This window comes from Ensifer sp. ENS07 (genome assembly GCF_014852185.1).
Lineage (GTDB): Bacteria > Pseudomonadota > Alphaproteobacteria > Rhizobiales > Rhizobiaceae > Ensifer > Ensifer adhaerens.
In genome coordinates, this window is sequence record NZ_JACVBE010000003.1 from 1 (window position 1) to 461,373 (window position 461,373).

387 protein-coding genes, 1 tRNA gene, 9 pseudogenes and 1 riboswitch (1 of these 398 only partly in view) are annotated in these 461,373 nt (G+C 59.7%); of the genes and pseudogenes, 206 read left to right on the forward strand and 191 right to left on the reverse strand.

The annotated features are described in order from the left end of the window. The 3 genes from IB277_RS12720 to IB277_RS12730 form a co-directional block, all read right to left on the reverse strand. Positions 1–728 (reverse strand): sulfate ABC transporter permease (locus tag IB277_RS12720; protein ID WP_192339878.1); only part of this gene is annotated, 728 nt, incomplete at its 3' end. Then, positions 718–1,578 carry a sulfate ABC transporter permease subunit CysT gene (gene cysT, locus IB277_RS12725; RefSeq protein WP_210339605.1) on the reverse strand — a complete coding sequence of 287 codons (861 nt, stop codon included), beginning with the start codon at positions 1,576–1,578 and terminating at the stop codon, positions 718–720. The genes cysT and IB277_RS12720, both read right to left, overlap by 11 nt. A gap of 122 nt (positions 1,579–1,700) precedes the next feature. Continuing rightward, entirely contained in the window at positions 1,701–2,702 is a 1,002-nt protein-coding gene (locus IB277_RS12730; RefSeq protein ID WP_370689622.1) for a sulfate ABC transporter substrate-binding protein, read from the reverse strand. 246 nt (positions 2,703–2,948) lie between these two features. Here IB277_RS12730 and IB277_RS12735 point away from each other — a divergent pair, with 246 nt between their 5' ends. Then, positions 2,949–3,413: a dihydrofolate reductase family protein gene (locus IB277_RS12735; RefSeq protein WP_060586054.1), complete on the forward strand. Its 465-nt coding sequence runs from the start codon at positions 2,949–2,951 to the stop codon at positions 3,411–3,413. Between the two features lie 57 nt (positions 3,414–3,470). Here IB277_RS12735 and IB277_RS12740 read toward each other — a convergent pair whose 3' ends face one another. Beyond that, complete coding sequence (locus IB277_RS12740) at positions 3,471–4,529, reverse strand: D-TA family PLP-dependent enzyme (protein WP_060586056.1); 1,059 nt, start codon at positions 4,527–4,529, stop codon at positions 3,471–3,473. Positions 4,530–4,691: 162 nt separating this feature from the next. Here IB277_RS12740 and IB277_RS12745 point away from each other — a divergent pair, with 162 nt between their 5' ends. The 4 genes from IB277_RS12745 to IB277_RS12760 all read left to right on the forward strand — a co-directional run bounded on the left by IB277_RS12745 (position 4,692) and on the right by IB277_RS12760 (position 7,712). After that, positions 4,692–5,531 (forward strand): transporter substrate-binding domain-containing protein, encoded by an 840-nt coding sequence (locus IB277_RS12745; RefSeq protein ID WP_060521812.1) that lies wholly within the window; start codon positions 4,692–4,694, stop codon positions 5,529–5,531. Between the two features lie 66 nt (positions 5,532–5,597). Further along, positions 5,598–6,260: an amino acid ABC transporter permease gene (locus IB277_RS12750; RefSeq protein ID WP_192371015.1), complete on the forward strand. Its 663-nt coding sequence runs from the start codon at positions 5,598–5,600 to the stop codon at positions 6,258–6,260. 5 nt (positions 6,261–6,265) lie between these two features. Further along, positions 6,266–6,928, forward strand: coding sequence for an amino acid ABC transporter permease (locus tag IB277_RS12755; RefSeq protein WP_034799100.1), 663 nt, complete (start codon positions 6,266–6,268; stop codon positions 6,926–6,928). 13 nt (positions 6,929–6,941) lie between these two features. Then, positions 6,942–7,712, forward strand: coding sequence for an amino acid ABC transporter ATP-binding protein (locus IB277_RS12760; protein ID WP_060586059.1), 771 nt, complete (start codon positions 6,942–6,944; stop codon positions 7,710–7,712). 66 nt (positions 7,713–7,778) lie between these two features. Here IB277_RS12760 and IB277_RS12765 read toward each other — a convergent pair whose 3' ends face one another. The 6 genes from IB277_RS12765 to IB277_RS12790 all read right to left on the reverse strand — a co-directional run bounded on the left by IB277_RS12765 (position 7,779) and on the right by IB277_RS12790 (position 13,959). Next, positions 7,779–8,864, reverse strand: a complete 1,086-nt coding sequence (locus IB277_RS12765; RefSeq protein WP_060586061.1) for an ABC transporter ATP-binding protein — start codon at positions 8,862–8,864, stop codon at positions 7,779–7,781. Further along, entirely contained in the window at positions 8,861–9,796 is a 936-nt protein-coding gene (locus IB277_RS12770) for a carbohydrate kinase family protein (RefSeq protein WP_112974712.1), read from the reverse strand. The genes IB277_RS12765 and IB277_RS12770 overlap by 4 nt, the downstream gene beginning before the upstream one ends. Before the next feature lie 2 nt (positions 9,797–9,798). After that, positions 9,799–10,815: an SIS domain-containing protein gene (locus IB277_RS12775; protein WP_371813591.1), complete on the reverse strand. Its 1,017-nt coding sequence runs from the start codon at positions 10,813–10,815 to the stop codon at positions 9,799–9,801. A gap of 5 nt (positions 10,816–10,820) precedes the next feature. Continuing rightward, the gene (locus IB277_RS12780; RefSeq protein ID WP_043613640.1) at positions 10,821–11,666 is read right to left on the reverse strand and encodes a carbohydrate ABC transporter permease; all 846 of its coding nucleotides are present in this window, start codon (positions 11,664–11,666) and stop codon (positions 10,821–10,823) included. Continuing rightward, positions 11,666–12,547: a carbohydrate ABC transporter permease gene (locus IB277_RS12785; RefSeq protein WP_112974713.1), complete on the reverse strand. Its 882-nt coding sequence runs from the start codon at positions 12,545–12,547 to the stop codon at positions 11,666–11,668. The genes IB277_RS12780 and IB277_RS12785 overlap by 1 nt, the downstream gene beginning before the upstream one ends. Before the next feature lie 173 nt (positions 12,548–12,720). Then, positions 12,721–13,959 carry an extracellular solute-binding protein gene (locus IB277_RS12790; protein ID WP_112974772.1) on the reverse strand — a complete coding sequence of 413 codons (1,239 nt, stop codon included), beginning with the start codon at positions 13,957–13,959 and terminating at the stop codon, positions 12,721–12,723. Between the two features lie 231 nt (positions 13,960–14,190). On the opposite strand from IB277_RS12790, the gene IB277_RS12795 reads away from it, so the two are divergent. After that, complete coding sequence (locus IB277_RS12795) at positions 14,191–15,420, forward strand: ROK family transcriptional regulator (RefSeq protein WP_112974714.1); 1,230 nt, start codon at positions 14,191–14,193, stop codon at positions 15,418–15,420. A 113-nt stretch (positions 15,421–15,533) separates the two neighbouring features. Here the strand turns inward: IB277_RS12795 and IB277_RS12800 are convergent. The 9 genes and pseudogenes from IB277_RS12800 to IB277_RS12845 form a co-directional block, all read right to left on the reverse strand. Continuing rightward, positions 15,534–16,058: pseudogene (locus IB277_RS12800) on the reverse strand (LysR substrate-binding domain-containing protein); the annotation flags it as partial. A gap of 201 nt (positions 16,059–16,259) precedes the next feature. After that, a complete protein-coding gene (locus IB277_RS12810; protein WP_246812599.1) occupies positions 16,260–17,513 on the reverse strand; it encodes a Zn-dependent hydrolase in 1,254 nt (417 codons plus the stop codon). Next, on the reverse strand, positions 17,510–18,040 hold the full coding sequence (locus IB277_RS12815) for an L-2-amino-thiazoline-4-carboxylic acid hydrolase (protein ID WP_060586073.1): 531 nt from the start codon (positions 18,038–18,040) through the stop codon (positions 17,510–17,512). Before IB277_RS12815 ends, IB277_RS12810 begins: the two co-directional genes overlap by 4 nt. Before the next feature lie 489 nt (positions 18,041–18,529). Next, complete coding sequence (locus tag IB277_RS12820; RefSeq protein ID WP_371813592.1) at positions 18,530–19,918, reverse strand: BatD family protein; 1,389 nt, start codon at positions 19,916–19,918, stop codon at positions 18,530–18,532. Then, a complete protein-coding gene (locus tag IB277_RS12825) occupies positions 19,915–21,486 on the reverse strand; it encodes a VWA domain-containing protein (RefSeq protein WP_112974717.1) in 1,572 nt (523 codons plus the stop codon). Before IB277_RS12825 ends, IB277_RS12820 begins: the two co-directional genes overlap by 4 nt. Beyond that, complete coding sequence (locus IB277_RS12830; protein WP_192371016.1) at positions 21,483–22,487, reverse strand: VWA domain-containing protein; 1,005 nt, start codon at positions 22,485–22,487, stop codon at positions 21,483–21,485. The genes IB277_RS12825 and IB277_RS12830 overlap by 4 nt, the downstream gene beginning before the upstream one ends. Continuing rightward, positions 22,474–23,001, reverse strand: a complete 528-nt coding sequence (locus IB277_RS12835) for a DUF4381 domain-containing protein (RefSeq protein WP_112772060.1) — start codon at positions 22,999–23,001, stop codon at positions 22,474–22,476. Before IB277_RS12835 ends, IB277_RS12830 begins: the two co-directional genes overlap by 14 nt. Further along, positions 23,001–23,996, reverse strand: a complete 996-nt coding sequence (locus tag IB277_RS12840; RefSeq protein ID WP_082573022.1) for a DUF58 domain-containing protein — start codon at positions 23,994–23,996, stop codon at positions 23,001–23,003. Before IB277_RS12840 ends, IB277_RS12835 begins: the two co-directional genes overlap by 1 nt. A gap of 16 nt (positions 23,997–24,012) precedes the next feature. After that, complete coding sequence (locus tag IB277_RS12845) at positions 24,013–24,984, reverse strand: MoxR family ATPase (RefSeq protein WP_060521798.1); 972 nt, start codon at positions 24,982–24,984, stop codon at positions 24,013–24,015. Positions 24,985–25,261: 277 nt separating this feature from the next. Between IB277_RS12845 and IB277_RS12850 the strand changes: the two genes are divergently transcribed. The 4 genes from IB277_RS12850 to IB277_RS12865 all read left to right on the forward strand — a co-directional run bounded on the left by IB277_RS12850 (position 25,262) and on the right by IB277_RS12865 (position 30,044). Continuing rightward, positions 25,262–26,227, forward strand: a complete 966-nt coding sequence (locus tag IB277_RS12850; RefSeq protein ID WP_113080899.1) for a formylglycine-generating enzyme family protein — start codon at positions 25,262–25,264, stop codon at positions 26,225–26,227. 77 nt (positions 26,228–26,304) lie between these two features. Continuing rightward, positions 26,305–27,336 (forward strand): HAD family phosphatase, encoded by a 1,032-nt coding sequence (locus IB277_RS12855; protein WP_113080902.1) that lies wholly within the window; start codon positions 26,305–26,307, stop codon positions 27,334–27,336. 447 nt (positions 27,337–27,783) lie between these two features. Next, the gene (locus IB277_RS12860) at positions 27,784–28,044 is read left to right on the forward strand and encodes a hypothetical protein (protein ID WP_034799152.1); all 261 of its coding nucleotides are present in this window, start codon (positions 27,784–27,786) and stop codon (positions 28,042–28,044) included. Positions 28,045–28,277: 233 nt separating this feature from the next. Continuing rightward, a complete protein-coding gene (locus IB277_RS12865; protein WP_034799155.1) occupies positions 28,278–30,044 on the forward strand; it encodes a tetratricopeptide repeat protein in 1,767 nt (588 codons plus the stop codon). A 19-nt stretch (positions 30,045–30,063) separates the two neighbouring features. Here IB277_RS12865 and IB277_RS12870 read toward each other — a convergent pair whose 3' ends face one another. The 9 genes from IB277_RS12870 to IB277_RS12910 form a co-directional block, all read right to left on the reverse strand. Beyond that, a complete protein-coding gene (locus tag IB277_RS12870; RefSeq protein ID WP_192371017.1) occupies positions 30,064–31,089 on the reverse strand; it encodes an NADP-dependent oxidoreductase in 1,026 nt (341 codons plus the stop codon). A gap of 170 nt (positions 31,090–31,259) precedes the next feature. After that, a complete protein-coding gene (locus tag IB277_RS12875) occupies positions 31,260–32,621 on the reverse strand; it encodes an O-acetylhomoserine aminocarboxypropyltransferase/cysteine synthase family protein (RefSeq protein ID WP_112974721.1) in 1,362 nt (453 codons plus the stop codon). Between the two features lie 45 nt (positions 32,622–32,666). After that, positions 32,667–33,704, reverse strand: coding sequence for an isopenicillin N synthase family oxygenase (locus IB277_RS12880; RefSeq protein WP_034799159.1), 1,038 nt, complete (start codon positions 33,702–33,704; stop codon positions 32,667–32,669). Positions 33,705–34,139: 435 nt separating this feature from the next. After that, a complete protein-coding gene (locus IB277_RS12885) occupies positions 34,140–34,376 on the reverse strand; it encodes a hypothetical protein (protein WP_034799160.1) in 237 nt (78 codons plus the stop codon). A gap of 119 nt (positions 34,377–34,495) precedes the next feature. Further along, positions 34,496–35,221, reverse strand: coding sequence for a TfuA-like protein (locus IB277_RS12890; RefSeq protein WP_192371018.1), 726 nt, complete (start codon positions 35,219–35,221; stop codon positions 34,496–34,498). Continuing rightward, positions 35,218–36,465, reverse strand: a complete 1,248-nt coding sequence (locus IB277_RS12895) for a YcaO-like family protein (RefSeq protein ID WP_192371019.1) — start codon at positions 36,463–36,465, stop codon at positions 35,218–35,220. The genes IB277_RS12890 and IB277_RS12895 overlap by 4 nt, the downstream gene beginning before the upstream one ends. Before the next feature lie 7 nt (positions 36,466–36,472). Then, positions 36,473–36,694 carry a hypothetical protein gene (locus IB277_RS12900; protein WP_034799164.1) on the reverse strand — a complete coding sequence of 74 codons (222 nt, stop codon included), beginning with the start codon at positions 36,692–36,694 and terminating at the stop codon, positions 36,473–36,475. Between the two features lie 32 nt (positions 36,695–36,726). After that, a complete protein-coding gene (locus IB277_RS12905; RefSeq protein WP_192371020.1) occupies positions 36,727–38,598 on the reverse strand; it encodes an SARP family transcriptional regulator in 1,872 nt (623 codons plus the stop codon). 27 nt (positions 38,599–38,625) lie between these two features. After that, positions 38,626–39,075: a helix-turn-helix domain-containing protein gene (locus tag IB277_RS12910; protein WP_034799168.1), complete on the reverse strand. Its 450-nt coding sequence runs from the start codon at positions 39,073–39,075 to the stop codon at positions 38,626–38,628. Positions 39,076–39,502: 427 nt separating this feature from the next. On the opposite strand from IB277_RS12910, the gene IB277_RS12915 reads away from it, so the two are divergent. The 6 genes from IB277_RS12915 (at position 39,503) to IB277_RS12940 (ending at position 48,220) form a co-directional block, all read left to right on the forward strand. Then, a complete protein-coding gene (locus IB277_RS12915; protein WP_192371021.1) occupies positions 39,503–42,094 on the forward strand; it encodes an SH3 domain-containing protein in 2,592 nt (863 codons plus the stop codon). Between the two features lie 141 nt (positions 42,095–42,235). Continuing rightward, positions 42,236–44,338: a mechanosensitive ion channel family protein gene (locus IB277_RS12920; RefSeq protein WP_034799170.1), complete on the forward strand. Its 2,103-nt coding sequence runs from the start codon at positions 42,236–42,238 to the stop codon at positions 44,336–44,338. Between the two features lie 36 nt (positions 44,339–44,374). Beyond that, positions 44,375–45,829 (forward strand): lytic transglycosylase F, encoded by a 1,455-nt coding sequence (locus IB277_RS12925; RefSeq protein WP_192371022.1) that lies wholly within the window; start codon positions 44,375–44,377, stop codon positions 45,827–45,829. 103 nt (positions 45,830–45,932) lie between these two features. Beyond that, a complete protein-coding gene (locus tag IB277_RS12930) occupies positions 45,933–46,214 on the forward strand; it encodes a hypothetical protein (protein ID WP_034799172.1) in 282 nt (93 codons plus the stop codon). A 147-nt stretch (positions 46,215–46,361) separates the two neighbouring features. Further along, the gene (locus IB277_RS12935) at positions 46,362–47,459 is read left to right on the forward strand and encodes a glycosyltransferase family 4 protein (RefSeq protein WP_113080923.1); all 1,098 of its coding nucleotides are present in this window, start codon (positions 46,362–46,364) and stop codon (positions 47,457–47,459) included. Further along, on the forward strand, positions 47,456–48,220 hold the full coding sequence (locus tag IB277_RS12940) for a polysaccharide deacetylase family protein (RefSeq protein ID WP_192371023.1): 765 nt from the start codon (positions 47,456–47,458) through the stop codon (positions 48,218–48,220). The genes IB277_RS12935 and IB277_RS12940 overlap by 4 nt, the downstream gene beginning before the upstream one ends. 125 nt (positions 48,221–48,345) lie before the next feature. On the opposite strand, the gene IB277_RS12945 is transcribed toward IB277_RS12940, so the two are convergent. After that, positions 48,346–48,528: a hypothetical protein gene (locus IB277_RS12945; RefSeq protein WP_034799175.1), complete on the reverse strand. Its 183-nt coding sequence runs from the start codon at positions 48,526–48,528 to the stop codon at positions 48,346–48,348. Between the two features lie 96 nt (positions 48,529–48,624). Continuing rightward, positions 48,625–49,458, reverse strand: coding sequence for an MBL fold metallo-hydrolase (locus IB277_RS12950; protein WP_112974724.1), 834 nt, complete (start codon positions 49,456–49,458; stop codon positions 48,625–48,627). Between the two features lie 279 nt (positions 49,459–49,737). On the opposite strand from IB277_RS12950, the gene IB277_RS12955 reads away from it, so the two are divergent. After that, positions 49,738–50,931 (forward strand): DUF3095 domain-containing protein, encoded by a 1,194-nt coding sequence (locus tag IB277_RS12955; RefSeq protein ID WP_060586103.1) that lies wholly within the window; start codon positions 49,738–49,740, stop codon positions 50,929–50,931. A 35-nt stretch (positions 50,932–50,966) separates the two neighbouring features. On the opposite strand, the gene IB277_RS12960 is transcribed toward IB277_RS12955, so the two are convergent. Next, a complete protein-coding gene (locus IB277_RS12960) occupies positions 50,967–52,304 on the reverse strand; it encodes a nucleotide sugar dehydrogenase (protein ID WP_180316489.1) in 1,338 nt (445 codons plus the stop codon). 382 nt (positions 52,305–52,686) lie between these two features. Here IB277_RS12960 and IB277_RS12965 point away from each other — a divergent pair, with 382 nt between their 5' ends. The 10 genes from IB277_RS12965 (at position 52,687) to IB277_RS13010 (ending at position 66,417) form a co-directional block, all read left to right on the forward strand. Continuing rightward, a complete protein-coding gene (locus IB277_RS12965) occupies positions 52,687–54,036 on the forward strand; it encodes an adenylate/guanylate cyclase domain-containing protein (protein WP_060521782.1) in 1,350 nt (449 codons plus the stop codon). Between the two features lie 8 nt (positions 54,037–54,044). Continuing rightward, positions 54,045–54,995, forward strand: coding sequence for a polysaccharide lyase (locus tag IB277_RS12970; protein ID WP_060521781.1), 951 nt, complete (start codon positions 54,045–54,047; stop codon positions 54,993–54,995). A gap of 122 nt (positions 54,996–55,117) precedes the next feature. Further along, positions 55,118–57,010: an ABC transporter ATP-binding protein gene (locus IB277_RS12975; RefSeq protein WP_060521780.1), complete on the forward strand. Its 1,893-nt coding sequence runs from the start codon at positions 55,118–55,120 to the stop codon at positions 57,008–57,010. Then, complete coding sequence (locus IB277_RS12980; protein WP_192371024.1) at positions 57,007–58,908, forward strand: ABC transporter substrate-binding protein; 1,902 nt, start codon at positions 57,007–57,009, stop codon at positions 58,906–58,908. Before IB277_RS12975 ends, IB277_RS12980 begins: the two co-directional genes overlap by 4 nt. 1 nt (position 58,909) lies before the next feature. After that, positions 58,910–59,908 carry an ABC transporter permease gene (locus tag IB277_RS12985; RefSeq protein WP_034799190.1) on the forward strand — a complete coding sequence of 333 codons (999 nt, stop codon included), beginning with the start codon at positions 58,910–58,912 and terminating at the stop codon, positions 59,906–59,908. Further along, on the forward strand, positions 59,905–61,080 hold the full coding sequence (locus IB277_RS12990) for an ABC transporter permease (protein WP_090426408.1): 1,176 nt from the start codon (positions 59,905–59,907) through the stop codon (positions 61,078–61,080). The genes IB277_RS12985 and IB277_RS12990 overlap by 4 nt, the downstream gene beginning before the upstream one ends. Positions 61,081–61,150: 70 nt before the next feature. Then, entirely contained in the window at positions 61,151–62,368 is a 1,218-nt protein-coding gene (locus tag IB277_RS12995; protein WP_090426411.1) for a glycosyltransferase family protein, read from the forward strand. Between the two features lie 4 nt (positions 62,369–62,372). After that, entirely contained in the window at positions 62,373–63,617 is a 1,245-nt protein-coding gene (locus IB277_RS13000; protein ID WP_034799194.1) for a glycosyltransferase family 4 protein, read from the forward strand. Beyond that, complete coding sequence (locus IB277_RS13005) at positions 63,617–64,753, forward strand: glycosyltransferase family protein (RefSeq protein ID WP_177235716.1); 1,137 nt, start codon at positions 63,617–63,619, stop codon at positions 64,751–64,753. The genes IB277_RS13000 and IB277_RS13005 overlap by 1 nt, the downstream gene beginning before the upstream one ends. Before the next feature lie 497 nt (positions 64,754–65,250). After that, on the forward strand, positions 65,251–66,417 hold the full coding sequence (locus IB277_RS13010) for a hypothetical protein (RefSeq protein WP_192371025.1): 1,167 nt from the start codon (positions 65,251–65,253) through the stop codon (positions 66,415–66,417). Between the two features lie 97 nt (positions 66,418–66,514). Here IB277_RS13010 and IB277_RS13015 read toward each other — a convergent pair whose 3' ends face one another. Further along, positions 66,515–67,189 (reverse strand): class I SAM-dependent methyltransferase, encoded by a 675-nt coding sequence (locus IB277_RS13015; RefSeq protein ID WP_192371026.1) that lies wholly within the window; start codon positions 67,187–67,189, stop codon positions 66,515–66,517. Between the two features lie 302 nt (positions 67,190–67,491). Between IB277_RS13015 and IB277_RS13020 the strand changes: the two genes are divergently transcribed. The 8 genes from IB277_RS13020 (at position 67,492) to nadE (ending at position 77,001) form a co-directional block, all read left to right on the forward strand. Beyond that, complete coding sequence (locus IB277_RS13020) at positions 67,492–70,182, forward strand: ABC transporter transmembrane domain-containing protein (RefSeq protein WP_034799202.1); 2,691 nt, start codon at positions 67,492–67,494, stop codon at positions 70,180–70,182. 91 nt (positions 70,183–70,273) lie between these two features. Next, the gene (locus IB277_RS13025) at positions 70,274–70,738 is read left to right on the forward strand and encodes a cyclic nucleotide-binding domain-containing protein (protein ID WP_034799203.1); all 465 of its coding nucleotides are present in this window, start codon (positions 70,274–70,276) and stop codon (positions 70,736–70,738) included. Positions 70,739–70,875: 137 nt separating this feature from the next. Continuing rightward, a complete protein-coding gene (locus IB277_RS13030) occupies positions 70,876–71,637 on the forward strand; it encodes an FkbM family methyltransferase (RefSeq protein WP_034799205.1) in 762 nt (253 codons plus the stop codon). 208 nt (positions 71,638–71,845) lie between these two features. Beyond that, positions 71,846–72,049, forward strand: a complete 204-nt coding sequence (locus IB277_RS13035; RefSeq protein WP_034799207.1) for a hypothetical protein — start codon at positions 71,846–71,848, stop codon at positions 72,047–72,049. 146 nt (positions 72,050–72,195) lie between these two features. Next, the gene (gene asnB / locus IB277_RS13040) at positions 72,196–74,133 is read left to right on the forward strand and encodes an asparagine synthase (glutamine-hydrolyzing) (RefSeq protein ID WP_192371027.1); all 1,938 of its coding nucleotides are present in this window, start codon (positions 72,196–72,198) and stop codon (positions 74,131–74,133) included. A 23-nt stretch (positions 74,134–74,156) separates the two neighbouring features. Beyond that, positions 74,157–74,423: an acyl carrier protein gene (locus IB277_RS13045; protein ID WP_034799210.1), complete on the forward strand. Its 267-nt coding sequence runs from the start codon at positions 74,157–74,159 to the stop codon at positions 74,421–74,423. A gap of 20 nt (positions 74,424–74,443) precedes the next feature. Further along, positions 74,444–75,994, forward strand: coding sequence for a class I adenylate-forming enzyme family protein (locus IB277_RS13050; protein WP_192371028.1), 1,551 nt, complete (start codon positions 74,444–74,446; stop codon positions 75,992–75,994). Continuing rightward, positions 75,991–77,001, forward strand: coding sequence for an NAD(+) synthase (nadE, locus tag IB277_RS13055; protein ID WP_192371029.1), 1,011 nt, complete (start codon positions 75,991–75,993; stop codon positions 76,999–77,001). The genes IB277_RS13050 and nadE overlap by 4 nt, the downstream gene beginning before the upstream one ends. A 25-nt stretch (positions 77,002–77,026) precedes the next feature. Here nadE and IB277_RS13060 read toward each other — a convergent pair whose 3' ends face one another. Both IB277_RS13060 and IB277_RS13065 read right to left on the reverse strand, forming a co-directional pair. Next, a complete protein-coding gene (locus IB277_RS13060; RefSeq protein ID WP_192371030.1) occupies positions 77,027–78,139 on the reverse strand; it encodes a hypothetical protein in 1,113 nt (370 codons plus the stop codon). Continuing rightward, positions 78,136–78,801 (reverse strand): HemK/PrmC family methyltransferase, encoded by a 666-nt coding sequence (locus IB277_RS13065; RefSeq protein WP_192371287.1) that lies wholly within the window; start codon positions 78,799–78,801, stop codon positions 78,136–78,138. The genes IB277_RS13060 and IB277_RS13065 overlap by 4 nt, the downstream gene beginning before the upstream one ends. 283 nt (positions 78,802–79,084) lie before the next feature. On the opposite strand from IB277_RS13065, the gene IB277_RS13070 reads away from it, so the two are divergent. The 11 genes from IB277_RS13070 to IB277_RS13120 all read left to right on the forward strand — a co-directional run bounded on the left by IB277_RS13070 (position 79,085) and on the right by IB277_RS13120 (position 92,396). Beyond that, positions 79,085–80,404, forward strand: coding sequence for a lipopolysaccharide biosynthesis protein (locus IB277_RS13070; protein WP_192371031.1), 1,320 nt, complete (start codon positions 79,085–79,087; stop codon positions 80,402–80,404). A 40-nt stretch (positions 80,405–80,444) separates the two neighbouring features. Next, positions 80,445–81,542 (forward strand): GNAT family N-acetyltransferase, encoded by a 1,098-nt coding sequence (locus tag IB277_RS13075; RefSeq protein ID WP_246812741.1) that lies wholly within the window; start codon positions 80,445–80,447, stop codon positions 81,540–81,542. Between the two features lie 127 nt (positions 81,543–81,669). Beyond that, positions 81,670–83,310: a GumC family protein gene (locus IB277_RS13080; protein ID WP_112983446.1), complete on the forward strand. Its 1,641-nt coding sequence runs from the start codon at positions 81,670–81,672 to the stop codon at positions 83,308–83,310. 13 nt (positions 83,311–83,323) lie between these two features. Further along, on the forward strand, positions 83,324–84,655 hold the full coding sequence (locus IB277_RS13085; RefSeq protein ID WP_112974776.1) for an O-antigen ligase: 1,332 nt from the start codon (positions 83,324–83,326) through the stop codon (positions 84,653–84,655). Beyond that, positions 84,648–85,418 carry a polysaccharide deacetylase family protein gene (locus tag IB277_RS13090; protein ID WP_090426433.1) on the forward strand — a complete coding sequence of 257 codons (771 nt, stop codon included), beginning with the start codon at positions 84,648–84,650 and terminating at the stop codon, positions 85,416–85,418. Before IB277_RS13085 ends, IB277_RS13090 begins: the two co-directional genes overlap by 8 nt. Before the next feature lie 8 nt (positions 85,419–85,426). Further along, the gene (locus IB277_RS13095; RefSeq protein ID WP_159416079.1) at positions 85,427–86,671 is read left to right on the forward strand and encodes a glycosyltransferase family 4 protein; all 1,245 of its coding nucleotides are present in this window, start codon (positions 85,427–85,429) and stop codon (positions 86,669–86,671) included. A 344-nt stretch (positions 86,672–87,015) separates the two neighbouring features. Beyond that, positions 87,016–88,116, forward strand: coding sequence for a glycosyltransferase family 4 protein (locus IB277_RS13100; protein WP_244497290.1), 1,101 nt, complete (start codon positions 87,016–87,018; stop codon positions 88,114–88,116). 173 nt (positions 88,117–88,289) lie between these two features. Next, positions 88,290–88,652 carry a VanZ family protein gene (locus IB277_RS13105; protein WP_034799228.1) on the forward strand — a complete coding sequence of 121 codons (363 nt, stop codon included), beginning with the start codon at positions 88,290–88,292 and terminating at the stop codon, positions 88,650–88,652. 77 nt (positions 88,653–88,729) lie between these two features. Beyond that, positions 88,730–89,728, forward strand: a complete 999-nt coding sequence (locus IB277_RS13110) for a glycosyltransferase (protein ID WP_060530259.1) — start codon at positions 88,730–88,732, stop codon at positions 89,726–89,728. Beyond that, positions 89,728–91,893: a glycoside hydrolase gene (locus IB277_RS13115; RefSeq protein ID WP_192371288.1), complete on the forward strand. Its 2,166-nt coding sequence runs from the start codon at positions 89,728–89,730 to the stop codon at positions 91,891–91,893. The genes IB277_RS13110 and IB277_RS13115 overlap by 1 nt, the downstream gene beginning before the upstream one ends. A gap of 83 nt (positions 91,894–91,976) precedes the next feature. Then, the gene (locus IB277_RS13120) at positions 91,977–92,396 is read left to right on the forward strand and encodes a CBS domain-containing protein (RefSeq protein ID WP_034799235.1); all 420 of its coding nucleotides are present in this window, start codon (positions 91,977–91,979) and stop codon (positions 92,394–92,396) included. A gap of 63 nt (positions 92,397–92,459) precedes the next feature. On the opposite strand, the gene IB277_RS13125 is transcribed toward IB277_RS13120, so the two are convergent. The 6 genes from IB277_RS13125 to IB277_RS13150 all read right to left on the reverse strand — a co-directional run bounded on the left by IB277_RS13125 (position 92,460) and on the right by IB277_RS13150 (position 98,486). Then, positions 92,460–93,167 carry an OmpW family protein gene (locus IB277_RS13125; RefSeq protein ID WP_060530260.1) on the reverse strand — a complete coding sequence of 236 codons (708 nt, stop codon included), beginning with the start codon at positions 93,165–93,167 and terminating at the stop codon, positions 92,460–92,462. A gap of 192 nt (positions 93,168–93,359) precedes the next feature. Next, positions 93,360–94,106: an ABC transporter ATP-binding protein gene (locus IB277_RS13130; protein ID WP_112974731.1), complete on the reverse strand. Its 747-nt coding sequence runs from the start codon at positions 94,104–94,106 to the stop codon at positions 93,360–93,362. Continuing rightward, the gene (locus IB277_RS13135) at positions 94,100–94,912 is read right to left on the reverse strand and encodes an ABC transporter ATP-binding protein (protein WP_112974732.1); all 813 of its coding nucleotides are present in this window, start codon (positions 94,910–94,912) and stop codon (positions 94,100–94,102) included. The genes IB277_RS13130 and IB277_RS13135 overlap by 7 nt, the downstream gene beginning before the upstream one ends. Further along, the gene (locus tag IB277_RS13140; protein ID WP_060521747.1) at positions 94,909–95,760 is read right to left on the reverse strand and encodes an ABC transporter permease; all 852 of its coding nucleotides are present in this window, start codon (positions 95,758–95,760) and stop codon (positions 94,909–94,911) included. The genes IB277_RS13135 and IB277_RS13140 overlap by 4 nt, the downstream gene beginning before the upstream one ends. Further along, a complete protein-coding gene (locus IB277_RS13145; RefSeq protein WP_192371289.1) occupies positions 95,757–96,722 on the reverse strand; it encodes an ABC transporter permease in 966 nt (321 codons plus the stop codon). Before IB277_RS13145 ends, IB277_RS13140 begins: the two co-directional genes overlap by 4 nt. Before the next feature lie 219 nt (positions 96,723–96,941). Then, positions 96,942–98,486 carry an ABC transporter substrate-binding protein gene (locus IB277_RS13150; protein WP_060530264.1) on the reverse strand — a complete coding sequence of 515 codons (1,545 nt, stop codon included), beginning with the start codon at positions 98,484–98,486 and terminating at the stop codon, positions 96,942–96,944. Positions 98,487–98,920: 434 nt separating this feature from the next. Between IB277_RS13150 and IB277_RS13155 the strand changes: the two genes are divergently transcribed. The 7 genes from IB277_RS13155 to IB277_RS13185 all read left to right on the forward strand — a co-directional run bounded on the left by IB277_RS13155 (position 98,921) and on the right by IB277_RS13185 (position 106,459). Next, entirely contained in the window at positions 98,921–100,000 is a 1,080-nt protein-coding gene (locus IB277_RS13155; RefSeq protein WP_192371032.1) for a LacI family DNA-binding transcriptional regulator, read from the forward strand. Then, on the forward strand, positions 99,997–101,019 hold the full coding sequence (locus IB277_RS13160; RefSeq protein ID WP_060586131.1) for a PotD/PotF family extracellular solute-binding protein: 1,023 nt from the start codon (positions 99,997–99,999) through the stop codon (positions 101,017–101,019). Before IB277_RS13155 ends, IB277_RS13160 begins: the two co-directional genes overlap by 4 nt. A gap of 104 nt (positions 101,020–101,123) precedes the next feature. Continuing rightward, the gene (locus tag IB277_RS13165; RefSeq protein WP_060586133.1) at positions 101,124–101,951 is read left to right on the forward strand and encodes an ABC transporter permease; all 828 of its coding nucleotides are present in this window, start codon (positions 101,124–101,126) and stop codon (positions 101,949–101,951) included. Continuing rightward, complete coding sequence (locus tag IB277_RS13170) at positions 101,948–102,727, forward strand: ABC transporter permease (protein ID WP_060586135.1); 780 nt, start codon at positions 101,948–101,950, stop codon at positions 102,725–102,727. Before IB277_RS13165 ends, IB277_RS13170 begins: the two co-directional genes overlap by 4 nt. Continuing rightward, entirely contained in the window at positions 102,720–103,748 is a 1,029-nt protein-coding gene (locus tag IB277_RS13175; RefSeq protein ID WP_060521736.1) for an ABC transporter ATP-binding protein, read from the forward strand. The genes IB277_RS13170 and IB277_RS13175 overlap by 8 nt, the downstream gene beginning before the upstream one ends. A gap of 6 nt (positions 103,749–103,754) precedes the next feature. After that, on the forward strand, positions 103,755–104,675 hold the full coding sequence (locus tag IB277_RS13180) for a nucleoside hydrolase (RefSeq protein WP_060586137.1): 921 nt from the start codon (positions 103,755–103,757) through the stop codon (positions 104,673–104,675). A 26-nt stretch (positions 104,676–104,701) separates the two neighbouring features. After that, positions 104,702–106,459: an adenine deaminase gene (locus IB277_RS13185; RefSeq protein ID WP_060644309.1), complete on the forward strand. Its 1,758-nt coding sequence runs from the start codon at positions 104,702–104,704 to the stop codon at positions 106,457–106,459. A 136-nt stretch (positions 106,460–106,595) separates the two neighbouring features. Here IB277_RS13185 and IB277_RS13190 read toward each other — a convergent pair whose 3' ends face one another. Beyond that, complete coding sequence (locus IB277_RS13190; protein ID WP_113080918.1) at positions 106,596–107,771, reverse strand: M20 aminoacylase family protein; 1,176 nt, start codon at positions 107,769–107,771, stop codon at positions 106,596–106,598. Between the two features lie 156 nt (positions 107,772–107,927). Between IB277_RS13190 and IB277_RS13195 the strand changes: the two genes are divergently transcribed. Together IB277_RS13195 and IB277_RS13200 are read left to right on the forward strand one after the other, a co-directional pair. After that, complete coding sequence (locus tag IB277_RS13195) at positions 107,928–108,644, forward strand: phosphoribosyltransferase (RefSeq protein WP_280138786.1); 717 nt, start codon at positions 107,928–107,930, stop codon at positions 108,642–108,644. Positions 108,645–108,714: 70 nt separating this feature from the next. Next, positions 108,715–109,116: a VOC family protein gene (locus IB277_RS13200; RefSeq protein ID WP_060644310.1), complete on the forward strand. Its 402-nt coding sequence runs from the start codon at positions 108,715–108,717 to the stop codon at positions 109,114–109,116. A gap of 96 nt (positions 109,117–109,212) precedes the next feature. Here the strand turns inward: IB277_RS13200 and IB277_RS13205 are convergent, their stop codons facing one another. The 9 genes from IB277_RS13205 to IB277_RS13245 all read right to left on the reverse strand — a co-directional run bounded on the left by IB277_RS13205 (position 109,213) and on the right by IB277_RS13245 (position 117,427). Beyond that, complete coding sequence (locus tag IB277_RS13205; RefSeq protein ID WP_034799270.1) at positions 109,213–109,677, reverse strand: DUF411 domain-containing protein; 465 nt, start codon at positions 109,675–109,677, stop codon at positions 109,213–109,215. An 82-nt stretch (positions 109,678–109,759) separates the two neighbouring features. Next, the gene (locus tag IB277_RS13210; RefSeq protein WP_060644311.1) at positions 109,760–110,050 is read right to left on the reverse strand and encodes a copper-binding protein; all 291 of its coding nucleotides are present in this window, start codon (positions 110,048–110,050) and stop codon (positions 109,760–109,762) included. Positions 110,051–110,077: 27 nt separating this feature from the next. Beyond that, on the reverse strand, positions 110,078–110,563 hold the full coding sequence (locus IB277_RS13215; protein WP_034799273.1) for a plastocyanin/azurin family copper-binding protein: 486 nt from the start codon (positions 110,561–110,563) through the stop codon (positions 110,078–110,080). Positions 110,564–110,613: 50 nt separating this feature from the next. After that, positions 110,614–111,951 (reverse strand): multicopper oxidase family protein, encoded by a 1,338-nt coding sequence (locus IB277_RS13220; RefSeq protein ID WP_192371033.1) that lies wholly within the window; start codon positions 111,949–111,951, stop codon positions 110,614–110,616. A gap of 68 nt (positions 111,952–112,019) precedes the next feature. Next, entirely contained in the window at positions 112,020–113,474 is a 1,455-nt protein-coding gene (locus IB277_RS13225) for a TolC family protein (protein WP_060530271.1), read from the reverse strand. Continuing rightward, positions 113,471–113,701, reverse strand: a complete 231-nt coding sequence (locus tag IB277_RS13230; protein ID WP_060530272.1) for a hypothetical protein — start codon at positions 113,699–113,701, stop codon at positions 113,471–113,473. Before IB277_RS13230 ends, IB277_RS13225 begins: the two co-directional genes overlap by 4 nt. A 198-nt stretch (positions 113,702–113,899) precedes the next feature. After that, positions 113,900–114,289: a hypothetical protein gene (locus IB277_RS13235; protein ID WP_112974736.1), complete on the reverse strand. Its 390-nt coding sequence runs from the start codon at positions 114,287–114,289 to the stop codon at positions 113,900–113,902. Between the two features lie 93 nt (positions 114,290–114,382). Next, a complete protein-coding gene (gene cueR, locus IB277_RS13240) occupies positions 114,383–114,853 on the reverse strand; it encodes a Cu(I)-responsive transcriptional regulator (protein WP_034799282.1) in 471 nt (156 codons plus the stop codon). Positions 114,854–114,952: 99 nt separating this feature from the next. Further along, positions 114,953–117,427 carry a heavy metal translocating P-type ATPase gene (locus IB277_RS13245; RefSeq protein ID WP_060644316.1) on the reverse strand — a complete coding sequence of 825 codons (2,475 nt, stop codon included), beginning with the start codon at positions 117,425–117,427 and terminating at the stop codon, positions 114,953–114,955. Between the two features lie 362 nt (positions 117,428–117,789). Between IB277_RS13245 and IB277_RS13250 the strand changes: the two genes are divergently transcribed. Beyond that, entirely contained in the window at positions 117,790–118,089 is a 300-nt protein-coding gene (locus IB277_RS13250) for an antibiotic biosynthesis monooxygenase family protein (RefSeq protein WP_060644317.1), read from the forward strand. A 276-nt stretch (positions 118,090–118,365) separates the two neighbouring features. Further along, entirely contained in the window at positions 118,366–119,304 is a 939-nt protein-coding gene (locus tag IB277_RS13255; protein ID WP_060644318.1) for an MYG1 family protein, read from the forward strand. A gap of 66 nt (positions 119,305–119,370) precedes the next feature. On the opposite strand, the gene IB277_RS13260 is transcribed toward IB277_RS13255, so the two are convergent. Next, positions 119,371–120,366, reverse strand: coding sequence for a GlxA family transcriptional regulator (locus tag IB277_RS13260; protein ID WP_089043737.1), 996 nt, complete (start codon positions 120,364–120,366; stop codon positions 119,371–119,373). A gap of 627 nt (positions 120,367–120,993) precedes the next feature. On the opposite strand from IB277_RS13260, the gene IB277_RS13265 reads away from it, so the two are divergent. After that, positions 120,994–121,191 (forward strand): hypothetical protein, encoded by a 198-nt coding sequence (locus tag IB277_RS13265; RefSeq protein WP_034799295.1) that lies wholly within the window; start codon positions 120,994–120,996, stop codon positions 121,189–121,191. Between the two features lie 183 nt (positions 121,192–121,374). On the opposite strand, the gene IB277_RS13270 is transcribed toward IB277_RS13265, so the two are convergent. Next, positions 121,375–122,397, reverse strand: coding sequence for a LacI family DNA-binding transcriptional regulator (locus IB277_RS13270; protein WP_060644319.1), 1,023 nt, complete (start codon positions 122,395–122,397; stop codon positions 121,375–121,377). A gap of 255 nt (positions 122,398–122,652) precedes the next feature. Here IB277_RS13270 and IB277_RS13275 point away from each other — a divergent pair, with 255 nt between their 5' ends. The 7 genes from IB277_RS13275 (at position 122,653) to IB277_RS13305 (ending at position 129,932) form a co-directional block, all read left to right on the forward strand. Beyond that, positions 122,653–123,987, forward strand: a complete 1,335-nt coding sequence (locus IB277_RS13275; protein ID WP_034799738.1) for an ABC transporter substrate-binding protein — start codon at positions 122,653–122,655, stop codon at positions 123,985–123,987. A gap of 105 nt (positions 123,988–124,092) precedes the next feature. Beyond that, the gene (locus tag IB277_RS13280) at positions 124,093–125,040 is read left to right on the forward strand and encodes a carbohydrate ABC transporter permease (RefSeq protein WP_043613808.1); all 948 of its coding nucleotides are present in this window, start codon (positions 124,093–124,095) and stop codon (positions 125,038–125,040) included. Then, positions 125,037–125,978, forward strand: coding sequence for a carbohydrate ABC transporter permease (locus tag IB277_RS13285; RefSeq protein ID WP_043613810.1), 942 nt, complete (start codon positions 125,037–125,039; stop codon positions 125,976–125,978). The genes IB277_RS13280 and IB277_RS13285 overlap by 4 nt, the downstream gene beginning before the upstream one ends. Then, positions 125,975–126,163, forward strand: coding sequence for a hypothetical protein (locus tag IB277_RS13290; RefSeq protein ID WP_034799314.1), 189 nt, complete (start codon positions 125,975–125,977; stop codon positions 126,161–126,163). The genes IB277_RS13285 and IB277_RS13290 overlap by 4 nt, the downstream gene beginning before the upstream one ends. A 3-nt stretch (positions 126,164–126,166) precedes the next feature. Continuing rightward, a complete protein-coding gene (locus IB277_RS13295; protein ID WP_060601486.1) occupies positions 126,167–127,264 on the forward strand; it encodes an ABC transporter ATP-binding protein in 1,098 nt (365 codons plus the stop codon). Beyond that, on the forward strand, positions 127,257–128,252 hold the full coding sequence (locus IB277_RS13300) for an ABC transporter ATP-binding protein (RefSeq protein ID WP_060644320.1): 996 nt from the start codon (positions 127,257–127,259) through the stop codon (positions 128,250–128,252). The genes IB277_RS13295 and IB277_RS13300 overlap by 8 nt, the downstream gene beginning before the upstream one ends. Positions 128,253–128,261: 9 nt before the next feature. Next, a complete protein-coding gene (locus tag IB277_RS13305; protein ID WP_034799333.1) occupies positions 128,262–129,932 on the forward strand; it encodes a dihydroxyacetone kinase subunit DhaK in 1,671 nt (556 codons plus the stop codon). Between the two features lie 86 nt (positions 129,933–130,018). Here the strand turns inward: IB277_RS13305 and IB277_RS13310 are convergent, their stop codons facing one another. Then, on the reverse strand, positions 130,019–130,216 hold the full coding sequence (locus IB277_RS13310; protein WP_034799336.1) for a heavy-metal-associated domain-containing protein: 198 nt from the start codon (positions 130,214–130,216) through the stop codon (positions 130,019–130,021). A 422-nt stretch (positions 130,217–130,638) separates the two neighbouring features. Between IB277_RS13310 and IB277_RS13315 the strand changes: the two genes are divergently transcribed. After that, the gene (locus tag IB277_RS13315; RefSeq protein ID WP_034799339.1) at positions 130,639–131,931 is read left to right on the forward strand and encodes an NCS2 family permease; all 1,293 of its coding nucleotides are present in this window, start codon (positions 130,639–130,641) and stop codon (positions 131,929–131,931) included. A gap of 155 nt (positions 131,932–132,086) precedes the next feature. Here IB277_RS13315 and IB277_RS13320 read toward each other — a convergent pair whose 3' ends face one another. Beyond that, positions 132,087–132,407, reverse strand: coding sequence for a 2Fe-2S iron-sulfur cluster-binding protein (locus tag IB277_RS13320; RefSeq protein ID WP_043613820.1), 321 nt, complete (start codon positions 132,405–132,407; stop codon positions 132,087–132,089). A 42-nt stretch (positions 132,408–132,449) separates the two neighbouring features. After that, on the reverse strand, positions 132,450–133,703 hold the full coding sequence (locus tag IB277_RS13325) for a cytochrome P450 (protein WP_192371034.1): 1,254 nt from the start codon (positions 133,701–133,703) through the stop codon (positions 132,450–132,452). Between the two features lie 111 nt (positions 133,704–133,814). On the opposite strand from IB277_RS13325, the gene IB277_RS13330 reads away from it, so the two are divergent. After that, positions 133,815–134,663, forward strand: coding sequence for an AraC family transcriptional regulator (locus IB277_RS13330; RefSeq protein WP_180316488.1), 849 nt, complete (start codon positions 133,815–133,817; stop codon positions 134,661–134,663). Between the two features lie 84 nt (positions 134,664–134,747). Here the strand turns inward: IB277_RS13330 and IB277_RS13335 are convergent, their stop codons facing one another. The 3 genes from IB277_RS13335 to puuE form a co-directional block, all read right to left on the reverse strand. After that, positions 134,748–135,233: an ureidoglycolate lyase gene (locus IB277_RS13335; RefSeq protein ID WP_113080921.1), complete on the reverse strand. Its 486-nt coding sequence runs from the start codon at positions 135,231–135,233 to the stop codon at positions 134,748–134,750. A 71-nt stretch (positions 135,234–135,304) separates the two neighbouring features. Continuing rightward, on the reverse strand, positions 135,305–136,324 hold the full coding sequence (gene alc / locus IB277_RS13340; RefSeq protein WP_034799351.1) for an allantoicase: 1,020 nt from the start codon (positions 136,322–136,324) through the stop codon (positions 135,305–135,307). A 10-nt stretch (positions 136,325–136,334) separates the two neighbouring features. After that, the gene (gene puuE, locus IB277_RS13345) at positions 136,335–137,750 is read right to left on the reverse strand and encodes an allantoinase PuuE (RefSeq protein WP_112974742.1); all 1,416 of its coding nucleotides are present in this window, start codon (positions 137,748–137,750) and stop codon (positions 136,335–136,337) included. 172 nt (positions 137,751–137,922) lie between these two features. Here puuE and uraH point away from each other — a divergent pair, with 172 nt between their 5' ends. The 4 genes from uraH to xdhC are packed head-to-tail and all read left to right on the forward strand — an operon-like array spanning position 137,923 to position 143,015. Further along, complete coding sequence (uraH, locus tag IB277_RS13350; protein ID WP_034799357.1) at positions 137,923–138,294, forward strand: hydroxyisourate hydrolase; 372 nt, start codon at positions 137,923–137,925, stop codon at positions 138,292–138,294. Positions 138,295–138,297: 3 nt separating this feature from the next. After that, complete coding sequence (gene xdhA, locus IB277_RS13355; RefSeq protein WP_090295951.1) at positions 138,298–139,779, forward strand: xanthine dehydrogenase small subunit; 1,482 nt, start codon at positions 138,298–138,300, stop codon at positions 139,777–139,779. Positions 139,780–139,790: 11 nt separating this feature from the next. After that, positions 139,791–142,130 carry a xanthine dehydrogenase molybdopterin binding subunit gene (gene xdhB, locus IB277_RS13360; RefSeq protein WP_060586159.1) on the forward strand — a complete coding sequence of 780 codons (2,340 nt, stop codon included), beginning with the start codon at positions 139,791–139,793 and terminating at the stop codon, positions 142,128–142,130. 18 nt (positions 142,131–142,148) lie between these two features. Next, positions 142,149–143,015 (forward strand): xanthine dehydrogenase accessory protein XdhC, encoded by an 867-nt coding sequence (gene xdhC, locus IB277_RS13365; protein ID WP_060521827.1) that lies wholly within the window; start codon positions 142,149–142,151, stop codon positions 143,013–143,015. Between the two features lie 12 nt (positions 143,016–143,027). Here xdhC and IB277_RS13370 read toward each other — a convergent pair whose 3' ends face one another. Beyond that, a complete protein-coding gene (locus tag IB277_RS13370; RefSeq protein ID WP_060586160.1) occupies positions 143,028–143,837 on the reverse strand; it encodes an NAD(P)H-dependent oxidoreductase in 810 nt (269 codons plus the stop codon). A gap of 94 nt (positions 143,838–143,931) precedes the next feature. Here IB277_RS13370 and IB277_RS13375 point away from each other — a divergent pair, with 94 nt between their 5' ends. Further along, entirely contained in the window at positions 143,932–144,858 is a 927-nt protein-coding gene (locus IB277_RS13375) for a LysR family transcriptional regulator (RefSeq protein WP_192371035.1), read from the forward strand. A 269-nt stretch (positions 144,859–145,127) separates the two neighbouring features. Then, positions 145,128–145,796, forward strand: coding sequence for a hypothetical protein (locus IB277_RS13380; RefSeq protein WP_162770703.1), 669 nt, complete (start codon positions 145,128–145,130; stop codon positions 145,794–145,796). Between the two features lie 181 nt (positions 145,797–145,977). Here the strand turns inward: IB277_RS13380 and IB277_RS13385 are convergent, their stop codons facing one another. After that, complete coding sequence (locus IB277_RS13385; RefSeq protein WP_034799367.1) at positions 145,978–146,892, reverse strand: LysR family transcriptional regulator; 915 nt, start codon at positions 146,890–146,892, stop codon at positions 145,978–145,980. Positions 146,893–147,039: 147 nt separating this feature from the next. Between IB277_RS13385 and IB277_RS13390 the strand changes: the two genes are divergently transcribed. Both IB277_RS13390 and guaD read left to right on the forward strand, forming a co-directional pair. Beyond that, positions 147,040–148,278: a urate hydroxylase PuuD gene (locus IB277_RS13390; RefSeq protein WP_034799370.1), complete on the forward strand. Its 1,239-nt coding sequence runs from the start codon at positions 147,040–147,042 to the stop codon at positions 148,276–148,278. Beyond that, positions 148,275–149,627 (forward strand): guanine deaminase, encoded by a 1,353-nt coding sequence (gene guaD / locus IB277_RS13395; protein ID WP_034799372.1) that lies wholly within the window; start codon positions 148,275–148,277, stop codon positions 149,625–149,627. The genes IB277_RS13390 and guaD overlap by 4 nt, the downstream gene beginning before the upstream one ends. An 89-nt stretch (positions 149,628–149,716) precedes the next feature. On the opposite strand, the gene IB277_RS13400 is transcribed toward guaD, so the two are convergent. Next, positions 149,717–150,538: an IclR family transcriptional regulator gene (locus tag IB277_RS13400; protein ID WP_034799375.1), complete on the reverse strand. Its 822-nt coding sequence runs from the start codon at positions 150,536–150,538 to the stop codon at positions 149,717–149,719. Between the two features lie 171 nt (positions 150,539–150,709). Between IB277_RS13400 and gcl the strand changes: the two genes are divergently transcribed. From gcl to IB277_RS13420, 4 genes are all read left to right on the forward strand, one after another. Beyond that, positions 150,710–152,494: a glyoxylate carboligase gene (gene gcl / locus IB277_RS13405; protein ID WP_034799378.1), complete on the forward strand. Its 1,785-nt coding sequence runs from the start codon at positions 150,710–150,712 to the stop codon at positions 152,492–152,494. A gap of 77 nt (positions 152,495–152,571) precedes the next feature. Beyond that, entirely contained in the window at positions 152,572–153,387 is an 816-nt protein-coding gene (gene hyi, locus IB277_RS13410) for a hydroxypyruvate isomerase (RefSeq protein ID WP_060530281.1), read from the forward strand. A gap of 5 nt (positions 153,388–153,392) precedes the next feature. Continuing rightward, positions 153,393–154,277: a 2-hydroxy-3-oxopropionate reductase gene (locus IB277_RS13415; protein WP_034799385.1), complete on the forward strand. Its 885-nt coding sequence runs from the start codon at positions 153,393–153,395 to the stop codon at positions 154,275–154,277. Positions 154,278–154,515: 238 nt separating this feature from the next. After that, positions 154,516–155,784, forward strand: coding sequence for a glycerate kinase (locus IB277_RS13420; protein WP_034799388.1), 1,269 nt, complete (start codon positions 154,516–154,518; stop codon positions 155,782–155,784). Positions 155,785–155,826: 42 nt separating this feature from the next. Here IB277_RS13420 and hpaH read toward each other — a convergent pair whose 3' ends face one another. The 3 genes from hpaH to IB277_RS13435 all read right to left on the reverse strand — a co-directional run bounded on the left by hpaH (position 155,827) and on the right by IB277_RS13435 (position 158,185). After that, on the reverse strand, positions 155,827–156,630 hold the full coding sequence (hpaH, locus tag IB277_RS13425) for a 2-oxo-hept-4-ene-1,7-dioate hydratase (RefSeq protein WP_034799390.1): 804 nt from the start codon (positions 156,628–156,630) through the stop codon (positions 155,827–155,829). A 72-nt stretch (positions 156,631–156,702) separates the two neighbouring features. Then, positions 156,703–157,317, reverse strand: coding sequence for a LysE family translocator (locus tag IB277_RS13430; RefSeq protein WP_060586168.1), 615 nt, complete (start codon positions 157,315–157,317; stop codon positions 156,703–156,705). A 208-nt stretch (positions 157,318–157,525) separates the two neighbouring features. Next, positions 157,526–158,185, reverse strand: a complete 660-nt coding sequence (locus IB277_RS13435) for a response regulator transcription factor (protein WP_034799397.1) — start codon at positions 158,183–158,185, stop codon at positions 157,526–157,528. A gap of 68 nt (positions 158,186–158,253) precedes the next feature. On the opposite strand from IB277_RS13435, the gene IB277_RS13440 reads away from it, so the two are divergent. Next, positions 158,254–160,050 carry an ATP-binding protein gene (locus IB277_RS13440; protein ID WP_060586170.1) on the forward strand — a complete coding sequence of 599 codons (1,797 nt, stop codon included), beginning with the start codon at positions 158,254–158,256 and terminating at the stop codon, positions 160,048–160,050. Here IB277_RS13440 and pbpC read toward each other — a convergent pair. From pbpC to IB277_RS13455, 3 genes are all read right to left on the reverse strand, one after another. Continuing rightward, complete coding sequence (pbpC, locus tag IB277_RS13445; RefSeq protein WP_060586173.1) at positions 160,040–162,121, reverse strand: penicillin-binding protein 1C; 2,082 nt, start codon at positions 162,119–162,121, stop codon at positions 160,040–160,042. The two genes, IB277_RS13440 and pbpC, sit on opposite strands and share 11 nt — an antisense overlap. 8 nt (positions 162,122–162,129) lie before the next feature. Next, the gene (locus tag IB277_RS13450) at positions 162,130–167,580 is read right to left on the reverse strand and encodes an alpha-2-macroglobulin family protein (RefSeq protein WP_060601568.1); all 5,451 of its coding nucleotides are present in this window, start codon (positions 167,578–167,580) and stop codon (positions 162,130–162,132) included. A 218-nt stretch (positions 167,581–167,798) separates the two neighbouring features. Continuing rightward, complete coding sequence (locus IB277_RS13455) at positions 167,799–168,464, reverse strand: GntR family transcriptional regulator (protein WP_051659493.1); 666 nt, start codon at positions 168,462–168,464, stop codon at positions 167,799–167,801. Positions 168,465–168,752: 288 nt separating this feature from the next. Here IB277_RS13455 and IB277_RS13460 point away from each other — a divergent pair, with 288 nt between their 5' ends. Next, the gene (locus IB277_RS13460; RefSeq protein WP_371813596.1) at positions 168,753–169,616 is read left to right on the forward strand and encodes a GNAT family N-acetyltransferase; all 864 of its coding nucleotides are present in this window, start codon (positions 168,753–168,755) and stop codon (positions 169,614–169,616) included. 268 nt (positions 169,617–169,884) lie between these two features. Here the strand turns inward: IB277_RS13460 and IB277_RS13465 are convergent, their stop codons facing one another. The 6 genes from IB277_RS13465 to IB277_RS13490 all read right to left on the reverse strand — a co-directional run bounded on the left by IB277_RS13465 (position 169,885) and on the right by IB277_RS13490 (position 176,575). Continuing rightward, positions 169,885–171,441, reverse strand: a complete 1,557-nt coding sequence (locus IB277_RS13465; protein WP_192371037.1) for a TniQ family protein — start codon at positions 171,439–171,441, stop codon at positions 169,885–169,887. Further along, on the reverse strand, positions 171,438–172,532 hold the full coding sequence (locus tag IB277_RS13470; RefSeq protein WP_192494876.1) for an ATP-binding protein: 1,095 nt from the start codon (positions 172,530–172,532) through the stop codon (positions 171,438–171,440). The genes IB277_RS13465 and IB277_RS13470 overlap by 4 nt, the downstream gene beginning before the upstream one ends. Positions 172,533–172,534: 2 nt before the next feature. Continuing rightward, on the reverse strand, positions 172,535–174,742 hold the full coding sequence (locus IB277_RS13475; RefSeq protein WP_192371039.1) for a Mu transposase C-terminal domain-containing protein: 2,208 nt from the start codon (positions 174,740–174,742) through the stop codon (positions 172,535–172,537). 65 nt (positions 174,743–174,807) lie between these two features. Continuing rightward, complete coding sequence (locus IB277_RS13480) at positions 174,808–175,071, reverse strand: hypothetical protein (RefSeq protein ID WP_192371040.1); 264 nt, start codon at positions 175,069–175,071, stop codon at positions 174,808–174,810. Between the two features lie 41 nt (positions 175,072–175,112). Then, positions 175,113–175,694: a hypothetical protein gene (locus IB277_RS13485; protein ID WP_192371041.1), complete on the reverse strand. Its 582-nt coding sequence runs from the start codon at positions 175,692–175,694 to the stop codon at positions 175,113–175,115. Between the two features lie 56 nt (positions 175,695–175,750). Continuing rightward, complete coding sequence (locus IB277_RS13490; RefSeq protein WP_192371042.1) at positions 175,751–176,575, reverse strand: hypothetical protein; 825 nt, start codon at positions 176,573–176,575, stop codon at positions 175,751–175,753. Between the two features lie 1,216 nt (positions 176,576–177,791). On the opposite strand from IB277_RS13490, the gene IB277_RS13495 reads away from it, so the two are divergent. After that, on the forward strand, positions 177,792–178,466 hold the full coding sequence (locus IB277_RS13495) for a hypothetical protein (RefSeq protein WP_192371043.1): 675 nt from the start codon (positions 177,792–177,794) through the stop codon (positions 178,464–178,466). Positions 178,467–178,478: 12 nt separating this feature from the next. Here IB277_RS13495 and IB277_RS13500 read toward each other — a convergent pair whose 3' ends face one another. Continuing rightward, entirely contained in the window at positions 178,479–178,952 is a 474-nt protein-coding gene (locus tag IB277_RS13500) for a hypothetical protein (protein ID WP_192371044.1), read from the reverse strand. Positions 178,953–178,976: 24 nt separating this feature from the next. Between IB277_RS13500 and IB277_RS13505 the strand changes: the two genes are divergently transcribed. From IB277_RS13505 to IB277_RS13515, 3 genes are all read left to right on the forward strand, one after another. Then, complete coding sequence (locus tag IB277_RS13505; RefSeq protein WP_192371045.1) at positions 178,977–179,243, forward strand: hypothetical protein; 267 nt, start codon at positions 178,977–178,979, stop codon at positions 179,241–179,243. Between the two features lie 644 nt (positions 179,244–179,887). Beyond that, positions 179,888–180,622 carry a hypothetical protein gene (locus tag IB277_RS13510; RefSeq protein WP_192371046.1) on the forward strand — a complete coding sequence of 245 codons (735 nt, stop codon included), beginning with the start codon at positions 179,888–179,890 and terminating at the stop codon, positions 180,620–180,622. 199 nt (positions 180,623–180,821) lie between these two features. Beyond that, a complete protein-coding gene (locus tag IB277_RS13515) occupies positions 180,822–181,229 on the forward strand; it encodes a hypothetical protein (RefSeq protein WP_192371047.1) in 408 nt (135 codons plus the stop codon). Positions 181,230–181,938: 709 nt separating this feature from the next. On the opposite strand, the gene IB277_RS13520 is transcribed toward IB277_RS13515, so the two are convergent. From IB277_RS13520 to IB277_RS13560, 9 genes are all read right to left on the reverse strand, one after another. Beyond that, complete coding sequence (locus IB277_RS13520) at positions 181,939–182,190, reverse strand: hypothetical protein (RefSeq protein WP_192371048.1); 252 nt, start codon at positions 182,188–182,190, stop codon at positions 181,939–181,941. Between the two features lie 78 nt (positions 182,191–182,268). Then, complete coding sequence (locus IB277_RS13525) at positions 182,269–182,796, reverse strand: hypothetical protein (protein ID WP_192371049.1); 528 nt, start codon at positions 182,794–182,796, stop codon at positions 182,269–182,271. Between the two features lie 694 nt (positions 182,797–183,490). Beyond that, complete coding sequence (locus IB277_RS13530; RefSeq protein WP_192371050.1) at positions 183,491–184,036, reverse strand: papain-like cysteine protease family protein; 546 nt, start codon at positions 184,034–184,036, stop codon at positions 183,491–183,493. A gap of 92 nt (positions 184,037–184,128) precedes the next feature. After that, on the reverse strand, positions 184,129–185,079 hold the full coding sequence (locus tag IB277_RS13535; protein ID WP_192371051.1) for a hypothetical protein: 951 nt from the start codon (positions 185,077–185,079) through the stop codon (positions 184,129–184,131). 26 nt (positions 185,080–185,105) lie between these two features. Then, the gene (locus IB277_RS13540) at positions 185,106–186,896 is read right to left on the reverse strand and encodes a hypothetical protein (RefSeq protein ID WP_192371052.1); all 1,791 of its coding nucleotides are present in this window, start codon (positions 186,894–186,896) and stop codon (positions 185,106–185,108) included. A gap of 103 nt (positions 186,897–186,999) precedes the next feature. Beyond that, positions 187,000–187,572: a hypothetical protein gene (locus tag IB277_RS13545; protein ID WP_192371053.1), complete on the reverse strand. Its 573-nt coding sequence runs from the start codon at positions 187,570–187,572 to the stop codon at positions 187,000–187,002. A 957-nt stretch (positions 187,573–188,529) separates the two neighbouring features. Beyond that, positions 188,530–188,931 (reverse strand): hypothetical protein, encoded by a 402-nt coding sequence (locus tag IB277_RS13550; RefSeq protein ID WP_192371054.1) that lies wholly within the window; start codon positions 188,929–188,931, stop codon positions 188,530–188,532. A 398-nt stretch (positions 188,932–189,329) separates the two neighbouring features. Next, on the reverse strand, positions 189,330–190,133 hold the full coding sequence (locus tag IB277_RS13555; RefSeq protein ID WP_192371055.1) for a hypothetical protein: 804 nt from the start codon (positions 190,131–190,133) through the stop codon (positions 189,330–189,332). 112 nt (positions 190,134–190,245) lie between these two features. Next, positions 190,246–190,686 (reverse strand): hypothetical protein, encoded by a 441-nt coding sequence (locus tag IB277_RS13560; RefSeq protein WP_192371056.1) that lies wholly within the window; start codon positions 190,684–190,686, stop codon positions 190,246–190,248. A 271-nt stretch (positions 190,687–190,957) separates the two neighbouring features. Here IB277_RS13560 and IB277_RS13565 point away from each other — a divergent pair, with 271 nt between their 5' ends. From IB277_RS13565 to IB277_RS13590, 6 genes are all read left to right on the forward strand, one after another. After that, positions 190,958–191,788 carry a hypothetical protein gene (locus IB277_RS13565; RefSeq protein ID WP_192371057.1) on the forward strand — a complete coding sequence of 277 codons (831 nt, stop codon included), beginning with the start codon at positions 190,958–190,960 and terminating at the stop codon, positions 191,786–191,788. Positions 191,789–191,998: 210 nt separating this feature from the next. Then, positions 191,999–192,403 (forward strand): hypothetical protein, encoded by a 405-nt coding sequence (locus IB277_RS13570; protein ID WP_192371058.1) that lies wholly within the window; start codon positions 191,999–192,001, stop codon positions 192,401–192,403. 433 nt (positions 192,404–192,836) lie between these two features. Next, on the forward strand, positions 192,837–194,273 hold the full coding sequence (locus IB277_RS13575) for a methyl-accepting chemotaxis protein (protein WP_246805968.1): 1,437 nt from the start codon (positions 192,837–192,839) through the stop codon (positions 194,271–194,273). Between the two features lie 65 nt (positions 194,274–194,338). After that, positions 194,339–195,199 (forward strand): OmpA family protein, encoded by an 861-nt coding sequence (locus IB277_RS13580; protein WP_246812734.1) that lies wholly within the window; start codon positions 194,339–194,341, stop codon positions 195,197–195,199. Between the two features lies 1 nt (position 195,200). Beyond that, a complete protein-coding gene (locus tag IB277_RS13585; RefSeq protein ID WP_192371061.1) occupies positions 195,201–196,514 on the forward strand; it encodes an EH signature domain-containing protein in 1,314 nt (437 codons plus the stop codon). Beyond that, on the forward strand, positions 196,511–199,729 hold the full coding sequence (locus IB277_RS13590; protein ID WP_192371062.1) for a DEAD/DEAH box helicase: 3,219 nt from the start codon (positions 196,511–196,513) through the stop codon (positions 199,727–199,729). Before IB277_RS13585 ends, IB277_RS13590 begins: the two co-directional genes overlap by 4 nt. Before the next feature lie 487 nt (positions 199,730–200,216). Here the strand turns inward: IB277_RS13590 and IB277_RS13595 are convergent, their stop codons facing one another. The 3 genes from IB277_RS13595 to IB277_RS13605 all read right to left on the reverse strand — a co-directional run bounded on the left by IB277_RS13595 (position 200,217) and on the right by IB277_RS13605 (position 202,537). Then, a complete protein-coding gene (locus IB277_RS13595; RefSeq protein WP_192371063.1) occupies positions 200,217–200,657 on the reverse strand; it encodes a DsrE family protein in 441 nt (146 codons plus the stop codon). Positions 200,658–200,774: 117 nt separating this feature from the next. Then, positions 200,775–201,617, reverse strand: a complete 843-nt coding sequence (locus tag IB277_RS13600) for an NAD(P)-dependent oxidoreductase (protein ID WP_192371064.1) — start codon at positions 201,615–201,617, stop codon at positions 200,775–200,777. After that, complete coding sequence (locus tag IB277_RS13605) at positions 201,614–202,537, reverse strand: SDR family NAD(P)-dependent oxidoreductase (protein WP_192371065.1); 924 nt, start codon at positions 202,535–202,537, stop codon at positions 201,614–201,616. Before IB277_RS13605 ends, IB277_RS13600 begins: the two co-directional genes overlap by 4 nt. A 101-nt stretch (positions 202,538–202,638) precedes the next feature. Here IB277_RS13605 and IB277_RS13610 point away from each other — a divergent pair, with 101 nt between their 5' ends. Beyond that, on the forward strand, positions 202,639–203,547 hold the full coding sequence (locus tag IB277_RS13610; protein ID WP_309140351.1) for a LysR family transcriptional regulator: 909 nt from the start codon (positions 202,639–202,641) through the stop codon (positions 203,545–203,547). A 38-nt stretch (positions 203,548–203,585) separates the two neighbouring features. Here the strand turns inward: IB277_RS13610 and IB277_RS13615 are convergent, their stop codons facing one another. Genes IB277_RS13615 through IB277_RS13630 form a run of 4 tightly spaced genes read right to left on the reverse strand, consistent with a single transcriptional unit; the run spans position 203,586 to position 207,150 of the window. Continuing rightward, positions 203,586–204,578, reverse strand: a complete 993-nt coding sequence (locus tag IB277_RS13615; RefSeq protein WP_246805949.1) for an NAD(P)-dependent alcohol dehydrogenase — start codon at positions 204,576–204,578, stop codon at positions 203,586–203,588. A gap of 4 nt (positions 204,579–204,582) precedes the next feature. After that, positions 204,583–205,617 carry a zinc-binding dehydrogenase gene (locus tag IB277_RS13620; RefSeq protein WP_192371068.1) on the reverse strand — a complete coding sequence of 345 codons (1,035 nt, stop codon included), beginning with the start codon at positions 205,615–205,617 and terminating at the stop codon, positions 204,583–204,585. Further along, positions 205,610–206,701: a Gfo/Idh/MocA family protein gene (locus IB277_RS13625; protein ID WP_192371069.1), complete on the reverse strand. Its 1,092-nt coding sequence runs from the start codon at positions 206,699–206,701 to the stop codon at positions 205,610–205,612. The genes IB277_RS13620 and IB277_RS13625 overlap by 8 nt, the downstream gene beginning before the upstream one ends. Further along, positions 206,698–207,150: a nuclear transport factor 2 family protein gene (locus IB277_RS13630; RefSeq protein WP_192371070.1), complete on the reverse strand. Its 453-nt coding sequence runs from the start codon at positions 207,148–207,150 to the stop codon at positions 206,698–206,700. The genes IB277_RS13625 and IB277_RS13630 overlap by 4 nt, the downstream gene beginning before the upstream one ends. Before the next feature lie 103 nt (positions 207,151–207,253). Here IB277_RS13630 and IB277_RS13635 point away from each other — a divergent pair, with 103 nt between their 5' ends. After that, complete coding sequence (locus IB277_RS13635; RefSeq protein ID WP_192371071.1) at positions 207,254–208,219, forward strand: AraC family transcriptional regulator; 966 nt, start codon at positions 207,254–207,256, stop codon at positions 208,217–208,219. Here IB277_RS13635 and IB277_RS13640 read toward each other — a convergent pair. The 3 genes and pseudogenes from IB277_RS13640 to IB277_RS38875 all read right to left on the reverse strand — a co-directional run. Beyond that, a complete protein-coding gene (locus tag IB277_RS13640) occupies positions 208,191–208,571 on the reverse strand; it encodes a response regulator transcription factor (RefSeq protein WP_192371072.1) in 381 nt (126 codons plus the stop codon). The two genes, IB277_RS13635 and IB277_RS13640, sit on opposite strands and share 29 nt — an antisense overlap. Before the next feature lie 3 nt (positions 208,572–208,574). Continuing rightward, positions 208,575–209,210 carry a response regulator transcription factor gene (locus tag IB277_RS13645; RefSeq protein ID WP_192371073.1) on the reverse strand — a complete coding sequence of 212 codons (636 nt, stop codon included), beginning with the start codon at positions 209,208–209,210 and terminating at the stop codon, positions 208,575–208,577. 4 nt (positions 209,211–209,214) lie between these two features. After that, a pseudogene (locus IB277_RS38875) lies at positions 209,215–210,645 on the reverse strand (PAS domain-containing protein); the annotation flags it as partial. On the opposite strand from IB277_RS38875, the pseudogene IB277_RS13655 reads away from it, so the two are divergent. The 3 genes and pseudogenes from IB277_RS13655 to IB277_RS13665 form a co-directional block, all read left to right on the forward strand. Next, positions 210,645–211,514: pseudogene (locus tag IB277_RS13655) on the forward strand (zinc-dependent alcohol dehydrogenase family protein); the annotation flags it as partial. The pseudogenes IB277_RS38875 and IB277_RS13655 overlap by 1 nt on opposite strands. A 49-nt stretch (positions 211,515–211,563) precedes the next feature. Beyond that, positions 211,564–211,872, forward strand: a complete 309-nt coding sequence (locus tag IB277_RS13660) for a 4-oxalocrotonate tautomerase family protein (protein WP_192371075.1) — start codon at positions 211,564–211,566, stop codon at positions 211,870–211,872. 46 nt (positions 211,873–211,918) lie between these two features. Further along, entirely contained in the window at positions 211,919–212,305 is a 387-nt protein-coding gene (locus tag IB277_RS13665; RefSeq protein WP_192371076.1) for a DUF983 domain-containing protein, read from the forward strand. Between the two features lie 203 nt (positions 212,306–212,508). Here IB277_RS13665 and IB277_RS13670 read toward each other — a convergent pair whose 3' ends face one another. After that, positions 212,509–213,498 (reverse strand): zinc-dependent alcohol dehydrogenase family protein, encoded by a 990-nt coding sequence (locus IB277_RS13670; protein ID WP_192371077.1) that lies wholly within the window; start codon positions 213,496–213,498, stop codon positions 212,509–212,511. A gap of 107 nt (positions 213,499–213,605) precedes the next feature. Between IB277_RS13670 and IB277_RS13675 the strand changes: the two genes are divergently transcribed. Then, the gene (locus IB277_RS13675) at positions 213,606–214,475 is read left to right on the forward strand and encodes a LysR family transcriptional regulator (protein WP_192371290.1); all 870 of its coding nucleotides are present in this window, start codon (positions 213,606–213,608) and stop codon (positions 214,473–214,475) included. A 675-nt stretch (positions 214,476–215,150) separates the two neighbouring features. On the opposite strand, the gene IB277_RS13680 is transcribed toward IB277_RS13675, so the two are convergent. The 4 genes from IB277_RS13680 to IB277_RS13695 all read right to left on the reverse strand — a co-directional run bounded on the left by IB277_RS13680 (position 215,151) and on the right by IB277_RS13695 (position 218,666). Beyond that, on the reverse strand, positions 215,151–216,218 hold the full coding sequence (locus IB277_RS13680; RefSeq protein WP_192371291.1) for an ABC transporter ATP-binding protein: 1,068 nt from the start codon (positions 216,216–216,218) through the stop codon (positions 215,151–215,153). Positions 216,219–216,825: 607 nt separating this feature from the next. Further along, on the reverse strand, positions 216,826–217,539 hold the full coding sequence (locus IB277_RS13685; RefSeq protein ID WP_192371078.1) for an NYN domain-containing protein: 714 nt from the start codon (positions 217,537–217,539) through the stop codon (positions 216,826–216,828). A 407-nt stretch (positions 217,540–217,946) separates the two neighbouring features. Continuing rightward, positions 217,947–218,022: transfer RNA gene (locus IB277_RS13690), tRNA-Ile, on the reverse strand. A 149-nt stretch (positions 218,023–218,171) separates the two neighbouring features. Beyond that, on the reverse strand, positions 218,172–218,666 hold the full coding sequence (locus tag IB277_RS13695) for a thermonuclease family protein (RefSeq protein ID WP_371813606.1): 495 nt from the start codon (positions 218,664–218,666) through the stop codon (positions 218,172–218,174). Between the two features lie 137 nt (positions 218,667–218,803). Between IB277_RS13695 and IB277_RS13700 the strand changes: the two genes are divergently transcribed. Then, complete coding sequence (locus tag IB277_RS13700) at positions 218,804–219,070, forward strand: BBE domain-containing protein (RefSeq protein WP_192371080.1); 267 nt, start codon at positions 218,804–218,806, stop codon at positions 219,068–219,070. Between the two features lie 4 nt (positions 219,071–219,074). Here the strand turns inward: IB277_RS13700 and IB277_RS13705 are convergent, their stop codons facing one another. From IB277_RS13705 to IB277_RS13715, 3 genes are all read right to left on the reverse strand, one after another. Next, the gene (locus IB277_RS13705) at positions 219,075–219,353 is read right to left on the reverse strand and encodes an HU family DNA-binding protein (protein WP_192371081.1); all 279 of its coding nucleotides are present in this window, start codon (positions 219,351–219,353) and stop codon (positions 219,075–219,077) included. Positions 219,354–219,715: 362 nt separating this feature from the next. After that, on the reverse strand, positions 219,716–220,645 hold the full coding sequence (locus IB277_RS13710) for an MBL fold metallo-hydrolase (protein ID WP_192371082.1): 930 nt from the start codon (positions 220,643–220,645) through the stop codon (positions 219,716–219,718). 159 nt (positions 220,646–220,804) lie between these two features. Further along, the gene (locus tag IB277_RS13715) at positions 220,805–221,749 is read right to left on the reverse strand and encodes a LysR family transcriptional regulator (RefSeq protein WP_192371083.1); all 945 of its coding nucleotides are present in this window, start codon (positions 221,747–221,749) and stop codon (positions 220,805–220,807) included. A 217-nt stretch (positions 221,750–221,966) separates the two neighbouring features. On the opposite strand from IB277_RS13715, the gene IB277_RS13720 reads away from it, so the two are divergent. The 6 genes from IB277_RS13720 (at position 221,967) to IB277_RS13745 (ending at position 227,947) form a co-directional block, all read left to right on the forward strand. Further along, positions 221,967–222,557: a flavin reductase family protein gene (locus IB277_RS13720; protein WP_192371084.1), complete on the forward strand. Its 591-nt coding sequence runs from the start codon at positions 221,967–221,969 to the stop codon at positions 222,555–222,557. Further along, entirely contained in the window at positions 222,557–222,988 is a 432-nt protein-coding gene (locus IB277_RS13725) for a nuclear transport factor 2 family protein (RefSeq protein ID WP_246805965.1), read from the forward strand. The genes IB277_RS13720 and IB277_RS13725 overlap by 1 nt, the downstream gene beginning before the upstream one ends. Beyond that, the gene (locus tag IB277_RS13730) at positions 222,985–224,586 is read left to right on the forward strand and encodes a 4-hydroxyphenylacetate 3-hydroxylase N-terminal domain-containing protein (protein WP_192371086.1); all 1,602 of its coding nucleotides are present in this window, start codon (positions 222,985–222,987) and stop codon (positions 224,584–224,586) included. Before IB277_RS13725 ends, IB277_RS13730 begins: the two co-directional genes overlap by 4 nt. 70 nt (positions 224,587–224,656) lie before the next feature. Continuing rightward, positions 224,657–225,721 (forward strand): maleylacetate reductase, encoded by a 1,065-nt coding sequence (locus IB277_RS13735; protein WP_192371087.1) that lies wholly within the window; start codon positions 224,657–224,659, stop codon positions 225,719–225,721. Positions 225,722–225,745: 24 nt separating this feature from the next. Next, positions 225,746–226,657: an intradiol ring-cleavage dioxygenase gene (locus tag IB277_RS13740; RefSeq protein ID WP_192371292.1), complete on the forward strand. Its 912-nt coding sequence runs from the start codon at positions 225,746–225,748 to the stop codon at positions 226,655–226,657. A gap of 384 nt (positions 226,658–227,041) precedes the next feature. Then, a complete protein-coding gene (locus IB277_RS13745; protein WP_192371088.1) occupies positions 227,042–227,947 on the forward strand; it encodes an MBL fold metallo-hydrolase in 906 nt (301 codons plus the stop codon). Between the two features lie 87 nt (positions 227,948–228,034). On the opposite strand, the gene wrbA is transcribed toward IB277_RS13745, so the two are convergent. Continuing rightward, positions 228,035–228,655: an NAD(P)H:quinone oxidoreductase gene (gene wrbA / locus IB277_RS13750; protein ID WP_192371089.1), complete on the reverse strand. Its 621-nt coding sequence runs from the start codon at positions 228,653–228,655 to the stop codon at positions 228,035–228,037. 360 nt (positions 228,656–229,015) lie between these two features. Here wrbA and IB277_RS13755 point away from each other — a divergent pair, with 360 nt between their 5' ends. The 9 genes from IB277_RS13755 to IB277_RS13795 all read left to right on the forward strand — a co-directional run bounded on the left by IB277_RS13755 (position 229,016) and on the right by IB277_RS13795 (position 238,449). Beyond that, positions 229,016–230,125, forward strand: a complete 1,110-nt coding sequence (locus IB277_RS13755; protein ID WP_192371090.1) for a VOC family protein — start codon at positions 229,016–229,018, stop codon at positions 230,123–230,125. A gap of 41 nt (positions 230,126–230,166) precedes the next feature. Further along, on the forward strand, positions 230,167–231,285 hold the full coding sequence (locus IB277_RS13760) for an iron-containing alcohol dehydrogenase (RefSeq protein ID WP_192371091.1): 1,119 nt from the start codon (positions 230,167–230,169) through the stop codon (positions 231,283–231,285). Continuing rightward, on the forward strand, positions 231,286–232,686 hold the full coding sequence (locus IB277_RS13765; protein ID WP_192371092.1) for an amidase: 1,401 nt from the start codon (positions 231,286–231,288) through the stop codon (positions 232,684–232,686). A gap of 12 nt (positions 232,687–232,698) precedes the next feature. Further along, positions 232,699–233,127 carry a CBS domain-containing protein gene (locus tag IB277_RS13770; RefSeq protein WP_192371093.1) on the forward strand — a complete coding sequence of 143 codons (429 nt, stop codon included), beginning with the start codon at positions 232,699–232,701 and terminating at the stop codon, positions 233,125–233,127. Positions 233,128–233,224: 97 nt separating this feature from the next. Then, a complete protein-coding gene (locus tag IB277_RS13775) occupies positions 233,225–233,845 on the forward strand; it encodes a glutathione S-transferase family protein (protein WP_192371094.1) in 621 nt (206 codons plus the stop codon). A 483-nt stretch (positions 233,846–234,328) separates the two neighbouring features. Continuing rightward, the gene (locus IB277_RS13780) at positions 234,329–235,042 is read left to right on the forward strand and encodes a nitroreductase (protein ID WP_192371095.1); all 714 of its coding nucleotides are present in this window, start codon (positions 234,329–234,331) and stop codon (positions 235,040–235,042) included. A gap of 104 nt (positions 235,043–235,146) precedes the next feature. Further along, positions 235,147–236,070 (forward strand): LysR substrate-binding domain-containing protein, encoded by a 924-nt coding sequence (locus IB277_RS13785; protein ID WP_309140348.1) that lies wholly within the window; start codon positions 235,147–235,149, stop codon positions 236,068–236,070. 414 nt (positions 236,071–236,484) lie between these two features. After that, the gene (locus IB277_RS13790) at positions 236,485–237,324 is read left to right on the forward strand and encodes a tryptophan 2,3-dioxygenase family protein (protein WP_192371096.1); all 840 of its coding nucleotides are present in this window, start codon (positions 236,485–236,487) and stop codon (positions 237,322–237,324) included. A gap of 96 nt (positions 237,325–237,420) precedes the next feature. Beyond that, positions 237,421–238,449 (forward strand): glutathione S-transferase family protein, encoded by a 1,029-nt coding sequence (locus IB277_RS13795; RefSeq protein WP_192371097.1) that lies wholly within the window; start codon positions 237,421–237,423, stop codon positions 238,447–238,449. A 509-nt stretch (positions 238,450–238,958) separates the two neighbouring features. On the opposite strand, the gene IB277_RS13800 is transcribed toward IB277_RS13795, so the two are convergent. The 6 genes and pseudogenes from IB277_RS13800 to IB277_RS13825 form a co-directional block, all read right to left on the reverse strand. Beyond that, positions 238,959–239,867, reverse strand: a complete 909-nt coding sequence (locus IB277_RS13800) for an MBL fold metallo-hydrolase (protein ID WP_192371098.1) — start codon at positions 239,865–239,867, stop codon at positions 238,959–238,961. Between the two features lie 845 nt (positions 239,868–240,712). Then, positions 240,713–242,156, reverse strand: a pseudogene (locus IB277_RS13805) (catalase). Between the two features lie 188 nt (positions 242,157–242,344). Further along, positions 242,345–242,995, reverse strand: coding sequence for a hypothetical protein (locus IB277_RS13810; protein WP_192371099.1), 651 nt, complete (start codon positions 242,993–242,995; stop codon positions 242,345–242,347). A 240-nt stretch (positions 242,996–243,235) separates the two neighbouring features. Beyond that, positions 243,236–243,766, reverse strand: coding sequence for a helix-turn-helix domain-containing protein (locus tag IB277_RS13815; protein ID WP_192371100.1), 531 nt, complete (start codon positions 243,764–243,766; stop codon positions 243,236–243,238). A gap of 413 nt (positions 243,767–244,179) precedes the next feature. Next, positions 244,180–244,734: a DoxX family protein gene (locus tag IB277_RS13820; protein ID WP_192371101.1), complete on the reverse strand. Its 555-nt coding sequence runs from the start codon at positions 244,732–244,734 to the stop codon at positions 244,180–244,182. A gap of 127 nt (positions 244,735–244,861) precedes the next feature. After that, entirely contained in the window at positions 244,862–245,518 is a 657-nt protein-coding gene (locus IB277_RS13825; RefSeq protein ID WP_192371102.1) for an isochorismatase family protein, read from the reverse strand. A gap of 413 nt (positions 245,519–245,931) precedes the next feature. Between IB277_RS13825 and IB277_RS13830 the strand changes: the two genes are divergently transcribed. The 4 genes and pseudogenes from IB277_RS13830 (at position 245,932) to IB277_RS13840 (ending at position 250,638) form a co-directional block, all read left to right on the forward strand. Continuing rightward, positions 245,932–248,955, forward strand: coding sequence for a PAS domain-containing protein (locus IB277_RS13830; protein WP_192371103.1), 3,024 nt, complete (start codon positions 245,932–245,934; stop codon positions 248,953–248,955). After that, positions 248,952–249,584: pseudogene (locus tag IB277_RS38015) on the forward strand (response regulator transcription factor); the annotation flags it as partial. The gene IB277_RS13830 and the pseudogene IB277_RS38015, both read left to right, overlap by 4 nt. Positions 249,585–249,629: 45 nt before the next feature. Next, positions 249,630–249,974 (forward strand): annotated as a pseudogene (locus tag IB277_RS38020) (response regulator); the annotation flags it as partial. Then, positions 249,964–250,638: a response regulator transcription factor gene (locus tag IB277_RS13840; RefSeq protein WP_192371105.1), complete on the forward strand. Its 675-nt coding sequence runs from the start codon at positions 249,964–249,966 to the stop codon at positions 250,636–250,638. The pseudogene IB277_RS38020 and the gene IB277_RS13840, both read left to right, overlap by 11 nt. Positions 250,639–250,969: 331 nt before the next feature. On the opposite strand, the gene IB277_RS13845 is transcribed toward IB277_RS13840, so the two are convergent. From IB277_RS13845 to IB277_RS13890, 10 genes are all read right to left on the reverse strand, one after another. Then, complete coding sequence (locus IB277_RS13845) at positions 250,970–252,202, reverse strand: AGE family epimerase/isomerase (protein WP_192371106.1); 1,233 nt, start codon at positions 252,200–252,202, stop codon at positions 250,970–250,972. A 188-nt stretch (positions 252,203–252,390) separates the two neighbouring features. After that, on the reverse strand, positions 252,391–253,662 hold the full coding sequence (locus IB277_RS13850; protein ID WP_192371107.1) for a glycerate kinase: 1,272 nt from the start codon (positions 253,660–253,662) through the stop codon (positions 252,391–252,393). Further along, positions 253,662–254,936 (reverse strand): neutral trehalase, encoded by a 1,275-nt coding sequence (locus IB277_RS13855; RefSeq protein WP_192371108.1) that lies wholly within the window; start codon positions 254,934–254,936, stop codon positions 253,662–253,664. Before IB277_RS13855 ends, IB277_RS13850 begins: the two co-directional genes overlap by 1 nt. Before the next feature lie 26 nt (positions 254,937–254,962). After that, on the reverse strand, positions 254,963–256,021 hold the full coding sequence (locus tag IB277_RS13860) for an ABC transporter ATP-binding protein (protein WP_192371109.1): 1,059 nt from the start codon (positions 256,019–256,021) through the stop codon (positions 254,963–254,965). Positions 256,022–256,032: 11 nt separating this feature from the next. Continuing rightward, positions 256,033–256,863, reverse strand: coding sequence for a carbohydrate ABC transporter permease (locus IB277_RS13865; RefSeq protein ID WP_192371110.1), 831 nt, complete (start codon positions 256,861–256,863; stop codon positions 256,033–256,035). Then, complete coding sequence (locus IB277_RS13870; protein WP_192371111.1) at positions 256,860–257,711, reverse strand: carbohydrate ABC transporter permease; 852 nt, start codon at positions 257,709–257,711, stop codon at positions 256,860–256,862. Before IB277_RS13870 ends, IB277_RS13865 begins: the two co-directional genes overlap by 4 nt. A gap of 69 nt (positions 257,712–257,780) precedes the next feature. Continuing rightward, positions 257,781–259,058 (reverse strand): ABC transporter substrate-binding protein, encoded by a 1,278-nt coding sequence (locus tag IB277_RS13875; protein ID WP_192371112.1) that lies wholly within the window; start codon positions 259,056–259,058, stop codon positions 257,781–257,783. A 58-nt stretch (positions 259,059–259,116) separates the two neighbouring features. Beyond that, positions 259,117–260,115, reverse strand: a complete 999-nt coding sequence (locus tag IB277_RS13880; protein WP_192371113.1) for a LacI family DNA-binding transcriptional regulator — start codon at positions 260,113–260,115, stop codon at positions 259,117–259,119. 491 nt (positions 260,116–260,606) lie between these two features. Further along, positions 260,607–261,821 (reverse strand): NO-inducible flavohemoprotein, encoded by a 1,215-nt coding sequence (gene hmpA, locus IB277_RS13885; RefSeq protein WP_192371114.1) that lies wholly within the window; start codon positions 261,819–261,821, stop codon positions 260,607–260,609. Further along, a complete protein-coding gene (locus IB277_RS13890; protein ID WP_192371115.1) occupies positions 261,814–262,512 on the reverse strand; it encodes a DUF1971 domain-containing protein in 699 nt (232 codons plus the stop codon). Before IB277_RS13890 ends, hmpA begins: the two co-directional genes overlap by 8 nt. 108 nt (positions 262,513–262,620) lie before the next feature. Between IB277_RS13890 and IB277_RS13895 the strand changes: the two genes are divergently transcribed. From IB277_RS13895 to IB277_RS13915, 5 genes are all read left to right on the forward strand, one after another. After that, complete coding sequence (locus IB277_RS13895) at positions 262,621–263,070, forward strand: Rrf2 family transcriptional regulator (protein WP_192371116.1); 450 nt, start codon at positions 262,621–262,623, stop codon at positions 263,068–263,070. A 277-nt stretch (positions 263,071–263,347) separates the two neighbouring features. After that, positions 263,348–263,779: a hypothetical protein gene (locus IB277_RS13900; protein ID WP_192371117.1), complete on the forward strand. Its 432-nt coding sequence runs from the start codon at positions 263,348–263,350 to the stop codon at positions 263,777–263,779. 681 nt (positions 263,780–264,460) lie between these two features. After that, positions 264,461–265,060: a response regulator gene (locus IB277_RS13905; protein ID WP_309140346.1), complete on the forward strand. Its 600-nt coding sequence runs from the start codon at positions 264,461–264,463 to the stop codon at positions 265,058–265,060. A gap of 518 nt (positions 265,061–265,578) precedes the next feature. After that, positions 265,579–266,550, forward strand: coding sequence for an alpha/beta fold hydrolase (locus tag IB277_RS13910; RefSeq protein WP_192371119.1), 972 nt, complete (start codon positions 265,579–265,581; stop codon positions 266,548–266,550). Between the two features lie 328 nt (positions 266,551–266,878). Further along, positions 266,879–267,358, forward strand: a complete 480-nt coding sequence (locus IB277_RS13915; protein WP_192371120.1) for a carboxymuconolactone decarboxylase family protein — start codon at positions 266,879–266,881, stop codon at positions 267,356–267,358. A 484-nt stretch (positions 267,359–267,842) separates the two neighbouring features. On the opposite strand, the gene IB277_RS13920 is transcribed toward IB277_RS13915, so the two are convergent. Next, positions 267,843–268,163 carry a hypothetical protein gene (locus tag IB277_RS13920; RefSeq protein WP_192371121.1) on the reverse strand — a complete coding sequence of 107 codons (321 nt, stop codon included), beginning with the start codon at positions 268,161–268,163 and terminating at the stop codon, positions 267,843–267,845. A gap of 266 nt (positions 268,164–268,429) precedes the next feature. Between IB277_RS13920 and IB277_RS13925 the strand changes: the two genes are divergently transcribed. The 4 genes from IB277_RS13925 to IB277_RS13940 all read left to right on the forward strand — a co-directional run bounded on the left by IB277_RS13925 (position 268,430) and on the right by IB277_RS13940 (position 273,903). Further along, positions 268,430–268,759: a nuclear transport factor 2 family protein gene (locus IB277_RS13925; protein ID WP_210339609.1), complete on the forward strand. Its 330-nt coding sequence runs from the start codon at positions 268,430–268,432 to the stop codon at positions 268,757–268,759. Positions 268,760–268,923: 164 nt separating this feature from the next. Beyond that, the gene (locus IB277_RS13930) at positions 268,924–269,583 is read left to right on the forward strand and encodes a response regulator transcription factor (RefSeq protein WP_192371123.1); all 660 of its coding nucleotides are present in this window, start codon (positions 268,924–268,926) and stop codon (positions 269,581–269,583) included. 202 nt (positions 269,584–269,785) lie between these two features. Further along, positions 269,786–272,605 (forward strand): winged helix-turn-helix domain-containing protein, encoded by a 2,820-nt coding sequence (locus IB277_RS13935; RefSeq protein ID WP_192371124.1) that lies wholly within the window; start codon positions 269,786–269,788, stop codon positions 272,603–272,605. A gap of 26 nt (positions 272,606–272,631) precedes the next feature. Beyond that, positions 272,632–273,903: an MFS transporter gene (locus tag IB277_RS13940; protein WP_192371125.1), complete on the forward strand. Its 1,272-nt coding sequence runs from the start codon at positions 272,632–272,634 to the stop codon at positions 273,901–273,903. 230 nt (positions 273,904–274,133) lie between these two features. Here IB277_RS13940 and IB277_RS13945 read toward each other — a convergent pair whose 3' ends face one another. Genes IB277_RS13945 through IB277_RS13965 form a run of 5 tightly spaced genes read right to left on the reverse strand, consistent with a single transcriptional unit; the run spans position 274,134 to position 278,721 of the window. Beyond that, complete coding sequence (locus tag IB277_RS13945) at positions 274,134–275,060, reverse strand: Pnap_2097 family protein (protein ID WP_246812735.1); 927 nt, start codon at positions 275,058–275,060, stop codon at positions 274,134–274,136. Positions 275,061–275,107: 47 nt separating this feature from the next. Continuing rightward, positions 275,108–276,076: a sll0787 family AIR synthase-like protein gene (locus tag IB277_RS13950; protein WP_192371126.1), complete on the reverse strand. Its 969-nt coding sequence runs from the start codon at positions 276,074–276,076 to the stop codon at positions 275,108–275,110. Positions 276,077–276,078: 2 nt separating this feature from the next. Beyond that, a complete protein-coding gene (locus IB277_RS13955; protein WP_192371127.1) occupies positions 276,079–276,621 on the reverse strand; it encodes an MSMEG_0567/Sll0786 family nitrogen starvation N-acetyltransferase in 543 nt (180 codons plus the stop codon). Further along, positions 276,618–277,718 carry an MSMEG_0568 family radical SAM protein gene (locus IB277_RS13960; protein ID WP_192371128.1) on the reverse strand — a complete coding sequence of 367 codons (1,101 nt, stop codon included), beginning with the start codon at positions 277,716–277,718 and terminating at the stop codon, positions 276,618–276,620. The genes IB277_RS13955 and IB277_RS13960 overlap by 4 nt, the downstream gene beginning before the upstream one ends. Further along, positions 277,708–278,721 carry a Nit6803 family nitrilase gene (locus tag IB277_RS13965; protein ID WP_192371129.1) on the reverse strand — a complete coding sequence of 338 codons (1,014 nt, stop codon included), beginning with the start codon at positions 278,719–278,721 and terminating at the stop codon, positions 277,708–277,710. Before IB277_RS13965 ends, IB277_RS13960 begins: the two co-directional genes overlap by 11 nt. Positions 278,722–279,401: 680 nt before the next feature. Between IB277_RS13965 and IB277_RS13970 the strand changes: the two genes are divergently transcribed. The 6 genes from IB277_RS13970 to IB277_RS13995 all read left to right on the forward strand — a co-directional run bounded on the left by IB277_RS13970 (position 279,402) and on the right by IB277_RS13995 (position 287,260). Next, positions 279,402–280,793 (forward strand): PLP-dependent aminotransferase family protein, encoded by a 1,392-nt coding sequence (locus tag IB277_RS13970; protein WP_192371130.1) that lies wholly within the window; start codon positions 279,402–279,404, stop codon positions 280,791–280,793. Positions 280,794–281,674: 881 nt separating this feature from the next. Further along, entirely contained in the window at positions 281,675–282,490 is an 816-nt protein-coding gene (locus tag IB277_RS13975; protein ID WP_192371131.1) for a phosphosulfolactate synthase, read from the forward strand. Next, on the forward strand, positions 282,417–283,391 hold the full coding sequence (locus tag IB277_RS13980) for a hypothetical protein (RefSeq protein ID WP_192371132.1): 975 nt from the start codon (positions 282,417–282,419) through the stop codon (positions 283,389–283,391). The genes IB277_RS13975 and IB277_RS13980 overlap by 74 nt, the downstream gene beginning before the upstream one ends. Then, the gene (locus IB277_RS13985) at positions 283,388–284,719 is read left to right on the forward strand and encodes an adenylosuccinate lyase family protein (RefSeq protein WP_210334501.1); all 1,332 of its coding nucleotides are present in this window, start codon (positions 283,388–283,390) and stop codon (positions 284,717–284,719) included. The genes IB277_RS13980 and IB277_RS13985 overlap by 4 nt, the downstream gene beginning before the upstream one ends. After that, the gene (locus tag IB277_RS38880) at positions 284,716–285,726 is read left to right on the forward strand and encodes a pyridoxal-phosphate dependent enzyme (protein WP_192371134.1); all 1,011 of its coding nucleotides are present in this window, start codon (positions 284,716–284,718) and stop codon (positions 285,724–285,726) included. Before IB277_RS13985 ends, IB277_RS38880 begins: the two co-directional genes overlap by 4 nt. A gap of 13 nt (positions 285,727–285,739) precedes the next feature. Beyond that, positions 285,740–287,260, forward strand: coding sequence for an argininosuccinate lyase (locus tag IB277_RS13995; protein WP_210339610.1), 1,521 nt, complete (start codon positions 285,740–285,742; stop codon positions 287,258–287,260). Positions 287,261–287,317: 57 nt separating this feature from the next. Here IB277_RS13995 and IB277_RS14000 read toward each other — a convergent pair whose 3' ends face one another. After that, positions 287,318–287,962: a cupin domain-containing protein gene (locus tag IB277_RS14000; RefSeq protein WP_192371135.1), complete on the reverse strand. Its 645-nt coding sequence runs from the start codon at positions 287,960–287,962 to the stop codon at positions 287,318–287,320. Positions 287,963–288,136: 174 nt separating this feature from the next. Next, positions 288,137–288,820: a hypothetical protein gene (locus IB277_RS14005; RefSeq protein ID WP_192371136.1), complete on the reverse strand. Its 684-nt coding sequence runs from the start codon at positions 288,818–288,820 to the stop codon at positions 288,137–288,139. 365 nt (positions 288,821–289,185) lie between these two features. On the opposite strand from IB277_RS14005, the gene IB277_RS14010 reads away from it, so the two are divergent. The 7 genes from IB277_RS14010 to IB277_RS14040 all read left to right on the forward strand — a co-directional run bounded on the left by IB277_RS14010 (position 289,186) and on the right by IB277_RS14040 (position 296,978). Next, on the forward strand, positions 289,186–290,775 hold the full coding sequence (locus IB277_RS14010; protein ID WP_192371137.1) for a protein FdrA: 1,590 nt from the start codon (positions 289,186–289,188) through the stop codon (positions 290,773–290,775). A 17-nt stretch (positions 290,776–290,792) separates the two neighbouring features. After that, positions 290,793–291,968, forward strand: coding sequence for an MSMEG_0565 family glycosyltransferase (locus IB277_RS14015; RefSeq protein ID WP_192494868.1), 1,176 nt, complete (start codon positions 290,793–290,795; stop codon positions 291,966–291,968). Positions 291,969–292,311: 343 nt separating this feature from the next. Next, the gene (locus tag IB277_RS38885) at positions 292,312–293,643 is read left to right on the forward strand and encodes an FAD-dependent oxidoreductase (RefSeq protein WP_192371139.1); all 1,332 of its coding nucleotides are present in this window, start codon (positions 292,312–292,314) and stop codon (positions 293,641–293,643) included. A gap of 1 nt (position 293,644) precedes the next feature. Further along, a complete protein-coding gene (locus tag IB277_RS14025; protein WP_192371140.1) occupies positions 293,645–293,923 on the forward strand; it encodes a hypothetical protein in 279 nt (92 codons plus the stop codon). 65 nt (positions 293,924–293,988) lie between these two features. Next, on the forward strand, positions 293,989–294,477 hold the full coding sequence (locus IB277_RS14030) for an MSMEG_0572/Sll0783 family nitrogen starvation response protein (RefSeq protein WP_192371141.1): 489 nt from the start codon (positions 293,989–293,991) through the stop codon (positions 294,475–294,477). A 540-nt stretch (positions 294,478–295,017) separates the two neighbouring features. Beyond that, positions 295,018–296,103 (forward strand): DUF1116 domain-containing protein, encoded by a 1,086-nt coding sequence (locus tag IB277_RS14035; RefSeq protein WP_210339611.1) that lies wholly within the window; start codon positions 295,018–295,020, stop codon positions 296,101–296,103. A 332-nt stretch (positions 296,104–296,435) separates the two neighbouring features. Next, positions 296,436–296,978 (forward strand): DUF2877 domain-containing protein, encoded by a 543-nt coding sequence (locus IB277_RS14040; protein ID WP_192371143.1) that lies wholly within the window; start codon positions 296,436–296,438, stop codon positions 296,976–296,978. A gap of 754 nt (positions 296,979–297,732) precedes the next feature. On the opposite strand, the gene IB277_RS14045 is transcribed toward IB277_RS14040, so the two are convergent. The 13 genes from IB277_RS14045 to IB277_RS14105 all read right to left on the reverse strand — a co-directional run bounded on the left by IB277_RS14045 (position 297,733) and on the right by IB277_RS14105 (position 311,402). After that, a complete protein-coding gene (locus IB277_RS14045; protein ID WP_192371144.1) occupies positions 297,733–298,068 on the reverse strand; it encodes a hypothetical protein in 336 nt (111 codons plus the stop codon). Between the two features lie 794 nt (positions 298,069–298,862). Further along, positions 298,863–299,750, reverse strand: coding sequence for a serine O-acetyltransferase (gene cysE, locus IB277_RS14050; RefSeq protein WP_192371145.1), 888 nt, complete (start codon positions 299,748–299,750; stop codon positions 298,863–298,865). Between the two features lie 403 nt (positions 299,751–300,153). Next, positions 300,154–300,879 carry an HAD-IA family hydrolase gene (locus IB277_RS14055; protein ID WP_210334499.1) on the reverse strand — a complete coding sequence of 242 codons (726 nt, stop codon included), beginning with the start codon at positions 300,877–300,879 and terminating at the stop codon, positions 300,154–300,156. Next, complete coding sequence (locus tag IB277_RS14060) at positions 300,854–301,588, reverse strand: HAD-IA family hydrolase (protein WP_192371146.1); 735 nt, start codon at positions 301,586–301,588, stop codon at positions 300,854–300,856. The genes IB277_RS14055 and IB277_RS14060 overlap by 26 nt, the downstream gene beginning before the upstream one ends. 4 nt (positions 301,589–301,592) lie before the next feature. Then, entirely contained in the window at positions 301,593–302,288 is a 696-nt protein-coding gene (rpe, locus tag IB277_RS14065; protein WP_192371147.1) for a ribulose-phosphate 3-epimerase, read from the reverse strand. Next, positions 302,285–303,220, reverse strand: a complete 936-nt coding sequence (gene cbbX / locus IB277_RS14070) for a CbbX protein (protein ID WP_192371148.1) — start codon at positions 303,218–303,220, stop codon at positions 302,285–302,287. Before cbbX ends, rpe begins: the two co-directional genes overlap by 4 nt. Before the next feature lie 29 nt (positions 303,221–303,249). After that, entirely contained in the window at positions 303,250–303,639 is a 390-nt protein-coding gene (locus IB277_RS14075; RefSeq protein WP_192371149.1) for a ribulose bisphosphate carboxylase small subunit, read from the reverse strand. 15 nt (positions 303,640–303,654) lie between these two features. Next, positions 303,655–305,118, reverse strand: a complete 1,464-nt coding sequence (locus tag IB277_RS14080; RefSeq protein ID WP_192371150.1) for a form I ribulose bisphosphate carboxylase large subunit — start codon at positions 305,116–305,118, stop codon at positions 303,655–303,657. A gap of 22 nt (positions 305,119–305,140) precedes the next feature. After that, complete coding sequence (fba, locus tag IB277_RS14085) at positions 305,141–306,220, reverse strand: class II fructose-bisphosphate aldolase (RefSeq protein WP_192371151.1); 1,080 nt, start codon at positions 306,218–306,220, stop codon at positions 305,141–305,143. Continuing rightward, a complete protein-coding gene (gene pgk, locus IB277_RS14090; RefSeq protein ID WP_192371152.1) occupies positions 306,208–307,455 on the reverse strand; it encodes a phosphoglycerate kinase in 1,248 nt (415 codons plus the stop codon). The genes fba and pgk overlap by 13 nt, the downstream gene beginning before the upstream one ends. Continuing rightward, on the reverse strand, positions 307,439–309,466 hold the full coding sequence (tkt, locus tag IB277_RS14095) for a transketolase (protein ID WP_192371153.1): 2,028 nt from the start codon (positions 309,464–309,466) through the stop codon (positions 307,439–307,441). The genes pgk and tkt overlap by 17 nt, the downstream gene beginning before the upstream one ends. A 13-nt stretch (positions 309,467–309,479) precedes the next feature. Next, positions 309,480–310,352, reverse strand: a complete 873-nt coding sequence (locus IB277_RS14100) for a phosphoribulokinase (RefSeq protein ID WP_192371154.1) — start codon at positions 310,350–310,352, stop codon at positions 309,480–309,482. A 9-nt stretch (positions 310,353–310,361) separates the two neighbouring features. After that, complete coding sequence (locus IB277_RS14105; RefSeq protein ID WP_192371155.1) at positions 310,362–311,402, reverse strand: class 1 fructose-bisphosphatase; 1,041 nt, start codon at positions 311,400–311,402, stop codon at positions 310,362–310,364. Between the two features lie 109 nt (positions 311,403–311,511). Between IB277_RS14105 and IB277_RS14110 the strand changes: the two genes are divergently transcribed. After that, complete coding sequence (locus IB277_RS14110) at positions 311,512–312,459, forward strand: LysR family transcriptional regulator (RefSeq protein WP_192371156.1); 948 nt, start codon at positions 311,512–311,514, stop codon at positions 312,457–312,459. A 499-nt stretch (positions 312,460–312,958) separates the two neighbouring features. Here the strand turns inward: IB277_RS14110 and IB277_RS14115 are convergent, their stop codons facing one another. Next, positions 312,959–313,759: an isochorismatase family cysteine hydrolase gene (locus IB277_RS14115; protein WP_309140342.1), complete on the reverse strand. Its 801-nt coding sequence runs from the start codon at positions 313,757–313,759 to the stop codon at positions 312,959–312,961. Between the two features lie 314 nt (positions 313,760–314,073). Between IB277_RS14115 and IB277_RS14120 the strand changes: the two genes are divergently transcribed. Beyond that, complete coding sequence (locus tag IB277_RS14120) at positions 314,074–320,298, forward strand: PAS domain S-box protein (protein WP_371813599.1); 6,225 nt, start codon at positions 314,074–314,076, stop codon at positions 320,296–320,298. Between the two features lie 173 nt (positions 320,299–320,471). Continuing rightward, positions 320,472–321,101 (forward strand): TetR/AcrR family transcriptional regulator, encoded by a 630-nt coding sequence (locus tag IB277_RS14125; RefSeq protein ID WP_246805948.1) that lies wholly within the window; start codon positions 320,472–320,474, stop codon positions 321,099–321,101. 32 nt (positions 321,102–321,133) lie between these two features. Here the strand turns inward: IB277_RS14125 and IB277_RS38890 are convergent, their stop codons facing one another. The 5 genes from IB277_RS38890 to IB277_RS14150 form a co-directional block, all read right to left on the reverse strand. Next, entirely contained in the window at positions 321,134–321,580 is a 447-nt protein-coding gene (locus tag IB277_RS38890; protein WP_192371157.1) for an AraC family transcriptional regulator, read from the reverse strand. Positions 321,581–321,723: 143 nt separating this feature from the next. Next, positions 321,724–322,722: an ABC transporter permease gene (locus IB277_RS14135; protein ID WP_246812736.1), complete on the reverse strand. Its 999-nt coding sequence runs from the start codon at positions 322,720–322,722 to the stop codon at positions 321,724–321,726. A 3-nt stretch (positions 322,723–322,725) separates the two neighbouring features. Further along, positions 322,726–323,583 (reverse strand): ABC transporter permease, encoded by an 858-nt coding sequence (locus IB277_RS14140; protein WP_309140340.1) that lies wholly within the window; start codon positions 323,581–323,583, stop codon positions 322,726–322,728. Continuing rightward, a complete protein-coding gene (locus IB277_RS14145) occupies positions 323,580–325,325 on the reverse strand; it encodes an ABC transporter ATP-binding protein (protein WP_192371158.1) in 1,746 nt (581 codons plus the stop codon). The genes IB277_RS14140 and IB277_RS14145 overlap by 4 nt, the downstream gene beginning before the upstream one ends. 28 nt (positions 325,326–325,353) lie before the next feature. Then, the gene (locus tag IB277_RS14150; protein ID WP_192371159.1) at positions 325,354–326,892 is read right to left on the reverse strand and encodes an ABC transporter substrate-binding protein; all 1,539 of its coding nucleotides are present in this window, start codon (positions 326,890–326,892) and stop codon (positions 325,354–325,356) included. 387 nt (positions 326,893–327,279) lie between these two features. Between IB277_RS14150 and IB277_RS14155 the strand changes: the two genes are divergently transcribed. Together IB277_RS14155 and IB277_RS14160 are read left to right on the forward strand one after the other, a co-directional pair. Beyond that, positions 327,280–327,930 (forward strand): response regulator transcription factor, encoded by a 651-nt coding sequence (locus IB277_RS14155; RefSeq protein ID WP_192371160.1) that lies wholly within the window; start codon positions 327,280–327,282, stop codon positions 327,928–327,930. 62 nt (positions 327,931–327,992) lie between these two features. Next, on the forward strand, positions 327,993–330,611 hold the full coding sequence (locus IB277_RS14160) for a PAS domain-containing protein (protein ID WP_192371161.1): 2,619 nt from the start codon (positions 327,993–327,995) through the stop codon (positions 330,609–330,611). An 857-nt stretch (positions 330,612–331,468) separates the two neighbouring features. Here IB277_RS14160 and IB277_RS14165 read toward each other — a convergent pair. The 6 genes from IB277_RS14165 to IB277_RS14190 form a co-directional block, all read right to left on the reverse strand. Beyond that, a complete protein-coding gene (locus IB277_RS14165; protein WP_192371162.1) occupies positions 331,469–332,104 on the reverse strand; it encodes a response regulator transcription factor in 636 nt (211 codons plus the stop codon). Positions 332,105–332,416: 312 nt separating this feature from the next. Further along, positions 332,417–332,830 (reverse strand): cupin domain-containing protein, encoded by a 414-nt coding sequence (locus IB277_RS14170; protein WP_192371163.1) that lies wholly within the window; start codon positions 332,828–332,830, stop codon positions 332,417–332,419. Between the two features lie 386 nt (positions 332,831–333,216). Continuing rightward, positions 333,217–334,425, reverse strand: coding sequence for an NAD(P)/FAD-dependent oxidoreductase (locus IB277_RS14175; RefSeq protein ID WP_192371164.1), 1,209 nt, complete (start codon positions 334,423–334,425; stop codon positions 333,217–333,219). 108 nt (positions 334,426–334,533) lie between these two features. Next, positions 334,534–335,757, reverse strand: coding sequence for a 5-aminolevulinate synthase (gene hemA / locus IB277_RS14180; protein WP_192371165.1), 1,224 nt, complete (start codon positions 335,755–335,757; stop codon positions 334,534–334,536). 258 nt (positions 335,758–336,015) lie between these two features. After that, positions 336,016–336,978: a 4-hydroxy-tetrahydrodipicolinate synthase gene (gene dapA / locus IB277_RS14185; RefSeq protein ID WP_192371166.1), complete on the reverse strand. Its 963-nt coding sequence runs from the start codon at positions 336,976–336,978 to the stop codon at positions 336,016–336,018. Between the two features lie 155 nt (positions 336,979–337,133). After that, positions 337,134–337,799: a 2-dehydro-3-deoxy-6-phosphogalactonate aldolase gene (locus IB277_RS14190; protein WP_192371167.1), complete on the reverse strand. Its 666-nt coding sequence runs from the start codon at positions 337,797–337,799 to the stop codon at positions 337,134–337,136. 211 nt (positions 337,800–338,010) lie between these two features. Here IB277_RS14190 and ccoN point away from each other — a divergent pair, with 211 nt between their 5' ends. The 12 genes from ccoN (at position 338,011) to IB277_RS14250 (ending at position 349,171) form a co-directional block, all read left to right on the forward strand. Further along, positions 338,011–339,453, forward strand: coding sequence for a cytochrome-c oxidase, cbb3-type subunit I (gene ccoN, locus IB277_RS14195; RefSeq protein WP_192371168.1), 1,443 nt, complete (start codon positions 338,011–338,013; stop codon positions 339,451–339,453). A gap of 97 nt (positions 339,454–339,550) precedes the next feature. Continuing rightward, positions 339,551–340,291 carry a cytochrome-c oxidase, cbb3-type subunit II gene (gene ccoO, locus IB277_RS14200; RefSeq protein WP_192371169.1) on the forward strand — a complete coding sequence of 247 codons (741 nt, stop codon included), beginning with the start codon at positions 339,551–339,553 and terminating at the stop codon, positions 340,289–340,291. Between the two features lie 3 nt (positions 340,292–340,294). Then, on the forward strand, positions 340,295–340,453 hold the full coding sequence (locus tag IB277_RS14205; RefSeq protein ID WP_192371170.1) for a cbb3-type cytochrome c oxidase subunit 3: 159 nt from the start codon (positions 340,295–340,297) through the stop codon (positions 340,451–340,453). Beyond that, positions 340,450–341,319 (forward strand): cytochrome-c oxidase, cbb3-type subunit III, encoded by an 870-nt coding sequence (ccoP, locus tag IB277_RS14210; protein ID WP_192371171.1) that lies wholly within the window; start codon positions 340,450–340,452, stop codon positions 341,317–341,319. Before IB277_RS14205 ends, ccoP begins: the two co-directional genes overlap by 4 nt. Next, positions 341,319–342,764, forward strand: coding sequence for a cytochrome c oxidase accessory protein CcoG (gene ccoG / locus IB277_RS14215; protein WP_192371172.1), 1,446 nt, complete (start codon positions 341,319–341,321; stop codon positions 342,762–342,764). The genes ccoP and ccoG overlap by 1 nt, the downstream gene beginning before the upstream one ends. After that, positions 342,761–343,258, forward strand: a complete 498-nt coding sequence (locus tag IB277_RS14220; RefSeq protein WP_192371173.1) for a FixH family protein — start codon at positions 342,761–342,763, stop codon at positions 343,256–343,258. Before ccoG ends, IB277_RS14220 begins: the two co-directional genes overlap by 4 nt. Then, positions 343,255–345,459, forward strand: a complete 2,205-nt coding sequence (locus IB277_RS14225; protein ID WP_192371174.1) for a cation-translocating P-type ATPase — start codon at positions 343,255–343,257, stop codon at positions 345,457–345,459. Before IB277_RS14220 ends, IB277_RS14225 begins: the two co-directional genes overlap by 4 nt. A 1-nt stretch (position 345,460) precedes the next feature. Continuing rightward, positions 345,461–345,625 (forward strand): cbb3-type cytochrome oxidase assembly protein CcoS, encoded by a 165-nt coding sequence (gene ccoS / locus IB277_RS14230; protein ID WP_192371175.1) that lies wholly within the window; start codon positions 345,461–345,463, stop codon positions 345,623–345,625. Beyond that, positions 345,615–346,022 (forward strand): hypothetical protein, encoded by a 408-nt coding sequence (locus IB277_RS14235; RefSeq protein ID WP_192371176.1) that lies wholly within the window; start codon positions 345,615–345,617, stop codon positions 346,020–346,022. Before ccoS ends, IB277_RS14235 begins: the two co-directional genes overlap by 11 nt. 101 nt (positions 346,023–346,123) lie before the next feature. After that, complete coding sequence (deoC, locus tag IB277_RS14240) at positions 346,124–346,783, forward strand: deoxyribose-phosphate aldolase (protein ID WP_192371177.1); 660 nt, start codon at positions 346,124–346,126, stop codon at positions 346,781–346,783. 13 nt (positions 346,784–346,796) lie between these two features. Continuing rightward, complete coding sequence (locus tag IB277_RS14245; protein WP_192371178.1) at positions 346,797–347,966, forward strand: phosphoserine transaminase; 1,170 nt, start codon at positions 346,797–346,799, stop codon at positions 347,964–347,966. After that, positions 347,963–349,171 carry an aspartate aminotransferase family protein gene (locus IB277_RS14250; protein ID WP_246805946.1) on the forward strand — a complete coding sequence of 403 codons (1,209 nt, stop codon included), beginning with the start codon at positions 347,963–347,965 and terminating at the stop codon, positions 349,169–349,171. The genes IB277_RS14245 and IB277_RS14250 overlap by 4 nt, the downstream gene beginning before the upstream one ends. A 116-nt stretch (positions 349,172–349,287) precedes the next feature. On the opposite strand, the gene IB277_RS14255 is transcribed toward IB277_RS14250, so the two are convergent. Continuing rightward, complete coding sequence (locus IB277_RS14255; RefSeq protein ID WP_192371179.1) at positions 349,288–350,166, reverse strand: methylenetetrahydrofolate reductase; 879 nt, start codon at positions 350,164–350,166, stop codon at positions 349,288–349,290. A gap of 382 nt (positions 350,167–350,548) precedes the next feature. Between IB277_RS14255 and IB277_RS14260 the strand changes: the two genes are divergently transcribed. Further along, complete coding sequence (locus IB277_RS14260) at positions 350,549–351,892, forward strand: PLP-dependent aminotransferase family protein (RefSeq protein WP_210334497.1); 1,344 nt, start codon at positions 350,549–350,551, stop codon at positions 351,890–351,892. Positions 351,893–352,134: 242 nt separating this feature from the next. On the opposite strand, the gene IB277_RS14265 is transcribed toward IB277_RS14260, so the two are convergent. Beyond that, the gene (locus tag IB277_RS14265; RefSeq protein ID WP_192371181.1) at positions 352,135–352,623 is read right to left on the reverse strand and encodes a DUF934 domain-containing protein; all 489 of its coding nucleotides are present in this window, start codon (positions 352,621–352,623) and stop codon (positions 352,135–352,137) included. Next, on the reverse strand, positions 352,610–354,619 hold the full coding sequence (locus IB277_RS14270; protein WP_192371182.1) for a DUF2849 domain-containing protein: 2,010 nt from the start codon (positions 354,617–354,619) through the stop codon (positions 352,610–352,612). Before IB277_RS14270 ends, IB277_RS14265 begins: the two co-directional genes overlap by 14 nt. A 506-nt stretch (positions 354,620–355,125) precedes the next feature. On the opposite strand from IB277_RS14270, the gene IB277_RS14275 reads away from it, so the two are divergent. The 5 genes from IB277_RS14275 (at position 355,126) to IB277_RS14295 (ending at position 361,517) form a co-directional block, all read left to right on the forward strand. Further along, positions 355,126–356,541 (forward strand): cytochrome ubiquinol oxidase subunit I, encoded by a 1,416-nt coding sequence (locus tag IB277_RS14275; RefSeq protein ID WP_192371183.1) that lies wholly within the window; start codon positions 355,126–355,128, stop codon positions 356,539–356,541. A gap of 11 nt (positions 356,542–356,552) precedes the next feature. After that, entirely contained in the window at positions 356,553–357,560 is a 1,008-nt protein-coding gene (gene cydB / locus IB277_RS14280; protein WP_192371184.1) for a cytochrome d ubiquinol oxidase subunit II, read from the forward strand. After that, positions 357,560–357,700 (forward strand): DUF2474 family protein, encoded by a 141-nt coding sequence (locus tag IB277_RS14285; RefSeq protein ID WP_192371185.1) that lies wholly within the window; start codon positions 357,560–357,562, stop codon positions 357,698–357,700. Before cydB ends, IB277_RS14285 begins: the two co-directional genes overlap by 1 nt. Positions 357,701–357,793: 93 nt before the next feature. Next, positions 357,794–360,097 (forward strand): NADP-dependent malic enzyme, encoded by a 2,304-nt coding sequence (locus IB277_RS14290; RefSeq protein ID WP_192371186.1) that lies wholly within the window; start codon positions 357,794–357,796, stop codon positions 360,095–360,097. Positions 360,098–360,266: 169 nt separating this feature from the next. Beyond that, a complete protein-coding gene (locus IB277_RS14295) occupies positions 360,267–361,517 on the forward strand; it encodes a TCR/Tet family MFS transporter (protein WP_192371187.1) in 1,251 nt (416 codons plus the stop codon). 217 nt (positions 361,518–361,734) lie between these two features. On the opposite strand, the gene IB277_RS14300 is transcribed toward IB277_RS14295, so the two are convergent. From IB277_RS14300 to IB277_RS14315, 4 genes are all read right to left on the reverse strand, one after another. Next, positions 361,735–362,463: a sensor histidine kinase KdpD gene (locus IB277_RS14300; RefSeq protein ID WP_192371188.1), complete on the reverse strand. Its 729-nt coding sequence runs from the start codon at positions 362,461–362,463 to the stop codon at positions 361,735–361,737. Between the two features lie 408 nt (positions 362,464–362,871). Then, complete coding sequence (locus IB277_RS14305; protein ID WP_192371189.1) at positions 362,872–363,225, reverse strand: hypothetical protein; 354 nt, start codon at positions 363,223–363,225, stop codon at positions 362,872–362,874. Positions 363,226–363,474: 249 nt separating this feature from the next. Next, positions 363,475–365,097 carry an MFS transporter gene (locus IB277_RS14310; RefSeq protein ID WP_192371190.1) on the reverse strand — a complete coding sequence of 541 codons (1,623 nt, stop codon included), beginning with the start codon at positions 365,095–365,097 and terminating at the stop codon, positions 363,475–363,477. Beyond that, positions 365,094–366,128 carry an HlyD family secretion protein gene (locus IB277_RS14315; RefSeq protein ID WP_192371191.1) on the reverse strand — a complete coding sequence of 345 codons (1,035 nt, stop codon included), beginning with the start codon at positions 366,126–366,128 and terminating at the stop codon, positions 365,094–365,096. Before IB277_RS14315 ends, IB277_RS14310 begins: the two co-directional genes overlap by 4 nt. A 287-nt stretch (positions 366,129–366,415) precedes the next feature. Here IB277_RS14315 and IB277_RS14320 point away from each other — a divergent pair, with 287 nt between their 5' ends. Beyond that, positions 366,416–367,702 carry a dicarboxylate/amino acid:cation symporter gene (locus tag IB277_RS14320; protein WP_192371192.1) on the forward strand — a complete coding sequence of 429 codons (1,287 nt, stop codon included), beginning with the start codon at positions 366,416–366,418 and terminating at the stop codon, positions 367,700–367,702. Positions 367,703–368,090: 388 nt separating this feature from the next. Here IB277_RS14320 and IB277_RS14325 read toward each other — a convergent pair whose 3' ends face one another. Continuing rightward, complete coding sequence (locus IB277_RS14325) at positions 368,091–368,951, reverse strand: LysR family transcriptional regulator (protein WP_192371193.1); 861 nt, start codon at positions 368,949–368,951, stop codon at positions 368,091–368,093. Positions 368,952–369,269: 318 nt separating this feature from the next. Continuing rightward, a riboswitch (cobalamin riboswitch) is annotated at positions 369,270–369,464 on the forward strand. 185 nt (positions 369,465–369,649) lie between these two features. Here IB277_RS14325 and IB277_RS14330 point away from each other — a divergent pair. Continuing rightward, entirely contained in the window at positions 369,650–371,545 is a 1,896-nt protein-coding gene (locus IB277_RS14330) for a TonB-dependent siderophore receptor (RefSeq protein WP_192494864.1), read from the forward strand. A 70-nt stretch (positions 371,546–371,615) separates the two neighbouring features. Here the strand turns inward: IB277_RS14330 and IB277_RS38035 are convergent, their stop codons facing one another. From IB277_RS38035 to IB277_RS14345, 4 genes and pseudogenes are all read right to left on the reverse strand, one after another. Further along, positions 371,616–373,703, reverse strand: a complete 2,088-nt coding sequence (locus IB277_RS38035; RefSeq protein WP_246812748.1) for a hypothetical protein — start codon at positions 373,701–373,703, stop codon at positions 371,616–371,618. Between the two features lie 299 nt (positions 373,704–374,002). Next, positions 374,003–374,260 (reverse strand): annotated as a pseudogene (locus tag IB277_RS38040) (type I restriction enzyme HsdR N-terminal domain-containing protein); the annotation flags it as partial. 208 nt (positions 374,261–374,468) lie between these two features. Next, positions 374,469–375,500 carry a DEAD/DEAH box helicase gene (locus IB277_RS38045; RefSeq protein ID WP_246805944.1) on the reverse strand — a complete coding sequence of 344 codons (1,032 nt, stop codon included), beginning with the start codon at positions 375,498–375,500 and terminating at the stop codon, positions 374,469–374,471. Positions 375,501–375,556: 56 nt separating this feature from the next. Continuing rightward, positions 375,557–377,833 carry a TM0106 family RecB-like putative nuclease gene (locus IB277_RS14345; RefSeq protein ID WP_246805943.1) on the reverse strand — a complete coding sequence of 759 codons (2,277 nt, stop codon included), beginning with the start codon at positions 377,831–377,833 and terminating at the stop codon, positions 375,557–375,559. Between the two features lie 637 nt (positions 377,834–378,470). Between IB277_RS14345 and IB277_RS14350 the strand changes: the two genes are divergently transcribed. From IB277_RS14350 to IB277_RS14375, 6 genes are all read left to right on the forward strand, one after another. Continuing rightward, a complete protein-coding gene (locus IB277_RS14350) occupies positions 378,471–379,913 on the forward strand; it encodes an N-6 DNA methylase (protein ID WP_246805942.1) in 1,443 nt (480 codons plus the stop codon). Beyond that, on the forward strand, positions 379,910–382,669 hold the full coding sequence (locus IB277_RS14355; RefSeq protein ID WP_192371196.1) for a hypothetical protein: 2,760 nt from the start codon (positions 379,910–379,912) through the stop codon (positions 382,667–382,669). Before IB277_RS14350 ends, IB277_RS14355 begins: the two co-directional genes overlap by 4 nt. Continuing rightward, the gene (locus tag IB277_RS14360; RefSeq protein ID WP_192371197.1) at positions 382,666–386,985 is read left to right on the forward strand and encodes a DEAD/DEAH box helicase family protein; all 4,320 of its coding nucleotides are present in this window, start codon (positions 382,666–382,668) and stop codon (positions 386,983–386,985) included. The genes IB277_RS14355 and IB277_RS14360 overlap by 4 nt, the downstream gene beginning before the upstream one ends. Before the next feature lies 1 nt (position 386,986). Further along, positions 386,987–389,203, forward strand: a complete 2,217-nt coding sequence (locus tag IB277_RS14365) for a hypothetical protein (protein ID WP_210334496.1) — start codon at positions 386,987–386,989, stop codon at positions 389,201–389,203. Then, positions 389,200–389,757 carry a phospholipase D-like domain-containing protein gene (locus IB277_RS14370; protein WP_309140336.1) on the forward strand — a complete coding sequence of 186 codons (558 nt, stop codon included), beginning with the start codon at positions 389,200–389,202 and terminating at the stop codon, positions 389,755–389,757. The genes IB277_RS14365 and IB277_RS14370 overlap by 4 nt, the downstream gene beginning before the upstream one ends. Positions 389,758–390,041: 284 nt before the next feature. Then, the gene (locus tag IB277_RS14375; RefSeq protein ID WP_256436308.1) at positions 390,042–391,097 is read left to right on the forward strand and encodes an MFS transporter; all 1,056 of its coding nucleotides are present in this window, start codon (positions 390,042–390,044) and stop codon (positions 391,095–391,097) included. 378 nt (positions 391,098–391,475) lie between these two features. Here the strand turns inward: IB277_RS14375 and IB277_RS14380 are convergent, their stop codons facing one another. The 3 genes from IB277_RS14380 to IB277_RS14390 form a co-directional block, all read right to left on the reverse strand. Next, positions 391,476–392,906 (reverse strand): aldehyde dehydrogenase family protein, encoded by a 1,431-nt coding sequence (locus tag IB277_RS14380; RefSeq protein ID WP_192371199.1) that lies wholly within the window; start codon positions 392,904–392,906, stop codon positions 391,476–391,478. A gap of 58 nt (positions 392,907–392,964) precedes the next feature. After that, the gene (locus IB277_RS14385; protein ID WP_192371200.1) at positions 392,965–393,423 is read right to left on the reverse strand and encodes an NUDIX hydrolase; all 459 of its coding nucleotides are present in this window, start codon (positions 393,421–393,423) and stop codon (positions 392,965–392,967) included. Positions 393,424–393,655: 232 nt separating this feature from the next. Beyond that, complete coding sequence (locus tag IB277_RS14390; protein ID WP_192371201.1) at positions 393,656–394,840, reverse strand: adenylate/guanylate cyclase domain-containing protein; 1,185 nt, start codon at positions 394,838–394,840, stop codon at positions 393,656–393,658. An 883-nt stretch (positions 394,841–395,723) separates the two neighbouring features. Here IB277_RS14390 and IB277_RS14395 point away from each other — a divergent pair. The 3 genes from IB277_RS14395 (at position 395,724) to IB277_RS14405 (ending at position 398,365) form a co-directional block, all read left to right on the forward strand. Next, the gene (locus IB277_RS14395) at positions 395,724–396,932 is read left to right on the forward strand and encodes a trypsin-like peptidase domain-containing protein (RefSeq protein ID WP_192371202.1); all 1,209 of its coding nucleotides are present in this window, start codon (positions 395,724–395,726) and stop codon (positions 396,930–396,932) included. A gap of 33 nt (positions 396,933–396,965) precedes the next feature. After that, the gene (locus IB277_RS14400) at positions 396,966–397,694 is read left to right on the forward strand and encodes a hypothetical protein (RefSeq protein WP_192371203.1); all 729 of its coding nucleotides are present in this window, start codon (positions 396,966–396,968) and stop codon (positions 397,692–397,694) included. A gap of 311 nt (positions 397,695–398,005) precedes the next feature. After that, complete coding sequence (locus IB277_RS14405) at positions 398,006–398,365, forward strand: hypothetical protein (RefSeq protein WP_192371204.1); 360 nt, start codon at positions 398,006–398,008, stop codon at positions 398,363–398,365. Between the two features lie 89 nt (positions 398,366–398,454). Here IB277_RS14405 and IB277_RS14410 read toward each other — a convergent pair whose 3' ends face one another. After that, positions 398,455–399,078, reverse strand: a complete 624-nt coding sequence (locus IB277_RS14410) for a hypothetical protein (RefSeq protein WP_192371205.1) — start codon at positions 399,076–399,078, stop codon at positions 398,455–398,457. A gap of 200 nt (positions 399,079–399,278) precedes the next feature. Between IB277_RS14410 and IB277_RS14415 the strand changes: the two genes are divergently transcribed. Beyond that, positions 399,279–399,677 carry a SyrB-like regulator gene (locus IB277_RS14415; protein WP_192371206.1) on the forward strand — a complete coding sequence of 133 codons (399 nt, stop codon included), beginning with the start codon at positions 399,279–399,281 and terminating at the stop codon, positions 399,675–399,677. 171 nt (positions 399,678–399,848) lie between these two features. Here the strand turns inward: IB277_RS14415 and IB277_RS14420 are convergent, their stop codons facing one another. Beyond that, positions 399,849–400,382, reverse strand: a complete 534-nt coding sequence (locus tag IB277_RS14420; RefSeq protein ID WP_192371207.1) for a PIN domain-containing protein — start codon at positions 400,380–400,382, stop codon at positions 399,849–399,851. Between the two features lie 501 nt (positions 400,383–400,883). Between IB277_RS14420 and IB277_RS14425 the strand changes: the two genes are divergently transcribed. The 4 genes from IB277_RS14425 to cynR all read left to right on the forward strand — a co-directional run bounded on the left by IB277_RS14425 (position 400,884) and on the right by cynR (position 405,853). After that, complete coding sequence (locus IB277_RS14425) at positions 400,884–401,270, forward strand: hypothetical protein (RefSeq protein WP_192371208.1); 387 nt, start codon at positions 400,884–400,886, stop codon at positions 401,268–401,270. A gap of 42 nt (positions 401,271–401,312) precedes the next feature. Then, entirely contained in the window at positions 401,313–403,217 is a 1,905-nt protein-coding gene (locus tag IB277_RS14430; protein ID WP_192371209.1) for an AAA family ATPase, read from the forward strand. Next, positions 403,214–403,978: a metallophosphoesterase gene (locus IB277_RS14435; RefSeq protein ID WP_192371210.1), complete on the forward strand. Its 765-nt coding sequence runs from the start codon at positions 403,214–403,216 to the stop codon at positions 403,976–403,978. The genes IB277_RS14430 and IB277_RS14435 overlap by 4 nt, the downstream gene beginning before the upstream one ends. 987 nt (positions 403,979–404,965) lie before the next feature. After that, the gene (gene cynR, locus IB277_RS14440; protein ID WP_192371211.1) at positions 404,966–405,853 is read left to right on the forward strand and encodes a transcriptional regulator CynR; all 888 of its coding nucleotides are present in this window, start codon (positions 404,966–404,968) and stop codon (positions 405,851–405,853) included. A 461-nt stretch (positions 405,854–406,314) separates the two neighbouring features. Here cynR and cynS read toward each other — a convergent pair whose 3' ends face one another. Together cynS and IB277_RS14450 are read right to left on the reverse strand one after the other, a co-directional pair. Continuing rightward, positions 406,315–406,785, reverse strand: coding sequence for a cyanase (gene cynS, locus IB277_RS14445; protein WP_192371212.1), 471 nt, complete (start codon positions 406,783–406,785; stop codon positions 406,315–406,317). A gap of 21 nt (positions 406,786–406,806) precedes the next feature. Beyond that, a complete protein-coding gene (locus IB277_RS14450; RefSeq protein WP_192371213.1) occupies positions 406,807–407,466 on the reverse strand; it encodes a carbonic anhydrase in 660 nt (219 codons plus the stop codon). Between the two features lie 469 nt (positions 407,467–407,935). On the opposite strand from IB277_RS14450, the gene IB277_RS38895 reads away from it, so the two are divergent. Further along, entirely contained in the window at positions 407,936–408,052 is a 117-nt protein-coding gene (locus tag IB277_RS38895) for a hypothetical protein (RefSeq protein WP_192371214.1), read from the forward strand. Between the two features lie 101 nt (positions 408,053–408,153). Here the strand turns inward: IB277_RS38895 and IB277_RS14460 are convergent, their stop codons facing one another. Next, positions 408,154–408,555, reverse strand: coding sequence for a cupin domain-containing protein (locus IB277_RS14460; protein ID WP_192371215.1), 402 nt, complete (start codon positions 408,553–408,555; stop codon positions 408,154–408,156). Positions 408,556–408,638: 83 nt separating this feature from the next. Continuing rightward, entirely contained in the window at positions 408,639–408,989 is a 351-nt protein-coding gene (locus tag IB277_RS14465; RefSeq protein ID WP_192371216.1) for a hypothetical protein, read from the reverse strand. 414 nt (positions 408,990–409,403) lie between these two features. Between IB277_RS14465 and IB277_RS37875 the strand changes: the two genes are divergently transcribed. The 10 genes from IB277_RS37875 to IB277_RS14515 all read left to right on the forward strand — a co-directional run bounded on the left by IB277_RS37875 (position 409,404) and on the right by IB277_RS14515 (position 425,095). Then, entirely contained in the window at positions 409,404–411,278 is a 1,875-nt protein-coding gene (locus IB277_RS37875; protein WP_210334495.1) for an amidohydrolase family protein, read from the forward strand. A gap of 58 nt (positions 411,279–411,336) precedes the next feature. Then, a complete protein-coding gene (locus IB277_RS14475) occupies positions 411,337–414,348 on the forward strand; it encodes an FAD-binding and (Fe-S)-binding domain-containing protein (protein ID WP_192371306.1) in 3,012 nt (1,003 codons plus the stop codon). A 178-nt stretch (positions 414,349–414,526) separates the two neighbouring features. Next, positions 414,527–415,438 carry a GlxA family transcriptional regulator gene (locus IB277_RS14480; protein ID WP_210334494.1) on the forward strand — a complete coding sequence of 304 codons (912 nt, stop codon included), beginning with the start codon at positions 414,527–414,529 and terminating at the stop codon, positions 415,436–415,438. A 153-nt stretch (positions 415,439–415,591) separates the two neighbouring features. After that, a complete protein-coding gene (locus IB277_RS14485; protein ID WP_192371217.1) occupies positions 415,592–416,245 on the forward strand; it encodes an ABC transporter permease in 654 nt (217 codons plus the stop codon). Then, positions 416,245–417,348 (forward strand): ABC transporter ATP-binding protein, encoded by a 1,104-nt coding sequence (locus tag IB277_RS14490; RefSeq protein WP_192371218.1) that lies wholly within the window; start codon positions 416,245–416,247, stop codon positions 417,346–417,348. Before IB277_RS14485 ends, IB277_RS14490 begins: the two co-directional genes overlap by 1 nt. Continuing rightward, the gene (locus IB277_RS14495; protein ID WP_192371219.1) at positions 417,345–418,082 is read left to right on the forward strand and encodes an ABC transporter permease; all 738 of its coding nucleotides are present in this window, start codon (positions 417,345–417,347) and stop codon (positions 418,080–418,082) included. Before IB277_RS14490 ends, IB277_RS14495 begins: the two co-directional genes overlap by 4 nt. 31 nt (positions 418,083–418,113) lie before the next feature. After that, positions 418,114–419,004: a glycine betaine ABC transporter substrate-binding protein gene (locus IB277_RS14500; RefSeq protein ID WP_192371220.1), complete on the forward strand. Its 891-nt coding sequence runs from the start codon at positions 418,114–418,116 to the stop codon at positions 419,002–419,004. A gap of 64 nt (positions 419,005–419,068) precedes the next feature. Beyond that, entirely contained in the window at positions 419,069–419,926 is an 858-nt protein-coding gene (locus IB277_RS14505; RefSeq protein ID WP_192371221.1) for a nitrilase-related carbon-nitrogen hydrolase, read from the forward strand. A gap of 406 nt (positions 419,927–420,332) precedes the next feature. Beyond that, positions 420,333–421,595, forward strand: a complete 1,263-nt coding sequence (locus IB277_RS14510) for a DNA repair exonuclease (RefSeq protein WP_192371222.1) — start codon at positions 420,333–420,335, stop codon at positions 421,593–421,595. Beyond that, a complete protein-coding gene (locus IB277_RS14515) occupies positions 421,595–425,095 on the forward strand; it encodes an AAA family ATPase (protein WP_192371223.1) in 3,501 nt (1,166 codons plus the stop codon). The genes IB277_RS14510 and IB277_RS14515 overlap by 1 nt, the downstream gene beginning before the upstream one ends. A gap of 207 nt (positions 425,096–425,302) precedes the next feature. On the opposite strand, the gene IB277_RS14520 is transcribed toward IB277_RS14515, so the two are convergent. From IB277_RS14520 to IB277_RS38060, 8 genes and pseudogenes are all read right to left on the reverse strand, one after another. Beyond that, a complete protein-coding gene (locus IB277_RS14520; protein WP_371813607.1) occupies positions 425,303–427,234 on the reverse strand; it encodes a UvrD-helicase domain-containing protein in 1,932 nt (643 codons plus the stop codon). Positions 427,235–427,464: 230 nt separating this feature from the next. Continuing rightward, a complete protein-coding gene (locus IB277_RS14525) occupies positions 427,465–427,734 on the reverse strand; it encodes a hypothetical protein (RefSeq protein WP_192371225.1) in 270 nt (89 codons plus the stop codon). Positions 427,735–427,754: 20 nt separating this feature from the next. Then, positions 427,755–428,057, reverse strand: a complete 303-nt coding sequence (locus tag IB277_RS14530) for a DUF982 domain-containing protein (protein WP_192371226.1) — start codon at positions 428,055–428,057, stop codon at positions 427,755–427,757. A 110-nt stretch (positions 428,058–428,167) separates the two neighbouring features. Next, positions 428,168–429,094, reverse strand: a complete 927-nt coding sequence (locus IB277_RS14535; RefSeq protein WP_192371227.1) for a DUF3616 domain-containing protein — start codon at positions 429,092–429,094, stop codon at positions 428,168–428,170. A 67-nt stretch (positions 429,095–429,161) separates the two neighbouring features. Further along, a pseudogene (locus tag IB277_RS14545) lies at positions 429,162–429,913 on the reverse strand (murein L,D-transpeptidase catalytic domain family protein). 37 nt (positions 429,914–429,950) lie between these two features. Then, positions 429,951–430,898 carry a chitosanase gene (locus tag IB277_RS14550; RefSeq protein ID WP_192371230.1) on the reverse strand — a complete coding sequence of 316 codons (948 nt, stop codon included), beginning with the start codon at positions 430,896–430,898 and terminating at the stop codon, positions 429,951–429,953. 46 nt (positions 430,899–430,944) lie between these two features. Continuing rightward, entirely contained in the window at positions 430,945–432,519 is a 1,575-nt protein-coding gene (locus IB277_RS38900) for a caspase family protein (protein WP_371813602.1), read from the reverse strand. Further along, the gene (locus IB277_RS38060; protein ID WP_246812738.1) at positions 432,516–432,851 is read right to left on the reverse strand and encodes a hypothetical protein; all 336 of its coding nucleotides are present in this window, start codon (positions 432,849–432,851) and stop codon (positions 432,516–432,518) included. The genes IB277_RS38900 and IB277_RS38060 overlap by 4 nt, the downstream gene beginning before the upstream one ends. A gap of 241 nt (positions 432,852–433,092) precedes the next feature. Here IB277_RS38060 and IB277_RS38905 point away from each other — a divergent pair, with 241 nt between their 5' ends. Both IB277_RS38905 and IB277_RS14565 read left to right on the forward strand, forming a co-directional pair. After that, on the forward strand, positions 433,093–433,572 hold the full coding sequence (locus IB277_RS38905; RefSeq protein WP_371813608.1) for a hypothetical protein: 480 nt from the start codon (positions 433,093–433,095) through the stop codon (positions 433,570–433,572). Beyond that, positions 433,472–433,879 carry a hypothetical protein gene (locus IB277_RS14565; protein ID WP_192371232.1) on the forward strand — a complete coding sequence of 136 codons (408 nt, stop codon included), beginning with the start codon at positions 433,472–433,474 and terminating at the stop codon, positions 433,877–433,879. Before IB277_RS38905 ends, IB277_RS14565 begins: the two co-directional genes overlap by 101 nt. Positions 433,880–434,166: 287 nt before the next feature. Here IB277_RS14565 and IB277_RS14570 read toward each other — a convergent pair whose 3' ends face one another. Next, a complete protein-coding gene (locus tag IB277_RS14570) occupies positions 434,167–434,559 on the reverse strand; it encodes a helix-turn-helix domain-containing protein (protein WP_192371233.1) in 393 nt (130 codons plus the stop codon). A 1,737-nt stretch (positions 434,560–436,296) separates the two neighbouring features. On the opposite strand from IB277_RS14570, the gene IB277_RS14575 reads away from it, so the two are divergent. From IB277_RS14575 to IB277_RS14620, 10 genes are all read left to right on the forward strand, one after another. Further along, positions 436,297–436,560, forward strand: a complete 264-nt coding sequence (locus IB277_RS14575; RefSeq protein WP_192371234.1) for a hypothetical protein — start codon at positions 436,297–436,299, stop codon at positions 436,558–436,560. 14 nt (positions 436,561–436,574) lie between these two features. Then, positions 436,575–436,949 (forward strand): helix-turn-helix domain-containing protein, encoded by a 375-nt coding sequence (locus IB277_RS14580; RefSeq protein ID WP_192371235.1) that lies wholly within the window; start codon positions 436,575–436,577, stop codon positions 436,947–436,949. Between the two features lie 1,273 nt (positions 436,950–438,222). Then, positions 438,223–438,738: a hypothetical protein gene (locus tag IB277_RS14585; RefSeq protein WP_192371236.1), complete on the forward strand. Its 516-nt coding sequence runs from the start codon at positions 438,223–438,225 to the stop codon at positions 438,736–438,738. Positions 438,739–438,770: 32 nt separating this feature from the next. Continuing rightward, the gene (locus IB277_RS14590) at positions 438,771–440,498 is read left to right on the forward strand and encodes a hypothetical protein (protein WP_192371237.1); all 1,728 of its coding nucleotides are present in this window, start codon (positions 438,771–438,773) and stop codon (positions 440,496–440,498) included. A gap of 551 nt (positions 440,499–441,049) precedes the next feature. Beyond that, positions 441,050–441,238 (forward strand): hypothetical protein, encoded by a 189-nt coding sequence (locus IB277_RS14595; protein WP_192371238.1) that lies wholly within the window; start codon positions 441,050–441,052, stop codon positions 441,236–441,238. A 179-nt stretch (positions 441,239–441,417) separates the two neighbouring features. Beyond that, positions 441,418–441,990 carry a flavin reductase family protein gene (locus IB277_RS14600; protein ID WP_192371239.1) on the forward strand — a complete coding sequence of 191 codons (573 nt, stop codon included), beginning with the start codon at positions 441,418–441,420 and terminating at the stop codon, positions 441,988–441,990. A 32-nt stretch (positions 441,991–442,022) separates the two neighbouring features. Continuing rightward, entirely contained in the window at positions 442,023–443,597 is a 1,575-nt protein-coding gene (locus tag IB277_RS14605) for a 4-hydroxyphenylacetate 3-hydroxylase N-terminal domain-containing protein (RefSeq protein WP_192371240.1), read from the forward strand. A 60-nt stretch (positions 443,598–443,657) separates the two neighbouring features. After that, on the forward strand, positions 443,658–444,533 hold the full coding sequence (locus tag IB277_RS14610) for a dioxygenase (protein ID WP_192371241.1): 876 nt from the start codon (positions 443,658–443,660) through the stop codon (positions 444,531–444,533). A 79-nt stretch (positions 444,534–444,612) separates the two neighbouring features. Further along, entirely contained in the window at positions 444,613–445,188 is a 576-nt protein-coding gene (locus tag IB277_RS14615) for an NADPH-dependent FMN reductase (RefSeq protein ID WP_210334493.1), read from the forward strand. Between the two features lie 202 nt (positions 445,189–445,390). Next, positions 445,391–446,290, forward strand: coding sequence for a hypothetical protein (locus tag IB277_RS14620; RefSeq protein WP_246812739.1), 900 nt, complete (start codon positions 445,391–445,393; stop codon positions 446,288–446,290). A gap of 291 nt (positions 446,291–446,581) precedes the next feature. On the opposite strand, the gene IB277_RS14625 is transcribed toward IB277_RS14620, so the two are convergent. Further along, positions 446,582–447,637 carry a LysR family transcriptional regulator gene (locus IB277_RS14625; protein WP_192371244.1) on the reverse strand — a complete coding sequence of 352 codons (1,056 nt, stop codon included), beginning with the start codon at positions 447,635–447,637 and terminating at the stop codon, positions 446,582–446,584. On the opposite strand from IB277_RS14625, the gene IB277_RS14630 reads away from it, so the two are divergent. Next, entirely contained in the window at positions 447,630–448,688 is a 1,059-nt protein-coding gene (locus tag IB277_RS14630) for a maleylacetate reductase (protein WP_192371245.1), read from the forward strand. The two genes, IB277_RS14625 and IB277_RS14630, sit on opposite strands and share 8 nt — an antisense overlap. Before the next feature lie 146 nt (positions 448,689–448,834). Next, a pseudogene (locus IB277_RS14635) lies at positions 448,835–449,280 on the forward strand (ABC transporter permease subunit); the annotation flags it as partial. A gap of 211 nt (positions 449,281–449,491) precedes the next feature. On the opposite strand, the gene IB277_RS14640 reads toward IB277_RS14635, so the two are convergent. From IB277_RS14640 to IB277_RS14665, 6 genes are all read right to left on the reverse strand, one after another. Beyond that, positions 449,492–449,725, reverse strand: coding sequence for a hypothetical protein (locus IB277_RS14640; RefSeq protein ID WP_192371246.1), 234 nt, complete (start codon positions 449,723–449,725; stop codon positions 449,492–449,494). A gap of 444 nt (positions 449,726–450,169) precedes the next feature. Further along, positions 450,170–450,931 carry an amino acid ABC transporter ATP-binding protein gene (locus tag IB277_RS14645; protein WP_192371247.1) on the reverse strand — a complete coding sequence of 254 codons (762 nt, stop codon included), beginning with the start codon at positions 450,929–450,931 and terminating at the stop codon, positions 450,170–450,172. Next, positions 450,931–451,959 (reverse strand): amino acid ABC transporter permease, encoded by a 1,029-nt coding sequence (locus IB277_RS14650; protein ID WP_246805938.1) that lies wholly within the window; start codon positions 451,957–451,959, stop codon positions 450,931–450,933. Before IB277_RS14650 ends, IB277_RS14645 begins: the two co-directional genes overlap by 1 nt. A 77-nt stretch (positions 451,960–452,036) precedes the next feature. After that, positions 452,037–453,158: an amino acid ABC transporter permease gene (locus IB277_RS14655; protein ID WP_192371249.1), complete on the reverse strand. Its 1,122-nt coding sequence runs from the start codon at positions 453,156–453,158 to the stop codon at positions 452,037–452,039. A gap of 14 nt (positions 453,159–453,172) precedes the next feature. Beyond that, positions 453,173–454,198 carry an amino acid ABC transporter substrate-binding protein gene (locus IB277_RS14660; RefSeq protein ID WP_192371250.1) on the reverse strand — a complete coding sequence of 342 codons (1,026 nt, stop codon included), beginning with the start codon at positions 454,196–454,198 and terminating at the stop codon, positions 453,173–453,175. Positions 454,199–454,242: 44 nt separating this feature from the next. Continuing rightward, entirely contained in the window at positions 454,243–455,439 is a 1,197-nt protein-coding gene (locus IB277_RS14665; RefSeq protein WP_192371308.1) for a PLP-dependent aspartate aminotransferase family protein, read from the reverse strand. Positions 455,440–455,548: 109 nt separating this feature from the next. Between IB277_RS14665 and IB277_RS14670 the strand changes: the two genes are divergently transcribed. Continuing rightward, complete coding sequence (locus tag IB277_RS14670) at positions 455,549–456,436, forward strand: LysR substrate-binding domain-containing protein (protein WP_192371251.1); 888 nt, start codon at positions 455,549–455,551, stop codon at positions 456,434–456,436. 111 nt (positions 456,437–456,547) lie between these two features. Here IB277_RS14670 and IB277_RS14675 read toward each other — a convergent pair whose 3' ends face one another. Beyond that, complete coding sequence (locus tag IB277_RS14675) at positions 456,548–457,816, reverse strand: RDD family protein (protein ID WP_192371252.1); 1,269 nt, start codon at positions 457,814–457,816, stop codon at positions 456,548–456,550. A 412-nt stretch (positions 457,817–458,228) separates the two neighbouring features. On the opposite strand from IB277_RS14675, the gene IB277_RS14680 reads away from it, so the two are divergent. Beyond that, positions 458,229–459,260, forward strand: coding sequence for a hypothetical protein (locus IB277_RS14680; protein ID WP_192371253.1), 1,032 nt, complete (start codon positions 458,229–458,231; stop codon positions 459,258–459,260). Here IB277_RS14680 and IB277_RS14685 read toward each other — a convergent pair. After that, positions 459,257–459,613 (reverse strand): helix-turn-helix domain-containing protein, encoded by a 357-nt coding sequence (locus IB277_RS14685; protein WP_256436304.1) that lies wholly within the window; start codon positions 459,611–459,613, stop codon positions 459,257–459,259. The genes IB277_RS14680 and IB277_RS14685 overlap by 4 nt on opposite strands. Before the next feature lie 437 nt (positions 459,614–460,050). Here IB277_RS14685 and IB277_RS14690 point away from each other — a divergent pair, with 437 nt between their 5' ends. Next, positions 460,051–460,350 carry a hypothetical protein gene (locus IB277_RS14690; RefSeq protein WP_192371255.1) on the forward strand — a complete coding sequence of 100 codons (300 nt, stop codon included), beginning with the start codon at positions 460,051–460,053 and terminating at the stop codon, positions 460,348–460,350. A 168-nt stretch (positions 460,351–460,518) separates the two neighbouring features. Here the strand turns inward: IB277_RS14690 and IB277_RS14695 are convergent, their stop codons facing one another. Beyond that, a protein-coding gene (locus tag IB277_RS14695) for a retron Ec67 family RNA-directed DNA polymerase/endonuclease (protein ID WP_192371256.1) crosses the window boundary here: on the reverse strand, positions 460,519–461,373 show its final stretch. 924 nt of this gene lie beyond the right edge of the window; the window shows 855 of its 1,779 coding nt (coding positions 925–1,779); its start codon lies beyond the right edge, outside the window — the gene reads right to left on this strand; it ends in the stop codon at positions 460,519–460,521.

A 461,373-nucleotide genomic window follows, 5' to 3' on the forward strand; every position in this document is an offset into this window, starting at 1 on the left:
ACCGAGACGGCGCCGAACTCGCCCATGGCGCGGGCGTTGCACAAAAGCACGCCGTAAAGCAGCCCCCATTTGATGTTGGGCAGCGTCACATGCCAGAAGGTCTGCCAGCCCGATGCCCCGAGAGACAGTGCTGCCTCCTCGTCGCTACTGCCCTGTTCCTGCATCAACGGGATCAGCTCGCGGGCGACGAAGGGGAAGGTGACGAAGACGGTGGCGAGCACCAGGCCCGGCACGGCAAAGAGGATCTGGATGCCGTGGCTCTGCAACCAGGGACCAAGGACACTGTGCGAGCCGAACAGAAGCACGAAGACGAGGCCGGAGATCACCGGCGAGACCGAGAACGGCAGGTCGATCAGCGTCGTCAGGAAGGCCTTGCCCTTGAACTCGAACTTGGCGATCGCCCAGGCGGCGGCCACCCCGAAGACGAGGTTGAGCGGCACGGCGATGGCGGCGACGATCAGCGTCAGGCGGATGGCGGAAAAGGTTTCGGCATCGCCAAGCGCCAGCACGAATTCCGTCACGCCCTTGCGCAGCGCCTCGGTGAAGACGGCGGCGAGCGGCAAAAGCAAAAACAGCGCGACGAAGGCAAGCGCCGTGATCGTCAGCGTCAGTCGGGCAAAGCGGCTTTCGGAGGTGGCAGCGGCCAGTTCCGGCAGGGCGGCGCGAGGGCCGGAGGCCGGACTGAGGCCGGGACTGGGTGCTGAGGCGGCGGTCAGGTCATGCGACATAGACATATCTCCGCCGGCTCCAGGCCTGGATCGAGTTGATGAGGAGCAGCATGGCAAACGAGATCGCCAGCATGACCGCGGCAATTGCTGTCGCAGCCGCATAGTTGAACTCTTCGAGCCGGATGACGATCAGCAGCGGCGCGATCTCGGAGACATAAGGAAGGTTGCCGGCGATGAAGATCACCGAGCCGTATTCGCCGACACCGCGGGCAAAGGCGAGCGCAAAGCCGGTGAGGCCGGCTGGCAAGAGCCCCGGCAGCAATACCCGGCTGATCGTCTGGAAGCGGCTGGCGCCAAGGGTGGCGGCGGCCTCCTCCACTTCCTTGTCGATCTCCTCCATGATCGGCTGCACGGTCCTGACCACGAAGGGAAGGCCGACGAAGATCAAGGCGATGACGATGCCGGCCGGGGTGAAGGCGATCTTGAGGCCAAGTGGTTCCAGGAACTGGCCGATCCAGCCGTTCGGGGCATAGAGCGTCGTCAGCGCAATGCCGGCAACCGCGGTCGGCAGCGCAAACGGCAGGTCGACCATGGCGTCGATCACCCGCTTGCCGGGGAAACGGTAGCGCACCAATACCCAGGCGAGGATGACACCGAAGACGAGATTGATAACGGCAGCGATAAAGGCCGTGCCGAAGGAGATCTTCAAGGCATTGAGCGTGCGCGGATCAAGCGCCAGCGCCACGAACTGCGCCCAGCCGAGCCCGCTGGCCCGAAACACCAGTCCCGACAACGGGATCAACACGATCAGAACCAGCCAGCTCAGCGTGATCCCGAGCGACAATCCAAATCCAGGCAAAACACTCGGCTGGCGAAATTGCCAGGGTGCAGTCTTCGTCGCATCCGTCAATGGCACTACCTTTGCAGTCTTTACGCGGCACGATGAAACGCGCTTCGCTCGAGGGCTCGGCCCGGCGCGACGCGAAGCAGCGCGCGCAGGCAGGCTCGCCGGCTGCGCGCGCTGTTCAGGTTTTATTGGCCCGGCTTGTAGAGCGTGTCGAAGACACCGCCGTCGCCGAAGAATTTTGGCTGGGCTTCTTTCCAGCCGCCGAAGTCTTCGATGGTGACGAGCTTCAGTTCGCCGAACCGCTTGATATCGGCCGGGTCTGCCGCTGCCGGCTTGAACGGCCGGTAGTAGTGCTTGGCCGCGATCTTCTGGCCGGCATCGCTGTAGAGGTAGCCGAGATAGGCTTCCGCCACCTTGCGTGTACCCTTGGTGTCGACGTTGCCGTCGACGAGCGCTACGGGCGGCTCCGCCTTGATCGAGATCGACGGCGTGACGATCTCGAACTTGTCGGGGCCGAGTTCCTCGAGCGACAGGTAGGCTTCGTTTTCCCAGGCGAGCAGCACGTCGCCGAGGCCGCGCTGCACGAAGGTCGTCGTAGCGCCACGCGCGCCGGTATCGAGCACCGGCACGTGCTTGAAGAGCTCGGTCACATATTCCTGCGCCTTGGCGTCGTCACCGCCATTGGCGGAGCGGCCATAGGCCCAGGCAGCGAGGAAGTTCCAGCGCGCGCCGCCCGAGGTCTTCGGGTTTGGCGTGATCACCTGGATATCGGGCTTGACCAGATCGCCCCAGTCCTTGATGCCCTTGGGGTTGCCTTTGCGCACCAGGAACACGATCGTCGACGTGTAGGGCGCGCTGTTGTTTTCGAACTTCGTCTTCCAGTCTGCCGGGATCTTGCCGGTTTCCTTGGCGATCGCGTCGATGTCCGCTTCGAGCGCCAGCGTCACGACGTCGGCCTGCAGGCCGTCGATGACCGAGCGGGCCTGCTTGCCCGAACCGCCGTGCGACGTCTGGATCGTCACGGTCTCACCGGTGTCCGCCTTCCACTTCTCGGCAAAGGCAGCATTGAAGTCCTTGTAGAGTTCTCGTGTCGGATCATAAGACACGTTCAGGATCGTCGTGTCGGCAAACGCAACACTTGCAGCTCCCAGCTGCAGGCCTCCGAGCACGATTGCCAGTCCCACCATTCCGGTAATTCGTCCAAAGACCATTTCGACCTCCATTGGTTACCAGATAAAACTATCAATTTTGTCGACTGCTACAACGTAAACCGATGACGCCAGAAGCAGCTATGGGGAAATGTCCTATCGTTTTGTCGGGCTTTTCGGGAACGGTTTGCCTGCAACCGCCTCCGCGACCGCGCCAAACCAACGACAGAATACATGGAGAGCGCGAAGCCGCTGTCCAGAAAAAATGCGCGGCGGCGGAAATATTTGGCGGGCATCTGGGAGGAGGCGACGACGGCCGTGCTCGGCCGGCTGAACGCCGAAGGCTTCCTCGGTTACTGGTCGGCGGCTGCCGGGGACGAAGCGGCCTATTCTCGCGACCGCGGCTATGCGGACAGGCTGGTCGGGGCGGAAAAGGTGGTGTTTTCGAGGATGCTGACCGAAGCTCCCTGGGAGCGCACGCGGATCGCGAATGGATCGGTGATGGACGTCGTTTCAGACCTCAAGGCGTCCGGCGAAGGTGACATTCTCGTCAACAGCAGCGCCAGCCTCATCAAGTCGCTCCTTTCGGCCGACATGATCGACAGGCCCTATCTGCTGATCTGCCTGGAGATTGCAGGAGGTGGCGCGCGGCTCTTCGAGGACGGCCTGCCGGGCACGACGTGGCGCGTTGCGCACCAGGAGACGGGTGAGCGGGGCAAGATCGCGCTCGTTTATGACCGGGTCCGCTGAGCGCGGAGCGTCAAGAGTGGCGGCGCGGCAAACGCGCCGCTCAACTATGGCGACCGGCTAAAGCACGTGGCCGCGCGCCACTACCGGCCAGATATCCTTCAGCCTGTCGCCTTCGACGATATGGACGGCGTCGAACATGTTGGTCACGACGCAGGCGTGGTTCGGCACGATCCTCAGCTGCTCGCCGACCTTGAGCCCGATTGGCCCGTCGGTGACGAGGCGGCCGTGTTCCTCAGAGAGCTGGTCGATGCGGATGTCGTCGCGGCCGAGCACGTGGCCGTAGCCGGTGAGGCCGAGTAGATCCGAGGTCAGCACCTTGCTGCCGGCATCGATGATGGCGCGGTTCTCGGAGGGGACCGAGACGACGGTCGCAAGCACCGTCAGCGCGCACTCGTTCCAGCCGGCGACGCCGCGCGAAACCAGCGAGCGGTCGTTGTAGATATAGGTTCCGGGGCGGTATTCGCTGGCAACAGGCGCGCCGTCGGCATGCATCATGCTCGGCGTGCCGCCTGAGGTGATAGCGGGGACAGTGATGCCGTCGGCCTCGATCAACTGCTTCGCCTCGCTCATGAAGGCCTGGACCTTCGCCTGGCCGTTGACGGGCGGATAGGTCATCAGGCCGCCGAACACGAGCCCCTTTGCCTCTTCGATCCGGCGGGCGAGCTTGGCGGCCTCTGCCGGGGAGCCGACACCGCAGCGATCGGCGCCGGTGTTGCATTCGACAAGCACGTGCAGCGGCTTGTCCTTGTCGGCGAAATAGCCGGCGAGCCCGTCGATGACCGTTTCGCTGTCGGCGACGACCGAGAGCGAAACGCGGTCATTGAGCCGCTCCAGCCGCGCCATCTTGGCGTCGCCGAGAATGTTGTAGGTGATCAGCACGTCCTTGATCCGGTCGCTGCCCGCAACCATCGCCTCCGCCTCGGTGACCTTCTGGCAGGTGATGCCGATGGCGCCGGCTTGAAGTTGAAGCTCGGCCATCTGCGGCAGCTTGTGCGTCTTGATGTGGGGGCGCACGCGAATGCCGTGCTCATCCGCATAGGCCTGAAAGCGCTCGATGTTGCGCTTGGCAATTTCAAGATCGACGAGAACGGCCGGGGTTTCGATCGGCAGGGGCATCGCGACTCAACTCCTCTTGGGCGGCGCAGGATCGGGGCGAAACTACCTCAACTGCCCTTGACAAGATATGACCGCGGGCCTTTGATACGTCAATCCATTATTCAAGATTATGATGCATAGTAATAGAATAATGGTGGGGAGGCTAAAAAAGGGAGGAATGAAATGAGCAAGACCGTTTTTGCAGCGGCTGCCGTCGCAGTCATGGCTATGGCCGGCTCGGCCTTGGCCCAGGAGCCGGCGAGCAAGCTGGACGAAGTTATCGCCCGCGGCCATCTGGTCATGGGCACCGGCAGCACCAATGCGCCGTGGCATTTCAAAAGCGCCGACGACAAGCTGCAGGGCTTCGATGTCGACATGGGGCGCATCATCGCCAAGGCCCTCTTCGGCGATCCGGAGAAGATCGAGTTCGTCAACCAGTCGTCCGACGCCCGCATTCCGAACATCACCACCAACAAGGTGGACATCACCTGCCAGTTCATGACGGTGACCGGTGAGCGCGCGCAGCAGATCGCCTTCACCATTCCCTACTATCGCGAGGGCGTGGGCCTGATGCTGAAGGCCGACGGCAAATATGCCGATTACGCTGCGCTCAAGGCCGGCGGCTCGTCCGTCACCGTATCCGTCCTGCAGAACGTCTATGCCGAGGCCATGGTGCATGCCGCCTTGCCGGAAGCGACGGTGGACCAGTACGAGTCCGTCGACCTTATCTATCAGGCGCTGGAATCCGGTCGTGCCGACACGGTCGCCACCGACCAGTCGTCGCTCGCCTGGTACATGACGCAGAACCCCAACCGCTACAAGGATGCCGGCTACGGCTGGAACCCGCAGACCTATGCCTGCGGCGTCAAGCGCGGCGACCAGGACTGGTTGAACTTCGTCAACACCGCACTGCACGAGGCGATGACCGGCGTCGAGTTCGATTTCTATGCGAAGTCGTTCAAGACCTGGTTCGGCAAGGACCTTGCTCCGCCGCAGATCGGATTCCCGGTCGAGTACAAGTAAGCCTCTCCGGGGCGATCCCGCCGCCTGCGGGGTCGTCCTGCGTCCTTCGGCATGGGTGGCTGAAACATGGGCTATACTCTGAATTTTGCCGCCGTCTGGCGCTCTTTCGATCTTCTGCTCGAAGGGCTGGCGCTCAGTCTCGGCCTCGCATTCGCGGCAATCCTTGCGGGTTGCCTGATCGGTCTCGTCACCGCTATCGGGCTGGTGTCGAAAAACCTGTTCCTGCGCAAGCCGGCCGGCCTCTATGTGACCGTCATCCGCAACACGCCGATCCTGGTGCTGGTGCTGTTCAGTTACTTCGCCTTGCCGCAGCTCGGCGTCAGGCTCGGCAAGATCGAGAGCTTCGTGCTGACGCTGGCGATCTATTCCGGCGCCTATCTCGCCGAAGTCTTCCGCGGTGGGCTGCTTTCAGTTCCGCCGGGGCAGCGCGAGGCGGGGCTGGCGATCGGGCTCACGGAAATGCAGATACGCACCTCGATCATCCTTCCCTTGATGCTGCGCAACGTCCTGCCATCCTTGAGCAGCACGATGATCTCGCTGTTCAAGGACACTTCGCTTGCAGCCGCGATCGCAGTACCCGAACTGACCTTCGAGGCGCGCAAGATCAATGTCGAGACCTTTCGGGTGATCGAAACCTGGATCGTTGCGAGCTGCCTCTATGTCGCCACCTGCTCGGTATTGGCCGCCTTGATGCGCGCGGTCGAGCGCCGTCTCTCCGTGCCGAGGTGATCGCCATGGATTTTCCAGCATTTCTCGACCAGCTCTGGCTCGCCCGCATTCCCTTGCTGAAGGGGCTTGGTGTCTCGATCTCGATCTCCTTCCTGTCGATCGTCGTCGGAACGGTGCTCGGCGTCTTCGTCGGCCTGGCGCTCACCTATGGCTATCGCCCGGTGCAATGGGTCGTGCGCGGCTATACGGATTTCATCCGTGGCACGCCGGTGCTGGTGCTCGTTCTGGCGAGCTACTATGTGCTTAGCACCGTCGGTATCGATCTCGGGCCCTTCCAGGCCGGCATCCTGGCGCTCTCGGTCTTCTGCAGTTCGCATGTCGGCGAACTCGTCCGCGGCGCCCTGCAGGCGATCCCGAAGGGGCAGACGGAGGCGGCGAAAGCCATCGGCCTGACATTCTCGCAGACCTTCGTCTACGTGCTCGGGCCGCAGGCGTTGCGGCAGGCGCTGCCGGCCTGGGTCAATACGGCGGCCGAGATGGTCAAGGCCTCGACGCTTCTGTCGATCATCGGCGTCGCCGAGCTTTTGCTTCGCACCCAGGAGCAGATCTCCCGCAGCTTCATGAGCCTGGAGTTCTATTTCTTCGCCGGCTTCCTCTATTTCGTCATCAACTACAGCATCGAGCGCTTCGGCCGTTACGTCGAACGCAAGACCGCTGTCCCATCCTGAGGCTTCGGCTCCGATGACCCAGACACTGCTTGAAATCCGTGACCTCCACAAACGCTACGGCGCCGTCGAAGTGCTGAAGGGCGTCGACTGCACCATGGCGCAAGGGGAGGTCATCTCCATCATCGGCTCCAGCGGCTCGGGCAAGACGACGATGCTGCGCTGTATCAACATGCTGGAGGAGTTTCAGGGCGGCTCGATCCGCATAGACGGCCAGGAGATCGGCTACGAGACCGTGGGCGGCCAACGCCGCCGCAAGAAGGAAAAGGAAATCGCCCGCCAGCGGGCGATGACCGGCATGGCCTTCCAGCAGTTCAACCTCTTCCCGCATATGACCGCGGCCAGAAACATCATGCTCGGCCTGATGAAGGTCCGCGGTATGGGACGCGATGAGGCGCGGGCGGTTGCCGAGAAATGGCTGGACCGTGTCGGGCTGCTCTCACGCATGGATCATTATCCCGGCCAGCTCTCCGGCGGCCAGCAGCAGCGCGTGGCGATCGCCCGGGCGATCGCAATGAACCCGAAGCTGATGCTGTTCGATGAAGTGACCTCGGCGCTCGATCCCGAACTCGTCAACGAGGTGCTGCAGGTGATCAAGGGGCTTGCCGAAGACGGCATGAGCATGCTGCTCGTCACCCACGAAATGCGCTTTGCCTATGAGGTCTCGACGCGCGTGATCTTCATGAACCAGGGCCGCATCGGCGAAGAGGGCAACCCGAAGGAAATGTTCGTGAAGCCGCAGACCGAGCGCCTGGCGGAGTTCCTGAAAAGCTCGTCCTTCAATTGATTTAGGGCCTATGATCGGGCCGGCCGCCGCGAGAGCGACGGCCGGCTGTTGTTTGTCGCGAAAGGCTCAGCCTTTCGCCAGCGACCGGCCGCTTTGCGGATCGAAGAGATGCAGCGCATCGGCCTCGATGCTGAATGCGCGCTCGTCGCCGGCCAGAAGCGAACTGCGCGGCGGCAGGCAGGCGGTAATGCGCTGTTCGCCGATCCGCGCCGTGGTGACGAGCTCGGGGCCCGTGAGCTCAACCACTTCGACGCGCGCCTTGAATTGCGGCGCGGCCTCGTTGCCGGCGGCCAGCCGCAGTGCTTCAGGACGAATGCCGACCTTGACGCGCTGACCATCGGAGACCAGGCCGCGAAAATGGGGCGGCAGGGCGATTGCCTGATCACCGCCGGCGATCGTCACCGTGCCTTGCGCAACGGTCGCGTCCAAAATGTTCATCGGCGGCGAGCCGACGAAGCCGGCGACATAGAGCGTGGCGGGCCGGTCGTAGATCTCTTCCGGTGTGCCCAGTTGCTCGATCCGGCCGTCGCGCATCACGGCGATGCGGGTTGCGAGCGTCATAGCCTCGATCTGGTCGTGTGTGACGTAGACGACGGTCGTCTTCAACATCTGGTGCAGGCGCTTGAGCTCGGTGCGCATTTCCATGCGCAGCTTGGCGTCGAGGTTGGACAGCGGCTCGTCGAAGAGGAAGACCTGCGGATTGCGCACCAGTGCGCGGCCGATCGCGACGCGCTGCCGCTGGCCGCCGGAGAGCTGGCTTGGCTTGCGCTCGAGCAGGTTTTCGATCTGCAGCAGTTTTGCCGTCTCCGCCACCGCCTTTTCGCGCTCGGCCGAGGGGACCTTGCGCATTTCAAGGCCGAAGCCGATGTTCCGCGCGACGCTCATGTTCGGATAGAGCGCATAGGACTGGAACACCATGGCGATGTCGCGGTCCTTCGGATGCGCGCCGAGAATTGAGCGCTCGCCGATGCGGATGTCGCCGCCGCTTGGCTCCGCCAGTCCGGCGATGATGTTGAGAAGTGTGGACTTGCCGCAGCCGGATGAGCCGAGAAGGACCAGGAACTCGCCACTTTCGAGCGCGATGTCGATGCCCTTCAGCGTCTCGACCTCGCCATAGCGCTTGTGAATGTTCTCAATCGCAAGTGCGCTCATGCGCGGGTCTCCTGAAGGTAGGACGAAAGCGGTTGGCCGTAGCTGCGCGGCAGGGTGGAGATCGCTTCGGAAGCGATGGCGACGCCGGTTCGAAGGCATGCTTCCACGGGCATTTCGGCGGCAAGTGCCGCGAGGAAACCGGCATTGAAGACGTCGCCGGCGCCGATCGTGTCGACCACGGCGACGACGGGTGCTGCCGCCGACGAAAGGCGGCCTGCCGCGTCAATGGCTATCGCGCCATGCGATCCGCGCTTGACGACGACGATCGCGCCTTCGGGCATATGTTTTCGGAGTTCGCGTGCCGCTTCGGCCGGGTCGGCGACACCCGTCAGCGTCGTCGTTTCGACCTCGTTGAACAGAGCCAGCCGGCAGCGCTTGAGCCAGCCGATGGCCGCCGCACAGTTCGCCTCCGTCCAGCCGTCAAGCGGCCAGCCGGTGTCGAGGGCCACCGCAATGTCGTGCGCATCGGCCCAGTCGAAGAACCGGTCGTAGTCTGCCGTCAGCGCGTCGGTCAGGAATGAACCGGTCAGGAGCGCGTAACCGCCGCGCAACTGCTCGCCGTCGAGCATGGCGCGGACTTCCTCGAAGCTTAAGAGTGGCAGGTGCCCGCGCGTGGTGAAGAACGTGCGCTCGCCGTCCGGATGGGTGATGCCGACCGAGAGGGTGGTTCCGACAGTCTCGACCGGCCACGCCTTCGACCGCTCGGGAAAGGCCTGCCTCAGCCAGGTGCCGAACTGGTCGTTGCCGACATTGGCGGCGATCGCATAGTCGACGCCGAGCGAATCCCAGGCAAGCGCGCTGTTGCCGGCGCAACCGCCGACGCGCAACTCGTCATGGTCGACGATGATTTCGGTTCCGGCCTTGGGCCAGGGGGCCGCCGGCCCAAGAATGAGGTCGACATTGGCGTTGCCGACGACGGCAAGAGGACGCATCGTTATTCGCTCCGGGTAATCTTGGTCGAGCGCACGGGAGTGCCGGCATTTTCGACGCGGGCCGCCGCAAAGGCGATCATGAAGGACTGGGCAACCGGCAACATGGCGAAGATCGCCGCCAGGCCGGAAGCCGGCGCAAAGGGAATGGTGTTGACGCCATCGATTGCCGCCTCACCGGAAGCGTCGAAGACGATGACCGGCGAACCGGCTTCGGCGGCGGAGATCGCCATGGCGCGAACGAGCTCGGCGGTTGCATCCGTTCCACGAAAGAGAACGACACCAACCGAAGGGCCGAGCATTTCCATAGGCCCATGCCGGAGCTGGCCGCCTTCGAGCGAGAAACAGGGCAGGCGCGAGAGTTCGGTCAAGCCGAGACCGATCGCCTCGGCCAGTCCCTGCAGGCGACGGCCCGAGGTGACGACGGAGCGAACGTTGCTCAGGGCCGCAAGCGCTGCGGACGTATCCGGCGATTGCGGGTTTTCCAACGCGGAAAGCGCTTCGCCGGGGTCATCGCCGAGGGCTGCGAGGACGGAGAGGTGCAGGGCGAAGCTGATCGTCAGGCTGCGGGTCGCGGCAAAGGCCTTTTCGGTCCCGCCGACGCCGACCAGCGAAGGCGCGCTCTTTGCCAGGAAGGAGCTCCCCTCCAGCGTCAGCCCGAACGTATGGGGCGTTCCGCCATTGGTCTCGGCGAACCAGCGCAGCACCTCGGCGCTTTCACCGGACTGCGAAGTGATGAGGATCGTCTTCTCCTCGATCGACAGCGGCTGGCCGAGCTGCTCTGAAAGCGGCAGGGCGACGGCGTCGATGCCATGAGCGCGGTAGAGCGGTTCGACGGCGCGGCCGACCGCATGCGAGCCGCCCATGCCGAGCAGCAGGAGTTTGCCGGTCGCTTTCAGCGAGCGGGCAATCTCTGCGGCGCGCGGTGCTGCGCCGCGGACGGAGGCGACCGCATCGGCGGCCTGGCGCGCCATTTCACGATCGATTGCGGCGAGCCCTGCGGGGCGTTCCGAAGTGGTCATGGCCGTCATCCCTTCACACCGCCGCTGGTAAGCCCGGAGATCAGGGCACGTTGCATGACGAGGCCGATCAAGACCGGGGGCAGGGCGGCCAGCACCCCGGCTGTGGCGATCAGCCCGTAATCGGAGACACGGCCGCCGGCGAGATCGGAAATGGCAACCGTAAGCGTCTTCGCGCGCAGGTCCGACGTGAAGAGCAGCGCGTAGAAGAATTCGTCCCAGGCAAGCAGGAAGGCAAAGAGTGCCGATGTCGCCATGACGGGTGCTGCGAGCGGCAGGGTGATGAGCCGCAGGATCTGGTCGAGGCGGGCGCCGTCGATCATCGCCGCACTCTCGATTTCCTTCGGAATGGAGTCAAAGCCGGATTTCAAGAGCCAGGTGGTGAAGGGCGCGAGGATGGTGAGGTAGACGAGCGCCAGGCCGAACACCGAGTTCAGAAGCCCGAGATAGGCAAGCCCCATGTAGAGCGGCACGGCGAGCGCCACCGGCGGCAGCATGTAGGTGGCGATCACCGCATAGAGCGACCAGGAGACATTTGACGTGCGCGATACCGCCCAGGCTGCCGGAATGGCGACCGCGATTGCTGCCAGCGTCGCCATGCCGGCGACCTTCAGGCTGTTGAACAGCGAAGCGGTGAAGGCCGCACCCGCGCTGTTCTCGATCGTCGACAGTAGCAGCCGGTAGCGCGAGAGGTCGATTTCCTCCGGCCACCAGTTGAGCGGTTTCGCCGAGAGGTCGGCGGCCGACGAAATGCTCATGACGAAGAGCCAGAGGATCGGGGCGAGAATGATCGCCGCCAAGAGCAGTGCCGCCGCATAGACGAAAACGGTAAAGATTGGGCTTTGGCGTTCCATCACGAGGCTCCCGCGGCTTTGCGCACCATGGCCGCGTAGGCAACGGCGAGCACGGTGACGAGCAGGGTGACGATCAGCGCCAGCGAGGCGCCGGATCCCGCCCGCTGGAAGGAGAAGGCTTCCTGGTAGACGAGGATCGACAGGGTGCGGGTGCTGTTGGCCGGACCACCGCGCGTCATCACCCAGATGAGGTCGAAGACCTTGAAGGCCTCGATGGTACGCAGCACCAGCGCTACCAGCAGCGGGCCCGCGAGATAGGGCATGATGACGTAGCGGAAACGGTTGAAGGGGCCCGCGCCGTCGACGAGCGAGGCAGCGGTGATATCTCGCGGCACGGCCTGAAGGGCTGCAAGCGCGATCAGCGCGACCAGCGGGAAATTCTTCCAGCAATCGGCGACGATCAATGCCGTCAGCGCCGAGCCGGGCTCGCCGAGCCAGGAGCGGTATCCGTTGATCAGGCCGATCTGCGTCAGGGCGGCGTTCAACGCGCCGTATTCCGGGTTGTAGATCAGCCGCCAAAGTGTGGCGTTGACCACGGTCGGTAGCGCCCAGGGCAGGATCATCAGGGCTCTGAGCGCCGTGCGGCCGCGGAACTGCTGGTTGAGCAGCAGCGCTGCGAGCACGCCGAGCACCATTTCGGCGGTAACCGAGACGACCGCGAACCAGGTCGTCGTGATGAATGCACGCAGGAAGTTCGAGCCGCCAAGCATCTTCGCATAGTTGTCGAAGCCGACGAACGCGCCTTCCGTGCCGACGAGCTTGGCGTCGGTGAAGGAAAGCCTGACCGTGTCGATCAACGGCCAGCCGATGACGGCGATCATCACCGCCAGCAGCGGCAGCATGAGCAGCCATGCGCGCGTTGTTATCCAGGTGCCGGACATAGGATGGAAACCTTCTCGGGCCTAGGGAGCCCCGTCATGCTATCGCATATTGCCCCGGACCGTAATCGACCCAAGCGAATGATGCGCCAAATCAAAGTGTTAAAGCGTGGCAGCGCTGCCGCCGATTCCCGCGGTCCCCGGGCGGTCTCCCGCCCGGGGCTTGGGAGGGCGGCTCAAAGGCCGCTGTTTACGGCCGCCGTCTTCAGGGCGTCTTCGGCCGAGGCCTGGCCGAGAAGCGCTTCCTGGATCGCCTGTTGAAGGGCGGTCGAAAGTTCCTGGTACTTGGGGGTCGTCGGACGCGGATACATGGCAGCGAGGCCAAGCTTGGCGGCGCCGATCAGCTCTTCCTGGCCCTTGGTGACGCTGGCGTCCTCATAGGAGGAGGCCCAGATCGGCAGGCTGAGCTTGGCGTAGGCGTTCTGCGTCTGCTGCGAGGTCATGTAGACGATGTACTTCCAGGCCTCGTCCGGGCTCTTGCTGGTCGAGGTGACGCCGAGGCCCATCGAGCCGTTGACGGCCGAGACTTCGCTCTTGCCGGCCACGCCCGGGGCCGGCACGACGCCGACCTTGCCCGCGACCTTGCTTTCCTTCGGATCGTTGGCGAGGTTGTACATATAGGTCCAGTTGAGCGCGAAGGCGGCTTCGCCGTTCTGGAACACCTTACGCACGTCCTCCTCCAGGAATTCCTTGGAGTTCGGATTGGTGAGGCCCGAGGTGTAGCTTGTCACCATGTAGTTGAGCGCATCGAGACCGCCGCCGGTGGTAAAGGCCGGCTTGCCGCCGTCGATGAACTTGCCGCCATAGGCGCTGACGAGCGTGGTGTAGTCGCAGATCGCGGCTTCGGCCTGCGACCAGCTCCATGCGATCGGGGTTGTGAGCAGGCCCTTGTCCTTGATGACCTTGGCCTGTTCGGCAAGCTCGTCCCAAGTCTTCGGCGGTGCCTTGATGCCGGCCTTCTCCAGGATTTCCTTGTTGTAGAACAGGTACTTGGTGTCGAGGATCCAGGGCATGCCGTAGCGCTTGCCGTCGTATTCGACCGTGGTCCAGGCGCCGGGCAGCACGCCGGACTTCATCTCGTCGGTGATGCGGTCGCTGACATCGACGAGCACCTTGTTGGCGGCATATTCGGCCGGCCAGATCACGTCGAAGAGCACGACGTCGTAACCGCTGCCGGAGCCCTGTGCCAGCACGGTCTTGTCGTGCAGGCCTTCATAGGGAACGAATTCGAGATTGACCTTCACATCCGGGTTGGCCTTGGTGAAGGCCTCGGTCATCGCGCGCACATCCGCCTCGCTATAGGCGGCCTGTGCCATGAACAGTGCGTTGAGTGTCGTTTCCGCATGCGCGTGGCCAGCGAAGGAGACGCCGGCAAGGGTCGCGCAAAGCAGCGTCGTTCTTATGGATTTCAACATTTCCATCTCCCAATGACAAAAGCGTTTCAGATTTCCCGGCATGCCTTATGTGGCACGCCGCATGCGAGAAGTCCGCCCTTCACGAAGCGGCTTTCGACATATCAATTGGAGCGCTCGCGGTGGTCCTGCCGCCGCTGTCGTTCCCCCGAAGCTCTTTTCGGCCTCTAATAAGTCAATTGTCTTGACTTATTTTTTGTTCAATATTCTAAGAGTGTCAAGAGGGGTTTTTGGATGAACGATATGCGCCTGATCCGGGCGAAGAGCGGCACCAATCAGGAGGGGACGAGCGCGCATAACCGCCGCGTCATGATAGACGCGTTGCGGCTGAACGGGCAATTGTCCCGCGCTGACCTCGCCCGCGCAACGGCACTGACGAAGCAGACCGTTTCCAACATCATCGAGGATCTGGAGCGCGACGGGCTGGTCGAGTCGCTGGAAGCCGTACGCAACGGCCGTGGGCAGCCTTCGACGCCCTACCGGCTGGTGCCGGAGGGTGCGTTCGCGATTGGGCTGCAGATCGACCGGCACGTGACGCGTACGATCGCGGTCGATCTCGTCGGCCGGGTGCTCGCCCGCGGCGAGGCCAACCTACCGGCCGGCGGACCGGCGACCGGGGTCAGGACCATCCTTGAGCTGATCGAAAAGACCCGCCGCGACCTGACGGCGCTTGCGCCGCATTCGGAAGATCGCCTCGTTGGGCTTGGCGCGGCCATGCCCGGTCCCTTCGGCGTGGAGGCCGATGCCGACGACCCCTGGATGATGGCGGCCTGGCAGAACTTTCCGCTGCTCGAAACCCTTGCTGCCGGCACCGGGCTCGATGTCGGTCTGCAGAACGACGCCGCCGCAGCCGCCACCGCCGAGCGTATGGTCGGCGCGGCGCATGGCGTCGATCATGCGATCTGCATTTACTTCGGCTATGGCCTCGGCGCGGGCCTGATCCTCAACGGCGAACTTTATCGCGGTGCGAACGGCAATGCCGGCGAGATCGGCATGATCCTCAGCCTGCCGCGCGGCGCCAGCTCGGACGAGCGCATGCCGCTCGAACACCGCGCCTCGATCGCTTCGCTGTGCAAGCTTCTGGACCTCGACCCCGCCGATCCGGACCTCTATGCACGCATCGATGCTGTGGCAGAGAGCCCGGACCAAAGGCTGCTGCGGTGGATCGATGCCGCCGCCTTTGAAATGTGCGCGGCCGTCCAGACGCTGGAAACGATCTTCGACCCGCAAACGGTGATCCTCTGCGGTGGCCTGCCGCCGGGCCTTGCGCGCCTGCTGGCGGACGCGATGATGCCGCTGCTTCCGTCGATAGCCGAACGGCGAGACCGTACACTTCCTCGGCTGCAGGTCGGCTTCACCGATCCTTGGGCGGTGGCGATCGGCGCTGCCGCCGAGCCGATCAGCCGGACCTTCGATCCGCGCTTTTCCGCGATCCTCAAGACCCGGGCTGGCGCCGCCATCTGACCGCCGGCTTTCGACGACCAGGTCCGGGGTTCGTCCAGACGGGCGAGTTCCGCAAACTCGGTGCCGAGAAAATCGAGCAGGGCGCGGACGGAGGGAAGCAGGCCGCGCCGCGACGGGAAGGCAGCATGAATGATGCCGGCCTTCGGCGCCCAATCGGGCAGAACGTCCACAAGCGTGCCGTCTTTCAGGTCCTGCCGCACGACCATGGTCGGCAGCTGGCAGATGCCGACGCCGTTGAGCGCGGCGAGCCGCAGGGCCACCATGTCTTCGGTTACGAGGCGTGGCCGATGTCGGACGATCGCGGTCGCGCCGTTGGGACCGTCGAGCCGCCAGTCGTGGCTTTGGCGGTCGGGGTTCCAGGCAAGGCTCGGCAGGCCGCCGAGATCCGCCGGTGCCGGCGGGTTGCTCAAACCGGCAAGCAGCCTGGGGCTGGCGACCAGCCTTTGTTTGCTCTCGGCGAACCGCTTTACGACGAGATCGCTTTCCTCGAGCGGCGGGAAGCGCACGCGGATGGCGACATCGATGCCTTCACGCAGAACGTCGACGCGGCGATTGGTGCTTTCGAGCACGACCTGCACCTTCGGCCGCGACGGTGGCGGCATTACGCCGTCGCCTCCGAACTGCAGCGCACCTGGCATCGCGACGACGCCCAGCAGTGGGCCGAGATCTACACCAAGGTCTTCCCGGAATATCAGCTGCTGATCGAAAGCTACCTCAAGGCCCAGCAGGTCGAGAAGGATCAGGAACAGCTGGACTCGCAGCGCGGCTAAGGCCCGCGTCGGGCAAGCGAATGAAGCACCCACGGCAGATATTCTGCCGTGGGTGTTTTGTCTTGGCAGTCAGCGGCGGTCGATTTCCAGAATGGTCTGGAACAGGACCTCGGCGCCGCGGGCACACTCCTCGGGCGCGGTGTATTCCGCCTCGTTGTGCGAGAGCCCGTCCTTGGATGGCACGAAGATCATGGCGGTCGGGGTGATCGTCGCCATATGGGCGGCATCATGCCCGGCACCGGAGACCATGTCGGTCGCCGAATAGCCGAGCGCTTCCGTGCTGGCGCGCACGGCGTTCACGATCGCCGGATCGAAAACGACCGGTGCCTTCGACCAGATGTGATTCAAGGCGACGCCTGGCCCAGCCTTGCGGACAGCGTCTTCAAGGGCCGCTTGCATCTGATTGAGCCCGGTCTCGGACGGATGGCGCATGTCGATCTGGAGTCGAACGGAACCGGGCACGACATTGCGCGAATTCGGACCCACCTCGACGAAGCCGACGGTGCCGACACCCGGCGGGTTTTGACGGGCGATGTCGCGGACGGCAAGGACGACCTCGGCCGCCGCTACAAGTGCATCGTCGCGCTGCGCCATCGGCGTGCTGCCCGCATGCGCCTCAGTGCCGGTGATGACGACATCGAACCAGCGCAGCCCTTGGATGCCGGTGACGACACCGACCTCCGTCGCCGACGCTTCGAGCAGCGGTCCCTGCTCGATATGGAGCTCGACATAGGCGGCAAAGGAAGCCGGATCGACCTTGGCCTCGCCGCGATAGCCGATCGCATCGAGCGCCGAGCCGACCGTGACACCTTCGCGGTCGCTGCGCGCCCGGGCGTCATCGATCGACAGCGCGCCGGCAAAGACGCCGGAGCCCAACATTGCCGGCGAGAAGCGCGAGCCTTCCTCGTTCGTCCAGTTGACGACCACGAGCGGATGGCGGAGCCGGGTGGCGCTTTCCCTGAGGGTGCGCAGGATTTCGACCCCGGCAAGCACGCCGAGAATGCCGTCGAAGCGGCCGCCTTGCGGCTGGGTATCGAGATGGCTGCCGACGGCGATGGCCGGCAGCGACATGTCCTCGCCGGCATAGGTCGCAAAGATGTTGCCAATTGCGTCGACCTCGACCGTGCAGCCGAGCGTGCGGCATTCGGAAACGAACCAGTCGCGGACCTGCCGGTCCTCCTCGGTCAAAGTCAGGCGCGTGACGCCGCCCTTGTCCGCAGCGCCGAAACGCGCGGTCGAGATGATGTCGGCCCACAGCCGGTCACCGTTCGTCGCCGGCGTGTTGATGCGGGTCGTTTCGCTGCGCATGGCTTCGGTGCTCATTTCTGCTGCTCCGGCGCGTCCTTGTTGAGCCGGTAGCGGAAATCGCAATGGGAGGCGCCCTGCATTACCGTCTGGGTGCGCTCCAGCGTAATGCGCGGGTCGTAGCCGGTGCAGAAGACGCCGTCGCGGTTGCAGGACAGCAGGTGTCCGATGTGGCCAAGCCCCATCTCGCGATAGGTCTCGGCGTAGCGACAGCGCTTGACGTTGTAGTGGAATTCCTCGTCCGTCGCCTTCGTCACCTCGATGACGAGCGCGTCGTCCTGGGTCCAGAGATCCTGAAGTTCCTGGAAGGTGCGCAGGTTGGTTCCGCCGGGTGTCTTTGCGGCAAAGGTCCGGCCCGCCTCGATCGCGGCCTTGGTGATTGCCTTATCGAGGATCGCCTGGGCGCGCTCCTCGCCGATCTCCTCGCGCATCGCCTCATAGATCGGCGCGATGATGCCGGCCTCGATGCGGCGGCGCGCGAGAATTCCGATCTCGCCATCCATCGCGACGCGCGAATCGGTGTTTTGGTTGTCCGTCTTGTCCATGCAATGCCTCCCTGTCTGCCTCGGGGCAGATCAACAGAGAACAGGATACTACGCCGGGCATGCTGCTGTGTTGCAAATCCGTGCCGGAAAGATTCCTTCAGGCGCAAATACTTTGCGCCATTCCGTCGTTGTGCAGGAAGCAATCGCGAGCCTGCCGACGGATCATGAGCGGCAGGGGTGCCAGCCGGGAACCATTAGCGCTACGCGTTTCCCCAGGCAGCGCCCCTTGAACAGGTTCCCGGGCGATAGGCACGTTCAGGGAAAGCGCGATCGCTGCGGCGACAAGGCCGAGCCCTCCAGCCGCCTGAACGCCAAGGGCGGGAATGAGAACGAAAGAAACAGCCAGGCACCCGGCGATCGCGCCGAGCGTATTGGCAGCATAGAGCCTGCCGCCCTTCGCGGCGACGCTACGTTAGCGATTCAACTTCTACCGGCGGGTGTCCGCGGGTAAGTACGTAACAGTTACGAAGGTCGGCGACGGCGGGTAAATCAGGTCCGGCCCACGGCTCCGAAGCGCCTTGGCGGCGCGGCCTCCAGGCCGGGATTGAGGTCGGGCAAGTCCGATGTCGGGCCGCCGCCATCGGCGGAGGTTTCCGAAAGCCAGCGCTGTCTTGCCACCTTCAATCCGCCGCGCAACCGGAGGAGATCAGGCCCGTCCTGATGGGAGCCGCCGCTGCCGTAGCGGCTGCGGCGATAATCGGCAAAAGCGTTTGCCGTCGCCGGGTCGGCGAACCTGTCGAGCCAGCGCGAGAGCGGCGTGTTGCCGGTCCGGCGTGACCAATGGTCGAGCGCCGTCTCCAGCCGCATGGGGTCGTGATCCCGACACGCGTCGAGCACGTGGCAAAATGCCGTCGCCTCGGATTGCGCCCTCTGCTCGAGCGCGGTTTCCAGCCGGGTTTCGAGGCGACCGAACAGATTGGCGGCCAGCTGGATAAGCGTCGCGAGTGCGGCGATCGATGCCGCGATGCCGAGCCACCACAGCCAGTCGAAAGGTTCCTCAGCGGGCGGCGGCGCAGGTGGGGCGAGTGCGGGCGCAGCCGCTGGGGCAGCGTTGACGTTGACGGTCACGCCGGCCGCCTCGGCCGTCTGCATCGATCCGCTCGCCGGGTCGAACCAGGGCAGGCTGATCGCAGGAAGCGCGTAGGTGCCGGGCTTTGCAAAGACGTAGGTTGCCACGTCCTTGCGCAGTCCCGCCGTGATATCCCCGCGTGACGTGCGTTCCTCCGAAAGCACCGGATCGTGCCGGTACAATTGCACGTCCGCCGGGGCGTCGAAGGTCGGTTCGGGTATCATCATCGGTGCGAGGCCGGCCGCGCGAATGGTGATGGTCCGCACCAGGGCATCGCCTGCCTTTAGCCCCGCGGGATCCCGGTCGAAAGACTGGGTGAGGGTGATTTCTCCGGCGGTGACGCCGGCCTCTCCGCCTGCGCCTTGCGGAACGGCTTCGACCGTGAACTTGAGCGAAGGCAACGTCACCTGACCCTTGCTCATCTGGCCGGGTACGGCGGCATAGCCGAACGGAATGACGGCGGGCGGCAGTACGTAGTCGCCTGCCGCCTGCGGGGTGATCGCGTAGGTTTTGCGGATGCCTGAGAAGGCCTCGCCGTTGACGGTCTCGTTGAGGTTCATGCCGCGTTCGTCGGGCATGGTGACGACAGTGCCGGGAAGATCGAACAGAGGAAACTGCGGCGGCGAAAGGAAGTAGTTCGGCACGAAGACGTCGACGTCGACCTCGATCTGCTGGCCGGCATAAATCGGCGCCTTGGTCGTGAGCGTCGCGCGGGCAAAGGGATTGGCGGCGAAGGCCGTGCCTGCAAGCCAAAGCGACAGGCCGAGGAGCCAGATGATCTGCCGCGGCAGGGCGGCGAGGGCTGTCACGGGGCCGCCTCCTTTGCTTCGATCGCAAATTTTCGTGCCAGCAGTTCGGCCGGCGACACCTGGATGTTGCGCATCCACATGTCGGCCGTCTGCGGTCCCCCTTGCGTGGTGGCTTCCGTTCCCTTCTTGCCCTTGTCGTCGAACTGGACCTGGTCCGGGTCAATGCCCGCCTGTTCCTGCTGTGCGTCCTGTTCCTGCTTGTCCTTGTCGGCCTTGCGCTTTTTGGCGATCTCGAGGTTCTTTTGGGCGTCGGTCCAGTCGGGGCGGCGCTTTAGCGCCTGCTCGTAGACGGCGATCGCTTCGTCGGCCTTGTCGAGGTGCAGGAGGGTATTGCCCTGATTGTAGTAGCTTTCCGCCGTATCGCTCTCGGCAAAGGCGTCGATCGCATCCTGGAAACGGCCGGCGCGGTAGAGCGCTGCGCCGCGCCAGGCGGGATCCGCGAACGTTTCAGAGGCCCCCTGGAAATCGCCCTGTTCGAAGGCGCGACGGCCCTGCTGGTCCGGAGTGAGCCAGAGGTCGATAAAGCGATTGTCCGCCGCCTCCACCCGTTCGCTGCCCATGAGCGAAGTGGCCGCGAGCAGATAGACCGCCCAGCGTATGGTCCAGCCGCGTCGGAACCAGAAGAGGCCGAAGACGGCGATCGGAATCGTCAGCCACCAGCCGAGATCGTGCCAGCGCGTCAGCCCTTCGGCCGTCTTCGCTGCAAAATTCGTCTGGATGCGTCTGATGATCCAGCTGACGTCGGCGTCGTCGGATGTCACCGACGCGACCTCGACCTTGGAGGCCGACTGCAGCGCCTTGAGGCCGTCGACATCGAGCTTCGCCCTGACATACGCGCCGGTCGCATCGGTCAGGAACCCGCCGTCCGCCGTCTTGACCGGACCGCCTTCTGCCGTGCCGATGCCGAGCACCATCAGCGAGTTGCGCCCCTGATACCCACCGAAGGCCGGGAAGGCGGAACGCTCGACGCCGTCGGTCATGAACAGGATGGTGCCGGGCACCGTTTCGTTGGCGAGCGCTTTTTCGACCTCCTGCAGGGCCTTGGCTGTGTCCTTTCCCTCGACGGGCATGATCTGCGGCGACAGCGCGGCGAGGTAGGATTTGACCAGCGCGGCATCGTCGCTGAGCGGCAGGACCATGTGGGCGGAGCCGGCATAGGCGAACAAGGCGGTGCGCGAGCCTTTCCTCCTGTCGAGAATGTCTTGAATCTTCAATTTGGCGCGTTCGAGCCGCGTCGGCGAAACATCGGTCGCGTTCATCGTCGGGTTGAGGTCAATGGCGATTGCCAGAGGTGCGGTGTCCTCGACGAAGGGCGGCCGTTCACGCTGCCAGGTCGGGCCAGCGGCTGCGATCGCCGCAACGGCGATCAGTGCGGCGGTGACGTGCACCGGCTGGAAACGCCGTTTCCCGCCCTTGTCGATCAGCAGGTGATCGAGCAGGTGCGGTGCGATCATGTCCTGCCACTGCGAGCGGACATCGCCGCGCCGGGTAACGAGGTAGATCAGCAGCGGGACGGCGGCGAGCGCCAGCAGCCACAGCGGCCGCAGAAAGTGAAAATCCGCGATCATGGCGCTGCCTCCCGGCGCTGACGCCGGTCGCCGAGCGAGGATAGGAGCCACATGACGGCGTGATAGGCGAGCACCAGCAGGAGTGCCGCAGCCAGCGGATAGTAGAACAGCTCGATGCGCGGCCGCCAGGAGAGCGTCTTCTGGTTTGCCGGCGTCAACTGGTCGAGCAATTGGTAGATGTTCTGCAGACCGGCCTGATCCTGGCCGAAGAAGTAGCGCCCCTTCGTCGCTTCGGCGATCTGCTGGAGTGCCGCCGTGTCGAGCTTCTGTTCTCCTTGAGCATTGGGATCGCCGATGCCGACCGTGTGGATCACCACCTTTCGCTCGGCGGCGATGCCGGCGGCCTTGTCGGGCGGCATCTTACTGGCGGTGTCGTTGCCGTCGGTCAAGAGGATCATCACCTTGTCCGGCGCGGTGCTGGCGTCGAACATCTTGATCGCCAGCCCGATCGCATCGCCGACGGCGGTGCGGGGACCGGCCATGCCCGGCAGGCTGTCGGCCAGCATCAGCTTGACGGTCTTGTGGTCGAGCGTGAACGGTACCAGCGGATAGGGCGCATCGCCAAAGGCGATCAGGCCCAACCGGTCATTGGGCCGCCGGTCGATGAAGTCGGCGACCACCGCGTGCACCGCTTCGGCGCGGGTCTGCAGGTTGCCGGCGGGATCGCGAAAGTCGCGCGTGTCCATCGACTGTGACAGATCGATCGCCAACATCAGGTCGCGCTGCGGTTCGACCTTTTCGATCGGCGGCTCGACATATTGCGGCCGCGCCAGCGCCAGCACGATCAGCGTCCAGCAGATGGGTGCGATCACCTTCTGGCCGAGATTGGTTCTCGGAACGACGGAGCCTTCGGTCGGACCGAGATTGGCCGCCGCGGTGATGTCCTTGAAGAACGGCACCCTGACGGCGGCCGACTGCTCGCGGTATGGCGGAAGCAGCCACCAGACAAGGAAGGGCAACGGCAGAAGGATCAGTGCCCAGGCGTGGTCAAGCACGTACATGATGCGCCTCGATCCAGTGCCGCGCTGCCGCGATGTAGGCCTTTGCCTCAGCCTCCGGAACCGCGGCGAGCGCCTGGCTGCCACGATACTCGGCTTCCTCGAAAAAACGCGCAGAGGCGATAGGAAAGACAGGGCCGCCGGAATGAGCGTCGAGATACTTTGTCCAGCCGGTGCCGTGCAGGCCGGCAATGGCTTCGCGTGGCCAGATCGAGAGCGCGGTCCGCTTCAAAAGGACAGGCAGGGCCGCGAGCGCCTCGCCACGCGATCCGGTGGCGGCCAATCCGGCTTCTATCTTCCTGAGGTCGGCGAGCGCCTCGCGGCGGTAGCTGTTGGCCTCCCAGCGCCGGTACCAGCGCCAGCAGGCAAAGGCCGCCATGAGAAGGATAATGCAGCCGAGCACCGCCCACGCCTTGGTCTGGGGCATCATCGAGACAGGCTGCGGCAAGGCGATATCCGCGAGCTGCCGAAGGGCGGCGTCGAGCATCGGATCTTTCGCAGGTGCCGCCGTCGCCATCATCGCCTCCGCTGCCGGCTGGCGAGTTGGCCGAGCATGGTGCGCAGCTGCGGCGCCACCTCTTCCGCCGCAGAGATCGGCAGCATGGGCAGGCCGAGCTCCTCCTGCCAGGCGCGCAGCGCTCGCCCGCGCTTGCGGGCAAAGCTGTCGATCGCCTCGCGCACATTGCCATGGCCGAACTGCACTTCGGCCTGAAGCAGCCCGCCGCTAAAGACGATATCGCCCTTGCGCGGCAGTTCGAGGAGGAAGGGATCGTAGATCAGAACGCAGATCACATCGTTGTGGGCCGAAAGCTTCAAAAGCATGTCGCGGGTTTCGAGGCTGTAGCCGTCGAAGTCGCTGACGACGATGATCAGGTGATCGTGCCGGGCGATGTTGGCGACGGTCGTCAGCACGACGTCGAGCTGCTCGGCTCCATGCGGCGCCTGCGAACCGGCCTGCAGTGCGGTATTGTGGCGAACGATGCTGTCGGCGAGCCGGATCACCGCTTCGCGGCTGCGGTATGGGCGCGTTTCGGTCACCTCCTCGTCGCCGAAGACGAAGCCGCCGACACGGTCGCCAAGGGCTAGCACGCGCCAGGCGGAGAGCGCTGCCACTTCCGCCGCGGCGACCGACTTCATCGCGCGGCGGCTGCCGAAGAACATGTTGATGCGCTGGTCGACGAGGATGAGGGCCGGCCGGTCCTTCTCTTCGTCATAAACGCGGACGACCGGCTTGCCGGTGCGCGCCGTCACGCGCCAGTCGATGGCGCGGATGTCGTCGCCGGGCAGGTAGTTGCGTAGTTCCTCGAAGGAAAGTCCGCGGCCGCGCATGCGTGATTCGTGACGGCCGGCAAGCAGGCGGCGCACCGGCGCCTTGCGCAGGAACGTCAGGTCGCGGGCCATGGCTTCGAGGCCGACAAGTGCGTCCACTGAGGTGTAGACGCCGGTGGCGTCGGCGGTGCGGGGCTTTATGATGCCGCGTGAGCGGGCGAGGGCCGGCAGGGATATGGCCATCGGCGAACCTCCATCCTCAGGCGACCGCGACGAGCTCGACGATGCGGTCGATCACCTGGTTGGCGGTGGTGCCGCCGGCATGCGCTTCGTAAGAGAGGACCAGGCGATGGCGAAAGACATCGTGCACGGTCGCCTGCACATCGTCGGGCGTGACGAAATCGCGGCCGTTCAACCAGGCGTGCGCCCGCGAAACCTTATCGAGGCCGATGACGCCGCGCGGGCTCACGCCGACCTGAAGCCACTTGGCCAGATCCTTGTCGACCTTGTCGGGATAACGTGTCGCCATCACCAGCGCTACGATGTAGTTCTCGATCGCTTCGGAAACGGTGATCGCCGATATTTCCTTGCGTGCGGCAAAGACCGCGTCCTGGGCAAGCTTCTCCGTCGCATGATTGTTGGACTTGGCGTTGGTTTCCTCCGAGCGCACGAGCCGCATGATGTCTGCCTCTGAGGCTGCGTCCGGATAATCCACCTGGATGTGCATGAGGAAGCGATCCAGTTGCGCTTCGGGCAGCGGATAGGTGCCTTCCTGCTCGATCGGGTTCTGGGTCGCCATGACCAGGAACAGATCAGGCAGCACATGGCTCTTGCCGCCGATCGTGACCTGGCGTTCCTCCATCGCCTCGAGCAGCGCCGATTGCACCTTGGCCGGCGCCCGGTTCACCTCGTCGGCGAGGATGAGATTGGCGAAGATCGGCCCTTCCTGGAACTGGAACGCGCCCTTGCCGCCCTCGGAAAAATAGATCTCGGACCCCGTGATGTCGGCGGGCAAGAGGTCGGGTGTGAACTGGATGCGCGAAAGCTCCGCATCGAGGTTTTTGGCCATGCTCTTGATCGCTCGGGTTTTCGCAAGTCCGGGCAGGCCCTCGACCAGCAGATGGCCGTTGCTGAGCAGCCCTAGCAGCAAGCGCTCGATCATGCCCTCCTGGCCGATGATCGCTTCGCCGATGCGCTTGCCGAGTTGTTGGATATCGTCGCGTGCACCCATGAAGTCCTGCTCCCTTGCCCCGCCGGCAACATCAGTCGTCATGAACTTTCGCGAGAGCTTATTGTTAAATCAGGCCAATTGGAAAGAACGTAACAGTAACGAAGGCCTGAGCGGCGATGGCGGATACCTCTTGTGGCACGCGGCCTGCGCCCCGAGGGCTTTGGGCGATTGCGTAACGGTTACGTACTTTGGGCAGCGGGCATTTGGCGCTAACGTGTGCAGACCGTCCGCGCGCGTGCTAGCCGACGGTGCCAAGGGAGATCAGAGCCACATGCAAATGTCCCCGAAAATGCCCCTTGTCGACGAAACGCCGGCGGCGGTCAGCGCCCGCGAGCAAATCTGGATCGAGGGCGGGACCTTTCTCATGGGTTCGGACAAGCACTATCCGGAGGAAGCGCCGGCCCATCCGGTGAAAGTTGACGGCTTCTGGATCGACGTCACGCCCGTTACCAACCGGCAGTTCGCCGCCTTCGTCGAGGCGACCGGCTACGTGACCGAGGCGGAGAAGACGCCCGATCCGAAGGACTATCCGGGCGCGCTTCCGGAAATGATGCGGGCGGGTTCAGTGATCTTCGACCCGCCGAAGCGGGTGACCAGCAACAGTCCTTCGCAATGGTGGAACTTCAAGTTCGGCGCCGACTGGCGGCGGCCCTATGGGCGGCAGAGCAACATCCGCGGCAAACTCGACCATCCGGTAGTGCAGGTCTCCTACCTCGACGCCAAGGCCTATGCCGCCTGGGCGGGAAAGGACCTGCCGACGGAGGCCGAATGGGAGTTCGCCGCGAAAGGCGGGCTCGAAGGCGCGGAATTTGCCTGGGGGGACGAACTGGTGCCCGAGGGACGTTTCATGGCAAACACCTGGCACGGCATGTTTCCGACGGAAAACCTGAAGCCCGACGGCTTCGAGCGGACCTCGCCGGTCGCGAGCTTTCCCGCCAATGGCTACGGCCTCTACGACATGATCGGCAATACCTGGGAATGGACCAGCGACTACTGGTCCACCCGCCACCCTGCGCCGGCGCAAAAGAGCTGCTGCATACCCGCCAATCCGCGGGGCGGGGACCGGGAAGCGAGTTTCGATCCGCGGCAGCCGACGATCCATATCGCCCGTCGCGTCGTGAAGGGCGGATCCCATCTCTGCGCGCCTAACTATTGCCGTCGGTATCGTCCGGCGGCGCGTCACGCGCACGAGGAAAACGCGGCGACGACCCATATTGGGTTCCGTTGCATTCGGCGGCCCTGATCCGGCCGGAGGACTTGAAAACCGTTCCGCCAGGAGGATGGATGATGACGGCAACAGCGATGCGTTTGGGGTTCGTGATGGACGAAAGGGCTTGCAAACCGCGGCTTCGCGCAAGGCTCGCTGGCCTGTTGCTCGCGTTCGTTGCGGCCTTCGCCTCACCTGTTGCCCTTGTGGCGGCCGATGCGCCGGCCGACATTCTGCCCTCGTGGAACGATGGCGAGGCGAAAAACGAGATCGTCGATTTCGTCACACGGGTCACCAGCGAGGGCAGCGCCGATTTCGTGGCGCCGGCAGAGCGGATCGCCGTCTTCGACAATGACGGCACGCTGTGGACCGAGCAGCCGAACTATTTCCAGGGCATGTTCGCCATCGACCGCGTCAAGGCGATGGCGCCCGAGCACCCCGAATGGAAGGACAAGGAGCCTTTCGCATCGCTGCTGAAGGGGGACATGGCAGGCATTGCCGCCGCCGGCGAAAAAGGCATCGTCGAGTTGGTCATGGCGACCCATGCCGGCATGACGACGGACGCGTTCACGAAAACGGTCACGGATTGGTTCGCGACCGCCCGGCATCCGCGCTTCGATCGCCGATATAACGAGATCACCTTTCTGCCGATGCGCGAGTTGCTCGATTATCTCAGGGCAAGCGGCTTCAAGACCTATATCGTCTCGGGCGGCGGCATCGAATTCATGCGGCCGATGACCGAACAGATGTATGGGATCCCACCCGAGCAGGTGGTCGGCAGCAGCATCACGACGAAGTACGAACTCGACGGCGACGCGCCGGTGCTGATGCGGGAGCCCAAGATCGACTTCATCGACGACGGTGCCGGCAAGCCGGTCGGGATCAACACCTTTATCGGCCGCCGCCCGATCTTCGCTGCCGGTAATTCCGATGGCGACTATGAGATGCTGCGTTGGGTAACGGCGGGGTCCGGCCCGCGTTTCGGCATGATCGTTCACCATACGGACGGGGAGCGCGAATGGGCCTATGATCGGCAATCGCCTGTCGGCAAGCTGGACAAGGCGATGACCGAGGCCGAGCAGCGGAACTGGCTTCTGGTCGATATGAAGAACGACTGGCGCAAGATCTACGCCTTCGACAAATAGGTGGCTGCACGGCTGGCGCCGTGCGCCTCAGCGATCGATGTCGGGGCGAGGGCCGAGTGCTAAGCGCGACTTTAGCGCGGGGCCGTGGTCGACTATCGTCGCGCGGACGATGGTGCTCTTGCTCGTCTTTCCCGCCGCGGAACATCTCTCAACACCGATCGCGATATCGCGTGTGCCGCCTGTGCGGCTGCTGACGGCCCGAATCATGGGATTCGAGGCGAAGATTGCCAAGGCGCCGGCAATCCGGGCCAATGTTACTGTTACGTACTTCCGAAAATCGGCGTTCGTGCCACTTTTCGCTCAGGGGAGAGGTAAGCGAGGGTCGGATTGGCCACAAGCACTGACCGGCGAGCCGGCCCCCCGCCCGCAACGGTGTCTGGTCGTCGCTGACACCTTGGGGAATGCAAAGGCATGAGCATCGATTGTCGTTCAAACGGATGGTAAACCATGCCCAGCGCAGCCTCTCAACGGGGACTACTGAAGCTTATGCTCAGGCTGCCGGCTCTGCGCGGCCAGTTGCAATTGCTCTGTGCCAAGAACCAGTCCCTGGCAAGCCTCTGCGAAGCCTATGAGGAAGCGAGCTCTATGCTTGACCGGCAAAGGCGTCTCGCCCCTCTGGATCATTCGATGATCTCGGAGTATGAATTGATCTGTCGCGAGATCGAAGAAGAGGTCATTTCCGTCTGTATCGCCGATACGGGGACGTGAGCGTAGTCCGTTGTGATTAACAAATAGCTCGCTTGAGCTTGTCAGAGCGACGAAAACCCCACAAGAATTCTATGGGAATGATCGGGCGTTCCTGTTCCAACTTAAAATGATTCAATTCTTCGATGAAAATATTTTGTGACGGTGCGATATTCTTCTTTCCGCCACAGAAGCTCTCGTCTAGAGTTCGCCTCGCGTTGCACTCTCTTTGGGGTTGTGGCAGTTGGGAGCGCATCATGGAAGCCAGCAGAAATGCGGGTCAAACGAACTGCATTGCCGTTGCAGAATGCGAGGCGCGAGCCGCCCTTGAGCGCATTCTTGCCGACAGCCAGTTTCACGCGACCGAGCGTCATCGCAAGCTGTTGCGGTACGTGGTTGACGAGTTTTTCGCTGGCCGTTCGGGCCAGGTGAAAGCCTACACGATCGCCATTGACGTCTTCGGACGGCCCGCCTCCTTCGATCCTGCGACCGATCCGATCGTGCGTGTGGAAGCGTCGCGCCTGCGCGCGGCCCTGGCGCAATATTACGAGGCGCTCGGCGAAAGAGCGGAGCTTCGCATCGAGCTGCCGAAAGGCAATTACGTTCCGCAATTCGTGATCAGCGGCGAGCCTTTGAGAGGGGTGCTCGAGAGCACGACGCCGGTTGCTGAGGCGGCAGCCGAGCAGCCCATCGAGCTCGCGATTGCGCCTGCCGTTCTTGCCCGCAAATGGCGCCCGCTTGCGGGCTTCGCGGCACTTGGAACCGGCGTGGCGGTCATGGCCGGGGCCTTCTACGTGTCCATTGCCGACCACCTTCCCTGGCAGCCGGTTTTCTCGGCCAAGCCGACGATCGTCGTTGACGTGCCGACGCGGCAGGGTGCCGACGACGACGTGCAGAAGAAGGCGGGTGACTATCTGGTCCACGCACTCTCGCAGTTTTCCGCCGTCCGCACCCTTGCGCCGGTCTCGCCCGCGGGTGTCGACGTGGCGTCGATAACCGGGTGGGTTTCGTCCGCGCCGCCGGTCAAGCTGCAGGGCAGCAAGGAATACAGGCTTTCCATCGCCTACAGCACCGACGAGCGCCGGCATGAGGTCTCCTGGCAGGTGATCGATGTGCAAAGCAACGAGGCGTTGAGGTCCGGCAGCTCGAAGGTGGCGCTCGACAGCGGCGACGCGCAGGAAATACAGGAAAAGCTGCTTTCTCGTCTGGCCCTTTCGCTTGCCGGCGAAGAGGGCGTCATTGTCAGTCTGGAGGCTGCGCGGCAACTGGTGACGCCGTCGATCGGCTTCGGCTGCGTGCTTCAGGCGGATGTGGCACTGGCGCGGATCGACCCTGAGGGACTGGTTTCGGCCCACGGCTGCCTTGAAAAATCCGTCGCCTACCAGGCCGCCGACGCCGATGTTTTGGCGAGCTTGGCGATGGTGTTGGTGGCAACCGGTGAAGCGAGCGCCGCGCCGACGGTGGCTGAGCGTGCGCTGAAGCTCGCCGACAAGGCCGTTGCGCTGGCACCGCAATCGAGCCAGAGCTACGTCGCCCAGATGCAAGCGCGCTTTGCAGCCGGCGACAGGGAAGCGGCGTTCATTTCCGGTCGGCGCGCGGCGGCACTCAATCCGCTCGACGACGCCATTCCGGCGCGGCTGGGTCTACTGCTTTTCGTCAGCGGCGCCTATTCGCAAGGGGTGAATCTGGCCCGTGTGGCGGATGCCGGCAGCGAGTATCTTCACCACGATGCCGCGCTGACCCTGGCGCTCGAAGACTACCGCAGCGGCCGCTACCGCGAAGCGCTGAGGCGCGCACGCGAGCTTGCCAATCCGGCGGACATGGCGGTCAATCTCCTACGCGTGGCAGCGGCAGGCCAACTCGGCCTGACGCGGGAAGCGACCAGCGCTTTGGACGGATTGCGCCTGAACGAAACGCGCGCGTCGCAGTCGTACGATACGGAACTGGTCGCTCGAGGCTACGCGCCGGACCTGATCGCGTTGCTTGATGACGGTCTCGCCAAGGCCGGCTTCGCCCAGCAGTAAGGCCGGGCCCGAGCCCCTTTTAGTTTTCGGCGGCGACCCGGATCACCAGCTTGCCGAAATTGCGTCCGTCCAGCAGACCGATGAAGGCTTCCGGCGCATTCTCGAGCCCGTCGACGATGTCTTCGCGGTAGCGGACTTCGCCGCTTTTGATCCAGCCGGCCATCTCCTGATAGAAGAGCGGCCTCTGATCGGCAAACTCGCGCTGGATGAAACCCCGGATGAGCAGGCTCCGGCTGAGCACTTCGCGCATGACGCCGGGCAACCGGTCGCTCCCGGCTTGCGCGCCTGCGGGCTGGTTGTAGTGCGCAATCAGGCCGCAGACGGCCACGCGAGCGAAGTCGTTCAACAGCGGGAACACCGCATCCCAGACATGACCGCCGACATTCTCGAAATAGACGTCGATGCCTTTGGGGCAGGCGGCGGCGAGCTGTTCGGCGAAATCAGGCGCGCGATGATCGATCACCGCGTCGAAGCCGAGCGTGTCGCGAACGAAGGCGCATTTGTCCGCACCGCCGGCGATCCCGACTGCGCGCGCACCCTTGATGCGGGCAATCTGCCCGACCGCCGAGCCGACGGCGCCGCTTGCAGCCGCCACGACGACCGTTTCGCCCGGCAGCGGTTTGCCGATCGTCAGCAGCCCCGCATAGGCGGTGAAACCGGGCATGCCGAGAATGCCGAGTGCCGTCGAAAGAGGTGCGGCCGCCGGATCGAGCTTGCGCAAGTCAGTACCACGCGACAGCGCATAGCTTTGCCAGCCGGAGTGGGAAAGAACGAAATCGCCGTCGCTGAAATCCGGGTGACGCGAGCGGAGGACGCGGGCGACCGTGCCGCCCTCCATGACAGCACCGATCTCCACCGGCTTGGCATAGGAGCGGCCGGCATTCATGCGGCCGCGCATATAGGGGTCGAGCGAAAGGTAGAGGATCTTCAGGAGAACCTCGCCTTCCGCCGGCTCCGGGATAGCCGTTTCGACGACGCGGAAATCGCTCGGCACCGGTTTTTCGGATGGCCGCGCGGCAAGCAGGACCTGGGTATTCTTGCTCATAGTCTTTTCCTCCTGTGCGTGTCCCGATGCCCCGCGGCGGCTGACGCGCGACGAGAAACTCTTTTCGCATGAAACGAAACAAAGGCCTACAGACGTGTTTTGAGCCGCAAACGGCTCCGCGGGCTCGCCCCTGTGGACGAGCCCGCGGAAAATGCGAAAGCGTCTTACGCTCAGGCGGCGTCGATCGCTTGTCTGAGATCGGCGATGATGTCGTCCGGATGTTCGATGCCGATCGAAAGTCTGACATAGCCGGGCGTCACCCCGGTCTTTAGCTGGTCGATCTCCGACAGCTGTGAGTGCGTCGTCGTGGCTGGATGAATGGCCAGTGAGCGCGCGTCGCCGATATTGGCGACATGGTAGAGCAGTTTCAGCCCGTCGATGAAACGCCGTCCCGCCTCGCGACCGTCCTTCAGCTCGAAGCCGACGAGCGCGCCATAGTGGCCGTTCAGCAGATATTTCCCGCCGCGCGCTTTTGCCTCGCCATCCTGGAACTTCGGGAAGATCACCCGCGCCACCTTCGGGTGGGTGCGGAGGAACTCGGCCACCTTGATGGCATTCTCGTTGTGCTGCCGGATCCGGAGCGGCAGCGTTTCCAGGCCCTGGATGAACTGGAATGCGTTTAGCGGGCTGATCGCGGCGCCGAGGTCGCGCAACAGCACCGCGCGGGCGCGCAGGATATAGGGATGAAACGCGATCGCGGCCGCTTTTTCGAGCCAAGTCTTGCCCTGGTAGCTCGGGTCAGGCTCGTGCAGGTTCGGATGGCGCGCCTCGTGCTCGTGCCAGGGAAACTGGCCGCTGTCGATGATCGCGCCGCCGATCGAGGTACCGTGCCCGCCGATGTATTTTGTCGTCGAATAGACGACTACCGCAGCGCCGTGGTCGAAGGGCCGGATCGTCAGCGGGGCCGCCGTGTTGTCGACGATCAGCGGAATGCCGAAGCGCTTGCCGATCTCGGCGACCTCGGCGATCGGAAAGACTTCGAGCTTCGGATTCGGCAGGGACTCGGCATAGTAGGCACGTGTCCGGTCGTCCGTCGCCCGGGCAAACGCCTCGGGATCAGCCGCATCGACGAAACGAACCTCGATGCCGAAACTTTTCAGGGTGGCGGCAAACAGCGCCCAGGTGCCGCCATAAAGGCCGGCGGCGCTGACGACGTTGTCGCCGGAGCGCGCAAGGTTCAGGAGCGCGAAGGCTGATGCCGCCTGGCCGGAGCCAAGTGCCAGCGCGGCTGCTCCCCCTTCGATCTCCGCCAGCCGCTGCTCAAACGCGTCTTGCGTCGGGTTGGAAACGCGGGTGTAGAGATGCCCCGGCGCCTCCAGCGCAAAGAGCTTGTCGGCGCCGTCGGTGCCGGGCAGTTGATAGGAGGTCGTCTGGTAGATCGGCACGGCGACGGCGCCGCTTGCCGGATCGAAGCGATAGCTGCCGCCGTGGAGCGCCAGCGTTTCGGGATGCAACCGCCCGCCGGCTTCGCGCAGGCCGTTCGGCGTCTTGATCTCGACTGCCGGTTCTTCCGGCTTCTGATGGATCGTCATGCCATTTCTCCTTGGCTCTCAGGTTGATCGGCGCTGTCCGGTTGATCAGGCGGGCACGGCCGCCTTTGGCTGTTCCAGCAGGTCTGCGTGGTGCGCGGCGGCGACATCGGGGTGCGAGCGCAGCCGGGATTTCAGCACGTTGCGGCCAACCTCGTGGAAGAGCGGGTTCTGCGGATCCTGGGTGACGCCGCGGACCTCGGCTGCAAGCTGTGGCGGGAGATCGAGCACCGGGATGGTCGAAGCGAGATTGGCGCCGAGGAAGAAGGCGACCGAGAGCCGATCGCCGCCAGCTGGCGGCGTTACCACCCGGTGGATGTTGGCGAGCAGATAGCCGTTCGATGCCAGTTCCAGGAGTTCGCCGACATTGATGACGAAGGTGCCGCGCTTCGGCGGTGCGTCGATCCAGCCGCCCTTGCCGTCGTCGACCTGCAGTCCGCCGACCACGTCCTGCAACAGGATGGTGACGAAGCCGCCGTCCTTGTGGGCGCCGACGCCCTGATCGCTTTCGGTCTTGTCGCGGCCGGGATAGCGGATGATCTTCAGCAACTGGTTGGGGCCGTCGCGATAGATCGGCCCGAAGACATCGGGCTTCTGCCCGAGCGCTTCGGAGAAAATCTCGATCAGCCGGATGCCGAGCCCGGTGACGGCTTCGATATAGCCAAGGATCGCAGGCTTCAGTTCCGGCAAGGCGTCCGGAAACTGGTTCGGGCCGACCAGCCGCTTCCACGGCGCATCGCCGGACGCGATATTGAGGCTCTGGCGCTCGGGACCAAAGTCGACCTGTTCGCGCCAGTCCTGCGTGCCGCGCGTGTATTCGAGGCCGGCGCGATTGTAGCCGCGGAAGTGCGGCGACTTGCGCATCTCGATCGCCAGCTTGTCGTCCTCCGGCAGCGCGAAGAAGCGGCGCGAAAGCGAGAGAATGCCGTCGATTTCGTCCTGCGGGATCCCGTGGCCCTCGAGATAAAAGAAGCCCACCGAGCGGGCAACGCTGCGCAACTCGTCGAGCGCTGCGGCCCGCTCGGGGTGGCCCGCCGCAAAGCGCGAAAGGTCAAGGACGGGCAGGGTTGGATTTGTCTGGCTCAAGCTGGTCTCCCTTTGTCGTTCAGGCGGTGGGCCAGTCGATAAGGGCCCTGCGCCGGTTCGCACATGATGGGAGAAGCCTAACCGGAGGTGGCTCGCTCACTCAATATTGTCTATGGAAATTATGGACTAAATTTCAACGAAAGCGCGAAGCGGGCTTTCGAACGGAACTGGTTTGCGGGGAATATCCGTCCCGGCCGTCTGTTTTACGGATTCCCTGAGCTGTCTCATGCGTGCGAGAGCAACGATCGTTCGGCGACGAAATCCGCTTGCGGCGAAACGCGGGGAGCGGCAGACGCTAGTCTAACAACAACCAAAACCCCGCTTCGCCTTCGGCCAAACGGGGCTATTTTCGTGTCATCGCTCAATCGCAAAGCCACCGGTCCGCGCAGGCGGACCAATCGCGGGATGACGGCAATCCCAAAAGCGGCGTGGAACTCAGCAGCGGCCGAGACTCGGGCGCGTCAGCAACTCGTTGGTCAGATGCGCTCTCTGGCTGCCGCAGTCCTCGGCCTCCTTGAGCAGCGATGCGAGCGCGAGTTCGAGACAGTATTGCACGCCTTCGACGTTGAGGGTCTTGGCGGAGTCGCGCGCATAGGTGACAAGACGAGCCAGTGCCAAGAGCTCCTTTTCCTTGTCTTCCGGTTCTACCGGCACAGCAAATGAAGATAGCATGATTTTCCCCAGCTTCCTTTGGATCCGCAGATCCAGCCCACCGTGGCCAATCATAGCGTGACTTCGCGGCATTGCGCGTGACATGAGCGTGACACACGTTGTATGTGAAAACCACATCCTTAAGATGAAGCGTCAGGTTGACCGAACAACCTCTTCCACATGCTGGTAGAATTGAATTTCCAGCCTTGCGATGCAACCGTCCGTTGGGTTGGCGCGTGTCGCAGTGCGTCCAGTAAATGTCGCGCGTCGATGCCCTTCTGGTCGACATATTCGCTCGCGAGCAGCGCGGTGAGACGGGCGGGGTCCGTCCCCGCCGGCAGTGCAACGCGCGCGACAATGCCCGCCCAGTTGCGCTCCTTGTAGAACATGGCGGACGCCGTCGCGCCCATCGATCCGATGAGCGCTGGGGCAAGGGCTTGGGTGTGCGAGAGGCGCTTGAGCGTCGCATCGACGTTGACCAGCGGGAGTGTCAGCGGCAGATAGCCGAGTTCGGCCGGGCCGTGGATCAGCGCAACATCGGCGTCGTCCACGCGGGCTCCTTCGGCGTATTGCCGGTAGATCTCGCCAATGCCGACCATGCCGAAGGGCGCGCATTCCGCCGCGCGCAGCGCGCCCATGCTGGCCGCGCCGAAGACCTGCACGCCCAGCGACAGCGCATAAAGGATTTCCTTGTGCCAGACGGGCGCAGCATTTTCGAAGTTGCCGTCGATAAGCCCGATCGCGGTTGCCCCGCCCTCAACTGCGCGCAGGACGTCGCCCTGAACGGCAGGTGGGAGGATTAGGACGCTCTTTTCCGCCACGTTTCGTGCGTCCGGCAGCGTCGGGCCAACAAAGACAACGTTCATCCGGCCTCCAGCGCACGGGCGAGCGCGCGTTCTCCGAAGCGACGCTTGCGCAGGCCGTCGGGATTTTCGAGGGCCGGAACGATGACCTTGACCACCGAGAAAGGTGCAACGCCTTCCATCAGCGGAACGACGACAACCGTTCGGATGCCAGCCGCTTCAAGCCGCAGCAGTACGTAATCGAGCAGCGCCTGAGGCCCGGCCGGGGCATCGGGTGCCGCCACGCTTGTCCGGAGCGGCACGGCGGCAAACAGGCCTCGCGTTTCCTCGGGAAGGTCGCGGGTGAAGGTTTCAGGGAACACATCGTCGCGGGCGCCGCTGATATAGGTAAGCCGCGACTGGGCGGCCTCGGTCACGGCACGGATGGCGGCGCGCCGTGCCACCGGGTGGGCGCCGTGGCCGATCGTGACGTCGTGATAACGCGGCTGCCTGGCCGAGAGAATGCCCGCTTCGGCGAGGGTTGCGGCATAGCAGGGAATGCCGATGTCGCTGGTCATGTCGAACAGGCGCAGCTCCAGGTCTGAAGAGGCGATCCGTTTCGTAAGGGCATCGAGGACAGGATCCTCGAAACTTCCCGGATCGATGCAGCCGCGGTGCTTGCCGTTCAGCGGCAGCATTCGCCACAGCGTTTCGGCGTCGCGCTCGATGCGCTCGAGCAAGCCGTGCAGGGTCGCCTCGGTCTCGGTGTTCCCCGAGGCCAGGCCATCGGAGGACTGCCAGTAACGACAACCGACAATGGTCCGGTCGAGGATTGTCGCTTCGCGCGGAACCCAGGTGGTTGCGCCGTCAAAGAGGTCGAAGCCACGGAGCCAGTCGACCGTTTCGTTGTCCTGAAGGTCCGCTTGCCCCGCCGCGATGAGCCCCGGCAGATGCAGCGTTCGATCGCCCGTTTCGGAAAGAGCCCGGCTGGTGGCCGTTCTTGTCGGGGCCGACGGCGCGCAGGCCACTGCCCGCTCGATCGCCTCCATGGCCGCCGAAACCTTGGCGTCAACGTCGGTGATGCCTTTTCCCTGGTTGATGACGATCGATCGGGCGTTGGGCGACACGGCGCTCCAGACGGGAATGCCGAGCCGGTCGAGGCCGGTCAGCCGCGCAAGCCGGGTGACGCCGAGCGCCGGCAGGAATGCCTCGATCCGCCGGAACGTTTCTTCTGGCGGGCAGGCGCGATCGCTGTAGGAAAGCGGCTCGGCCGCCGGACGGCTGGAATGCTCGTCCGACGGCCGGCCAGTTTCAGCGGCTTGTGCCACGCGTGGACTAGCCGTCCATGAACCCGCCGGAAACGGAGCCGGACGAGGCCGCAACCACGGCGAGATTGACGCCCTTGTGCACCATTGCCCCGCTGTTGTTACGCAGGTCGTTGGCCGCAGCCAGCGGCCCCTGCGTCGGCGTTGCGATCTGCGAGACCGTGCCCGCATCCAGATCCGCAACCCAAAGCCGGTTGTCACCCGCCAAACCGATCACCACTACTTTTGCCATTTTCCCCTCCTGGCCGTTGCTGATGTGAGAAATCAGAAGCCCGCCTTGCGCAGGCCCTCGCAATAATGAACGCGCTGCCATTCTTCCCTAAAGGGAACGATGGTCATCCACTTGTCGAGATCAAAGTCCGGATGCACGTCGAAAGTCTTGCGGACGAACTGGCGCGCTTTTTTCCGGTTGCCGAGCATGCCCCAACTTGCCGCCGACAGCCGGTCGGCAGGGGTCGGATCGCGCATGCGCTCGATATAGGCGATCGCCTGCTCATACTGGCCAAGCGAGTAGCTGGCGCCGGCCGCGGTCCAGAAATATTCGTCCGGCGCAATCGGGTTGAGATCGATTGCTGCCTGGATCTTGCGCAGGCCACCCTCGGGGCGCGAAGCTTGCACCAGCGTGTCGGCGTAGCTCGCAATCACGTTGGCGTGCTGAGGGCTCAGCGCCTCCGCCTTGTCATGGTATTCCATGCTCTCGTCGAACTGTCTCAAGTAGAGCTTGACGACGCCAAGCTCGCGATAGCCCGTTGCCAGCGTGTCGTCGGCCACCACCGCATCGCGCGCATGCCGTTCCGCAAGGGCCAGCAGCTCTGCGTCGCCGCGGGCTGTCAGCAGCCACTCGAAAAAATAGCTGCGGGCGAGCCCGCTCATCGCCGGCGCAAAGCCGGAGTTCTCATAGAGCGACTGGCGGAAACTCTTGCGCGCGCGCCGCAGCTCCGGAAGGTTGAGCTGCTTGAGATAGCGCTGTCCGAGCAGGAAGCTGCGGTAGGAGCCGACATTGGTCTCGTAGGTCTGGCGATGGGTCTCGTTACGCTCCACCTGGTTGGCGATCGCCAGTGCGATCTGGCGGGCAATTTCCCGCCGTGAGGCCATCAGCCCGTCGCCATCGAGATTGAAACGGTCGGCCCAGATCACTTCGTCATTGGCAAAGAAGATCAGTTGCGTGAAGAGCGTCAGCCGGCTGCCTTCGTCGGTCAGGCGCGTGTCGAGAATGTAGCTGATGGCGTGCTTCTGGTAGGTGCTGGCCTTGTCTGCCTGCAGGCTGATCTGTGCGGCCGTGTAGGGCGCGATCACCGAAACCGAGCGAAGCGCGCAAAGCCCGATCGTCACGTCCTCGATCAGGGCGCTTGCAAATTGTGTTGCCGGACTGTCGACCGCGCCGTTGTTCGGCGGCAGAAGGACGACGCGCGGCGGGCGCGAGTCGGCAGCCGACTCCGACGTCGGCGCGATTATCGTCGAGATCGACCGCAATTCCGGCCTGCTGATCGCGATCGCGCCGCCGCCATTCGAGACAGCCCGCGCTTCCAGATGGTAGCCCTCAAGCTGAAACGCCTGGGTCAGGATCTTGCGCACGTCCTCGTCGAGCGGGTTGCGCTCGAGCAGCCGGGTCGCTGCCGCCTTGACCAGCTTGCGATGGTTGTTCGTCGCCTCCGCTGCCGCGAGAAGCAGGCTTTCGCGCAGCAGCGCCATATGCTCGCCACGCTGCCGCTCGATCCAGCCATGCAGCGCCTGCCCCTGGGACTTCAAGTCCTTGAGGAAGTCTTCCTGGAAGGTTTCGACGGCCCACTGGAGACGGGAAAGTGGATCGCCCGCCTCACGCCCGATGGTATCGAGGTCGCTCTTGAGCCGGCCGGCGTCGAGGCGCACGGCCGACGGCGAGAAACTCAGGAAGTGACAGCCGAGTTCTTCCTGGCGCGCGCTGATGCGGGAGATCGTCTTGCGCAGATTGACGAAGGCCTGGCTCGGGACGATCTCGTCCCAAAGGAGCTTGGCGACATCGTTTCTGGACTTCTCGCTGTGGCCGCCGACGATCAGATGACACAGGATCAGCAGACCCTTTTCGGGAAACGCTACCTCACGCCCGCCGTTATCGACGAGCCGCAAGCGCCCGAGGGTCTGCAGTCTGAATGTCATCCGGTCATTCCTGTCGGGCGCGGGTGCTTAGCCGTGCAGGTCCTGAGCGTGGCTCGTGCTTGAGCGGACGGTCTCGGTCTCCGGCGTCTGGGCAACGGCGGCGACCAGCGAGATGATCTTCTTGCGCAGCACCGGGTCCGTGATCTTCAGGAAAGCGCGGTTGAGCGCGATCCCTTCCTTCGACGAAACGAAGGACGAGATTTCGCTCGGCTCGCGTGTTGTGTCGCCGTTGCGTGCGCCGGCAGGGTCTTCACCCTCCTGGAAGAAGAAGCTCGGGTGCACGCCGAGGATATCGGCGATCGCCTGCAGACGGCTCGCGCCGATGCGGTTGGTGCCTTTTTCGTACTTCTGTACCTGCTGGAATGTGATCCCGAGACCGTCGGCCAGCTTCTCCTGGCTCAGTCCGGCCATCAACCGACGCATCCTGACGCGGGAACCGACAAAGACATCGATCTGGCTGGGGGCTTTCGTGTTCACTTGTATTTCCTCCGCACGTAGGAGTGGTCAAATCATACATATGAGTTTGCTTGAATAAATGACTCTATGCAATCACTACGGGCTAAAACACAAAGATTTGCGACGCTTTAATGATTTTGCCCGGGGAGACGGGATAGCGACCGTCGCGATCGGGACAGAAGCGGGCAACCTGAAGGACCGGGGAGGGGCGGTGAAACGGCATGCGCCCCTGCGGCGCTCCGAATCGTTCCGGTATCCGGCATTTGCTGCGGCACGTTCCGCTCCGTTGTGTCTAACTTCTCGGTGACCCGTTACGGTCGCCGTTACTGTTACGTACTTGCGCTGTGGCGATGGGCAACGATGTCTATGGCTCAACCAGTTCCGGTGCCAGCTTCGGCTTCAGTCGTTGCGGGCGCGGGTCGGCCGCCCGGGATCTTGGAGAACCGTAATGCGCAGACTGACACTCGCCTTCATCCTCGTCGCGATTGCCGCGGTTCCGGCGCAGGCCGGGCCGGCAACGACGAGCGCCTCACTCAATTTCCGGGAAGGACCGGGAACCGGCTTCAACAGTCTGGGGACGATCGCCGAGGGAACCGAGGTCGATGTCAAGGAATGCGACGATGCGGGCACCTGGTGCGCGGTAAGCTTCAATGGCCAGAACGGCTTCGTGAGCGGCAAGTACCTGAACGATGCCGATCCTAAGGGGCTCGGTTGGCCGCGCGCCTACAAGACCGATAGTGGCGCGACCATCACGCTCTATCAGCCGCAGATCAACGCCTGGAAGGATTTCACCGAACTCGATGCGCTGATCGCCGCTGAATACAAGCAGTCCGACGACGCCAAGCCGATCTTCGGCGTGGTTGGCGTTACCGGCAAGACCGATGCTGACAGCGCCTCCGGCCAGGTCGTCGTTTCTGATATCAAGATGACCGAGATCAACTTCTCCGTCCTCGACCGGAAGGAACTGGCGGATCTGACGCTCGAGGTCGGCATGCTGATGCCGGTCGGGACGATCACCGTTTCGGAGGACAAGCTGACGGCGAGCCTCGCCGACTACCAGCGGCTCGGCAATGTCGACGGGCTGAAGGCAGACGCGCCGCCGATCTTTATCAGCAAGAAGCCGGCGATCCTGGTGCAGACCGACGGCAAGGCCGTGTTTGCCCCGGTCAAGGGCGTCGAGGGCCTCTCCTTCACGGTCAACACCAATTGGGATCTGTTCAAGGTCGAGGCTGACGCCACCTATTACCTGCGCAACGACAAGTCATGGCTGCAATCGAAGGATCTCGCCTCGGGATGGCAGTCCGCCTCGTCGCTTCCCGACATTCTCAGCAAACTGCCGGACGATGACAACTGGAAGGATGCCAAGGCGGCGATCCCGCCGCAGGCGGACAAGGTGATCGTGCCCGACGTCATCTATTCGGACAAACCGTCGGAACTGCTCGCCTTCGACGGTGAGCCGAAACTCGAACAGGTGCCGGGCACCGGTCTCAAGGTTGCGACCAACACCGAGAGCGACGCCTTTTACCGTGACGCTGACTCAAGCTGGTACATCCTCGTATCCGGTCGCTGGTTCGCGAGCACCGCGCTCGACGGCCCCTGGACCTTCGCGACGCCCAAGCTGCCGCAGGACTTCCAGAACATTCCGCAGGATGCCGCCTATTACATGGTGCGCGCGTCCGTTCCCGGTACCTCCGAAAACGCAGAGGCGCGGCTGAAGGCGAGCATCCCCGAAAAGGCGCGTGTCTCGCTCGATGGCTCCGTCACGGTGGACGTCGCCTATAGCGGCGACCCGAAGTTCGAAACGATCGACGGGACGTCCCTGACCTACGCGGTCAACACCAACGAGACCGTCATCAAGGTCGGCGACAAGTATTTCGTGCTGAAGGACGGGGTCTGGTTCGTCGGCGATGCACCGACCGGGCCGTTCGCTGTGGCAAAGGCGGTGCCGGACGAGATCTATACCATCCCGCCGTCGTCGCCGATCTACAATGCCACCTATGTGCGCATCTACGATACCGAGCCCGACGCGGTCTGGTTCGGCTATACGATGGGTTACCTGGGTGCCTATCTCGCCTGGGACACCTTCGTCTACGGCACCGGCTGGTACTATGACGACTATTGGGATTACGGCTGGGCCGGTGGCGGTTACTGGCCCTATTATCCACGCCCGGTAACCTATGGCGTCGGCGCCTTCTATAATCCGGCCATCGGTACGTTCGGCCGCTATGGATATGCCTACGGGCCCTATCGCGGCATTGCTGCCGGTGCGGCCTACAATCCGCGCACGGGCACCTATGTTCGCGGCGTGGCCGGCTACGGACCGAACGGAGACCGCGGCTTCGTCGCCGCCTACAATCCACGCACAGGCAACGCGGCGATCGCTCGCGGCGGACATAACGTCTACGGAAGCTGGGGCACCGCGTCCGTCAAGCACGGATCCGATTTTGCCCGCATCAGCGGAGGCTCGACCGCCAATGGCGCCGACGTCAATTGGCGCACGTCGGACGGGAACCACGGCTTTGTCGCCGGCGGCAAGGGCGGCGACGTCTATGCCGGCCGTGACGGAAACGTGTATCGTCGTGACGACGGACAATGGCAAAAGCATACGCCCGACGGTTGGCAGCCAGTCCAGAAGCCTTTGATCCAGGATAGGACCAAGGCGGGCGAGCAATTCTCCGCCAATCATCCGGATGCAGCGGAGAACCTCAACCAGAGGATCGAGACGCGGCAGCAGGCCGGCCAAGGTGTGGCGCAGGCTGCCCGCGAGCGTGCCCCCGACCATCTGGCGATCGACAATATCGGCCGGCAGCTCGGCAACCAGCGCAGCTTCGAGCGGCAGTCGTTCGATCAGCGGCCGCTGAATTTCCCGACCGGTGGCGGTGGCGGCTTTGACCGCCCGGGCGGCTTCGGGGGCGGCGGCTTTGACGGCGGCGGTTTCCAGGGTGGTGGGGGATTTGGCGGTGGGGGTGGCTTCCATGGTGGAGGCGGTTTCCACGGAGGCGGTGGGTTCCACGGTGGCGGTGGCTTCCGTCGCCGCTGACCGCGTCGCATTTGGCGTTGACGCAACAGCCCGGTGGTATGTTAGCCTTTGTAAAGATTGGGAGTCGTGCCGGTCGGGGGACGGGCATGTTCGTCGGGGGTGATGAGAATGGGCTGTGTCGGGTCGTCGGGTCGCTTGCTTATGGGGCCGCTCTTTGGTCTCCTTGCTTTTCTTTCCGCTGTTTTCGGGCTGGTTTCGCCAGGGCTGGCGCAGGAAGCCGCGCCGGCGGCTCCGCCCGCAAAGGTCCAGCAGCTGATCCAGCTTCTCGATGATCCGGAAGTGAAACAGTGGCTGTCGACGAAACAGGCCCCGCCCGCCACTGCGGCCGAAGCTCCGGCCGGAACGCCCGCAACCGGTGTCGTGGCGCGTTGGACCGCCGAAATCAGGCGTCATCTCACCGGCATCGGCAACGCCGTGCCGCGTGTCCTTCCGGAAATGCAGGCGGCGCGCCAGCGCCTTTCCGGCGACATGGAGAGCCATGGCGCCGCTCCCATCCTCAAAGGGTTTTTCCTGATCCTGGCGATCGGCTACGGCGCCGAATATCTCCTGCGCTGGCTGCTCGGACGCAGCCTGAAGGGGGCGGTGCTGACGGGGCCGGCCCGCACCATGCTCACACGGCTTCTGCCGCTTATCGTTTTTGCGGCCGCCAGCATGTCGGTGCTGGCGATCGCCGACTGGCCGACGCGGCTGGAAACGACGATCGCGCCGCTGCTCGGCGCCTGGATCGGAGCACGCCTTTTGATGATCATCGCCTCGGCGGTCCTGACGGGGGGACCGGTCAACGAGGGGAATGCGGACGGGCGAGGCGGTTACCTCTCGCTCACGCCCGATGAGGCCAGCTTCTGGCACCGGCATGCCCTATGGTTGATCGGTGGCGGGGCGCTCGTCTGGGGTGTCGGCGACGCGATGAGCGCGTTGTCGATTTCCGCGGACGTGCGCAATCTCATCACCGCGCTTCTTGGGCTCGTGGTCCTCGCGCTCGGGATCCTCACAGTCGTGCGGCGTCCGGTGGGGGCCGTTGTCGGTTCGCGCCGTATCGTCGGCAACGTGTTCCTGGTTGCGTTCCTGATCGTGCTTTGGCTGCTTTGGGTCGCCGGCATGGACGTGCTGTTCTGGATCGGCCTTTACGTGATCGGCTTGCCGCCGCTGCTGCGTTTCACGAGCGCCTTTACCAAGACGATGCTGGATAGCTCGGCAGAGGACGATGCGCGCGTGGTGCGCAACATCTTCATCGAGCGCGGCGCACGGCTGCTGGTCATCGCGCTTGCCGCCGGCTGGCTGGCGCTCGTCTTCAAGGTCAGCGCCACGTCGATGATGCAGGACGACGCCTTCAATCGGGTGTTCCGCGGCGTCCTGGCGGGTATCGTCATCCTGCTGGCTGCAGATCTGGTCTGGCAGCTCGTCAAGGGTTTCATCAACCTGCGCGTCAAGCAGGCCAATCACGCGACCGAGGATCCGGCCGAGCGCGCCCGCAACACCCGCCTGATGACGTTGCTGCCGATCCTGCGTAACTTTCTGGCAGCCTTCATCGCGATCGTGGCCGTGCTGATGGTGCTCTCCGGCCTTGGGGTGGAAATCGGCCCGCTGATTGCCGGCGCCGGTGTCTTCGGCGTGGCGATCGGCTTCGGCTCGCAGACGCTGGTCAAGGACGTCATCAGCGGCATCTTCTATATGATGGACGATGCCTTCCGCATCGGCGAATACATCCAGAGCGGCAGCTACAAGGGCACGGTCGAATCCTTCAGCATTCGCTCGGTCAAGCTCCGGCATCATCGCGGTCCCGTGTTCACGGTGCCTTTCGGCTCGCTCGGCGCGGTGCAGAACATGAGCCGCGACTGGGTGATCGACAAGTTCCTGATCAACGTTTCCTTCGATGCCGACGTCGCCAAGGTGAAGAAACTGGTGAAGGGCATCGGCGCCAAGCTGCTCGAAGATCCGGATATCGGGCCGCTGATCCTGGAAACGGTCAAGATGAAGGGTGTCGAGAACTTTGGCGACTACGGCATGACCTTGAGTTTCGCCATGAAGACGAAGCCCGGGGCACAGACCCAGGTCCGGCGCCGGGCGCAGGTGATGATCAAGGAATCCTTCAAGGAAAACGGCATCAACTTCGCCTCGCCGACCGTGCAGGTGGCGGGCGACGAGCAGCAGCAATCCGTCGCCGCGGCCGCCGCGACCCGCGACGCCATCGCCAAGAAGAATGCGGCCGCCGCGCTTGGCGAAGGCGGTCCGCCGCAGGAATAGCATTTCGGCAACAGGGTTCTCGGGCTGGGGGCTGACATGAAACGCGTTCTCTTGGGGCTGCTGCTTCTCGTGTTCTTCACGGGAAGCGGCGCCTTGGCACAGTCGAATGAGCAATTCCTTCGCTCGATGTTCGTCCCACACAAGGACGACTTCGACGGAATGGAAAAGCGGCGCGTGATCCGCATTATCGTGCCTTTCAGCAAGACCATCTATTTCCTCGATCGCGGCCAGCAATTGGGCACGGCCGTCGACTTCGGAACGGCGCTCGAACACGAACTCAACAAGGGGAAGAAGAAGCAGATCGACAAGATCCGCGTCGGGTTCCTGCCGATGCCGCGGGCGCGTCTGCTCTCGGCGCTCGAAGAAGGGCTTGGCGATATCGTCATGGCCAATCTGACGATAACCGAGACGCGGCTTGCAAAGGTCGATTTCACCGCGCCGCTGTTCGACGAAGCCAAGGAGGTGCTGGTCACCGGCCCTTCGGCGCCGGCGATCACAAGCGTCGACGATTTGAGCGGGCAGGAACTGCATGTGCGCCGATCGAGCAGTTATTACGAGCACCTGGCGGCGCTCAGCGCCGGCTTCGAAAAGGCCGGTCGCGCGCCGATCACGCTGAAGGACATGGATGAGAACCTCGAGGACGAAGACGTCCTGGAGATGATCAATGCCGGCCTGCTGCCCTGGACGGTCGTCGACAAATACAAGGCGGACATCTGGGTGAAGGTGTTCACCGACCTCAAGGTGCGCGACGACATCGTCGTTTCCGACCACGGGGAGATCGCCTGGGCGATCCGCAAGGACAGCCCCAAGCTTAAAGGTGTGCTCGACGACTTCGTCAAGACCCACAAGGTCGGGACGACCTTCGGCAACATCCTGAGGAGCACCTATTACAAGGGCGACAAGATGCTGAAGCGCGCCTATGCGCCAGCCGATGTCGAACGTTTCAAGCAACTCGTGGAAATCTTCCGCACGCACGGGAAGACCTATTCCTTCGACCACCTGATGCTGATGGCGCAGGGCTACCAGGAATCGCAGCTCGATCAGTCCCGCCGCAGCCACAGGGGCGCGGTCGGCATCATGCAGTTGCTGCCATCGACCGCTGCGGACAAGGCCGTCAACATTCGCGGCATCGATAAGGACGAGAACCTCAACGTCGAAGCGGGCTCGAAATATCTGCGCTACCTTGTCGATACCTACATCGACGACCCGGCCGTCACGCCGAAAAACCAGATGCTGTTTGCCTTCGCGGCCTACAATGCCGGACCGGGGAACCTGCGCAAGTTCAGGGCCAAGGCCAAGGATATGGGGCTCGACCCGAACCTCTGGTTCGGCAATGTCGAGAATGCGGCGGCGGCGATCGTCGGGCGCGAGACGGTGCAATACGTCAGCAATATCTACAAATACTATGTCGCCTATAGCCTCCTCTCGGAGCATGATGCGGAAACCACGGTCGAGAAGGCCGGCAGCACAGGGGTGGCTGCAACGCCTTAGCGAACGCGGCGGCGCGATCTGGCCGCGCTGGAAGAAGAGAAACGAAACAAGGAGTGGCAGGCACGGAGCGGTCCACGGACGGCGATGGGGCTGCCAGGTGATCATGGTGAAAAACATCCGCAGCCTTGGCGGGCTGTTTGGCCTGCTTGCTCTGTCCGCGGTGACGCTTGCAGGCTGCACGACGCCGGACCTGGAGCCGATCCCCGGCAGCATCACCTATGGCGGGCAGCCGCGCACGAAGTTGACGAAGGCGCCCGTCGGCAGCATCGTCCCGCACCGCTTCACGAGCGGCAACAGCTTCGTTCAGGAAACCTATGTCATCGAGCCGGACCGTTCGCTGAAACTGATCCGCCGGGACTACTACGATTTGCCGATCGACCGATGAACCGCTGGCGGTCGGGCCTGGTATCCCCTTGGCTGCAGATGGCGGCGCGGACGCATGCTTTCCTCTCCCGCGATCCCACCGGAAAGCGGCAAGCTCCCGGCGCGGTCGGTTGACAGGCCGCCGCGGAGAAACGATAGCTCGCTGCGGATGAAGATCGCCTTTTACGCACCGCTGAAATCCCCTGACCATCCCGTGCCTTCGGGTGATCGCTTGATGGCGCGCATGCTGGTTGCAGCACTCCGTGCGGGAGGGCACGAGGTCGCGGTCGTCTCGGACTTGCGCAGCTTCATGGCGGCCGCGTCGGACGTAGATTTTCGTGAACTGGGGCAAGCGGCGGCAGGCGAGATCACCCGCCTCCGGCAGGGCTGGATGCGCGACGGCGCCCCCGATCTATGGTTCTGCTACCATCCCTACTACAAGGCGCCGGACCTGCTCGGCCCTTCGCTTTCCGCCGAATTCACCATCCCCTACGTAACGGCAGAAGCCTCCTACTCGGCGCGGCGAAACGAGGGCGTGCGCGCGATCGCCCAACGCCACGTGCTCCAGGCCATCGAGCAGGCGGCAGTCAACATCTGCATGACGCGCCGGGACCGGGATGGCCTGCTGGAGGCCGCGCCCGACTGCCGCCACGCGATGCTTGCACCCTTCATCGATGCGGCCCCTTTCGTGCCGGGCGGCGGAAGCACGGATGACCTCTGCCGCATGGTCGTAGTCGCCATGATGCGCAGCGGCGACAAGCTGGACAGCTACCGCATGCTGGCGCAATCGCTGACACACATCGCCGATAGCCGCTGGACCCTGACGATCGTCGGCGACGGTCCGTGCCGCGACGAGGTGCAACAGGCCTTCTCGGCCTTGCCGTCCGACCGGCTGGACTGGCGCGGCGAAAGGAGCGCTGCCGATCTGCCGGCTATTCTTGCCGGCAGCGACCTCTACGTTTGGCCGGGCTGCGGCGAGGCCTATGGGCTTGCCTATCTCGAAGCTCAGGCGGCGGGCCTGCCAGTCGTTGCGCAGAATACCGCCGGCGTGCCGGAAGTGGTCAGGGACGGCGAGACCGGGATCCTTACGCCCGACGGCGATGCCACCGCCTTTGCGGCGGCGATGCGCGCGCTGATAGAGGATCCGGTCCTTCGGCGGAGATTGGGTACGGCCGCCGGACGGTTCGTCCATGACGAACGTTCCTTCCCTGCCGCGGCGCGGCGGCTGCGCACGATATTTGACGAGCATCTGGAGGCGACGGCATGAGACAACCCCATTGGCAGCAGCTTGCCGTCGCGCTCGACCGCGTGGCCGCGTCCGGGCGACAGGTTGATTTCTGGCTGCGGGACGACGACGCCGCCGAGCCGACGGCAGCACTCGACCGCCTGTTGTCGCTGGTTGACAAGCACCTGATTCCGGTGGTCATCGCCGTGCCGCCCGCGCTGACGGGCGAGGCGCTTGCGCGCCGCCTCGATGGACATGCCGGCGTCAGCGTCGCGGTGCACGGCTGGGCGCACCGCAACCATGCTCCGCCCGAGGAAAAGAAACAGGAACTCGGCGCGCACCGGCCACGCTCAACGGTTCTCGATGAACTCACGGAGGGTTACGCGCGTCTCCAGGCGCTGTTTCCGCGCAGCTTCGTGCCGATGCTGGTGCCGCCGTGGAACCGGATCGACGGCGCGCTTCTGGATGACCTGCCCGGGGTCGGTTTTGCGGCGCTGTCGGTCTTCGGTCCGGAAAAACCCTCGCTCTTCAAGCTCGTCAACACCCATGCCGATGTGATGGATTGGCAGGGAACACGCGGCTGCCGCGAGCACGCGGCGATTGTAGCAGACATCATCGCCAGGCTAAGGCAGATCTGCGGTGACGATGAAAAGAGGCGGGATCAGGCCGGGCGAACCATCGGAGTGCTCACCCATCATCTGGTTCACGACGCCGGCGTTTGGTCCTTCATGGAGGAGCTCTTCACGCTTACGGCCGCGCATCCGGCCTGTCGCTGGCGGACCGGAGCCGATCTCATAGCTTAATGATCCTTTCGCTGGCGGAAGCGTAGTTTGGCCAGCTGCCGCGACAAACAGTAGGGACGCTTGCTGCCATGTCAGGGAGGCGCGGCCGTCGGATGCGACGGCCCATGTTTTGCTGGAACACCACCTCAGCCGCTACCGGGTACGACAGTGTCGTCATCGTTGTCCGGCAGCAACCCTGAGCCGGGGGTCTTGGTCTTGTCGGTCAGTCGATCCTTTGCATGAGGACCTGCGGTTGGAAGATGCTGCCCACCCGACGGATCCTTGCCGGTTTCCTCGATCGCCTGCTGGGCCTTCTTGTCCTTGCTCATGCGGCGCTCCTTCTTTGGAAAGAAGGAATCCACGAGGCGTGAAATAGTTCCGGCCCGAATTTCGGGTAAAGGACATCGCGACGCGATTTCAGATGCTCAATCGAGCTCGACGATCTGTCCGTCGCGGGCGGCAAAGGCGCCGGGGAATGTCGCCTTGACATCGCGTTCCATGGCGGCCAACGCCTCATCGGTGCGCGACGGATCGTGGTGGAACATGGCGAGCTGCTTGACGCCGGCGGCCATCGCCAGTCGTGCGCCATGCATGCCGGTCGAGTGTCCGTAACCCTGAAAATGCTCCATCTCGCTTTCGAGATAGGTGCAGTCGTAGACGAACAGTTCAGCGCCGGCGATCAGTTCAAGGACGCCGGGATCGAGAACGCCCGGCTCGTGCTCGGTATCATAGACGAGCGCGACGGCGCGGCCATTCCATTCGATCCGGTAGCCGACGCAGCCACCGGGATGATTGAGGCTCATCGTGCGGATGGTGACGCCGGCACGCGGGGTCAGCACGTCACCGGGTTTGAAGTCCATGCCGTCGAGGCTCGCCTGACAGATGTCGGGATCGACCGGGAACCACGGCGGGCGCATGAAATCGCGGATCATCTCCCGCGTGGTCATGGTGCCGTGCAGATGGCCTGACCAGAAGCGCACCGAATTGCGACATTTGTAGATGGGTTTGAAATAGGGAAGACCGATAATGTGGTCGTAGTGGCTGTGAGTGAAGAACAGATCGAACTCTTCGACACCTTCGGCGATCAACGCATATCCCGCCTCGCGCAGGCCAGAACCGGCATCGAACAGCAATACGTCCTTACCGCATCGAATCTCGATGCAGGATGTATTTCCTCCATAGGCGACGTACTGTTGGCCGGAGACCGGCAAACTTCCTCTTACGCCCCAGAACCGCACTCGAAAGTTGTCGTCACGCATTCAGTTTCGGCTTCACTACGCACACTTGGATCATTTTGATCCTTGTATGACTGTTAAACAAGCACAGATGGCCACACCCCTGCAATGCCGTGGGTCATTATTTGGAAACTAACCTTCGCGTCGCCAAGTTCCGCTCCGGCCCGATCCGCTTCTCGCACAACCACTAGGCCGCCGAAACGGACAGAGGTGTCCCCCTGGTAACAGCCAACGAAACTTTTTGTTGCGCTCCTGCGTGGATTATCTGACGAACGTTAAGGGCGAGCGAAGATCGAGGCGCTGATGGTTGAGGCAATGGAAGGCCGATTTTACGATAGCGTGCCGTTGTTCGACGCCTTCGAAGGCGTCGCGGACGAAGCGAATTACCGGCCGTTGCCGGACGGCTGGCTGCTGGCCGTGGCCGATATCGTCAACTCGACCGGTGCGATTGCCGACGGCCGCTACAAGACAGTCAACATGGCTGGCGCCAGCGTCATATCCGCCCTGATGAACGTGCTCGAAGAAAAGACGATGCCCTTCGTATTCGGGGGGGATGGCGCCTTGGCGGCGCTGCCGGCATCAATGGCCGACAGGGCCCGCGACGCGCTGGCCGCGGTGAAGACCTGGGTGGCGGAGGAACTTGACCTTGAGTTGCGGACCGCGCTCGTTCCGGTCAGTGACATCCGCCAGCACGGGCTCGACATGCGCGTCGCCCGCTTCAAGGCCAGCGACGAGGTTTCCTACGCGATGTTTGCAGGCGGCGGCGCAAGCTGGGCCGAGGCGGCAATGAAGGCCGGGCGCTATCACGTCGCGGCAGCGCCTGCCGGCAGCCGGCCGGACCTGACCGGCCTTTCCTGTCGCTGGAACCCGATCGAGTCCCGCCACGGCACGATTGCCTCGATCATCGCGGTGCCGGGCGCGAAGGGCAACGGACCGGAATTCCAGGCGCTGATCGCCGACATCGTCGCGCTTGCCGACGAGGAAGGTCGCGGCGGTCACCCCGTTCCCGAGCTTGGTCCGACCGCGCGGTTCTCCTTCCAGGGGATCGACACCGAGACGCGCGCGGCCGCTCCGCGAGGGCGACGTTTCCTGAAGCGTTGCGTTATCACCGTGCAGACGCTGGCACTTTTCGTCTGCCTTCGCATGGGCTGGAACCTTGGGCCCTTCGATACGAACCGATACCGCCGCGACCTTGCCGACAACACCGACTTCCGTAAATTCGACGACGGCCTGAAAATGACGATCGATATCAGTGCCCCGTGCCTCGAACGGATCGAGGCGCGGCTGCAGCGGGCAGAGGCAGAGGGCGTCGGACACTATGGCCTGCACCGGCAGGATTCGGCGCTGATGACCTGCATCGTGCCGACGCCGATGACCCGCGACCACATACACTTCGTCGACGGCGCCTCTGGAGGCTATGCGGTGGCGGCGAGCAATCTCAAGGCCGCGCTGGCGCGCAACAAGGCTACTCAACCCTTTGCGGGTGGCGCCGGCTAGCTGTTGTGGCCACAGGGATGCGCACGACCGTTGCGCTATGCCTTGATAATGTGGCTGCCCGTCAGGCCGTTTCGATGGAAGACGTTGCGGGTATCGACGACGAGCGGCGCCCACTTGGCGAGGGCTGCGTAGTCCACCTGGTCGTGGTCGGTGGCGATCAGCACGGCGTCGAACGCCGCCACCGTGGGCTCGTCGAGCGTCACTGAACGCCGGCCCTTCAGAGCGGCATATTCGCGCGTCGGCGGGATCTCGGTAACGTAGGGGTCGTGATAGGCGGTGTGGCCGCCGCGCTCCTCGATCAGTTCGATCAGGCGCAACGATGGGCTCTCGCGAATATCGGGAACGTTCTTCTTGTAGGCGAGGCCGATGACGAGAACGGTGGAGCGGCTGAGCGCCTTGCCGGCGTGCCGGTCCAGCGCCTCGGCCAGTCGGCTGACGACGTGGCGCGGCATGGCCGAGTTGATCTCGCCGGCAAGCTCGATGAAACGCGTCGGCAGTTCGTATTCGCGCGACTTCCAGGTGAGGTAAAAAGGGTCGATCGGAATACAGTGGCCGCCGAGGCCGGGGCCGGGATAGAACGGCATATAGCCGAACGGCTTGGTTTTGGCGGCCTCGATCACTTCCCAGACGTCGATGCCCATCGCCTCGTAGACAATCTTCAATTCGTTGACGAGCGCGATGTTGACCGAGCGGAAGATGTTTTCGGTGAGTTTCACGGCTTCCGCCGTGGCGTTGGACGAGACCGGAACGACCGTCTTGACCACGGAAGCGTAGAACGCCTCCATCAGCTTTGCCGCCTCGGGGCCGTCGCCGGCGACGACCTTCGGAATGCTCACGGTCTCATAGACCGGGTTGCCCGGGTCTTCGCGCTCGGGTGAAAAGCCGACGAAAAATTCGGCGCCGGACTTGAACCCGGTTTCCTCGAGGATGCTGCGCACGATGCCATCGGTCGTACCGGGGTAGGTGGTCGATTCCAGGACGATGAGCTGCGCGGGACGCAGGGTTGCGGCGATCGCGCGCGACGTCTTTTCGACAAAGGAAAGGTCCGGGTCGCGATATTTGGTCAGGGGCGTCGGCACGCAGATGATGATGACGTCGCAGCCGGACAGTTCGAGGAAATCCGTCGTGGAACGGAAACGGCCAGCACCGCTCTCCCGGGCAAGGACAGCGTCCGAGACCGCCCCGATGTAGGACTTGCCCGCATCGAGCGCGACGATCTTGCCGGGATCGATGTCGAAACCGATGACGGAATAGCCCGCGCGCGCTGCCGCAATCGCCAATGGCAGGCCGACATAGCCGAGCCCGATGACGCCGACCTTGGCGCTCCGGTCGGAGATGGACGACAGCAGGCTTTCGAAATGAGGTGAGGTCAAGTTTCGGTTCCGGATCTCGTGGACAGACAGGCGCGGCGCGCGAACATGTCGTGGTTTGTTGGAGAGAAACAAGCCCCAAGTCAAGCGAGGCCCGGCACCAGGGCCGCTGGCAGGCCGTTGAGCCGGCTATCAAATCTTCATGCTGCAACAGGTCGGAAAAATCTTCGTTCGCCTCTGGAAATTGGCGGCGCGCGTGAATATCTGCAACATATAAGTGCCGCATTCCGGGTGCCTGCACGTCATCGACGCCGGAATCGGTTGGAGCATTTTCTTAACGGGCACGGCTCATCATCATCCACCGCGAACATGAACCGGCAAATTGCCGGGGCGTTCGCCGTCTCCGGATGCTGACGCGGGACGGTCTGTCATGCGAGGACGCGAAATGGGCCCGACGAACGACAACGTATCCGAAATCCTCATCGACAAGGTCGCCGACTGGCTGATGCGCACATCGCTGAGCGACGCGCCGCTGGAGACGATCGTCAAAGGCTTCTGCGAGCGGCTGGCGGCCGCCGGCTTGCCGCTGATGCGCGTCCATCTTTCCTTCTCGATGCTGCACCCGCTTTACGATGCTCTGGGCTTCACCTGGGTGCGCGGCAAGGGCGTGGAGGTCAGCGGCCTTCGGCACGAGGAACTGGCGCTTAATCCCGAGCGGTTCCTGCAGAGCCCTTACTATTACCTGCTCAACAACAATCTCGAGCATGTCCGCCGGCGCATCTACCAGGATACCCCGTCCGAATTTCCGATCTTCGACGATCTGAAGGAGCAGGGTGCGACGGACTATCTCGCCTTCATGCAGTCTCTCGGCGCCGATTCCGGCCACGGCATGGTGGGATCCTGGACGACCGATCGGCACGGCGGCTTCACGGACGATGTCATTGGCGCGCTTTTGAAGCTGCAATACCATCTGGCAGTCGCGGCGAAGATGGCGGTGCTCGGCAAGCTCGCCGACAACATGCTGACCACCTATCTCGGCTCCAGCGCTGGCCGGCGTGTGATGAGCGGCCAGGTTCGCCGCGGCGACGGCGAGACCGTGCGCGCCGTCCTCGTCATGGGCGACATGCGCCGCTCGACGATGCTGGCGGAAAAGGAAGGGCGTCAGTCCTATATCGAGACCCTGAACACCTATTTCGATGCAATCGCAGCCCCCTTCAATCGCAACGGTGGCCATATTCTGAGCTTCGTCGGTGACGGCTTCATCGCCGTCTATCCCTGTGGGCGCCACAAGGAGCCCTCGGAATTTGCCGCCCGCGAGGCCTTTGCCGCCGTGCGCGCGGCAACCGCACGCATGGACATGCTGAACGGCGAGCGGCGCAAGCAGGCACGCGATCCGATCGGCTACGGCATCGGTCTGCATGTGGGCAACGTGATGTTCGGCAATGTGGGCCTGCGCGACCGGCTGACGTTCTCGGCCTTCGGCTCGGCCGTCAACGAAGTCCAGAGGTTGCAGAACCTGACCAAGAAATACGCCCACAGCGTCGTCGCGAGCGAAGCCTTCGTCAATTATTGCGGCGGCGACTGGACGGCCCTCGGCCAGGAAAAGCTCCGCGGCGTGCGGCAGAAATTCACGATCCTCTACCCCAACGACGCTGCCTTGCTCGCAAGGGCCGATGAACGATTCGACGACGTGTTGCAGGATGGACTTTCCGAGGCGGAGCATGTCATGCTGCTTCATCGCAATACGCGTCCGCTCCAGCCGCCGCGCGGCCTTATCGACAAGATGCTTCAATAGGGGGAAGAATGTTTCGCACCGTCCTTTTCGTCGCTTCCATCGTCATGGCCGGGAGCGCGATGGCGCAGCCATGGGAAACCAAGCTTTCCGACGACTTCGAGGGGCGGGATTTTGCGCCTGAGGGCGGGCTCTACTATCGCGAGAACTTCGAGCAGACCGCCGGCACGGTGGAGTTTCAGAACGAGGTCAAGCATAACGGTAATGGCGCGCTCAAGCTGAGCGTCGTTCCGACCTGTCCCGATTCGCTCGACGGTTGCAGCGAGCGGGCCGAGATCTGGGAAAAGACGGCGCTGCGCGTGCCATACGACCAGGGCGTCTGGTATGGTTTCGCGGTCAAGTTTGCCGACCCGATCCCGAATGAGGACCATCGTTATCTGATCGCCCAGTGGAAGCGCGAGATCGATCCGGGTGCCGAGGGCGATTTCAGCCCGTTCCTTGCCTTGAGGCTCGAGGCCGGCAAACTTTTCGCCACTGTGGAAACGAACTATATCGCGCCGCTCTGGGCCGGTCCTGAGGGGAAGCCGGCGAGCTGCAAACCGGGCGAGATCCCCGTATGGGGGCGGCCGGGCGTCAACCAGATGCGCATGCTGGTCGCCGCAGACAGCAACTGGGAGCTGATCGACGGCAGTCTCTTCAATGCATGCACCGATGCGATCAAGGTGACGAACCACGGCAATCCGTTGCCCGACCCGAAGTCCGGCTGGATCGATTTCGCGATCTACACGCTGCCGGGAGCCAATGGCACGGGTCGCATCGAACTCTTCGCCAACGACAAGCCGATCATCACGGTGACGGGCCATATCGGTCACGACGACAAGGGGCTCGGCAAGAACCAGTACTTCAAGTTCGGCCCCTACCGGGCGGCCGATAAAACCGACTGGACACTGTTTTACGACGACTTCCGACGCTCGGCCAATTGCGCCGACGTGTTGAAGGGCGGTGCCTGCCCTTCGTTCTAACCATCTGAAGATGCAGGTGGGTAGAGCCTCGTCTGCAACCGGTGTGCTGGACAGCCCTTGGAAGCTGCGCTAGTCTTTTTTTAGAGGCGGCGGATAAAAAGCAATGAGGGAAGCGTGCTGCTATGACATCTGGGGCGGACCTGCTTCGAGTTGAAGGTCTGCGGATCACATTCTCGGTGCTCGGCGGCGAAGTTCAAGCCGTCAATAACGCGAATTTCAGAATTTTGCCCGGCAAGGTGACGGCGCTCGTCGGCGAGTCCGGATCGGGGAAATCCGCAATCAGCCAGGCGGTGATGGGCATCTTGCCCAACGTCGCCAAGGTTGGTGGCAAAATTTTGTTCAACGACCCGACGACGGCTGCAAAGCCGATCGACCTGCTCTCGCTGGAGCGGGAAGGGGAGGAGATCCGCAGCCTGCGCGGCACGCGCATCAGCAAGATCTTCCAGGAGCCGATGACATCGCTGTCGCCGCTCCACACGATCGGAAACCAGATTTCCGAAGTGCTGAAGATCCACACCGACGCGGAAAAGGCGGAACGTCGGGCGCGAACGGAAGAGCTGCTCGGCTATGTGGGCTTTGCCAATCCGAAGCGCGCCTACGACATGTATCCGTTCGAGCTTTCCGGCGGCATGCGGCAACGCGCGATGATTGCCATGGCATTGATCTGCCGGCCGGCGCTGTTGATCGCCGACGAGCCGACGACGGCGCTCGACGTGACCGTTCAGGCCCAGATCCTGAAACTCCTGCGCGAGCTTCAGGTCAAACTCAACATGGCCATGCTGCTGATCACCCATGACCTTGGCGTCGTCGCCAACATGGCCGACGAGGTTGTGGTGATCTATCACGGCCAGATCGTCGAAGCGGGTCCGGTCGAGGCGATCTTCCGCAACCCGCAGCATCCCTATCTCAAGGGCCTGATGGCCGCGGTTCCGCATTTCGACATGAAGCCCGGCGAGCGGCTGAAGGCACTGCGCGAAGTGCCGGTCAAGGCCGGAACGCTGCTCGGGACCTCGGCCGCCGACCGGCGCACCGGTCCCGACGTGCTTTTGTCCGTCCGCAATGTCTCGAAGACCTATGGAACGCGCAAATCGTCCTGGTTCGGTGGTGGCGAAGATACGCTGCATCGCGCCGTCGACGATGTCAGTTTCGATATCCGCCGTGGCGAGTGCCTCGGCCTCGTCGGGGAAAGCGGCTGCGGCAAGACCACCGTCAGCAAGATCCTGATGCGGGCCGTCACGCCCGACCAGGGCTCGGTGATCTTCGACAATGGCGAGGGGCCGGTCGATGTGCTGAAAGTGCAGGGCGACGACCTTAAGGCCATGCGGTCCAAGATCCAGATGGTCTTCCAGGATCCGGTCTCCTCGCTCTCGCCGCGCATGACGGTCAAGAACATCCTCAGCGAGCCGCTCGAGATCCACGGGCGCGGAACGGGCAAATCGCGCGAAGAAACGGTGCGTTCGCTGCTGCAGGCCGTCGGTCTCGACCAGCGCTTCATCAACCGCTACCCGCATTCCTTCTCGGGCGGTCAACGCCAGCGCATCGGGATCGCGCGCGCACTGGCGCTGGTGCCGGAGCTGCTAATCTGCGACGAGCCGGTGTCCGCGCTCGACGTCTCCGTCCAGGCGCAGATCCTCAATCTGCTGAAGGACCTGCAGAAGGAGCTGGGGCTGACCTGCCTGTTCATCTCGCACAATCTGGCTGTCGTCGACTATATGGCCGACCGCATCGCCGTGATGTGTGCAGGGCGTATCGTCGAGCTGGCGCCGCGCGAGGTGCTGATGCGCAATCCTGTTCATCCCTATACCAAGTCGCTGCTCGCGGCGGTTCCTTATCCGGATCTCGACCGGCCGCTGGATTTCGAACTGCTGAAGGACAGCGAAGGTTCGGACATGCGGCGTTGGGGAGCGCAGTTCCGGGACGATGATGCCGGCGACGCGCTGATCCCCGCGGATCTCGGTGGTGACCACATCGTGCTGGCGCGCCGATCCGTGGATGCAAGGGAGTTGCGGCCATGATCACCCGCCGAACTGTATTGGCATTGCTTGCGACTGTGGCTCTGCCGACGCGGCTCTTTGCAGCTGCAGGCGAGCCCGCATTCTGGGAAAAGCAGATTGCCGACGGCAAGCTGCCGCCGCTGGCCGAGCGCCTGCCGAAGACGCCGCGTGTCATCAACGTCGCGGCCATGGGGCGCCAGCCCGGCAAGTACGGCGGCGAGGTGCGGATGCTGATCGGCAGCGCCAAGGACATCCGCCTGATGACGATCTACGGCTATGCCCGTCTGGTCGGCTTCGACGAAGCGCTGAAGATCGAAGCGGACGTTCTCGAAAGCTTCGAAACGGTCGAGGACCGCATCTTCACCTTCCACATCCGTGAAGGCCACAAGTGGTCCGACGGCACGCCGCTGACGTCGGAGGATTTCCGCTATTGCTGGGACGACGTTCTCAATAACGAGAAGCTGAGCCCGGCCGGGCTGCCGACGGCGCTGGTCATGGATGGCGAGGCCGCCAAGTTCGAGATCATCGACGAACGCACGGTGCGCTATTCCTGGTCGACACCCAATCCTGACTTCCTGCAGAAGCTCGCCGGCGCCCAGCCGATGGTGGTGGTGATGCCGTCGACCTACCTGAAACAGTTCCATGAGAAATATCAGGAAGAAGACAAGCTCAAGGCCCTGATGAAGGAGGAGCGGGTCAAGAAATGGAGCCAGCTGCACATGCGCATGGCCCGTTCCTACCGCCCGGAAAACCCGGACCTGCCGACGCTGGACCCCTGGCGCAACACGACGCCGCTTCCGGCCGAACAATTCGTCTTCGAGCGCAATCCCTACTATCATCGCGTCGACGAGAACGGCCTGCAGTTACCCTATATCGACAAGTTCGTGCTCAGCGTCAGCTCGTCTGCGCTAATCCCGGCCAAGACCGGCACCGGCGAAAGCGACCTGCAGGCGACCGGTATCGACTTCGTCGACTACACCTTCCTCAAGGATTCCGAGAAGCGCTATCCGGCGAAAGTGCTGCTGTGGAAGAAGACGCAGGGCTCGCGCCTGGCGCTGCTTCCCAACCTCAACTGCTCGGATGCGGTCTGGCGGGCGCTGCTGCAGGATGTGCGCGTTCGCCGCGCGCTGTCGCTTGCCATCGACCGTACCGAAATCAACAAGGCGGTGTTCTACGGCCTGACGAAGGAAAGCGCCGACACGGTGCTGCCCGAGAGCCCGCTCTTCCGGCCCGAGTTTGCCAGTGCCTGGGTCGCCCACGATCCGGAACAGGCCAATGCGCTGCTCGACGAGGCAGGCCTTACGAACAAGGGCAGCGACGGCATCCGTATTCTCTCCGACGGCCGCGCGGCGCAGATCGTCGTGGAAACGGCCGGGGAAAGCACACTCGAGACGGACGTGCTGCAGCTCATCACCGACTACTGGCAGAAGGTTGGGATATCGCTCTTCATCCGGACCTCGCAACGCGACACGTTCCGCAGCCGCGCCGTCGGTGGCGAGATCATCATGTCGATGTGGTTCGGCATAGACAACGGCGTGCCGACGGCCAGCATGAACCCCGGCCAGCTTGCGCCGACCGCGGACGACCAGCTGCAATGGCCGGTCTGGGGGCTGAATTATCTTTCCCACGGCGAAATGGGCCAGGCCCCGGACCTTCCGGCAGCCGTGGAACTGACGGAACTGCTGAAGCGCTGGCGGCATTCGGCCGAAGACGCCGAGCGGACGGAGATTTGGAGCCGGATGCTCTCGATCTACACCGACCAGGTGTTCTCGATCGGCATCGTCAACGCCTCGCTCCAGCCGATCCTCGTGGCAAAGAAGCTGAGGAACGTGCCCGACACTGCGCTCTACGGCTTCGACCCCACGTGCTATTTCGGTGTCTACAAACCCGACACCTTCTGGATCGAACAGGAAGCCTGACATGCTGCGATATATTCTCTGGCGTATCGCGGCGATGGCTCCGACCCTCCTCATCATTTCCGCTCTTGTCTTCACCATCATCGAACTGCCGCCAGGAGATTACTTCGAGAGCTATGTCGCCGAGATCAAGGCGCAGGGCGAAGGCGTGGACATGGAGCAGATCGAGGCGCTCAGGAAGGAGTACGGCTTCGATCAGCCGCCGGTCCTGCGCTACGTCTATTGGCTCGGCGGCATGCTGCAGGGCGATTTCGGCTATTCGTTCGAGTACGAGCTTCCGGTGAGCGCCGTCGTCGGCGACCGCCTGTGGCTGACGATCCTCGTTTCCTTCGTCACCATCATCTTCACCTGGTTGATCGCTTTCCCGATCGGCATCTACTCGGCGACCCATCAGTACAGCTGGGGCGACTATGGCCTGTCGCTGATGGGCCTGATCGGCATCGCCATCCCCAACTTCATGCTGGCGCTGATCCTGATGTATTTCGCCAATATCTGGTTCGGGATTTCGATCGGCCATTTGATGGACCAGAAGTATCTCGCTGAACCTATGAGTTGGGAAAAGGCGAAATCGATCCTCGAACACATCTGGATACCGGTCATCATCGTTGGCGCGGCGGGAACCGCCGGCATGATCCGGCGCCTGAGGGCCAACCTGCTTGACGAGTTGCAGAAGCAGTATGTGGTGACGGCACGCGCCAAGGGCCTTTCGCCGATGCGCACGCTGGTGAAATATCCGCTGCGCATGGCGCTGAACTTCTTCATCTCGGATATAGGTTCGATCCTGCCGGCGATCATCTCCGGCGCGGAAATCACCGCGATCGTGCTTTCGCTCGAGACCACCGGCCCGATGTTGATCAAGGCGTTGCAGAGCCAGGACATGTATCTTGCCGGGTCTTTCTTGATGTTCCTGGCCTTCCTGACGGTGATCGGCGTGTTGATCTCCGACATCGCGCTCGCCATTCTTGATCCTCGAATTCGGCTGCAAGGCAGGAGCACCAAGTGACGTCATTTCTTCCGGCGCCCGGCGAGCCCATGCCGCACTACGTATCGACGGCTCCGTTCGACCCCTATTCCGTCGAGGCGATGACGGACGAGCAGGTGCGCGTCAACCAGGCTTCGCAGCTGCGGCTGATGTGGTGGAAATTCCGCCGTCACAAGCTGGCGCTTGCGTCCGGCGTTTTTCTCGTCGTGCTCTACCTGATGATCGTCGTCTGCGAGTTTCTGGCGCCCTATAACCTGCATACCCGGAATATGGACTATATCTATGCGCCGCCGCAGGCGGTGCATCTCTTCCATGAGGGCAAGTTCGTCGGTCCCTTCGTCTACGGCCGCACGATGACGCTGGACATGGATACGCTGAAGCGCAACTACGCCGACGATACCAACGATGTGCAGCCGCTTCGCTTCTTCTGCCGCGGCGACGGCTATCGCTTCTGGGGGCTGTTTGAAAGCAACGTGCATTTCGTCTGCCCGGCAACGGGCGGCGAGGCCTTCTTCCTCGGAACGGACCGCCTCGGGCGCGACGTGCTGTCGCGCATCATCTATGGCGCGCGGATTTCGCTGACGATCGGCCTTCTCGGCATTACCGTCAGCTTCGTGCTCGGCATCGTCATCGGCGGTCTTGCCGGCTACCACGGCGGCGTCTTCGATCTCATCGTCCAGCGTGTCATCGAGGTGTTGCAATCGATCCCGAGCATACCGCTCTGGCTGTCGCTGGCGGCGATCATGCCGGCGACCTGGAGTCCAATCTTCATCTATCTGGCGATCACGATCATCCTCGGCCTGCTCGATTGGACCGGGCTTGCGCGCGCTGTCCGCTCGAAGCTGCTGGCCTTGCGCGAGGAAGACTATGTGCTTGCGGCCCAGCTTATGGGCGCAAGGAGCAGCCGCATCATCGGCCGGCACCTCGTGCCCGGTTTCATGTCGCATCTGATCGCCACCGCGACCATCTCTATTCCCGGCATGATCCTCGGGGAAACGGCGCTCAGCTTCCTTGGCCTCGGTCTCAGGCCGCCGATCACCAGCTGGGGCATTCTGCTGACGGAGGCGAAAAGCGTCAGCGTCATTGCCTTCTATCCCTGGCTCCTATTTCCCACAATTCCGGTCATTCTTGTGATTTTGGCGTTCAACTTCTTGGGAGATGGGTTGCGTGACGCGGCGGATCCCTACAAATGAAGCCCGGTTTGACGCAGCCACACGGCCCGCGTGAAACGGTTCATCGTACCCTGAGTGAAAGGTTTCTTGCATGATGCGGCGTTTTGAAGATGCCCGGATCCTCATGTATAGCCATGACACGTTCGGGCTCGGACACCTCAGGCGCTGCCGCACGATCGCGCATTCGCTGGTGGAAGACTATCGCGGCTTGAACATCCTGATCATTTCCGGGGCGACGATTGCCGGCGCGTTCGACTATCGCGCGCGCGTGGATTTCGTGAAGATCCCGAGCGTGATCAAGCTGCATAATGGCGACTACACCTCGCTCGACCGCCATATCGAACTCGATGAAACGCTGAAGATGCGCCAGGCGATCATTCGCCATACGGCAGAGACCTTCAAGCCGGACATCTTCATCGTCGACAAGGAGCCGATGGGCCTGCGCGGCGAGGTCGAGGAAACGCTGACCTATCTGAAGGCGCACGGCACGACGCTCGTCCTCGGCCTGCGTGAGGTCATGGATGCGCCGCACCTGCTCGAGGCAGAGTGGAAGCGGCGCGATACCATGCGCAAGATCGAGCAGTACTACGACACGATCTGGGTCTACGGCCCGCCTGATTTCTACGACCCCCTGACCGAACTTGACGTGCCGCCCGCGGTGCGCGAGCGCATGAACTTCGTCGGTTTTCTGCAGCGCAGCGTCCCGCGCGAGGAATTGCCGGGTCATAAGCCTCAGGGCGACTACATCCTCGTCACCACCGGCGGCGGCGGAGATGGGGCGGACCTGATCCACGACGTCATCCACGCCTATCAGCAGGATCCGGAGCTCACGCACAAGGCGCTGATCGTGCTAGGGCCCTATATGCCGGTCAAGAAGCGCGAGAAGCTGATCCGCAAGGGCAGCAAGATCCCCTATATCAAGATCATCGAGTTCGACAATCGCATGGAAGAGCTCATTGCCGGCGCCAAGGGCGTCGTCGCCATGGGCGGCTACAACACCTATTGCGAAATCCTCTCCTTCGACAAGCCGGCGCTGATCGTGCCGCGCATCCAGCCGCGCGAGGAGCAATTGATCCGCGCGCGCCGGGCTGCCGAGCTGGGGCTGGTCGAGATGCTCCTGCCGGACGAGGCGGAGGATCCGTTGCGGCTGGCGGCGGCGCTGAGGGCGCTGCCTTATCGTGAGCCACCGTCGAAAAGCAGCGCCAACGGCCTGCGGCTGGAAGGCCTCGTGCACATCTCCGAGATCGTCGGCAGATGGCTCGATCGGCCGTCGAGCGACCACCTGAACATCGTGAAGAAATCGAGCTGAAGCATTGCCGACAGACCGCAAGATTGCAGTCGTGCTGAAGGGCTACCCGCGTCTTTCGGAAACATTCATCGCCCAGGAACTGCTTGGCCTCGAGCGCGCCGGGATCGAACTCGTCCTGATCTCGCTTCGGCGTCCGACGGACGGCAAGCGCCACCCGGTGCATGACGAAATCCGCGCCGACGTCCACTATCTGCCCGAATATCTGCATGAGGAGCCGCTAAGGGTTCTGCGCGGGCTCGTGCGCTGTCTGCCGAAACCCGGATTCTGGCGCGTCCTGGGTCTATTCCTCAAGGACCTGCCGCGCGATTTCAGCCGCAACCGCTTTCGCCGGCTCGGCCAGGCGCTGGTGCTCGCCTCCGAATGGCCTGGACAGCCGCGCTGGCTGCACGCGCACTTCATCCATACCCCTGCTTCGGTGACGGCCTATGCCAGCGTGATTGCCGGCACGCCCTGGACCTGTTCGGCGCATGCAAAGGACATCTGGACCTCGCCCGACTGGGAACTGTCCGAAAAGCTCGGCCTTGCGCGCTGGACCGTGACCTGCACACGCATGGGGTACGAGCATCTCCGCAGCCTTGCCAGCGACAAATCGAGAGTACATCTGAGCTATCATGGCCTCGACCTCGACCGCTTCCCGCATTTCGACGGCACGCATTCCAATCGCACCGGTTCCGATCCGGCCGATCCCGTCCGCATCGTCAGCGTCGGCCGTGCCGTTGGAAAAAAGGGCTACGACGTGTTGCTGAAGGCGCTGGCCAAGCTGCCGGCAGAGCTTCATTGGCGGTTCGAGCATATCGGCGCCGGCGAACTGACCGGCCAATTGAAGACGCTCGCCACGGAGCTCGGCGTCTCCGACCGTATTGTCTGGAAGGGCGCGCTCGACCAGACCGATGTGCTTGCGCACTATCGGGCAAGCGACATCTTTGCGCTTGCCTGCCGGATCACCGCGGACGGCGATCGGGACGGGTTGCCGAACGTGCTTGTCGAAGCATCGAGCCAGCGGCTGGCCTGCGTCTCGACGGCGATATCCGGCGTTCCGGAACTCCTCGAGGACGGCGAAAACGGCCGTGTCGTTCCGTCGGAGGATCCGCAGGCACTTGCGGCCGCGCTTGAGGAACTGATCCGCAATCCGGCACTTCGCCACAGGTTCGGCGATGCGGCCGAGCGGAAGGTTCGCGGCCAGTTCGACCACCACACCAGCATCGAACAACTCGCCGGCCTGTTCGCCAGCGAATGGAGAGCCGCCTGATGTCCGCACGTCGCGTCTTCTTCTACGTACAGCACCTGCTCGGCATCGGTCACCTGGCGCGGGCAAGCCGGATCGCGAGCGCCTTGGCGGCCAAAGGCTATGACGTGACCGTCGTGACGGGCGGCAGCCCGGTGCCGGGGTTCCCCGCAAACGATGTGAAACACGTGGCCCTGCCGCCGGTGCTGGCTGGCGACAAGGGGTTTAGCGGACTTGCCGATGGCGAGGGAAACCCGGTCAGCGAGGCTTTCAAGCAAGAGCGCCGCGACCTGCTGATCGAGGCATTTCTTGCCTGCAAGCCTGACATCGTCATCTTCGAAGCCTTCCCCTTTGGCCGCCGCCAGATGCGTTTCGAGTTGATGCCGCTGCTGGAGGTGATCGAGAAGCAGGAGCCGCGGCCCCTCGTTGCCGCATCGCTGCGCGATATCCTGCAGGAGCGGACGAAGCCCGGGCGCGCCGAAGAAACCCTCGACGTTGTCAGGGCGCATTTCGACCTCGTGCTCGTGCATGGCGATCCTGCCTTTGCGCGGCTAGAGGAGACCTATCCGTATACGGCGGAGATCGAAGACAAGATCGTCTATACCGGTCTTGTCGCCGGCCATGCCCCTGAACCTCCGGCTGAAAGGTTCGACGTGCTTGTTTCGGCTGGCGGCGGCGCGGTCGGCAAGGAGCTGATCGGCGCGGCACTACAGGCGGCCGGGCTGCTTGCGGGCGACCTGAAATGGTGCCTGATCACCGGGCCGAACCTGCCGCAGGACGACTATGATGGCTTTGCCGCCGCAGCGCCCGCAAACGTGCATCTGTTCCGCTTCCGCAAGGATTTTGCGAGCCTTCTGTCGGGTGCGCGGCTCTCGGTTTCCCAGGCCGGCTACAACACCGTCTGCGATATCTTCCGTGCCGGCTGTGCGTCGCTGCTCATTCCCTTCGTCGCCGGCGGCGAGACCGAGCAGTCGACGCGCGCCGAAAGGCTCGAAAAGCTCGGCCTTGCCGGCGTTCTGCCAGAAGCGGACGTGACACCGGAGAGGCTGGCCCGCGACGTCGAGACGATGCTGGCGCGGCCAAGGCCGGAGATCCCACCACTCGACCTGAACGGCGCCGCTAGAACGGCGGAGATACTGGGGCTTCAGACGGTCCGCTAGCCGTAGTCGGTGGTGCCCATCGGTCTCCGCTGAAGGCCGCCCTTGAGCGGAACCACCGAAATAGAAAAGTCGCTCGGCAAACCAATGGTCGGGCGACCATTCGACTATCTGCCAGTATGTACGGAGCCTGGATATTTTCCTCGCGTTCTGCGTGTCCCGGCTGGCTGTCTCCGGAATGGTATGTTAGTGAAATCAATAATACTGATTCTGAATATACGAAGTGCATTTCCACCGAACGATAACCTGGGTTCCTGTGTGCACTAAACTCAAGGTCTTGCCAGGACTGGGTCATACTCTTGGCGAAGAGTTTCCCGTACGGCTTTCCTGCCTTGTCTACCTCTCCAACATCCGCCGGCCTCTCGCGCACGGCATCGCCTGTGCGCTGCAGCGGCGCCGGCTGGCGAGCGTAGAGGCAGCGGGGCACCCGCGATGAACGGCGGCCGCAGAGCAATGCAAGGGGATTTCGGCGCGTCGAGCGCGTAAGGCAGGAGGGGCAGTTGAGAAATCTGATCGCGCTGTTGATCTCAGTGACCTTGGCATTGGGGGCCGGGGAGGTAATGCTGCGCATGTTCACGCCGTTTCCGATCGGAACGCAGTCGCACCGAAGCATCGACGAAAAGTATGGCTATCGTCTCGATCCTACCCTTGCCGGCGTTGACGAGGACGGCTTCCGCGACCCGACAGGCGCACGGCAGGGCTTTCAAGTCGCCGCAATCGGCGACTCGATGACCTATGGCAACAACGTCGAAAGCGGTCAGACCTGGCCGGCCGTCTTCCAGGCCATCACCGGCGAACACACCTACAATTTTGGTGTCGGAAGTTACGGCATCTACACCTACCACGCGATCGTCCACGACGCGCTGGCAAATGGAGCCAAAGGCGCGATCGTCGCCATTTTCCCAGGCAACGACTTCGCGATCGTTTTTTCGGCATGCGATATCATGAACGCGCGTTCCGACTTCTGGCTTGCAGAGCAGGCACGGCTTCACCTGCAGGCTCTCTTCAGTCCGACCGGAAGCCATACGCAATGCACCAAGGCGCGATCGGCGAGCATCAAGACGAAGCTGTTCGAGAACGTCGCGCTTCTGAGCGCTTATCAATATGCGATAAAGGACCGTGTGACGAGCTTGTATGCGCGCTTCCTTGGCACGGGCAGCGATGAAGCGTCCGAATATTACCGGTTCCTGGACGGGATCCCACCGGTGTCGAGGCGCTATGTGGATGATGCCGGTCGCATGAGCGATTTGGCCTCGTCCGAGACAGCGGCGATGTTTGCGGACTTTGAACGTTTTGCGGCCGACTGGGCCGCGCAGGGACGGGGACGGGTAGGACTGTTGCTGATTCCGTCCAAGGAGCGTGTGGTTTTCGAACACCTTCGGCGCGGTGGCCAGCTGGCGGTTGCCGATCCCGCCTTCATCCGCAGTGTCGAGCGTCAGATCGCACTCGAGGACAAAATTCGGGAGGTCGCCGGCCGGCTTGATCTGCCGTATCGTAGTGCGGTGGATGCAACGACTGACGCCTTGCGGGATGCGATCCTGGCCGGGCAGCGCTTTTATCCTGATAACGACGGACATCCGTTTGAGGCAGGCTACAAGGCGTTCGCAGGAACCGCGTCGTCGCTCTGGAACGAGATGAAATCAAGGGTCGCCGAGACGCATGACTGAACGTCGGGGGGCGGCGGTACCCGTGGAGGCCGACGACAGACAGCGGTGCCGGAGCGCACGGGTGCTGTCCCGGCAAACAAGTGCGATCTCGATCGGTTCAGACCGTGCCGATCAGCATGAAGCGGGTGTATTTTTTGGTCGGCAGCGCGCCGGCGAACTCCACGGTCGTCAGTGCCGCCTGCTTGGCGAATTCCTCGACCGAGGCCACGCAGTTGATATGCGTCGGCTCGCTGAAATAGTCGTTGGACTGGAGCAGCACCCGCGTACCGGCCGGAATGCGATCGAGCCATGCCTTGAGGTCTGCGATATGCTCGCAGCTCGTATTGATCACCACGTCTGCCGCGAGCGCCGCGTAGTCGATCGCATACATGTCCGCCGTCACGGCATGAAACTTGTCCGGAAAGGCCGCGTTCAGCGTCCGCGCCACCGCTTCGACGTCCGGATCGATGTCGAAGCTGTCGACTGCCGCCACATCGAAGCGCTGGTCTTCCAGCAGCATGGCGCCGAGAATGCCGTACCAGCCGCCGAGGATGGCGATCTTGCCGTAGGAGGGGCCGGCCACCTCAAAGAGCGTATCGCGCGCCCAGACCTTGCAGGCAACCTGCTTGTGGTTGAAGGCATTGGCGATGTGGGCGTCTGGATGTTTGGAGATCACCCGGCCGATCCCTTCGATCAGCGGACTGCGCGTATAGGCGGCGATGCCACGCGCGAGATCGAAGGCATGCTCGTACCAATCGTTGGTTTGGCAGGGGGGATGGCTGGTTTGTTTCATGCGGTCGTTGTAAGCTGCGCATCGAGCGAGTGCAATAACGGCGTGTGCTTTCGGGAGCGTCGACCTCTGCCGGTTGACTTCAAGGCCGCCTGTTGGAAACCGCGTCCATTGCAGATTTCCCTCGCACCTGCATAATCGATCAACCGGATTCGGCGCCGGGCGGAATATGCAGGCGTCGCTTCAGGAGCGTGCCTTAGGGTACCCGTCCGGAGGTGTCGCCGAAGAGTGATGCGTGCTGGGGACATATGGCAACCCGGCCCGCCAGCAGCAGTCGTGTTCAATAAGGTCCTATCGCCAGTAACATGGAACCACGCCTTTCCCGCTATATCTGGACCCACACGCGCAAGGACCAGCTTTGGATCCTGGTTGTCGTCGCGCTGTCGATGATCCCTTACTTCCTGTCGTTCGATCTGCCGAAGCAGATCGTCAACGGGCCGATCCAGGGCGATGGCTTCGACAGTCCGGAGGCCACTCAGGCCTTCCTGCCGATATCCTTCGACCTGCCGTATTTGGGCACGTTCAACGTCTTTGACGGCTTCCAGCTCGGCCGCGAAGGCATGCTGCTCGCCCTCAGCCTGGTGTTCCTGGCGCTGGTGGTGGTCAACGGCCTCTTCAAATTCTACATCAACACGTTCAAGGGCCGGCTCGGCGAGCGGCTCTTGCGCCGCATCCGTTTCGAACTCGTCGACCGGGTCCTGCGTTTTCCGCCCAGCCATTTCAAGCGGGTGAAGCCCGCCGAAATCGCGACGATGATCAAGGACGAGGTCGAGCCGCTCGGCGGTTTCACCGGCGATGCCTTCGTCTCGCCCGCCTTGCTCGGCGGCCAGGCCTTGACGGCGCTCGTGTTCATCCTGCTGCAGAGCTTCTGGCTCGGGCTGATCGCAACGCTGATCGTCGCGGTTCAGGCGGTCATCATTCCGCGCATGCGCAAGCGGCTGCTCGTGCTTGGGCGCGAGCGGCAGTTGACGGCGCGCGAGCTTTCCGGCCGCGTCAGCGAAATCGTCGACGGTATCGGCGCGATCCGTGGCCACGATACGTCGAACTACGAGCGCGCCGACATCGCGGCGCGGCTCGGCCGGATCTTCAAGATCCGCTACGACCTCTACCAGTGGAAATTCCTCGTCAAGTTCATCAACAACTTCCTCGCACAGGTCACGCCCTTCCTGTTTTACGCGATCGGCGGCTATTTCGCCCTGCAGGGTCGCCTCGACATCGGCCAGCTCGTCGCTGTCATCGGCGCCTACAAGGACCTGCCGGGTCCGCTGAAGGAACTGATCGACTGGGACCAGGCCCGTCAGGACGTCCAGGTGAAATATGCGCAGGTGGTCGAGCAGTTCAGCGTCGACACGCTGCTCGATCCCAAGGTCCAGGCGGTGGCAACCACCGCTGCCGTGCCGCTCGCAGGCCCGCTTGCCGCCGTCAATCTGACGGTGATCGACGATGGCGGCTCGACGCTGCTTGACCACGTCTCGCTGCAGGTCCAGCCCGGCGAGAAGGTGGCGCTGATGGGCGGTGGCGAAGTGCTCGCCGAGGCCTTCGGCCGGCTCGTCTGGCCGGCAAGCGGCAAGGTGCTCGTCGGGGGCCAGGACATCCTGGAGCTGCCGGAATCGGTGACCGGCCGACGGATCGCCTACGCCTCGTCCGACGTCTACGTCTTCCAGGGCAGCCTCGGTGACAACATCCTTTACGGGCTGAAGCATGCGCCGCTCACGGACGAGATCTATGAGGGCGAGCGTGCGACGCACCGCAAATGGGAGGTGACCGAAGCCCGGCTGGCCGGAAACCCGTATCTCGACGTCAACAGCGACTGGATCGACTATGGATCCGCCGGGGCAAACGGGCCGGACGATCTGCTCGTGCAGATCCGGCCGGTTCTCGACGCGGTGCTTTTGACCAACGACGTCATGGCGCTGGCCGTGCGCTCGACCATCGATCCCCACGAGCATGCGGAGTTCGCCGCAGGCATCGTCGAGATGCGCAGCGCGCTCCGGCAGCGTCTCGAAAAGGAAAAGCTCAGCGACCTCGTCGTGTTCTTCGAGCCCGGGACCTACAATGTCGAGGCGACGATCGGCGAAAACATGCTCTTCGGCACCATCACCGATCAGGTGATGTGGGCAGATGCGCTGGAGAACCATCCGTTCTTCAAGACGATCCTGCAGCGGGTCGGCCTGCGCGACACCTTTTATGAGATGGGCATCGAGATCGCCGAGAACGTCGTCGAACTGTTCCGCGACCTGCCGCCGGATCACCCGTTCTTCCAGCAGTTGACCTTCATGACCGCCGAGGAAATCCCGGTCTATGAGGCCATCCTCCAGAAGGTACGCACGAAGGGCAAGGGCGAGGTCTCCGAGGACGACCAGATCAAGGTGATCAGGCTGTGCTTCGATTACATCGAGCCGCGGCACCGTTTCGGTCTTTTGACCGACGAGGTCATGGCGAAGATCGTCGCCGCCCGGCGCGAGTTCGACGAAGGCCTGCCGGCCGATCTCGCCGGGATGATCGAGCACTACCGCCCGAACCGATTCATCGCGTCCGGCAGCATTATCGACAACGTGCTCTTTGGACGTATCGGTCACAAACACGCCGACGGCTCGGAGAAAATCCGCGCGATCGTCCGGGATCTCTTCGAGGCAGGCGGTCTCTACAACGAAGTGCTTGCTTTCGGCTTCGACTTCAATGTCGGCGCCGGCGGCAAGCGGCTGACGGCCGCGCAGCGGCAGAAGCTCGACCTTGCGCGCGCGCTGATCCGCAATTGCGATTACTACATCTTCAATCAACCGCTCCTGGCGCTCGACCAGCGCGTCCAGGAACAGGTCGTCCGCAACGTCTTTGCGATGCTCGATCAGGGCGGGCGCGATCCGGCGGTCATCTGGGTTCTCGCCAATCCGGCGCTGGCGGACCTCTTCGATCGCGTCGCCCGGTTCGAAAACGGGCGCCTGCTGCACGACGCCAATGTGGATGAACGACCTGACTACAAGGAAATGGCATCTTGATGTAATATTAATGTCAGGGCACGAGCATATGGTCCCGCCGCGATGCGGGAGGCAAGTCGCCCCCGACGGGAACTCGGAGACACGGATTGTGATGTTGCTCAAAGATGAAGTCGAAATGCTGCGCCGAATAACCCTGTTCTCGGGATTGCCGCCGGCAAAGCTGAAACTTCTGGCCTTCACGTCCGACAGGGTCATGTACAGCGCCGGCGAAGCGCTGTTCTATCAGGGTGACATCGGCGACGCGGCCTATGTCATTCTTTCCGGCAAGGCGGAGGTGCTCATCAATACGGCGGGTGGGCCTTTCAAGATCGCCGAAGTCGAGCAGAATTCGATCGTCGGCGAAATCGCCATTCTCTGCAACACGCCACGCACCGCGACGGTGCGCACCAGCACGCCGCTCGAGGCCCTGCGCATCCGCAAGGACGATTTCCTCAAGCTTCTGGCCGACTTCCCCGAGATGGCGGTGGAAATCATGCGCGTTCTCGCCGACCGCCTCGCGCAAACGACGGCGGAGCTCAGCGAGGCCCGCGGTTCGATGGAGCCGGTGGACGCCTGACGGCGGCACCTCCTTTGTACGGGCGAACCTTCCCGAAAATGCAGGCGGCGATGTGCCGGGGCAGCCATTCGCCTCGGTCATATGAGCCCTTCGCAAAATCCATTCCGCTTCGTCCGGATATGGGTTAGAGAAACGCCATGCGTTCGATCACCTATTTCCACAAGACCGTTCAGTTTCCCGACAAGCCGGAAAAGAAGCGCTTTTTCGCGCGGCTGCAGAACGGCGACTGGGAGCCTTGCACGTTCCAGAACATCGCGCGCCTGGTCGACGCCAAGACGACTTTCATCGACATCGGCGGCTGGATCGGCGTGACGCCCTATTGGGCGGCGCAGATTGCCGACAACGTCATCACGGTCGAGCCCGATCCTGTCTGTTTCGGCATCCTCAAGGAAATGCAGCCGGAGAATTGCGGCGAAGTGCGGGTCATCAATGCAGCGCTATCGGAGGATGACGTTCTCGTGCTGCATTCCGTCGGTGGCGGTTTCGGCAGCTCCGAAACATCGGCCCTGATCGCCGACGATGACGGCGAGGCGATCCGTGCGCGCACCGTGACGATCGCAGCCCTTCAGGACATGGCGCGGACCGAAAGGCTCTGTTTCAAGATCGACATCGAAGGTTACGAGTATCGCGCGCTGGACCAGTTCCGCACGATCGATCGGATGCGGACGGCCGGCGTGCTGCTGGCGGTTCATCCGCAGATCCTGTTTGCGTCGCTGACGGGCTCCAGGCTGTCGCGCGTCCTTCGCACCATGACCGCCACTATCGGATTGATCCGTAGTCTGAAGGGCTTCCGCCTCGACAATCCCTCGGCAATCTGGACGGCGCTACGCAAATCGATCGCGCGCCGGGAGTTTCGCGGTTTCGACCTGCTGTTCGTGGCGCGCGAGGGTAGCCGCTAAGGAGCCTTTGGCGGCTCAAGTCCTTTCATGCATGAGGACAAGGACGGTAATGTCCGGGCATCCGCCGAGAACCGAAACGATCCTCGGTTCGGTTAACCATGCCCCCGCTTAAAGTTAACTCTTCGTTTCAAAATGTTACTTCCGGTGGTATAGGTTCGCTGCTGCTATTTCCTGGTTTTGGTTGTGGCGCGTCGCGGAGGGCGGTTGCATGTCCTGGTTATACGTTGCCGGTGTCGCCTATGGCCTGACGGCGTTTTTTCTCGTGGGGATGACCTACCTTGAAGGATTGCAGGCGCATGCACCTTGGAACATGTACCGCGTGGCCGGGCTTCTGGTCTGCGTTTTCTGGCCGATTCTGTTTCTGTATCTGATGCTCAGGATGGCATCGAAAAGACGAATTCCGGAGCGCTGACGGCAAGGGCCAGCGGCGCTTATCCTCAACGCGGCGCCTGAACGGCGGTATTTACCATACAACTAGAAAATGCCGGAGATTAACCCATGATTCCGTCATGCGGTTTATGGTCCGGCAGTGATCGAACGGTGTGAAAGTATCTCGGCATGTGCGGTTACGGTGGCTATTTCGGGTCGGTCCCGGATGCGGAAATCCTTCTCAAAAGGATGGCCTCTGCGATCGCGCATCGTGGCCCGGACGAAAACGGCGTTCTTGCCGCACCGGAGGCCGGGCTCGCCCATGTAAGGCTGTCGATCGTCGGTCTCGGCGACGGCCAGCAGCCGATGTCCGACGAAACCGGCGACCTTTCGATCGCCTTCAACGGCGAGATCTTCAACTACGTCGAATTGCGCGAGGAACTGCGCGCCAAGGGGCGGCGGTTCCGCACCGCGAGCGACACCGAGGTCATCCTGCATCTCTACGCCGTGATGGGTGAGGACTGCCTGTCCGTCCTCAACGGCGATTTCTCCTTCGCGATCTGGGATAGACGCCGTCAGCGCATGGTGTTGGCGCGCGACCGCATGGGCGTGCGCCCGTTGTTTTACACGACCCATGCCGGGACGTTCTATTTCGCCTCCGAAATCAAGGCGCTGCTCCAGGTTCCCGGCATTTCCGCCGAACTCGATCCCGTTGCGCTCGACCAGATTTTTACCCTTTGGGCGCCGATCGCGCCGCGGACCGGCTTTCGTGGCATTCACGAGCTCGAGCCGGCTCACCTGATGATCGTCGAGAAGGGCAAGACGTCGATCCGCCCCTATTGGCAACTCGACTATCCGGACCACGACGCGCCGCCGCTGTTTGCCGATGAGCGCAGCGCGGCCGAGGAACTACGCGCGCTTCTTACCGATGCGACCCGGATCCGCATGCGGGCCGACGTGACCGTCGGATCCTATCTCTCGGGCGGGCTCGACAGCTCCATCGTCTCGGCGCTTGCAGCCGGAATGGCGCCGCAGGGTCTGCGCACGTTTTCCGTGACGTTTGATAGCGTCGAACACGACGAGAGCGCCTTCCAGATGGAAATGGCGAAGGCGCTCGGCACGCATCATAGCGCGGTCGCCTGTCGTGCCGGCGACATCGCGAAGGTCTTTCCGCAGGTCGTCCGTTTCGCCGAACGTCCGATTATCCGCACGGCACCCGCCCCGCTTTACCAGCTCTCGGGTCTCGTGCGCGAGCAGGGATTGAAGGTCGTGCTGACGGGCGAGGGCGCCGACGAGGTCTTCGCCGGATACGATATCTTCAAGGAGGCGCGGGTGCGCCGCTTCTGCGGCCGCCAGCCCGGCTCGCGAATCCGGCCGCACCTGTTCCGCAAGCTCTACCCCTATCTGCCGGGCCTGCAGCAGCAATCGGCGGAATATCTCGCCGCCTTCTTCGGCGCCGGCGACGTGCCGCTCGACGACCCGCTGTTCTCGCACCGCCCGCGGTTCAAAAGCACGGCCGCGACCAAGATCTTCTTTTCTCCTGACCTGCGCGCCACGCTGAAGGACTACGACGCGGCCGAAGATCTGGCGAGCCGGCTTCCTGCTGCCTTCGGTCGCTGGCATCCGCTGCACCAGGCGCAGTATCTCGAAAGCCGTTTCCTTCTGCCCGGCTACATTCTCTCCAGCCAGGGCGACCGCATGGCCATGGCGCACGGGATCGAAGGACGCTTCCCGTTCCTGGACCACCGCCTCGTCGAGTTCGCGACGCGCCTGCCGCCGGAAATGAAACTGAAGGGGCTGGTGGAAAAACACATCCTGCGCGAAGCGACGAAGGACCTGCTTCCGCCGACCATCGGTCAGCGCACCAAGCAGCCCTACCGCGCGCCCGACAGCCATTCCTTCACCGGCGCCGGCGAACTGGAATACGTTCGCGATGCCATGAGCGAGACACGCATCGGCGACAGCGGTCTGTTCAATGCCAAGGCCGTGAGCAAGCTCTACGAGAAATGCCAGTCGCAACCGACTACCGGCTTTAGGGACAATGCCGCCTTCGTCGGCATCCTGTCGACGCAGCTCTGGCTCCAGACCTTTACCGGCACCAGCATCCGCGCCGCTCAAGCGGCCTGAAACCCATTGGGAAAGGAAATGAAATGACGGAAACCATCAAGGACAAGGTCAGGGCCTTTGTCATCGAGAACTTCCTGTTTGGCGATACCTCGTACGATCTCGCCGACGGCGCCTCTCTGATCGAGAACGATATCATCGACTCGACCGGCGTTCTCGAACTCGTCGCCTTCATCGAAGACCAGTTCGGCATCGCCATGGCCGACGCAGACATCGTGCCGGCCAACCTCGATTCGCTCGCGCGCATCTCGGCCTTCATCGAGGCAAAGGCCGGAGTGCCGGCCACGGCCTAACCAAGACCCGAGGGCGTTCCATGCGGTTCGAGCAGTTTCTCATCGGCAATGCGGCAAGGCATGCGGCCAAGACGGCGCTGGTCACCGATCGCAAGCGCCTCAGCTATGGCGAGTTCGACGATCTGTCGAGCCGGCTGGCGGCCGCGCTGGCAAAGGCAGGCGTCAAGCGCAACGACCGCGTCCTCGTGTTCATGGACAATTGCTGGGAGGCGGCCGTTTCGATCTTTGCGATCCTGAAGGCGGGCGCGACCTTCAGTCCGATCAACGCCTCGACCAAGGCCGACAAGCTCGCCTACATCATCGACGACTGCGAGGCGGCTGCGATCCTGACGCAGGCCAAGTTGATGCCGGTGGTGGCTGACGCCCGGGCGCAGAGCGGCGGCAAGGCGGATATCTTCGTCGCATCGACCGCGGCGCCCAATGGCCAGTCGCCTGCCGGTGCGGTGCCCTTCGAGGGCTGCCTGTCGGCGGAGGCGACGCCGGTGCCGCATGGCGGCATTGACGTCGACCTGGCGATGCTCATCTATACGTCGGGCTCGACCGGCCGCCCGAAGGGCGTGATGATGGCCCACCGCAACATCGATGCGGCGTCGGAATCGATCACCACCTATCTGCGCAACGAGGACGACGACATCATCCTCAACGTGCTGCCGCTCGCCTTCGACTATGGGCTCTACCAGTTGCTGATGGCGATCAGGCTCGGGGCGACGCTGGTGCTCGAAAAGTCCTTCGCGTTCCCGCATGCGATCTTCGAGCGTATTCGCGAGGAGGGCGTCACCGGCTTCCCGCTGGTGCCGACGATGGCGGCGATGATCCTGCAGATGCGCGACCTTGAGCCGGGTTTCCTGCCGAGCCTGCGCTACCTCTCCAACACCGCCGCGGCCCTGCCGCCGCCGCATATCGCCCGCCTGCGCGAGCTTTTCCCGGGCGCACGGCTCTATTCGATGTACGGGCTTACGGAGTGCAAGCGCTGTACCTACCTGCCGCCGGAGGAGCTGGATCGCCGTCCGGGCTCCGTCGGCATTGCCATCCCCAACACGGAAGCCTTCGTCGTTGACGACGAGGGCAGCCGCGTGCCACCGGGCGTTCCCGGCGAACTCGTCATCCGCGGGCCGCATGTGATGCAGGGCTACTGGCGCAACGACGCGGCGACCGAGCGCATGCTAAGGCCCGGGCCGAACCCGTGGGAGAAGGTGCTCTATACGGGCGACCTTTTCCAGACGGACGAAGAGGGCTTTCTCTATTTCGTCGGCCGCAAGGACGATATCATCAAGACCCGCGGCGAGAAGGTCGCGCCCAAGGAAGTCGAGACCGTGCTCCATGCCCATCCCGGCATTGCCGAGGCCGTTGTCATCGGCATGCCGGATCCGGTTCTCGGCCACGCGATCGCTGCCCTTGTGGTGCGCACGGATCCTGACTTGACCGACAAGGACATCATCCGCCACTGCGCCCGCCACCTCGAAGATTTCATGGTGCCGAAGATCATCGAATTCCGCACCGAACTGCCGAAGACGGATACCGGCAAGGTCAGCCGCCGACTTGCCGCCGAGACGATGGAGCCTGCACAATGAACATCAGAACAACCGGGGGCAATGGCCCGTTTTCGGCCGAAGCCCTGACGATCGACCACGCGGCCGAGACCGATCGCATCGTTTCCGCCTTGCGCGGACAGTTGCGCTCCATGAAGAAGCGCGGTCTGGTGCTCGGGCTTTCGGGCGGCATCGACTCCAGCGTTTCCGTGGCGCTTGCGGTGCGCGCGGTCGGCGCCAAGAACGTCTTCTGCCTGTTCATGCCGGAAAACGACTCCGATCCGGAAAGCCTGCGCTTCGGCCGGCTGGTCGCTGAAACCTTCGGCGTCGAGGCGATCGTCGAAGACATCGGGCCGACCCTCAAGGCCATGGGCTGCTACGAGCGCCGCGACGCCTTCATCCGGGAACTGGTTCCGGACTATGGCGACGGGTGGGCCTCGAAGGTCGTCATCGCCAACGCGCTTGAGGGAGAAGGCTACAACATCTCCTCGCTGGTCGTTCAGAGCCCGGAAGGCGTGCAATCGAAACATCGCATGCCGCCCTCGGTCTATCTCGGCGTCGTTGCGGCCACCAACATGAAGCAACGCACTCGCAAGCAGGTCGAGTACTATCATGCCGACCGGTTGAACTTTGCCGTACTCGGCACGCCCAACCGGCTGGAATACGACCAGGGATTCTTCGTCAAGAACGGCGACGGCGCCGCCGACGTAAAGCCGATCGCCCATCTCTATAAGTCGCAGGTCTATGCGCTTGCCGCCCATCTCGGCGTTCCCGCGGAAGTTTGCCGTCGCCCGCCGACGACCGACACCTATTCGCTGGAACAGACGCAGGAGGAGTTCTATTTCTCCCTGCCTTACGACCGCATGGACCTCTGCCTTTATGGCCTCAATCACGGGATCGAGATCGAGGCCGTCGCCAAGGCGGCCGGCTTGACCGTGGTCCAGGTCGAAAGGGTCTGGGCGGATATCGCCGCCAAGCGCAAGGCGACGCGCTACCTGCATCTCGGGCCGCAACTGGTGCAGCCCGTGGAGGAAATTGCCGGCTATTGAGGCCTGGCCGCACCGCCGCCCATCGTCAATCGAAGCTGCCGCCGATCAGCCGGCTCCAGTATTCGCCGGAAATGCCGTTGAAGAAGCCCTGTCCGTCGCGGCAGGCTTCGACAATGGTCTGGTCGCGCGAATGCACAACGGTCGAGGCGACGTGCACGAAGGCGATGCGTCGGCCGAGCATGGCTTCCATCAGCGCCGGTTGCGTGCGCCCGCGCAAACCCGCAAGGCCACGTCTCGACGCCTCGTCGACCAGGCAGTCAATGACCGGCCCGGCCTGCCCTGGCCGCGCCAGGATCTGCAATACCCGACCGATTTCACCGGCTTTGACGTAGTAGGCGAATGCACCGACTACGGCGCCCGTGCGCGCCGTCACCAGCACGTAGACGAGCTCGCCCTGCTCGGGCTTCTTTTCGGCATCGGCAAGGACGTGATCGAGCTGGCCGTCACTCCATTCGGGGCGAAGCGGAAACGGCGCGGTGAACTGGTCGACGACGGCGGCAAAGCCGCTGCGGTCCGTCTCGGTGGCGGTGAAGCCGGCCGGTGCCGCCCCCGCCTCGGGCAGGGCGGACCAGCGCTGCTCGCCCTGGCCCATGCGCTTGCGATAGAACCTGTCGAGTGCGCGCGCGAAGGGGGCGGCGAGCCGGGCGGGCTTGATGCGGTTCGAGGCGACGCTCAGGCTGAAGGTCGCCGGACGGATGACGCGCACCCAGTCGAGGCTGTATTGCGGCAGGACCACGCCGCGAAGCCGCGTCCACATCTGCACAGAGACTTCGCTTGCTGTCTCACTGAAGGATAGATCCTGCGGACCGGCGAGGAAGGCCTTCATGAGGCGCGCTCCGGCCAAGGGGTCGCTTTCCCGGTCTTCCGCCATCAGCGATCCGCAGATCGCGGCGCGCAAATGCCGGCCGTTCAGTGTCATCGGCAGCGCATTGACGCCGACGAAGCCGGTAATCCGACCCTCGTCGTTCACATGCACGAGAGGTCTGATTTCCGGATCGCAGCCTGGCCCGTCGAGATAGAGTTGCCGCATATAGTCGGCAAGTGCTGGCGAAGCGGTCCGCTCGTCACGGAACACCCGCTGGAACATTCCGGCGACCGCTGGAACGTCCGCGTGGTCTAGCGAACGGATTTCGCTCATCGGGCCTGCTCTCCGGCGCCGGCCTCTACCGGGCCGGCGATTTTCTGGACGATGGCGACGCGCGGCTTGCCGTCACGGTCGGATGCGAAGGTGACCGGTGCATAGGCTTTCGCCCGTGAGAGAAGTGCAGCCGCCTGCCGCTCCTGGCCCTCGCCGAACTCGAACAACAGCCAGCCTCCCGGTTTCAGGAAGGCAAGGGCGTCCCGGATCAGGCGCTGGTGTATGGAAATGCCGTAGGGGCCTCCGTCGAATGCCTCGCGCGGCTCGTTGTCGAGCAGATGCGCGCGGTCCCCCTCCAGCCGGCCGGTCGAGATATAGGGTGGATTGCAGACCACCATGTCGATCTTGCCCTGGAGATCGTCGCTGTCGAGCGCCGCAAAAAGATCGCCCTGCCGGACAAAGACGCGCGAGCCGAGGCCGAGCCGATCGACGTTACGGCGGGCAAGCGCCACGGTGCTGTCCGTCAGGTCAGCGCCCCAGACACGTGCCGACGGGATCTCGCTGGCGATACCAACGGCGAGGTTGCCGGAACCGCAGCACATGTCGATGATGGTGACGTCGAGGGAGGCGCCTTCAAGGATTGAGACGGCTCTTTTTCCAAGAAGCTCTGTTTCTTCCCGTGGAACCAGGACGTCGGGCGCAAGTTCCAGTTCGACACCCATGAAGCGGTGCAGTGTTGCGGCCCGGTCTTCGGTCGGTCGGTCGGTCTGATTGCTGTCGTTTTGCGCCACAGCCACTCCTCATGTCGCTGGAAAACTCTCGAGACGTGCGGACCGCAGCCTAGTGCAATTGAGTAAACGGAAGCTGAAATACAATTGCCGCGAGCACGTTAACCGCGCAATCATTTCTGCCTGTTACCGTGCGCGTGATCAGAGGCGGGTGCTCGCTGTCATTGAACGCATCTTGCGCGTAACAATGACGGGTTGAGATCAAGGGCAGATCGGAATGGCTTCGGAAGGTGTGAAGGAACGCGCGCACAAACCGTTCCTCTCGATGATCATATCCTATGCTGCATCCGGCGGCAGCCTTGTCATTGGCTCGGCTGCGCAGCTTCTGACATTTGCGATCCTCGCGCGCTTTCTCGGCGTGCATGAATTCAGTGTCTTCGTCGCAATCACGGCCGTTGCCAACATCGCGGTTCACCTTTGTGGTTTCGGCGCGATGGAGTGCCTGGTGCGCCGCGTCGCGCGCGACCGGGGCATGTACCCGCAGATGCTCGGCCACAACATCATTCTGACCTCGACCAGCGGCGTGCTGCTGGTGTTGCTCGGCGCAGCGGTGTTGCCGTTCTTCTTCACGCTTTCGCCCGATCCCGCGGCCAATGTCGCGGTGATCACCTTGATGCTCGTGACCAACACCATCTTCGTGCGGGTCATCGTGCTGGCGGAGCAGATCTTTCTTGCGCATTCGAATTTTGCCTCGGCCAACAAGGTGGTCGTCGGTTTCGCCCTGGCGCGCACCATAGCTGCAGCGCTCGCCTGCATCGCCTTCGGGGTCGCGACGGTGGCCTCCTGGGCTGTGTGGCAGTTCGTATGCCATGTAATCGTGGCCTTCGGCTGCTGGCGAGCGGTCAAGGGGTTGGGACGCCCGACCTATGGCATCGTGCGGGAAGAGCTGCCGCTCGGTCTCTATTTCAGCATCCCGTTCATCCTGCGCGCGGTCCGGCAGAACGCCGACCTTCTGGTCCTGAGCCTCGTGGCGAGCGCCGAGGTCATGTCCAGCTACAGCGTCGCGCGGCGCATGCTGGAGAGCAGCTATCTGTCGGTTGAGGCCTTGAACCGCCTGATCTATCCGGGTTCGGCAAAGGCAACGGCAGCCGGCCTTCACCACGCCTTCGAGCGCGTGCGCAAAGTGCTGTTCGCGGCCACCTCGATCAGCATTGCCGCAGCCGTCGCCGTTTTTGTGCTGGCGCCGGTGCTGCCCTATCTCTTCGGCAAGGACTACGTCTCCCTCGTTTCCTTCGTTCGCATCCTGTGCTGGGTCGTGGTGCCGCTCGCCATGTGGTCGGTGGCGATGGAGGCCCTTGGTGCGTCCGGCCACCATCCGGCGCGCGCTTCGGTCATGGGCCTTGGCAGCGTGCTTGGTGCGGCACTCACCGCCTGGGCGACCTGGTACGCACCGCCGACAGGCACGTTCATTTCCTTCTACGTGATCGAGACCGCGATGGTGATCGTCTCATGGGCGGTCTTCCTGCGCTTCGTGCGGCGCGATCGGGAACAGGCCGGCGCGGCCTCCCTGTCGACGGGGGTGGTGCATGGAGGTTGAGCTCGGGAAGATCCAGGCCGCACGGGCGTCCGGACGGGAAATGCCCCGGATGGGCAACGTGCGCGCCATGGAACCCCGGGATATCCCAGCCGTCAGCAGCATGTTCACCCGGATCTTTCGCAAGCGGGAGCAAGAGGCGAGCGCGGAGCTTCAGAACTATGTCGAGACCATCTTCTTCGGCAGCCCGCTTTATGCGCCGGAACACGGCAGCATCGTCTACGACGACGGGACCGGCGGCATCGGCAGCGCCATTCTAGCGATTCCCATGGAGTTCACGGTCAACGGCCGCCGAACGGTGGCGAAACTTCTCTGCGCCTTCATGTCCGAGGGCAAGGCCGGTGCGGTCGGCGCCGCCTGCCTGGCGCGCGCCATGCGGGCGACACGGCAAGACATGTGTTTTTCCGACAACTCGTCTCCGGTCAGCGCCGATCACTGGGTCGCTGGCGGTGGCGTCGTGCTGCCGATCCAGAGCCTCGACTGGCGCCGCTCCTTCCGTCCGTTCAGAGCCTGGGGGCTAACGGTTGGCAGGCAAGTGCGCCTGCTCAGATCCCCGATACTTTCCAAGCCGCTTGCGCTTGCGGACCGGCTTTTGCGCCGCCGCCGCCCGCGCACGAAACCCGATCCGGTGGCCGGCTGCACGACGCACGCCATTGATCCCGCTGCCTTCGTCGATCTCGCAGAACCCATGCTGCAGCGATTTTCCGTCAGGCCGGTCTGGTCGCGCAGCGAATTCGACTGGCTGGTGACGGTCGCGCGACTGAACACGCCGCTCGGCGAGCTTCTCTGCCGCGAGGTCCGGGATGAAAGCGGGCGCGTCATCGGCGCTTATCTCTACTTCGGCAAGGCCGGCGAGCGGGCAACGGTGCTCAACGTCGTCTGCGAGGCCGGCCGTGAGTTCGCCGTCACCGCACAGATGTTCCATGCGCTTGACGCCGAGGGTTACGCGCTCGCCGTCGGCAGCTCGCAGCCGTTCCTCATGAATGCGATCTCGCGCCAGAGATGGCTGTCCTTCCACCATCGCGGCTATTTCTGCATGGTGACGCGGCATGCGGATCTGAAAGACGCGGCCCAGCGCAACGATATCTATGTGGGCGGTCTGGCATCGGAGAGCTGGAGCCGGTTGTTGACCGACTTCTGAAGCGACGGGTTAAGCGGCAATCCTGCCGTTTAACGGAATATTCACCGTACAACCTTAATTCTGCGCTAGAAGGCGGCTCGCGGGGTCACGATCTTCGCGTCTTGATGGGCGTGCGTGAGGGATGCTTATGTATAGGCCGGACGAGGCCGGAAAACAGGGGGCCAGCCAACCGGCACGCGAGCAGCGTGCACCGGTCGAAAGAGGCTCGCTGCTCGATCTGCTCTCGTCAGACCTTCACGAAGCGAAGTCTGGCGCTGACGGTTCGGCAACAGACCGGCCTGCCGAAGTCCAGCATCAATCCAGAGATGTTCCGAAAGCCTCGTCCCATCCGGCTGGCTTGGTACCGCCCGTGTCCAGTGCGGCCGGCGCGCGTCGCGACAGCTATTTTCCCGGGTTGAGCGGCCTCAGCCGGATCGGCGTCGACGATATCATCGGCTGGTTGCGCGACGGGCTCATCTGGATAGTGCTGGCGCTCGTCCTGTGCGTGGGGGCCGCGCTCGCCTATGCGATGACGGCGACGCCCCGCTATACGGTCTACACCGATATCGTCGTCGATCCGTCCAACCTCAATGTCGTCAGCGATGACGTCTTCACCACCAATCCGCAGCGCGATGCGCAGTTGCTGGAAGTGGAAAGCAAGCTGCGTATCCTGACGTCGCGCAATGTGCTGTCGCGGGTGATCACCCAGATGCGCCTCACCGAGGACCCGGAATTCGTGAAGCCCTCGGCCTTCAGTTCGCTGAAGAACCTCTTCTCGACGAAGGCGGAGCAGCAGGCCGGAAACGAGCTTGCTGCCATGCGGGCCTTGTCGGAGCGGGTGGAAGCCCGGCGCGAAGAGCGGTCCTTCGTGGTGGTGATGAAGGTCTGGAGCGAAGAGCCTGCGAAAGCGGTGACGCTGTCGGATGCGATCGTCGCGGCTTTCGAGCAGGAGCTGTTTCAGTCCGCCGCCGAGAGCGCCGGTCGCGTCGCGCAGAGCCTCAACGCCCGGCTCGACGAGTTGCGCCACAACGTCACCGAATCCGAACGCGCGGTCGAGGATTTCCGCCGCAAGAACGGGCTGCAGTCGACCAATGACGGCCAGCTCGTGAGCAATCAGCTTTCGAACGAACTCAACACCCAGGTTCTCGACGCCCAACAGCGCTTCATCCAGGCCGATACCCGCTACCGGCAGATGAACGACGCGATAACACAGGGGCGGACCGCAAGTGCATCCGAGTTTGAATCCGTCAACATGACGAACCTGCGAGAGCAGTATAACGTGCTGCAGCAGCAGATCGCCTCCATGCAGCGCACCTATGGGGAGCGCCATCCCCGCCTCGTCAATGCGCGCTCGGAGCGTGCGAACCTGGAATCGGCCATGGCCGACGAGGCGCGCCGCATCCTCGATCGCGCCAAGGCGGACATGGACCGGGAGCAGCAGGCCTTTTCGGCCTTGCGCGCCAAGGCGAGCGACGAGAAGTCGAACGTGTTCTCCGACAACGAAGCCCAGGTGCAGCTGCGAGACCTCGAAAGGGACGCGCGCGCCAAGGCTGCCATCTATGAGACCCACCTGGCGCGCGCCCAGCAGATCACCGAACGCCAGCAGATCGACACGACCAATGTTCGCGTGATCTCGCGCGCCTTGCCGCCGAATGCGCGCAGCTGGCCGCCGCGCACCGTGGTTCTGGTCGCCGGCGGCGGTTTCCTGGGGATTATTCTCGGCATATCCCTCGCGCTTACCCTCGGTCTGTGGAGATACATCCGTCGTCCGCAGCCCCTGGCGCCGTGAGAGGACGGCCATCGTGCCCGATCTCAGCGGCAGCCCGGCCAATTCTGCAGAAACCTTGAGGGTCCGCGTCGGGACCTTCCTGTTCCTGGCCATTTCCATCTACTACTGGATCCCCTTTCATTCCTTCGTCGACCTGACCAAGGAAAGTCTGCTGGAACCGGGCGGCGACAATTCCAGCCGGCTGAACCAGATCGTGGCACTGCTGCTGTTTGCAGGCGCCTCCTGCTACGGTGTGCTGCATCCGATGCGGCGTGGGCTTATGCAGCCGCGGGTGCTGCTTGCGATCCTGCTTTTGTGGGTGCTCTTTGCCTGCCTGGTCTCCGCTCATCCGGCCAACGGCATCAAGGCGATCATCCTGACGACGATGGTTGCGGTCAACGCCAACGTCTATCTGCTGCTGCCGGCCAACGAGCGGCACTTCGCCAAGATGCTGGCGGTCTCGACGCTCGTCATGCTCGCGGTTGCCTATTACGGCGTCCTGTTCAAGCCGCTTCTGTCCATTCACCAGGCCAACGAAGTGCTGGAGCCGATGCATGCAGGGCTGTGGCGCGGCCATTTCCGTCACAAGAACGAAGCGGCGGTCGCCATGGTGCTTGCCTCGTTTCTCGGCCTGTACGTCCTGCGCCGGTGGTCGAAGCTTGTCGGCCTGACCATCGTTAGTCTGGCCTTCTTCTTCCTCATCCATACGGGAGGAAAGACCTCGACGGCGATGTTGCCGGGCATTCTGCTTCTGGCGTGGCTCTTCGAACATGTGCGCTTGCTGCGCATCCCGATCGCGATCGGCGGCATGGCCCTGTTCAACCTTTTCGCCGTCGGGTCGGCCGTCTTCCGGCCGCTCGGCGAATTCGTCTCGTCGCTCGGCATCGACGCGACCTTCACGAACCGGGCCGATGTCTGGCGCTTCGCCTTTTCGGTGATCGCCGAACAGCCGTTTATCGGGCGAGGCTTCAAGGCCTTCTGGCAGACCGAGGAAGTGGTGTTCAGCGGCGGTGGCATCGAGACCTGGGCGGTTCGTGCGGCCCATGCGCACAATTCGTATCTCGAGACGCTTCTCGTCATCGGCATTCCGGGGTTGATCCTCACGCTGCTTTGGCTGGTGGTGCTCCCGCTCTATCATATCTCGCGCATTCCGCCGGCCCGGCAGCACAGCGACCTCACGCGGCTGTTCCTGCGGATTTGGCTCTATTCGATCTACAGCGCCAGCCTTGAGGCCTTCTTCTTCGATGGTCCGAACGTGCTGTGGTTTACCTTGCTTTTCGCGATTTGCGGTTTGCGCCTGCAGTCCTCGGCAGCACTTGCAACCGAACCACGCCCGCTTGCACAAAGGATGGTGGCGCATGCCTAGTTTTTCACAGGCTCTGTCGAGGGTCGACGGCCTTGTCGACCGCGTCGCCAACCGGCTTATCTGGCGTCTCGCGTCGAAACCCCGTGATGTCATAACCGACGCGCCGCTCGTGTCCTTCACCTTCGACGACGTGCCGGACACAGCACTTCACAATGGCGCCGCTATTCTCGAACGTCACGGCGTGCGCGGCACGTTCTACATCGCCGGGGGGCTTGCGGGGCGCGTCGAAACGGATCGTACCCTGATCTCGCCCGAGGGCTGCGCGGATCTCGCCCACCGGGGTCACGAGGTCGGCTGCCACACCTTTTCCCATAGCAAGATCAGGCGTTTGGGCGGAAGTGGGCTTGCCCGGGATCTCGACCGCAATGCCGCCTATCTCAGGCAAAGCGGCGTCGGCCCGGCCGCGACCAACTTTGCCTTTCCCTACAACGCCGCCTGGCCGCTGGCGCGCCGGGAGTTGGCGCGCCGCTACCGCACCTGCCGCGCGGCCGGCGAGGGCATCAACCGCACGGCCGTCGATCCGCTGATGCTGAAGGCCGTCGAGATCCGGCAGCCGGAGACGGACGCGCAGGCGCTCACGGGCTGGATCGAAGATGTCGTCGATCGGCCTGGCTGGCTCGTTTTTTTCACCCACGACATCGCCGCGCGCCCGACGCCCTATGGCTGCACGCCCGAGACCTTCGAGAACCTGGTTCGCTACGCGGTTGAGAAGGGCTGTGTCGTGTTGCCGGTCGAGCAGGCGCTCGACAGGCTCGGCTGGTAGGAGGACGCATGTCGCGGCAGGGAAACGGCGGCAACAGGCTGCTCGCCATCAACAATTACTTCTATCGCCGTGGCGGCGCGGAGGCGGTCTTTTTCGACCACATGAAGATGTTCTCGGACATCGGCTGGGACGTGGTGCCCTTCGCCATGCAGCACGAGGATAACGAAGCCTCGCCATGGTCCGAGTATTTCGTCTCCGAGATCGAGTATGGTCGGCGTACCAACCTCCTGCGCAAGGTGGTGCAGGCGGCGAGCGTCATCTACTCGCGCGAAGCGCAGAAGAACGTCAGCCGGCTGATCGAGCGCGCGCGGCCCTCCGTCGCCCATGCGCACAACGTCTACCATCATCTTTCGCCCGCGATCTTCTCGACGCTGAAGGCGGCCGGCATTCCGGTCGTCATGACCGCCCACGATCTGAAGCTCGCATGTCCCTCCTACAAGATGCTGCGTGACGGTGCCGTCTGCGAGGACTGTCGCGGCGGGCATATCTACAACGTCTTGCGTCATCGCTGCATCAAGGGGGAGACGACGCTGAGCGCGGTCGTGCTCGCTGAAACCATGGTCCACCGTGCGCTCGGTCTCTACCGCAACAAGGTGGACCGCATCGTCGTGCCGAGCAAATTCTATGTCGAGAAGCTGGTCGAGTGGGGCTGGCCGCGCGAACGGATGGTCCATATCCCGAACTTCGTCGATGTCGACGGCTATTCGGCCGACTGGGTCGAGGGCGACTATTTCGTCTTTGCCGGACGCCTGGCCCCAGAGAAGGGGCTGGCGACGCTGATCCGCGCGGCGGCCACATCGGGCCAACGGCTGGTGATCGCCGGAACCGGCCCCGAGGAAGCGATGCTGCGCCAGTTGGTTGCGCAAACCGGCGCCGACGTGACCTTTGCCGGCTATCTCTCAGGCCAGTCCCTGCATCGTCTGATCGGAGAATCCCGGGCGCTGGTTCTGCCTTCCGAATGGTACGAGAACGCGCCGATCAGCGTGCTTGAAGCCTATGCTTTGGGGCGACCGGTAATCGGCGCCTCGATCGGCGGCATTCCTGAAATGATCCGCGAGGGTGAGACGGGCATGACCGCGATTTCGGGCGACGCCGATGATCTCGCCCGCGTGCTCTCGACGATGGCCGGTCTGCCAGTTGCCGAACGCGCTGCGATGGGTGCTTCGGGCCGACACTGGATCGCCAGTGAGTTCTCCGCCGCCGCCTATCGTGAAAGAACGGTCGACCTCTACTCCAGGCTGGGAGCGGTCTGATCTCGTCCGGCATTAACGTTACGATACAATTTGTAGTAAACTGGGCTCGCCCTATGGTTTTCAGTCATTTATATAAGGGGTGAATGAAATATCTTGGCGATGATTAAGTATATCGCCCTAGTAAACGGAACGGGCAACCTTCGAGGCGACACATGAGCAGAAAGCCTGATGTTTCGCGAAGTCATCGCCAGCAACAGCCGGTGATTGCGCAGGAGATGGTGCAGACCGGACTGTCGGACGGAGCCGGCCGGTTGCCTCGGCATAGCGCCGCGCTCGCAGGCCGGCAGCATGGCCACCCCGTTCAGAGCGGCGCGCTGGCCGCGCGCGGCGAGCGCAAGCGCGTGATGATGCTGGGCTTGCGCGGCATCCCCAACGTTCAGGGCGGCGTCGAGAAACACGTCGAAATGCTGGCGAGCAAGCTGCTCGGATACGGCTGGGACGTCGAGGTGGTCGGACGTCGTCGCTATCTGGAGGATCGCAACGCCTACGCCTGGAACGGCGTCGACGTCGTCCCTCTCTGGGCACCGCGCCGGATGGCGTTGGAAGCCATTGTACATACCTTCCTCGGTGTCTGGCTCGCCGCCTGGCGGCGCCCGGATGTCCTGCACATTCATGCCATCGGCCCCGCGCTGATGACGCCGCTTGCGCGCATGCTTGGGCTCAAGGTCGTGGTGACCCACCATGGCTACGACTATGACCGGCAGAAATGGGGCGGTTTCGCTAGGCGCACGCTGAAGCTCGGAGAGCGCCTCGGCATGCGGTTCTCGAACGGACGCGTGGCGATCTCGAAGGACATCGCCGAGACGATGCATGCCCGGCACCATGTCTCCATGACGCTGGTCCCGAACGGCGTCCAGGTCACTCCGCCGACCGGCGAGGCCGGCATTCTCGCGGAGTTCGGCCTGGAACGGCGGCGCTATATCCTGCTCGCTGCCCGGCTGGTTCCGGAAAAGCGACAGCTTGATCTCATCCGCGCTTTTGCCAAGTGCGACTTGGCCGATATGAAGCTCGTTCTTGCCGGCGGCGCTGAATTCGAAACGCCCTACGTCAAGGAGGTGAGGGCGCTTGCGCGCGACGTGCCGGGCGTCGTGCTCACCGGCTTTCAGACAGGCGACAGGCTGGCGGAACTCTTCGACAATGCCGCCCTTTTCGTTCTGCCGTCCAGCCACGAAGGCATGCCCATTGCGCTGCTTGAGGCGATGGCCTACGGGCTGCCGGTCCTTGCAAGCGATATCGTCGCCAATCAGGAGATGGAACTGGCGCCCGACGAATATTTCCCGTTGGGCGACATCGACGCGTTGGCGTCCGGTATCGTGGAAAAACTCGCAGCCCCGCTCAGCGACGAGGAGGTGCGCGAGCGTGCGGCGCACGCGGAAGCCGCCTATAGCTGGACAAATGTGGCACAAAGGACCGCGGCGGTGTATAGCGCGTTGCTGGCGAAATAGCCGGACGTTCGCGTCCGCCGTGTCGCCGGCCGGAGCTTGCCCCGTGCGTTCACCACGCACGGCTCACCTCAAAAATGCGGCCGCGCCCCCGCAACGCGATGAACGCGCAGGCGCCGTCGCCGATCGTTCGATGATTGCCGTGCCTCGCACGCCTCCTGGAAGACAAGCCGACAATGACTATCAAACGCGCCGCCAGCCTCTTCGCATGGATCCTCTTTGCCGTGATCGCCTATTCGACGATGTCGCCGCTCGACCTGCGGCCCCGCATCGGGCACCTGGTCCATCTCGAACGGTTCGGTGCCTTCGGCCTGCTGGGCCTGCTGTTCGCGATCGCCTATCCGAGGCGGCTGGGGCTCGTGCTGGTTCTGGTCTTTGCGACGGCCATCGGCTTCGAGCTGCTGCAGATGGTCTCGGCCGATCGCCACGCACGCGTGACGGATGTGATGGTCAAGCTTCTTGGCGGCGCCTGCGGCGTCTTTGGCGGCTGGTTCCTTCATCGCTTTCGCTTGCCGCTGCTGCGACTGCTGGGGCGGTAAACCAAAACGCAAAATATCGCCGATAAGATCGGCGGCAACCGGAGCAGGCCTGCGCTCCGTCGAGACTGGGGGATCGCGTGGCAGTATCCGTCATCATCAAGACGCTGAACGAAGAAAAGCGCATCGCCGCGACCATTGAAAGCGCGCTGAAGGCGCTCGAAACCGTTGGCGGCGAGGTCATCGTCGCCGACAGCGGCTCCAGGGACAGGACGGTGGAGATCGCCTCGCGCTATCCGGTCGTGATCGCACAGATCAGCCCGCCGGCACTTCCGAGCTGCGGCATCGGCCCGCAACTCGGCTTCCAATACTCGCGCCACGCGCATATCTGCCTGCTCGACGGCGACATGTTGCTGGACGACGATTTCCTCGAAGTGGCGGAAGCGTTCCTCGCCGAAGACCCCGAAGTGGCTGGTGTCACCGGCCATGTCCAGGAGATGCTGACCTCAAACCTCGAATTCTCCCGCCGGGTCACACGCAATTCACCAGAAAACCGGATCGGCGCGATCGACCGCATGAATGGGGGCGGCCTCTATCGCCGGGCGGCGATCGAGGCGGTCGGTTACCTGTCGGACCGTAATCTGCACGGCTATGAGGAGTTCGACCTCGGCATCCGGCTCAGAAGTGCCGGCTTTAAGCTGCATCGCCTCGACCGACGCTTCGTCCAGCATTTCGGCCACACTGACAATTCCTATCGCCTGCTCGTGCGCCGCTGGAAGAGCAAGTATCTGTTCGGCATCGGAGAACTGCTGCGCGCCTCGCTCGGCCAGCCCTATTTCCTCCAGCTCGTCAGAGAGCTGCCGGAGCTCAAGCTTTGGGCGCTGGTCTATCTCTGGTGGGCGGCGTCGCTTGCGATCCTGCTGTTCGTGCCCGATAAACTCCTTGCGCTCGGCATCGTTCTTGCGATCCTTGCCGGCGTGGTCGGGCTGATGAGCCTGCGCAAAGGCGGTTTCAGCATGGGGCTTTATACCGTCGTCGCCTGGTTCTTCCATGCAGCGGCGCTGCCGGTAGGCTTCTTCCGGGCGCGCCGAAAGCCTGACGCGCCGATCGAAAGCAAGCTGCTCGGGGCCCCGGCATGATGCGGCGGCCATTGCTGGTAGCCGCGGCAGCGCTTGCTGCTGTCTGCTCGCCGGCGCAGGCATCGGACCAGTGGCTTGCCCTGCGGGAAATTTCCCTCGAGTTCGAGGCTGGCAGCCCTCTCGATTTTTCGTCTTTCCTGCCGAACGGCACGATCGATGCGGATCACCGCCTGGTCGCCGGTGCCGGCGGGCGGCTTGCCTTCGCGAAGTCGCCGGACAAGCCGGAGCGCATGCTCTGCGCATCGCTTGCCTGGAGCCCAGCCTCCGGCGGGTTTCCAGATCACGAAACGGCTGACCGCTACGCCCGGCAGCTGGCGATGCGCGGCTACAATCTCGCCCGGCTGCATTTCGTTGATGGCAGCCTGATGTTCGGCCGGGACCGCGACTTCGATTTCGACCCCGAGACGCTCGACCGTGTCCACTACCTGCTGGCGGCGCTGAAGAAGAACGGCATCTACTGGATGATGGATGGCCTGTCGTCGCTGCGCGGCGTTTATGGCGGTTTTGACGATCGCTGGGACGATGGCGGTAACCTCAAGCTCGAGCTGTTTGTCGACGAGCGGGCGTTCGACCACTGGAAGCGCATGCAGGAGACGATCCTCGGGCGCGTGAACCCCTACACGGGCGTGGCGCCAATCCGCGACGATGCGCTCGCGGTCGTCATTCTCGCCAACGAGAACGGCATGGAGTTCGACACCGTCGTGCACGATCGGCCGGGCAAGCCGCCCTATGATCCGCAGCTTGCCAAGCCGTTCAACGTGTGGCTCGCCAAACGCTACGGATCGACCGAGGCGCTTGCCAAGGCGTGGCCTGACCTCCGCCCGGACGAGACGATCGAGGCGAGATCCGTGGCGCTGCCGGCGGACCGCTACATCCCTGCTCCGCGGCTGCGCGACCTGCAGGCCTTCTTCACCGAGACGGAAGAGGCCACGACCGCGCGCATGAGCGAGGTGCTCCGCAGGCTCGGCTACCGCGGCTTGATCAGCAACTACAACAACTGGCCGACGGTGCAGGCGTCGCTCAGCCGCCGCGGCCTCGAAGCCGTAACCATGAATACATATCACGACTGGGTCAGCGGCTACGCCCCGGGAAGCAAGACGACGCAGGTCAGCTCGATCGCCGACGGTGTTAATTATATCCGCATGATCGCGGCAACGCGCTGGCTCGACCGGCCGTTCCTCGTCAGCGAATATGATCATCTGTTCTGGAACCGCTACCGCTACGAGGCCGGGCTGGCGATGCCGGCCTATGCGGCGCTGCAAGGCTGGGACGCGCTTTGCCGACATGGCCATGGCCCGATCGTTCTTTCCTATGGCGAGCCGTTCCCGCACAAGAAGGCGATGCTGCCTTATGCCATCGCGCTCGATCCCGTCGCGCGCGCCGGCGAGACGCTGTCGGCGCTTCTCTACCGGCGCGGCGACGTGGCGACCTCAGCCGTCACCGTCCCGTTTGCGGTACGTGGTGAGGAGGATCTTTCCGACGACATGCAGGCCCGCGAACCGGAACGCCTGACGGACCTGGCGTTGGTCGGGCGGATCGGTCTTGAAGACGTGAACCGGCTCGGCGATCTGCCTGCGGTGAAGCAACCGCGCCAGCAAGACAGCGAAGGGATACTCGGCAGCCTGCGCCAAAGCGGCGCGCTTTCTGATGAAAACGGTACCAGCATCGATACCGGCATTTACCAGAGCAGCACCGGCGAGATCCTGTTGAATCGCTTTGCCGGACAATTGCGCGTCGTCACCGACAAAACGGAGGCATCCGCCTTCTCGACGCTGCGAGAGCCGATCGATCTCGGCCTGCTCAGGGTTGAGCGGGCCGATGGCAATGGGCTCGTTGCGCTCTCGGCGCTCGATGCGGATGGAGGGCTCGCAAGGGGCCGGCGCCTACTGCTGATCTTTGCGACGGATGCACAAAACACCGGCATGGCGTTTCGCGACACCGAGGAGAAGGTGATCGAGGACTTTGGGCGGCTGCCGGTTCGGCTGCGTGAAGGCTATGTCGATCTGACGTTGGCGCGAACCGCAAAGAACTGGAGCGTTTCGCCCGTGGGCCTCGACGGCAAGGTGCATGCGCCGGTAGCGCAAGGCACGGGCGACGTCGCCTTCCGGCTCTCCAACAATGGGCCCTTCGGCCCAACCACCTATTTCCTCCTCGAATTGCGGTAAGGAGTGGCGCGGCACATCGCTGGATCAATGAATGGCCATGATGTCAGTCTATGCTCCGCCCCTTTCACGTACAGGAGGTTGAGATGAGAATATCGGAAGCCATGCATCCCGGCGCTCGCTGGATCTCTCCCGAAACCGATCTGAAGACAATCGCGCGTATCATGCGCGACGAGGACATCGGTGCGCTGCCGGTCGGCGAAAACGACCGCCTGATCGGCATGGTCACGGACCGCGACATTGCCTTGCGCGCCTTTGCCAACGGGCGGGACCCGGCGTCGATGACGGCGCGGGACGTGATGACGAGGGATATCGTCTATTGCCGCACGGACGAGACGATCGAACATGCCGTTCATCTGATGGAGGCGAAGCAGGTGCGGCGTCTGCCGGTGATCGACCAGGACAAGCGCATGGTCGGTATGCTGTCGCTGGGGGACGTCTCCCATGCGGGCAGCCAGCAATTGTCGGGCGAACTCGCCAGAGCCGTCACGGCCCACCACGTCTAAGGTCGGGCTCTACAGGGTGCGGCGCCTTTAAGAGGGCGCCGCAAGCCGTTTCGTTTGGGGTCATCAGAACCGGTAGCTGATACCGGTGCCGATGAGCCACGGATCGAGCTTGACCTTGCCGCTGACAGCACCGGCGCCGGGCAGGGTGGCGTTGACCTCCGGTTCCAGGAACAGCTTCTTCACGTCGAAGTTCAGGCCCCAGTGGTCGTCGAGCTTGATGTCGACGCCCGCCTGCAGCGCCACGCCAAAGGTGTTCTTCAGGTTGAAGCTGGAGAAATCGCCGCGGGGCTTCTCGTTGTAGAACATCGTGTAGTTCACGCCTGCGCCGACATAGGGCTTGATCTCGTCGGTGACGTTGAAGTGGTACTGTAGCGTGAGCGTCGGTGGCAGCAGCCAGGCCTTGCCGATCTCGCCGAGGCCGGCGATCGAGCCGCTGCCGCGTGCCGTGTGTGGCGTCGTGCCGAGGATCAGTTCGGCGGCGATGTTGTCGGTGAAGAAATAGGTGATGTCGAGTTCCGGCACCACGGAATTGCTGACGCCGACCTTTTCGCCGTCGAGCGCGCTGCCGTTGAGATAGAGCGTGCCCTTGTCGTCAGGCAGGACAGCCAGTGCGCGGCCGCGGATCATCCACGGGCCTGGCTCGCTTGCGAGAGGCATTTCTGGTGCCGCGACCGCGCCCGGCTCGGAGAGATCTGCCGCCGTCGCGAGCGCGAGCGGCGCCGCAAGCGCGGCGAAAAGGACGGCAGATGGCAGAATGGCGCGAGTAGGCATGATTTTCCGGACCCCCAGAAGAAGTTGAACATCGCCGGTCAGGGCGTTAGCGGCAGGGATTCTGCGGCCGACGGCACTATGCTCAACAGGGCGTCTCAGCGGTTGTCTTGGATCAATGCGCGCGCGAATCACCAAGCCCTTGGGGATAAAGGTGGATTCGGCTGAAGATGCGATATCCGCGCCAATCCCCTGTCAGGCGGGCATGCGCGGAATGCTGGCAAGAAGACGCTGTGTGTATGGGTGCTTCGGGGCGGCCAAAATGTCGCGGGTCTTGCCGCTTTCGACCACCTTGCCGCGCTCCAGAATGACCATCTCCTCGCAGAGGGCCGCGACGACGCCGAGATCGTGCGAGACGAAAACCAGCGTCAGCTTCTCGGCGAGTGTCTTGAACAGCTCGACGATGCGGATGCGGGTGGAAAGGTCGAGCGCGCTGACCGCCTCGTCGGCGAGTACGATCTGCGGTCGCGCGACGATGGCGCGGGCAATGGCAATGCGCTGGCGCTGGCCGCCGGAAAACTCGTGCGGGTAGCGGTGGAGTGCATCGGCAGGAAGCTCGACCGCTTCGAGCGCCGCGGTGACCGCCTGCGTCCGGTCACCCGGGATCCGCAGCGACCGCAGCGGCTCGCCGATAATGTCGATCACTCGCTGGCGCGGGTCGAGAGAGGAATAGGGGTCCTGGAAAACCGGCTGCACGGCACGACGATAGCGCCGCATGAAGGCGCTGCTGCCGGTGTCGAGGATCTCCTCGCCGAAGCGAATGCTACCGCTCGTCGGGCGAATGAGCCCGAGCATCAGTCGCAGCAGCGTCGTCTTGCCCGATCCGGATTCGCCGACGAGACCGACGCTCACTCCCGGTCGCACCGATATCGAGACGTTGTCGAGGGTGGTCTGCTGGCGGGAATAGCCGAAGCTGACGTTTTGAAGATCGAGCATCATGATCCGGTTGCTCCCAGCGCTTCGTCGAAGAGACGGGCGGCCTCGACCAGCGTCCTGGTATGGTCGTGCTGCGGCTTGCCGAAGACCGAGCCGACCAGTCCCTCCTCGACAGCGATACCGTTCTTCAGCACGAGGACGCGCTCCACCACCTGGGCAACCACGGGCAGGTCGTGGCTGATGAACAGAAGCGCCATGCCGGTCTCGCGCACCAGCTGGTCCAGCAGCTTCAGGATCTCCGCCTGCGTCGTGACGTCGAGCGCGGTCGTCGGCTCGTCGGCAATCAGGAGCTTCGGGCGGCAGGCGAGCGCCATGGCGATGGCGACGCGCTGGCGCTGGCCGCCGGACACTTCGTGCGGGTAGGAATTGATGATGCGGTCGGGTTGCGGCAACGCCACCTTGTCGATGAGGTCGCGGACTTCGCGTTGGACCGCCTCCTTCGTTGCCTTGCCGCCGTCCCGTTCCAGACGCCGGCGAACGGGCTCGGCGATCTGTCGGCCAATCTTCATCAGCGGATCGAGCGCGGTCAGTGGCTCCTGGAAGACGACCGCTGCGGCCACGCCGCGCAGCCGGTTCATCACCCGATCTGTGGCGCCGACCACCTGTTGCCCGTCGAGCGTGATCGAGCCGGCGACAGTGATCGACGGCGGCAGCAGGCCGGTCGCTGCCATTGCCGTCATCGATTTGCCGGAACCGGACTCACCGATCAGGCCGATGCGTTCGCCGGGCCGGATTGAGAGGGAAAGGTCAGAGACCAGCGGCTTGTCGCCGGCGCGGATGTCGAGACCCTTGATGTCGAGAAGCGGCGTCATCGCGATCTCCCCCGTGTCGGATCGGCGATATCGCGCAGGCCGTCGGCTAGGAGGTTCATGCCGATGACGAGTGCAACGAGGGCGATGCCCGGCGCGATCGCGCCGATCGGCGCCGTATAGACGGTCCCTTGCGCTTCCTGCAGCAGCCGTCCCCAGGAGGCGTTCGGCGGCGGCGCACCGAGCCCGAGATAGGAGAGCGACGCCTCGGCGATAACGGCCAGGCCGAACTGCAGGGCGAAGTTGACCGAGAGCGTCGGCCAGATGTTGGGAAGCACATGGCGGAAGACGACTCCGGCCCAGGAGGTTCCCGATGTGCGCGAGGCGACGATGTAATCCTGCCGCAGCACCCGCTTGGCAAGGATGCGGGTCAGCCGCGCGACGATCGCCGAGATGGCAAGCCCGAGCGCCAGGATCGCCGACCAGAGACTGGCGCTGTCGCTTGCCGCCACCACCAGCATGGCAAGCAGCAGGGTCGGAAAGGCGATCAGGATATCGAGCGTCGCGGCCATCACGTCGTCGGCAAGGCGCGTGGCGAAGGCTGCGAGAACGCCGAGGCTGACGCCGATCGCAGCCCCGATCACAACCGCACCCGTGCCGACCAGCAGCGCTGTGCGGGCGCCGATCATCAACTGGGTAAGCAGGTCGCGGCCCAAGCGGTCAGTGCCGAGCCAGTGCAAAAGCGACGGCGCTTCCAGCCGTCCGCCCGAGGCGTTCAATGGATCATAGGGCGTCCAGAAGAGCGTCAGTACCGCAACGGCGACGTTGAGGCCGACGAGCGCAAGGCCGACGGTAAGCGCCAGCGAGCGCCGGCGCTTCGGCGCAGAAACGGATGTACCGATCGAGGTCATGCGTTGCCTCCGACGGCCCGTTCGCGCAGGCGTGGATCGATCAGCCGTTGGGTGAGGTCGGCGGCAAAGCCGATCAGCAGCACCAGCAGGGTGGAGATGAACAGCACGCCCTGAACGTTCGGATAGTCGCGCTGCTCGATAGCAAGCAGCAGCATCGAGCCAAGGCCCGGCAGCGCGAAGACGCGCTCGACGACGACCGCGCCGAGCAAGGTCGTCGCAAGCTCGATGCCGAGGATGGAAACGATCGGCACGGCGCCATTGCGGATGCCGTGGCGAATGAGCGCTTCGGGGAAGCTGGCGCCGAGGGCGCGCGCCGTTCGCAAGTAATCGCTACCGAGAACGTCCTGCGTCGCCGCGCGCACATAGCGCAGCAGTGACGCGCCCATGACGAGGCCGATCGTCATGACGGGCAGGGCGAGCGCATAGAGCACCTGCCCCTCATTCTGCCAGCCGCGGCGGGGAAAGCCGCCCGAAGGGAACAGCCGGAAGGTGACGGCGAACAGCGTGACCAGCAGAATGCCGACCCAGAAGACGGGGATGGCGATGCCGAGCTGCGAAACTGTCGAGATCAGTCCGCCATACCAGCGATCGGCCTTGACGGCTGAGAGGATGCCGAGCGGAACGGCGATCAGGATAGCGAGCACAAAACCCATCAGCGCCAACGGCACGGTGACCGTCAACCGCGCGGCGATCTCCTCGATCACCGGCTTGCCGCTGACGAAGGACGTGCCGAGATCGAAGCGGCCGAGGCTGCCGGCAAAGCGCAGAAACTGCTGCCAAAGCGGCAGGTTCGAGCCGACCTGTTCGCGCGCCTTCTCGATCTGCACGGCATCGGCGCCGACCGAGAGAAGCGCATTGGCGGGGTCGCCCGGCAAAAGGCGCAACAGCACGAACAGCACCACCGCTGCGATCAGCAGCGACAGAAGCAGAATGGCAAAGCGGCGGACGAGATAGGTGAGAATGGTTGCATTCCTTTCTTCTCACGGGATCCGTGATCAGAGAGCTGGCTTTTGCACCAAAAAGAAGAGGGAGGCTAGAGCGTCTCTCGTCTTTGGGAGTGCCTGTGGAAGGCCTGAGAGGCGCTCGGACGAATTGGCGCGAAACGCAATCAGCCCCCGGAACGGATCCAGGGGCTGTCGTTTACGCATCCGGCGCGGATGCGCGCCGGATGGCGATGCCGCTTACTGCTCGCTCTTCTTGATGCCGAAGGCGAAGAACTGCGAGTTCAGGCCGTTCACGGGATAACCGGTGACGGCCGAGCTCGAGACGACGATCTGCGGGTAGAGGTAGAGCCAGTTGCTGGCGGCATCCTCGGCGATGATCGTGTTGGCTTCCTTGAGCTTGGCGGTCTGCTCGTCGGTGTTGGCCGCTGCCTCCGACGCTTTGATCAGGTCGACGACTTTGGGATTGTTGTAGCCCCAGTAGAAGTCCGGATTGCCGTAGAAGACGATGTCGCGGTGATTGACGTGCTCCTGCAAAGTCGCCTGGAAGTCATGCGCTTTGTAGACCTTCGTGTACCACTCGTTGGCGGTGATCACGTTGATCTCGACCTTGATGTTGACCTTGGCGAGTTCGCTCTGGATGAACTGGGCGACGATCGGATGAGGGTCGTAGTTCGGCGTGTCGAGCTTGAAGGTGAAGCCGTCAGCAAAGCCCGCTTCCTTCAGCAGCGCCTTGGCGCTCTCGACGTCATAGGCATCGACGGCGGTGAGGTCCACGTACCAGGGGTCCGTCGGCGGAACGAAGGAGCCGATCAGCGTGCCGTATTCGCCCCAGATCGACGTCAGCAGCTTCTTGTCGTCGATGGCGCGGGCGACCGCCTTGCGGACCTTGACGTTGTCGAAGGGGGCGACGCGGTCGTTGAAGGCGAGCAGTTCCTTGGTCGTCGACTGGCCGGCGGTGACGGTGAAGTCAGGATTGTCCTTGAACTGGGCGATCGAGTCCGGGCTCTGGACGCTGGTGATGATGTCGACGGCGCCGGTCAGGAGCGCATTGTTGAGCGCGGTCGCGTCGGTGAAGTACTGGAAGACGACTTCGCCATTGGTCGGCGCGGTGCCCCAGTATTTGTCGTTGCGGATCAGGGCCAGCGACGAGCCGCGGCGCCATTCGTCGAGGCGGTAGGGGCCGGTGCCATCTTCGCTGGCGTTCAGGTCCTTGGCCGCATCGTTGACGATCCAGACATAGCTCAGATTGTAGGGCAGCGAGATCGAGCGGGCAGACAGCTTGACGACCACCGTCTGGTCATCGGGCGCCTCGATGGCGCTGATGGTTGCAAGGCTTTTCTTGCGCGAGCTCTTGGATTGCTCTGCCGTCACGCGTTCGATGCTGTACTTGACGTCTGTCGCTGTCAGCGGATCGCCGGAGTGGAAGGTGACGCCGGGGCGAAGCTTGAAAGTGTAGGTGAGGCCATCGTCGCTGACGCTCTGCTCGGCCACGAGACCCGGCTGAACGTCGCCGGCATCGGTCAGCGTGAACAGCGCTTCATAGACATTGCCGTTGAAGGCTTCGTTGATGCCCTGGCCGGCGCCGGCGGTGTTGTCGAGGTTCTGCGGCTCATAGAGCGAGCCGATGGTGATCGAGGCGTTGGGATCGAACTTCGCGTCCTCGGCAAAAACGGCCGTGCTCGACGAAAGAGCCAGCGCCAGCGTGGTGGCTGCCAAGGTTGCACCGCGCGCCCGGCGGGTTTGTCCCGCGGTCTTGCCAAAGCCGATGATAGTGCCAGTCATGTCCCAAACTCCTGCTTATGCCTGTTGTGCGGATCGCACCGCCGCCCGAATTCTAGCCATCGGACGATTGCCGTGCATCATACTTATTCCCTAGTAATTTAGTGGAAAAATTGATTTCTTTTGTCTGGCGAAGTTGAAATTTGTACCCGCGATTGCGGCGGTTGGGCAGATGCCTGTTTCGCTTTTCATCGCTCGGTGTCGGCGGAGATATATCAGGCAGACTTTGGACGGCCCGTTGGCGCTTGAGGAATTGACGTGAACTCCTTCCGCTGATTGTGAACGCCAGGCGCCAAGCGGAAATCGATTGTTGTTCGCAAATCTTTTCCCTCGAAAATTGCAAAATGCAACGAGTCGACAAAAGGATTCGACAGTCGGAAGATTCTGATATATCGGCTGATTAATCGTTTAATCACGCGATAGCGGAAACCACTGATTTGGCGCGTTCCGGACCAAAACTGACGAGGATTGCCAGAACGCTGGGCGTCTCCGCGGCGACGGTTTCAAACGCGCTCTCGGGCAAGGGGCGCGTCTCCGCCGAGATGGTGGAAAAGATCCGCGCGACCGCTGCCGAGCTCGGCTATGTGCCGAGCCAGGCGGGCAGGGCGCTGCGCACCGGCCGCACCGGTGTTCTCGGCCTCGTGCTTCCCGATATCGCCAATCCGCTCTTCCCGCAGATCGCCCAGGCAATCGAGCTTGCGGCTTCGTCCTCGGGCTATGGCGTGCTGATCGCCGACTCGCGCGGCGACGTCTCGACCCAGACCAAGGCGATCGAGCGCCTGATCGATCGCGACGTTGATGGCCTGGTGATCGTGCCCAGGCGCGGCACGCGCATTGCCGATGTCGGCTGTCCGGTCGCTGTCATCGATACGCCCTCGACGCCGGGCAACACGGTCGCCGCCGACCATTGGGGTGGCGGCCGGCAGATTGGCGAACACCTTAAGGCTCTCGGCCACCGCCGCGTGATGATCATCGGCAACAATCCCGCCTCGAACGTGCAGAACGACCGCGCCGGCGGTATTCGCTCGGTCTTCGGCGAGGGCACCCAAACCGATACGCTCTGGATCGAGCCGTTGGAAAAGGCGGCCGGCAAGGGCTGTCCGCTCGGCCTCGCCGATAAGGTGGCGGAAGGCTACACGGCCTTTGCTTGCATCTCCGATCTCCATGCGCTGCGCGCGCTCACCGAATTGCAGCGCGCCGGCATCAACGTGCCGGAAAAGGCGAGCGTCACCGGTTTCGACGACCTGATCTGGTCGCCGGTCATCACGCCGGCGCTGACGACCGCGCGCATGGACATGACCGAGATCGCGGCGATCGCCGTCGCAGCGCTCGTGAAGGCGATCAGCGAGCGCGACCCGTCCGATCCCGCGATCGGCGCACCGGTTACGGCGGCGACCTCCAAGGTGCCGATGCATCTGGTCGTCCGGCAATCGGCCGCGGCACCGTCCGCGTCTCAACCCGTTCTTACCACTGCCACCGCAGCTACATCCGTCACCGAAGGAGGACACCAGCCATGAAGAAGTTCTTGCTTGCCTCGAGCGCGCTCTTGCTCGTTACCGCCCCTGTCGCATCCGCTCAGGAAAAGACGCTCACCATTTCCGTCTACGGCTTTGCCCAGGACGCATTCAAGGAACTGGTCTACACTCCGTTCGAACAGAAGTGCGGCTGCAAGCTCGTCGTCGAAACCGGCAACAGCGTCGAGCGCCTCGCCAAGATGGAAGCCAACAAGGCGAGCCCGGTCGTCGACATGGCCGTCGTCTCGATGGCCGACGCGCTTTCGGCCACCCGCGCCGATCTCATCGAAAAGATCGACACCTCGAAGCTCCAGAACTTCAACAAGCTCTACGACCTTGCCAAGGACCCGAACGGCGACGGCATGAGCGTCGGCTACACCTTCTATGCCACTTCGATCGTCTATCGCTCGGACAAGATGGAAGTGAACTCCTGGGCCGATCTTCTGAGCGACAAGAACGCCAGCCACGTCGCCTTCCCGAACGTCACCACCAACCAGGGCCCGCCGGCGCTCTACATGGTCGGCGAAGCCATCGGCAAGAACACGCCTGACCTCAAGGAAGCGATTGCCGCCGTCGGCGCCAAGAAGGACGATATCGTCACCTTCTACGTCAAGTCCTCCCAGCTCGTTCAGCTGATGCAGCAGGAAGAAATCTGGGCCGCTCCGATCGGTCGCTTCTCCTGGGAAGGTTTCACCAAGCTCGGCCTGCCGATCAAGTGGGCAACGCCCAAGGAAGGCCAGACCGGCGGCATGAACGTCATGGTGCTGACCAAGGGCAGCAAGAACCAGGATCTGGCGCTTCAGTTCATGGACTTCTGGCTCTCGACCGAAATTCAGACCGCGCTTGCCGAAAAGCTGGTCGACAGCCCGGCCAACAAGGACGTGAAGGTTTCGCCTGAGATCGCCGAAAACCTCACCTACGGCGAAGAGACCGTGAAGAATCTGAAGCTGATCCCGTCGGCCGTTGCCCTCGACAACCGCGAAGCGTGGCTGTCGGAGTGGAACGCCCAGGTCGGCCAGTAAGACCAAGCCATTGCGACCTCCACCGGCGGATCGTGATCGCCGGTGGAGACCTGATGCGACGGGCGCGATTAGACGCGCCCCGGAATGCCTTGAAAGGAAGAAGGATGTTCCAGAACCGCGCCGAAGCCCTGGCGCTCGCTCTGCCCGCAGCGGTCTTTGCGGCGATCGTCTTTCTGGCGCCGGTGGTGATCCTGCTGGCGGAAGGCTTTCGCAGCGCCGACAGCTGGTCGCTGTCGGCCTATACGACCTTCTTTTCCGATCCGCTGAACCGCACCGTCTTCCTGCGCACCTTCCGGCTCGGCCTGATGGTTACCGTCGTTTCGGCGGTCATCGGCTATGCCGCCGCCTTTGCGATCGTCAATCTGACGCCGCGCAACAAGGGACAGATGATCGGCCTTGTCGTGCTGCCGCTGATGATCTCGTCGGTTGCCCGCACCTATGCCTGGATCGTCATTCTCGGCCGCACCGGCATCGTCAACCAGGCGCTCCAGCTTGTCGGCCTCTCGGATGAGCCGATCCGCTTCCTCTTTACCGAGACCGCCGTGTTCATCGGTCTCTTGCAGCTTTTCCTGCCGCTGATGATCCTGTCGCTGATCAGCGCGCTTGAAAACATGCCGAAGGATGCGATCCCGGCTGCCCGCGTACTCGGCGCCAACTGGTTCCAGGTGTTTTTCAAGGTGATCCTGCCGCTGACCAAGGAAGGCCTGGTGATCGGCGGCACGCTGGTCTTCACCGGCTCGCTCACGGCCTACATCACACCGGCGATCCTCGGTGGCTCCAAGGTGCTGATGCTCGAAACGCTGCTCTATCAGCGCGTCACCGTCGCCAACGATTTCGTCGCGGCCAGCGTCATCGCCTTCATCCTGATCGTCATGAGCTTTGCCGCCAATCTTCTTTTGAAACGGCTTGCCACCGCGAGGAACAAGCGATGACACCTCGTATCTTTACTCCGCTCGTCCTCTTCCTGGTGATCGGCTTCCTGATCGGGCCGTTCTTCATCATCGTCGCCGCGTCGCTCTCCGGCGGCGAGACGCTGGCCTTCCCGCCACAGGGCTTCTCGCTCAAGTGGGTCGCCAAGGTGTTCACGGTCGAGAGCTTCCAGGAAAGTTTCGCGATCTCGATGCTGCTGGCGATCGGCGGAACGGCGGCCGCTCTCGTGCTCGGCGTTCCCGCCTCCTACGCCCTCTCGCGCTACAAGCTGCCTTTTGGCGAAACTATCCGCACGATCGTGTCGCTGCCAATCATCGTGCCCGGTATCATCGTCGGCCTGGCGCTCTTGCGTTACATCGTCGTGCCCTTTGGCCTCAACATCACGCTGACGCTGTTCCTCGCCCACACCGCGCTGGTTCTGCCCTATGCGGTCCGGGTCGTCTCGGCGAGCCTCAACAACCTGCGCTCCGATATCGAGGAGGCAGCTGTGCTGCTCGGCTCCTCGCGCGCCGGCGCCTTCTTCCGCGTGGTGATGCCGAACATCCGCAGCGGCATCCTCGCCGCCTTCATCCTCGGCTTCGTCACGAGCTTCAACCAGGTGCCGGTATCGCTCTTCCTCTCCGGTCCGGGTGTGCGCACCCTGCCGATCGACATGCTCTCCTACATGGAGATCACCTACGATCCGTCGGTCGCCGCCCTCTCCGCGCTGCTCGCCTTCATGTCCATCGGCATCGTCTTCCTTGCCGAACGCTTCCTGGGATTCTCTCGCTATGTCTGACGCCCCCTTCCTCAGCCTTGAAAAACTGACGCTCGCCTATGGCGATACCGTTGCGGTGAAGGACCTCGACCTTTCGATCCGCAAGGGCGAACTGGTGGCCTTCCTTGGGCCCTCCGGTTGCGGCAAGACGACGACGATGCGCTCGATCGCCGGCCTGCTGTCGCCCGCGTCCGGCGCGATCAAGCTCGATGGTGCCGACATCACCCGCGTGTCCGCCAACAAGCGCTCGGTCGGCCTGGTCTTTCAGTCCTATGCGCTGTTTCCGCACCTGACTGTGTTCGAAAACGTCGCCTTCGGCCTGCGGCTGAAGAAGCTGCCGGCCAACGAGATCGAGAGCAAGGTGACCGCCGGTCTCAAGTCGGTCGGGCTTTCGAAGTTTTCCGCCCGCAAGCCGGGCGAACTCTCCGGTGGCCAGCAGCAGCGTGTCGCGCTGGCGCGTTCCATGGTCATGGAGCCGAAGGTGCTGCTGCTCGACGAGCCGCTGTCGAACCTCGACGCTCGTCTGCGCCTCGAAATGCGCACGGAACTGCAGCGGGTGCAGAAGGAAACCGGCGTCACGATGATCTTCGTCACCCACGACCAGGGCGAGGCCCTGTCGCTGGCGGACCGCATCGTCGTCATGCTGAACGGCGCGATCGAGCAGATCGGCACGCCCGAGGATATCTACAACCGCCCGATCTCGCGCTTCGTCGCCGACTTCGTCGGTTTCGAAAACATCTTTGCCGTCGAGGGCGGCAAGCTGAAGGCCGAGAACGGCCCGATCGATCTCTCCGGATCCCTGCCGCCTGACACGGCAGGGCTTGCGTGGCGTCCGCGCATGGTGACCCTTGGTTCAGGTCCTTTCCAAGGCACCGTGCGCGGAGCCTCTTTCTCCGGCAGCACGCGCGAGTACCTGCTCGATACGCCGCTCGGCGCCATCAAGGCGGAAGAGGATGCAGCACTTGCAGCCCGTGAAACCGGTTCTGCCATTGCCTTCGACCTGCCGGTCGAGAAGGCCGCACGCCTCAAGAAGTTCGGGTAAGGTCCGATGGGTGTCTGGATCGATACGGACATGGGGTTCGACGACATTGCCGCAGTGCTTGTCGTCCTTCATGCCGGTGAAGAGATCGACGGCGTTTCGCTGGTTTTCGGTAACACGCCGCTTGACCAGGTGAAGCGCAACGCTGCCGGCGCCGCGCGCGCTTTCGGCTGGGCTTTCCCCATCCATGAGGGGCGCGCCCTGCCGGTGCTCGGCAAGCTCGAAACTGCCGAACGCATCCTTGGCGAAGCCGGCATGCCGACAGCGGGATTGACGCTGCCGGAGGCCGACGCCTTGCCGGTAAGCGAAGCCTTTGCGGCACTTTGCGCCTGGCTGGAGCAGGAGGGGCCGAAGCGGATTCTGGCGCTCGGGCCGCTCACCAATCTCGCTGCCCTTTGCCTTGCCCGTCCGGACTTGGCGAGCCGGATCACCGACCTCACCTGGATGGGGGGCGGCGTCACCAGCGGCAACCATACGGCATCTGCCGAATTCAACGCCTTCGCCGATCCGGAAGCGCTGGCGATCGTGATCGCTCATGGCCTGCCGCTGCGCATGGTCGATCTCGATCTCTGCCGCAAGGTCTTTGCCTACCCCGATGACGTCGCGCCGATCCGCTCGGCGGGTGGCGTCCATGCCGCCCTCATCGCCGATCTGCTTGCCGGCTTCATTTCGATCGGCACCAGTCGCGGCCGGCCGGGCATGGCGATCTACGACCCTTGCGCTGCCGTTGCCTTCGTCAATCCGGGCGCAATCTCGTTTCGCAAGGCGCGCATCGATGTCGAACTCGGAGGGACGCTGGCCCGGGGGCGCACCGTCGTCGAAACGCGCGAAAGCCATGCGATCTTCAATGCCGAATATGCCGTCGATGCCCATGTCGAGACGACCAGGGCTCAGATCCTGGGCGCTTTGATGAAGGAAGCGCAGAAGTGAGTTCCATAGAGCAGCCTCAGGACTTGATGGATGCGGCGCTCCGTAGCCGGGCAGTGGCGGCAGCGCGTGGTGCTGAACCGTTCGACGTTCTGATTTCGGCCGGTACGCTCGTCGACGTGGTGACGGGCGAGCTTCGCCCGGCCGATATCGGCCTTGTTGGATCGTTGATCGCAAGTGTCCACGAACCGGGCACGCGCTCCGATGCGGCAACCATGATCGATGCGACGGGCGCTTACGTTTCGCCCGGTCTGATCGACACCCATATGCACGTCGAAAGCTCGATGGTGACGCCGGCGACCTATGCCAATGCGGTGCTGCCGCGTGGCGTGACGACCGTCGTCTGGGATCCGCATGAGTTTGGTAATGTCAACGGTGTGGCCGGCGTGCGCTGGGCCGCAAACGCCAGTCGCGATCTGCCGCTGCGCACGGTGCTGCTGGCACCGTCGAGCGTGCCGTCAGCACCCGGCCTGGAGCTGGCCGGTGCCGATTTCGACGCTGATGTGATCGCCGACATTTTGAGCTGGCCGGAAATCGGCGGCATCGCCGAAATGATGAACATGCGCGGCGTCATCGACGGTGAGGCGCGCATCACCGGGATCGTTCAGGCGGGGCTTGCCGCCGGCAAGCCAGTCAATGGCCATGCGCGCAGCCTTGCGGGGCCTGATCTCCAGGCCTTCGTGACCGCCGGCGTCAGCTCCGACCATGAACTCGTTTCCGGCGACGATCTGCTGGCAAAACTCAGGGCAGGGCTTTCGATCGAACTGCGCGGTTCGCACGATCACCTGCTGCCGGAATTCGTCAAAACGATCAAGGCTCTGGGCCATCTTCCTCAGACGGTAACGCTCTGCACCGACGACGTTTTCCCGGACGATCTTGCCCATGCCGGCGGTCTCGACGATGTCGTTCGCCGGCTGGTGCGCTATGGCCTGCCCGCCGAATGGGCGCTTCGGGCGGCAACGCTGAATGGCGCGGTCCGCCTGGGCCGGCATGATCTTGGACTTGTGGCGCCAGGGCGTCGGGCGGACATCGTGGTCTTCGAAGATCTCGCTGATTTCCGTGCGCGCACGGTCATCGTCGACGGCAAGACGATTGCAGACGCCGGACGGATGATCGAGCCGCTCAGCGGCATTGCCGCCGAGACCCTGCACGGAACGATGAAGATCGCGCCGCTGTCGGAGAACGACTTCCGCATTCCAGCAGATGGCACGAAGGTCCGCGTCGCGACCATCGACCGGCCGCGTTTTACCCAATGGGGCGATGCCGTTGCCGCGGTTGAGGGCGGCTTCGTCGTTCCGCCCGAGGGGACGACTCTGATCGCCGTGGCGCATCGTCACGGGCGCGCCGATAGCCGACCGGCTGTGGGTCTGCTGTCGAGTTGGGGCGCCTGGCGCGGCGCCTTTGCAACCACGGTATCGCATGACAGCCACAACCTCACGGTTTTCGGCGGCAATGCGCAGGATATGGCGGTCGCTGCAAATGCGGTGATTGCTGCCGGTGGCGGCATGGCCGCTGTGTCCGGCGGCAAGGTCAATGCACTCCTGCCTCTGCCACTCGCGGGGCTGGTTTCCGAGGAGCCGCTGGAAGAGGTGGCGGATAGCTTTGCCGCACTCCGCGAAGCAGTCGGCCGCATCGTCGATTGGCAGCCGCCTTACCTGGTCTTCAAGGCCTGCTTCGGCGCGACGCTCGCCTGCAATGCCGGACCGCACCAGACCGATCGCGGCATCGCCGACGTGGCGACGGGCAAGGTCATGGAAAGCCCGATCCTGGAGATCCTTGAAGCCTGACATTCAAAGGCCGCTAAGGCAGAGCGGCCGTTGAAGTCCGACGTCATTTCCGTATGACAGCTTGCCTCGCCCTTCAAGCGCAGGTTCTAAATCCTTGAGATCGCACGCTCCCGCCTGCTTCTTCGCGATCAAAGCGTTACTCGGCGCGTGCCAGTTCCTGCTCCACGAGGGTCGACCAGAAGGTGGCGCCCGGACCGATCGCGTCGTCGTTGAAATCATAGGCAGTGTTGTGGTGCAGCGCGCCGTCGACGGCGGGGCCGTTGCCGAGCCAGACGTAACAGCCGGGCGCTTCCAGCCCGAAGAAGGCGAAATCGTCGCCGGCGGTCGACGGCGGAAATGACGTCCGGGTCTTCTTGCCGAACACCGCCTGAGCGGCGCTCAACGCCCGGGCAGTGGCATCGGCGTCGTTGACGACGGGCGGAATGCGGCGTTCGAATTCGTAGTCGACGGAAATCCCATACATCTCGGCGGTACCACGCGCGAGCCGGCCGATCTCGGTTTCGAGCTGATCGCGCACTTCGGGCGTATAGGCGCGGGCGGTGCCGCCGATTTCCACCGTATCGGGGATGACGTTGAGCGCCTTCGGGTCGCCGGCGCGCACGGAGCAGGCGCTGACGACGGCTGGCTGTAAGGGATCGACGACGCGGCCGACGATCGACTGCAGCGAGGCAAGGAAGGTGCCGGCGGCCGTCACCGGATCGCGGCCAAGATGCGGCTTGGCGCCATGGGTGCCGACGCCGCGAAAGGTGAGCCGCCAGCTATCCGAAGAGGCAAGCTGCGGACCGGCGACGACGGCCATCTCGTCCGGTTCAAGGCCCGGCATGTTGTGCAGGCCGTAAACCGCGTCGCAAGGGAACAGCTCAAAGAGGCCGTCTTCGACCATACGTTTCGCACCGCCACGCCCTTCCTCGGCCGGCTGGAAGATGAAGTGCACCGTGCCGGAGAAATTACGGGTCTTCGACAGATGGCGGGCGGCGCCGAGCAACATGGTGGTGTGACCATCATGGCCGCAGGCATGCATCTTGCCGGCCTCGCGGGATTTGTAGGGACGGTCGGCGATCTCCGGCATGGCGAGCGCGTCCATATCGGCGCGAAGGCCGATCGAGCGTGTGCCGTTGCCGACCTGCAGCGTGCCGACGACGCCGGTTTTTCCCAAGCCTCGGTGGACCTTTAGACCCGCTTCCTCAAGCCACTTGGCAACGAGATCGCTGGTGCGTACCTCCTCGAAGCCGAGTTCCGGATGGGCATGCAGGTCGCGACGGAAGTCGGTGAGGAAGGTGAGGTCGTCGGCTATTCCGTCTGGCAGGCGCATCGTCAGGCATTCCCATGTTTCATTGCGCGAAGGGCTTGTGAATTCCGCGTGCTTTGCTTGAGCCGCAGCGCCCTTTCGGTTTGATCGAAGTCGCAAACGGTATAGACGAAAACGGCCGGAACCAGAACAGCAAGCCGGCCTTTTTGATCGCCTTTCATTTCGGGCGAAAGCGCGCAGACGAGGACCGGACCGATGCAGCCCCACGACTTCTGGCAGGAAATCTACCCGCCGAAAAGCTTCGATATTCAGGCGGGTTATCGCGATTTCTTCCCGGCGTCCCTCGGCGATGGCAGGCAGATTCTCCTGCCGATCCGTCAACTCGCCGACGGCAAACATGCGCTGGCCTCGCTGATCGTCAATCAGGCGAGCTTTGCTGTTGAGGACGCACTGGCAACGGAACTTGCGGCGAAGCTCGCACCCTATGAGCCCGAAGTCGTCGCCGGTCTGCCGACGCTCGGCCTCACGCTTGCGTCTGCCGTTGCCCGCAAGCTCGGCCATAGCCGCTACGTGCCACTCGGAACGTCCAAGAAGTTCTGGTATGTCGACGATCTCTCCGTGCCGCTCTCCTCGATCACCACGCCCGACCAGAAGAAGCGTCTCTACGTCGATCCGCGCATGTTGCCGTTGCTTGAGGGTAAGCGCGTGGCTCTGATCGATGACGTCATTTCCAGCGGTACGTCGATTCTTGCCGGGCTGACGCTGATGGAAGCCTGCGGCATCGAGCCGGTCGCGATCGGCGCGGCCATGCTGCAGACCGAGCGCTGGCACCAGCCGCTTGCGGACCGTGCACCGCATTGGCCGGAGCGTGTCGTCGGAGTGTTTCAAACGCCCTTGCTTCAGCGGGGTGAAGACGACAGCTGGCGCGCCGCCTGAATTTCTTGGCTTCCGCGCGGCAGCGAAGATAGATTTGTCTATCTGCTCGGGACGTTACGAAAGGACTTGCATGCGGTTCATCAATCCGATCCCTTTCGTCCGCGACATCGATCACTCCCGGGAATTCTACGAGAAGATTGTTGGCCTGACGGTTCGCGAGGATTTCGGAAACTTCGTCCTCTTCGAAGGCGGCTTCGCGATCCATGAAGGACGTTCGCTGGAGCGGACCGTCTGGCGAACAGAGTTTGGTTCGGATGAGCCTTACGGGCGGCGAAATCTGCTGCATTATTTCGAGCACGAGGATGTCGATGCGGCCTTCGCGCGCATTGCGCCGCATGTGGACCTGATCCATCCGGTCGAGCGTCAGGCATGGGGCCAGCGTGTGTTCCGCTTCAGTGACCTGGACGGGCATGCGGTTGAGATCGGAGAGCCGCAGGTGCTGGAATCGCCAATCGACCCGGAGAACCCCTAACTTATTCAGGCGCTGGCTTCATTGAAAGCCAAGGCGCCCTCGCCGTCGCGAAGGCGTCTTGGATTGTGTGCTCTCCTTTAGAGGGCGAAGCGCGGCTTAGTTCGCCGGCCTGACCTGATAATAAACCGTCGACTTCGCGCCGCCCGCCTTGGCGATGGTGTAGACATCGTACGAGGCCTGCGGATCGTTGCCCATGCCGAGCGAGCCTGAAGGCATGCCGGGAACCGCGATGCCGGCGACATCCGGCTTTTCGGCCAGCAGCTTCTTTACCGCTTCGAGCGGTACATGGCCCTCGATGACATAGCCGTCGATGACGGCGGTATGGCAGCCCTCCATGTCGGCCGGAACCGCAAAGCGCGTCTTGATCACCGACATGTCGGCCTCATCGCGCACCTCGACCTTGTAGCCGGCCGCTTCCATTGCGTCGGCCCATTGTTCGCAGCAGCCGCATTGCGGATCCTTGTAGACGGCCATGGTGCCGGTTGCCGCGACGGCGCCCGTCGCAAAGAGGGTGATGCCCGCGATCGTGCCCGCCACGAAATGCCTGCGTAATACGTTCATCGAACATTCCTTTCCATTCTTGCCTGATCTCAGGATTGTGGCGCCCGGGCCGCGCAAAGTCGACCCGGGCAGTTTGTCGCTGCTACTTGATCTCGGTCACGGTCAGCTTGCCGTTGACACGGTCGGCGACGAATTCGATCGACGCGCCTTCCTTGAGCTTGGCAAGCACCGCGTCATCGACGCGGAACACCATGGTCATGGCCGGCATGTCGAGGTTCTTCAGATCCTCATGGTCGATCGTCACCTTCTTGGCCTTGGTGTCGATCTTCTTGACCACGCCCTTGGTGAACTCCGCGGCCTGGGCGGGTAGGGAGAACGTGGCGGTGGAAACAGCCAATGCGAGCGCTGCGAGGAGTTTGCCTACGGTTTTCATGGTTTCATCCTTTCCTGTTTTCTCGGGTTACTTCTTCACTACGTCGAGTGGGCCGTGCATGCCGGCGTCGTAATGGCCCGGCACCAGGCAGGCGAATTCGAAGGTGCCGTCGTTGGTGAACGTCCAGTAGATGTCGCCGGACTTGCCCGGCTCGAGCCGGATGGCGTTCGGGTCGTCGTGCTCCATGTCGGGGAACTTCTCCATGGTGATCTTGTGTTCCTGGATCGTCGCCTTGTCGTCGAGCACGAATTCGTGGGCGAGTTCGCCGGCGTTCCTGATGGCGAAATGGACCGTCTGGCCCTGGCGAACCTTGATGGTTGCCGGGGTAAAGATCATCTTGCCGTCGTCGGTTTCCTTCATGGTGACGCGGATCGTCTGCGTCGACTTCTTGCTGTCGCCGGGCTCGCCGATCGACACCTTGTCGTGGCCGCCGGCGTGGCTGCCGCTGGCGAGCGCCTGGGAGGAAAGGGCGGAGGCGATAACGAGCGCCAGAGCGAGTGCTGATTTCTTCATCGTAATGTTCCTGATGGATTTGAAAGAGGTCATTGCAGTCGGCCGCCCTCTCACGGTTTGGGCGTGAGCACGGTCTTGGCATCCTTGGCCCGCGTCGGTTCCGGCAATGCGCCGGTCCATTCCCAGGCCTGTGTTCCCGGCGGGTTTTCGTACCAACCGGGATCGCTGTAATCGCCGGCGGAGATACCTTCGCGCACCTTCACCACCGAGAACATGCCGCCCATCTCCAACGCGCCGTGCGGACCCCAGCCGGTCATCATCGGGATCGTGTTGTCGGGGAGCGGCATTTCCATTTCGCCCATGTCGGCCATACCGGCCGTACCCATGGGCATGTAGTCGGGCTTCACCTTGCGGATCTTTTCCGCGACCGATTTCTTGTCGGCGCCGATGAAGGTCGGGATATCGTGGCCCATCGCGTTCATCGTGTGGTGCGACTTGTGGCAATGGATCGCCCAGTCGCCCTCGTACTTGGCGTCGAATTCGTAGGCGCGCATGGCGCCGACGGGAATGTCGATCGACACTTCCGGCCAGCGTGCCTCCGGCCGCACCCAGCCGCCATCGGTGCAGGTCACCTCGAAGTCGTAGCCGTGCATGTGGATCGGATGGTTGGTCATGGTGAGGTTGCCGACCCTGACCCGCACGCGGTCGTTCTTGGACACGACCAGCGGGTCGATGTCCGGGAAGATCCGGCTGTTCCAGCACCACATGTTGAAGTCGGTCATTTCCATGATGCGCGGCACATAGGTGCCGGGATCGATGTCATAGGCATTGAGCAGGAACACGAAATCCCGATCGACACGCATGAAGTTTGGATCCTTCGGGTGCACCACGAAGAAGCCCATCATGCCCATGGCCATCTGTACCATTTCGTCGGCATGGGGGTGGTACATGAAGGTGCCGGATTTCACGAGGTCGAACTCGTAGACGTAGGTCTTGCCGGCCGCAATATGCGGCTGCGAAAGGCCGCCGACGCCATCCATGCCCGAAGGCAGGATCATGCCGTGCCAGTGAATGGTGGTGTGTTCCGGCAGCTTGTTGGTGACGAAGATCCGCACGCGGTCGCCTTCGACCGCCTCGATTGTCGGGCCTGGCGACTGGCCGTTATAGCCCCAGAGATAGGCGGTCATGCCGTCGGCCATCTCGCGTTCGACCGGCTCGGCGACAAGGTGGAATTCCTTGATGCCGTTGTTCACACGGTGCGGCAATGTCCAGCCGTTGAGGGTGACGACCGGGTTGTAGTCCGGTCCGCTCGTCGGCACGAGCGGCTTCTGGGTCGCGGCATTGTCCATGCTTGCCGCTTCGGGCAGGCCGGAGTTTGAGGTTTGGGCCCAGGCGGCGGTCGAAACGAGAGCAGCACCGGCGCCGAGGAAGTTTCTTCTGTTGAACATATCTGATCCTTTTTTGATTTAGGGCGGGATGCGTACGGAAAACCGCACACACTTTTCCTGCTCCCGCCCTAGTGTCCGGCGCCGGCTTCCGCTGCCGCGGGCGCTGCCGCGCCTCCAGCCGAGCCGCCCGATCCGCCGCCGTGGATTGCGGTCATCAGATCGGCATCGGCCAGCCAGAAATCGCGCTTCGCGTTGACGGAGAGCACGGTCGAATTGACCTTGGCCCTGACGTCGGCAAGCAGCTCGAAGGTGCTGGTGATCATGCCGTTGTAGCTGAGCGTCGCTTCTTCCTCGATCTTGGTGCGCAGCGGCACGACGTTGTTGCGGTAGTGCCGGGCGATGTCGTAGCGCGAGCGATAGGCCTCGTAGGCTGAGCGTGCTTCCGAGCGGATGTTGACCGCCTTTTCCGCCAGCAGGTTCGCCGAGCGCATATGGGCAAGCTCGGCCTTGCGCATGCGCGCATTGCCGCTGTCGAAGATCGGGATCACGAATTCGAGCTCGAACTGGCCGGTCGTCTCGACCTTGGTGCCATGATCCTCCTTCTCCCGTTCCGCCTCCGCACCGGCGACGAGTTCCAGGTCGGTCACGTAGCGGGTCGCCTCGGTGAGGCTGTAGGACTTGGCCACGGCTTCGAGATCGAGGCGGGCGATCTGCAGGTCGACGCGGCGCTTCAGCGCTTCGGCCTCGATGCTGTCCTTGCGGGCCAGGTTCTTCGGCAGGTTCGGCAGGCGGTTCGGCACCTGGTAGTCGACATCGCTACCCCAGAGACCCATCAGTCGCGTCAGATTTTCCTTGGCAAGACGGGCTGCAAGCCGGGCTTCGGCTGCCTGGCCGGCGAGTTCAGCGTTGAAGACGTGCTCTCGCGCCTGGTTGCCCTTGCCCATGGCGCCGGTCTCACCGAGTTTTGCGGCGAGTTCCGAGGAGGCGTCCGCAGCCGCCTGGGCCTGGTTCAGTTGTGCGACGGTTTCCCATGCGGCAACCGCTTCGATCCAGGCGCGGCGGGTTTCGGCGGCCAGCTGCAGCGTGCTGAGCGCGGCGTTGAGCTGCGCCTGGCGGAAACGCGCGTCGGCGACCGCGATGGTCTTGTCGCGGGTCAGGAGCGCCAGGATGTTGGTGGTGACCAGCCCCTCGATCGCCTTGTAGGCCTGCAGTTCCGGTGTGCCGATCCCGGTCGTGCCGATCGAGACAGTCGGGTTGAGGAACAACGTCGCCTGCCAGGCATCCGCCGACGCGTCGCCGAGATCGGCATAGGCGGCCTGCAGGCCCTTGTTGTTGAGGAGTGCGACCTGAACGGCGGTGTCGGCGTCGATTGTCTTTCGCTTCAGGAGCGCCTTGACCTCGGCATTGACCTTGTCTGCCTGTTCGCGGTTCTGGATCCAGACGCTTTTCTTGGTCGCGGCCGTCGAGACCTTGGCATCCACGGTGGTGAAGCCCGCGTCCTTGGCCGAGTATTCGGTCACGCAGCCGGCGAGCACGAGGGGCAGACCGATGGCGGCCGCGAGGTTGAGCTTGCGAAGCCTCATGACGCGTCTCCCTTGGCGGTCGACTGTGCGTCGTTGAGCGGTCCCCAGGCCTTGGGGCCGGTCGGTTCGCGGTGAGTGTAGCCCGAAATGGGGCTGCGATACTGCGTGCTTCGAATGCCGTTCGTGCTATTGGCGGGATCGCCAAGGCTCGAGACCTCGGCAGGCAATGTGGCAGCGCATCCGCCCAGGATCATGGGCAGGAGCGCCATGGAAAACAAACGTTTCATGGTCAAACCTGAAATGTGAATGGCAGAGGCCGGCGATCGACCGGACGAAACCGGGCGAGCCTTGTCGCGGACGGCGCTAGAGGTGGTCGAGCGTCACATCGGACACGCGGAAACCACGGCAACGCTTCGCACCACTGCAGATCCTTCCGTCGGCCAAGACCAACGGAGACCCGCAGCAGCGGTCACGGATTCACGAAATCAGGCTCTTGGGGGACGATGAAGGCCGTCGAGCTCACCGGGGGTGAGCTGCGGGTGCGGGCCGAAATTGCGGATGGAGCGCGGGAAAGCCGGATGGCTTCCGTCGACATCGCCGAGCACCGCCACGGCGGCGCAGAAGGTCTTGCAACAATCCTTCTTGTCCGACTTGCCGCTTTCTTTTGCCGGCTTCACCTTGCCCTTGTCGAGGCTCGGGCAATGCTCGGTCGCAGCTTGCATCGGATTGGCGGCTGCCTCGATCTGCATCGAGCCGTGCGCGGCCGCATGCATCATGCCGGAGGCGGTGGAAAAAGGCAGCACGGCCAGCGACAAAGCGATCGCCAGCTTCAGCACTATCAGCAAACGCAGATATGTGGTTCGCACGTTCTCCATGATCGATCCGTAGAAACGCCTTTGATTCCTGTCAATGATGCTTGCGCCTGGCGCCGTCACGAATGCGTGAGGCTCAAGGATGCGCACTCGTCGTCACCCGTGCCGCCGGTTGCGGACCGGATCGATGCCGGCCGTACCGAAGCGGGCGGGCTCGGTTGCCTTCGTCGGCGCGTTCGTGGCGTCGGCGAGATCCTCGAGAATGGGACAGTCCGGGCGGCCGTCGCCATGGCAATGGGCGGCGAGATGTTTCAGCGTCCGGCTCATCGCCTTCAGCTCCTCGGCCTTGCGCTCCAGGATCTCGACATGTTCGAGCGCGATCTTCTTGACCTCGCCGCTGGCGCGCTCGCGGTCGCGCCAGAGCGCCAAGAGGTCCGCCATCTGCTCGACAGTGAAACCGAGATCGCGCGAGCGGCGGATGAAGCGCAGCGTATGGACGTCGTTGTCGCCATAGTTGCGATAGCCGGCTTCGCTGCGGTCGGCCTGCGGGATGAGGCCGATCGTCTCGTAATAGCGGATCATTTTCGTCGAGACGCCGGAGGCGCGGGAAGCTTCGCCGATATTCATGATGTCATCCTTTTTACCGCCGTGCGGCCATTCCCTTGAGAATATAAGGGCTCTCCCCGGCTTCCGCCATGCTGGCAATAGCCGGGGAGACGATCGAACCTAGGCCGCCTGTGCTGCGGCAACCGGGCGAAAGGCCCGAAGCCGCAGGGCATTGCCCAGCACGAAGACGCTCGACAGCGCCATGGCACCGGCCGCAAAGATCGGCGACAGCAAGAGGCCGTAGACCGGGTAGAGCGCGCCGGCGGCAACCGGGATCAGTACCGCGTTATAGGCAAAGGCCCAGAACAGGTTCTCCTTGATGTTGCGGATCGTCGCCTTGGACAGCGCGATCGCATTCGGCACACCCAGGAGATCGCCGGACATCAGCACCACGTCGGCGCTCTCGATGGCGACGTCCGTACCGGTGCCGATCGCCAGGCCGACATCGGCTTCGGCGAGCGCCGGCGCATCGTTGATCCCGTCGCCGACGAAGGCGACCGCGCGTCCGCCTTGCTTCAGCTTCTTCAGAGCCGCGACCTTGCCATCTGGAAGCACTTCGGCGATTACCTCGTCGATGCCGAGCTTGGCCGCGATCGCCTCTGCGGTGCGGCGGTTGTCGCCGGTGATCATCGCGACCTTCAGGCCGAGATCGTGCAGCATGCGGATCGCCTGATGCGTCGTCTCCTTGATCGGGTCGGCAACGGCGATGATCGCCGCCAGCTTGCCGTCGATCGCGGCATAGAGCGGGCTCTTGCCTTCCGAGCCAAGGCGGGCCGCCTGGTCGGCGAAGGCCGACACGTCGAGCTTCAGCTGCGTCATCAGGCGGTCGGCACCGACATGGACGGTCCGGCCCGAGACTTCGGCGCTGGCGCCGAACCCGGGGATTGCTTCGAACCTGGCCGGTTCGGCGATCGCCAGTCCCTTTGCTTTGGCTGCGTCGACGATTGCTTCGGCGATCGGGTGCTCGGAGCGGGTCTCCACGGCGGCGACCAGCGTCAGCACGGTATCACGATCGAAGCCTTCGGCGGTTTCGAGGTCGGTCAGTTCCGGGCGGCCCTTGGTCAGCGTACCAGTCTTGTCGACGGCGATGACGGCGGCGTTGCGCAGCGTCTGCAGTGCCTCGCCCTTGCGGAAGAGCACACCCATTTCGGCGGCGCGGCCGGTGCCGACCATGATCGAGGTCGGGGTGGCAAGGCCCATGGCGCAAGGGCAGGCGATGATCAGCACGGCGACGCCGTTGACGAGCGCGAAGGTGAGCGCCGGATCCGGACCGAAGACCAGCCAGACGCCGAAGGTCAAAAGCGCAATCGCGATGACGGCTGGCACGAACCAGGCGGTGACGCGGTCGACCAGCGACTGGATCGGCAGCTTGGCGCCCTGGGCCTGCTCGACCATCTTGATGATCTGCGCCAGCACCGTATCGGCGCCGACCTTGGTGGCCCGGAAGGTGAAGGAGCCGGTTTTGTTGATCGTGCCGCCGACGACTTCGCTGCCGGCCACCTTTTCGACCGGAACCGGCTCGCCGGTGATCATCGATTCGTCGACATAGGAGTTTCCGTCGAGGACGCTGCCGTCGACAGGAACCCGGTCGCCCGGGCGCACGACGACGGTGTCGCCAGTCTGCACGTCGGACAGCGGCACCTCGACCGTCTCGCCGTTGCGGATGACGCGGGCGGTCTTTGCCTGCAGGCCCATCAGATGCTTGATCGCCTCGGAGGTCCGGCCCTTGGCGCGCGCCTCCAGGAACCGGCCGAGCAGGATCAAGGTGACGATGACTGCAGCTGCCTCGTAATAGACGTTGGCCGTACCGTCTGGCAGAAGCTCGGGCGCGAATGTGGCGACGACCGAATAGATCCAGGCGGCGGAGGTGCCGATCGCGACCAATGAGTTCATGTCCGGCGCCAGGCGGAAGAGGGCGGGGACACCCTTCTGGTAGAAACGCAGGCCCGGGCCGAAGAGCACCAGCGTCGTCAGCGCGAACTGCAGATACCAGCTTTCCTGCATGCCGATATTGTTCATGACGAATTCGTGCACGCCCGGGATGAAGTGCGAGCCCATTTCAAGCACGAAGATCGGCAGCGTCAGGACGCCGGCAATCAGCAACGCGCGCCCAAGCTTTCGCGTCTCCTGTTCGCGCTTCTCGCCTTCGCGGTCGACGCTTTCGTCGCCGGTGATGCGCTTGGCGGCATAGCCGGCAACGCGAACCGCCTCTTCGAGTGCGGCGGCGGTGGCGATGCCCCTGGTTATGCGCACCGACGCGCGCTCGGTCGCCAGATTGACGTTGGCTTCGGTGACGCCCGGCACGGTCTTCAGCGCCTTTTCAATGCGGGCGACGCAGGACGCGCAGGTCATGCCTTCGATGGTGAGCTCGACCGTGTCTTCGGCCGCACCATATCCGGCATTCTCGATCGCCTTGACGATGTCGGCCGACTTGGTGCTGGCATCGAAGCGGACGTCAGCGCGTTCCGTTGCAAGGTTGACCGAGGCTTCGGTCACACCAGGCACAGCGCGAATAGCCTTTTCGACGCGCGCCACGCAGGATGCGCAGGTCATGCCCTCGACGGGAATGCTGGCGCTCAATGCGGCGGCGGACATCGCTTCGAGGTCGTTTGTTCTAATGGGGGTCACAGATCCCATGATCGTGCTCCTTTCTCTGTCTTTTGTCACAACATGGGGCTTCCAACGATGGGAAGGTCAAGGGCGCAAAAGAGATTTCTGCACGCCATCTTCAGAGCGGCTGGGAGAGGTCTGCCACCGCAGCGATAATGGCCCGCGATGCACGATGAAGCCGCCTCGACCAAGTTCAGCCGCGAGGCCCGGCAGGTTTGTCAAAGCGCAGTTCGAATGGCTCCCGGTTTGCCGGCGATCGCAAGGCTGCGACCGTGCTTCGCCTGCCTCTTGCGAGTGAACTGCATCGGATCCATCCTGTAGAAGTTGCGTCCCATAGGGAGGTTAGGATGACGGCTTATAATTGTGTCCGTTTCCGCGTGAGACCCGGTCAAGAGGAACGGTTTGAGCAGCTGTTTCGCAGCGCTGGTCGCGACTTTGAAGGCTTGAGGAAGATGGCGCTCAGCAAGTCAGCGGATGGATCGTATTTCTCAATTGCCGAATGGGAAAGCCTTGAGGCGATCGCCGCGGCACGGCCCATGATGAAGGCGAACCTCGACACGTTCCGCGATACGCTCCTGGAACTCAGCCAGGATCTCGGGGTCACGGACCCGATTTCCGGCGAGGCGATCTTCGAAATGACGCGTTAGAGCAATATGCTGCGCAAGGCGTGACGGCAACAGCTCCGTCGGTTGGTTGACGGGGAGGTCGGCCTTGGCTGCTAAGGTCGCGGACCTGATGACAGTGATGTCGTCGGCTTGCGAACGCGTGGGGCAGCATCAGGACGGGCACGACATCTAGCGCCGGATTTTGGATAGCTTGAGGGCAGAACACTGCGACGAAGGCGCGATGACGGGTTGAGGTCACCGCGGGCAATGGCTATGTCGTGCCGCACACACGCGTCACGAACCATAAGGCCATTCGGAATGATCCCAGACTTTCTCGTTACCCATTCCGGTGGTTTCCACGCCGACGAGCTGCTTTCCAGCGTCATCCTTACGCGGCTTTTCCCTGAGGCTCGCCTCGTTCGCAGCCGGGCGTCGGAATGGCTGAAGCCCGGGGCGGACCGCATCATTTATGATGTTGGTGGCCAGTATGATGCCGGGGCCGGGCTGTTCGATCATCATCAGCGCGGGGCGCCGGTTAGAGAGGATGGCCAGCCCTACAGTTCGTTCGGCTTGATCTGGAAGCATTACGGTCGCGCCTATCTGGCAGCGTTCGGCGTTCCTGAGGCCCATGTGGAGGCGGTCCATGCGGCCTTCGATGCGCGCTTCGTGCTGCCGGTGGATCTGGTCGATAACGGCGCGCTCGACCCCTCCGTGGCCGGCCCCTTGGCGGGGCTGACGCTGTCGGCGCTGCTGGAAACCTTGAAGCCTGTCTTCGACGAATCCGGCCAGGAGGCCGAGGACCGCAGCTTCCATCAGGCCCTTTCGATCGCGCGCGCCTTCGTCGAGGCTGGCGTGTCGCAACGCGCCGCCAAGCTTCGGGCCGAGGCGCTCGTGCTGCAGCAGATCGCCCTTGCCGGTGAGAGCCGAGTGCTCGAACTGCCGCGGGGCATGCCGTTCCGCCCGGCGATCGTGAAAGCTGGCGCCGACCACCTGTTGTTCGTCGTTCATCCGCGCGAGAATGACTGGTGCCTGACGGGCATTCGCAAGGCCGATGAAGGGTTTGAGCTGCGCGCCGATCTGCCGGCTGCCTGGGCCGGCCTGACGAACGGCGAGCTGGAGGCGGCTTGCGGCGTGGCTGGCGCGCGGTTCTGCCACAACGGCCGCTTCATCGCGGCGGCAGCGACGCGGGAGGCAGCACTGGCCATGGCCGAGCTCGCCGTCAAGGAAGCAGTATCGGCGGGCAGCGGTCAGGCCTGAGGAAACTGATGAGCCGACGGCGGCGGCTATGGCCAGTGCGCTGTCGGCAGGATCGCCTGTGACGGGTCACGCCGAAAGCGTGGCCCTGAACTTGCTCGGCGATTGACCGTAGGTTTTTGCAAAAATCCGCGAGAAGTGGCCGGCGTTCTCGAACCCGACTTCGAGCGCGATGTCGATCAACGGCGCCTTCGTCTGCGTCAGCAGATGCTTGGCGCGTTCCAGCCGAAACTTCCGATAGACGAGCGCCGGCGACATTTTCGCCTTGTCCATGAACAGGCGTTCGAGCTGCCGTCGGGACAAGCCGACGGATGCGGCCAGCTCCGGGATCGACAGCGTGTTGTCCGTGTGCTGCTCCATGATGATGAGAGCGGCATTCAGGCGTGGGTCGTTGCTCTCGATCGCCAGCGGTTTTCTCGGCTGGACATGAAGATGCGAGCGGGCCTTGTCGATCTGCAGCACTTCGAGCGCATTTCGCTCGGCTTCCTTGCTGATATGCAGGCGCACGATATGGGCCGCCATGTCGGCGGCACTGCTGCCGCCAGCGCAGGATCCACGGGTGCGATCGAGATTGAAGAGACGGTCCGAACGAACCTTGAGATCGGGGAACCGCTCGCGGAACGCCTGATAATGAAGCCAGCTCACGCAGACGGTGTGCCCCGTCATCAGGCCCGCTTCGGCAAGGACGAATGTCCCAGTACAGAGACCGATCAGAGGCACCTTGCGCGCCGCCGCCTTCTGGAGGAAGCGGACGGTGTCGTCGTCGATCGGCTGTTTGCTGTTGAGCAGGCCGCCGACCACGACGATGTAGTTGAACCCCGCTGGATCAACGAGGTCGGATGTCGGCGCCACCTGCACGCCGCAACTGGAGGCGATGAGATGCCGCGTGTTGCCCAGCACCTGCCAGTCGGCACGGATGCGGCCGGACTTGTCGAGCTCGTCGCTCGCAAGTCGCAGCGTGTCGATGAAGAGCGCGAATGCCGAAAGGGTGAAGGACCGCGCCAGAACGAAGCCGATCTTGAGACGTTCGGGCTGTGTCTCGTTGGATTTGATGGTCGTCGTCATGTGCCCTTCATGCTCGTGCCGCCAAGACCTCCCGTTCCCTATCGAGCATGCTCGGACATATCAGGAGAGGTAGCCGCTGGCGGCCGAGACTTGCCTTTCGCTGTCCATGGGGAGCCTGGGTTCCGTTCTTCCGGCACGCCATGGTGTGGCGCGGGAGGTCGACGCCCGGATGAAGGCGTCTTCGTCCGCATCATAACGAAGAGGACGGGCTCAAATTGCTCTCGTCACGACCTGCGCCGCTACGGTTACGAACATTGCGGCCAGTGTCAGCGCCGCACTGAACCGTGCGACCTTCATCCGCCGTTCGCGCGAGCCGCTCCAATCATACCCCATCACTTCCCTCCCTCCCGACCGGGCCAGAACGCGTTTGCTCGGTCTTCCGCCGAACTGCAGGTCTCGCCAAGTCACGGCTTTGAGTTACCCCTCATGCTGCCGCGATGCCGCCGATCGTGTCAAGTTTGCCTCGGCGCGAGCAATGTTCAGGTGCCCGTCATAGCTCTGCGCAAAGGCGGCTGCGCAAAGGAATTTGCTGTTCGAGGGCGCAAACCCCCTAGTTGTGCGGGGAGCCTCTTTCCGCCGTTGTGATAGTTTTCTCTTTGGTGTGATTTTTTAAAGGGAGGGCGAAGAATGCCCGGCACATTCTCTACCGCCGACATGGACGTGATCAAACAGCAGCACGAGGATTGGTGTCGCGCGAACGACACCGACCCGAACAGTCCCGCGGGAATAGAGAAAGCCATGCAGATGCTGGTGAATTATGGCGGCAGCGCCAGCCAGCAACCGTCCGCGCAGCCGCAGAAGGTGCGCGCCAAAGCGCGCGCCTGATCTCCGCATCCACCCACGTCATTTAGCGGTCCGCGCCTGTCCTCGATCGCCTTGAACGAAGGCGCCTGGTCATAGTCGGGTGCGTGGGGCGGGCCTCCTCACGCGCCTGTCGGCGGCGCCGTCGCGATCAGGCGTTGCCCCATCTGCTTGGGGTGCGCACGTCAAAGATGCACTCTCCGAGGGTCAGAGGTTCTCCTTGAGGAGGACCTCTATTCTGATCTTGTCCTGTGCGGCGTGCGGTTCGCGAAAATCCGTTCGCGCGCGCATGATGCGGATGGCACTGCGCACCGCGTGTCCCGGGTCCTGGGCGATGACGGCGTCAACGCTGGCGTCGCGCAGGCCACGTTCGCTGAAGGGGGTGCGTTCGTGGACGACCACCGTGATCTTTTGCAGATCGGTGAAAGATGCGGCGCCCTCGAGCGGGATCCGGGCCTCGGAACTCAACACGTAGATCGCCGCAACCTCTTGATTGTTTTCAAGGACTCGCTGGAGGATCTGGGTGGCCCTGCGCTCGTCGCCGTGGGTTTCGACCGAGGGCAGACATTGCAGGTGAGGGAACTGTGAGTTGACGATATCGTCGAAGCCGAAGCGTCGCTGGATGCTGTCGAGCGACTGCATCGTCTCGGCCACGATCAGGACCTTTCCCGCCCTCTTGCCGACAAACCGGCCGATGATCTTGGCCGCCGTCGCGCCGGCGGCGTAGTTGTCGACGCCGACGAAATCGGCGGTCGGGAGCTTTTCCTGGCCGGACAGAAACTGCACGAACTTGACGCCGCGTTCGATCAGACGGCCGATCGCGTCGCGCACTTGCGGCGATTCCGGCGCCATCATCGCGATCCCGTCGAATTCGTTCTCGTCTATATCTGCGAGGTATTTGGCAACCTTGTGCGGGTCGTCGATCGGGATCTGGACGACGTCAAGGTCGATGAGATCCCCCTTCATCGACACCCGCGCCTCTTCCACCCGGTGGATGAGTTCCGCCAGATAGAGATCGCCGCTCGTCGGCAGCACGAACCGGAACCGGTAGCTCTTGTTGCGGGCAAGGCTGACGGCTGCCGGGTTTCGAATAAATCCAATGCGCTCAATGGCTTCGTTAACACTGCGAACGGCCTTCGGGCTGACATTCGGCCTGTCGTTCAGCACGCGGTCGACGGTTGCGAGGCTCAAGCCCGCTGCCTCAGCAAGATCTTTGGCTGTTGGCCGCATGCGGAACTCCCAGTGTGTATCGTTCCCAATCTACTCCACCAAAATCGCCGCGAAATCAAGAATTGATGTGCGCACCTCAAAAATCGCTTGCGTTGAGGTGCGCACCTCAGTTATGAATCCTTCAGCGAAGAACGCAGGCCCTGAATGCGGCCGCGCCCACCGCTAGTGCCAAGAGGATTTAGGTACGCCAACCGCCCGGTCAGGGCGCTTTCCTTCTGATGGAGGTCAGAAGGTACAAGGGGGAGGAACCCAATGATGAAACGGATTCTGTTGAGCTCGACAGTCATGGTCGGAGCGTATTTTGCCATTGCGGGTGCGTCCGGTACGCACGCTTCCGCAGCCGAACTGACCCTTTGCTGGGCCGCCTGGGATCCGGCCAATGCGCTCGTCGAGCTCAGCAAGGATTTCGAAGCAAAGAGCGGCAACACGATGAAGTTCGAATTCGTGCCGTGGCCGAACTTCGCCGACCGGATGCTGAACGAGCTGAATTCCGGCGGCAAGCTCTGCGATCTGATGATCGGCGACAGCCAGTGGATTGGCGGCGCCGCCGAGAATGGCCAGTACATCAAGCTCAATGATTTCTTCGACAAGGAAGGGATCAAGATGGACGACTTCATTCCCGCAACCGTCATCGGTTACGCGGAATGGCCGAAGAATTCGCCGAACTACTGGGCTCTGCCGGCGTTCGGTGACGTGGTCGGTTGGACCTATCGCAAGGACTGGTTCTCGCGTCCCGAACTCCAGGCGGAGTTCAAGCAGAAATACGGCCGGGATCTCGCCGTGCCGAAGACCTTCGCCGAACTCAAGGACATCGCCGAATTCTTCCAGAAGCGCCAGGTCGACGGCAAGACCGTCTATGGCGCTGCCATCTATACGGAGCGCGGCTCAGAAGGCATTACCATGGGCGTGATGGACGTGCTCTACAGCTACGGCTTCGAGTACGGAAATCCGAAGAAAGCCTATGAGCTCGACGGCTTCGTCAACTCGGCGGACGCGGTCAAGGGTCTGGAATTCTACAAGGCGCTCTACGATTGCTGCACACCGCCCGGCCATTCCGACGCCTACATGTCGGAGGATATCGACGCCTACAAGTCCGGCCAGGTCGCCCTGCAGATGAACTTTGCCTTCACCTGGCCCGGCATCCATGCCGACGCCAATGTCGGCGGCGACAAGTCCGGCTACTTCCCCAATCCTGCTGGTCCGACCGGTGTGCAGTTCGCCCAGCTGGGCGGCCAGGGCATCTCGGTCGTCGCAGCGTCCGACAAGCAGAAGGAAGCGCTGGATTACATCAAGTGGTTCGCGCAGCCTGAAATCCAGAAAAAGTGGTGGGCGCTCGGCGGATACTCCGCGCTGCGCTCGGTGGTCGAGGACCCGAGCTTCGCCACGAGCCAGCCCTATGCGCAGACCTTCCTGGATTCGATGGCAATCGTGAAGGACTTCTGGGCCGAGCCGTCCTACGCCTCGCTGCTGCAGGCCTCGCAGAAGCGCTTCCACGATTACGTCGTTGCCAACCAGGGCACGGCGAAGGATGCGCTCGATGGTCTCTCTGAGGACTGGAAGGACATCTTCGAAGACGAAGGCAAGTATTGACGCAAACACCCGCCGCCTCCCGGCGGAAGCGTCCATGCGGGGCCGGCCGGCCGATCTCTCGCGCCGGCCCCGCATGCCCATTCGTCAATGCCTTAGGGGAATACCATGCTCCATTCTTCGATCGATCGCGCTGCGCACGCGACGCCGCCCGTGCTTGCACGGCGCATCAGAGGGTTGTCGGACCGCGCGATCGCCTGGATCTTCGTCGCACCGTCCATTGTGCTTTTGCTTGCGATCAACATCTTTCCGCTGATCTGGACCGTCCGGCTGAGCTTCACCAATTTTCGCGTGAACCGCCCGAATGAACCTGTTCAGTTCGTCGGTCTGCGCAACTACCTGAACATACTGACCGACAAGGATATCTGGCTGACGATGCAGGCGACGGCCCATTTCCTGATCTGGACGATCGTCCTGCAGGTGCTGATCGGCTTTGCTCTCGCCTATCTCATCAACAAGAAGTTCCGCGGCAATGACCTGTGGACGACCATCATCGTGCTCCCGATGATGCTGAGCCCGGCCGTCGTCGGAAACTTCTGGACCTTTCTCTACCAGCCGCAGATCGGCCTGTTCAATTACGCGATCGGGTTCCTGACCGGAGCAGACCCGTCCAGCTTCTCGATGATCGGCGACACGTCGCTGGCGCCCTGGGCGATCATCATCGTCGACACCTGGATGTGGACGCCGTTCGTCATGCTCATCTGCCTTGCCGGGCTGCGCTCCATTCCGAGCAGCATCTATGAGGCGGCGGAGTGCGACCGGGCCAGCAGCTGGCGCCAGTTCTGGACCATCACCATCCCGATGGTGCTGCCGTTCCTGATGCTGGCCATCCTTTTCCGCGGCATCGAGAACTTCAAGATGTTCGACCTGGTCGTGCAGCTGACGGGCGGTGGCCCGGGCTCGATCACGGAGCTGACGTCGATCAACCTGAAGCGTGAAGCCTTCGAGAAATGGCGCACCGGATACGCGTCCGCCTATGCCGTCATCCTCTTCGTGACCGTCTTCGGCCTTGCGTCGATCTATGTCAAAGCACTCAACAAGGTGAAGCAAAGATGAGCAGCTTTTCTGTAACGGAGCCATCCGCACGGCAGAAGTGGTTCGCAGGCGCCCTGGTCGTGCTTTATGCGGTGATCACCATTCTCCCGTTGCTCTGGATCATCGGAACGGGTTTCAAATCGCCCTCTGACGCGATCGCCTATCCGCCGAAGACCTTCTTCGAGCCGACGCTCGAAGGCTATGTGAACCTCTTCACGACGCGCACTCGCGTTTCGGAAGAACAACTGAAGGAAATGGGCGAACCGAAGACCTGGTACGAGCGTCTCGTTCGCAAGGATGGGCTGATCATCGCCGGCCCGTCGCGGTTCCCGGAGCGCTTCTACAATTCCGTCATCATCGGGTTCGGCTCGACGGTGCTGTGCATCGTGCTCGGAACGGCCGCGGCCTATGCCTTCTCGCGCTTCAAGGTGCCGCTCAAGGACGACCTGCTGTTCTTCATCCTTTCCACGCGCATGATGCCGCCGATCGCGGTCGCCATTCCGATCTTCCTGATGTTCCGCTCGCTCGGGCTGAACGACACCCATGCCGGCATGATCCTGCTCTATACGGCAGTCAACCTGTCGCTCTCGGTCTGGCTGCTCAAGGGCTTCATCGACGAGATCCCGATCGAGTATGAAGAGGCAGCGCTGATCGACGGCTACACTCGCTTCCAGGCTTTCTACAAGGTCGTGCTGCCCCAGGCGGCGACCGGCATCGCGTCGACGGCTATCTTCTGCCTGATCTTCGCCTGGAACGAATACGCCTTCGCCGTGCTGCTCACGTCGGGCACCGCGCAGACCGCACCGCCCTTCATCCCGACGATCATCGGCGTCGGTGGGCAGGACTGGCCGGCGGTAGCGGCCGGTGCGACCCTCTTCCTCGTCCCCGTGATGGTGTTCACGATCCTGCTTCGCAAACACCTCCTGCGCGGCATCACCTTCGGAGCGGTAAGAAAATGACAGCTTTCCTCAACCAGTTGCTCCGCCTTCGCCGTGGCGCATGGGAAATGGTGGCATCGGTGCTCATCGCGCTGGGCGTGGTCATGCTCATGCAGCCAGTGTCGCTCACGCTCTACTCCTTCTCCTTCCTCGTGACGCTGCTTGGAACAGTCATGTTCATCATCGTCAGCCATTTTCCGGAGTGACCCATGGCACAGATCAGAATTGAAAATGTGCGCAAGGAGTTCGGAGCGTTCACGGCTGTCCAGTCTTCGAGCTTCACGGTGGAAGACGGCGAGTTCTTCATGCTGCTCGGCCCATCGGGATGCGGCAAGACGACGACGCTTCGGATGATGGCGGGACTGGAGCTGCCGACGAGCGGCCAGATCTATATCGGCGGCGAAGAGGTCGGCATGAAGCGGGCGAGGGAGCGCGATATCGCCTTCGTCTTCCAGATGTTCGCCCTCTATCCCCACATGAACGTACGCAAGAACATCTCCTATCCGCTCGTCAGCCAGGGGATGAAAAAGGCGGATGTCGCGGCGCGTGTCGCCGAGGTGGCAAAGATCCTCAGAATTGAAGGCATTCTCGACAAGCCGGTCGGCGGGCTCTCGGGCGGTGACCGCCAGCGTGTTGCGCTCGGCCGGGCGATTGTCCGCAACCCGAAGGCCTTCTTCATGGACGAGCCGCTCGGCGCGCTCGACGCGGAGTTCCGCGAACATATGGCGGGGGAACTGCGGGCGCTGCACGATCGCATGGGCGCCACCACCGTCTATGTGACCCACGACCAGCTGGAAGCGATGCAGATGGGTGACAAGATCGTCGTCATGAACCACGGCGTCATCGAGCAATTCGGCCGGCCGCAGCAGATCTACGACTGGCCGGCGACGAAGTTCGTCGCCAAGTTCATCGGCTCCCCGTCCATGAACTTTCTGGAGTTCGAGGGCATGATCGGTATCGGCGGCGACAGCATCGATCTCGGTGGGAAAAAGGTGGCGGTGCCGGCGTCGCGTGAGGGCAGGGCCGGCACGCTGTCGCTCGGTGTGCGTCCCGAGCATGTCCGTTTCGTCGACGACTCCAGCTACAGAGGCCGCGTGATCGCCGTCGAGTATCTCGGCACGACACAGATCGTCACGATCGAAACGCCCAACGGCGAGATCAAGGCGCGCACGCCCTCCAGTCAGGCAGCCCGTACCGACGAGCTTCTCGGTCTCGATTTCAACGCGCGGACCTTGACGCTCTTCAATGCGGAGACGGGTCGTGCTCTTGTCTCCGAAGCCAACGAGGGAGTGCTGCGCCGTGGCTGAAGTCATCCTAAGAAACGTGACGAAGACATTCGGCACCCACACAGCGCTGGACGGTGTCTCGATGACGATCCCGGACGGGTCGTTCGTGGTTCTCCTGGGCCCGACAGGCGCCGGAAAGACGACGACGTTGCGCATGGTCTCGGGGCTCGACACGCCTAATAGCGGCGAGATCTTTATCGGCGGGATGTCCGTGCAAGGACTGACGCCGGCGCAGCGCAACGTGGCGATGGTATTCCAGCAATATTCGCTCTACCCGCATCTGTCCGTCCGGCAGAACCTGGAATTTCCGCTGAAATCCCCGCTCTTGAAAACGCCGCAGAAGACGATCGACGAAAAGGTGAACGCCATCGCCGAGGTCTTGCAGATTTCGCACAAGCTCGACAACAAGGCGACCGCCTTGTCCGGTGGCGAAATGCAGCGCGTGTCGATCGGGCGTGCGCTTGTCAGAAACCCGCAGATATACCTGATGGACGAGCCCTTGAGTTCGCTCGACGCGAAGCTTCGAGCCGATCTGCGCGTCGAACTGAAGAACATTCAGGCAAAGTCCGGGGCGACGCTTCTTTACGTCACCCACGACCAGATCGAAGCGATGACCATGGCAACGCATATCGGTGTGCTCGAAGAGGGCAGGCTTGTTCAGTTCGGATCACCAAGAGAGGTCTACGAAGCGCCGGTCAGCGTTTACGCCGCGACCCGCCTCGGCCAGCCGCGCATCAACGTCCTGCCTGCCAAGCTTTTTGCGGGCGCGCCGGACAAGGCTCAGTCGATCGGCCTTCGCCCCGAAAATATCGTCCAGGGCGCCGGAGAAGATGCACTCGTGACCCGTGTCGAACATCTGGGCGACCAGACGCGCCTGCATCTCACGTTCAAGCAGCACAACCTCGTGACGGTCACGGACCCCCATACTGGGTTCCGCGGCGGCGAGACTATCAAGATCCAGCCAGACAAGCCGCTCTTCTTCGACGCGGCCGGAATGCGCATCGCTTAGGAGGCGAACATGAATCAGTTTATCAACCGCAAGGAAAATGCGGTTACGGAAGCGATCGACGGGGTTCTTGCCGCATCCGGCGGCGCGCTCAGCCGCCTCGACGGATATCCGCACATTCGCGTCGTCCTGCGCTCCGACTGGGACAAGGGCAAGGTCGCGCTCGTCTCCGGTGGCGGCTCGGGACACGAGCCCGCGCATATCGGCTTCGTCGGCAAGGGCATGCTGACGGCCGCCGTCTGCGGCGACGTCTTCGCATCGCCGAGCGTGGACGCGATCCTCGCCGGTATCCTGGCGGTGACGGGACCTGCCGGCTGCCTGCTGATCGTCAAGAACTACACCGGTGACCGGCTGAACTTCGGCCTCGCGGCCGAACGCGCCCGCGCCTACGGCCTCAATGTGAGCATGGTCATCGTCGATGACGACATCGCGCTGCCGGACCTTCCGCAGGCGCGCGGTGTCGCCGGTACCCTTTTCGTCCACAAGATCGCCGGAGCGCTCGCAGAAAGCGGGGCGGACCTCGATACGATCGCCAATGCGGCGCGCAAGGTCATATCGGGCACGAGCACCATCGGCATGTCGCTCGATACCTGCACCGTTCCGGGTTCGCCGAAGGAACATCGCATCCCCGAGGGCCATGCGGAACTCGGCCTCGGCATCCATGGCGAAGCTGGCGTCGAACAGATTGTGCATTCCGATGCGAGAAGCGCTGTTGCCGCCATGGTCGAGCGCCTGCAGGCGGCGATGGAGGACAAGCCGCACGTGGTGCTCGTCAATAATCTCGGCGGAACGTCTATCCTGGAAATGTCTATTCTCATGCACGAACTCGCCCAGTCGGCGATCGCCGATCGGATCGTGCATCTCGTCGGACCTGCGCCGATGATGACGTCGCTGGACATGCGCGGCTTTTCCGTCTCCGTCTACCCGGCCGACAAGGCCGAGCTGGAGCTGTTGTCCCGGCCCGTGGCGCTTCCGGCCTGGCCAGGCGTGACCGCCGTCAGGCCGGTGAATGTTCTCGCCCTGCCTGATGGCCTGACGCCGATTTCACCTCTGCCTTCGCGGCACGATGCGACGCGGCAGTTCCTGCTTGCCTGCTGCAACCTGCTGATCGATGCGGAAAAGGACCTGAATGCACTCGATGCCAAGTCCGGAGACGGAGACACCGGCTCGACACTCGCCGGCGCCGCACGGGCACTCATTCAGGCCCTCGATCGCCTGCCGCTATCCGACCACACGCAGCTCTTCCGCGCCATCGGGCAGGAGTTGAGCCAGACGATGGGCGGCTCTTCGGGCGTGCTTCTGGCGATCTTCTTTGCCGCCGCCGGGGATGGCGCCTCGAGCGGGCTTTCGATCCGCGAAGCGCTGAAAGCCGGGTTGGCGCGCATGCAGGAAATCGGCGGGGCGCAGATCGGCGACCGCACCATGGTCGACGCGCTTTCTCCGGCACTGGACGCGCTCGACGCGAGCATCGGCGCGGCCTCCAAGGCGGCGCGCGACGGCGCCAATCTGACCGCGACGCTGGTGCGGGCAAGGGCAGGGCGTGCCGCTTACATCAATGCCAAGCAACTCGAAGGGCACATCGATCCCGGCGCCGAAGCGGTCGCTCGCCTGTTCGAGCACCTGGCACGGCATCCGGATATGCTCGGGCGCCAGCCGGAGGGGGCTGCAGCCGTCGCCGGCTGACGGTGACCGAAACATTGCCCTGACAACAAAACGCCCCGGAAAGCCGGGGCGTTTCGTGACCGGAGGTGTCGGAGGGGAGCGTGCGCTCAGAGCGCGCGGCTCTCGTATCCGGCCGCCTTCAGGGCGTCTGCGATCGGCCCTGCCGCTGCGGCGGTCTCGACGCTGACTTCCCGATTGCCGAGATCGACCTTGATCGTTGCCTGCGGGTCGACGCTCAGGATCGCCTTCTGGACGACGCCGGCGCAGTGGCCACAGGTCATGTTGTCGATCTTGTAGTTCTGCATGCTTGTCTCCTTGGTTCGGTTGTGAGACAAACATGGCGTCTCCCACCGTTGGAAGGTCAATAGGCCTTCAAGATATTTGTTCACGGCATTTCCAGTCGCGCGAACGGTGGAAAATACCCCCGCAAGTGTAGTCCAGCGGCCCCTCAAATTCTCCGAAAAATTTGAAAGTCTTTCATCATCGATCCCGGGAATGGACGGCTAGCGGTCTGCGTCCGGAAGTCGCACAATCCAAAGGCTGTGCAAGAGGCATTCGCGTCGTCCGAAAGAGGGCGGACGATCGCCAGCCGGCACGAAGCCTAAAGCGAAGCGATCGTTCCGGGAACATCCGGGCGTTCGAAATGCACTGGTCGGGAACTGGAGGAGACGGTTTCCCGCTCACTGTCGTTCGGCTGCGTCGTGGTGACGCCGCCAAGGGAGGAAAGATGTTTGAACGACTATTCAAGCTGAAAGAGCATCAGACGACGGCGCGCACCGAGGTGATCGCCGGTATCACGACATTCCTGACGATGTCCTACATCATCTTCGTCAACCCCGACATCCTGTCGAGCACGGGCATGGATAGGGATGCCGTCTTCGTCGCAACCTGTATTGCCGCGGCACTCGGCTCTGCGGTCATGGCGCTCGTCGCCAACTGGCCAATCGGCATGGCGCCGGGCATGGGCCTCAACGCCTTCTTCGCCTTCACCGTCGTTGCGGCGCTTGGCTTCACCTGGCAGCAGGCGCTGGGTGCTGTCTTCATCTCGGGCGTGATCTTCCTGATCCTGACCGTGACGGGGGTCCGAAGCTGGCTGATCGCCGGCATTCCGCATTCGCTTCGAAGCGCGATCGCCACCGGTATCGGCCTCTTCCTTGGCATCATCGCCCTGAAGAACGCCGGCATCGTCGTCGACAACCCGGCAACGCTCGTCGGTCTCGGCGACCTCAAGCAGACTGGCCCGCTGCTCGCGATCCTCGGCTTCTTCGTGATTGCCGTTCTGGACTCGCTAAAAGTTCGCGGCTCGATCCTGATCGGCATCCTGGTCGTCACCGTCCTGTCGATGATCCTCGGCGTCAGCGAGTTCAAGGGCATCGTCTCGGCACCGCCGAGCATCGCGCCGACCTTCCTGCAACTCGACATCATGGGCGCCCTGCACGGCGGCCTGCTGCATGTCATCCTCGTCTTCGTGCTCGTCGAAGTCTTCGACGCCACCGGCACGCTGATCGGTGTCGCCAAGCGCGCCAAACTGGTGGAAGAAGGCAAGCCGAACCGTCTGGGCCGCGCGCTTCTCGCCGACAGCACCGCGATCGTCGCCGGCTCGCTGATCGGTACCAGCAGCACGACCGCCTATGTCGAAAGCGCCTCGGGCGTCCAGGCCGGCGGCCGCACGGGCCTGACCGCGCTCACCGTCTGCGTGCTCTTCCTGGCCGCGCTGTTCTTCTCGCCGCTGGCAGCTGCCGTTCCGTCCTATGCGACGGCCCCGGCTCTGCTCTACGTTGCCGGCCTGATGATGCGCGAACTGACGGAAGTCGAGTGGGACGACCTGACGGAAGCGGCTCCGGCAGCGCTTACAGCACTCGCCATGCCCTTCACCTACTCGATCGCCAACGGCCTCGCCTTCGGCTTCGTCAGCTATGTCGTCTTGAAGGTCTTCACCGGTAAGTGGAGCGTCATCCACCCGGCAACCCAGCTCGTGGCAGCGCTCTTCATCGTGCGCTTCGCGTTCTTCGCCGAATAACGAAAATCGGCCGGGGCATGCCGCCTCGGCCGATCAGAACTTCCCCGTAAGTGCTGGCCGGAGCAACGAAATGTTGCTTCGGCCTTTTTGCCTCGATCTGGCTTAAAGAGCGCAAATCCGAACGGAAAGCCGCTTCACACTTTTCCTGGATTTGCTCAGTATTGCCCGGCGGGCAGATGCACCACAAGGCCGTCGAGTTCAGCCGACACCGTGATTTGACAACTCAGGCGGCTGCGCTCGTTCGGATTGACGACGCACTCGATCATGTCCTGTTCCTGGAACTCGGGCGCCGGCAGGCGGTCGCTCCATTCGCCGTCGATGTAACAGTGACAGGTGCCGCAGGCGCAGGAGCCGCCGCATTCGGCAGCAATGGCGTCGATGCCGTTCTGCACGGCGGCTGACATCAGCGATTGGCCGATCTCCGCCTGAATTTCTTTCGTCGTGCCGTCCGCGTCGATGAAGACGATCTTGGGCATGGGTATTCTCCGATTGCGTATGTTGGTGTCGAGGATATGGGATCAGGCCGGCCGGATGGCGATCTTCAGCCGCTTGGGTCCACGGACAGAAAGACCGCGCTTGTATTCCGGCTCCCGGTCGACGAGTTCGATGGTTGGGAAACGGCGAAGCAGGGTGCTGAAGATGATATCCATGTCGAGGCGCGCGAGGTGGTTGCCGAGACAGAAATGCACGCCGCCGCCAAAGGCGAGATGACGGTTGGGCGTCCGGCCGATGTCGAACGTGTCGGCATTCTCGAACTGCTTGGGGTCGCGGTTGGCGGCGCCATAGAGCAGGCCGAACTTGGTGCCGCGCTCGAAGCGACGGCCGAAGATCTCGATGTCCTCGACGCAATGGCGGTGGAAGAACGGAAGCGGCGACTCGGAGCGGAACATCTCCTGCACGCCGGTCTGGATCAGGCCGGGTTCGCTCCGCAGCCGCGCCATCTGCTCGGGGAAGCGCAAGAGTGAATGCATGCCGCTGCCAAGCACATCGATCGTGGAACCGTGGCCGGCCATCAGGATCAGCATGCAGGTGGAGATGAATTCGTCGAAGTTCATGGCGCCGGAGCGCTCCGCCTCGATCAGCACCGAGATGAGGTCATCCTTCGGCGCCCGCTCACGTTCGGCCTTCAACGCTGTCAGGTATTCGTAGAACTCGGTCGTATTGCGCTCGGCGAGCTCCTTGCGCGCGTCGGATCGGTCGACGTCGAAGAACTGCACGATGTTTTCCGACCAGATCCGCAGCTGCGGACAGTCCTCGTCCGGCACGCCGAGCAGGCGGCCGATGATATGGCCGGGAACATGGGCGGCCAGATCATCGACAAAGTCGATCTCGCCGCGATCGGCGAGGCTATCGATCAGCCGGTCGACATAGGCCTGGATCTGGTCGCGGAGCTTCGCAATCATAGCCGGTGTGAATAGTTTGAAGACCTGCTTGCGCAAGCGGTCATGCACGGCACCATCGCTGTCGAGCAGGCTGAACTGCACGAAACGCTCGTGGTGTGGCATGTCGTGCCAATTGGCGGCGCGCTGCAGTTTTGAGAGCTCTTCCTTGGTCGCGAGGTCTTCGAGCGAGCGCACCATGCGCTTGTCCATGACGATCGCCGAGACGTCCTCGAAGCGCGAGGCAAGCCAGATGTCGAAATCCGCAAAGTAGTGCAGCCCCTCTTTTTCGCGCAGCGCGCGATAGGTCGGATAGGGATCGCGAGCAAAATCCGGGGACAGCGGCGCGAAGGTGAAATTCGCGGCATCGCCATTCGGCGCGGCTTCGGTCATGGGCAATTCTCCGTGCATAAAGCTGCATGATAACGTCACTGCCGTAGCTCTGTGAATGGCACCCTGTCGCAAGATGATGGACAAAACTCGCATCGGATGCCAGAAAATGGCATGCTGACCGAAAGCGAAGAGATCCATTTCCACACCCCGGCAAAATTCGCAGGTGCGTTTCCCTATCTGGCGCTGGTGGCCGGAAGCCGGACGGCGCGCCCTGACGAGGCGCCGATCCGCAAACGGTTCCACCAGCACGTCTTCGTCTACACAACAGGCGGACGCGGGTTGATCGAGGTGCACGGTCAACGTTTCCCTGCCGAAACCGGCAGTGTTGCCTGGCTCGATACCTCTCAGGCCTATGCGCATAGCTGCGCTGCCGACAGCGAAAGCTGGCGTTATCTCTGGATGGGGATCGAGGGACACGGGCTTGATGCGCTCTACCAGTTTCTCGGCGTGCAGCAGTCGCCATTGTTCGTGCCGAGAGACCCGCGGAGGGCACAGGCGGCGTTCGAAAGTGTGAGCGGATTTCTTGCCGAACGCTCGCCGGCGACGGACGCCCTGTCGAGCGCCGCGATCGCGGGGCTGATGGCGGACATGATCGCGCCACGGCTGATCGGAGCCGAACCGGCCGAGGACAGGTCCGGTGAAGACCTTTTGCTTCAGGTGCTGTCGGTGATGCGCGGCGATCTCGCCAGGCCCTGGACGATCGACGATCTTGCGGCGCTTGCGCGGCTGAGCCCGTCGCAACTCTTTCGTCGCTTTCGCGATATGGTGGGAACGACGCCGATGGACTGGCTGCGCCACGAGCGGATCAACCAAGCGAAACGCCTGCTGGTTGGACCCGATGCCAAGGTCTCGGCGGTGGCCGCCGTCTGCGGCTATCCGGATCCCTATCATTTCTCGCGCGATTTCCGCCGCGTGACCGGATACACGCCGACGAAATTCCGGCGGGATGGCGGCTATTGAGGTCGCAGTCTTCGTCCGATTTCGGCGGCCAGCGAGGCCCTGGCGCACCGATAACCCGACCGGACGACCGGGTCATGCATTGATTCACACGATCAGGAACGGCTCCTTGAAGAAATGTTCCTCCAGATTGACGCCTTCGCCGCCGCGATCGACCACCGCGAAATCCGAGACGTCATCGAGCGGCGTCAGGATGCCGTGCCAGACATTGCGGGCGATGTTGACGCCCTGGCCCGGGGTGGTCTTGAAGGCGATCGGTTCACTCGGGCCTTCGTCGGTTTCCCGGGAGACGACGATCAGAAACGGATTGTCGCTCAAGGGGATGAAGGCCTGGCTGCCGAGCGGATGACGCTCGACCATGGTGAGTTTCAGCGGCAGCGGATAGGGTACGCCGCGCACCAGGCTGATCATGGGCCGGGCCTTTTCGCCTGTTGCATCGATCTTGGCGAGGTCGTGGTAGCGGGTTGCATTGCCCCCGTTGATGGGGAAGTTGTTGGCATTCTCCGTTTCGATCACGTCGCCGAAAGGCGCAAAGGCCTCCCGGGTCAACGGCTGTATGACGATCTCCTTCATGTGACGCTCCTCCGTCCAATGTTGATGGGTTGCCTGGAAGTTTGATCGCTTCGCCTCCTCGGCGAAACGATCTAGATGCCGGCTTTCGCAATACGCCCGAAGACACGCAGCCGGCTGACGCCGCCGTCGGGGAAGATGTTGAAGCGCACGTGGGTTACCGGACCCGCGATCGCGAGTGCGCTTGCTTCATAGGTGTGGATGCTGTCGGCGGCGAGTTTCTGCGGCGGCAGGACCTCGCGCCAGAACATCGACGATGCCGTAACGGATGCGGCCACTTCGCAAGCGTTCGCTCCAAGGTCTGCCGCCTGCAGCGAACAGGCGTCCGGGTAGTTGCCCTTGAAGTGGGCGGTATCGACCACGATCCGGTCGATCTCGCCGCGCGCGGCGAGTTTCACCACGATCCAGTCGTTGCCGGGCTCGCGCCGCCGGCGGGTCTCCCAACCGTCGCCCATGTTGATGCCGCGTCCGGGCGCAAGCAGCCGCTGGTGGCCGTAGTGTCCGTTGGAATAGGCGATGATGCGCCCGCCGAGCAATGATGAGGCCAGATCGACCACCGCGTCGCCGATCGCTGCCCGGTCTAGCGCAGGCGCGCCGTAAACCCGAAGGCGGGCGACGCCGCCGTCGGGATAGATGCGCAAGCGCACATGGCTCCAGACAGAATCCGACCGCGCTTCGAAGTGATGCAGCGCGCTCGGGCCAAGCGGCCGAGGGCAGACCAGCTCCGTCCAGACCGTCCGATCGTCGGGGCCATCCGGTGCCAGGCAGGCGTCGATGGCGCAAGCGCTCGGGTAGTTGCCGGTGAAATGAGCGGTATCAACCTCGAAGCCCCGGATGAGGCCGTTCGTCGCGAGTGCCACGATGGCGTGGTCGTTGCCGGGGCCGCGGCGTCGCCGCGTCTCCCAGCCGTCCATCCACTTGCCGTTCTCGTCATAGACACCGGGATGATAGACCGGCGGCGCGTCCTGCAGCATGCGTTCGAGCGGCGCGAAGAACTCGTCGGTTGCAAAGACCGGCCGCGCGCCGAGACCGGCGGAGGCAAGGTTGATCGCGTTCAGCGCGAATTCGGGCGGGTTCACGCCGTCGATCGTCATCGCGAGACCCTCAGCTCGGCAGCATGCCCTTGAGGCGCAGATAGGCGATCCGCTCCACCTGCCGGCACGCGGTCTCGAACTCCGTATCGCGATCGTTGCCGATCCGGCTTTCGAAGGCGGCGAGGATCTCGTCCTTGCTGCGCCCCTTGACCGCCATGATGAACGGGAACTTGAACTTCTCGACATAGGCGGCGTTGAGCGTGGTGAAGCGTTCACGCTCGGCATCGGTCAGCGCATCGAGGCCGGCACCGGCCTGCTCGTTGGTCGAGCTTTCGGTCAGGCGCTTGGCCTGTGCCAGCTTGCCGGCGAGATCGGGGTGGGCGATCAGCACGGCAAGCCGCTCCTCGGCCGAAGCTTCGCGGAAGACTGCGGAAAGGGCGGCGGCAAGGCCGATCGCGGTGTCGTTGGCCGGCGAAAGTTCGCCCTGGAAGGCGCGCTTCGCGATCCACTTCGAATGTTCGAAGACGCCGCCGAACCTGGCGACGAACGCCTCTTCGCCAAGCCGCGACGGACGATCGTCCCAGGCCTTGTACGGATAGTTTTCGGCCCAATGGCGGGCGATATCGACGCGTTTTGCGAGCCACACCTTCTCGTGGCCCTGCAGATAATCGAGGAAGCGGGCGAGTGCCGCGGCGCGGCCGGGCCGGCCGACGAGGCGGCAGTGCAGCCCGATGCTCAGCATCTTCGGCGCACCGGCCGTACCTTCGGCGTAGAGCACGTCGAAGCTGTCCTTGAGGTAGGTGAAGAACTGGTCGCCGCTGTTGAAACCCTGCGGCGTGGCAAAACGCATGTCGTTGCTGTCGAGCGTGTAGGGGATGACCAGCTGATGGCGCCCCGCATGCTCATGCCAATAGGGCAGGTCGTCGGCATAGGCGTCCGATACGTAGTCGAAGCCGCCGGCTTCGGTCACCAGGTCGAGCGTGTTGTCGGAACAGCGCCCCGTGTACCAGCCGCGCGGGCGCTCTCCGGTGACGATGGTGTGCAGCCGGACCGCTTCGGCGATCTCCTGGCGCTCGCGCTCCGGCGAAAAGTCCTTGTGTTCGATCCATTTCAGGCCGTGCGAGGCGATTTCCCAGCCGGCGTCCTGCATGGCGGCGACCTGTTCCGGCGAGCGCTTCAGCGCGGTTGCGACGCCATAAACGGTGGCCGGCACGCCGCGCTCGGTGAACATGCGATGCAGCCGCCAGAAGCCGGCGCGTGCGCCATATTCGTAGATCGATTCCATGTTCCAGTGGCGCTGGCCCTGCCAGGCCTGCGCACCGACGATTTCCGACAGGAATGCCTCGGACGCTGCGTCGCCATGCAGCACGCAGTTCTCGCCGCCTTCCTCGTAATTGATGACGAATTGCACGGCGATCCGCGCGCCGTCGGGCCATGTGATCTTGAAGTTCGGGCCGTGGCCGTGAAGATCGCGGGGGTATCTCATCTAAGCAGCTCCTCCAGACATTTTCGTCTCTGCATCCAATTTCTAGCGGCATTTGTTTCGAGCCATTCCCCCCAAAAAATTTGAAAGTCTCGAATGATCCGGTCGCTACCAAGCGGGTGGGAATGCCGGAATACTGCGAGGTGGAAAGCTGACTTCGGGAGGAGCGAAAACTATGCAATCTCAGGGTGGAAACGCCGGCCGTTTGACGACGCACGTGCTGGATACGGCCAGCGGCAAACCGGCCGAAGGGCTGCGCATCGAGCTCTACCGGGTCGATGGCGATCGCCAGACGCATATCAAGTCCGTCAAGACCAATGACGACGGCCGCTGTGACGAGCCGCTTTTGAGCGGCGAGCGCATGCAGACCGGCACCTACGAGCTGCAGTTCCATGCGGGCGATTATCTCGGCGGCGCAGCCAAGCGCGGTGACAACCCGTTCCTCGACGTGATCCCAATCCGCTTCGGCATCGATAACCAGGGCGCGCACTATCACGTGCCGCTGCTGCTTTCGCCCTATGGCTACTCCACCTATCGCGGGAGCTGAGCAATGACGATCCAGATCCGCAACACCATCCGCTTCATCCTGAACCACCGCCTCGTCGAACTTGCCGATGTTTCGCCGGTTCAGACTCTGCTCGATTTTCTGCGCATCGACCGCAATCTGAAGGGCACGAAAGAAGGCTGCGCCGAGGGCGACTGCGGTGCCTGCACCGTGCTTGTCGGCCGCCTGCTCGACGGCAAGCTCAAGTATGAATCCGTCAATGCCTGCATCCGTTTCGTCGGCTCGCTCGACGGCTGTCATATCGTGACGGTGGATAGTTTGGCGCAGCCGGCTGGCCCGTTGCATCCGGTGCAGCAGGCAATGGTCGACACGCATGCCTCGCAGTGCGGTTTCTGCACGCCGGGCTTCGTGATGTCGCTCTATGGCCTCTGGATGGAGAACTCGAAGCCGTCGATCGCCGAAATCGAAAAGGCGCTGCAGGGCAATCTTTGTCGCTGCACCGGCTATGCCGCGATCATTCGCGCCGCCGAGGCGATCTCGACGATCGGCGATATCGGCAAGGATCCGCTGGTGGCCGAACGCGACCGGATCGCAGGCGAACTGGCAGCACTTCAGGACGGCCGTCGCGTGGAAATCGGCTCCGAGACCGAGCGCTTCATCCTGCCGGGCTCGGTCGATGATTTCGCCGCCGTGCTCGAAGCCAACCCGAAGGCGACGATCGTTGCCGGTTCGACCGATGTCGGCCTCTGGGTCACCAAATTCATGCGCGACATCTCACCGGTCATTCACCTGACCCATCTTGAAGAACTGCGCCGCATCACGGTCGATGCCGACGGCGTGACGCTCGGCGCCGGCGTCAGCTACGCCGAAGCCTACCCCGTTATCGTCGCGCACTTCCCTGAACTGACCGAGCTTTGGGATCGCATCGGCGGCCAGCAGGTCCGCAACATGGGCACCGTGGGCGGCAACATTGCCAACGGCTCGCCGATCGGCGACACGCCGCCGGCGCTGATTGCGCTTGGCGCCGCGATCACGCTGCGCAAGGGCGATCGCCGCCGCACGGTGGTGCTCGAGGACTTCTTCATCGCCTACGGCAAGCAGGACCGCGAGCCGGGCGAGTTCGTGGAAAGCGTGCGCATTCCTTTCGTTTCCGATAACGCGCGTGTGGCCGTCTACAAGGTGACGAAGCGTCTGGATGAGGACATTACCGCCGTCTGCGGCGGCTTCAACATCGCCTTCGAGGCAGGTCGGGTCAGCGACGCCATCATCGCCTTCGGCGGCATGGCCGCTACGCCGAAGCGAGCCGCTCATGTGGAGGCGGTGCTAAAAGGCGCCGAGTGGAACGAGGAGACGATCGAGCGCGCTGTCGCTGCCTTCGATCAGGACTTCACGCCGCTGACGGACTGGCGCGCCTCGGCGGAGTACCGCCAACTGGTGGCGAAGAACCTGCTTCGCCGCTTCTATCTCGAAACGCAGTCGAGTGGCGGCCAGCTCCGTCTCGATCGCACCATTGCTGTCGCGGTTTAAGGGAGGAAGCCATGAACGTGATGCAGCCCATCGACCGCATCCGCGGCGGCGTACACGAAAACGAACGGCACGAGTCCGGCCACAAGCATGTGTCCGGAACGGCCGAATATATCGACGATATTCCTGAGCCCCAGGGCACCCTGCACGGCTATCTCGGCCTCTCGCAGCGGGCACACGCCGACATTCTGTCGATCGACTTTGAGGCCGTGAACGCCAGCGAAGGCGTGATCGGCGTTCTGACGGCCGCCGACATTCCCGGCGAGAACGATATCAGTCCGGCGCACAAGCACGACGAACCGATCTTCGTCACCGACAAGGTGGAGTTCCACGGCCAGCCGATCTTCGCAGTCATTGCCACTTCACGCGAGGCCGCCCGCCGTGCCACAGCCAAGGTCAAGATCGAATATCGCGACCTGCCACATGTGACCGACGTGCTCGAAGCGGCTGCCGCCAACTATCCGCTGGTCATCGATCCCTTGAAGCTCGAGCGTGGCGACATCGACGCCGGCTTTGCCAAGGCGAAGAACATTCTCGAAGGCGAGATGCGCATCGGCGGCCAGGACCACTTCTATCTGGAAGGCCAGATCTCGTTTGCCATTCCCGGTGAGGACGACGAGGTGCTCGTCTATTCCTCGACCCAGCACCCGGCCGAGACGCAGCACATGGTCGCGACCGTGCTTGGCGTTCCGTCGAACGCGGTCACCGTGAATGTGCGCCGCATGGGCGGCGGTTTCGGCGGCAAGGAAACCCAGGCCAACATTTTCGCCGCCGTTGCGGCCGTCGCGGCCAAGAAATACCGCTGCCCGGTCAAGGTTCGGCCGGACCGCGACGACGACATGAGCGCCACCGGCAAGCGTCACGACTTCCACGTGGACTACAAGCTCGGCTTCGACGACGAGGGGCGCATCGAGGCGGTGGACGCCGTTTTCTCGGCACGCTGCGGTTACTCGGCTGATCTCTCGGGTCCGGTCACCGACCGCGCGCTCTTCCATGCCGACAACTGCTATTTCTATCCGAACGTGCGCCTGCGCTCGCGTCCGCTGAAGACCAACACCGTTTCCAACACTGCGTTCCGCGGTTTTGGCGGCCCTCAAGGGATGGTCGGTGGCGAACGAATGATCGAGGACATCGCCTATGCCGTCGGCAAGGACCCGCTGGAAATCCGCAAGCTGAACTTCTATGGCGGCGAGGGCCGAAACCTCACGCCCTATCACCAGACCGTGGAAGACAACATCATCGGCCGCATTATCGAGGAACTGGAAACCTCGGCGGATTATGCCAAGCGTCGCGAAGCGGTGATCGCGTTTAACCGCGAGAGCAATGTGGTGAAGCGCGGCATCGCGCTGACGCCGGTAAAGTTCGGCATCTCCTTCACCAAGACCGAGTACAATCAGGCCGGCGCGCTTGTGCATGTCTATACGGATGGTTCGATCCATCTGAACCATGGCGGCACCGAGATGGGGCAGGGGCTCTATACCAAGGTCGCCCAAGTGGTGGCCGACGAGTTCCAGGTCGATCTCGACCGGATCAAGGTGACGGCGACGACGACCGGCAAGGTGCCGAACACGTCTGCAACCGCGGCGTCCTCCGGCTCCGATCTCAACGGCATGGCCGCTGCCAATGCCGCCCAACAGATCAAGGAACGGCTGGTGAAGTTTGCTGCCGAGCGCTGGAACGTCGCCGAGGCCGATGTCGCCTTCGAACCGAACGTGGTGCGGATCGGAGCGGAACGCTTGAGCTTCAACGAGTTCATCAAGATCGCCTATGGCGCCCGCATCCAGCTTTCGGCCGCCGGTTTCTACAAGACGCCGAAGATCCACTGGAACCGCGCCGAGGGCCGAGGCCGGCCGTTCTTCTACTACGCCTATGGCGCCTCGTGCTCCGAGGTCAGCGTCGATACGCTGACCGGTGAATATCAGGTCGACCGCACGGACATCCTGCACGATGTCGGCCGCTCGCTGAACCCGGCGCTCGATCTTGGTCAGGTCGAAGGCGCCTTCGTTCAGGGCATGGGCTGGCTGACGACGGAAGAGCTCTGGTGGGATGCCAAGGGCCGGCTGCGCACGCACGCGCCCTCGACCTACAAGATCCCGCTGGCTTCGGATCGGCCACGCGTCTTCAACACCCGGCTTGCCGAGTGGTCGGTCAACCGCGAAGAAACGATTCGCCGCTCGAAGGCTGTCGGCGAACCGCCGTTCATGCTCGGCATCTCCGTGCTGGAAGCCTTGTCGATGGCGGCCGCGAGCGTTGCGGAGTATCGTATAGCACCGCGCCTTGATGCGCCGGCAACGCCGGAACGGGTGTTGATGGCGATCGAGCGGCTGCGGGCGGCCGCACGGCAGAAAGGGTAACAGGGGCTGATTGTCATGGTGGCGAGCCGCGAGGATATCAGGGACTTTCTCCGACGCGAGCGCGACTGCGTGCTTGTGGAGGTGACCGGTGCCGCCGGTTCGACGCCACGCGATACCGACGCCTGGATGCTCGTCGCCGCCGATAGCCTGTTCGGCACGATCGGCGGCGGGCAACTCGAATACATGGCGATCGACCATGGCCGGCGGGCGCTGAAGCGTGGCGACGCGCCGGAGGCGATGACGATCCCGCTCGGACCGGAGATCGGCCAGTGTTGCGGCGGGCGCGTGGCGCTTGCCTTCACACGAATCGATCGGGAGAAAGCCGCCATGCTGATTGAACGCAGCGACCTGGAAATCGCCAGCCGGCCGCATGTCTATGTCTTTGGCGCGGGCCATGTCGGCGATGCACTGGCGATGGCGCTCTCCCTGGTGCCGGTGCGCACCGTTCTCGTAGATACCCGCGAGAACGAGCTTTCGGCCGTTGCCGACATTCCCGGCATCGAGACCTGCCTGACGGCGATGCCGGAGGCAGTGGTGCGCGACGCGCCCCCCGGCAGCGCCTTCGTCATCCTCACCCACGACCACGCGCTCGACTTCCTGATCGCGGCAGAAGCGCTTCGCCGCGACGATGCCTCCTATGTCGGTATGATCGGGTCGAAGACGAAGCGCTCCACTTTCAAGAACTGGCTGTCGCGCGAGATCGGTCGACCGGACCTCTTCGACCGGCTGGTCTGCCCGATCGGCGGCACGACGGTGAAGGACAAGCGGCCAGCGGTGATCGCTGCGCTTGCCGCCGCCGAAGTCATGGCGGCTGCGCTCAATTTTCGCCAGCCGGTGCAAGTGGACATCTCGCGTCGGCCGGCTGCCGCCAAGCTTGCTCGTTAGCAAATCCGCCCGTCAGCGGAGCGCCGTTTCGCCCCGGTGCGCACCGTTGAGGTGGAGCGCAAAGCCGTTGATGCGCGGGTCGCCGACCTCCGGTCGGAGTTCAAGCGTCGGGATTGCATAGTCCCCGCCGTTCTGCCGGCGATAGGGAATGGGCGCAGTTGTCGCGAGCGTGTGCATTCTTTCTTTCAGTTGTTCCGCCGTGGCTTGAAAACCAGCGTCGTCAAGGCTGTCTACGCGGTAGGCGACGAACGGCGGGAGCACGTCGTAACCGGGATAGAAGAGGATCCCGTGGTTGATCGGGAAGAGCAGGTCGTCGATCGGCCCGTTCACGCCCCGCGGCGAATAGTGCTCCTCCCAGCCGCCCGTCGTCACGACAAGCATGGCGCGTTTGCCGGCCAGCGTTCCCTCGCCGAAGCGCCTGCCCCAATATTTGTCGCTGTGCTCGCCGACGCCATAGGCAAAACCATAGGCATAGACGCGATCGACCCAGCCTTTCAGGATCGCCGGCATTGAATACCACCACAGCGGAAACTGCAGAATCAGCGCGTCGGCCCAGAGCAGCTTTTCCTGCTCGGTCTTGACGTCGGCGGTCAGCGTATCGGTGGCAAAGGCCTCCTTCGACGCGCGGCTCGGCTTGAACCGGGCATCGGGGGCAAGGGCCGGAAAATCGGCGCGACCGATCTCGGACTTCCATCCCTCGGCATAGAGATCGGTGACACGAACCTCATGGCCTTCCGCCTCAAGCGTCTTGACGGCGATATCGCGCAGCGCGCCGTTCAGTGAACGCGGTTCGGGGTGGGCATAAACAAGCAGAACTTTCATGGTCGATATCCTCGGTGCCATCAACTGAGACTCTAGGTAGACCGCCCCATCCCTATGCGGTAGATATTCGAAATGCATAGGATCATGCCGAAAAATGGATAAGTCTGATGTTACGCTTGAACGCATGCGCACCTTCGTGCGCGTCGCCGAGCGGGGCAGTCTTTCGGCTGTTGCGCGTGAGTTCGGCATCGGCCAGTCGACGGTGACGCGGCAGCTGCGAGAGCTCGAGGAAGCGATCGGCGTGCCGCTGCTTAGCCGCACCACCCGTCGCGTCACGGTGACCGACGAAGGCAGCCGTTACTACGCCGATAGCGTCCAGATCCTGCGACTGGTAGAACAGGCCGGCGACGAAGCGCGCGGTGCGCGTGGGGCTGCTGCCGGTACCATTCGTGTGTCCTGCACGTCCGCATTGGGAGTGCTGCACGTTACCCGGCTGATCTTTGCTTTCCAGGACAGGTATCCCGACATCGGCGTCGATCTGAGCCTGACCGACGAGCGCATCGACCTCGTGCGGGAAGGCATCGACGTCGCGTTGCGGCTCGGGCCGCTTAGCGACAGCTCCATGAAGCTTAGGCCGCTTGGGCAGAGCCGGCGTCTTCTGGTGGCTGCTCCGGCCTACCTGGCCGCGCGCGGATTTCCGCGCGCCCCAAGCGACCTCTCGGCGCATGAGGGGATCCGCATGTCGAACATTGCCGGCAGTGAAAGGCTCAACTTCGAAGCCACAGACGGGCGGCATCTGTCCGTGCCCTTCGGTGGACGCCTTCGCATCGATCATGGGCTTGCTGCACGTGAGGCCCTCGTCGCCGGCCGGGGCATCGCGCCTGCCCACCGATGGCTCGTCGACGATCTGATCGAGGCCGGCCTGTTGGTGCCGCTGCTTCCGGACTATTCATTGCCTGCGGTGCCGCTCAGCCTGCTGATCGTGCCGGAACGCTCTGGCATCGCCCGTGTTCGTCTGTTGGTTGATTTCCTGGTCGAGGCGATCGGCAACCTTCCGGGGATCGAGAGGTCCAGAGCCTAGCGGCCTCGGCCGTCCGCCAGCTGCGACAGCGTGATCCCTAACCCGAATGGATCGGTTGCATGACCCGTGCGCCGTAAGCCATACCACAAATGTGTCGCTTACCCTTTGCTTCCGGATCTGTCTATCATCAGTAGTTTCTAAAATAAGGTTGACGCTGAGGTCGACCTTAGCGGAAGTAACGCGTCCAGGATTTTCTTTAGTGCTTTTCAGACAAATCGCGTTTTACGCAATTGCACAGAGACGGGGACGCATCAGATCGGGAGACGACTATGAAGAAACTGACGCGTGCTCTGCTCTTGTCCACGGCATTCGCGGTGCTGACGCACTATAGCGCGCCGTTCATGATCGGCGTTGCCCACGCCGATGGGGGTACTACCAGTGGTGAAGGCAGCACGGGCGGCACCGGTGGTGATGGTGGTACGGGCGGTGATGGCGGTACGGGTGGTACCGGCGGTGACGGTGGAACGGGGGGCGATGGCGGCACGGGCGGCACCGGTGGTGATGGCGGCACGGGCGGCGATGGCGGTGGCACCGGTGGTGACGGTGGTGGCACGGGCGGTGATGGCGGCGGCACCGGTGGTGACGGTGGTGGCACGGGCGGTGACGGTGGTGGCACTGGTGGCGATGGCGGCGGCACCGGTGGCGACGGTGGTGGCACGGGCGGTGATGGCGGCGGCACCGGTGGCGATGGCGGCGGCACGGGCGGTGACGGTGGTGGCACGGGCGGTGATGGCGGCGGCACTGGTGGCGATGGCGGCGGCACCGGTGGCGACGGTGGTGGTACCGGCGGCGATGGCGGCGGCACGGGTGGTGACGGTGGCGGCACCGGCGGTGACGGCGGCGGTGGCGGCAAGCCCAAGCACGCCAACAACGGCTTCGGCAACGGCGGCGGTGACGGAGTTCCCGGCAAGTCGAAGCACAGCGACGTGAAACGCTGATCTCTGAAAAATATTGAGGGCGCGCCGCATCGGCGCGCCTTCTTTCTTTTGCAAACCACGTTGAGATCGCCCGGCACCGGGCGAAAGAATCGGCTCTCCGTCGATAGGAGCCGCCGGCAGGATGCCTAGGGTGTGCAGTCTTGCTCCTTGGTCCAGGCCGAAGCGGCCGGAAGACGAACGGTCAGGCCAGCATTCCGTTGATCAGGCGCTGACAGCGCTCGGCCATGTAATCGATCATCAGTCGCACCTTCGGGTCCTGGAACCGCTTGTGCGGATAGATCGCCGCAAGCTGCACGCTGAGCGGCGGCGTGTCGACGAGGATCGGCACGAGTGCGCCGGAATTGATGTGCGCCTTCACCTCGAACAGCGGCTTGTTGATAATGCCGCGGCCGTCGAGCGCCCACTGCGTCAGGACGTCGCCGTCGTCGGAATCATAGGGTCCGGTGACTTCGAGCTTGCGCACGCCTTCCATGGTCTGGAGCGTCCAGAAATACTCTTTCGAACCGGGATACCTGAGCAGCAGACAGTCGTGCTTGTCGGCGATGAGTGCGTCGGGCGTCTGAGGGATGCCCCGCTTCTCGAAATAGGCAGGCGCACCGCAGACAACGCGCTCGCAATTCATGATGCCGCGCATGCGCAGGTTCGAATCTTCGAGGATGCCGAGCTTGAAGGCGACGTCGACGCCTTCCGACAGGATATCGACATTGTGGTCCGACAGGCGAAGCCGCACTTCGATGTCGGGATACTTGTCGTGAAACTCCGGAATGCCCGATGCAATCAGCCGCCGACCTATCCCCAAAGGAGCGGTAATCTTCAGCGCGCCCTTCGGATTGCGCGAGAGATCGGCGATCGCATTTTCTGCTTCGTTGACAGCCTCGAGGATCTTCACCGCGCCGTCGTAAAAGACGCGACCGTGCTCCGTCGGGGTCAGCTTGCGCGTCGTCCGATTGAACAGGCGAACGCCCATATGGCGTTCCAACTCTTTGATTCTATTGCTTGCAACCGCCGGCGTCACGCGCTGGTCGCGACCCGCTGCCGACAGGGTTCCAAGCTCTACGACGCGTACGAAGACGCGCACATTGTCCAGATAAGACATGCCTCCGTCCCACTCCTTCAGGCTCTCTCTAGCCTATCCATTCCGTCGCTATTTTATAGATTTTTTTGAAAGTGTTGGTGAAGCAGCGACGTTCCCGCGACCTCCAGCAATGACACATAATGGTCCGAGGAGAAATGGGAGAATTTCATGTACGACTATGCCATCGCCTGGGATTGGCTGACCTTTGCCGTGAGATGGCTGCACGTCATCACCGCCATTGCATGGATCGGTTCGTCCTTTTACTTCGTCGCCCTCGACCTCGGTCTGAAGAAACATCCCGGCCTGCCGGTCGGCGCCTATGGCGAAGAATGGCAGGTGCACGGTGGCGGCTTCTACCACATCCAGAAATACCTGGTTGCGCCGGCCAACATGCCGGAGCACCTGATCTGGTTCAAATGGGAGTCCTACGTCACCTGGCTCTCCGGCTTCGGCATGCTCTGCCTGGTCTACTATGCCGGCGCCGACCTCTACCTGATCGACCCGAACGTGCTCGACGTCTCGAAGCCGGTGGCAATCGCCATCTCGCTCGGCTCGATTGCCTTCGGCTGGCTCGCCTATGATACGATCTGCAAGTCGCCCTTCGGTCGCGACAACACCCGACTGATGGTGCTGCTCTACTTCATTCTGGTCGGCATGGCCTGGGGCTACACGCAGCTCTTCACCGGCCGCGCAGCCTTCCTGCATCTCGGTGCGTTTACCGCAACGATCATGTCGGCCAACGTCTTCTTCATCATCATTCCGAACCAGAAGGTGGTCGTCGGCGACCTGATCGCTGGCCGCACGCCCGACGCCAAGTACGGCGTGATCGCCAAGCAGCGCTCGACCCACAACAACTACCTGACGCTGCCGGTTCTGTTCCTGATGCTGTCGAACCACTATCCGCTGGCGTTCGGTACCCAGTACAACTGGATCATCGCCTCGCTGGTCTTCCTGATGGGCGTGACCATCCGCCACTATTTCAACACCCGTCACGCGAACAAGGGCAACCCGACCTGGACCTGGCTCGTAACCGCGCTGCTCTTCGTCGTCATCATGTGGCTGTCGACCGTGCCGAAGATTCTTGCCGGCGGCGAGGAGGCGAAGATTTCCGCCGCGCAACAGCCGTTCGTCACCGCGGAAGCCTTTCCGAAGGTCCGCGACACGGTGCTTGGCCGCTGTTCCATGTGCCATGCCAAGGAGCCGGGCTGGGAGGGCATCGTCGTCCCGCCGAAGGGCGTGATGCTCGAGACCGACACTGAGATCGCCAATCACGCGCGTGAAATCTACCTGCAGGCCGGCCGCAGCCACGCGATGCCGCCCGCCAATGTCACCGGCGTATCGGACGAGGAGCGGCAGCTGCTCGTCGCCTGGTACGAATCCGTCGTGAATGGAGGAAAGACCCAATGACCGATCTGCTGATCCGCGGCCGTGTGCTGACCTTCGTCGAGGAACCAAAGGGCATCGACGACACCACCTCCTATCGCTACTTCGAAGACGGCGCCGTGCTCGTGCGCGGCGGCAAGGTCGCCGATATCGGCGATCATGCCGATGTCGCCCGTCGTGCCGGTGCCGGCGTCAAGGTCGCCGACCATCGCCCTCATCTGGTGTTGCCAGGCCTGATCGATACGCATCTGCATTTCCCGCAGACGCAGGCGATCGCCTCCTACGGCGCCCAGCTTCTCGAATGGCTGAACACCTACATTTTCGTCGAGGAGCAGAAGTTCCGCAAACCGGAGCATGCCGACTTCATCGCCGGCCGTTTCCTGGATGAGCTTCTGGCGAACGGCACGACGACGGCGGCCGCCTATTGCTCGGTGCATCCGGAGAGCGTCGACGCCTATTTCGGGGCCGCTGAAGCGCGCGGCATGCTGATGATCGGCGGCAAGGTGATGATGGACCGCAATGCGCCCGATGCGCTGCGCGACACGGCGCAGCAGGGCTATGACGAGACGAAGGCGCTGATTGCCAAGTGGCACGGCCGTGGCCGCGCGCACTACGCTATCAGCCCGCGCTTTGCCATCACCTCGACGCCGGAGCAGATGGAGGCGAGCCGCACGCTCGTCGCCGAGCATCCGGAGTGCTACGTCCAGACGCATCTCTCTGAAAACAGGGACGAAATCGCCTTCGCCACGTCGCTCTATCCGGAAGCGAAGGACTATACCGACATTTACGCGCGCTACGATCTGCTGACGCGCAAGACCTTGCTCGGCCACTGCATCTATCTGAGCGACCGCGAGATTTCGGTACTCGCCGAAACCGGTGCCGTCGGCAATTTCTGCCCGACCTCGAACCTGTTCCTCGGCTCGGGTCTCTTCGATCGCGATCGCTTCGACAAGCTCGGCGCCCGCTGGTCGGTCGCGACCGATGTCGGCGCCGGCACCAGCTTCTCGATGCTGGAGACGATGGACGAGGCCTACAAGGTTCTGCACCTGCAGGGCCAGCGGCTGACGCCATTCAACTCCTTCTACCGCATGACACTCGGCAACGCCCGGGCGCTCGATCTCGACGACCGTATCGGCTCGCTGCATGTCGGCGCCGATGCCGATATCGTGGTGCTTGATAGCCGCGCCAAGCCGTCGATGGACTTGCGCATGCGGGTTGCCGGTTCGCTTGTCGAGGAACTCTTCATCCTGCAGACGATGGGTGACGACCGATGCGTGGCCGAGACCTATGTCGCCGGCAAGCCGATGAAGGGAGCTGCACGCGCTGCGAAGGACGCAGCCACCTCGGCAGTAAAGAGCCTCGAAACGGCCTAAGGCGCGTCCGCCCCTGCTGGCTCGCCAGCATTGCTTATTATAACGCCGCGTGTCCGGATCGGACGCGCGGCGTTTCTGTTGGTCGGGGTTTAAAGCTCTTCCGGTCGCTTGCCGCCCATCGCCTTGGTCAGCGCATCCGCGCGTTCGCGCACGATGGGGCCGAAGGTTGAGAGCTTCTGATCGCTGACGCGGACCGACGGGCCCGAGATGGATATGCCGGCGATCGTTTCGCCATATTCGTTGAAGATCGGAGCGGCGACGCAGCGCATGCCGAGGGTGTGCTCCTCGTCGTCGACCGACCAGCCGCGGTGGCGGATCTCCTGGATATCCTTCAGCAGCGCCGGCAGCGTATCGCGCGTCTTGTCGGTGAAATGCGCGAGTTCGCGACCGTGGAGCAGTTGGGCGATCTCCTTGTCGGACCAGGTGGACAGGATGGCCTTGCCGATGCCGGAGGCATGAACCGGACCGCGGCGGCCGGGACGGAAGAAAGCGCGCATCGGCGCGTGGCTTTCGACCTGCGAAATGAAGACGACGTCGCCGCCTTCCTCGATGCCGATATTCGCCGTCTCGCCGCTTTCCTCCATCAGTCCTTTTAGAAACGGCCGACTGATGGTGCCGAGCTTGCGGAAGCGCAGATAGGCGTTGCCGATCTCGAACGCCTTCAAACCGACTGTCCAGGCGCCCGTGTCCGGGTCGTGCATCACCATGCCGTGGCCGGCAAGCGTTGCCAGCAGCCGGTGCACGGTCGACGGCGCCATGCCGGTCTCGTCGGCGAGCTGGGTGAGGGTTGAGCCGTCGCCTTCGGCCACGACCGTCAAAAGGGCGAGACTGCGATCAAGCACCTGGACGGATGAAGGGGCGGCGTTCTCGCCCGCCTTGCGTCCGCGTTTTCCCCTGCCGTTGCCGTCCATAAAAGCCTCTCTGCAAATCACGTGTCTCGCCCATCATCCTCTATCAGGCCATGCCGCGATTTTCTCCGAATTATTGAAAATCTTTATTTCCATATGATGGAAATGAATTCCATTTGCGTGTTGCGTATCGACGATAATGGATTATTGTTTCAGGAAATTGGAGGAGTTCCCATGGCTAAGATGCGTGCCGTTGACGCGGCTGTTATTGTTCTGGAAAAGGAAGGCATCGACTGTGCCTTCGGCGTACCGGGTGCCGCCATTAATCCGTTCTACTCGGCGCTGAAGGCGCGCGGCTCGGTTCGTCATATCCTGGCGCGCCACGTCGAAGGCGCTTCCCACATGGCCGAAGGCTATACGCGCGCCAAGCACGGCAATATCGGAGTCTGCATCGGCACGTCGGGCCCGGCCGGCACCGACATGATCACCGGCCTCTATTCGGCCTCGGCGGATTCGATCCCGATCCTCTGCATCACCGGCCAGGCGCCGCGCGCCCGTCTCGACAAGGAAGATTTCCAGGCTGTCGATATCGCCAAGATCGCAGCACCGGTCACCAAGTGGGCGGTTACCGTCATGGAGCCGGCGCTCGTTCCCTTCGTCTTCCAGAAGGCGTTTCACATCATGCGCTCCGGCCGTCCCGGCCCGGTGCTGATCGACCTGCCGGTCGACGTCCAGCTTGCCGAGATCGAATTCGATCCGGACACCTACCAGCCGCTTGAAGCCTACAAGCCGAAGGCGACGCGGGCCCAGGCCGAGAAGGCGATCGCGATGCTGAACGAAGCGGAACGCCCGCTGATCGTTGCCGGCGGCGGCATCATCAACGCCGATGCATCGGACCTTCTGACAGAATTTGCCGAAATCACCGGAATTCCGGTTATTCCGACGCTGATGGGCTGGGGCACGATCCCGGATGACCATCCGCTGATGGCCGGCATGTGCGGCCTGCAGACCTCGCATCGCTACGGCAATGCCAACATGCTCGCCTCCGACTTCGTGCTCGGCGTCGGCAACCGCTGGGCAAACCGCCACACCGGCAACGTTCCGACCTACACGGAAGGCCGCAAGTTCGTTCACGTCGACATTGAGCCGACGCAGATCGGCCGCGTTTTCGCGCCCGATTTCGGTATCGTCTCGGATGCCGGCGCTGCGCTGAAGCTCTTCCTCGATGTCGCGACGGAATGGAAGACGGCGGGCAAGCTGCGTGACTGGTCCGCCTGGGCGGAAGAGTGCCGCGAGCGCAAGCGCACCATGCTGCGCAAGACCCACTTCGACCAGACGCCGCTGAAACCGCAGCGCGTCTATGAAGAGATGAACAAGGCCTTCGGCCGCGACACCTGCTACGTTTCGACCATCGGCCTCAGCCAGATCGCCGGCGCCCAGTTCCTGCACGTCTACAAGCCGCGCAACTGGATCAATTGCGGCCAGGCCGGACCGCTCGGCTGGACCTTGCCTGCGGCCCTCGGTGTTCGCGCTGCCGATCCGGACCGGACGATCGTGGCACTCTCAGGCGACTACGACTTCCAATTCCTGATCGAGGAACTGGCTGTCGGCGCCCAGCACAAGCTGCCTTACCTGCATGTGGTCGTGAACAATTCCTATCTCGGCCTCATCCGCCAGGCGCAGCGCGGTCTCAACATGGACTTCGAAGTCAGCCTCGCCTTCGACAACATCAACGCGTCGGGCGATGCGGAGAAGGGTTACGGCGTCGACCACGTCGCGGTTGCCGAAGGTCTCGGCTGCAAGGCGATCCGGGTGCGCAGTCCGAACGAGTTCCAGGAAGCCTTCGACCGGGCGCGCGCGCTGATGGACGAGCACCAGGTTCCCGTCGTCATCGAGTTCATCCTCGAGCGCGTCACCAACATCTCCATGGGCGCCGACATCAATGCAGTCGTCGAGTTCGAGGAACTGGCGCTGCGCGGCGAGGACGTGCCGACCGCGATCACGGCCCTGCTCGACTGAGCCTTGAATGACTGAGGAGATGCGGGCGCTCCGCCGCCCGCATCGCTCACAAGACAAACACAAGGAGGAAACATCGCATGGCGAAGTTCGCTGCGAACCTGACAATGCTGTTCAACGAGGTGCCGTTCCTCGATCGTTTCGCCCTTGCTGCCAAGGCCGGCTTCGAGGGCGTGGAATATCTGTTTCCCTACGAATTCGAAAAGGTGAGCCTGCGCGCAGAGCTTCAGCGCCATGGCCTGACCCAAGTTCTGCACAACCTGCCGGCCGGCAACTGGGCGAGCGGCGAACGCGGCATCGCCATCCTGCCTAACCGGGTCGACGAGTTCCGCAAAGGCGTGGCGAGCGCCATCGACTACGCGACGGCGCTCGACTGCAAGCAGGTCAACTGCCTGGTTGGCATCGCGCCTCACGGTGTCTCTGAACAGGTGCTGCGCGACACGCTGGTCGCCAATCTCAAGCTTGCTGCAAGCGAACTCGGCAAGCAGGGCATTCGCCTGCTCATCGAACCGATCAACGACTTCGATATTCCGGGCTTCTATCTCAACACGGTCGAGCAGGCGGCTTCGATCATTGAGGAGGTCGGCAGCGACAACCTGTTCATCCAGTACGACCTCTACCACCAGCAGCGCACGCAGGGCGAGTTGATCGGCACCTACAAACGCTTTGCCGATCGCATCGTTCATGTCCAACTTGCCGACAATCCGGGCCGCAACGAGCCGGGCACCGGCGAGATCAACTATCCCTTCGTCTTCGACGCGCTGGAAGCGGCCGGCTACGACGGCTGGATCGGTTGCGAATATAAGCCGCGCACCACGACTGCCGAGGGCCTTGGCTGGCTCGGCGCCGAGCGCCAGCGCACCCAATCCGCAGACATCATCAAGATCAGGAGCTAAACACCATGGCAACAATCGGTTTCATTGGACTGGGTATCATGGGCACGCCGATGGCGCGCCACCTGCAGGATGCCGGCCACACCATCGTCACCTCGAAGTTCGTCATCCCGCCGCGCCAGGAGCTGCTCGACAACGGCCTCAAGTTCGTCGACTCGCCGAAGGCGTTGGCCGAAACCGTCGACACCATCATCCTGATGCTGCCGGATACCCCTGAGGTCAAGGATGTTCTCTTCGGCGAAAACGGCGTCGCCTACGGTCTTTCCAAGGGCAAGCTCGTCATCGACATGAGCTCGATCTCGCCGATCGAGACGAAGGAATTCGCCAAGAAAGTTCGCGAGACCGGTGCCGAATACATCGACGCCCCGGTTTCCGGCGGCGAAGTCGGCGCCAAGAATGCTTCGCTCTCGATCATGGCGGGCGGCGCCCAGGAGAGCTTCGACCGCGCCCTGCCGCTCTTGAAGTTGATGGGCAAGAACATCACGCTCGTCGGTGATTGCGGCGACGGCCAGGTCACCAAGGTCGCCAACCAGATCATCGTTGCGCTGACGATCGAAGCGGTCTCGGAAGCGCTTGTCTTCGCCTCCAAGGCGGGTGCTGATCCGGCGCGCGTCCGCGAAGCGCTGATGGGCGGCTTTGCCTCCTCGCGCATTCTCGAAGTTCACGGCGAGCGCATGATCAAGCGCACCTTCGATCCGGGCTTCCGCATCTCGCTGCACCAGAAGGACCTCAACCTGGCTCTCCAGGGTGCCAAGTCGCTCGGCATCTCGCTGCCGAACACGGCGGCAACGCAGGAACTCTTCAACAACTGCGCAGCCAACGGCGACAGCGGCCTAGACCACTCCGGCCTCGTCCGGGCGCTGGAGCGCATGGCGAACCACCAGGTTGCCTAAGCAATTCCAGGGAACGTGCGAAGCGGTTTTCCGTTAGGAATTGCGCCGCTTTGAAAAGATCAGGCGACGACCTTAAATGCGCATGACTCGTCCGGCGTCCCATTGTGCCGGACCGGTCATGCGTCCGGGCGGCGGTTGGAGGAACCGCCGCCCGAGACTTTCATGCAGTTCCAACCGCGATTTGCGCTGGGATGACATATAAGGATGGGGCGACGCGACATCCTCCAGGGGGAGACCAATGCCAACCATCACCGATCCACGCCGTTTCCTCGAAGCGCTGTTCACCTCGGCCGTTGCCGCGGCTGATCCGGAGAAAGTGATCGCGGCCAACCTGCCGGCGCGACCGAAGGGGCGGACGGTGGTGGTTGGGGCCGGCAAGGGTGCGGCCCAGATGGCAGCCGCCTTCGAACGCCATTGGGATGGTCCGCTCTCGGGCGTGATCGTCACCCGCTATGGCTATGCTGCCCCATGCGAGACGATCGAGGTGCTGGAAGCGTCGCACCCCCTGCCTGATGAAAACGGTTTACTGGCCTCGAAGCGCTTGCTCGCCGAAGTCGGCGGCCTGACGGCGGACGATCTTGTCGTCGCGCTCGTCTGCGGCGGTGGCTCGGCGCTTTTGCCCTCGCCACCACCCGGCTTGACGCTGGAAGACGAGATCGCCGTCAACCGGGCGTTGCTTGCCTCCGGCGCGCCGATCAGCGCCATGAATGCCGTGCGCAAGCACGTCTCGATGATCAAGGGCGGTCGGCTGGCTGCCGCGGCCTATCCGGCCAAGGTCGTTTCGCTGATCGTTTCCGATATTCCGGGCGACGATCCGGCGCTGGTCGCCTCCGGCCCGACACTGGCGGACGCCAGCACGCGCGAGGATGCGCTGACGCTGATCGAGCGCTACAGTCTGAACCTGCCGGCAAAGGTTATGGCGTGGATCAATAGCCCGGAAAGCGCCGCGCCATCTCCTGATGACCCGCGTTTTGCCCGTAACGAAGTCCGGCTGATCGCATCCGCATCCGTCTCGCTCGAGGCCGCGGCTGCAGAGGCGCGTGCCGCCGGCATCGACGCGATCATTCTTTCCGATGCGATCGAGGGCGAGGCGCGCGACGTTGGCGGTGTGCATGCGGCGATCGCCCGGGAAGTCGTCGGCCGCGGTCGACCGTTCACCAAACCGGTCGTCGTTCTCTCGGGCGGCGAGACGACCGTCACCATCCGCGGCAAGGGCAAGGGCGGACGCAACAGCGAATTCCTGCTGGCGCTGGCGCTCGGCATCGACGGTGCCAAAGGGGTCTCGGCGCTGGCCGCAGACACCGACGGCATCGACGGCTCCGAGGACAACGCCGGCGCTTTCGCCGACGACACCACCATCGCCCGCCTCGCGGCGCAACGGCTGGATGCCGCGACATTCCTGCAGAAGAACGACAGCTGGTCGGCGTTCGATGCGCTCGGCGATCTCTTCAAGCCGGGGCCAACGGGCACCAACGTCAACGACTTCCGCGCCATCCTGGTGCAGTGATATCCGCGCGGCGGGTGTGTAGCCTGCCTGTCGTTATACACTTCACGCGAAGTGGCAACTGACCGAGCCATAAGCGCCGAAATCGGCGACGATCGTGTCGCCGTTCCTGGCTTCGAGCGTGCGGATGAAAGAGCCTGAGAGAACGATCTGGCCGGGCTCGATCGCGTCGCCGCATTGCGCGAGACGATTGGCGAGCCAGGCGATGCCGCGCGCCGGATGGTTGAGCACACCGGCCGCAAGTCCCGTTTCCTCGATCACCGCATTGCGCGAGACGATCGCCCCCATCCAGCGCATGTCGACCGTATCGGGGCGCACGGCGCGGCCGCCGAGGATGAGGCCGCCATTGGCGGCATTGTCGGCGATCGCATCGACGAGGATGCGCGCCTTCTTTGTTTTCGGATCCGTGCGGACGATCCGGCTGTCGAGAATTTCCAGCGCCGGCATGACATAATCCGTGGCGTTCAGGACCTGGACGATGTTGACCCGCGGGCCTTTGAGCCCGGTTTTCATGATGAACGCGATCTCCGCTTCGACCCGTGGCTGGATGAAGCGATCGGCGGGTATGCTTGCGCCGTCGTCGAACAGCATGTTGTCGAAGAGCACGCCGGAATCGGGCGTGTCGATGCCGAGCGCCTGCTGCATGGCATTGGACGTCAGCCCGATCTTCCAGCCGATGATGCGGTGGCCGTCGTCGCGTTTGCGCCGGACCAGAGCCGCCTGGATCGCATAGGCGTCGTCGACCGTCATTTCGGGATGCTTGAGCGACAGGAGCCCGATCTGTTTTCGATCGCGTTCGGCCTGATGCAGGCTTTCGGCGGCCTTGGCGATCTCGGTTGCATTCAGCATGGCGCCCCCCGACTTCAGCGCCCTTAAGGATACACCAAGGTCGGACCCGGCGCGCGCACCGTCTTTGGGCGATCAGATCGGCTGACTTGCCAGCATCAGGCCGAGGCCGATGAGGATCGAACCGCAGGTGCGCGGAACAAGATTGCCGGCGCCACCAACCAGCCGACCGAGCGTGAAGGAGGCGAGGAAGACGGCCGCGATATCGGCGACCGACAGGGCAAGGTTCACCAGCAGGCCGAACATCAGGAACTGCAGCGACATCGGCATCGCCACGGCCGGATCCACGAACTGCGGCAGGAAGGTCACGAAGAACAAGGCGGTCTTGGGATTGAGGACCTCCACCACGATGCTGTCGCGCAGGACGCCGGGTTTCGCAGCCTCGGCGTGGGCGGCATGTTTGCCGACCCCGAGCAGCATGGTCGCGCCGAGCCAGACCAGATAGACGGCGCCGGCAAGCTTGATCGCCCCATAGAGAAGCGGTGCATGGTGAAGCAGGGCGGCAAGCCCGAGCGCCGCGGCGGCGATGTGGATGTAGCAGCCGATATGAATGCCGAGCGCCGCCAGGAGGCCGGCCTTGCGGCCATGCGCCAACGTCTGCGCCGTCATATAGAGAATGGCAGGACCCGGCATGAAGGCGAAAATCGCCGTTGCCAGTGCGAACGAAATCCAATGCTCCAGCGACGGCATGGGGGCTCCTCCCGAAATAGCCGGAACGCCCCCGGGCCGACGTCTTGGCGTCGAACCATCTCGGTGGCGCGATAGAGCGGGAGAACTACGCTTGGTTGTATCCGATTGACATACGGCAGGTGCCGTATTTCGGCGTTGTGGCAGGATCGCCTGTTTTGCCGTGGTTAAGGGAAGGTGACTTCCGGAAAGACCGGCGAGGACTGCGATATCAACCGATCGGCAGGCCGATGCGCAGCGCATAGGCCGCGATCTCTGCCGTGTTGTGCAGACTGAGCTTGCGCATCAGGTTCTCGCGATGCTTGCGGGCCGTGAGCGGGCTGATACCGAGGCGATCGGCGGTCTCGCGCGCGGTCAGCCCCTGGGCGGCGAGAGAGAGGATCTGCATTTCGCGGCGGGTGAGGGGGATGGGGGAGAGCGCCGTATCGGTTGTCGGCGGCGGCTGGTGGCTGCGGGGATCGTCGATGGCGAAACGAACCGATTGGCTGAGATAAATTTCGTTTCGCAGCATTGCGTCGAGTGCTGCATTCAGTTCGGCCGGGTCGCCGGTCTTCGTCAGGTAACCGCTGGCCCCGGCGGCGATCACGGCCCGCACGGTTCGCGGCTCGATGTTTGCGGTCAGCGCCAGGATCTTCATGCGCGGCGCGACCGCCCGGAGTTCGTTGATGAACTGCACGCCGGCAACCCCCGGCATGCCGAGGTCGAGGATCACCAGATCAGGACTGCTGGCGCGAACGATGGTCGTCAGCGTCTCGCCGTCGGCCGCTTCCGCAACCACCGATACGTGGTCCATGGTGGAGAGCAGCAGCTTCAGGCCCTCGCGAACGATGGCGTGATCGTCTGCCACCACGATCGTCAGCAGTTTGCGCATGTAAGCAATCCTTCATCGAAATCGGCAATTCTCCGCGGACATGGCGTTGCATCGAGACAGGAGCGGCAATGGAGACTCGCGAACACCTGCAACCTCTCCTGATAGGCTTATTATTTCGTCAATCTTACGCGGTGCTTTTTGCCAATTTCGCAATTCCACTGCTGGTTGCTTATGTCCTGCGCGATCTTGTGTCGCGGGATCTGCTGTTTTCATGGGGTGCCGCACTCTATCTGCTGACGTTCGCGCGCATTCTTCTCGACTGGCGATATCGGCGTCAGACCGATGAAGGGCGGACGCGGGACTGGCGGCGATGGGCCTGGCGCTTCACGCTGCTTTCGTGGGTTTCCAGCGGTCTCTGGGGCGCGCTTGGCTGGTTTGCCTTCCATCCGGACGAGCCGCAGACGCTTGCCTTCGTCTGCATCGTGATCACAGGCATTGCCAGCGGTGCGGTGCCGTCGCTGTCTGCCTTTCCGCTCGCCTATGCCGGCTCGCTGGTTGCGATCCTCCTGCCCTTCGCGATCCGCTGCTTCCTCGGCGAAGGGCCGATCTACGACACCTATCTGATTTTCACCATCTGCCTCTTCGGCGTCGACCTCTACTACAGCCGCGTCACCCACAGGACGCTTGCCGAAACGGTGCGGCTGCGTTTCGAGAATCTGTCGCTGATCACCAGCCTTGAGGCAGAGCGCGACAAGGCGCAGAGCGCCGATCGCTCCAAGTCGCGGTTCCTCGCTGCCGCAAGCCACGACCTGCGTCAGCCGATCCACGCCCTCAGCCTTTTCACCTCGACGCTCGCAGCACTCGGTCGCAACGGTGACGTTCCGGCCAAGAACGCCCGCGACCTCGCCGATCGCGCGCGCTCGGTTATCGGCAATCTCGGCGGTCTGCTCGACGCGTTGCTCGACATTTCCAAGCTTGACGCGGGAATCGTGACCGTCGCGCGAGAACCGGTGTCCCTACGGCGACTGTTCCACGACCTCAAGGCGGAGTTCTCCGGCATTGCGAAGGACCAGGGCCTCGGATGGCGCGTGGTGATGACGGATGTCTGGGTCGATACCGACCCGATGATGCTGAAGCGTGTCCTCGACAACCTCATTTCCAATGCGTTCCGTTACACACGGACCGGCAAGGTGCTGATCGGTTGCCGACGCCGCGGTGCGGCGGTGGAGGTGCAGGTCTGGGACACCGGTGTCGGCATCCCCGATTCAGAGCAGGAAGCGATCTTCGAGGAGTTCGTGCAACTGCAAAATCCTGCACGCAACCGGGCGCAGGGGCTCGGGCTCGGCCTTGCCATCGTGCAGCGTACCGCCGCTCTGCTCGGCCACCCGATCAAGGTAGTCTCGACGGAGGGTCGCGGTTCGATGTTTTCCATCACTTTGCCGGTGGTCGCGCCGCCTTCGCTGGCAAAGCCCGGACGCGCCCATCCGACCGCTGCGACGCAGCAAGGGGGTATCGTCGTCATCGACGACGAGCGCGACGCGCTGGATGCGACGGCGCTGTTGCTCCGCACGCTCGGCTATGCGGTCTATGCCGGGCGTTCGGCTGCCACGGCCCGAAAGGAGCTGGCGAAGGCTGCGCGCCTGGGAGAGGCGCCGGTCGATCTTGTCATCACCGATTACCGTCTCGAGGCCGGCAAGACCGGGATCGATGCGATCCGGGAGATCAGGGCCCATCTCGGGCGGGAGGTGCCGGCGCTGATCCTTTCCGGCGATACGTCGCCGACACGGCTGAAGGAAGTGACCGCAAGCGGCCACCGTCTTCTCCACAAGCCGCTCGATGCGGTGCGGTTGGAGGAGGAGATCGAAGCGCTCCTCGCCGAGCGGGCTGAAGACGCGGCACGCGAGATCCGCACTGTTACTCGATGAAGACGCGCACGCTGGCGGCGCGGCCGACGGAATCGATCACCGTCAGCGTCGAATAGCCGGCACCATCCGGTTGCCACTGCGTGACCCGCCGGCGGGTGAGCTCCGGCAGAGGCTTGCCATTGGCAAGCCAGCGGAACGGCGCGCGTCCGCCCTGGAGCTTGAGTGTCAGCGGCGAAAGCGCCTGATGGTTCGCACTGAGCTCGACGCGTGCGCCCTCGGGCGGAAACACGATCTGCGGTGCCGGCTCGCGGGCCGAAGCGTTGACGAGGCCGCTTGCCGTCAGCGAGAAGCGGCGCTGGCTGATCGGCAGTTCGGCTTGAGAAATGCGGATCGCGCCGGCCGGCGCATCGGGCAGCGGCGTGATGCCGAAGCCGGATTTGGCGAAGCCTTCGAAGAGAATGGGGGCGGCGCTGCCATAGCCGGTGAGGCCGGGAACCGCCCCATTGTCGGGCCGTCCGACCCAGACCCCGAGCACATGGCGGCCGTCATAGCCGACCGACCAGGCATCACGGTAGCCATAGCTGGTGCCGGTCTTATAGGCGATGCCGCGCTGGCGACTGCCAGCGGGCGGCAACACGCCGGAGAGCGCGTCGGAGACATTCCAGACGGCGACCGGCGAAAGCACCGGTTCCGCTTCGATCAGGCCCGCCTTGCCCTCAACGCCGTCGCCGAGCCGGAGGGGGAAGCCGCGATTGGCAAGCGCCGCATAGAGCTGCACGAGATCGCGCAGGGAAAGTCCGACGCCGCCAAGACCGATCGCAAGGCCGGGTGCTTCGCCGGCAGGAAGTGCCGGCTTCACCTCGCCGCGGCGAAAGCGCATCATCAGCTCGGCCGGGCCGACCGCGTCGAGCAGGCGGATCGCCGGAACGTTCAGAGACAATTGCAGCGCCTCGCGCACGCTGACATCGCCCTGGTAGCTCATGTCGAAGTTGCGTGGGCGGTAGCCGAAGAAGTCCGCCGGCCGGTCCTCGATGATCGTCTCCTGGCTGACGAGCCCTTCTTCGAAGGCAAGGCCATAGATGAAGGGCTTGAGGGTAGAGCCCGGTGAACGCGTGATGCGCGTCATGTCGATCCAGCCGGAGCGGCTCGCATCGAAATAGTCGGCCGATCCGACCGAAGCGACGATCTCTCCGGTCTTCGCATCGGCCATCACCATGGCGACCGAAACCTTCGGTCCGAGCTTGGCTGCCCCTTCCTTTGCCACGGCTTCGAGGTTGCGCTGGACGGCAAGGCGCAAGCTCGTCTCATGCCGAACCGCCTTCGGATCTTTGCGCAACGCCCGTTCGGCGAGGTGCGCGGCATAGGCCGGGAGTTGCAGCCGGCGCGACGGAACGGACGTGGCGATCGCGCGTTCCGCTTCGCCGTCGCCAATCACGTCAGCAACGGCGAGACGCGTCAGCACCCGTTCGCGGGCGGCGACAGCGGCGGCATGGTTGCGGTCCGGGCGGCGCTTCTCCGGCAATTGCGGTAGTGCCACGAGCAGGGCCGCTTCGCCGGCCGTCAGCCGTTTCGGCTCCTTGCCGAGCCAGGAGAGGCTCGCGGCGCGCACGCCCTCGATATTGCCGCCATAAGGCGCATGGGTGAGATAGAGATTGAGGATCTGGTCCTTCGATAGCCGTCGCTCGATCTGGATCGCGCGTGCGATTTGCAACAGCTTGGCGGTTATCGAGCGCTGCTGCCGCGGCTCGATCAGCCGGGCGACCTGCATGGAAAGCGTCGAGGCGCCCGAGACGATCCGGCCATTGCTGACGAATTGAAGCGCGGCGCGGCCAAGCGCCAGGATATCGACGCCGGAATGCTCCTCAAAACGCTGGTCTTCGTAGGCGATCAGCATCTTCAGGAACTGCGGATCGACATCGTCGACCGTGGTCTTCAGTCGCCAGAGGCCATCCGGCGTTGCGAAGGCGCGCAAGAGCTGTCCGTTGGCGTCGTCCACCTCGCGCGAGACGACGTCCGCCTCCGCAAGCGGCGGCGGGAAGGCCTCGTCAGCCTTTTCGATCGCAAAGCCCGTCAGCCCCGTCACCAGCAGGCAGACGGGCAAGGCGATCAGCAGTTTGCGCCCAATCGACATGATCTTGCCTATTGCGCGGCCAGCACCTCCATGCGCCCGGTCGCGGTGCGGGCCGAAAGCTGCGGCCGGTACATGTCCTCGACAGTTGCGGCCGGATGGTCATAGGTGCCCGGCGTTACCGCGCGCACGACATAGGCCAGCGTGACCTCGCGGCCGGCGCCGATGCTGCGGTCGAGTGCTGCGACGAAGCGGTCGTTACGGAACTCCGTATGGGTCGCGGTGATTTCGCCGAGCCACTCGAAATTGCTGAGCTGGGCACTGTCGACGAGGCTCGGATTGTCGATCTGGAAACCGGCCGGCAGCAGGTCGGTGACCAGCACGCGCGACGGCCAGTCGTTGGCCTCCGTGACTTTCAGCACGACGACGTAGCGTTCGTTCTGCCGCGCTTCCATGACGTTCGCCTCGGCTCCGTCGAGCGTGTAGTAGGTGCGCTCGATGGTGAAGCCGTCGCCGCCGGCCGAAAGCGGCTGGGCGGGGGCGGCGACCGTGGTGACCACGGCCGAAACCGGATCGGCACCCTGGTTGCGGATCACCACCGGGTGGGTGATGAGCGCGTCGCCGGTCATCTGGGCGGCATAGCTGCCGGACTTCGATGCGCCGTTGACGTCGAGCGCCATGTCCTCGTCGCCATTCTGGATGGCGCGGGCGGCAAGCAGCATCCAGGCCTGTTCCTGGGTGCTGGTATAGGTCTTCTGTTCCCATTCGCGGGCGACCATTTTTGATAGCTCTGGAACGATCGGCGGGACCGGTCGGCTTTCGGCCGCAAGCGCCAGCACCGCCGCGCCGTCACGCAGCGACGAGCCGTAGTCGGAGCGCGACAGGCTGACATTGACGAGGCCCGTCGACATGTTCGCCGCGTTGGCAAACGTGTCCTGCGCCCCTTGAGCATCGCCATACAGCGAAAGCGCTGCGGCGATATGAGCCTTGGCGAGCGGCGTCGGGAAGTCGTTGATCAGCGTGTTTGCGTAATAACGCAGGTCGTTGATCGCCGCCTTGCGATTGCGGGCAAGCACGTAGAGCGCATAGGCGATCTCGTTGCCGCGATCCTTGGCGTTGGTGTCGTAGCTGACGCCGTTCTGCAGGTTTTCCAGCGCCTGAACCATTGCGGCCTCGGGCACGTCATATTTCTGCTCGCGGGCGCGGGTCAGGAAGTCGGTGACATAGGCGTCGAGCCAGAGGTCGCCGTAGCCCGGCCCCCAAAGCCCGAAGCTGCCCGACGAGGACTGGTTGGAGAGCACGCGGTAGATCGCCTCCTGCACCCGTTTCGTCACGCCCTCGTCATCGGCAAGGCCGGACTGCTTGGCGAGTTCGCTCAGGTAGAGCAGCGGCAGCGCGCGGCTGGTCGTTTGCTCCGTGCAGCCATAGGGATAGCGATCGAGGGTCATCAGCAGTGCCGGCATATCGAAGGCGGCAGAGCGGGTGACGCTGAGGTTGACGGAAGCGCCCTGCAGGATGCTGTCGGCGAGCAACTGCCCGTCGACCGTCAGGCTGCTTCCTGGCGCGATCGAAACCACTTGTCGCTGTGTCACCGGCAGGGTTGCCGGACGCACGAGCAGGTCGAGCGACTGCTCGAGCGAAAGGCCGTTGGCGCCGGTCAGCGCCACGGTGACGACGCCGTTGCCGGGATATTGCCCGACGACCGGCAAGGTGATGGAGGAGCGACCGCCCTGGTCCAGGGTGACCGTGCTGCCCGTCCCCGGTTGCTCGACCGTGGCTTGGCCACTGGTCGTCACATGGATCTGGTAATCGCCGGCCGGTGCGTCGGTATTGGCGATATCGAGCCTCAGGTCTGACCGGTCTCCGGGCGCCAGGAACCGCGGCAGGCTGGCGGTAACGACGACGGGGTCGCGGATCACCACGTCGCGCGTGGCGTGGCCGACACCGGATTTCGTCCAGGCAACGGCCATCAGTCGCGCCGTTCCGTTGAACTGCGGGATGTCGAAGCTGACGGTTGCCTTGCCGTCGCCGTCGAGCTGTACCGGTCCTTCGAAGAAGGCGACCAGCTTTTCCGTGGGCGGGCTGCCCTGAAGCGCGACCTGGCCGCCATCGCCGCCGGTGCGCAGTTTTCCGGTCGCGCCGAGCGAGCCGTCGATCAGGCGACCGTAAAGGTCGCGGATTTCAAGGCCGAGCTGTCTCTGGCCGAAATACCAGGCTTCCGGGTTCGGCGGCTCGTAGCGGGTGAGATTGAGAATGCCGACATCGACGGCGGCGATCGTCACATAGGCTTCCTCATTGGCACCGGCACCGGCGACCTGGAGGCTGATGTCGAGCGGCTGGCGCGGCTCCATCTTTTCGGGCGCGTTAAGCGTGACGGCGAGCTTGCGCTCGGCCGGATCGACGGTGAGCCATTTGATGCCGATGGCGCGCATCGGCATGCGGCTTTCCTGGGCATCGCCCGGCCGGTAGAGCGTGGCGGTGACATAGGCGCCGGCGCCCCAGGCGTCGGTGACCGGCAATTCGACTTCGCCGCCTTCAGCCGCAATCGATACCGTCTCGGTCGTGATCAGGTTCTCTGTGCCGACGGTGACCAGCAGTTCGCCGGCAAAACGCGGCGAGACCTTCAGCTTGGCCGTGTCGCCGACCGCATATTTTTTCTTGTCGAGCGCGATTTCCAGGCCGTCAGGCGTTTCCGTCGAGGTGGCGGCGACATACCAGCCGGCGTCGAATTCCACGCTCGAAGTCGGGCCATCGACCGCGGCCGTCTCGACTTCCAGGCGATAGCGCCCCCAGCCGACGGGCACGGAGATATCGCCGCCGTCTTCCGTCAGGTCGACGCTGCCGTTGGCCACCTGTTTGGTGGTAACGACGGGCTCGTATTTCCAGGCGCTGCCGTCGCGATACCAGTGATAGTTCCGTTCGACGCTGATCAGCTTCCAGAGGAGCCCCTGCATGGCGACCTTGCTGCCGGCCGGATCGACGGCGATGACGCGGAACTTGCCGACGGAGTTTTCGGCGAGCTCACCCTCGAATTCCGGCTTGATGCCGAGCATCGGGCCCTCGGCGCGCACCGGCAGTTTCAGCGAGCGCTCGACGGCGCGGCCGCCGGCTTCACGCATGCGAACGGTCACGGTGGCATTTAGCAGCTGCGTGGTCGAGGGCACTTCGTCGATGAGGACGTCGAAGCTGGATTTGCCTTCCTCGTCGAGCGACGAAAGCTCTTCGAGCGGCAGGCGCGTGTCTTCGCTCGCCTCTTCGTCGGCAAGACCGAAGGAATAGCCCTTGAAGGCGGCGTTTTCGCGCGTCGGCTTGATCGTCACTTCGCCTTCAAGTTCGAGGCCGGCAGCCGGTGCGCCATAGAGATAGCGCCCGTCGACTGCCACGCTTGCCGTCTCACCGACGGCGATTTCCTTGGCGTCGCTGGTGAGATCGAATTCGGTGCGATCCGGCACGAAGTCATCGATCAGGAACTGCTTCTCGCCGATCGCAGGCGACTTCGGGTCAGTGAAGATCTGCATCGTCCAGGTGCCGCGCATGGCGTTTGCCTGGGTGTCGAGGTCGAGCGTATGGCCGCCGAGCTTGCCGCCGGCACTGGTCATGCGGCGATATTCGACACCATCCGGGCGGAGGAAGACGAAGGTCAGCGGCAGGTTCTCGATCGCCATGCCGTCAACGTCACGGGCAAGCGCTGCCGCATGCACGGTTTCGCCGGCACGATAGATGCCGCGCTCGGTCCAGGCGAGAATGTCGATGGCGCCAGGAGCCGCGCGCCCGGTGACGCCACGATCCGAAAGGTCGAAGCCGGCGCGGCTCATGTCGAGGAAGACATAGTCGTCCTCGCCCTTCTTGGCGGTGATGACGGCGGGCGTGAGCCCGGCCGTGCCGCGGATCAGGCCAGCTGTGAAGGTCACGCGGCCGTCATCATCGCTCACCGCCGTGCCGAGGATCTCGTTGTTTTTGGCGACGAGCTGCAGTTCGACGCCTTCGATCGGCTCGGCAGTCGCAAGCGAGCGCACGAAGACGTTCAGCCCGTCTGTGCCGGCATAGGTGGAGATGCCGATATCGGAAACGACGAACCATTGCGTCGCGCGCGCATCCCATTCCTGGCTGATACCGGTGGTCGGTGCGGCGGTGAGGACGTAGACGCCGGGCTTGCGTTGAGGCAGTGCCTCGTCGACCGGGAAGCTTGTGACGACCTCTTTGTTGACGTCGCGCTCGATGTCGATCGAGCCCTGCCAGACGAGTTCGCCGATCTCATCCTCGATGCGCTGGGCGCTGTAGCCGTCGAGCTGGGTCAGGAACTGCGAGCTCTGCAGCACCTGGGCGATGCTGCGATCGCCGACGCGGTAGAGTTTCAGCTTGGCGCTGTCGGTGTTGACGGAAACGAGCGGGATGCCGCGGCGCGCGGTCGACGGCAGCACGAAGCTGTCGCCGGTGAAGCGCACCATTTGGGCGCGGTCCGCGACATAGATATCGAGGGTGACGGGCGCTTCGAGCATTTCGTCGACGGTGGACGGCAGGCCGGCGCGAAGGGTCAGCTTGTAGCGCTCGCCATGCGATAGGCCTTCGATGCAGATCTGGTCGCCCTTCGCCTCAAGCGCCTTTGGCGCAGCACCATTGACGGTGACGAAGGAGGCATAGTCGGCGCCGCTCTTCAAAAGCTGCTCGGAGAACTGCACGCAGGCGCGCGGCGTCGCAGCGTCGGAATCGATCGTATGTTCGACGACGCGGAACCCCTTGCGCTGCTTAAGGTCGAGATAGGCTGCCTCGACCGATTTTGCCTTCACCAGTTCCAGGCTCGCCTTGTAGGCGTTCAGTGCGGCGCGGAAATTCTCGGCGCCTTCCAGCGATTTGGCCATGACGGCAAGCGCATGCGCCCGGCTCTCGGTGGTGCGGGTCAGCTCGTAGCCGTTGATCGCGGCGATCGCCGCCTGGATCGATACGCTTGAATTGTTGGTGATGCGGTTCGCGGTTCGCGCCGCCTCCAGCCAGAGTTCGGCGTCATCAGGATTGATCGCCAACGCGCCCTGGAAGGCCTTCAGCGCATTTTCGATATTGCCCATGCCGGCCTGGCCGCGTGCCATGTCGATGAGCGTATTGACGCCCATGCCCTGCTGATCGTCGGCAAGGGTAAGATTGGCCTTGGTGTTGCGGGCGTCCTGCAGCAACTGATCCGACAGGAATTTCAGGCGCGGCGGCGCCCCGATGTCGGCTTGTGTGACCTGCGGCTGCACGACCTTGCCGGCGATGGCGCCGGGGAAGGTGTTGAGCTGGTTATAGTCGGACTTGAGGAAGCACCACTTCACCTTGGGATTGTAGGTGAAGGCGCGGCAGGCCTGGTCCGCGATGCATGTCTGCTGGCATTCGTCGAGCGAGACGTTCTGTTCGGTCCTGAGGTCGAAACCGAAATAATCGCCGTCCTGAGTGATCTCGATCTGCCGTCCACTCTCCTGGGCAACGGCGGGGATGCCGGCGGTCAAAAGCGACAGGAAGAGGGTGGAAAGGCCGAAAAACGCGCGCACAGACATCAAGTCCTCCCAACGCTGCCGGTCTCGATAGAGGCTTCACTTTTCAGGCTTCCGCCCCGCTTGTCAACCGGAGAGCAGTCGACGTGCGGCGCAATTTCAGCGGGAGCACTGCTGTGAAGGATCGAACATCGATCCGGAATGAAACACGATAAAACGATATGTAAATCAAACTATTATGACGGTCGGCCAAAGCCGCGGGAGAAACCGCGCCGCTAGCCTCGTTGTTCTCTCAGGAAGACGGTCAGCGAGCGACCGGCATCGAGGATATGATCGCGCGTCAAGGCGCTGGCCCGCTCGGCGTCGCGCGCCACACAGGCATCCAGGATCGCCTTGTGTTCGCGGCGCGCGCGCGCAACGCCCGAGGTTAGCGTCAGCTGCGCCCGCAGGTAACGGTCGATGCGATCGAGAGAGGCGCGAACGATCTGTAGGTAATAGGGGCGACGTGCTGCCTCGTAGAGGCTGTAGTGGAAGTTGCGGTTGATTTCGCCCCAGCGGTCGGAATTTTCCTCCTGCTCGAATTCCTCGCAATGCTGGCGTGCAAGGTCCAGCGTACGGCGGTCGAGACTGGGTACGGCAAGCCGAATGACCTCCGCCTCGATCAGTGCGCGGAACTCGAAAATCTCCTCGATTTCCTCAATCGAGAGGCCGGCGACAACGGCGCCCTTATAGCGCTCGGTGGTAATCAGCCCATGCTGCTCCAGCCGTGAAAGCGCCTCGCGCACCGGAATGCGGCTGGTGTTGAACATCTGGGCGATGTGGTCCTGGCGCAGGTTCTCGCCTTCGGCGAGGTCGCCTTCGATGATCGCCTTGCGCAAGGCCTCATAGACGATATCGGCCGCTGAGGCGGCTTGCCTGACATCGACGGCGTCGAGTTTCATCCTGTTCAAACCCCGCTGGCCAAGCCCCTCGGCACGGCGAATTCGGAAGCGTTTTCGCGCTGTTGGTCAACGGTCATAGGTCCAATCCGGGCGCCGGGCAACAGAGCTTTGGAAAGTAGGCGCGACGATCTCGTCGCCGGAACCGGAAATCGTCTGACGGAGGAAAGGTCTCTGATGAAGCGGAGCGGCAGAGCGTGATATGGTCGAGCTGCGAAGCCAGCCTTGTCTTGGAAACCTCTCGTGGTGTTACCAATGCCGCTCGTTTACAGGCCCGCTCGAGCCGACGAATTGGCTGCGACCGATGCACTGGTCGTCTCAAGCATCAACGATCTTACCATTCGGCACGGCTTCGGCCCGATGGCGGCGACAAGCCCTCCCAATTTTCAGCTTTTTTGCCTTAGGGACGATCCGGACGGCCTCTGGGTGGCCGAAGAGGGCGGGGGCATCGTCGGATGCGCCTGGAGTTGGACTTGCGGGGATCTCTGGTTTCTCGCCCAGTTGTTCGTCGATCCCGCTCAACAGGGCCGGGGCATCGGAAATTCGCTGCTGGAACGAACTCTGGAACATTCGCGCAAGTCAGGCGCAGCCCACAAGGCGCTGATCACCTTCACCTTCAATCGGGTGTGGCAGGGGCTCTACATGCGGCACGGCTTCTTTCCGCGCACGCCGATCTATTTTTTCGATGCCAGGCGAGAGGCAATGCGGATGTTGCCGGAGACGGTCCTGCGCGCCGTGCCGATCGAACCCGATGCAGCGACCATGGAGACGCTGGCGACGGTCGATCGCTGCGCCATCGGCGTATCGCGGGACAAGCATCATCGCTACCTGCTTGGCGATCTGGCAACCCGAGGGTTTCTGTTTTACGCCGGCAGCGATCCTGCCGGATACGGCTATATCGGCGCCAACGGGCACATCGGCCCACTCGCCGTCCTGTGGCCCGACCATGTTCAAGATGCCTTCGCGGCCGCGTTGCGATTGGCCGCCGCGGGCACGTCTGAGAGGATTTGGGCCTTCTTGCCCGGGGCATGCGACGGCGCTTTGAGCCTTGCGGTCAATCAGGGGATGCGGATCACGTTTCCAATGCTGCTGATGGCGTCTCCCGGTTATGGCGACTGGACGCGCTATCTGCCCCGCAATCCGGGGTTCATGTGAGCTCTTGAGGTGTGCTCGAGGCGCTTCCATGTCGCTGATCGAACTCAAAGCGCAGCTATTTCGACGTCGCTGCCGACGAGCCGGTCGGCGGACTGTCACGGCGTACGTTTGTGTCAAAAGTAAGCTCAAGTTGCCCAGGCCCTTTGCAACCCATTGATATCGTTGGCCCGGAAAATTCCAAGAGTAAACCCCTGATTCCCAAAAGGAACCCTCAAGTTTCCCACGGAAAATGAACAAAAAAGAAGCCGGGGAATCCCCGGCTCGCTTTTCAGGACCTCGCCGACCTGGCGCGCGATGCTTTCGCGTAAGAGTCCATGGAGTAAATGTTCATTCCCATTCGGTATTCAGGTAGCGCTGGAGCTATCCCTAGAGAGTTGAGCCAGGCACTTGGTTCGAGGCTGGTCTTCCGGGAAACCCATTTATGGAATGACGGCTCCAGTACGTATTTTCGGCAGAACTCCTCTATGTCGGCTTTTCGTATTCGCGGCGGTGCGTCCTGAGTGGGAGCCTCGATTTCCGTCAGATAGCCATCGTCAACCAAGGCAGCCATCAGCTCTCTATTCAAGGTGCCGAGCTTCCTGGTTGCCTGCTCCAAGGTCAGCCAATCGGCCGGCTCGAAGTTGGTTTTGTCAGTCGCTGCGGCCAAACGTGCCGAGAGTGAAAACCGCTTATGGGCTTCCGATCCGGCAAAGCCGCTTTCAAGCAGGGCGCGCGCGACGTCGGCAACCGACTCGGCTTCGAAGGTCATCCGGGCAACGGTCCAAGGGCTGAGACCCGTGGGCACCAACTTCTTCTCTTCGAGCGCTGCCCAGAGGATTGTGAAGGGAATCTCGAACTCCTTGGAAGCGCTGTGGATCGAGTGAAGATGCCGCTGGCCGACGGCCTCCAGGAAGCCTTCATTCGAGCCCAAAGGAAGCATGTCCCGAGCGACGCTTTGCATGATAGCCAAGATGTCACGGTAGCCAGGCTCGTCCCGATGGAAAGACATCTCCGTGGCCAGTTCTCGGTAGATGATCAAGGCGGAGAGCTTTCTCCTTGGTGTGTAGTTGCGGGCGATAACGGAGGAGAGAAACTCCCGAAAGGCGTTCTCCCCGGATGCAAGGATGGCAAAGCCGTCAGGCGCGCAGTCGCGGATTACCTTTTCGTCTTCGCGTGGCGAGACAGCGGTCTCTCCCCTCGTGGTCATGCCTACGACGGTTGCCAGATGGCCCAAGGCTTGCAACGGGATGCTGTCCAGCCACTGGCCCGAGGCAGCACCAGCGAGACGACCGAGCACGAATTGCTGAAAGGCGGTGTTCGCCGCGGGACGCGCCCGTCTTTGATACTCAGCCAGCGACGTTCGGGACGACCGGAGATACAGCGTGAAGTCGGGTCCAAAATGCCAGGCCAGCGGATCGAACTCGACGAGTGTCGTTTCATGCACAGGGCATCCCTGGACGAAGCGAGGAAGCCAGGAGAGTCTGCCGTAGGCACGAAGGCCGGGGCGGCCCATTCCTTGCTCTTCGTCTTCAATCAGGCACGATGGGCAGAAGCGCCTCTGGCGCGCGCACGCGAAATCGCGGGTGAAGAGATGGCCCCGAATACCAAGACGCCTCTTTTGGTACCGGGTGAGGGACGCATCGACGCTGTCGGGCGTGTCGCCCAGCGCGGCCGCCGCCTTGTAGACATCCGGGCTCACTCCGGCTGCCAGTTTTCGGAAGCTGATACCGAACACGCCGGCAAACGCGGATGCGGTAGGCTGACCGTGCAGGGCCGCGACCCGCGAGAAGTGGCTCGCCAGGGATTCGTCCTGACTGCGGGGCAACGTGAGGGTTAGCTGTCTCATGGGCGGTCTCCGAAGGCGACGGTCTTCTTTTTGGATCTCGGCTTTGCAGCTCCGCTGAAGGAACTGCGCCAGTCATGGTCTTCCGGTCGGGCATATGCGCGGAGTGGTTTAAGATTGACCCAATCGTCTCCCTTGAAACTGAAGACATTGTTGTCCGGCGTGCAGCCAGTGAAGGACTCGTAAGTCGCAGCGAAGTCTGCTCGCTCCACGGCCGGGCGATCCGTTGTGATCACGATTTCCGCTGCGTCTCGCATCATTTGGATGACGGAGCCAAAGTCTCCATCGCTTGCATGACTGAGACGCGCAGCGAAATCGCCGGCAAGATCTTCGCTCAACTGAAGCCCCGCGTGCTCCTTGATTACCTTTCCGAGGACTTCGCGAATGCTATCGAGCCCACGTTTGCCATGGAGCTTCTCGAACCTGATGAGAGTCCTCCGATTGAACAGCTGCTTTTCGGTCGACAAGAATTCGTCGAGGGGCGGCACTCCCGCAAGGATGAGCCGCACAGGCCAGTCGGGCATCTGGACGAGGTTCTTTAGCGCATCCGCGATTTTTTGGGCTTCGATACGGTTTGCCGTATTGACCGCATGCTGCGCCTCGTCGATGAGCACGAAGAGCACCCGGTGGGCTTTGAGCTCGTTGCGAAAGAGGTCCCATGCCGCGTTCTCCTTGATCGTCGATTTCACGTCGACGCCCAACGCCCTCAACCCTTCTTGAGCAAGGAGGTTCGGCGTACATGGGGAGGGTGCCTCGTACGCAAGAAAGGGCGAGTACGTGGCTCCTTGGAACTCGTACGGCTGCAGGGCAGGAATTCTGCTCGTATGCTCCAGCAGCGCTCGGGTCTTTCCCGAGCCTGAATCCCCGCAGACCGCAAGAATTCGTCTTTTGTTGGGGTGCTTACGACCACCGGGGCGCTGTCCGGCGATGTTCAGCACCATCCGTTTCAAGGCGAGCGCGACCCCCGGATCGCGTCCAAGGCCGATGTAGGGAATGTGGAACTTATGGACGCGGTCCGCCATCTCGAGTTCCACGGGAGACAACGTGGAACGCAGTTGCGCGATGGCTTCGGCGAAATTTTCCGACCAGTCCATCATTACTCTCCCATGCTGTCATAGTTGTTGTCGAGCGTGAGCCCGCTGCCGCTCGCGGCAGGAGTCGGATCGTCATTGGTGGGCAGCTCGCGCGGGTCGAGCCAGCCATCGGCTTCGTCTTTTTCCGCCGTCTTCTTCACCTTGCCCAGGTCTTTGACCGCAGGCAGCCCGGTGATGCCGACCGCCTCGTAGAATTCCTCGGACAGCACCATCTCCTGCACGAAGTCCTCGGGCAGGGAGCTTGCCTTGTTGGTGATCTTGATGGGGAAGTCGATCTTCTTCTCCCAGGCCAAGTAGACGTCCTCGGTAAGGCCCTCGTGGGAGAGGCCGGCTTCGATCTTCATCATTTCCCCGTGGGCGGCCAGGTCCGCCTTGGCCTTGCGCAGCGTGGGACGGGAAAGTTCCGCCTTCTCAAGGTTCTTCTTGCGCAACTCGCTGCACGCGGCCGACCAGGCCCAGTAGCTCATGCCTTGGAATTCCTCGTGGACCGCCGGGACCGACACCCAGCCGTCTCCGTCCCAGACGGATACTGCTCCGAGGTTTTGCCGATCGATGCGGACCAACACTTCCGGGTTACGGCGGCGACGACGGATGTGCTGCAGCTCCCGCGACTGGTAGTGGATGCCGAGGTAGCGAATGCCGTTAGGCGCGATCATGCGCATCACGTTGATGCCGAAGATGTGGCGGCGGCGCTCACCCGTCGGTGGCGCAGTGATGCCGAGCTTCCGAAGGCGCTTCCAGGCATTGCGAGGCGTCTCGCCATTCAGGCCTGCGTGGGGCGTGTTGTGATAGACGTCCACGAAGAACCGGGTGAGGTGAGGCGCAACCTCGTCAAAGGTCACGCTGACCTCTTCGTCGGGATTGCGGTCACCCTTGGCTTCGATCGAACCCCAGGTACGGCCGGTGAGTTCCTCGAGCGCCTGGGTCGAGCAGGTGCGGAAGAAGCGCTCGATCGTACCGCGCGCGGAAGCCTTTCCAGCCGGCGGCAGGAACAAGGTCGCACCAAGGTCCGCGACCGTTACGCGGAACGCCGTCGCCGTGTACCAAGTCGCCGAGTCCACCGCGATGGACGAAGGCGTGAGAGCGAATTCCCAGGGATCGATGCAGCCGTAGGCTTTGGCGATGGCGGTCTTGTCGATCGTCGCCATTTCGAGAGTACCGATCGCAGTCGTGCGGGAGGGCGCTTTCCGATGCACCCGGAACCCCAGCAAACAACGCGAAGCCACGTCGATGATGGCGGTCATCCAGAGCGTGATCTTAGGCACCCGCTCCTTCTGTTCTGGGGTCAGCGTTTTCCAGAAAGGGGAAAGCGACAGCAAAGTGCGAAGGTCGATGCGCCATTCGTCCATTTCCGTGCGCTGCCCGAGGCGAACGACTTCCTGCCCACGGTGGATGGCGTTGAACTTCCGGTTTGCCGCTTCCTCACCGTTGCGCCCAAGTTCGATGAACGCGGGAGGGAGGTCGTTGACCCGGTTCTGGAACGTCTTGAGCGACGGAACCTTGAGCTGCTTGTCCGCCGGTCGCTTGGCGTTGAGAAGGTCGATGGCGTCCTTCATTTTGCTGTGAAGGCGATACATCGGAAGGCGTTCGTCGGTCGCATACTGCAACGTGTAATCACGAAGCAGCGCTTCGATTTCGGCGTCGAAGTACGTGTTCTTCTGGCAGCGGCCGCGTCGGGACATGAGCGAGTACGGGTTCGGATCGCGTTCGTAGGTCCGGATCCAGTTGCGCAGAGTGCGCCAGCTGGGGGTAGCGTGCTTGTTCTTCCACGTCTTGCCGCTCTGGATCTCCTTAAAGATCTTGGGCACGTAGATGCTCATGCTGTCATCCGAGCGCGTGACTTTGGGGTTTTCCGCTTCCCAGCGAACGAAAGTTTCCGCGAACTGAGTCTTGAACAGTACTTCTTCCTGGTCGTTGACGTCGTTGAGGTCGCCAACGAAGGTCTGCGGGTGCATTGCAGCCCGTGCGCCTTCGGGAAGGTGACGGCCCGGATAGTAGACCAAGGGATTGATCGGATCATCGAACATCTCCTTCATCTGCTCGTCCGTGAAACCAACGTGGATGTCGTTGGTCAGGTTCAACAGCAGGTGGCCGCCGCGTTCAGCGGAGACGTACTTGAACTCATGTCCGAAGCGGGTGAAACCATCTCCGTCATTGAAAACGAAGATCGGAACGATGGGCTTGTTCGGTTCGAAGAAGGGAAGGGTCATTTCAGGCTCCTTAGGAGTTTGGAATTGGATATGGCAAGGAATGGGCAGGCGAACCGTGGAAGAGATCAGCAGTCGTCTGCTGCATGGGTGGCGGAATGGCCGGCACCCAGCCTTCCAGTCGTGCGCGCCGCTGCGGGGCGGCTACGGCCCGCGAACATCTTCGCCATTTGATCGGGCGCGAGCGCGACTTGGATACCGTTGGCGAGGTTCTGAAGAACGAACCCGCCGGGTCCCTGGGAGACGAACGTGAAGTCCTGTCCGAAGCGGGTGAAGCGGTCTTCATCATTGAAGACGATCAAGGGGATGCTGGCATTGCTCGGTTGCGTCATTTCGGTCTCCTTGGGAGTTTGAGATTGGGACTGGGCAGGCGTCAGGAGCGGCCCGGGCGGGCCACGCGGAAGCCTTCAGCCTCGGCGATGTCCAGGATGCGGCCGATGAAGTCCGATGCTTGCGGCATGCGAGCACGCTCCCTTTCAAGAGCTCGCATGCGTTTGGCTTGGCGGTTCCGAAGGCGCTGCATGATGCTGAGCAGCCGGCGCTCCATGCGCACTCGGCGCTGGAACGTGCGCAGGGAAGGCGCGGGGGCTCGGGATGAACGTTCGCAGTCGTCCTTGAAGCTGCTGAAAGCCAGCTCGGCGGTGGGAAGAGGGGGCTCGAAGACGGCGCCGATCGAGCGCTGCTGCCGGGCCTCGATGCTGTGCTCGTCGCGATAGGCGGCAAGCCACTCACGAACGACGACAGCGGGCGTGGCACGTCCAAGCTCGAAAGCGCCCTCCCACGCGTCCTCCAACGAGCACCCCTGCCAGAGCAGGGCAAGCCGGAAGGCGTCTTCGAGGATGTCGCGGTTCGTGCCGTTGGGCGCGGCGGTGTCATGGCCGAGGTTGTGCAACTGATAGCAGACGTCGAACTTGAGGCGAAGAAGTGCTTGGTAGGTTTTCATGGTCATGCGCATGGGAGGTCCCTTGTGGTTCCGGAGAGATTGCTGGCAGAACTGGAACGATGACTGGGTCAGTTCCGGAGATGCACGACGTACGCGTAAGGCGCGTCGCGAAGGGTCCGGTCCGGATACGTGAGCTTGAGAAAGCCGTCGTAGATCAGGCACCACATCGCGTTCATGGCTGCGGCGAAGTCGGGGAAGCGGTTCACGACTTCGTAGATGCGGAAGACGCCCGGAACGTTCTCCAGGAACGCCTGGAGTTCTTCGCAGTCGGCCTCGTTGCGATAGCGGCGGGCATGCACGATGTGCTCGGCATTGTCGCCGCGAGCGATCGTGAGGTTTCGTTCGGTGAGGATGAGGGCCTGATCGGCAAATCCATCCAGGTACGGCTTCACCCGCGCCACGACCTCGCGGATTTCGCTCGACTCGACGAGATGGCTCGGCTTGACGGCGATGGCCACGCGACGACCGTCTGCAAAGGTCGCCCGATAGTCGAAGGTGTGCTTACGGCAGACGCCTTCGGCATCCGGGTAGTGGACAGCGGGAGGCTGGTCTTCCAGATGCACGACGCTCTTGTTTGCCAGGAGCATCATCGCGCAGCGCATTTCGTGCGTGCTTTCGAAGCCGATCGCGCGCTTGCTCGCCGGATCGGTGACGTAGCCGCGGGAGTGTCCTTTGGTACGCTCGGCGGGCTTTCGGCTTCCGGTGGATTTCTTGGTCGGAACCCACTTCTTGTAGAGGAGCGGCTGCCCGTCTTCGTCGACACCCTCGACGACTACTTCGCGTCCGGACGAAACCTCGTCAGCTTCGAGATGCTCACGGACAGTCTTGATGTTGTCACGGTCGATGCCGGCTTCGCGGTCTTTCATGAAGCGGAGGACTTGTTTCGCGTTCATGGATTTTTCCCTTTCCCATACGCCTGTTGATCACGAGGAGCTGGCGCTCCTCGACGGCCCGGTTGGACCGCCGTATGGGTTGGGGTGAGGGGGGGAGACTGGCATTAAAGCCAGAAGCCACAGGCGTTCCGGCGTGGAAGCGCGCGGATGATCCGAAGCTCGTATTAGGCATTCCATTCATTTCTGCGTTCCTTGAGCATAGCCAAGTCAAAGGGATGGCTGTCCGGGGAAGAGACCCGGGCAGCAAGGGCGTCCGAGACGACGCCGATCCGTCAGGCGAGATGGGGCTATGCGGTTGGAGGAGCTTCTGAGTGTACGGTCATGGCGCGCAGCCAGCGACGAACCGAATGGGGCGACGGCAGTTTATTCCCGTGCCACTGCATTTCCCTGCTAATGAACGCCAGGACCGGATACATGTGCGTGTCTGACCGCGGAATTTTGCCGAGGCGCTCTTCATGCTTCAGGAATCTGGAGCAGATTTCGGCTCGAAAGTCGGCGAGGGATCCCGTCCAGCCGTTAGAAATGCGATTGAGCATGCTTCATTCCTCCAACAATCCAATCTCGGGACCGAAATCCCGAGGTGAAGCCAACCGCAGCCGTTCCGGTGTCGGAATGGCTCGAGTTACGCCGGATGGCGTATAGGATTGTCGAAGGAAGTGCGGATGTCAGCCGCGCAGCGGTGCGCGCGTGCCGCGGAAATCGAGGTACGTGGAGCTTCGGGGTTCGCCCGGCGGCAGAAATCAGACAATGTGGTAGTGATAGTCTTCAACCGATTTCCCTCAGCGTTAGCATGCGCATTCGAGGGATGGCCGCGATCTCAAGTCGCGGCAGAGCATACCGGACTAGAGAGTCGTATTGCGGCCAGCCCGCTTCTCTATCGTTATGCTCGTAGGTCTCATAAGAGTGCCTCTCGGTTTCGGTCTCGTCTCTTTATATTTTGGAACTCGGAGCCGCAAGAATAACCGGAGATGATTCATCCGGATTTGGCACACATTCGTCGTGCGTGGTTAATGCTTCGTATCAGGATCAAGCGGTCTTCTGACGGCCGTTAACCACAGAATGCTCGCCATTTGGAGCAGCCCGGGACGGTAACGAACGATTGTTGTCTTGTCGCTAGTTATTCGCCTGATCGTTCGATGGCCAGGGGCTCGCCCAACGGCTGTCGAGAAATCGATGGTTTGTTCAAACTCGATGCTAAAGAAGCCTCCCGGATTCAATGTCTGACCTCCTAAAAGAAGTGCGTAGTTTCGCCGATCATAGCGGCCTTCCCGCGACGCGTATTTTCGACGACCTCTTTGTCCTGCTGTACAACTACATCTGCACAGGGAGCCAAGAATACAAGCAACTCTATCCCTCTGTGACCCATGCGCCCGAAACTGTGCAATCGGTTGAAGGCTATAATGATGCCGACCTAGACCAGTTGATGAGGCTTCTCTTGATGCTGCGGGAGGAGCTTGAGCAGGCAGCACCGTTTGAAGACGTTGTCACAGACAAGTATGGGGCCTTGCTTCATGGCGATATCGGGCAGTTCATGACGCCAACTGTTCTTGCCTCCTCAGTCAGCGACTTCCTGAGTGCAACCGGAGCGAAGGACAACAAAAGAGCCGAGCCGACATGCGGGACCGGCGCTCTGGTGATGGGTGACTTGCGCCAATGCTATGCGGCGGGGGGAAAGGATGGCCTTTCGCGCGTCGAGTATTCGATCAACGATTTGGACCTAAGGCTCGTGCGCATCGCGACGGTCCAAGTCATGTACCACTCTATTCGGCATGAGGCTCCGCTGAAGCGTTTGGTGGCTTACAATGCAGATTTGATCAGGGACTACGACTCCTCAGCTCCATTTTTCGCGGCCACCTCTTGGAGAGGGGTGCTTCCGGGGAAGATAATGTAGTTAACGCTGTCGTCAGGCAGCCTGATGCCGCCACTGGCTTGTCATCCTCAGGCTCCGTTCGATCCTTGTTTTGGTCGTGAACAAGTCCTCTTCGATGCTCATGATGTCCCGGTCCTCCTGGGCGATCTTGAATTCTATCATCCCGAGCAGGCAGTCCCTGAGTTCGACGAAGACCTTGTCGCAACGGCTCCAGTGGTTGTGGCTTTCATGCTTGGCCCATTCGATCGCGCATGACAGCAGATGAATCTCTTCAATCAATCCCAGAGCGCCATAGTCGAACTGAGTCGACGCCGCACGAAGTTGCCGCAGTTTCCATTCCGCTGTCCGCTCGAAATACATAGGTGTGCACTCGAAGGTCGTGTCTTCCTCCTCCAGCGTTTCCAATGCTTCCCGCGCTTCTTCGCTATCATCGATCCATGGATTGAATCGGGGAGTGTGGAATGCCTCGAGCACGTCGCCTTCGTCGTAAGTAGGGGCCTCCAGCACGGGGCCGTTGTCGTGGAGCCAAACATGGCGGTATCCGCCCTCGACGGCCCGCGTCCAAAGTTTCAACTGTTCCCGATTGATCTCGTCAACAAGGTGCTCCCCAAGATCACGAAACACTTTGGTCCGTTCGTGCGTCTCGAGGAGCCGATCTATGTCGAATGTGTCGTCTATAATGTTCCCACTCGGTCCCGATCCGATGCGGCAATGGTAGAAACAAGCTCTGCAAGAGGGAAATACGCGCGTCTGACCGCGCCGCCGTCGATGTCGATCGAAACTGGGGGCTACAATTGAGCAAAAATCGGAAATGCCGAATGAAACGGCTCACTTAGGTTAACCTAACCAGTAGAAGGTTAACCTAAGTCGACGAGGACGATATCGCCGCCATCGCTACTGAATCGACGCGTGCCGGGTCACCGTGCGTACGAGGCGATAAGGCACTAAAAATCGAAAATGCCCAAATCAAATCCCGCGAAGCGCCCAAATCAGTCAGCGCAGGGACAAACGTTTTCGGCAAAATCACCGATCGAGAATGTTGCGAGGGGCGAACGCGAGATCACGGGCGGTATTCGCCTGAAACAGGAACCCCGTGCCGAACGACGTCACTCCAATCCCTTGTCGGTGCCCATCGTATCGATGAAGGTCGCTGACACCGTCTGCAGATAGATGAAAAAGACTAGCTTCTAATATTCTCGTCGACATTTTGCTGCCTTCGGCCCCTTATGAGGTAAATATTGAGATAAAGTGTTCGGTCATTACGTCGTGACGTCAATAGAAAACCCAATGGCGGTGAGAAATTTAAGATGGTTCTGAAATTAACGCGGTGTGATTGATTGAGGTTTCTAAAAAAGGAATTGCGGGAGTGATTTTTCTATTGCATGCCCGAAATTTCCGGAGAACCATAAATGTAGACAACCTCACTTAGGCTCTCGGAATTCATGACACAGACAGACATTGCTACCTGCCAAAAAATGCTCGTGACCACCACCCGGCACATTTCCGAACGCACCATTTCGCTGCTCCGGGCAACGGACCCCTACAAGTGGCCATATGGGGGAGGGCCGATCGGCAAATGCGGCTTTTTCTACCGGACAATGGAACGCAACGGTTGTTCCGGCACTTTTTTGCCAACGGATCTTTTCGAGGTACTCTCTTGGGCAGCGGACAATGAATACGACTGTGTGACCTTCTCAGACATCGGCCCTGTCATTGAACAGTTTGCGGTGTATCGAGAGCCCGGGCCGTATGGAGACGCCCTGATGTGGGCCCAGCCCCCACAGCATCTCGAGTACGAGCATAGCCAGCGCGACGCCGCGCTCAATGCGCTGAGCGTGGGAGAGCGTCCGTTTGAAGTCTCACCGCCGAACATGGCGTCCGCACTGACTGCAGCTCTGGAAACGGTCGATCGGTATCTCAAGCCGCGCGAGAAGGAAGGTCTGTGGAACTTCCCACTGGCGGGCATGCAATGGATAGCCGATGTCGCCACCGTCTATCGCGATGAGCGTGACTATAAAACGGGGAGGTGGGACGAAAGCATCGCAGCTGCCGCTAGGCTCCATCGGTTGCTGAACTTCGAGCTCGAACGTTCAAAAAACGTGTCGCTCGACCTGCAGCAGCGGCTGGTTCATGGGCTCGCCGGGCAAATCCGATATTTGCTGCAAGAGCCTCTGTAGCCGGAATACCGAGACCGACACTTTGACCGGGTTCGATTGAGCGCTTGCGGTCTGCCGGCGCCCTTCTCGATCTCAACTTGGAAACTGTTATTTCGTTAAGGAGGTTTTCGCGATTATCACCGGATAACGAGATTTCCGCTTGCGGCCGATAAAAGCCCAGCTGACGATAAAGGTAATAAGCCAGCTTTAGGAATGCCTCGTGAAGAAGTCTCGTACAGTTCGTCTTGGTAAATTTACACTTCAGTTCGCGCCGCCTCCTCCGCCGCTCCCGCAGCCTGTTTCAAGCCCCGAAGCGCGGGCCGCCGTAGAGGCGTTTTGCACGCACGTAAACGAGCTGTCTGAGCGAAGCGTGGAGATGATCGAAGTGTCAGAAGCTGGGATCAGGTTCCGTAGTCGCAGAGGTAAGTTCAAGCCAGGCGTAGTGTGTGCCGACCTGGGCCTTCTCGACACAAAGGCGACTTCAAACAACGTCGCGGCTGTTTTTGCGAAAGGCCGTTCGCGGGCGGATCTCGAGCACATGTTCGACGCGGTAAGAGCCGGTGATCTGTTCGAGGCAAAGTTTAGGGCGAATATGATCTCCGGTGCCGTCTACGAAGAGGTTAGGTAGATCGCGAACCCGGCGCGTTTCCAGACTAAGGGGTTGAGTAAAATCGGATCGCCGCGGCAAGGCAGGAGTACGGCGGCAACGGGACTGTAACTGCTCGCTCCTTCGTTTCGCTACCGTCGACGGCCCAGGTTTGATCGTGCAGCGTGAGATGCGCACTTTCGGATTGAAGCCAGAGCATGATCGCCGCCGGTGGGGAAGGGCCGTCGATGCCTCGTCTGGATGTTGGGACCGCGGCGTGACGAGGTTACGCTCCACGCAAGCGAGCGAACAAGGTTGGATGATCTGCGCGAGCCCAAGATCGGTGCCGGATCGTTGATTTTGGCGGCACCCTCGTGTTCAGCCCGAACCCCCGCGAATGTCTGTGCGCCGGCATCGTGGACACGCTACCGCGGAAACGGGCCTCGTCAGAACTTCGACTTCGAACCGATGCGTTGGTGCATTAGAAACGCTTGAGTTCAGTCTCATTAGATTCCCGCATGACCAATGAATTCTGACCAGAGGGCCTCCGCGGCCTGCTGCGCGTCATACTTGGAATCGCCGCGCGCCATTAGGCCGCCAAAACCCAGCGTGAGATACATGTTGTAATCATCGGCGGATATCTACGTCGCTTGCGGCTTGATCTTCTCCGCTCGCAACACTCCCGACCACCCAGGACGCGACTACCGCTTCACCGAAAGAGTCGGCGCATCGCCTTGGTGCGCTCACGCGATCACGGCTTGGGAGTTATAGCGACCTGTAGTCGTTCCGCATCGTTGTACGCGTCCCACAGAGGAGTCCCACGCCGTACTTCATCAAAGACGTACTTGGCTTGAAAGGCCGTAAGCCTCTCAAGATGATTTTGAAGGGCCGGAATTTCCGTGTGATAATCTTCGACCAAGGTCGAAATCCAGACGTCACGTCTGCCCGCATCATAAATTTGTCGACCAAGAGTGGTGTGCTTAATATTCAGTTCCAGGGCCAAACTTTCAATCTCCTCCACGACGTTAACGAGGAATTCTTGTCCGCGTAAGCCGGCGAGAGATTCCAGTTTCAGCAGGTATCATGATCTCAGTGTTTCATCTGGCAAGAAACAAGCTTGGGATATCAGGCTCTGCCAGTTTCTCAATCTCGGAGTAGCTTCCCCCAACAGCGTCATTAAGTTTACGTTGAAAGCATGGTTATGGATGTCAAACTGCGGATGGGGCAATTCTCGAATGTCATACACTTCGTAGCCGAACGAAAGTCTATGTTCTGAAATTTTTCGGCTCATTCGCAAGGGATCATTGCCAAAATAGATCGCGACTTGCCGAAGATCGAACGGTTTCCTCCAGCCGACTTTTTTGAATGCCATCGCCGCGCGATAGTTGGCCATTCGCCAACCCATTGTGTAATCATTTGTCGATTGAAATTCCAGATGGAGGAAGCGATTGTCTCCTTCCAGTTGGTACCAATCATCTGCAAATCTCGGAACACCGAGCAGCAGGTCCGTGTTTTCCTGCTTAGTTACCTCTTCTCCGAACAGGTTGCGGATGATCTCCTCGCCGTCGTCGTCAAAAAGATTTTTCAGGTAAAGGTCGTAGGTGCCCATAACACACTCCTTGCGCGGGTTGGTTAGTGGGGAAGAGTTAAAAAATATGTCTGTTTGTCTGCGGCACCACTGAGCGAATTTGAGTGAATTACGTCAGGAAACGCTTGGATGCGGCCCGCCATTCTCTTCTTTTCTTGAAGCCTACCAGGGGGCGGGAAGGGTGGCTGAGATCATCGGTTCGTGACCGATTAGCAAGTCGGAAGGGCATTCGTGGTCTGGGGACCCTATGGGGTGCAGCCTTCGGTTTCCCCCTCTTTGGCTGCAGCTTCGAAAGCGGCATGGGATGACTGGAGCGCGAACAATCCTCCGCCGCGTTTCTCACGTTCAAGACGCCCGTCTCGATGAGTTGGGGTTCAAAGGGTGGTCTAGTTTGAGCAAGCTTCCACTGCCGTGGCGCGCTTCGTACGCAAGTGAAACTTCGGCCCGTTCTTTGAGTGCCCGGTAGATTGCAAGCTGAGCACGACTCGCCGTCGCCGTCAAATGGTCTCGTTAGCCTCAAACTGTTGCGCGAGTACGCCGTAGGAGCCACATTCTTCAGCAACATTGTGGCGAGTATCGTAGTGGCCGGGTTTATCGAGGCCGTGGGGATATCGTCTTTTTCTTCCATTTCACTGAGTCCTTGCTAACGCTTATAGATTCGCCCCCAGCCTTAGCCGCCGCAACCCGTGTATCATCGCATGAGGCTTCACTTTCATCAGCCGCCAAACACAATGCACGCATGGCCATCGGTGGCTTTTAGTACCGCGAAGGAAAGAGCCGATTTCTCACCTCCCTTGCCCGCCGGCCAGGGGTCCAGCACATAAAGCCACTTCCCGCCGCTCTCCTCGGTGTAGCCAAAGACTACGTAGTAGTGAATATCGCTTCCAACCACGAACACCCGATCATTGTCGATTTCTTCTTGAACGTTAGCCCAACTGACGTTGGCGATGAAGCGTCCGCCAATGGCTTCGTGGTTGAAGGAGTGCCATTGCCCACGCACCAAATTCGCGATGTGGCTGTTGGGATTTTCACCACCGTCTTCGGTTGCTCCCAAGGACCTGTCGAGCGCCATTGCCAACTCCCAACGTTCCCCAAGGCCGAACTGGACCTTCGACAGTGCTTCGGTGCTAGCCCGCGCGATCTCGTACTGTGTCAACTTGGGCAAACCGTAGTACGCTCGAACCATTACCTCGGCTGCCGCGAAGCACCAACTGGAGGTCTTCTGGGCGACCAGGGTCGGAGGATCGCTAACTGTCCGCATCTCGAGGTTCCTTCATTTGAGGGCCGGGCCGACGTTTGTGGCTCTCAGCCGGGAGAGGGAGGTGGAAGGGGCGGAGGCCGCCCCTTCACGCGTCAAAAAAGAGCGAGAACTGGTTCATCGCCGAGCATGGCGTCGAACTTGAACAACGCGGCTTTCAGCGGGATCAGCTCTGAACCCGAGGCGTCAATGTCGACAATTCTCGGGCTGGCATCGTTCAACTCGTCCAAGACATCGGCGACTGAGGCTAGGTTGTTTCCGATGCCATCGCAGACAGCCTGCAGCTTTCCGTAGAAGAGCGAGATGTCGGTGAAGAACGCAAGCTTGCGGCGCGCTGCTTTCTCGTTCTGGTGAAGCGTGTCTTCCGTTGATTCCAGCTGTTTGATCGTTCGGGTGTACTCATCCCGCTGGTTCTGCAAACTTGAGAGCAGATCGCGGGTGGCGCTGAGGCGTCCCTCATCCATGTCACGCTCTTGGCGATATCTCTCCCGCTCGTCCGTGAGAGATCGGATCTTAGCCTGGTCCTGATCGACAAGGGTGATGATGCCCATGATCGCCCGATCGAGCCCAAGGCAAAAGATCGATCTGACGATGCTGGCTGCCGATTTGTCGTTTAGCTCGTCGAGTTTCCGGCGGTGGTGCGCGAGCTCGTTTTCAGCTGCGCTCATCTGATTGATGAGCTGACCGATCCGCTGGTTGAGCAATTCGACATCCTGCTCATCCTTGTGGATCTCGATACTGACGGAAGCGATTTCCTGCTGGATTCCGGTGATCTTCTGGTTGAGAAGGCCGAGGTCAGCGATGATCGATTTCACCAGTTCCGATGTGACCTGCTGCTCTTTGGCGTACATGCGCTCGCCGAGTTCTGCCTGAGAGTGCAGGTAGTCCACGGCATCCGACATTGCCGAGATAGTCGCGGCAGCCTCTTCGTGTTTCTGGCTCTTCAAAAGCTCAGTGGCTTCAGTAAGCTTCGCAAGGATTGTCTTGAACTCGACAACCTGCGAGCCCGCTGATTGATCCGTATCTGCGATGGCGACATTGTTCATCGTAAGTCTCCTTGTGCCTCGGGTTGTCAGGCGGCCCGCGCCTGCTCGATCAAGGCGCGCTGCTGTTCAAGTTCGATGGTGGCGCGGCGGGATTCGGACAGATCGTGCTCAACGATGACGCTGAGGTTTTTGGCGAGTTCCGGAGCTCGGCGGATTGCCTCTTCGATGGTTGGGGAGTCCTGCAGATATTTGACTGCTTTCGCCTGGGCGACGCCGGCAGACTTCAGGTAGTCGCCGGACAAGCCGTTCAGAGCGACCCACTGGCACATATACCGCAGGAAGGTTTCCATGAAATACGGGGCCTGATATTCGGCGAGGCGTTCATCTGGGTCGAGGCCCTTGAGATCCTGGATGTCCCTTTGAAAACCCTGGTCGGTGATGCGGCTGCAGTAGTTCGACATCTGGTCCCAGAAGAGAGAGGCGTTCGTCAACGTTCCGATGATTTTGCCGAGGGCGTCGATTGCGCTGTGAAGAGAGTCCACTGACAAGGTCGCGTTGCCCTCTTCGATTTTGATGTTCTTCAGGGACTCGGCGTACCCCGCCAAGGCGACGAGGGAGGCTCGCTTCTGGTTTTCGAGCTCGATCTTCTGGTTGAGGAACTTCATCTTCTCTTCGTGGATCGAGTCCTCGGCGCTGGCAGCGTTGCTGGCCATTTGATTAGTGGCGGCCGCGAGGTCCTTCAGAGCCGTGCCTGCAGCGGCATAGGCCTTGTTCGCGGCATCCGCGGTCTTTTCCAGTGAAACCACCTTCGTGGACATCTTCTCAAGTTCCGCGGCGAGGTTCGCTAGCTCCTCCTTCTTCGCATCACGCTTCTTCTTCAGTGCGGCGATGTCGATCTCTTTGGCTTTGCCGTCCTGCTCCATCTTGGCCAAAGCCTCGTTCAGGGCGTCTAGCTCGGTCTTGATCTTGTCATGTGCGAGCTTTTTGCCGGCCTGCTGATCTTGCGCCTCGATGAACTTCTTCTGCGCGTCATCGGACTGCTTCTTGGCCTCGTCCGTGCCCGCCTTCGCCGAGGCGATGCGGTCGTTCTTCTCGATGGCGCTACCTGCCTTGTTCAAAACCGTGCCAACTGGGTTCTGCGCCGCGGTGAACGCGCCAAGTCCAGCGCCGATGGCGCCGGTGATCGCTCCGACGACGCCCATCACCAACGCTTTCGTGGCTTCCTTTTCCTCTCGACTCTTGGCTTCCTCGTAGAGGGTCTGCGCGTTTGAGATTTGGCCGACCAGTTCCTCCTGGTTCACCTTCTCAGCATTCTGCTTGGCGATTGTTTCCCGCTCGGCTTTTTGAGCGGCCAGGAGGCGATCCCGCTCGCTCGCCTCCTCGAGAATGGTATTCGACTTCGCCTTACTGGATTCCACCTGCAGGGCTTTGAACTTGTCTGCAAGGTCGCCCGCCTTTTTGGACATGCTGCTTGAGGAGTCCTTGCAATGCGCCAGCTTCGTGATGGCAAGGGACTCCCGGCCTTTGATGAGCCAACGATAGGTTTGCTCCAGGAGTTCGATAATGTTCTTCGTTTCGGTCTCGAACGTCGTCATGGTCACAACGCAGTCATTGCAAAGCATCGCGAGGCGGCTCTGTAAGCCAGCGATATCGGCCTGCAAGGTACCGCCTCTGGCACCTGCCACGCCATTGTACGCCACATGGAAGAGCTCGACAGAAAGATCCAGATTCTGCGTAATGTCCTTGAGGCTAAGCTGCCCAAGGACAGCCTTTGCCTCTTGTTGGACGAGGGGATCGTCGAACACCGGTGCTTTCTGAAGGCTATACTGGCGATGATCGACGGTGACGATGGAATTTGATTCCTCGATGTCAGGCATGGAAGTTCTCCGGTTCTAAGAGTAGAGCAAGGCAAGCGGGGTTGTGCCGTGTGGAGGGGAAACTCGACACGTAGATTGGTGGTGAGGCCTTGGGGGCCGCGACCTACATCTTCAGCTTTGCGAACGTTCTGTGCAGTTCCTGCAGTGCTTCGAGCTGATCTGAGATCGCCTGGTAAAGCGCATTGAACGCCTCGATCTCCGTCGCGCTTTCGGGCATCGGCGCATCCTCCGAAAGATCGGCGTCGTCATCCCAGGGTACGAGAGCACGGGACAACAAATTGTCGGCCGTGTTTTGGGCGAAATCGAAGGTTTCCAGGAAAACGGTCTCCATCGCCCGGGCCATGGGAGTAGGGAGTTCCAGCGCCAGGATGCCTACCCCATTTGCGGTGGACGCGCCGTCCGGCATGCCGGTGTAAAGCTCGCGGATCTTTCCAAACCGCGCATGCTCGAGGAGCCTTGTGTTGATCCCTCGAGACGTGCACCCAACGTAGGTCGGAACGTAGTGATCCTCGTGGGCGCGCGTCTTTATCCAGAGCGTGTAAATGCCTGGTCCGGTCAACCTCAACCGTGAAACCTGTTGCGATGCCTCTTCCAGGTTCCCATGCACCTGAAATGGACGTACGCCCAGGTATTCCAGCGCGAATTGTATAGCTCGTGCGTAATGTTCGGCGTTCATTTGGCACTCCCACAATTTGAACTTTCGTCATCCTTGATCGCTGCGAGGCGGTTAAACCGACTCGGTGCTCATTTGGCGCCTCAAGGGTTGCGGAAGCAATAACTAATGCAAGCTATAGTTGATGATGCGTATTTATCGCTTCAAAATAGTACGATTCTAGTTAAACTACCCTAGATTGATATGGGTATTTTTTTTGGGGGACTTGGACATCCCCGCCGGATGCTTCGCCGTTATGCGCGGGTGTGGATTGAGTTCGATGCGGGGGAAGGCGCCCTTGCACGGCGGCGGGTTAGCCGGATCGTGACGCTGACGTAGGCGTCGCTTGCTCACGATCATGCGGTCCTGGGAGACCGTTTTCGCGAAGATGCCGGGCAGTGAAAACGCAGATGGCCCGACATCCTGTAACAGGGGCTATCATGTCCAACGTATATGAACGCCCCATGGCGAAAGAAGCAGACGACGTTCTCAGGGGCCGGATTGCGACACGCTCGTAGAGGCGCGTGGAAAGGGCCGCAAGGCTTGGGATGACCGCGATATCTGTCGCATCAAGTTTCCGGCATAATCGCCGTAGCCATCGAGAACCGGCGTAGAGTTGGCCGATGAACTACGCGGTTTCAGTCCACGAATGCAAAAGGCCCGTGAAGATTTCACCGGACGAGCTGGTCAGTGACCGTCCGGATCAAGTTCTTTTCGTAGGCGTACCTGGGAGTTAGCGCTCCCCGATAGCCGCGGCGGGTATACGGGCAGGCATGATCAAGCGCGTTAGACGCACGACTGGCGAGATTCACGCCTCGCCAGTCATTCGCTTTGGGGATCATTGGCATGAATATCGCGCCATGTTCATGTGTCCACCGTCAAAACTCGCGCGTCTTTTTGCCGGCGGGATTCACTGTTGATGAGCTCGACTAGTCGGATGCCGCATCCAAGTCGCCTTGAGCGCGGTTTTGTGTGCAGCCTCTAAAGGTTCTTCAAGTTTTCGAGTTCAGGGAACGGATGATACTTAATCCCCTCCAGATAACAGCCCGGCGCGTCTTGCCGGACGCCTACAGGCTTGTCATTGACCACTCGGACAGACCATGCGGAGCGCCCAACGTAACCACCCATTCGGTTCTTGGAGTTAAACTTAACACATACTGCCTGAACTTTTTTGTCCGGCGAGGCATCGACAACGCTAGAAATTTCAGCATCGCGGATTGAGTAAGGATCAACGAGTTGATCGCGGGCAGCACTTACGATAGCCGACCTAAGCGCCGTCGAAGGTGCCCGTTGGGAGGCTTCTACGCGTGCAATTTCTTGGCTGGAAACGCAACCAGGCAAAAACAGTCCAGCGATGGCGAGCATGAGCAGTTTGTTTTTCATGAGATTCTTCGTGTGCGGGTTACTGACCTACAAACCGTAGTTGCGAGTGAGGCTCACTGCAAGCATACTGCGGGCATCACCCACAACCACGATGACCGGTTTCAGGCTGCGACAAGACCTCGCCTGAGAATCGGTATCAGATTTTTCGGCCAACGAAAGCGCTAGGTCGTTCAACGTTGCGTGCGAATTGGACTCTTGGGGAACAATCAGGGGTTCGAAAAGGCCGATGCTTTCGCCGTCGTCGCGTGATGTCATTTAGGTGCCATTTTGGCCGTTTTCTTGATCATATCGGGGAGCCCAATTTCTCCCTATATATCAGCAGCTAAGAGCAGAATTATGGGGTAACTTGTCCCGAATTTTGGCAAGACCGTCGGCGTCGTCTAGTCGGCGCGTCAGCTTCACGGAGCACCGAACAGCCCGTTCGACCTCGACGCGTTCTGTGCGGAATCCCCGCCTCTGTTGATGGGCGCTCCCCGTGTGGCGGCCATTTCCTCAGCAATACGAGCATATCGCGTTTCCGAGAAAGCTCGTTTCCCAATTGCGTAGTATGCCAAGCAAGCTTCGCCATCGCCCGAAAACCAGAAAAGCCCAATTGGCCATCCCCTTGAACCCAGGTGGGCCATTTTGTCGAACAGGAGTTTGTCCTCGGTCATCGACATCAGTACGGACATGATCTGCTCGCCGTCCTCGTCGGTAAACGATGTCTCACATCCGGTCATGAGATTGTCGTCGTGCTGGAAAATCCGGAGATCGTAGCTCCGGACCTTAGTTTTTCCCGATGCGTCGATTAGTTCGACGGCATAAGGCTCGATGAAACCTCGTCCATTGTGAACTATCCATCGGCCCAAAATAGTCGCGCTCGTGAAACCGTCCAGGAGCGGCGTAACCGCAGCCCTAATCTTTTCCTGATGGTCCGCAACGAATGTCCATTGCTCGCCCTCCGTCACCGGGGCGGTGTCCAAGAATACTTCCATTCCATCGCGTGTGACCGAGATTGCAATATCAGGGTCAGTCGTCAGGATTTGGGCCTGGTAAACCGTTGCACGAGCGCCGGCAGCGGCGAGAAATGTTGAAGTCGCGGCGGCACTTCTAATCGCATGATGCATTGAAAATTCCCTGTCTGTAATTCGATGGTCACCCGGATTCGACAGGCTCGCAACACCAAATGCGAGGGATAGCCCGAAAATGTTCAGGGCACGCATCTTCCTTAAAGTTCGTTGAGGAACGCTGGGGGCTTGTCGCGCGAGTATGCGATCTCACAAATCGACTTGCTTCAACGGCCCCGACGTCTGCAGACGCCGGGGCCGAATTTGTTCAGTGGGAAGCTTCGGGCAAAGGGCCCTCGTAGGTCCGTGCAGACTTCACGAAGTCACGCACAGCCTGCTCGACTTGGCGGTGATGGCGCGAGGGCATGCGAGTGTCGCCGTAGGTCTTGATCACGAAGTAGGCGAACTCAAGCGCGTCGCAGTCGAAGGGGAGGCCGATCACCCCGATTGCGTTCGCCGCGGGCAGGCCAGGGGCCAACGGCACCACGACAGCGTTGCGAGAGTAGTTGCGAGCCGGCAGGGGAGCGAGATGGAGGCCATCGCGGTCGACCACGAAGGCCTTTCCGTCGAGCTTTCCGCCGGGCGCGCTGAGATGCTCGTGGTACAGGGCAAGAGTGAACGCCTGGTACGAAGGCGCGAGTTCGCAGTTGATTACCGCGTGAGAACCCGCCCACAGAGCGTTGAGTTCAGAGGTGGAGTGGCTGGCCATGTTGGTCCCTTCATCCTAGACGCTGTTGAACGGCAGCGTGATACCGAGGCGCGAGTGCAGTGCTCGCGACGTATCAGCTGCCGTTGGTGAGTCTGGTGACGGGGCATTCGCAGACATTCTCCTTTGCTCGAGTGCTGTACCGATCAAAAGTTCGATTGCATAGCCAACAGCAGGTCGCGCCACGGCGAATTCAGACCTCCGAAATAGCGAGTCCTCAACCACCCAAGCCAAGTATTGCGGAGGGCGTTAAAATTTTAATCATCTAGGAGTGATGACATTTCTGCCTTGCTTCAAGCAAAAAAACAAAGACGCAGTAATACATCTGCATATTGACGCGCAGATATTCGCCGGTGATCATGTAACTAGACGAAAAAATTTGTGGCTCTTGGGTAAAGGTAAGAATATGGGCGGCTCTGCGATCAATACATCGGCGATCGAATCGGAATATGACGACGAACGCATACGCTTTCATCAAGCGGAAGTGTTTCGGTTCTCGAGGGAAGGAGCGGCGGAGGAACTGCTGCTCGGTGCCCGTAGCGCACTCAGCCACGAGAACCTGCCTTCATCCGAAGTCAGGTTTAGACCGTGCGTCGCATCTCGCAAACGTTGGTGGCCGAAAGCTTGCTCAGCTGACCTCTACCAGATGTATGTGGATGGTCTTAATTCGTTTGATGGAATGGTCCGGAAGGCTCGACAACCAGAGGATTTGGCAGAGCTGACGCGCGGCCTACTAGTACTTATCGAAGCTGCAAATGCGGTTGGCTTTCGAGGCTGGGAGGTGAACTGGAGGCAAAACGTCCAATGGGCGCTCCGCGGTTCACGATACGGGCTTTCCGGTTATTCGCTCGTCGAGCGTTACGAAAACCTGGCGGACCGTATCACGCTGTCGGAACGTCTTGAGATCATTGGCGGTCCCATATTTTACACGCAGAAACGGAGAGCTGGAAAGGCTGGCGAAATCACACCGGACCTATTCGCCGGTGAGACGGAGCAGGCCTACGGTGCGATATTCTTGTCGCTCAATAGGAGCGTAGGTCGTCGCTATAGGAGCGATTGGATTGTTGACGGCCGCGGCGGGTACCGCAGGCTGCTTTCGGACTGATCGTGCCGCGACCGGCGCAAGCGCGCATTGAACGCGGCGTTAGCGTGAAAGGGACGGTCTAGGGTCTCTCAAGTTGCTTATGCCTGCGCCTGAGCGCCGACGCCGGCCACCTCGTAACTGCCATTCTCTCTCAGCGTTGTGTGGGCTCAGCGCCTTGCGCCGATCCGCCGGTCGCCAAACACTTCAATTATAAACCACGGAGCATGCGGCATGCAGTGCATAGATGGAATTCAGCAGGAATTGGATCGAGAAGAGGACCTTTTGTGGGAAAGCCGCCTGGGCAAAAGGCTTGATCTGGCCATTGAAGCCGTTGAGGTCGCCTGGGAGATCCTTGCTGTGGAAATCCAGCGTTTTGGGTACGAGGCAGAGCGGCCAGTTCCGGACAACGAAACTCGCTACTGCTACTTCCACGCAATGAAGTGGGACGCTCTTGAGATGTCCGACTCGATATACTGGTCCCTTCAGGCCGACGAAAGAGCGAGGGACGACCGGGACCTAGAGGAATTTGAGAATACCTCCGTCCCCCGCAAACATTATTCCACCCGGATCAAAGCGCTCGCGCTTTTGACGGCCGGCAGGGCTTTTGTTGAATCGGATGGCAATCCGCTGGCCTGAGTGATTTCGAATGTTGATCCCCCGCGACTGGTTATCGGCGGCCGTCGTACCGTCCTGAGGCAGCGGCAAAGGCGCGGCGGCATCCCTTTATCCGGTCAACGCCTCATAACAGTGTGCCTTCGCTCAGGGCACTGCCGGGTCAATTCCTTGCTCAAGTGAAAAATACCACACTGTCGCCGAGCGTTCATATTGCCCCTCGTTGCGCGACATTTCGGTAATACGATCGCGAATGCCGGAGTCGAGGACTGGGCACAACTGCGAGCGACGTGCGGCGCGAGCTTGCTCCTGGACCTTGGCCTGCGCAGGGTCACATAGTGGGGAAATCCCGACCTGCAGTGCAAAGATTGCTCGGAATGGATGTGCAATCTTTACACGAATTTCAGGTTCCGCTAACTCAAGATGGGCGGAAACCGGGGCGGTAAAATTGGATATCATGTTTAAGGCGGGCATCTTTGCGCGCGATCTTGTTTTGGCGCTAGCCTCGTTGCTGAAGCAACCGCCGGCGCCGGGGCTGTTCAGTCTCTTTCTAGTGGTATTGTTGGGGATAGCGACCCTCTGGTTCTGGGCTGTAGTCCGGAGAAGAGTGAGTTTGCTTCGACGGGCGACGAAGCTCGTAAAAAAGAGCCGTGGGCCAGAGGAATTCCGGGAGCGCTTTCAGGAAACCTACGACGAATTGAAGTCGTGGTCGGGAATGGATGCCGGCCGGTTGGCCGACACCTGGGACGAATTTAGAGAGACCACCATCGAGTCCCAGGGGCAGACGGGCATTCGAAATGCCATCCGTCCGTCCGTCTTCTTCAATCTCGAGGAGATGGGGTTCAGCGTTTCGGGCTGGCGGGTCGTGCCGAGCCTCTTTGTATCGATCGGACTCGCGGCGACGTTCCTCGGTCTTATCGCCGCCCTCCAGGAAACGGGCAACAGCCTCAGTGCAGGCGGCGACCAAGCTGCGGTGATGAAGGCGCTTACGCAGCTTCTGACCGTTGCATCCGCCAAATTCATCATGTCGCTCACCGGGCTACTCTGTTCGATCGTCTTCACCGTCGTCATGCGCGTGCAAAGTAGCGGGCTCGAACAGGCAATGCGGACCCTCACGCACGAGATAGAGACCCGGATGAACTTCGTCAGTCTCGAGGACCTCGCGGAGAAGCAATTGAAGGCGATCGTCGAGCAGCGCGACCATATGCAGAAGCTCAATCACGAGCTAATCGCTGCTATCTCAGAACCGCTGCAAAAAGCCGCGGCCTCAGGCGTCAATCATGTTGACGAGATGGTGCAATCGCTGGCGGGGTCTTTGACGCAGGGCTTGGTCGGTGCGATGTCTGCCACGAGTGAGCGGCTAGAAGCGGCATCCGGTCGCCTGGAGGGGCTTGCGGCCACGCTCAGCGGGGCAGCGCAAGAATTCTCCCAAGCCGCCGAACGCACAGCCGTTGGTCTGGATGGCGCGGCCAGGCGGCTTGAGCTGGTTTCAGACAACCTGGCGCGAGCCGGCAATGGACTTGCACAGGCCGCGGTGCCCGTCGCGGAGTCCGCGAACAAAACTGCCGAAGCTACCCAGCAGATCGCCTCCTCGAGCATCGACATGGTGGAAAGCGCACGCCAGACTATGTCGTCTGAGCGCGAGATGGTGGTAGCCGCAGCCAATTCCATTCGAGATCACATCAAGAGCTTCGAAACGCGGGCCGCGGCCTACGACGGGCAGTTGGCCACTGCCTTTAGGACGTTCACGGAGCAGATTTCGCGCTCGATCGGCGAAGTCGAAAATCACGCGAACAATGTCCATGGTCAGTATACGGAAGCTCTTACGACCCTTCAGGGAGTGATCGAGAATGCGAAGGCGTTCACACCTGAAAGCGCGAGGCCCTCGGCATGAGGGGCAGGGGAGGTACGCGTCGTCAGGAAGAAGAGGAAGAGTCGGTCTTCATCTCGATGGCCGACATGACGATCAGCTTTCTGTTTATTCTGATGATCCTACTGGCTTTCTTCGCGAGCCAGTTCAACGTCTCCGATACGGTCCCCCGTCCTCTGTACGACAGCCTGAAAGAAGAGAAAGACAGCCTCCAACGTGACATTGATGCTATCGCTGAGATTGTCGAGGCCGACGGTCGTCCGGTGGTGACGGCGACCCAGGAGATGAAGGACGAGCTCGAACGTCTGCGCGAGCTTCTCAATACTCCCGAGAAGGCAAACAAAATGGAAGTCTACAACTCGGCAGTCGCAGACGCCAGGAAGAAGCTGCTGACGAGCCTGAAAAGCGAGATCAACAGTCGCATACCAGGGGTTAATGTGGAGGTCAGTGCGAACTACGATGCGCTTCAGTTCGCAGGAGATGGGTTGTTCGATTCCGGAAAAGAGGTGCCGACTGCTGTGGGGACGGTTCGTATGCGGCAGATTGCGGAAGTCTTGGACCAAAACCTTGGCTGCTATTCGCTCGGCTCGAGGAGAGCCTTCACCGAAGACTGCAATCCGGCTTTTGCCCTGATTGACTCGTTACAAGTAGAAGGACACACGGACAGCGTCGGTACCGAGGTACTGAACATGGACCTCAGTGCCAAACGAGCTGCGTCTATCTACGCGCTCATGATTCAGCAAAAGCCAGATCTCGTGCTTTATGAGAACCGGGACGAGCAGCCGGTCTTGTCGGTCGCCGGCTTTGGCAAGGGACGGCCGATACAGCAGAACGAGACGGAGAGCGGCAGAGACGCTAACCGACGAATCGACCTTCGCTTCATCATGGTCGTCCCGTCCAAGGAGGCAGATATCGCCGAGATACGACGGGCGCTGTCGGGGGAGCCTTGACGTGTCACTCCTGGAAACGCTTCGTGCGATGCCTCATCGCAAAAAGTTCGAAGGCAAGAGCATCGACGGCTTGAGCCAAGCGGTCCAAGCCGTTTTCAAGGCCTTTCCGGAAGTCAGTCGCACCTCGCCCGCTACGCTCGATCAAGTGAAAGCGAAAATTGCAGCAGCCCTTCGCGACTGGGAATGGGAGAGCGTCACGGTCGGGGAAGTGGGGATGCTGGCGAGCGCCGCCTTTGGGCGTGCCGAGGAACTCGACACGCCGACACTCGGTTTCGTGCGACGGGAAGTGCAGGCCACCACCAATCCCGTGCTTCTCGACGCGGCTGCTGAAGGGTATTTCGCCGGGTGGTCACGCGGCGGTCAACTGACGCGATGGCTGGCCGGCATCATGCAGGAGCGATCGTCACATCTATCCAAACGGTGGCAGAACGTTTTTGTATCCATCCCGCAGGCGCTTGATGCAAGTCATGCTCCGGAACATCTTGCCGAGCGGATGGTCATGGAGCCTGACCCGTATCGATGGCTGGCGGGGGCAGGCGTCTCCTCTCCCCACTCGGGCAACCTGATGCAGGAACTACATGAGGCCTGGTTGCGGGCACTGCCCGAGATCAAGACGGATGCGCAAGTCGCGCAGGTATTCCGATGGATACTGCCCGACGGTCGATCGAGGGCAAGCGACAAAATGGCCGCCGGCGCCGTCGAGAAGTTGCTGAGCCCGTGGCTCCACAAGATGCCCGACCAAGAATACCGTAAGGGACTCCTGGATCGTATAACGGACGCATACGGAGATCCTCGAAATAAGCGGCCGGAGTTTTGGTCGCTTGTCAGCCCGCCGTGTCGAGGCGTGTTGGTACGATGGCTTGCCGGGGCGAGCATGGACGCCCTCTTGTCGGTCATCACGAGGTCGACGGCCAATCACATGTGGCCGCCTCGGCACGATTTCTGGAAGGGGCTCTTCAACCGCGGCCTTGTAGACGAGGCATGGGTGGCGTTGTCGCCCTTTGCGGCGGCCATTGCTGAAAGCATGTTTGCCAAATCGGCCAACGCCGCAAGCGTGGTGGCAGGTAGGCAGACATCGAAAGCTCGCAAAGACACCTGTCTGCTCGTAATGCGCATAGGTCGATACATCGTGGTCGAAGGCTCGCATGACTATCGTGTCCACGTGTTCTCGGACACCGACAGTCGTGCGCCGAAATTGTATCAGGCGAGCTACGACGCCGAGGCCCTTATCCTTGGGGCCGGCCATCCCGACACAAGAATCCATGACCAACCCGGACATTGGAAGAGATGGGTGGAGGAGCGGGTGGTCCGATGATCCAGTTTGATTTTCGAGTGGATAACGAGGCTGCATACGTCACCGTTGCGCCGGAGAAAAGAGGATGGTTTTCGGCGTTCCGGCGACGGGAGGCGGTCGACCTGCGGGCTCTGACCAAGTCGGAGCGCGCAACGGCATTGGCGGTGGCGCGACTGAGACATCTGGATCCGTTGGGTGAACTGCATCAGATAGCCGAAAATGGTCTCGTGATCCGCCATCCACTTGCAGCGCAGCTGGACTCCAACACCGCTTCCGCACTGGGACTTCCGCGCTTGATGACAGGCTATGTCTTCAAGGCGAAACTTGCCGGGACCGTTGGAAGCCCTGACTTCGGCATTGACTGGTGGTGGGAAAAGAACGGTAGGACGGTTACCTTGCCGCTTCAGGGAGCCTTTCTCGGCTCCGCGGCGCAAATGATGCGGTTGCCAAGTCAGATCTATTCCGCCATCCAGCAGGCTAATGCCCTCAAGGAGGGGACATCGGTTACGGACCATTGGCTGGAATTGGGGAAGTTCCGCCGCCTGTTCGAGGCGTCGGACGAACCGGCATCGCAGGAGAACCTGGAAGGGTTCCTGCGCAATCTTTCGGTGGTAACCTGTGACTCGGTCGGCATCGCGTTCGATTCCGGCGATGATACGAAGTTCTTCCCGCTCCCTTTCGTCGGTGCTCCTGAACCAGATCCAGAGAGAGACACCGCCGATGTTGCCGCCCTCAAAGGGCGTGAGCTGGATGAATTTCGCAACGGAGCCATGCGTCGCGGTGCTCAACCCGCATACCGGGTTGCCGACGGGAAGTTTTTGATCGTTGATCGCTCGGCCGCTCCTGTTCTTGATGCTATCGCAAGGTATGCAACGGCCGATGAAGCGGGGCGACGCGCGTTTATCGCAGACGCTGGCCGGATAATTCAATCGGCGATCGAACGTCAAATGGAGGATGACGGACGCATAACCGCTCTTATGAGCCCGGCCGCCAGGGCAGAAAGAGTCGAGCAAGAAACCTCTCGAGCGTGGGTCGAGACCACCGAATGGGTGTCTCGGGTACTCGGTGTCGCCAAATGGCAGACGAAAGAAATCGAAGGGATCGAGAGTTCGGGGACGAAATGGCTGAACTCCTCCATAGATGCTGAACTGGCCGATCGCCTTTCTCAGATCGAGGATGAACAGCTAGCGGAAGTCGTCGAGGCTCTACGCACTGCAATCGCCGAATACGTGCCTTCTATTACCCACGCGGTTGGCGAAATACCTGCGATCGCCGAAGTACTTGAAGCGGTCTCGAGGCGGTTGGCTGAGTACCTGAGGCAGAAGCCGATCGATGCACCCTCTGTTTCGCTGGATGCCTACCTGCCGGTGACCCACGACAACTTCTGGGAGGTCGACTTCAAGGCCGTGGTGCGCCCGCGGGGAAACGAGGCAGAATTCAGGGTTCCCGATGCCGTCAGAACCGCGCTGCAGCCCCATCAGTCGACATCGCTCAAATGGCAGGTGGCGGCTTGGCAGGCGGGCATTCCCGGCGTTCTGAACGCTGACGAGCAAGGGTTGGGCAAAACGCTCCAGACGCTGTCATTCATGGCATGGCTTAGGGCCGAGATGGACGCCGGCGCCGTTCCGCACCGACCTTTCCTCGTCGTGGCTCCAACGTCGCTGCTTCTGAACTGGGAAGCGGAGATAGATCGACATCTCGCCGCAGGCGCTCTTGGAACTCCGGTACGCTTGTATGGCTCCCATTTGGCCGAATTCAAAAAGGAAGGTCTCTCGGGCCAAGACATCCGCGAGGGCGAAGCCTTGCTCGATCTGGATAAAATCCGATCTCTCGAGAATGGCGCGCCCGTTGTGATAACCACCTACCAGACGCTCGCGAACTTCGCGATCAGCCTAATGGAGCTTCAATGCGCGGTGGCCATTTTCGACGAAATCCAGTTCGTTAAAAACCCAGTGACAATGCGCGCTAAGGCGGCGAAATCGCTGAATGCGGACTTCCGGATCGGACTGACCGGGACACCCATCGAGAACGCGACCAAAGACCTTTGGGCGCTGATGGACCAACTCTTCCCCGGGGCGCTCGGTGCGTTGACGCAATTCAAACGGGTCTTCGGTATTCCCACGGAAGAGAACATGTCGGCCCTGCACCATGCATTGTTCTCAGGGCAGCATGAGCGTCCGCCCTTAGCGATGAGACGGCTGAAGACCGATGCCGCACCTGGGCTGCCCACCAAGGTGCGGATCCTCCACCCCAGGGAGATGTCCGAGCCTCAGATGCTGAGATATGACGAGGCGCGCCGTAAGGGCGGCATGATGCTCGCGCTCCTTCATCACATCCGGCGGATATCGCTGCATCCCGGCCTACTGGAAGGCGAAACCACCGAGGAGTTCAGCGCGTCGGCGGCACGGGTCGAGGCGGCGATGGACATCCTGCGTCACATCAAATCAAAGGGCGAACGCGCTCTGGTGTTCGTAGAGAACCGGGACGTTCAAGCTTGGTTTGCGGAAGTTGTCCGATTGGAGTTCAATCTCGAGACTGTGATGATTATCAACGGCGACACGACGATTGATGCCCGGAAGGAAATTACGGACCGGTTCCAACGACACCTAACGAACGACGGTGGGTTCGACGTCCTGGTGCTTGGGCCGAGAGCCGCAGGCACGGGCCTGACACTCACCGCAGCCAATCATGTGATTCATCTGAGCCGTTGGTGGAACCCCGCCGTCGAAGAGCAATGCAATGACCGCACCCATCGTATCGGTCAAACGATGCCCGTCACGGTCCATATCCCGCTTGCGGTTCACACTCGGCTGGGCGCGGGCTCTTTCGACTGTCTTCTACAGCGCCTTATGAAGCGGAAACGTTCGATCGCCGAACGGGTTCTCTGGCCGGCCGAGGCCACCGAAGGCGAGACAAGGATGCTCTATGACGCGGTTGTCGAAGCTTCAGATGTCGAGATCGAGAACCAAGCACTGGAATTGGATGGCATACTCGAGGGCAGAGCTGATCTAACCGCCGAAATGCTGGACGAGAATGCAATACGCATACGCCCTCGACGCGGCGGCGCGTCAATCGTCGTCTCGAGTGGCCGGACTATCCCATCGAACTCCATCCGTTCTGACTTGGATGCCGCCGTTGTTTCGATGCAGACGGATCACGTTGGAAAAGAGATGCCAGTTCCGCATTCCAGACTTACGACCAGTGCGCTTTGGCCAGAGTTCGTCCTACCCGAGTGAACGGACAATAGGATGCCACCACCCCGCTCAGCTAAGCAAACAAGTGGGCAGCCTGGAACAGTCTTCCTGTCTAACGAGACAGCGCTCGCGCCAGGATTCCCTCATGTACGAGCTCTGGTCCGCGGCCTGCTGCTCGCAGGTCAGCGCATGGAGACAATCGTTTCGACCATTTCGTAGATTTCGTTTGGCTCGTTCTGCCATATGCGGAGGTCTTCAATGGGCTCTAGCGCATCGGGATCTTGAAGGAGATGGAGCGAAGTTCTGAGCTTCGACTGCGAGTGGGGCATACTCGGCGGTCTCGACCTTATTGCTTGCAAGAATTCCCTTCAGGAAGCTTAGCCAGTACTCGAAACGTCGAGCGTATTTTCGAAGCTGCTAACGAGCCGTGCTCGCGTCTCGGATTTTCCCGGGCTCGGTTTTTGGATTGCTGGGGAATCTAGGCGACATATCGGTTTTACTTCGAGAAGGACGCGTAGAGCCGACGCGACTACGCCTCCGTAATCTTTACGAATCCTTCTTGCACAAGCTGGATGGTTCGCGCCATCGCGTCCGTGTTGATTTTCACGTTTGGAAGAAGGTCCGCATTGCCCCAGCCGTTTGCCTCTGCGGTGGCCCCGCAGAGCTCTATCTTGACACCTCGCTTCACCAAATCGGCTATCAGGTTCTTGTTGGGGTTTCCGGCTGCGATCTTCCGTGTCTGGTTGTACGCCTCGTCATGCAGCGTGAGGTGTCCCGCGTTCGTGTGGAATACCACGATGACTTCGGAGTCAGCGCCCCAGTTCGCTATGTCGTCGGTAATGAGTTGAAGGTGGAAAATCGCGGCAGGCAGATCGCCTTCGAACTGGAGCGAGCCGATGCTGTGCACGGATTTTACAGACTTCAGCTCAACCGGGACATCGATAGTGATTGCATGACTGGCGTCTGACATGGCGTCATTCCCTTGTTAGCGGGTTTGGCGCGAGCGTCTTACGTTTCACATTGTGGAAAGATGCCCGCTTCAACAAAGCTACACATCGGGTCAGCCCCTACCAATCATGGGTTCATATTAGCTGCCCGACTGCTGCAATCGACGAACCAGATCTTCTAAGCCGTCTGGGCCTCTGATTCCCCATTGCAGCAGAGCCGTGGGATCGATGTGCTTTCGACGCATGGCGTCCGCGAACTCAAGCAGGTCCGTTCGGTTGAGCTCGGCGATGTGAGGCGCGTTCGTCATCGTTACCTTGGTTCCGAGAGCCTGGAGGATAAAGCTACCTCCACTGCTGTGCGCGAACGCCTCGCGTAGGCCGACCAGCGACAGCCCCAGCTTGTCCGCCATCGCGAACACTTCGACCAAATTGCGGAGGTTGGAAATCGTGAGAGCATTGTTGCAGAGCTTCGCCGTCTGTCCGGAACCTGCCGGACCCATGGCTATGATGCTGGAGCTATGGCACTCGATGATGGCGCGGCTTTCGTCGAGTGCGTCAGGTCTTCCGCCGACGAAACAGGTGAGCGAGCGAGCTTCCGCACCTGGGCGTCCGCCGCTAACCGGCGCATCGAGAAACCGGACGCCCCACTCGGCCGCAAGTCGTTCAAATCCTTCCGATTCGATCGGATCGCCTGTGGCATGGTTGATGATGACCCTATCCCTGCCAAGTTCGCGAAACAGGCTGCGATCCGCGAACAGCTCATGCAGATCTGCGTCGTTTCGAAGACAAAGGCACAAGACGTCCACGCTAGCCGCTAGGTGGACCGCGCTGCAGGCCCGTTTATGCGGGGAGTGTCCAAGGGCCTCGTAGGAGGATTCACGCCTTGCCCACACATGAAGGTCATGTTTCTCGGCAATCCCTGTTGCCATTGGCGCACCTTGATCACCCAGTCCGATAAATCCCACACGTCGCACCTCGTTCATTTCAGTTCTCCGGCAAGATTTAAAGACATCTCCCAAAGGCGATCGGCATTTGCACTATCGAGTGCGTAAGACGCTACGCCTTCAAGCTTGCCCTCAGGTCTTTCTGGAGCGAACGGGGCCTCTTGGCAGTTGTCAAAATACCGTCCGTTTATTCCTTCCACGACTGGAGACGCGGCCAACAACACGGATGTGGAAGCCCCTTGTTCAGGTGTTTTACGGAGGTGTTCGGGCGTTCTCAATCCTCCGGTGTGACGTTGAAGATTGGTGGCGATTGCACCGGGATTAAGTGCGTTCGAGACAATTCCATCGGAAGCCCAGCGATCTCTGATGCCGATCGAGAGCAGAATGCAGGCAGTCTTGGATTGAGCGTATGCGAGCAGGGGATTGTAGGGCATGAACCGGAAATGTGGATCGTCCCAGAACACCGGACCAAAGAGACTGCCTGTCGAGCTGACCGAGACGACACGTGCGCCTTGGGCCTTCGCCAAGTGTCGACGCAGGCCAAGCGTCAGAGCGAAGTGACCGAGGAAGTTCGTCGCGAACTGCATCTCACAACCTTCGGCAGAGCGCTCCAACTCGGGCAACATCATTATCCCGGCATTGTTGACGAGAGCGTGGACAGGCTGGTCCCAGTCGCTGACGAAAGCACGGACAGACTTCAGGTCGGACAGGTCGAGCGCACGCACTTCGATTTTCAGGTTGCCCGTTTCGGCTCTGAGCGATTGGGCAACCTCTTCGGCAGCATCTGGGCGGCGCGCAGCGATGGTGACCGACGCTCCTGCCGCAGCGAGGCTCTTCACCGTCTCGATACCGATGCCGCTGGCTCCACCTGTGACGATCATCGTTTTGCCAGTTAAATCTATCCCAGAGAGCACTTCTGATGCAGTAGTCGAGAATCCAAAAGGAGGCTGGTCAGTCATTGCTTCGACCTTTCAATGTTGTGGTTGCAACTCAGATAACCCTGATGCATTGTTCTGTTTAGATGGACACAACTGAACAGTATGATGAGATATTTCGGACAGTGAGTGCGCTTTCGCCTGCCGAGCTGGCGGCCTTCGTTGCCGTTGCTCAGTCTGGCGGATTTCGCGCTGCCGCTCGCAGATGTGACCTCAGTCCATCTGCCCTCAGCCACAGCGTTGCCAACCTTGAGAACCGTCTGAACGTCCAGCTCTTTCACCGCTCCACGCGCAATGTCTCTCTGACGGATGCCGGGCAGCGGTTTTTTGCCCGGCTGGGACCCGCGCTGGATGAGATCGCCAAGGCAGCCGACGAATTGAGTGACTTTAGTTCCCGGCCGTCGGGGACCCTACGGATCAACGCCGATGCTACGGCTGCCGAACAGGTTCTCGGTCCGCTCGTGCTCAAATTCATGGCGTCGTTTCCCGACGTGCAGGTTGAGGTGGTGAGCGAGAGACGGCTGGTCGACATCGCGGAGAACGGTTTCGACTGCGGCATCCGCTCCAGTGAAATTGTGTCCGACGACATGATCGCCGTTCCCATTGGGCTGATGCAACAGCATGTCGTGGTAGCCGCTCCCTCCTATCTAGCAAACGCGCCTGCATTGCGTTCGCCGGCCAATCTGGTCGATCACCGATGCATTCAACTTCGGATGCCCAGCGGGCGTCTTTACCGTTGGGAATTCGAACGGCGGGGGGAGGCTATGGCTATCGAGACAAGGGGTGGGCTGGTCCTTGATAATTCCCGCCTCATTCTGGCAGCCGCCATCGACGGCTACGGGCTTGCTTACGTGACCAAGTGGATGGCTGGTTCTGCCCTGGATGCCGGAATCCTTGAACAGGTCCTGGAAGAATGGACGCCACCGTATCCCGGGCTATCACTGTATTATCCTCGACATCGCCATTTGAGCGCCTCTATGCGCGCCTTCGTTTCGTTCCTTCGTGAACAGGGTCTTCAACAGCCGCCAGCTTAACCGAGACCCGCAGCCCTTGGCACCGGGTCCCGAATTCTTCACATGGACACGACAACCTTCCCAAACGGACCGCGCCGGAGATGAGCAATCGCCTCCGGAGTTTGTGCAAATGTATAGGTCCTGTCGATCACCGGTCGCAGGGATAGCCGGTCGATCGCCGCGACCATGTCCTCCTGCGCCCGGCGATGTCCCACACCGATGCCGACGATTTGTGCCCGCTTGAAGAGGATTGGTCCGATCGGCGCACGGATTTCCGAGCTCCCTAGCAACCCGACCAGAGATATCCGCCCACCTAGAGCCAGCGCAACAACGGAGAGTCCAAGGTTCTCGCCGCCCGACATCTCCAGTACGTGATGTGCGCCAAAGCCATCGGTGAGTTCCAACACACGCTCGTGCCAGGCAGGATGGATTTGGCGATTTATGCCATCGGAAGCACCGACCGCGCGCGCACGTTCAACCTTCTCGTCACTACTCGTCACCACGATAACGCGCGCGCCGTGCGCCGCGGCAAACTGTACGGCGAATAACGCGACACCTCCCGTACCCTGAACCACAACAGTCTGTCCGGCTCTTACGTGGCCAAGTTCAACCAGCGCAAACCATGCCGTCAGTCCCGCGACGGGGAGGGTGCTTGCTTCGACATTCGTGAGACTCTTCGGCGGAGCGACGAGGCGGTCTTCTGGCACGCACACATATTCGGCGAGCCTTCCAAGAAGCGGGACGCTATTGGTCTCGTATGGCGGAGCCGGACCATCGATCCAGTTCATGGTATCCGCCGAGATGACACGGTCTCCGATCGAGAAGCGTTTTGCATCCGGTCCCAGTCGCACAACCTCTCCCGACATATCTGACCCCGGCACCAGGACTCCGTCTGGGCCAGAATCCATCGCTCCGTCGATCAGGGCGGCATCCCGATAGTTGAGAGACACCGCTTTCACCTTGACGAGAGCTTCCCTCGGTCCGGGCTCCGGGATCGGAACGTCACATAGTGTGAGACCGCGTTCCTGCGGCCGATATTCCCAACGTTGCATCGCTTCATTCACCTGAGATCAAAAGGACCGGGCGGCCCAGAGTTTCGCCTGCTTCAAGCGCCCTTTGCGCTTCGCCGACGCCGGTGAAAGACACCACCCTGTCAATGCGTGCCCGCAAACTGCCCCGATCAACGAGTTCGGCAATCTGTGAGAGTGCAGCGGTTTGGCGTAGGCGATGTGCATGATGGCGGCTGATCTGCGGCAGGCCTATGTTGACGAAGCTGATGTCCAGGTTCTTCCACTCGGCCGGGCCGTTTCCCTCGGCGGGCCAATCCGATACAACAGTGTTTATCAGGCGTCCGTAGGGCGCCGTATGGGCGAAGCTTGCCGCGAAGTTTCGGTGGCCCACGAAGTCGAATACGACTTTCGCGCCGGGCTCGCCTCGCCAAGCCTGAAGGGCTTCCTCGACGCTCTCTTCCCGGTAGTTAATTGCTATGTCGGCACCCAGCTCCCTCACAAATGCGGCCTTAGCCTCGTTTGAAACGGTGGTGGCGATCCTGGCTCCAAGAGAAGTCAGATACTGGATTGCGATATGCCCGAGGCCGCCAGCGCCACCGTGGACCAGTACATGATCACCTCGGCTAACCATCGCCTTTTCGAACACGGCCTCCCATGCGGTAAGGGCCACAACTGGCAGGGCGGCGGCTTCCACGAAGGTCAGTTTCTTCGGCTTTGCAGTGACGTAATCGGCACGGACGACCTTGTATTCTGCATAGCTCCCGGGGTTTCCGGCGTAGCCGCCGTCCACGTACCAGACCTCGTCGCCAACCCTGACGTTCACCGCGTCTCGTCCGGCTTCGACCACAACGCCGACACCGTCGATGCCGAGGATTGTAGGATCTTTCTGTGAACTTCCTTCGCTGTCGTAGACGGCCCCATTCTTCCTGTTCTGCCAATCCGCAGGATTAATGCCGGCCGCCTTCACCTCAACCAGAACATCAAGCTCGTCCCGTAGTCGAGGGCGGTCAACTTCGCGCACCTGAAGGACTTCAGGCCCGCCGGGTCTGGTGACAACAAGTGCCTGCATTTTCTCAGACATCGCGTCGTTCCCCGTTGCCTGAGACGATTGCATCCAAAACGCGGTGCAGGTTCACCGCGTCTTCGAATGAAGGAGACAGCCTGGTTTGATTTCTCATGTCGGACGCGATGCGGGAATAGGCAAGCCCGACGCTTTGACTGAAACCTTCCTCGATGCCGAGGGTCTCGTAGCGACGCGGTACTGGCAATTCCTGCATCTGCTCGGGCCCCTGTGCGCCCTTTACAGTGAAACCGCCCAGCCCGATATAACCGACGGGGCTCGTCAGGATGAGATCGCCTTTGGTGCCGTTGATCTCGATGTGAAAGTTCGTGCCACGCGAGAGACCGCCGCGGAAGTGGGCGCTGAGGGCTGCGCCGTTCGCGAGCAAGCCAGCGACAATGATTTGATCTGGCGCTGTCAATGGAACCTCTTTCCCTGTCTCCGCTATACGGGTCATCGCGCGACTGTTCGACAGCGCGCCACCGACGGACTTCAGTCTCGAGCCGATGGCGTAGAGGGTTGCGTCAAGCGTGTGGGCGAACGGCACATGGAACATTGAAGCTCCATTTGCCATATCCAGTGTGTACAGGTAGCTCTCGTTGATCTCCTCGCCCCAGATGATACCAGACCCGATGACGGAAACAGACAGTACGTCGCCGACATAGCCGTCCTTGATTAGATCCTTGATAAAGTTGATGGCCGGAGCGGAACGGCTTTGAAGGCCTATCGCTGTAAATGCATTCCGGCTCTTGGCCAGCGCTAGCATTTTTTCGGCGTCGCGCAGGTTCATCCCCAAGGGCCACTCCGAGAAAACGGCTTTACCTGCTTCCAGGGCCATCGTGACGAGCTCAAGGTGATGTGGAACCTTGACCGTCACGACGACCAGGTCAACGTTCGGATCCGTCACAAGTTCATGCGTCGTTCCGTAGCTGCGATCCGCGCCAAACTTCTCGGCGGACGCTCGAGCTATTTCCGGTCTGTTGTGGCTCACAGCCGCGATCTGGAACTCAGGCAATGCTTTCAGTGCGGGGATATGTGCGGTGGTAGCCCAGCCCTTTTCCGGATGAACGCCGATGATGCCGACTTTGATGGGATTGAGGGTCATGCCGCATTCTCCTTCGGCTTGATTTCTAGGATCGTGCGGCGAAGCTCCAGGTGCGCCAGGCGCCACTGTCCGTCTTCGAGCAGCCATGTTTCGTGATAATGGCCGTAACCGTGCATCGACGCCGGACGGTTGTCATTGACATCGGGAAAAATCAGATAGTCTTCCATGGACCAGATGGCGTGGACTTCGGTCTCCGAAATGACATCAATCTCGTCATTGTGTACCTGATGTATTGTCCGTGCCCCAGCAAGATAGCCCTTGGTGACGGCCAGGAATTCGTCGAGGGAGCCAAACTCGGCCAGCACGACGCCGTCTTCGCCGATAAAGCGGAGCGACGGGTGCCGTGCGAACATCGCAGCAAATTCCGACCAGTTCTGGGTATCCACGTATCGGCAGTAGCGAGCTTTCAACGTGCGTATGGTTTCGACCACGGCGTGATGGTTTTGCAATTGGAATCTCCTTTTCGAGCCTCCATATAGCGATGACACGCAAGAGCCTTCAGTCTCGATCGTCCCAAGTTTTGGCGTGATCGTCCATAATAGGAACATTTAGTTGGATCCTTTGAGCGACATCTTTTCTTCGATGCGAATTAGGAAAGCGAAGTTCACGACGCTGGACGCGACTGCCCCATGGGGCGTCGCCTCCGATGGTGACCCGGCGATTAAATTTGTTCTCGTGGTCCGCGGATCGGGAGTTCTGACCACAAGGGAAAATCCCAAGCCAGTGCCGTTGCTCGCAGGCGATGTCTTCATCATGTTCGGAAACGAGCCTTACCAAGTTTACGATCACGCGGACTCGCGCACCGCGGACTGTCTTGATGTCGAGACCCTTCGTGTAGGCAATAGGATTCAGTTCGGTGGAGGCGGGGCGACGACCACGTTCATAAGCGGCTTCTTCGAGCTTGACGGACTTGACGCTCGGCCCTTGCTCAATGTTCTGCCTAAATTGCTTCACCTCAAATCGGAGCAGCGCCGGAGCCGGCAATTCCAGTCCGTGCTTGAGTTGCTCGCGGCAGAAGCAGATGCTCCGGGCCTCGGTTCGGATGCCGTGGTGCGTCGCCTGTTCGAATTGCTTTTCGTTCATGCGATCCGTGCTTTCGCTCAGCAAGGATCGGCGCAAAAGACGGGATGGCTCGCGGCAGTCTCCGACAGGAATCTGGTCTTGGCGGTCTATGCCATGCACTCAGAGCTCCAAATGCCGTGGACGGTGGATCAACTCGCAAAGAAGGCTGGTATGTCGCGCTCAGCGTTCGCCGCCCGCTTCAAGGATGTCGTGGGACAACCCCCGCTGGAATATCTGACAGAATGGCGGATCTACCAGGCTGCCAGAATGATTGAAAACAACGCAGACAAGCTCTCCATGATCTCGCGAAGCGTGGGGTATCGGTCGGAGGCAGCTTTCACCAAGGCCTTCAGGAGGGTGATGGGAAGCGCGCCCAGCCAATATAGAAAAAACCTCGCGAGGGCAAAGGAAGGCCGGGTGACCCCGATCATTGCGGAAATGCAAGAAGCCGCGTAATCGCCTGGAGAAGCACCTGGCTGTTCAGTGGTTTTCGCATGAAGACCCTTCGCCTATCCGCTCCTGCGAAACCACGATCCTCGATGTCGCTGCGGCCTGTCATCAGTATCATTGGCATTTCCGGTAGACGGCCTCTGACCGCCTGTTCCAACTCGAATCCGTCCATCGAGCCCATGCTGATGTCAGTGATAATACAGTCATACGCGGAGAGGTCTCCATTGGAGAGAAATGCCTTCGGCGACCTATAGGTACGGGCAAGGTAACCTGCGGACTCGAGAAGCTCACGCAGCCCGTCAAGAACACGCTTGTCATCATCTACAATTGCAAGGGTATGACCCGCCTGCGCGACCATTCGTCAGTTTCCATGTCGGGAGCGGGTAATCGGTATGCTTAGTTTGGAGGCAATTCGCACTAGATCGGGAAGGGAGTCAGCATGCATCTTGCGCATCATGTTGCCTCGATGGATCTGGAAGGTGATCTCGCTTATTCCAAGCTCCGCTGCACCTTGTTTGTTCATTAGCCCACTTACAACGAGTGGAAGGACATCGCGTTCCCTGGCGGAAAGGCATTTTAGCCTGGATTGTAGCTCACTAAGGGAGGCCCGATCGCGTCGAGCCTCGCAATCGCGAGCGAGTGCCAATTCGATCGCAGCGCGCAGCTCGTGTTCCCTGAACGGCTTCGGAAGGAAATCAACTGCGCCCAGCTTCATCGCGCGGACAGTCATTGGTATGTCGCCGTGGCCCGTTATGAAAATGATAGGCGGATGCGGTTCATCCGCCAACCGAGCCTGGAGTTCGAAACCGTCGATATCTGGCAGCTGTATGTCGAGTACGAGACACGAAGGATTCTGGGGCCTTGGTGAATCCAGATATTCCTGCGCGGTTGCGAACGTCGCAACCTTGATCTGCCACGATTCCAGGAGCTCTGAAAGCCCGTCTCGGACGCGCTTGTCGTCGTCTACCACGAAGACCGCGTTCTCCTGACTGTGCATCGGGTTATCCTCCGGACAAGGGAAGTGCAAAGCTGAATACCGTGCCGCTGGGCTCAGCGGGCGAAGCCCACAACTTTCCCGCGTGTGCGCCGACGATGCTTCGGCAGATCGACAACCCGATCCCCATGCCGTTATGCTTCGTGGTGTAGAATGGCTCGAATATCTTCTCGTTGTCATGTAGTCCGACACCGCTGTCGCGCACATCCACGAGGATTTTGCCGTCGTCGAACCGCGATCTGATTTCCAGCAGTCTTATTGCTCCATTCAAGGTCGCCATTGCGTCCATGGCGTTTTGAATAAGGTTTACAAGTACTTGGAGGATGAGGCCCCTGTCGAAGTTTGCGGCAGGCAGGTCCGGCTCCAGGTGAGTTCGCAGATCGCATTTCGAACCCGAAATCCTTTCGCGCAGCAGCGTGCAGGCCTCCTCAATGACATCGTTGATGTTTCCCGGGCTTTTCGCCCCGCCTGATTGCCTGAAGAGAGCCTTTATCCTGCTGATCACTTCGGCCGCGTCGTTCGCGGCATCTGCAGCCTTCCTGGCACTGGTCTTCGCCCGTTCGATGTTTGGAGGAGTCGCACGAAGCCAGCTTTCGGTAGCGCTGCTGTTGGTCACGACAGCGACCAAAGGTTGGTTCAGCTCGTGGGCAATCGAGGCTGACAATTCAGACAGACTGGCAGCACGTGTCGCGAGTTCGAGCTGATGCTGGGCCTTCTGAAGCTGCGACTGCGCCTGCCTCTCCTCCTCGACGTCGACAATGACACCGTACCACTGAAAGAGCCTGCTTTGGCAGTCCCGCAGGACACGTGCCCTGCAATCGACGAGGTGATAGCGGCCGTCGGCCAGACGATGGCGGTATTTCAGTGCAATGGGTTCGCCGGACTTGAAGCTTTGCTCAAAGCGATGCCGCAGACAAGCCGCGTCCGCAGGGTGGACGAGGCTGCTTATCATCGGCGCGAAACCCGAGCCCTTTATCCCACGAAGTTCCTCGAGCGTGACGCCGGAATATTCCATCAAGGGCTTGTTGAAATAGGTGGGCTGCCCCTCCGGGCTCGCGCACCACACAAAGGCAGGAAGCGTGTCGAGCATCAATCTCAGCTGGTCGGCGTTCGCCCGGAGTTCCTCCTGGGTCCGATGAAGCTCCTCGATGTCGACGTTGGTCCCATACCACTCGATGATTTCACCCTCCTCGCTGAGCAGCGGGGCGGCATCGATCCTGTTCCAACGGTAGGTGCCGTCCTTGTATCGCAACCGGCAGACCAATGAGAGTGATGCCTTTCGTTCGACACAGACCGCCCACGCCGACTGGAAACCTTCAACATCATCCTGATGAACAACACCGAAATTGTTCCCCCTGATCTCTTCGAATGTCGCTCCGAGGTAGTCGAGGGTCTTGGGGTTCTGGTAGATCGGCACGCCCGCCGGGGAGGCGCACCAACCCCCTGGACACCAAAATCCGTGCCGGAGCCGCGGCGCACGCTCGACATGGATTACCTGCGATACTTGGAATCGATCTTGCCGGGGTCGTGGAGGAGGTAGGTGACAGCGTGACCAGGTTTTCTCGAGGCGACGAGGTCTACGGGATGACCGGAGGCGTGGGCGGTAACCAAGGATCGCTTGCGGAGTATGCGGCGGTTGACCAGCGACTTCTGGCAATCAAGCCGTCGAACTTCTCGATGCGCGAAGCGGCGGCACTGCCACTGATCTTCATCACCGCGTGGGAGGGGCTCGTCGATCGAGTGAACGTTCAGGCGGGACAATCAGTTTTGGTGATTGGTGCCGGCGGTGGCGTTGGGCATATCGCCGTCCAAATCGCTGTGGCGCTGGGAGCTGACGTCAGTGCCGTCGATTCCGGGAGCAAGGCAGACTATCTGCGCGGTTTGGGCGCGAAACCGATCGACTATTCATCCGAGGACGTAGAGGCTTACGTTGCAAAGTACTCCGGCGGCAAAGGATTCGACGTCGTCTACGACACCGTCGGCGGCGGGGGATTGGACACTGCATTCAAGGCCGTCGCCCGGTTCGGACACGTAGTGAGTTGCCTTGGCTGGGGAACTCATGCCTTGGCGCCCCTTTCGTTCAAGTCTGCTACGTATTCTGGTGTCTTCACTCTGATCCCTCTTTTGACCGGTGAGGGGCGTGAGCACCATGGCGACATCATGCGGGAGGCTACGAAACTTGTGGAGGCAGGGAAGGTGTCACCACGTCTCGATCCGAGGAAATTCACTCTCGAGACCGCTGCAAACGCCCACGAGCTAATCGAGACCCGAAAGGCCAACGGCAAGCTAGTTGTCGAGCTCGATTGATTGCGGTCGGCCCGTCAAATCCCCAACTAAAGAAACAAAGGAGAATACGATGCCCTTTGTGAATATCAAACTCGTGGATGGTGTATTTACAAGCACCCAAAAACACGCGCTGGCGAAGGCGATCACGGATGTAATGGTCAAGTTCGAAGGCTCGGAGGCGTTCCGCTCCGTTACCTGGGTGCTGATAGAAGAGCTTCACACCGATGGCTGGCACATTGGCGGGCAACCCTTCGCCGGACCATCCTCCCTAATGGAAACCCTTGGCCGTTCTAAGGCCGTCTACGAGATGATTGACGGCCACCCCACGTCTCGTGACGAGTTCGCAGCGGCGCTGCCGCCCACGACCCAGGTCAGCTAGCCTTCAACGGCATTCATCTCGATTTCGATGGTGAGGGAACAGATACATGACCATCGACTATAACGAGACTACCAATCCTGCACTCACCGGATTCAAGGGGCGATGTCCGCGTTGCCAACGGGGACATCTGTTTAACGGGCTCCTGTCCTTGGCTACCTCTTGTGAGGTTTGTGGTCTCGACTATTCGTTCGCTGATCCTGCGGACGGGCCCGCATTCTTCGCCATGACTGTTGTCGCCGTTCCGGCGCTTGCTTTCGCTCTGTGGTTCCAATTGACAGTCGAGCCGCCGCTCTGGGTACATCTGGTTTCCACTCTACCTTTAACCACGGCAGCCTGTGTTATGCTGCTGAGGCCCTTGAAAGGCTGGCTCGTATGCTCTCAATACTTTCACAAGGCCGAAGAGGGCAGAATTGATCGGGACTGGCGAGGTTGAATGAAGACTTAGCGGCCGCGCAGAGGCTTGTTCACCAACGGGATTAGCCCCGCCTGGGAAGGGCAACGCCGCAAGAAAGGTGGACTCTACCGCGAGATCACTTGCGGTAACACAGCGCGGGGCCTTCTTGCGTCGGAGCACGTAAAATATGAAGGAGTTGCAGAGAAAGGGGCCCCGCGCATGAACACGCGGGACCCTGGCCGTTACGCGATGTCGACGACGAGCTTTCCGTCAACCTTGCCACCTTCAATCAGCTCGTGAGCCGTCATCACACTTTCGAGGGTGAAGGACCGACCATCGAGACGCGGCATCAACTGGCCTTTTTCCGCAAGTCGCGTCGCTTCCCTCATGATGTCCCCGTGATGTTCACGGCCTTCGCCAGTGAGCAGCGGTAGCAGTGTGAATACTCCGGAATATGTCGCGGCCTTGAATGAGAGCGGGGCGAGTGCGTGCGTGCCCCAGCCGAGGCAGCTAACCACATGCCCGAAGCGGGCGACCGCCTTGAACGCAGTGTCCAGGCCAGCGCCGCCAATGGTGTCGTAGACGACGTCGAAACCTTGTCCTTGTGTGTACTTGGCGACGTATTCCTCGACGGTCTCTGTGGCGTAGTCGATCGGCGTCGCATTGAGGCCCTTGATGTAGTTAGCCTTGCGGGCTCCATCGACTGCATAGACTTCCGCGCCAAACGATTTGGCAATCTGAACTGCTACGTGTCCCACGCCACCAGCGCCACCAAGGACCAGCACCTTCTGGCCAGCCCGGATGCCGACGCGATCCACCAGGCCTTCCCACGCCGTGATGAAAATGAGGGGTAGAGCGGCCGCTTCACGCATGGAAAGGTGAGATGGCTTGATGGCCAGCAAACGTGCATCGACGGCCGCAAATTCTGCCAGCGAACCTTGAACTCCGGCGACACCGCCTGTCATGCCGTAGACTTCGTCTCCGCGGCGAAATTTGGTCACGCCTGCGCCGACTTCTTCGACGATCCCAGCAAGGTCGATACCCAGGATTGCGGGAAGCGGATGTCTGGCATGAGCGGCTGCTCCTGCGCGGATTTTCGTGTCCAACGGATTGACGCCGCTGGCCTTTATTCGGACGAGCACCTGGCCTTCGGCCGCTGCCGGTCGCGCGATCTGCGTCACCCGGAATTCGGTACCATGATTTTCAAGAACTAATGCTTTCATCGTGCCCATAGGAATGCTCCCTTTCAGTTGATGTCAGCACTTTGAATTGGAATTTTCCGAATGAATATCATATAGATTGTATGTTCATCATGCATTTTTGAATGAGCCACAAGATGATGGAATGGAGCGATATCCGACTTTTCCTTGCGATCGCGAGGGAGGGAACGCTGGGTGCGGCCGCGAGGAAGTTGGGCCTGACGCAGCCGACAATGGGAAGACGATTAAAGACTCTTGAGGCCGCAGTCGGCCACTCACTGTTCCAGCGCACACCGGACGGGTTTGTCCTGACAGATGAGGGCACCGTCGTGATGGGGCACGCGGAACGAATGGAGGAGGAGGCGCTGGCACTCCAGCGCCAGCTTGCGGGCACCGAGAACACGTTGTCCGGAACCCTGCGGATCTCGTGCTCTGACTGGTTCGGCATTCATATTCTTGCCCCCATCCTTGCAGATTTCAGACGTGTGCATCCCAACGTAATCATCGAGGTTCTCACCGACTCCAGACTTTTGAACCTTACGCGTCGCGAAGCGGATCTGGTCTTCCGCATCAAGCCGTTCACAGAGCCGGAAGTCATCTCGCGAAAGCTGCTGCATATTCCCTATGGCCTGTATGTCGCCAAAGGATCGGACGACCCTTCGCCCGGCACAGGAACGGGATTCAGTATGGTCATTATGGACGAGGCATTTGGAAGCATGCCAGACGTAGGTTGGCTTAAGGGCCGGTTCCCCAATGCGAACGTTTCGATGCGAAGCAATAACCGCGATGTTCAGGCAAGGTTATGCGCGGGTGGTGCAGGCATGGCGGTTCTTCCCAGGCCGTTGGGGGATTCGATGGACGTCTTGAAACGTATCGATGTCTCGCAGTCTCCTCCTGGAAGGGATACTTGGCTCGGATATCATCAAGATCTCCGCCGGCTTCCAAGGCTACGAGCTCTTATTCAGTTTGTTGGTGAGCAAGCACAAATAAAACAGCGAGAATTTCGCTAAGCCGTGATTGGAGGTGGGCATCAAGCCCAGCCGTCAACTTAACCTCATCCGGGCTACGCGGAAGGGTCGCTTTCGAAGGTCTCGTTTGACCGGTGACTGACCGCCGCAGCGCTGGCACACATGGACGCTGAGCATGTTGGCGGATTCCTCGTCGAAGGCGTCAAAAAACGGATGCGTCTCGACCGCGCTCGCGTTTGCGCGCAATCGAGATAACCCGATCGTAGACGGCGCCAAGGTCTCACGCACAAGCTGCGCGGCGATAGTCACGGTGAGATTGTCTCATCCTGTTCGTCGCCGGGGCCAGTACGCGCTTGTAGAACCTTTAGATGTCGAGAGTTCGTCCTACCGGAGTGAACGAACAATAGGATGCCACCACCCCGCTCAACTAAGCAAACAAGTGGGCAGCCTGGAACAGTCCTCCTGTCTAACGAGACAGCGCTCGCGCAAGGATTCCTTCATGTACGAGTTCTGGTCCCCGACCTTCTGCTCGCAAATCCATAGCCGGCATTATCTTCAAGCCCTCATGGCTATGACGCCAATCTTGGGATGCTTCTGCCGCCACGCACACATAGTGCGTGTTCTTACAGACAATACTTTTGGAATCTCCGCCCCGATCGGCAATCATCCCATGTATGGCCTTCCTGGGTCCAAGTGTGAAAATCGTGAACGAATCCTTCAGTTCAGTCTCCTGCCGTCCGCATCAAACAAATGAACATCGCTGAGTTTAATGCCGAGCGGCACGACTGCACCGTGCTCAATCTTGGTGTGTGGTGGTAGGGATGCAGATATTTTGCCTCTATCTCCAAACCTGCCGGTTACAATCAGCTCAGGCCCGGTCAACTCCGTAACCTCCGCCACTGCTTTCAAGGTGACTTCCGCGGCGCTGGCACGGAAAGCCTCCGCGCGAATGCCCACCGTTACTTCTTCATCGGCGGCGGCACCGAGTGCCGCGCGGTTGAACGGCAGTACGAAATCGCTTCCGTTGAGCTTGATGCCGTTGGGCACCCAGCGCGCCGTCAGCAAGTTAATTGGTGGAGCACCGACGAAACTCGCCACGTACACGGTCGCAGGCCGATAGTAGATTTCCTCTGGGGTTCCCAGCTGCTCGACTTTGCCATTCCGCATGACCGCTATTCGGGTGGCCAAGGTCATAGCCTCGATTTGATCATGGGTCACATAGACCACGGTCGTCTTTAGTATCTGGTGCAATCGTTTGAGTTCGGTGCGTAGCTCCATCCGCAGCTTCGCATCGAGGTTTGACAGCGGTTCGTCAAAAAGGAAGATTTTTGGGTTCCTAACAAGCGCGCGGCCGATCGCGACGCGCTGCCGCTGGCCTCCGGACAACTCGCTCGGCTTGCGATCGAGGAGGGCTTCGATCTGCAGCATTTGCGCAGTCTCTTCGATCGCCCGATCGCGCTCCACTTTAGGAACTTTCCGCATCTCTAAGGCAAATCCGATGTTACGCCGCACCGAGAGGTTCGGGTAAAGCGCGTACGATTGGAAGACCATTGCAATGTCACGGTCCTTAGGGTGCACCCTTGTCACGGCTTGGTCGGCTATTCGGATTTCGCCACTCGTGGGTTCGGAAAGGCCGGCGATAATGTTCAGAAGTGTGGATTTGCCACAACCCGACGAACCAAGAAGGACGAGGAACTCGCCACTCTCCAGCTCGATATTGATCCCGCTGAGAGTTGCGATTTCGCCGTAGCTCTTATGTATATTTTCAATCGTCAGCCTGCTCATAGCTATGGCATCGTGAAATTTGGCGATCATTCGGTTGATCGGGCGTGGCCAGGAAAGTCGAAGTCACGGAATAAAAGCCTGAGTTTATTTCGTCTAGCAAAATTTGAAGTTTCGACTCATGGAGTTAGCCGACGGGCGCTAGGCGTCTCACGGCTCACAACAGAGGTAACGGGGCACATTTGGTGGAGCGCGACAACCAAGATCAGACGGGATCTCAGCCAGATTGTCCCTCTACAGCCCGCGTCACCGAATCTGCCCCGGTTACCAACAGAACGCGTGGACCAATTCGCTAACCGGCGAGGCTTCGTACAGCGCACCCTGGCATGCCGGTTGAAGTGTTCCTTCCGGCAGGTGAGCGGGCGGCGTTTTCGCTCGATCGCAAGGCGTTCATCATCGCTTTGTCCAGCTTCGCACCCGGGACGATTTGGTGATCGCTCCAGGTTTCGATTGAGCCTTCACGCTGAAGAAGCGACACATGCTTATGCAGCCTGTCGAGATACTTCACATCGGCATGAGAATAGGGGATGAAGCTTAATGCCAAGATACGCCTCAGTCATATTCGTTGCGCTTCAGATCGTGGATCGCAACCTGCACGAGATATCGTGAGCTATTTCGCATCGATGTGTGAGTGCTCCGACGCCTCCTCGTTATCCCTTTCGCTTGCCTTCTTCTTTTGCGGTCTGTTATCAGGATGAACCCATTCAACCGGCGGCTCGTATTCGTTCGGTCTACGCGCCGCTCTGTCGCCCATGACAATGGCTTGGAGTACAGAGCTATCCAGATGGTCTTTGTTCAGAGCTATTTTTCCGCTCGCAATACTCGCGATATGGCTGGAAAAATTTCGGCCAGGCGGCGCGACAGAGATGAGTTCCTTCTTAGGGAACGCTCTCTTAAAGAACTTTGCCGTCGCTGCCTGATCCGAGTCTGCGGTAACAAGGTATGCCTTGTCGTAGACATCGTTCGCACCATCCTCATATAGGCTGAGCGCCAAGTTGATGTCGGTTTCCTTTTCCGTTGGCTTTTTCCATGTTGCATCGCAGGTTCTGCACGACCAGTCTTCCTTGACGTAATGTCCCATCACAACCGTCACGCCTGAATTTTGGAGAGCCAGAAGGTACTGCTCGTGCCTCCATTTCTTTTTTTCATCCCCAGGGTAATATGCGGTGCAAAATGTAACCTTTGCGAGAGTTTCCGACCTTGAAGGGATTACTATCTGGGCAAGCTTCCAGAGGTTACACCATTTGAGATACGGCTGATTCAGGTCCGCAATTGCGTGATACAAATTGAAACCGTCGATATAAAATGCGGACCTTTTGGCCATCTGATTTCCTTGACAAACTCGCCTGCATGATTCATATACAACTTATCAACGCGATGCGGTACGCCGCTAGCACACCCTCGGCTCCGGCCGGGGGTTTATTTTTTGTAGCATAGCCTGCATTAAACATTCTCTATCTATCTGAAATGCCGATAGATACTGACGCCACCAAATTGATGTCATCCGACGTGCTGGACACGAAGGACAATCTCGTCGATGCCGTCCTCTGATTGCCCCCAGTCCATAAACACCAGAGCATTTTCCTGACGTCGGACTCGTTCTCTACCAAAAGCTTCCTGTCGTCGTATGCGTTCCAACACATGAAGCCCAGAGCGTCCTTGATGGCCGAACTTATGTGGAATCCAGACTTGTGTGACGACGGTCCGGGTTTATCTGGCGATGAACAGGTATGGTGGGCCCGGCAGGACTCGAACCTGCAACCAATCGGTTATGAGCCGACGGCTCTAACCATTGAGCTACAGGCCCCACGGAAACGGTTGTAGGAGATTCCACGGTAATTGATCAAGCCCGACGCGATGAATTTCGGCTTTCCGAATTCAGCGTGAACCTGTCGGCCATAGACAACGCCGAAGCTCATTCGCGATTGGAGGTCCTTTCAGCATGTCGAGTTTTGCTCAACACGCAAGTGTATGCCCAAAGCGTTCCGCTCGCGCCTCACAGGGGCGTTGGAAGTGGCCGCGCCATATACCAATGTTAGATGATCGCGCTGTCTTCTCGGCGGCCCCATAGGCTCCACGGCTGTACCGAACCCAATCCAGCGCATTACCACTTTCGACCAACCAGCGATTAACTTCTTTGCCGTCGGCGCGAAAGCAGACGCCGACCAACCTGTGATATCGATCGCGGTCGATCACGTCGCAGTGGATTGGTCGAGAGGCCGCAAGGAATTGATCCAGAGCGCTTGCTGCGGCCTTGCCGCACCGATAAGTGCCGCCATCGCCGTCAAAGCATTTCTGCCAGCTTTCCGGCGCATCTACGCCGTGAAGCCGTACACGTTTCCCTCCGATCTCGATGGTGTCCCCGTCGACTACGGAGGCACGCCCCGTTATCGTGTCCGCACTTGAGGCCGAGGCAGGCAACAACAGCAGGGCTGCGAAAATGGGTGCAATTCGCTTAAACAACGTAAGTGGCTCCTATGCGTGGCAAGCGGAACGGTTTGTAAGCCTATGTGCACTGCGATCGGTTTAGAAAACGTGCAGCTGGTGACGATACCAATATTGGCTGGGTCCGCGACGCCTGGCGCGATATGCAACTCTATTCCACCGGCCGGCTGTATTTGAACTCTCCCGGCTTCGGAGAGGGTGAAAACTTGTTCGTGACGCTTTCCAATGCTGAAACCTACGCGAGGCTTCAAACGGTCAAACGCGCTTATGATCCAAACAATTTTTTCCGCATGAACCAGAACGTTATCCCGCTGTTGATGCCAAGCGCAGCAGGCTCGTGGTTTGGTGGGTTCTACCTTGTTGCTGAGAACTCCAGGCGTGAGGCTCCGGCGTCGCCGGAGCCTCTTTAGTCCACTACTTGTTGAGAGCATCCTTGAGCGCTTTGGCGGGCGCAAAGTTGAGTTTCTTCGCTGCCGCCACTTTGATGGTCTGTCCGGTTGCCGGATTGCGAGCTTCCCGCTCCGGAGTGTCTTTCACTTTAAACTTACCGAAGCCGGGGATCGAAGTTTCTGCTCCCTCGGTCGCTGCCGCGGTAATCGCCGCGAAAACTCCTTCAACGATGGCTTTACCTTGAGATTTCGTCAGCCCGTGGGCGGTAGCAATCTTCTCCGCAATTTCGTTTGTCGTTGTCATGAGATCCCCCTCGTTTGTTAACGCGCCGAATTTGGCAGGCTGGAGATTCCCAGTCATCCGGATAGTGGAGTGCCGTGACCTGATTTCCACAATTGATTGTCGGTTTATCTCAGTGTTGGATCCAAGCTGCTCCGCAGGTGTCAAGTGCATGAACCTCTCTCAGGTCATCCGGAAGGCTTTGCTCTTGCGGCCGGGCCTTCATCGACTGGCTCATTCGGGCGCTTAGCAGCATTCTTCCGATAAGCGTCTCCGCCGCGATGGCATTTCGGAGCACCCCAGTGCAAGCGCGTTGCACAACCGCTGAACACGGAAACAGGTCGATCGCAGCGTACCTCGCTACGACCGACTGACAGGGCCCCGGTTCAGTAGTCCCACCAAGCCGGAACCCAACGATAGTGTTCACCGGAGGCTGCCACTCGCCCCACTGAGGGGAACGGCATGTGTGTGGATACCAGCCACGAGCCGGTGTCCGCCAGTTCCCGCATCAGACGCAGCCGAACGCGGGTCGCTTCCTCCGGGTCGTGTTCGAAGCCGTTGTGCCACTCGGGGTGATCGAACGAAACAGGAAACAGCGCGTCGCCGCCAAACATCAAGCCTTCGCCTCCTGAAGCGATCCGAACCACGCTGTGTCCTGGAGTGTGACCGCCCGTGCGGCAGACAACCACTCCCGGCGCTACCTCGGCCTGCTCGTCGAAGGTCCGCAGGTGCTCACGATACTTGTCCATGAACTCAACGGACGCCCGGCGGGCCAATTCAGCCAGCGCAGGCGGCATGGCCGTCCGGGAGAAGTCGGGCGATTCCCAGAACTTCGCTTCCGCAGCGGAAACGTGGACGCGAAGGTCCGGACGCATCCGTTCCTTGACGCCTTCGACGAGGAGACCGCCAACATGATCAAAGTGCATGTGCGTCAGCACTACGTCGGCCACGGACGATAGGTCGACGCCGGCGGCTTCAAGTCGATGAACAAACTGCCCAGCCCGTGGAAAGTCCGGATACTCCTCTCCGATTCCGCTGTCGATGAGAATTGTCTGGCTACCGCTGCGCACCACTACGGCGTTCAGTGCCCAATCAAAAGCGACCTTCGAAAGGAATCGTTCGTCCAGCCAAGCCCCCATGGCTGCAGGATCGGCGTTGGTGGCCATCGATTCGGCTGGCGGCGTCAGAACGCCATCGCTGATTATGATGACTTCAATCTCGCCCACCCGCACCGCGTAGCGGGACGGAACCAACTCGTCGGGCTGCCGCCTGTCCTGCTGGATCATCGTAAGAGGGGTTGTTTCTACCTTCGACATTATGTCGCTCCAATTCTCGTGAGAGGTGCCGATCAGGGCTACATCACGATGTCTAGGTTGGAGTGTTTGGGCGGTCGAGCTACACCTGAGTATGTGGCGTACGCACCACACAGCGACGATTCCCCTTGCAACCGCTGTTCACGCACGCCCGTTACGAACTCAAACCTGCGGCCTTTTGAGCGCGGAGACGGTTTGGATTTCGGCCGCAGTTCTTCGCAAGCAGTCGCGTAGCCAGCAGTGCGCGAGATTACTCGTGTGCCGGGGATGCCAGAACATGCGTTCATGGATATCCGGCAAGGACATTGGTGGTTCCGCGCCGATAATGCCTGGCGCGCCAAGTTCACGGATCGCCCTCTCCAAGACCAAGCTTATAAGATTCGATCCGCGCAAGAGGAATGGAACCATAACAAAACTTTCGAGCGTTACGGCAATCCGACGGCGGACACCTTCGCGCGCCAGATGCTGATCGGCAAGGTTCAGCTGCCGATCAGGGCCGATGCCATAAACAAGGTGGGGTGCATGGAGAAATGCATCAAGTGATATCTGGTCCGACCCCCGAACTGCCCGGTTTTGAGAATCGGCAGCGCATAGCCATCGGTCGCTCAACAAAGGTTCCGACGGAAAGTCGCTATCCGGAAGCAATTCGCTCGGCTCGATCACGACGTCGACAAGATCGTCGTGGAGCATCTTTTCGGTGTCTCGCGAACGTGGGACGAGATGGAGCGTGACGTGGGGCGCTTCTGCCTCCAGGCGTTTGACGAGGGGGGCGAGCAAGATCAAAACAGCGTAGTCCGATGCGCTTATCGTGAAGCTTCGAGCGTCTTGCAGTGGATTGAAGCTGCCTTGCTGCGTAAGGGTTTTTTGGACCTTGTTCAGGGCGTCTCTTAGCGGTTCCACTAGGTCTTCGGCGTTTTGCGTCAGCTCTAACTTTCGACCCACGCGAACGAGCAACGGATCATGAAACATGTCTCTCAAACGACCGAGGGCCGCGCTTGTCGCCGATTGGCTTAGTCCGACGATCTCCCCCGCACGGCTGACGCTCTTCTCTCGCAACAAAGCGTCGAGAACGACCAGCAGGTTAAGATCCACTCCCCGAAGGTTCATAAGTACTCCTCCCATGTATCGACTGGCTGGATAATTAACTTCCGAATAATCGATTGGACACATTACGGTAGCCACGTAAGATCTGTGTCAACAAAAAAATATAAGTATCTGGGGTTCAAAAGTAGAGATTAAGTAAGCCGTCTGTTGGTCTGAGCATCGGCATGCAAATCTCGTTGTTTCTGTGGAAGCTGAAAATAGCTTGCGCAATGGAGGAGCTATGCGCAGTTTGGATGAGATCACTTCGCCCGCCTCGTCTTTCAAAGATATTCAGGAAACGGTGAATCAGTGGGAGCTTAATGCTGGTCCGGAGGCATTGGCATTTCGAACGGCTATGCGGAAATTCGTTGGCGGCGTCACCGTTATCACGACGCGTCACGATGACCGCCCGTGGGGCATGACCGTCAGCGCCTTTAGCCCGGTGTGCATGGATCCGCCCATGCTGATCGCTTGTGTAAATCGCGAGACGGTGACCGCCAGCAATATCACTCGTCACCCGCATTTTGCCGTGAACATCCTCAGCGATGAGCAGGTGGCAATCTCGCAATTTTGCTCAAGACCTCGTGAGGACAAATTCATCGAGGACTTCGTGATCCCGCCGGAGGATGTTCCTGACAGGATCCAGATGCCCGTCCTCAAGAATTCGCTGATCACTTTCGATTGCAGGGCAAACACGACGTTCGTTGTGAACAGCCACCTCGTGCTTCTGGCACAGGTCCGGGCGGTTCTCGCTCCTGCTGCCAAAAAGCCGCTCCTCTATGGAGAAGGGCAGTACATGCAGGGTGTTTCGATGCAGAGGGTATTGTCGTGATGGACGCCGCGGCCACCACAGCCGTCGTCGAGGCCCTCTACACGGCTTACAACAGTCATCGCACAAGCGACGTCGCTGCGCTTTATACCGACGAAGGCATCCACGAGGACATCGCGCACGGTCGTCCGAAAGTAGGCGCGCAGACAATAGCGGCTGGTCTTGAAAAATTTCTCGGTTGGTTCCCCGACGCCGAATGGAAGCCCGGCTCGATCATCGCAGACAATGAGGGAAGAGCCGCTGTCCAGTACACATTGACTGCGACCTTGTGCGCCGCGTTGGGACCAGTTCCCCCTCGCGGCCAAAAAATCTTCCTGCGCGGCCTGATGGTTCTCACTCTCGAGAACGGCAAAATCGTGCGCAGCGAAGACTACTGGGATGCAACGACGTTCCAGAAACAGCTTGATTCAAACGCTCCAGAGGAAAGACCATGAGAACAGGCAAAGAATACCTTGAATCGCTGCGCGACAACCGGCGTGTCTATGTCGGCGGCGAGCTTATCGACGATGTTACCACCCATCCCAAGACGCGTGGCTACGCCCAGGCTATCGCTGAATACTACGATCTGCATCTCGATCCCGCCAATCAAGACATCGCGACATTTATCGACGAGAAAGGCAATCGCCAGTCGATGCATTGGTTTCTGCCCCGAACCAAGGAAGACGCAGTTCGCCGGCGCAAATACGCGGATTTCGTGTTCCGTCACTTCAAGGGCGGCATCTTCACCCGTCCCCCGATGGGGATGAACTGCGTGATGTTCACGCAGGTGGATGATCAGCAGCCGTGGGCCGATAACTCCCGCTTCAAAAACGGCCAACGCGATCTGTCGGGCAATATTCAACGTCAATGGGACGAGGTGACAAGCAAGGATTTGGCCATCTCTCCGATGTTCGTCGATGTTCAGTTTGACCGGGGTCGGGTCGACGCACTGAGCGAGACGCCGATGTTGAGCATCGTTGAAGAGCGCGACGACGGCATTCTCGTGCGAGGTTGGAAGGCTATCGGAACGTCCGTTCCCTTCGTCAATCACATCCTCATCGGAAATCTATGGCGGCCCGGCCAGACACCTGAGCAGACGATCTACGCCCTGGTTCCAATCGCCACCAAAGGCATCTCGGTCGTCGCACGCGAATCCCGCGTTCAAACGGACGCAGACCCCTACGATCGTCCTCTTGCTACGATCGGCGACGAACTCGACGCCATGGTTTACTTCGACGACGTTCTGATCCCGTGGTCGCAGGTGCAGCATATCGGCAATCCCGAGCATGCCAAATGGTATCCTCAGCGCCAGTTCGACTGGGTCCATCTGGAAACACAGATCCGCCATTGCGTCCATGCCGAGTTGATGGTGGGCCTCGCGCTTCTGCTTACACAATCCCTGGGGACGAGCAACAATCCGGTTGTTCAGTCTCAGCTTGCCGAAATGATCAGATTCCGTGAGACTTGCACGGCCTTCATGCTGGCTGCCGAAGAGACGGGATTTGCCACTCCGGGCGGTCTTTTCAAGCCGAACAACATCTACATCGACTTCGGTCGTGCCCACTATCTCGAGCATCAGCCGAGAATGGTGAACATGCTCATCGAGTTCTGCGGCCGCGGGATCGTGATTCAGCCGACGAAGCGAGAGCTCGACGATCCTTACATCGGTCCGAAGCTTGCCGATGCGCTCCGTGGCGCGGAAATCAGTGCGCATGACCGGATCAAGATTTTCCGCCAGATCAGCGAACGCTTCCTGACGGAATGGGGCACGCGCCACGAGATGTTCGAGAAGTTCAACGGAACGCCGCTCTATCTTATCAACCTTCTTACGCTTCAGCGTACCGAGTATCACGTGGACGGTCCGCTGACCGCCCTCGCACGCGAGGTGCTCGGCTTCGGCGATACCGCCGAACTTGGTAAGCGCGCGCAGGAAGCCGAGAAGAACTCGCACTACGCCAACGTACGCTTCCAGCCTGAATACGCCCGCGCTCAGGACGTTCACGAGGGCTATATCGGTTCTTCTGCGGAGCGTGGCAACGTCAACGCTGCTTAATGAAAATCGCGCCGGCGCCCGTTGTGTGCCGGCGCGTTCTCCTTGTGGAACGGCCAGCCCGGAGCATCCAATGTATTCGTTCACCTACAGCGGTGTATCCGCCCGAGTCATTTTCGGATCTGGAACGGTGAGAACACTCCGTGGCGAATTGGAGCGGCTTGGTTTAGAGCGCGCGCTCTTTCTCTCAACGCCTGGACACGAAGATTTCGTGAGAGAGTGCGCCCAATCGGTCGGCCCCGTCGCCGCCGATGTGTTCTCGAAAGCTTCGATGCACACGCCCGTGTCGATCACGGAAATGGCGATGCGGATGGTGCGTGACCTGCGTGTTGATGGCATCGTTGCTATTGGTGGCGGTTCTACCATTGGGTTAGGCAAGGCGATTGCCTGGCGAACGGACCTTCCGCAAGTAGTCGTTCCCACGACCTACTCCGGATCCGAAATGACGCCGATCCTCGGCGAGACGGAAAACGGCCAGAAAGTAACCCGCTCTCATCCAAGGATTCAGCCGGAGACCGTTATTTACGACGCCGACCTGACCGAGACTCTCCCGAGAGACGTCGCCGTAGCCAGCGGGATGAACGCGATGGCGCATGCGGTCGAGGCGCTCTACGCCGAAAACAGAAATCCGGTCGTGAGCCTGGTTGCCGTTGAGGCGATCGGCTCCCTGTATGACGCCTTATCACTATTGTCGGACACTCGAAACGACGAGGTGGCAAGGAAGAGAGCTCTTTACGGAGCGTGGCTGAGCGGAATGTGTCTCGGGTCAGTTGAAATGTCTCTTCACCACAAGCTCTGCCACACCCTCGGCGGCTTGTTTAATTTGCCGCACGCCGAGACGCACGCGGCGCTGCTACCTCACGTGTTGGCGTACAACGCTCCGGCAATTCCCGAAGTCATCGATAAGCTAAGCGAAATTTTCAGGCGACCCGATCCAGCGCAGTGTCTGTACGAGCTCAACCACACGCTTCGGGTCAAACCAGCGCTAAGGGAGCTGGGGATGCCCCCGGCTGGCATCGAGCAAGCGGTCACTGCGGCTCTCGACAAACCCTACAAAAATCCGCGGTCATTGGACCGTCAAGGTCTGACGGAGCTGCTAAGGCGTGCACATTGCGGATTGCGCCCTGCAAGCACTTGAAGAGTTGGAGGACAAAGAATGGACATGAAACCCGCTTCGACCAGTGAGGAAACTCGCTTCCTTACCGAGGAAAACTCCGTTGAAACAGTCAACGCACGGATGGGATCCGGAGCAAGTCCGCGGATGAGGCTGGTCATGTCAGCAGTCGTGAAGCATCTGCACGCGCTGACAAAAGAGATAGAACCGACACATCAAGAGTGGCAGCAGGCGATCGATTTCCTTACAGCGGTTGGCCATAAATGCACCGACTGGCGGCAGGAGTTCATACTCCTTTCCGATGTTCTCGGAGTTTCGATGCTGGTCGAAACCATTAATAATCGCCGACCCTCGGGGGCAACGGAAAACACGGTGCTCGGCCCATTTTATGTTCCCGAAGCACCTCGCTACCGAAACGGAGCCAACATATGCCTGGACGGCAAAGGCGAACCGCTCGTCGTTAGAGGCAGGGTGACGGATTTGGATGGTAATCCTATTCCAGGTGCTCTGGTTGATGTCTGGCAGACGAATAATGACGGATTCTACGACGTCCAACAAAAGGATATCCAACCCGATTGGAACCTGCGCGGCGTATTCACGGCCGACGATGACGGTACCTATTGGTACCGCTCAGCGAAACCCCGATACTATCCGATTCCAGACGATGGGCCGGTCGGCAGGCTATTGGGTCAGCTTGACCGCCACCCGAACCGAGCGGCCCACATCCACTTCATCGTTAGCGCGCCAGGCTACGATCCCGTGGTCACGCATATCTTTCCAGATGACTGCAGCTATTTGAGCGAAGACGCTGTTTTCGGAGTCAGGGAGTCCCTGATTGCTCATTTCAAAGAAGTTCACACTGCGGACGAGGCCGAACGGCTAGGATTGAAAGACGTTGACCAATCGTGTCCTTATTTCTTCGTCAACTGGGACTTCGTTCTGACGCCCGCGGCGAAATAAAGGAGGGCGCCGGTCGCATTGACGCCTGCTATGCCGGCCTGTGCCGGCTGAGAGTGGATCGAAGGTGGCTTCCGAGGAGTGGTCGACTTGTCGTGGATTGCTGAGCACATATTCGCGCAGCAAAGCTTTCTGCAAATTTGTGGAAAGGCTTCGGGGGAACTTCACGTACGTCTGTCTTCACACGAAAATCGAAAGCGCGGTCGGCTAGAAGGACAGGCTTGCCTATGCTTATGTGTAGGCTCCCCTGTGCGCCGGATCAATCGACCGCTGCCAAGCCTCGCCGTAGACTCTGGATCGTGGCTGAGAACGATATTCTTGGGCACCAACTAGCGTTAATCACAGGCAGAAACACGTCCGCGGACGATCGGTCAGCAGGAGGCAGATATGGGCTTGGACAAAACTTCATCCACCGGACGATCAGACGAACTGGTTCCCTCGCGCTACGCGCTGCAGGTCGGCGATATCGACGTGCTCGTTTTAAGTGATGGCGTCATATCGATACCGGCGGAAGTCATGGCGACCAACGCCGATCCCGCAGTCCGGACGGCCTGGCTGCATGACCGGCTTCAGCCCGAGGTGATGGATTGGGCCTTGAATGAAGTTGTCGTTCGCAGCGGCGATAGGACTATTCTCATCGACTCCGGCCTCGGGATGGAATTTCCTGGTTTTCCCAGAACAGGCCGGTGGGGCTATCGACTTGAGTCCGCCGGAATCGATCTGGCATCGGTTACGGACGTCGTTCTCACGCACATGCATTTCGACCACATCGGTGGGTTGTTGGTAGACGGCGTTAAGGACCAACTCCGTCCGGACCTGCGCATCCACGTCGCGGCTGCGGAGGCCGAGTTCTGGGAGTCGCCCGACTTCTCGCGGACTACCATGCCGGGTCCACTGCCCGACTTGATCAGGTCAGCCGCCAAGCGCTTCCTGGCGCAGTACGGCAGCAAGCTTCAGACCTTCGAAAACGATTGCGAGGTCGTCCCGGGAATGGTCGTTACTCGAACAGGTGGGCACACCCCTGGGCACAGTATAGTCCGCCTGGCTTCCGGCGACGACAGACTCACCTTTGCGGGAGATGCGGTATTCCCGCACGGTTTTGATCACCTTGAATGGCACAACGGCTTCGAGCACGATCCCGAGGAGGCGGTCCGCGTCCGTACCCGCCTCCTTCGTGAGCTAGCGGCAACCGGGGAGCCGCTGTTGGCTACTCATCTATCTTTCCCATCAGTGTGCCGGGTTGCGATCGCAGGCGAAGGCTACCGGTGGGTACCCGCGTTTTGGGAACATTGAAAGTTTGCACAAGGCGAAACGTCAGTTCTCCTCGTCATACAGTCACCTGTGACGGCACGCTGGGCAGTACCAGCGTGCCGTCACTTCTCAGTTCGCAGCGCCGGCGTTGAGGAGGCCGCGGGCTACGGAGGTGACACGACGTCCCTGGAACCGGCCAACAGCCAGGTGATCCTCGTCGGGCTTGAGGCTGTCGAGAGCCGAGACGTGCGTTGCTCCGTACGGAGTTCCCGCCTTGAACATAGCAGGATCGGCGTAGCCGAGGGGCACGATGATCAAGCCGAGGTGGGCCATCGGCGTGTAAATGGACAGCAGGGTCGATTCGTTTCCGCCGTGCTTTGACGATGTCGAACCGAATACGGATCCGACCTTTCCATTAAGCTTGCCCTGGAACCAAATCCCACCCAGACTATCAATGTATGCCTTGAGCTCGGATGAGATTGAACCGAACCTGGTCGGCGTGCCGAATATGATAGCATCCGCCCATTCGGCGTCCGCCTCGGTCGGAGCCTCGTATTTCTCATTCATGGCACGCGCGTTTTCGCGCCAGCCTGGGACCTGGGACATCACGTCCTCGCTGATGAGCTCCCTGGCACGCCGCAGACGCACTTCGGCTCCTTCCTGGACCGCACCCTCGGCGATCGCGTTCGCGAGTATGTCGGTCGAGCCATTGCGTGAATAAAACGCGATCAGCACTTTCGGTTTCGTCATTTCCTGTCTCCAGCAAGTGTTAGCGCTGAAGCAATCGCCGCAGCGTTTGCGCAGAAATGGCCGAAGCGCGGCCAGCTCAAAAGCGGGTGAATGATGGAACGTGTGTCCAAGATTTTGGACGCTGACCTTCAATAGCCTGCAGGTGCGACGGAACCGCAGGGCTCGACCGTGTGACGACAAACCGTCCATGGATTTGGACGCTCCGTCTCTCGAGCAGCAGCTTCTCATCAGTCTGTGCCACGAACTAGCCTTCTGTCGATCGAGCTCACGCGGCCGATGCAGAATGATAAATCGCAAAGGTGGAACATGAACCAGATGGTAATAAGAGGCGTCAGCAGCCAAACCTTCGTCGCTTCGAACATGAAGCGCATCGAGGAATTCTACGGAAGGGTCTTGGGACTTCCCGTGGTGAAGAGAACCGTTCATCACCACGATGCCAGACTGCCGGTCGTTACCTTTGGTTTCCATCAGTACGGAGACGAGCACCGGAGGACCGAGACCATCACCTATATCGAATGGAATCCCATCTTCTACATGATGCCGGAGACGGGTTTCATCGAGCAGGACGCGACCCAGGACGGCGTCGCTAACCCGCGCGTTGGCGACCCGAAAGGGCGCTGGGGCGCAGGAACCAATCATCATCTAGCACTTCATGTCCCGAACCGCGACGGGTTGTTGAAATGGAAGCGCCGTCTTGCCGACCACGGCGTGATGGTGACCGGCCCTTACAATCGGCACTACTTCCACGCCATCTATCTGCGCGATCCCGACGGGGCGATCATCGAGATTGCGACCACCGAGCCCGGATTTGGGCATGACGAAGCAGTGCTCGGCTCCGGATACCGTCCGCAGCCGAAGGAGAACCTCATCGGCGGACGCGACGAACTTCAAGTCGCAGCGGAAACCTGGCCTCAACCGGTCCCTGACGTGACCGCGGACTTCGCGCTTCGGGGATTTCACCACATTACGTCGATTTCCAGCAACGCCGAGCGAACAGAGAATTTTTTCGTCGAAAAGGTGGGGTTGCGGCTGATCAAGAAGACCGATTATCTCGACGAGCGCGGCGGAACGCACTTCTACTACGCATGCGACGAGGATCTCTCGCCCGGTTCGGTTCTGACGTTCTTCGGCCTGCCAGAATACAAGCCGGGGCGGCTTGGCACGGGTCTCTCCCATCACTTCTCGCTCGAAGTAGAGAATGATGCCGCATTAGGCGAGGAGCATGCGAGATTCCGCCGGCTGGGCATTGAGGTGTCCACGATCCAGGATACCGTTTACGCGAAGCAGTTCCATTTCCGCGACCCGGACGGTCACATCTGCGCACTCTCAACGCCGAATCGCTTCACGGTCGATGAGGACCCCGCCAGCCTCGGCCAGAAGCTCTGCCTCCCGGAAACCTTGGAAAAGGACCGCCGAACCATCGAGCGCAATTTGGCGTATCGGCCGGCCCCTGTGCCCGTGCTTCGTTGAGATTGGCCTCACGGCCCCACCAAGCTGGAGCAATTTCAGAGATGGAAAAGATTGAATTTCTTCCGCAAGACAATGTCATCTGGGGCCGTGGGATTCTCGCTGATGCTTTAGCTCGGCTCGGCCAATCCGGCATCGAGAAGCCCATCGTCTTCACAGTCGATCCGCTTGACGCGCTTAGAAGGTCCTTCGTGGTCCCCAACCTGCCAGATAACGTGGGGACCTTTTTGGATCTTCCTCCCCATGTTCCCGATTTCGCGGTGAGCCAGGGACTAGGCGCCTGCGAAGCCAGCGGTGCGAAGTCGATTGTCGCAGTAGGTGGTGGCTCGGTTCTCGACGCTGCCAAGGCTGTTTCACATTTCCACCATACCAAGCATGGGACGTATCTCCCCATTGCGGCGTTGCCTACTACGTTGTCGGGCTCCGAGTTTTCGCACTATTTCGGGATCACCGAGACAGCCAGCGAGACAAAGTTCAAGCGTAGCTATGCTGTCAAGGCCACGGTGCCTAGAGTCGTGATAGTGGACCCCGAACTGATCAGAGGGACGCCGAGGGCGCTTCTGCTTTCATCCGCAATAAAGGGCATTGACCATGCCGTGGAAGGGATGCGGCTGATTGGGTCAGATCATCCGCACGCAATATTGGCGGCCAGCGGCGTCCGCCGGTTTCTTGGCGTTCTGAGTCGATGGCCAGCGAACGTCGAAACGGAAGAGGCGCTCCAGCGACACCAAGTCGATCTGAACGACCTCCTCCAGCTCCAGCTCGCGGCCTGGCAGTGCTACTTCTTCCCCGCTTCGGTGATATATGGCCTGAGCCACCGCATAGGTCACATATTGGGTGGCACCTACGGAGTTCCCCACAGCGTGACGTCGTGCGTCACCCTTGCGCCGGTGATACGTGCGTGCTCGGCATTTTACGGCGAGAAGCTCTGCATATTCAATGATGCGGTCTCCGGGATAGACGCTGCTTCGAAGCTTTCGGCAGACATCGAAGACGTTGTCACGCGCCTCGGCCTTCCCGCCCGTCTACGAGATCTAAATTTCGATCGTAACAAGCTGTTGTCGGTGGCCTCGCTCCTGGCCGAGAACTATCCGCGGGAGGTCGCGGATCTCGGGGAGGGGGCCGCGCAGAGGCTTACGGACTTGCTGGAAAGGCTCTGGTAAATGCTCACGCGCACACAAGCAGACCGAGGCAGATCGTCGATCGGGAGACTGCTGACTGAACTCGCCGGCGGCGGCATATCTCCCTTGGACGTCATCGACGACGCGATATGCTATGCCCGCAATTGCCAAGCGGAAGTCAATGCGTTTGCGGAGATAGACGAGGGCGGCGCGCGCCTTGCGGCGTCCGACGCCGAACGCCGCTACCGTGAGCGCCGAGCTCGTCCGCTTGAGGGGATCGCCATCGCCGTCAAGGATATGATCGATACCGGTGGCCTTTCGACAAGATATGGCTCCATCGTCCATGTGGACCATGTGCCCAGAAACGACGCCGAGGTAGTTCGAGTACTAAAAGAAAATGGTGCTATCGTCGTCGGAAAAACGACGACTCATGAGTTCGCCTGGGGTGTTACGACGTCGAGCAGGGCTTTCGGCGACACGCTCAACCCCCATGACCATAATCGAATACCAGGCGGATCGAGTGGCGGTATGGCGGCCGCTGTGGCCTACGGCGCGGTCCGCGCGGGGTTGGGAACCGATACCGGAGGATCGGTAAGAATTCCGGCCGCTCTATGTGGCGTGGTCGGGTTCAAGCCAACCTACGGACGTTTGCCGCTGGCGGGGGTGTTCCCCCTGGCGATCTCGCTCGACCACGTCGGGGTCTTGGGCCAGGCCGTTGACGATGTAGCCCGCGTTTGCAGGCCGCTTGGGATCGACAGCGAGGCCGGCGCTTCACCGCGAAGGAAGCGCATCGGAGTGTTTCGGCAGATCGGCAAGGTTCCGCTCGCCTCTCGAGTGGCTGAATCCTTTGACGCGGCATGCGCGAACTTGCGATCGAAGCATGACGCGGTTGAATTGGACGGAGCAGGCCTCTTCGACGAATGCTTCGCATCATTCGCGGGAATAGTGCTTTCCGAGGGCGGCGCCGAGCATTTTCGCCGACATGATCTCGCATTCATCACAAAGAATTACGAACAGGAAACCGCGTCCCGCCTCAAGCTCGCCGCCTCGGTGGAGCTGTCCCAATACGCGAACTGCCAGGAGAGCCGGCGTCGGTTCACAGGGGATATCGAACGGGTCATCGCGGACTTTGATGTCTTGATCACGCCCACATGCCCCTGCGTCGCTCCCCGCATTGGAGCGGAAGAAGTCATCATCGGTCAATGGAAGGGGTCAATCCGAGAGGCTCTCATGACTTACACAGCGCCCTTCAACCTCGCGGGGCTTCCGGCCATTTCGCTTCCCATACAGGTTTGCGGGAATGACGGTCTGCCGGTCGGCCTGCAGATCGTAGCGAAGCGTGGCTGCGACGAGGACCTTCTGGTAGCCGCGACCGAGATTGAAGGCCTTGTAACGTCGGCCCTGCGACTGTCGCCGGGGAGCGGCTCAAAGGTAGGTTCGTAGAGGAAAAAGGATATGTCAGTACAAGGAATTCTGAAAGAGAAGGGATGCGTGGTCGTCACCGCGCCGCCTAAGGCTACGGTGGCGGACGCCTGCCGTGTCCTTCACGATAATCACATTGGGGCAATCGTCGTGGTCGACGAACGGAATACCATCAAAGGCATTTTCACGGAACGGGACGTCGTGTCTGTCATCGCAAGGAACGGCTCGCAGGCGTTGACCGCGGATCTCCAGCAGGTGATGTGGAAAAACGTCTACTGCTGCACCATGGAGACGAGCATCAACGGCTTGATGGAGACGATGAATCGCCACAAGGCGCGTCACCTGCCGGTGCAGGACAACGGTCGCCTTGCTGGCATCGTCTCGATCGGAGACGTTTTGCGTCATCACATCAGAGCGATCGAATACGAAGCGGAGTACATTCGCTCGTACATCGCAGGTTGATGAACGTAGCTGGGATAAAGCGTTGTTCTGATTGCCAAACCGCAAAGCGCGAGTCTAAGGTGGGAGTCGTTCATCAAAATCGGTGAGGGGCCAGCCTATGCTTAAACTCTATGATAGCCGCTTTTCAGGCAATTCATGGAAGATAAGGATTTTGCTGAACCAATTGCGGAAGCCGTTCGAACGACACACTCTCGATCTGGAATCGGGAGAAACCAAAACCGACGAGTTCTACAAGCTCAATCGCTTCAGTCGGATCCCCGTTCTTCAGCTAGATGATGGACGTACGATCGTCGAGTCCGCTGCAATTCTGTTGTACCTGGCGGAAGGAACGGCACTCTTGCCCCCAGATCCATATACACGATCCCAGATCGTCGGATGGATGTTCTTTGAGCAGGGAGACCTGCAGCGTTCGATACCATTGGCGCGCGTGTATCATATCCGCGGCATCGCCGACAAAATGTCCCAGCAGATCGAACGGCTTCATGCCGACGGGTATATCGGGCTCGAGAAGCTGGATCGCTGGCTCGCCAGGAATGATTGGCTGGTTGGTGACGAATACACAGTCGCCGATCTTGCCCTCTTCCCGTACGTCTCACTAGCGCACGAGGGGAAATTCGACATGGGTCGTTTTCCCCACATCCATTTGTGGCTCGATCAAGTGAGATCCCAACCCGGCTTCTTGGGGATTTTCGAAAAAAGTCAGTACCAAGTCGCTTAGCACCACGCGAGGTCTCGACGCGAGTACACGGCAGACCCACCTGTTTCGCACCCGAGCAGGACCAGGGCGAGCACGGCGAATACCTGCCTGTCGGTCACTTCACTCCCTTCTGGCCGGGTCGGTGGCTGAAGAAATTCGCCCCACGAGGTCGTTTCTTAGCGAGGCGGCTGCATTCGACCGGAAGATCGCGACTACGAATCGGCTCGGCCCCAACGAAAATTCGGGAGCGCATCGAGCCGGCGTTTGTCGACGTCAGCACCATGATTGCTGGGAGCCATGACGCGTGTCCCGTCTACAGAGCCTGTACGAAATGTCGATTTTTTCCATGGAGAGGTCGGGCAGAAACAAAGCCTCCAGCACTGCTATGAAGAACGATCGAGATCGTTCGATTCTTTCGGACCATGCGTACAAGCGGACAAACTTCTAAAAACGAGGAGACGGAATAGTCTTCTTTCAGCTCAGAAAAACGAAAGGGGAGCTGTCATGCATGCTAACGCGAAATGGGAAGAAAGTGCTGTCGTCAGGTCGGCGGTCGTCGACCAGGTCATGACTGAAAGAAGGGCCAAGAGAGGCTTTCTGAAGGACCCCGTTTCTCTCGACACCGTCTGCGACATCCTCAATGCGGCGCGTTACGCGCCCAGTTCAAGTAACACCCAGCCTTGGAAGTGCCATGTTCTCACTGGGGATGCCCGCGACCGCATCACCACCAAGGCGGTGGATATCTTCCGCGCTGGTCCCGACAAGCTCGCCCCTGAATACCCCTTCTTTCCGCAGCCGCTTCCTGACCCGTTCATCTCTCGCTTCAATCTTTTTCGCGGGCAGCTCGGCGATGCAGTCGGCGTCCTGAGAAGCGACAAGTACGGAAGGCTGAAGGATGTGGAACGGCAATTCCGCTTCTTCGAGGCGCCGGTCGGCATGATCTTTACGATGGATCGCAAGCTCGAGTGGGCTAGTTTCATTTGCTATGGCTGCTTTTTGCAGAATCTGATGCTTGCCGCGAGGGCTCGCGGGCTGGATACCTGCGCGCAGCAGATCTGGTCCCTACAGCACAACATGTTGCGCGAGGAACTGGGTTTCGCAGATAGCGATATGGTGGTCGCAGGCCTCTCCCTGGGCTACGCGGACAACAGCTTGGCCGAGAACAACATGACCAATCACAAGCTCGGCATCGAAGAGTTCGTTACCTTCGTGAGTTGAGCCCTGGGATCTTGACCGCTCTCGTATAGGACGTGGATAGTGAAAGCCATCACGCTCCCGTGATGGCTTTCATGCGCTTCCGCTCTCTCGGCTCTGGATGGTAGGTGTCGGTGCTCGAACTCAAAGACGTTTATTTCTTCGTTCAGGTCGTCGACCGGGGTGGTTTCACGTCGGCAGGCGAGAGCTTGAGAGTTCCGAAATCGACGCTGAGCCACAGAGTGCGCGAATTGGAACGCTCGCTGGGCGTACGTCTCATAAATCGGACGTCAAGACAGTTTGGCATGACTGACGTAGGTGCCGAATTTTATCAGTATGCACTGCAGATGTTGCATAGTGCAGACTTGGCGGAGGAGTTCGTCCGGCAACGGCTTAACGAACCCAGTGGGACGATCAGGATCACGACAGCCGTAGAGATTGCGCAGTTTGCGCTACGGGACCTTATTCCTATATTCCTGAACAAATATCCGAAGGTAAAAATTGTCGAGATCGCCACCGACCGACTTGTCGACATGGTGGCGGAGGGTTTTGACTTGGCGTTGCGCGGGCATGTTGCGTCACTCCAGAACTCAACGCTGGTTCAGCGCGGCATTGCGAGCGTGCCGTGGTACCTCTTCGCCAGTCCGCGGTACCTTAGGACCGCAGGCGAAATCACTGATCCGTCTTGCTTGAGCGAGCACTCGACACTGGCGATGGATCGCCACGGTGCAGAGACGTGGAAACTGAAGGGGCCGAGCGGTCAGGAGGCCGAGGTACCGATCGATCCGAGATTTCTCAGCAACAACATGATCGCGCTGAAAGAGGCGGCTTGTGCGAATCTGGGCGTGGCAGCGCTTCCGGGATACATGTGTCGTGAAGAGATTGCGGCGGGCAGGCTGCGCCAGATATTGCCCGGCTGGATGGCTGCCGACGCGCGCATGAGCGCCTTGATCCCTTACCGAAACGGGCTGCTCCCCGCAGTACGGTCGCTCGTAGACTTTCTGGCCGCAGAGATCCCCAAGGTGACCGCCTTCACTCCGAGAACCGAATAGGCCGGCTGCCGGTCACTCACCCGGGACATGTGTTCGGTTTCCGTCCCCGAGCACGTTTCCAAGCAAGCGTTTCGAGCGCAACGGCGCCGGCCCAAAGCTCTTTCAATGAAGCTCGCCCAGAGAGCCCGGTGCTCCAGCTTTGCCCGGTCACATGCCATGGCAGGCGTCACCGACCGGGACTGCTGTTCCGGATGTCCCCTGCTGGCCGCACGCAGGAGTTCGGACTTTTGTTCAATGTAGACGTGTCACTCGGAGACGCGATTCCACACGAAAGTCCGAATAGCCGAAGTGCATACATCGTCCAACCTTTTGGACGCAGAGTCGAAGAACACCCGCCTGTCCGAGTACCAGGATTGCTCTTACGCTCCCTGCCGACCGGATCAAAAGACCGGCGCCAATAACGAGGATGGAACGATGAATGAGAACGTTATGAACCACCAGGCGGTCGGCGATGGCCACACTCCTTACAGCAGATACGTTCAGACGGAGGTACTCCACACGCTCCAAGATCTCGTAAGCGATAGTCCGGCTGAGCCGGCGTTTCTGGCGAACGTCCAGATCAGCGAGATCTATTGGGCGTTGATCACCCGTGAGCTTCTCACGGCCCAGGCCGAACTGCGCAGAGACAACGTTCCGGCGACCAATCGCGTACTTCGCCGCATCGTTAGCCACATGGAGGCCTTCAATGCCAACTGGCGCTCGCTTTCCTGGTTGACCCCCGCCGAGTTGATGCCGATTCTCAAGGGCCTCAGCGCGAAACATGGGAAGGATACGGCTCTCCAGGGTTGGACGTTCCGCGAAATGGTCTTCCTGTTGGGGGTGAAGGACAGGCCCTCGCTCGAACACTTCGAGCCCCAGCCGCATCGCCACAAGCAACTCACCGAGCGTCTTAATTCGCCTAGCCTCTACGACGACATTCTCGCAGCATTGGCCCGTGACGGCAAACCGGTCCCTTCCCAATATCTGACACCGAACTACGCAGCGGCTTACGTTCCCAGCAAAGACATTGAGGAAATATGGGCTGACATCTATCGCAAGGACGATCCGGCGGACGCTTGGCGGACACTTGCCGAGTTGCTGGCGGACATCGCGGTCGAGTTCACCAACTGGAAATATCTGCATCTGATGGCTACTCGGCGCAGCTTCGGTTCGCGTCCGGCCTACCATGGCGTCGACGCGATCCAGTGGCTGCTTCCGACCATGGAAGAGATCCCGTTCCCGGAAGTTTGGACGGCGCGCGGGATGGTTGTCTGACTGGGCTGAGGCCGCCGACGGAGACTGGTCGATATCGCTATGACCGGCAGGACTCAGCCTCTTAGCCTGTCCGGTTGGAACTCGGAGAGCGTGAGAATGGACAGACGCAAATTGGAAGTAATGATCGAACTGGCTCAGAGAGGCATCGTGGAGAAATCACGGGTCGGAATCATTCGGAATCCGGACTGTGACCACAAAGGCAGGTTCGTCCTGTTTCATGCTGCGATGTCGTTCTGCTCACAGAAGGTGCGGGCGACTCTGACCCAACGAGGGACAGCTTACAAGTCGAACGAAATGCTCATCCTCGGTCACAGGTTGCCCGATGGCGTTTTAGTTCCCGCGGAGAACTACTCCCCTGATTATGTACGCCTGAGGCTGCAGGGGAGGGAAGCCATGAAGGTCCCGTTGGTCAAAGCCTATTCCGGCATTTCCTCGGTCACCGCCGCAGGATTGGACCCGTGCGCGGTCCCCACGCTTGTCGACCTGGATACGGGAGAAGTTATCGTCGACTCTTTGCGCATATGCTTCCACATAGACTCCGTTCTACCAGGATCGGATCGGCTTACTCCGGTCGATCCCGCCCAGCTACAAAATATGCAGAAGCAGCTCAACGCAGTCGACCTAACCCCGCATCCTGGTCTCCTCTACGGCTTCCATCCCGAAGATGACAGACGGCCCGAACCTATCAAACAGGCAATGTCATCTGTCTACGAAGAAAAGATCGAGGCATTGAACTCGTTGATCATCGCAAATGAAGAAGACTGGGAGCTCGCGGCTGCTTATCGGGCGAAGATCGCGAAGGAAGCCGGCGGGAGTCATCTCCGCCGCGATCGTCGCTTTCAGTTGATGCTTCGGGACACCACCCGCAACATCCTGCTCCGCTTAGACGCTGATCTACGTCAAAACCACTACGATTGGCTTTGCGCACCTGAATTGACGCTCGCGGACCTGTTCTGGGCGGTTAGCCTGGTCCGTTTGAAGTATTTGGGACTTGCGAAACTTTGGAGCGATCTGCCGACGGTTGATGCATATCTCGAGCGCCTCCTCGATCTGCCGTCGATTCAGTCCGAAGTGCTCGCTTCGACCATATCGTCTATGCCACGGTCAGAATATCTGGCCGCCTGAAGTCTCGATCTCTTGATCGTCGCGATCGCTGACCAAGGCGACCTGACCCGCAATCGCGATACGCTCTTCGTGCCCAGCATGGAAGCAGTGCGGCTCGATACCTCGACGATAGCGCGCAGCCGACCCGGTTGCACGCAACCGGCTGCGGCCTGCGCGGCGGCCAACGAACACCCCTCGAAGCGGCACCCGCCGCGGACGGTTAGCAGAATTTCTGAGCGAACATCCCTGCAACTTCGTCCGCTCGGAAATGTGAGCAGGCTGCTTTAAGCCGCCTGCTCTACTATTTCGTGCTCACCAAATGCTTCGTGGAGAGTGTGAAAGCGACTTGTTCTAAGATCGTTCACCTAATCAGCGATTCCCCGCCGCATTGCGGTTGTTCCGCCGCCTTGGGTCCGAAGACATTGGAGATTTCGTCCTTGCCGTGGTGTTCGAGGCAGGAAATTCAGTGGGCGGAAAGCCGTGGGCCGACTTTCCGCAGAATTGCCGTAGGGCGCCCTAAGCCATCAAGCCTAGTAATCCCAGAAGACCGGCACCCAACGGAAAGCGTCGCCGTCAACCGCCACCCGGCCTACAGACGGAAATGGTAGATGGGTGGCCACAAGTTGTTCGCCCGTTGCCGCCAACTCGGTCAAAAGGCGAACGCGAACGCGGGCAGCCTCCTCCGGGTCATGTTCAAAGCCGTTATACCAGTCGGGGTGGTCGAAGCCGACCGCAAATACGGCGTCACCCGCAAACGTCAGACGGTCGCCGTTCGATGCTACGCGAACGACGCTGTGGCCGGGCGTATGGCCGCCGGTGCGCTGTACCACGACCCCCGGGGCGACTTCATGTTCATCATCGAATAGATGAAGGTAATCGCGGTACTCTTTTGCGAACCTCTTGGCGGTCGCCCGAAGCGCGTCAGGGAACCCCGCTGGCATGGCGACCTGGGAGAAATCGGGTGATTCCCAGAATTTAACTTCGGAGGCCGCCACGTGGATTCGAAGATCGGGGCGCAGCCGTTCCTTCACCCCTTCGACGAGCAGCCCACCGATGTGATCCATGTGCATATGGGTAAGCACAACATCCGTCACGGAGGAAAGATCGATGCCGGCCGCCTCGAGCCGCCTGACCAACTGCCCGGCTCTCGGCAAGTTCAGGTCCGGGTCCAATCCCAGCCCGGCGTCGATGAGGATGGTCTGCTCGCCGCTGCGAACCAAGACCACATTCAGTGACCAGTCGAAGGCTTCTTGCGGCAGAAACATATCGTTCAGCCAGGCGGTCCGATCGGAGGGGGCTGCATTGTGCCCCAACATTTTGGTGGGAAGCGGTAATACCCCATCGCTGATGACGATCACGTCGATCTCGCCGATCCGGACAGCATAGCGCGACGGAACCATCTCTTCGGGTTTATCCTGTTTTGTGTTTTCCAAGCTCATCTTTGTGTCCTGTTTACCAGCTATAGGGGGGATTGATGCTATCTACGAGCCCGTGCACCTTGATTGCGTGCGCGATAGGCGTCGCATACGAGAATGCCCGGACGATAGATTGAGGTGCGCAGGTAGTCGACCCAAACAAAAGGATGTCTAGCCAAGGTTCTTGGGGCATGTGGAGCCGATTGGGCGTGGTCCGACTGATGGCAAGAGTGTCGCAGAAACTGGTCAGCGGGCACTTCCAAGATCGAAAGCGACGCGGGCCTTTGCGTACAGCGTGAACGTCGCGCTACCGCGGACCTCGTTTACATCTGAATTTAGTCTTCACGGAGATCGATTCAAAATTTCGAGTGCTTCAGCCAGACCGGCGGATCAAACTCTGGGAAGCCGAGCCTTTCCACTCTTCTCGGTGCAAAGCCCCTTCGATCGCTTGTTTTCCGAGCACGTCCTGTGCCTCGAGCGGCACCGGCGTCAAACCAGTGTACCGTCCTTCGTGTCTGCATTTACTCCGCAGGGGCGCTGCGCGTCATCCCTCAAGTCCTGGACGCCCCGCAATGCGCTGCATGCGACGATGTCGGTCGCAATGTGTATACTCGTTCTCAGATACGGCACTTTCGGTTGGATGGTAAATCCGGGCAGCACATAAATGATCCGCTACGGCGCATTCTCGTTCAGCTCAAGTGTAAACCCTCACAACAAGCTTGCCTCTTCGATTAGAAGACGGGCGCCGACGGCGCCCGTGCCCTTTTTCGAGCGGTATGGAGCTAACTAACTGGAGCGGTCAAGCAGCGGTGGCCGCCAACAGATTGACGCACTGATCTCCGCCTCGCGCTCCCGATACTCGAGGTCGATCAGCACTGCAGACCCAGAGCGGACGCGACGCCCGCCCCATATGCCGGATCCGCCTTCGTGCAGTGTGCGACGTGACGCTCTTTGATGTGAAGGGAAACGCCCGCCATTGCACGTGCCGTATTGTCGAACAGGGTCTGTTGCTGTTCAGTAGACATCATGCGGAACAGGTTGCCGGGCTGCTCATAGTGATCGTCGTCGACACGATGATCCCAATGCGCGCCGGCACCATCGAGCCGCAAGGGTGGCTCATGGAAATCAGGCTGTTCGTCCCATTCGCCTTTACCGTTTGGAACGTACGAAAGAGTGCCTCCGTGGTTGCCGTCGATCCGCATCGCACCGTCGCGATGGAAGCTATGGACTGGGCAGCGCGGAGTGTTGACCGGGATCTGATGATGGTTGACCCCCAATCGATAACGCGCGGCGTCGCCATAAGAGAATAGGCGAGCTTGAAGCATGCGATCCGGTGAGAAACCGATGCCTGGGACGATTGTCGAGGGCGCGAAGGATGATTGCTCAACTTCCGCAAACACGTTGTCCGGATTGCGGTTAAGCTCCATCACGCCGACCTCGATCAGGGGAAACTCGCCATGGGGCCAGACCTTGGTCAAATCGAAAGGATTGACCCTGTGGGAGAGTGCCTGCTCCTCTGTCATCACTTGGATCAACATTGTCCATCGCGGGTAGTCTTCGCGCTCGATACTTTCGTACAGATCGCGGTGGTGGCTCTCACGATCGCGGCCAATCAGGGACGAGGCATCCGAGTCCGTAAGGTTTCTGATCCCCTGCTGCGTCTTGAACGTGAACTTGACCCAATGGCGTTCATTGTCGGCGTTGATCATGCTGTAGGTGTGACTGCCGAAGCCATGCATATGGCGGAAAGTAGCTGGGATACCGCGTTCACTCATCACAATCGTGACCTGGTGCAGCGCCTCCGGTAGCAAAGTCCAAAAGTCCCAATTGCTCTCCGCACTTCGCAGGCCCGTCCGAGGGTCTCGCTTGACAGCATGGTTGAGATCGGGGAACCGCAGCGGATCGCGAAAGAAGAAGACCGGGGTATTGTTGCCGACGAGGTCCCAGTTTCCCTGCTCGGTATAGAACTTCAGTGCAAATCCACGGATGGTCGCGCTCTGCGTCTGCGGCTCCGCGCTCGCCAGCGACGCTGGAGAAGCGGACGAACATTGGGGTCTTCTTTCCGACTTCAGAAAAAAGACTTGCCTTGGTGAAGCGGGTAATATCGTGGGTGGTCGTAAAGGTGCCATAGGCCCCCGCCCCCTTAGCATGCATCCGCCGCTCCGGGATAACTTCGCGATCGAAATGCGCCAGCTTTTCAATCAACCAGATATCCTGCAACAGTGCAGGTCCGCGAGGCCCCGCCGTCTCGATGTTGAAATTGTCCGGCACCGGAGCTCCGGTAGCCGTGGTAAGCTTTCTCTTCTCATCCATGAGCATTCAATCCATGACAATCGATTTTAGGATCAGTGTTTCGCGCCCGGTCGCCGGCGCATGAAGCTAAGAACAAAACGAGGCGGGCACCCGGATGATTGTGCGCTTTCGCAACGAGTGGATACCTATTCGTTGGTTTGCCCCCATCATCGGGTGAGGGGGGCGAAAGCGGCTCCTGTGCCACCATCCTATAGGCTGCCCCGCTGCTGTCTGGCCCCGAAACCAGCTCTCCACCATTTGCTCCACAATGGGGACCAGCGGCGTTCGGACTTTGCAGTCGCCGTATTCAGATTCGCATCTGCAGCTGCCACGGTCGATGATTGACCATTGTTGTCCGTCCATTCGAAGAACTGGGAACCAGTTCGGTGGTCATGGACAAGCAAGGCCTGATCGACTTGGAGTGCGAATTCAGCGTGGACTGGATCGGTAAAGCCGATGAAAAGCATTCTCTGTCGCACGGGAGCGCCGCCGATCGATATTATGTCCGCATCCACAAGGCCGATGGTCGCGTCCCAATGCGCGTTCATGAGTGGACTGCGGTCGAATGTGAGGACGAGGTCGGAGTATGCGTAGATCTCCGGCAACCGGAAGAAGTTCTCTATCTCCTCCCGGCCGACAGTGCCGTCATCGGGGTTGAGCGCCTCGCTGTGAACCGGGCCAATGCGGTATTCACTTACCAAGGAACGCTGCTGAAGTCGATCCGTGCTCCGGTACGCATATCCGTTACGGCAGATCGCAACCTTTATGGTTGCGCGCTCGAACAGTGCAGGTTTGTCTCGAACCTGGTCAATGGTCGTCTTGAGATTTCTGACATAGTGGGTGTAGGGAGTTATCGTCATGGGACTTGCCCGATCAAGGTTGTGTGGCGAGCGAGCACCGTTGGCCGTATGTTTCGCAGGATGCTCGTCGGGATATGATAGCTTTTCCAGCTGCGTATATTAGCTATACGCACGTTTGGCTCGGAGATTCCCGCTCACGGCCACGGGCCGATTAGGGCGCTTATCTTCCTACGGTAGGATGCAACCAGTTCGGTTTGGCTCTATGTGGCCACAGTCGCTCAACATGGCTACCAGCCGAAGTTAACAGCCGAAGCGAGAGCATTTGCGGCGCCAAGCGCGCGGTGTTTCACCAGTTTGGTGGCGGAAGCTGCGCGAAAAATGGGACTGGTCGGATAGACCGCAAGCGAGGGCAATCAGTGCGAGAGGCTCGTCCGTTTCCATCAGCAGGCGTTTGGCGTGCTCGATCCGCATCTCCAGTACGTAAGCATGGGGGGAGGTGTCGAAAGTTTGGCGGAAGACCTTCGAAAAGTGACTGACGCTTAGACGACACAGGTTGGCGAGATCTTCGCAGCGAATAGTCGTGTCAATATTCTCTCTTACATGGTCAACCACCCGTTTGACTTGCCAACGGGCCATCCGGCTATCCGCCAATTTTCGGTGGCTTACGTCAGGGGCGCGAAGCATTGCGCGCGCACGATCAAGGCAGCTGCGGACTGCGTCGGGGTCGCCGATATGCTTATCCGCCTCGTCGAGCAGCTGTACGATGCCCAGCGCCAAGATATCGGGGAACTGATGGACTTGGGCTGGAGTGTTTGCTTCGTAGGAAGACAACAGTTGGCTCCCCTTTCTTTCAGTGTGAGGAGGCCCAAGGCTTCCATCGGGGAATAGCGGGGGGGGGAGGTGTAGGACTGGACAGAGATGCCGCGGGAGGGTCGCCAGTCGCTGGGGAGCGGCCATCCCAACGCTCCAAAGAGCTTTGGATCCCCCTTGTTGAGGCCGCCCTGGCGGGCGGCCTCAATCGACCTTGATCCAGACCTCGGCGAGGGGAACCGCCGAAGCGAGCTTGGGCCCGGTTGTTTGGAACAGTGTTGCGAGCCCAGATCTTACCGATAGCGACCGCGACGCCTGAGGACGAGATATACATAGGTGTAGGAGCCTAAATGGCGTTTCGGTTGCGTGTCAGCCGGTCTGTCCTCGTTGCGTGAGGCAGAACGTCATTCCTCGGCAGCGAACCCAAAAGGGATTTAGTTGTCGTTGGATGTTAGGCGACGAAGCTGGCTAGTGTGCCCAACACGCCTCTGTTCAAATCGGGCCGCATACGTCAGGGCGTCCAACGCATCAATTGCGGGACAGCGCCTTGCTTTGGAAAGGGCGGAAGCTTCGGTCAGGCCGAACATTGCGTCTAAGGAATATTTGCCTGGCCCCGTAGCGCAGAGAAGCAACAGACCTCCGATGAGACCAACGTCTTTGTAAAAATGGATGAAGTTAGTTGCAGCCTCTGTCCCCTCAAACCGCCAATATGGGTGGCCGATGAGCGCGGCCATCAAGCTGAAGAGGGCTAGTGTAAGGGCCACCGGTCGCGTAGCGACACCGAGGATCAACCCTACTGACAAGTATTCGATGCAAATCGCCACGATCGCTGCGACAGTGGGCACCGGCACGCCGACTTGCGTCATGTAAGCCACTGTTGCGGAGAAACTGAAGGCCTTGCTGCCGCCTGAAATCAAAAACAGAAATACGAACACAATGCGGGCAACTAAGATCAATTCGTTGGAGAATTTCGTGCTGACCTTGTCCATAACTGTCTCCGTCGTCGTATCGTTGTACGATTGAGGACCCGCGGCATGAATTGGTCTGCCACAGGTCTTTGAGTTTGGTTTCGGGTTATTCCCCGAAGCTCTAGGGGACGCAGGTTTTCACGCGCCCCTAATCCTGCCGAGCGGCGTCCTGAGCTCGTTGAAAGCTCTCCATAACTGCTTTGTAGTTTGGTGCTACGAGACCGTATATCTCAGCGATTTTCACAGCGTCGGGTCGCTTCCACGTGCGGTGAAGCTCTGAAACCACCGCATTCGTGCTTGTCGGCACCACACCTGCTTGGGCAAACCGCGCGAGGGTTGTTCGCGAGACCATTTCGCTGGGATCGCCAGAGGCGTCCATGACGGCGTAGACTTTGAAGCCGGCAGCATGCGCATCGAGTGCGGGAAACATCACGCATACGCTTGTCCAGACGCCAGCCATGATGAGCGTCTTCTTACCGGTTTGCCTGACGGTCTCCACGAACTGCTCATTGTCCCAGGCATTCACCTCGCCCTGACGAGGCACGTAGATCGCGCTCGGCGCGGCTTCTGCTAGTTCCGACATCAGGGGGCCATTGGGGCCATCGGGAACAGATGCGGTTGTAATAATCGGTATATCCAAGAGGGTAGCGATCCTTGCCAGGGCAACTACCTTAGCGCGAAGTTCATCGACGGAAATGTCCTTCACGGTCTGAAAGAGACCGGTTTGATGATCAAGCAGCAGCAACGCCGCGTCGGATTTATTCAAAAGAGCCGTACCGCCGCCGGTGGAAAGAATGTGTTCCATATTTTAAGTCCGTCTTTTTCCTAGTTTCACGCATAGGCGAGCAACTTGATCGCCGTTAGATTGCGTCGGGCCGTCCTCAAGGGGAATCTCGTTCGCGAACCGACGCTCACGTGGACATTATGTCCTCTCGGCGAAGGGCCGGCATCTAAACAGAAGTTCACGTATACTTTAGGTGGGGCAGTCTGAGCGCATGCAAGGTGCTATCAACAACCGTCTTCTTGGCAGCGGGTTAATACCAGGCATCCGCTTCCTGGATGCGAACACTATCCCGAGGTATAGGTTAGAGTTCGCCTCTCGTTGGCATAGATAGCCGTCGGATGTGGCGGGCAAGCAGTTGGAAACGCTTAGGCGTCCAAAACCGATGACAGGGCTAGAGCGCTGACAAGGCTTTCCTCATCCCGCAGGAGAAGGCAATGACGAAGGCGTTCAAATTACCGGGAAAAATAGAGCCCGAACTGTTGCATGCGGTGCGTATCATTGAGCGCATTGTCGGGAACGCTTGGGCCACCAATGCCAACGGCGACTTCCTATGCGTAAAAGGTGCATTGCTGTCGCGACTCGCAAGTGCTCTTGAGGGATTTGATCCGGAGGCCAAGAGCGGACCGCTAGGATGGAAGCAGATCATCCATCCGGACGATTATGATCGGTTCATCGCCGAGTGGTGCCAGTGCGTCGAGCACGGGCGGCATTTCGAAGGTGAATACCGCATGTTGAGGGCAAGCGGAGCCTATGGATGGAGTCGGAGTTCGGCGGAACCTATCCAGGACAACAGGGGGCGTACCCTGGGTTGGTATGGTGCGGTGATCGACTGCGACACGACGGCCGCAACGCTTTATTCGGGAGACTCCGTTGTCAGCACCGAGGAGGTTGGCAGGAACGAGCCGTCGAATGCGCTACGCAGCATACATCCAGACGATCTTTCGGCCGCCACCCACGCTGCCGCCCGCGCATTCTGGACCGGAGTTCCCCAAGTCACACGACATCGGCAGTTGCAGGGCGATGGTAGCTACAGATGGGCAGAGACCCGCTCGGAACCTGGCTATAGCGTTAGCGTCCCGATTGACGATCTGGTGATTGACAATAAGCCGCACGCAAGGTCAGCCGACGATCTCCTTCGCAGCTACGGAGCCGAACTGGTTCTTGGGTTGAAAGCGGTTGAGAGCATATTTGGCAACGGTTGGGCGTTCGACGCGAGCGGGAGATGGATATATTTGCATTCCTTCGCCCAAAGTTCCCTTGGCGTAACGCCCGAGATGCTCAACACTTCCGTGGACGAAGGATACTGCGCCTGGAAACGGTTACTCCATCCTGACGACTACGAACGTGTCGCCGCGACCTGGCAACTTTGCTTGAATAGCGGGGACGATTTCAACGTCGAGTTCCGGTTCCGTCGCGCGAGCGGAGCTTATGTCTGGGCCAGAACTGCTGCGCGGGCGGCGCGCGACAGCAATCACCAAATTACCGGATGGTTTGGTATCGCGCTCGATATCGACGTGTACAAAAAGACCGTGGAGGCATTGCGCGGGCGAGAGCGCGAGCTCTCACAGCTTATCGATATGGTGCCAGTCCAGATCAGGCGCCTGACGCCCGACGGACAGCCGACCTTCTTTAATAAGCGTCTCCTCGACTTCTTTGGGATGAGCGATATCCGCCAGCTCGATGAGGCCGGAGTCAGCCGATTGGAGGCGGCAATGCAGAAACTCATCCATCCCGCGGATGCCGGACATCTCCTCGACACTGTTCGTCATGCGATGGTGACGGGGTCACCATACTTCATGAAGTACCGTATCCGTCGCGCGGACGGTGATTTCCGCTGGGTTGATGGCCGTGGAGAACCGCTGATCGGAGAAGACGGGGACATCGCGCATTGGTACGTGATCTCCATCGACATTGACGACGAGATGCGGACCCAGGAAGCTCTTCGTGAAAGGGAGCGCGAGCTGTCGCAACTCGTTGACATGGTACCTAGTTTGCTTTGGCGCCTCGACCAACACGGCGTACCGACGTTCTTCAACAAACGTCTGGTCAGCTTCCTCGGTTTGGATGAACCTGGTGCGGGCGAACTGGATACGGCTCGGCTGACTGAGAGTCTAAATGCGGCGGTTCACCCCGAAGACGCTTCCAGTCTCGCGGCGGCGCTCCGCTACTCAGTCGCAAGCGGTGAGCGTTTCTCCAAGAGGTTCCGACTGCGCCGTGCCGATGGCGCTTATCGCTGGGTCGAAGGCACCGCAGAGCCGCTGCGCGATGATGACGGTCAGATACTGCAGTGGTATGGCCTGACCCACGACATCGACGACCAGCTACGAGTAGAGGAAGCGCTACGCGAACGTGAACGTTCTCTCCGGCAACTCGTCGAGACGCTGCCGGCGATGATCGACTGCGCCGCCCCGGACGGTGAACCAGTATACCGAAGCGAACAGCTTCGCGAGTTTTTGGGTTACAACCCGGAAGAGTTGGGTGGGGCTGGCAAGTCTCGTCTCGATGCGACGCTCGAAGCCGGGGTTCATCCCGATGATCTCGTGGATGTTAGAGAGAGATATGCTAACTCTCTGAAAACGGGCGAGCCCTTCGCGCGCAAGCACCGTCTCCGTCGCGCTGACGGTGAATACCGATGGGTCGAAACCCGTGCCACCGCAATGCGAAATTCGGACGGTCAGATCGTTCAATGGAACATGATATGCCTCGACATCGACGGAGAGGTACGGATGCAAGAGGAACTGCGGCTATCGCAAGAAAAACTGGCCCGTGCAACCCAGGCAGCAAGCTTAGCAGAGCTCTCCGCGTCGATCGCTCACGAGGTAAACCAACCTCTTGCTGCGATAGTCGCAAACTCGAACGCCTGTCACAGATGGCTGTCCGTCGTCCCGCCGAACCTTGAACGAGCGAAGATCACTGCGGAACGGATTATTCGCGACGCAAACTCAGCGGCTGAAGTCGTCAGCCGAATCCGCGCCCTTTTCAAGCAGCCCGTCGAGGTGAGAACCGACACCGATTTTTCGGCTCTCATCGCCGAAGCGCGGAATCTCATCGCAGAAGAGGCGCTTCGCCGCCGGGTTCGTATCGACGTCCACATCGATCGCGAGCTTCCAAACGTCGAAGTTGACCCGATTCACATACAGCAGGTCCTCGTCAACCTCATCCGAAACGGTATGGATGCTATGGAAACAGTCGCCGGTGAGCGTGTCGTCGCAGTGAGGGCTAGCCGGGTGAGCGATACCGTTCGGACTGAAATCAGTGACCGAGGGACTGGAGTAAAATACCCAGACAGGATCTTCGAATCTTTTTTCACGACGAAGACAAACGGGATGGGAATGGGCCTTGCTATCTGCCGTTCCATTATCGATGCCCACGGTGGACGACTATGGGCGCAGAATAACGAGCCTACAGGCGCGACATTCGTCTTCACTCTTCCTCTCAAAACGGAATCGGCGGGATGATAAGCGAGCAGCCGATAGTCTACGTCGTCGACGACGATACGCGAATTCGAGAAGCGCTTTGCGAGCTCCTTGCCGCTCACGGTATGCGGGCGATGGCGTTTGCGTCTCTGCGAGAGTATATCAATTCCGACAAGCCTGACGCCCCGGCTTGCATGGTACTCGACATTGAATTGTCGGACGCAAAAGCGCTGGGGCTACAGTGTGAAACGATGGATGGACTTCATCCCCCCATCGTCTTTCTGTCCGGCCGTGCAAATGTCAGTTTGTCATCGCGGGCAACGCCGTACGGTGCGGTCCATTTCCTTACGAAGCCTTTCAATGACCGCGACTTGATGAACGCTATACGCGCTGGCATCTCAGAACACCGAAAAAAGCGGGTGGGATGTCCGGAGGTGGAGGCGTTGAAGCGACGCTATCTGCGGCTCACGCAGCGTGAGCGCGAGGTGTTTGACATCCTAATTAGTGGCCTTTCGAGCAAGCAGGGGGCCCAGCTGCTGGGAAATAGCGAGGTCACGTTCGCTAACCACATGCGAAAAGTAATGCAAAAAATGGAAGCGTCATCAATCGCCAACCTGATACAAACCGCAGAGCGTCTCGAGATTCCTTATGCTCACTCCCGCAGACCGGGACTGCACGCCAGTGGACCTCTCCAAAAGGGGGTTGTGGCTGTTGTTGACAATGATCAACGGTTGCTTGAATCGCTGCAGGACCTCCTCGAGTCAGAAGGATACGCGGTACGTACATTTCCATCAGCAGAGCGTCTTCTTGCAAATGGCGTATTCGCGCTGGACCTTTTGATAACGGACATCAGCATGCCGCAGATGGATGGCGTCACTCTCCGCGACGTCGTGTACAAGCTGCGTCCAGAGCTTCCGGTATTTCTCATGAGCGGCCGCCATGAATACAGTGCGCAAGGTATACCTAACTGTTTCCGCAAACCTTTTGACGCCAAGGCGTTGTTGGCCGCGATCGACCGGGCGCTCAACGTCGGAGTAGTGGAGGTTCGCTATGAAGAATGAGCAGCCAACGCAGACCCCACCTTCGACGAACACCCGAAGCCCGGACCCGATCGTCGTCATCGTCGACGATGAAGCTTCCGTGCGAGACGCGCTCGCCGAGTTAATTGAACTTGCTGGTCTTCGATGCGCTACTTTCGAATCAACCAAGCAATTGCTCGATTCCGAGACTTTGCACAGTCCCGGTTGTTTGATTTTAGACGTTCGAATGCCGGGCTCCAGTGGCCTGGATCTGCAGCAGTATCTCGCGCAGACTGGAAACACTAAGCCCATTATTTTCTTGACGGGACACGGCGACATCCCGATGAGCGTTCAGGCGATGAAAGCTGGGGCTGTCGACTTTCTGACGAAGCCTGTGCGAGATCAGACGCTCTTAGATGCCGTTACAAAGGCTCTCTCCCTGGATGCAATGAGGCGGGAAGATGCGGCCGTAATCAAAGGAATTGTTCAGAGGCATGAGACGCTCACCCCTCGGGAACGTGAAGTTCTCCAAGGTGTGACCGATGGGAAGCTCAACAAACAGATAGCGTTTGAGCTCGGCATTCGGGAGGTCACCGTAAAGCTTCACCGCGGCAATGTGATGAAGAAAATGGAGGTCGGATCCGTCAGTGAACTCGTGAGAATTTGCGACAGACTTCCAACCGCCGCTCGCCAGGAATCCAAATGAACGTGGCTTGCGCCAGCCCCCCTCGCGGCGACAGCATCTGTAATCCTGGGGAAGCGATCGGTCCGCAATTATGGGGAGGCCGTTCGCGTCCTGCTTAAATGCGGGGGGGGGGAAGGTGCTCACGGCTGGCACGTGCAAGGCATTCTTCTTTTTTAAAGACGTTTCCGGCGACGTTATGTTCTACTGCCGCCGCCTCTGCTTTGCTGGATCCACAGAGCCGGGCACGGCGCTGGAGAGGCATGGAACCCGGGCCTACCGTGGGCATTGCGACCCCGTCTGGTCACCGGCGGAAACCCACAGGTTTAACTCTCGTTATCTTGGCGCGGCCGGGTCAGGATTTCTCTCCGCTAGCAATGACCTGCGTAAGACTTCCGTTAGCCGGGTGGAGAGGGATCAAACAGGCTTGGAGCGCGTGATAAATGTCGCCCTTGCCCGCAAATAGAGTCTGACTTGGCCGTAGGTCCTCAGTTAACTCCTCGTGCCAGCCTCCGCGCTGGCGATCGATGAAATTCACGTCGATTACGTCCCAGATTCGACGGTACCAGGCCTCATGATAGTCGCTGCCTAAATGAGAGCAGAGAAACGCCGCGGCGCCCGCCGCTTCGCACATTGGCCACCACAGTTTGTTGCGCCTGGTGGGTTTGTTATCCCAGTCGAGGGTATAGTAAAGTGCACCGTTCACTTCGTCCCAACCTAGATCGACCGTCTGCGAGAAAAGTCGTCGAGCTGCCTCTGGCATCCATCCGTGGGTTCGGCCGCCAAGCACATACAGCTGGAGAAGCAAACGTGACCATTCTGCCCAGTGTCCCGGTGTGATCCCCGAGGGACGAAACATCTCATGTCCGCTGTAGCTTTTGTCGACGCCCCATCGGTGGTCGAAATGTTCTGCTACCCGAAACTCGTGCTCGCCGGCCCGGCGACGGACGATCAGATCCGCGATCCTCTCCGCTTTGTGTAGGTAAGAGTTATCACGCGTGGCCTCGTAAGCCGCCATAAGCGCTTCCGTCATGTGCATGTTGGAGTTCTGGCCATGATAGCCGGGCTTTGGCGTCCAGTCCGTCTCGAACTCCTCCGCGATCGCGCCCCACTTTTCCTCCCAAAAACGGGCCTCGATCACTTCCGAGACGTCAGCTATCAGGCGGTCGGCATCGGGATGACCTGCGACCTTGGCGCTGGAAGCCGCTAGAAGGACAAAGGCGTGTCCATAACCTTGTTTGCTCGCGTCGCGTACGCCTTCATCGTCGAGAGCCCAATAATAGCCTCCGTGGTTGCCGTCGCGGTGTCGCTCCCATAGATAGCGCATACCGTGGTCCACCAGCTCGTCGGCTTGCTCCCTTCCAAGAAGGCTACCGATCGAGAAGCAGTGTACCATGCGGGCTGTGGAATGAAGGCCCCGCGTGGTGTTCGCCCGGAGTGGATGCCCATCCAAGTCAAGCTCGTAGAACCCGCCCTTCGCATTGATTGCATGGGCCTGGAAGAAAGCAAAAAGCTCTTCTGCCTGCTGCTGCAGCCATGCACGGTGACCCGAACTCAACCGCCAAGGTGTGACAGATTGTTGTTTCATTGTTCAATTCCTTTCAGCTGAACGGAGCGGCGCCCTCAGCGATACGAAGCTTAGGCTGAACTCCGTGGGATGCTCGCGCGAATTCCCGGCTCACAAATTATTTACAGTCTTCGTCTGACCTGTGTTCGATGGGATCGCTCCGCCGGCTGACTAGCGGTGTCACCGGAATTTCACCCGAAGCATGACGCTCACCACAAAAGGATCGCTCGGAAGTCGTTGATGTTGGTTCCGGTGGGACCGGGTTCGAACAGATCTCCCGTCGCATTGAAAGCCGTCCATGAATCGTTGTCGTCAAGGAGCTTTGTGGCGTCCAACCCGGCGGCGTTCAATCGTGATATAGTATCGCCACCCGCAAATGCGCCAGCATTGGTTTCGCTACCGTCAACGCCATCAGTGTCGGCTGCCAGCGCGAATACATTAGGGAAACCGTCGATATCGCGCGCGAGTGCAAGCAAGAACTCGCTGTTGCGACCACCCTTACCGTTTCCTTTCAGCGTCACGGTCGTTTCCCCGCCGGACAGAACGACCACGGGCCTCGGGAGTGGGCGCTTCGTCTCGGCTATGGCCCTCGCGATCGCGGCATGCAAGCTGCCCACCTCGCGTGCTTCTCCTTCCATGTTATCAGACAAAATCACAGCTTCGACACCCGCAGCATGGGCAGCCTGAGCGGCCGCCTTGAGGGAGACGGACGCGGAAGCAATCACGCGGTGCGTGTTCCGGGAAAATCGAGGGTCGGAGGGATGCGGCGCTCTTTCCGAACTGCTGCGGAAATGCTGGATGATAGATTCTGGCAGAGCGATTTGATATTGCCGGACCGCATCGAGCGCTTCAATCCGCCCGGCCGTGTCCGGGATCGTCGGGCCGGATGCCACCAAGGCGGGATTATCTCCCGGCACATCAGAAACAACCAATGTCGCGACCCGCGCGGGCCAAGCTGCACGGGCGAGGCGCCCGCCCTTTATCCGAGAGAGCTGTTTTCGGATGGTGTTCATCGCTGAAATCGGCGCTCCGGAGGCGAGCAAAACCTCGTTTAAGGCGATCTCATCGGCAAGTTCGAGGCCTGCAGGCGGAGCAGGCAGTAGGGCAGACCCCCCGCCTGTGAACAAGGCGATCACCAAATCATCGGGGCTCAGCTTCCCGACAGCGCTCAGCAATCTGTTAGACGCCAAAAGCCCCGGGCGGTCAGGCACTGGATGTCCCGCTTCCAGCACCTCGATCCGCTCGCAAGAAACGCCGAATCCATAGCGGGTGACAACTATCCCTTCGAGCGGACCGTCCCAGGCCCGTTCGAGCGCTTGCGCAAGCTGCGCTGCACCCTTTCCTGCACCGACCACGATTGTCCGTCCGCTTGGCCTTTCCGGCAAATGAGCGCGGATCGCGGCACTCGGTTCGGCCGCGGTTACCGCTGCCTCGAACAAGGAAGTCAGAAAGCGCCGCGGTTGAACATCGAATGCCGACATTACGCGCCCCTGCTAAGAAGTTCCATGTAGGCGGCGGCAGTCCAGGAAAATTCGCTTCCGCCGCAACCTTCGCCGGTCAAGGGGTCAAAATACTCGGCAAAGCCGTTGCTCTCGATAGCATTGATCGTCGACTTGCGAAGCCCTTCCGCCATTTCGCGTCGACCATTCCGCTCAAGTCCGTCTATCAATAGCCAGTTGATTACAGCCCAGACCGGACCTCGCCAATAGCGCTTGGCTTCAAAGCCGGGAAAGTCGGTGGGGGCGGATGGAAAGGCGACCGCAAGGCCCTCAGACCAGCGCTGCATCTCGTTGCAGGACGCATCCAACACACCCCTTTCGAGATCCAGCGCCAATAGTGGCATAAAGCCGGCTTGCGTTGGAGCTTGGACATCCTCACCCGAAACAAGGTCGCGAGAGACAAAGCGCCGCAAATCCGGTCGCCATTGCGCCAGGAGAGCCGCGCGAGAACGTGCGTTCATCGAACCGACTTCGTCAGCCTCGCGCTCTCTTCCGAATAGCCTTGCCAGTGCTTCTATCGCCTCACCGGACCGGAGAAGAATTGCGGTCGTTTGCACATCCGCGATCTTGAATGGAGCGGCTTCCCACTGTTTTTCCGGGTCCCAGGCGCATGCGGCGTAAGCGTCCACCAGATGGATAAACCGCCTGTAGTCTTCTTCGCGCGGACGCATGCCAGCGTCGACGTGTCCGAGGTCCTTGCGGACCACCGCAGTATCCGTCGTGGTCGGGACTCTGGCTAATGCTACGTCCCACGCGGGAGAGTTGTCGCTTCCGCTTTCCCATGGATGCAGCAGAGCAACCAGCCCAGTGTTGTCGGGGTCGCGCGCAGCATACCACCAGCGGTGCCAGCGGAGCGCCGCTTCGTAAAGCGGCAGTGTCCGGTCCGATGCGTAGTTCACTTCCTCGGACGTCGCGACGTCGTGGAGCCGCTTCAACGCCATCCCGAAGATCGGTGGCTGAGTGATGCCCGATGTGGGGATCGTATGGTTTGTCCGCCATACATCTGGCCCGGGAAAATAGGTGTCGCTTGGCTCATGAAAGATGATGTGAGGGATCATCCCGTCCGCCCATTGTCCTTCGGCGAGCCGCTCTAATTCGTGATAGGCCCTGGATAGGTCGTAGTGGGCAAAACCCATCGAAACAAATGCTGAGTCCCAATTCCACTGAAAAGGATAGAGCCGGTCCGTCGGAACGGTGTAGCCGCCGCGATCGTTTGCCTGCAAGATGCGCCGCGCTTTGTTAATGAGGTCGGTCATAGTCGGTCCTGTCGATAATCTTGAGTTCAGGCGGCTCGGCGGGGCAGCGCCCGTCCGGTCTCCGCAGAGAGCCAATTCAGTCTTTCGAGGTCGGGTTTGAGCCAGATCCGGTCGCCGGATTTCACCGTCTCATTGGACGGGAGAATGAAACGGACCGATTGGCCTTCGGCGGTGCCAGTCAAGAGCAGATGCGAACCCATAGGCTCGGCGACCCGAACATCGATACATAGACCTCCATCGGTCGAGGTGAGCGTGACGTCTTCTCCGCGAATGCCGAGCACAATTTTGCCGCCGGTCACATGAGGGACCGCCTGTTTCAGTGCGCCAAGCGCCACCGAACCGTCTCGCACCGGTAGTTCGATGAAGTTCATTGGCGGGTTACCCATGAAACCACCGACGAAGCGTGTAGCCGGTCGGCTGTAGATTTCCACCGGTGAGCCTGCCTGTTCGATGCGGCCGTTGTACATCAAGGCGATCCGGTCGGAGAGACCCATCGCTTCAGTCTGATCGTGGGTAACGTAGACAGTCGTCGTGCCCGAAGCTTGCAGCACAGCTTTGAGTTCTGTGCGCATCTCGAGCCGCAGAAGAGCATCGAGGTTCGACAGTGGTTCGTCCATGAGAAGAACCTGCGGCTCAACCGCGAGCGCACGGGCGACGGCGACGCGTTGACGCTGGCCGCCTGAGAGCTTGTTCGGGTAACGGTCGAGGTATGGCTCGATATGCAGAAGCGCCGCGGCTTTCTCGACCTGTTTCTTTACCCGGCTCGCGTCGGCTTTCTGCATTCTCAGGCCGAAGGCTACGTTCTCGTAAACGGTCATGTGAGGAAACACTGCGTAGTTTTGGAAAACCATCGCCAGGCCGCGGTCCTTTGGCGGAAGCCCAATTACGGACTTTCCTCCGATGCGGACGTCACCCGAAGTGGCTGTCTCAAGCCCGGCGATGATGCGCAAAAGTGTCGTTTTGCCACAGCCGGAGGGCCCGAGGAGCGATACGAACTCACCATCTCGTATGGTGAGTGACACCTCTTTGAGGGCGTCGACGGCGCCGAAGCTTTTCTTGATGCGGTCGATGACGATGGTCGCCATTGAAATCTCCGTTATTTGCTCGAAATGCCCCATATCGCGAACAGGTAGCGCCGGACCGCGAATATGAAGACGACGGATGGGAGGATGAGCATAAGCCCCCCGGCGAAGCGGTAGTGCAGGGGGCTCTCCGAAAGAACGGTGAGCAAGTACGCCGTCAGCGTGCGGTTGTTGACCGTTAGTACTGAGGCGGCGAAAACCTCGTTCCAGGAGATCACGAACGCGAAGACGGCGGTTGCGACAACTCCAGGCAGTGCGAGCGGTGCCACAATCCGGAAGAAGGCCTCGACCCGGGAGCAACCGAATACCCAAGCGGCCTCCTCGAGTTCGCGCGGCACGCCCAGGAATACTCCCTGCGTTACCAGCGCCGCGAAAGGCAACGCCAGAACCGTGTGGACGAGGCCCACACCGAGAACGGTATCGTAGAGACCCACCCGAATGAACGAAACGGTGAGCGGCAAAGCAAGGATCGCCAGCGGAAAGGCGCGCGTAAGCAAGACAAGCAGACGGTAGGTGTCCTTGCCGTAGAAGGTATAGCGCGCGAGCGCGTACCCGGCTGGTGCGCCGAGGCACAGCGATAAAATCACCGTAATCAGAGCCGCGCCGAGTGAATTCAAAAAAGCTGCTGCGACCCCTTCCGTCTTAAGAAAGAGGATGAAGGGTTCGACGGAAACGTCAGTCGGCAGGAGTGACTTGGGCCATCTATAGACACCGCTCCGGCCACCGAAGGCGCCAAGGGCGACCAGATAAATCGGGACGATCACCCATGCGCACAGGACCGAGATGCCGCTCCACAGCAGGATTTTGCGGGCCGAGGCGAAATTGGCAGGCTGGGCAGTACTCATGGCAACCGCTCCGGATCGACTTTGATGATTTTGAGGTAGGCGAGGGTAGCGGTCAGCGAGATCACCATGATCAAAACAGCGAAGGCAGCCGCGACGCCATAGTTCTGGTTTTGGTTCTGCCACGTGTACGCCTCGCCGACGAGGACGCGGAGGTTGTTTCCACCAAGGGAGTAGACCACGGCGAAAACTTCAAAGGCCAGCACGGTGCGCAGTATCAATGCGGACTGCAGCGCTGGCTTAATGAGCGGCAGCGTAATGCGGAAGAAGCGGGTCCACCGCCCGGCGCCAAAGATTTCCGCGGCTTCACGAAACTCTTTTGGTACTTGGTTGAGACCGGCCACGATTATCATCATTACGATCGCGGTGCCTCGCCAGATTTCCGCTACGGCGATGGCGAAGAAGAGCGTGAGCGGGGTCTGGTAGGAAAGCCAATTCGCCTGCTTGTTGATTGCCCCAAGCGAGAACAGGACGCTGTTCAGGTAGCCGCTGTTTTGCAGGATCGAAAGCCATACAAGCCCTGCGGCCAAGTCCGAGATGCCAAGGGGAATCGTCCAAATCCAAAGAATTGTCTCCCGGCCTGAATTGACTTTGCCGACCATCGAACCCATCGCGAGCGCCAAGGCTACCTGCACGGGAACCACCGCGAGGGAAAGAAGGAATGTGTTGCGGAGCGAGGCGGAGAAGTTGAGGTCTCCAGCCATGGTACTGAAGTTGGACAGTGACGGAACACCATCTGCGGACATTGCAAGCCACAACGTCTGGGCAAGCGGCACGAGGAAAAGCGCGGCCAGGAAGATGACGGACGGCGCCACCAATAGGTAGGGTACCCACGGGCGATTGTTCGACATGGAAAAGGGCTCTCAACTATCTTGATGATTGCCCCCGGCGGCGTGCCGGGGGCGGAGGTGACGGAAAGCCTATTCGACTGGGCAGGCGCCCGCGCTCGCCTTGTCGGGTGCCCAGCACGGCGCGCCGGTATCTTTCATGAGTTTCGAAAGAGAGGTTGCGCTCTCGTTGAGGACGGCCTCGATAGGTTCGTCGCGCAAAACGATTCTTTGGAACGTATCCATGTAGACTTTGTTGAACTCGCCGCCCCTGTCGCCGAGTCCGACCGGGAGGAGCGAAATCAACGCGTCTTTTGCCGTCTGTGTGGTCTCCACCACTTGAGCAAGCAGCTTGATGCCCGGATCGGTGTCTTCCGGCAAGGCCGCCTGCACTACCGGGAAGAAACCGACGTTCTGGGCAGTCAGGATTTGCGTCTCCGGTTTAGCCAGATGTTCAATGACAGCTATGGCGCCGGCTTGATCGGGAGCCCCTTTAGGCACGGCAAGTCCTGCCACCACTGGCATGTAGCCGCGACCCTTCGGCCCAGCCGGGGCCGGGAAGATGACGTATTGGTCGGGCTGGAGTGAAACTGCTTCCTTCAAGCGAGCGATGTGATCCCACGCAACCCAAACCTCGTCGGCGAGCAGGGGCTCTTGCATGAAGTTGTAATTTGTGGAGTTCGGGTTCACGACGGACCAGAGCTCCTTGAAGCGTTCCCAGCCTTTCGCTGCATCGGGCGACTTGAAAGGGCGCACAACGCCGGCCGTGAACGATGGATAGAAGTAGCCCTGGAAGAAGCGCGGCATCAGTCCTTTGGGTCCGGCGGGAAACCCGATCCGCGCCTGTCCGGTCTCCTTTTGCATCTTCTTGCCCCACTCGATCAGCTGATCGTAAGTGAGCGCGTTGATTTCGGCACCTTCCGGGAGATAGGCAAGCGCTTCCTTGTTCGCGGCCATCGCGTATGTTGCCTGCATCCAAGGAATGTACTGCTGGTGGGCTGTTCCGAGCTTGCCAAGATCGAGGATAGTTTTGGACATGCCGGCGGACGACAGCCTGGCCGCCAACTCGTCAAGTTCGACCAAACCATCCTTGGCGGCAATCGGTGAAAGCTCGCCATGTAGTGCGCCGACCAGGCTAATGGTATGCGTACCCGCCTGCCGTTCGGCTTCGAGCCTAACTGCAAACTGCGGTGGTTCTTCGACGACATAATCGACCGAGGCCTGCGCTCCGTCTAGGATGCGTTCGCGAACTATGGTCGCTTCCTCGATCGGCCTCAGCTGCGTCGACAAAAATATTGTGTCGGCACTGGCTGACGTGGCAACTAGGAGACCGGTCGCAGCAAGCAATCCCGACAAAATTGATGACTTCATAGTTCAAAACCTTTTCATACGTTCAGGAGTGTTGGCAGTCGGTCGGCGACCTGCGTTGCTAAGCCCTGCGATGGCTCGACCTTTGGACGAAAGCCACTGGATATACTTCCTGCAGGTTCTCAGGCGGCTCTCCGCCAATGGCGCGAAGCAACAATGAGGCGAGCCGTTCACCGAAGTCGGCCCCTGTCATCTGCATGGTGGATAGCGGCGGTACGCTATAGGCTCCCATAGGCAGGTTGTCGTGGCCGATGACGCTGACGCGCCCTTCGCCTCCAACCTCGCGCAGTGCTCGCAACGCACCTATTGCCATTTCGTCGGTTGCACAAAGAATCGCCGTGGGCTTTAAATGGCCAGACATCAGAGCTTGCGCGGCCACGTACCCGCCGTGTTCCGTTGGGTCACCCACCTCGATCAATTCAGTGCTGAGTCCCTGTGCGAGGAGGCCCGCTTCCCAACCCATTCGCCGAAGATGCGCGAAGGTGTAGTTTTGCGGAGCAGCCACGTGGCCGATGCGTACGTGGCCGTCTCCTGTAAATCTGAGTACGGCGTCGCGAAATGCCGTGAACCCGTCGCCGTCGATAAATGCATGGGGAATTTCGGATTCCGTGCGCCCATGGCTTACAAAAGGTATCCCCCGAGATTGAAGGAAAGAAACCCGTTCATCCTGTCGCTTTGTGCGCACCAGCACCATTGCGTCGACGCGTTCTCCGTCTACGAAGCGGCGGCACATCTCAATTTCGCTCTGTCCGCGCGGCACCGGAGCTATTACGAGATTGATATTGGCCTTCGCCAGATGCTCGGCGCAGTCGGAAAGCATATCGATGAAATGCGCTGGACCGATTTGGCCAGGGGCACTCGGGACAGGCACGGCGACGAGTTCGGCACGTTGCCTACGCAAACGTCGGGCCGCCGCGTTTGGTCGGTAGCCGGTCTTCTCCGCAGCGCGCCTGACGCGCTCTTTGGTTGCTTCCGAGACGTCCGAATAGCCGTCCAGCGCGCGCGACACCGTCGTTATAGAGAGGCCGAGAGACTTAGCCAGTTGTTTCAGGTTTGACATCTAGGATTCCAAAACGTTTTGGGGATTTCTCCCAAAACGTTTTGGTGATCAATCTATACCAAGGACTAGGGGGGCTGATCCGCGCTGCGATCAGGTGGCTCAGGCATTGCACGGATCATTTGGACCTACGCTGATGATGAGGCTCTGTCTGGCCAACAGAGCCAAGCCAAGCCGCGCTGCACACGATCGAATATCCAAAACCTGTGTATAGCTTCCCTTGTTGCGGAGGGATTTGCATAGTCCATCGTGCACTCTCCGGAAAACAGTCGAGCGTTTTCGGAGGAAGGCATGCGGCGGTTTAGCTCTCTCCCGCTGCGCGCGGACTTCGTCCGGCAGAAGGCCGTCCCATCCGCCCTTGGGGACGGCCTTCCATCCCTTTTCGTCGGACTAACTGTGCCGAGTATCCGTTTAGGTATCGCGGATTTTCGGCTCAGATAGCAGACGATCACGATCGGTTTTCGCCAACCGTGATCGCTGTGGGAACGCTTCGTTTATGCGGCCAGGAGTTCGTCTGAGGGCCCGAAGAATTCATAGTGGACGCGGTCGCTCGAAACACCCTCCTTGGCCAATGCCGGAACTAGGGAGCGAAGGAACGGTTTGGGGCCGCAAAGATAAAATTCGGCTTGGCCGATGGGCGTATTCTTGCGGAGCCATTCTCCGGTGATGTACCCGTCGAAGTCGTGAGACAGGCCTACGGCGTCCTTGCTTCCCGGCGCGCTGTAGAAGCTGCTGATCTTCGTTTTGCCATGCGTGCTGGCGAGCTTGCGAACATGCCGATCCATCGCATGGGTCGAGCTGTTCAACGCTCCATGAACGAAGTGCGCTTCGAGGTTCGGATGTTCCTCGGCGATCGTCTCCAACATGCTGACCATCGGGGTCAGGCCAACGCCTCCTGAGAGCAATACGACAGGAGCAGCAGGGGCTGCGGGTAGATAGAAATCGCCGGCCGGGGGCGTCACTTTGAGGACCGTTCCAATTACAGCAGTGTCGTGTAGGTAACGCGACCCGCCCTGACCCTGCGCTTCTCGCTTTACGGAGATTCGGTAGAATTCGTCGTTTGGTCCGCTGGAGATCGAGTAATTGCGTTTGATCTCGATATCTTTCTCGATGGGGAGGCGGAAAGTGAGATACTGGCCGGGTTTGTGACGCAGTACGAGGCCGCCGTCCTTTGGTTTCAAAATGAATGATGTGACGACTTCACTTTCCTGGATTTTGTCGGCGATCGTGAAATCCCTCCATCCGTTCCAGCCGCCAGATCGCCTTTCAAGATCGTCCCTCAATTCCGCTTCGCGTCCCTTCAGGATATCGGCCAAGAACCAGTAGGCCTCATCCCAAGCTTTCAAAAGTTCAGGCGTTGCGGCACTTCCGAGTACATTCTCAATTGCAGCGAGGAGCGCGCGACCGACGTAAGGGTAGTGCTCCGGGACGATATGAAAGCCGATGTGTTTGTGGGCAATGCGTTCCACCGAGGGGCCCATTACCCCGAGATTTTCGATGTTCCGGGCGTACGCCAGAATGGCCGCCGCGAGTGCGTTGACTTGGGAACCGCCATCGCCTTGGTTCGCATGGTTGAAGAGGTCACGAATATGGTCGTCGCGAAAGAGGACGTCATACATGCTCAGGGTAATCGCTGTGCCGTGCGCTGTGATGGCGGGTACACTCGCCTTGACGAGTTGGATGGTTTCCGGTGAAAGCGATTTAGGCATTTTCTTTCCTTTCGATTACGATGCTGCCGTCTAGGATGGGTTTGTGATCGTAGAAGTGCAGCTGGCATTTCACCGGGCTTATAATTTCCAGGTGATGGGGTACCTCCGGCGGCACGATGACGCTGGAGTGAATCTCGACGCTTGAGCGCGGGCGAGTATGTTGGTGGTATCTCAAGCTCCCTGCGAGCACCGTAAGCTTTACCCAAGTGCCCGGGCTGAGTTCGTACGACCGAAGCAGGGGCTCAGGTATGGAGCTCTCGTCAAAAATTGGGGTGCTTTTGTAAGGCAGTGCAGGTTTGCTCGAGCGGATACTGAAAAGATTGGCCCCCTCCGATCCGAACAACGCACCCGATAAACGGGCCGCAACCCTTGTTGCTTTCAGCTGGAGTTCGGCGGCGACATCGGCCGGGAGACTGTCCATGGTCACCCTTTGCCAGAGCGCCAACCAGCGCTTGAACATCTCGGGTTGGATGCGTGGGGCATGGATCAAATGGAGAGCTATCGGATTTCCCTTGTAGCGTCCGGAGGCGAGCAACATTGAACTCCAGAAATCTCTCATTCGCTGAAGGTGATCGTCCCAATCGACAATAGGGGCGAACCCTTCGCTGAGAAGCGGATCCTTACGAACTTCTCCATAGAAGCGGTCCACAACCAGCCTGATCTGCGTTTCGGTAATCGGTGCTGCGCTCATCCCCGGAAGCCTTTAAAGATGTATATAAGATGCATCTATCTCTAGGCGAAAATTGATGCTAGTCAAATGCATGATTTTGGGAGTGGACGTTTTGACGCAGAGTTGCCAATGAGGCTTACGAAATATACGGACTACGCGATGCGCCTGATGATCTATTTAGGCTCGCAACAGTCTGGGCTCAGCTCGATCCGCGAAATATCGAATACGTTTTCGGTCTCGCAAAACCATATGATGAAGGTTGTTCAGGACCTTTCGAACGGAGGTTTTTTAGAGTCAGTCCGCGGGCGCAATGGAGGTATACGTCTCGCAAGACCGCCAAGCGAGATCAACCTTGGAGCCCTGCTTAGGCACACCGAAGAGCTTACGGATCTCATAAACTGCGAAGGTTGCCGAATAGCGTCTGCCTGCACTCTCCCGGTCGTTCTTTCAGAGGCAACTGCTGCGTTCGTCGCCGTCTTCGACAAATACTCGCTCGCAGATCTCGTTGACAGACGGGCCGCGCTAGGTACGCTCCTGGGATTTTACGACTCTAGTTCAGGAGAAAGCAGATCTCCGTAGAACTGCGATCCAAGCTTCACGGGGAAGACTGCCTACTTGAATTTCCGGCCATTCGGATTTTCGTGTGGAATTCCATTGTTGCGGCTCGCCCAAGTCTGAGTAGTGTTCGCCGCTTGATTGTGCTCAAGAAATTCCGCCGGCGTTTGACGGCGTGGACGTTCCGCGGTCGCCAAAATTAGGCCCTGACTTTCGGAGCGTGCGGAGCGTAAACTTTCGTTTGGGAAGTCGCTTCACTGCGTCGATGCTATCTTGCTCTGACAGAGAACAGGAGGCAGCAATGCAAAACGTCCGATACCCGATCTTTGCCATGGTTTGGTTTAACGTCATCCTTGGCGCTTGGTTGTCCATCCACATGCTCTACGACCCCGAGGGATGGTACTATTTTGTGCCGGGTGTCACCGATACGGGTTTCTACAATCAGCATTTCGTTCGTGACATTGGAATCATCCAGGGCTTTATTGCCCTGGCATTCGCGATAGGTACATTTAAGCTAGACAGGCGCGTCGAACTCTGGGGAGCAGCAACTCTTTGGTTGGTGGCGCATGCCGTGTTTCACTTGTGGGAAGTGGCCGTGGGTATATGTTCGGCTTCTGTGATCCTGCGCGACTTCCCGGCCGTCAGTTTACCCGCACTGTTTGGAATATCCGCGACTGCGTGGGCCTGCAGCCGCGGCTCCCGCCGGGTCTCATTGGAGCGCGCGTCAATCTGATGAGCACGCCCGCTCGAGGCGGCGACTTGTCTACCTTCGATCGTTGTCTCTGTTACCGACCGGCGTGCGAAGCCACTGATGCCGTCGTCGGCCTGTCAGTACCTATCCGGCAACGCAGGTCGCGTTGAAACGGCGTTGGGCGCTGCCGGATGGCCGTGCGACATTTAGTCTGTCTAGCCTTTGGTATGGGGTGCACGCACTTGGACTCCCACGTATGAAAACGCGTGGGATGGCTTGACCGGATGCGATGGACCGAATGAGCGCAGGGTTTTTCCTGGCCTATCTCTGCGACATAAGAATGGTACCACACACGGCCTAAAGCGGCCCAAACTCCGAGGGGAGACGGGGACCGGGGTATTCCCACCGGTCCCCGTTTGGGCGGTTCGTCTGTATTTGCGCTGTTACCGTGGGGGATGTCGGATGTCGTCGGGGTGCCAGGCGTCAACCAGCCTTAAGCCGCATACCCGAGAGTATAGGTCCACATAGACCCATGTGTACCGTCAAGATCTTCGCACGTTGTGTTAGTTAGTCCCCGCTAATAGGGCACCATAGGGTCAGCGTTGTTGAACCGATGCGCTGCGCAGCGCTCGCTGGAGCTTGCCCGGCAATACGTAGCTAGCGGAATTCGAGGCTGAATTGGCGCAACATACTCAAATAGCGAAAAATTCCGCGGACGCGGTAGTGTACGTCGTAGACGACGACGAGGGAATTCGGGAGGCCTTGCTAGAACTGTTTTGCGCGTCGCAAAAGAAGGCGGCTGCATTTTCAAGCTGCCAGGATTTCTTGCAAGCTGCCGATATCTTGGCACCAGGGTGTCTCGTCCTTGACCTCAGAATGCCGGGGGAGACTGGTCTTGATCTGCAAGAGCAGCTCACGTTGGCGGGAAGTCGGTTGCCCGTAATTTTCCTAACCGGTCACGCAGACATCCCGACTAGTGTAAGGGCTATCAAGGCGGGGGCCACCGACTTCATCACGAAGCCATTCGTAAGCGAGGATCTCCTTGAGGCGGTCGAGAGGGCGATCAAGTTGGATTCTGAACGCCGAGTGGCAGACGCGGAGCGAGACCGAATTAAAGCGCTTGCGGACAGCCTGACACCGCGTGAAACCCAAGTGATGGATGCGGTTGTCACAGGTCTAATGAACAAGCAGGTGGCGTATCAATTGGGCATCAGCGAAATGACTGTGAAGCTACATCGGATGAGTTTGATGCGTAAAATGGAGTGTCGTTCCCTCGTGGAACTCGTTCGCAAGGTTGAGCAACTGCGCGACAGTGAGATGTAGGTTCGCATCATAATCGGAACAGCGCTACCCAAGCTCTGGTTCTAACGCCGGTTTGATTCCGCGGAAAACCCGCAGCTCAGCGAGCAGAGGCAGATCCTCCTATCAATTCGCCAACCACCCTTCTGAGACCGGGAAGGGTGTTAGTGATACCGGACGGTCGATGCCGCGGCCCGATCTCTCCGGTGCCCAGCCCAGTTGCCGGGCGCATTTTACTTCGCCGCTCTCCCATGTGCGGACTCCGTGTGTCGTCCGCGCCTCTCCCATCACCCTTGTTCTCGCTCTCGGCGACGCCGAGAAAAACGCGTCCGCGATGGCGTCGATAGTATCTGCATGTGCCTAAACTAGCGACCTTCCTTCCCGTCATCCACGGAGAGCTGATGCCGCCGATCGAAACGAATGTATAGCTATAAACAATCCAGTCGATTGGTACCTTAGGACCGTCCGGATTTAAAAAGCGATATCTTCGATGCTGGGACCGGGCAGTTTAGTTCTTATATTTCTTCGACTAGGAGACGAGTATGACCCTGAGTTCCATGAAGCCAACGCGGCGAGACATGATGTCGGGAACATTGGCGCTGGCTGCGGCTGCGGCGACGACCGCCGCAGCGACGTCCGCACAGGCCAAGCAGCACACCAAGGATGCAGCCGCAAAGAACACGGGTGCATTCGCCACCTCGAAGGACGGCACCACCATTTTCTACAAGGACTGGGGTCCGAAAGATGCACAGCCGATAGTTTTCCATCATGGTTGGCCTTTGAGCTCGGACGACTGGGACGCTCAGATGCTCTTTTTCCTCGGTAAGGGCTTTCGCGTAATTGCACATGATCGCCGCGGTCACGGGCGTTCCGCCCAAGTGAGCGACGGGCATGACATGGACCATTACGCTGCCGATGTCGCAGCTGTCGTGGAGCAACTTGATCTGAAGAATGCGATCCATATCGGACATTCGACCGGTGGTGGCGAAGCAACACGGTACGTCGCTCGTCACGGCAAGGGGCGCGTCGCCAAGCTGGTTCTCATCGGAGCCGTCCCGCCGATTATGGTCAAGACATCGGCGAACCCAGGCGGCCTCCCGGTTGAGGTCTTCGATGGCTTCCGCTCAGCCCTCGCGGCGAATAGGTCGCAGTTCTATATGGACGTGGCCGGCGGTCCCTTCTATGGCTACAATCGGGACGGAGCAAAGCGGTCCGATGCAGTAGTTCTTAATTGGTGGCGACAAGGCATGACTGGGGCCGCGAACGCCCACTATCTGGGCATCAAGGCGTTCTCTGAAACCGACTTTACTGACGACCTCAAGTCAATCGACGTTCCGGCTCTTGTCCTCCACGGAGATGACGACCAGGTGGTCCCGGTCGCAGATTCCGCGGTTCTTTCGGCGAAGCTTTTGAAGAATGCAACGTTGAAGATTTACAAGGGCCTCCCGCACGGGATGGCGACCACGCACGCTGACACGATCAATCAAGATCTTTTAACATTCATTTCTGAATGATCGTAATGGAGGGTGCCTCAATGCACCCTCTTTTTTTTTGAACTGGCTCCGGGCTGTGACGATGATCCAATGTCCGTCGAGCCCTATTGCCTGCCGCCGCACCTGTGGGTTTCTCCCGCACGCGTATCTACGCATCCCTTTCGAGTCATTTCTGTGTGGAACTTATCGCAGCGAAGCCTAGATGCGACGCCGTGCGCTGGGTAAGTCCCATCCAAGTCCAAACCGAAGTATATCTAGTTGTCTCAGCGTTCCTCGGACACCATGATGTGCACGCTAAGCGCAACGCGTTTTGCGTGTTAACGTCAATTCTCAGTAGTGGATCAACACAATGACGCAGCGACTGAACTACGCGCAGCTCTCGCCGGAACTCTTCAAAGCCCTTATGGGCTTCAGCAACGAAATCAAAAAAGGGTCCATCGAGCAATCTATTCTGGACCTGGTCGACATCCGAGCATCGCAGATCAACGGCTGCACTTTTTGCTTGGACATGCACTCCAAGGAGGCGACTATCCATGGGGAACGCCCGCTGCGGCTTTACCATATCGCCGCGTGGCGCGAATCGACGCTCTTTTCGCCGCGGGAGAGAGCAGCACTCGCGTGGACCGAAGCAGTAACGAAGCTTTCTGAGGGCGGTGTTTCCGACGAACTCTACGAAAGAGTGCGTGGCCACTTGTCAGAGAAAGAGCTTTCGGACCTTACCTTCCAAATCATGGCGATTAATGCTTGGAACCGCATAAGCGTCGCTGTGAAGGCAGTACCAGGGTCTGCAGACAAGGCCTTTGGCCTTGATAAGGCCGGCCTCGAATAGGCCCCAAAAGAGCGACGATGGCGGTGGATCGCGCCGCCATCTCTCATTTTTGGAACCGATAGGGCGGCATTACACGGCAACGAGCTGCTCTAAAGGAATGTCGCTAAACGATGCCCTGCGACCAGTGCTGCGCCAAGCGCGCCCGAGCCGTTGCTTCAGCCGATAAAATCTTCGCCCGAACTGCCTTTTCTGCCGCGAGCTGCTTCCGACGGCGTCATCGAGCAGCGGACTATCTCTATTTTCTTGCGCTGCAAGTACAAAAACGCGCAATCTCTCGCGTCCAGCACACCGATAAGCTCACTCCGACGGCTAGCGAAAACGTCCCCACGCTTGAAGAAGAGCAATCTGTGGAGCAAACTGAAAACTCAGTTCGCGAAAACGCATCCAAAATGCACTGCGGCGATTTGCGAAGAGTCCTCCCTCCGCTTAGGGGCGGGAAACCCCGACGAAAGGTGGCTCGGGGTGTCCCTTTTTGCGGGTCCTATTAGGAATTCTGAACGCGCTTGGCGGTGTGGGCGTTGCGTTTCCGCCCACATGTTGAACGCCGCGCAACGTCATCGAGCAACTGTGCGAAGACATGCTGCTTGACGCCGTCGGCGCGGTTCAGCAGCGCGATCAGGTCGTCATGCTTCACGTCGGCAAGGGTCATTTCTTGACCGAAGGAAGCGCTGCGCCGTGTTGCCTTGCTTGGCATCGAGAAGGACTTTTTGAGGACGCGGAGCGCCGCTTTGCTATGCGGGCGTCGCCGAAGGCGCTGCCGGCTTAATCGTCGAACGGGTTGTTTCCTCTCTGGGGAACCGACCATAAGTGTCTCCATCAAAATATGATGGCGCAACATACCGTCGGGGCGACGGGGATCCCATTAAACTTGTGTACACCCGTTGTGAATCACTGCGTCGTTGCCCTCTTTTGGTGAATTCGCTCACATGCGGTGCCAACAAAACTGAACTTGTCTTAACGCGAGTTCCTAGCCGAAATCGGTTAGAACTGCGCCAGACTTGTTTTTGACGGTTAAGCACGATGAATACTTCACATTTGACTGACGGATTGGATCACACAGGAATGGTCGCCGTGGTTGAACAGTTTTTCGCTGCGATAAATGACAGGCGCATTCACGATGTGCTCAAGGCCTTCCTCTGTGGCGCCGTCGTCAACGATCAGCTTACAGAATATGAGGGGTATGACGCCATCGCAGCTTGGCTTCGGAGGGATCTTTTCGACCAGCACGCATCGATTGTCGCTGTTCAGCACACGGTCCGTGCCACCGGTGTGGTGTCGATGGTTGAAATGACCGGAGATTTCGCCGGTTTGGGTCTGCCGGAACCGCTCGTTCTTTCCTGGTACTTCTCAATAGCCAACGGGAGTATCGACCAATTGGTTATACTTCGGACAGCCCTTTAGACCCTCCACAGTCGCAGCATAGCGATGATCGTCTGACTCATCCCGATCAAATCAAAGCTCGGAACGACATTTATCGTTTGCAAACGTTTTAGAACACCAGACAGCAGGATTTTAGGTCATGTCTCCTCGAAACATTAAGCCATCCGAACTCGAAGGACGTTTTGATGAATGCACGAAGTGTTGAAAGAGAGGGGCGGTCGTTAGCGGCGACCAATCCCACAGTGCTCCTTGTCGACGATGACGACCTGACTGTTCGTTCACTGTCGGACCTTGTCTTGGACAAAGGTCTGGGAGTGCTGTCGTGTTCAGGTGCTAGGGACATGCTGGAAAGACTGGAGCGCCACGAGCCGGAGATCGTTATTTTGAACAGTCAGTTGCCGGATGGCGCGGGACTAGAAGTGCAGCAGTACCTCCGCTCCCGTGACCGAGACATGCCGATCATCTTCGTCAGTCAAGACCACGATGTCCAAACCTGTGTGCAGGCCATGAAAGCTGGCGCGATAGACTTCTTGCTGAAACCACTCGACAGGCGCGCACTTAGCAGCGCGATGGAAGCGGCGCTCGCGAAGGCCGGCTCACGCAACGGCCGGGCTGAAGTGCGTCGAAAGGTTCTGAAATGTGCTGACACGCTCACAAAGCGCGAACGCGAGGTGTTCGAACTTGTCACGGCAGGGCTGATGAACAAGCAGATCGCCTTCGAATTGGGCATCAGCGAAATAATGGTGAAGATACATCGCGGTAAGGTAATGCGAAAAATGGAAGCGCGTTCGTTGGCAGATCTGGTTCGAGCGTCGAAGGTGCTGTCCTCTTTGGCGGACTCCTGAAGCCACTGCCTGCGATCGATCGATCCGCCTGAGCAAACCCTGCCCATAGTGGGAATCGCCGCGCCATACTACCTAGACCATCGTTTGATCGTCTATGAAATCATTAGGCACTAATGTCCGGCCGGTGCGCCCAAAGGGGCGGAGCGAGTTCCCATTGCCGCCTTGGTCGGCGGCATGACGAACACGGACATCGGAGTCGCAGATGCCTGTTACTTTCGGATCGTTTCGCATCATTCCCGCGGAACGAATCCTCGAAAAAGATGGCGGACGCATTCAAATCGGAAGCCGTGCATTCGATCTGTTGCTTGCGCTGGCCGAAAACGCCGGCGAAGTCGTCAGCAAACAGCAACTTACTTCTCGCGCGTGGCCGGGGATCAGCGTCGATGAAGTGAGTCTGCGCGTCCACATTTCGGGCCTGAGAAAGCTGCTTGGGAACAGACCCAATGGCACCCCCTACATAACAAACATATCCGGCCGCGGTTACATGCTCGCCGGCCCGACCGACTGTGATGATGCTGTCACTGAGCCCGTCGCTTTAGGCACGGCACAGTCGACGGTCCACTTGCCCCCGCGCCTGACGCGCATGGTTGGGCGTGACCGATGTTTGCGCGCGGTCGCAGATTTGCTTCTGGAGACACGCTTCGTCAGTATCGTGGGAGTCGGGGGAATTGGAAAGACCACGGTCGCAATCGCTGCTGCTCAGGACCTGAGCGCACGTTTCGTCGATGGCGCTTTCTTTGCCGACCTTGCGCCGGTGCAAGATGGAGGCCTTGTGCCTTCAACCATCGCCTCGCTCGTCGGAGTGACACTTCCCGTCAACAATGAAGTCCCAGGGCTCCTAGCGTTTCTTCGGGACAAGCGAGTGCTGCTCGTCCTGGACAATGCGGAGCACCTCATCGCTGATGTGGCTGCCCTAGCGGAAACGATATTCGCCGATTGCGACGGTGTTCATATCCTCACTACCACGCGCGAAGCTTTGCGCGTGGAAGGGGAGCATGTTTATAACCTCGATGGGCTCGAAATACCGCCTGCTCGGGCCGCTCGCGACGGACGCGACATCGCGGAGTACCCATCGATCCAATTGTTCCTGGACCGGGCGTTTGCGAGCGGCGGACGACGGGATCTGGGGCCCGACGAACTGGAGATCGCCGCAGAGATATGCCGTCGCTTGGACGGAGTTGCGCTGGCGATCGAGCTGGCGGCTGGCAGAGCCGCGATGCACGGCGTCGCCGGGCTGAGAGACTTGTTGGATCGGAGATTTGGCCTCCATTGGCAGGGACGACGAACAGCTCTGCCGCGCCATCAAACACTGACCGCGCTCCACGATTGGAGCTACAATTTGCTCAACGCCGATGAAAAGCTGGTCCTTCGCACACTAGGCTGTTTTGCCGGGCCGTTCACGATCGAAGCCGCCCTCGCGGTTGTGGGCGATCAGTTGCCGGTTCATGAAATAATCGACGCGCTAACACAGAAGTCTCTAGTTGCACAGACGTTTGCGCCGGATGGAAGAGTAGCGTGTCGCCTTGCAGAAACCACGAGGGCCTATTGCGCCGCAAAGCTGCGCGCCTCCAGCGAAGAGCGGGCCCAACTCTCAATGTCGCATGCCGCCTACTACACCCAGCTCTTGGAAACACTCATTGCCGAGCGCGACTACTTCCGCGTCTCGGGCCTAAGCACGGTCACGCCGGATTTGCTCGGGAATGTTCGGCAGGCACTTGAGTCATCGTTCGCGTCCGGCAACACAAATGTAGGTGTTCGGCTGGTCGCTAGCTCCACCGCGCTTTTCCTGGAGCGCTCGCTCCTGGTCGAATGTCATACGTGGGCATCGCGTGCCCTCGACGTCATGCCGTCAGAGCTCCGCGGATCACTTAGTGACGCACTGATAAACCAAGCGCTTGCGATTTCCGGCATCATTGTACGGGACGCCTATCCGAAGGTAAAACAGGCGTTCGCCAGAGCTTTGGAGATTGCTCGTGCACACGGGCAAGCCCACTTGGAACTCGACATACTCGCTGGCATGCACATTTTCTACATGAGGGTGGGAGAATGTTATGCCGGAGCGGAGATAACTTCCGTGGCAGAACTAGCCGTAAGCGGGATCAATGAAGGTACATCCAAAGCACTTGTGGATTGGCTGCGGGGAATCTCGCTCAGCTATGCAGGTGATTGCCGCGCAGCCATTCCGTGGTTTGAGCGCAGTCTAGCCGAAGATGCGCCGCGTGGGCTCGATCTGAACCTGGTCGCTTTCACCCAGCGGATACGTGCGCTGGTACAGTACGCCAGATGTGAGCTGATGCAGGGTTCTGCATCGCAAGCAAAAAAGATCGCGGCGCGGGCCGTCACGGATGCGAACATCTATGGTCATCCCATCCCTCGCTGCATCGCCTTGGCTTATGCAGCTTCCGCGTACATTTGGAAAGGTGACTGGTCTGATGCGGCCTGTCTGGCCGATGAACTCGGACTCGTATCCCTACAACATTCATTGACCGCATTTCACGCAGTCAGTGAAGGCTTGAAGGGCGAGCTGGAAATCATCAATGGTGCACCTTTGCTGGGCATCCAGCGTCTTCGGGACGCCTTAGCGGTCATGACGGATCAAAACCATCAGCATATGGTCGTTAGCTTTAGCGCTGCTCTCGCCGAAGGTTTGGCCAAGACGAAGCAATATCCTGAAGCTTCACTCATCCTAACCCGGGCTATAGCTAGGGCGGAAGAGAGCGGCGAAATGTTTCACACGACGGAGATGTTGGGCCTGAAAGCATCAATCGCTCTTGCGGAAAACTGCCGCAACGATGCGCCAATTGCCGAAATAAAGAACGCGATGGCGCGAGCCAGAGAAGTCGGCGCATTGGCGCTGGAACTCCGTATTGCGTTAAGGGCGACAAGGATGCTGAACAACGAATCCGCATGCTCGAAGGAGCTAGTGAGCGAAATCGCAGAAAAACTCACGGGGTTTAGCGTCATCGAGGACACGGATGATCTTCGCGCTGCACGAGCGGTCGTCGCACATTGCGCGCAATGAAATCAATTCAGTTAAGGGATTGCCACTTGGACAGTTGCGAACGCTTGCGATCACGCGGGCCCAAAACCAGATTGCTAGCGGCTGCGGTACTTGGGAACGTCTGTGAGTTTTTCGATTTCACCAGCTACGCGTTTTTCGCAGTTATGATCGGTAGGGCTTTTTTTCCGTCTGAAAGTCCTCATGGCTCCCTATTGCTTTCGCTCGCGGTCTTTGGCGTAGGGTTCATCACGCGCCCGCTCGGAAGCGTGCTGATTGGAAGATACGCCGACCGGGCCGGCCGCCGTCCGGCGCTTTTGCTAACCATTGTCCTGATGGCCGCTGGAACACTGATGATCGCGGTTACGCCGACCTACCAGACGATCGGAGTGGTTGCGCCTTTGGTCATCATCACCGCTCGCCTTCTTCAGGGCGCGGCGCTAGGCGGAGAATTCGGCCCTGCGACGGTGTACCTCTTCGAGGTGGCGACCGAGGGAAAACGCGGGCTCTGGACCAGCTGGCAACCCGCCAGCCAAGGTTTGGCGACAGTGCTCGCGGGAACCCTCGGAGTAATTCTAGCCCGTTCGTTGTCAAACCAGCAATTGATGGATTGGGGCTGGAGAGTACCTTTTTTCCTTGGCTTGGCGATCGTTCCGATAGGTCTCTATTTACGGCACAACCTGCCGGAGACTTTGGTCCGCTCCAAGGGTGAAAATCGTGCGTTGCCTGGCGATGCCGGGAGTTTGCGGCTTGGATTAAAGCTACAAGTCTCGATTTTTGCCCAGATCGGTTTTGGTACGATCGCGATCTACCTCAGTAGCTACTTGGCGACGTTTTCAATGCAGTCGCTCGGCCTTGCACCGACCGTGGCGTTTTATAGTGCGATCGCCGCTGGAGGCTCGGTTTTCGTCGGTTGTCTGTTAGGAGGCTGGGCGTCGGACAAGGTCTCTCCGCATCTAGTGATAGCCATCCCCAGATGGATCATAATTTTCACGGCGATTCCAATGTTTTCAATAGTGGCCGAGAGCCGAGACCTGCGGGCGCTCATGTGCCTGAGCATAGCGCTGCCGTTCTTGGCAATGGTGAGCGGAGGCGCGAGTTTTGCAGCTATGATTGGGGCTTTACCCCGTGACGGTCGGAGCGCCGGGTTAGGAACACCTTACGCGCTGGTAGTTGCGCTCCTTGGCGGTACAGCACAATTCGTCGTCACCACGCTGGTTGTGATGACCGGGGACAACAGCGCACCTGCATATTACTTGATCGCAATTTGCATGCTGAGCCTGGTAACGCTGCCGTGGCTAAAAAGGCGCATCGCCGAGTAGCGATCGCGAATACAAAAAAAGGGCCGTTGTGGAGTGAACAACGGCCCTCAGTTGCCGATCAAGGCATTGGTGCCTTGGGGGAGGGGAACCTTGGCACCGCGATCATCACATCATGAGGAAACGATAATGAGTGATGATGTAAACAAGACTAATGCTTCTGGTGATGATGCGTCAGTATACATGGGTTTAGTTCAAAGCTTTCGAGAGCGGCGGTCGATGCGCTCTGAGTTTCACCGCGCATGACGTACGGTGAACACATGCGCAAGAGTGTTGCCGTCGTGTTCTCGTACCAATTTGGTGTGGTGAGAGAAGCCACCCGGGCAGCGCCGTAGATCCATCAATTCCGCGCACAACGTTTCTCCGGGGTCGATATTCCCTGAAAAGAACACATCCCGCCGAAAAGTTGTGGCGTTAGCCGAAAGCTGTCGTGCGAATTGCCATTCCGCGCGGTCGACGAACGAGACAAAGCTGCTGAAGTAGAGAAAACCCGCACCGTTGAAATCTTGGCTAGGACAGGGATCAAATTTCAAAGTCCAATGGGCGGGCCGATCATCGATCGGAAACCCCATGTGCTTAGCTGCCCGACCGGAACGAATGGCAGCGGCATAACTCGCGAGTTCTGCCGTTGAGGATTTGTCAAAAGCTGGCGGGAATCCGGGCACGCCAAAGCGTGATACGGAATGATTGCCGCCACCAGCAGTACGCCGCACGAATGTGGAGATCATTTCGACAGTACCTACTGCTCGATCAGACAAATGCAGTCGGTGCTGGCTCATCATTTGGGTACGCGATATACGGCGTAGCTTTGTCGTGATCCGGAGGTTTTCGTTTTCGCGCGCATCGCCGAAGTCCGCCTCGCGGACCGATAGCGCGCAGAATGCAGCGTAGACAGGGGCGCCTTGCTCATCCGCAAAACTCGGGCCGCTTTGACCAGCAAGTCTCGCAAGCGTCATCCAATGGCGATGGCCGAGTTCTTTGAGGAGCCAAGATTCAGATAGGCCTCTAAGGCACAACTGAGGCATTCCGAGTAGGTAAGTGTTGGTCTCGCTGGAAAGCCACGGCACGTCATCCTGTGCGTCCTCCCAGAGAGGGACGGCTGACGTGTAATTATCGGCCTGTTCCGTGACCGGCATGACGGAGAGCGTAGAATGGGGCATGAAAACCTACGTTTATGCGGGCGACTTGGCTTTTGTCTGGAGCGTTTCTACCGCCGACCTGTGCCGCAGCCGATAAGCGGTTGGCGTGCGAAGTCCCAGATCGTGTCTCGTTTTCCGTATTCTTCGATGCAGACAGTGCTTCCGTGCGCGATGTCGCCGACCACCGCGCACGCGATGCCGCGTTCTGCAAACAAGGCCGAGATCTTCTCGGTTCTGTCTGGCGTAGCGCTGAAGATGTAGCCGTAGCTAGGGAAGGTCATCAGCCAGCGCTCCAGCGAAACGCCCTCTGGTTTTGGAATTGACCCCAAGTCTATGTTGATCGCTACATTCGAACACTCCGCGAGCATGGCCGCGGTGCCGACAATTCCCGCCTGACTGATATCCTTAGCAGCCTTTGACAACCTTGCCTCCGCGATCGATGGAAGCAATTCCAGGTCGCCGCGGAGACGCTCAGAGGGAGCATCCGTCGCCGCCTCCCAGTTCGAAAACGGTTCGCGATAACGCCCACGCAAGTCGATCGCGGCCATAAGCCGCTCGCCGGGCTTGGCATCGAAACTTGTAAGTAGTGCCTTGGCTCGGCCGAGGATGGCGACGGCTAGCTGGCTCCGGTCTGTCCGGAGATTTGTGTGGCCTCCAACCACCGGCACAGAGAACCTACGCGATGCATCGCGAATACCTTCGAGTACAGGGTTTGCGCCGTCGGGCCCGTCGGACCACAAGGCGTTCACGATTGCCATCGGTCGCCCACCCATGGCAGCGATGTCAGAGATATTGACCATCACGCCACACCAACCCGCGAACCAGGGGTCCCTTGCTACGAACTCGTTGATGAAGCCTTCGATCGCAAAAAGCAGGTACCCATCTCCGTCGGCGATCGCGGCACAATCGTCTCCAACCGCGATTGCCTCCTCTGTCGCAATACCGAGCGAATTGACGACCGTAGCGATATCAGCCTTTGCTGCGATACCTTTGCTTTCACGAAGGATACGAGCGATTTCGTCACCGATGACTGACATTTTCAGGCCGCACCTTTGAATGAAGAGAAGAAGCCAACATTAGGGTCCGCGCAGGGTGGATAGAATGCGAGGTCAGCTTCCATGCGATGATGCGCTACGCCATGCCACTCGAACTCGTTGATTGAGTGCCAGTGCAAGCGTCGAAACAATAGAAGGTTTTGCTTCTGAACGTTTGCTAGGAAACGTGTACATCCGCGGGCGTGGGCAGAAGACACCGCTAGTCTGATCAAACCCTTCCCGATTCCGACGCCTCCGACGCTGCGATAACGCTGCTCAACTGCGAGACGCGACCCCCACCAGGTTCCGCGCTCGGTCCTGTCCTCGTTGATGCGGACCGTGCCGACAACCTCGTTCGGCACGCCGTCACTCAAAGTGACGGCGACAAGCGGGATCGCGTTCTCGTCTAAGTCGTCACGATCGTCTGCCTCAAACAATTGCTGCTCGTCGCAGAAGACGCGACGGCGCAGTGCGAAGGCCGCCAGATTTTCCCAATCGTCGGTCGCCCATTTTATCTGGAGTGACGCGGTATTGGGGACCTGTCTCATAATCCTGAACTCCGTTCGTACACCGACAGGGCGGAACACGCGCCGCATTTTCCGCACCCGGCCTTGATATCGCTCGATTTAAGCCCCCCTTCTCGGAGCATCGCCCCAAGGGGTTGAAGAACCGAATGCATGAAGGCCGGAGGTGGTGCGCGATGACTTTCCAAAGGAGTGCCGGCGATTGGTACAAACGGCACTACGAACGGATAGACCCCAATGGAAATCAGCCGTCGACAGATGTCCAGGATGTCATCCGCGGTGTCGCCCAGCCCGGCGAGAATATAGGTCGAGATCTGACCGTGACCGAACACCGCTAGCGCCGCTTCAAAGGCCGAAAAGTAGCGCTCGACAGACACTTGTGCCTTCCCCGGCATGATGCGCGCGCGCACTTCCGGCGTGACCGCCTCCAGGTGCATGCCGAGGGAATCGACGCCCGCCTCTTTCAGACGCGTGAACCACATATCATCGTCTGGCGGTTCGCACTGCGCCTGAATTGGGAGATTTACGGCCGCCTTCACCGCCCGGGCGCTTTCGGCCAGGATTGCGGCACCACGGTCAGTCCCGGGTGGCGTGCCCGTGGTCATCACCATATGCTTCACGCCATCAAGTTCAACGGCGGCTTTGGCAACTTCGGCCAGTTGAGCAGGTGTCTTCCGTTCGATTGTTCGGCCAGCCGCCAAAGACTGGCCGATTGCGCAGAACTGGCATGTCTTCGTACGGCTCTGGTAGCGGATACATGTCTGAAGCACCGTGGTTGCCAGCACATCGCGACCGTGCAGAGTCGCGATGTGGGAGTAGGGAACGCCTTCGGCCGTTTGACGATCATAGAACTTTGGGCGCAGCTGGAAGGACAGCTTCGCGAGTTCAACACCGTCGCGGCTGAGACGGCTCTTTCCTTCGCTGTCTGGCTTGTCGGCTTGGTACGGACTTTCAAACGCAGGTGCATTGTGCACGGGCACCATCACTGTGACGCCATCGACGGTCACAGGCATATGATCCGACGGGCCGGCCCCGCCGCGCCGGCTAACGCCGGCGCTCTTGGGGTCGGTAAGCCTAATGCCGAACGATTGCAACTCGTTGATTAACTGCTCAGTCGGCATTCTCGACCTCTCCACGAACGGAGTCAGTGGTCTCCCCCGGGACATCGCGAAGCATGGGTCCACGGCCGGAATTGATGCTTTGCATTGGAGTGGTCGCCCGATCATCGATCAGGAGCGACAGCAATTCGGGTCGCGCGTAATGACCGACAGAGTCCATCATGCGCTTCCGCTTGACGATAACGGACATATCGAGGTCCGCGACAAGCAGCCCCTCGCCGGTAGTCAGAGGAGGCACCACGTGATTTCCCTCAGGCGAAACAATGGCAGTCATGCAGCCGCCGCGGAGCCCACGACGCAGGTTCTCTTCCGGCGAAATAGAGGCGATTTGTTCTTCAGTTAGCCAACCCGTTGCGTTGACGACAAAGCAACCGCTCTCGAGGGCGTGATGACGGATCGTGACCTCGATCTGATCGGCGAACAATTGGCCTACGAGGGAACCCGGGAATTGTGCTGCATGGATTTCCTCATGCTGCGCCATCAAAGCGTATCGCGCGAGAGGGTTGTAATGCTCCCAACAGGCCAGCGCGCCGACGCGACCAACGGCGGTATCGACGACCTTCAGCCCAGCGCCATCCCCCTGACCCCAAATCATCCTTTCGTGGAAAGTCGGCGTAAGCTTGCGTCGTTTGAGCAGAATACGTCCGTCTGCGTCGAAGATGAGCTGAGCGTTATAGAGAGAGCCGTGATCGCGCTCATTGATACCAAGTGCGATCACCATGCCGTGCCGTCGCGCGGCCTGCGCGATGGCTTCCGTCACTGGGCCCGGCACAACAACGGCGTCTTCGTAAAGACGCATATGCTCTGCACCGCTCGTCATCGGCGGGCGAATGAAGGAGAAGTAGGGATACCAAGGAAGAAAGGTCTCCGGAAATACAGCGAACTTGACGCCTTTTCCTCCGGCCTCATCGATTGCGGCTAGGACCCTATCGAGGGTTCCGAGCGGCGTTTCCAGATCCGGCGCAATTTGAACCGCTGCCACTCGGACGATGCGTTTTTCAGCCATATATTTTCCTCCCAATAGATTGCGCTTCCATCTCTGCAGCCTCCTTGTTGGCTGAGAACGGATGCCTCGTTAAACTCACAGCGCCCCACCAGGGAACCCGATGAGGGCTCTGGCGGCGTAGGGTATGGCCCGGGGCTATTGACGCACCGAGTTGCTGTCTGCATTGCACAGTTCATCGATGACACCGCCCGAAAAGCCGGTGCCGCACGTGAACCGTTTTGCTCCCGGCACGCCGATTGAGCGCCAGTGAGTGCGTAAGGTCCGCAATCCCGGCGTTTAAGATCGTCGTTTCGGCAAGCGAGCTGATGTTGTTTCGGCAAAGGGAAAGGACACTACCCCTTCAGATTGTGAGCGCCGAAGTTGTCTCGATGCATCCATTCCCCTTTTTCGCGCAGGAAAGCATGCATTCAAGATACCGTCAATATGTTTTTTGAAAGACTCAATCAGCGGATATGACTGCAGTCATTAATCCATTCAATATTGAGGGGTGTACTGTCTAGCGTCGCTTGCACCCGCGCACGCAAAGTATAGCGCTGCGAAATTACGCCAAGCAGGAAGCGCGCCCCTTTCTTCTGTATGAGCCGCGTAAAGGCGGAGGCCACTTTTCTTTGCGGATGACTAGCCGCTGAGGCTGCAGCATTGTACGGTCAATTTACAATCAACGGCTGAAGCGCAATGTGATGCAAGACTGGATCCCTGACCTCTCGACTTCTGGAAAGCCCCGCTATCTCGCGATCGCAGACTGTGTCGCGGCAGACATCAAAACGGGTACGCTCGCTGCTGGCGATCGCCTTCCTCCTCAGCGCAAGCTGGCCGAACGAATGGGCATAGACTTCACGACGGTGGCGCGTGGCTATGCCGAAGCTCAGCGGCGCGGACTCATCGAATCGCGAACGGGCCAGGGTACGTTTGTTGCGCCGGCTTCACGAGGGCACTCAAGCGTGACGCAGGTTTCGGTCTTCCGCGTGGATGATATCGATCTCTCAATGAACCTTCCACCGGAGCCTGACGAGCCTGAACTGATCGCGCGAATGCGAGCCGGATGGGAGGCCGCCGCCTCGGACATGGTGCCGTCTTTACGCTACCGGTCATTCGGCGGTAGCGTTACTGACAAAGAAGCCGCCACATTATGGCTCGGCCGACGTGGGCTATCCCCCGCGTCGGAAGACCTGTACATCACGCCTGGTGCCCATTCGGCGCTCCACGGGATTCTGAGCGCCTTGGCGAAGCCAGGTCAGACCGTCTTGTGTGAGGCATTGACTTTTCCCGGCCTCCGATCGATCGCCGCGCAACTCGGTGTCTGTCTGCAGGGCCTTCCTATGGACGCTGAAGGGATTGATCCAGAAGCCCTCTCCGAGGTCTGCTCGAAATTGTCTCCTCCGGCGCTTTACCTAAATCCGACGCTGCAAAACCCGACGGGCTTGACGATTTCGCGCCGCCGCCGCGAGGAGATAGTCGCCATCGCGCGGCGGTGGGAGGTCGCAATCATTGAGGACGATGCCTATGGCTTCATTCCCATAGAGTCGCCCCCCCCAATTGCTTCGATGGCGCCGGATCTTACTTGGTATGTTGCGTCGCTTTCAAAAAGCCTGGGGGCGGGTCTCCGCGTGGCGTTTGTAATCGCCCCGCAGAGTAGGTCTTCATGGGCCTTCGCGTCCGTGGTGCGTTCAACTTCCGTAATGGCATCGCCAGTGACTGTGGCGCTTGCGAACCGCTGGATCGCGGACGGAACGGCGGATGCGATTCTCGGATTCGTTCGCGAGGAGTCCCGCGAACGACAAAAGATCGCATCTACAATCCTGGCGCCATACTCGGTTAATGCAGATCCGGCCGGTTTCAATATCTGGCTGTCGATGCCAGAAGGCTGGACCCGATCGGCGTTCGCCGCTCATATGCGCTCGTCCGGAATTGGTGTCGTCGCCAGTGACGCATTCATCGTGGCAGGAACGGCTCCCGAGGCGGTCCGGATCTGCCTCGGAGGTCCAGCCTCTCGACCTACCGTTCGCCGTGCCCTCGAGTACGCGGCGCATGCCCTTGAGGGTCTCCCGGCATCGGCATCGTCATTCCTCTAAGAATTTCGGTACGGGAAACTGAAGGTTCGTTGAGCAATACAAGCAAATAGGGATGGGTCGCGGATGTCGTCCGAAAGAAAATCACGGTCTGTCGAGAGTGTCTGGCAAGGGGGCTTCCGTTGCGAGGTCAAATCTGGCGATTTCGTGTTCGCGGTTGATGAGCCGGTAGATGTAGGGGCACCGGAACGGGCCCCATGCCCACGAGCTCCTGCTCGCCTCTGTGGCATCATGCTTGGCTATTCGGATTTTCGTGTGGAGAGCCGGGAGGGCACACGTCCACATTGAGCGAAAGTCCGAACCGCTGCGTCCGGCCTGGCCGTCGCCAACCGGAACAGAAGTCCCGGACGCTGACGCCTGCCAAGGCGGACGACCGCATGCCCACAGAACATGTGCGTCCCGTGGACATCGGAACCCCGAGCGCCGAGCGGCACGTCGGGGTGCGGGCGGCGGTAGCCAATCTTCGCCGCTTTGATTGTCCGATGAACCTCCTGCCATGAACCGAGTTCGGCGGGCACCTTCCCATTCTTCCATAGACGGGAAACGCACCCTTCCTCGAGAGCCGGCAGGACGTCCTTTATTCCAGCCAGACGAGCAATGCCACGTCTGGCTATCTCTGCGGCCGACGCGCAGGCGTCGGGGGCTTCGTATGCGAGGTTCCGATGGTCGAGGAATACCCCGCCCAGACCTCAAGCACGTCGATCCCGGCAAGACGGGCGCGACGCTGCAGCACACGGTCGTCCGAGTCGCGCTGTTGCGTCGGCGGCGCGGGGCTGCCAATGCAAGCCAACCTTCGCCGCTTTGTCGTTGACAGCGTGTCGTATAGTAATTACGTTTCACACTATAGTGGGAAATCGAGTTGCGGAGGTACGAGAGTCCAACTCATGTCAAGCGGCGAATTACCAACCTTTCTGGACCTGCCCCATCGCACGGCGAAACCGCGAAAGAGCGGGATTACCCATGTTCTCGACAAGGGCTGCACGCTTCAAATGACGGAGGGCGTTCTGTCGTCCGCCGCCGATATTATCGATGTATGGAAGTTCGGTTTTGGAACGTCCTATGTGGATCCCTCGGCGCGTGCGAAAATTGCTGCTCTTCAGGCCGCACGGGTGAAATGCTGCACCGGTGGCACATTGCTGGAGGTCGCGTGGCTGCAGCAACGCACTGAGGAATTCTTTCACTTTGCACGAGACATGGGTTTCGACTGTGTGGAAGTTTCGGATGGCGTCACGGACATGCTTCCCTCAGCCAAGCAGGATCTGATTTCGCGTGCCCGTCGCTTTGGGTTTGAAGTGATGTCAGAAGTCGGAAGCAAGGATCCTGACAAGCTAATGCTTCCCACCGAATGGATATCGCAAATCGACGCCGATGTGGCTGCCGGGGCAGAATGGATCGTCGTCGAGGGAAGAGAAAGTGGAACCGTCGGCCTCTATGACGATGACGGGAAAGTCCGCCACCACTTGCTGAGCGTACTAACGCGAAGTCCGCATGCCGATCGGTTGATTTACGAAACGCCACAGCGGGCTCAACAGGCCTTCCTCATACGCCTATTCGGTGCCGAAGTTAGTCTTGGCAACATCTTGATCGACGAGGTTATGAGCCTCGAAACCCTCCGGAGGGGGCTCCGTGCCGACACCATCGCAATCCTCCCAGAAACAATCGCCACCAATGGCGAACTCGGCTTCAATTTTCAAATTTGATCCGTCCGCTGCCAATATCATGCCGACCCGCTACCGGCAGGTGGCGATCAGCACGGATGTTGAAAGCCTGGATACCTCCTGGCTCGAACAGCACTTTGCGGGCCGCGAAGCATATATGCGGACCCGATTTATCGTTGCACGACGCGGGCAAGATACCGCACTGGTGGAGGTCGCCCGTCCGGATAGCTCAGCGTTGTTTTCTGACGTTGAACGGGTTCGTGTCCTAGCTACACCTGACATGTGCCGATACGTAGTCGCTCCAGAGGTCGATACGGCAGTGCCCTCCCAGATGGCGCTAGTGGCCATGGAACAGCCCGAGACGCCCTGCACAATCGTCGAGGGGGCCTACTCGCATGTCAGCTTCCTTTTGAATCCGCAACCGCTTCAGCTTCACGTCTTCGATATCGTGCCTCCATTTCCCTCGAAGTTGCTGGACCAGGTGCAGCGTGTGCTTGCTGTGGCTGAAGACCTCCCTCCCATCGTGCCGGTGCCAACCTTCGTCGACAGTCGAGGGGAGCTTGAACGCGCGTGCGCTTCCTTGCCGTCGGATGTGCTTGTTCCGTGCCGAGGTTCGGGAATCGAGTTCGCCGACACGAAGGTCTCCTATCTGGACGAAAGGCCGCCGGAGGCCGATTGGATATTACTAGGCTGTGAACGCTCGCAGCAAATTCACCGCTGGTTCTACGGCTCTCGAGCTAACGTGGTGGACATCTGCCCGACAAATTTCCTGAGCACGTCGCGTGACGGCTCCCAGACCATTACACGCTGCTGTCTTATTCAGGAGGGCGTGGAGACGCGCCCACAAGGGATTTACGTCCCGTGGGGTGCCTCACTTGCAGAGGTTCGCCAGGGTATCGAAAGGGTGGTGGAGAGCGTTGGCGTACCATGGACGCGCACATGATCAGTTCGAGAATTTTTGGGCACCTCTGGTCGACTCCCGAGAGCCAGGCAATTTTCGGCGAACAAGCTCGCGTCGAACGTTGGCTTGATGTCATCATTGCCCTCGCGGAGGCCCAGGCGGAATGCGGAATCATCCCGCGGGCGGCAGCCGCGGATATCTCCGCGCTTCGCGGCACGGAACTGCCGATCGAAAAGATTGCAGAGCGAACCCGCAGCACCGGTCATTCGACCCTCGGCTTAATTCTGACCTTGCGTGAACTCCTGCCACCGACTGCCGCGGAATATGTCTACTACGGTGCGACCGTACAGGACATCACAGACACTTCCCAGTCATTGGAAGTCCGTTCCGTAGGCTCATTGTTGTGGCGAGATCTACGTCATATCGAGGAGATGCTGCTCGCGCTGGCCAGTGAGCATCGGGAAACTCCGATGGCCGGGCGGACGCATGGCCAGATTGGATCTCCGATCTCCTTTGGCTTCAAAGCTGCTTCGTGGGCGGACGAGATCGGACGCCATATTGAACGCCTTAGCGAGGGGCGCGACCGCTGGCTTGTTGGTCAACTCGCGGGCGCTGTGGGGACGCTCGGCTTCTTCGATGAGTTGGGGCTGGCGTTGAGATCGGCCTTTTTCCAGCGACTATCATTGGGCGAGCCTGCAATTTCCTGGCTCTCGGCCCGCGATCGCATCGTGGAGTTCGCGCATGTCATTGCGACCGCGGCGACGAGCCTCGCGCGGATCGGGAACGAGGTTTACACATTGCAGCGTCAAGAGATCGGCGAGTTACGCGAGCGTGCATCTCCGTCTACCGTCGGCAGCATCACAATGCCGCATAAACGAAATCCTGAACGTAGCGAGCAGATCGTGACTCTCGCGCAGGCCGCCCGCGCGCAGGCGGGTGTCCTTGCTGACGCCATGGTCCACGAACACGAGCGCGACGGGCGAACATGGAAAGTGGAGTGGGCTGCATTTCCGGCACTCGGTCACTATGTGTTGTCGGCGGCCTCGTTGTCCAAGGCCCTGCTGTCCGGTCTTGAAGTGGATGCTGCCGCCATGGCGCGGAATCTCGCGATGGTTTCGGCCTCTGAACATCTGCTCAGCGTGATGGCAACCCGCATAGGAAAGCATCAGGCCCAGGAGTTGTTGCAGCGGGCTTTTCTCGCAGCAAAAGAAAATGGCGTCTCGCTTCACTCCGTGCTTGCGGAGAAAGCGAGCAAAGAAGAGCTCGCTCTGCTTTCCAGCGTAAAACTCGGATCGTCAGCAAAAATGGTTGATACGGTCGTTGAGTGTGCCCGGCGTAGAAGATCATTCGAGCCGGAGACTTGGCAATGATTGGAGCTGCTCGACTCGAGCTTGGGACATTCCCAACGCCATTTACGCCGTGCCCTGTTTTGGGTTCGCAGCTCGGGGTGGCGGACTTGTGGATCAAGCGGGACGACCTCACAGGCTTCTCGTGGAGCGGGAACAAGGTCCGTACCATAGAATATCTCCTTGGAGATGCCATCGTCCAGGCTGCGGATACGGTTATAGTATCTGGCGGACCCACCTCCAATTTTGCCGCGCTTATGGCTGTCGCCTGCGCGAAGCATGATATCCAGATGCACCAGGTGAGCTACGGTACGCCGCCGGAAACAGATCCGACAGCTTTGGCCGTTGGACGAGCCGCCGGTGCCACACTCCACTTTACTGGTTCGCTGGAGCGCGCCAGCATGGAGGAAGTCGCAGAAAAGCACGCCCAAGCGCTTAGAGGGGCGCGGCGTAGGCCGTACCTTGTGCCTCGCGGGGGAGCTACGACTGTAGGTGCCCTTGGCTACGCGCACGCGGCCGGGGAATTTCTCTGCCAACTCGATCAGGTCGGTTGCGACGCCGTTACGATCGTAATTCCAGTCGGTTCGGGAGGTAGCATCGCGGGGTTGTTGGCTGGATTGACTTATCAGTTCGCGCCAATTCATCTCACTCGCGCGATCGATGTCGAGGTAGTCGGCGTTAGCGTATCACGGTCGCCAGAGAATCTCCGAGATTCAATAGCTGCGAAAGCCGAGGCGTGCGGCGCAGGGCTGCCTAAACTGCGGTCCGTATCATGCCGCTGGAGTTTAACTGATGGCCGGGGAGTGGGGTTCGCCTGCCACGACGAGCACGAGGCAACCCAGATGGATGCTCTGATGCTGCGCACCGGACTTCTTGTAGACCCGACCTATAACGGCAAAGCCATGCTTTGGCTCCGGCGGTCGCCCGTAAAGCCGGATGGTCCGGTTGTTTACTGGCACACAGGCGGAGCCTTGGGCGTAGCCGATCAACTGCGAAAAGCTGCGGCCAAACAACGGCGTCTGCAGCCTTGAAAAGGAAGTGACTTTGACATTGCACCGTTCCGACCTTCACCGTCGCCACGAGGGCCCTTCGGCCGACAGTCCGGCGCGGGAATTGATCGATGCCGGCTTTGGTTGGGAAATCGCCGACGCCGATATCCTTCACCATGGCTTGAACTTGGCCGACGTGGGTCATGTTCTCGATCTCCATTATCGCAAGATTATATCCGACGATGTCGCTGGCCAGCTGCTTGGTGTGCTCGCCGATATGCATTGGACCGACCCGGCCGACTTTCCCTACGATCCGGAGTTCGGAGAAGCATACAATTCGAGAGAGCGGTATTTCGCCGCGCGGATCGGCGACGCTGCTGGCTGGCTTCATGCCGGGCGGCCGCGCCGGGAGGCTGCAAGAGTCGCGTTTCGCATAGTTTTGAGGCGGTTGATCGCCGAATTGCTTGCATCGGCGGCGGGTTTCGCCAGCAAAACATGTAATATGGCCGTTAAACACCGCGAAACGTTCATGGCCGACCAGACCTATCTTCAACAAGCTCAACCTTCAACACTAGGTCACTACCTCCTCGGTTTCGTCCCGTCGGCGTTGCGTGATGCCGAGCGACTGAAAGTAGCTCTCGCCCAGGTGAACCAGAGTCCAGGCGGCGCCGGTTGCGTTAACGGGAGCCGTCTCCTACAGGATCGCAATTACATTTCTGACTTGTTAGGTTTCGAAGGAGTCATAGAGCACACACGCGACGCGATGTGGCAGGTCGATACGTTCGTTGATGCGCTATCGACAGGCGTGAGCCTGATCTCCAATCAGTCCAAACTCGCTGAAGACCTCGAGATTTGGTCGAGCCAGGAGTTCAACTACGTTGACCTCGCGGGCCCGTTTACGCGATCATCGGTACTTATGCCGCAGAAACGGAATCCCTATGCCTTGACCATCCTACGCGGTGGCAATGGGGTTCTCGTGGGTAGACTGACTGGACTTTTGGCGGTCGTGAAAACTCCGTCGGCGCGGAGCGACAATCTGATATTCGCGTACGGAGAAGTCCCCCGTGCTTTGAGCTATGCTCGAAAGCTCAGCGATCTTGCCGCTGGCGTCGTAGAAACGCTCGCGGTCAACGAAGGCCGCTTGTGGACGATGCTGGAAAGCGGATTCAGCCAGGCGACCGACCTAGCGGAACACATTATGCTGGAATGCGGTATCGATTATCGGACCGCCTACAGGATCGTCGGCGACGTGGTGAAAACTGCGAGTAAGAATGGCCAACGAGGTGTCGACATAGATCCTGCCGCGATTTCAACGTCCGCCCAGAGAGTAGCGGGATTGAACCTTTCACTTGACGCGAACAAACTTGCTGACGCGCTTAATCCCAGGAACATTGTGGCGAGCCGCTCGTCCGCAGGGGGGGCCGCACCCTCCGTCGTGACCGCGATGGCCGAACGTTACGGCGAAGAAGCCACAATTTTGGCCTCTCATGCCGCTCGTGAATTGGCGCGCTTCGATGACGCCGAACACAAACTGTGGGAGAGAGCGGAAGGGGTACGCGCGGCTAAGCGACGTTAAAAACATCCTAGCGTGTGGGACGCCATCCAGGAGCGTGGTCGAACTCTGCCACGTTCCTTAATCGCTGTCGCGGAACGCTACCCAAATGAGTTCGGCGGCAGTGTCGGTCCGATTTTCCCAATGGTGGGGCAGTGTGCCGCTAAACTGCAGAGTATCGCCGGCCGCCAATATGTATTCCCGGCCGTTCACGCGGAATAGAACTTCGCCGACCGTGACGTATACCAGTTCTTCGCCCGTGTGTTTTAGAACTTTTTCTCCACTCGTGGCTCCCGGCGCCATGCGGGCGACCGCCGCTGCTGTGCGAAACTGCTTATATGAGCCGGTGATAGCCGACAGGCTGAGCCCCTTATGAGGTGTGTATACGGGGCGCCCCTTCTCCGCGGCAGTGTAATGGACTGGTTCGGGTGCGCCCTCGTCCTCCTCGACGAAGTACCCAACGGACACGCCAAACGCCGTTGCAAGCTTGAGCAACGTCGTGATCGTGGGCGCCATGCCGCTACGCTCAATTTTATGGATGGCTCCCGCAGAGACATCGCTGATCTCTGCCAGTTGCTGTAGAGACATCCCTCTCGCCCGCCGGAGGTTTGCAACTTTCTCGCCGACCAAGCTGACGATCGCCTCTACACGCTGCGGAGCGCCCCTGCCGGTTGAAGCAACCATGTCTGGTTTCAGCTCCGGTGCCTTCTTCGTCTGCTTAGCCAACCCTTACTCCCCTGCGTGACGTCGATTGTCCATTCAAGAACACTTCGAATGGTGGCTCTTTGCGAACTGATTTACGTGAAAAGGACACGCAAAGAAAGACGAGCGAAAAATTGGAACGGCTGCAGAGCATTAGACGCGAGAACTGCATGAAATTCTTTCGACCGCGTGGCTAAGTTAAGAACTAGCCGAGTCTGACAACGCCTCAATGCGCTTGCGCATCTCCAGCTTACAAGCAAGAAATTCTTCTTGTGAGTGAAATTCCTTCCACTCGTCAACTTCGGGCAGGTCCTCTATCTCGCCTGTTGTGGCATCGACTTTCACGATAGTAACGACGTAAATCGGTGTCCCGTTCAGCCCGTCGGGCTGAGTCATCGAAACAACCGCCCATCCACTAACAAGGTGCATTTCGGTGCTTCGATATGGCGAATTAAGGCCCGAAGTTGGATCGCCAGCCTCATCAAGTATGACCCACGTGCACTGAGTTTTTCGTGCTTGCAGGACTCGTTGGCGTACCAAGCGGCCGGCTTCGAGACGATTGATCTCGCGGGCGCGGATGGAAAAAGCAGCGCCAAGCACTTTCTCCTCACGGTAGGAGGGGTCCTGATTTGCCGTGGGCATACCGACTCCGTCGCGGAGTGCTTCGGGCCATGCAGCCGCAAGTCCTTCAAGCGATTCTATCTTCCCCAAGTTAGCCGCGAAGCCACGAACCGTCGTCAAAAGGTGTTCGTAGCGAGCAGCATCCGAAAGCGCTCCTTCGTAGAGTTGGCGTTCCAGTTCCGCCCACCGGGCGCACAATGGGACCAGGGGCTTTTGCCGTTCGACAGCCGAGTTTTTAATTCCATCTGTCGATGTTTGCATTTGCGCGCTTTCCATTGATTGACAAGCGGATCATTTGCCGCATAAGAAATTTACAATCACTATACGACACGGCATTTCGGCGGGTCAAGGGATGTGCGGGGGCAAGCTACGGCCTGGTTCATTCGATCTGGCGGCGACGGCCCACAGATGAATCTCGGCCGAACTCGGGAATGCCGCTGCAGGTATCAGTGATCGAAGCAGATCACAGCTTAGGGTGAGCCGATGCACGTGAACTTGATTGTCATTTCTGGGGGAGCGTGTTGGGAAAGGTCTCCCTGCAGGTCCTTTGCGACAGAAGTTCGGTATTTTCAGCGCACAAGCCACGCTGACGCACCAGTAACGCTGCGCACAGGTCAGGATCTGGGATGATCCGCCGCCACGTCCTTCGTAGTGATGTATACAAGGATAGCGTCCGCCTCCTTGAGGCAGCCCGAGCGATGCGGGAACATGAGGGGGTTTCTTGGGCCACCGCGATCATGGCGACGGCGGCCAACACGGCGTCATTAACCACCCGCGGGTTTCTCATTGAAGTCTCTCGTTCGACTGCAAACGACCTCATCCTCGCGGTTTGCGCGCATAGCGAGGCGGCCGCGGACGAAGCTTTGGAAAAGGCCACAGCTCTCCTGTTCAGCGCAAGCGACCAACAGGACTGCGTAAATTCCGAGCTGCCGACCGATATTCTTTCAGCGCGAGCAGCGCGCCCCACAGCCAACCTTGCGGTGATCTCTGTGCCCGGGGAGTACGCGACGCTTGAGGCCGAGAAGGCCTTGAGCGCAGGCCTTCATGTATTCCTGTTTAGCGACAACGTTCCTGTCGCCGATGAGATCGCATTAAAGCGCCGTGCGGCAGAAGTGGGGCGCCTTATGATGGGACCAGGAGCGGGTACCGCGCTGCTTGCGGGAGCCGGCCTCGGATTTGCCAATCGCCTATCACAAGGGCCTGTCGGGATTGTCGCGGCATCCGGTACGGGCGCTCAAGAGGTGGCGACCCTCCTTGATCGGTGCGGCGTCGGCATCTCTCACATCATCGGCGTTGGGGGACGAGATATGTCCACCGAAGTTGGTGGGCTGGGAACAGAGGCTGCTCTTCGCGCTCTTGACGCCGATGATGGCACTCGGGCGATTCTGCTTGTGTCGAAACCTGGTGCCAGGGAAGTCGCCCAGCGGCTTTTGCAGATACCGGGAAAGCCGATGGTAGCCGCCTTGATAGGCTCGGAGCGCCCAGTAGCGCCGCACAGGCAGGGTGTCACCATATGTGATACCTTGGAAGCGGGCGCGGTGGAAATGTTGCGCATCCTGGGTAAAGCGCGCCCGGATGCTGAAGCGTCGTTTCTTGACGCCCTTGTCGCGGCAGTCGCGAAACTCACGGCAACCCGAACCCGGCTTGTCGGGCTCTTCAGCGGCGGTACTCTGTGCTACGAGGCCATGATCGTAGCCTCCCGGCTCCTCGGTCCCATCCATTCGAATATCCCAATCGATACGCGCTGGTCCTTGAAAGAAGCAGGTCTCGGCTCACATGTCTGCATCGATCTCGGCGAAGAGGAATATACGAAGGGGAGTCCTCATCCGGTGATAGATGCAGCAGCTCGGTTGGATCTTCTTGAGCGTCAGGCCAGCGATCCTACTGTCGCAGTAATATTGCTTGATGTCATACTGGGCGATGGCGCGCACCCCGATCCCGCGGGGGTGCTAGCGCCTGCCGCCGATCGGGTAGTGCGCTCCGGCGCTGCAATTGTCGTCCATCTGGTTGGGACTGCGAGGGATCCCCAGGATCTCCTGACGCAACGCCAGCGCTTTCAAGATGTCGGCTGCATCGTCGCGGTAAGCGCCGCGCACGCAGCGCTTGCCGGAGCGGCCATCGTGCTGCGGGACCCGACGGTTGTCCTACCTCAAATGCGTCTACCTTCCGACATCGTTTCGCAGCAGACCGGCGCCACATTACTTCCCTCCCTCTAACTCGGTTGAATACCATGATGTCAAATCCTTCCTTATCCGGCCGTTCGCCTCGTATCGCGCTCACGACCTACTCCACCAAACCCCGGGGTGGGGTGGTTCATACGCTGGAGTTGGCGGAGGCACTGCAATCCGCAGGCATGGCGGTGACGGTGATAGCTATGGGTGAACCAGGGGCGCTGTTCAGAGAAGTCAGCGTTCCCGTGAGGATGATTGCTCCGCCGGGTCAGTTCGAGACATTGGAAGAGCGGGTATTCAATTGGATCGACGCGATGACCTCCGGTCTGCATGAAATGCGAGATGAATTTGACATCGTTCACAGCCAAGATTGCATTTCGGCTCGTGCCGCGGCCCGAGTCAGGGACGCGGGAGCGCCCTTTAAACTCGTACGGACCGTCCACCATGTGGACGATTTTACCACCCAAGCGCTGATAGATTGTCAGCGAAACGCGATTTTGGAACCGGATCGTGCACTCGTAGTTAGCAAGTCTTGGCAGGACCGCCTGCTCGACGAGTACGGCGTTACGGCGTCGATCGTCTACAACGGGGTCAAGCCCGAGCGCTTCAGGACGACGCTGACAGCTGAGCGCCGTGCCGAGTTGCGCCGCAGCATTGGCTCGGAAAACCGCTTTCTGTATCTCACTATCGGCGGTATCGAGCCACGCAAAGGCAGCGAATATCTGATGAAGGCCATGGCCAAACTCAAAGCCGAAAGACCGAAGCCGCCCCTCCTTGCGGTAATCGGCGGGCACTCCTTCCAAGATTATCGCGATTATCGTGATCGGGTTTTGGGGTCGCTCCCCGAGATGGGACTGGAGTTGGGTAAGGATGTCGTCCTTCTAAACACTGTTTCGCAAACGGAATTGGTTGACTGGCTTGCGGCTGCCGACGGCTTTGTCTTTCCATCAACGAAGGAAGGCTGGGGCTTGGTGATTATGGAGGCTGCCGCGGCCGGCTTGCCGGTCGTAGCGTCGGACATCGACGTCTTTCGCGAGTTCCTGGTTGCCGACCAGCACGCCATTCTGACATCGACCGGAAACGTAGACTCGCTTGCCTCGGGAATGGCTCGCCTGCTGGATGAACCGGAGACCGCGATCCGTCTTGCGCAGAACGGACACCACCTGGTGGCCGATTTCAGCTGGAAGGCTACTGCCGACGAGCATATCCGTATCTACAACGAAGTTATCCGCGTGTAATTCGCCACACCGCGACGACGGGGAATTGTGGGTTCGCTCCTCTGCTGGATGCCCACTCTTCCCCGCCCGCGAAATGGCGATGCCGTAATTCGCACGGCGCTGCGGCGCGGTGCGAAAGCTCATTCCCATCCCATTAGTGCCGCACCGCCGCCGGTCGCAGCCCTTCTTGGCTTGCGCTGCAAATAAGCGGAATGCGTCCAGGATTCACTCGACTTCGGAGCCACGCCTACTTCCCGCGATGGTCGCAGAAACACAGCTTCACACGCCTTGACGGGATGAAGAAAGCCATCTACTTTCCGATAAATTCATTTCCTATACGATATGCAACAGGGAGGGTGACGGTGTGAAAATTGTTGTCATTGGAGGAGGCGCAGCTGGCTTAGGAGCAGCCGGTGCCGCGCAGGGCGTGGATCCCTTGGCGAAAATCGTCAGCTATACGAAATTCGAAGATGTCGCTTACAGCCCCTGCGGAATTCCATTCGTTCACGGAAAGGAAATCGAGTCCTTCGACCGACTGTTCCTTGCGACAAAGCAGCAATACGCGGACCAAGGCATCGATATCCACTACACAACTACGGTGGACAGTGTTGACGTAAAGCGCCGTATCCTCAAGGTGGCGGGCGAAGGTGAGGTCAAATACGATCGCCTGATTTTTGCGACTGGCTGGAACTATGAGGATCCCGGTCTACCTGGCGGCGACCTCCGCGGCATCTACCGCGTTAAGAATATTCGCGAGGCCGCCGAGTGGGACAAGTATATCGACGGCGTCAAATCCGCTGTCGTCGTGGAGTGCGGACCAATAGCCGTAGAGATGGTGTCCGCCCTCACGCATCGCGGCATTAAGGTGACCGTCGTCGATCCGGCGCCGTGGCCAATGGCGAACGTTGTCGACCCTGACATTATCGAGCCCGTTCGGAAATCGTGGGAGGATAGCGGCGTCACGACGATGTGGGGCGACCGCGTAACCTCGTTCGGCGGCAACGGAACGCTTACGCATGTCGAAACTACCGCGGGTAGGATCGAGGCGCAGCTCGCCATTATCGGCACGAGGAAGGTGCCGAACACTTCTCTCGCTAAGGCTGCAGGTTTGGCGCTTGGCGCTACCGGCGGCATCGCGGTCGACGCGCGCATGCGCACCTCGGTTCCGGACGTTTTCGCCGCCGGAGACTGCATCGAGATACCACACGGCGTGACGCAGGTTCCACTGCAGGGCCTTTCGGGAAGTCATGCGTACGCACAGGGCAAGACCGCAGGCATCAATGCGGCCGGAGGTCATCGCGAGTATCACCCCGTGTACGTACCATGGGCGATGCTCGCGGGAGACTGGATGATTGGAGGCATTTCCTTTGGTGAAACGACTGCGACAGCCCTCGGGGTAAAGTTCGTGAGCGGCACGTCAAAGGGTATCACACGAGCGCGCTACTACCCCGGCGTAAGACCAATCACAGTCAAGCTACTCGCTGACCCGACCTCTCGTTGCCTCATTGGGGCGCAAATCGTCGGAGGAGAGGGTGTGAAAGAGCGTGCAGATTTCCTCGGCGTGGCTATCCGCTCGGGGATCTCGATCGATGATCTCGCCTCGATGGAGAACGTGTATTCGCCTGCGATCGGCGCCTTGAACGAACCTATTGCGATGGCTGCCCAGGCAGTTCAGCAGAATTTCCGGAGGTACTGACATGTCCTTCGTGCAATGGCTCCGTTCCAACTCGGAACGTTATCTCCTCGCCGCTGCGCAGGAGAGAGTGGCAAAAAAACAGGGTATGAAGCTGCGCGTAAAGCCGCGAGGCCTCAAAGATTATTTTTGGCGCTATGTTTTCGTGCCGATTTACTTCGTCATGCCCGACGGTCTCCGGCGTGCCGTTTTCCGCGCTCTGCCCGGAAGCCATCGTCGCGTTTGGCCGAAACAGGCCGACCGCCCACGTCGAGCCCACGACTTCCCTATTTCCAACTCGTAATCCCAGCCTTCCGAGCGTGATGCGATCATTGCGCTGGATGCAAGACATATAACGGAGGAGAAGTAATGCCAAAAACAGTAACGATTCCCGCGCCTCAGGCCGGTGACATCCTTTTCAACACGGAAGAGAAGGTGTTCCCGGATCACAAGGCGAATCCGGGAGACAAGGCATACATTTTTATGCACACCGTGCCGTTCGAAGGGTCTGTTGGCCTCGTGAACATGCTGACTGCAACTCGACTGCAGCGAAAGGGCTTTGATCTGTCCTTCGTTCTCTATGGTCCTGGCGTTCTCATGGCGTCTGCGGCGCGCGGTTACCCGGCGGTCGGCGCAGAGGGGTTCCCAGGGAATCTCGCGTACAATCGACAGCTCAAAACGCTCATGGACGAGGGTGCTAAGATTTACTCGTGCCGTTTCGCCATGGGGGCGCTCTACGGCATGCGTGAGGATGACCTTATTCCGGGAGTCATTCCAGTGAATCCGCTCGATATCCTGGATCTGACGATCCAAGCATGGCGGGATCGTGCGCTCGTCATGACGACTTGGACAATATAAGAATTGGACTGAACCTGCCCTTTCGGAGAAATGCAGCAATTCTTGATAGGTTGCTGCATTTCTGTTTGGCGGGAATATTCAGACGATGCTCGTGATGAAGTCTCGTGTGTCGCTCCCTCGGGGTAGCTGCTAGATGGTTCGACGGGCACGTGGGACAAGTAGTAAAGGGTGCAGCTTGGCACATAGGAGATCGGAACAATGACGCCCGTTGGAGCTGGTGTATTCGTTCAGCTTCCTAAGCGCGCGGACGTCATCAATGTGGGCCTACCCCTGTTCGAAGACTCCCTAAAAGCCCAGTCGGTAGCTGTCGTAGGAACTGAATGGCGGATCCCGGGCCGCGGGAAAGAGTCCGTCGTTGCGGCACTCGCACGGTTGTGGGGGCCTAAGTCCAAACTGATCGAAACCGCGAACGCGGAGGTTTTATCGAGGCTCAACCGTGGCCGACCGATGCTTCGGGCTATAGAGCGAGCCGGCGCGGTGATTCCTGAGATGAGCGAACGGACGCTCCTTCACTGCGGTCCGGCGATTAGGTGGTCGGAGATGTGCGATCCTCTTCGCCGGTCTTTGACGGCGGCTGTGGTGGTTGAGGGGTGGGCGCAAAATGCCGAAGACGCGGCTTGCCTGCTGGCAGCCGACTCAGTGGAATTGAAACCAGCAAACGAGCATTCCGTTGTTTTGCCGATGGCGACCGTGATCGGTCCCTCCACGCCCGTCTACGTGGTTGAAAATGATATCGGCAGCACCCGAGCCTACTCGAGCATCAACCAGGGCGCTGGGGCGGTCCAATGGTTCGGAGTCAACAGCGCAGCGGCGGTCGAGCGCCTTGCGTTCATTCGTGACACGATCGGTCCAATACTTGCGGAGACACTGCGGCGAAGCGGACCCATCGACATTCTCTCGCTCGTTGCGCAAGGGGTGTTGATGGGAGACGACGTCCATCTGCGGGTGCAAGCCACGACCAATTTGCTTCTCAAGGAGCTTCTGCCGTTTCTTGTGCAGAGTCAGCATGGCCGGCTAGCAGACGTCGCGGAGTTTTTAAGCCGAAACCATATGATGTTTCTTAACGTCGCGATGGCGGCCGCGAAGTCGCTCGTCGATGCTGCGGCCACGGTGCAAAACGCTAGTATCGTGACGACAATGGCAAGGAACGGCACATCGTACGGCATCCGCTTGGCAGGTGTAAGCGATCGGTGGTTTCTCGCCAGTGCGCCGTCGGTCCAAGATGCCCTCTACTATCCGGGCTTCGGTCCGGAAGTCAGTGCTCGAGACATAGGCGACAGCGCGGTTCTCGAGCTTGTTGGGCTAGGTGGCGCAGCCGCGGCGAACTCTCCGGCGGTCGCAGCCATTCTCGGTGGGCGAATGGCTGACGCAAGAAGCGCAACGGAACGCATGCGCCGCATCTGCGCTGGCGAAAGCACACGATTCCGGATGCCATTTCTCGAAAATGCGGGAACCCCGGTTGGTGTCGATGTCCGCCGGGTCGTCGAATTCTCGATCACGCCTGGCGTCAGTACCGGCATCATTCATGCGACTGACGGCGTTGGACAGATCGGAGCGGGCGTCGCCTGGGCACCCTTGAAATGCTTTACCGACGCCTTGCTCGAACTCGACGCGAGGATCGTGTGACCCAACGACCGGTCTTGTCCGCTATAAGCATTGGTGAAGGGCTAACCGAGGTTTTTACAGTTGCTTGGGGGGAGAGCCGCAAGGGAATAGTCGCAGGAAATTTCTCTTGCGGCTTCTATGTCCGCCTCGGAAAACTTTTCCTCGCATTTGGAGGACCGCAGCTACCCCCGGGGCCCATCCATGTAGTTGTTGAGGAGGCTCCACCGGCGCCCCCGGAGCGGTCTAGCGTGCATTTCTCACGCGATCTCATCGTGACCGCAACATCCGCCTTCCGATTGTCAGACGCCGAAGCATACCGGCCCACCCGGTACACGAGATCGGATTTTGTCGCGATGGCCCGGACACTCGCCGAAGCCGATAGCCTGGATGTTCCCCCGCACGATCTTACTCATATCTGGCACGACGTGGTCGAAGCGGTTATTTCCTCGAACCTTCATAAAGCAAGAATACTGCTGCAAGGCCTTGGAGCGGGACTTACACCATCAGGCGACGACGTACTGGCCGGAATTCTGCTCTTCTGGCACTGGGCAGACCCTCGCAGCGAAATGCCTGCGCAGGTGGCGGCAATAGCCGATACATGCGACCTGAGCCGCAGCTTTCTGTCCTGGGCGGCCCGGGGGCAGAGCATTAAGCCGATCCATGCACTCGTTGAATGCGCCGCCGGCCTTTCAAGTGCTAATACGCCCGCAGGATCAAGCCGCGCTGATTTCGAGCGACTTACGTCAGTCGTTCGATCCATCGGGAGCTCCTCGGGGGGAGCGATGTTGACCGGTCTTCGCTTGGCGGCCGTCGCGTGGCTACGTATAAATGGCTCGCCTTTGCCTTTCCCGACGATCTCACAGCCCGATCTCACCATCCTGGAGTTCGCAAGGTAAAAGGGGAACCGAGATGCCACGGTACGACGAGCGCCCTTTGACATCGAGGGATTTTGCAAATTTCGTAGCAGAGATTATGGCGGCCGGGTGTGATATCAGCGCCCTCGGCTACGACATAAGTCCTCCGACCGGTCTGGAGGGCGCGCGGCGTGCCATCACAAGGGAGACAGATGGACTACGTCTTCGGTTTCCGGGCGGTCCCCCGATTGAGTGAACACACCCGGCCTTGGAGGACCGTGCCTCCTCGTGGCACTTGATGAAACGTGTGTTTCCGACCCGCCCGAACCTCCATTATGATCTATGGCCATTCGGATTTTCGTATGGAATCCCATTCTTGCGGCTCGCCCAAGTCTGAATAGTGTTCGCGGCCTGATTCTGCTGGAATAATTTCACCGGCGTTTGACGGCGTGGAAGCTCTCGCGGTCTCATAGAAGCGTTGGTGGCTCGATTATGTTTCCGTGCACACCAACTCCATCCCATACCGTTGTTCCGACGAGGATTTGTTCCTCGATTGCCTCCGCCGAGTGCAATCGGCGGCGATCAGAACGGCCTATGCCAATGCGGTGAGGGCCGACGGCACGCGCGGGTCTTCTCGACAGCTGGGGGATCCACTGAGCCACGAAGCTCGGCATCTGGAAACGCAAGCTGACGCCGAACGGAACGGCCATCTTCGGCGGAAGAAGCGAGCTCGAACGCTGGCGGAATGGGCTGGTCTCGCCGGAAGAATGGAAGCGCAAGCGGCTGCATCCGTTCGTCAGTTTCGGTGATCGCCACCCGCGGCAACCAGAACGTCCACTTGCTCGACGAGACGACGATCGTCGTCAAGATCGGCCGCAAAGAAATCGGCGGCCGATCGGGAAAGACGGTGACGCACCGCGGTGCTCCATCTGGCGCGCATGACCGGAAACCGCGGGATCATCATGCGGCAGCTGGCCGACATCCGCGCCAACGCGGCGGAGCGGGACCGCATCAACGTCAGCTTTTCCATCAGCGACACCCATGTCAGCGTCACCTTCGACCCGACCGATCTGCCGCACCATCCGCAACGGCGTCGTCCCGTGGTGCCGATCAAGGGACGCTGCCTCGGCATCGATCTCAATCCGAACTGGGATCGGCATCGCCGCGGCGGCAAACACCAAAGGTCCAGGCTCCGTGAAAAGCACAAAGCTGCTGGACCACGCGTTGGTGAAGCTCGACCTGGACAAGGATGCATCGGCGGAGCTGGTGCGCGAGACGCTGGCGGCCGTCTGCGGCCGGGCGATCTCGATGGCGCGCAAACATCGCTGCGGCACCATCGTCTTGAAAAAGGGACTGGGCAAGTTGCAGTCGTGCGGCAGGGGCCGCTCCCTCAACCGGCTCCTGAACTACTGGGCAAGGACGGTGTTCGTGCAGATGCTGACACGTCGCGCCCGTCTTGCCGGCATAGACGTGCTCGAGGTCTCGGCGGGCTATAGCTCGGCCATCGGCAACCTCGCCTTCGATGCGCCCGATGCCTGCGCGTCGGCAACCGAGATCGCCAGACGGACCATTGCCCGTCTGGCCGGAATAAAGGGCGTCCTGCTGGCTCTCGAGGAAGGGTGCGTTTCCCGTCTATGGAAGAATGGGACGGTGCCCGCCGAACTCGGTTCATGGCAGGAGGTATCAAAGCGGCGAAGATTGGCTACCGCCGCCCGCACCCCGACGTGCCGGTTGGCGCGCGGGGTTCCGATGTCCACGCGACGGAGATGTTCTGTGGGCATGCGGTCGTCCGCCTTGGCGGGCGTCACCGACCGGGACTTCTGTCCCGGGTGTCTGCTGCCAAGCGGGACGCAACAGTTCGGGCTTTTGTTCAACGTGGAGGTGTCTCTCAGAGACAGGATTCCACGCGAAAATCCGAATAGCGATCTATACTCCGAAATCGTAGAAGGGGGGGCCACTCTCAAAGACGTGTTCCAGAGATTGTGCGGGCGGGTTGAGATTAGAACCCAGGGCGCGTGCCGGGATTCCAGCAACTGTCTCACCTTCGCGGACGGGTTTAACGACCACTGAACCTGCTCCAATACGTGCATTGGCCGCGATCTCGATGTTGCCGAGGATTGTTGCTCCAGCACCAATGAGCACGCCACGGCGGACCTTTGGGTGGCGGTCGCCGGTTTCCTTTCCTGTTCCGCCGAGTGTGACGTTCTGGAGTATGGAAACGTCATCTTCAACGACGCAGGTTTCGCCAATGACGATGCCGGCCGCGTGGTCGAGAAATATCCCGGCGCCGAGGCGAGCCGCCGGATGCACGTCAACCTGAAGCGCTCGGGAAGTGCAACCTTGCAGATAGAGTGCCAAATCGCGACGACCTGCAAGCCACAAGGCGTGTGAGATGCGGTGTGCCTGCAGCGCTAAAAAGCCTTTGAGGTGTAGGAAAACGTGCAAGGCTTTGGTCGTCGCCGGGTCTCGATCCAGAACCGCCATGATGTCAGTGTGGGCGCGAGCTAGAATAGAGGAATTTCCGTCCGTGAGTGGAGTGATCGCGGTCAAAAGCAGTTGCTCTTCTTTCCGGGGGACCAATAAGCTCGCCACTCGATAGCAGATCGCTTCTGTTAGGTTGGGTCGCTCAGTGACGCTCTCACCAATCACCGCCGCAAGGAAAGGCTCACTTTCGATTGCCTCTTCCGCTTCCGCGAGAATTCGGCACCATACTGAGTGGTTGTCATCGTGATCGGTCACGCGCGTGCTACACTTGAAGGGTCGCGAATTCGCCGAAATTGCGCAGTCTTTCCCAAGGCTTGGCGGCAACGGCATCTAAAGGGAAGCGGGTGGTTCTTGGGGTTGGAAGTAGTTCGCTGCTCATTTTGTGTATGCAGAATCTGCTATGCTTACGTTGGTGCGCGCATCCGGTGAAAATTGAGAGCGGTATACGGATTGCCTGCCCGACTGGTGGTCCGCTCGCGTTTTCCACTGGATAGGTTCGGGAATGTATGGATCGAAGCCATACTGTATCGCGCTAATGTATGCAAGTGCGAATGACGCGAAGGCTATGGACGCGCACATTTTCCGTCGCTGTCGCCACGCCTTCCGAGCAGAGTATGCAATACAAGCGAAAGGGTGGACGTTGTAGGCGGGCTGGTAATACCGCGGAACGTATTACCGCGCGTAGCGCCGTCCTGTGCGGGCGTCCTGAACTTGGATGTTGCACGAGGGGCTGTCAGTGCCCGAAGAGAGGGATCAAAGCGGAAGGCACGGCATGCAGCTGCGCATGCCCACGGTAAATCAAAGCCGAGTAGGGAGTCGCTAGATCGCTCAGCATCAGTGTCGCTCCTGAAAAATCGTCTGTTTGCGTGTACAAGCTAGGCGTCACGACGGTCGGCATTCCCGCTGCGAGCGCCGCTTCAAGGCCTACTCGCGAATCCTCGAACGCCCAGCATTGGTGAGCCGAGACCCTCAAGTCGTGAAGGACGCGTTCGTAGACTTCGGGATGAGGCTTCTTATGAACGACGTCTTCACCGCATCGGACCGACATAAACCAGTTTTCGACGCGTCCGCCAAGTGTAGCGGCAATTAATGCGTCGACATTGCTTCGGGTCGTGGTCGTGGCGATGGCCATCGGAATCGACTGCTTGTAGGCGATGTCTATCAGGCGTTTCACCCCCGGGCGCAACTCGAGCGAGGTGGAAGTGACCATCTTCCGATAGATTTCCGTTTTCCGCCGGTGAAGCGTAGGAACGTCGATTGCTTTCTCTCCGATCAGGTTGGCGTAAACTGTAATCCTCTCTTTTCCACCGGTGGTTCTCAGGAGTTCCCCGTACACGCTACAATCCCAAATCCAATTGAGACCGGCTTCTTTAAACGCGGCATTGAAAGCCTTCCGGTGCAGTTCCTCGGTCTCTGCGAGAGTACCGTCAACATCAAAAATTAGCGCTGCGGGCTTCATTGATCGCATCTCTTTCGCGGAGCCAAATGGGGAAATGTTCAAGGCTATTCATGCGGTAGGATGGAGCCGGACCCCTCCCTGATACGTTGTAGCCAGTCCCAACCAGCAGGGATGGCATTCCCGCCGAGCACGCGGCGGCAATGTCAGCCTCTCCATCCCCGACCATCAAGGAAACATCACGTGTCACGCCTAGCTTTCGAGCCGCAAGTAGCAACATATCGGGTTCGGGCTTGCGGGGCAGGCCCGTGTCGCCACCGATAACGACCTCAAAGCGCGCGAGCAAACGAAAGTGCTCGAGTATCTGCCGCGCAAAGTGCTCAGGTTTGTTCGTGACAAGCGCCAAGGGAATGCCAAGGGATTCTGCTGCATCGATCGATGTTGTAGCACCTGGCATTAACGACGTCTGCTGGACGAGCCGGCTTGCGTATGCCTCCTGCATGGACGATGTCGCCTGGTCCAACTGGTCTTCCGTAAGCGGCATATTGCACGCGTGATGCGCACGTTCGACGAGTGCGCGGATTCCATGCCCGACCATCCGCCGAACAGAAGGAATAGGCAGTGGACCCAGCGATCGGATTGCGAGAACCTCGTTGATCGAGACGGCAAGGTCTGCCGCGGAATCCACCAAAGTTCCGTCAAGGTCGAAAAGCACCGCCTTCGGCATGCCTCGAACGATCACAAGTGAGGACGGGAACGGACCAACTGCCATCGCGTCACCTCGCTTCGCGCAGGTCCGCAGGATCGGCTAGGTCGGCCGCCCGGCGGATTGCAAGTATGTTGGCCTCGTACTCCGCCTCGGAGTTGCCCTTAAAGACAGCCGAACCAGCCACGAGGACGTTGGCGCCGGCGGCGCGTACGAGCGGGGCCGTTTCCGGCGTGACGCCGCCGTCGACCTGAAGGTCGATCTGCCGATTACCGATCATCTGTCGCACCCGTTTTATCTTCTCGATTACTGCTGGGAGGAAGGACTGCCCGCCAAACCCGGGATTGACCGTCATTATCAGGACAAGATCCACGCGGTCCATTACGTACTCGATCGCTTGTTCCGGCGTTGACGGATTGAGCGAAACCCCTGCCTTCAGTCCAAGATTTCGGATCATCTGGAGCGAGCGATCGAGATGGGGTCCCGCCTCGACATGAACGGTGATGATGTCACAGCCCGCATCGGCGAAGGCGGTGACATAGGCGTCCGCAGGCGCGATCATCAGATGGCAGTCGAAGACCCGGTTCGTGCGTGGTCGCAATGCCTTCACAATTGCTGGGCCAAATGTGATGTTGGGCACGAAGTGTCCATCCATTACATCCAAATGGATCCAGTCTGCGCCGGCGCGTACGACAGACTCGACTTCGTCTCCGAGACGGGAGAAATCAGCGGCAAGGATCGAGGGCGCGATAATAGTGCTGCTCATGGTGTGACAATGTCCTGGAAAACGCGGCTGGCGAGGATGTCCTCAGCCGATATAGTTGACAGCGTTTCACCGGAAACCGGACCAACCGAATTTGTGAAAAGCCGATTGGCTTGGCGAAGCCGTGCTCGATCAAGGGCATTGCGGATGGATCGGGCGTTTGCAAAATGCGGCTGGCTCCGTCGCCGTACGATGTAATTCGCCATTTGGGTACGGGCTTCCTCGTCAAACCGGTAGTTCTGGTCCGCCAGTAGAGTGTCAGCGATCTGAAGGAGCTCTTCATCCCCGTAATCGGGGAAATCGATATGGTGAGCGATGCGCGATCTAAATCCGGGGTTACTCTGGTAAAACAGGTCCATTCGGTCGGCGTAGCCGGCAAGGATTACGACGAGATCCTCTCTGTTGTTCTCCATGACCTGCAGCAAGATCTCTATTGCCTCCTGACCGTAGTCTCGCTCATTGTCTGGGCGATAGAGATAATACGCCTCATCGATGAAGAGGACGCCTCCCATGGCGCGCTTTAGTACCTCTTTCGTCTTGGGCGCGGTGTGGCCGATATACTGTCCGACAAGGTCGTCCCGGGTGACGGAGACAAGATGGCCTTTGCGCACGTAGCCGAGCCGATGAAGGATGTTTGCCATCCGCATCGCCACCGTCGTCTTTCCCGTGCCCGGGTTGCCCGTGAAGCTCATATGCAGCGTCGGCGTAGTATGCGACAGTCCGAGCGATCGACGTGCACGATCGACGACGAGAAGGGCAGCGATTTCACGGATGCGTTGCTTCACGGGTTTAAGCCCGACCAGTTCCCGGTCAAGTTCGTCAAGGACCTCTCCGACGCCCGAGGATCTGAACTCTTCCGTCAGGTCGATCCGGCGAGACGACGGATCGACAGTCGGCCCGCCGAAGGCGGCGGGCCCATTCTGTTGTGACAACATCCTTCTCTTCCTCACCTTCTTGAGATTGGCTAGCGGGCTGTTTGCAGGCCATAGACCTGCGAGCGGCTGTGAGCATCGGTTCTCGCCATGACAAGTTTCGTTTCGACAGGCGGGCGGTTCACGAGGAAAGACATCCGCACCGTCTCCCATCCGCGTGTGTTGTCGAACGCGTTTATTCGAATGTAGGCGTTCGGATGAGCCTTGCGGCAATCGGCAAGCTCCAACATGACCCCCTTGGCGTCACGCAAATCAAACATCGGATTACCCCACATACCCCAGTAGGTGTTGCGGGGATGCGGGTCATCGGTGAACTCGATGCCGATTGCCCACTCGTTGCGCAGACAATATTCAACTTGGGAAGTGATCTGCTCGTCCGTGAGGTCCGGCAGGAACGAAAAACATCCTTGGGTGATACGCATTGCGTTTCCTTCGGTTTACAGGCCAACGGATGGGGTCGGAACAAAATCCGAGGTGTCGGTTGAAGTGTAGTTGAAGCTGACGTCGCCCCAGACATCGAGCGCCGCTTCGAGTGGCTTGCACCATTTGGCGGCTGCGCGCAGAACCTCGGGACCTTCTGCTGTGATGTCCCGGCCTTCGTTGCGGGCGAGTACCATTGCCTCGAGAGCAACACGGTTCGCCGTTGCGCCTGCTTGTATTCCCATCGGGTGACCGATCGTCCCGCCGCCGAACTGGAGCACGACATCGTCACCGAACAACTCAAGCAGTTGATGCATTTGCCCGGCATGAATGCCGCCAGAAGCCACCGGCATGACCTTTAGCGTGTCGGCCCAATCCTGTTCGAAGAAGATGCCACGCTGCAGATCGACCTCGTTCTTCAGTTCGCGACAGACATTGTAATACCCTTGAACGGTTAGCGGATCGCCCTCCAGTTTACCGACGGCCGTACCCGCGTGGATATGGTCGACGCCAGCAAGGCGCATCCACTTGGCAATGACTCGAAATGAGATGCCGTGATTCTTCTGCCGGGTGTAGGTGCCGTGTCCGGCCCGGTGGAGGTGGAGGATCATGTCGTTGGCTCGGCACCATTCCGAAATCGATTGGATCGCGGTGTAGCCGATAATCAAGTCGATCATCACGATCACTGAGCCGAGTTGCTTGGCGAACTCTGCGCGGCGATACATTTCCTCCATCGTTCCGGCGGTGATATTGAGGTAATGCCCCTTGATTTCGCCAGTTTCTGCTGAGGCTTTGTTGACCGCCTCCATGCAGTAGAGGAAGCGGTCGCGCCAGTTCATAAAGGGCTGCGAGTTGATGTTCTCATCGTCTTTCATGAAGTCCAGGCCGCCCTTCAGCCCTTCATAGACGACCCGACCGTAGTTCTTGCCGGACAGCCCGAGCTTTGGCTTGGTGGTCGCACCAAGCAGGGGCCTGCCAAATTTGTCCAAACGCTCGCGTTCGACAACGATGCCGGTCGGTGGTCCTTTGTAGGTTTTCACATAGGCGACTGGGAAGCGGATGTCCTCAAGCCGGGCGGCTTTGAGAGGCTTGAAAGAAAAGACATTGCCAATAATCGATGCCGTAAGATTTGCAATCGACCCGGGTTCGAACAGAATAAGGTCGTAAGCGACGTAGCAGAAGTACTGGCCATCCTGACCTGGGACAGGGTCGACGCGGTACGCCTTGGCTCGATACTGGTCAGCCGCTGTAAGCCGGTCGGTCCAGACAACGGTCCAGGTCGCCGTGGAGCTTTCTCCGGCAACGGCGGCCGCGGCCTCTATAGGATCGACACCAACCTGCGGCGTGATGCGAAAGAGCGCGATGATATCGGTGTCCTTCGGAACATAATCGCCGTCCCAATACCCCATCTGCGCGTATTTTAGCACGCCTGCGCGGTACCGTTCTTTGCCGCGGATTTCTGTCTTTGCATCGGTGTTCATGTTTGTTCCTTTCAACGTTATGTCAGGCTGCCCAGGCCGCGCTCGAGGTGTCGCCGAGCTCGCCACTTTGGTAGCGGCGAGCCATTTCTTTCATTGGAAGAGGTTTGATCTTCGAAGCATTTCCTGCAGTGCCGAATGCTTCGAAGCGCTCGATGCAGACCTTTCGCATCGCATCCATCGCGGGCCTCAGGAACATTCGGGGATCGAACTGTGAGGGCGCGGAGGTCGCGGTTCGCCGGAACTCCGACGTAGCCGCCAAACGCAGGTCCGTGTCGATATTGATCTTGCGAACACCGTGGCGGATCCCGCGGACGATCTCGTCGAGAGGTACGCCGTATGTCTCGCGCATCTCACCCCCATGAGCGTTGAAGACCGCCTGCAGCTCCACAGGCACACAGGATGACCCGTGCATGACGATGTGCGTGTTCGGAAGCCGGGCGTGGATGCGCTCGATCACGTCCATTGCCAGAACCTCTTGGGTGGGTTTCCGCGTGAATTTGTAAGCACCGTGCGATGTGCCGATCGCAACGGCGAGCGCATCCACCCCCGTTTCCGCGACGAACGCGGCGGCTTGATCGGGGTCGGTCAGCAGCATAGAGCGATCGAGGGCGCCCTCGAAGCCGTGCCCGTCTTCTGCTTCGCCATGGCCGGACTCTAGCGAGCCCAGGCAGCCGAGCTCACCTTCAACCGATGCGCCGACCATGTGCGCCAACTGGCTAGCCTCGCGTGTCACGCGCACATTGTAGTCATAGTCAGCCGGTGTCTTGGCATCCGCCAAAAGCGATCCGTCCATCATCACGGACGTGAAACCGGCTTGAATAGCCGAGAGGCACGTTGCGAGATTATTTCCATGGTCCTGATGAATGCAGAGCGGAATCCCGGGAAACATCTGCTCGAGCGCTTCCATCATCTTCGAGAGCATAATGTCGCCCGCATAGCTACGCGCACCGCGAGAGGCCTGGAGGATAACCGGCGCGTCGCAGCGCACAGCCGCCTCCATGATCGCAAGGCCCTGTTCCATGTTGTTGATGTTAAAGGCGGGTACGCCGTAGTCCGCCTCAGCGGCGTGATCGAGCAACTGGCGCAGAGTTATCCTAGCCATGTCAGGACTCCTTTCGGTTCGTGTCGGGTGGATTTGAGTGCCTCGATACCGGGGAGGGGGCGCCCTTCTAACCAGTCCAGGAAAGCCCCGCCGGCGGTCGAGACATAGGTGAGGTCTTGGTCGACGCCCGCCGCGGTGAGCGCGGCCACGGTATCTCCGCCTCCAGCGACCGAGCGAAGTGCGCCACGACGAGTGAGTTCGGCGATTATCCGTGCGATGAAAAAGGTTCCAATGCCGTACGGTGTGAGTTCGAACGCACCGAGGGGACCGTTCCAAAGGACGGTACCGGATTGGCGCAATGCCTCACCGATCTCGTGCCGCGAGGCTTCGCCGATATCCAGAGCCATGACGTCGTCACTAATCGCGTCGACTTGCACCATCTCGCAAGTGTCGTTTGCAACAAATCGTCGGCTGACGACCACGTCTCGCGGCAGAAGGATGCGACACCCGGATTTGCGAGCGGCCGCCTCTATTTCGCGTACGGTCCCCACCGCATCCCTTTCGCAAAGCGAGATGCCTACTGATATCCCGCGTGCATAGAGAAAGGTGTTCGCCATGCCGCCCCCGATCACAAGCGTGTCAACTTTGTCTACGAGGTTTTTGAGGACTTCGATTTTCGTCGACACCTTCGAGCCGCCGACGATCGCTGTGACGGGGCGACGGGCGGTATCCAAGGCCTTCTCCAGCGCTTCGATTTCAGCCAGAAGCGAAGGTCCGGCATAGGCCGGCATCAAGCCGGCAATGGCATGTACCGAGGCATGCGCACGATGCGAGCAGGAAAATGCGTCGTTGACATATAGATCTCCCAGGACCGAGAGCCTGCGGGCGAAAGCGAGACTGTTGTCTTCCTCGCCTTTGTGAAAACGAAGGTTCTCGAGGAGCGCGACCCCGCCGGCAGGTAGACTTCCGACAGCCCGTTCTGCAGAATTCCCCACGCAGTCCGGTACGAACCGCACGTCGCGCTGCACCAGCGAGGACAGGGCTTCGGCCAAGGGCCGTGTCGAAAACACTGGATTGTACTCGGCTGCTGGACGGCCGAGATGTGTCATCACGACGACACGGGCTCCACGCGATAAAAGTGCAGCGACGGCCGGCGCGAAACGGCTGATACGCGTGGCGTCGGTGATGCTCCCACTCTGCATTGGTACATTGAGATCAGCCCGCACCAATACGATCCGGTCGGCAACATCGGCATGCGCCACGTCAGGCACGAAATTTTCACGCGTCGCCAACATGGCATGCTCCGTTCGAAAGGAGAGCGTCCGCGGCCTTGACGACGGCTTCGACGGTGATCCCGAAATGTTCGTAGAGGGCTTCAGCCGGCGCGCTCGCGCCGAAACCGGTCATGCCGATGAACCGGCCGGTCTCCCCGAGCCAGCGGTCCCAGCCGAGGCGTGCTGCGGCCTCAATCGCAATGCGGGGGGCGGTGCCGAGTACGGAACGCTTGTATGCGTCGTCTTGTGCCTCGAAACGATCCCAGGATGGCATGGAGATGACGGCAACGTTGAGCGCTCGTTCCGCGGATAAGCGTTCAGCAGCGGCGACAGCGATCTGTAGTTCGGAACCGGTGGCCAGAAGCGTCAGCTGCCGGGGCTCCACAGTGTCCCGCAATACGTAGGCGCCTCTGGCGGATTGGTTTTGGCGTGTGTGAAGATTCCGCAGCATGGGAAGGGCCTGGCGCGACAGCACAAGGACGGTCGGCCGATCCCTCGAAGTCAGCGCCAGCTCCCAGGCTTCCACGGTCTCGACGGCGTCTGCCGGTCGAAATACCTGCAAATCCGGTGTTGCACGAAGCATCGCGAGATGTTCAACCGGTTGGTGCGTCGGGCCGTCCTCCCCAAGTCCTATCGAGTCGTGGGTCATCACGTATATGACGCGCTGGCGCATCAGGGCCGACAGACGGATTGCACCCCGCGCGTAGTCCGCGAAGCAGAGGAATGTTCCTCCGTAAGGGATGAAACCGCCATGCAGCGCCATTCCGTTCATCGCAGCGGCCATGGCGTGCTCGCGAATGCCAAAATGAATGTAGCGGCCCTGGAAATCACCCGGCCGGATGGGGAGCAGACCCGGTGTAAGTGTCAGATTGGAGTGTGTAAGATCGGCCGATCCACCGACAGTAAGAGTTGTTTTGGCGTTGATGATAGCCAGAGTATTTTCGGAGGCCTTGCGCGACGCGAGCTTCACTTTTTTTTCGACCTGTTCCCTGCGAAAAGCAGACAGCGCTCTTGTCACGCCGGGTGGCACGTTGCCCTTCATGTCCGCCAGGAAGCGATCTTTTCGGGAAGACAGCTCCAGCCGGCGCTCCCAGTCTTCCCGCGCTTGTCTGCCTCGCTGTGCCACGCCTTGCCACGCGAGATAGACGGATTCCGGCACATGGAACGCTTCGAAGGGCCAAGAGAGACAGACGCGTGCGGCGGCGATTTCCGCGTCACCCAATGGCGCGCCATGGACCTTCTCTGAGCCCTGTAGGTTCGGCGCACCTTTGCCGATGACTGTTCGACAGGCGATCATTGTCGGTCGGCGGTTCTTTTGAGCGCGGGTTAGCGCCGCGGCAATAGCTCCGTGATCATGGCCATCAACCTGATCCGTCGCCCATCCCGCCGCCGCGAAACGCATACGCTGCCGCATGGATGTCGACAGGCTTAGGTCTCCATCGATCGAGATCCGGTTGTCGTCCCACAACACAATGAGCTGCGAAAGCTTGAGATGGCCGGCAAGGTCGATCGCTTCGTGGCTGATTCCCTCCTGCAGGCAGCCGTCTCCGGCGATGACATAGGTCTTGTGATTGACTAGCCGCTTGCCGTAACGCGACGTCAGCATGCGCTCAGCCAGCGCCATGCCCACGGCCGTTGCAAGTCCCTGGCCAAGCGGGCCAGTTGTCGTTTCGACGCCGAAAGTGTGCCCATACTCGGGGTGGCCCGCGGTGACGGAGCCGAGCTGGCGGAACTGGGCCAACGCCGCAATGGGCATGTCCGCGTAGCCAACCAAATGATGGATCGCGTACTGCAACATAGAACCATGCCCGGCCGAAAGGATGAAGCGGTCGCGGTCCGGCCAGTTTGGTGTCGTGGGATCGATCCGAATGAACCTGTTGAAAAGCACCGTGGCAACGTCGGCCATGCCCAACGGCATACCTGGATGACCGGAATTGGCTCGCTGGACGGCGTCCATCGTCAGAGCGCGGATGGCGTTTGCCATCTCGTGTTCAGAAGCCTGGATATCTACCGAGGTGTGGTGGACGTTCATGTCTTCCTCCTGATCAGGACGACCGATGCTTCTCGTCGAGAAGCTTGTGTATGAGGGGGGTGAAGATGAGCTGCATCGCGAGGTCCAGCTTTTCGCCGGAAACGACGATCGAATTGGCGCGCGACATGAAACTGTCGCCCAGCATTGAGAGCAGGTAAGGGAAGTCGATGCCGCGGGGGTTGGCAAAACGAATAACCAACATGGATTCGGCGGGTGTCGGAATCCACCGCGCGATAAAGGGATTCGACGTATCGACGGTCGGCACGCGCTGGAAATTGATATTTGTCTGCGAGAACTGTGGGCAGATGTATCGCATGTAGTCCGGCATGCGCCGAAGGATGGTGTCCGTTACCGCCTCGGTCGTATAACCACGGGCGGACTTGTCCCGGTGGATCTTCTGAATCCATTCCAGGTTGATCACTGGCACGACACCGATCTTCAGGTCGACATGACGCGGGAGGTTTACTTTCTCCGTCACGGCGCAACCGTGGAGACCCTCGTAAAACAGGAGATCACTCGAGGGTAGGTCAACCCAATCAGTGAAGGTGCCGGGAGGCGCGCCATGGAATCTGGCTTCCGCATCGTCGTGGACATAGTGACGTCGCTTGCCCGTGCCGCGTCGTCCGTATTCCTCGAACAGCGCTTCCAGACGCTCGAGTTCATTGGCTTCGGGACTGAAATGGGAAAAGTGTCGGTTACCGCGAGCATCTTCCTCGGCGACCTTTTCCTTCATCTCGGTGCGATTGTAGCGGTGGAACGCGTCACCTTCGATGAAAGCTGCTGATATTTTCTCTCGTGCGAAGATCTTCTCAAATGTGGTTTTAACAGTCGTCGTACCCGCGCCCGACGACCCAGTGATTGCGATGACGGGAAACCGTTTTGACATAGCTGCGCCTCAAGCTCGAAACAGGCCACGATGGCCAAAGAGGGGATGTCGTGCGCCGATGGCACTCGGCTCGATGTGGTATCTGGCGACTATCGCGACTTCTTCTCGGGAGCCGAAAATCAAGGGAACGCGCTCGTGCAAGTCGGACGGGGTAATGTCGAGTATGCGCGATGTTCCATCAGTCGATGCACCTCCAGCCTGTTCGATCAGCATGGAAATAGGGTTCGCTTCGTATGAAATCCGCAGCCGGCCGTTCTTGTATCCCCGACGCTCATCTCGGGGATAGAGAAAGACGCCGCCATGAATCAGGATCCGATACGCTTCGGCGACGAGCGACGCGTTCCAGCGCATGTTGAAATTCTTGCTTCGAACTCCACTCTGGCCCTGCAGGCAATCGTCGACGTAGCTTCGGACTGCTGTGTCCCAGTGACGGTAGTTGGAGGCATTTATGGAAAAGACCGCCGTTTCCTGCGGAATGACCGCTGATGGGACGCTTTCGACGAAGGTCCCCATCTTTTGGCTGAATGTGAAAATAGAGGTGCCCCGCCCCGTAGTCAGAACTAGCGAAAGCTGCGGCCCATAGATGAAGAAGCCGGCGGCGAATTGGCGGGATCCCTGCTGGCGAAATGTGGCGACGGGATCGCCGAGGTTCGGCAGGATCGAGAAGATGGTGCCGATCGACAGATTTGCCTTTATGTTGCTCGATCCGTCTAGCGGATCGATCGCAATCGCCAACGGAGACGAGGGGTCGATGACTATCTCGGCGGTCTGCTCTTCGCTTGCGTAGTATGCCAGGCCCGCCTTCCTCGCGGCGTTTAGAAAGAGATCATCGGCGTAAAGATCGAGTTCGTGCTGAATGTCGCCGTCACTGTTTTCAGTGTGGGGAATGCCCGCGTTTTCCGACTGGTAGAGACCATCGGAAATGGCATGCCGAAGAAAGACGGCGGCGATAGCCAGGCAGCGAACCGTTCCCGCGATGTGCGGAGCGTGCGCTGTGCGCCCATTTTCTAAAGATGCCAGATACGCGTCGAGCGTGGCTGCTGGTTTCACGAAATCACCTCCCCGTGTCTTCAACCTCGGCGAGAACAATTCCGTGAAACCGCAGCTTAGGAAATTTTATTATTGTTACAACCGGAGTAAATTTTTCTAATATGGACGCATGAGAAACATCACGCTTCGCCATCTCCGGTCAGTTCTGGCCGTGCATGAAACCGGGAAAATATCGCGGGCGGCCAATAGCTTAGGGCTAACAGGGCCGGCAGTGACCTTGCAGCTTCAGCAAATGGAGCAAGAGCTCGGCGTCGCTTTATTCGAGCGCCTTTCGGAAGGGATGCGTCCAACCGCCGCAGGTCAAGCAGTGATTGATGCGGCAGGCTCGATCGAGGAGAGATTGCGAATTCTCGGTGAAGAGATCTCAATGATTGCCAAGGGTCGAAAGGGGGCACTCAAATTAGGCGTTGTTTCGACCGCGAAGTATTTCGCGCCACGCCTTATGGCGGCGTTTCAGACGCAAAACCCTGACATCAGCATGGATCTCATAGTCGGCAATCGAGGCGAGACCATACGTTCTCTGCAGGAGCGTAATGTCGACATCGCACTGATGGGGCGGCCGCCCCGAGGTTTACCAGTTGATGCTCAAGTCTTCGGAGACCACCCTCTGGTAATAGTCGCGAATGAGAGTCATCGCCTTGTCGGGCGACGGGATATCACCAAGGAAGAGCTTGCGGCAGAGCATTTTCTAATCCGGGAACCCGGATCGGGAACACGGATCTCGCTCGAAATATTCTTCTCGGGCGTGCCCGGCCGTTTCGAGCACGCCGGTTCCGAAATGGCATCGAATGAGACCATCAAGCAAGCAGCGATCGCCGGTCTCGGCATCGCCTTCATTTCCGCGCATACTATCGAACTCGAGGTCGCGGCAGGGCGACTATTCATTCTTGACGTTGTCGGACTGCCCATCCGACGCGAGTGGTACTCAGTATGGAGAAACGACCGGATTTTCACCCCGACGATGGCGGCTTTCAACCGCTTCTTAGCCAAGGAGGGGGCGAAGTACCTTCCCGTCGCGACCAAGCCCTATTCCCTCACTTCGCTCGGGATGACCTGAAGGTAGCTGGATACCTATTTTCCGGTTCAATGCTGAGCGGTGCGCGGCGCGACGGCTCCAAATGAAATCGGACTAGCTGAAAAAAGAGGGCCGCTGCTGTGAACAAACGGCCCGTGAAGTTTGTCTTGAAGGTTGATGCCGCGGGGAAAAGGAGCCGTGGCAGCATGATCACCACTACAGAGGAAATGAGACAGTGATGACTTTAGAACCCTACGCTGTATAGCGCATCTGCAACACTATACATGAGTGTAGCTGTGGCGCTCTGCCGCATCCACGTGTTTGAAACCGGGGGACGACGCCTCATTGCGGTGGCGGGCTTTCTGTTCGGAGGGGGCGTAACGAGCCGCATCTTCGCGAGCGGCGCACTCACGTGGGTCAACGACAACGGTGGATGTCGTGGGAGAGGAGGGGAATCCGATCTCGGCAGCTGCCGACTAAACGTGCGATGGAAACGAAACGGGGCAGACTGAATGCCTGCCCCGTTTCCTTTATTGATGACTTAATGCGTCGTCATCATTTGGACGACTTCATCGGTAGTCCAAAGTCCGTTCGCCATGTATCGGAAGTTGACGAGGGCGGCCCCGTAGCCGTCACCCTCAGGCAGTTTAGTCGAGGCGACTGCATCTCGCACGACGGCTACTTCGAACCCTTCCTCGAGGAATTCGCGAAGATGGGATTCGACGCACATGTTCGCGAGCATTCCTGCGAGGATAATCTGTGTCACCCCTTGCTTGCGGAGCTGGAACGTGAGGTCATTCACCTGTGGGCCGTACAACTTGTGGGGAGAGGCGATGATGGTCTTGTCGTCCTCGATGTACTTCTTGAAATCTGACAGGAAGTCGGCGCCGGATCCTTCGAAGCCGTCCAGCGTGTAAGGTCCCTTGCGGTCGAAGACACCAGCGTCATGCTGGAAGATTTCGAGGGGCCCCTGCACCTTCCAGGTATGATCCCAGTGGTAATAGTGGTGGGGCGAAATCGCGACAACCATTCCGGCCTGTTTGGCGGCGGCGAAGAGCTGGTCAAGATGGGGAACGACCTTGTGCTCGGTGACACTTTCGCCAACGACTGGCCATGCGAGGCCTTTAGGGCTCATGAAGTCGTTCTGGGGATCGATCACCACGAGAGCCGCTTTTGATACGTCGAGTTTCATGTTGCCCTTCGTCAGAGCAGGTTTCTCGGGATCTTTATACGGATCGTTGGCAGTTTGCGCGTTGGCGGCCGCGCTGGCTCCAAGAAGAGCTGCGCCAGCGAGGACGGCTGCGGCAAATTTCCTGAGTGATTTGGTTTTCGGGCTAAACACGTAACTGCCTCCATCTAGGGTTACTAAGCAAGCAACAGTAACGCTATGCAGAATTATCCGAATTCTACACAAGTGCTGCGTATCAATTCTTGCCTATGTTTTCAATGTACGGACCGTACCGCTCGGACACAAGTAAACCTTAGTTTGGGTATGGCGCTCTTATCCGAGCCTGGGTCCAGTTTTAAGCCGATCCCCGGGGCGGGCGTCGTCCGGAATGGACTGTACGAGACGATTAACGAGGAGTAGCTTCCATTAGAAAGTTGTCATGAGGTGAGGGCAGCGTGGGGCGGTAAACGCGCCGGCTGGAGTTCCGAGTGGAAGAACTGGCGACACTTTGGGAAGATGAGGAATTCGTCCTGACCCGCCGAAGGTCACAGGATCGCCGCTTGTTGTTAGTACGAGCGACGGCATCGGCGCGACCGAGGGCGACAACTATAGCGCGGCTAGATCACGCTTACGCTCTTCGGGCCGAGTTGGAGCCATTGTGGGCTGCTCGGCCCGTCGCGCTTGAGCGGCGTGGCGGAAGGTCCGAGCTTTTGATGGAGGACCCGGGCGGCGAAGTTCTTGCGCGCTTGATCGGGGAACCGTGGGAACTCCAGCCATTTCTTCGGGTTGCCATCGACTTGGCCGGGGCGCTAACCCGCCTGCACCGCCGCGGCCTCATACACAAGGATATTAAACCATCAAACGTTTTGGTCGACGTCGACCGGGGCGGGCTTTGGTTGATGGGCTTTGAAATAACCTCTCGTGTACCGCGCGAAAGAAGGTCACCTGAGCCGCCCGAGATAATTGCGGGCACGCTGGCCTACATGGCACCTGAGCAAACGGGCCGGATGAACCGGTCGATCGATGCTCGAAGCGATCTATACTCCCTTGGAATCACTCTGTACGAAATGCTTACCGGAGCGCTGCCGTTCACGGCTAGCGATCCCATGGAGTGGGTTCATTGCCACATTGCGCGTCAGCCCACGCGCCCAGATGAGCGCGTCGCAGGTATCCCCAAGCCGGTGGCGGACATCATAATGAAGCTGCTCGCGAAGACTGCTGAGGAGCGTTACCAGACCGCGGCAGGCGCGGCCAGCGATCTGGAACACTGCCTAAAGTGTTGGGAGACGGATCACCGGATCGAGCCTTTCCGGCTGGGTTCTCGCGATATTCCAGACCAGTTGCTGGTCCCCGAAAAGCTTTATGGGCGCGAAGCTGAAGTTGGGATGCTGGTCTCAGCGTTCGACAGAGTGGTAAGAGAGGGCTCATCGGAAATCGTGCTAGTGTCCGGCTACTCCGGGATAGGCAAATCCTCCGTTGTTAATGAGCTCCAAAAAGTCCTGGTTCCGCAGCGCGCTCTCTTTGCCTCCGGGAAATTCGATCAGTATAAGCGCGACATTCCTTACGCGACCTTGTCGCAGGCGCTCCAAGGTCTCGTACGTCAACTGTTGAGCAAGGACGACGCCGAACTCTCGCGGTGGCGTTTCGAGCTGCGGGAGGCGTTGGGGGCGAGCGGATCACTGATGGTCACCCTCATTCCGGAGCTCGCTCTCATTGTGGGTAATCAACCGTCTGTCGTTGAGCTGCCTCCACTCGAAGCTAAGACGCGGTTCCAACAGGTATTTCGGCGCTTTCTAGCGGTGTTCGCGAGCGACGAGCACCCGTTGACATTATTCCTCGACGATCTGCAGTGGTTGGACAGGGCAACTCTCGATCTATTCGAGCATCTCGGCAGTCATTCGGAGGTGCGTCATCTCTTGCTGATTGGGGCATATCGAGACAACGAAATTGATCCGTCGCATCACCTGGCTCGAACCCTGGATGCAATCCGACACGCCGGGGGCAGAATTCAGGAGATCATGCTTACACCTCTTACTAGGGCCGATATCGGGCATCTGATCGTTGACGCGCTGCACTGCACCCCTGCGACGGCTAAGCCGCTCGTTCAACTCCTTCACGAGAAAACGGGCGGGAATCCATTTTTCGCGATCCAGTTCTTAACTGGCCTCGTCGAAGAAGGGTTAGTCGCGTTTGACAACGACAAGGCAGCCTGGACCTGGGATTTGGCGAGCATTGGAGCTAAAGCCTATACCGAGAACGTCGTCGATTTCATGGCTGCAAAGCTGCGCCGCCTACCCGAAAGGACACGTGACGCCTTAGGGAAGCTCGCATGCGTAGGCAACAGCGCGCAGATCGGTACACTGAGCACCGTCTTGGAAATTTCTGAGGCCGAGGTCGACAGCATGCTCTGGGGCGGGGTGCGCGCAGGCATGGTCTCGCGTGTGGAGGGGACCTACACCTTTATCCACGACCGTGTTCACGAGGCGGCCTACACTCTAATTCCCCTGAACGAAAGAGTTTCGCTTCACGTGCGAATCGGGAGAACACTCGTATCCCGCACCCCGCCTGAGGAGTGCAACGCTAAAATCTTCGAAATGGTCAATCACCTCGATCGCGGTCTGGAGCACATTCAAGCTGCCGAAGAGCGGGAGCAGGTGGCGGAGCTTAATCTGCGCGCAGGCAAGCGAGCGAGGACATCGACTGCCTATGCGTCCGCCTTAAAGTATTTCGCGGCCGGCCGCTCCCTCTTGCGGGACGACTGCTGGAACAGTCAGTACTCGCTTGCGTTCGAGCTGGAGTTACACCTGGCCGAATGCGAATTTCTGACAGGCGACCTACCTACAGCCGAACGGCGGCTGACCGAGCTCCTTCCTTACGCAAAAACCATAGTAGACAAAGCTGGTGTAACCCATCTGCAGACCGCACTCTACCTGACCCTTGACCGACCGGATCGCGCAATCGACGTGGGGCTCGCGTACCTCCGACACGTCGATATCGATTGGTCGGCTGACCCAGCCGACGGATTGGTAAGTGCTGAGCTCGAGAGAATTTGGGGACTTCTCGACCTCCGTCCTATTGAACAGCTTATCGATCTTCCGCCAATGGTCGATCCCAGTTGGCGGGCGACAATGGACGTGCTTTCGGGTATGTTTGCGCCAACCCTGCTCACTCAAAGCAATCTTTACGATCTCATCGTGCTTCGAATGACGACACTCAGTCTGGAGCACGGGAACTGTGATGCCTCTTGCTATTCCTACGCACACATCAATCGAGTCTTGGGCTTCCGTTTCGGAGAATACCAGTCTGCTTTCCGTTTTGGAAAGCTGGCCTGTGACCTCATCGAGAAACGCGGCCTGCGTCGTTTCGAGGCGCGCGTCTATGCTTCCGTTGGTGCTTTCGCTCTTCCCTGGGCCGGAGATCTGCTCGTCAGCCGCGAGTTCATAAAGCGCGGTTTCGATCTCGCAGATGCCGCGGGCGATTTGACGTACGCAGTCTTTGGATTCAAAAATCTGATCACGAACTTGCTGGTCTCGGGATTGCCGTTGGACGAGGTGCAACGTGAAGCGGAACGAGGGCTCGAATATGCTCGCAAAGCGCGGTTTGGTTTTGCAGTCGATTGGTTTTCGGGGCAGCTCATGTTGCTACGGGCGCTCCGTGGCGCGTCATTGGATCTCAATTCGTTGGACAACGAAGGTTATGGTGACAAAACATACGAGCGTCATTTAAGAGACCAGCCTCCTCTTGCACTTTGCGCCTGCACCTACTGGCTTCATAAGCTGCAGGCCTGTGTGCTGTCCCGAGACATCGCGGCTGGCATAGATGCAATAGCCAATGCCACCCCGTTGTTGTGGTCGACCAGGGCCTTCCTGGAAGCCGCCGATTTTCATTTCTACGCCGCACTTGTGCACGCGTCGGCTTGCGACCTCACGACGGGCGAGGAGCGAGGTCAGCACCTGGCCTCCCTCCTCGATCACCGGAGGCAAATATTGGAGTGGGCAGAAAATTGTGCGGAGAGCTTCGACAACCGGGCCGCGTTGCTTAATGCCGAGATCTCGCGTTTACAAGGACGAGATCTCGACGCTATGCGATTTTACGAGACCGCAATCCGATCGGCACACGACAACCGATTCATCCAAAACGAGGGACTGGCGCACGAACTTGCGTCAAGATATTACCAATCACGCGACTTCGCCACGATCGCCGACACCTATCTCCGCAACGCGCGGTCCTGCTACCTCCGTTGGGGTGCAATAGCCAAGGTCCGGCAACTGGATCATCAATATGCGCACCTGCGACTGGAGACTGGCCAGTCGGTAGGAGTTTCCACCATCGCCGCCCCGGTCGAGCAATTGGATCTCGCCACTATATTAAAAGTCTCCCAAACCGTAGGAGGTGAAAACGACCTGGAGAAATTGATCGAGACGCTCATGCGAGCCGCTCTCGAGCATGCCGGCGCTGAAAGAGCGCTGTTGATCCTGCCGTTGGGTGACGAACTGCGAATAGCAGCAGAGGCGTGTGGAAGCGAGGACGTTGTCCTCGTGGAAACTCGGGTCGAGAAACTCCTGAATGTTTCCCTACCGAATGCAATTGTCCAGTATGTTATGCGTACTCATGAAAGTTTGATCCTGGGGGACGCTTCGGCGGAAAGCTCGCTTTTCTCGGATGACTACGTTCGCCGGCAGAAAATTCGCTCCGCCCTCTGTCTGCCGCTCCTCAACGGGGGAAAGTTAACGGGGCTACTTTATCTTGAGAACAACCTCCTTCCCCACGTGTTTACTCCCGCCCGAATGTCGGTCTTGAAACTCCTGGTGCTCCAGGCGGCGATATCTTTGGAAAATACGCGCCTCTACAGTGAACTTCAGGAACGAGAGGCGAGGATCCGGCGCTTGGTGGACGCAAATATCATGGGTGTTTGCATCTGGACTCTTGATGGCGAGATCACCGAAGCTAACGACGCCTTTCTTCACATGTTGAGATGCAGTCGCGACGATCTCCTTTCGGGGCGCGTGCGCTGGAGAGACTTGACGCCTTCCGAATGGCGAGAGGGTGACGAACGTGCCCTTGCTGAAATCCGAGAGAAGGGCTCGGTGCAACCTTATGAAAAAGAGTTCTATCGCATGGACGGTAGCCGCATTCCGGTGCTTCTGGGTGCCGCGTTGTTCGAGAAGGAGTCGACTGAAGGGGTTGCGTTCATTCTGGACTTAACCGATCGCAAAACTGCTGAAGTTGCTCTGATTGAGAGCCAGGAAAATTTAGCGCGCACCGAGCAATTTTCGCTCGTGATGGCGACGCACACGGATCTCGAAGGGCGTTGGCTAAAGGTCCCGCCCACTCTGTGCGAGTTGCTTGGTTATTCGGAAGCCGAATTACTAGGACGCCGTTTCCACGATTTCACTCACCCGGACGACGTTGATTTCGAGTGGTCTCAATGCGAGCGCCTAATCCGGGGCGAGATAAAGTCATTCGATCTCGAGAAACGGTACTTAGCGAAGGGCGGGTCTACCGTCTGGGCCTACCTAAATGCATCCGTTGTCTTGGATGCGAATGGCGCGGCGGTCCATCTTTGCACTTATATTAAGGACATCAGCGAGCAAAAGATACAGGAGTACGCCTTGCGTCAAAGCGAGGAGCGGTACCGGACCCTAACCGAAACCGCGACGGACGTTATACTGGCGATCGACCAACACAGCACGGTGCTCTTTGTCAACAGCGCCGTGGAGAAGGCGTTCGGCTACACCCGAGAAGAGATAATCGGCAAGAAAATCACGTTGCTCATGCCTGAGCGCATGCGGCACCGCCATGCGGAAGCCATTGGTCGCTATCTAAAGACACGCGAGAAACGAATATCGTGGAATGCCGTGTCATTGCCAGGACTTCGCAAGGACGGGAGCGAAATTGATCTGGACGTTTCGTTCGCGGAAGTCGGGGAGGGTAACGACCTCTTCTTCAGCGGTATTTTGCGCGACGTAACTGCTCGCAAGCGCACCGAAGACCGGCTGAGGAAGGCGCAGGACGAACTGGCACACGTTACCCGGATAGCAACGCTCGGGGAAATGAGCGCGTCTATTGCTCACGAGGTGGCGCAACCACTTGACGCTATAGTCACTAATGCCGGCGCGTGTTTGCGCTGGCTCGAAGCGGGAAAATATAAGGAGGCGAGCCGATCCGCCACACGTGTAATTGAGGGAGGCCACCGTGCAAGCGACATCATCGGCCAGATACGAGCGTTGGCCAAAAAAGAACCGCCGAAACGAGAATGGGTCGACGTCAACGAGTCTATCCAGCAAGTTATCGCGTTGGCCCGTGGAGAACTGCAAAGAAGCGGGATAGCGCTTGAGACCCATCTATCTAAGACTTTGCCGATCATCCTAGCAGATCGTATTCAGCTGCAGCAGGTCATATTGAATCTCCTGATGAATGCGATCGAGGCTCTCGCTGGCGTAGAAAAGAATGCGCGCGAACTTCAGGTCCGGTCGGCCCTGAGTGGCACGACTCATATACTTGTAGAGATCCAGGACACCGGGCCAGGGTTTGATCAAGGAACGCTGGACTATTTGTTTGACGCCTTCTTCACCACAAAGACCCAGGGATTGGGCATGGGGTTGGCGATTAGCCGCTCGCTTGTGGAGGCACATGGCGGACGGCTGTGGGCGACCGCAAATATCCCCCGCGGCGCCGTATTTCAGTTTACCCTACCGATTGAACGAGAGTAAGGCTACTAGCGAGACGTCGGCTTGCCACGCTCGCTTCTAATCCACACCGCTCCGTCATAAATTGGGCTACCAACGCTCAGCGAGCCAATATCGCGCTCGGTCCGCTGCGGTTGACAATTACGGTAATGTGAATTACCAAATGTGGCCTTTCTGAATCCTGCAGAGGAAAAAACTTGGTTCCAGCAATGTCGGCCCGTCTGAAACAGCGCCGTGAAGCCATTCTTCGAGCAGCCGCCGAGGTCTTCTTCGAGCAAGGTTATGCCGCCACGAGCATAGACGCGATTATCGAACGGGCGGGCGGGTCAAAGCGCAACATTTACAATGAGTTCGGGAACAAGGAGGGATTGTTCCTGGCGATTGTCACTGAAAATGCAAATACGCTTTTGTCCAGCCTGGTGATCGAGCAACGAGAAAGCCAAGACCTTCATGAGACCCTTAATGCCTTTGGGCAGCGCCTCATGAGCGCTTACATGTCTCCTGCGTTGATAGGAATCTACCGAATAGCTGTTACCGAGTTCAGCCGATTCCCCGACCTTGTGTCGTCATTCTACGACCAAGGGCCCGGCCGGGCAACATTGCGGCTGGCCGAGGTCTTGCAGGACGCACGCGAACGAGGCGAGATTCACGCCGATGACTGCCTCAGGATTGCGGGCCACTTTGTCGGCATGATTCGTGATAACCTTCACTTACAGGTTGTACTGGGACTTCGCCCCCCGCCCTCGGCCAAGGAAACGCGCGAAGCAGTCAAGTCTGCGGTGACTGTGTTTTTGAACGGTGTACGCCCACGAAATACGACAGAATAGGCGACGCGATCACAAACAGATGCAACGCCTTATCACCAAAGATGAGGCCCATCTTTTCTCGCGCCACCCGCCAACTGTTCCCGCCGCCATCGGCTAGGGGTTGTTCCGAAAAACCGCCGAAAGAGGCGGCTAAAATGTGCCTGGTCGGCGAGGCCGCAGTTGAAGGCAATTTCGGCCAACGATTTGTCGGACGCAAGGAGAAGCTCGCTAGCCCGCTCTATCCGCAGTTTCATGATGAAGGTATACGGTGAAAGCCCAAGACGAATGGTGAATGCGCGGGCGAAATGGCTAGGACTGAGGTTCACTTCTGCCGCAAGGTCGCTTACGCGCACGGACGAGTCTATTCGCATTGCCAGAAAGCTCACAACACGCTTCATCTGCCAATCGCAAAGGCCGGTCCTGTCCTGATAGGATGCCCTCGGGTTTGATGGGGCCGGGGAACTTACCCCCCCTTGGATCGAGCCGGTCGCCGGTTGCATCACGTCCTCCCACCTTGCCGCCAACCCATCCAGTAAAGCTGCAAGCAACAATCCCTTCTATCGGACTGTAGTATCTATTACCTATCCTAAGGGCGTAGATTGTCTATTCCAGCGGGGAGGTTTGGAGTGGCAGAATGGTGCCATCAGGTGATGCGGGGGTCTGCTATGGACTGGGCGACCTCTATGGCGATATTGACGACGATGTAGAGAGCGCCGAAGACCATCGAAACGCCGAGTACGGCCGGTAGATCTGAGCTTGTCAGCGACTCCACCATATAGTGTCCGGCTCCGGGCCACGCGAATATCCGCTCAACTATTAACAGGTTCCCAAAAAGAAGGCGGATCTGGAGGCCGAGCATGCCGAGGGGCGCTGACGCTGAATTCCTGAGGCCATGCAAGAGTACCAGCCGAGTTTCGCTAATTCCTTTCCCGCGTGCGGTCCGGATGTAGGGTTGTTGCATGACATCATGAAGCGCTCCCCCCAAGGTCCGCCCAACTGCAACGGCTATCGGGAAAGCCAACGCGAGCGAAGGTAGGAGGATATGGCAAAGCGCATCGAGGGTAATGAATGGATGGCCTGTCAGCAAACCGTCGACGATATGCAGCCCGGTCGGGCCCGAGAACTCCGATTGAGTGAGGCGCCCGCTTCCCGGAAACATCTGCAACTTGAACCAAAAAATGAAAGTTAGTAGCAGGGCGGACAAAAAAATCGGGAAGGAACCGATCGCGATAAGGGCCACCCGTACCGCGCCCGAGCGAGGAAAGACGAGCTGGAGCGAGGCTAATCCAACTGCAAGCACAATCCCCAGGAAGATCGACATGGCCATCAGTTCAAGCGTTGCGGGTAAGTGCCTCGAGATGTCGGCGGTGATCGGTTGGCGGGTTCGGAACGATGTTCCCAAATCTCCTCTTGCCAGACGAAGCAGGAAGCGCCCGTATTGAACCATGATAGGTTCGTCCAGACCCAGTTGCTTCCGAACCAATTCCACGGTTTCTTTCGGGGCGGACGGCCCGGCGACGGCTCTGGCCGGATCCGCGGGAATAACGCTCTGCAAGCAGAACGCGAAAAAGCTCATTACCAGCAAAACGGCTAAGAGTCCGCATAGGTGCCTGCAGGAAGAAGCAAGCAAAGAACCGCCCATGACTTAGCGCCCCCGCAGAGCGGCTCGGAGGCCATCGCCCGCAAGGTTTGCGCACAAACACAGAACGAAGATGACTGACCCAGGAAGCAGGGGCAGCCACCAAAAAACGGTAAGGCTGTCGAGCGAGCGCGCTGTCATGGCGCCAAGCTCCGGCGCCGGGGCGGCTTGACCAAGTCCGAGGAATGACAATAGCGAAATCGTAATCACGATGTTAGCAACGTCGAGGGTTGCTCCCACAATCAAGGCCGGCGTGACCCCGGGCAAAAGGTACCGGAAGACCAGACGCATGCTGCTGACCCCGACCGTGCGAGCCGCCTCGAAATGCGGTCGAACTATTAGTCGCCGGACTTCATCACGGCAGAGGCGAGCGTACCATGGCCACCAAATGATGGCGATCGCAATCATCGTGTTCGTGAGACCGGGGCCAAGCACCGCAATTGTGGCGAGCGCGACGAGCGTCGACGGAAAAATCAGGAAGAAGTCGACCATTCGTTGAAGGAATATGTCCGCCTTTCCGCCAAGAAATCCAGAAAGGACGCCGATCGCCGAGCCCAGAACCGCGCTGAAGAGAATGACGGTCAAGCCGGGGAGCCAGGTGAATTGCACTCCCAGCAAGACCCTAGAAAACAGGTCGCGCCCGATTTCGTCTGTTCCAAACCAGTATTCCGACGAGGGCGGTAGATATCCGTTTGCAACTCGCAGCTGCGGATCGTATGGAGCGAGCCAATCGGCGAAAACGGCAACAAACGTTATGAGCACCATGCCGAATATGCTGACCTTTTCGAGGCGGCCTATGCGTCGAAGGGTGGTGCGCCAGTCCGCGCCAATCCACCTCGGCCCCGGTCTCTTGTCTTCGATCACCGTTTAGCACCTCCGACGAGATTGGTTGCTAACCCCGGCGAGGAAACCAGAGTTGCTAGGGAGCGCGTGTCGGGCTCTACGTCGATGACTATTTCACCCTCTCTTAAGACGGCTATTCGGTCAGCTACGATTCTTGCTGCAGCCAAATCGTGGGTCACGAAGAGCGTGGCCATATCAAGTCGACGTCGAAGGCGACCGAAAAGGTTCAGCATTGCTGCGGAAAGCGATGCGTCCATGGCGCTGATAGGTTCGTCGCATAGCAAGAGCTTGGGCGGAACGACCACAGCTCGCGCAACAACGGCGCGCTGACATTGACCGACTGATAAGTCTGCAGGGAGGACATTCAGCAGCGCCGGCTCCAGCTCCACCATCTCCATAGCCTCTTCAACGCGACGAGTAAGCTCGCGCGGCCGCATCCCGGAGCGACGCAGTCGCTCGCCGATTTGCTCTCCAACGGTTAGCCAAGGTGTCAGGGACGACACGGCATCCTGAAATACAACCTGAGGCCGATCGTCGGTACGGAAGACATAACCACCATCGGGTTGCAGCAAACCGGCGGCGATTTTTAGAAGCGTTGATTTCCCAGCCCCGCTATTTCCGAGCAGAGCAACGCATTCGCCGCGACTGATCGACAGATCGACGGATTTTAAGACGAGCCGAAACTGTGAAGACCAGAAACTCCGTCCGCCGACGGGGAACGATTTCGCGATTTTGAAGAATTTCAGGGCGACGTCGTCCCGGTCGATGTATCTGGCTGGCCACGGTTCGAGCGGCTGTGGTTTCGCAAGATTGTTCGCCCGCCCCGGAAAAAGACATGCGACCAGACCTGGGTGATGTGGGTGTCCCCGAAGGGCAGGGACGCAACTCGCGCATTCGAGCTTGGCGATCGGGCAGCGTGGTACGTAATTACACCCCTGGGAGAACTCAGCAGAGCTGCCGTTCGGGGCAGGCAGAGTTGGCAGGGGATGACGCCGCTCCGTCCTAAGATCGAACCGAGCTGCGAGAAGTCCCGCGGTGTAAGGATGACCGGGATCTTTGATCACATCGCGGATCGGCCCGACTTCGACAACCCGCCCCCCATGAAGAACGACGAGACGGTCCGCTAAGCCGGCCGCCACCCCGAGGTCATGGGTTATGAACAATATTGCGACATTCTGTTCTCTCGCTGCTCGTCGAAGAAGGTCGAGGATTTCGGCTTGAATGGAGGCGTCGAGTGCCGTCGTTGGTTCGTCGGCAATCAGCAATTTCGGTCCAGCCATCATAGCCATCGCGATGAGGACCCTTTGTCGCTGTCCTCCAGACAGGCGATGGGGGAAGGAGGCGGCAATCCCTTTCGCGTCCGGAAGTCCAGTCCGTTGCAACCAGTCCAGGATATCGGGTTCCTTTGTCGATTCGCGCAACTGGTCGCCGATGGTCATCGTGGGATTGAGTGCGCTCAGGGGATCTTGGGGGATCGCTCGCACGATAGTTCGGCGGACTCCACGCAGCCGAACAGGCGACGCGCCCGCAATCTCCTCCCCCGCCAGAAGGATCGATCCGCTCAGGCCCGGCTGGGAGCCCTGGGGCATCAGCCCTTGGACGGCGTGGCCAATAGTGGACTTGCCAGAGCCGCTCTCGCCGACGATCCCCACGATCTCTCCGGCACCTACCGTCAAGCTAACGTTCTCCAGCACCAACTTCGCAATGCCGTCTCGGTGGAGGGTCACTGAGAGATGTCTGATTGCCAGAACTTCCTCGGACATCGCGGTGCTTCTCAAATTGAGCTTCGGTTCATTTTCGGACACTTGCAAAGTCAATATTGCCAGGCGGAAACACGGGCCGGAGGCCCAGATCGCGCAATCCTTTTATATGGACAACAATGTCGTAGGCGTCGATGAGCGGAATGACGAATCCGGCATCGAAGTACATGTGCCCGGATTGCTCATACAGGGAGTTACGAGCCTTCGGGTCTGCCAGGACGCTGGCTCGGTTAACTAATGCGTCGGCTTCCCGAATCTGGCGACCGTAGAAATTACCCGGCGCGTCTTTCGTGAAGAAAGCTGTGGCTTGGTTTTCCGGATCAGCGGCGTCAGGAGACGAAATCGTCAGCAGCAAATCGGGCGCATCCGGCTTTCCCTTCATGGCGTAAGCTGCTCCCGGCGGCAGAATGTGGGCGTTCGCGTTCACTCCAATCAACGCGAGTTGAGCCATCATCAAATCGGATATACGGCCATAGCTGGGAGCAGCACTGTACAGGCCAAATGTGAGGTTGACGGGCGCATGTTTGGCGATTGTTCTTTTTGCGGCCTCCAAATCGGTAGGGAATACGATCGGTTGTTCCGGTGTGAGCATCATATTCTGGTAGGGTGACTGGGAAACGCTGGCGTATTTGCCAAATGCTTCTCTCACCCATAGATTGGGGTTGATCGCAGTTAATACCGCTCGACGGACCTCTGGATTCTCTAGCGCGGTACCAGGCTTAATGAATAGGCTGAATTGCGTCATACTTGGCTTTGCCGTTATCTCGAGATTGGGAGGCAATCTATCGAGCTGTGCGATCGGATAGTTTTTGGGGACAACATCGATCTCGCCCGCCTGCAGCTTCAAAATCTGCTGAGCTAGATCCGGTATAACCGGCAGCTCAATTCTGTCGAAGAATGGACGCTTACCCCAATAGTCTTTGGACCGCTCCAAAGAATACCGTTCCGCTCGCTTGAACTCCACGAGCGTGTACGGACCTGTACCAGCAGCATGCTCGTTAAGCCATTTTGTGGAGGAGTCGCCGACGTCGTGTTTGTCTAGCGCCTGCGGACTGATCACTTTCGGGCCCCATGGGCTGGCCAGCGAATCCAGCAAGGAAGGTTGAGGCGAATGAAGCCTGAGCACAACGGTATCTTCGTTCTGTGCGCTGATCTCCTTCACGTTCTTGAGAAAATAGCTAAGGACGAGACCCCGATCTCGGCGGCGCTTGAGAGACTTTACGACTGCGTCTGCGTTCATTGGGGCTCCATCATGGAACCGTACCCCTCCCACAAGATGAAAGGTGTAAGTCATTCCGTCTTCCGAAATATCCCACGCTTTGGCAAGCGACCCTGTTACTTTGGTGGAGCCGGACTCGTACTTGACCAAGCCTTCGTAGACATCGTTGACCGCACTTATCGCTGCGATTTCAAAGCCGTTATCCGGGTCGAAAGTCCCGATATCGGAAGAGAGTGGCACCCGTAGGACCTCTCGTTGCTGCGCGTGCGTCGCGAGCCCCAAAAAAACAATAAACACCGCTGATGCACACGCAACGAGAAAAGAAATGAGACGCTTAGGCCTGCTCCGCATGTGGTTGTCCTGTCGGGTTTCTTGCTGGGGCGGATGTTTGCTGCGTTGCAACCTCTGTCTGCATAGCCACTTCCAAAGAAACTAATCCTCAAAGACCATAAATCTTGAAGATTCCTCGCCAGAAATTTGTAGTGGCCCTTGACCGAGCTATGATGAAAGAGAGAGATGAGCTACGGCGTTATGAAATTAAGTCACTGTAGAAAAAGGAAAAATCCAGCCTGGCGTTCGATCTCGTCCTCTGGACATGGCCTGAGTCGTGATTGGAGAACAGAAGCATCTGCGATACAAGGCCTTCACCGCGAACAGAGTGTGATCTAGTATCTGCTTGACGCACTGTCGCCCTACTCGCAGCCACAAGGCGACACGCAGTCAGACTGGGAGGCTCAGATGAAGGCGTCAGTAGCAGAAAGTAAAAAAGCTCCTATCGTGACGCTCGTGGACGACGATTGCGATGTCCGCGAGGCAATGGGCAACTTGCTGGACTCGGTCGGGATAGAGTCTTTGTCATTCGCGTCTGCGCAAGAATTTCTCGCCGCGAAGTTGCCGGACCGACCCGGTTGTTTCGTGCTGGACGTTCGGATGCCGGGGCTGAGTGGCCTAGATCTCCAGCATCATCTGGCGAACAAAGGGATAAATACACCCATCCTGTTCCTCACCGCTCACGGCGACATCGCTATGAGTGTGGAAGCGATGAAGGCCGGAGCGCTCGACTTCCTTACAAAGCCGGTTCGAGATCAAACGTTCTTGGACGCGGTCGTTAAAGCAATATCCACCGACGTTGTGCGGCGGGAGCAGGCTGCTATGTCACGCCTTCATATCGACCGTTATAGGGCGCTGACCGCTCGCGAGCGACAGGTGATGAAGCTAGTGGTGGAAGGGGCGCTTAACAAACAGATCGCCTTCGACCTCGGGATAAGCGAAGTCACCGTTAAGCTCCATCGCAGTAGCATGATGAAGAAAATGCAGGTTAGCTCGGTTCCTCATCTGGTCGGTGCCTGGCAAGCGCTACCCGATGAGTTGAAGACGCGTGATGGCTGAATACCTTCCTACCTGTCGCGCGCGGCGCCATTAGGCTGACGCTTCAATATACGGAGGCCGCGATGGAGGCGATTTCAAGACGCAGCCGCAATCTGCTTGCGATCGCTACGAGCGTCGCCGGGGCGGTGCTCGCCGGCATTTCGCACGAGCCTGCTGGGTTGATGATCGCTATCTCAGCCTCTTGGATTTGTCTCGGTTGGAGGGCCGCGCTGTTGGCTGTTCCCATTGCAACCCTGTTTTTCTCGCTAATTCTCTTCTATCCTGGGCTCTTGCCATTCCCTGCATTATTTGCCGTCGGAGACTGGTACCTGCGCTTGGGAGCCTTTGCGATTTCGGCCCTCGGACTTTGGCTACTTCTGCAGACATTTCGAACGGTCAGCTTTTTTGAGGAGGTCCACCGGCTGGGTCAGCCAACCGCTGAGGACATTCCAGGGCTAGGTTGGTCAGCCTATCCTGACGGGCGCATGCGCTTCGTGAATCCCGCCGGGTTGGATTTCATCGGCATAAGTGCAGAAGAAATGCGTCGGATCATGGATGAGGACCCGCATGCCTGGTGGAAGCTTTTCGTGCATCCAGATGATGCCGAGCGAAACATGGCGCGTTGGGAATATAGCCTGAAAACGGGGGAACCACTTGTGGACGAACAGCGAGTTCGTCGTCATGACGGAACCTATCGGTGGTTCCGCGACTCAGCGGTAGCCTCACGCGACGAGCGCGGGAATATCACGGGTTGGTTCGGGACGACCGTCGATATTGACGATCAAAAGCGAGCAGAGGCGGCACTGCGTACGAGCGAACTTCAATTGCGCAGACTGATTGATACGGTGCCCGCGCTCATCTGGTGTGCGGATCCCGTGGGAAGGCCCTCCTACGTAAACAAGACTCTTGTCAGCTGGTCGGGCCTCTCTCTCGCCGACATAAATACTGGCAACGACCCGGCGTCGATCATTGTCGATACGGCACATCCTGATGATACAAGCCAGGTTGCCGAGGCGTTGATACATTCGTTTTCGACGGGCCAGCCATTTGCCAGCAAATACCGGCAGCGTCGTGCGGACGGGGCGTACAGGTGGATCGACGGAAAGGCAGAGCCGCTGCGCGACGCCGATGGTTCGATCCTACAGTGGTACGGAGTTTGTCTGGATATAACCGAGGAAGTCGAAGCGCACCTGGCGGTTCAAGAACGAGAGCAGGAACTCCGTGTTCTCATCGATACGGTCCCAGCCATGATCTGGTTGATCACCCCGACGGGGGAACCACAATACTTCAACGAACGATTTGTCGAATGGAGCGGCGTTTCTCTTGAGGGCCAGACTGCTTTCAACAGGCCGATCACGCACCTCGAGTTAATTCATCCCGAGGATCGGCAGAAAGTTGCCGGTGCATTCGAACAATCGTTCGCCGCTGGGGAACCGCTACACGTTAAGGCGCGGTTTCGGAGGAACGACGGCGAATATCGATGGGTCGATTCTCGCGTGGAACCACTTCGCGACCAAGCGGGTCAAATCATTAGATGGTACGGAGTTTCTTTCATCATAGAGAAAGAAGTACGGGCGCAAATGGCACTCCGGGAGAGCGAGCGCTACCTGCAGCATCTCATCGATACCGTGCCGGTCGGCATTTTCTTGTCCGATCCGAAGGGCGAACCGATCTATGTGAACAAGCGCCTGATGGAGTATCAGGGGCTCGGGCTGGCCGAGCGCCGTAATCAGAGGACGAAAGCAGTGCGAGACCTTGTACATCCAGACGACCGAGAGGCGGTAGCAAGCCGATTGGCGTATTGTCACAAGGCGGGTCAGTCATTCGCCATGCGCTACCGACAGCAGCGAGGGGATGGCGTGTATCGGTGGGTTGAAGGAAGAAGTGAACCATTTCGCGACGAAAATGGTGTGATAATTCAGTGGTACGGCGTGAACCTAGATGTGGACGACGAGGTCCGCGCGCAGGAAGCGCTGAGATTAGCAGATGAGAGACTGGCGCGCGCCTCCCGAGCTGCCAGCTTGAGCGAGCTTTCAGTATCAATTGCACACGAGCTCAACCAGCCACTCCAGGCGATGGTTTCCAATGCCAATGCCTTTCAGCGTTGGCTTACCGCTGATCCTCCGAACTTTGAGCGTGCTAATCGCAGTGCGTCGTCTGTCATTAGGAACGCCGATGCAGCGGCGCAGGTCGTGGCTCGTATCCGAGCGCTTTTCAAACAAACTGGATCGCGTCGTCAACCCGTCGATTTGAACACCCTCATTGAGGAAGTTTGTGAACTCGCGGGCGACAAACTGATGGGGAACCACATAAAGCTCCAACTCCATCTCGAGCCGAACCTGCCTGAAGCGACTGCGGACCGAGTGCAAATCGAACAGGTAATCCTCAATCTCCTGCGCAACGCGATCGAGTCGATTCAGAAGGCCGGTGCGCGATCCGGCACGCTGACTATAGTCTCGGGGCAGGCGGAAAATGGCATGCTGAGGATCGAATTCCGGGATCAAGGAACGGGCATTGATGATGTGGAACGCATCTTCGATCCCTTCTTCACGACGAAGAATGAAGGTATTGGAATGGGGTTGTCGATTTGTCGCACGATATTAGAGGCGCACGGTGGAAGTATATGGGCTGAAAACTTGAGTTCAAATGGTGCTGCAATTTGCTTCTTGCTTCCGATTTCATCCCGTCGACCGACCGAGTAGATAATCGGCCGACCGAATTTCAGTGTGGAAGCGTGACCTTGAGAAACACGCCCACATTTTGCTGAAGTCCAAAGTATTGCGTCCGGCTTGACAGATGCCAGGTGGAACAACCGTCCCCGCCGATGACGTCTGCCAAGGCGGACGACAGCATGCCCGCAGCACATTCGCTTTCCGTGGATGTCCGGAATCCTGAGTGTCGATCGACACGTTGGGATGCGGGCGGCGGCAGCCAATCTTCGCCGCTTTAATTGTCCGATGGACCTCCTGGTGCGCACCGAGTTCGATGGGCGCCTTCACATTCTTTCCATAAACGGGAAAGCACCACCACGAAAATCCGAGTAGCCAGATAATCAGCCGCCAGATACTGGGTATCGACGTTCTCGCCGGAGTTGGGATTCGAGAGGCCGCCCTTTGTTTTGCAAAGGACGGCCATGGCTGCGCTGCGGCGGTGGTGGGGGGGCCGCCTGGGACGGGGAGGAGAACCGTCCTTGGGAGGTAGATGCGAGCCGTATTTGCTACGATATATGCAAGCGTCCGACCGGGGAACTATACATGTGTTTGTATCGGGGCTGCTTCCATCGAACCCGCCAGAAACTTGGTCGCTCATGGGAGGCAGAGCGGAATGCGTGGCCTGAAGCAGAGCAGACAGTTGATGGCCGCAGCAATCTGGCACTCCGACGCGCGTGCTCCGATGCCACGCCGCAAAGACATCGATGCTCGTCATGTTAAAGGTGCGATCTTGTTCTGAAGAAGAACTCGTAAACCGCGTCAGACGCGACATTCGCGCCTCTGACGGGGACTTGCGTGCAGAGGTGATCCCAGCCTCTTTTTGCCGAAACAGCGAAAAGCAAACCTGATCAACACAGTAGTTCGGACTTTTTCACCAGGTCCGCGAGCGAACTCGCCTCCATTTTGTGCATCACATTCGCCCGGTGTATTTTCACCATGATCTCACTTATGCCAAGTGCATATGCTATCTGCTTGTTCATCAGGCCGTTTGTAACATGATGCATTACCTGTTTTTCCCTCGGAGTCAGGGTGGATGCGTTCTCCTTGATGGCATTTCTCTGGAGGGCAGATTGCCGGCTGCACCTATTTGTCTCGAAGGCTTTCATCACGGCCTCAAGCAATTGCCTGTTGCTGAAAGGCTTCAAGAGAAAGTCAATCGCACCAGCTTTCATTGCCGTGACGCTCATAGGCACATCCGCATGCCCTGTCACAAAGACTATGGGCAGATCGCAGCCGAGCTCTGCCAGGCGGCATTGGAATTCCATTCCACTGATACGAGGAAGGTTCACATCCAAAACGATACAGCCGGGAGCTTCGAGGCAGCCATTCTCAACGAAATCCAAAGCGTCGCCGAAGGCAGTCGACCTGATCCCGGAAGATTCAAGGAGCTCAACCATCGAAAGACGGATATCAAGGTCGTCGTCAATTACAACAACGACTTGTTCTTCAGTCGATGGGGCTTGTTGCTTTAGTTCGGTGGACATCCAGCACTCCTCCACACCACGAACGATGGCTGCGCTACGAATTGTCTCAGGAGGGGCGGCAATTCAGAACTATACGATGGTGTAGTTCCCATCACCAATTGTGGCAGCTTCCTACATACAGTAAATTAGCTGCGTCAGTGACTGGCTGGAAACCAAACAAAAACGCCGGTGCCAACGATTTTCATTATGATGCATCCAGTAATTTCCGTCGTCGTTGGAGGGACGCGCGCCACGCGAAGCAATGGCGCGCTAAACTGGCTGAACTCCGCGTCCATCACCCGCGGAGTGATCCTGCAGACGGCAAGTCAGGCCTTAGTGGTCAGGAGTCGTGAGTTCGGCATCGTTTGTGTCAACAACGAACACTGCGAGAATTTTGGCATCCTCTGTATCACTGGCATTCGCGCTCACCAGGTGGTGATCCCCGGGGACTTCAATCCAGTTTTCCCCAGTCTCGTAAATCTTCAACTTGCCATCGTTGACCTGACTTTTAATGCGTCCCTGTATCACCGTCGCCGAGATGAACGCGCTCTTCGCATGGGTATGCGATGGGTTAGATCCGCCGGGTCCATACTCCACTAAAACCCCGCGCATGCTCTTGCCAGGAACGTTTGGTAGCTTGTGATCGAATATCACAGTGATTTTTGCGTTATGGGGCTTTCCCCCCGCGTAAACGGGCGTCCCAACAATCAATGCAACCGAAAATGCCGCGACGATTGACTTCAACATCAAGTGTCTCCTTAAGAAAAAGCTTTGCAAATTGGATGCTATCCGTCGCTCATCCCCAGGCTAGTTATACGTTCGTTTCACAAGAACTTCGCTCAAAGAAGATCACCGGAGGGACTCAAAACGGTGCTCGAGCTAGAACGCTCTGGGCCGGCTCGAACCCCGCCAAGTCAAATCTGGAGCGATCCCTGGAGCAGTCCCTGTCTAAACGGCGCGTCCCGAAAACGAATAGCTGATCATTTATGCCAAGGATTCGGGCAACGACTTCGATGACAAAAAGGACCCGCTCACCGCAATGCCGCGGGAGCGGGGCCGGAGCCTTTAAACAGCGGTAAAAAACGACCGCGCCGACGTCGCTTCCATCTATTCTGAACCTGGAACTTGGCTGTTCAAGGGACGATAACGAAGTCTGGATTTGCGATGGCGAACGCTGCGTCCCGATCGGCCGCAGGAGGATATATGCACAGCTTGTTGATGTGCTTTTTCAGCTTCTTGGCATCTTGGTGTGTGACTTGGACTTCGCGCTCCCGCCCTTCGGTGTAAAGCGCTCCCCAATCGCCCAGATCGAGACAGGTCACATATCTCGGCTGGCGATACGGATGAAGGTTCAGACCAATCAATTCGGCGGCGGCGTTATACCCCGCCACCCGGCCCAGGCTCAGTGCGTGCTGACACGACATCACGCTGGAATTTCCACGGTCGTCCGTGGCGGCATTGGCAGCGTCTCCGGTCACGAAAATTCCCTTTCCGGCGGGTGCGCGGAGAAATGCGTCGCAAATTACTCGACCTAGCCGGTCGTGCTTTCCAGGTATCTGCGCCGTGATCGGACTGGCACGCATTCCGGCCGTCCAGATCACAGTGTTCGTGCCGATACATTCGCCCGAGGACAAGGTGACTAGATTGGCTTCGATCGCTGTGACATGGACTCCGGGCCGGGTTTCTATTCCGCCTAGAGCCAATGCCTCTTGAATGAAGGGCAGGGCCTCTTCGCCCATTGATAAACCCACCGCGTCGGCAGCATCCACGAGGACGATGCGAAAGTCAGCGTTTTCGCCGAGCGCGGAACGCAGCCGAAGAGGCATTTCAGTCGCGGTCTCCAGACCGGTCAACCCGCCTCCAGCGATCACGACCGTATCTCGCGCTATGCCAGCTGGTCGTTGGCGAAGCCCTTTCAGATGCCCGTCAAGCCTCTCCGCTGCCTCAAGCTGGTCAATGTCAAACGCGTATTCCTCAAGACCCGGGACGGCCGGCTTAAACACCTCGCTTCCCGTCGCGAGTACGAACCGGTTGTAAGCCAGCGTCTCTCGGCTACCATCGTTTCTCGCAACGATGAGGGTCTTTGCTTTGGCGTTGATGGTCTCCACTACACCGCCTACGTGGCGGACCCCGACGACCTCCAGCAGATCGCCAACTGCGGGGTTCATGTTATCGATCCCAGCTTCGTAGAGCCGCGGACGAATGGTTAGGTGGGGGGTTGGCGAGACAATGCTGATGTCTACGTTATCTTCGTCGCCGGTGAGCGAAACGGCGCGCGCAGCGGATATGGCCGCCCACAATCCGGCAAAACCGCAACCACCGATTATGATCTTCTTCGTCATTAATTTTCCTTACGTGGGCTCTCTGACCGGGTGCGACGATCCCGATCACTCCAAAAGCGTTCGAACCCACCTGCAATCTCATCGCGCGACGAGAGGCAGTGGGCCTGGTCAGGCGACCTGCTGCGCGGTGACCCAGCCAATATTCCGGCCGATCTCGACGAGGGCGCTCACCAGTGCGCGCATGTCCTCTTCCGTGTGAAATGGAGTAGGAGTGATGCGCAATCGTTCCTGGCCTCGTGCCACGGTCGGATAATTGATGGGTTGAACGTAGATGCTATACTCTTCCAGCAGCTGTTGGCTGATCGTGCGGCATAGATGCGCATTGCCGACGATGACGGGTAGAATGTGGCTCGGGGTATCGAGAACCGGCAGTCCAGCGTCGGCAAGCATGGCTTTCAACCTCGCGGCGTTGGCTGCCTGGCGGCCTCGTTCCTCCGGATGCTGCCTGACATGTTGGACGGCGGCCAGAGCGCCGGCTGCCAAGTGCGGGCAGAGAGAGGTGGTGAAGATGAAACTATCCGCCATACTGCGGATGACGTCGATCAGTGCTGCCGGTCCCGCGACATAGCCGCCAATAACACCAAAGGCCTTCGCAAGAGTGCCTTCGATCACTGTGAGGCGCTCCGCGAGGCCGTCGCGTTCAGCAATGCCTCCACCCCGAGGTCCGTACAATCCAACCGCATGCACTTCGTCCAAATAGGTTATCGCACCGTGCTTCTCGGCCACATCGCAGATAGCCGCGATCGGAGCTATGTCGCCGTCCATGCTGTAAACGCTTTCGAAGGCAACGATCTTCGGTCGCGTGGGATCGACAGCGCTCATGAGTTCGTCAAGATGCGCGGCATCATTGTGACGGAAGATAAATCGCTCGGCACCGGACCTCCGGATGCCCTCGATCATGGAGTTGTGGTTTAAAGCGTCCGAAAATATGGCGCAGTCCGGAAGGACGCGCCCAAGCGTACCGAGGGCTGCCAAGTTCGAGATCCAGCCGGATGTAAAAATCAGTGCGGCTTCCTTGCCATGCAAATCGGCAAGTTCGGTTTCCAGGGCGACATGGTGCCGATTGGTCCCAGAGATGTTTCGCGTACCGCCCGTGCCGGCACCGGATCGATCAATCGACTTGTGCATCGCGTCGAGCACATCGGGGTGCTGGCCCATTCCTAAATAGTCATTGCTGCACCAAACGGTAACGCGCCTGGTGCCGCCTTCCGGCCTATGCCACAGCGCAGTCGGGAATTCGCCCGCAATGCGCTCGAGTTCGGCGAAGGTACGATAGCGCCCGTCAAGCTTCATTTCCGAGAGGAGGGCTTGGAACCGCTTATTATAGTCCATGATACACCTGTCCTGTTCGTGGAACCGCGATTGCGTCCATTTAACGAAGTAGCCATACACAACTTTCAAAAAGTGTACGCGTTATAGCCGTACATTTCAAGGAGTGGACTTTCCCTTGCGCTACTACGACGCAGACGGGATCTCAGTAGAACCCCGTCAGAAGCACCTGAACCGAAAACGCCCGAAAGCTCCTGCGCGTGCTAGCCGAAAAGGCCGTGAAAGCGTTCGACCAGAACTTTTCGATGACGCGCAATCTTTCTAGGTGCTTGCTCGGAGATTTGCCGCCTGTGGGTCGGGATCCGCCACAATCTCAGTCGCCTGCAGGAATGTCTCCCAGAGAAAGTCGTGCCAGCTTGCATCAAGAGGCGTGAGCGGGGACCGGCAATGCGCTTGAATCATCCCCCGTTTCGCGAGCATCCATTTCACGGGGATCGGGTTCGATTCTACGAACATCGCCTCATGCAGTGGGGCTATCCTATTGCTGATGCGCCTGACTGTATCAACGTCGCCCGATCGTGCCGCTGCGCACAAGCACGACATCGCGACCGGGATAACATTGGCCGAGACCGATATCGTCCCCTGGGCGCCCAGAAGAAGAAGAGCCGCCGCGGTCGGATCGTCCCCGCTGTAGACGATAAAGTCTGTCGGTAGTACGCGCATTAGCATAACGCCGCGGGCAATGTCGCCTGTCGCGTCCTTCAACCCTTTGATATTGGGTATCTCTGCCAAGCGCAGTACCGTCTCGTTGCTCATGTCGGCGACAGTTCGTCCGGGCACGTTGTAGAGTATCAACGGAAGTTCGACGGCGTCGGCAACGGCTTTGAAGTGCTGGAAAATTCCGTTCTGGGTCGGCTTGTTATAGTAAGGCACCACCGAAAGCGCGGCCGTGGCGCCAGCGGTTCGGGCGAAGGCAGCGAGTTCGATCGCTTCACTTGTGGCGTTTGCACCGGTGCCGGCAATAACCGGAATTCTGCCATCAGAGTGCCGAACTGCTTCAAGTATCACGTCACAGTGCTCTTGCAAGGACACCGTCGCACTCTCGCCGGTCGAACCCATAACGACGATGCCGCCGCTTCCTGCGAGGATATGCCAATCAATCAGGTTGCGAAAACTCTCCCAATCGATTTCGCCGTCCTCGAGCATCGGCGTAACCAACGCCGGAATACTGCCGACGGGAAGGCCCCTTTCTTGCTGGTGTCTCTTTTGAGGGGGATGAATCATGACTGTCACCGAATATTGTAAGAAAATACGGAACACGATGGAGGGCGCCAAGTGTTGAGCTTATGCGCACCTCGTCTATCGCGGCGTTCTCGACACCATCTGGTCGTAGCGGCCCTCGAGCGATCTACTCGCTCCGCCAATACGCCAGTTCTCCTTCAGTGGCTTGTTGAGAGTGAGTTCCAGGCGCGGACGAAGGCGTTCGCACTGCGCCGGATCTCGTCAAGTGTTCGTCCGGGTTTGTAGAGGTTTCCCCCTATACCGAACCCGCTTGCACCCGCTTCGACCCAGCCGGCCATAGACTCAGGTGTGATGGCTCCAGTCGGCAAAAGCGGAATCTCGCTCGCGAAAACTGCGCGCCAAGCTTTCAAAACTGAGGGCGAGATCGATTCCGCAGGGAATACCTTTAATCCCACCGCGCCCGCCTCGAGCGCCGCAAATCCTTCTGTCGGTGTCGCCACCCCGGGGAAGCAAGCCATGCCTTGTTCCTTTGCGGCGCGTACTACTCCCGTATCTGCGTGCGGCATTACGATCAGGCGCCCTCCGACATCGCCCACTCGTGCGACATCAGCAGGCTTCATCACGGTGCCTGCGCCAATGACGGCATGCGTTCCAAATCGCCGCGCGATGAGTTCGATGCTTTTAAATGGATCGGGTGAATTGAGCGGTACCTCGATTAGACGGAAACCGCTTTCCACCAAGACTTCTGTCACGCCTTCCACCTCGTCGGGCGAAATCCAACGCAGCACGGCGATGAGCGGGCAAGTTTTAAGGGTCGCGCCCACTGCAATTGGCGCGCTCGATGAGATCTGGTCGTTTTTCATGTATGGCTCCACTGACAACAGCCATACACGTGGTGTTCGGTTCGGCGAGTTGGGCTCGGTAAATGCGGCGCACATTGTCGCAGTTCTGTCGAGAGCCAAGGATGCCGTCTATTTCGACTGGATTCCCAAAATCGAATTGTGTATGGCTACAAACCATACATTAAGAGACGATTATGTCTTTGTCTAGGGATTAAGGGAAGCGAGTTCGAGTATGGAAAAGGCGATAACGTGGGACGACCGCCGAACGATTGCGATACCTGGTTACAATGAGCAGATCGTCCGCTGGTTCACGCTCACAACCATTATATGGGCAATCGTCGGTCTTTCAGCCGGTCTGTTCGTTGCGCTGCAGCTGACCTTTCCCTCGTTGAATTTTTCCGAATACGCGACTTTTGGCCGACTTCGCTCAGTTCATGTCTCCGGAGTCGTTCTTGCGTTCGCGGGTAACGCGCTCCTCGGAACTTCTTTGTACGTCGTGCAGAGGACTTGTCAGGTCGGGCTATGGGGCGGCCGTTCCATGGCTATCATGGTGTTCTTTGGTTACCAACTGTTCTTGATATTGGCGCTGACGGGTTATCCGTTAGGCATCACGCAAAGCAAAGAGTACGCAGAGCCCGAGTGGTATGCCGATCTACTGCTGCTTGTGACTTGGCTTGCGTATCTCGCGATCTTCGTCGGTACGCTCGCGCGGCGTCGCGAGCCGCACATATATGTGGCGAACTGGTTCTACCTCGCCTTCATCATCACCGTCGCGGTGCTTCACATCGTCAACAATCTGGCGAGTCCAGTTTCGTTCGTTGGTACGAAGAGTTACTCGCGCTTTGCCGGCGTGCAGGATGCTCTGGTTCAGTGGTGGTATGGTCACAACATGATCGGCTTCTTCTTGACGGCTGGCTTCATCGGAATGATGTATTACTTCGTTCCGAAGCAAGCCGAGCGGCCTATCTATTCCTATCGGCTTTCCATCGTCCACTTTTGGGCGCTAATCTTCCTCTACATCTGGGCCGGTCCTCATCACCTCCACTACAGCGCGCTTCCTGACTGGGCGCAAACGCTGGGTGTGGCCTTTTCCATCATGCTTTGGATCCCCTCGTGGGGTGGGATGATCAATGGCATCATGACCTTGTCTGGCGCGTGGGGGAAGCTGCGTACCGACCCGATACTGCGCTTCTTGGTGGTCGCAGTGGCTTTTTACGGCATGGCGACGTTCGAAGGTCCGTTGATGTCCATCAAAGCGGTCAACGCCCTCAGCCACTACACCGACTGGACTGTTGGCCATGTTCACTCCGGGGCGCTCGGCTGGGTGGCCTTTATGACGTTCGGTTCGATTTACTATCTCGTTCCGCGACTTTGGCGATCCCAACTTTGGTCTCACCGATTGATCGAGTGGCATTTCTGGCTCGCGACAATCGGAATCGTCCTCTACATCTCCGCGATGTGGGTTGCCGGTATCGCCCAGGGGCTTATGTGGCGAGCCTACGACCAGTTCGGCTTCCTTCAGTACTCCTTCGCCGACAGCGTAGCGATGCTGCATCCGTATTACGTCATTCGGGCGCTGGGCGGTTCAATGTACCTACTTGGCGCGCTGCTGATGGTGATCAACACCTGCATGACCATCCACGGCTCGAGATTTCGACGGAGGATGCCACGTTAATCCGAGACCCTCTCGATTTGCACCCGGTACGCTAGGTCGCCTTCTCACTCGAAGACTGACCAGTCCCTCCAGCTCAAGCTGAAAGACGTTGCTTCGCATGGCAAAAGCACCTGAAAAGAAAGTCTCGCACGAAACCATCGAGCGCTCGACGACCCTGCTATTCGTCCTGAGTTTCCTTGTTGTTGCGATAGGAGGCCTCGTCGAGGTCGTTCCGCTGTTTCGTCTTGATGAAACTATCAAACCGGTGCAGGGGGTCAGACCCTACACCCCGCTCGAGCAACTCGGGCGAAACATCTATACGCGTGAGGGATGTTACACTTGCCATAGCCAGCAAGTCCGACCATTCCGCGATGAAGTCGAGCGATATGGGCATTATTCTATCGCTGCGGAGAGTATGTTCGATCATCCGTTCTTGTGGGGCTCAAAGCGCACAGGGCCAGACCTTGCACGAGTAGGCGGAAAATACTCGAATGCCTGGCACATCGCGCACATGATCAATCCACGCGATGTGGTCCCGGTGTCCGTGATGCCTGGCTACCCCTTCCTTCAAAGCCGCGAGTTGCAGTACTCCGATATATCGGATCACCTGCGCGCGTTGCGAGGCGTTGGCGTTCCGTACACGGGTGAGGCGGTTCTGAAGGCAGCGGCAGACGTCCGCGCCCAAGCCTCGGGCGACGATACGGACGCGTTGCTCGCCCGTTACCCCGGGGCGAAGATCGGCGATTTCGACGGCCAGCCTCACCTCATCACAGAAATGGATGCGTTGATCGCCTATCTGCAGGTGCTCGGCACCATGGTCGACTTTTCAAACGTCCGGCTGGACGAGCCGAAAGACTGAGCCATGCTGCAATCCATCATCAGTTCATTCCTAAACGTTTGGCTCGTCATCGCCGTCACGTTGTTTGGCGGGATCCTCTGGCACGTGTTCCGCCCGTCGGCACGTAGAGTCATGGAGCTTCACGCGCTGATCCCATTCGAGGAAGAAAGACGCAACCGATGAGCATTCACGAGCGCAACCAACTGACCGGTCAGGTTACCACCGGGCATGAATGGGACGGCATTCGAGAACTAAGGACGCCGATCCCTAACTGGTGGCTGATTACCTTCATCATCACTTGGATATTCGCGATCGGCTACCTGGTCCTCTATCCGTCCTTCGCGACTACGAAGAGCTACGCGCGGGGTGTTTTGGATTGGTCGAGCAAAAAGGAATTGGCCGACGCCACCCAACAGGCGCGTGAGTTGCAGGCCTCCTGGAGAAAGCAGATAGTCGCGACCGCCCTTGAGGAAATTGAGGGTAACGATGACCTGCGAAGGTTTGCTATCGCTGGCGGCCAGGCGGCCTTCAACGAAAACTGCGCGGCATGTCATGGGGTCGGCGCCGGTGGGCAGATCGGTCAGTTCCCTTCGCTGACCGATGACGACTGGCTCTGGGGGGGCAAGATCTCCGATATCCATACCACGATCCGTCACGGTATCCGAGGCTCCGGGGACGATACGCGGGTGAGTGAAATGCCGGCTTTCGGTGGTGTTCTTAGTCCCGACGAAATCACAGCCGCTGCGAACTACGTACTCAGCCTTTCTGATCGTGGACGCGACACCACCAGGGCCTCCATGCCTGGAGCTACGATCTTCGCGGATAACTGCTCCAGCTGCCACGGCCCCAACGGGGAGGGCGGCCGCGAATTTGGTGCGCCCCGACTGAACGACGCGATTTGGCTTTATGGCGGGACAGTGGACGCAATCGTCCGACAAATCACGCAGCCGAAAATGGGCCAGATGCCGACTTGGGAAGGACGTCTGGACGAGGTGACCATCCGAATGCTTGCTGTTTACGTCCATACGCTCGGTGGCGGGGAAATGTGATGGCGACCACCACGATCCACGACGCTGTTTCGCGTCGCAATCCAACGCGTCTGCCGATTCCCCAAACTGTACGCGGGCGCTATCGCACCATCAAGACGGGTCTGGCCGTTGCGCTTCTGACCTTCTACTTCGCAGTTCCGTGGCTCCGCTGGGACCGCGGACCGCTGCTGCCCGATCAGGCAGTGCTCTTCGACCTTCCAGGCAGGAGATTGTTCATCTTCGGTCTCGAGTTCTGGCCGCAAGACTTGCCAATAGCGGTCGGCGCGCTGATATTGGCCGCATTCGGATTGTTCGGTGCCACGACCCTCGCGGGGCGCGTTTGGTGTGGGTTCGCATGCCCGCAGACCGTTTGGACTGACTTGTTCTTTACGGTCGAACGCTACTCTGAAAGGGTGTTCGGCAAGGGCAGCGTCTCTTCGCAGATCGCCAAGCCGGTCGTTCAGATTGCGCTTGCAGTTCTGACCGCGTTCGGATTTGCAGCCTTCTTCAACGACGCACCGAGCCTGCCTTTGGAGCTGGCCGGAGGGACCGCGCCTGCGGGCGCGTACATTTCGATCGGCGTGCTGACACTTACCACTTGGTTGTTCGCGGCCTACGCGAAGGAACGCGTATGCCTGCATATGTGCCCGTGGCCCCGTTTCCAGGCCGCTCTTCTGGACAAGGACAGTCTGGTTGTCACCTATCAGCAGTGGCGTGGAGAGCCGCGCGGCAAGAAAAAGGTCCCGCTACGATCTGGATTGACCGATCTTACCGCGCTCGCACGCCAGGCAAGTGAATTTGAATCCACTCGCGGAGACTGCATCGATTGCCTGCGGTGCGTAAATGTTTGTCCGACGGGAGTCGATATCCGGGAAGGACTGCAGATGGGCTGCATCGGATGTGGTCTTTGCATTGACGCATGCGATGAAGTCATGACCAAGATAGAACGTCCGACCGGTCTCATCCGCTTCGATGTCGAAGGATCGGAGACGGCCGGCTCATTCCACGGTCCAAAGATCAGGGTTGTTCGACCCAAAATCGTTGCTTATGCCGTGCTTTGTCTTGGCGCATTTGCGGCGATTGTCTTCGGGACGCTGAATATGAAAAGCGTGTTGGTGGACATCGAACCGCAACGTGGTCAACCTTTTGTTCAGTTGTCCGATGGTTCGGTTCGCAACGACTTCAGCTTCCGCCTTGCCCATCGGTTAGGCTCGCTCCACGGTGTTTCGATCCATGTAGAAGGTCTACCCGGAGCAACGCTGAGATTTGCCGAGTCCACAAAATCTGCGGAAACGGTGGCGATCGCGATGCCTGAAAGCCGTAGGGTAACAGACCGGCTGTTTGTCACAGCAGTACCCGGGAAAGCGCCGGCTGGGCGGGAGAGCGTACGTCTTGTCGTCAGTGATTCCGAGAGCGGGGAGACACTTGGAGAGGTGGAGACCTATTTCTGGGGGCCGGCGCGATGACACCCGACCATCCGCCCGCAATTTCAAAAGACCTCTGGATTCCTGGTTGCTTTGTTGCGTTCTTCGCCCTTCTCTTCATTCTCGAGGCGGCGTTCATCGCTCTGGCTAGCCAGAGCTTTCCCGGACTCGTCACAGACAACGCCTATTCCGTTGGCCTGAACTACAACGAGGTTCTCGCACAGCGCCAGGTGGAAAAGAAGGTAGGCTGGAGGACGGATGTCTCCTTCGAGCAAGGTGAAAAGCTTGAAGGCCGGCTGTCGCTTCGCATTCACGATGGCAATGGACAGCCGGTCGTCGCGGACAAACTGCGCGCGACCGCGGAGCGCATGAGCCGTTTCCCTCAGATACAGGCGGTGAACTACGAGCGACAGTCAGACGGGAGCTATCTTGCTCATTTTTCAGTGCCACTCGCTGGCCGGTGGTTCATCCGAGCGCGGATACAACGCGCCGAGCAGGTTGTTCATATCATCGACGAGATCGAGGTACTGCCATGAAGAGCGGATCAACTCGTTCCCCAGCTCCGCCGGTTACGCTTCTTGCAGCCTTTGCTTCGGCTAATGATCACGGAGCACAGCAAATCGATCTCTTGGTTGAAGGGGTACATTGCGTAAATTGTATCCGCAAGATCGAGGCTGGTCTTGCCGGCGATCCTTCGATCACGAAGGCCCGAGTGAATCTCACCCTTCGCCGGTTGTCGGTCGAATGGACCGGAAGCGCTGACCATGCTGAAGCTATTGGTGCGACTGTCCGCGACCTCGGCTACGCGATCGCACCCTATGACGCGGGCTCACTGAGTGTTTCGTACCGTCGAACTGGCCGCGAGTTGCTCCGTTGCCTGGCGATCGCAGCATTCGCTTCTTCCAACGTCATGATGCTGGCATGGGCCGTCTGGGCGGGCGAGGCGCAGGGCATGTCGGCTGGGACGCAGGCGTTTTTCAATTGGTTGTCGGCGTTGGTCACGGTGCCGGCCCTCGCTATCGCTGGCCGACCCTTCTTCCGGTCAGCGTTCACCGCGCTTAAAGCCGGCCGCACAAACATCGACGTACCTATCGTCGCCGCTCTCGTGCTGGCTGCCGCAATCAGCTTCATGGAACTCTTTCGCAGCAACGGGCACGTGTATTTCGATAGTGTGTCGACACTGCTCTTCGTTCTCCTCGTTGGTCGCTATCTCGACTTCCGGGTTCGCGCCAAATCCCGTGAGGCTATAGAGCGCCTGGCGATGATGCGAACCGAGCACGCAACGATTGTCAGCGATGATCTTGAGACGACAGTCATCCCAGCCTCGGCGGTGCTGCCGGGGATGCTCGTCTTGGTCGCTGGCGGCGAGACGCTGCCGGTCGATGGTCATGTGGTGAGCGGGGAATCTACTCTCGACCGCTCGGCGGTTACCGGAGAGACCCTTCCCGACTTGGTACGCCCTGGCGACGAAGTCCTGGCGGGCTGTGTCAATGGGCCGATCGAGTTACGCATAAGGGCTAGTAAACCCGTAGCCGAAAGCCACCTATCAGAAATACTTCGACTGGTTGAACAGGCTCAACTCAATAAGGGCCGGGCGGCCACAATGGCCGATCGGCTAGCTGCCATTTGGACGCCTCTCATACACGCCGTCGGGCTTCTCACATTCGTCGGATGGTGGCTCATAGTCGGTTCCGACATTCCCACCGCGCTTTTGCATGCCATCACTGTCCTAATCATCGCATGCCCCTGCGCGATCGGTCTCGCCATTCCAGCAGTTCAGGTGGCGGCAATCGGCGGTCTGCTCCGGAGAGGTATACTCGTACGTTCCGGTGATGCTTTGGACAGATTGGCGGCGATCGACAGCGTAGCGTTCGACAAGACGGGGACGTTGACCGACGGCCGACCGGAACTGGTCTCGATGCCGTCGGATCCCGCTGCCCTCCGAATCGCGGCAGCGCTAGCAAGGGTCAGCCGGCATCCCTATGCACGTGCAATGGCGCGCCGCCTCGGAGGTGAGGACCCTGTCGAAGAGCTATTCGAGACACCCGGTGCGGGAATTTCGGGTCTCGTAAACGGCGAACGGGCGCGCCTCGGAAGCGCGGTCTTCTGCGACGTGCGTCAAGAGACGATCGATGTAGCCGGTGAACTTTGGATGGTGTCGCATTCGGTGGGGCCGGTGAGGTTCCTCGTCAGTGAAAATGTGCGCAAGGATGCGCCAGAGGCAGTTGCTTACTTCCGAAGGCGAGGGGCGAAAGTGGCCCTCCTCTCCGGCGACCGTCGCGCTACGGTCGACCGATGTGCGGATGACCTCGCGATCGAAGAGTGCCATGGGGGGCTGAAGCCAACGGAGAAAGCCGATTTCCTACGGCAATGGGGCGCGAGCGGGAAGAAACCGCTGATGATCGGGGATGGACTGAACGATGCTCCCGCTCTAGCCGCCGCCTTTGTGTCGGCGAGCTTCGGACACGGTGTTCCGGCTGCGCAGGTGGCCGCGGACTTCGTCCTCCCCTCGGAAACGCTTTCATCGATAACCGTTGCCCACCGGACCGCGCTAAAGTCGGCCGGGATCGTCCGGCAGAACCTTACGTTTGCAGCTGTCTACAACGTCGCCCTAATCCCAATTGCCGTTATGGGGTGGGCGTCTCCTTTGATCGCGGCAGCGGCGATGTCGGCAAGCTCGATAATCGTCACATTAAACGCGCTTCGCGCACAGCCCCCGGGGGCGGAGGCGCCTTGAAATGAGCCCGCTGCTATTCCTCATACCTCTAGCTCTCACGCTTGGATCATTCGGAGTAATCGCCTTCCTGTGGTCCCTGCGCAATGGTCAGTACGACGATCTCGACGGTGCTGCTGAGCGAATATTCCTCGACGACGACAAAGTGGAGACATTCCATGACGCATGAAGAATTCATTAAATCCACCAAAAGACGAAAGGCGTTCGCCTTGGTTCTGACCTCCGGGCTGGCACCGGTTTTTGGGGGCCTTTATGCCGGCCCTGCTGGGGCTTTCTGGGCCTGCACTGCTTGGATTGTGTTCGTCGTTTTGCCTCGGACGACGGGGACACGTCTTTTGGGATTCGCGTACCGCAGCTTTTTTGCCGCAGACCAGTTGCCCTGGACTATGGTCAATCTTGTTCTCGCGATCATGATTGGCTGTATGCAATTCGGCATGGACGTTGCGTTTTATGGAGCTCTAGTTGGTGTTCCTATCGTGGTTCTGACGTTGATCCTCGCAGTGATGGAACCTGACTTGGAAGCGGAGCAGGTCCCAGTAGCTCCGCCGGCCAAAGTCCAGGAGTAGATGTCACCTCCAACTCACAAACCAGGCGTCCTCAGGTAGCCTGGGAAGGCAGTCGGCATAGTCCACCGCGAACGCAAATCAACATCACAGAAAGAAACGTCATGCAAAATGACAATAGCCGGAAAATCGCCTCCCTGATCGATCACACGATCCTAAAGCCAAACGCCAGTGTTGAGGAAATCGGGCGCTTTTGCGCCGAGGGCATCGAATTCGGTTTCTGCTCGGTTGTGGTGAATCCCATCCATGTCAGTCGCGTCTCTCAAACCCTGAAAGGCTCGGGTGTCAAAACGACATGCGTCGTGGGATTTCCACTCGGCGCGGAATTGACCCTTGTAAAACTCAAACAGACAGAGATGGCAATCCAACAAGGCGCGGACGAGATTGATGTTGTGATTGACCTCGGCGCTTTTGTCGACGGTCGCTACCGCGACATCGAAACCGAACTGGCTGCGATCAGAAGAGCTTCCACGGGAAAGATTCTGAAAGTGATTATCGAAACCGCATTGCTTTCTGACGAGGGAAAAATCACGACTTCCAGCATCTCAGCCACCGCCGGAGCCGACTTCGTGAAAACATCGACGGGCTTCTCGACGGGCGGCGCTACGGTGCATGACATCGCACTCATCCGGAAGACGGTCGGTACGGAAATCGGCGTCAAGGCGTCGGGCGGAATCCGGACCCGCGCTGACGCGTTACAGATGCTCAATGCCGGTGCAAACCGCATCGGAACAAGCGTCGGACCGCTGGTGCTAAAGTCATAGGTGGGTTGAACCGATGCCGTTTTCGCCTGAGAAGCCGCTTGAAAAGCCGCAGAGCCCGAACTTTTCGTCCGGTCCCTGCAAGAAGCGTCCGGGTTGGTCACTGTCCGCCCTTGAAGGAGCGGTCTTGGGCCGCTCCCATCGGTCCGAACCGGGTAAAGCCAAACTGCGTGAGGTGATCGATCTCACGCGTGGCGTGCTGAAGATACCTGAAGACTATCGTATCGCCGTCGTCCCTGCGTCCGACACTGGAGCAATTGAGATGGCGCTGTGGGGCCTTCTCGGCCCACGTGGTGTGGACGTGTTCGCGTGGGAGAGCTTCGGCTCGGATTGGGTGACAGACGTCGCGAAGGAGCTCGAGATCGAGGACCGAAGGATTTTCGAGGCTTCCTATGGTGAACTTCCTGACCTCTCGCAGGCGTCACCAGATCGTGACGTCGTTTTTGCCTGGAATGGGACAACGTCCGGGGTGCGCGTGCCAAACGGGGACTGGATAGCGGCCCAGCGAACGGGGTTAACGATCTGCGATGCAACATCGGCCGCTTTCGCCATGGATCTTCCTTGGTCCAAACTCGATGTCACAACTTGGTCATGGCAGAAGGTTCTCGGTGGAGAGGGCGCCCATGGCATGATTGTGCTCAGCCCGCGGGCAATTGAGCGACTGATCGATCACGTGCCGACTTGGCCGGTGCCCAAGGTCTTTCGCATGGTTGCCCGCGGATTGGTCACAGAGGGTCTTTTCGCCGGTGAGACCATAAATACTCCATCGCTCCTGGCAGTTGAGGATGCAATCGACGGGTTGCTTTGGGCGCGTGATATCGGTGGGCTGCCTGCTCTCGAGGCCCGGTGCCAGGCGAATTTCGCTCGTGCGAACGAATGGGTGCAACGAACCAATTGGTGCGACTTCTTAGCAAGCCGTGAGGAAATTCGTTCGCAAACGTCGATCTGCCTAAAAATTGTAGATCCCCGATTCGCGGGCGATGCAGAGCTGCAAGCGAAAATCGCTACGGGAGTCGTCCGGCTGCTTCAGGAGGAAAACGTGGCTTTTGATGTCGGTGCCTACCGCGTCGCTCCACCGGGGTTTCGATTCTGGTGCGGAGCAACGGTTGAGACGTCGGACCTCGAGTTGGCGCTGGAATGGCTGAATTGGGCATACTATCAGACGAGGGACTCGGTGATCGCATGAAGGAGATGAGCATCGACGATACCGATGGCCTTGTGCACCTCTTTCCGTGCTTCAGTCGCGCGGATATCTCGTTCACGCATGGTGAAGGTTCGTGGCTGTTCAACGCCGATGGTGACCGGTACCTAGACTATGCAACGGGTATCGCCGTAACCGGTCTTGGGCATTCCCACCCGGAGCTACTCAACGTCCTCGTCCGGCAGGCGGCGAAGGTATGGCACGTTTCGAACGCAGTGCGCATCCCAGAGCAAGAGGCGCTAGCGGGGTTGCTTTGTCAGAAGACGTTCGCAGACAGGGTCTTCTTCTGCAATTCGGGTGCGGAAGCGATCGAGGCATGCATTAAGGCCGCACGCCGACACCACTTTGCGAACGGCCATCCCGAACGCCAAAGAATTGTGACTTTCGAGGGAGCTTTCCACGGCCGCACTTTGGCCACGATCGCCGCAGGCGGGCGTGAGAAGTACCTTGAGGGATTCGGCCCCGCTGTTCCGGGATTCGAGGCCGTTCCGTTTGGTGATCTGTGCGCTCTTGAGGCCGCGTGCGGAGCCGACACAGCGGCAGTTCTCGTCGAACCCATACAGGGAGAGAGTGGCGTGCGAGCGTTGGATCCTAGCGATCTCGAGCGGATCCGGACTCTATGCGATCGCCAAGGTGCCTTACTCATCTTCGACGAAGTACAAACGGGTGTCGGTCGGACCGGCCACCTGTTCGCTTATGAGAACTCGCCAGTGACGCCGGATATACTCGCTGCGGCAAAGGGTCTGGGTAATGGTTTTCCGGTCGCAGCGTGTCTTGCTACCGAACAAGTAGCGGCGAGTATGAAGCCCGGGACGCACGGCAGTACCTTCGGTGGCAACCCGTTGGCGATGGCTGTAGCGAAAAGGGTCGTCGAAATAATTGCCGATGAGGCATTTCTTCACGAAGTGCGGCGCAAAGGGAGGCGGCTATATTCAGCGCTTTCGAGGCTCGCAGAGGAATACTCCGATGTATTCACCGAGGTTCGTGGTGAAGGGTTGCTCTTGGGATTGCGGTGTGTTGTACCTATGGAACTCGCGGTCTCTACCGCACGTGCGCGCGGCCTGCTCTGCGTTGCCGCCGGTGACAACGTAATGCGGCTGTTGCCGCCGCTTAACCTGGCGGACGAGGAAATAGAAGAGGGGCTGGAACGGCTGCAAAGCGTCGCCAGATCGCTGAGAGAGAGGCCGTAATTTGGCGACAGAGCGAGGCTGTTACGCTAGGTTAAAAGCCGGCGGCAGCAGCCGCGTTCGAGGGGCGCCTTTTGTAACAACGACGTACCATCAAGGGGCGGAAACCCGCGTCGCTTTTAATCTGTGGTTGAGGGCTGCTCCAGAGCGTGACTCAGCCACTTTACCCCATCTTCGATCCCTCCGAAGGGGTAGAGGTGATAATGTACAGGGCCAAGATCGCGCCCGATCAGACCGGCGCCAAGGCGTCTCCAAAAGCGCTCCGGTCCCACTCGATGGAAGTTGTTGGCCAAAGAAAGGCCATACCTGCGAGCGATCGAAGCGGACGTGATTACCCCGAACTGCTTCGCGTACCTTAGAAGCTTCCCGACAGCCGCCGGTCCGGGCACTCCGATCCGGACCGGCGAATTGATACCTTCCTTACGCAGGCGCTCCAGCCACTGTACGATCGCGTCGGCGTCGAATCCGAATTGAGTGGTGATTTCGACCGAACACCCGGCGTCAGCGAGGAACCCGACCTTCCATTTAAGCGACTCCCAGAGTTTTTCCGCGGCGATTTTAGGGTGCCCCTCTGGGTATGCGACGATGCCCGCATGACGGATGGAATGCCGTCTAATCACGTCGCTCCGCAACAGCGCCAGCGAGTCTTCGAATGGGCCCGCCGGGTAAGCAGGATCGCCGCCCACGAAGATAAAGCGTTCAGGAGCAGCTTCGCGGATTAGCCCCCCTATCAGGGTGTCCCGATCCGCCTCAGAGTGAAGACGACGTGAAGAAATTATAGGAACCGGCTCGAAACCGCAGACCCTGATCACGCGAGCCGCGTTAACACGCTGGGAATGATCCTCATTGCCCAAGAAAGCGATGTTGATGGGCGTTCCCGAAGCAATGCTGCTCTTGGCAGCTTCTATCTGCCCGATGTCCTTTCCGGTAACTTCGAGTGCAAAGGACGGACCATCTGCGTGGATTTTTATATCGAATGGGGCATTTTCGTTCCGCATATCCAACCTCGTGTTCACTGCCCGACAACCGGCGTGGGACGAACGGATGGTTCCTGCCGCACGCCAACCGGCCCCGTGTGAAGCAAAGGCTGGCCATGGGGAGCGCAGGGAGATTCACAAGCAACCGCCGAAGCGGCAATTGCGCTCAACCGAATCCTCAACCCAGCGGGATTTGCCCTCGTCGCCAGACTCGTCCTGTATGGCGTTGGTGAATTGCCGCCAAACCTGATATGAGGTCGGAAGTGGCTAGAGGACACACATTCCAACATACGCGTTCGTGACTTCCTTCTCAAAGCCATACATGCTAGTCGAATTGTATGTCAACAGGGCATACGGATTGAGGGCAGATATGTGGAAGCCGAGATTAGTCGAGACCGCGCGGATGAAGTACCTCGGTATCGTCGAAGCATTGGAAGCGGACGTCCGTTCGGGCCGCGTAGCGCGGGGAGATCGACTTCCTGCTCAAAGAGCTATAGCTGAGGCTCTCGGCGTCGACCTCACCACCGTGACGCGCGCATTCAACGAAGCGCGCCGTCGGGGGCTCGTGTCGGCGCAGGCTGGTCGCGGGACGTTCATCAGCGAAACGCTTGATGGCGAAGCAGGCGAACAGAGCCCGTCCTTGATCGATCTCAGCATGAACATTCCTTCTCAGCCTTCGGAACTCGATCTCAGGAAATTAGTATCGAGCGGCGTTGCGGGTATTCTAGGAAGCCCGAAGGGTCTGCTGCACCTTCACTATCAGGAAAGCACCGGCTCGGAGCCTGATCGGGTGGCCGCGGCGAGGTGGCTCGGGAGCAGGATCGAAGGAGTGACCTCCGAGCGGATTGTCGTGACCGGTGGAGCGCAAAGCGCGCTGTTTGCACTTTGCGAATTGCTCCTCAACCGAGGCGACCTCGTTGCGGCGGGTTCGATGACATACCCAGGTCTCAAGGCCGTGGCCATTCAGAAGGGCCTATACATTGAGTCGCTCGAAATGGATGAGCGCGGCATTGTGCCGGAAGCGTTCGAAAAAGCTTGCCGCCAGCGCAACCTGAAGATGCTCTACGTGGTCCCAAGTATTGACAATCCCACGACAGCGACACTCCCGGAAGATCGTCGCCGAGAACTGGCGGCTATCGCAAGGAAGCATGGCGTACTGATCGTGGAGGATGACCCTTACTCGCCGCTGAGGACCGAGCGAACCGTTTCATTGGCAGAACTCGCGCCCGACATAACCTGGCACATCGCAACGCTATCGAAGTGCGCGACGCCAGCTCTCCGGGTTGCTTACGTCGTTGCGCCGAGTGCCACGAAGGCGCTGCGCCTGGCTGGCGTCCTGCGCGCAACGCTCCTGATGGCGCCCCCTTTAATGTCGGCGTTGGCTAGCCGGTGGATTTCGGAGGGGGTACTGCAAGATCTTACGGACTCGATCCGTTGCGAAAATGCGGAACGACAAAAAATCGCGTCTTCGATCCTGGGGCATCTCTCGTTTGCGGCCGACCCACAGGGGCATCATCTTTGGTTGCGCTTGCCGGATCACTGGCGTGCCGTCGACTTTGCGGAACACGCGGACCGGGCAGGAGTTTCCATTGTCCCGAGTTCGGCCTTCGCAACAGCGGCCCATCCGATGGAAGCGGTCCGTATATCCTTGGGCGTCGCTCCGGACCGGGGCGATCTCGAAGATGGTTTGACTTCGCTTGCGACGCTCATATCCCAACCCTCGATCGCAGCACGGGCGGTGGTCTGAGCGATAGCGTGGCGATATAGTTCCGCGTGATCAGCGCATCATAGGCTATTCGGCTGTTCGGGAATTTGAGTCCCCCAGAAACACGTCCACGTTGAACAACGGCCAGAACTGCTGCGTCCGTCTTGGCGGTCGGCATCCGGAAAGAGGCCGCGGAAGCAAACGCCTGCCAAGGCGGACGGCCGCATGCCCACGGGACACCTCCGTGCCATGGTTGGCGGCCGTCAATCTTCGGTAACCAAACATCACGCTCCGGGAGATCGCACGAGCAACCGTCGTAACAGCGGGCTGCTACTGTCTGTGGCGGAGTGCGGGCCAACGCGATGCTGCCACTGGGATGGAGGGTGTTCTTGAGGGGTCACTATACTCGAGAAGCCGCACATCCTCAGGGCGTTTAGCTGGTCGGGCAGTACATGCCCGATCGCGCGGATGTCCCCTTTGAACTGGTGTCTCTCCCGCAGGGTGCGGGCGACCGTAAAGCCACGTCCGTCACGGAATTTCGGGAACTCGACAACGATTAGCTCAAGGTCCTTCAAAAACGGTACGATCCTTTCTGCCGTCATGCCGGCCGAGACGTAGACCCCCAGCGGGCGCTTGAAAATTCCGTCGCCGCGCATTTGTTCCAAGACTTCGCAGGGTACGGCGTACGGCCCTTGGCTGTGGGGAACGGCATCTGTCTCCGGATAGGTCCAGTAGTCGACAATCACCTCAGCATCGCCATTAATGACGGCCATAAACGGCCTCCTTGAAGGGTGACGCTCCAATACGCCTGTAAGTCTCAAGGAAACTCTCGCTCTCCGACCGGTTCGCGACATAAGTTTCCGTAATCGCCTCTATCGCGTCGGGCACATGGTCGGCGTCAACCGCGGGACCCAGGATGCTGCCGATGGTTGCTTTTTCATCTGCAGATCCACCAAGAGTGATCTGGTAAACTTCATCGCCATTTTTGTCGACGCCCAGCAACCCGATCCCGGCCACATGATGATGCCCGCACGCATTGATGCAGCCTGAGATATTGAGATCAAGCGGACCGATGTTTCTCTCCTTCTCCCCATCTGCGAAACGTTCCGCGATACGCTGCGCGACGGGGATCGAGCGCGCAGTCGCCAAACTGCAATAGTCCATCCCGGGGCAGGAGATGATGTTCGTGAGCAAGCCGATGTTTGAAGAGGCCAATCCACCTTCTTTCAGCATATGCCAGAGTTCGTATAGACGGTCCTCGCGCACGTGCGGCAGCACGACGTTCTGTTCGTGGGACACCCGGATCTCCCCAAAGGAGAAGACGTCGGACGCTCGGGCGATCAGATCCATTTCGTCCGCACTGACATCGCCGGGAATTCCACCAACCGGCTTCAAGGAGATGACCGCCGAGACGTATCCTGACCGCCGATGACGATGGGTATTACTATTAAACCACGCCAAGAAAGCCGGCTCGCTTCGTTTGGCTTTTTCAAGCGCGATGGTGACTGCCGGCAGATCTTCGAAGGGAGGATCGACAAACCGTGCGGCCATCGCCGCGATCAGGCGTTCATCAAGGGCGTTGGCATCCGGGGGCATTGCGGCGAATTCGTCCTCGATCATCTCGATGAAATGTTCCGGTTTCATGTCGCGAAGCAGTATCTTGATCCGCGCCTTGTAGATGTTGTCTCGACGTCCGAGCGAATTGTACACCCGCAAGATTGCCTCGACGTAGCGTAGCAAGTCGCGGACCGGAAGCCATTCACGCACCTTCGTGCCCACTATAGGCGTCCGCCCAAGACCACCTCCGGCGAATACCTGAAAACCGGGTAGACCATCCTCGTTCAGATGGGCCAAAATGCCGATGTCGTGGACGCGGACAGCCGCCCGATCTCGGGGGCTACCGGTGATCGCAATCTTAAATTTGCGAGGTAGGTAGGTGAATTCGGGATGGTCGGTGGACCATTGCCGCAATATCTCCGCATAGAGCCGAGGGTCAACGATTTCTTCGGCCGCCGCTCCTGCAAAATGGTCCGTCGTCACGTTGCGGACGCAGTTCCCACTGGTTTGGATGGCATGCAAATCCGCTTCCGCGAGGACGGCAAGAATGTCCGGCGCGTCGGAAAGCCTGGGCCAGTTGAATTGGATATTTTGGCGGGTTGTAAAATGTCCATACCCGCGATCGTAGTAGCGGGCAACATGGGCAAGTTGGCGCATCTGGAAAGAACTCAGGACCCCATATGGGAGTGCCACTCTAAGCATGTAGCCATGCAATTGAAGATAGAGCCCGTTCATTAGTCGGAGCGGTTTGAATTCCTCTTCGCTCAATTCGCCTTCGATGCGGCGCAGTACTTGGCCACGAAATTGCTCGGCGCGATCCCGCAGGAACTGCCGATCGTACTCGTCGTACCGGTAGATCCCCGCAAAGGGTGACGTCGAAATTGCTGATGGCGGAGCCGGGGGTCTCTGTGTCGTCCAACGGTTTCCAGGTGACGTTACGCTGAGATCGGGTCTGACGCTGGGGCCAACACTTCGTAGTCGCTCACGGCGAGCGACCGGGACCGGAGTACCTTGGGAGGTCTCGACAGAAATGGCCCGGATATCGATCGCCACGTTACTGTCGCGCATCTGCAATTTCTCGACAACGGCCGCGGTATCTTCCGTACCGAGCACAGCAGCTCCCTCAATCCGGTCGACCCAAGCTTCTGCTTTATCCATCCAAACAACCACGCCGTCGTCCAGCCGGTTTCCGGTAATTACACTGTGCGACATCCCCGCTCTCCGCTTGACATACTGTTAATTCCCAACGGCACGTCCGTTTCCCGCACTTCTGTGCGGCACTTGAAAGTACGGCAATAAAACATACAATATGAAGCTAGTGTCTTTTATATTTTGGCCGAAATTGACATAATTTGCTCATGCGAGCTTGTTTTCTGATAAAAATTGTCGCCAGTCGCTGACTGGAGGTTTCTCTTGCTTCGGGCTATGTATGGCTGTATTCGCTCCAGTGTATGGACGTCATCTCTTCTGAGACACGTATATCTATGTCTAGCTCCTAATCTGGGGACGCTCGGTTTAGGCTGAACATGGCAAGCTCGGCCTTGGTCGTTCTTCGATCAAGGACGAGTCCCCCATAAGTACGGTGAGCACATGATCGACGCATTCTTGGCAATGGTTGAAAAACGGACCGACCAATCGCGCGGATTCAGTGCGTTCGGATCCTCGCCATCGAACTTGTGGAATCCTACGAGCGAACCTGGAGCGCGGGAGGGAAGTCAATGTTTGGATTGACCGCTCTCGAACTGGCGCGGATGCAATTCGGCTTCACCATCTCCTTCCACATAGTCTTTCCTGCAATCACCATAGGTCTGGCGAGCTATCTCGCCGTTCTCGAAGGCATGTGGTTATGGAAGAAGGAGATCGTCTATCGAGATCTGTACCATTTTTGGTCGGCGATATTCGCGGTGAATTTTGCCATGGGTGTGGTCTCTGGATTGGTGATGGCATACGAGTTCGGCACCAATTGGAGCTATTACTCTGCCTTCGCCGGCTCGATCACCGGGCCGCTGCTTGCTTATGAAGTCCTGACCGCATTTTTCCTCGAAGCCGGGTTTCTCGGCGTCATGTTGTTCGGGTGGAACAAGGTCGGGCCTGGACTCCACTTCTTTGCGACTATCATGGTTGCCATCGGCACCTTAATTTCCGCAACTTGGATTCTTGCTTCAAACAGCTGGATGCAAACCCCGCAGGGATACGAAATCGTCGATAACGTGGTTGTGCCCGTCGACTGGCTAAAGGTGATTTTCAATCCCTCCTTCCCCTTCCGTCTTGCGCATATGACGGTGGCAGCTTTCCTCGCGACCGCGCTTTTCGTGGGGGCGTCTGGAGCCTGGCATCTTTTGCGAGGAAACGATCATCTCGCCGTGCAAACGATGTTTTCCATGGCGATGTGGATGGTTCTGCTCGTTGCCCCCTTACAGATCGCGATTGGCGACCTGCACGGGCTTAATACTTTAAAACACCAGCCTGCAAAGATCGCCGCGATTGAAGGCCATTGGCGAAACGAGCCAGGCGCAGGCATGCCGCTTGTTCTGTTCGGATTGCCAGACATGGCAGCTGAGGAAACTCGGTACGCAATTGAAGTTCCGCGGCTTGGCAGCGTCGTACTTACGCATACCTTGGATGGCCAGGTTCCCGGCCTCACTGAATATGCGCCACGCGACCGGCCCAACTCCGCGATCGTGTTTTGGTCTTTTCGTATTATGGCCGGCCTCGGCATGTTTATGATGGTTCTTGGTCTCTGGGGTGCCTGGTGCCGTTGGCGAGGCCAGCTCTATACGTCGCCTCTACTGCTCCGCTTTGCGATGTTGATGGGACCTTCCGGTCTCATTGCAATTCTCGCCGGCTGGTACACGACGGAAATTGGCCGTCAGCCTTGGATCGTTTACGGCGTGATGCGGACCGAAGAAGCGGTATCGAACCATTCTGCCGTAGCGCTCTCCTCGACTTTGCTCGTCTTCATCGTCATGTATTTCTCCGTCTTCGGCACGGGGGTCAGCTATATGCTGAAACTCATGGCAAAAGGCCCGATAGCATCCGCGGAACAGCCCTCAAAGGATGACGGGAGCAGATCTCATCGACCGGCGAGGCCGCTGTCTGCGGCACCCGACGATGTCGATCCTTCTCTGGATTGAGGAGAAAAATCTTGGGTATCGATCTACCTCTCCTTTGGGCAATCATCATCGCGTTCGGCTTGATGATGTACGTGATCATGGACGGCTTCGATCTAGGAATCGGAATCTTGTTTCCATTTGTTCATGATCGGGATGATAGGGACGTGATGGTCAACAGTGTCGCACCGGTCTGGGATGGTAACGAGACATGGCTGGTACTAGGCGGGGCGTCCCTTCTGGCTGTGTTCCCCTTGGCGTACTCGGTGATCCTGAGCGCGTTGTACCTGCCTTTGGTACTCATGCTGGCGGGGCTGATCTGGCGCGGTGTGGCTTTCGAATTTCGCTTCAAGGCTGACGAGGCTCACAAGGCTTTTTGGGACAAGGCCTTCGCTTGGGGCTCTTACGTCGCAACCGTTTCGCAAGGTGTCGCGCTCGGCGCCTTTATAAACGGCTTTAAGGTGAGGGACGGCGCGTATGCGGGTGGACCTCTTGACTGGCTCTCGCCTTTCGCGCTTTTCGCGGGCATCGGCCTTCTGTTTGCCTATGCGCTTCTAGGCGCGACTTGGCTCGTAATGAAAACCGAAGGCGAGCTTCAACGGCGGATGCGCGAACTTGGTCGCCCGATCACGATCGGGCTGTTGGGCGTCATCGCGATCGTCAGTCTTTGGACGCCGCTCGCCCACCCGAATATCGCGCAGAGGTGGTTCTCGTTGCCGAATTTGCTCTTCTTCGCGCCAGTGCCGGTTCTCGTAACCGTGGCGACATGGACTTTGCTACGGACGCTCAGGGGACAAAGCGATGCCGCGCCATTTCTCCTATCCCTTTTGCTCCTCTTCCTTGGCTACACAGGTCTGGCAATCAGCCTCTGGCCTAACATAATCCCGCCCGCTGTCTCTATCTGGGAGTCCGCCGCGCCTGTCCAAAGCATGGCGTTTACGCTGGTCGGCGCGTTGTTCATCATCCCCTTTATTCTCGCCTACACGGCCTGGTCCTACTACGTCTTCCGCGGAAAGGTGAGGGCCGGGGAAGGATATCACTGATGTCGACTGCTCCCACTCAACGCCTGTGGCTCCGCCGCATCGGTTGGCTCGCTATCATTTGGAGCTCGAGCGTTGCTGCTTTGGCGGTGGCGGCAGGGTTCTTTCGGCTTTTGATGAGCGCGGCCGGGATGACCGCCTAAAGAATACTCCAACACAGCAGGATCTTTCCCCAACGGGCGAGACCAAAACAAAGGGGCGCACCGCGGAAAGCGGTGGCATCCAGAGGAATGCAGATGAGCGAAAAGAATGCCTCCCAATCCCCGTTTTCAGGATACGAGGAAGCGGCCCTCACCTTTCACCGGCATCCAAAGCCGGGAAAACTCGAGATACGACCAACTAAGCCACTGGGTAACCAACTCGATCTGGCTCTCGCCTACTCGCCAGGGGTTGCGGCCCCCTGCATCGCCATTCATCAAGACCCTGCGGCAGCGACGGAATACACCGCGCGCGGCAATCTTGTCGCGGTAGTCTCCAATGGCACAGCAGTCCTTGGCCTTGGCAGTATTGGCCCGCTCGCCTCCAAACCGGTTATGGAAGGAAAAGCTGTCCTCTTCAAAAAATTCGCGGACATAGACGCCTTCGATATCGAGGTGGACGCGAGCGAAGTAGAGCGCATGGTCGACGTCGTGGCTGCGCTTGAACCAACGTTCGGCGGAATCAATCTCGAAGACATCAAGGCACCTGAATGTTTCGAAATAGAAGAGAAACTGCGTGAGCGGATGAGAATTCCGGTCTTCCATGACGACCAGCACGGGACTGCAATAATTGTCGCGGCAGCGGTTCTCAACGGCCTGGAGCTTACGGGCAAGTCAATAGAGAGCGCCAAGATCGTCACCTCGGGGGCGGGTGCCGCCGCGATCGCCTGTCTCAACTTGCTCGTCACGCTCGGTGCTAAAGTCGAGAACATATGGGTTAGCGACAAAGACGGCGTCGTCTACGAAGGGCGAAACACCCTTATGGATCGCTGGAAGCAAGTGTATGCGCAGGCTACCGAGGCGCGCACGCTGACGGACGTCATCAAAGGTGCCGATGTTTTCCTTGGGGTCTCCGCAGGCGGCGTATTGAAACCCGAGCATGTTGCATCGATGGCCGTGTCACCGTTGATCCTAGCATTAGCCAACCCTACGCCAGAGATCATGCCAGATGAAGCGAGAGCCGTTCGGCCGGACGCAATCATTTGCACTGGACGCTCTGACCAAATCAACCAAGTCAACAACGTGTTGTGCTTTCCCCACATCTTCCGTGGGGCTTTAGATGTGGGTGCAACCACCATCAACGAAGAGATGAAGATGGCCGCGGTGCGGGCTATTGCCGCGCTCGCGCGGGAAGAGCCTTCAGAAACCGTTGCCAGGGCGTATTCCGGCGACACGCCGACCTTCGGTCCGGATCATATCATACCCTCGCCCTTCGATCCGCGGTTGATACTATGGATTGCGCCCGCCGTGGCAAAGGCGGCGATGGAATCAGGGGTAGCCCGCCGCCCGATCGATGATATGGAGGGCTATGTTGACCGCCTTAACCGGTTCGTTTTCCGCTCAGGCATGATAATGAAGCCGGTATTCGCCGCAGCGCGCGCGCTGAGCGAACCCAAGCGTGTGATTTATTCCGATGGCGAAGACGAGCGCGTTCTACGTGCCACGCAGGTGATAATAGAAGAAGGCCTTGCCCGACCGATACTGGTCGGACGACCACAGGTCGTGGATGCGCGATTGAGGCGCTTTGGTCTGAAAGTTCGTCCTGGGGTCGATTTCGAATTGATTAATCCAGAAGACGATCCTCGCTATCGCGAGTATGTCGACCTTTATCTTTCCCTCGCGGGTCGAGCCGGCGTAACTCCGGAAAGCGCGCGTACGATCGTACGCACCGACACCACTGTGATCGCAGCGCTGGCGGTCATGCTGAATCAAGCCGACGCTTTGATTTGCGGTCTCGTGGGAAGGTACGAGCATCACCTTGATGTCGTCCGTCAAATCATTGGAAAGGTGCCCGGAATCCATGACTTCTCGGCCCTGAGCTTATTGATCTCGCAGAGAGGCGCGCTCTTCCTTACCGACACTTATGTCAATTATGACCCGACTGCGGGTGAGATAGCCGATATGACCAAGATGGCAGCAGAGATGGTGGCGCGTTTCGGCTTGGAGCCGAAGGTGGCGCTACTATCGCATTCGAATTTCGGATCCAGAGATTCGGCGAATGCCCGAAAAATGAGGGATGCAGCAGCGATTGTTGGCAAGAAGGTTCCGCATCTCCAGTACGACGGCGAGATGCACGGGGACGCCGCACTCTCTCAAACGTTCCGGGATCGTGTGTTTCCCGGTTCGGCGCTAACGGGGGAGGCTAACCTTCTGGTGTTCCCGAACTTGGACGCTGCCAATATCACTCTCAACGTCGTGAAGGAACTTACCGACGCTCTACATGTCGGGCCGCTCTTGCTTGGCGCGGCCCGAACCGCGCATATCCTGAGCACGTCAGTGACGTCGCGCGGCGTCGTCAACATGACAGCGCTCGCAGCCATCGAAGCCCAGCACGCTCGATAACCGCCAAACCTTCCAGGCGGTCGTTAGACGACCGCCTGGGAAACCCTTTCAAGCACCTTGAAAGGGTTGCTGTTCCCGGCGCCCCCGCATTGTCTGATTTTTGACAATGGGATACATCTAATGGTGAGGTTGTTTTAGTTTTTCGTACCGCGAACCCATCGGGGGCGTCATGCTTGACGAAAAGCGCGTGCGGCGCGGCCTGTTTCTGGTTTTCGTTACCCTCTTCCTCAACGTGGCGGGCGTCGCCATCATCATGCCGGTGCTACCGGCCTACCTCGAAGATTTAACGGGTGCCGAGATCGGCGAAGCAGCGATCCAAGGGGGCTGGCTCGTGTTCGTGTATTCGGGAATGCAATTCCTCTTTGCACCGCTGGTTGGGAATTTAAGCGACCGCTTTGGTCGACGGCCCATTCTACTGTTAACCGTTTTCACTTTCGCAGTCGACAACGCCATCTGCGCGCTCGCGACGAGCTATTGGATGCTCTTTGTGGGCCGCGTTCTCGCGGGAATCAGCGGAGCGAGCTACGCGACAGCGTCTGCGTATATCGCCGATGTCAGCAACGATAGCGATCGGTCCAAGAACTTCGGACTGATCGGCATCGCGGCAGGAATGGGTTTTGCGTTGGGGCCTGTGATAGGTGGCGTTCTGGGGGAGTTTGGCCCCAGGGTGCCTTTCTATGGCGCGGCGATACTCTCGTTCCTCAACTTTGTGATAGGCTTGTTCTTCCTGCCAGAAACGTTGCGTTCCGAAAATAGGCGCCACTTTGAGTGGAAACGCGCCAACCCTATCGGCACTCTTCGCCATATGCAAAGATATCCAGGCATACGTTGGCTTGGTCTCGTGTTCTTTCTCTACTGGCTGGCGCACACCGTTTACTCTTCGGTCTGGTCTTTTGTGTTGGCATATCGTCACGATTGGACTGAAGGACAAATCGGATTGTCTCTCGGAATATACGGAATAGGGGGCGCGTTCGTTATGATTTTCATACTCCCGCGCGCCGTGGCGCGATTTGGAGAACGGCGCACGGCGGTGGCCGGAATGGCGTTCGCCGCGTTGGGCATGGCAGGATACGCCGCTGCGTGGCAGGGATGGATGGTTTACGCGGTGATCATAAGTACGGCGCTCGAAGGGCTCGCGGACCCTCCATTGCGCAGTATTGCCTCTGCGCAGGTTCCCCCGTCTGTTCAAGGGGAACTACAGGGCGCGCTTGCCAGCGTTTCAAGCCTGACGACCATCCTTGGACCATTCATCTTCACGCACGTGTTTGGCTACTTCACGCGACCGCCGGTCGGATATTCCCTCTCAGGCGCGCCTTATATTCTTGCCTTCTCTCTTGTCGTCATTTCTCTCTTCATTTTCCAACAGCGCGTCCGCACCGGCCCCGACGGCCGGTCCCAAGACCTGGCGAGGGACGCCTGAATTGCCTGGAAAGCTCCGGCGCGCCCTATTGGGCGTGTTGTGTGAAGTTTGTCTGCGGCAAAGCCTCCGACGGTCCACCGCCCATACCATGAGTTAGCTTTGCGAACGCCCCCGAACAGTCCATCGTTACCAAAGCGAGCAGAAGTCGGACGGCGAGGAAATGTCAGGGGAACCAGCGCCTGAAAAGCTCGGCAAATGCGATTGAGATCTATGAGGGTCAGCTGGTTTGCGCAAAGACTGAAAAACGAGACCCACGGCCGACCTCGGAACGAACCTCGACCCGGTGGCCCAGCAGGTCGACGGCGCGACGCACGACAAACAATCCTATTCCGAGGCCGTCCACGTGCGTCGTATCGAGCCTTTCGAACGCATCGAAGATCTTTGGTAGCTGATGGGGCGCTATACCGATCCCAGTATCGTAAACGTCGAGCCGCATCTCATGTCCGGCAGACCTACATCCGATCAAAACAGATCCCCCTCGGCCCGTGTATTTGACGGCATTGCGAACGAGATTTCGCATGATGCCTTCCAGCAGCACCGGATTGCTCATCACGTTGCAATGCGTGGCGCAGACTCGGATATCGACGCCTTTTTCACGCGCGAATAGCTCGTTTTCCGCGGCTATTCGTTGAAACAAGGGGCAGAGCGGCACGCGGGAAATTTCTATGGTATCGATTTGTTCGACGAGCCGTAAAGCACCGACCAAGCGGTCAAGCTGCTCGGCTAATCTACCGATCGCACGTTCTCCGCGTTCCCATTGCGCTTTGTCCGAATTACTTGCGATACGGTCGCCGAGCCATTCGTAGGCACTCTGAATGACCTGCAGTGGTTGTCGCAGGTCGTGACCGGCCATCGCCAGAAGGGTGGCTTGGAAATCGCTGGTGCGCCGCAGGTTAAATGAAGCGTGATTGTTGCCGGTCGTTATAGCAGTCAGTAAGCCGCTCATGTGCGTTACCTCTGAATGTGGCTGCATTGATTGATGTACGAGCCCAATTCATCGCGCGAACAGCGATCTTTCAGGCCACTATACTGGGCTGGCTGGCAACCTTCTCGCGCTCGTTTGACTGTGTTTGTTGCGCAGGTGTTTTCGATCGTCTGGATGGCGCGACGAACGCCGGGCATTCTCGCAGATTGTGGGGCGGCGACCTGCATCACAAAGCAGGTGCACAGTGCGAAGATGTGTATGATTGCCGGGACGGTCTTCATAGTGAATCTCCAGCCGAAGATTGCCGCCTGAGGCGTATAACGCTCCAGGAGATGGAGTCTTCACGACTGATCTAAGCGCTAGTTTAGAAAGGAGCGACGCGAAAAAGGCGCTCCAATGTATTCGACATCGGCCCGCGTCCGAGATTTCCTAAAAACTCTTCGACGGAACGAACAGGCAAATCGTCTTGCTGTGCTCCGCGCCCGCGACAGAACACCAGTGGTATACGCCGTCGGGTGAATACTTGACCCGATGGTCTTTGTAAGTGACGACCTCGCCGGTACCGTTGATAACGTAGCCTTCAGGGCGTTCGCTGATCGCCTCTTCGCTCACTTGGCGGCAGTCGATCCCGGAACAGCACGAGTATGGATAGCTCCATCCCTGCGGTTTAGCGTTGGTGGGAACGGCGTCATGGGGATGAGCCGGGCAGGGGGCTAGGACCGAGGCGATAAACACCGTGGCTAGGAAAGTCGCGGGCGGCGTGGTTCCGAGGACATTGCGCATTCTTTCCTCCACGGATACTTGCGTTTTGTAAGGAACAGGATGCGCTTATTGGTTCGGGGAGCCTATTCTACAGGTGCATCATGGCACTGTACTAAGGTGTGGGTCGGTTCCTCCCGATAGGTGGTGGTCCATCGGATAGTTGGATCGGCATCGCCGGACAGTCTCTCCGCCACGCTCCGCCGCTCTCGTGGCGGGGAGGTTGGCCGGCCGGCTATTGTCGAAACCGCGACTGGGGCATGTCTGACGGTGCTACGGGGTGGGGCGCTCTGTCTGTATCGAAGGGGTGCTTTTTGCCGCGCGTGCCTTGGCGAGGCGTGTGAGCCCGATCTTCGCGGCGATCAGGAAAGGGGCGGCGACGACAAATAACAGAGCCACCGCGTTGAATGCGGTGTCGAACGCGATCACTGCCGACTGCCCCGATACGGACCTGCCGAGGAGGCCTACGGCGGCGCGGCCCGCCTGTGCGGCATCCATCCCCTTAGAAATCAACATCGCCGTCGTGGTCGTCATTCGTTGAATGACCGCTGTCCCGCCCCCCGTGACGTTTGCAGCGAGAACCGAGAAGTTCCAGGCCACATTGTGGTCGATGAGTGTCTGAAGAGCAGCGACTCCGATCAATCCGCCGAACTGCCTTCCGGTATTGAACAAACCGATGCCCGACACGAGGTTTTTCTCGTTGAGCTTGCCAAACGCAATCAACGTGATCGAAAGGAATAGAAACCCGAGACCAAGACCTCGAAGCAGGATCGCCGGCATCATCGTATCCGTACCGCTTTCGGCGGTGGACCCGGATAGCATCCACATTGAGCCCATGATCAACAAGATGCCGAAGGGAACCGTCGCAAAAGGAGGAACCCGGCGGACTTGCATAAGGAAAGCGGCGAAAAGCAGCGCGCAGACGAAAAGTCCGCCACTCGGCAAGAGCAGTAGTCCTGCGTCAGTAGGCGTGAATGCAAGGATTGAAACGGCAAACGACGGGATCAAATAGGCGCTTCCAAACAACGCGGCGCCTGCGACAAAGCTCACGATGAACGCGAAGCAAAAGTCCTCTGATCGAAATACCGTGTAGTCCAACAAGCCCCTGTCCTTTACCAGCACCTGTTGTCCCAAGAACATCAAAAGTGCGGCGATCCCGATGACAGCCAGACAAAGGATGCGGGGTTCTTCGAACCAGTCCCAGCGGGTTCCTTGGCTAAGCACATAGGTCAGGCAGCAAACAGACAGGGAGATCAGCAGAAACCCGACCCCATCGAATGGACGCAGCGGGCGCCTTTCAGCCATCGGAGTCTCTTCTACCAGCATCAGACCCGCCGACGCGAGCGCTATTGGTACCACGCTGAAAAATATCCAGGTCCATGACTCGCTGTCGAGCAACCAACCCTGAAGGGCAGGCGCGATTGTTGCTGGCGCGACAACGGACCCGACAGCGAAGAGCGCTTGAAGAAGCGGCTGGTTAGAGCGCGAGTAGCTTAGAAAAATCAACGCTTGTCCGCCGGCGAGCAGGGTGCCTCCGGCGAAGCCCTGCACTATGCGGAGCGTGATCAAGACATCTAGCCGAGTGGTAAGGGCCGCTATCCCGCATGCGACGCCCATCGCCAACGCGGCGCCAATGACCAGACCGCGTGGATTGAGGCGGTTCATAAGGAAGGGTGCGGCAAGGAACCCGATTAGCTTGAGAGCCGTGTATCCGACATCCAGCCACGCGAATTCGTCGGGAGTTGCGTATACGTCACCGATGATGTCGCCGCGCCCGAGCGACAGGACAGTGCTGGCGATCGCTTCCGTCAAAGCAGCCAGCATTATGCCCGCTATTAGCGCCGCACCAGACGACGTTTTATCGAGAGCTGGGGGCGCTTGTGTGACCGCTGTCATGAACCGCTTTCTTGGTCAACGAAGACCCGGGCAGACAGTCCGGGTAGCAAACGACCCGGTAACGGATTGTTGGTAAACCGAATTTTGACGGGAACGCGCTGCACCACGCGGACGAAGTTGCCCGTGGCGTTGTCGGTGGGCAGCAGGCTAAACGCGGATCCGCTGCCGGGTGCGAAGCTGTCTACCACGCCTTCAATGCGTTCGTTTGGATAACCATCGACCGTAATTTGTACCTTCTGGCCGGGCTGGATGTATTCCAATTGGGTTTCCTTGAAATTTGCAACCACCCAGACATCGTTTACAGGAACGATATCCAGGAGAGGCGTACCGGGAGACACAAATCGGCCAACGCGGACCTGGCGGTTGCCGATGACGCCATCCACCGGCGCACGTACAACAGTGCTTTCAAGATCGATTTGTGCAAGATCACGAGCCGCCTCTGCCTGAGAAACGGCCGCAACGGCCGCTTCCCGTTGGGCCGCGAGTACTGCGATCCGTTGCTGCTGAGCCTCGATGGTTGCTGAGGCCGCCGAAACGCCCGCCTCAGCTCTCGTCCGCGCTGCGTCGCTCTCATCCACGTGGGCTTGACTGATTGTATTGCTTCGGATGAGTTCGCGACGACGCTCGTATGCTTTTGTTGCAAGGTCCAACTCAGCCTCTGCCGAGCGTTTCTGAGCTTCTGCCTGTTTGATAAGAGCGTGCTGGAGCTCGGTCTCTGCATCGACGTTCGTCAAGCGCGCCTGAGCTGCGTCCACGTTGGCGACCGCCTGGGCAAGACGGGCGCGATAGTCGCGCTCATCGATCCGAAACAGAACGTCGCCAGCGTGGACGGTTTCGTTGTCCTTGACTTGTACCGCGGTGATGTAGCCCGAGACCTTCGGTGCAAGCGAGGTGAGGTCTCCGCGAAGATAAGCGTTGTCAGTCGATGTTGCGCCCGACGAGCGAGCCCAGGCCCACCCTCCAGCTCCGACTGCCGCTGAGCCGAGGCAAAGTAGGAGGCCGATCACTTGTCTCTTTTTGAGTTGCGCCACGACGCCCTCCGGTAATGTTTGTTACCAAGGCCTCTTACGGTAACTTGCGTTACCAGTCAAGGCGATCAGATGGGCACTGAAGGACGCAGAAGACGCGCCAACTAGCCCAACCGCACGGGTTCAAAAAATGTGAGCAACGAGCCGGTTTAAGATCGTAGCGGGAGGTCAACGGGCGGTCGACTATACAAAAGATTGGTATCATCGGCGGGGGTTTCACGCTTTGATGAAAGCCCCTTAAAAGTCATGCAGATCGCTAAAGGTCTCCATGATACCGAGAGCTGACACTGATGATGATGCCTACTGTAGATATCGCCGCGGACCAGCGGCCTCGTGTTTTTGGCCACCTCTATACACAGGTTTTAATCGCGATAGTGGCGGGTATATTGCTCGGGTACCTCGATGCCGAGCTCGGCAGTAGTTTGAAATTCCTTGGGGACCTCTTTATCAAACTCGTCAAGCTGGTTATCACGCCGGTCATTTTCTTGACTGTCACCACAGGCATCGCTGACATGTCGGACACGCAGAAGCTTGGCCGTGTGGCAGTCAAAGCATTCGTCTATTTTTTGACTTTCTCCATCCTGGCTCTTGTGATGGGGCTATTGATTGCGAACGTGTTGCAGCCGGGAGGTGGCATGCACATCGACCCAAGCTCGCTCGATGAGCGGTCGATCGCGGCTTACACCGTCAAAACCCACGAGATGACAATCGTTGGTTTCTTGATGAACATCGTTCCTGACACGATTGTCGCAGCTTTCGCTCAAGGTGATATCCTCCAGGTATTGTTCATCTCCATCTTGTTTGGACTTGCGCTCGGAGCCGTAGGACAAAAGGGGCATGCTGTTCTTGATCTGCTGCACGCCCTGACGGCGCCGATCTTTCGGATGACGTCAATGTTGATGAGGCTCGCCCCAATCGGTGCCTTCGGCGCTATGGCGTTCACCATTGGGAAGTATGGGATCTCCGCCCTTGGGAATCTGGCCTTTCTGGTGGGAACCTTCTATTTAGCCGCATTGCTTTTCGTTGTTCTCGTCCTTGGCGCCGTCGCGCATTTCAACCGATTCTCCATCTTCAAGCTTATTGTTTATCTCAAAGAAGAGTTGCTTCTCGTTCTCGGAACATCATCGTCCGAAGCCGCCTTGCCCGGCTTGATGGCCAAGTTGGAGAAGGCTGGTTGTGCGCGCCCGATCGTCGGTCTCGTGGTGCCCACAGGTTATTCCTTCAACTTGGATGGGACCAATATCTACATGACACTTGCGGCGCTGTTCATCGCGCAAGCGACTGATACTCCACTGAGCCTGGGGGATCAGATCATGCTTTTCCTGGTGGCCATGTTGAGTTCGAAAGGTGCCGCCGGGGTGAGCGGTGCGGGGTTCATCACTCTGGCTGCAACGCTCTCCGTAGTTCCCTCAGTCCCCGTGGCCGGCATGGCATTGATACTGGGAGTAGACCGTTTTATGTCGGAATGCCGCGCGCTGACAAATCTCATCGGCAATGCGGTGGCGACTATTGTCATCGCCCGTTGGGAGCGGGAGCTGGATGCCGTTGAATTGCAAGCTGCGCTTTCGGGTCAATAAGACGCGGTGTTACGCAGCGTACCCGGCTACACCTGCTGGCCCTTTTGCGAAAGGCGTAAGAACAGCGTGCGCAATCTTCCGTAAATTCCTGTCGATGCAAACTGATGTATAGATTATGAAACTTCGCAGCTGAGTTATCATTTAGTCTTAGTAAGACTAGGTGATGACAATGCGCAGATATCCAAAAGAAAATAAAGCCGGATCGTCTGCGGGTTTTGTCGTTGTAATAATAATTGCTCAGCTTCTCATCGTAGGTGCTTTGGCTTTTACCGATGCGGTCGACCAGCCCCACTCCGCCCGGATCTTCCTGCCAGGAACGCAGTCGAATGGTATAACCGGCCATCCCATGACGCGACGGATGGGAGAGTTGGCCTTCAGCAGGACCGGCTCATAAGCCTTCTCTCGGCGTAACGCTTTTGAGCGCATCGACAGCTGTGTCAATAAGTGACTCGTGTCTGCGGTGTCTCTGCGTCACGACGTAAACCGGCTGCTTAATCTCCGGCGCGCCTTCTACAAGACGCACTGACATGCCGGACCCGGACAAGGTTTCGACGGTCTGGTGCGGGAGATACGTAGTTCCACCACGCCGTTTCAGAATGCCGATTGCATGGTCCTCGTGATCCACGGCGATAGCAGATCGAGTGAGCCCCGGTAGCAGCTCGGTGTGCATCCGCTCGAAATATGTCGTGTATCTAGCGCGGATATAACTTCTCGAAGTCACATCGGAAAGCCTGTCGAACTCCGTCGACACCATCTGAAATTTTTCGACGCCGGTCTCCTCGATGCTAAGGTCCGGCAAGCATTTGGGCGAAAATACAATGCCGATATCAATCCTGCCACCGGAGAGATCCGCCATGACGGTGGACGAGTGGCCAGAATGCAGTACCAATTCCAGTCGTTCGTTGATGATGTGCAACTCCTCGATCCAGTCCAGAACGAGCGTCCCTATCGAGCTTAGCGGCCCTGAGATGCGTAGAGGGCCATCATAGTGTTCCAGGCCTCCGATATCGTGCTGCGCATGCGCCCAGCCCGCTTTGATGGCGCGAGCGTGTTTCTCGAACCTGATACCGGCCGAAGTCGGAACTGCACCCGCTCGCCCGCGGTGAAATAGTTGGGCGCCCACGGCTCGCTCTAGTGTCTTAATGCGGCCACTTACGGCCGGCTGCGTTGTTTCAAGTCGCTCTGATGTGCGCCGGAAATTGCCTGTCTCAAGCAAGTCCAGGAAGGTATCGAGAAGGTCGAGGTTCATGGTGTGATCGCAATTGTGGTTGATCCGTTGCCCGTCGGCCAAGCAGATTTCGCCGGTTTCTGGTTTTCCAACCGGTCAGTATCTAGCGACACGGTTAACGACGGCGCCCAGCCTACGCAGGAGAGGAATATCGTGCCTCGTCGCGTGAGGGTGTTGGTCCGCGTTCTCGCAAGGAGCAACAAACTTTCCGGGCGCAGCCGATCCTATATCGAAGACGCGGCAAATTGCAAGATGTATGCGCAGGAATGTATGCTTAAAGAGCGTGCACGTATGGAAAAACTAGCCATACACTCTTGTCGCGACTCGTCGCCGACTTTATTGGTCGGCTACGGCACAGGTTCCGCATGACGGATGAAAAGGGAACGTGGTGAGGCATAGTCGATGTCAATCCCACGGCTGCCCCCGCAACTGTAACCGCCGAGCTTGTCTCATCAGCCCACTGCGTCAAGCGGGAAGGGCGAGACTGGCGGGGACGCGGAAGTCAGGAGACCTGCCTGTGTTGGTCACCCATGCAAGGATACGGGGAGTGTCCGAGCGCGGCCGCCCGTAGCGGTGACATTGTCGAAGATGTTGCCGTGTTGAAGGACGGTCGATGGGAACGGTTGTTACCATTGTCACTTCTTTTCTGCGGAGGAAAGCCGTGCAGGTCAGGCCCTGCCTGAAGGGAGATTATGAGGATTTTTCTGACCGGAGCTGCGATGCTCCTCATCGCCGCATGGGAGCCGAGCTTTGCTCGGGATGCTAACCAGGCGGACGAGCCGACAGAGCTCGAAGCGATTGTCGTTACGGACGGATTGACTCCCGTGGAGCTCGAGAAATCCGGGCGTGCCGTCACCGTGATCTCGGGGGAGGAGATGGAGAAGCATCAGGTCCGCTATGTCGCGGATGCGCTACGCCTTGTGCCGGGATTTGCAGTATCTCGCACGGGCTCCTCAGGTGGCTTAACGCAGGTACGTGTGCGCGGCGCGGAGGGCAATCAACTGCTGGTGATCATTGATGGCGTGGTCGCCAACGACGTTGGGCAGGGTGAATTCGACTTCGGAGGCCTGGTTACCGACGACATAAAACGCATCGAAATTCTGCGCGGGCCGCAAAGCGCGTTCTGGGGGGCTAATGCCATGTCAGGCGTGATCAACATCGTCACCAAGCGCGGCGAGCGCGATTCCGTTCGGTCTACTGCGCGCACGGAAATCGGCAGCAACGCTTCGGTCACATCGACAATCTCCGCCGGCGGGGGCCGTGACACCTATGACTATTGGCTATCCGGCACCGTTATGCACACGGACGGCTTCAACATTTCGGGTGCGGGTGACGAAGAGGACGGCGGCAGGAATGGTACGTTAAACGGCAAGTTCACAATCGATCTCTCGCCGGATACGACTATGGAGGGCACGGTTCGGGGCGTAAATCGTCGCAGCGAGAGTGACCCGCAAGACTGGGACACCGCGATGACCTACGACGCGGACGACTACACCAAGAACCAGGAACTCTTCGGGTCGGTTGGGATCACCAATTCGTCCCTGGACGACGCGCTGGCACAGAAGATCCTTTTCTCGGGCACCGATATCTATCAATCCAGGCACTCCGACGAATACGGAAACAGTTCGGACGACGGAAACCGTTATAGGGGCAGCTATCAAGCGTCCTATCGTTTCGACGATACGGACCAGGTGATCCAACAAGTGACCGGCGGTTACGCATGGCAATTCGAAAGGTTTTCACCCTCCCATTTGGAGGAGACTTTTCGACGGGACGCGCAATCCCTTATTGGCGAGTATCGGGTAGAGTTCTTTGATCAAGTCCACCTAAACTTCGGTGCGAGGCAGGACTGGAACAGCGGTTTCAGTGATACGGGAACCTGGACTGCAAGCGCGGCGTGGCAAATCCCGAGCAGCGACATGCGGCTTCATGCCTCAGTCGGAACCGGCGTTACCAACCCGACGTTCTATGAACAGTTCGGCTATTTTCCCGGAGGATTCATCGGTAATCCAAATTTGCAGCCGGAACGGAGCCTCGGATACGACATCGGGGTTGAGAAAAGCTTCAATGAGGGGGGCCTCGTAGTAGACCTTACCTACTTCAACCAAAATCTGGAGAACGAGATCGCCACTGTCTACGACGCGGATTTCATCGCGCGGCCGATCAACCGCGACGGCGAAAGCCTCCGCCAAGGCATGGAGGTTTCGGCGACCTTCGATTTCTTCAACGGCGTCACGATGACCGCATCTTATACGTACACCGACGCGACCGAACAGACAGCCGCCACCGGGCCGCGTCTCGCTGAAGCCCGTCGCCCCCGCCACATCGGTTCGGTCAAAGCGGACTACGTTTTTTATGACGACCGCGCGAGGGTCTTCGCCGAGGCAGTATTCAATGGCAGGACTGTCGACACGGTTTTTGCGACCGCTGTACCCCCGCGGGTGACGATGGCTGGCTATTCGCTTTTGAACGTCGGCGGCAGCCTGAAAATCAACGACACCTTGGAAATGTTTGGTCGCGTCGACAATCTGTTCGACCGAGACTACCGGGAAGTCTATGGCTTCAAGTCGTCGCCCGGTCTGACTGCTTTCGCCGGATTGTCGGCTTCATTCTGACTTACGAAAAGGCAAAGGGCAAAGAGGCGGCGGACAGACTGCCTCCTATGTCGACACGTGCGGTGGCAGACTATTCTGCGAAATACTTTTTCGCCGTAACCCGCAAGCGGTCGCTGTGATCGTAAATTTGGTCAAGCGAGTCGATAATCAACCGTTCCTCGGACTCACCGTCAAAGAGCCCGATGTATTTGACCGAGCGGTTGAAATGTAGCCTCGCGAGCGGCTTTCGATTGTTATTGTCGATAAGAATGCCACAATAGGATTTCTGGTCGCGCATCACCACTCGTTTCGACGAGATCGTATCGCGCACGATCGCCTTCACAATCATGTATCCCTCGCGCTCCTCCTCTGTCGTCACGACTTCGGGTTCCTCCTCAACGGGCTCGTCAATTTTTTCGATGACTTCCTCCGTGTCCGCGAGTGCGCTCGAAAGGCGGTTCTTGACCGGGACCATGATCACATCTCGGAATGCGGTTCGCACGACTCCCGTCAACATCTTTTTAACCTGCGCGGTAATCCGGCCCTCGTAGACAGAACCAGCAACAAGGCGTACGAAGTCCTCGGAAGGCTCTTCTATCAGTTTTGAAATGACTTGTTTGACGCCAGAGGTGTATTTCAGGCGCTCGGCGGTCGCCAGGATGGCGGATACGTCAAACGAAGCTTTTTCGGCTATTCGGATTTTCGTGTGGAGAGCCGGGGAGGGCACACGTCCACATTGAGCGAAAATCCGAACTGCTGCGTCCGGCCTGGCAGGTGTCAGCCGGAACAGAAGTCCCGGACGCTGACGTCTGGCAAGGCGGACGACCGCATGCCCACAGAACATGTGCGTCCCGTGGACATCGGAACCCCGTGCGCCGAGCGGCACGTCGGGGTGCGGGCGGCGGTAGCCAATCTTCGCCGCTTTGATTGTCCGATGAACGTCTTGCCATGAGCCGAGTTCGGCGGGCACCTTCCCATTCTTCCATAGACGGGAAACGCACCCTTCCTCAAGCGCTGGCAGGACGTCCTTCATTCCAGCCAGACGGACAATGCCCCGTCTGGCGATCTCTGTTGCCGACGCGCAGGCGTCGGGGGCTTCGTATGCGAGGTTTCCGATGGTCGAGGAATACCCCGCCCAGACCTCAAGGACATCGATCCCGGCAAGCCGGGCGCGACGCTGCAGCATCTGCACGAACACCGTTCTTGCCCAGCAATTCAACAGCCTGTTGAGGGTGCGGTTCTTGCCGCTCGACCGCAACGTGCCGAGCCCTTTTTCCAGCACGATCGTGCCGCAGCGGTGCTTGCGCGCCATCGAGATGGCGCGGTCGCAGACCGCCGCCAGCGTCTCGCGCACCAGTTCGGCGGAAGCATTCTTCGGCATATCGAGCTTCACCAGGGCATGCTCGAGCAGCCTGGTTTTACCCACCGATCCCTGATCTTCGGTGTTCGATGCCGCGGCCAGGCCGATCCAGTTGGGATTGAGGTCGATGCCGAGGCAGCGGCCTTTGATCGGCACCACCGGACGCCGCCGCTGCGGGTGGTTCGGCAGATCCGTCGGATCGAAGGTCACGCTGACATGCGTGTCGGAGATCGAGAAGGTGACGTTGATGCGGTCGGCTTCGTCCTTCTGAGCACATATCGCGGTCAGTTGCCGCATGATGATGCCGCGGTTTCCGGTCATGCGTGCGAGATGAAGAGCGGCCGTGCGCGTCACCGTCTTTCCCGAGCGGCCGCCGCTCTCCTTGCGGCCGATTTTGACGACAACCGCCGTCTCGTCGATCAGATGGATATTCTGGTTTCCGCGCGCTTTCTGGCGATCGCCGAAGCTGACGAACGGGTGCAGTCTCTTGCGCTTCCATTCGTCCGGCGAAATCAGACCCTTGCGTCGGCGCTCAAGTTCGGTTCGCCCGCCGAAGACCGCCGTACCACCAGGCGTCAGCTTGCGTTTCCAAATGCCAAGCTTCGTCGCACAGTGGATCGCCCAGCTGTCGAGCAGACCTTCGTGGGCGAAGCGCGTCTTAACCAGGTTGCGCAAGTCCATTTCCTTCGGCGTTGAACCATCGGCGTGCAAACCATTCGCATAGGCCGTTCGGATCGCAGCCGACTGCACCCGACGAAGGTCGCCGAGAAACGCGCGGTCCTCGTCTGAGCAGCGATATGGAATGGAGATGGTCTGCAAGGAAACATGATCGAGCCAATGCTTCTATGAGACCGCGGAAACTTGGTCGCCGTCAAACGCCGGCGAAAATCAATTAAACAATCAGGGCGCGAACACGCTGTCTGGTTTTCGTGAGCCGACGAATCGGGATTCCACACGAAAATCCGAATAGCCGCTTTTTCAAACTTTCGAAGTTCGGCGACGATTCCGGAGTTGAAGTCAGACACATCGAAGACAAAGAACGGCCGGGCATCGAGTTTGTTGGGGGCCTCCAGGTCGGTATAGAAGTTGAAGGTTCGGCCGTTCGTCAGAATGGCGAACCTCGCGTTAGTCACGCTGAAGTACCGATAGAGTTGATCCAGGTGTTTTTTCTCCAGCGTAACCGATATCGGTTTGCACTCGATCAAGATCCGGATTTCGCCGTCGATCTTGATCGCGTAGTCGACCTTTTCCCCCTTTTTGCCAACAGCGTCTGCGGTGAATTCGGGGATGACCTCGGTTGGATCGAAAACCTCATAGCCTAGCGACCGAAGGAAGGGCAGGACTACAGCGGTTTTCACCGCCTCTTCAGTCGCCATTGTGCTGGAATGCGATTTGACGCGCTCAGATATGGCGCAGACTCTCTTCGATTGTAGACATCAGTCCCCAACGGTTGTCTTCTAGTTAAAGTTGCCGATTGCCTTCCTTACGTCAAGCCGACGCTAAAGCGCTTAAGCTTGACCAAGAATAGCCCCCGAGGAGGCTTCTAGGACTACCCTCTTTTCGCTCCTTGAAGCGCCGGCCTCGCTATAGCGTCACGGTCTTCGCCATTTCCAAATATCTGCAGAAAGCATTCGCGAGTTGCATTTGGCGGGGCGTTTTGCATTCGGCTTCGAACAACTCCGGTGAAGCGACAAGGATGGCCATACACTTCGCGCGGCTGATGGCCACGTTGAGTCGGTTGGAGCTGTAGAGGAACTCCATACCGCGTGGTGCGTCCGCGTGACTGGATGTGGCCATCGAGTAGATGGCGATCGGCGCCTCTTGCCCTTGAAATTTGTCGACGGTTCCGACGTGGGCATCGGGAATGCGTTTCTGAATCTCGAAGACGTGAGCGTTGTAGGGCGCGATTATAATAATGTCATCGAGGGCCAGCGGCCTGGATACGCCCTTTCGGTCGGTCCAGCGCATCCCGGAATTCAGCAGCACTTTCACGATGCGCTCGACCGCGGCGGCCTCTTCGAGGGAGCGCGACTGGTTACCGAGATGAGGAACCGGCACGTAATGCAAACCCGTCCCCGTAAAAGGCCCAGTCGACGCCGTTGCTTGGGCGCGGCAGCCGACTTCGGACTGAAGCTTGTCCTCGTAAAACAGTTCCGAGTTGAACGCGGTAATGTCTGGGTGGAGCCGCCACGTCTCTTCAAGGAACAACCCTTGCTCCGGCAAGATCGTCTTCTGCCCGCCCAAGAGGTGGTCGAGTGCGGAAACATCCGTTCCGTCCGGGTGGGAGCCCTGGGCAGGTTGCTCCAGTTGCCGTGGGTCGCCGAGAAGGACGAGGGCGGGCCCGGCTTGGGAGACAGCCAACACATTGGCTAGCGAAATCTGCGCTGCCTCGTCCACGATTAGCACGTCGACGCTATCCGCCACGTCCTCGCGGGCCCAGAAGAATGCCGTTCCTCCGAGCAACTGCACTTGTCCACATTTGATCGCCGACACGGCCTCGGCGTTGTCGAGGTAGATTTCGATATCTTCCGTGTCTTCCACTTTCGTGGAGAGCTTCTGGCCAGCGGAAATCTTGGTGCCGCTCTCCTTAGCCACCCCAATTGTCTTGTCGATCAAATTCCGGATGACCTTGTGGCTATTGGCCGTGATTCCAACCTTCTTTCCCGCTCTCATCAGGTGCCGGGCGGCCCCTGGATGGGAAGGACACCGCTTTGTAGCAGCGGAGCAATCCTGATTGCGCTGGCCAATGTGTTTTCGCCACCCAAACGAAGTGGCTCTGCAACGCGTGGCGGTACCCGCATTAGGAGATCACGGGCTGCCTGATATTGACCGTCTCCCGCGATGCCGTTCTCGTTTACGTATTCCCCAAGGCGGAACAGGGAGTTCTCTTGCTCTGGAGTGGCGATGTGCGTGTGGGAAAATACGCCCTCCGGGTGAAGGGCCGCCGTCCTCCTGGTCTTCTTGATCTCGACCTGCTGGCCGTCGTGCGAGATCGTCACGACCTTGCCGAACGCTTCGCCACCGGCAGCGCGGAGATCGTCGTCCTCGCGGATGTCGGTGTCCTGAATGTCGAATTCATATCGGTCCGTCGGAATGCCGGTCTTTGTCTGTGCTACCGTCTCCAGGAACCGCAGCCCGCCCAAGCCTGCCTTCTCGTCGAGGAGTTCTTCGGCCGGCAGATCGCAGAGCCGAAAATACTCCCACCAACTCGTCTTGGCTTCGCGTCGGTGCCAGTCAAGACTGTGGGCAAGTATCCATTTTGCTTGCTCGGCCGCGTCCCTTTCCGCCGGCTCAACCGGGACATTGTATGTGAGTTTTTCGATGAGAGCTTCGACGCGTGCCTGCCGCTCCGAGATGTCCTCGCTCGGTTCCTCTCCTTCAGGCGCGGGGCGACTGATTAACGCACCCGACGCGATGGCATCTGCGCGCAGCTGCTCAAGCCAGGTGCGCAGCGCTTCGGTTGATCGGCAATCGTCATCGTTGTAGGCCGATACGACCGCCTTTATCTCGTCGGATACCGAGACAACGTCATTGACTTGTAACGCAACCTGGAGCGCGGATAGCGCGACGTTCGCTTTCCTTAAAGGCATGTTGCGGGCGAAACCGTAGAAAGCTTCGAGCCTCTTTATTGAGTAACTCTCAACGCTTGCTCGCACTGCGTTGCGGACGACGGCATAGAGATCGACCAGAATATTGCCTCGGAGCAGTTTGTCTACTTCGCCTTCACGCGTAGCATATCGCCCCATCAATCGCTTCAATGTCCCCGGTTCGTAGGGCGCATAGTGGTAGATGTGCAAATCCGGAAACAGCGTGCGGCGCGCGGTCACGAAATCCATGAACCGCTCGAAGACTGCTTTTTCCGTGCCTCGGTCAAACGCCCAGTCGGCGATCCGGACAATGTCGCCCTCTTCGTTGCGGTAATGGTATCCGAACAGATATTCGAGTCCATGCTCGCCAACGAACGGATCGCCTTCGATATCGAAGAAGATATCCCCGGCTGACGGTTCGGGGAGACGACAGAGACCCGTATCCGCCACCACCTCCAGAATTTCGCATCTCAGTTCACCCGCTTCACGCGCGCTCACTTGGATATGCGCCTGTGCCCTGGCCTTCTCGAAGCTCGCGGCCGAACCGCGGACCGGCTTCCATGGAAATGGCGAGGGGAGGGCTGCAAAAGCCGCGGCCGTAGACACGCCATGCGCGCGCAACTCCGCAATTTGCGTTTTGGAAATGTTCGCGACAAGCGAGAGGTGATCGTCCTTCCGCCAGCGAGCGTCGCACGCATCGGCCCACCGACATACGTCGCAGTGCCCATTCGGTTCAGGGTCGTGTTTATCCGGAGTTGCGCTGGTAGCCTTCTCGGCCGCCTGTCGTGCCTTCCTGAAGTACGCGGCATAGTCCGCAACACGGAAGGTTTGAGGCACGAAGTCAGACCAAGGCGCTACGACGTATACGTTCTCCGGCGCGATACCTTGCATGGCGCGAAGTAACTCGGCGTAAAGACTGAGCTGGAGCACCGTCCCGGCTTTGGTTTCGCGGGCCAGCTTCGTGTCGACGACCTCATACGACCATGATCCGAGATCGCTCGGCTGTTCCACTCTCCGCAGAACATCGGCGCGTCCAATCCAACGGCCGTCCCGGAGCGCCGCCTGGACAATGATCGATCGGCCGGACCGCATCGCTTGCAACGTTGCACCAACGGTATCGTCGCTGACTTCGATGCCGGGGATCGAGGTTACTTCCAGTCCCTGCTGCTTCAGGTGCTCAAGGAACTCATCTTCATGTTGCAACCCGCGCTGCTGCAGGATCTCAAGCAAAGGGTCCCATCGAGCAGGCTTTGCGAGTGTACCCGCAGCGACCTGCAAATCCAGTTCTGTTAGATGGCGGCAGTTAAGATGGCCGATCAGGTCATGCGCGCTAAGGATGAGTTGGGTGCCGATTCGCTGCATGTTTCAACCATAAGAGTTATCGTGCGCGATGTCTAATGTTCGAGTTCGCCTTGCGAACCCGCTGCAGTGGAGGCGTACTGGTTCCAGCTGTGGCAAGCGGCCATTGCCGCTTCGTAAAGTTGAGATTGAGACTTCAATGCGGGAAAATGGCTGAGTGCGCAGTTTGTTGCACCCCGGGGCTTCCATTGAAACCTATACCAACGTCTAGTTGAAAACGTTCAGGGCCTGCATTAGCGCTAGGTTGAGGGCTTTGGGGGAAGCGAAGAAATTCCGAAATTTTTGATTGTACCCGCGTGGGCACTAAGCTCCGAGGTGGACGACGAGCGACCCGCTTGGGTCCTCGCGGCGCTTCGCGTGCACACGTTAAGCTCTTGTTTGAGATGCCTGCGCTATATTTGTAGTTGAGCAGCGCATCGCGGATAGGCAGCGTTGTGTCCGTCGGCAGCTCGTTGAGCTGATGGCGTCGCAAGGGGGGAGAATTTTGATTGTTGAGCATGGGCGGTTACCGCTGCTGACACTAGCCAAGGCAGCAGCGCGCACGTTACGGGAGATCGTTCCGGCAGACCTCGACTTAGCCGGGGTATGCCTCGACCTCCAGCCATACGAGAGTAAGTCGGTTAGGGAGTTTAGCCAGCGGTTGGACGCTCTCTCGCGCAACGATCGCAACTACTGGGTCGGAACTCTCTATACCCTTATGATTTCCCCGGAGGCTCGCAAGGCGCAGGCGGCCTACTTCACCCCCCCCTACCTAGCGGATGCCGTCATAGATATGGCGGTTGAACACGGCTTCGACCTGAGGCGCGACGACGTCCTCGATCCCGCCGCCGGAGGAGCCGCTTTCCTTTCCCTCATTGCGGAAAGGATGCGCGCCGCTGGCGCTCGACCACGAGATATCGCTTACCGGCTCAATGGTATCGAAATTGACCCGTGCTTGGCGCAGATATCCGAGTCTTTGATCGGCACCCATACCGACGGGTTCGGCGAGCGGAAGATTGTCCGTGTCGCCGACGCCCTGCACACCGATCCGCTGGCCTCGTACAAGTTGGTGATCGCGAATCCTCCTTACGGCCGGATCACGCCACAAGTCCTGGGAGGAGACGATTGGCGGAAGGTTTCGCATCCGGGTCACGTCAACAAGTATGCGGTGTTCACGGAATGGTGTCTCCGCGTAGCTAAACCGGGAGGACTTGTTGCGCTGGTCATTCCCTCAAGTTTCAGAAGCGGTCCTCTCTATGACAAGATGCGGGCGCACATCGCGAGCCAAGGGCAAATCCTGACCCTCGGAAAGCTGATCAGTCGTGATGACGTTTTCGTGGACGTTGCCCAGGACGTCAGCGTGCTGTTGGTCCGGAAAGGGGAGCCACACCGCCCGGTGCTTGCGGCGAAGTTTCCTTCGTTCACGGAAAGTGGCATCGTTCAACCGGTACCAACCGGATGCCTGCCTGCCGACCCGTCGAAGCCATGGCTCGCGCCCTCGGATCTCGCTGATAAAATTGGAGGGGCCACGCTCGCAGAGTATGGAGCGTCCGCGAAGGCGGGTTACTTCGTTTGGAACCGAGAGCGAGATAAATTCTGTTGTGCGGACGAGCCCGGTGCGGTCCCGCTGATATGGGCGAAGAACGTACGTCCCGGACAACCCTGCGTGCCAACGAACCGAAGAGGAAACGGCGTGGATTTCGTCCGCGTACCCGAAGGCAGCGCGGCGCTTGTCAAGGACCACGCGCTTGTCGTTCAGAGAACTACCAACAGCAGCCAGAACCGGCGCATCGTCGCGGCGGCGGTGGACAAGGCGTCGGTCGACCCTTGGAAAGGCTTCGTCTCAGAAAACCATACGATCGTGGTGTCGGGCACGGATGAGCGACAGCTCAATCTTCTACTAATGCTTCTTAACACGAAGGCGGTTGATGACCGTTACCGCGCCGTCTCTGGAACTGCGACGATATCGGTCAAGCTGCTCAGGCAACTCGATCTGCCGCGCCCGATTGCATTCGCGGCCGCACTTAAGCGCGTTTCTGACCCCGAACGGGCCGCACTGATAGCTTATGAGCAGGGCGCGGGCGCAATTTCGGAGGCATCATGAGCCAAAGAGAAAGACCGGGATACGGCCGAGCCCCAGGCTCGGATCTTGCTGACCGGCTGAAACAGCAAAGCGACCAGCTCAGGCGAAGGGGAGAGCTTGTGGCTGCACGCGCGGCCAAGCTTGTCGCCGGGTCGCACAGCGGGCAGACCGAGGAGCTCGAGGGCGCCCGAGACGAAGGCGCCTGGATTTCCGCTTTGGAGAAGATCCCGTTCAGACTCATCGGCGAAGACGAACTGCCGATTTCGGCTGTCTACATGCAAATCTTGCGCGCCGTGATCGGCACGATGAACAGCGGGGAACCTACCGTCCTCCTCACGTGGCCCGCACGCGACCTCTGTCTTTCAGCGATCACTTCCCTATTGGCGCTGGCAGATGTAGCGGTTGCGCCGGAGACTTCGATCGAGAAATATGATAGCCGGGTTCGAACCTTTGAGCGTCCCAGTGGATTCAAGGCCCTAATTTATCCATACGCCAGGACAACCCACGAGCTGGCGAGAGAGGTGCAGATCGCCCGCGACTACCTGCGCCGGACCCATGTCGATCATCTTGCAAGACATACCAACGGGCATGGCGGCGACCGAGCGCTCAAGGATTACCATCAAATTCTCAGCCGCGTGGGAACGCTCTCTGGCAGGGGAAGGGATGGGACATGCCGTCCCGAGTTCGAACACCCGACCTTGGATGAGATCCTGCCGCACGGAAACTGCGAAGGCATCGCACATCCCAATGGAACCCTGCTTTGGCGAACGAGTTCCCGGACCGACCTCAAAGAACACAACACGGTCAGTCGTCACGCGGACAACGGACGCGAGGCGAGTTATTTCCTCTTTGGTCTCAGAAAGGGCGATGAGGCATCTCTGCACAAAGTCCATGGCCCGCTCGACCTGATCGTTTTCGATCTGACCCGGACTGGCCGCGGCCGCCTGGGAGACGAATGGGTCGAGCGTGCGACGCGCACCTTCAAGTCGATGCGTAAAGCGTTCCCCAAGGCGGGCATCATAGCAATAACTGAAGATCCCTGGGCGTTTGACAAGGCACGGTTTGAAATATTCAGGAGTGCGCCGGAGCTCGGCAAAGGGAAGCCGCGTCCAGCGAAGTCTAAGACGATTACCGCAATGTCGTCCTCTATCCTCCAGACAGAGACGGCTCCGCCCTCGTGGTCGGGGTGCGAGCGGGTCGAGGTCAAGGGGTTCAACGGCCCCGGCGCGAAAGTCGGGGACGATCTTCGCGCCATAGCGCGCATGGTATCTCGTTCCGGCGACGTAGCCGCAGCCGCCGCTATTGACGACATCGTTTTCAAGCTTCGCCGCAATGCGTCGCTTCCCGGATCGCTAGCTTCCCTCAGCAACTACACCGTCGCGAAGCAGGGTAACGCCGATGCGGCGGACCTGATGGCGAGCTACAGGATCACCCAAGCGGTTCAGTTCCTCAGAGACCCTTCCAATCCAGCGTACCAGATTGGAGGAGCAGAACTTGCGACAGCGCTCCGCGAAGCGGAAGAAGCGGCCGCGAGACTGGTCCGCGCAACTCCTATGTCGCATCTCCTGGAGGCGATCGTTACGAGCATACTTGGGGCCTCTTCCAAGGCTCTTTTCATGTTCCGGTCGCAGCCGCTCGCTGAGTTCGCAATGGCAGATCTGGTCTGCAGAATTCAGGGCCTGCAGACCAGGTTGGACAACGAAATGATCGTCTTCTCAGGTCCCGGCGGCCTCACCGAGATCGCAGCATTGCCCGTGAACGAGAGGAACAAGTTCAAACGTATTTATCTGGTGGCCCCGCCGCGGGATGGCGTTCTGACGTTTTTCGCAAGATCATGGCTTCCCAGTCAGGTCTTCGTGGTGGCCGACGGCGACACCTTACGGTTCTCCTCAAGAGACGCGTTACGCCTCGCAGATCAGGTTGAGGAGCAAGAGATTGCGTCGCGCCTGAGAAAGTACGGTAGCGGGTCGTCCGAGGAGCTCGGAGGACTGGGCACTTTCCAAATCAAAGTGACGGAGACTCCGCCTCCACCACAAGAACTCCAGTTTCCAACGGAAAGTGTCATTGATCTTTCCGGCGCTTTGGGAAGCTCGGGGGTCGAACTGATCGAGTTTGCGATGGAGGGAGGTCAGCGAATGATCGCCAGACCGGGAACCGGTCTCGTGCGGCTGGACAGATCCAGATCGCTGGAATCCTTTAGACAGGTCGACGCGCGGGAGGTGAAGGAACACGACGAACTCTGCGTCATCAGTTCCGGCTTTATTGACCGTGCCCGAGTGCTCCTGAGCGTACCTGCAAACGCCACAGAGGCGATCAGGGAATACCACGTCGATGTAGTCAGCCGTTTCCAGAAAATCTCCGGCTTCAATGACACAGACAAGCTCCGGACACTGGTCGAGCGAATCGGCGTTCCGGACCTCGAATTGCAGCGCGTCCGTTACTGGGTTCACCTGGACAAACAGTTGCAGGCCCCCCTCCACGAAGTGGTGACCCAGGCACCACGCGATCATGACACGTTTATCAAGTTCACAAACGCGCTGGGCATCGGAGCGAATCTGGCGAACCGCTTCTGGCACCTCGGGGTGAAAGCCCAGAGAAATAACCGGATGCGCGCAGGCATGGCTTTCCACGATGCCTATCGCAACATTCTTACAGATCCACACGCGGCGGCGGCGTTCGCGGGCGACGCAAAGCGTGCCTCCGAGATCAAGAGGCTCCAGCATCTCGCGGAAGAGCATGTTTTGGCCGTTCGTTCCATCAGAAGGTTCAAGTCATGATCCAGCCAAAGACTTCCGCTGAACTTGCGAACATCGACGTGGAGCTAAAGGAAGCCGTCTGCGACGCGCTCGTGAACATGGTGACGAAGCGCGCGAGCGGAACCGATGAAATCGGCCGCTATGCATACGGTAAGTCGCCGCGGCGCGCAGTCTTCTCAGGACAGCTCCTTCCACGCATGTCACGTGCCAACGTGGACGACACTTCCGACATCAAGATCGCCGCTTTCGGCATGGACTTCAATGTGGCCAACGACGCGCAGTCCCCTATTAGGGCGATGCCGCGCTGCTCGGTTTATGTTCGCGTCCTGCCGACGTGGGAGGAAATATCCAGCGGTCGGTACGGAATTGAGATCGACTTCAAGATCTCCAAGGATAAAAAGCAGGAAATCGACGACAAGATAAAAGAACGACGGAAGGCGCTATACGAAAAGGAAAACCTCGCGCCCGCCGAATTGGATACGCTTGACCCCGAACAGAAGACTGAACTCTTCCGCCGCAGACGGGAGATACAGGACGAACTTCGGCGCAGCGTGTATGGCGAATACGGCATTGAGTTGAAGAAATCGGATATCGCAAGCTTCGGAAAGGAGGAGCCACCGTCCGCTACGGCCACCGACGGCGATGCCGGAGAAGGTGAAGAGACTGCCGCTTCGCCCGAGCTTGGAAAGCTCGTCACAGAGGGCCGGTCAATTCCTGACCAGCATCTTTCGCCGGCGCCCATACCCGCGAAATGGAAGAGGATCGACTTAGACCTGCCAAGGCTGGACTGGCCTTCATCGCTTTCCGGCGAGGCGCTGAAGAAGCGCTGTGAAGAGTATTCGTCCGAGCTGCGCGCGGCGATAGCGGCCCAGCTGAGCGAGTGGTTGAACGGTAAAGACGCTGAGCAGTGGGCTTGGCGCAACCGCATGGTCCATCCCGCCGAAGCTCGTAGTGCGGGCACCTGGGACATTTTCTTGGAGTCGTTGCGCAAGGAAGATCCGGACAAGAAGATACTTCCGGATTTCACCGGGCTCGCGTTCAAGGTCGAACGGCAGCGCGATTTCATGGATCCCTCGCGTGCATCGATTAGGGTGAGCCTGGACAACTCGTGCCAGGAGCTCACACCGCAAGACGCTGCCATCAAGTGCAACGTCCTGTTTGGGACAGAGTTGAAAGTCCAGGTCTCGAAGGCCGACCATCGCCCGGTAAACCTCGATCGTGTGGAGCCCTCATACCGCTTCCGCGACTTTCTCACTTATCCCGCCATCGGGCTCAACTGCGGGGTCGAGTGCGGCGATGCGGGTGAGAACTTCGAACTCTCAACGACCTGGGCGCCGCGGTTCACACAGCCCCGCATCGTGCCGCGCGACATACCCGACGTCGAGTGCCGTTTCAGTGCATTGTCCACAGACCATGATGTTTCAAAACTGCTGGCTCTACCGGAACAATACCGGCTCTGGATCGACGAGCAGGTTGCGACGCTTAGCGAGAAGGTGGTCGCTAATCTGCCGGCGGACGAAGCGGCCCGCGAACGAAAGCGTTTCGAGGAAGATATCGCCGGTCAGCGCAGCGAGGCTAGCCATATCGAACGCGGTGTCAGGATACTGATCCAAGCGCGGGCAGCTTCATTATCCCTACCCAGTGCTTCGATATCGGAGCGGGCGCGTCTGCAAAGAGCGGCCGCGCCCTGGGACGCCTGGCTCCTGACGAACGCAGCATTTGCGCGGCGTGATCGCGATCCGAAACGCAAATGGCGACTGTTTCAGCTTGCCTTCATCCTTGCTCATGTGCCGACCTTCGCCTCGCGCATGGAGGAGTACTCGCACGAATTTGACTCCGAGCGGGACGAGATGAGCGCGAGTCTTCTCTACTTTCCGACCGGTGGCGGCAAGTCGGAGGCATTCTACGGCGCACTAGCTTTCGCCATTTTTTTGGATCGTCTCCGCGGGAAGGACCGTGGGATCACCGCCATGATCCGCTATCCGCTTCGGCTTTTGACCTTGCAGCAGGCCCAGCGGCTTCTCCGCCTCATCGTGTGGGCAGAGATCGTGCGCAAAGAAAAGAAGGCGGGCAAGTGGCCCATCGAAATCGGGTTCTGGGTGGGCTCCTCTAATACTCCGAACCGATACAATGAGTTGAAGCCGGATCTGCCTTACCTAAGCGAGCATCCTGACGACAGCGCGTTCGATCCCGATACCGGCAAAGACAAACGTGCCAATCGCTATCGGGAAACCCTGTCGGCTTATAACAAGGTTGCGCAATGTCCCTGTTGCGGCAATGCGACCGGGCTTCGACGTTACACGCCCGCGGCGGCCAATGCCGAGCGCGCCGCAATCATCTGTTTCAATGCGCAATGCGAATGGAACGTCGCCCACGGCGAGATCACACCCCTTCCGTTCCTGCTGACCGACGACACGATCTACCAGCGCGCGCCGGCGATCATCCTCGGCACTGTCGATAAGCTGGCGATGCTGGGACAGAGCACCTCCACGATCACCGAAATCCTCGGGATGTTCGGTCTCGCGCGATGGGTCGATGCTACTGGGCATCTTAGAAGCCCGCGCAAACTGGAAGATATTCAGAAGGGACCGCTTGCGTTCGGCATGCGGGGTGTCTCTCCCTCGTACGCTGAAGGGCAGAAGGTATTTTTCGATCCGTTCCCGTCCCTTATCATCCAGGACGAAGCCCATCTACTGGAAGACAGCCTCGGGACCTTTAGCGGCCTCTTTGACACGCTCCTGGAAAAGACTTTCAGCACGATCGACGGGATGGCTGGAGCAGCGATCCACGCCAGCCGGTATAAAGACGCCCACGGGGCTGAAATGCCCCGGCTTCCCAAGATCATCGCGGCAACCGCGACGATCAGCGATCCCGATCGTCAGCTGAAGGTGCTCTATCAGCGCAAACCACTGCGTTTTCCGTATCCAGGACCTGACATCTACCATTCGTTCTTTGCCGATCCCGCGCTGCCGCCGAAAGCGAATGCGGAGCGGGTTCGTAGAGCCGCGGAACTCGAGCGGTCGCGCGCACCGGAAGCGACGTCACCCTGGATGAGACTTTACGTATCCTTGATGACGAACGACGCAACTCATACCGTGACGACCGTAGGCGTCCTGAGCTCGTTCCACACGATTGTCTCGCGCCTTTGGGCCTCACTGCTCAACCCAACCACCTCCGGTGGAGCAGTCGCTGAAATCAAGGCCGCCGTGACGCGAGCGGATGGCGGCGATTGGCGTCAAGCGGCGATCGACCGAGCGGTCGCCGAGGGAAGGCTGGACGAAATAATGGCGCTGGTCGACCTTCATCGCATCTCCTTGACCTATGTCACGAACAAAAAGGGCGGAGACCAGGTTATCGACGCATTGCATTCGGCGGTCGCAGAAAAGCATCGGACGGCGGGACTTCCCCACGGCAAGTTCATCAGCCGGTTGATCTCCGGTGGAGTCGATATGCAGGAGATCCAGCGAGTGATGACAGAAGCCGAAACCCCGTTCGGGGCCACCGGTTATCCTGACATCGGGGAAACGTTGCGAAGTATCGTCGCCACTTCGGCGATCAGCCATGGTGTCGACGTCGACCGTTTCAATTCGATGTTTTTCGCCGGCCTGCCGTCGGACGTTGCAGAGTACATCCAGGCGTCCAGTCGTGTCGGACGGACGCACGTCGGCTTTGTGATGCTTTTACCAACGCCCCAGAGCCGACGAGATCGATATGTCATAGAGACGCACGACATTTTCCACCGGTTCCTGGAGCGGATGATTTCGCCGCCTGCCGTGGAGCGCTGGGCGGAAACGGCGATCGATCGCGTCACCGCTTCCTACGTCCAGACGTGGGCGATGCTGAAGGACGGGCAAAACTTCTTACGGCTCCCCGACGAGCGGAAGTTCGATCTCCAATCCTACGAATTCACGACACGGCTAGGTTACCTCGCGAAACGCGATCTTCTCGCATTCGCGAACGATCTTGGAGGCTTCATGCTCGACGCGATGGGCGCTGATGGGCGCGGCGACGATGCCTTCGGCAGCCCTCCTTATCGAAATTTCTATAAGAGCATGACGGACAAGTCCGCCCAGGAATTCGGGATTAGCATGCGAAACCTGGAAATCGAAATCAGGCTGCGGAACTATTGGGACCAGGCCGCTCGTCTAAAAAAACCTATGACGTCGTTGAGGGACGTCGACGAGGCCGGCTTCATTACCGCGGCGGACTATTTCCGAGGCTCGCGAGATCGAACGCTGAGCGTCGATATGTCTGACGTCGCCAAGGTCATGAAATCTATTCGTCACCAGAGAGGTGATAGCGCCGAAACCGACGCTGATGACCGCGGGGAGGTCTGATATGGCATTTGGAACAACGAAGTTCGAGCGTGGCGGATATGGCCGTCGTGGAGCGGCCGATAACGACGGCGAAGATAAAAGGCCAGAGCCGCCCAAGATGCAGCGTTCGCGTTCGCAGATAGCGACGGCGTACGCACCTGGCGTCTTGATGACTTGGGAGGGCGGCAAAGGCATCTGCAAGGCCGTTCCAATCCCCCGCGAATTCCCGAACGGACTTCCGGCGAACGTCACTCAGACGATTTTTGAAGGGATCAAGGAGTTTGCCCAGAGCTGGCGACAGCGAGCTCTCGATGCATGTCCCGACGCGCCAGAGGAGTTCATACTAGACGATCCCTTCTACGACCATCGCACCGGCGACGTTACGATAGATCCGACCCGCTTCGCCATGAACCAGCCTACGGTCGTCGGATACGTGCCCTACCCATTGCTTTACCAATGCGGGGTCTGCCAGAGTCTGCGCGAGTTCAAGAGCGTTGCCGATCAAGCGAAGCGTGGACTGCCCCAAAAGTGCAACGGTCACGACGCCCGATGGTCCCAGGTGGACGTCGTGTATGCTCATTGGTACGGCACTGTCGAGCCGCTGAATCCTTTCAACTATACGTTCGACGACAAGACACAGGACGTTAAGCTGATCCAGAACTGTACCTGTGGCTGGACCCAGTTCAAGCTGAAGAACAAGCCGCCGGTCTTCTCCGAATGGCGGTTTCAGTGCGAAGAATGCGAGACCACGCGCGACCTTAAAAAAGCGGAACCCAACGTACTCAGAAAACTTAGACTTGATCAGGAGAAGCCTGGCGGCCGTAAGTTCGAGTGGATAGAAGTCGACATGCTCCCGGTTTCCTACCGGGCAAGCAGCGCGTTTTATCCTCAGAGGGCGAGTTTCATCGAGTTGCGTGAAGCGACCGTCGTCGAGCTGATGGCCCCGGGGCGCCGAGAGGACCTACTTAAACGCCTGGCTGAGATCCATTCTATTCCATACAGGGAGCCGTCCGACCTCGAAATAGAAGCCGCGCTCGCCGCGGTTGGCAGATCCGCGGAATGGGACGATTTCGTCACGTACAGGAACTGGTATCTCAAACGAGTAGCACAGGGACAGGACGCCAGCGGACTCAAGTCGGACATGGACAAAATGCGTGAAAGCTGGTTCGCCGAGGGTCTAATTGCCCGTGGAGAGCTGTCCAGTCCCGCCATCGACGCTGCGGTCCGTTCGCGCGGGGCTTGGGCCCGAAAGTTCGATCCCATCCGCCTCACTGTAGAGCATGCGGCGTTCGTCGAAGAACATATCAACGCCGGAATGCAGGGGCCTCGCCACACGGCGGTTGATGTCGTCAATCCGGACCTACCCTTGTTCGAAAATGCGGGCATCGCTGCCGATTTGGAAAAGTATAAGAGGGGCGTCCAGAAAGTGCTTCAATGCACTGGTATCGGGAAGATGGTCCTGGTACGCGGTCTTCCGATCTGCGAGTACAGCTTCGGCTTCTCGCGTGTGTCGGCGACGCCCGTCTACCACAGGGAGACGCAGAACCGGAAAGTCGCGATGCCGGTGAGGCTCGTCGCATTCGACGAGATGAAGAACCACCAGCGCCCGATCTACGTTACTCAGCAGAAAAACGAGGCGCTCTACATCAAGCTCGAGGAGGGCAGGGTGAGGCGGTGGCTAAAAAGGAACGGCATCACTGACATGCCGCCGGACGAAGTCGGCCTCTCCCAAGCATACCTTGAGCGGTACCAGGACTTCGGACAGTTTCTCGACGACTACAAGGATAAAGAGCGACAGGGAATGCCCCGGAACCTGGCGCCTTTCATCTATATGCTGTTGCATTCGTTATCGCACCAGCTCATCCATTCGCTCGCTGATGCTTCCGGCCTGGATCGCGACGGCATCGGCGAATACATTTTTCCCGCCGACCTTGCTTTCACCATCTACCGGAAAGGCATGACACCCGATCTGGGGAACATCTCCGCGATGTGGAGAAATCACGCGATGGAGTTCCTACGCCGATCGATTGACCAGCGAACGCTGCGCTGCGGTTCGGGAAGTTTGTGCGATAGTCGCGGGGGAGCGTGCCCTGCATGCATCATGGTCGGCGAGGTGTCGTGCGCGGCGTCAAACCTTCTGTTGTCCCGCTCTGTGCTCAAGGGCGGACCGGCTCCAGAGTGGGAACTCCGCGACTCCGCGGATATCGTCGGGTACTTCGAGCGGGAGCTCGACGCGTGAAGCCGATATCAATGGCGCAAGAAGGAAGAGCGCGATTCGTCGTCACAATGCCGCCAGCCCCGAGCCGCATCGGGAGCGTTCTTGACGCGACACCGGCGGCACGTCTTTTCGCTCAGACCGAAACCGCCGATGCCTTTCGCCATCTTGCGCGCAAAGCCCAGCACAGGCTGGTCGTCATGACCCCGTATATCGACGCCGTGGGCTGCGCTTGGGCTCTCGACATGTTCGAAAACGCGGTTGCCACAGAGCGTATCCTCATTCTCCAGTCGGTAGATCAATTGTCAAAGCCAGGCGTGGACGAGGTAGCTTTGCGAAAGGCGGCAACGCGCGTACTGATCTACGGTGACGGCGACACAGATGAGACCTTCCATTCCAAAATAGTTCTGGCCGACGGAAGCGATGCATACGTGGGTTCGGCCAACCTTTTGAACCGCTCAAAGGGACTAAACCTCGAATGTGGCCTCATGGTAGAAGGTCCGGTTGTCGCGTCGATATCGACGTTGGTAAATGCGGTGCTCGCTACGTTCGACTTGGACGGTGCGATCCCGAGGTAGCCGTACTCGCTCGGCGGCCGATCCCGACGACCTTGACGACCCTTGGCCATCGGGGACTCGCAAAGGATGCATTAAGCTTGGCCTAACCTCATATCAGTCAGGGTCGCTTACGGCGCGCACTGAACGACAGGGTAACCATTGTTACCGAAGTCGTGCGCGGCGCCGTTGACACGGGCCGATTTGTAACGAACTAGAAGCTTCAAACGGAAATCCTGCTGCGCTCTTCCATCATTGATGTAATTGAACGGTCCCCGATGGGACACGCGTCTTCAGTGCACATGCCGATGCTCGTCCTCGCTCGGGCATGCACCACCGCGGTATTCATGACTTATCCCGCCTGCCTGCGGTCGCTTATGGACGCTTGGCAAATGACAGCGGCTCGAGCCGGGACGGTTCAAGGAGCATTTACAGCCTCTTTTGTTATCTCCTTATTGGTCGTCTCTTTTCTGTGCGACCGGTTCGGTGAAAAGCGAGTGTTCGTCTGGTCGGCGATTGCATGCGCGGTTTCGGCTGTCTTTTTTGCCGTGAGCGCGCGCTCTTTCGAAAGCGCACTGGTATGCATGGCGCTTTTGGGAGCTACTCAAGGGGCCAGTTACACGCCGGCCATTATTCTCGCTTCGACGAACGCACAGCCCCATCGAAAGGCTTCGGCAGTGGGGTGGATCCTCGCCGGTATGTCAGCTGGCTACGTAATTTCCATTCTTGTTGCAAACGTCATGCTCGCCGTCGCGGACTATCGGCTGTCGTTCGCGGTCACATCGGCAATAGCCGTCGTCGGCTCAGCACTGAGCGTCGTCGCAACTAGGCACGCTGTTGATCCTGCCACGCCAGCGGACCGAGTGAAGACACACGATGATCGGCGCTGGAAGCGACAGGCGCGTTTCCTTACTCTCGGGCACATAGGTCATACGTGGGAGTCGTTCGGGGCATGGGCATGGATTCCCGCGTTTCTAACGGCGTCGCTGCTGTCTCAACATCACATGACAGGCATCGAAATAGGCCTTTGGACGGCGGTTACGCTCCATGTCTCCGGCTTTTTGGGCTCTTTCCTTTCGGGGTACGCAGCGGACCGATTTGGCGCCAAACCGGTTCTCGTGGGCTTTTCAGTCATCGGAACCATTTGTTCGCTCGTCATAGGTTGGCTTGGTGAGCTTAACGTCGCACTTCTGCTTCCTGTAGTCGCGGTCTACGGGTTTGCGATCATTGGCGACTCCGCGGTTCTGTCCTCGGCCATGACCGAAGTCGTGCCCCCATCGCAGCTTGGCCGGGCGCTGGGAGTGCGATCTATTTTTGGGTTGGCGCGGGTTCGGTGTCGCCTATTGTCTTTGGCTTGGCCGTAGACTTCGCTCCAGCTTCCTTGTCGTGGGGACTTGCCTTCAGCACTCTAGCTGCGGGCGGGATGTTGGCGGTCATCTCCGCAGCGGCACTGCGAAGATGAATGTTGCGTCGATATTCTACCCTATCGTCTAGCTGGGCGAGATCACCGCAGCGCGACCTGGCCTCAAAGCTGAGACGTGCCGTAAGATCGCTTTTGCCGCCAGTTTAATAACCGATCGAATCTCACGACGGGGACGGCCGGGCGAACGCAAGTTTCGGGGGATCAGGTGCTGGATCGGTGCCACTTTTGGCAGGTCTATGCTGCGGCTGCGCCGTCAAGTAGTTTTCCGGGGAGGGGGGTATCGCCGACAGTTGTCTCGACGATACCGCATATTCCTGAGCTACGCCAATGTGTAAGCCGTTTTCACCGTGGTGTAAAACTCGGCGGCATAGCGGCCCTGCTCGCGCGAGCCGTGCGACGAGCCCTTGCGGCCGCCGAAGGGCACATGGAAATCGACGCCCGCGGTCGGCAGATTGACCATCACCATGCCGGCCTCGGCATTGCGCTTGAAATGGGTCGCGTGCTTGAGGCTTGTTGTTGCAATGCCCGACGACAGGCCGAACGGCGTGTCGTTGGCCACAGTGAGTGCCTCGTCGTAGTCCTTCACCCGGATCACGGAAGCAACCGGACCGAAGATCTCCTCTCGAGAAATCCGCATCTCGTTCGTAGCCTCGGTGAACAGTGCCGGCTGCATGTAGAAGCCGGGCGTGTCGCGTTTCAGCAGTTCGCCGCCGAAGGCAAGCTTTGCGCCCTCCTGCTGGCCGATCGCGATATAGTCGGTGTTCTGATTGAGCTGGCGCTCATCGACCACCGGGCCGATATGGGTGCCAAACTTCAGAGCATCATCGACGACGAGCGCGCTGATACGTTCACCCATGGCGGCGACGAAACGGTCGTGAATGCCCTCGGTGACGATGAGGCGCGAAGACGCGGTGCAGCGCTGGCCGGTCGAGAAGAAGGCGGAATTGACCGCCGCCTCGACCGCGACCGCAAGATCGGCGTCGTCAAGCACGACGAAGGGGTTCTTGCCGCCCATTTCCAGCTGGTATTTGCGATTGTGTTCGACCGAGGCCAGCGCCACGCGTTTTCCCGTGCCGGTCGAGCCGGTGAAGGTGATGGCGTGAATGTCCGGACTGTCGAGCATCGCCTGGCCGACGACCGAGCCCTTGCCCATGACGAGGTTCAAGACACCCTTCGGCAGGCCGGCGCGGTGAAGAATGTCGACGATCGCCCAGGAACTGCCGGGCACCAGTTCGGCCGGCTTGAAGACGACGGTGTTGCCGTAGCAGAGCGCCGGCGCGATCTTCCAGGCGGGAATGGCGATCGGAAAGTTCCAGGGCGTGATGATGCCGACGACACCGACCGGCTCGCGGGTGATCTCGACGCCGATATTGGGTCTTGCCGACGGCAGCACCTCGCCCGCCAACCGCAGGCACTCGCCGGCGAAGAAGTCGAAGATCTGGCCGGCGCGCACCGTCTCGCCAATGCCCTCGACAAGTGTTTTGCCTTCCTCGCGCGACAGCAGCCTTCCGAGCTCGTCTTTACGGGCGAGAATCTCGTCGGCGGCCTTTCTCAAGATCGCGTGGCGCTCGAGAATGCCGGAACGCGACCAGGCCGGAAAGGCTGCCTTAGCGGCGGCGATCGCGGCATGCGCATCGTCGGCAGAGGCAAGGGCATATTCCCCCACCACGTCGTTGGTGTTCGAAGGGTTGATGTTGGCAACCCCGTTGCCACCGATCCATTCGCCGGCAATCAGGTTTTGGTGCAGCATGTGCGTCCTTGTAAGTTTGAAGTGCGTGGAGGGTGATGTTGATGCTCGCCGCACGCAATCACGCGTTCAATGAGTTGTCCGCGAAGTTACGGATGATAGTTGCGAGCTGCGGCTCGTCGACGAGCAGCGCTGCGTCCTCAGCAGAAAGCCACGACACCTTGCGCTGCCCCTTCTCGGGCCAGTCTAAGCGCTGCTTCGTCACACGGAGCGGGTACACGAGCACCTGGAGTTGTTCGAACTCGCGTTCATTGCGCTTCCAGTATTTATAGGTTCCGAGCGGCTTTCGGTGCACTTCCCCAAGGACGCCTGCCTCCTCAAAGGCTTCTGTTGCAGCGGCCTCCGGCTTCTTGTGGCCCTTCTTCTTCCAGCCCTTCGGGATAATAATACGGCCGGTGTCCCGCGACGTTATAACGAGCACCTGCAGCTCACCGTCTTGTGAAAAGCGAAAGGGAAGTGCTGCGACTTGTTGCCTAATGTCTGGATCGATTGCTGAAGCTGTGTTGTCGTGTTTTTTCATTTCTGTTCACTTTAGCGCAGTGGCGCTGCAGCCGTGCTCTCTCCGGAACACTGGCGGACACCCACCTGGGCGCAGAGGCGAGAGGGCCTCGTTGACAGGCCCCATTCACGTTAAACACGCGGATGCTCGCAGATTATCACTCGGTTTTCCGATACGAGGCAACTCAAACGATGGTATAGATTGAGATCTGCTCGTGTCGCCAACCCGTGATGCTGCGTCGATTCAATTCATGCTAGCCTGGTACACCAGCGCCGTCGAAGCGCAGGGCGTGCACTTCGATCGCATTGGCGATGCCATCGATTGTGTGAAGCCCGAGGATGTCCGTCTGACCGTGGCAACCCGATGCCTTCACAAAATCCCCCGAGAGCAAAACGGGACGACCCAGACGTTTGGTGAGCGCCTCGAGCCTGAAGGCCTGATTAACCGCAGAGCCGATCACGGTGAAGTCGAGACGTTTCTTGGATCCGATATTGCCATACATTACTTCGCCGACATGAATGGCGGTGCCGAAGCGTAGCGGCTCGGCCGCGAGCGGGAGCCGCGACACTGCGTCATATGCTTCGCGGACAGCCGTGAGAAGCTGGAGGCACGCATTTGCGCGGTCCATTGGGAAAACCGCCAGCAGGCCGTCACCGATGAACTTCAGAATTTCTCCGCCGTGCTTTTCGATGGGTTCTCCGACAACATCGAAGAACTGGTTCAAAATCCCAATGAGTTCGTCGCGCTGAAGGCGGTCAGACAAGCGCGTGAAGTTACGCATGTCGCAGATGAGGATGGCCGCTTCTATCGTCGCACCCGCGCCACGCGTCGTAGCACCGTGCAAAATTTCCTCAGAAGGATGCACTCCGACGTATGTTTGCAGCAGCGTTCGAGCCAATTGATCTTTCAGGCGAATCTCCGTGACAAGCGAATACCACGGCAGGAGCGCATTAAGGATCGCCAGTTCGCGGGCCGAAAAGCCTCCCGCTCGATCTGTTGCGAACGTGAGAAGATGGCGGCGACCCTGCGTATGGTCCAATGGCCAAGCGACGTAGTCCGAATGACCGGCCTGCTTCAGTTCCTCGAAAACCGCGAAGCGATGCGGGCCCATGATTTGAAGCTTTTGTCGGACGCTCTTCCCAGTCGCGATGACCATCTGGAACGGGCTTCGCCGGAAAACGTCGGTTGCCTCAACGTCGTAGGACACTGTCTGAACGCGTATCTCGGACTGGTCTCGCATCCAGACCATTCGCGTGCCGAGCCATTGCGGATGATGGACACGGAGATGCAGCGTCGCTCTGCTTAGAGGGATGCCAAACAGAACGAGGCGCGTGCAAAGCTCGGCAAAGATCCTCTCTGCCTGCATTTGATCCCGAACTCCCGCCGAGAGCCAGTCAATGATCTGAACGGGGAAATCTATAGTTTGATCAAGTCCCATTTTCGCCAGCTTCCATTGGTTTCATCACAGGAATGGAAGTAACGAACCTCAGGCCTATGACCGATTATGTTCCGCCGAACTATTTTGCTGGGTGCGTTACCGCTGCGGCTGTTCCGAGGAGCAAACTCTCAATAGATAACAACACTTAGACCGCTGTTGGTAGATGTACCAAGGTATGCCCGGAGATTGCGGAGTTCGTGGGGAGGGCTGCTTTACACCGTACGGGGCTGCCGCATGTTGCGGTTCGAAGGAACAAGGTTATCGGACCTTCGCGTGAACACTCCGAGCCCTGAAGGCCCTGGTGTCCTTGTTACTTTTGCGCGCAGGCGAGTGGTCAAAACCCTCATCTACTTCCTCAAGTAGCTTTTCGAGCCGTTGTCCGTAATACAGAAGTGCCCGCCACGAGGACCGATGCAATAGGTTCCGCTGTTGCAGGAACAGCTTCCGGTCGCGCTAGGGGCCATCTCGGAAGCAGCCGATCCCATCAGCGAAGCGCCTCCCATGTAAGATTGGCAATCTTTTTTGCTGCCGCTCACCGAACCATCGTTGCATATAAACGTCGAGCCTTGGCAGTGATTGATGCCGCCCTTCCTTCCACTGCAAGGCTCGTTCGCCGTCGGGGCGCCATGGAAGAAGAGCGCGGCGGCTATAAGAGCGGCAACGTAGACGGTCGTGGCGTTGAATCGAAGGAAAGTCATATTTTTTCTGAAGAACGAAACGCATTCCCGGACGGCGGCGAGACCTCGACATCCCCTTCCTGACGGGTGTCCATTCTGCACGGATCTTTGTTAAGAGGCCATAAAACAACTCCGCCATCCACTGCAGATTACGGTTGAAGACAGTGAGCTGTTTCCTCTACGGTCCCCGAGGCTGAGGGATCGAAATGAAGACCAAATTCCGCTTTATGGCGGCAAAATTCGTCGCGCTGGCGATAAGCACGAGTGCATTCGCGGACAACCCCACGTCATCGGGCACCGGTTTTGCCGTAACATCCGACGGCTGGATCATGACCAACGCGCATGTGGTCGAGAAATGCAGCCGCATCGAGATAAAGGGGAAAGGTGCGGCCTTCGACCCGCGGATCGATGCGACCAACGACCTGGCTTTGGTCAAGGTATCAGTCGGACTACCGCTCAAGCCTTTGACTTTCAGGCGTACGCCCACCAGGCTTGGAGAAGACATCGTCTCGATCGGTTACCCGCTCGCCGACCTGCTTTCGGATTCCGTTAAGATCACCACGGGCAACGTGAACGCTTTGGCAGGGCTGAAAAACGATACGAGATACATCCAGATATCGACGCCCATACAGCCGGGAAACTCCGGCGGCCCTGTGGTTGATCGTGACGGGTTTCTTTTAGGGGTCACAAGCGCGACCTTCTCGAAGCAAGCAGCCGACGAAATCGGGATTACGGCGCAGAACATTAACTTCGCCATCCGGGGCTCGGTCGGCGATCTATTCATGCAATCACAAAACATCCAGAGTCACTCCGGCGACAAAGTGCCGGCACAGCCCGTTATGACGACTGCGGATCTCGCCGACATAATTGCCCCTTCGGTTTTCCAAATCCTATGTTACGGATCGCCGGTGCAGCAATCGTCGGTGCAAACTCAGGATACTGTAACCAACATTCCCAGAGCCACAGCAAACGTCCCGTTACTCGACGCCAGCGGCTACGACGCGATTGGATTCGACTACGGGACCCTCAAAAACGTCAGCTACCAGGATTGCCGGACTGCATGCGAGACTGACCGTCAATGCAAGGCTATAACCTACAACGCCAAGCATCGGTTCTGTTTCCTGAAGGACAACGTGGTGGCCCTGATACGCAACAGCGACGCCATGGCGGCGTACTCGTCGGCAAAGGCGGCCGACGTTATCGTATCTGATTTCACAAGCTACTCCGGAGTCGATATTCCCGGCGGCGATTACAAACGGCTTACTCGCACGAATTACCTTGAATGCTTTGTGGCCTGCGTCGGTGACAATGCCTGCCGGGCCTTCGCCTATGTTGCGAAGAAGAATGAGTGCTGGTTGAAAGACACGCTGGGGCGACCTAAGGCGACAAAGGGCGTCGATCTGGGCGTAAAATAGCTGTCGCGGGTCTAAAAGGGGAGGTGTGTATCGATGCTGGTCGCCTTGACCAATGGTAAAGCCGGGAGGCTCAAGTCGGAGATTCAGTCAGGCGCGAGCTGGCGACAAGTGTTTCGCGCATCGGAAGATTTGTTGACGGCTTCGGTGTTCGGACGCCTGACCTACCTCGACGGGCCAGTATTGTGGACGATCCTTCGGGGCGCCTTTCCTGAGCTTCCCGATTATCGCATGGTCGAACTCCTGGATGTCGAATTCTGGCCGAGATGGCTGGAAGAGGGTGAAGCGTCGACCGTGGAGCCCGATGTGTTTCTCCAGTTCCAGGTTGGAGACCCTGCAGTTCGCATCGACGTGATTGTGGAGGCAAAGTTCGGCACTGCTCCTGCCCAATATGCCGACCAGTGGCGGCGACAGTGGACCGCCTATCACAGCGCCAGGGAAGAGGAAGGGGAGGACGTTCCCCGAAGCGTTTACCTGATGGCCATTGGTGGAATAGGGGCGCGAGCTGACCTTCTTGTAGAAAGACTGCTCAGGGAACTCGAACAGCACGATATCGAGATACGCCCACTCGCAGCCCACTGGAGTGATCTACTGCGTTCGCTCGTGGAATTTCACGAAAAGTCGATCGTAGGACGTGACCGGCGCATTGTCGAAGACATCATCGAGGCTTTAGGGCTGGCGAATTATCGACACGCAGAGACTCTGAACACGCCCCCGGCCCCAGAGCAAAAATTGGCGCATGGAATCGATCGAAGCTTTAACTGACTACGACTTTAGGAACATCCGATGAATGCCAATAAGACTGCCGAACTGAGCGGGCTCCTAGCAAACGTACGAGACGCCTACCGGCTGATCTGGGCATACCAAAGACGCTGCCTCGACACCGTCCAAGTCATTGCGGATCAATTTCCCGAACTGAGCTTCTATCAGTGGTCCAGCCTCCTTAGCAATCATCCCCCCAGCGAGGTACGTCCCCCTTCAACAGGTGGACGTGGGACTACATTCCCTTGCATTCGACGTCGTTCCTGTCGATCAGGAGCGGTGATAATCGACATGCACCCAGGGCAGGGGAATGGATGTTGGAGATTCGTTTGAGGACCGATACTGCTGTGGTGCCGCCTGATAAGGTCGAACCCGACCCGACACGTCTCGAACCTTCGGCCTCGTCCCAGACCACGATGGGACTGATCGGGTGGAAATGTGTGAAATCCTTCCGCAAGGACGATTCGTGGTACCACAGCGTGTGGAACGTCAGTCACTATCCCGATGAGGATGAGCGCGAGCAAAACAAGGCGGGAACCCGTTGCGATGGCCGTGCTCTCGTATACGAGGTCGACAGCCCGGTGGAGAAACTGGCCACGCGTAGCGAAATCATTTCGTTCGTTGACCGCGCAAAAAGTGAATTCGCGACAGTGCTAGACATGAAGTTTTCGTGAGACGGGGCGCGAGTCGCAACTGATGCGATCGCCGCCGATCCGAAAAAGTTGGCGGCGCGGACGTCTGGAGAAGCCCGTTTAAAGCCACACTAAGTCATGCATCGAATAACGATGACATTAACACCCCATTTCCCACCTGACGTGTCGGACTTCATGTAGCCGGCGGGGATTGCGGGCCGAAGTCCCTTCTGCGCGCATCGCGCCTCCGCGATCTGAACAATATCTTCGTGGCTCGCCGAGTGTCCAATTCTCTCAAGGAAGTCGTTTGGGGGGCATTTATGACTATTATCGAGATCTACGTTGCAGACGGTATATTCTCGGACTGCGGAGCCGGCAGCGATCCCTGGTTCCTCTTTCAAGAGAGCAATAATTGTCACCGCAGCTAGCAATGCCGCAACGACAAGGATTACAATCGTCGTTTGCCGCTGGCGCTGCTCTTTTAGCTGCAATTGCTGCCTAATAATCTCCATTCTCTTCGCCTGGGAGAAGCCATCGGTATCAATCCGGAAGTATTGTTCCGCTATTTGCATGGCTTCCAAACGGTCACGCTCGGGAACTTTTGACAGGTTCTCCCTGGCGCTCCGGAGTTTGAGGCCATAGGCCTGGACTAGCGCTGCCACAACAAATGCGACAAGCGTCAGCCCGCCGCCGATATACGGGATTGCGTCCCACACGTGCGCCCCCAACGGTAATTTGCCTTCCGCAGATTGCATCAACCTCCAAAGAGTGTCGAGGGAATATCAGCGGTTGTTAAAATTCTGAACTTCAGATTTGCGTTCAAGGCGCATTTCTCAAGTGACTTCCCGCCCTCGCAAGATCAGCCGCGCGACGGAGACAAGGGGCACACGTGGATTATTGACTCTACGACGCACCCATATGAAATGTGCGTATAGTTTCAGAGGGAAAACAAAGCATGGCAGACGAAAAACATATCGAAGGCAATCCCGAAGTAGCGGCAGCGGTCGCGCCGACAGAAGTATCTCCAGCTAAAAAGCGTGGTCCGCGGCAGAAGAAGACCACGTCCGATGCTGCTTCCGAGGCGACAGAAGCAAGTTCTGCGGCCCCGGCAAAGAGGGGCAGGAAGCCGAAGGAAAATACGCAGGCGAGGGCCCCCAAAGCGCGAGCGAAAGATCCCGCTAAGTCTCCGAAGACCAGTGTGCGGAAGCAGCCGATAAAGGCCACGGTACCGGTGCTAGACGAGATCGCCGACCTCGTTCAGTTAGAAGAGGAGAATGTGCGCCTCCGTAAGACGTTGGCCGAAAAGCTACGGGCTGAGAATGCCGATCTTCGCAAACGGCTCGGACTTGCGTGATCGTTACCGGGCCGATCGTTGTACGATCGGCCTTCATCGCCCCTTCGCTGAGTGCTCCTGGCCTGGAAGGTTTTGGTGCGATCCCTAAGGTGACGAAGCCCTGTCCGGGTTGGGCTTGCAAACATAAAGGACATTCGAGGCTACGGAACGAAGACTGACCAGCAAATCGCATCACGCAACCATAGTCGCGCTCTCATCGCAAACTGCAACGGACGACCCGCGTCGTGGGACCGCCCAAACATCGAAGGCCGGGTTATAGACGCCGGGGAGCGGAAAATACTTGTCTATGTCTTCGAAGTCCCTGACATTCAGTGTGGCGACGGGCATGTCGTACACGATCGAAGTCGCGGCGATGAAGAGATCCTGGCCAGGTTTCCTCTTGTCCGCCAGCGGGTTTGCGAACCAGAGATGGGTGAGCGGCCTACAGCACGTCAACTCTCCGAGTAGCCGCGCTACCTGAGGGGTTGGCACCGGGTACTCGAACTCGGCGTCGAGGACACCATCCAGCCAGTCCCAAAGTTGTTTTGCCCTGATGGGATCGGACCGATGCTTCTCCGCAATGCCTGTTTCAATCTCCAGGATTGCCGCAAACGGTATCGCCACTCGGGTTTGTGCCAGCAACCATTCTGCGATGGCGGGGTGGGGTTTCGGCTTGCTCGCATTGCTGATGATGTTCGTATCGAGCAGAAAGATGTTGTCGGCCATGCTTGCGGTCTCGCGTCAGCCAATACATTTCTACCAAGGTCGCCGGATATAGTTAACTTCCCGTAAAACAGCCACTAGAGGCAGACGCTGCCACAGAGTGCCTCGTTAAGCTGAGGTGCGTTCGCCCGGCGAAGCCGCGGGAAGCCTCTTGACGCAATGTTGAATGTTCTTTATATGTTCCAGGCATGATCAAGCTCGTCCTGCTCACGATACGAATACGTTGAACGCTGCCGCGCAAGCGGAGAGGTGTCAATTCGGTTTGTATCGAGGTCTTAGATGACATCCCCAGATCATATTCAGCAGACCGCACTCGAAGCCGGTCAAGCTATGCAGTTCTCCACCAGTCGCCCTTCTGTAAAAGGCCCGGCATTCGCAAAGCACCGATCTAAGGTCGCTCGAGACCTCGCATACGTCCTCGACGTGAATCCAGACGTGATTGCCTGGGGCTGTAGTCCATCACCATTGGAGACTTGGCGAGGAGAGCACGTTCCGGACTTCAGAATGCAGGACACGCAAGGTGTCTGGTGGCTACTGGACGCGCCCGACCGCAAAGTTGTTAGCCCGGAGGAGCTCGCTGACGCGGCCGAAGCACAATCCCACCGTTACCGCCAGGTTAGCAGTTCCGAAGTGTACGACGGCTTCCGTTTGAGGAACGCCAAGGACCTGTTGCGATATGCGGGCCACAGCGTCCCGCTGGGCGACCGCATGAGGTTGCTTTCAGTTCTTGACGAACAGGGGCCGCTCTCGTTCGCTGACTGCCTCCGGGCTGTTCGCGAGACTCAGCCCGTAGCCGCGCTAGCGTCTCTGATCCTCCAAGGATTTCTCGAAGTGGAGTTGGATGACGCGATTATCGGGCCCGAGACGATGGTGAGACGAATACGCGGGTGAGCCTTCCCCACGTCGTCCCTGTCATCACCATCGAGGCTCACCATGACTCTCAAATTGAAAGGGCGGGATACGCTCCCGCAAAACCTTGCCACCGTTGTCGCGTCCTTCGGCATTCGGAATGCTATTCGGCACCTGTTGCGTCGGCCGGATTCCAGTTTTGTAGCTCTAATCGTCGTTCCGAACGAGAACGATTTGGACATCTATCAGTTCGCCGCCCGCCGACTCCTAAACGTCGTCAATGCACTTGACGACGACGGGATGCGCACCGCTTTGGTCGACGTGGCATCAGAATTTACACGGTCCAGCACGGACTTACTCTCGACGTTCTACTTCGTCCGACGGGCGATCCTATTTTGCACCGAGGAAACCGAGATCTCTTCCGAGCTCGCTCTTCTAATTGACTTCCGCGCCGTCATGCGGCCGCCCTCGCCAAGCGATTTCAGAGTGGCCGCTCGACAACTCGACTTGCGTATGACCGACGCAGACTCGGATTTTCTGGCAACCAAGAGCCTGCACGAGCTTAGACTGGCCATCCGACCGGGGCGGTCAGTCGGACGTATTGTCTGCCAGCTGAAGGCGCTGTCGACCGATCCCGATAGCCCGCCTGTGCGGCGTCGCGACAAAGGCGATGTCCGGCTAGAGGATCTGGCAGGCTACGGACAAGCGAAGGATTGGGGCCTGCAACTTGCCCAGGATATCGGGGACTGGAAGCGAGGTGCGATCGACTGGGCTGACGTCGACCGGGGAATCCTTTTGAGCGGCCCGCCAGGAAGTGGAAAGACGACTTTCGCACGCGCTTTGGCGAGTACCTGTAACATTCCGCTCGTTCATGCCTCATATGCGTCTTGGCAGGCCCGCGGACATCAGGGAGACATGCTTAAAGCCATGCGAAAGTCGTTTTCGGACGCCTTTGCGAAACGGCCATCAATCCTATTTATCGATGAGTTCGATTCGTTTGGGGATCGGGGGAGCATTTTCGATCAGCACCACGACTACAAGCGCCAGGTCATCAACGGGCTGTTGGAATGCCTCGATCCGATCGACGGACGCGAGGGTGTGATCGTCATCGGCGCAACGAATAACGCTGATGCGATCGATCCCGCGCTGCTGAGGCCGGGCCGGATCGACAAGCTGGTCTCCATTTCCCTGCCGGATGATGAAAGCCGGCAAGCGATCCTGCGATTTCACCTGCCGGATGCCTCGCTGCGTGATCTCGGCGCGTTTCTCAAGGCGTCGGAGGGATGGTCAGGCGCGGACATCGAAAAACTTGCCCGCGAAGCCAGGCGTACCGCGCGAGCGACCGGCAGCAAAGTGACGGAGGCGGAGGTGAATGCTGCGCTCCCCCCAATGCTATCTTTCACTGAAGAAGAGCGGTATCGCCTCGCCGTGCACGAGGCGGGCCACGCGATTGTCGGGCACGAGGTTCGCCCGGAAACGCTCGTCCGGGTATCGATCAACAGCGAAAGGCCCTCAGCGGCTGGTTGGAGGCGGATTGGTCTAACCGAGTTTCGGAACAGCGACCCATCTATGGCAACGGCGAAATACTATTCGGATAACATCACGATCTTCCTTGCCGGAATGGCTGCTGAGCGGATCGTCTTCGGGGACCACTCGGCCGCTGCCGGCGGCGATCCACAGTCCGACCTCTTCATCGCGACAGACTTCGCTACGATGATGGAGCGGAGATTCGGTTTTGGCGACGAGTTGCTGAGCGAGACGGGATCGGGACGGCTACCATTGGAAAACTTGCGCCGCGGCGACCCGAACTTGCGGTCTGCGGTACAAAGACGCCTAAAAGCTGGGCTCGACCATGCAACCGAAATTTTGTCGGCGAAACAAAGCGCCCTTGAAGCGCTCGCCTCGCTCCTGTCGGAGCAACTGGAACTGACCGCGGAGGATGTCAGGGCCGCTTGTTCGTTACCTCCGACAGAAGGCAGCACACCATGAAGGCCTGGGTCATTTCCGACTTGCATCTCGAGTTCGGCCAGCCCTTCCCGGTTGCTCCGCCACGCGATGCCGACGTTCTGATCTGCGCGGGCGACCTCCTTACGAAAGGAATCGTCCCGAGTATCGAATGGCTCGGGGCAAACATCGCTCCTTCGATGCCGGTGATTTTCGTTGCTGGCAATCACGAGTGCTATCAGAGCTCCATACAGGAGAGCATTAAGGCTGCGCGAGCTCTCGGTGATCGCCATTCCAATGTCCACTTTCTTGAAAGCGATGCTGTGGACATCGATGACGTCCGGTTCGTAGGCGGAACACTCTGGACCGATTTCCATCTGCTCGGAGGAGATCCCGCCCTTGCCATGGCGGCAGCCGAGGCGGGCATGAATGACTACCGCAAGATCAAGTTCTCAAAGCAGCCATACAGGAGGTTCAAGCCGATCCACGCCTATCGAATGCATCGGCAAACGCGCGAATTTCTCGGAACGGAGCTGACCAGCACGGGGCGGAAGACAGTAGTTGTTACCCATCATGCTCCGTCGTTCCAAGCCATTCCAACGGAGTTCCGCGGAGATCTACTATCGGCGTCTTACGCCTCGAACCTTGAGGAGCTCATCGAAGGAAAAGCGCCGAGATTGTGGGTCCACGGCCACGTGCACCGCAGGGCGGATTACGTCGTGGGCCAGACAAGAGTCGTTTCAAATCCACGGGGGTATCCCGGAGAGCATACCGGTTTCGATGCATCGCTAGTCGTCGAAATTTGACATCGATCACCACCTGCCAGCACGGAGAAACGCGCCCTCTGCTCCATGTTATCGGAGCGCGCTCACTGGACAGGCAACGACGAAAAGGGAGCTTCACATGTCAGACGGAGACAAGCCCCGGAAGCGCCGCGCTGCCAGACGCGACTCCTTCGGGTCTGGCCTGGGGCCGGACTTCGTCCCACTAGGTCGGCGCATCGTTATCAAATCCGGCAAGGACCACGTTAGACCCAAGCGGCGACCAAAGAAGTCCCGCAATACTGCGTCTGAGCCGGAGACCTAGAGATTTGTCATGAGTGGCTGAAGCTCCCCGGGTTTTCGGAGACTTCGTGTATTCGAGAGCCCATCGAAAGGGCGTGGTTGGTTGAGAACGAACTTGGAGCTCATGCCAAAATTCAAGACCCTGACCTTCGCGTAGGATCAGAACGAAACCGCCGATGGGGAAGCCCTCGTTTGTTTCGCAGTCGGATCGAAGGCCTTTAATTCATTCAGAAGTTTTTTTATCGCCCGGAATCGGGTATCTGTCAGCTAGAACAAATAAATTGAGGTACTCACGTTGTTGGAACCAGCTCGTGTTTGGGAAAGAGCGGAAGCGGAAAAACACGTTGCCGACGTTCTCGACGGAGCTAAGGCCGGACGCCTGCAGCGTGTGACTGACTCAGACGGCGTCTTCGAAATCAAGTACACGGCAAATAGACCGAAAGAGTCTGCCGGCCGGGTTCTGGCTCGAGGTGGCCCTCGCGAAAAGTAATAGGTCGTCAGCAGGTCGCTGCTTGACGAAAATTCCGAGAACTTTGAGTGGCGGGGTCATCTCTAGTTCTCTGGTTGTGAGATGGCGGCGCGACTGCAGAGCTTTAGCTGCCTGCGCTCGTGCCAAAGTCCGTTCCGGAATGTAAGCGTACGGGTGTACCTGGATAAAACCCGAGCTCCACTTAGACGGTCGACGCCGCGCGCGAACGAAGCTGGCAGTCCACAAAATAGTGAGGCCGTATGCTGCTGCGCCACATCCGCTACTTGATAGCTGTCGCCGACCATCAAAACTTCACCCGCGCGGCAGAGGCCCTGCACGTCTCTCAACCAACGTTGTCACAACAGATCAGACAACTGGAAGAGCGGCTTGGAACGCCGCTACTTGACCGCTCCGGGCGCCTTGTGAGGTTGACCGACGCGGGCAAGGCCTACGTAGATTATGCTCGCCGGGCTCTGATCGATCTTGATGCCGGGAAACGGGCCATCGACGATGTTCAGGACCTGAGCCGAGGTTCGCTGCGCCTCGCGGTGACGCCGACCTTCATCGCCTACCTTATCGGCCCGCTTGTGGAACGGTTCCATGCGAAGCATCCGAGAATCAACCTTACCGTCGAAGAGATGACGCAGGACAGAATTGAAGCCAAACTGAGCGGCGATTTGCTCGATCTCGGGATTGCGTTCGACGACGTTCACTCTCCCGAGATCGATAGCACCCCGCTGTTTTCCGAGCAGCTAAGCGTCGTCGTGGGCCGCGAACACCCCTGGGCGTTGGACGAGCACATTCTGACTTCGAGGGCGCTTGAGGAGGGGCCGCTGGTGCTTCTCACCGCGGATTTCGCCACTCGACAATTTATCGATGCTTATTGCAAGCGTTACGCTGTCTCCGCGCGCACGACTATCGAGGCGAACTCCATCAGCGCGATTGTCGAGATCGTGCGTCGCAACCAGCTCGCCACCATTCTACCGCAAAAGATCGCCCTGCGGCAGAATGGCTTGGTCGCTGTCCCCCTCCAACCGGCTGTCGAACCGAGAACGGCGTCCCTCCTGCGTCGCCGTGACGCGTATCAGAGCGCAGCAAGCCGAGCATTCAGCGAAGTGGCTTGCCAGTTCGCGGAATTGGACCTTTAGAACGATGCCGTAACTGGCCGGTCGGGGAAGCCGCCGCATAGGACCTTGGTCCGGCTCACCCTCGCAAAGGTCTTAGTCGCATTGCCCGAATCCGCCATATCATGAAATTGCTGCACCAGCGCCAACGGAGCGGAGGCCCCGCTGTTGGCGCCCCCCAATCCCAGAGCGCGCCCCAGCCCCAAGCGAAAGCGCTCTGGGACCCCTTAGTCCGGCGTCAAGCCGAGAAAAAGTACCACACGGGAACCAAATCGTGATGTCGCAGTCACGCGGCGTGACGACGACGCGAATGCGAGAACCGTAAACGGAAAAGAGAAGCCCCTACCAACGGCAGAGGCTTGTAAGGGGAGAGGGCGGCCGAATACAAACGGCACACCAGAGGGGAGGCTGATGTGTCTCCCGCGGCTTTTCATTGGGATGTGAGAGCGCGGGGGCGGCGGCAGGTCAGTACGGCTTCGACATCATCAGAACGGCTTGTATGGGAGAAACTTGCCATCGAGCGTGATGATGGCGCGCGAGCCGCCTTCCGGGTCTTCAACCTTCTTGATATCCATTTTGAAGTTGATGGCACTGATGATGCCGTCGCCGAATTGCTCATGGACAAGCGCCTTGAGCGTGGTCCCGTAAACCTGCACCATTTCATAGAAGCGGTAGATCGTCGGGTCGGAAGGCACGCCGCCGGGGATGCTCCCGCGCACAGGTATCGTTTGAAGCGCGGAGATGTTTTCGGCGCTAAGTCCGAGCCGTTCGCCTACAACCGTCGCCGCCTCTTTCGGGAGGGGATGCTGCCCGAGAAGGGCGGCGGTAACGTAGGGCAGGCTAAGGCCAGTGCCCTCGGCGAGTTGCTCCCAAGATAAGTCTCTCTGAGCTTTGCTGTCGAGAATCTCGGCGGTCAAAGCGATGCTCCGATCCTGATATGCATGTGACTGGGTCATGTGAAGTCTCCTTTCGGGAGGTTAGGCGGCCGCGGCTTCGTACTGTGCGACTGAGCGGCTGCCGGGAAAGTTGGTGATACGTGCGAATTGTTTGGAGGTGTCGTCGAAAGCTTCGACTGCGCCGGACTCGATATCGAAGACCCAGCCGTGAAGACGCACGCGTCCTTGCTGCAGGGCCAGCCGCACACTTGGGTGGGTACTGATGTTCGCGATTTGAGCGACAACGTTCTCGCGCACCATTGCGTCGAGCTTTGCTTTGCTCGAGGCGTGCTCCCGCGCTTCGTTGACGACCTTCGCGCTGTCCGCGTAGCGCAACCAATTGGCCACCGCGGGAAGGTGGTTTAGGCATTTGCATTCTGAGATCGCCGTCATTGCGCCGCAGTCTGAATGACCGCAGATAACGATATCAGTAACGCCGAGTACTGCGAGGGCGTACTCCACTGTTGCGGAAACTCCGCCCGGTTCCGGACCGTAGGACGGAACAATGTTTCCTGCGTTGCGGATGACGAACAGTTCGCCCGGTTCCGTCTGGGTCAAAAATTCGGGCGCCACTCGGCTATCCGAGCAGGCTACGAACAATGTAGTGGGATGCTGTTGGGTTGCTAATTGCTTGAACAGATCCGAGCGCTTCGGAAAGGCTTCGAGTTGGAATTTCCGGAGACCTTCGATCAAGTGCTGCATGGCTAATCACCTCGTCCTTTTGGTCGGGCTCAGAAGTACCGCCGATGTTTCATAGGGTCCAAGACTATGTTGCTATCAGGATGATAGGCATTACCTATAGCTCGGGATGGTCAGCACTCCGCCGCGGTGTTCCGGAAATAATCTTCCGGGCCGAGCGCCGTGAAGCGCGGATCGGCGTCGTCACTCGTCGATTGGGCACGGAGCAGTTGACGATATTGACCTATCCGAAGGGGGCCGTTCAACGGCGCTGTCGACCATATGTCCCGACGGTTCGATCCGAGAAAGGCTCAGGGCAACTGCTAAGACAGTCTCAATGCCGACACCCAGCGATACAAGATCGGCTTATATAAAACGCGATGGCGTTCACCCGCACAGCGCTTTCTTGGCAATGATCAGCCGGGTCCTGAAGATCGTGATCCGGTTGCGCTGGGGGCCACTTCGGTAGCCCCTGTGCCGGTCGCGATAGCAAATGCATTCAATAATCAGGAAGCAGTCGCGCCACTTCTGGTTCTTCTGGGAAAAGAAGAAGACCAGCATCAAGATGACCTACACCTACGCGATTCTCTTCGCGTTACAGGAGAGTTGAAATCGAGGGGACGTCAGTCCGATGGCGGTCCCTTAATCACCGTGGGAGACAAGGAAACCTACTCAGTCAGGCTCGATTACCGTGAAAGTCGAGCGATGAGTTCACTTCACAGGAATAACCGCCGGCAGGTCCTTTTTTTTCAGCAGCACCACAACGAATTTGGCCGGGTTGGTGGTGCTGGCGTTGCGACTAATCAGGTGAATGTCGGAGGGACTTTCGTAATAAGTTTCCCCTGGTGCAACCGTGACCTCTTCGCCACCCTTCACCTGCATCACGATCGACCCTTCTAGTACGTAGACGAAAGCGTGTGCGTCGTGGCGGTGAATAGGAGTCGAGCCTCCTGGCTCGTACTCGACCTTCAGCATCAGCCCTTCTTTCCCGGGGTAATCCTGCAAATCTTTCGTCATCAACGGAGTTACCTTTGCCTCGCCCCCTGCGGCGACTGGCGTGGCTCCTAAAACGGCGACGGCCGAACAAAGCGTAGCGAGCAGAATCGACTTCATCTTGATCTCCTTTTAAGATTTCTGCGATCTGGACAGTTGCAGAATAGGGCTGAACAATGCAGCTCTACTTACGGTCCACAGCGCTATTTCGTGCAGAATGTCGCCAATCCGTCCAATCCCCGGTCTTTGACCGCCTGGATTGCTGTCTGCCCGGGCAGCAGTGCCAAGTCACGGATACGAACGCCGAGGTAGCTCGCTTCGGGATCGGCGAGCAGGTCGTCGGTCAGGAAGAATGCAAGGCCTGTGATTTCCAAGGCTTCGGCGGCTGAGCATGAAGGGCAGTTCGCGCACCTATTGCCACTGCATTCCAGACCGGAATCCAGCGTCCAGGACGGACCGTTCGAGGTTCTGCTAATGGTGTCAATTCGAGTGTTCTGCTGCTCGATAGCGACCATCTGTGCGCTTGGTCGGCCCGTTCTGCCCACGCTTTTCACGGCTGGATCCTTTCAACGCGCTATTCGACTTGCCGAAATCCCGATCTGTCGGTGGTAATTGAGGTTCGGCTAGACTGTATAGTGATGCAATGAAGGGGTTTGCCGCTATCATCCGAACCGATGCTTGCCGTCGACAAGACGATAGGTTGCCCTAGACCTTCCGGTAGCCTTTCCTATCCACGCGACCGGTCGGTGCGGACGACCGACGTGTGCGATGCGAGCGGTGTGCGAGCCGCCGTACCGCTACGAATTCCATCGACCGGCCATGTCCGCGCTGGGTTATCAGCCGGGAGTGAGCCCCAGATCCCGACTGAGTCGTTTCTGAAGATGGCGAACTTTTGATATACGCCGTCGTGTACTCAGGCCGCTAGAATACGGCGCGGAGATATCTTGTTTCCAACAGGGAGCAAGACAATGAGTACTGATTACGCATCTGTGGATGCCCACGTCCACTTCTACACTTCAGAGGATTTGGCGAACGTAGAGGGCCAGCTTCCCTACTCGCCCCCCGCGCCCCATTCGCTCTCTGACTACCTTGAACGGCTCGAGCAAGCTGGTGTAGTGCCGGAGCTTCTAAACAATGTGCATTTAAGCATCCTTCCAGATTCCTCAAACGTTTTTGCGTCGTTTGTGGAAATGGACCATCTCAAGAAGTGCGCGCCGGATAAGTTCGGCGGTGTCCGTCTCGTCGGGACGATCAAAGCCGATCCGGCATATGCCACTGTGGAGCGTCTGCAGCACCCGCAAGTTGTCGGGATACGGATAGTTTTGCACGACACGCCGCCAGACCAAATTTTGGATGGCTTATACGCTGGAAACGATTGGCGCGCTCTTTTCGGCAGGTTGGCCTCGCATCAACACATCCATATCTACGCGATGCAGGCGGAGACCAACCTTCGTGTACTGCGGCAGCTCCCAGATCATATTCCCGTCCTGATCGATCATCTGGGAAGTTGCCACGCGGAGCGCGGCGCAGATGAGCCGAGCTATTGCGCTCTGCTTGAAGAGGCAAGGCGTCGTGGAAACGTGTGGTTCAAGGGCCCCGGCTACCGGACATCCACGACGATCGCAAACGTTTTGCCCTTTGTCCTGGCGATTATAGACAGAGTGGGTCCAGATCGGATCCTTCTGTCGGCCAGCGATGCCCCTCATGTGGGCACTGATGGCGAAGGAAGTAGCTTTGCCGCCCGTTTTGATGCCGCAGCAGCCCTCGAATTTTCTGGGTCTCTCGCTAGCGCGGCAAGCGCGGTCACCTCGGTGCCAGTCCATCAGATGCTGACCGGCGCAGCCGATAAGATTTTCCCTCGTCCAGAAGAAAGAGAAGTCATGACGGACATCATTGTAGAAGACATCGAGTTTCCGGTCGCCTACGGCGACGCGAACATCAATCTGGCGGGCCGAGTGTTCCGGCCCGCGACGGCTGACGCAAGCCTCCCCCCGGTGGTATTTAACTCAGGTTTCACGGGTGGCGTTTCCATGTACGGCCAACTCTTTGGCCGCGCGTTCGCCGCACGGGGCTACCGAGTCATGACATATGACGTCGCAGGCTTTTTCACCAACAGGGAGGTCCGCAACACCGCGAAAAAGAACGGCATTACGGTCACAAACGTCAGCCTCGCCGATCAGACCGCTGAAGTGCTGGCGGCGGTTCGTTGGGTAAAGGAACATTTCGGGGCAATGCCTGTGGTCGCGTCCTGGGCGATGGGATCGGTCGCAAGCCTCGCCGCAGTCGCCGAGCTAGCGAAGCAGGGCAAGGACCAGATCGCGTTCTGGGTGCCGATGAGCTACACGAGTATCCCCGCTCTTCAAGACCTGCGTGCAGATGCGGCTGCTGCCGATGCAGCTATCAAACAGCTGGCAGATGACGATGCAATTCCTCCGTTCGACACCGGCACCGAGGCCACGAAGGTAGGCTACTATCCATTGGACCCCGACACTCAGGAATACGTCGACGGTCAGCTGGGTGCCTACACGGAAGCGGGAGGGGTCGATCCTTGGCCGGGTTGTAGCCACGTTACCGCGAAGTCGTACAAGGAATACGTTGCATTCAACCCGGAAAATGGACTGAAGGGAGCGAGCGGCTTCCCTCCGGCCCTGATCGTGCATGGCGCGCAGAATACGCTCCACATGCCCGAAGAATCGATCCGACTTCACGGCATCTATCCGGGCAACGCCGGAGACAAACCGCTCATAATTGACGGGATGATGCACGGTCAGCAGAACCAGGCCGACCACCCGATCTTCCACCAGCTGATCAAGGAAATTGATCAGGCTATCCGTTCAGCTTAAAGATAGAAGGCCCTGCGTGGTTGCGCTGCATCAACTGCGCAGGGCCGAGCACATGACCATGATCCCGGCCCTACACTCTCAACCAGACACGCTGCCGCTCTACATTGCCTTTTGCACCGAACTTCAAGCGAGAGGGTTCGGGGGCGATATGTCGTTCAGCGCCGCGGATCGGACCGTCCTCGCGACTGACAACTCCATCTATCAGGTCGCACCTCAGGCGGTGGTTTTTCCGAAGGACAATGACGATCTCGTCCGGATCGCCAAACTCCTGTCAGAACCGCGCTTTATCGACATCGTCATCGTGCCGCGAGGCGGAGGAACCGGAACAAACGGTCAATCGTTGAATTCGGGCTTGATTGTCGATCTTTCGAGACACATGAACCGCATCCTCGACATCGATCCTGTCAGGCGCACCGTCCGCGTGCAAACAGGTGTAGTCAAGGATCAGCTCAACGCAGCCCTGAGACCCTACGGGTTGTTTTTTGCTCCGGAACTATCGACGTCAAACCGCGCTACTATCGGCGGTATGATATCTACGGATGCGTGCGGTCAAGGTTCGTGTCTTTACGGTAAAACCCGCGATCATGTTCTCGAGCTGGTGACGGTACTATCGGATGGTACTATCTGGCATTCGGCGCCTCTGGACGATGCATCGCTGAACGCAGTCATGGCTAGAGATGACCTCGTCGGCACGATCCACCGGTGCATTGCACAACTCCATGCGGCGAATGCTCATGAAATCAGACGAAGCTTTCCGAGGTTGAACCGGAGCCTCACCGGCTACGATCTGGCCCACATCCGCACTCAAGACGGCAAGTTTGATCTGAACGCTCTTCTTTGCGGATCGGAGGGGACGCTCGGCTTCCTGGCGGAAGCAGTGCTTAACCTCATACCGATCCCCACACACGAGGCGCTTGTCGCGCAGCGCTATGACAGCTTCGATGCGGCGTTGCGAGACGCTCAGGCCCTCATGCGCCTGTCGCCTGCCTCGATCGAAACCGTCGATTCTAAAGTGCTCGCGCTTGCTCAGGAGGATCCCATTTGGGATGCCGTGAGGCAATACTTCCCTGACGACGGTGCCGGGCCGATCAAAGGCATCAATCTCATTGAAGTCGTGGGAATGAGCCAGGAAGAGATCGACAACGCTCTCGCACCGCTGGTTGCCGAGCTCCGCGACGATACCTCGGGGACGGGAAGGCGAGGCTATTCAATCGCCCGCGGCGGGCCGCAAGTTCAGAAAATTTGGGATATGCGAAAGAAGGCCGTGGGACTTCTCGGCAATATGAAGGGCGACAGCCGGCCTATCGCGTTTGTGGAAGATACCGCCGTACCTCCCGAGAATCTCGCCGACTACATACTGGAGTTCCGGGCAGCGCTTGATCGGCGGGGTCTGAAGTACGGGATGTTCGGGCATGTCGATGCGGGGGTGCTGCATGTTCGCCCGGCGATCGATATGAAGATGGATGGTGCCGAACGTCTGATACGGGAAATAACCGAGGAAGTCGTGGAGCTCACGCTGCGTTTCGGCGGTCTTCTGTGGGGAGAGCATGGAAAGGGTCTGAGATCCGAGTTCTCGCCGAGGGTTTTTGGAAAGCTTTACCCTTTACTGCAGGCAGTGAAGATTGCCTTCGACCCGCGAAATCAGTTCAATCCGGGCAAAATCGCAGTGCCCCCCGGGAAGGAACTTATCCGGATAGACGATGTGCCGACGAAAGGCTCATTCGATCGACAACTCACGCCCTCCATGAGGGCGAACTTCGACGAAGCACTTCATTGCAACGGAAACGGCGCTTGCTTTTCGTGGAACCCAGACGAGCCTATGTGCCCTTCGTGGAAGGGTACCAGGGAGCGGCGGCACTCTCCAAAGGGGCGGGCGCAGTTGATGCGGGAATGGCTTCGGCGCATGGCGTCCGCAGGGATCGATCCCGCGTCGGAGGCTGATCGGATACGAAAGTCACCGCCATGGCGCAACCTCGGCCGTCGGACGCTGGCCACGCTACGCCGCGATCCGGAAGACTTCTCGCATCAGGTTTACGAAGCGATGTCCGGTTGTCTCGCTTGCAAGTCATGTTCCGGACAGTGCCCGATCAAGGTCGACGTTCCGACATTCAGGTCGAAGTTTCTCGAACTCTACTATGGTCGATATCTCCGGCCCCTTCGGCATCACGTCCTGGCCAGCCTCGAGGATTTGCTTCCGTTCATGGCTCTATTCCCGCGGCTGACTAATTTCGTCACCGACACGGGCGTGGTAAAGCTCCTCGGCCTGGTTCACACGCCAAGGCTCCCACCCATTCGGCTCGGAAGAGAACTCCGAGCGCGTTCCATCAAGACCGCAACGCCCGCGGCATTGTCCGCCCTTACCGCAGAGGAGCGTCATTTCAGCGTGGTCATCGTGTCCGACGTATTCACCACGTATTACGACCCCCGCGTCCTGCTGGCGGTGATCGACTTTTTGAGGCTTATGGGTATCCAGCCATGGCTTGCTCCCCTTTGGCCAAATGGCAAGCCTCTGCATGTCCACGGGTTACTCGGCAAGTTCGGACGGGTAGCGAGAAAGAACTCGGCTTGCCTGAGGGCGCTCGAGGACACAGGGGTGCGATTGGTAGGCATCGACCCGTCCATGACGCTGACTTACCGTTCGGAATACAAAGCCGCCTTACCGCACCAAAAGCTTCCGAAAGTTACGCTCATACAGGAGTGGCTGTGCGGGCGGACTGATTTCCTGCCCCGCGCACTTCATAGGCGACCGTTTCGCTTTATTCCCCATTGTACTGAGCGCAGCACAGCTCAAGGAGCCGTTTCCGCATGGAAGACGGTGTTTGACGCTTGCGGCCTGGATTTGACAATCGAGGCTGCGGGCTGCTGTGGAATGGCTGGCACCTTTGGCCACGAAGCAGAGCACAGGGAGTTGTCGGAGCGTATATATTCCCAGAGCTGGGCGGGCCACGTAGCCCAGGCCGAGTCAGGCCCGCTTCTAGCGGATGGGTTTTCCTGTAGGTCACAGGCCGCTGACATCGACGCTGTGTCCTTGCGGCATCCAATTGAAGCTCTGCTCGCTGAATTGCGATAGTCGTTTGTAGATATCGAGCCTGTGACTGATCGCTAATTCCGGTTTTCTTTTCGTGCCGCCGCTATATACGTGTGCCGAAGCGGCCCGAGAGTTGAGGAGGCGGCGTTCGTCCGGAACGATGCAAGTTAGAAATGAAGCTCCAATCCGTGTCGGTTTGCTGCTCCTGCCGCAATTCTCCATGATGGCGCTCGCATCTGCGAGCGAGCCCCTGCGGGCGGCAAACAGACTTAAGAACGACAGCCTCTATGAATGGTTCCTTCTTTCGGAAGAAGGCGGGATCATCACATCCAGCAGCGGGTTCGAAACGAGAACCGTCTCGATCAGCGATGCTCCTCAACTGGACCGCTTGTTTGTCGTCGCAAGCCTGGACATCGAGAGCAAGCGCCCGAAGCGAATCCTGCAATACCTGCAGAAGTTGGCCGTTACAGGCATGCCCTTGGGAGCCTTGAGCACGGGTACCTTCATTCTGGCGCGTGCCGGACTACTGCTGGGCAAACGGTGCACCCTTCACTGGGAAGCATTCGCGCAGTTTGCCGAAGAATTCCCGGACATCGAGGTAACTCGCGACCTGTACGTCCGCGATGGGAACCGCTGGACGTGTGGTGGTGGAACAGCCGCGATCGACCTAATGTTGGCTCAGATATCCGGTGACTACGGCGCTAAGCTCGCAGCGGACACGGCCGAGCAGTTTCTCCACACTCGCATAAGAGGGCCGGAGGAGCATCAAAGGATGGCCATCCAATGGCGTTATGACATACATGACGCGCGCCTCGCGTCCGCTATTGCGATCATGGAGCAGAACCTCGAATACGTTGTTCCGATTGATGCGTTGGCAAAACAGAGCGGCCTTTCGACTCGGCAGCTGGAGCGGTTGTGGCACCAGCATTTCAAGATGACACCGCAGCGGTTCTATTTGAACGCAAGGTTGAATGAAGCCCGGCGACTGGTGAGAGAAAGCAGCGATGCCATAGCGACTATCGCGCTACGCTGCGGCTTTGTTTCTGCATCGCACCTTGGAAGTGCCTATCGACGGTTGTTCGGCAACACTCCAAGCGACGAACGTCGGAAATCCGACAGGTCTCAGTTCTGAAAAGCCTTACATAACAGGAATCGTAGCGACGAACCACTGACCGCTGTCCGATCTATGGCGGGTATTTGATACTTACCGTCGGACATTCGGTTCAGGCCCCCGTGTGTTTCGCCTACGATCCCCAAATCCTCTTTGGAGGATGGGAGGATACCAATGGATACCATTCACTTTATCGGTGAGAATCTACCCCTTATCTGGCTACGAATGATCGAGCACATATGGCTCGTCGGCGTGTCTATCGTCATCGCCATTTGCACTGGTGTGCCCATCGGAATATTCATCACGCGTAGCCGAGCGGTGGCCGACAAGGTTCTATATGTCGCCGCCGCCGTCATGACGATTCCGTCGATAGCATTGTTCGGTTTGCTCATTCCTATCCTGTCGACGATAGGTCAGGGGATTGGCTTTCTACCAGCGGCGATTGCTCTGGTTCTCTACGCCCAACTTCCAATCATCCGAAATACCTACACTGCGATAATGAACGTCGATACGGCGCTACGCGAGGCGGCGGTGGGCATGGGCATGACATTCTCTCAACGGTTGAAGCATGTCGAGCTGCCGATCGCCTTGCCTGTGATCATAAACGGGGTCCGAAACGCGGTCGTCCTCAACATCGCCGTTGCTGCGATCGCTACGTATATCGGAGCAGGCGGTCTTGGCACCTTCATATCGCGCGGCATCACCCAGACGGATCCGCGTCAATTGCTGACCGGAGCGATCGCCGTGAGCATTCTCGCCATCCTTGCAGACTTCGGTCTTCTGGCACTGCGCCGGTTCCTTACATCTCCAGGCCTTCGGACAAACTGATGATTAGACTTGATCGCCTCACCAAAGTTTTTGGTTCTGTAACTGCCGTCGACGGCGTGACCATGGAAGTCCCGTCAGGAGCAGTGTGTGTCCTGCTCGGTCCGTCGGGATGCGGCAAAACCACCACGATGAAAATGGTCAACCGCTTGATCATGCCCTCGTCAGGGAAGGTCTTCATCGACGGTAGAGACACCTCAACGTTGGACGCCGTGACGCTCCGTCGCTCTATCGGCTACGTTATCCAGCAGATCGGTCTCTTTCCCAACAAGACGATCGAAGACAACATCTGTGTCGTTCCTGACCTGCTTGGTTGGGATCGCAAGAAGTCCCGTAAGAAGGCCGCGGAGCTTCTCGAGCTTGTGAACCTCGATCCCGCGACCTTCCTGCGCCGCTATCCAAAGGAGCTTTCGGGTGGACAGCAACAGCGGGTGGGTGTCGTCCGCGCACTCGCCGCCGACCCTCCGGTGCTACTCATGGACGAGCCATTCGGCGCGATCGACCCGATCAATCGCGAGGTCATTCAAGACGAGTTCATGAAGCTCCAGGCGGAGTTGAAAAAGACCGTTGTCTTCGTCAGCCACGACATCGATGAAGCGGTGAAGATGGCCAGCCATATTGCGATCTTCCGCGATGGGAAGCTCGTCCAATTCGACCATCCGGATGCAATCCTTGCCAATCCGATCGACAACTTCGTCGCGGATTTCGTTGGCGGCGACCGAACATTGAAGCGGCTTCGTCTTGTGAAGGTGGCGGACGCCATGCAAGCCGCGCCGGTCAGCGTAGTCGCAGAGGACAGTTTAGAAACGGCGGTAGCGAAAATGGAGGCCAACGACCACACGTCGATTGTGATGGTCGGGACAGGAGGGCGGGCCCGTGGCTTCCTTCAGTTGAGCGAGGTCCGCGGCAAAAAGGGCGCTGTGGGAGATCATGCCGAGGCGCTGCCCGGGTTTATTAATGTCAACGATGATCTCAGGAACGCCGTATCGGCCATGTTCTCCCATGGCGTCACCTGGCTTGCATGTGTGGACAGCGACGGGTTCTACAAGGGGTATGTAACTCAGCGCGGTATCAGCCAGCTTCTCGGTGCGGGATACCGCGAATGACGACAGAGGCACGCTCTCCTTCCGCGTCCTACGCGGGCATCCTTTCTGCTGCTGCACTATTCGCGCTCGGTGCTTGGGCGGCTTATTCTGGGTTGCTCGATACGATCGTGAGCTATCGATCGGATATCGTCTATCTAGCGGGGCAACATCTCGTTCTTGTGGCCTATTCATGCGCGATCGCGGTTGCCATAGGTCTACCGCTCGGCATTGCCCTTACGAGGAAGCCGCTCGCGTTACACGCTGACGTGATTACGCAGTTCATCAATCTTGGAACTACGATCCCGACGCTTGCGGTTCTTGCGCTCGCAATGTCGTTTCTCGGCATTGGCGCTCCGTCCGCTGTGTTCGGTCTAACCGTGCTCACGCTTTTGCCAATCGTGTTGAACACGATTTCGGGCCTGAGCATGGTGCCGCGCCACTTGGTTGAGGCTGCTACCGGAATGGGTATGACCGATACCCAGATTCTTTTGCGGGTCGAACTGCCGAACGCATTGTTCGTGATCCTTGCCGGGCTGCGGACAGCCATCGCCATCAACGTCGGTACCGCGCCCTTGGCTTTCCTGGTCGGAGGAGGAGGGTTGGGCGAGCTTATTTTCACGGGCATCGATCTCATGGACTCCTCGATGCTTCTCGCGGGGGCGATTCCAACAGCAATACTAGCGATCACCGCTGACTTCGTGGTCGGTCAATGCCAATTTTGGTTGATCCCAAGGGGCGTTAACCCACTTCGTTAAACTGAAAACTCCAAAAATGGGATGGAACAGCATGCAAAGATTTGGCTTGAAGTGCATCATTGCGGGCGTCGCATTCGCGTTCGCAGCGGGGCTCGCAAACGCAAAGGAGATTGTTGTCGGTGGCAAGAACTTTACCGAACAACAGATTATGGCCGAGATGACCAGCCAGTTGCTCCGGTCAAAGGGCTTCACCGTCGACAAGCGGGACGGCCTTGGCACTGCACCGCTCCGCCAAGCCCAAGAAGCCGGGCAGATCGACCTGTATTGGGAATACACGGGAACGTCGCTCATCACCTTCAACAAGGTGACTGAAAAGCTGGACGCTGCCGCTACATACGCCAAGATCAAGGAACTCGATGCCGAGAAAGGACTCGTCTGGCTGACACCGTCGCGGGCCAACAACACCTACGGCATCGCGATGCGGAAAGATGACGCTGCTGCCAAGGGCATCTCGACGCTTTCCGAACTTGCTGCCAAGATCAACGCAGGCGAAGCCCTTTCGTTCGGGTGCAATGCGGAGTTCTACGCCCGTGTCGACGGACTGAAGCCGCTGCAGGAAGCCTTTGACTTCGAGTTCGGCCGAGCCAATGTGAAACGGATGGATACCGGACTGGTGTATCAGGCCTTGAGGGATGCCCAGATCGACACCGGGTTGGTGTTCGTGACCGACGGTCGGATTCCGGCCTTTGATTTCGTCGTCCTCAAGGACGATAAGGGCTACTTCCCGAACTACGCCCTCACTCCGGTCATCCGAAAGGAAGTTCTGGACGCGTCTCCCGAACTGGAAGCGATCCTCAACGGCCTGTCGGCCAAGCTGGACGAGACTGTCATGGCGAAGCTCAATGCGTCGGTCGATGTGGAGAAGCGGTCGGTCGAGGAGGTCTCGAAGGAGTTCCTAGCATCGCAAGGCCTCGCGAATTGAGATGACGCTCGGCTCGCTCCGTCACCAAGAGGCCGAGCGAGCCTCCGGAATAGGGCAAGTGACAATGTCGATACTTACCGTAGCCGCCGCACAGATCCGATGTGTTCCTGGCGACATCAACGCGAACCTTGAGCTCCATGCTGAAGCTATCGAAAGCGCCCGGGAAAAAGGTGCTAGTCTCGTGGCGTTCCCCGAGCTTTCTCTGACAGACTATCTCTCGGCCCCGGACGTGGACGTTCTTGCACGAACCATCGATGCGGGGGAAATCGGCGAGATCGCAGCTCTTTCCGAGGCAATCGACGTTTCCTTCGGCTTCATCGAACGCGCCCCGGATGGGAAGACGTACAATACACAGGCGCTCTTTTCGAGTGGGCAACTCCTGCATCGACACCGTAAGATCAATATTCCCACCTATGGTCTGCTGCAGGAGGGAAAGTTTTACAGACAGGGAGCTGAGCTCGCTCTACCCGCCGCCCTGCAGGATGGCTGGAAGGCGGCGACACTGATCTGCGCCGACAGTTGGTCGCCTGCATTGCCTTGGCTGGTCGCACTAAACGGCGCCAATCTTCTTATCCAGCCCATTGGATCTGCAAGAGGTGTCGTTGACGGTGACTACGACAATCCGACCGGATGGGAGGTCAACCTCCGCCACACCGCGATGACGTATAGTTTGCCGATAGTCATGGTCAATCACTGCGGCAAGCGGGGAGGTCTCGACTTCTGGGGTGGCTCTCGTATCCTCGATCAGAACGGCTTCGAATTGGCGCGCGCCGGAGAAGACCCGACGCTGCTCGTCGCCAGTATCGATTTGGAAAAGGTCGAGGCGGCTCGCCGGAATCTGCCGACGATAAGGGACTCCGCTCCCGCTTTCATCCAGGCACAGCTATCGAAGTATTTGGCTACTCGGGGTGAAAGTCAGTGACCTACTCCCGTGGTTGGTTCCGCCGGTAATGCCGATAGCCAGTCAGAGGACCGAAAACTGATGGTCGTGCTTCCCCGGTTGAGGGCGCAGGGAATAGGACCTTAGCCCGAACCGTCCGAGCAATGGTCTGAACTGTGCTTCCGAATCTGCACCGTCCACTCACTGCTGCTTGAGTACCAACTGTATCGGCCCCCGCCGTTGGTGCCCTGCGATCCCAGGGCGCGCCTCACTGGGATCTGGGCCTCGGTTTCAAGGAGCGCGTCGCGCAGCAGGTCGGATTCAAGTTTCCGTGCAATTGGAACAGTCCGTCGATTAACATTGGGGAGAATAGAACAAAACAAGAATTCTTTATCGCTCCGAATCACCCAATCATGTATGAAGGCAGGTCAATGCTCGAGGGACCCAATTGGCTTATCGCTTTCTGCATACCGCTGACGTTCATCTTGATTCACCTCTAAAGACGCTTGCATTGCGGAATCCCGAACTGTCCGATCTCATCGGTTTGGCGACCAGGCGTGCTTTCGTCCGAATAATCGATCTCTGCCTCGTAGAGCATGTGGACGCGCTCGTTCTCGCCGGCGACCTCTATGACGGCGATCAGACGTCTATGAAGACAGCGCGCTTTTTTGCCGAGCAACTCCATCGGCTCCATCTTGCGGGCATCCGGACATTCATCATACGGGGCAACCACGACGCCTTATCCAGGATCACGTCCGAGCTTGTCATGCCGGAGACCGTAAAGGTGTTCGGCGCGACCGCCGAGGCGGTGAGCGTCGATCTCGGTGTTGGCCAATTCCCGGTTGCGATCCACGGGCTGAGCTTTGCGAAGCCGCACGCTCCTCAGAGCCTACTTCGACACTACGCGCTGCCGATCGCGGATGCGGTCAACATCGGCATCATGCACACGAGCCTTGGAGGATCGGAGAAGCACGATCTGTACGCTCCTTGCAGCGTCTCGGACCTGCAGCAAAGCGGTTTTCAGTATTGGGCCCTCGGGCATATCCACAAACGGTCGGTTGTCGCGGACGGATCGTCTGCCATCGTCATGTCCGGCATGCCCCAAGGGCGCGATATCAACGAAGACGGCTCCAAGTCCGTCTCCCTTGTGACGATCGAAGACGATCGCACGGTGGTCATCGAGGAGCGGCACACGAGTGTGGCGCAGTTCGAAAGACTTTCCGTCGACGTCTCGGACGCGAGCGATTGGACGGAATTGATCGGCCGAGTATCGCGGGAACTCGAAACACTTCGATCAACGGTCGGCGCCGATCATCTCGTAGCTCGCATCCAGCTTCACGGGGCCAATCCGCTGGCGTGGCGTATCCGGCGCGATCTGGATCTCTTGCGAACTGAGATGGAGACGCGCGGGGCGATGATCGGGGACGTCTGGATCGACAAGATACAGACCGCGTGCGTCGAGCCAGGAATGGAACGCGGGGGCGGAGCGCTTGGAGAGCTGTCTTCCATCATCGACAGCGACGTTCTGCCCTCGGCAGCCTACAAACAGGAACTCTCCGCGATCGTCGAAGAGCTTCGCGGCCAGCTCCCGGCCGAACTGAGGGACATGTTCGGGGCCGATGAGGCCTCGTTCCAGAATCTCCTGGGCGAGTACGCCCGCGAGGGATCAGCAGAAGTGGTGGCACGGCTGCGCGGAGGGCAGGGGGAATAATGCGGATCAACCGACTGGACCTTACTCGCTACGGCAGATTCACGGACAGCGTTCTGGATTTCGGACAACCGACGAACGGCTCACCTGACCTGCACATCGTCTACGGTCCGAACGAGGCCGGCAAGTCGACAACGTTCGACGCGATCCTCGACCTCGTCTTCAGTATCGGTTCGACCAGCAGATACAACTTTCTGCATCCGTACCCGACGATGCGTATCGGCGCGAGCATCAACGTCGGCGGGGAAGATCAAGAGTTCGTTCGGATCAAGCGCCCCCAGAACAGCCTTCTCGACGACATGGAGCGCGCGGTGCCGGACGCGGACATCCGCGCGGATCTCGGAGGCATCGATCGCGATGCCTTCAAAACCATGTTTTCCCTCGACAATGAAAGCCTCGTAAAAGGCGGCGAGGCGATCCTGGCGAGTAAGGGCAACCTCGGGGAACTGCTTTTCGCAGCTAGCGCGGGCTTAGCGGATCTCAGCAGGCAGTTGACTTCGATCCGAGCGGACGCCGACGGCTTCTACAAGTACCGCGCGAAAAGCGGGTTACTCGGAGATTTGAAAGCACGGCTCGTCGAGTTGAAGCAGCAACGCGATGCCCTGGATCTCCAAGCGAGCGAGTACCAGCGCCTCGTACTCGATCGTGATCGGCTGACACGCCTCTACAATGACGCCATCGAGGAAAGGGCGGGGACGCAACGCAGGGTCGATGAGATCAAGCGTATTTTGAACGCCCTTCCCGTCATGACCAGACTCAGAGCGCTCAGGAGCCGACTCGGCGAGTTGGAAGTCGTCCGCGAACCGTCGGCTGTTTGGCGGCGGGAAGTCCCCGAGCTCAGGCGCAAGGAAATCGAGCTACGCGTAAAGTTGCAGGACGTTTCCAACTCGGTACAAGCTGTCGAAGATGAGATTTCGCGGATTGTGGTGGACGCCGCAGCCTTGGAGGCTTCATCGCAGATAGATGAACTCACGGAGCTTCGTGCCCGGTATCAGACTGCGGATAAAGACATACCCAAGCTCGCGGGTAGGGCCGCCGATTTATCCATCGAGGGTCTGTTGCTTCAATTGGGCAGGCCAGAAGAGACCACCCCGGAGCGCCTTCTTCTCGACGCCGCGACAGTCGGGACCTTGCGGTCTTTGATCGGTGCCAAATCCGGCGTCGATGAGAGGCTTGTCGCTGCCCAAGGCGAGCTGGAAAAGGTGCAGCGCTTGCTTGCTCGCGAAAGCGAGGGCGTCGATGCCAACCTCTATTCGTCACCAGTGCTAAGAAAGGCGTTCGACGCGCTTCAGGCCATCGTCAAAGCAGCGCCAAAGTCCGATCAGGACATCGCACTCCGCTCGCTGTCACGTCGCCGCGACAGCACTCTGTCGGAGCTTTCCGAGGCACTTGCTGCACTTCGTCCGTGGCAGGGGACGGCAGACGATCTGGGATCTTTGCCGCAGCCTGCCGGCGCTCGATTGGACGGGTGGAAGTCCCGTTTCTCAGCGCTGGAAGAACAGTACAGGGCCTCGCAGTCGGAGCTCGAGCGACTGGAGCCAGAGGCGCGGCGTCTCGAAGCTGAGATCGAAAGTCTGCGTGGGCAAACTGGAAGCATCGACGAAAGCCAGGCAGCCGCAGCCAGATCGACGCGCGAAATGGCGTGGGCGGCCCATCGTCAATCTCTGAGCGCAGTAACAGCCGAGGCCTTCGTCGACGCGATGCGGGCTGATGACCAAGTGGTTGCGCAGCGTCTAATCCACTTCGCCGAGATCGGCAGGCTAAATCAGCTTCTTCTACGTCGGGCGTCAGTCGGAGCAGATATTACGAGCCAACAGAAGATTCTGGAACGCGCGGCCGCGGGTCGGGAAGCCATTCTTTCGGAGATCCAGCAGTCTCTGGGCTCTCCAACGTTCGGAAGTGGTGCCGTGTATGATCCTTGGGAGCTCGAGGAATGGTTTCGCAAGCGGAGCGTCGCGCTCAAGGCGAGAGGCGAGCTCGCGGCCATAGACGCGGAGGTCGCCGACGTCCGTGACCATGCTGAGCAAGCGAAGCGGTCGTTGATCGCCGCGCTGGGCGATGTCGACCTGAGCTTCAGTCCGTCGGCCCAGTACAATGAGCTGGTCGCCGCTGCCGAGGAGGCATTGGACGGCTATCATGCGTCAGCCAATGCAGCCGAGCGTGTACAGCGGCTTATGGATGACGCTATCGAGCGCACGCAACTCCTGGAGAAAGCCCGCGGCGCCGCTGAAGCGTGGCGGCTGCAATGGCAGTCGGTCTGCGCTGGGTGCTGGCTGCACGAGCTCGCCGACGTCCCGGATGTGGGCGCAGTGACCGAAATCCTGTCCGTCCTAGAGCAACTAGGGTCGGCGGTGACGACCAGGGAGGGCTTGGTCGATCGCGTAGAGAAGATGAAGCAGGACCAGGAGCTTTTCGAGGCGAAAATACAGCGGTTGGCAGCAAGGCTCGCTCTGTCGACGGATGCGGCGGTTCTGACGATATTCCAGGCCATCCAAGACAAAATCAAAACTGCTGGCCTAAATGCCGAGAGGCGTGACAAGCTCTTGGTTGATCTCAAGGATGCTCAGCAGAAAGAGCACGAAATGAAGATCGAGCGAGAACTCCTCGAGGCGCGCGTTGCTGAAATGACGGACTTCTTTGATGTCACCACGCTTGGCGAGGTCGAGACCCGCATGGAGGTAGCGTTACAACGTGGCGAGTTAGAGAGTTCGATTTCCCAAGCGGAGCTTGAACTCGTTCAAATCGCCGGCGCAAAGGCGATATCTGAAGTCGAAGAACTCATTGATGGGGTCGATCGGGCGACATTGGAAGACGAACTCGCGAAACTTTCTCCCATGTTCGAAGATCAGGACGTCCGGTATCGGGATCACTTCCACGCCCTTTCGAAAGCGAAAGATGCCTTGGATGCGATCGGCGGCGACGAGAAGGTGGCGGCTTTGGACGAGCAGCGGCGGACCACCCTGCTGGAAATCGAAGAAAGCGCCCGTCGTTACATGGAGCTACGCGCCGGCGTCGCGGCGGCCGAACACGGCCTCAAGCTTTACCGGGACCGCCACCGGAGCGGTATGATGGCTCGTGCCTCCGATGCCTTCAGGACCATAAGCCGAGGTGCCTATCAAGGAGTCGCCGCCCAACCGGGAAAAGACGGCGACGTACTTATCGCAGTTTCCGCCGGAGGTGGCTCGAAGGCAGCGAACGAGTTGTCCGATGGCACCCGTTCACAGCTGTATCTGGCGCTCCGTGTCGCCGGATACCACGAGTTCGTTGCAAGGAGGACGCCCGTCCCATTTATCGCCGACGACATCATGGAAACTTTCGACGATTTCAGGGCGGAAGAAGCGTTCCGCCTCTTCGGCGAAATGGGGATGCATGGACAGGTAATCTACTTCACCCATCACAAGCACCTGACATCGATCGCGAAGAAGGTCTGCCCGGGTGTTCGGTTGCATGATCTGGAGGAGGTCGGCAGGGCAGGTGGGTTGCGAGTGGTTGCTGCTGAGTGAGGGCTTGTGCGCAACATCGAACAAAACGTGTGCGAGCATCAAGAAGTAATCACACCACGCGGCCTTCGCAAGGATTGACGTCGCTACGAAAAACGACCAGAAACCAAGCCCGCGCGACAAAACGGGCCCCAGCAAAACGAGGTTTTCGCCAAGTTAACGCTTGACCGTTCGGCTAAAATCCATCGATAGCCCGTCGTAAAATTTCTTCTATCTACGGAACAACCAACTAAGGAGGCCCTTCTTTGCCGATGGGTTCAATTGGTTTGGCTCTGTCTTACTATCTGCGGGAGTCGCCGACTTGGTTGATCCAACTGGCGGCGGCGTTGCCGCCGGTTGGGTTTGCGATCCCTTTGATCGCCTACCAGGTGGAGGCGATGCCTGATGTGCAACCGTAATTAGCCGCTCAGCCTTCGGTACGACACCCTGCTCAATGAAATCCTTTATCGGCGAGGGAACCTCGAGTGCCTCCTTCGCTCGGGTCAGCGCCACATACAGAAGTCGCAGCTCAGCAGGGTCGGGCCCTGGCTTGGCTGCTTCACCCGGACTGCTGCGCAGGAAATCGTCCATAAGCCGCACGGTCTTCCATTCTCGGCCCTTGGATTTGTGCGCCGTCGATATGACCAGATCCGCCTTTTCCGCCTCAACAGTTCGGTTGAGCGCCCACATCAGTTGCCGCTCGCCACGCTTCTCAACCAAATTCACGAAGGTGACCAGATGCGCACCTTCGTCGCTACGCGCGAGTTCCAATACCCCGTCCCAGGACCTAAACCCGAAAAAAGTCGGGCAGCTGGTAGGCTCCCCTTCCTTGAGCGATTGGACCGCTCTGAGCATATCCATCAGCTCGTTCTTGTCGCCGACGAGGTGGGGTCGGCGACCTGCGTCGAGCGCTTCTATGACCGCAGTGATCGTCGTCGCGTTTGTCCGGGCAAGAACCGCCCCCGGCTCCACGTTGCCGATGCGGCTACGCAGGGCAGGGTTGCCCTGAACGGGTCTCCGCTCGCCCAGTCGCAGGAGCATTTTTGTAGCGAGGTCGGCGATGGCATTCCCGAAACGGAAGGATGTCGTCAGGTAGGTGCTCGCCTCCGTGACGATGGTTTCCATGGCGTTCACGGCACCACGCCATTCGTAGATCTGCTGATACTTATCGCCGACATAAACCAATTGAGCTCGCTGCCGTTTAAGCACGTCGAGCACCACAGGGTTGGTATCCTGCGCCTCGTCGAGCATGATGTAATCTGCGGCGATGATCGGTCGGGTAAGCCCCCACAGTTTTAAATAACCGTCATGACCGAGGGGCAGAGGATCGCGCTCCGAAAGCATCCGACTCCAGACCTTCCGAGCACCCTCCATAGCGAACTGTGACACCTCGTCGACGACATCCTCGGGAGCAACACGCAACGCGCCCAATCTCGGTACATGCTGGGCTCCAATTTCTTCGTCAGCGCTCTGTGCATAGCGACGAAGGGTTTCGAGATAGAGGTAACCCTGTGAGTCCGGCGTAACCATGTATTTATCGCCGAAGCGGCGACGCGTCAGTTCGAAGGCGTCGACGAGGTGCTTCGCCGTACACTTCGTGGTCAGCTTGCTGATATCCTGCTTGTAGCCGGCGGGAGTCGCACGGAACGCCAGACTATGCGAGGTCGAGCAGTCGACCGTCTCTGGAAACTTTTCGCGGGCGTCGCCGACGATGTTCCGGTTAAATGCCAGATACTGTCCCCGCAGACCTGTTGCATTCGCAAGCATCTGTAGGGTTGACGTCTTGCCGCTGCCCGCGAAGGCATTGATCTTGAGTGACTTCGCCTGGAGAAACGCGTCTAGCGCCTCCGACTGCTCTTCTGTGGGCTTGAACTTCGGCCTCTTACGAGTGTTCGGCTTTGTGTGTGCTCTTCGGCTGCTTCTCGCAGGGACAGTCGCCCTAAGAACTGGTTTCGACCCTTCGAAGAGATGTGCCTGGCGAGCCGGAGACTTTGACAGCGCCTTAGCCACCTCCTTTCGGAGCGCCGGCGTCTTCTGGTTCTTTTGTCTGAAGGTCAGTTCATGATCGAGAAGCTTTAGATACTCAGTATCCTTGTCACGCTCAGCCTTCCGGAAGATTTCTTCCAGCTCCTTGAACGACATCGAAAGGAAAGGGCGCTGCACGATCTGCAAAACTCGGGATAACGTTGTTTCCCGCACTATCAATCATCGGATGTGTTCTCGCAAGTACTCCACCACGACCAACTGCGCACTCGATCATGCAGTCAAGCTGCTGAACTCACAGGCTCCTCGCGCTCAGAGCGAGTGAAGCGAAGGCACGGGCCCGTCAAATGTCGCGAGGCGTCAACTACACAGGTGGGCGCGCCGGGCTGCGGCGCGCCTCGGACGTATATTCAATTGATAGTGGTGTCACCAAGACCTAGCCCATGCTCATGAGTCGGCTGCTCCTCGCAGCGAGCCGCTTCACGCCACATCGCTGCTTCGAACAGGGCTGCTTCGTCGCGAAGACCTGCCCGAAACTCGTGCATCAGGTAGCTCGCGAGGCGGTCTGCTCGCTCGCTCGGTCGTTCGATTTGGCACCACATGCAAACCCGCTCGAAGATTTCCTGCAAAAAGTTCAAGTCGGACGGGCTTATCCAGGCACTCTCCAAAGGAGCGAACATCTGGACCTCCTCCCTTGAGATTATGCCGCGGGACGCAATACCCTGCCTGTTTGTTCGGATGTGAAACGAGCGACGCCACTCACGGGCAGTTCCGCCTCCAGGCATGCGGCAACGAAGGCTTCACGTGCGATGGCGACCGGAGCCATTCGATTGAGCGCGCGTCGACAGGTTTCGACGGCTCGCTCGTAGCGCTGTCCCCGGCGACGGGGCCACTCGTGCTCCAGAAAATCCAGAGCTTCGAAAACCGATGTAAAGGTGCGATTAGTGCCGTTCTGGAATGTCACCTGCAACGGCACAGACCATGGCATCTCCGGAAGATACATTGTTTTCCTCCTTCCTATCTAACCGGATGAAAGAAGACGAAGATCATCTGGTAATGCAGGGAACGCTTGTCAAGACCCAACAAGCGTAACCCGGCGGCCAAGGCGTATGACTAAATTCCCTTGAACCAATCAGCTTCGAACGTCGCCCCGCGGATACGCGCCTGTGGGCTGTCGTACAGGACGAGCAGTCCATCTTTTCCTTCGATTGAAGTGATGCACATGCCCTCGGGTTTCTCAGCGACCACTCCCCACGCAAATACCTTTGTCGGAGCAGCATCCATCTCCGGGTTCCAGCGGTAGAGGGCGAAGGGGCCTTGGCTCTCTCCAACGGGGCCTGCAATCACGAGAAGGCTTGCGTTCACCCGCGCCAGCTCCCTTACCGCAAGACCGTCCAACTTCAAGAAATGCCGCTTGAGCGAAGCGATGCGGAATCGGTCATCCAAATACAATTCGAAGACGACGGCAAAACCGCCAACCAAGGGGCCCCTCAAACCAACGAAGATCCGGTCGTCAATCACCGCCATTCCTTCGATGTCGATACCGTTTTCCTTGGTGGGCAACTCCCTATAGGGAGACAGAAATAGATCCTCCTCCAACACCTTGCGAAGGTCGACCCTGGTAGGTGTGCGCCCGTCGCTTTCGAACGCAATGCGAGCAAGCAATCTCCTGCTCTTGCGTTCGCGGATTTCCGAATTGAGAAGCTCGTCGGTTTGCGGCTTCCGGCGCACCTTGCAATGAGCGCCGCAGACCCACAGAAAGCCCGATGCAAAATCGAGGGATTCGAGATCGAGCTCATCGCCTTTCTCGCCGGGTATCTCGCTAACCCAATGGTCAATTTTGATACTTCCGGTCAGACTGTAATTGCTATCATGACGTTCCAGGCACGCAATCGTGTGCCCCTCGTCGGAGACGGTCCACAGAAGCGGACCGTTCGCTGCGCATCCCGAAAGGTTCTCGAGAAGCTCAGATGAATGCTCGAGGTAGTCGAGTTCAACTCGGTCTGCCGCATGCAGACCAGCCTTGTTCGCAACTCTCATTGCTACCTCCATTACGGTTCGTCAACGCACGATGGGCACGTCCCACTTTCTCATCCTCAAGCTCTCCTCAGGGCGCTTTCCAGTGCATCAATAGCGACCCGAGTTTTAGTTGATCGATCACCGTCTTCGCGACGCTGTGGTCTAGCGCCGGGCACCCTTCGCTTCTGCCGATACGTCCGTAGCGCTGAGCGAACTGCGGAGAGACATAGTCCGCTCCATGGATCACGATCGAGCGCGACCGAGCCCGGGAATTGGTGTCCTCCAAGCCGTCAAGCGTTAAGGAATATCCGTTTCCCCCTGGTAGGTTTCGGCACAGCGGTAAATTCTTAGCGAAGTGGCTTTGGAGCCCTCGACGTTCGAGAAGATGTCGGCAATTCCATCATCCGGGGAACCCTCCGAACCGCGGCCATGAGCGCAGAGGTAAGACGATGTCTCACCCGAGCGAACGTCGAAGACGAACATGCGTGGCTTGCTCGAATGCAGGTCGAAATTCACGATACCCCAGTATCTTGGTCTGCTGGCCGCATATCGCTCATTACGCAACGCGATAAGCCGATCCATGGGGACTTCGAGATCGTGCGCGACTGCCATCTGCCGGAGCACTGCTTCATCTTGCCCCGTTTCAAGCAAGCCTTCTCTTGGAAGGAACCGGGCGTCGTGGGAGGGCGGGGCGCTCCTCGAGACTCCTCTGAGCCCGCCGCCGTCCCTATCACGACCAAGCTCTCTCATGATTTTGTTGGCCGCATCCAAAGTATTCTGCAGTTGCGCCAATACCTCCTGAAGGAGATTTGAATCGGTCGTTTGGGCCAGCTTTGCCATGTCCGTTTCCTCATATGTGCTGCGGGCGCCTTAGTCTTCAGGCTACGCTGACGTCGGGATCCGCACGGCCGCCATCGGGAGGAAACGCGACAACCGATCCAGTTTCGACGTCGAGGGGAGTGCCACGGGTGCTTTCACGTCCGTAAACCGGGGTGCCATTCGCCATGAACGGCAACACGGCGAGGTCCCAGTTTGCTTTGGCGATTTCCCGGGCGAGATCCCGGGTCCGGTAGTTACTCGCGCGAATGGCCGGGTTGCTGTGACTCGAGAGCCAGGCGTGTCGAACGTCGACGTATTGCCTGATCCATATTTCTTCGTTGCCCCCTGAAGCAGGCGTGCGTTCCGGGAACCTTTCTCGCAGAAATCCGAGAATGCTCCCGCTATGGATGAAGGAGTCGTATATTCCCAGCAGCGAGAGAGGGCGCCTAAAACCGTTGTCCGCAGCCCAGCGAAGCGCGGGCTGCAGATAGCGCCGGTCGAAAAATAAATCCTGGGTATCGCGCATGACAGGATCTTCGTTCCCAGCGGCCTTCAAGAGGTCCTTGAAAGCCTGATTGTCGACGAGGGCGACGTTTCCGATCTTAACGACATATGGTCTAAGATCATCGGAGTAGCGTCCATTGGCATTCGCGTACATTGCAACCAGTTCACGCAGGTTTCCGTATTCGGTCGTTTGAGACCGGCCGTAAGTGATCTGGCGGATACCGCCGGGGCCGTCGCGATAGATACTGATCGCACCGTATTTTCCAGCCATCGTCCCGGTCTCGTAAACATTGATAACCTGCTCGCAAATCCGGCGTTGCTCACCCGTCAAAACGGTGCCAGCGGTTGCCCGCGGCCGATGCTCCGCACCCTCATGCGCCTCGTCGGGCGGGCCGGAGCGGGTTGCAGGCCCTTTGAGCTGTTCGATCGCCGATTGAAGCGAGAGCGTGACGTCCAAAATTGACTGCAGCAGCCGTGCTGTCTGATCTCCGTCTATCCTCATGGTCTTTTCCTCGGTTGGTTTTCTCCGGGAGGGCATCTTGGCGCTCCTAGATCGCAAATGGTGTCTGGGCGACGAACACGGGATTCCTGGGGCCGATCGTGAAATGGTTGGGAGATTGCGTGTCAGGCATCCGCTTTAGAATGGCGTCGTGGAAGTCTTTGTAGTTGCGATCGAAGCGCCCATGGTTCCAGACGGTGAGCAGAGCGGCCGTGAACGCTCCGTTGCCAATTCCATCCAACGATTCCTGGTTGTCCTGGCAACCTGATATGAGTCGCACGCTGCACGAGATCGGCGAGTTGGTGGCGCTCCTGACACTCTGCGCTTCCTTGGTAGACAGAGAGCTACCCATACTTGTGTAGAATTCTCGGTTCTGCCGGAACGTCTTGTTGGCGAACGCAGGCGGCATCACTCGCGCAAGGGGAAGCGTCACCTTCGCAATCGCGTCGCTCGCACCGGGCTGAATTGCTTTCACAACGGAGCCGCTGTGGCAGCTATCGGAAAGGACCAGGACCCGAACACCCTCCTTGAATTTCGACCACAGCTCGTAGAGTTCATCGTCGATGAGTTGCGCATCGTAGAGACACCAGGTCTCGTCGTTGGCGTCATCCTCGTCTCCGTTGAAATCGGGAAGCTGAGAGCCATGGCCGGAATAGCTTACAAACAGGATATCGCCGGGAACGAGGTCGTTAGCGGCGCTTTGTATTTCGGCGATCACGTTTTCTCTGGTGGCATCGCGCGTAAGCAGCAGTTTGGCTTGGTATCCGAGACCAGTCGCGATACCATGCATGTCCTCGGCATCGAACTCACACGCACCAAGCTCACCCGACCAGCCCGCATAATGATCCGGATCGACGGCATTGAGACCGATGTGAATCGACCGACCTGTCGGGCCCCCCTTCGCCTTCGCGCTCGGGATTGCGACCTTTCCAACGCTTGCAGGAATTGCAGCGCGGGCTCGTTCGCTGGACTGCTTGGATCGAGCTGCCTTGACCTGATAGTCGACGTCTCTCGTCTTTGCGGAAATCTCATCGATCACTTCAGCGAACTTGACGGCGACCTTTTGGTAGCCGCTGTTCGTAGGATGGAGTTCGTCAAACCACTCGTCGGGGGAAACAGTGTTGCGGCAATCGATGTAATGCAGCCGTGCGGACGTTTGCTGAAGAAGGAAGAGCTTCTCGTTGAAGCGGTCAATCATCACGCGGGCTATCGCGCGTTGAAGCTCTCGGTCCTCAATACCCTTTGATTCCATTGGCTTCCCGAGCCAAGGCCCTTTAGCAGGGCGGGTGTAATCGTAACCATGACAGACAATGTGCACCGACGGGAATTTCTGCGCGATCTGGCGCACGAGCTTTGCGTAGATCCCGATCGCCTCGTCAAGGATCAGGTTGAACGAGGGCCTCAGATGTTGCGCAGGTGACTTGGCAGGGTCATAGTCGAAGAGGTGGGCCGCGAGGTTGCCTCCTGCGACGACGTCATTGCCTCCGCCGCTGAACAGAAAGATCGTGGCTCCCGTGCTCGCGATCGCCTCCATGTACTCGCCTTGTTTGTACATATTGGAAAGCGTGTCCCCCGCCGCGTCCAAGCTGAAGACAGCGTATTTCTGCATCAGGTCGTCGATCACGTCGACATGTTTAAAGGGATACTGGAACCAGCTGTCGCCTTCGGAAACCAGGATGGGGCCATTGTAAGCGCTGCCGACGCGGCTATTGAAGCAACATGCCGTCGCAGGCGCGCGAGGAAATTGGCACTGTTGAGCAAAGCCGCACCCCTTGCTCTCCCCTCTAATGTCGGCGGGACATCGACCGTTTCCGGGTTGAAAGCGAGCACGGGGTTGAAGGGTCCCGAAAGTTCGCGATCCACTTCGAAGTAACGCGCCAATTCCTCGCCACCGACGCCCGGATCGGCCAGCCGCCGGTTTAGATCCTCCAATGAAATCTTGCCTACAACTGTCATCTCGATCCCTCCAATAGGACGACAGGCGCACGTCGGACATCGAAGTCACTGTCGCCAGGACTTCGCTTTGCGTTCACCTCGTATGACCGCGGCACAGCCCCGAGGATCGACTGACCCTCGATTCAAGCGCGAGCGCTTTTTGTCCCTAAACGGACCCTGTCGCCTGGATTCCAACAATTCCGGTGGGCTGGACAAGGGCGCCCTATTGCCATACGTCGCACGGGCGAAACGGCTGGCACGCATGTGCCTAGCCGCCGCGGGCTCATCGCCAGCGGCGTTGCGACTGAATTCCCTTGAACAGCCCAATCCATTTGTCGAGGTACAGTTCACCCCGACATCGCAGCGAAAATGTTCTTATAGAATATGGGGGCTCCCCGGCAATGATGAGCTCGACGGTGGAGGAGGTAATGACCTGCTCGACGGTGGTGCCGGCGATGACCTCCTGAGGAGTGCGCGCGGCTATGATAGGCTGGATGGCGGTGAGGGCGACGACAGGATCGTCCTTCTCGGCACTGGTGGGGCAGTGACCGGCGGCGCCGGTTTCGACACGTTCGTAGTCGACCTTTCGATGAAAACCGTGCCGGTGCGGTTCAACGGTGTTTCCGGCCACGCCCTGATCGATGACGGCAACGACTTCGCCGATCATATCTTCTTCAACAACATCGAGCGGCTGGGATCTTCTCGACGGCCGGGCGGGCGACGACGAACTGTGGGGCGGTAGCGGCGCCGACCGGCTGATCGGCGGTGCAGGCGCCGACATCTTCATCTGGGATCGCGACGCCTCGACAGGGAACGGCATCGACCACGTCGTCGATTTCGATCCGGAGAGCGGCGACGTGCTGCGGTTTAACTGGGCCGCCCAGCGTGAAATGGACGTTCATAACTTCGCGGACTTTCTTTCGGTTGCGTCAGATACCGAAAGCGGCGTCTTCATCTCTTTCGGCGGCCTCGGGAGTAGCGACGGCATCCTGCTTGAGGAAGTGGCTCTCTCCGATCTCACCGCCAGTAACGTCGACTTTTTCGTCTGATCGTAGGTCGAGCGGACTGCGTCCGTGGGCGTCGCTGCTTTCCGAAGAAAGAACTGCTTGACGCGGACTGGTTTGCTGTCTTCGTCAGCTTTCGCTGTCATCTACATCCTGATGTCGCTGACCGCCGCCAATACGTCGAGTTTCGATACGCCAAAGAATCGAGCGTGATTGTTACGACGTTTGCATACGCGCCAGCGAACGCCGCTGCAACTCGTTCGGCGTCCCATCCGGCTAATCTCAGGTCGGGCGAACTGACAATTTGATCTGTAACGCCCGCCAAGCCGCGATCACTCCTCTGCAGGCGCTGCGCGCACGGACGGGCGTGCCAACGACTCGACCAGCTTGGCGACCGCGCCGCGCTGAGTATCAGATGAGATCTTGTCGAACTCGCTTGCCAGCTTCAGCGCTGCAGCACTGACTTTAGGAAGGGGCACGGTGTTCGTGCTCGCATCAATGTCGGCGAAAAATTGCCCGATGCTGCAGTCGAGAGCCTGGGACATGGCGACCAGCTTGCTCGCCGATATCCTGTTTGTACCCTTCTCGTATTTCTGAACTTGCTGGAAAGTTAGCCCGAGTTTCGCGGCTAGTGTCTCTTGGGACATGCCGATCATGTTTCGGATGCGCCTGACGTTGCGGCCAACCGTTACGTCAACTTCGTTTGGGGACTTGGGATTGGTCACAATGGTCTCCTGCGGTATGAGTCGCGATGGGGGGCGGAACTTGAGGCCAGCGCATCTCAGTGTCTACTCCCACAAATGATAGATTGACGCGAAAAAGCTCTGGCAGCGCCGGAGACAGCATTGATGATGGCAGCAACTGCCCGGTGTAGAGTGAGGTCGCCCGCAGACGCGATATATGCTAAACGGTGGCCCTTCGGACGTCGATCACCATGCTGCGATCGCTGTCAGCAGGGTAGCACGCGATCAATACCTTTGTCCCGAGAAGTCCGTGGAAATCTGAGGGCAGCTTTGCCCCAGCAGCGGTAGTGGAACCGACCGCTCAGTAAGTAGGCTGAGAGGACACACTTCAACATTCCGAACGTGGTTCGTCAGGAATGCCCAACGTAGGTTTCGAACAGCCTGCGAAAGAACCTGTCGTAGGCAGGGGTCCTCGGTTTTGCGTCGCACGAGGGCTCGCAGGAATAGCACCCTGTTCCCTTCGACCCGGTTGCGACCGCGGCCATAGCCGCTCGACCAAGCTTCACCCCGAACCTCTCCGATGACTGTCCACCTCTTGGCCTGAGATGCTGTCTGAAGCTGCGCGTAGCACCAAAGCTGTGCCCACACGTTGAGCCACAAATTCCTCAGTATGGGCTGCCTCGAGAATTTTGTCTCGACAATTAGCACTTCGGATGCATCGTGACTCGAATACATCAAGTCCGGCGAGGCCCTAAGTGCTTCACCGCCGACGCGAAGGTGGAGGATCACAAAATGGTTAGTCATGCCGTCGTCGCGCAAATGGAGGCCGTTGTGCGTTAGTGACCAACCCAATCCCGTGTGACGCAGAAAGCTATTGTCGTTGCAGCTCGCGGCAGCCTTCCTCCTCTCCCATAATTCCTTCTCGGCATCTTTCCCATCGGCGATATCTTGTTCGTTGCCTTTGAGACCGAGCTCCCGCGTACAAGCGAAGCTAAATGGACCACGGAGCAGTCTTATGACTTCGACAGCGACACGAATAGGCAAACGGGAAACCCGGTAGATCGTTCGCTGAGCCCGCTCGGCAACGATCGCCGAGGTCACCCCCCGTTATTTTGGGCTCAAAGGTGGCGCACCATGGATCGCAACATTTCAAACTTTCATTCTCATGACGCATTCGACGCAGCGGCTCTCATAACGGCAGCGCGGTAGCGCGCCGGTCGGTATCACGATCCGGCAACGACCACCTCCTGAACATTTTTTGAACCGTGTTTCACCGCTGCCCAATGGCATGCGAAGGAAGAAGTCTGCCATGCGTATTCCCTCATTCGCGTTCACAGCGCCCTTCATTTCCCTGTCTACCGACGTAATGGCGATGCTCGGCGCACCTGTCGATTTTTGCAGACGCTGTCTGCAGAATTGGAAGCCGGCAGCCTTCTTTCTACCCGCAGCATTCTGAACAATGGAGCTAGGTCCGTCCAAATTCTCGACGTCGCGATCCTTTTGGGGTGGGCTTGGAATTCCAAGCCCCTGGCATGCCGGGGACATACCCGAAGGCCGGCATTCTGATTGACGAAATAGCGGTTCCACTATAAAACAGGTGAAGAGTGACGACAGACGGTGCGGTAGACGTAAAAGAGGTGATCCATCTCGGGCAGGCGCTGAAAGCGTACCGAGCGATGCCAAGAACGGTGCGGGAAGGCTCCGACAAGCTGATCACGGCAGTCCAGAACGGAAAGGTCCTCCGCAAGGAAGACAAGACCGAACTCAACGGCCAAGTTGGTGGGGATTTCCGAGCTTCGGTTCGCGTTCCCGAACATTACTTACCTCACGTGCTATGCGGCCGAGTTCGAGGAGGTGATCTTCATCCTCCACGCCGGAAGCAAGCAGTCGCATAAGGGCGGCGAAATTCCGGGCGAGGAGATCGAAAGCCTCTTAAAATGGAAGAGTGCCGAGGAATACTACAGCCTCCATCGGACCGAGCTAAAGGCGAGGTTTCAGGCAAGGCGTCTCAACAGAGCCAGACAGCCAAAGGATGTCTGCTGATTGGAGCGAAGGAAATGGCGAAACGCGCGAAGCCCCAAATTGCCGACGATGAATTTGTCATCGGCGGCGGCGACTATCTCAAGGACCGCGGGTATGCCGATCCCGCCGAGACCCGCGCCAAGTTCTTCATGGCAAACCAGATTGCGGTCGCGCTTGAACAACGAGGTCTGTCACAGGCCGCGGCCGCAAAGGTCGCGGGGCTGAAGCAACCCGACGTCTCCCGCATCGTCAATGGCAATGTAAAAGACTACTCGGTTTGGCGTCTTCTGACCGTGTTGAGGGCTCTCGGTTACGACATCTCCATTGAAGTTCAGCGTTTGGAGCAGGGGGGTGGGCACATCTCAGTCCGCAACAGAGCCGATGAGGGGCAGTCAATCACGTTGGCGTAAGCGCGGGGCGTCGCTCCCAGGGGACCCTGTTCCGCGGGGGGGCGTCGAGTTATATCTGATTGGACTTTAACAGGTGGGGACGCTGACGAGTGGTGGAGAACGGAAGTCTTTCCGAAGGCAATGGAGCCGTCAACTGGACTCGGGGCTGGTTGCGACTTTGGATCGCCGCTACGCTCTTGTGGATCATTGCGTTTGCAGCCGTCCTCATCGCAGCGCCGGACGTGGCGTGGCGTCTACGCGGCCCAGGCACGGAAACCGTTGCCCTCCCGCCTTGCGGGTCGGGTCAGCTTGCCTGCGACCCGTGGGAGCGGAAATGGGAAGAGGGCGACATACCCGCAGGAGCGATATTCGGACCCGATAACATCACGTTGCCGGGTCCGTTCTCGCCGGGACCCGTGGCAGCAGTTGCGTTGGGACCGCCTGCCGCCGTCCTTGTTCTAGGCTGGCTGCTGGGATGGGTGGCCGCGGGATTTGCGAGGACGCCTGCACGGAAATGATCGGTGGCTGGTTTCTGTTCCTGAAACCTTGGCCTTGATGCCCTTCAGCTCCCAGTTCTCCACACATGATAGCGACGCGCGTATCTATGACGCTGAAGCTCCGCGACGGACGCTGTGGTGCAAGCCCAAACCTCGGATGACACTACGTCAGCGGCATAATGATGCCGCGATATCCTTATTGCTTGAACGTCTTAAATGGCGACATCCACGATGGGCAGATCTTGCCACCGAGTGAGAAATCGTCCATAGGTTGCGCGGGCTTGCGGTATTCCATGCTGCGCACCCAAGTTCTAGTCTATCGTCTTTCTACGAGTGTCACATGACAGTCCGCAAGGTCGCCCTCATCGGCAGCTTTCGAGTGGAGAATTATCCTAGCGTTCAGAGCGCGCTTCGGATTTTTACGTCTCATGGCTTGGAAGTGCTATCGCCATCAGGAGCGGAAATAGTTTCCGGTCGAGAGTTCGTACGCTTTTCCAGCGACAGACCCGATGCGTCCGATGCTGCGATACAGACGGAAACTCTCGAGAAAATATTCTCCGCAGACGCCGTATACGTTGTCACGGGCAAGTGTGGATATGTGGGAAAGACCACCTGCTACGAAATCGGTCGTATTGTCCAACGTGGACAGCCACTCTATTTTTCCGAGATGCCCGACGATCTACCTATTCACGTGCCGCCGGCGCATGTAACCTCTCCAGAGGACTTCGTGCTACGGTTCTTTGTAAAAGGCGAGTCTGCATGTGGACTTTTTCAAGCAGGGGTTGGAGAGATATTTGATGGAGAACGTCGTCTCACAGGGCTCTCACCCGTCGTTGAAGGAGCAACGGCCGTTCCAGCGTAGGTTTGTCATCTGCGGAAGTATGGCCTTTGCGCCGCAGATGGAGCGCATTGCTCAGCACTTTGCTGAGCGGGACATCCTCGCAATCCCGCCCGACGATGTAGATCTTACCGCGGAATATGGAACTCAGGCGGAATACAACCGATTTAAGCGCGGGGCTTCGATAGCCCATATCAGGAAAATACGAGACCCACGGACGATCGGGATTTTAGTTGCGAACTTCGAAAAACACGGACGACGCAGCTATATCGGACCAAATAGTTTCGCTGAAATAGCGATAGCCTTCGCCGGAAGAAAGCGGGTGTTCGTCCTGGATGGAATTCCGCGGGACTACGCTGATGAACTCAACGCCTGGGGCGTTGTGGACCTCAAAGGCAATCTGGACACTGCGTGCGACCTTTATAGAGAAATATGCCTCAAGGACCGAAAACAACTCAAGCTTCCCTGGTCCTGAAACCCGGTTCTATACGGCACCGCAAGTTATTCTTGCATTTCTTCGACATACATTTTCTTGAGGAGCGCGGAACCTTCGCCTTCTCGGAAAAAGCCGTGGCCGAAATGGACCTTGCCGTCCGGTTCGCCGTCATGCTCGGTTCAAGAATCTTCTTACCTGCCGCGTCATACTACGAGAACGCTCTGGCGGCCAAAATACTCCGCCCTTTTTTGGATTCCGAGGTCTCCGATCTTTTCACGTTCGTGGGTGGCGGCAGTTCGCTCGACGAGTTTCGGTTGGGTAAAATAGAGCAGTATCGGCAAGGCTCCGCGCAATACGATGCATACTCCCGTGAGACGGAACAGTTGATCGGCTGGACAAAGCGACAGCGTAGCGCGACCAAGGACATCGCCCGATCCTGGCTGGATACGCCACCGCATGACGATGCATACGACTTCCTTCGTCCCCACCTTGGGAGCGAGACCACTAGCGCGCACTTGGAACGACTATGGCAGGAAGTGCCGGAGAAACTGGGAAGAGAAGCCTTTATTGTCGAGCACGTCATTCCGATGCTCCCGGTCGATGGACGCAATCTGGCAGTCAAGAACTTCTTTCATGGACGTATCAACGCGTTCTACTTCGAAAGCTACACCAAGGATTTCAGTGCCGCGGTCTTTCAGAATATGAACTTGTCCGGGGGTATTAGCATCCCTTCCGGCGCGCCTTCTGACGACATAGATTTCTTGGCCCTGCTCAAGATGTCTCGGACAAGCGGGCTACTGCAAAGAATACGCGACTGCGATATCTCGCGACTTGAATCCATCACCTTCGATCCAGCATTCCAAGAGGTTTTTGCCATGTCTCAGACGGACGGCGCAGCAGAACGCATTATAAAAGACGCCGAAGTGTGTGATCTTGCGATCCTCACGGCCCTTCCTAAAGAACGGGAGGCCGTGGAAGTGGTTTTTGGAAAGGGAAAAACTCTTGAGGTCGATGGCGACCCCCAGTTGTATAAAGAAATATTTGTTCAGATCGCCGGCAAGCGCAAACGCGTCATTCTCGCTGTATTACCGACGATGGGCAACGCCAGGGCAGGCGTGACGGCTGCGAATTTCTTCCGCTCCTTCAAGACCAAACATGCATTCATGGTCGGCATTGCAGGCGGCGCACCACTACCAGGAACGCCCCTTGAACATGTTAGGCTCGGCGACGTGGTAATTGGCCAATCTGTCTTCGAATGGGACCACGTCAAGCGAACCGCAGGAGGAGAAGTCACTTACCGCGATTCGGATCAGCGACTTTCTCAAAAGATCTTTCAGCTTGTTGCCAACTTCAAGTCAGAGAAGACGAGCTTCGACTCGGATTGGCTCGCGTTTCGTGAGAGAGCGCTCACGGAGTTCGGATTGGATCTTTCGAATCTGCCTCCAGACATCCTCCACGCAGCGGACGATTCCCTCCTGCAACATCCAGATGACGCACGGAGGAAGCTTGTTCCATCCATCGTGCACTTCGGCAAGATCGGTTCCGGAGATACCTTGCTAAAAGACCCGGTCATACGAGACGAACTCCGCGAGAAGCATGGCGTCCTGGCGGTTGAAATGGAAAGCGTCGGGCTTCGGGACGCGGGGTGGGCCCACGGGGCCGAGGTAGCGGTAGTGAGGGGCATCGTAGATTATTGCGACGCCCACAAGGATGACAGGTGGCACATGATTGGAGCCTTGTCGGCCGCAGCTATGACGCGCTTCCTTTACGAAAAGATCGTGGAGGCGGAACCTCGCTGATCGTGTTTGGCCGCTTCGTTGGTCATCCGGGTAAGCGCAGGATCGCCGTCCGCGTTCTCAACGTTTCGCTTTGCCAATCGGACGTCGTAGTCGACTTCGCGAACGGCCGCCCTCGCGACAGGCGGGAAAATGAATGGCCGCGGAGGTTGCGAGCGCTTCCTCACTGGCCTGATTGTCTCGGTCGATTGAGGAGGCGGTTTTGCCAACTCCTTTGTCGTCTCTAGTCCAGACACAATCGCGGTCTACGGAGGCCTGGTCGGTTACGTCGTGGAACACGCCAGCGATGACTGGCGTGCCGTCAGTTGGGAAAGATCTGATCGAGCCGAAGAAGCGAGATCTAAGCTCCCGTGGCCGTACGTTGAGCTTGTTGGATAATCGATTGCGTTCACGGGGTTACCTACACGACCTAATCTAAAAAGCGAGCGAATCGGCACTTCCACGACCGGCCCCGGAGTTTTCGTCGCCACCCGCTGCGCAATAGCATCGTTCCTTGCCTGCGTGTGAGAAGCTGCTGGCGAAGGCGCAGAAGCGATGGGACGATCGAGGGGCAAATGCCCGCCATTTCCGGCGTTGCCGATGTCGAGATTTTCGTGCTGCCGACCCTCCATAATCGCTCTGACGAGGAGACTCGCCTTTCCAACAAAGCTCCAGATGACGATCTCGCTATTTCAGGAAAGCCTCGTGCGGGCCGATGCCATCCCTCCGGTGAAGGCGGCCTAAATACGCTCGGTGACGACTAGGAGCCCGGGCGAAGCGAACGCGACGGCGGCACGCGGTCCATCTCTTCTGGGCAATAATGCCCATAACCAGCCGCATGATTGTCAGGAAAAGGCAACTGCGGGAACCTCAACCTCAGGCCAGGAAACACGCGCTTGAGGAAGCTCGGTCTATCAGCGGCCCATAGCTTGGGGAGGAAACCATGCATACTCACACGGACATTGGTCGACCGGCCACGTTGGCAAACAAGCCAGCGGCGGGCGACGTCGAAGGAGCGTCGGTGTATGTCGCCGCCGAGGAATTCCGCGAAGCCCTGTCGAAGATCGCCTCGACGGTCTCAATCGTCGCTACCGACGGACCGTACGGACTGGCCGGCTTTACCTGTTCGGCCGTGTGTGCGGTGACTGACGACCCGCCGACGGTAATGATCTGCGTCAACCGCAAGAGTGCCGCCAAAGCGGTCATCAAGGCGAACGGAGTGCTCTGCGTGAGCAGCCTCGGCGCTGATCAGGTCGAGCTTTCACAGATGTTCGCTGGCGTCGGCCGGGTCCCGATGCACGACCGCTTCGAGGGGGCGCACTGGGGCGTGCTGACAACGGGTTCTCCCTACTACACCCGCTCGCGCGTGGCCCTGGATTGCCGCGTCGCAGACATCCGCGAGGTCGGCACCCACAGCCTCATCCTCGGTGAAGTGCTCTCCACCGCGCACAGCGCCGACGAAGAGCCGCTAATCTACCACCGTCGCGCCTATGCAACGGTTCGCAACATCGCCTGACCAATCTCAGCAGACTAGAGGAGGAGAAGACAATGCTACGCACCGGTACGCAATATCTCGAAGCTCTCAACGACGGCCGCGACGTCTGGGTCGGCAACGAGAGGATAGACAACGTAGCCACGCATCCGAAGACGCGCGATTACGCCCGCCGGATCGCCGATTTCTACGACCTGCATCACCGCGAGGACTTGCAGGACATCATGACTTTCGTCGATGAGGGCGGCGTCCGCCGCTCGATGCAGTGGTTCGGCCACCACAACAAAGACGAAGTCCGTCGAAAGCGCATATACCATGAGACCGTCATGCGCGAAGTCGGCGGCACTTCGTTTCCGCGTTTGCCCGACGCGAACAACTACCCGTTGCTTACTTACGTCGACGATCCGCAGCCTTGGGAGACCTCGGCGATTGGCGCGGAAGGCCGCGATCTGGCGCAGAACATCACCGACTTCTTCCGGTTCGCGCGAGACAACGACCTGAACTGCACGCCGCAGTTCGTCGATCCACAAGCTGACCGGTCGACTCCGGATGCTCAGGCGCGCTCCCCGGCGTTGCGGGTGGTGGAGATCAACGACCAGGGGATCGTTGTCGATGGCGTCAAGGCAATCGGCACGGGCACCGCGTTCGGAGATTGGATCCATATTGGCGTCTTTTTCCGCCCCGGGATTCCGGCCGAGCAGGTAATCTTCGCCATGACGCCGGTGAACACCAAAGGCGTGACGGTGGTCTGCCGCGAGAGCGCGGTGAAGGATGACGTCGTCGAACATCCGCTCGCCTCCTCCGGCGACGAGCTCGACAACATGACGATATTCGACCACGTCTTCATCCCTTGGAAATACGTGTTCCACATCGGCAACCCGGATCACGCCAAGCTCTACCCACAGCGCGTTTTCGACTGGCTGCACTACCACGCAATCATCCGGCAAATGGTGCGCGCCGAGCTGATGGCTGGCCTAGCCATCCTCATAACCGAGCATATCGGTACGGCGAAGATCCCCGCCGTGCAGACGCGGGTCGCTAAGTTCGTTGGCTTCCACCAAGCTATGATCGCGCATGTGGTGGCATCCGAGGAGCTTGGGTTTCTCACCCCCGGTGGGCACTACAAGCCGAACATTCTCCTCTACGATTTCGGCCGGGCATACTATCTCGAGAACTTCTCCTCGATGATGTATGAGCTCCTCGACCTGTGCGGCCGCAGCGCGCTTCTCTTCGCGACCGAGGGCCAGTGGCAGGACGGCAAGCTGGGGCCATGGCTGAAGCGCCTCAACACCGGGCCGAATGGCCAGCCGCACGACCGACTGCAGATCGGCCGGGTAATCCGCGACCTCTATCTCTCCGATTGGGGTGGGCGGCTCTTCATGTTCGAGAACTTTAACGGTACGCCCCTCATGGCTATCCGGTCGCTGACCATGCAGCGCGCGGAATTTTCCGGCGCTGGCTACTACGCGCAGTTGGCGCGCAAGGTCTGCGGCATCGAGTTGAAGCCCGAAGAGGCGACCGAATACTCCGCCTCGGCCTCCTATGCGCGGGCACAGGACGCCGGAGCCCCGGTCGGTTTCGGGTTCACGCCCCCGGGGCGTCCCAACGGCGCGATGGCGGAACACGCCTGACGCTCGCACGTATCAAGACCCCGGCGCGTGTCGCCGGGGCAACCGATCAAGGATGCTGCAATGTCTTACGTCACCGAAACGAACATAACTGATGTCGTGCTTGAGCGCTGGAGCGCGATACCCCACCCACGACTGCGAACTATCATGCAAGCCATGATCACGCATTTACACGCCTTCGTCCGTGAAGTTGAGCCGAGCGAGGAAGAGTGGCTGACCGCGATCCAGTGGCTCACCCGCACGGGCCAACTTTCGAACGAGAAGCGGCAGGAGTTCATCCTTGCCTCCGACGTGTTCGGTATCAGCATGCTCGTCGACTGCATCAACCACCGGCTTGACAGCGGCGCGACACCTACCACCGTGGAGGGTCCGTTTCATGTCCACGGCTCACCCCCGTTCGAGAACGGTGCCGACATTGCCAACGGGGCGCGGGGTGAACTCTGCTTTATCACCGGTACGGTTCGTGACCTCGAAGGCCGGCCGGTCACCGGGGCGACCCTCGATATATGGCAGGCGGACGGCGACGGTCTCTATGAGGCCCAGCGCGCCAGTGCCGAACCGTGGATGCGCGGAGTGTTCCAATCTCAGGAGGATGGTTCTTTCGTAATGCAGACCGTGCTGCCGGTCGCGTATTCGATCCCGCTGGATGGGAGCGTCGGCGAACTGATGGGGCGCACCGAGATCAGTCCGATGCGGCCCTCGCATGTGCATTTCGCCATCGAGGCCCGCGGCTTCCGGCGGCTCGTTACGCACATATTCAAGAAAAGCTGCCCGTATATCGAGACTGACGTCGTCTATGGCGTGAAGGCGCCGCTGATCGCGGAATTTTGCCAGATCCCGGCCGGCACCCGGACCCCTGCCGGGCGGCTCGCCGACCAGCCATTTTGGCTGCTCGAATACGACTTCGTGCTCCAACCGACCTCGGCCACTAGAGCCTAAAGCCCCGTGCCGGCGCGTAGGCCTGATCTGGCAAAGCCCGGCTGCAGCAAAGTTGACCATACAACCGAAAGGATAAATGATGAAAATTCTCACTATCAGCGGCAGCCTGCGCGAGCGCTCGTTCAATACCGCGCTGATGCGTGCGTTGCCGAGCCTAGCGCCTGATGAGTTGCGCTTTGTAGTGGCACCGCCCTTCGACCGAATCCCGCTCTACGACGCCGACTTGCAGGCGAAGGCGATACCCACTGAAGTTCTCTCTCTTGGCGAGGCGATCCGCAGTGCCGACGGCGTGATTATCGTCTCGCCGGAATACAATTGGACGATCCCCGGCGGCCTGAAGAACGCTCTGGATTGGTTGTCTCGGCTCGAGACGCAGCCATTCAAGGACAAGCCTGTCGCTATTCAATCGGCAACCGGCGGTCCGCTCGGAGGCGCGCGCATGCAATATCACCTGCGCATGGCGTTGACCTTCCTTAACGCAGCGACATTCGGCACGCCCGAGGTCTTTGTCGGTCTCGCGCAGACCAAGTTCGACCCAGAGACGCTGGAACTCAAGGACGAAGCGACGAAAAAGATCGTATCCGATCAACTGTCCGCCTTCGCCAAGTTCGTTGCGCGCCGGGGGACGGAGCGGGGAATTCCGTCCGCCGCTTAGCTGGATGCCCGTTCGCGTTCCCCCGGCCTCCCGTCCGGTTGCCAAGAGAGTTTCGGCCTCTGGTTCGAGAAAATGATGAGGGTCAAGGGACACCACGCGCAACCCTCCGGGATCGGCCAAGGTCTGGCCAGTCGAACGTCGCAACAGGCGGCTGGCCGGGCCGGGGCGGGGAGCGGGACATTACGTGGATCAAGGGGGGAGCATGCTAATAAGTGGAGCGGAAAGTCCGGCAGTGTTTCCGGGCACGGTGGTATCTGTTGGCTCGTTTGACGGCGTTCATCGTGGTCACCGGCAGCTTCTGCAAAACCTTCGCCGCATAGGCGAGCGGATGGGACTTCCGACCACAGTAGTTACTTTCGACCCCCTGCCACGCAGCGTGGTTCATCCCGACCGAGAGCTGCCGCTTCTGTGTAGCCTGCCCACGCGCCTACGACTAATCGCCGAGACCGGCGACGTTGACCAATGCTGCGTTCTATCGTTTGACGAGCGGATGATGCGCTGTCCCGTTGAGGAGTTCGTTCTCGATCTGTTGGTAAATCGGTTCAGTATGCGTGTCCTTGTAGTGGGGGAGAACTTCGCCTGCGGCCGCAACAGGCAGGGGGACATTGCGTTTCTAACGGAACTCGGCAAGCGCCACGCCTTTTCAGTCGCGCCACAACCGCTCTACACCCCGCCGGGCGTCAGTCGCTGCTCATCGACCGAAGCTCGCCGACTGGTAGAGAAAGGCGAGCTTGCCGAGGCCGCGCGCCTACTAGGTCGGGCCCACGAGATCAGCGGCGTAGTCATTGAACGGAAGGAGAAGCGTGGTCGCACGATCCTCCAGGCCGCGATTGACTGTAACCTGCACGCGCCACCGCCGGCGGACTATTTCGGCGCGATCAGCGTTGGGAACGGAAGCGCGCCCTGGCGGCAGACGCTAATCACAATCTCGGCTCCCTTGGTCTCGGGGCGGCAGCATCGAGCGCGGCTCGTGGTTGACGAAAGGGACGAGCTTGACGTTGGTGCTCCATTAGACATCCGCTTCCTCCACTGCGTAACACGAGATCGTTCCAGCCGAAAAAGAGGACAGGCCATTATGCAGCTGGAAGCAAGTTGCGAATGACCCTTCAACTTTTCGCAGCCTCGTGTCTGCAGCGTTAATCGGCATGCGCATTGCGGCTCCTAATCATGAGTAGCAGTAGTAGTAAGTCGATGATTGAGCGCCCGGTTACGCCGTCGTCCGGACGAACGCACTCGGATTCTTGATCCAATACAGCGATAAACAAGGACGCCAAAATAGCGCGGCTCTACGCAAGGCACCGCTACCGAAGCGTATCGCATCAGGCCGGCCTTTCGTGAACTCTCTCTCCCCACAGCGATGGATGGCCGGAGCCTCAACCGGCACCGCTATGAGCTAATCATGGCCTTGCTGCTTCTTGCCCGAGCCAAACTGGGCGTTGAAGACCAGCCGTAGCCATTGGTTTCCGGGATCACGGTCGAAGCGTTCGTGCCAGTACTGCGAAATCTCGAAAGCCGGCAGCTCGATTGGCGTGCTCACGGACTGCATGTTGAGATCGTTGGCAAGTACGACCGCAATCGGGCCCGGCATTGTCGCGACCGCATCCGTATGCTTGGCGAGGATAGCAGCCGCTGTGAAGCTTGGTACATGAGCAATCACGTTATTGGGTGGTAGCTGCTCCTCGAGCAAACGCTCGGCGACCTGGTGGGGGTGTCCGGTCCCGGACACGGTGATGAAGATATGTTGCTCCGCGACGAAATCGCTTCTCTCAGGATCGACGCCCAGCCGGGGGTGATCCTTCCGGAGGATGCTCATATGGCGGCCGGAAAAGAGCTTCTGCCGCCGGATGCCTCGCACAAGCTGCGGGAACTCGCCGATCGCCAGGTCGATGTCTCCTGTCTCAAGGGCAGCGTGGAGATCGCTCAGACCAACCTGCGCAGCTCTCAGCCGAACTCCCGGCGCCTCGCTAATTAAGCGCTCGATTATCTCAGGCAGAAGCACGATAACTCCGGCGTCCGTTGTGAAGACGTTGAACGTCCTTTTCGACTCCGCCGCGTTGAAACGGGACCGCTCGTTTCCCAGCTGACGCATACCCTCCAAAAGGACGCGCACCGGCTCCTCCAGTTGCAGCGCTTTTGCGGTTGGCTCCATATGCAGTGACACCCTCACGAACAGCGCGTCGTCGAAATAGCGGCGTAGCCGGGCAAGTGTCTTGCTCAGCGCGGGTTGCTGGGTGTTCAGCACCTCCGCCGCTCGGGTCAGGCTCCGTTCGCGGAACAGGGTATCGAAGACACGCAGTGCGTGCAAATCGAGCTCTTCGCTGTTCTTCCTCGGAATAGACTTCATAGCCGTCCAAGCAGTGGTGCGTTGCTGGCGGATACCATATTGCAAGAGGTGAGGCAGCACAACCAGCGTTGCTACTTCAGATGGCGAGGAGACCGCGATGGACACGTTCGTTTTTAACTCACTTCCGACCCGTGTTCTATTCGGTCCGAACACGCTCGACCGCCTGCCCGAGGAGATCGAGCGGCTGGGTGCGCGGCGTGCATTGGTACTCTCGACGCCACATCAGCTGGCGCTGGCCGAGGATATCGCCGAACGGCTCGGCGATCGCAGCGTCGGCGTCTATCCACACGCGGTGATGCACGTACCGGTCGAAATCGCCGAGAGGGCGCGGAACGAGGCCTACCGGCTCGGAGCCGATTGCGTGATTGCGGCCGGCGGTGGGTCGACGGTTGGACTCGGCAAGGCGATCGCGCTGCACTCTTCCCTGCCGATCCTGGCCGTGCCGACAACCTATGCCGGTTCGGAGATGACCCCGATCTACGGCATGACCGAACTGGGACTGAAGCGGACCGGCCATGACGCGCGGGTCTTGCCTAAGACGGTGATCTACCAGCCTTCTTTGACACTCGATCTTCCGGTGTCGATTTCGGTCGCGAGCGGATTCAACGCGATCGCTCACGCGGCCGAGGCGCTCTACGCCAAAGAGCGCAATCCGGTGACCTCCATGATCGCTGAGGATGGCATCCGCGCCCTCTCGCGGGGGATGCCGGTGGTCGCAAGCGATCCGCACCACCTGGACGGCCGCAGTGAGTGCCTCTATGGGGCTTGGCTCTGCGGCACCGTGCTTGGCACGACCGGGATGGCACTGCACCACAAGCTCTGCCACGTGCTCGGTGGCACTTGGAACTTGCCGCATGCCGAGACCCATTGCGTCATCCTGTCCCATGTGCTCGCTTTCAATTATACGGCCGCGCCCGAAGCAATGCAGCGGATAGAGCGGGCAATGGGCACCACCCACGCAGCTAGCGGCATCTACGACATGATGAAGCGGCTGAACGCGCCGACCTCCCTGCGGGAAGTCGGGATGCGACGCGATGACCTCGCGCGCGCCGCATCCCTCGTCACCGAGACGCCCTACTACAATCCCCGCGCGACTACGCCGGAGGAAATCGTCCGCCTGCTCGAGGATGCCTTTGAGGGGCGGCGACCCGGTTGACCGAGCGTATACACTCAGTGACCGTACGACAGTGCGGCGCAAGTCGCGCCTTCGCCCGTGTCTGGGGACGCGCCGCAAAGGATGACCCTTAGTGGTGACATCGCTGGAGCCGTGGAAGGACGACGACCCGACAACGTAAAAAAATGCTCGCCCTGAAGGCGGCTATCGTCTCGGTCGTGATCGGCGTTCCGATCGGCTTCCTCGTCGCCAAGATAGCGTCGTCCGCAACGTCTCACTACCGGTTCTCGACGTGATGCTGACCATGCCGAGTTTCGTCTATCTAATCCCGGCGGTGATGCTCTTCGGCCTCGGCAAGGTGCCGGCGTTCCTAGCCATCATCATATATGCGGTTCCGCGGTTGATCCGTCTGACCGATGTGGGCATCCGCCAGGTCGACGGCGAGGTTGTAGAGGCGGCGACTGCTTTCATCGGCAGTCCAGCGCAATTCTTTTCGGCGTCGAACTGCCGCTGGCGACTGCGACGATCATGGCTGGCCTCAACCAGACGATCATGATGGCGCTGTATTCGTTGTCCCCTCGAGGCCGGTATCGGCATTGTCATTCTCGCATCCGTACTCAATCGCACGACGTGAGAGGGTCAGGCCACGTCGGTGCCCGCCATAACTGGTTCTGGAGTGTGAACGGCTGGTCTGGACGCAGATGGCTGTCTTCGTGAGCTGATTCGATGGGAGACTGCAATCCATCCGATTTGGGCCTTCGCACCTTAACGTTCAAGGTCTTTATTGAGCCCGGGGAGGTTGCCCAGCTCGCCCTTACGCTGGCACTAACTTTGTGAATTGTCATTTATTCGATGATTTCTTTCTTGATGATCCGGGCAGTGAAGTTCTCAAGAGAAACCCGTTTCAGCCTGTCAACGGCATGTCTCGCCGTATCGAGCGAGCCGTATTCGTTCCAGAACGTCCAGTATTTCCCGTAGCTATAACTGGTCTCTACAACGTAGATCAGCGCAGGGCCCCTGAATGCCTCGGGTATGGTTGACACGCGATCGGCGTCGCTTTGGCTAATAAAATGCATCATCTGTGTGCTCCCGGATGAAGTAACTCATAGTAGCTTTCCGGACGGCAGGATCACGTTATCCTCAGGGTTCGCTTGGATAGACCTTGGCCGGGCGATACCCAGTCGCTCGGCTAGGAATTCACGCCATCTGGTCGATTGCTGGGTCGAGGTGGCTGCTTGCGCGCGCATTCGACACGTCGCGAGTCCCGAAAGATGCAGCACTCAAGCCACGCCACGGGTCCCCCATGCGGGTTCCGGCACTCGCCAGGCGGCCATCCTCAGTGTCGCCGTGGTCGGCAGCGCCCAGGATTTGACCAACTTCGGATGCTCTTTCTTTGCTTTCGTCATAATAGCCGTAGATGGTGTCGCATCGTTCGGCCTCTGGAGGGCGCAACCCAGACGGCGTAAGTCATTTGGTTCGGGGCTCGGCCGATACCTGGCTTGCCGTCGACAATGGCCCGGCGCTCAGTGGACGATCTGTTTGAGGAAGTTCCTCGTCCGTTCGTTCGCGGGAGCGTCGAAGAACAGATCCGGTACGTTGCTTTCGACGATTGCGCCCTGATCCATGAATACGACCCGATCCGCTACCCGACGGGCAAAGCCCATTTCATGGGTGACGACGATCATCGTCATGCCTTCCTCGGCAAGCGACACCATCGTATCGAGCACCTCCTTGACCATCTCGGGATCAAGCGCCGAGGTCGGCTCGTCGAACAGCATCACCTTGGGTGACATGCAGAGCGCACGGGCGATCGCAACCCGTTGCTGCTGCCCCCCCGAGAGTTGCCCCGGGAACTTGCGCGCCTGCTCCGGAATGCGGACACGTTCCAGAAACTGCATGCCGCGCTCTTCCGCAAGCTTGCGCGCAGTTCCGCGGGCCAGGATCTGTGGCAGTGCGCAGTTTTCAAGCACAGACAGATGCGGAAACAGATTGAAGTGCTGAAACACCATTCCGACGTCGCGCCGTATCGTGTCGATGTTCTTGAGGCTCTCGTTGAGCGTCACGCCATTGACAATGATCTCGCCCTTCTGATGCTCTTCGAGATGATTGACGCAACGGATGAGCGTCGATTTTCCGGACCCCGAGGGGCCGCAGATGACGATACGCTCGCCGGTCTCGACGGATAGGCTCACATCCCGAAGAACATGATAGTTGCCGTACCATTTGTCCATGTGGCGGATGACGATCGCCGGCTCTTCGACGCGCAGATTTTCCTCGATAGACATCAACGATTGTCCTTTGCTTTCACGCGTGTTTCCAGCCAGTGCGCGTAGTAGGAGATGCCGACACATATAGCGAAGTAGATCAGGCCGACGAATAGGTAGGCTTCGGTATAGGGGCCCGGCCAAACCGGATCCATCGCAGCCGAGCGCCCCGCGCTCAGCATGTCGAAAACACCGACAATCATTACCAGGCTGGTGTTTTTCACCATGACGATCGCGGTGTTGGTCAACGGAGGGATGACCTTCTGGATCGCCTGAGGCAGGACTATGTGCTGGACCGCTTTCCACGCCGGTATCCCGAGCGCCTTGGCGGCCTCTGTCTGACCAGGAGGGATTGCCTGGAGACCGCCACGAAGAACTTCCGCAAGGTAGGCAGCAGAGAAAACCGTTAGCGCGGCAAGCGTACGGCCGAGCTTGTCGATATCAAGCCCGGGGGGCAGCAGCAACGGCAGCAGAATGGAGGCAACGAACAGAAGGCCAACCAACGGCAACCCCCTGACCGTTTCAATCAAACCGACCGAAAGGATGCGCAAGATCGGCATTTTCGATCGCCGTCCTAGTGCGAGGAATATCGCAAAGGGGAAGCCAAGTCCAAGCGAGAGAAGCGCCAATAGAAGCGTCACCGGCAGACCGCCCCATTTGGCGGTCGACACATGGGGAAGACCGGCAAAACCGCCCCACATCAGTGCCAGCATGGCACAGGCGGCTGCGATCCAGGTGCAAAGGAGCTTCCTTCCCCATAGTGCGGGAGACAGCGATATCAGGACCATGCCGAGCACGAGCGCGACGACGATCGCCGGTCGCCACTGTTCCTCCGGCGGATAGAGGCCAAACATGATGAAGCGGAACTTGGCTCCTATGAATGCCCAGCAGGCTCCAGCCGCGCTGCAGGCGGAAGGATTGCTTGCTGACCAAACGGCGTCGGTCACGGCCCAGCGGAATGCAGGAAGCAGCGAAAAGATCACCGCCACGGAGCCGAGCGTGAGAACGGCGCTCAGCACGTCGCCGAACAGGACCTTGAGGAGGGGCATACGCTTTAGAGTTGGCGCTTTGCGAGGCGTTGCCAACTCGGTAGCTATCATGGCGGAATTTGTCGTCGCAATGCTTGTCATCGGGTCACCAATGCCACGTGTGCGTTATACCAATTCATGAAGAGCGAGACCGCGATACTGATCGTCAGAAAGACGGCCAACAGGATGGCGATGCTCTCGATGGCCTGTCCGGTTTGGTTGATTACGGTTCCGACGACGAGGCCGAGCTCGGGATACCCGACCGCCAGCGCCAATGTGGTGTTCTTCACGGTCGACAGATATTGCGACGTCATCGGGGGAATAATGACTCGGAGCGCCTGGGGTATGATGATGCGGAACATCGTTTGCCGCTCGGACAAGCCCAAGGCGCGGCCGGCTTCCCATTGGCCCCGCGACACCGCTTCGATCCCGCCCCGGATGACTTCGCTGATGAAGACTGAGGTGTAGAGGATCAGGCCCAGCATCAATGCTGCGAACTCCGGTGACAGTCTCAAGCCGCCGGAAAAATTCAAACCTCTAAGCTCGGGCGAACTGATCGAGGGCTCAAGGGCGATCAACCCGGAGATGGCGGTAAACACGATCGCCATGCCGCTCAATGTTCTGGGAACCTTCTGGGCGCGCCGCCCGAACCGCCAGAAAGCAAGTGCCAGTATTGCGATCGCTACAATGAACGCAACGCCGTAGGGTCCGAGAGACAGGGAAGGGATGTAAAGCCCCCGAAGCGACAAGTAGACGCCAGGCAACGGGTTGAACGCCAATCGGGGAGCCGGCAGAAGCGTCGTGGCGAGCGCATACCAAAACAGCAGCTGGACGATGAGCGGCATATTGCGCACGACGCCGACAAAAGTCCTTGCCATCGTAGAGGCGAGCGGGTTACGCGCCAAACGTATTAGGGCTATGAAGAGGCCGAGAAGCGTCGAAGCGACGATCGCCAGCAAGGAAATCGCGGCGGTATTGGTCAACCCAACGAGATAGGCCCAACCGAAGGTGTCGGATGGATCATAGGGTAGGACGCTTTCCGAGATCGGGAAATTCGCTTGCCGGCCTAAATATTCAAAGCCCACGCGAATGCCGCGCGCGGCCAGGTTTTCAACGGTGTTCGACCAGAGCCAGTAAAGAAGGCTGGCAAATCCCACGAGCAACAGGACTTGGACAGCGGCGCTTCGAACATGGCGATTGTCCAGAAGTGTCGAGAACATGCCAGCCTCCGAGGCTATTGGAACGCCAAGGGGAACATCAGTCCGCCATTGCTGAAAAGCCGATTTGCCCCGCGATCAAGCTTCAACGGGCTATCCTTGCCGAGATTACGATCGAACATCTCCCCATAGTTGCCCAGCTTCGCTACGATGTTGGCAGCGAACTTTTCATCAAGACCGATCGCGGCACCATTTCCAGGCTCGACCCCAAGGAAGCGCTTCACGCGTGGATCCTCGGACTTTTCCATGTCCGCAATATTGGCTTGCGTAATCCCGAGCTGTTCGCCCGCGATCAACGCCTGGATCGACCAGTTGACGATATCGAGCCACTGGTCGTCGCCGTGGCGGACCGCTGGCGTAAGCGCATCCATGAATTTTGTCGCCGGGAAGATCACGTAGTCATCGACGTTCTCTGCTTTGGTGGCTCTCAACGAGGCTAGCGCTGCAGCATCAGTGATAAGCGCGTCGCAACGTCCGGAGAAGAACGCTTGGCTCAACGCCGAACTGTTCTCAAACACCACCGGCGTCAGGTCGAGATTGTGCTCCTTCGACACGTCGTTTGCGACCACCTCCGTCGTGGATCCCGTTTGGACGCAGACCGATGCCCCCTTCATGTCCTCAACCTTTGTCACGCCAAGGGCCTTCGGCATCATGAAGCCGGTGAACTCATAGTAGTTCGGCGTCGTAAAATTGAGTCCGTTGGCATCTCGGCGCAGGGTCCAGGTGAATGTCCTCGGGAGGATATCGATTTCACCTGTCTGCAACGCCGGAACACGCTGCTGGCCGCTCAGCGGGACAAACTCCACCTTGTCCTTGTCGTTGAAGACGGCAACCGCCACAGCCCTGCACGTCTCAACGTCGAGGCCACGCCAATAGCCCTTGTCGTCCGGGGCCCCGAAGCCAACCGTACCCTGGCTCGCGGCACATTTCAGAAAGCCGCGCGCTTTGACCGCGTCTAGCGTTGCGCCTGCAAACGCCGGAGCGGATCCGGCGGCCAGACCCAAAGTGAGCGCGGCCCATATACCAACTCGTTTCAAACTCATTTCATTCCCCTTTTTGTTGGTTGTGAGAATTCGGAAACCTGCCTTCAACTCGCCCTGGCGACTCTCGCCGCCGCAGTCCGCTCAGTAACGTCGGCGAGGAATGCCTCGATGTCCGCTTTCAGGTCGTCGAGGTCTTCAAGGCCGATGCTGATCCTCAAGACCAGGTCATCTCCGCGCCACTGACTGGCGGTGCGGTTCTGCTTTACCGGCATCGGAGCGATGAGACTGCGGGTCCCGCCCCACGAAGCGCCGATGGCAAAGGTGCGAAGGACGTCGAGGGCCACCGCCGCGTGAGCCGTCGCTTCGGGCTTCAGTACAACGCTGAAAACGCCGCTAATCCCGAGGAAGTCGCGCTTCCAGATGTCATGTCCCGGGAAATCCGGCAGTGAGGGGTACAGCACTCTATCGACCAAGGGATGTTGCTGCATCAGGGCGATGATGTCGGCAGCTCCGGCGGCAGCATGCCTAAGGCGCACACCGAGTGTTTCCATTCCGCGAAGCACAAGTGTCGCGTCGTCACTGGAAACGCCGATGCCGAGGCGACCGAGGGTCGCTCGGAGGGGGACGATGTGCTCTTCGGAGCGCACGGTAATCGAGCCCATCAAGACATCGGAGTGACCTGAGACGTATTTGGTCAGAGCTTCCGTGACAATATCAGCGCCGAGCGTAAGCGGCTTGTAGTTGAGCGGCGTCGCCCAAGTGTTATCGCACCCGACCAGTGCGCCGTGCCGATGGGCAAGTTCCGCGATCCGCGGCAGATCCTGGATTTCCATCGTCGTCGAACCTGGGGATTCGCACCAAACCAGCTTGGTGCGGCTGTCGATTCGCCGCTCGAGATCGCCGATTGACACCGGATCGTAGTAGCCGACTTCAATTCCAAATCGTGTGAGGTCGCGGTTGGCGAAATCGCGAACAGGAGGATAGGAGGTGTCGGCGATAAGGACCTTATCGCCGGAGCTCAGGAACGACAGCATGGCGACGGAGTTCGACGCCTGGCCGGATGGAACCAGAAAAGTTCTCACACCTTGCTCGAGCGCCGTCAGCTTTGCTTCGAGGGTCCGCGTCGTCGGCGTTCCATAGAGGCCATAGGTGTAGCCCTGGTGGCCCCGCTCGCCACGCGTCCGGTAGGCTTCAGCGTTCTTGAATACGATCGTGGAACCGCGATAGGTCGCCGCACCGAGCGTCGCAAAACCTTCCATGTCCACGTCCGGCGTGAGCACGCACTGGGTGAGATCTTTCATCTTCCATTCTTCCCAAGAGATTTCGTTGGCCGGATTAAACATGGGCGTATCCATTCCGTCCAATATCAATATTATGAAACCCTATTCGCGGTAGTTATAAGGTGCGTCCATGAACATCCGGCAGATCGAGGTCTTTCACGCTGTCATGACCAACGGCACGGCTTCACGCGCTGCTGAAGTGCTTCGCATCTCCCAGCCCGCGGTGAGCAAGGCGATCCAGGAGCTTGAGCGTGATATCGGCTTCGCACTTTTCCGCAGAGAAAAAGGCAGGATGTTTCCGACCTCTGAGGGACAGATGTTTTTCCGTGAAGTCGAAGACTCGTTTTCCGGCTTGGTCCACCTCAAAAGCGCCGCTGCCCGCATTCGTGATTTCGGGTCCGGTGAGATCAAGGTTGCCAGCCTTTCCGCCCTGAGCACCAACGTGTTGCCACGCGCGCTACGTGGCTTTCAAACAAAGCACCCGAACGTCGCTATAACCTTCCAGGCACAGATGTCTTCCGTCGTGAAAGACCTGATAGCGAGCGGCCAATTCGATGTCGGGATCGCCGCCGATGAGATCGACGTCGCGGGCGTCGACGTCCGTCCCTTCGCTCGATACCGCGTGGCGATCGCCGTGCCTGCTGGGCATCGGTTGGAGGCACATAAAGTCATCCGACCGCAAGATATCGACGGAGAGGCGTTCATTGCCCTGTCGCCCGAAGACACGACACGCCGGTCGGCGGAAACGATCTTCTTCAACGAGAACGTGAAGCCCAAGGTGGTCCTCGAGACCCCGTACTCAACGACCATCTGCGCGATGGTCCAGGCAGGCATGGGAATTGGAATGGTCAATCCGATGACCGCAGAGCCTTACGTGGGGCGCGGCCTTTCCCTGCGGCCATTCGAGCCGGCGGTCTATTTCAAAAGTCTGCTGCTTTTACCGCCCAACCGGCATCCCTCCCGCATTGTCTCCGATTTTGTCGACGAAGTGATGCGCCATTCGGAGTTTCAGGATTAAGCTTGGTGTATTTGCGAGGCCTCGGAGAGCAAGGCGGGCCTCCCTGTCGGCTCCTCAATGTGAGTAAACGAAGAATCCGCCGCCAAGGACGAACGATCCCCGCGCGTTCAATCATTCAACAGTCATGAAGAGCCCGCGTACCAGGCTGTCCCTACCCGGCAGATCATTTGTCGGCCGCCCAGCCGCAAAGACAAGGACTCGCCATGCATTGCGGCCACTCACTCGGACAAGAACTTCAACGTGTGTTTCAGGGTATGTCACGGACTTGGCCGTTGCTCTTAGCGCCCGTTGCCCGTTGATCAATGTGGGTATCCAGCCCGACGTCAGTTTGACGTCGGTCGCAATCGCTTTCCCCAGAACATCAGCATAGGTTTGGTCATCCAGCCCGTCAAAGTTCATCACCTCGTGACCGAACAGGGCTTCCGCGGATAGGGTGTTCGAGGCGAAGTAGAATAATCGACCACTGTTCGTCTTCATCTCCTCGTCTGTCCATGTCCTGGCGATCTGCGTGTTCTTCTGCGTGATCGGGTTCCGCCAAACCCTCGTCGTCTCGATTTCGGTCTGGGCGTTTCTGTCGATCGCGTTGAGGACGATAATGCCGAAGAACAGTGCAGCCGCGCACGCAGCCCCCACACTCACGCGGGTTCCCGAGGGCTTCCCCTCGACTATTGCGAAGCCTTCGTCGTAGCTGGCGGCGTTGCCTGCTCCGACGCGGCGGCACTGATAAATCTGCGTGACGAGCGCGACGATCGGTATGCCTAGTCCCAGACCGAACACCCATACTTTCATTTCTCGGATCAGATGGAAGAAGAACTTGTTCCCGTCGGTGATTGAAGTGACTCGTATGCCGAGGATCGCCTTTCCCGGCGTTGTTCCCATCACGGCCATCATCATCGCGAGGATGACCCCCACGATAGGCAGCAAGGCAAGTCCGAGCAGTGTATTGTTTATCGACATAAGCTTGACGTAGGATGTCGGCGCATAGATGGCCGTGACTATGCCGATTGCAAAGGCTAGCGTGGGGCCCAAAAGCCAACAATCAATGGCACGCGCCCAGAAACGAGGCCATGGTCCGCTCGCTTCCGGACTTGACCACGAGTTCACCCGAATGCTCGTCGTCGGCGCATCATCCGTTGGAGGTGACGCATCATCCTTTCTTAAATGAACCGAAGCGGGAACAGACGGGGGGGTCGGTATCGGGGGCGGTGTCTCGGTGAACAACGACGCAAGGGCATCTCCTGCCGCCCGCCATCCATCAAACCCCGGTTTCCAGACAAGCGTTTCCCTTGAAATACCGCCGTTTCGAATAAGCTCCCCGATCTCCGGATCACTGACCGGGCCGAGCCGTTCCTGCCCCACGACGTAGTGCCACACAGTCATTCCATGCCCCCGAATAAAGTACACGCTCCACGTTGTAGCGGCTGCTAATGTAGATTTCAAATTGCGGCAACAAGTTTCAGCTAAAAGTTTAGTCGGGAGCGCCTTGGCTCTCTGAACGTCCCTTGATGGGGGGGTAATCCCCCTTCCAATAACGGGCTTCAAAAGTGCGAATCGATTGTTACGGAGCCGATTCGTTCCACGCAGCAACCACTTTGCTTTCAGAGGGTTGCTTAAATCCCAGGCGATCGAGAAGCCAGTGATCGCAATTCCGATGGATCGTCAACCTTAACCGCTTGCGTCTGCGGCAAACTAATTGCTCCGCGCGAAAGGCAACGGCGCAGCACGTCTGGCCGCCCTCTCCTATACTCGCTTTGGCTGCAATGCGGCAGTCGTGAGACAAGGAGAAGCTGCAATGAATGAAGTACTCGGAAACATTGGGCAAAATCCTCAGGTATCCAAGCGGGCCCTGCGTTCGCGAAGGTCGCCCGTCGTATTCATCAACGCCACACCGGAAGAAGCCGAGCAGTTCCAGGAAATCGTCGCGATTGATGACATCGACTACCTGACCCAGGCCGTCGCGTTGACCGCGTTATTCAACGGCGCGATCGACAATACGACCGGTCGCTTCATCCCTGGAAAGGCGAGAGAGTTGATCGCCAACTACAATGAAAGCCTCGACTCCGACAGCCAGCGGTATAAGATCGGCATCTTCAATACGCACCAGACGACGCTCACTCAGCAAAACAGTGCGGTGTCGGCGATGATCAACCAGATCCTCGAAACGCTGAAGAACGTCTTGGGTGTCGCGCTGGGCACGACTTCAGTGGCTCAGATGACCGCCGCAATTACGGACGCCTTCACAAACCTCGATGAGCAGTCAGGGGACGCGTGGATATTCTGGGAGAAGAAAACCAGCAACAAGACGACCTACAGCTACGCGATCCTTTTCGCTTTCCAGGATAGCTCGACCGGGAAGCTGATGTTCGCACTTCCCATGTCGTTGGAAATTGAAGTCGACGTCAGTTACGAACGCGTCCTCTTCATTACGGTCGAAGATAAGGAGACCTATTCTGTAAAGCTCGACACCATGAAAGTCGGACAGCTTCTCTTTCCCAAGTCTCCCGGCGCGAATGCCCTGCAGACGGCGCGTCGGCTCGGTGTTCGATCGGCTAAAGCCGATCTGCTTGCGGCGCCGGCTCCTATTTCGAACATCGTCGTCACGAACTGGGCAAAAACGACGACCTACGCGACGGCCGCAACGGGCGTTTACACGGAAAGCCACCCGCTCGTGCAGGTCATGGCTGTTCACCCCAATGTCTCCAACCCGCTACAGGACGGGAACAATTATCTGGTCTCCTTCACCATAAACGGCGTCCAGCAAACGCGCGGGCTCTTGCTGAACGGCATCATGCCTGACGGTGAGTTGTGGTTCGTGTCGATCTAGCTGCGATCCGAGCGTCGGTCCGGGTCGAACTCGGCCCGGATCGCGTCGGCAACCATAAGCAGCGCTGCTGCTATCGGCCCGGGCAGATCGTCGGTGGAGCCCGGCAACCACGCAGGGTTTGCTGCCCGGTAAATTTTGTGCGAGTCCATCGTTCCTCGACCCAGGACAAGCCAGTCCAGAGAGATATCCAAAACTTCGCAAATCCGAACGGCATGCTGCAATGTCAGGCGGTGTCCGCGCTTCCAACGACTGACAACACTGTCGTCGACGCCGATTTGGACCGCGAAAGCCATTTGTTTCTTCACACCTCTGGCTTCCAACGCGACCTTTAATCGATCCCCCGCGGACAACATTGAGGCTTCAAGTCTCCACGGTCGGTGAAATGGTTTCGAAACTGAGTCGGTCGCCGATGGTGGCGGTGTCCTGCTCGGACCGTCGTGACGCCGCACCCCCCCCAATAAGAGATGCTTTATGTTCGTCCAAGATGAATGCTTGGCAATATCACAACCTATCGGGGTGTATGCTTAACGATGGGAACATCGGCGTCTGAAATGCGACAGGAGATCGACCTTTACTTCGCTGAGAAAATCGTCGCGGGCTCAAGGCCGGCTATCCGGTGCCGAGGGTGAGGACCGCGCGACGTGCGCACCACCGCCAAGGGAGGACCCGTCTGCGGCGTTTTCGGAGGTTGTGACGCAAGCGGAATCGTCCCCTCGCGGATGGGACGACCGATCCCCTTGCAAGTCCGTCAACGCAATGTTCAATAGCGATGAACAACCTGGGGTGACAAATGCGCTATGTTCTTGCTGGCCTGTTGGCCATCGGTCTTGCTGGTCCTGCTGCGGCGGTCGAAATCATCCGGGAAGCGGGAGCCGACGGTATCGACTTCACCGTCACTGGCGTTCTCAACGAAGGCGACGACGCCGTCTTCAGGAAGGTCGCGGCTGCCTCGGAAAAAGCAATCGTCGTTCTCAACAGCGAAGGCGGAAGCGTCACAGCCGGGATCGAGATCGGCCGTGCCATCAAACTTAGGGGTTTCGCTACCGCCGTTGGCGGCCGTTCAGGTCCGGCGGAGCCAACGAGGGCTTGAAACTCGCAACTTCGAAGCCATAATCCGACCGTCTGTGAAGTCGAACGCTCAGACGGAAAGCCCTGGATTCTCACCCGTTGAATCCGGGGCTTTCTTTTAGGTGGCGGATAGTCGTCAGCGGGAAGGGCTAAACGGTAATTGCGACCTGCGACGAGTTTGCATTGCAGGCTAAGGTGTAAGCGAAAGCTTCACCTCGTAATCCGAGATAGCACCTTGGACCGCTTCCAGGAGCGGCACGAAGCCGCTCCAGTCAATCGTCGCTCGTTGCGGTCGCACAATCTGCCCGACCAAGTCGGCCTTGCCAAAGTAGGTCGCGCTATCGAAGTCATTTTTCTTGGTGAACTTCCGTGCTCCGATATTCTGAGCAGCTAACCAGGTCTGATCAAACAGGTCCTCTATGCACACGTCGGTCGCCCCGGGCTTGGGAAGCGGAATGATATAAAGATTGGAAACGAGATGGTAGAAGGGGCTGGGGACGCTAGTGTCCTTTTGCCAGCGGCTCCCGGCGGCTTTTAAGACGTCCCGACCCTCTTTATCGTTGTCAACGATCAGGATCACTGGCTGCTTCGGCTTCGTCTTGAAGCGGCCCATCAGCTTGGGGTATTCAGCGATGAACGATCTGAGTGGTGCGGCTCCCTCTCCGATCTGGTAAAACTTACGCTTGTCGGTGTGTTTATAGAAGTTTACGAGAACTTCCCCATCCCCAGATGGATCATACAGCTTTGGGTAAGCTGGACCGATCGTCTTTATCGCTGCTCGGATGTATAGGCCGTCGGTTATACCCTCTCCGACAATCATCGGCTTCTCGATGCCGTGAAAGGTCATGTAATTCATCATATTTTTGTACAGCGTGCTGAACGCTTTCTGTTGGTCGCAGAACAGCGCTTCGCGTTTCATGTACTCTATCGGAAATTGCTTCTTCGCCACGTGATCAAGCGGGATTTTAAGGCGACTTCGACGAACTGAGTAGATGAAGTCCAATCTACCTTGCAGCCGGTGAGGTGGGAGCACGGTCCACTTCCC

Bases quoted from the DNA above. Each gene is read 5' to 3' on its own strand.
- IB277_RS12730 (WP_370689622.1), bottom strand. From the start codon at position 2,702: ATGGTGGGACTGGCAATCGTGCTCGGAGGCCTGCAGCTGGGAGCTGCA.
- IB277_RS12740 (WP_060586056.1), bottom strand. From the start codon at position 4,529: ATGCCCCTGCCGATCGAAACCCCGGCCGTTCTCGTCGATCTTGAAATT.
- IB277_RS12745 (WP_060521812.1), top strand. From the start codon at position 4,692: ATGAGCAAGACCGTTTTTGCAGCGGCTGCCGTCGCAGTCATGGCTATG.
- IB277_RS12750 (WP_192371015.1), top strand. From the start codon at position 5,598: ATGGGCTATACTCTGAATTTTGCCGCCGTCTGGCGCTCTTTCGATCTT.
- IB277_RS12755 (WP_034799100.1), top strand. From the start codon at position 6,266: ATGGATTTTCCAGCATTTCTCGACCAGCTCTGGCTCGCCCGCATTCCC.
- IB277_RS12760 (WP_060586059.1), top strand. From the start codon at position 6,942: ATGACCCAGACACTGCTTGAAATCCGTGACCTCCACAAACGCTACGGC.
- IB277_RS12765 (WP_060586061.1), bottom strand. From the start codon at position 8,864: ATGAGCGCACTTGCGATTGAGAACATTCACAAGCGCTATGGCGAGGTC.
- IB277_RS12770 (WP_112974712.1), bottom strand. From the start codon at position 9,796: ATGCGTCCTCTTGCCGTCGTCGGCAACGCCAATGTCGACCTCATTCTT.
- IB277_RS12775 (WP_371813591.1), bottom strand. From the start codon at position 10,815: ATGACCACTTCGGAACGCCCCGCAGGGCTCGCCGCAATCGATCGTGAA.
- IB277_RS12780 (WP_043613640.1), bottom strand. From the start codon at position 11,666: ATGGAACGCCAAAGCCCAATCTTTACCGTTTTCGTCTATGCGGCGGCA.
- IB277_RS12785 (WP_112974713.1), bottom strand. From the start codon at position 12,547: ATGTCCGGCACCTGGATAACAACGCGCGCATGGCTGCTCATGCTGCCG.
- IB277_RS12790 (WP_112974772.1), bottom strand. From the start codon at position 13,959: ATGTTGAAATCCATAAGAACGACGCTGCTTTGCGCGACCCTTGCCGGC.
- IB277_RS12795 (WP_112974714.1), top strand. From the start codon at position 14,191: ATGAACGATATGCGCCTGATCCGGGCGAAGAGCGGCACCAATCAGGAG.
- IB277_RS12810 (WP_246812599.1), bottom strand. From the start codon at position 17,513: ATGAGCACCGAAGCCATGCGCAGCGAAACGACCCGCATCAACACGCCG.
- IB277_RS12815 (WP_060586073.1), bottom strand. From the start codon at position 18,040: ATGGACAAGACGGACAACCAAAACACCGATTCGCGCGTCGCGATGGAT.
- IB277_RS12825 (WP_112974717.1), bottom strand. From the start codon at position 21,486: ATGATCGCGGATTTTCACTTTCTGCGGCCGCTGTGGCTGCTGGCGCTC.
- IB277_RS12830 (WP_192371016.1), bottom strand. From the start codon at position 22,487: ATGTACGTGCTTGACCACGCCTGGGCACTGATCCTTCTGCCGTTGCCC.
- IB277_RS12835 (WP_112772060.1), bottom strand. From the start codon at position 23,001: ATGGCGACGGCGGCACCTGCGAAAGATCCGATGCTCGACGCCGCCCTT.
- IB277_RS12840 (WP_082573022.1), bottom strand. From the start codon at position 23,996: ATGGCCATATCCCTGCCGGCCCTCGCCCGCTCACGCGGCATCATAAAG.
- IB277_RS12845 (WP_060521798.1), bottom strand. From the start codon at position 24,984: ATGGGTGCACGCGACGATATCCAACAACTCGGCAAGCGCATCGGCGAA.
- IB277_RS12850 (WP_113080899.1), top strand. From the start codon at position 25,262: ATGTCCCCGAAAATGCCCCTTGTCGACGAAACGCCGGCGGCGGTCAGC.
- IB277_RS12855 (WP_113080902.1), top strand. From the start codon at position 26,305: ATGGACGAAAGGGCTTGCAAACCGCGGCTTCGCGCAAGGCTCGCTGGC.
- IB277_RS12860 (WP_034799152.1), top strand. From the start codon at position 27,784: ATGCCCAGCGCAGCCTCTCAACGGGGACTACTGAAGCTTATGCTCAGG.
- IB277_RS12865 (WP_034799155.1), top strand. From the start codon at position 28,278: ATGGAAGCCAGCAGAAATGCGGGTCAAACGAACTGCATTGCCGTTGCA.
- IB277_RS12870 (WP_192371017.1), bottom strand. From the start codon at position 31,089: ATGAGCAAGAATACCCAGGTCCTGCTTGCCGCGCGGCCATCCGAAAAA.
- IB277_RS12875 (WP_112974721.1), bottom strand. From the start codon at position 32,621: ATGACGATCCATCAGAAGCCGGAAGAACCGGCAGTCGAGATCAAGACG.
- IB277_RS12885 (WP_034799160.1), bottom strand. From the start codon at position 34,376: ATGCTATCTTCATTTGCTGTGCCGGTAGAACCGGAAGACAAGGAAAAG.
- IB277_RS12890 (WP_192371018.1), bottom strand. From the start codon at position 35,221: ATGAACGTTGTCTTTGTTGGCCCGACGCTGCCGGACGCACGAAACGTG.
- IB277_RS12900 (WP_034799164.1), bottom strand. From the start codon at position 36,694: ATGGCAAAAGTAGTGGTGATCGGTTTGGCGGGTGACAACCGGCTTTGG.
- IB277_RS12905 (WP_192371020.1), bottom strand. From the start codon at position 38,598: ATGACATTCAGACTGCAGACCCTCGGGCGCTTGCGGCTCGTCGATAAC.
- IB277_RS12915 (WP_192371021.1), top strand. From the start codon at position 39,503: ATGCGCAGACTGACACTCGCCTTCATCCTCGTCGCGATTGCCGCGGTT.
- IB277_RS12920 (WP_034799170.1), top strand. From the start codon at position 42,236: ATGGGGCCGCTCTTTGGTCTCCTTGCTTTTCTTTCCGCTGTTTTCGGG.
- IB277_RS12925 (WP_192371022.1), top strand. From the start codon at position 44,375: ATGAAACGCGTTCTCTTGGGGCTGCTGCTTCTCGTGTTCTTCACGGGA.
- IB277_RS12930 (WP_034799172.1), top strand. From the start codon at position 45,933: ATGGTGAAAAACATCCGCAGCCTTGGCGGGCTGTTTGGCCTGCTTGCT.
- IB277_RS12935 (WP_113080923.1), top strand. From the start codon at position 46,362: ATGAAGATCGCCTTTTACGCACCGCTGAAATCCCCTGACCATCCCGTG.
- IB277_RS12940 (WP_192371023.1), top strand. From the start codon at position 47,456: ATGAGACAACCCCATTGGCAGCAGCTTGCCGTCGCGCTCGACCGCGTG.
- IB277_RS12945 (WP_034799175.1), bottom strand. From the start codon at position 48,528: ATGAGCAAGGACAAGAAGGCCCAGCAGGCGATCGAGGAAACCGGCAAG.
- IB277_RS12950 (WP_112974724.1), bottom strand. From the start codon at position 49,458: ATGCGTGACGACAACTTTCGAGTGCGGTTCTGGGGCGTAAGAGGAAGT.
- IB277_RS12955 (WP_060586103.1), top strand. From the start codon at position 49,738: ATGGTTGAGGCAATGGAAGGCCGATTTTACGATAGCGTGCCGTTGTTC.
- IB277_RS12965 (WP_060521782.1), top strand. From the start codon at position 52,687: ATGGGCCCGACGAACGACAACGTATCCGAAATCCTCATCGACAAGGTC.
- IB277_RS12970 (WP_060521781.1), top strand. From the start codon at position 54,045: ATGTTTCGCACCGTCCTTTTCGTCGCTTCCATCGTCATGGCCGGGAGC.
- IB277_RS12975 (WP_060521780.1), top strand. From the start codon at position 55,118: ATGACATCTGGGGCGGACCTGCTTCGAGTTGAAGGTCTGCGGATCACA.
- IB277_RS12980 (WP_192371024.1), top strand. From the start codon at position 57,007: ATGATCACCCGCCGAACTGTATTGGCATTGCTTGCGACTGTGGCTCTG.
- IB277_RS12985 (WP_034799190.1), top strand. From the start codon at position 58,910: ATGCTGCGATATATTCTCTGGCGTATCGCGGCGATGGCTCCGACCCTC.
- IB277_RS12995 (WP_090426411.1), top strand. From the start codon at position 61,151: ATGATGCGGCGTTTTGAAGATGCCCGGATCCTCATGTATAGCCATGAC.
- IB277_RS13005 (WP_177235716.1), top strand. From the start codon at position 63,617: ATGTCCGCACGTCGCGTCTTCTTCTACGTACAGCACCTGCTCGGCATC.
- IB277_RS13015 (WP_192371026.1), bottom strand. From the start codon at position 67,189: ATGAAACAAACCAGCCATCCCCCCTGCCAAACCAACGATTGGTACGAG.
- IB277_RS13020 (WP_034799202.1), top strand. From the start codon at position 67,492: ATGGAACCACGCCTTTCCCGCTATATCTGGACCCACACGCGCAAGGAC.
- IB277_RS13025 (WP_034799203.1), top strand. From the start codon at position 70,274: ATGTTGCTCAAAGATGAAGTCGAAATGCTGCGCCGAATAACCCTGTTC.
- IB277_RS13030 (WP_034799205.1), top strand. From the start codon at position 70,876: ATGCGTTCGATCACCTATTTCCACAAGACCGTTCAGTTTCCCGACAAG.
- IB277_RS13035 (WP_034799207.1), top strand. From the start codon at position 71,846: ATGTCCTGGTTATACGTTGCCGGTGTCGCCTATGGCCTGACGGCGTTT.
- asnB (WP_192371027.1), top strand. From the start codon at position 72,196: ATGTGCGGTTACGGTGGCTATTTCGGGTCGGTCCCGGATGCGGAAATC.
- IB277_RS13045 (WP_034799210.1), top strand. From the start codon at position 74,157: ATGACGGAAACCATCAAGGACAAGGTCAGGGCCTTTGTCATCGAGAAC.
- IB277_RS13050 (WP_192371028.1), top strand. From the start codon at position 74,444: ATGCGGTTCGAGCAGTTTCTCATCGGCAATGCGGCAAGGCATGCGGCC.
- nadE (WP_192371029.1), top strand. From the start codon at position 75,991: ATGAACATCAGAACAACCGGGGGCAATGGCCCGTTTTCGGCCGAAGCC.
- IB277_RS13060 (WP_192371030.1), bottom strand. From the start codon at position 78,139: ATGAGCGAAATCCGTTCGCTAGACCACGCGGACGTTCCAGCGGTCGCC.
- IB277_RS13065 (WP_192371287.1), bottom strand. From the start codon at position 78,801: ATGGGTGTCGAACTGGAACTTGCGCCCGACGTCCTGGTTCCACGGGAA.
- IB277_RS13070 (WP_192371031.1), top strand. From the start codon at position 79,085: ATGGCTTCGGAAGGTGTGAAGGAACGCGCGCACAAACCGTTCCTCTCG.
- IB277_RS13075 (WP_246812741.1), top strand. From the start codon at position 80,445: ATGCCCCGGATGGGCAACGTGCGCGCCATGGAACCCCGGGATATCCCA.
- IB277_RS13080 (WP_112983446.1), top strand. From the start codon at position 81,670: ATGTATAGGCCGGACGAGGCCGGAAAACAGGGGGCCAGCCAACCGGCA.
- IB277_RS13090 (WP_090426433.1), top strand. From the start codon at position 84,648: ATGCCTAGTTTTTCACAGGCTCTGTCGAGGGTCGACGGCCTTGTCGAC.
- IB277_RS13095 (WP_159416079.1), top strand. From the start codon at position 85,427: ATGTCGCGGCAGGGAAACGGCGGCAACAGGCTGCTCGCCATCAACAAT.
- IB277_RS13100 (WP_244497290.1), top strand. From the start codon at position 87,016: ATGATGCTGGGCTTGCGCGGCATCCCCAACGTTCAGGGCGGCGTCGAG.
- IB277_RS13105 (WP_034799228.1), top strand. From the start codon at position 88,290: ATGACTATCAAACGCGCCGCCAGCCTCTTCGCATGGATCCTCTTTGCC.
- IB277_RS13115 (WP_192371288.1), top strand. From the start codon at position 89,728: ATGCGGCGGCCATTGCTGGTAGCCGCGGCAGCGCTTGCTGCTGTCTGC.
- IB277_RS13120 (WP_034799235.1), top strand. From the start codon at position 91,977: ATGAGAATATCGGAAGCCATGCATCCCGGCGCTCGCTGGATCTCTCCC.
- IB277_RS13125 (WP_060530260.1), bottom strand. From the start codon at position 93,167: ATGCCTACTCGCGCCATTCTGCCATCTGCCGTCCTTTTCGCCGCGCTT.
- IB277_RS13135 (WP_112974732.1), bottom strand. From the start codon at position 94,912: ATGACGCCGCTTCTCGACATCAAGGGTCTCGACATCCGCGCCGGCGAC.
- IB277_RS13140 (WP_060521747.1), bottom strand. From the start codon at position 95,760: ATGACCTCGATCGGTACATCCGTTTCTGCGCCGAAGCGCCGGCGCTCG.
- IB277_RS13150 (WP_060530264.1), bottom strand. From the start codon at position 98,486: ATGACTGGCACTATCATCGGCTTTGGCAAGACCGCGGGACAAACCCGC.
- IB277_RS13160 (WP_060586131.1), top strand. From the start codon at position 99,997: ATGAAGAAGTTCTTGCTTGCCTCGAGCGCGCTCTTGCTCGTTACCGCC.
- IB277_RS13165 (WP_060586133.1), top strand. From the start codon at position 101,124: ATGTTCCAGAACCGCGCCGAAGCCCTGGCGCTCGCTCTGCCCGCAGCG.
- IB277_RS13170 (WP_060586135.1), top strand. From the start codon at position 101,948: ATGACACCTCGTATCTTTACTCCGCTCGTCCTCTTCCTGGTGATCGGC.
- IB277_RS13175 (WP_060521736.1), top strand. From the start codon at position 102,720: ATGTCTGACGCCCCCTTCCTCAGCCTTGAAAAACTGACGCTCGCCTAT.
- IB277_RS13180 (WP_060586137.1), top strand. From the start codon at position 103,755: ATGGGTGTCTGGATCGATACGGACATGGGGTTCGACGACATTGCCGCA.
- IB277_RS13185 (WP_060644309.1), top strand. From the start codon at position 104,702: ATGGATGCGGCGCTCCGTAGCCGGGCAGTGGCGGCAGCGCGTGGTGCT.
- IB277_RS13190 (WP_113080918.1), bottom strand. From the start codon at position 107,771: ATGCGCCTGCCAGACGGAATAGCCGACGACCTCACCTTCCTCACCGAC.
- IB277_RS13200 (WP_060644310.1), top strand. From the start codon at position 108,715: ATGCGGTTCATCAATCCGATCCCTTTCGTCCGCGACATCGATCACTCC.
- IB277_RS13205 (WP_034799270.1), bottom strand. From the start codon at position 109,677: ATGAACGTATTACGCAGGCATTTCGTGGCGGGCACGATCGCGGGCATC.
- IB277_RS13210 (WP_060644311.1), bottom strand. From the start codon at position 110,050: ATGAAAACCGTAGGCAAACTCCTCGCAGCGCTCGCATTGGCTGTTTCC.
- IB277_RS13215 (WP_034799273.1), bottom strand. From the start codon at position 110,563: ATGAAGAAATCAGCACTCGCTCTGGCGCTCGTTATCGCCTCCGCCCTT.
- IB277_RS13220 (WP_192371033.1), bottom strand. From the start codon at position 111,951: ATGTTCAACAGAAGAAACTTCCTCGGCGCCGGTGCTGCTCTCGTTTCG.
- IB277_RS13225 (WP_060530271.1), bottom strand. From the start codon at position 113,474: ATGAGGCTTCGCAAGCTCAACCTCGCGGCCGCCATCGGTCTGCCCCTC.
- IB277_RS13230 (WP_060530272.1), bottom strand. From the start codon at position 113,701: ATGAAACGTTTGTTTTCCATGGCGCTCCTGCCCATGATCCTGGGCGGA.
- IB277_RS13235 (WP_112974736.1), bottom strand. From the start codon at position 114,289: ATGGAGAACGTGCGAACCACATATCTGCGTTTGCTGATAGTGCTGAAG.
- cueR (WP_034799282.1), bottom strand. From the start codon at position 114,853: ATGAATATCGGCGAAGCTTCCCGCGCCTCCGGCGTCTCGACGAAAATG.
- IB277_RS13245 (WP_060644316.1), bottom strand. From the start codon at position 117,427: ATGTCCGCCGCCGCATTGAGCGCCAGCATTCCCGTCGAGGGCATGACC.
- IB277_RS13250 (WP_060644317.1), top strand. From the start codon at position 117,790: ATGACGGCTTATAATTGTGTCCGTTTCCGCGTGAGACCCGGTCAAGAG.
- IB277_RS13255 (WP_060644318.1), top strand. From the start codon at position 118,366: ATGATCCCAGACTTTCTCGTTACCCATTCCGGTGGTTTCCACGCCGAC.
- IB277_RS13260 (WP_089043737.1), bottom strand. From the start codon at position 120,366: ATGACGACGACCATCAAATCCAACGAGACACAGCCCGAACGTCTCAAG.
- IB277_RS13265 (WP_034799295.1), top strand. From the start codon at position 120,994: ATGCCCGGCACATTCTCTACCGCCGACATGGACGTGATCAAACAGCAG.
- IB277_RS13270 (WP_060644319.1), bottom strand. From the start codon at position 122,397: ATGCGGCCAACAGCCAAAGATCTTGCTGAGGCAGCGGGCTTGAGCCTC.
- IB277_RS13275 (WP_034799738.1), top strand. From the start codon at position 122,653: ATGAAACGGATTCTGTTGAGCTCGACAGTCATGGTCGGAGCGTATTTT.
- IB277_RS13280 (WP_043613808.1), top strand. From the start codon at position 124,093: ATGCTCCATTCTTCGATCGATCGCGCTGCGCACGCGACGCCGCCCGTG.
- IB277_RS13285 (WP_043613810.1), top strand. From the start codon at position 125,037: ATGAGCAGCTTTTCTGTAACGGAGCCATCCGCACGGCAGAAGTGGTTC.
- IB277_RS13290 (WP_034799314.1), top strand. From the start codon at position 125,975: ATGACAGCTTTCCTCAACCAGTTGCTCCGCCTTCGCCGTGGCGCATGG.
- IB277_RS13295 (WP_060601486.1), top strand. From the start codon at position 126,167: ATGGCACAGATCAGAATTGAAAATGTGCGCAAGGAGTTCGGAGCGTTC.
- IB277_RS13305 (WP_034799333.1), top strand. From the start codon at position 128,262: ATGAATCAGTTTATCAACCGCAAGGAAAATGCGGTTACGGAAGCGATC.
- IB277_RS13310 (WP_034799336.1), bottom strand. From the start codon at position 130,216: ATGCAGAACTACAAGATCGACAACATGACCTGTGGCCACTGCGCCGGC.
- IB277_RS13315 (WP_034799339.1), top strand. From the start codon at position 130,639: ATGTTTGAACGACTATTCAAGCTGAAAGAGCATCAGACGACGGCGCGC.
- IB277_RS13320 (WP_043613820.1), bottom strand. From the start codon at position 132,407: ATGCCCAAGATCGTCTTCATCGACGCGGACGGCACGACGAAAGAAATT.
- IB277_RS13325 (WP_192371034.1), bottom strand. From the start codon at position 133,703: ATGACCGAAGCCGCGCCGAATGGCGATGCCGCGAATTTCACCTTCGCG.
- IB277_RS13330 (WP_180316488.1), top strand. From the start codon at position 133,815: ATGCTGACCGAAAGCGAAGAGATCCATTTCCACACCCCGGCAAAATTC.
- IB277_RS13335 (WP_113080921.1), bottom strand. From the start codon at position 135,233: ATGAAGGAGATCGTCATACAGCCGTTGACCCGGGAGGCCTTTGCGCCT.
- alc (WP_034799351.1), bottom strand. From the start codon at position 136,324: ATGACGATCGACGGCGTGAACCCGCCCGAATTCGCGCTGAACGCGATC.
- puuE (WP_112974742.1), bottom strand. From the start codon at position 137,750: ATGAGATACCCCCGCGATCTTCACGGCCACGGCCCGAACTTCAAGATC.
- uraH (WP_034799357.1), top strand. From the start codon at position 137,923: ATGCAATCTCAGGGTGGAAACGCCGGCCGTTTGACGACGCACGTGCTG.
- xdhA (WP_090295951.1), top strand. From the start codon at position 138,298: ATGACGATCCAGATCCGCAACACCATCCGCTTCATCCTGAACCACCGC.
- xdhB (WP_060586159.1), top strand. From the start codon at position 139,791: ATGAACGTGATGCAGCCCATCGACCGCATCCGCGGCGGCGTACACGAA.
- IB277_RS13370 (WP_060586160.1), bottom strand. From the start codon at position 143,837: ATGAAAGTTCTGCTTGTTTATGCCCACCCCGAACCGCGTTCACTGAAC.
- IB277_RS13375 (WP_192371035.1), top strand. From the start codon at position 143,932: ATGGATAAGTCTGATGTTACGCTTGAACGCATGCGCACCTTCGTGCGC.
- IB277_RS13380 (WP_162770703.1), top strand. From the start codon at position 145,128: ATGAAGAAACTGACGCGTGCTCTGCTCTTGTCCACGGCATTCGCGGTG.
- IB277_RS13385 (WP_034799367.1), bottom strand. From the start codon at position 146,892: ATGTCTTATCTGGACAATGTGCGCGTCTTCGTACGCGTCGTAGAGCTT.
- IB277_RS13390 (WP_034799370.1), top strand. From the start codon at position 147,040: ATGTACGACTATGCCATCGCCTGGGATTGGCTGACCTTTGCCGTGAGA.
- guaD (WP_034799372.1), top strand. From the start codon at position 148,275: ATGACCGATCTGCTGATCCGCGGCCGTGTGCTGACCTTCGTCGAGGAA.
- IB277_RS13400 (WP_034799375.1), bottom strand. From the start codon at position 150,538: ATGGACGGCAACGGCAGGGGAAAACGCGGACGCAAGGCGGGCGAGAAC.
- gcl (WP_034799378.1), top strand. From the start codon at position 150,710: ATGGCTAAGATGCGTGCCGTTGACGCGGCTGTTATTGTTCTGGAAAAG.
- hyi (WP_060530281.1), top strand. From the start codon at position 152,572: ATGGCGAAGTTCGCTGCGAACCTGACAATGCTGTTCAACGAGGTGCCG.
- IB277_RS13415 (WP_034799385.1), top strand. From the start codon at position 153,393: ATGGCAACAATCGGTTTCATTGGACTGGGTATCATGGGCACGCCGATG.
- IB277_RS13420 (WP_034799388.1), top strand. From the start codon at position 154,516: ATGCCAACCATCACCGATCCACGCCGTTTCCTCGAAGCGCTGTTCACC.
- hpaH (WP_034799390.1), bottom strand. From the start codon at position 156,630: ATGCTGAATGCAACCGAGATCGCCAAGGCCGCCGAAAGCCTGCATCAG.
- IB277_RS13430 (WP_060586168.1), bottom strand. From the start codon at position 157,317: ATGCCGTCGCTGGAGCATTGGATTTCGTTCGCACTGGCAACGGCGATT.
- IB277_RS13435 (WP_034799397.1), bottom strand. From the start codon at position 158,185: ATGCGCAAACTGCTGACGATCGTGGTGGCAGACGATCACGCCATCGTT.
- IB277_RS13440 (WP_060586170.1), top strand. From the start codon at position 158,254: ATGGAGACTCGCGAACACCTGCAACCTCTCCTGATAGGCTTATTATTT.
- pbpC (WP_060586173.1), bottom strand. From the start codon at position 162,121: ATGTCGATTGGGCGCAAACTGCTGATCGCCTTGCCCGTCTGCCTGCTG.
- IB277_RS13455 (WP_051659493.1), bottom strand. From the start codon at position 168,464: ATGAAACTCGACGCCGTCGATGTCAGGCAAGCCGCCTCAGCGGCCGAT.
- IB277_RS13465 (WP_192371037.1), bottom strand. From the start codon at position 171,441: ATGAGACAGCTAACCCTCACGTTGCCCCGCAGTCAGGACGAATCCCTG.
- IB277_RS13470 (WP_192494876.1), bottom strand. From the start codon at position 172,532: ATGGACTGGTCGGAAAATTTCGCCGAAGCCATCGCGCAACTGCGTTCC.
- IB277_RS13475 (WP_192371039.1), bottom strand. From the start codon at position 174,742: ATGACCCTTCCCTTCTTCGAACCGAACAAGCCCATCGTTCCGATCTTC.
- IB277_RS13480 (WP_192371040.1), bottom strand. From the start codon at position 175,071: ATGACGCAACCGAGCAATGCCAGCATCCCCTTGATCGTCTTCAATGAT.
- IB277_RS13485 (WP_192371041.1), bottom strand. From the start codon at position 175,694: ATGCGCATGACCATGAAAACCTACCAAGCACTTCTTCGCCTCAAGTTC.
- IB277_RS13490 (WP_192371042.1), bottom strand. From the start codon at position 176,575: ATGAACGCGAAACAAGTCCTCCGCTTCATGAAAGACCGCGAAGCCGGC.
- IB277_RS13495 (WP_192371043.1), top strand. From the start codon at position 177,792: ATGTCTGACCTCCTAAAAGAAGTGCGTAGTTTCGCCGATCATAGCGGC.
- IB277_RS13505 (WP_192371045.1), top strand. From the start codon at position 178,977: ATGGCGGTATCCGCCCTCGACGGCCCGCGTCCAAAGTTTCAACTGTTC.
- IB277_RS13510 (WP_192371046.1), top strand. From the start codon at position 179,888: ATGACACAGACAGACATTGCTACCTGCCAAAAAATGCTCGTGACCACC.
- IB277_RS13525 (WP_192371049.1), bottom strand. From the start codon at position 182,796: ATGGGCACCTACGACCTTTACCTGAAAAATCTTTTTGACGACGACGGC.
- IB277_RS13530 (WP_192371050.1), bottom strand. From the start codon at position 184,036: ATGCGGACAGTTAGCGATCCTCCGACCCTGGTCGCCCAGAAGACCTCC.
- IB277_RS13535 (WP_192371051.1), bottom strand. From the start codon at position 185,079: ATGAACAATGTCGCCATCGCAGATACGGATCAATCAGCGGGCTCGCAG.
- IB277_RS13540 (WP_192371052.1), bottom strand. From the start codon at position 186,896: ATGCCTGACATCGAGGAATCAAATTCCATCGTCACCGTCGATCATCGC.
- IB277_RS13545 (WP_192371053.1), bottom strand. From the start codon at position 187,572: ATGAACGCCGAACATTACGCACGAGCTATACAATTCGCGCTGGAATAC.
- IB277_RS13550 (WP_192371054.1), bottom strand. From the start codon at position 188,931: ATGAAAAACAAACTGCTCATGCTCGCCATCGCTGGACTGTTTTTGCCT.
- IB277_RS13555 (WP_192371055.1), bottom strand. From the start codon at position 190,133: ATGCGTGCCCTGAACATTTTCGGGCTATCCCTCGCATTTGGTGTTGCG.
- IB277_RS13560 (WP_192371056.1), bottom strand. From the start codon at position 190,686: ATGGCCAGCCACTCCACCTCTGAACTCAACGCTCTGTGGGCGGGTTCT.
- IB277_RS13565 (WP_192371057.1), top strand. From the start codon at position 190,958: ATGACATTTCTGCCTTGCTTCAAGCAAAAAAACAAAGACGCAGTAATA.
- IB277_RS13570 (WP_192371058.1), top strand. From the start codon at position 191,999: ATGCAGTGCATAGATGGAATTCAGCAGGAATTGGATCGAGAAGAGGAC.
- IB277_RS13575 (WP_246805968.1), top strand. From the start codon at position 192,837: ATGTTTAAGGCGGGCATCTTTGCGCGCGATCTTGTTTTGGCGCTAGCC.
- IB277_RS13580 (WP_246812734.1), top strand. From the start codon at position 194,339: ATGACGATCAGCTTTCTGTTTATTCTGATGATCCTACTGGCTTTCTTC.
- IB277_RS13590 (WP_192371062.1), top strand. From the start codon at position 196,511: ATGATCCAGTTTGATTTTCGAGTGGATAACGAGGCTGCATACGTCACC.
- IB277_RS13595 (WP_192371063.1), bottom strand. From the start codon at position 200,657: ATGTCAGACGCCAGTCATGCAATCACTATCGATGTCCCGGTTGAGCTG.
- IB277_RS13600 (WP_192371064.1), bottom strand. From the start codon at position 201,617: ATGAACGAGGTGCGACGTGTGGGATTTATCGGACTGGGTGATCAAGGT.
- IB277_RS13605 (WP_192371065.1), bottom strand. From the start codon at position 202,537: ATGACTGACCAGCCTCCTTTTGGATTCTCGACTACTGCATCAGAAGTG.
- IB277_RS13615 (WP_246805949.1), bottom strand. From the start codon at position 204,578: ATGCAACGTTGGGAATATCGGCCGCAGGAACGCGGTCTCACACTATGT.
- IB277_RS13620 (WP_192371068.1), bottom strand. From the start codon at position 205,617: ATGTCTGAGAAAATGCAGGCACTTGTTGTCACCAGACCCGGCGGGCCT.
- IB277_RS13625 (WP_192371069.1), bottom strand. From the start codon at position 206,701: ATGACCCTCAATCCCATCAAAGTCGGCATCATCGGCGTTCATCCGGAA.
- IB277_RS13640 (WP_192371072.1), bottom strand. From the start codon at position 208,571: ATGGTCGCGCAGGCGGGTCATACCCTTGCAATTGTAGATGATGACAAG.
- IB277_RS13645 (WP_192371073.1), bottom strand. From the start codon at position 209,210: ATGCACAGTCAGGAGAACGCGGTCTTCGTGGTAGACGACGACAAGCGC.
- IB277_RS13660 (WP_192371075.1), top strand. From the start codon at position 211,564: ATGCCCTTTGTGAATATCAAACTCGTGGATGGTGTATTTACAAGCACC.
- IB277_RS13665 (WP_192371076.1), top strand. From the start codon at position 211,919: ATGACCATCGACTATAACGAGACTACCAATCCTGCACTCACCGGATTC.
- IB277_RS13670 (WP_192371077.1), bottom strand. From the start codon at position 213,498: ATGGGCACGATGAAAGCATTAGTTCTTGAAAATCATGGTACCGAATTC.
- IB277_RS13675 (WP_192371290.1), top strand. From the start codon at position 213,606: ATGGAATGGAGCGATATCCGACTTTTCCTTGCGATCGCGAGGGAGGGA.
- IB277_RS13680 (WP_192371291.1), bottom strand. From the start codon at position 216,218: ATGAGCAGGCTGACGATTGAAAATATACATAAGAGCTACGGCGAAATC.
- IB277_RS13685 (WP_192371078.1), bottom strand. From the start codon at position 217,539: ATGGCCAAAAGGTCCGCATTTTATATCGACGGTTTCAATTTGTATCAC.
- IB277_RS13700 (WP_192371080.1), top strand. From the start codon at position 218,804: ATGCAACTCTATTCCACCGGCCGGCTGTATTTGAACTCTCCCGGCTTC.
- IB277_RS13705 (WP_192371081.1), bottom strand. From the start codon at position 219,353: ATGACAACGACAAACGAAATTGCGGAGAAGATTGCTACCGCCCACGGG.
- IB277_RS13710 (WP_192371082.1), bottom strand. From the start codon at position 220,645: ATGTCGAAGGTAGAAACAACCCCTCTTACGATGATCCAGCAGGACAGG.
- IB277_RS13715 (WP_192371083.1), bottom strand. From the start codon at position 221,749: ATGAACCTTCGGGGAGTGGATCTTAACCTGCTGGTCGTTCTCGACGCT.
- IB277_RS13720 (WP_192371084.1), top strand. From the start codon at position 221,967: ATGCGCAGTTTGGATGAGATCACTTCGCCCGCCTCGTCTTTCAAAGAT.
- IB277_RS13725 (WP_246805965.1), top strand. From the start codon at position 222,557: ATGGACGCCGCGGCCACCACAGCCGTCGTCGAGGCCCTCTACACGGCT.
- IB277_RS13730 (WP_192371086.1), top strand. From the start codon at position 222,985: ATGAGAACAGGCAAAGAATACCTTGAATCGCTGCGCGACAACCGGCGT.
- IB277_RS13735 (WP_192371087.1), top strand. From the start codon at position 224,657: ATGTATTCGTTCACCTACAGCGGTGTATCCGCCCGAGTCATTTTCGGA.
- IB277_RS13740 (WP_192371292.1), top strand. From the start codon at position 225,746: ATGAAACCCGCTTCGACCAGTGAGGAAACTCGCTTCCTTACCGAGGAA.
- IB277_RS13745 (WP_192371088.1), top strand. From the start codon at position 227,042: ATGGGCTTGGACAAAACTTCATCCACCGGACGATCAGACGAACTGGTT.
- wrbA (WP_192371089.1), bottom strand. From the start codon at position 228,655: ATGACGAAACCGAAAGTGCTGATCGCGTTTTATTCACGCAATGGCTCG.
- IB277_RS13755 (WP_192371090.1), top strand. From the start codon at position 229,016: ATGAAGCGCATCGAGGAATTCTACGGAAGGGTCTTGGGACTTCCCGTG.
- IB277_RS13760 (WP_192371091.1), top strand. From the start codon at position 230,167: ATGGAAAAGATTGAATTTCTTCCGCAAGACAATGTCATCTGGGGCCGT.
- IB277_RS13765 (WP_192371092.1), top strand. From the start codon at position 231,286: ATGCTCACGCGCACACAAGCAGACCGAGGCAGATCGTCGATCGGGAGA.
- IB277_RS13770 (WP_192371093.1), top strand. From the start codon at position 232,699: ATGTCAGTACAAGGAATTCTGAAAGAGAAGGGATGCGTGGTCGTCACC.
- IB277_RS13775 (WP_192371094.1), top strand. From the start codon at position 233,225: ATGCTTAAACTCTATGATAGCCGCTTTTCAGGCAATTCATGGAAGATA.
- IB277_RS13780 (WP_192371095.1), top strand. From the start codon at position 234,329: ATGCATGCTAACGCGAAATGGGAAGAAAGTGCTGTCGTCAGGTCGGCG.
- IB277_RS13790 (WP_192371096.1), top strand. From the start codon at position 236,485: ATGAATGAGAACGTTATGAACCACCAGGCGGTCGGCGATGGCCACACT.
- IB277_RS13795 (WP_192371097.1), top strand. From the start codon at position 237,421: ATGGACAGACGCAAATTGGAAGTAATGATCGAACTGGCTCAGAGAGGC.
- IB277_RS13800 (WP_192371098.1), bottom strand. From the start codon at position 239,867: ATGAGCTTGGAAAACACAAAACAGGATAAACCCGAAGAGATGGTTCCG.
- IB277_RS13810 (WP_192371099.1), bottom strand. From the start codon at position 242,995: ATGACGATAACTCCCTACACCCACTATGTCAGAAATCTCAAGACGACC.
- IB277_RS13820 (WP_192371101.1), bottom strand. From the start codon at position 244,734: ATGGACAAGGTCAGCACGAAATTCTCCAACGAATTGATCTTAGTTGCC.
- IB277_RS13825 (WP_192371102.1), bottom strand. From the start codon at position 245,518: ATGGAACACATTCTTTCCACCGGCGGCGGTACGGCTCTTTTGAATAAA.
- IB277_RS13830 (WP_192371103.1), top strand. From the start codon at position 245,932: ATGACGAAGGCGTTCAAATTACCGGGAAAAATAGAGCCCGAACTGTTG.
- IB277_RS13840 (WP_192371105.1), top strand. From the start codon at position 249,964: ATGAAGAATGAGCAGCCAACGCAGACCCCACCTTCGACGAACACCCGA.
- IB277_RS13845 (WP_192371106.1), bottom strand. From the start codon at position 252,202: ATGAAACAACAATCTGTCACACCTTGGCGGTTGAGTTCGGGTCACCGT.
- IB277_RS13850 (WP_192371107.1), bottom strand. From the start codon at position 253,662: ATGTCGGCATTCGATGTTCAACCGCGGCGCTTTCTGACTTCCTTGTTC.
- IB277_RS13855 (WP_192371108.1), bottom strand. From the start codon at position 254,936: ATGACCGACCTCATTAACAAAGCGCGGCGCATCTTGCAGGCAAACGAT.
- IB277_RS13860 (WP_192371109.1), bottom strand. From the start codon at position 256,021: ATGGCGACCATCGTCATCGACCGCATCAAGAAAAGCTTCGGCGCCGTC.
- IB277_RS13865 (WP_192371110.1), bottom strand. From the start codon at position 256,863: ATGAGTACTGCCCAGCCTGCCAATTTCGCCTCGGCCCGCAAAATCCTG.
- IB277_RS13870 (WP_192371111.1), bottom strand. From the start codon at position 257,711: ATGTCGAACAATCGCCCGTGGGTACCCTACCTATTGGTGGCGCCGTCC.
- IB277_RS13875 (WP_192371112.1), bottom strand. From the start codon at position 259,058: ATGAAGTCATCAATTTTGTCGGGATTGCTTGCTGCGACCGGTCTCCTA.
- IB277_RS13880 (WP_192371113.1), bottom strand. From the start codon at position 260,115: ATGTCAAACCTGAAACAACTGGCTAAGTCTCTCGGCCTCTCTATAACG.
- hmpA (WP_192371114.1), bottom strand. From the start codon at position 261,821: ATGCCTAAATCGCTTTCACCGGAAACCATCCAACTCGTCAAGGCGAGT.
- IB277_RS13890 (WP_192371115.1), bottom strand. From the start codon at position 262,512: ATGAGCGCAGCACCGATTACCGAAACGCAGATCAGGCTGGTTGTGGAC.
- IB277_RS13895 (WP_192371116.1), top strand. From the start codon at position 262,621: ATGAGGCTTACGAAATATACGGACTACGCGATGCGCCTGATGATCTAT.
- IB277_RS13900 (WP_192371117.1), top strand. From the start codon at position 263,348: ATGCAAAACGTCCGATACCCGATCTTTGCCATGGTTTGGTTTAACGTC.
- IB277_RS13910 (WP_192371119.1), top strand. From the start codon at position 265,579: ATGACCCTGAGTTCCATGAAGCCAACGCGGCGAGACATGATGTCGGGA.
- IB277_RS13915 (WP_192371120.1), top strand. From the start codon at position 266,879: ATGACGCAGCGACTGAACTACGCGCAGCTCTCGCCGGAACTCTTCAAA.
- IB277_RS13920 (WP_192371121.1), bottom strand. From the start codon at position 268,163: ATGGTCGGTTCCCCAGAGAGGAAACAACCCGTTCGACGATTAAGCCGG.
- IB277_RS13930 (WP_192371123.1), top strand. From the start codon at position 268,924: ATGAATGCACGAAGTGTTGAAAGAGAGGGGCGGTCGTTAGCGGCGACC.
- IB277_RS13935 (WP_192371124.1), top strand. From the start codon at position 269,786: ATGCCTGTTACTTTCGGATCGTTTCGCATCATTCCCGCGGAACGAATC.
- IB277_RS13945 (WP_246812735.1), bottom strand. From the start codon at position 275,060: ATGCCCCATTCTACGCTCTCCGTCATGCCGGTCACGGAACAGGCCGAT.
- IB277_RS13950 (WP_192371126.1), bottom strand. From the start codon at position 276,076: ATGTCAGTCATCGGTGACGAAATCGCTCGTATCCTTCGTGAAAGCAAA.
- IB277_RS13955 (WP_192371127.1), bottom strand. From the start codon at position 276,621: ATGAGACAGGTCCCCAATACCGCGTCACTCCAGATAAAATGGGCGACC.
- IB277_RS13960 (WP_192371128.1), bottom strand. From the start codon at position 277,718: ATGCCGACTGAGCAGTTAATCAACGAGTTGCAATCGTTCGGCATTAGG.
- IB277_RS13965 (WP_192371129.1), bottom strand. From the start codon at position 278,721: ATGGCTGAAAAACGCATCGTCCGAGTGGCAGCGGTTCAAATTGCGCCG.
- IB277_RS13970 (WP_192371130.1), top strand. From the start codon at position 279,402: ATGCAAGACTGGATCCCTGACCTCTCGACTTCTGGAAAGCCCCGCTAT.
- IB277_RS13975 (WP_192371131.1), top strand. From the start codon at position 281,675: ATGTCAAGCGGCGAATTACCAACCTTTCTGGACCTGCCCCATCGCACG.
- IB277_RS13985 (WP_210334501.1), top strand. From the start codon at position 283,388: ATGATCAGTTCGAGAATTTTTGGGCACCTCTGGTCGACTCCCGAGAGC.
- IB277_RS38880 (WP_192371134.1), top strand. From the start codon at position 284,716: ATGATTGGAGCTGCTCGACTCGAGCTTGGGACATTCCCAACGCCATTT.
- IB277_RS14005 (WP_192371136.1), bottom strand. From the start codon at position 288,820: ATGCAAACATCGACAGATGGAATTAAAAACTCGGCTGTCGAACGGCAA.
- IB277_RS14010 (WP_192371137.1), top strand. From the start codon at position 289,186: ATGATCCGCCGCCACGTCCTTCGTAGTGATGTATACAAGGATAGCGTC.
- IB277_RS14015 (WP_192494868.1), top strand. From the start codon at position 290,793: ATGTCAAATCCTTCCTTATCCGGCCGTTCGCCTCGTATCGCGCTCACG.
- IB277_RS14025 (WP_192371140.1), top strand. From the start codon at position 293,645: ATGTCCTTCGTGCAATGGCTCCGTTCCAACTCGGAACGTTATCTCCTC.
- IB277_RS14030 (WP_192371141.1), top strand. From the start codon at position 293,989: ATGCCAAAAACAGTAACGATTCCCGCGCCTCAGGCCGGTGACATCCTT.
- IB277_RS14035 (WP_210339611.1), top strand. From the start codon at position 295,018: ATGTGCGATCCTCTTCGCCGGTCTTTGACGGCGGCTGTGGTGGTTGAG.
- IB277_RS14040 (WP_192371143.1), top strand. From the start codon at position 296,436: ATGGCCCGGACACTCGCCGAAGCCGATAGCCTGGATGTTCCCCCGCAC.
- IB277_RS14045 (WP_192371144.1), bottom strand. From the start codon at position 298,068: ATGCCGAGGCAGCGTCCCTTGATCGGCACCACGGGACGACGCCGTTGC.
- cysE (WP_192371145.1), bottom strand. From the start codon at position 299,750: ATGCCGTTGCCGCCAAGCCTTGGGAAAGACTGCGCAATTTCGGCGAAT.
- IB277_RS14055 (WP_210334499.1), bottom strand. From the start codon at position 300,879: ATGAAGCCCGCAGCGCTAATTTTTGATGTTGACGGTACTCTCGCAGAG.
- IB277_RS14060 (WP_192371146.1), bottom strand. From the start codon at position 301,588: ATGGCAGTTGGTCCGTTCCCGTCCTCACTTGTGATCGTTCGAGGCATG.
- rpe (WP_192371147.1), bottom strand. From the start codon at position 302,288: ATGAGCAGCACTATTATCGCGCCCTCGATCCTTGCCGCTGATTTCTCC.
- cbbX (WP_192371148.1), bottom strand. From the start codon at position 303,220: ATGTTGTCACAACAGAATGGGCCCGCCGCCTTCGGCGGGCCGACTGTC.
- IB277_RS14075 (WP_192371149.1), bottom strand. From the start codon at position 303,639: ATGCGTATCACCCAAGGATGTTTTTCGTTCCTGCCGGACCTCACGGAC.
- IB277_RS14080 (WP_192371150.1), bottom strand. From the start codon at position 305,118: ATGAACACCGATGCAAAGACAGAAATCCGCGGCAAAGAACGGTACCGC.
- fba (WP_192371151.1), bottom strand. From the start codon at position 306,220: ATGGCTAGGATAACTCTGCGCCAGTTGCTCGATCACGCCGCTGAGGCG.
- pgk (WP_192371152.1), bottom strand. From the start codon at position 307,455: ATGTTGGCGACGCGTGAAAATTTCGTGCCTGACGTGGCGCATGCCGAT.
- tkt (WP_192371153.1), bottom strand. From the start codon at position 309,466: ATGAACGTCCACCACACCTCGGTAGATATCCAGGCTTCTGAACACGAG.
- IB277_RS14100 (WP_192371154.1), bottom strand. From the start codon at position 310,352: ATGTCAAAACGGTTTCCCGTCATCGCAATCACTGGGTCGTCGGGCGCG.
- IB277_RS14110 (WP_192371156.1), top strand. From the start codon at position 311,512: ATGAGAAACATCACGCTTCGCCATCTCCGGTCAGTTCTGGCCGTGCAT.
- IB277_RS38890 (WP_192371157.1), bottom strand. From the start codon at position 321,580: ATGCAACCGGCGACCGGCTCGATCCAAGGGGGGGTAAGTTCCCCGGCC.
- IB277_RS14135 (WP_246812736.1), bottom strand. From the start codon at position 322,722: ATGGGCGGTTCTTTGCTTGCTTCTTCCTGCAGGCACCTATGCGGACTC.
- IB277_RS14145 (WP_192371158.1), bottom strand. From the start codon at position 325,325: ATGTCCGAGGAAGTTCTGGCAATCAGACATCTCTCAGTGACCCTCCAC.
- IB277_RS14150 (WP_192371159.1), bottom strand. From the start codon at position 326,892: ATGCGGAGCAGGCCTAAGCGTCTCATTTCTTTTCTCGTTGCGTGTGCA.
- IB277_RS14155 (WP_192371160.1), top strand. From the start codon at position 327,280: ATGAAGGCGTCAGTAGCAGAAAGTAAAAAAGCTCCTATCGTGACGCTC.
- IB277_RS14160 (WP_192371161.1), top strand. From the start codon at position 327,993: ATGGAGGCGATTTCAAGACGCAGCCGCAATCTGCTTGCGATCGCTACG.
- IB277_RS14165 (WP_192371162.1), bottom strand. From the start codon at position 332,104: ATGTCCACCGAACTAAAGCAACAAGCCCCATCGACTGAAGAACAAGTC.
- IB277_RS14170 (WP_192371163.1), bottom strand. From the start codon at position 332,830: ATGTTGAAGTCAATCGTCGCGGCATTTTCGGTTGCATTGATTGTTGGG.
- IB277_RS14175 (WP_192371164.1), bottom strand. From the start codon at position 334,425: ATGACGAAGAAGATCATAATCGGTGGTTGCGGTTTTGCCGGATTGTGG.
- hemA (WP_192371165.1), bottom strand. From the start codon at position 335,757: ATGGACTATAATAAGCGGTTCCAAGCCCTCCTCTCGGAAATGAAGCTT.
- dapA (WP_192371166.1), bottom strand. From the start codon at position 336,978: ATGATTCATCCCCCTCAAAAGAGACACCAGCAAGAAAGGGGCCTTCCC.
- IB277_RS14190 (WP_192371167.1), bottom strand. From the start codon at position 337,799: ATGAAAAACGACCAGATCTCATCGAGCGCGCCAATTGCAGTGGGCGCG.
- ccoN (WP_192371168.1), top strand. From the start codon at position 338,011: ATGGAAAAGGCGATAACGTGGGACGACCGCCGAACGATTGCGATACCT.
- ccoO (WP_192371169.1), top strand. From the start codon at position 339,551: ATGGCAAAAGCACCTGAAAAGAAAGTCTCGCACGAAACCATCGAGCGC.
- IB277_RS14205 (WP_192371170.1), top strand. From the start codon at position 340,295: ATGCTGCAATCCATCATCAGTTCATTCCTAAACGTTTGGCTCGTCATC.
- ccoP (WP_192371171.1), top strand. From the start codon at position 340,450: ATGAGCATTCACGAGCGCAACCAACTGACCGGTCAGGTTACCACCGGG.
- ccoG (WP_192371172.1), top strand. From the start codon at position 341,319: ATGGCGACCACCACGATCCACGACGCTGTTTCGCGTCGCAATCCAACG.
- IB277_RS14220 (WP_192371173.1), top strand. From the start codon at position 342,761: ATGACACCCGACCATCCGCCCGCAATTTCAAAAGACCTCTGGATTCCT.
- IB277_RS14225 (WP_192371174.1), top strand. From the start codon at position 343,255: ATGAAGAGCGGATCAACTCGTTCCCCAGCTCCGCCGGTTACGCTTCTT.
- ccoS (WP_192371175.1), top strand. From the start codon at position 345,461: ATGAGCCCGCTGCTATTCCTCATACCTCTAGCTCTCACGCTTGGATCA.
- IB277_RS14235 (WP_192371176.1), top strand. From the start codon at position 345,615: ATGACGCATGAAGAATTCATTAAATCCACCAAAAGACGAAAGGCGTTC.
- deoC (WP_192371177.1), top strand. From the start codon at position 346,124: ATGCAAAATGACAATAGCCGGAAAATCGCCTCCCTGATCGATCACACG.
- IB277_RS14245 (WP_192371178.1), top strand. From the start codon at position 346,797: ATGCCGTTTTCGCCTGAGAAGCCGCTTGAAAAGCCGCAGAGCCCGAAC.
- IB277_RS14250 (WP_246805946.1), top strand. From the start codon at position 347,963: ATGAAGGAGATGAGCATCGACGATACCGATGGCCTTGTGCACCTCTTT.
- IB277_RS14255 (WP_192371179.1), bottom strand. From the start codon at position 350,166: ATGCGGAACGAAAATGCCCCATTCGATATAAAAATCCACGCAGATGGT.
- IB277_RS14260 (WP_210334497.1), top strand. From the start codon at position 350,549: ATGAAGTACCTCGGTATCGTCGAAGCATTGGAAGCGGACGTCCGTTCG.
- IB277_RS14265 (WP_192371181.1), bottom strand. From the start codon at position 352,623: ATGGCCGTCATTAATGGCGATGCTGAGGTGATTGTCGACTACTGGACC.
- IB277_RS14270 (WP_192371182.1), bottom strand. From the start codon at position 354,619: ATGTCGCACAGTGTAATTACCGGAAACCGGCTGGACGACGGCGTGGTT.
- IB277_RS14275 (WP_192371183.1), top strand. From the start codon at position 355,126: ATGTTTGGATTGACCGCTCTCGAACTGGCGCGGATGCAATTCGGCTTC.
- IB277_RS14285 (WP_192371185.1), top strand. From the start codon at position 357,560: ATGTCGACTGCTCCCACTCAACGCCTGTGGCTCCGCCGCATCGGTTGG.
- IB277_RS14290 (WP_192371186.1), top strand. From the start codon at position 357,794: ATGAGCGAAAAGAATGCCTCCCAATCCCCGTTTTCAGGATACGAGGAA.
- IB277_RS14295 (WP_192371187.1), top strand. From the start codon at position 360,267: ATGCTTGACGAAAAGCGCGTGCGGCGCGGCCTGTTTCTGGTTTTCGTT.
- IB277_RS14300 (WP_192371188.1), bottom strand. From the start codon at position 362,463: ATGAGCGGCTTACTGACTGCTATAACGACCGGCAACAATCACGCTTCA.
- IB277_RS14305 (WP_192371189.1), bottom strand. From the start codon at position 363,225: ATGCGCAATGTCCTCGGAACCACGCCGCCCGCGACTTTCCTAGCCACG.
- IB277_RS14310 (WP_192371190.1), bottom strand. From the start codon at position 365,097: ATGACAGCGGTCACACAAGCGCCCCCAGCTCTCGATAAAACGTCGTCT.
- IB277_RS14320 (WP_192371192.1), top strand. From the start codon at position 366,416: ATGATGATGCCTACTGTAGATATCGCCGCGGACCAGCGGCCTCGTGTT.
- IB277_RS14325 (WP_192371193.1), bottom strand. From the start codon at position 368,951: ATGAACCTCGACCTTCTCGATACCTTCCTGGACTTGCTTGAGACAGGC.
- IB277_RS14330 (WP_192494864.1), top strand. From the start codon at position 369,650: ATGCTCCTCATCGCCGCATGGGAGCCGAGCTTTGCTCGGGATGCTAAC.
- IB277_RS14345 (WP_246805943.1), bottom strand. From the start codon at position 377,833: ATGCAGCGAATCGGCACCCAACTCATCCTTAGCGCGCATGACCTGATC.
- IB277_RS14355 (WP_192371196.1), top strand. From the start codon at position 379,910: ATGAGCCAAAGAGAAAGACCGGGATACGGCCGAGCCCCAGGCTCGGAT.
- IB277_RS14360 (WP_192371197.1), top strand. From the start codon at position 382,666: ATGATCCAGCCAAAGACTTCCGCTGAACTTGCGAACATCGACGTGGAG.
- IB277_RS14365 (WP_210334496.1), top strand. From the start codon at position 386,987: ATGGCATTTGGAACAACGAAGTTCGAGCGTGGCGGATATGGCCGTCGT.
- IB277_RS14375 (WP_256436308.1), top strand. From the start codon at position 390,042: ATGCTCGTCCTCGCTCGGGCATGCACCACCGCGGTATTCATGACTTAT.
- IB277_RS14380 (WP_192371199.1), bottom strand. From the start codon at position 392,906: ATGCTGCACCAAAACCTGATTGCCGGCGAATGGATCGGTGGCAACGGG.
- IB277_RS14385 (WP_192371200.1), bottom strand. From the start codon at position 393,423: ATGAAAAAACACGACAACACAGCTTCAGCAATCGATCCAGACATTAGG.
- IB277_RS14390 (WP_192371201.1), bottom strand. From the start codon at position 394,840: ATGGGACTTGATCAAACTATAGATTTCCCCGTTCAGATCATTGACTGG.
- IB277_RS14395 (WP_192371202.1), top strand. From the start codon at position 395,724: ATGAAGACCAAATTCCGCTTTATGGCGGCAAAATTCGTCGCGCTGGCG.
- IB277_RS14400 (WP_192371203.1), top strand. From the start codon at position 396,966: ATGCTGGTCGCCTTGACCAATGGTAAAGCCGGGAGGCTCAAGTCGGAG.
- IB277_RS14405 (WP_192371204.1), top strand. From the start codon at position 398,006: ATGTTGGAGATTCGTTTGAGGACCGATACTGCTGTGGTGCCGCCTGAT.
- IB277_RS14410 (WP_192371205.1), bottom strand. From the start codon at position 399,078: ATGCAATCTGCGGAAGGCAAATTACCGTTGGGGGCGCACGTGTGGGAC.
- IB277_RS14415 (WP_192371206.1), top strand. From the start codon at position 399,279: ATGGCAGACGAAAAACATATCGAAGGCAATCCCGAAGTAGCGGCAGCG.
- IB277_RS14420 (WP_192371207.1), bottom strand. From the start codon at position 400,382: ATGGCCGACAACATCTTTCTGCTCGATACGAACATCATCAGCAATGCG.
- IB277_RS14425 (WP_192371208.1), top strand. From the start codon at position 400,884: ATGCAGGACACGCAAGGTGTCTGGTGGCTACTGGACGCGCCCGACCGC.
- IB277_RS14430 (WP_192371209.1), top strand. From the start codon at position 401,313: ATGACTCTCAAATTGAAAGGGCGGGATACGCTCCCGCAAAACCTTGCC.
- IB277_RS14435 (WP_192371210.1), top strand. From the start codon at position 403,214: ATGAAGGCCTGGGTCATTTCCGACTTGCATCTCGAGTTCGGCCAGCCC.
- cynR (WP_192371211.1), top strand. From the start codon at position 404,966: ATGCTGCTGCGCCACATCCGCTACTTGATAGCTGTCGCCGACCATCAA.
- cynS (WP_192371212.1), bottom strand. From the start codon at position 406,785: ATGACCCAGTCACATGCATATCAGGATCGGAGCATCGCTTTGACCGCC.
- IB277_RS14450 (WP_192371213.1), bottom strand. From the start codon at position 407,466: ATGCAGCACTTGATCGAAGGTCTCCGGAAATTCCAACTCGAAGCCTTT.
- IB277_RS38895 (WP_192371214.1), top strand. From the start codon at position 407,936: ATGCATTCAATAATCAGGAAGCAGTCGCGCCACTTCTGGTTCTTCTGG.
- IB277_RS14460 (WP_192371215.1), bottom strand. From the start codon at position 408,555: ATGAAGTCGATTCTGCTCGCTACGCTTTGTTCGGCCGTCGCCGTTTTA.
- IB277_RS37875 (WP_210334495.1), top strand. From the start codon at position 409,404: ATGAGTACTGATTACGCATCTGTGGATGCCCACGTCCACTTCTACACT.
- IB277_RS14475 (WP_192371306.1), top strand. From the start codon at position 411,337: ATGATCCCGGCCCTACACTCTCAACCAGACACGCTGCCGCTCTACATT.
- IB277_RS14480 (WP_210334494.1), top strand. From the start codon at position 414,527: ATGATGGCGCTCGCATCTGCGAGCGAGCCCCTGCGGGCGGCAAACAGA.
- IB277_RS14485 (WP_192371217.1), top strand. From the start codon at position 415,592: ATGGATACCATTCACTTTATCGGTGAGAATCTACCCCTTATCTGGCTA.
- IB277_RS14490 (WP_192371218.1), top strand. From the start codon at position 416,245: ATGATTAGACTTGATCGCCTCACCAAAGTTTTTGGTTCTGTAACTGCC.
- IB277_RS14495 (WP_192371219.1), top strand. From the start codon at position 417,345: ATGACGACAGAGGCACGCTCTCCTTCCGCGTCCTACGCGGGCATCCTT.
- IB277_RS14500 (WP_192371220.1), top strand. From the start codon at position 418,114: ATGCAAAGATTTGGCTTGAAGTGCATCATTGCGGGCGTCGCATTCGCG.
- IB277_RS14505 (WP_192371221.1), top strand. From the start codon at position 419,069: ATGTCGATACTTACCGTAGCCGCCGCACAGATCCGATGTGTTCCTGGC.
- IB277_RS14515 (WP_192371223.1), top strand. From the start codon at position 421,595: ATGCGGATCAACCGACTGGACCTTACTCGCTACGGCAGATTCACGGAC.
- IB277_RS14525 (WP_192371225.1), bottom strand. From the start codon at position 427,734: ATGTTCGCTCCTTTGGAGAGTGCCTGGATAAGCCCGTCCGACTTGAAC.
- IB277_RS14530 (WP_192371226.1), bottom strand. From the start codon at position 428,057: ATGTATCTTCCGGAGATGCCATGGTCTGTGCCGTTGCAGGTGACATTC.
- IB277_RS14535 (WP_192371227.1), bottom strand. From the start codon at position 429,094: ATGAGAGTTGCGAACAAGGCTGGTCTGCATGCGGCAGACCGAGTTGAA.
- IB277_RS14550 (WP_192371230.1), bottom strand. From the start codon at position 430,898: ATGAGGATAGACGGAGATCAGACAGCACGGCTGCTGCAGTCAATTTTG.
- IB277_RS38060 (WP_246812738.1), bottom strand. From the start codon at position 432,851: ATGACAGTTGTAGGCAAGATTTCATTGGAGGATCTAAACCGGCGGCTG.
- IB277_RS38905 (WP_371813608.1), top strand. From the start codon at position 433,093: ATGTGCCTAGCCGCCGCGGGCTCATCGCCAGCGGCGTTGCGACTGAAT.
- IB277_RS14565 (WP_192371232.1), top strand. From the start codon at position 433,472: ATGACGGCAACGACTTCGCCGATCATATCTTCTTCAACAACATCGAGC.
- IB277_RS14580 (WP_192371235.1), top strand. From the start codon at position 436,575: ATGGCGAAACGCGCGAAGCCCCAAATTGCCGACGATGAATTTGTCATC.
- IB277_RS14585 (WP_192371236.1), top strand. From the start codon at position 438,223: ATGGAGAACGTCGTCTCACAGGGCTCTCACCCGTCGTTGAAGGAGCAA.
- IB277_RS14595 (WP_192371238.1), top strand. From the start codon at position 441,050: ATGCCCGCCATTTCCGGCGTTGCCGATGTCGAGATTTTCGTGCTGCCG.
- IB277_RS14600 (WP_192371239.1), top strand. From the start codon at position 441,418: ATGCATACTCACACGGACATTGGTCGACCGGCCACGTTGGCAAACAAG.
- IB277_RS14605 (WP_192371240.1), top strand. From the start codon at position 442,023: ATGCTACGCACCGGTACGCAATATCTCGAAGCTCTCAACGACGGCCGC.
- IB277_RS14610 (WP_192371241.1), top strand. From the start codon at position 443,658: ATGTCTTACGTCACCGAAACGAACATAACTGATGTCGTGCTTGAGCGC.
- IB277_RS14615 (WP_210334493.1), top strand. From the start codon at position 444,613: ATGAAAATTCTCACTATCAGCGGCAGCCTGCGCGAGCGCTCGTTCAAT.
- IB277_RS14620 (WP_246812739.1), top strand. From the start codon at position 445,391: ATGCTAATAAGTGGAGCGGAAAGTCCGGCAGTGTTTCCGGGCACGGTG.
- IB277_RS14630 (WP_192371245.1), top strand. From the start codon at position 447,630: ATGGACACGTTCGTTTTTAACTCACTTCCGACCCGTGTTCTATTCGGT.
- IB277_RS14640 (WP_192371246.1), bottom strand. From the start codon at position 449,725: ATGATGCATTTTATTAGCCAAAGCGACGCCGATCGCGTGTCAACCATA.
- IB277_RS14645 (WP_192371247.1), bottom strand. From the start codon at position 450,931: ATGTCTATCGAGGAAAATCTGCGCGTCGAAGAGCCGGCGATCGTCATC.
- IB277_RS14650 (WP_246805938.1), bottom strand. From the start codon at position 451,959: ATGCCCCTCCTCAAGGTCCTGTTCGGCGACGTGCTGAGCGCCGTTCTC.
- IB277_RS14655 (WP_192371249.1), bottom strand. From the start codon at position 453,158: ATGTTCTCGACACTTCTGGACAATCGCCATGTTCGAAGCGCCGCTGTC.
- IB277_RS14660 (WP_192371250.1), bottom strand. From the start codon at position 454,198: ATGAGTTTGAAACGAGTTGGTATATGGGCCGCGCTCACTTTGGGTCTG.
- IB277_RS14665 (WP_192371308.1), bottom strand. From the start codon at position 455,439: ATGAAAGATCTCACCCAGTGCGTGCTCACGCCGGACGTGGACATGGAA.
- IB277_RS14670 (WP_192371251.1), top strand. From the start codon at position 455,549: ATGAACATCCGGCAGATCGAGGTCTTTCACGCTGTCATGACCAACGGC.
- IB277_RS14675 (WP_192371252.1), bottom strand. From the start codon at position 457,816: ATGACTGTGTGGCACTACGTCGTGGGGCAGGAACGGCTCGGCCCGGTC.
- IB277_RS14680 (WP_192371253.1), top strand. From the start codon at position 458,229: ATGAATGAAGTACTCGGAAACATTGGGCAAAATCCTCAGGTATCCAAG.
- IB277_RS14685 (WP_256436304.1), bottom strand. From the start codon at position 459,613: ATGTTGTCCGCGGGGGATCGATTAAAGGTCGCGTTGGAAGCCAGAGGT.
- IB277_RS14690 (WP_192371255.1), top strand. From the start codon at position 460,051: ATGCGCTATGTTCTTGCTGGCCTGTTGGCCATCGGTCTTGCTGGTCCT.